This window comes from Oceanospirillum linum, assembly GCF_001995095.2.
Lineage (GTDB): Bacteria > Pseudomonadota > Gammaproteobacteria > Pseudomonadales > Halomonadaceae > Oceanospirillum > Oceanospirillum linum.
Window position 1 is genome coordinate 230685 of sequence record NZ_MTSD02000003.1, and the last position, 342969, is coordinate 573653.

General features: G+C 50.1%; 298 protein-coding genes, 6 tRNA genes, 1 other RNA gene, 1 pseudogene and 1 riboswitch. Of the genes and pseudogenes, 133 read left to right on the forward strand and 173 right to left on the reverse strand.

Annotation, left to right across the window (positions count from 1 at the left end; genetic code table 11):
* Positions 1 to 11 precede the first annotated feature (11 nt).
* The 5 genes from thiO to BTA35_RS09055 form a co-directional block, all read right to left on the reverse strand.
* A complete protein-coding gene (gene thiO, locus BTA35_RS09035) occupies positions 12 to 1148 on the reverse strand; it encodes a glycine oxidase ThiO (RefSeq protein WP_078319486.1) in 1137 nt (378 codons plus the stop codon).
* Between the two features lie 77 nt (positions 1149 to 1225).
* Complete coding sequence (locus tag BTA35_RS09040; protein WP_078319487.1) at positions 1226 to 1696, reverse strand: type IV pilus modification PilV family protein; 471 nt, start codon at positions 1694 to 1696, stop codon at positions 1226 to 1228.
* A gap of 46 nt (positions 1697 to 1742) precedes the next feature.
* Positions 1743 to 2246, reverse strand: a complete 504-nt coding sequence (locus BTA35_RS09045) for a pilus assembly PilX family protein (RefSeq protein ID WP_078319488.1) — start codon at positions 2244 to 2246, stop codon at positions 1743 to 1745.
* On the reverse strand, positions 2227 to 2982 hold the full coding sequence (locus tag BTA35_RS09050; RefSeq protein WP_078319489.1) for a PilW family protein: 756 nt from the start codon (positions 2980 to 2982) through the stop codon (positions 2227 to 2229). The genes BTA35_RS09045 and BTA35_RS09050 overlap by 20 nt, the downstream gene beginning before the upstream one ends.
* Positions 2983 to 3510, reverse strand: coding sequence for a GspH/FimT family pseudopilin (locus BTA35_RS09055; RefSeq protein WP_078319490.1), 528 nt, complete (start codon positions 3508 to 3510; stop codon positions 2983 to 2985). It lies immediately after the preceding gene.
* Positions 3511 to 3647: 137 nt separating this feature from the next.
* Here BTA35_RS09055 and BTA35_RS18705 point away from each other — a divergent pair, with 137 nt between their 5' ends.
* Positions 3648 to 4055, forward strand: coding sequence for a type IV pilin protein (locus tag BTA35_RS18705; RefSeq protein ID WP_078319491.1), 408 nt, complete (start codon positions 3648 to 3650; stop codon positions 4053 to 4055).
* A gap of 90 nt (positions 4056 to 4145) precedes the next feature.
* Here BTA35_RS18705 and ispH read toward each other — a convergent pair whose 3' ends face one another.
* The 11 genes from ispH to rplU form a co-directional block, all read right to left on the reverse strand.
* Complete coding sequence (gene ispH, locus BTA35_RS09065; protein ID WP_078319774.1) at positions 4146 to 5096, reverse strand: 4-hydroxy-3-methylbut-2-enyl diphosphate reductase; 951 nt, start codon at positions 5094 to 5096, stop codon at positions 4146 to 4148.
* A 96-nt stretch (positions 5097 to 5192) separates the two neighbouring features.
* Positions 5193 to 5654, reverse strand: coding sequence for an FKBP-type peptidyl-prolyl cis-trans isomerase (locus tag BTA35_RS09070; RefSeq protein WP_078319492.1), 462 nt, complete (start codon positions 5652 to 5654; stop codon positions 5193 to 5195).
* 94 nt (positions 5655 to 5748) lie between these two features.
* Positions 5749 to 6288, reverse strand: a complete 540-nt coding sequence (gene lspA / locus BTA35_RS09075; RefSeq protein WP_078319493.1) for a signal peptidase II — start codon at positions 6286 to 6288, stop codon at positions 5749 to 5751.
* Positions 6289 to 6410: 122 nt separating this feature from the next.
* Positions 6411 to 9218 (reverse strand): isoleucine--tRNA ligase, encoded by a 2808-nt coding sequence (ileS, locus tag BTA35_RS09080; RefSeq protein WP_078319494.1) that lies wholly within the window; start codon positions 9216 to 9218, stop codon positions 6411 to 6413.
* Between the two features lie 124 nt (positions 9219 to 9342).
* Positions 9343 to 10311, reverse strand: a complete 969-nt coding sequence (gene ribF / locus BTA35_RS09085) for a bifunctional riboflavin kinase/FAD synthetase (protein WP_078319495.1) — start codon at positions 10309 to 10311, stop codon at positions 9343 to 9345.
* 210 nt (positions 10312 to 10521) lie between these two features.
* Positions 10522 to 12186, reverse strand: coding sequence for a murein biosynthesis integral membrane protein MurJ (murJ, locus tag BTA35_RS09090; protein WP_078319496.1), 1665 nt, complete (start codon positions 12184 to 12186; stop codon positions 10522 to 10524).
* Between the two features lie 145 nt (positions 12187 to 12331).
* The gene (gene rpsT, locus BTA35_RS09095) at positions 12332 to 12598 is read right to left on the reverse strand and encodes a 30S ribosomal protein S20 (RefSeq protein ID WP_078319497.1); all 267 of its coding nucleotides are present in this window, start codon (positions 12596 to 12598) and stop codon (positions 12332 to 12334) included.
* Between the two features lie 204 nt (positions 12599 to 12802).
* Positions 12803 to 13924: a glutamate 5-kinase gene (gene proB / locus BTA35_RS09100; protein WP_078319498.1), complete on the reverse strand. Its 1122-nt coding sequence runs from the start codon at positions 13922 to 13924 to the stop codon at positions 12803 to 12805.
* A 92-nt stretch (positions 13925 to 14016) separates the two neighbouring features.
* Entirely contained in the window at positions 14017 to 15234 is a 1218-nt protein-coding gene (gene cgtA, locus BTA35_RS09105) for an Obg family GTPase CgtA (protein ID WP_078319499.1), read from the reverse strand.
* Between the two features lie 320 nt (positions 15235 to 15554).
* Positions 15555 to 15812, reverse strand: coding sequence for a 50S ribosomal protein L27 (rpmA, locus tag BTA35_RS09110; RefSeq protein WP_078319500.1), 258 nt, complete (start codon positions 15810 to 15812; stop codon positions 15555 to 15557).
* A gap of 92 nt (positions 15813 to 15904) precedes the next feature.
* Positions 15905 to 16216, reverse strand: coding sequence for a 50S ribosomal protein L21 (gene rplU, locus BTA35_RS09115; protein WP_078319501.1), 312 nt, complete (start codon positions 16214 to 16216; stop codon positions 15905 to 15907).
* Positions 16217 to 16635: 419 nt separating this feature from the next.
* Between rplU and ispB the strand changes: the two genes are divergently transcribed.
* Complete coding sequence (gene ispB / locus BTA35_RS09120; RefSeq protein WP_078319502.1) at positions 16636 to 17607, forward strand: octaprenyl diphosphate synthase; 972 nt, start codon at positions 16636 to 16638, stop codon at positions 17605 to 17607.
* A 236-nt stretch (positions 17608 to 17843) separates the two neighbouring features.
* On the forward strand, positions 17844 to 19910 hold the full coding sequence (locus BTA35_RS09125) for a putative bifunctional diguanylate cyclase/phosphodiesterase (RefSeq protein WP_078319503.1): 2067 nt from the start codon (positions 17844 to 17846) through the stop codon (positions 19908 to 19910).
* 45 nt (positions 19911 to 19955) lie between these two features.
* On the opposite strand, the gene BTA35_RS09130 is transcribed toward BTA35_RS09125, so the two are convergent.
* The gene (locus tag BTA35_RS09130) at positions 19956 to 22841 is read right to left on the reverse strand and encodes a bifunctional diguanylate cyclase/phosphodiesterase (protein ID WP_078319504.1); all 2886 of its coding nucleotides are present in this window, start codon (positions 22839 to 22841) and stop codon (positions 19956 to 19958) included.
* A 428-nt stretch (positions 22842 to 23269) separates the two neighbouring features.
* On the opposite strand from BTA35_RS09130, the gene BTA35_RS09135 reads away from it, so the two are divergent.
* The 5 genes from BTA35_RS09135 to BTA35_RS09155 all read left to right on the forward strand — a co-directional run bounded on the left by BTA35_RS09135 (position 23270) and on the right by BTA35_RS09155 (position 27409).
* Positions 23270 to 24265 carry a hypothetical protein gene (locus BTA35_RS09135; RefSeq protein ID WP_139363644.1) on the forward strand — a complete coding sequence of 332 codons (996 nt, stop codon included), beginning with the start codon at positions 23270 to 23272 and terminating at the stop codon, positions 24263 to 24265.
* A gap of 27 nt (positions 24266 to 24292) precedes the next feature.
* The gene (locus BTA35_RS09140) at positions 24293 to 24676 is read left to right on the forward strand and encodes a CoA-binding protein (protein WP_202931225.1); all 384 of its coding nucleotides are present in this window, start codon (positions 24293 to 24295) and stop codon (positions 24674 to 24676) included.
* A 102-nt stretch (positions 24677 to 24778) separates the two neighbouring features.
* Positions 24779 to 26020, forward strand: coding sequence for an HDOD domain-containing protein (locus BTA35_RS09145; protein ID WP_078319506.1), 1242 nt, complete (start codon positions 24779 to 24781; stop codon positions 26018 to 26020).
* Positions 26021 to 26161: 141 nt separating this feature from the next.
* A complete protein-coding gene (gene dtd, locus BTA35_RS09150) occupies positions 26162 to 26599 on the forward strand; it encodes a D-aminoacyl-tRNA deacylase (RefSeq protein ID WP_078319507.1) in 438 nt (145 codons plus the stop codon).
* Between the two features lie 30 nt (positions 26600 to 26629).
* The gene (locus BTA35_RS09155) at positions 26630 to 27409 is read left to right on the forward strand and encodes an SDR family NAD(P)-dependent oxidoreductase (protein ID WP_078319508.1); all 780 of its coding nucleotides are present in this window, start codon (positions 26630 to 26632) and stop codon (positions 27407 to 27409) included.
* Between the two features lie 64 nt (positions 27410 to 27473).
* Here the strand turns inward: BTA35_RS09155 and BTA35_RS09160 are convergent, their stop codons facing one another.
* Positions 27474 to 29411 (reverse strand): ATP-binding cassette domain-containing protein, encoded by a 1938-nt coding sequence (locus BTA35_RS09160; RefSeq protein ID WP_078319509.1) that lies wholly within the window; start codon positions 29409 to 29411, stop codon positions 27474 to 27476.
* A gap of 93 nt (positions 29412 to 29504) precedes the next feature.
* Here BTA35_RS09160 and BTA35_RS09165 point away from each other — a divergent pair, with 93 nt between their 5' ends.
* The 3 genes from BTA35_RS09165 (at position 29505) to BTA35_RS09175 (ending at position 32862) form a co-directional block, all read left to right on the forward strand.
* A complete protein-coding gene (locus tag BTA35_RS09165; protein ID WP_078319510.1) occupies positions 29505 to 30056 on the forward strand; it encodes a TIGR02444 family protein in 552 nt (183 codons plus the stop codon).
* A 403-nt stretch (positions 30057 to 30459) separates the two neighbouring features.
* Positions 30460 to 31152 carry a BamJ family beta-barrel-assembly machinery protein gene (gene bamJ / locus BTA35_RS09170; protein WP_078319511.1) on the forward strand — a complete coding sequence of 231 codons (693 nt, stop codon included), beginning with the start codon at positions 30460 to 30462 and terminating at the stop codon, positions 31150 to 31152.
* Between the two features lie 234 nt (positions 31153 to 31386).
* Complete coding sequence (locus BTA35_RS09175) at positions 31387 to 32862, forward strand: anion permease (protein ID WP_078319512.1); 1476 nt, start codon at positions 31387 to 31389, stop codon at positions 32860 to 32862.
* A 159-nt stretch (positions 32863 to 33021) separates the two neighbouring features.
* On the opposite strand, the gene BTA35_RS09180 is transcribed toward BTA35_RS09175, so the two are convergent.
* From BTA35_RS09180 to typA, 3 genes are all read right to left on the reverse strand, one after another.
* Entirely contained in the window at positions 33022 to 33717 is a 696-nt protein-coding gene (locus BTA35_RS09180; protein WP_078319513.1) for an outer membrane protein, read from the reverse strand.
* Between the two features lie 42 nt (positions 33718 to 33759).
* Positions 33760 to 37380 carry a DUF4347 domain-containing protein gene (locus tag BTA35_RS09185; protein ID WP_078319514.1) on the reverse strand — a complete coding sequence of 1207 codons (3621 nt, stop codon included), beginning with the start codon at positions 37378 to 37380 and terminating at the stop codon, positions 33760 to 33762.
* Between the two features lie 221 nt (positions 37381 to 37601).
* Positions 37602 to 39422: a translational GTPase TypA gene (gene typA / locus BTA35_RS09190; RefSeq protein WP_078319515.1), complete on the reverse strand. Its 1821-nt coding sequence runs from the start codon at positions 39420 to 39422 to the stop codon at positions 37602 to 37604.
* 391 nt (positions 39423 to 39813) lie between these two features.
* On the opposite strand from typA, the gene BTA35_RS09195 reads away from it, so the two are divergent.
* From BTA35_RS09195 to glnG, 5 genes are all read left to right on the forward strand, one after another.
* Positions 39814 to 40863: a tRNA (5-methylaminomethyl-2-thiouridylate)-methyltransferase gene (locus tag BTA35_RS09195; RefSeq protein WP_078319516.1), complete on the forward strand. Its 1050-nt coding sequence runs from the start codon at positions 39814 to 39816 to the stop codon at positions 40861 to 40863.
* Between the two features lie 168 nt (positions 40864 to 41031).
* Positions 41032 to 41262 (forward strand): sulfurtransferase TusA family protein, encoded by a 231-nt coding sequence (locus BTA35_RS09200; protein WP_078319517.1) that lies wholly within the window; start codon positions 41032 to 41034, stop codon positions 41260 to 41262.
* A gap of 263 nt (positions 41263 to 41525) precedes the next feature.
* Positions 41526 to 42932, forward strand: a complete 1407-nt coding sequence (gene glnA / locus BTA35_RS09205; protein ID WP_078319518.1) for a glutamate--ammonia ligase — start codon at positions 41526 to 41528, stop codon at positions 42930 to 42932.
* 517 nt (positions 42933 to 43449) lie between these two features.
* A complete protein-coding gene (gene glnL, locus BTA35_RS09210; protein ID WP_078319519.1) occupies positions 43450 to 44532 on the forward strand; it encodes a nitrogen regulation protein NR(II) in 1083 nt (360 codons plus the stop codon).
* Complete coding sequence (gene glnG / locus BTA35_RS09215) at positions 44516 to 45943, forward strand: nitrogen regulation protein NR(I) (protein ID WP_078319520.1); 1428 nt, start codon at positions 44516 to 44518, stop codon at positions 45941 to 45943. Before glnL ends, glnG begins: the two co-directional genes overlap by 17 nt.
* 107 nt (positions 45944 to 46050) lie before the next feature.
* On the opposite strand, the gene BTA35_RS09220 is transcribed toward glnG, so the two are convergent.
* Positions 46051 to 46515 (reverse strand): tRNA (cytidine(34)-2'-O)-methyltransferase, encoded by a 465-nt coding sequence (locus BTA35_RS09220; RefSeq protein WP_078319521.1) that lies wholly within the window; start codon positions 46513 to 46515, stop codon positions 46051 to 46053.
* Between the two features lie 244 nt (positions 46516 to 46759).
* Between BTA35_RS09220 and BTA35_RS09225 the strand changes: the two genes are divergently transcribed.
* Together BTA35_RS09225 and BTA35_RS09230 are read left to right on the forward strand one after the other, a co-directional pair.
* Entirely contained in the window at positions 46760 to 48388 is a 1629-nt protein-coding gene (locus tag BTA35_RS09225) for a methyl-accepting chemotaxis protein (protein WP_078319522.1), read from the forward strand.
* A 210-nt stretch (positions 48389 to 48598) separates the two neighbouring features.
* A complete protein-coding gene (locus BTA35_RS09230; RefSeq protein WP_078319523.1) occupies positions 48599 to 48946 on the forward strand; it encodes a cell division protein ZapB in 348 nt (115 codons plus the stop codon).
* A 132-nt stretch (positions 48947 to 49078) separates the two neighbouring features.
* On the opposite strand, the gene rimI is transcribed toward BTA35_RS09230, so the two are convergent.
* From rimI to BTA35_RS09245, 3 genes are all read right to left on the reverse strand, one after another.
* Positions 49079 to 49525, reverse strand: coding sequence for a ribosomal protein S18-alanine N-acetyltransferase (rimI, locus tag BTA35_RS09235; protein WP_078319524.1), 447 nt, complete (start codon positions 49523 to 49525; stop codon positions 49079 to 49081).
* The gene (locus tag BTA35_RS09240) at positions 49522 to 50355 is read right to left on the reverse strand and encodes a hypothetical protein (RefSeq protein ID WP_078319525.1); all 834 of its coding nucleotides are present in this window, start codon (positions 50353 to 50355) and stop codon (positions 49522 to 49524) included. Before BTA35_RS09240 ends, rimI begins: the two co-directional genes overlap by 4 nt.
* Before the next feature lie 217 nt (positions 50356 to 50572).
* Positions 50573 to 52120 carry a 2-isopropylmalate synthase gene (locus tag BTA35_RS09245; RefSeq protein ID WP_078319526.1) on the reverse strand — a complete coding sequence of 516 codons (1548 nt, stop codon included), beginning with the start codon at positions 52118 to 52120 and terminating at the stop codon, positions 50573 to 50575.
* A 511-nt stretch (positions 52121 to 52631) separates the two neighbouring features.
* Here BTA35_RS09245 and BTA35_RS09255 point away from each other — a divergent pair.
* The 3 genes from BTA35_RS09255 to rapA all read left to right on the forward strand — a co-directional run bounded on the left by BTA35_RS09255 (position 52632) and on the right by rapA (position 57587).
* Positions 52632 to 53660, forward strand: coding sequence for a thioredoxin fold domain-containing protein (locus BTA35_RS09255; RefSeq protein WP_160054969.1), 1029 nt, complete (start codon positions 52632 to 52634; stop codon positions 53658 to 53660).
* A 19-nt stretch (positions 53661 to 53679) separates the two neighbouring features.
* Complete coding sequence (locus tag BTA35_RS09260) at positions 53680 to 54528, forward strand: TlpA disulfide reductase family protein (RefSeq protein WP_078319529.1); 849 nt, start codon at positions 53680 to 53682, stop codon at positions 54526 to 54528.
* A 185-nt stretch (positions 54529 to 54713) separates the two neighbouring features.
* On the forward strand, positions 54714 to 57587 hold the full coding sequence (rapA, locus tag BTA35_RS09265) for an RNA polymerase-associated protein RapA (protein ID WP_078319530.1): 2874 nt from the start codon (positions 54714 to 54716) through the stop codon (positions 57585 to 57587).
* Between the two features lie 62 nt (positions 57588 to 57649).
* Here rapA and BTA35_RS09270 read toward each other — a convergent pair whose 3' ends face one another.
* The 3 genes from BTA35_RS09270 to BTA35_RS09280 all read right to left on the reverse strand — a co-directional run bounded on the left by BTA35_RS09270 (position 57650) and on the right by BTA35_RS09280 (position 61084).
* Positions 57650 to 58234, reverse strand: a complete 585-nt coding sequence (locus tag BTA35_RS09270; protein WP_078319531.1) for a hypothetical protein — start codon at positions 58232 to 58234, stop codon at positions 57650 to 57652.
* Positions 58235 to 58613: 379 nt separating this feature from the next.
* On the reverse strand, positions 58614 to 60002 hold the full coding sequence (locus BTA35_RS09275; protein WP_078319532.1) for an HD-GYP domain-containing protein: 1389 nt from the start codon (positions 60000 to 60002) through the stop codon (positions 58614 to 58616).
* A gap of 185 nt (positions 60003 to 60187) precedes the next feature.
* On the reverse strand, positions 60188 to 61084 hold the full coding sequence (locus tag BTA35_RS09280) for a TIGR01777 family oxidoreductase (RefSeq protein ID WP_078319533.1): 897 nt from the start codon (positions 61082 to 61084) through the stop codon (positions 60188 to 60190).
* A 152-nt stretch (positions 61085 to 61236) separates the two neighbouring features.
* Between BTA35_RS09280 and BTA35_RS09285 the strand changes: the two genes are divergently transcribed.
* The 6 genes from BTA35_RS09285 to fabB all read left to right on the forward strand — a co-directional run bounded on the left by BTA35_RS09285 (position 61237) and on the right by fabB (position 67346).
* Complete coding sequence (locus BTA35_RS09285; protein WP_078319534.1) at positions 61237 to 61653, forward strand: sirohydrochlorin chelatase; 417 nt, start codon at positions 61237 to 61239, stop codon at positions 61651 to 61653.
* 128 nt (positions 61654 to 61781) lie between these two features.
* Positions 61782 to 62765 carry a YbgA family protein gene (locus BTA35_RS09290; protein WP_078319535.1) on the forward strand — a complete coding sequence of 328 codons (984 nt, stop codon included), beginning with the start codon at positions 61782 to 61784 and terminating at the stop codon, positions 62763 to 62765.
* 33 nt (positions 62766 to 62798) lie between these two features.
* Positions 62799 to 63752 carry a MerR family transcriptional regulator gene (locus BTA35_RS09295; RefSeq protein WP_078319536.1) on the forward strand — a complete coding sequence of 318 codons (954 nt, stop codon included), beginning with the start codon at positions 62799 to 62801 and terminating at the stop codon, positions 63750 to 63752.
* Between the two features lie 69 nt (positions 63753 to 63821).
* A complete protein-coding gene (locus tag BTA35_RS09300) occupies positions 63822 to 65291 on the forward strand; it encodes a cryptochrome/photolyase family protein (protein WP_078319537.1) in 1470 nt (489 codons plus the stop codon).
* Between the two features lie 306 nt (positions 65292 to 65597).
* Positions 65598 to 66113: a 3-hydroxyacyl-[acyl-carrier-protein] dehydratase FabA gene (gene fabA, locus BTA35_RS09305; RefSeq protein WP_078319538.1), complete on the forward strand. Its 516-nt coding sequence runs from the start codon at positions 65598 to 65600 to the stop codon at positions 66111 to 66113.
* A gap of 15 nt (positions 66114 to 66128) precedes the next feature.
* Positions 66129 to 67346 carry a beta-ketoacyl-ACP synthase I gene (fabB, locus tag BTA35_RS09310; protein ID WP_078319539.1) on the forward strand — a complete coding sequence of 406 codons (1218 nt, stop codon included), beginning with the start codon at positions 66129 to 66131 and terminating at the stop codon, positions 67344 to 67346.
* Positions 67347 to 67720: 374 nt separating this feature from the next.
* Here fabB and BTA35_RS09315 read toward each other — a convergent pair whose 3' ends face one another.
* The 12 genes from BTA35_RS09315 to BTA35_RS09370 form a co-directional block, all read right to left on the reverse strand.
* Entirely contained in the window at positions 67721 to 68596 is an 876-nt protein-coding gene (locus BTA35_RS09315; RefSeq protein WP_078319540.1) for an AEC family transporter, read from the reverse strand.
* 160 nt (positions 68597 to 68756) lie between these two features.
* On the reverse strand, positions 68757 to 69248 hold the full coding sequence (locus tag BTA35_RS09320) for a universal stress protein (protein ID WP_160054972.1): 492 nt from the start codon (positions 69246 to 69248) through the stop codon (positions 68757 to 68759).
* A gap of 40 nt (positions 69249 to 69288) precedes the next feature.
* Positions 69289 to 70620, reverse strand: coding sequence for a methyl-accepting chemotaxis protein (locus tag BTA35_RS09325; protein WP_078319542.1), 1332 nt, complete (start codon positions 70618 to 70620; stop codon positions 69289 to 69291).
* A 6-nt stretch (positions 70621 to 70626) separates the two neighbouring features.
* Positions 70627 to 71178 (reverse strand): hypothetical protein, encoded by a 552-nt coding sequence (locus tag BTA35_RS09330; protein ID WP_078319543.1) that lies wholly within the window; start codon positions 71176 to 71178, stop codon positions 70627 to 70629.
* A 147-nt stretch (positions 71179 to 71325) separates the two neighbouring features.
* Positions 71326 to 74244 (reverse strand): FAD-binding and (Fe-S)-binding domain-containing protein, encoded by a 2919-nt coding sequence (locus tag BTA35_RS09335; protein WP_078319544.1) that lies wholly within the window; start codon positions 74242 to 74244, stop codon positions 71326 to 71328.
* A gap of 81 nt (positions 74245 to 74325) precedes the next feature.
* Positions 74326 to 74982, reverse strand: a complete 657-nt coding sequence (locus BTA35_RS09340; RefSeq protein WP_078319545.1) for a LutC/YkgG family protein — start codon at positions 74980 to 74982, stop codon at positions 74326 to 74328.
* The gene (locus BTA35_RS09345; RefSeq protein ID WP_078319546.1) at positions 74982 to 76481 is read right to left on the reverse strand and encodes a LutB/LldF family L-lactate oxidation iron-sulfur protein; all 1500 of its coding nucleotides are present in this window, start codon (positions 76479 to 76481) and stop codon (positions 74982 to 74984) included. The genes BTA35_RS09340 and BTA35_RS09345 overlap by 1 nt, the downstream gene beginning before the upstream one ends.
* The gene (locus BTA35_RS09350) at positions 76471 to 77247 is read right to left on the reverse strand and encodes a (Fe-S)-binding protein (protein WP_078319547.1); all 777 of its coding nucleotides are present in this window, start codon (positions 77245 to 77247) and stop codon (positions 76471 to 76473) included. Before BTA35_RS09350 ends, BTA35_RS09345 begins: the two co-directional genes overlap by 11 nt.
* Before the next feature lie 237 nt (positions 77248 to 77484).
* Positions 77485 to 78870, reverse strand: coding sequence for a TRAP transporter large permease (locus BTA35_RS09355; protein WP_078319548.1), 1386 nt, complete (start codon positions 78868 to 78870; stop codon positions 77485 to 77487).
* A gap of 12 nt (positions 78871 to 78882) precedes the next feature.
* Positions 78883 to 79413: a TRAP transporter small permease subunit gene (locus BTA35_RS09360; protein WP_078319549.1), complete on the reverse strand. Its 531-nt coding sequence runs from the start codon at positions 79411 to 79413 to the stop codon at positions 78883 to 78885.
* Positions 79414 to 79635: 222 nt separating this feature from the next.
* On the reverse strand, positions 79636 to 80709 hold the full coding sequence (locus tag BTA35_RS09365) for a TRAP transporter substrate-binding protein (RefSeq protein WP_202931226.1): 1074 nt from the start codon (positions 80707 to 80709) through the stop codon (positions 79636 to 79638).
* A gap of 84 nt (positions 80710 to 80793) precedes the next feature.
* Entirely contained in the window at positions 80794 to 81099 is a 306-nt protein-coding gene (locus BTA35_RS09370) for a hypothetical protein (RefSeq protein WP_139363645.1), read from the reverse strand.
* 214 nt (positions 81100 to 81313) lie between these two features.
* On the opposite strand from BTA35_RS09370, the gene BTA35_RS09375 reads away from it, so the two are divergent.
* The 4 genes from BTA35_RS09375 (at position 81314) to BTA35_RS09390 (ending at position 86935) form a co-directional block, all read left to right on the forward strand.
* The gene (locus tag BTA35_RS09375; protein WP_078319777.1) at positions 81314 to 82033 is read left to right on the forward strand and encodes an FCD domain-containing protein; all 720 of its coding nucleotides are present in this window, start codon (positions 81314 to 81316) and stop codon (positions 82031 to 82033) included.
* 2 nt (positions 82034 to 82035) lie between these two features.
* Entirely contained in the window at positions 82036 to 84330 is a 2295-nt protein-coding gene (locus tag BTA35_RS09380) for an ATP-binding protein (protein WP_078319551.1), read from the forward strand.
* 13 nt (positions 84331 to 84343) lie between these two features.
* A complete protein-coding gene (locus BTA35_RS09385; protein WP_078319552.1) occupies positions 84344 to 85702 on the forward strand; it encodes a sigma-54-dependent transcriptional regulator in 1359 nt (452 codons plus the stop codon).
* 165 nt (positions 85703 to 85867) lie between these two features.
* On the forward strand, positions 85868 to 86935 hold the full coding sequence (locus BTA35_RS09390; RefSeq protein WP_078319553.1) for an NAD(P)/FAD-dependent oxidoreductase: 1068 nt from the start codon (positions 85868 to 85870) through the stop codon (positions 86933 to 86935).
* Between the two features lie 21 nt (positions 86936 to 86956).
* Here the strand turns inward: BTA35_RS09390 and BTA35_RS09395 are convergent, their stop codons facing one another.
* The 4 genes from BTA35_RS09395 to BTA35_RS09410 form a co-directional block, all read right to left on the reverse strand.
* Complete coding sequence (locus BTA35_RS09395; protein ID WP_078319554.1) at positions 86957 to 87646, reverse strand: metal-dependent hydrolase; 690 nt, start codon at positions 87644 to 87646, stop codon at positions 86957 to 86959.
* A 271-nt stretch (positions 87647 to 87917) separates the two neighbouring features.
* Positions 87918 to 88742, reverse strand: coding sequence for a DUF2971 domain-containing protein (locus BTA35_RS09400; protein ID WP_078319555.1), 825 nt, complete (start codon positions 88740 to 88742; stop codon positions 87918 to 87920).
* 45 nt (positions 88743 to 88787) lie between these two features.
* Positions 88788 to 89327: an acyl-CoA thioesterase gene (locus BTA35_RS09405; protein ID WP_238377548.1), complete on the reverse strand. Its 540-nt coding sequence runs from the start codon at positions 89325 to 89327 to the stop codon at positions 88788 to 88790.
* Positions 89320 to 90522 (reverse strand): class I SAM-dependent rRNA methyltransferase, encoded by a 1203-nt coding sequence (locus tag BTA35_RS09410; protein ID WP_078319556.1) that lies wholly within the window; start codon positions 90520 to 90522, stop codon positions 89320 to 89322. The genes BTA35_RS09405 and BTA35_RS09410 overlap by 8 nt, the downstream gene beginning before the upstream one ends.
* A gap of 192 nt (positions 90523 to 90714) precedes the next feature.
* On the opposite strand from BTA35_RS09410, the gene BTA35_RS09415 reads away from it, so the two are divergent.
* Positions 90715 to 91416: a YjaZ family protein gene (locus BTA35_RS09415; protein WP_078319557.1), complete on the forward strand. Its 702-nt coding sequence runs from the start codon at positions 90715 to 90717 to the stop codon at positions 91414 to 91416.
* A 195-nt stretch (positions 91417 to 91611) separates the two neighbouring features.
* On the opposite strand, the gene BTA35_RS09420 is transcribed toward BTA35_RS09415, so the two are convergent.
* From BTA35_RS09420 to BTA35_RS09440, 5 genes are all read right to left on the reverse strand, one after another.
* On the reverse strand, positions 91612 to 92136 hold the full coding sequence (locus BTA35_RS09420; RefSeq protein ID WP_160054975.1) for a YcxB family protein: 525 nt from the start codon (positions 92134 to 92136) through the stop codon (positions 91612 to 91614).
* A gap of 95 nt (positions 92137 to 92231) precedes the next feature.
* Entirely contained in the window at positions 92232 to 93521 is a 1290-nt protein-coding gene (locus BTA35_RS09425) for an FAD-dependent monooxygenase (protein ID WP_078319559.1), read from the reverse strand.
* Positions 93521 to 94894: a 2-octaprenyl-6-methoxyphenyl hydroxylase gene (gene ubiH / locus BTA35_RS09430; RefSeq protein WP_078319560.1), complete on the reverse strand. Its 1374-nt coding sequence runs from the start codon at positions 94892 to 94894 to the stop codon at positions 93521 to 93523. The genes BTA35_RS09425 and ubiH overlap by 1 nt, the downstream gene beginning before the upstream one ends.
* 27 nt (positions 94895 to 94921) lie before the next feature.
* A complete protein-coding gene (gene pepP / locus BTA35_RS09435; protein WP_078319561.1) occupies positions 94922 to 96358 on the reverse strand; it encodes a Xaa-Pro aminopeptidase in 1437 nt (478 codons plus the stop codon).
* 113 nt (positions 96359 to 96471) lie between these two features.
* Complete coding sequence (locus BTA35_RS09440; RefSeq protein ID WP_139363646.1) at positions 96472 to 97074, reverse strand: UPF0149 family protein; 603 nt, start codon at positions 97072 to 97074, stop codon at positions 96472 to 96474.
* Between the two features lie 205 nt (positions 97075 to 97279).
* Between BTA35_RS09440 and zapB the strand changes: the two genes are divergently transcribed.
* From zapB to BTA35_RS09460, 4 genes are all read left to right on the forward strand, one after another.
* Positions 97280 to 97492 carry a cell division protein ZapB gene (gene zapB / locus BTA35_RS09445; RefSeq protein ID WP_078319563.1) on the forward strand — a complete coding sequence of 71 codons (213 nt, stop codon included), beginning with the start codon at positions 97280 to 97282 and terminating at the stop codon, positions 97490 to 97492.
* Entirely contained in the window at positions 97485 to 97808 is a 324-nt protein-coding gene (locus BTA35_RS09450) for a cell division protein ZapA (RefSeq protein ID WP_078319564.1), read from the forward strand. Before zapB ends, BTA35_RS09450 begins: the two co-directional genes overlap by 8 nt.
* A gap of 32 nt (positions 97809 to 97840) precedes the next feature.
* Positions 97841 to 98020: non-coding RNA, 6S RNA (gene ssrS, locus BTA35_RS09455), on the forward strand.
* A gap of 46 nt (positions 98021 to 98066) precedes the next feature.
* Positions 98067 to 98714, forward strand: coding sequence for a 5-formyltetrahydrofolate cyclo-ligase (locus tag BTA35_RS09460; RefSeq protein ID WP_078319565.1), 648 nt, complete (start codon positions 98067 to 98069; stop codon positions 98712 to 98714).
* A 4-nt stretch (positions 98715 to 98718) separates the two neighbouring features.
* On the opposite strand, the gene BTA35_RS09465 is transcribed toward BTA35_RS09460, so the two are convergent.
* On the reverse strand, positions 98719 to 102378 hold the full coding sequence (locus BTA35_RS09465; RefSeq protein WP_078319566.1) for an EAL domain-containing protein: 3660 nt from the start codon (positions 102376 to 102378) through the stop codon (positions 98719 to 98721).
* A 571-nt stretch (positions 102379 to 102949) separates the two neighbouring features.
* The gene (ilvA, locus tag BTA35_RS09470; RefSeq protein WP_274378422.1) at positions 102950 to 104473 is read right to left on the reverse strand and encodes a threonine ammonia-lyase, biosynthetic; all 1524 of its coding nucleotides are present in this window, start codon (positions 104471 to 104473) and stop codon (positions 102950 to 102952) included.
* A gap of 169 nt (positions 104474 to 104642) precedes the next feature.
* Here ilvA and rpiA point away from each other — a divergent pair, with 169 nt between their 5' ends.
* The gene (rpiA, locus tag BTA35_RS09475) at positions 104643 to 105317 is read left to right on the forward strand and encodes a ribose-5-phosphate isomerase RpiA (protein WP_078319568.1); all 675 of its coding nucleotides are present in this window, start codon (positions 104643 to 104645) and stop codon (positions 105315 to 105317) included.
* A 72-nt stretch (positions 105318 to 105389) separates the two neighbouring features.
* Here rpiA and BTA35_RS09480 read toward each other — a convergent pair whose 3' ends face one another.
* Positions 105390 to 106067: a fumarylacetoacetate hydrolase family protein gene (locus tag BTA35_RS09480; RefSeq protein ID WP_078319569.1), complete on the reverse strand. Its 678-nt coding sequence runs from the start codon at positions 106065 to 106067 to the stop codon at positions 105390 to 105392.
* 215 nt (positions 106068 to 106282) lie between these two features.
* On the opposite strand from BTA35_RS09480, the gene BTA35_RS09485 reads away from it, so the two are divergent.
* Complete coding sequence (locus tag BTA35_RS09485) at positions 106283 to 108031, forward strand: diguanylate cyclase domain-containing protein (protein WP_078319570.1); 1749 nt, start codon at positions 106283 to 106285, stop codon at positions 108029 to 108031.
* A gap of 82 nt (positions 108032 to 108113) precedes the next feature.
* Here BTA35_RS09485 and BTA35_RS09490 read toward each other — a convergent pair whose 3' ends face one another.
* Positions 108114 to 108827 carry a ChrR family anti-sigma-E factor gene (locus BTA35_RS09490; RefSeq protein ID WP_078319571.1) on the reverse strand — a complete coding sequence of 238 codons (714 nt, stop codon included), beginning with the start codon at positions 108825 to 108827 and terminating at the stop codon, positions 108114 to 108116.
* Entirely contained in the window at positions 108824 to 109423 is a 600-nt protein-coding gene (locus tag BTA35_RS09495; protein ID WP_078319572.1) for a sigma-70 family RNA polymerase sigma factor, read from the reverse strand. The genes BTA35_RS09490 and BTA35_RS09495 overlap by 4 nt, the downstream gene beginning before the upstream one ends.
* A 168-nt stretch (positions 109424 to 109591) precedes the next feature.
* Between BTA35_RS09495 and BTA35_RS09500 the strand changes: the two genes are divergently transcribed.
* From BTA35_RS09500 to BTA35_RS09525, 6 genes are read left to right on the forward strand one after another with little or no spacing between them, the layout of a single operon-like run.
* Positions 109592 to 111226, forward strand: a complete 1635-nt coding sequence (locus BTA35_RS09500; RefSeq protein ID WP_238377549.1) for an NAD(P)/FAD-dependent oxidoreductase — start codon at positions 109592 to 109594, stop codon at positions 111224 to 111226.
* Positions 111227 to 111241: 15 nt separating this feature from the next.
* Entirely contained in the window at positions 111242 to 112090 is an 849-nt protein-coding gene (locus BTA35_RS09505) for a DUF1365 domain-containing protein (protein ID WP_078319573.1), read from the forward strand.
* Positions 112091 to 112094: 4 nt separating this feature from the next.
* Positions 112095 to 113402: an SAM-dependent methyltransferase gene (locus BTA35_RS09510; protein WP_078319574.1), complete on the forward strand. Its 1308-nt coding sequence runs from the start codon at positions 112095 to 112097 to the stop codon at positions 113400 to 113402.
* 4 nt (positions 113403 to 113406) lie between these two features.
* Complete coding sequence (locus tag BTA35_RS09515) at positions 113407 to 114246, forward strand: DUF6134 family protein (protein WP_078319575.1); 840 nt, start codon at positions 113407 to 113409, stop codon at positions 114244 to 114246.
* A gap of 53 nt (positions 114247 to 114299) precedes the next feature.
* Entirely contained in the window at positions 114300 to 115064 is a 765-nt protein-coding gene (locus BTA35_RS09520) for an SDR family NAD(P)-dependent oxidoreductase (RefSeq protein WP_202931227.1), read from the forward strand.
* Entirely contained in the window at positions 115054 to 115560 is a 507-nt protein-coding gene (locus tag BTA35_RS09525; RefSeq protein WP_078319577.1) for a nuclear transport factor 2 family protein, read from the forward strand. The genes BTA35_RS09520 and BTA35_RS09525 overlap by 11 nt, the downstream gene beginning before the upstream one ends.
* Positions 115561 to 115743: 183 nt before the next feature.
* Here the strand turns inward: BTA35_RS09525 and BTA35_RS09530 are convergent, their stop codons facing one another.
* From BTA35_RS09530 to BTA35_RS09585, 12 genes are all read right to left on the reverse strand, one after another.
* Positions 115744 to 116724, reverse strand: a complete 981-nt coding sequence (locus BTA35_RS09530) for a chemotaxis protein CheV (protein ID WP_078319578.1) — start codon at positions 116722 to 116724, stop codon at positions 115744 to 115746.
* A 244-nt stretch (positions 116725 to 116968) separates the two neighbouring features.
* A complete protein-coding gene (locus BTA35_RS09535; protein ID WP_078319579.1) occupies positions 116969 to 118243 on the reverse strand; it encodes a dihydroorotase in 1275 nt (424 codons plus the stop codon).
* Positions 118240 to 119298, reverse strand: a complete 1059-nt coding sequence (locus tag BTA35_RS09540) for an aspartate carbamoyltransferase catalytic subunit (RefSeq protein ID WP_078319580.1) — start codon at positions 119296 to 119298, stop codon at positions 118240 to 118242. Before BTA35_RS09540 ends, BTA35_RS09535 begins: the two co-directional genes overlap by 4 nt.
* Before the next feature lie 129 nt (positions 119299 to 119427).
* Positions 119428 to 119994, reverse strand: a complete 567-nt coding sequence (gene pyrR / locus BTA35_RS09545; RefSeq protein WP_078319581.1) for a bifunctional pyr operon transcriptional regulator/uracil phosphoribosyltransferase PyrR — start codon at positions 119992 to 119994, stop codon at positions 119428 to 119430.
* A gap of 82 nt (positions 119995 to 120076) precedes the next feature.
* Positions 120077 to 120532, reverse strand: a complete 456-nt coding sequence (gene ruvX, locus BTA35_RS09550) for a Holliday junction resolvase RuvX (protein WP_078319582.1) — start codon at positions 120530 to 120532, stop codon at positions 120077 to 120079.
* Between the two features lies 1 nt (position 120533).
* Positions 120534 to 121118, reverse strand: coding sequence for a YqgE/AlgH family protein (locus tag BTA35_RS09555; protein ID WP_078319583.1), 585 nt, complete (start codon positions 121116 to 121118; stop codon positions 120534 to 120536).
* Positions 121119 to 121149: 31 nt separating this feature from the next.
* Complete coding sequence (locus BTA35_RS09560) at positions 121150 to 122109, reverse strand: energy transducer TonB (protein ID WP_078319584.1); 960 nt, start codon at positions 122107 to 122109, stop codon at positions 121150 to 121152.
* Between the two features lie 18 nt (positions 122110 to 122127).
* The gene (gshB, locus tag BTA35_RS09565; RefSeq protein ID WP_078319585.1) at positions 122128 to 123087 is read right to left on the reverse strand and encodes a glutathione synthase; all 960 of its coding nucleotides are present in this window, start codon (positions 123085 to 123087) and stop codon (positions 122128 to 122130) included.
* 82 nt (positions 123088 to 123169) lie between these two features.
* Positions 123170 to 123895, reverse strand: coding sequence for a 16S rRNA (uracil(1498)-N(3))-methyltransferase (locus BTA35_RS09570; RefSeq protein WP_078319586.1), 726 nt, complete (start codon positions 123893 to 123895; stop codon positions 123170 to 123172).
* A 5-nt stretch (positions 123896 to 123900) separates the two neighbouring features.
* A complete protein-coding gene (gene secB, locus BTA35_RS09575; protein ID WP_078319587.1) occupies positions 123901 to 124353 on the reverse strand; it encodes a protein-export chaperone SecB in 453 nt (150 codons plus the stop codon).
* Positions 124354 to 124457: 104 nt separating this feature from the next.
* Positions 124458 to 124712, reverse strand: coding sequence for a glutaredoxin 3 (grxC, locus tag BTA35_RS09580; protein ID WP_078319588.1), 255 nt, complete (start codon positions 124710 to 124712; stop codon positions 124458 to 124460).
* A gap of 248 nt (positions 124713 to 124960) precedes the next feature.
* Positions 124961 to 125377 carry a rhodanese-like domain-containing protein gene (locus tag BTA35_RS09585; RefSeq protein WP_238377550.1) on the reverse strand — a complete coding sequence of 139 codons (417 nt, stop codon included), beginning with the start codon at positions 125375 to 125377 and terminating at the stop codon, positions 124961 to 124963.
* A 291-nt stretch (positions 125378 to 125668) separates the two neighbouring features.
* On the opposite strand from BTA35_RS09585, the gene gpmI reads away from it, so the two are divergent.
* The 5 genes from gpmI to BTA35_RS09610 all read left to right on the forward strand — a co-directional run bounded on the left by gpmI (position 125669) and on the right by BTA35_RS09610 (position 131821).
* Entirely contained in the window at positions 125669 to 127213 is a 1545-nt protein-coding gene (gene gpmI / locus BTA35_RS09590; RefSeq protein WP_202931228.1) for a 2,3-bisphosphoglycerate-independent phosphoglycerate mutase, read from the forward strand.
* A 136-nt stretch (positions 127214 to 127349) separates the two neighbouring features.
* Positions 127350 to 128555: a murein hydrolase activator EnvC family protein gene (locus BTA35_RS09595; RefSeq protein WP_160054978.1), complete on the forward strand. Its 1206-nt coding sequence runs from the start codon at positions 127350 to 127352 to the stop codon at positions 128553 to 128555.
* A 97-nt stretch (positions 128556 to 128652) separates the two neighbouring features.
* A complete protein-coding gene (locus BTA35_RS09600; RefSeq protein WP_078319591.1) occupies positions 128653 to 129981 on the forward strand; it encodes a S41 family peptidase in 1329 nt (442 codons plus the stop codon).
* Between the two features lie 49 nt (positions 129982 to 130030).
* On the forward strand, positions 130031 to 131161 hold the full coding sequence (locus BTA35_RS09605; RefSeq protein WP_078319592.1) for a divergent polysaccharide deacetylase family protein: 1131 nt from the start codon (positions 130031 to 130033) through the stop codon (positions 131159 to 131161).
* Between the two features lie 69 nt (positions 131162 to 131230).
* The gene (locus BTA35_RS09610; RefSeq protein ID WP_078319593.1) at positions 131231 to 131821 is read left to right on the forward strand and encodes a YjaG family protein; all 591 of its coding nucleotides are present in this window, start codon (positions 131231 to 131233) and stop codon (positions 131819 to 131821) included.
* 56 nt (positions 131822 to 131877) lie between these two features.
* Here BTA35_RS09610 and BTA35_RS09615 read toward each other — a convergent pair whose 3' ends face one another.
* The 7 genes from BTA35_RS09615 to hisB form a co-directional block, all read right to left on the reverse strand.
* Entirely contained in the window at positions 131878 to 132414 is a 537-nt protein-coding gene (locus BTA35_RS09615; RefSeq protein ID WP_078319594.1) for a hypothetical protein, read from the reverse strand.
* Between the two features lie 115 nt (positions 132415 to 132529).
* Positions 132530 to 132901 (reverse strand): YdbL family probable chaperone protein, encoded by a 372-nt coding sequence (locus tag BTA35_RS09620; protein ID WP_078319595.1) that lies wholly within the window; start codon positions 132899 to 132901, stop codon positions 132530 to 132532.
* Between the two features lie 12 nt (positions 132902 to 132913).
* Positions 132914 to 133099: a YnbE family lipoprotein gene (locus tag BTA35_RS09625; RefSeq protein WP_078319596.1), complete on the reverse strand. Its 186-nt coding sequence runs from the start codon at positions 133097 to 133099 to the stop codon at positions 132914 to 132916.
* Positions 133096 to 135996, reverse strand: a complete 2901-nt coding sequence (locus BTA35_RS09630; protein WP_078319597.1) for an intermembrane phospholipid transport protein YdbH family protein — start codon at positions 135994 to 135996, stop codon at positions 133096 to 133098. Before BTA35_RS09630 ends, BTA35_RS09625 begins: the two co-directional genes overlap by 4 nt.
* 42 nt (positions 135997 to 136038) lie before the next feature.
* A complete protein-coding gene (hisF, locus tag BTA35_RS09635) occupies positions 136039 to 136812 on the reverse strand; it encodes an imidazole glycerol phosphate synthase subunit HisF (RefSeq protein WP_078319598.1) in 774 nt (257 codons plus the stop codon).
* A gap of 342 nt (positions 136813 to 137154) precedes the next feature.
* Positions 137155 to 137805, reverse strand: coding sequence for an imidazole glycerol phosphate synthase subunit HisH (gene hisH / locus BTA35_RS09640; RefSeq protein WP_078319599.1), 651 nt, complete (start codon positions 137803 to 137805; stop codon positions 137155 to 137157).
* Between the two features lie 21 nt (positions 137806 to 137826).
* Complete coding sequence (gene hisB, locus BTA35_RS09645) at positions 137827 to 138420, reverse strand: imidazoleglycerol-phosphate dehydratase HisB (protein WP_078319600.1); 594 nt, start codon at positions 138418 to 138420, stop codon at positions 137827 to 137829.
* Between the two features lie 200 nt (positions 138421 to 138620).
* On the opposite strand from hisB, the gene BTA35_RS09650 reads away from it, so the two are divergent.
* The 10 genes from BTA35_RS09650 (at position 138621) to BTA35_RS09695 (ending at position 143567) form a co-directional block, all read left to right on the forward strand.
* On the forward strand, positions 138621 to 139064 hold the full coding sequence (locus BTA35_RS09650) for an acetyl-CoA sensor PanZ family protein (protein ID WP_078319601.1): 444 nt from the start codon (positions 138621 to 138623) through the stop codon (positions 139062 to 139064).
* Positions 139065 to 139135: 71 nt separating this feature from the next.
* Entirely contained in the window at positions 139136 to 141322 is a 2187-nt protein-coding gene (locus tag BTA35_RS09655; RefSeq protein ID WP_160054981.1) for an AsmA family protein, read from the forward strand.
* A gap of 165 nt (positions 141323 to 141487) precedes the next feature.
* On the forward strand, positions 141488 to 142546 hold the full coding sequence (gene mutY, locus BTA35_RS09660) for an A/G-specific adenine glycosylase (protein ID WP_078319603.1): 1059 nt from the start codon (positions 141488 to 141490) through the stop codon (positions 142544 to 142546).
* 49 nt (positions 142547 to 142595) lie between these two features.
* Complete coding sequence (locus tag BTA35_RS09665; protein WP_078319604.1) at positions 142596 to 142871, forward strand: oxidative damage protection protein; 276 nt, start codon at positions 142596 to 142598, stop codon at positions 142869 to 142871.
* Between the two features lie 86 nt (positions 142872 to 142957).
* A tRNA-Phe gene (locus BTA35_RS09670) sits at positions 142958 to 143033 on the forward strand.
* A gap of 9 nt (positions 143034 to 143042) precedes the next feature.
* Positions 143043 to 143117, forward strand: a tRNA-Gln gene (locus tag BTA35_RS09675).
* 36 nt (positions 143118 to 143153) lie between these two features.
* Positions 143154 to 143229, forward strand: a tRNA-Thr gene (locus BTA35_RS09680).
* Positions 143230 to 143298: 69 nt separating this feature from the next.
* Positions 143299 to 143374: transfer RNA gene (locus BTA35_RS09685), tRNA-Phe, on the forward strand.
* Positions 143375 to 143382: 8 nt separating this feature from the next.
* Positions 143383 to 143457: transfer RNA gene (locus BTA35_RS09690), tRNA-Gln, on the forward strand.
* Between the two features lie 34 nt (positions 143458 to 143491).
* Positions 143492 to 143567, forward strand: a tRNA-Thr gene (locus BTA35_RS09695).
* A gap of 289 nt (positions 143568 to 143856) precedes the next feature.
* Here the strand turns inward: BTA35_RS09695 and BTA35_RS09700 are convergent.
* Together BTA35_RS09700 and pomA are read right to left on the reverse strand one after the other, a co-directional pair.
* The gene (locus BTA35_RS09700) at positions 143857 to 144774 is read right to left on the reverse strand and encodes a MotB family protein (RefSeq protein WP_078319605.1); all 918 of its coding nucleotides are present in this window, start codon (positions 144772 to 144774) and stop codon (positions 143857 to 143859) included.
* Positions 144775 to 144846: 72 nt separating this feature from the next.
* Entirely contained in the window at positions 144847 to 145623 is a 777-nt protein-coding gene (pomA, locus tag BTA35_RS09705) for a flagellar motor protein PomA (RefSeq protein ID WP_078319606.1), read from the reverse strand.
* 348 nt (positions 145624 to 145971) lie between these two features.
* Here pomA and BTA35_RS09710 point away from each other — a divergent pair, with 348 nt between their 5' ends.
* Genes BTA35_RS09710 through dxs form a run of 3 tightly spaced genes read left to right on the forward strand, consistent with a single transcriptional unit; the run spans position 145972 to position 149054 of the window.
* On the forward strand, positions 145972 to 146214 hold the full coding sequence (locus BTA35_RS09710; protein ID WP_078319607.1) for an exodeoxyribonuclease VII small subunit: 243 nt from the start codon (positions 145972 to 145974) through the stop codon (positions 146212 to 146214).
* A 9-nt stretch (positions 146215 to 146223) separates the two neighbouring features.
* Positions 146224 to 147099: a (2E,6E)-farnesyl diphosphate synthase gene (gene ispA, locus BTA35_RS09715; RefSeq protein ID WP_202931229.1), complete on the forward strand. Its 876-nt coding sequence runs from the start codon at positions 146224 to 146226 to the stop codon at positions 147097 to 147099.
* Positions 147100 to 147125: 26 nt separating this feature from the next.
* Positions 147126 to 149054: a 1-deoxy-D-xylulose-5-phosphate synthase gene (dxs, locus tag BTA35_RS09720; RefSeq protein WP_078319608.1), complete on the forward strand. Its 1929-nt coding sequence runs from the start codon at positions 147126 to 147128 to the stop codon at positions 149052 to 149054.
* 80 nt (positions 149055 to 149134) lie between these two features.
* On the opposite strand, the gene ribA is transcribed toward dxs, so the two are convergent.
* Positions 149135 to 149782 carry a GTP cyclohydrolase II gene (gene ribA, locus BTA35_RS09725; protein WP_078319609.1) on the reverse strand — a complete coding sequence of 216 codons (648 nt, stop codon included), beginning with the start codon at positions 149780 to 149782 and terminating at the stop codon, positions 149135 to 149137.
* A 254-nt stretch (positions 149783 to 150036) separates the two neighbouring features.
* Here ribA and hemE point away from each other — a divergent pair, with 254 nt between their 5' ends.
* Together hemE and BTA35_RS09735 are read left to right on the forward strand one after the other, a co-directional pair.
* Positions 150037 to 151101 carry a uroporphyrinogen decarboxylase gene (gene hemE / locus BTA35_RS09730; protein ID WP_078319610.1) on the forward strand — a complete coding sequence of 355 codons (1065 nt, stop codon included), beginning with the start codon at positions 150037 to 150039 and terminating at the stop codon, positions 151099 to 151101.
* Positions 151102 to 151177: 76 nt separating this feature from the next.
* Positions 151178 to 151549 (forward strand): hypothetical protein, encoded by a 372-nt coding sequence (locus tag BTA35_RS09735; protein WP_078319611.1) that lies wholly within the window; start codon positions 151178 to 151180, stop codon positions 151547 to 151549.
* A gap of 89 nt (positions 151550 to 151638) precedes the next feature.
* On the opposite strand, the gene BTA35_RS09740 is transcribed toward BTA35_RS09735, so the two are convergent.
* From BTA35_RS09740 to BTA35_RS09750, 3 genes are all read right to left on the reverse strand, one after another.
* Positions 151639 to 152226: a peroxidase-related enzyme gene (locus BTA35_RS09740; protein ID WP_078319612.1), complete on the reverse strand. Its 588-nt coding sequence runs from the start codon at positions 152224 to 152226 to the stop codon at positions 151639 to 151641.
* 151 nt (positions 152227 to 152377) lie between these two features.
* Positions 152378 to 153013: an acyloxyacyl hydrolase gene (locus BTA35_RS09745; RefSeq protein ID WP_160054984.1), complete on the reverse strand. Its 636-nt coding sequence runs from the start codon at positions 153011 to 153013 to the stop codon at positions 152378 to 152380.
* Positions 153014 to 153104: 91 nt separating this feature from the next.
* The gene (locus tag BTA35_RS09750; RefSeq protein ID WP_078319614.1) at positions 153105 to 154376 is read right to left on the reverse strand and encodes an O-acetylhomoserine aminocarboxypropyltransferase/cysteine synthase family protein; all 1272 of its coding nucleotides are present in this window, start codon (positions 154374 to 154376) and stop codon (positions 153105 to 153107) included.
* A gap of 294 nt (positions 154377 to 154670) precedes the next feature.
* On the opposite strand from BTA35_RS09750, the gene radA reads away from it, so the two are divergent.
* Positions 154671 to 156044, forward strand: coding sequence for a DNA repair protein RadA (gene radA, locus BTA35_RS09755; protein ID WP_078319615.1), 1374 nt, complete (start codon positions 154671 to 154673; stop codon positions 156042 to 156044).
* Between the two features lie 105 nt (positions 156045 to 156149).
* On the opposite strand, the gene BTA35_RS17900 is transcribed toward radA, so the two are convergent.
* Genes BTA35_RS17900 through BTA35_RS09765 form a run of 3 tightly spaced genes read right to left on the reverse strand, consistent with a single transcriptional unit; the run spans position 156150 to position 158823 of the window.
* A complete protein-coding gene (locus BTA35_RS17900; protein WP_160054987.1) occupies positions 156150 to 156287 on the reverse strand; it encodes a hypothetical protein in 138 nt (45 codons plus the stop codon).
* On the reverse strand, positions 156287 to 157402 hold the full coding sequence (gene cydB, locus BTA35_RS09760) for a cytochrome d ubiquinol oxidase subunit II (RefSeq protein WP_078319616.1): 1116 nt from the start codon (positions 157400 to 157402) through the stop codon (positions 156287 to 156289). Before cydB ends, BTA35_RS17900 begins: the two co-directional genes overlap by 1 nt.
* Positions 157402 to 158823 carry a cytochrome ubiquinol oxidase subunit I gene (locus tag BTA35_RS09765; RefSeq protein WP_078319617.1) on the reverse strand — a complete coding sequence of 474 codons (1422 nt, stop codon included), beginning with the start codon at positions 158821 to 158823 and terminating at the stop codon, positions 157402 to 157404. Before BTA35_RS09765 ends, cydB begins: the two co-directional genes overlap by 1 nt.
* 374 nt (positions 158824 to 159197) lie before the next feature.
* Here BTA35_RS09765 and BTA35_RS09770 point away from each other — a divergent pair, with 374 nt between their 5' ends.
* Both BTA35_RS09770 and BTA35_RS09775 read left to right on the forward strand, forming a co-directional pair.
* On the forward strand, positions 159198 to 161135 hold the full coding sequence (locus tag BTA35_RS09770) for a sensor histidine kinase (protein WP_274378424.1): 1938 nt from the start codon (positions 159198 to 159200) through the stop codon (positions 161133 to 161135).
* Positions 161135 to 162538 (forward strand): sigma-54-dependent transcriptional regulator, encoded by a 1404-nt coding sequence (locus BTA35_RS09775; protein ID WP_078319618.1) that lies wholly within the window; start codon positions 161135 to 161137, stop codon positions 162536 to 162538. The genes BTA35_RS09770 and BTA35_RS09775 overlap by 1 nt, the downstream gene beginning before the upstream one ends.
* Positions 162539 to 162574: 36 nt before the next feature.
* On the opposite strand, the gene BTA35_RS09780 is transcribed toward BTA35_RS09775, so the two are convergent.
* The 4 genes from BTA35_RS09780 to BTA35_RS09795 all read right to left on the reverse strand — a co-directional run bounded on the left by BTA35_RS09780 (position 162575) and on the right by BTA35_RS09795 (position 166058).
* The gene (locus BTA35_RS09780; RefSeq protein ID WP_078319619.1) at positions 162575 to 163111 is read right to left on the reverse strand and encodes a hypothetical protein; all 537 of its coding nucleotides are present in this window, start codon (positions 163109 to 163111) and stop codon (positions 162575 to 162577) included.
* A gap of 158 nt (positions 163112 to 163269) precedes the next feature.
* On the reverse strand, positions 163270 to 164064 hold the full coding sequence (locus BTA35_RS09785) for an ABC transporter ATP-binding protein (protein ID WP_078319620.1): 795 nt from the start codon (positions 164062 to 164064) through the stop codon (positions 163270 to 163272).
* The gene (locus BTA35_RS09790) at positions 164061 to 164951 is read right to left on the reverse strand and encodes an ABC transporter permease (protein WP_202931230.1); all 891 of its coding nucleotides are present in this window, start codon (positions 164949 to 164951) and stop codon (positions 164061 to 164063) included. The genes BTA35_RS09785 and BTA35_RS09790 overlap by 4 nt, the downstream gene beginning before the upstream one ends.
* A 135-nt stretch (positions 164952 to 165086) precedes the next feature.
* Positions 165087 to 166058, reverse strand: a complete 972-nt coding sequence (locus BTA35_RS09795) for an ABC transporter substrate-binding protein (protein ID WP_078319622.1) — start codon at positions 166056 to 166058, stop codon at positions 165087 to 165089.
* A 245-nt stretch (positions 166059 to 166303) separates the two neighbouring features.
* Between BTA35_RS09795 and BTA35_RS09800 the strand changes: the two genes are divergently transcribed.
* From BTA35_RS09800 to fabI, 6 genes are all read left to right on the forward strand, one after another.
* Positions 166304 to 166618, forward strand: coding sequence for an MGMT family protein (locus tag BTA35_RS09800; RefSeq protein ID WP_078319623.1), 315 nt, complete (start codon positions 166304 to 166306; stop codon positions 166616 to 166618).
* Positions 166619 to 166912: 294 nt separating this feature from the next.
* Complete coding sequence (serA, locus tag BTA35_RS09805) at positions 166913 to 168142, forward strand: phosphoglycerate dehydrogenase (RefSeq protein ID WP_078319624.1); 1230 nt, start codon at positions 166913 to 166915, stop codon at positions 168140 to 168142.
* Between the two features lie 229 nt (positions 168143 to 168371).
* Complete coding sequence (locus BTA35_RS09810; protein WP_078319625.1) at positions 168372 to 168935, forward strand: LPP20 family lipoprotein; 564 nt, start codon at positions 168372 to 168374, stop codon at positions 168933 to 168935.
* A gap of 126 nt (positions 168936 to 169061) precedes the next feature.
* On the forward strand, positions 169062 to 169715 hold the full coding sequence (locus tag BTA35_RS09815; RefSeq protein ID WP_078319626.1) for a class I SAM-dependent methyltransferase: 654 nt from the start codon (positions 169062 to 169064) through the stop codon (positions 169713 to 169715).
* Between the two features lie 169 nt (positions 169716 to 169884).
* Complete coding sequence (olsF, locus tag BTA35_RS09820; RefSeq protein WP_238377552.1) at positions 169885 to 171690, forward strand: bifunctional ornithine lipid synthase OlsF; 1806 nt, start codon at positions 169885 to 169887, stop codon at positions 171688 to 171690.
* A gap of 201 nt (positions 171691 to 171891) precedes the next feature.
* Positions 171892 to 172659, forward strand: a complete 768-nt coding sequence (gene fabI / locus BTA35_RS09825; RefSeq protein WP_078319627.1) for an enoyl-ACP reductase FabI — start codon at positions 171892 to 171894, stop codon at positions 172657 to 172659.
* 89 nt (positions 172660 to 172748) lie between these two features.
* Here the strand turns inward: fabI and BTA35_RS09830 are convergent, their stop codons facing one another.
* A complete protein-coding gene (locus BTA35_RS09830; RefSeq protein WP_078319628.1) occupies positions 172749 to 174164 on the reverse strand; it encodes a cache domain-containing protein in 1416 nt (471 codons plus the stop codon).
* 227 nt (positions 174165 to 174391) lie between these two features.
* Between BTA35_RS09830 and lpxL the strand changes: the two genes are divergently transcribed.
* From lpxL to BTA35_RS09845, 3 genes are all read left to right on the forward strand, one after another.
* Positions 174392 to 175303, forward strand: a complete 912-nt coding sequence (gene lpxL, locus BTA35_RS09835; protein ID WP_078319629.1) for an LpxL/LpxP family Kdo(2)-lipid IV(A) lauroyl/palmitoleoyl acyltransferase — start codon at positions 174392 to 174394, stop codon at positions 175301 to 175303.
* Between the two features lie 107 nt (positions 175304 to 175410).
* Positions 175411 to 177072: an energy-dependent translational throttle protein EttA gene (ettA, locus tag BTA35_RS09840; protein ID WP_078319630.1), complete on the forward strand. Its 1662-nt coding sequence runs from the start codon at positions 175411 to 175413 to the stop codon at positions 177070 to 177072.
* A gap of 80 nt (positions 177073 to 177152) precedes the next feature.
* Positions 177153 to 177950: a hypothetical protein gene (locus tag BTA35_RS09845; protein ID WP_078319631.1), complete on the forward strand. Its 798-nt coding sequence runs from the start codon at positions 177153 to 177155 to the stop codon at positions 177948 to 177950.
* Positions 177951 to 178328: 378 nt separating this feature from the next.
* Here the strand turns inward: BTA35_RS09845 and BTA35_RS09855 are convergent, their stop codons facing one another.
* The 5 genes from BTA35_RS09855 to BTA35_RS09875 all read right to left on the reverse strand — a co-directional run bounded on the left by BTA35_RS09855 (position 178329) and on the right by BTA35_RS09875 (position 183179).
* Positions 178329 to 179411: a DUF2971 domain-containing protein gene (locus BTA35_RS09855; protein WP_078319633.1), complete on the reverse strand. Its 1083-nt coding sequence runs from the start codon at positions 179409 to 179411 to the stop codon at positions 178329 to 178331.
* Positions 179412 to 179515: 104 nt separating this feature from the next.
* Entirely contained in the window at positions 179516 to 180910 is a 1395-nt protein-coding gene (locus BTA35_RS09860) for a TRAP transporter large permease (protein ID WP_078319634.1), read from the reverse strand.
* The gene (locus tag BTA35_RS09865) at positions 180910 to 181467 is read right to left on the reverse strand and encodes a TRAP transporter small permease subunit (RefSeq protein ID WP_078319635.1); all 558 of its coding nucleotides are present in this window, start codon (positions 181465 to 181467) and stop codon (positions 180910 to 180912) included. Before BTA35_RS09865 ends, BTA35_RS09860 begins: the two co-directional genes overlap by 1 nt.
* A 256-nt stretch (positions 181468 to 181723) precedes the next feature.
* Positions 181724 to 182356, reverse strand: coding sequence for a thiol:disulfide interchange protein DsbA/DsbL (locus BTA35_RS09870; RefSeq protein WP_078319636.1), 633 nt, complete (start codon positions 182354 to 182356; stop codon positions 181724 to 181726).
* A gap of 220 nt (positions 182357 to 182576) precedes the next feature.
* Positions 182577 to 183179 carry a c-type cytochrome gene (locus tag BTA35_RS09875; RefSeq protein WP_078319637.1) on the reverse strand — a complete coding sequence of 201 codons (603 nt, stop codon included), beginning with the start codon at positions 183177 to 183179 and terminating at the stop codon, positions 182577 to 182579.
* A 403-nt stretch (positions 183180 to 183582) separates the two neighbouring features.
* On the opposite strand from BTA35_RS09875, the gene yihA reads away from it, so the two are divergent.
* Positions 183583 to 184170 carry a ribosome biogenesis GTP-binding protein YihA/YsxC gene (gene yihA / locus BTA35_RS09880; RefSeq protein ID WP_238377564.1) on the forward strand — a complete coding sequence of 196 codons (588 nt, stop codon included), beginning with the start codon at positions 183583 to 183585 and terminating at the stop codon, positions 184168 to 184170.
* A gap of 99 nt (positions 184171 to 184269) precedes the next feature.
* On the opposite strand, the gene BTA35_RS09885 is transcribed toward yihA, so the two are convergent.
* The 7 genes from BTA35_RS09885 to argH form a co-directional block, all read right to left on the reverse strand.
* On the reverse strand, positions 184270 to 184968 hold the full coding sequence (locus BTA35_RS09885) for an HAD family hydrolase (RefSeq protein ID WP_078319639.1): 699 nt from the start codon (positions 184966 to 184968) through the stop codon (positions 184270 to 184272).
* A gap of 9 nt (positions 184969 to 184977) precedes the next feature.
* Positions 184978 to 185928: a tyrosine recombinase XerC gene (gene xerC, locus BTA35_RS09890; RefSeq protein ID WP_078319640.1), complete on the reverse strand. Its 951-nt coding sequence runs from the start codon at positions 185926 to 185928 to the stop codon at positions 184978 to 184980.
* Between the two features lie 20 nt (positions 185929 to 185948).
* The gene (locus BTA35_RS09895) at positions 185949 to 186647 is read right to left on the reverse strand and encodes a DUF484 family protein (protein WP_078319641.1); all 699 of its coding nucleotides are present in this window, start codon (positions 186645 to 186647) and stop codon (positions 185949 to 185951) included.
* Entirely contained in the window at positions 186644 to 187471 is an 828-nt protein-coding gene (gene dapF, locus BTA35_RS09900; RefSeq protein ID WP_078319642.1) for a diaminopimelate epimerase, read from the reverse strand. The genes BTA35_RS09895 and dapF overlap by 4 nt, the downstream gene beginning before the upstream one ends.
* 110 nt (positions 187472 to 187581) lie before the next feature.
* Positions 187582 to 188835 carry a diaminopimelate decarboxylase gene (gene lysA, locus BTA35_RS09905; RefSeq protein ID WP_078319784.1) on the reverse strand — a complete coding sequence of 418 codons (1254 nt, stop codon included), beginning with the start codon at positions 188833 to 188835 and terminating at the stop codon, positions 187582 to 187584.
* Between the two features lie 96 nt (positions 188836 to 188931).
* Positions 188932 to 189054, reverse strand: a complete 123-nt coding sequence (gene lptM / locus BTA35_RS09910; protein ID WP_103989684.1) for an LPS translocon maturation chaperone LptM — start codon at positions 189052 to 189054, stop codon at positions 188932 to 188934.
* Between the two features lie 2 nt (positions 189055 to 189056).
* Entirely contained in the window at positions 189057 to 190472 is a 1416-nt protein-coding gene (argH, locus tag BTA35_RS09915) for an argininosuccinate lyase (protein ID WP_078319644.1), read from the reverse strand.
* Between the two features lie 203 nt (positions 190473 to 190675).
* Between argH and BTA35_RS09920 the strand changes: the two genes are divergently transcribed.
* The 6 genes from BTA35_RS09920 (at position 190676) to BTA35_RS09945 (ending at position 197312) form a co-directional block, all read left to right on the forward strand.
* Positions 190676 to 191980 carry an AAA family ATPase gene (locus BTA35_RS09920; RefSeq protein ID WP_078319785.1) on the forward strand — a complete coding sequence of 435 codons (1305 nt, stop codon included), beginning with the start codon at positions 190676 to 190678 and terminating at the stop codon, positions 191978 to 191980.
* Entirely contained in the window at positions 191977 to 192690 is a 714-nt protein-coding gene (locus BTA35_RS09925; protein WP_078319645.1) for a retron system putative HNH endonuclease, read from the forward strand. The genes BTA35_RS09920 and BTA35_RS09925 overlap by 4 nt, the downstream gene beginning before the upstream one ends.
* A gap of 103 nt (positions 192691 to 192793) precedes the next feature.
* A complete protein-coding gene (hemC, locus tag BTA35_RS09930; RefSeq protein WP_078319646.1) occupies positions 192794 to 193732 on the forward strand; it encodes a hydroxymethylbilane synthase in 939 nt (312 codons plus the stop codon).
* A gap of 122 nt (positions 193733 to 193854) precedes the next feature.
* Complete coding sequence (locus tag BTA35_RS09935; protein ID WP_078319647.1) at positions 193855 to 194640, forward strand: uroporphyrinogen-III synthase; 786 nt, start codon at positions 193855 to 193857, stop codon at positions 194638 to 194640.
* 15 nt (positions 194641 to 194655) lie between these two features.
* Positions 194656 to 196083, forward strand: a complete 1428-nt coding sequence (locus BTA35_RS09940; protein WP_078319648.1) for a uroporphyrinogen-III C-methyltransferase — start codon at positions 194656 to 194658, stop codon at positions 196081 to 196083.
* Positions 196080 to 197312, forward strand: coding sequence for a heme biosynthesis HemY N-terminal domain-containing protein (locus BTA35_RS09945; RefSeq protein ID WP_078319649.1), 1233 nt, complete (start codon positions 196080 to 196082; stop codon positions 197310 to 197312). Before BTA35_RS09940 ends, BTA35_RS09945 begins: the two co-directional genes overlap by 4 nt.
* A 647-nt stretch (positions 197313 to 197959) precedes the next feature.
* On the opposite strand, the gene BTA35_RS09950 is transcribed toward BTA35_RS09945, so the two are convergent.
* Both BTA35_RS09950 and BTA35_RS09955 read right to left on the reverse strand, forming a co-directional pair.
* Positions 197960 to 199219, reverse strand: a complete 1260-nt coding sequence (locus tag BTA35_RS09950; RefSeq protein WP_238377553.1) for a DEAD/DEAH box helicase — start codon at positions 199217 to 199219, stop codon at positions 197960 to 197962.
* A gap of 599 nt (positions 199220 to 199818) precedes the next feature.
* On the reverse strand, positions 199819 to 200856 hold the full coding sequence (locus tag BTA35_RS09955; RefSeq protein ID WP_078319650.1) for a type IV pilus twitching motility protein PilT: 1038 nt from the start codon (positions 200854 to 200856) through the stop codon (positions 199819 to 199821).
* Positions 200857 to 200933: 77 nt separating this feature from the next.
* On the opposite strand from BTA35_RS09955, the gene BTA35_RS09960 reads away from it, so the two are divergent.
* From BTA35_RS09960 to hemW, 8 genes are all read left to right on the forward strand, one after another.
* The gene (locus BTA35_RS09960; RefSeq protein ID WP_078319651.1) at positions 200934 to 201638 is read left to right on the forward strand and encodes a YggS family pyridoxal phosphate-dependent enzyme; all 705 of its coding nucleotides are present in this window, start codon (positions 200934 to 200936) and stop codon (positions 201636 to 201638) included.
* A 77-nt stretch (positions 201639 to 201715) separates the two neighbouring features.
* Positions 201716 to 202540, forward strand: a complete 825-nt coding sequence (gene proC / locus BTA35_RS09965; protein WP_078319652.1) for a pyrroline-5-carboxylate reductase — start codon at positions 201716 to 201718, stop codon at positions 202538 to 202540.
* Positions 202541 to 202708: 168 nt separating this feature from the next.
* Complete coding sequence (locus BTA35_RS09970; protein ID WP_078319653.1) at positions 202709 to 203302, forward strand: YggT family protein; 594 nt, start codon at positions 202709 to 202711, stop codon at positions 203300 to 203302.
* A gap of 290 nt (positions 203303 to 203592) precedes the next feature.
* Positions 203593 to 204777 carry a homoserine O-succinyltransferase MetX gene (gene metX, locus BTA35_RS09975; protein WP_078319654.1) on the forward strand — a complete coding sequence of 395 codons (1185 nt, stop codon included), beginning with the start codon at positions 203593 to 203595 and terminating at the stop codon, positions 204775 to 204777.
* Positions 204768 to 205367, forward strand: a complete 600-nt coding sequence (gene metW / locus BTA35_RS09980; RefSeq protein WP_078319655.1) for a methionine biosynthesis protein MetW — start codon at positions 204768 to 204770, stop codon at positions 205365 to 205367. Before metX ends, metW begins: the two co-directional genes overlap by 10 nt.
* A 158-nt stretch (positions 205368 to 205525) precedes the next feature.
* The gene (locus BTA35_RS09985) at positions 205526 to 205990 is read left to right on the forward strand and encodes a DUF4426 domain-containing protein (protein ID WP_238377554.1); all 465 of its coding nucleotides are present in this window, start codon (positions 205526 to 205528) and stop codon (positions 205988 to 205990) included.
* 136 nt (positions 205991 to 206126) lie between these two features.
* Positions 206127 to 206726, forward strand: coding sequence for an RdgB/HAM1 family non-canonical purine NTP pyrophosphatase (gene rdgB, locus BTA35_RS09990; protein WP_078319656.1), 600 nt, complete (start codon positions 206127 to 206129; stop codon positions 206724 to 206726).
* A gap of 39 nt (positions 206727 to 206765) precedes the next feature.
* Positions 206766 to 207950, forward strand: a complete 1185-nt coding sequence (hemW, locus tag BTA35_RS09995) for a radical SAM family heme chaperone HemW (protein WP_078319657.1) — start codon at positions 206766 to 206768, stop codon at positions 207948 to 207950.
* Positions 207951 to 207974: 24 nt separating this feature from the next.
* On the opposite strand, the gene BTA35_RS10000 is transcribed toward hemW, so the two are convergent.
* From BTA35_RS10000 to BTA35_RS10010, 3 genes are all read right to left on the reverse strand, one after another.
* Complete coding sequence (locus tag BTA35_RS10000; protein ID WP_078319658.1) at positions 207975 to 210431, reverse strand: sensor domain-containing protein; 2457 nt, start codon at positions 210429 to 210431, stop codon at positions 207975 to 207977.
* A gap of 158 nt (positions 210432 to 210589) precedes the next feature.
* A complete protein-coding gene (locus tag BTA35_RS10005) occupies positions 210590 to 211906 on the reverse strand; it encodes a TolC family outer membrane protein (protein WP_160054990.1) in 1317 nt (438 codons plus the stop codon).
* 309 nt (positions 211907 to 212215) lie between these two features.
* Positions 212216 to 212680 (reverse strand): hypothetical protein, encoded by a 465-nt coding sequence (locus BTA35_RS10010; protein WP_078319660.1) that lies wholly within the window; start codon positions 212678 to 212680, stop codon positions 212216 to 212218.
* A 109-nt stretch (positions 212681 to 212789) separates the two neighbouring features.
* Positions 212790 to 212894, forward strand: a riboswitch (TPP riboswitch).
* 230 nt (positions 212895 to 213124) lie between these two features.
* Between BTA35_RS10010 and thiC the strand changes: the two genes are divergently transcribed.
* Both thiC and BTA35_RS10020 read left to right on the forward strand, forming a co-directional pair.
* The gene (gene thiC, locus BTA35_RS10015; RefSeq protein WP_078319661.1) at positions 213125 to 215026 is read left to right on the forward strand and encodes a phosphomethylpyrimidine synthase ThiC; all 1902 of its coding nucleotides are present in this window, start codon (positions 213125 to 213127) and stop codon (positions 215024 to 215026) included.
* A 385-nt stretch (positions 215027 to 215411) separates the two neighbouring features.
* Positions 215412 to 216626, forward strand: a complete 1215-nt coding sequence (locus tag BTA35_RS10020; protein WP_078319662.1) for a polyhydroxyalkanoate depolymerase — start codon at positions 215412 to 215414, stop codon at positions 216624 to 216626.
* A 44-nt stretch (positions 216627 to 216670) separates the two neighbouring features.
* Here BTA35_RS10020 and BTA35_RS10025 read toward each other — a convergent pair whose 3' ends face one another.
* Positions 216671 to 217210 (reverse strand): HugZ family pyridoxamine 5'-phosphate oxidase, encoded by a 540-nt coding sequence (locus BTA35_RS10025; protein ID WP_078319787.1) that lies wholly within the window; start codon positions 217208 to 217210, stop codon positions 216671 to 216673.
* 146 nt (positions 217211 to 217356) lie between these two features.
* Between BTA35_RS10025 and BTA35_RS10030 the strand changes: the two genes are divergently transcribed.
* The 3 genes from BTA35_RS10030 to BTA35_RS10040 are packed head-to-tail and all read left to right on the forward strand — an operon-like array spanning position 217357 to position 220061.
* A complete protein-coding gene (locus tag BTA35_RS10030; protein WP_078319663.1) occupies positions 217357 to 218232 on the forward strand; it encodes a heme/hemin ABC transporter substrate-binding protein in 876 nt (291 codons plus the stop codon).
* Positions 218233 to 218236: 4 nt separating this feature from the next.
* Positions 218237 to 219265 carry a FecCD family ABC transporter permease gene (locus BTA35_RS10035; RefSeq protein WP_078319664.1) on the forward strand — a complete coding sequence of 343 codons (1029 nt, stop codon included), beginning with the start codon at positions 218237 to 218239 and terminating at the stop codon, positions 219263 to 219265.
* 1 nt (position 219266) lies between these two features.
* On the forward strand, positions 219267 to 220061 hold the full coding sequence (locus tag BTA35_RS10040; RefSeq protein ID WP_103989674.1) for a heme ABC transporter ATP-binding protein: 795 nt from the start codon (positions 219267 to 219269) through the stop codon (positions 220059 to 220061).
* A gap of 82 nt (positions 220062 to 220143) precedes the next feature.
* Here the strand turns inward: BTA35_RS10040 and BTA35_RS10045 are convergent, their stop codons facing one another.
* Complete coding sequence (locus BTA35_RS10045; RefSeq protein WP_078319665.1) at positions 220144 to 221232, reverse strand: hemin-degrading factor; 1089 nt, start codon at positions 221230 to 221232, stop codon at positions 220144 to 220146.
* Positions 221233 to 221323: 91 nt separating this feature from the next.
* On the opposite strand from BTA35_RS10045, the gene BTA35_RS10050 reads away from it, so the two are divergent.
* Complete coding sequence (locus tag BTA35_RS10050; protein WP_078319666.1) at positions 221324 to 222577, forward strand: cytochrome-c peroxidase; 1254 nt, start codon at positions 221324 to 221326, stop codon at positions 222575 to 222577.
* Positions 222578 to 222681: 104 nt separating this feature from the next.
* On the opposite strand, the gene BTA35_RS10055 is transcribed toward BTA35_RS10050, so the two are convergent.
* From BTA35_RS10055 to thiS, 5 genes are all read right to left on the reverse strand, one after another.
* Entirely contained in the window at positions 222682 to 223824 is a 1143-nt protein-coding gene (locus BTA35_RS10055; RefSeq protein WP_078319667.1) for a hypothetical protein, read from the reverse strand.
* 32 nt (positions 223825 to 223856) lie between these two features.
* Positions 223857 to 225857: a TonB-dependent receptor plug domain-containing protein gene (locus BTA35_RS10060; protein ID WP_160054993.1), complete on the reverse strand. Its 2001-nt coding sequence runs from the start codon at positions 225855 to 225857 to the stop codon at positions 223857 to 223859.
* A gap of 161 nt (positions 225858 to 226018) precedes the next feature.
* On the reverse strand, positions 226019 to 226804 hold the full coding sequence (gene trmB / locus BTA35_RS10065) for a tRNA (guanosine(46)-N7)-methyltransferase TrmB (protein WP_078319669.1): 786 nt from the start codon (positions 226802 to 226804) through the stop codon (positions 226019 to 226021).
* A 113-nt stretch (positions 226805 to 226917) separates the two neighbouring features.
* A complete protein-coding gene (locus BTA35_RS10070; RefSeq protein WP_078319670.1) occupies positions 226918 to 227715 on the reverse strand; it encodes a thiazole synthase in 798 nt (265 codons plus the stop codon).
* Between the two features lie 58 nt (positions 227716 to 227773).
* Positions 227774 to 227974 (reverse strand): sulfur carrier protein ThiS, encoded by a 201-nt coding sequence (gene thiS / locus BTA35_RS10075; protein WP_078319671.1) that lies wholly within the window; start codon positions 227972 to 227974, stop codon positions 227774 to 227776.
* Between the two features lie 187 nt (positions 227975 to 228161).
* Here thiS and BTA35_RS10080 point away from each other — a divergent pair, with 187 nt between their 5' ends.
* Positions 228162 to 228593: a DUF423 domain-containing protein gene (locus BTA35_RS10080; protein WP_078319672.1), complete on the forward strand. Its 432-nt coding sequence runs from the start codon at positions 228162 to 228164 to the stop codon at positions 228591 to 228593.
* 97 nt (positions 228594 to 228690) lie between these two features.
* Here the strand turns inward: BTA35_RS10080 and BTA35_RS10085 are convergent, their stop codons facing one another.
* From BTA35_RS10085 to pyrE, 4 genes are all read right to left on the reverse strand, one after another.
* Positions 228691 to 229092, reverse strand: a complete 402-nt coding sequence (locus tag BTA35_RS10085; protein WP_078319789.1) for a PaaI family thioesterase — start codon at positions 229090 to 229092, stop codon at positions 228691 to 228693.
* 262 nt (positions 229093 to 229354) lie between these two features.
* Entirely contained in the window at positions 229355 to 230719 is a 1365-nt protein-coding gene (locus tag BTA35_RS10090; protein WP_078319673.1) for a deoxyguanosinetriphosphate triphosphohydrolase, read from the reverse strand.
* Positions 230720 to 230793: 74 nt separating this feature from the next.
* Positions 230794 to 231342, reverse strand: coding sequence for a YfaZ family outer membrane protein (locus BTA35_RS10095; protein WP_160055000.1), 549 nt, complete (start codon positions 231340 to 231342; stop codon positions 230794 to 230796).
* A gap of 106 nt (positions 231343 to 231448) precedes the next feature.
* Positions 231449 to 232096: an orotate phosphoribosyltransferase gene (gene pyrE / locus BTA35_RS10100; protein WP_078319675.1), complete on the reverse strand. Its 648-nt coding sequence runs from the start codon at positions 232094 to 232096 to the stop codon at positions 231449 to 231451.
* 91 nt (positions 232097 to 232187) lie between these two features.
* Between pyrE and BTA35_RS10105 the strand changes: the two genes are divergently transcribed.
* Positions 232188 to 232949 (forward strand): exodeoxyribonuclease III, encoded by a 762-nt coding sequence (locus BTA35_RS10105; protein ID WP_078319676.1) that lies wholly within the window; start codon positions 232188 to 232190, stop codon positions 232947 to 232949.
* Positions 232950 to 233246: 297 nt separating this feature from the next.
* On the opposite strand, the gene rph is transcribed toward BTA35_RS10105, so the two are convergent.
* Complete coding sequence (rph, locus tag BTA35_RS10110; RefSeq protein ID WP_078319677.1) at positions 233247 to 233969, reverse strand: ribonuclease PH; 723 nt, start codon at positions 233967 to 233969, stop codon at positions 233247 to 233249.
* A gap of 399 nt (positions 233970 to 234368) precedes the next feature.
* Between rph and BTA35_RS10115 the strand changes: the two genes are divergently transcribed.
* The 5 genes from BTA35_RS10115 (at position 234369) to BTA35_RS10135 (ending at position 242795) form a co-directional block, all read left to right on the forward strand.
* A complete protein-coding gene (locus BTA35_RS10115; protein WP_078319678.1) occupies positions 234369 to 235232 on the forward strand; it encodes a YicC/YloC family endoribonuclease in 864 nt (287 codons plus the stop codon).
* A gap of 137 nt (positions 235233 to 235369) precedes the next feature.
* Complete coding sequence (locus tag BTA35_RS10120) at positions 235370 to 236884, forward strand: ATP-binding protein (RefSeq protein WP_078319679.1); 1515 nt, start codon at positions 235370 to 235372, stop codon at positions 236882 to 236884.
* Positions 236885 to 236886: 2 nt separating this feature from the next.
* Complete coding sequence (locus BTA35_RS10125) at positions 236887 to 239724, forward strand: Z1 domain-containing protein (protein WP_078319680.1); 2838 nt, start codon at positions 236887 to 236889, stop codon at positions 239722 to 239724.
* The gene (locus tag BTA35_RS10130; RefSeq protein ID WP_078319681.1) at positions 239717 to 240727 is read left to right on the forward strand and encodes a PD-(D/E)XK motif protein; all 1011 of its coding nucleotides are present in this window, start codon (positions 239717 to 239719) and stop codon (positions 240725 to 240727) included. The genes BTA35_RS10125 and BTA35_RS10130 overlap by 8 nt, the downstream gene beginning before the upstream one ends.
* Entirely contained in the window at positions 240720 to 242795 is a 2076-nt protein-coding gene (locus BTA35_RS10135; protein ID WP_078319682.1) for an AIPR family protein, read from the forward strand. The genes BTA35_RS10130 and BTA35_RS10135 overlap by 8 nt, the downstream gene beginning before the upstream one ends.
* On the opposite strand, the gene BTA35_RS10140 is transcribed toward BTA35_RS10135, so the two are convergent.
* The 9 genes from BTA35_RS10140 to BTA35_RS10175 all read right to left on the reverse strand — a co-directional run bounded on the left by BTA35_RS10140 (position 242770) and on the right by BTA35_RS10175 (position 252707).
* Entirely contained in the window at positions 242770 to 244335 is a 1566-nt protein-coding gene (locus BTA35_RS10140; RefSeq protein WP_078319683.1) for a DNA cytosine methyltransferase, read from the reverse strand. The genes BTA35_RS10135 and BTA35_RS10140 overlap by 26 nt on opposite strands.
* Positions 244336 to 244418: 83 nt before the next feature.
* The gene (locus BTA35_RS10145; protein ID WP_078319684.1) at positions 244419 to 244757 is read right to left on the reverse strand and encodes a hypothetical protein; all 339 of its coding nucleotides are present in this window, start codon (positions 244755 to 244757) and stop codon (positions 244419 to 244421) included.
* Positions 244754 to 245113 carry a hypothetical protein gene (locus tag BTA35_RS10150; RefSeq protein WP_078319685.1) on the reverse strand — a complete coding sequence of 120 codons (360 nt, stop codon included), beginning with the start codon at positions 245111 to 245113 and terminating at the stop codon, positions 244754 to 244756. The genes BTA35_RS10145 and BTA35_RS10150 overlap by 4 nt, the downstream gene beginning before the upstream one ends.
* A 77-nt stretch (positions 245114 to 245190) precedes the next feature.
* A complete protein-coding gene (locus tag BTA35_RS10155; RefSeq protein ID WP_238377555.1) occupies positions 245191 to 246060 on the reverse strand; it encodes an AraC family transcriptional regulator in 870 nt (289 codons plus the stop codon).
* Positions 246061 to 246162: 102 nt separating this feature from the next.
* On the reverse strand, positions 246163 to 247074 hold the full coding sequence (locus BTA35_RS10160) for a DUF7281 domain-containing protein (RefSeq protein ID WP_078319686.1): 912 nt from the start codon (positions 247072 to 247074) through the stop codon (positions 246163 to 246165).
* Between the two features lie 27 nt (positions 247075 to 247101).
* Entirely contained in the window at positions 247102 to 247488 is a 387-nt protein-coding gene (locus BTA35_RS18805) for a hypothetical protein (RefSeq protein ID WP_338013007.1), read from the reverse strand.
* Positions 247489 to 247582: 94 nt separating this feature from the next.
* Positions 247583 to 248374 (reverse strand): hypothetical protein, encoded by a 792-nt coding sequence (locus tag BTA35_RS18810; RefSeq protein WP_338013008.1) that lies wholly within the window; start codon positions 248372 to 248374, stop codon positions 247583 to 247585.
* Positions 248374 to 248994 carry a condensin complex protein MksE gene (locus BTA35_RS10170; protein WP_078319687.1) on the reverse strand — a complete coding sequence of 207 codons (621 nt, stop codon included), beginning with the start codon at positions 248992 to 248994 and terminating at the stop codon, positions 248374 to 248376. The genes BTA35_RS18810 and BTA35_RS10170 overlap by 1 nt, the downstream gene beginning before the upstream one ends.
* Complete coding sequence (locus BTA35_RS10175; RefSeq protein ID WP_078319688.1) at positions 248991 to 252707, reverse strand: ATP-binding protein; 3717 nt, start codon at positions 252705 to 252707, stop codon at positions 248991 to 248993. The genes BTA35_RS10170 and BTA35_RS10175 overlap by 4 nt, the downstream gene beginning before the upstream one ends.
* A 299-nt stretch (positions 252708 to 253006) precedes the next feature.
* On the opposite strand from BTA35_RS10175, the gene BTA35_RS10180 reads away from it, so the two are divergent.
* The 5 genes from BTA35_RS10180 to BTA35_RS10200 all read left to right on the forward strand — a co-directional run bounded on the left by BTA35_RS10180 (position 253007) and on the right by BTA35_RS10200 (position 258551).
* The gene (locus BTA35_RS10180; protein ID WP_078319689.1) at positions 253007 to 254719 is read left to right on the forward strand and encodes a sensor domain-containing diguanylate cyclase; all 1713 of its coding nucleotides are present in this window, start codon (positions 253007 to 253009) and stop codon (positions 254717 to 254719) included.
* 92 nt (positions 254720 to 254811) lie between these two features.
* The gene (gene gmk / locus BTA35_RS10185) at positions 254812 to 255465 is read left to right on the forward strand and encodes a guanylate kinase (RefSeq protein WP_078319690.1); all 654 of its coding nucleotides are present in this window, start codon (positions 254812 to 254814) and stop codon (positions 255463 to 255465) included.
* A 110-nt stretch (positions 255466 to 255575) separates the two neighbouring features.
* Positions 255576 to 255818 carry a DNA-directed RNA polymerase subunit omega gene (gene rpoZ / locus BTA35_RS10190; protein WP_078319691.1) on the forward strand — a complete coding sequence of 81 codons (243 nt, stop codon included), beginning with the start codon at positions 255576 to 255578 and terminating at the stop codon, positions 255816 to 255818.
* A 75-nt stretch (positions 255819 to 255893) separates the two neighbouring features.
* Positions 255894 to 258032, forward strand: coding sequence for a bifunctional GTP diphosphokinase/guanosine-3',5'-bis pyrophosphate 3'-pyrophosphohydrolase (spoT, locus tag BTA35_RS10195; protein WP_078319692.1), 2139 nt, complete (start codon positions 255894 to 255896; stop codon positions 258030 to 258032).
* A 135-nt stretch (positions 258033 to 258167) separates the two neighbouring features.
* The gene (locus BTA35_RS10200) at positions 258168 to 258551 is read left to right on the forward strand and encodes a RidA family protein (RefSeq protein ID WP_078319693.1); all 384 of its coding nucleotides are present in this window, start codon (positions 258168 to 258170) and stop codon (positions 258549 to 258551) included.
* An 87-nt stretch (positions 258552 to 258638) separates the two neighbouring features.
* Here BTA35_RS10200 and BTA35_RS18925 read toward each other — a convergent pair whose 3' ends face one another.
* From BTA35_RS18925 to BTA35_RS10210, 3 genes and pseudogenes are all read right to left on the reverse strand, one after another.
* Positions 258639 to 259178: a methyl-accepting chemotaxis protein gene (locus BTA35_RS18925; RefSeq protein ID WP_238377566.1), complete on the reverse strand. Its 540-nt coding sequence runs from the start codon at positions 259176 to 259178 to the stop codon at positions 258639 to 258641.
* Positions 259179 to 259949, reverse strand: a pseudogene (locus tag BTA35_RS18930) (PAS domain-containing protein); the annotation flags it as partial.
* Between the two features lie 62 nt (positions 259950 to 260011).
* A complete protein-coding gene (locus tag BTA35_RS10210) occupies positions 260012 to 260887 on the reverse strand; it encodes an NAD-dependent epimerase/dehydratase family protein (protein WP_078319695.1) in 876 nt (291 codons plus the stop codon).
* 176 nt (positions 260888 to 261063) lie between these two features.
* Between BTA35_RS10210 and recG the strand changes: the two genes are divergently transcribed.
* Entirely contained in the window at positions 261064 to 263187 is a 2124-nt protein-coding gene (recG, locus tag BTA35_RS10215; RefSeq protein ID WP_078319696.1) for an ATP-dependent DNA helicase RecG, read from the forward strand.
* Positions 263188 to 263308: 121 nt separating this feature from the next.
* Positions 263309 to 264706 carry an HDOD domain-containing protein gene (locus BTA35_RS10220; RefSeq protein ID WP_160055003.1) on the forward strand — a complete coding sequence of 466 codons (1398 nt, stop codon included), beginning with the start codon at positions 263309 to 263311 and terminating at the stop codon, positions 264704 to 264706.
* Between the two features lie 141 nt (positions 264707 to 264847).
* Here the strand turns inward: BTA35_RS10220 and BTA35_RS10225 are convergent, their stop codons facing one another.
* The gene (locus BTA35_RS10225) at positions 264848 to 265123 is read right to left on the reverse strand and encodes an HU family DNA-binding protein (protein ID WP_078319698.1); all 276 of its coding nucleotides are present in this window, start codon (positions 265121 to 265123) and stop codon (positions 264848 to 264850) included.
* 144 nt (positions 265124 to 265267) lie between these two features.
* Between BTA35_RS10225 and BTA35_RS10230 the strand changes: the two genes are divergently transcribed.
* The 4 genes from BTA35_RS10230 to phoR all read left to right on the forward strand — a co-directional run bounded on the left by BTA35_RS10230 (position 265268) and on the right by phoR (position 269086).
* Positions 265268 to 265831 carry a chorismate--pyruvate lyase family protein gene (locus tag BTA35_RS10230; RefSeq protein WP_160055006.1) on the forward strand — a complete coding sequence of 188 codons (564 nt, stop codon included), beginning with the start codon at positions 265268 to 265270 and terminating at the stop codon, positions 265829 to 265831.
* 45 nt (positions 265832 to 265876) lie between these two features.
* Positions 265877 to 266749, forward strand: a complete 873-nt coding sequence (gene ubiA / locus BTA35_RS10235; RefSeq protein WP_078319700.1) for a 4-hydroxybenzoate octaprenyltransferase — start codon at positions 265877 to 265879, stop codon at positions 266747 to 266749.
* Positions 266750 to 266883: 134 nt separating this feature from the next.
* Complete coding sequence (gene phoB / locus BTA35_RS10240) at positions 266884 to 267573, forward strand: phosphate regulon transcriptional regulator PhoB (RefSeq protein WP_078319701.1); 690 nt, start codon at positions 266884 to 266886, stop codon at positions 267571 to 267573.
* 121 nt (positions 267574 to 267694) lie between these two features.
* Positions 267695 to 269086 carry a phosphate regulon sensor histidine kinase PhoR gene (gene phoR, locus BTA35_RS10245; protein ID WP_103989677.1) on the forward strand — a complete coding sequence of 464 codons (1392 nt, stop codon included), beginning with the start codon at positions 267695 to 267697 and terminating at the stop codon, positions 269084 to 269086.
* Here the strand turns inward: phoR and BTA35_RS10250 are convergent.
* The 7 genes from BTA35_RS10250 to BTA35_RS10280 all read right to left on the reverse strand — a co-directional run bounded on the left by BTA35_RS10250 (position 269045) and on the right by BTA35_RS10280 (position 277942).
* Positions 269045 to 269884, reverse strand: coding sequence for a response regulator (locus BTA35_RS10250; RefSeq protein ID WP_078319702.1), 840 nt, complete (start codon positions 269882 to 269884; stop codon positions 269045 to 269047). The genes phoR and BTA35_RS10250 overlap by 42 nt on opposite strands.
* A gap of 7 nt (positions 269885 to 269891) precedes the next feature.
* Positions 269892 to 270674, reverse strand: a complete 783-nt coding sequence (cysZ, locus tag BTA35_RS10255) for a sulfate transporter CysZ (RefSeq protein ID WP_078319703.1) — start codon at positions 270672 to 270674, stop codon at positions 269892 to 269894.
* 253 nt (positions 270675 to 270927) lie between these two features.
* Positions 270928 to 271650, reverse strand: a complete 723-nt coding sequence (gene phoU, locus BTA35_RS10260; protein ID WP_078319704.1) for a phosphate signaling complex protein PhoU — start codon at positions 271648 to 271650, stop codon at positions 270928 to 270930.
* Positions 271651 to 271756: 106 nt separating this feature from the next.
* Entirely contained in the window at positions 271757 to 272635 is an 879-nt protein-coding gene (gene pstB / locus BTA35_RS10265; RefSeq protein WP_078319792.1) for a phosphate ABC transporter ATP-binding protein PstB, read from the reverse strand.
* A 198-nt stretch (positions 272636 to 272833) separates the two neighbouring features.
* The gene (gene pstA / locus BTA35_RS10270; RefSeq protein WP_078319705.1) at positions 272834 to 274510 is read right to left on the reverse strand and encodes a phosphate ABC transporter permease PstA; all 1677 of its coding nucleotides are present in this window, start codon (positions 274508 to 274510) and stop codon (positions 272834 to 272836) included.
* 26 nt (positions 274511 to 274536) lie between these two features.
* On the reverse strand, positions 274537 to 276822 hold the full coding sequence (locus tag BTA35_RS10275) for an ABC transporter permease subunit (RefSeq protein ID WP_078319793.1): 2286 nt from the start codon (positions 276820 to 276822) through the stop codon (positions 274537 to 274539).
* A gap of 136 nt (positions 276823 to 276958) precedes the next feature.
* The gene (locus BTA35_RS10280) at positions 276959 to 277942 is read right to left on the reverse strand and encodes a PstS family phosphate ABC transporter substrate-binding protein (protein ID WP_078319706.1); all 984 of its coding nucleotides are present in this window, start codon (positions 277940 to 277942) and stop codon (positions 276959 to 276961) included.
* A 389-nt stretch (positions 277943 to 278331) separates the two neighbouring features.
* On the opposite strand from BTA35_RS10280, the gene BTA35_RS10285 reads away from it, so the two are divergent.
* Positions 278332 to 278745, forward strand: coding sequence for an acyl-CoA thioesterase (locus BTA35_RS10285; RefSeq protein WP_078319707.1), 414 nt, complete (start codon positions 278332 to 278334; stop codon positions 278743 to 278745).
* Positions 278746 to 278857: 112 nt separating this feature from the next.
* Here BTA35_RS10285 and BTA35_RS10290 read toward each other — a convergent pair whose 3' ends face one another.
* Together BTA35_RS10290 and uvrD are read right to left on the reverse strand one after the other, a co-directional pair.
* Entirely contained in the window at positions 278858 to 279973 is a 1116-nt protein-coding gene (locus BTA35_RS10290; protein ID WP_078319708.1) for a TRAP transporter substrate-binding protein, read from the reverse strand.
* Positions 279974 to 280201: 228 nt separating this feature from the next.
* The gene (gene uvrD / locus BTA35_RS10295; protein ID WP_078319794.1) at positions 280202 to 282421 is read right to left on the reverse strand and encodes a DNA helicase II; all 2220 of its coding nucleotides are present in this window, start codon (positions 282419 to 282421) and stop codon (positions 280202 to 280204) included.
* A 216-nt stretch (positions 282422 to 282637) separates the two neighbouring features.
* Between uvrD and BTA35_RS10300 the strand changes: the two genes are divergently transcribed.
* Entirely contained in the window at positions 282638 to 285568 is a 2931-nt protein-coding gene (locus BTA35_RS10300) for an EAL domain-containing protein (RefSeq protein ID WP_078319709.1), read from the forward strand.
* 99 nt (positions 285569 to 285667) lie between these two features.
* On the opposite strand, the gene hexR is transcribed toward BTA35_RS10300, so the two are convergent.
* Positions 285668 to 286519, reverse strand: coding sequence for a transcriptional regulator HexR (gene hexR / locus BTA35_RS10305; protein ID WP_078319710.1), 852 nt, complete (start codon positions 286517 to 286519; stop codon positions 285668 to 285670).
* A gap of 209 nt (positions 286520 to 286728) precedes the next feature.
* Between hexR and BTA35_RS10310 the strand changes: the two genes are divergently transcribed.
* Positions 286729 to 286950 (forward strand): PA3496 family putative envelope integrity protein, encoded by a 222-nt coding sequence (locus BTA35_RS10310; RefSeq protein WP_078319795.1) that lies wholly within the window; start codon positions 286729 to 286731, stop codon positions 286948 to 286950.
* Positions 286951 to 287042: 92 nt separating this feature from the next.
* On the opposite strand, the gene glmS is transcribed toward BTA35_RS10310, so the two are convergent.
* The 16 genes from glmS to BTA35_RS10390 all read right to left on the reverse strand — a co-directional run bounded on the left by glmS (position 287043) and on the right by BTA35_RS10390 (position 304408).
* On the reverse strand, positions 287043 to 288866 hold the full coding sequence (gene glmS / locus BTA35_RS10315; RefSeq protein ID WP_078319711.1) for a glutamine--fructose-6-phosphate transaminase (isomerizing): 1824 nt from the start codon (positions 288864 to 288866) through the stop codon (positions 287043 to 287045).
* 69 nt (positions 288867 to 288935) lie between these two features.
* A complete protein-coding gene (gene glmU / locus BTA35_RS10320; RefSeq protein WP_078319712.1) occupies positions 288936 to 290285 on the reverse strand; it encodes a bifunctional UDP-N-acetylglucosamine diphosphorylase/glucosamine-1-phosphate N-acetyltransferase GlmU in 1350 nt (449 codons plus the stop codon).
* Positions 290286 to 290404: 119 nt separating this feature from the next.
* Complete coding sequence (locus BTA35_RS10325) at positions 290405 to 290830, reverse strand: F0F1 ATP synthase subunit epsilon (protein WP_078319713.1); 426 nt, start codon at positions 290828 to 290830, stop codon at positions 290405 to 290407.
* Between the two features lie 35 nt (positions 290831 to 290865).
* Positions 290866 to 292239 (reverse strand): F0F1 ATP synthase subunit beta, encoded by a 1374-nt coding sequence (gene atpD, locus BTA35_RS10330; protein ID WP_078319714.1) that lies wholly within the window; start codon positions 292237 to 292239, stop codon positions 290866 to 290868.
* Between the two features lie 51 nt (positions 292240 to 292290).
* Positions 292291 to 293148, reverse strand: coding sequence for a F0F1 ATP synthase subunit gamma (atpG, locus tag BTA35_RS10335; protein ID WP_078319715.1), 858 nt, complete (start codon positions 293146 to 293148; stop codon positions 292291 to 292293).
* 70 nt (positions 293149 to 293218) lie between these two features.
* On the reverse strand, positions 293219 to 294763 hold the full coding sequence (atpA, locus tag BTA35_RS10340) for a F0F1 ATP synthase subunit alpha (protein ID WP_078319716.1): 1545 nt from the start codon (positions 294761 to 294763) through the stop codon (positions 293219 to 293221).
* 16 nt (positions 294764 to 294779) lie between these two features.
* Positions 294780 to 295313, reverse strand: a complete 534-nt coding sequence (locus BTA35_RS10345) for a F0F1 ATP synthase subunit delta (RefSeq protein ID WP_078319717.1) — start codon at positions 295311 to 295313, stop codon at positions 294780 to 294782.
* Between the two features lie 12 nt (positions 295314 to 295325).
* Positions 295326 to 295796, reverse strand: coding sequence for a F0F1 ATP synthase subunit B (locus BTA35_RS10350; RefSeq protein ID WP_078319718.1), 471 nt, complete (start codon positions 295794 to 295796; stop codon positions 295326 to 295328).
* 60 nt (positions 295797 to 295856) lie between these two features.
* Complete coding sequence (gene atpE / locus BTA35_RS10355) at positions 295857 to 296114, reverse strand: F0F1 ATP synthase subunit C (RefSeq protein WP_028299499.1); 258 nt, start codon at positions 296112 to 296114, stop codon at positions 295857 to 295859.
* Between the two features lie 80 nt (positions 296115 to 296194).
* Positions 296195 to 297016, reverse strand: coding sequence for a F0F1 ATP synthase subunit A (atpB, locus tag BTA35_RS10360; RefSeq protein WP_078319719.1), 822 nt, complete (start codon positions 297014 to 297016; stop codon positions 296195 to 296197).
* A 64-nt stretch (positions 297017 to 297080) separates the two neighbouring features.
* A complete protein-coding gene (locus tag BTA35_RS10365) occupies positions 297081 to 297464 on the reverse strand; it encodes a F0F1 ATP synthase subunit I (protein ID WP_078319720.1) in 384 nt (127 codons plus the stop codon).
* Between the two features lie 199 nt (positions 297465 to 297663).
* Positions 297664 to 298584 carry a ParB/RepB/Spo0J family partition protein gene (locus BTA35_RS10370; protein ID WP_078319721.1) on the reverse strand — a complete coding sequence of 307 codons (921 nt, stop codon included), beginning with the start codon at positions 298582 to 298584 and terminating at the stop codon, positions 297664 to 297666.
* 48 nt (positions 298585 to 298632) lie between these two features.
* Positions 298633 to 299406 carry a ParA family protein gene (locus BTA35_RS10375; RefSeq protein ID WP_078319722.1) on the reverse strand — a complete coding sequence of 258 codons (774 nt, stop codon included), beginning with the start codon at positions 299404 to 299406 and terminating at the stop codon, positions 298633 to 298635.
* 33 nt (positions 299407 to 299439) lie between these two features.
* Positions 299440 to 300084, reverse strand: a complete 645-nt coding sequence (rsmG, locus tag BTA35_RS10380; protein ID WP_238377557.1) for a 16S rRNA (guanine(527)-N(7))-methyltransferase RsmG — start codon at positions 300082 to 300084, stop codon at positions 299440 to 299442.
* Between the two features lie 35 nt (positions 300085 to 300119).
* Complete coding sequence (gene mnmG / locus BTA35_RS10385) at positions 300120 to 302036, reverse strand: tRNA uridine-5-carboxymethylaminomethyl(34) synthesis enzyme MnmG (RefSeq protein ID WP_078319797.1); 1917 nt, start codon at positions 302034 to 302036, stop codon at positions 300120 to 300122.
* Positions 302037 to 302593: 557 nt separating this feature from the next.
* Positions 302594 to 304408, reverse strand: a complete 1815-nt coding sequence (locus BTA35_RS10390) for a DEAD/DEAH box helicase (RefSeq protein WP_078319723.1) — start codon at positions 304406 to 304408, stop codon at positions 302594 to 302596.
* Positions 304409 to 304840: 432 nt separating this feature from the next.
* Between BTA35_RS10390 and BTA35_RS10395 the strand changes: the two genes are divergently transcribed.
* Positions 304841 to 306106, forward strand: coding sequence for a methyltransferase (locus BTA35_RS10395; RefSeq protein WP_078319724.1), 1266 nt, complete (start codon positions 304841 to 304843; stop codon positions 306104 to 306106).
* Here BTA35_RS10395 and BTA35_RS10400 read toward each other — a convergent pair whose 3' ends face one another.
* From BTA35_RS10400 to rpmH, 5 genes are all read right to left on the reverse strand, one after another.
* Positions 306107 to 306994 (reverse strand): DMT family transporter, encoded by an 888-nt coding sequence (locus BTA35_RS10400; protein ID WP_078319725.1) that lies wholly within the window; start codon positions 306992 to 306994, stop codon positions 306107 to 306109.
* Between the two features lie 28 nt (positions 306995 to 307022).
* On the reverse strand, positions 307023 to 308399 hold the full coding sequence (gene mnmE, locus BTA35_RS10405) for a tRNA uridine-5-carboxymethylaminomethyl(34) synthesis GTPase MnmE (protein ID WP_078319726.1): 1377 nt from the start codon (positions 308397 to 308399) through the stop codon (positions 307023 to 307025).
* Between the two features lie 184 nt (positions 308400 to 308583).
* Positions 308584 to 310251, reverse strand: a complete 1668-nt coding sequence (gene yidC / locus BTA35_RS10410) for a membrane protein insertase YidC (RefSeq protein WP_078319727.1) — start codon at positions 310249 to 310251, stop codon at positions 308584 to 308586.
* Between the two features lie 110 nt (positions 310252 to 310361).
* A complete protein-coding gene (gene rnpA / locus BTA35_RS10415; RefSeq protein ID WP_078319728.1) occupies positions 310362 to 310784 on the reverse strand; it encodes a ribonuclease P protein component in 423 nt (140 codons plus the stop codon).
* A 27-nt stretch (positions 310785 to 310811) separates the two neighbouring features.
* Positions 310812 to 310946, reverse strand: coding sequence for a 50S ribosomal protein L34 (gene rpmH / locus BTA35_RS10420; protein WP_078319729.1), 135 nt, complete (start codon positions 310944 to 310946; stop codon positions 310812 to 310814).
* 674 nt (positions 310947 to 311620) lie between these two features.
* Between rpmH and dnaA the strand changes: the two genes are divergently transcribed.
* The 5 genes from dnaA to BTA35_RS10445 all read left to right on the forward strand — a co-directional run bounded on the left by dnaA (position 311621) and on the right by BTA35_RS10445 (position 318894).
* A complete protein-coding gene (dnaA, locus tag BTA35_RS10425; protein ID WP_078319730.1) occupies positions 311621 to 313132 on the forward strand; it encodes a chromosomal replication initiator protein DnaA in 1512 nt (503 codons plus the stop codon).
* 96 nt (positions 313133 to 313228) lie between these two features.
* Positions 313229 to 314341 carry a DNA polymerase III subunit beta gene (dnaN, locus tag BTA35_RS10430; RefSeq protein WP_078319731.1) on the forward strand — a complete coding sequence of 371 codons (1113 nt, stop codon included), beginning with the start codon at positions 313229 to 313231 and terminating at the stop codon, positions 314339 to 314341.
* Between the two features lie 125 nt (positions 314342 to 314466).
* Entirely contained in the window at positions 314467 to 315588 is a 1122-nt protein-coding gene (gene recF / locus BTA35_RS10435) for a DNA replication/repair protein RecF (protein ID WP_078319732.1), read from the forward strand.
* Between the two features lie 31 nt (positions 315589 to 315619).
* On the forward strand, positions 315620 to 318040 hold the full coding sequence (gene gyrB, locus BTA35_RS10440; protein WP_078319733.1) for a DNA topoisomerase (ATP-hydrolyzing) subunit B: 2421 nt from the start codon (positions 315620 to 315622) through the stop codon (positions 318038 to 318040).
* Positions 318041 to 318240: 200 nt separating this feature from the next.
* Entirely contained in the window at positions 318241 to 318894 is a 654-nt protein-coding gene (locus tag BTA35_RS10445) for an Abi family protein (RefSeq protein ID WP_078319734.1), read from the forward strand.
* Positions 318895 to 318925: 31 nt separating this feature from the next.
* Here the strand turns inward: BTA35_RS10445 and gmhB are convergent, their stop codons facing one another.
* The 5 genes from gmhB to BTA35_RS10470 all read right to left on the reverse strand — a co-directional run bounded on the left by gmhB (position 318926) and on the right by BTA35_RS10470 (position 324412).
* Positions 318926 to 319465, reverse strand: coding sequence for a D-glycero-beta-D-manno-heptose 1,7-bisphosphate 7-phosphatase (gene gmhB, locus BTA35_RS10450; RefSeq protein WP_078319735.1), 540 nt, complete (start codon positions 319463 to 319465; stop codon positions 318926 to 318928).
* A gap of 149 nt (positions 319466 to 319614) precedes the next feature.
* Positions 319615 to 321687, reverse strand: coding sequence for a glycine--tRNA ligase subunit beta (gene glyS, locus BTA35_RS10455; protein ID WP_078319736.1), 2073 nt, complete (start codon positions 321685 to 321687; stop codon positions 319615 to 319617).
* Position 321688: 1 nt separating this feature from the next.
* On the reverse strand, positions 321689 to 322648 hold the full coding sequence (gene glyQ, locus BTA35_RS10460; RefSeq protein ID WP_078319737.1) for a glycine--tRNA ligase subunit alpha: 960 nt from the start codon (positions 322646 to 322648) through the stop codon (positions 321689 to 321691).
* A gap of 161 nt (positions 322649 to 322809) precedes the next feature.
* Positions 322810 to 323592 carry a phosphatase PAP2 family protein gene (locus BTA35_RS10465; protein ID WP_078319738.1) on the reverse strand — a complete coding sequence of 261 codons (783 nt, stop codon included), beginning with the start codon at positions 323590 to 323592 and terminating at the stop codon, positions 322810 to 322812.
* 115 nt (positions 323593 to 323707) lie between these two features.
* The gene (locus BTA35_RS10470; protein WP_078319739.1) at positions 323708 to 324412 is read right to left on the reverse strand and encodes a 3-deoxy-D-manno-octulosonic acid kinase; all 705 of its coding nucleotides are present in this window, start codon (positions 324410 to 324412) and stop codon (positions 323708 to 323710) included.
* On the opposite strand from BTA35_RS10470, the gene BTA35_RS10475 reads away from it, so the two are divergent.
* The 3 genes from BTA35_RS10475 to BTA35_RS10485 all read left to right on the forward strand — a co-directional run bounded on the left by BTA35_RS10475 (position 324405) and on the right by BTA35_RS10485 (position 327775).
* The gene (locus BTA35_RS10475; RefSeq protein ID WP_238377558.1) at positions 324405 to 325490 is read left to right on the forward strand and encodes a glycosyltransferase family 9 protein; all 1086 of its coding nucleotides are present in this window, start codon (positions 324405 to 324407) and stop codon (positions 325488 to 325490) included. The two genes, BTA35_RS10470 and BTA35_RS10475, sit on opposite strands and share 8 nt — an antisense overlap.
* Positions 325491 to 325586: 96 nt before the next feature.
* Positions 325587 to 326864, forward strand: a complete 1278-nt coding sequence (gene waaA, locus BTA35_RS10480) for a lipid IV(A) 3-deoxy-D-manno-octulosonic acid transferase (RefSeq protein ID WP_160055009.1) — start codon at positions 325587 to 325589, stop codon at positions 326862 to 326864.
* Positions 326861 to 327775 (forward strand): lysophospholipid acyltransferase family protein, encoded by a 915-nt coding sequence (locus BTA35_RS10485; RefSeq protein WP_078319742.1) that lies wholly within the window; start codon positions 326861 to 326863, stop codon positions 327773 to 327775. Before waaA ends, BTA35_RS10485 begins: the two co-directional genes overlap by 4 nt.
* A gap of 88 nt (positions 327776 to 327863) precedes the next feature.
* On the opposite strand, the gene BTA35_RS10490 is transcribed toward BTA35_RS10485, so the two are convergent.
* From BTA35_RS10490 to def, 5 genes are all read right to left on the reverse strand, one after another.
* A complete protein-coding gene (locus tag BTA35_RS10490) occupies positions 327864 to 329312 on the reverse strand; it encodes a TrkH family potassium uptake protein (protein WP_078319743.1) in 1449 nt (482 codons plus the stop codon).
* A 91-nt stretch (positions 329313 to 329403) separates the two neighbouring features.
* Complete coding sequence (gene trkA / locus BTA35_RS10495; protein ID WP_078319744.1) at positions 329404 to 330777, reverse strand: Trk system potassium transporter TrkA; 1374 nt, start codon at positions 330775 to 330777, stop codon at positions 329404 to 329406.
* A gap of 79 nt (positions 330778 to 330856) precedes the next feature.
* Positions 330857 to 332170, reverse strand: a complete 1314-nt coding sequence (gene rsmB / locus BTA35_RS10500) for a 16S rRNA (cytosine(967)-C(5))-methyltransferase RsmB (protein WP_078319745.1) — start codon at positions 332168 to 332170, stop codon at positions 330857 to 330859.
* 86 nt (positions 332171 to 332256) lie between these two features.
* Entirely contained in the window at positions 332257 to 333213 is a 957-nt protein-coding gene (gene fmt / locus BTA35_RS10505) for a methionyl-tRNA formyltransferase (protein ID WP_078319798.1), read from the reverse strand.
* Positions 333214 to 333338: 125 nt separating this feature from the next.
* Positions 333339 to 333848 carry a peptide deformylase gene (def, locus tag BTA35_RS10510; RefSeq protein ID WP_078319746.1) on the reverse strand — a complete coding sequence of 170 codons (510 nt, stop codon included), beginning with the start codon at positions 333846 to 333848 and terminating at the stop codon, positions 333339 to 333341.
* Between the two features lie 366 nt (positions 333849 to 334214).
* Between def and dprA the strand changes: the two genes are divergently transcribed.
* The 5 genes from dprA (at position 334215) to aroE (ending at position 339157) form a co-directional block, all read left to right on the forward strand.
* Complete coding sequence (gene dprA / locus BTA35_RS10515) at positions 334215 to 335495, forward strand: DNA-processing protein DprA (RefSeq protein ID WP_078319747.1); 1281 nt, start codon at positions 334215 to 334217, stop codon at positions 335493 to 335495.
* A 200-nt stretch (positions 335496 to 335695) separates the two neighbouring features.
* A complete protein-coding gene (tsaC, locus tag BTA35_RS10520; RefSeq protein ID WP_078319748.1) occupies positions 335696 to 336265 on the forward strand; it encodes an L-threonylcarbamoyladenylate synthase type 1 TsaC in 570 nt (189 codons plus the stop codon).
* A gap of 241 nt (positions 336266 to 336506) precedes the next feature.
* Positions 336507 to 337424 carry an oxygen-dependent coproporphyrinogen oxidase gene (hemF, locus tag BTA35_RS10525; protein ID WP_078319749.1) on the forward strand — a complete coding sequence of 306 codons (918 nt, stop codon included), beginning with the start codon at positions 336507 to 336509 and terminating at the stop codon, positions 337422 to 337424.
* Positions 337425 to 337575: 151 nt separating this feature from the next.
* Entirely contained in the window at positions 337576 to 338316 is a 741-nt protein-coding gene (locus tag BTA35_RS10530) for a hypothetical protein (protein ID WP_078319750.1), read from the forward strand.
* Between the two features lies 1 nt (position 338317).
* Entirely contained in the window at positions 338318 to 339157 is an 840-nt protein-coding gene (aroE, locus tag BTA35_RS10535; RefSeq protein WP_078319751.1) for a shikimate dehydrogenase, read from the forward strand.
* A gap of 98 nt (positions 339158 to 339255) precedes the next feature.
* Here the strand turns inward: aroE and BTA35_RS10540 are convergent, their stop codons facing one another.
* A complete protein-coding gene (locus BTA35_RS10540) occupies positions 339256 to 339534 on the reverse strand; it encodes a hypothetical protein (RefSeq protein ID WP_078319752.1) in 279 nt (92 codons plus the stop codon).
* A gap of 46 nt (positions 339535 to 339580) precedes the next feature.
* Positions 339581 to 340447 carry a M48 family metallopeptidase gene (locus BTA35_RS10545; protein WP_078319753.1) on the reverse strand — a complete coding sequence of 289 codons (867 nt, stop codon included), beginning with the start codon at positions 340445 to 340447 and terminating at the stop codon, positions 339581 to 339583.
* Positions 340448 to 340825: 378 nt separating this feature from the next.
* On the opposite strand from BTA35_RS10545, the gene BTA35_RS10550 reads away from it, so the two are divergent.
* Positions 340826 to 342295 carry a hypothetical protein gene (locus BTA35_RS10550; RefSeq protein ID WP_078319754.1) on the forward strand — a complete coding sequence of 490 codons (1470 nt, stop codon included), beginning with the start codon at positions 340826 to 340828 and terminating at the stop codon, positions 342293 to 342295.
* Between the two features lie 81 nt (positions 342296 to 342376).
* On the opposite strand, the gene BTA35_RS17905 is transcribed toward BTA35_RS10550, so the two are convergent.
* On the reverse strand, positions 342377 to 342969 hold a 593-nt coding region (locus tag BTA35_RS17905), incomplete at its 5' end, for a hypothetical protein (RefSeq protein WP_161489875.1).

The window sequence follows — 342969 nt, forward strand, 5'->3', positions numbered from 1 at the left end:
ACCTATCGGTCTTAAATTATCTCGCCTTCCGTTTCTTCCAGTCGAGAGCTTGGTTGATAAGGTGCCGGATCAATTATCGTCTGCTGGCCCAGCAGCTGATTACAGAGCAGCTCTGTCGCAGCGGGTGCCAGAACCAGGCCATTGCGGAAATGACCGGCATTAACATGCAGATGGCCCACCTCCTCCACTGCACCGATAAAAGGTACGCCGTCCGGTGACCCCGGGCGCAGGCCACACCAATGGTGCTCTACCGGGATCTCCTTCAATGCAGGAATAATCGCTTCAGCGCTGGCCTGCAGTGATTGACGGGCCTCTTCAGTGGTTTGCTTATTAAAGCCGTCATACTCCAGTGTTGAACCGACCAGAATACGACCATCGTTACGGGGAATCACATAGCGGCCATCCAGCATCACAACACGGTTCACCAAGCCTGGCTCCGCCTTGTAGACCATCATCTGGCCTCGCACCGGCTCAATGGGCAACTGCGGCAGCAGATTCTCACCATTGGCCCCTTCAGCGTTAAACAAGCCAGAGCTCCAGGCTCCACTGCAGACAATGACCTGGCCTGCACTCAGTACCGAGTTGGCCGTGTTGACGCCAATCGCCCGTCCATCCATTACCCGGATACTTTTGACCTCAACATGCTCCAGAATACGAACATTCGTTCGCTGCTCAAGGCTCTTTTTCAGAGCCTTGCCTAGACGCGGGTTACGGATACTGCCCACCTCCGGCATCCAGATAGCTTGTTCTTTACCGGGAGCGATACTGGCTTCTGTGCTGTAGATAAACTCTTTGGTAACCTGTGTCAGTGGCTGCTGATATTTTTCAGCCCAGGCCAATGCCTCAGCTTCATCGTCAACCCGAAGCATCAGCATACCTCCGGAGCGAAACTCCGGATCAATCCCGGTTTCTTCGGCCAGCGCTTTTGCTAATTGAGGATAATACCCTTGTGACCAGTTGGCTAAGGCGGTAATTTCCGGGCGGTAACGCCAAGGGTAAAGCGGAGAAACAATACCACCGCCAGCCCATGAAGATTCTTTACACAATAGGCCTCTATCAACAATAGTGACGTCCGCACCGGAGTCTGCCAATATACGGGCGGTCATCATACCGATCACGCCACCACCGACGATCAGAAAATCGTTCAAACTATTTCCCCTGTCTTTATGTTTATTGATTAACGGTACCGTCTTCCTGGGTTCCGATGATACGTTAAAGCCTTCATTTAGCCCGACGGACTGGCAGCCATATCACAATTCAAAAAAACGCACCTTGCAGCCTTTGCACGCATTACAGAATCAGTGCCATAGCCACCTGACATAGGGTCAGCGTAAAGCAGAGTTGCAAGCTGGACACTGTGACTGCGATTTTGGCTATCCTTCCAGGTTACCGTTGCGGTGTACCGGACTGTATTGGTAAAACCTGCAACAGGAAAACGCTCCCAACGGATTTCATAGTTCGTACTCCCCCCCGCAACATCACTCTGAGAGCCTCCGGCAGCTGAGCTCTGGAGAATTTTCAGGCTCTCTATTTTACTCTGGGCAAGGGCCAGTGCCTGAAAGCGCGCTTTAGTTGTGGTGCCGGCCTGAAAAAGCTCTGCCTGAAATTTCGCGGTCGCCGCCATCCCCACAGAAATAATCAGAACGATAAGCAGGACTTCGATCAGGGTTATACCCGTTTGCTCTGTTTCCATCATGTCCGATAGATACCTTTCCATAGTGTTGCTACATCCTATGCAAGCCTCACCAATCGCGCCAACTTCCGGGAATACGGAGATAGTTAATCGTTGGCGAATAGCTTAAACGGCTCGCCACAAGGCGCACAACCTGCTGCCGAGTAAGATCTGAGTCGGACTCTGCCGTTGCCCTGGCCCGAACTTCCACCAGCCAGCGGCCACAAGCAGATTTTGCAGCCCCCAGCCCCGGATCTAAGCAACCCGGCAGATAATCAACACTCAAATTATAACGGTCACTGCCTGCTGTGATAACGTAATCCGGAGCAGTAAGATCGCTCCAGGTTGCAAAATCAGGAGCATAACGGTTCAGCCAGGCGATACCATATTCAAGGCCAGCCTCTGCAGCATACTCCAGCTCTCTGCTTCTGTTTTCATTCCCAGAGACAGCCTGTTCCATCAGTAAGGTACGAGCACTGAGGAAAGTCATAATCGTCAGGGAAACTAAAAGCACAACTGTAAATATAAGTGTTGCCAGTCCCGCCTGATGGCGCTTAAGGGATATAGCGATCATTACGCACCCTCACTTTACCGGTCACCGTCATTGAGAACTCATCCCTACTGCCACTGATGGTGACCTGAAGGTTACGCTCTTCAAGGCAGGCAGCCCCGCCTGTACAGCCATGGCCATCTGATATATTGATAGCTTCCGGTGCCGACAGAGCATTGCCATCCCGGTCAATATAGCGAATTGAGAAATGAGTGATTTTCACATCATCCTCTGTCAGAGACTCCCAGGTATTCACTGCTGCATTATAGCCACAACCAGGGTGAGGCCCCCCATCAGAAACGATAGTCCCTGTTCTGATTTGCAACCGCTTGCTACTGCTCAGTTTAAAACCGAAGTGATTCATATCTCCGGTATAGGGGTCGTTATCGCCATCCAGATCATAACTGTAAGTAACGCAGCTACACTCATAAGCAGCATTGCAATCCCACAGCCGAAGGTTACTGACCGGGTCCATAAAGGGGTTATTGCTATACAGGCTCTGCATTGCACTCTCTGAGTCTGGCAGAGCACCTCCCGCCAAACCACCGGCACGCCTCAGCTCTCTCAGAATAAGATCAAGACTGGTGCGTAAATTATGATTCAGCTGCGTCTGTTTGTGACGATCCATGGATGACGTGACCGTTGCCAGGTACACCGTCATAACCGCACCGACCAGAGATAAGCCCAAGACCAAAGAGATCAGTAACTCCGGCAAGGTAAACCCGGCCTGATTGGGGCGACGCAAAGAATGAAGATTCACTCAACAATCCTCCACTCCCGATAGATTACCGCATGCCTTTACCCTGCCAATTCTGGAAATGACAACAGCACCGGAGTAAGACGCTGAGTTCAAAGGGATCGTCCCGGCAAAAGAACCGGAGTCCCAGGGTAAGCCTCTGACACCATCAAACCGAAAACTCCGTAATTGACTGATACGGATCCCGGAATAATCTTCACTGGTCAGGCGATGAAGAACCTGAGTTCCATTCACGGTGAGTGAACAGGCATCCGCTTGCATGGGGTCAGAAGAGGAGCAATCACAATCAGCCTTCAGGCTCAGACCAACACACCAATCAGCCCCGGCAGAGCCCGAAACAAAAATGGTCACATTTCGTTTGATTGCCTCTGAGCGTGCATAAACCAGCTTTTGCTTAAGATTAAACAAAGCCCCGCGAAGCCGCTCCTGCTCTATATATCGGCTTATATTCGGGCCCGTCGCCGCCGTAAGAACACTGATAATAATTAACGTAATCAGCAGCTCTATCAGAGTAAATCCCTTTGCTCTCATATTGCTCTCTGTTTTTTCAGATACAATTGTCTTAACATGCCACGCAGACGCAGGGTTCACAAGCACTCTTCGTAAGTGCTTCCCCTCTAAAAGTACTTCAGTGACCGCCTCTCTGATCAGGATCAAAAGGATGTGCTATGCCTGATTTCAAGACCGTAAAGCAGGGATTTACTCTGATAGAACTGCTGATTGTTTTTGCCATTGTTGGCATTCTGGGTGCAGTCGCCTACCCTTCATACAAAAATTATACCTTTGAAAGCCGTCGAGTTGATGCCCATAGCGCAATTCTACGGGTTCAGCTGGCCCAGGAGCGTTGGCGAGCCAGTCATAACAGCTACACCTCTGATATGACAGATGTGGGATTAAATACTGCGGCAACATCCGGTGAAGGCTTTTACACCCTCTCTGTTAGCCACCCATCCCCGGTGGGCTACCGGGTTACAGCCAGTGCAACCGGATCACAATCAGGAGATACCGGCTGCAGCAAAATTGAACTGACCAAGTCCGCCTCCGGCGAAACCAGATCGCCTATCCATTGCTGGTAAGCATTATCAAGGGGCGTCTCAGGCCATAAAAAAAGCGCAGCCCTGTAAAACAGAAGCTGCGCCTTTTGACTTCAGTCTGTCGATGACCTTTTACTCACCGATATCGGTCAGCCTAAGCTCTTTCGGAATCGAAAACACCACATTCTCTTCCCGCCCATCCAGCTCAACAGGGTCTGCAGCTCCGAGTTCTCCTAACTGTTCAATCACCTGCTGAACCAAAATAGCAGGCGCTGAAGCTCCGGCGGTAATACCGATCTTAGGTTCTCCCACAAGCCAGGCAGGATCGATCTCTGTAGCGTTGTCGATAAGGTACGCCTGTGTGTCCATCCGCTCAGAAAGCTCTCGTAAGCGATTCGAGTTGGAGCTGTTCGGTGAACCCACTACCAGAACCAGATCACACTCCGCCGCCAGCTGCTTGACCGCATCCTGTCGGTTCTGAGTTGCGTAACAGATGTCATCTTTTTTCGGCCCCTGAATATCAGGAAACTTCGCCCGCAGTGCATCAATAACCCGGGCAGTATCATCCATCGACAGGGTTGTCTGGGTTACAAAGGCCAGCTGAGATGGGTCCCGCACCTTAAGGCTCGTAACATCTGCTTCATTCTCCACCAGATAGATAGAGCCTCCGGCAGATGTATCGTAGCGCCCCATGGTACCTTCTACTTCCGGGTGCCCCTCATGGCCGATAAGAATACACTCCTGACCCTGCTTACTGTAACGCAGCACTTCAAGGTGAACTTTGGTTACTAAGGGGCAGGTAGCGTCAAATACCTTCAATCCGCGGCGATCGGCCTCATCCTGGACGGCTTTCGAAACCCCATGGGCACTGAAGATCACAATAGTGTCATCAGGCACCTCATGCAGCTCATCAACAAAAATAGCACCACGCTCTTTCAGGTCATTAACCACAAACTTGTTGTGCACCACTTCATGGCGGACGTAGATCGGTGGCTCAAAAACTTCCAGAGCGCGGTTCACAATCTCAATGGCACGATCAACACCGGCACAAAAACCACGGGGGTTAGCCAGTTTAATCTGCATCTGTGCCGGATTAACTTCTGTTACTGACATGGGTTACTCTTTAGCGATCAGCCATTAGCGACAAATAGGATTTCAATGCACACAGGGAAAGCAGAACTATGCCTCTGTTGCCTGCTCCGGCGCATCTTCTACTGCGATAATTTCCACTTCGAATTTCAATGCACGCCCCGCCAGAGGGTGATTAAAATCTACCGTAACCTGTTCATCATCAAACTCAACGACAACACCTGGCAGCTCACCATTGGCCTTATCCGCAAAGCTCAGCATCAGGCCGGGCTCAAGCTCAAGTTCCGGGGCAAACTGCTGCCGTGGCAGCTTCTGAATATTGCTTGGATTATGCTGGCCAAAGGCATGCTCCGGCTCAATATCAAAAATCTCTTTCGCACCAGCGCTTAAGCCCAGCAGCGGTGTCTCAAAGCCCGCAGGCAGATTACCATCGCCCACAATCAAACGAACCGGATCTTTGTCAAAAGTACTATCGACTGTCGCGCCTTCTGCCAGTTTCAGGGCAAAGTGCAATGTCACTTGCTTACCGGGGCCGATCTGTTGCTCACTCATTTATCATTACCTTATTCTTTAGCCAACTGAACCAGAGTTCAGCAAGGGCATACAGCACATTGCCGATCACCCGTTGAAAATATCGGCAGGACAATCACTCAGATTTGTCCTGCGTTTTTACGCTATCAGTTTTAGCACCATCCGGGTTACGGATCATATCTACAATTAACATGCCTGCACCCAAGGTGATGGCAGCATCCGCCAAATTAAAGGCCGGAAAGTAGGCGTTATCCCAGTGGAAGAGCAAAAAATCAACAACGTAGCCCAATAAAATACGGTCATGCAGATTACCCAGAGCACCACCTAAGACCAAAGCCAATGCACAGGCCAACCAAGTTTCATTACGCTTTAGCCGGGTCAGCCAAACCAAAAGCCCGGTACTGACAGCTACAGCAATCACGGCAAAAAACCAACGTTGCCAACCGGTCTCATTGGCCAGAAAACTAAAAGCCGCCCCGGTGTTATGTAGCAAGGTCAGATCAAACACCGGTAGCATGTACAGGCGCTCACCGTAGTTAAAACTATCCGTTACCCATGCTTTCGATACTAAATCTACGATAACAACGAATACGGACAGTAGCAGCCATTTCAGCTGATAACCCTTCTTTCCATTTTTCTGATTGATGCCTGTCATTCCGGTGCTCTGACAATTTAACGGGTTCTGTTTATAACAGAGGCGCCCGCTGGCGCCTCTGTTTCTCTTCGAGCGGTACAAGCATCCTGCAACACTTGTTTCTCCGGTGCTTTGAACAACCCTTATGCAAACTGGCGCTGTTCACCCTCACCGTCAGGTAGGTTGGAAATACAGCGGCCGCATAGCTCAGGATGTTCCGCATGCTGACCGACATCTTCACGGTGATGCCAGCAGCGACCACATTTGGCGTGCTCAGAGGCTTTAACCGCTACTTTCAGGCCTGCCAGTTCAGTGTCAGCTGCATCACTGGCCTTGGCCAGATCCGCCACGTGGGCATCTGAGGTCAACAGGACAAAACGCAGCTCTTCACCCAGACCATCAATCAGGGCTTTCAGTTCCGCATCGGCAAACAGCGTTACCTCAGTTGCCATTGAGCCTTTCACAACACCTGCATTACGGGCGTCCTCCAGAGACTTATTGACCGCCTCTTTCACGTCCATGATACGGTTCCAGTACTCACGATTTTTCTCACCGTCAGCCTTCATCTCAAACAGCCCGTCATACCAGGTCGTCAGGTACACAGAATCTTCACGCTGGCCCGGAATATTCTCGTAGATCTCTTCTGCAGTAAAGGTCAGGATCGGTGCAACCCAGCGTACCAGCGCCTCGATGATATGGTACAGCGCAGTCTGGCAGGAACGGCGCGCCAGGCTATCAGGCTGTGTGGTGTACTGACGATCTTTGATGATATCCAGATAGAAACCACCCAGATCCTGAGCGCAGAAGTTATGCACCTTCTGATAGATACTCAGGAAGTGGTATTCGTTGTATGCACCTTCCAGCTCACCCTGCAGCTGCAGTGCGCGATCTACCGCCCACTGATCCAGTGACAGCATCTCTTCCGGTGACACCATATCGGTCTCCGGATTAAAGCCGTTCAGATTCGCCAGCAGGAAACGTGCGGTGTTACGGATACGGCGGTAAGAATCGGCTGTACGCTGCAGAATCTGTTTCGATACGGCCATCTCGCCGGAATAGTCCGTCGCCGCAACCCACAGACGCAGAATGTCGCCACCCAGAGAGTCGGTCACTTCCTGTGGTGCAATCACATTGCCCAATGACTTGGACATCTTGTAGCCCTTCTCATCCACGGTGAAACCGTGGGTCAGCACCTGTTTGTAAGGCGCGCAACCATTGATTGCAATAGACGTTTTCAGGGATGACTGGAACCAGCCCCGGTGCTGATCCGAACCTTCAAGATAGATATCCGCCGGGAAAGTCAGCTCCTCACGGGGGCGCAATACCGAGTGGTGGGTTACACCGGAATCAAACCATACGTCCAGGGTATCGGTAACCTTGTAGTACTGATCCGCTTCATCACCCAACAGCTCTGCCGCATCCAGCTCAAACCAGGCATCCATACCCTCTTTTTCCATCAACAGAGCGACTTTTTCCATCAGCTCCGGTGTGTTCGGGTGCAGTTCGTCCGTTTCTTTGTTGATGAACAGCGTGATGGGCACACCCCAGGTACGCTGACGGGAAACACACCAGTCCGGGCTTTGCTCAACCATGGATTCGATACGGTTCTGGCCCCAGGCCGGGAACCACTGCACACCCTTGATCGCTTCCAGGGCGTCTTTTTTCAACCCCTTCTCTTCCATGGAAACGAACCACTGAGGGGTCGCACGATAGATCAGAGGGGTTTTGGTACGCCAGCAGTGCGGGTAGCTATGTTCAAAGGCTTTGTGGTGCACCAGTTTACCTTCGCGGGTCAGCGCATCCATCACCGGCTCGTCGGCTTTGTATACGTGCAGACCGGCAAACTCGCCGGCTTCGTCACTGTAAACACCGTTAGCCTGTACCAGATTGATGGTACCCAGACCATAGGCTTTACCTGCCACGAAATCTTCCATACCGTGATCGGGTGCCGTGTGCACTGCACCAGTACCGGCATCTGTTGTGACGTGATCGCCCAGAATCACAGGCACCTGCTTGTCATAGAACGGGTGTTTCAGCAGCTGGTTTTCCAGTGCCTGGCCGGAGGCTTTCGCCAGCACCTCATACTTGTCTTCACCCCAACGCGCCATGATGTCATCCACCATGGAGGCCGCCAGTACAAAGCGCTGATCACGCACCTGCACCAGTGCATATTCAAAAGCGGCATTCAACGATACCGCCTGGCTGACTGGCAGTGTCCACGCAGTGGTGGTCCAGATCACAACAGACAACTCACCTTCACCTGCCGGGTTGCCGAACAGCTCCAGCGCTTTTGCCTGATCAATAAAGGTGTAAGCCACATCCAGTGCGATGGAGGTTTTATCCTGATACTCGACCTCAGCTTCTGCCAAAGCAGACTGCCCCACAACACTCCAGTAAACTGGCTTGTAGCCTTTTACCAGATGACCGTTCTCCACAATGCGCCCAAGAGCACGCACGATGTCAGCTTCGGTCTGATAGTTCATGGTCAGATACGGTTTTTCCCAGTCACCAAGGATGCCTAAACGAATAAAGTCAGCTTTCTGGCCGTTAACCTGCTCTGCGGCGTACTCCCGGCACTTCTGACGAAACTCCCGGTACGGTACTTTGTCGCCGGCACGGCCAATCAGAGTCTCGACTTTGTGCTCAATCGGCAGGCCGTGACAATCCCAACCCGGCACGCAAGGGGCGTCAAAACCCGCCAATGTGCGCGACTTAACAATCATATCTTTCAGGATTTTGTTAACTGCGTGGCCAATATGAATATTACCGTTAGCGTACGGAGGGCCGTCATGCAGAACAAATTTTGGACGACCTTCACCGGCCTTACGCAGTTTCTCGTACAGGCCGATTTCATCCCAGCGAGCCAGTCGGGAAGGTTCACGCTTTGGCAGATTGCCTCGCATCGGGAAGTCGGTTTCCGGAAGATTGAGTGTATGCTTATAGTCGCTCATGGCTAAGAATCGCTGCTCTTTGTCAAATTATCCGTTACCAGGCTATCGGGTGACCCAGTATCAGGGAAGTAGGGTTTGTTTCTTTATGTCAGCAGCGGCGTTCACTCTGACATCGACTGAATAATCAGCCGGACATACCATTAGCCAAGGGAATCCCCTGGCTGGAATGCTGTGCAAAATAATCCCGCGCATTCTGCAGATCATGCATGATCTGATCCCGCAGGGCGGCAACGTCAGAGAAACGCTTTTCGTCTCTCAGTTTACTGCAAAAAGTGACCTGTACACGCTGCCCATACAGATCACCATTAAAATCAAACAGATGAACTTCCAGTGCCGGACGAACCCCATCAATGGTGGGTCGATTACCTATATTGGCAACACCTTTGTGCAAAAGGCCATCACTGGTATTCAGCAGAACCGTGTAGACACCATGCAAAGCTGGTTGTTTATCTTTTAACGACAGATTGGCCGTTGGTACACCCAATTGCCGTCCCAGTTTACGGCCATGCAGTACGCGTCCGCCGATTTGATAGGGCACGCCCAGTAATTTGTTCGCCAGGACAAAATCAGATCCCGCCAGAACGGTACGGATACGAGTGCTGCTGACCCGCTCAGCTTCAACTTCAAAGGTGGTCGTATTAACCACATCAAAGCCAGCTTCCTGACCCACCTGCTGTAGCAGAGCAAAGTCTCCGGCCCGGTCACAACCAAAACGGAAATCATCGCCCACAACCAGGTAGTGTACGCCAAGTCCTTGGGTTAAGACCCGCTCAATAAACTCACGGCCTGAAAGGCTGGCCAGTTTCTGGTTAAAGGGCAGACAAAGAATCCGATCAATACCCTGGGCGGCTAAACGCTCAACCTTATCACGAAAGCGCGTCAAACGAGCCGGTGCCTGGCTTGAGGCAAAAAACTCTCTGGGCTGAGGTTCAAAAACCACAACTGCCGACGGCAGCCCCAGCTCCAGTGCTTTCGCTTTAACCTGGCGCAAAATAGCCTGATGACCCAGGTGCACACCATCAAAGTTGCCAATTGTTGCGACGCAACCCTGATGCTCTTTTCGTAAATTGTGCAAACCCCGTATCAGTTTCATTTTGCTCCTGTGGTTCATAATGTGTTTTTCGCCCGCTGAATCATATTGCCTTGCGGCTTATTCCTGCCCATATTTGTCCGGGATCTATACTGGCACTGCCAGCCGGGTGATTGAGCATATGAATTTTCTAAAAGAGACCGATTATAGCGAAATTACGCGCCACTGCACCCCCTCTGCTGCGGAATATACGTGACCATGCCAGGCACAGGTCTAATAACGCATATGGCGCAAGCGCAGGCCCGCCAGAAGCAGCATCACAAGATAGAGACCGCCACCAGCAATCACCAAAGTACCCAGCCAGAATACACGTTGCTGCCAACCGAATACTGCCCACTCTGCAGCTTCAGGTGTCAACCAAAGCAGAAGCGCCACCATGACACCGGCAGCCGGAATCAATTGCAGCAAATAACGCCCCCAGCCGGGTTGCCAGACAAACACACCTTCCCGACGAAGGGTCAGCCAGAGCAAACCTGCATTCAAAAAGGCGGACAGGGATGTCGCCAGGGCAAGACCTGCATGATCCAGCCAGAACACCAACAGCAGGTTAAAGAGCATATTCGCCACCATAGCGACAATGCCGATTTTTACCGGTGTCCGGGTGTCCTGTCGGGCATAAAACCCCGGAGCGAGCACCTTAATCAGCATAAAGGCCAGTAAACCCACCGCATAGGCCCGCAGGCTCAGAGCGGCCATATCAACATCATGGGCTGTCATAGCGCCATACTGAAACAGTGTGAACAGTAAAGGTTCTGCCAGTACAGTCAAAGCCAGAGCAGCAGGAACGGCAATCAGTAAAATCATACGCACCGCCCAGTCCAGAGTTTTGGCAAAAGCTTCCCCGGATTTTTCCGCATGCTTAGTGGACAAGCTAGGCAGAATGACTGTTGCCACTGCAATGCCAAACACGCCTAACGGCAGCTCCACCAGTCGATCGGAATAATAGAGCCAAGAAACACTACCACTGACCAGAAAAGACGCCAGCACAGTATCCAGTAACAGGTTGATCTGACTGACGGATACCCCAAACAATGCCGGTGCCATCAGTTTCATAATCCTGCCAACACCCTCGTCTTTCCAGCGAACTTTTGGTCGAGGCATCAGCCCGATACGGGCCAGAAATGGCAACTGAAAAAGTAGCTGGGCACAACCTGCAATCAGAACCCCCCAGGCCAGCGCCATAGCAGGCTCTTCCATAAAAGGTGTCAGCCACAGAGCAGTAGCTATCAGAGAGAGGTTAAGCAGCACAGGGGTGAAAGCCGGGATAGCAAAACGATCATAGCTGTTCAGAATGCTGCCAGCAAAAGCGGTCAGAGAGATCAGAAGCAGATAAGGGAAGGTAACCCGAAGCATCTCTGCTGTCAGCGCCTGTTTCTCCGGCAGCTGACTGAAGCCTGGAGCAAACACCCAGACCAGTACAGGTGCCGCAACAATCGCCAGAACGGTCATTCCGCTTAAGGTCAGCCCCAGCGTGCCAGCTACTGAATCGATCAAGCCTCGCACCGCCTGACGGTCTCGCTGACTGCGGTATTCTGACAACACAGGTACAAAAGCCTGATTAAAAGCACCTTCAGCAAACAAACGACGTAGAAAGTTAGGGATTTTAAAAGCAACGAAAAAAGCATCGGCGCCGGCACCCGCGCCAAAGAGGCCTGCAATCACAATATCCCGCACCAGCCCGAGAATCCGGGAGATAAGCGTCATCACACTGACCAGAGCGCCGGAACGCAACAGCCCTGGTTTGCGGATCTGTTGATCGGCAGCAAGCAGCCCCGGTGATGTTTTATCACCTTCAGCCTGAACAGCGGAAGTTGGCTCCCGTGACGCTTCAGATGAGGGCGCAGCAGGTTTAGATTCAGTTGGCTTCTGTTCAGACATGGCGCTTTCCTGCGGTGTCAGCTATGAAAATCAGTTCTTTCATATCGGCTAACAAGATTTAAATCAGAGAAGAGAGCATTTTGCCGAATTTCAGGCACAAAAAAACCGGCCTAAGCCGGTTTTTTCAAAGGTAAAACCTCTAAAATCATGCAGCCAGAGTTTTAACTCGCGCATTCAGACGGCTCTTGGTACGAGCTGCCTTATTTTTAGAGATAATGCCTTTATCAGCAACACGATCGATTACAGGCTGTGCTGCATCGAAAGCTTGTTTAGCCTGAGCGTGATCACCCGCTTCAGCTGCCGCTACAACGCGCTTGATGTAAGTGCGCACCATGGAGCGCAGGCTGGCATTGTGATTACGGCGCTTCTCAGCCTGGCGTGCACGTTTTTTTGCAGATGCGATATTCGCCACCGTTAAGCTCCTTGGAGAAATCGGTCTAATTAAATTGAAAGACGCATTATGCGTTTTTCACGAATTAAAGTCTAATGTCTTTAGGGGTGCGCATTCTACGGTAAACCATAGGGTATGAACAGCCTTTTTAACAATTAAGCGTTATTTTTTTCTAAGACTTTATGCCAAAGCGGCGCAAAGCAGCAGAAAAGTGTTCCGTTTATTCTAAACCAGAACCAGATTATCGCGATTGATCAACTCGGGATCGGCCACATAACCCAACAAAGATTCTATCATACCCGAAGGCTGTCCGAGGATTTTTAATGCATCTTCATGGTCATAGTTCACCAGGCCCTTTGCAATCAGCTCACCCTCTTCACTGACGCACTGAACCATATCCCCTCGCCGAAAACGCCCGGTCACCCGACAAACCCCTACAGAGAGCAAACTGGAGTGCTTATCCCGAAGAACACGCACAGCACCATCATCCAGAACCAGAGTCCCCCGGGTCTGAAGGTGCCCCGCCAGCCAACGTTTACGGGCTGCCCAAGGAGTATCTTTAGGCAAAAATAAGGTACCGATGGACTCACCGGAGGTAGCCCGAATCAGAACGTCTGGCTGACGCCCACTGGCAACCAGTGTTGTTGCACCGGAGCGAGCGGCAAGGCCTGCAGCGCGCACCTTGGTAATCATACCACCCCGCCCTAAACGTCCACCGTCACCAGCCATCGCTGCCAGTTCCGGATCATCGGCCCAGGCCTCTTCAATTAAAGTTGCCCCCGGGTTAGACCGGGGGTCGGCTGTATACAGCCCTTCCTGATCGGTCAGAATAACCAGAGCATCCGCTTCCAGCAGATTAGCAACCAAAGCCCCCAGCGTATCGTTATCTCCGAATTTTATCTCGTCGGTAACGACGGTATCGTTTTCATTGATAATAGGCACAACACCCAGGTCTAGCAGCGCCTTAACGGCACTACGTGCATTCAGGTAGCGTTTGCGATTAGACAGGTCATCATGGGTCAGAAGAATCTGAGCAGCCCGCAGTCCATGACGCATAAACTGACTCTCATATGCCTGAACCAACCCCATCTGCCCTACTGCCGCTGCGGCCTGTAACTCATGCAGAGTTGAAGGGCGCTCAACCAACCCCAAACGACTCATCCCTTCGGCCACGGACCCGGAAGAAACCAGAATCAGCTCTACTCCTTGCTGACGCAAAACAGCCATCTGATTCACCCAGGCGCTTATCGCCGGCAGATCCAACCCTTCACCGTCATTGGTCAGTAGAGCACTGCCTATCTTCACTACAACGCGTTTAGCCCGCGCCAGCCTGTCACGCTGAGACATTTTTCCGGCCTTATCTTCCAAAGTCTGCCACCTTCAGGCAGCGGTTAGTCCACGACACCTGAATTCAACCAATGCTAAAAAAGAGCGCACCCTTACTTGGCATACTCCACTTCAACATCATAGTCATCGTCATCAAAATCGTCGTCATCTTCATCTTCTTCGCTCAGCTCTTCAGCTGACTTAATCCGAGGCCCATGACGGCGTTCCAAGTAAGCCTCAACACGCTCCACCGCCTCTTCTTCCATGCGGCCCCGTATTTCAGCTTCTTCTTCCGCCAGCGCAGGGTTTTCTGCCTGAGCAGCACGCTGCTCATCAAGCCAGTTCATAATCTGCTGACAAACAACCTGTGTACCATCACTGCTGATAGCAGAAACACGGAAGACTGGCCCCTGCCAGTTAAGCTCACTGACGATGCGCTCACAAACGACCTCCCGCTGCTCTTCCGGCAACAAGTCCAGCTTATTCAACACCAACCAACGAGGGCGCTCAGCCAGAGTCGGGCTGTACTGCTCCAGCTCACGGATAATCGCCTGGGCAGACTCAACCGGATCAGACTCATCAAACGGAGCCACATCAACAAGATGCAGCAACAGGCGAGCACGGGTAAGGTGTTTCAGGAACCGAAAGCCTAAGCCAGCTCCCTCAGATGCGCCTTCAATCAGCCCGGGAATATCCGCCATCACAAAATGCTTAAACTGTCCCAGCTTAACCACACCAAGGTTAGGCACCAACGTCGTGAAAGGGTAGTTCGCAACCTTAGGCTTAGCTGCCGATACGGAACGGATAAGCGTAGATTTACCGGCATTTGGCAAACCCAGCAGACCAACATCGGCCATCACTTTCATTTCAAAACGCAGATTACGCTCTTCACCCAGAGTACCGTTGGTCGTTTTCCTCGGCGCACGGTTGGTACTCGACTTAAAGCGAGTATTACCCAGACCACGACGCCCACCCTGAGCAACAATCAGCTCCTGACCAATCTCCGTGATATCACCCAGTACTTCCAGGGTTTCTTCATCAATTACAGTTGTGCCGACCGGAACCTGAATATAGAGATGTTCCCCGGCCTTACCAGAGCACTGTCGCCCCTGGCCACCCTCACCATTCTCCGCACGATAACGACGCTGATAGCGGAAGTCGATCAACGTATTCAGGGAGTCATCACCCACCAGAATAACATCGCCACCATTACCACCATCCCCGCCATCGGGGCCACCTTTAGCCACATATTTTTCGCGGCGAAAGCTCAGGCAACCGTTGCCACCTTTACCGGCTGCGACATGAATACTTGCTTCATCTACAAACTGCATGCTTGTGCACTCTTAATCTGGTGTATTGTTCCAGCTTTTCATCGGCCACACCCATCACGAAGCTGCCAGAGGATCATTCTCTGCATTGAGTCGCGCCATCTTACTGATTTATCATCCAGCCGTAGAAAAGCCCTGTATTTAAAAATATCCGGCCCAGGCATCCGCCACCGAAGATTATACGGAGCGTATGGAAATCTTTGCCTTCAGATCACCCGATGATCGGAGCAACCTGTCTTTTAAGATAACCAATTTTTTAAATTATGGCAGATACGAAAAAAGCCCCGCACGCGGCGAGGCTTTTTCAACCGATCGAAATCGGCTTACGCAGGTACGATAGTAACGGTTTTACGTTTCTTCGGACCACGTACTTCAAATTTCACAACACCATCTGTAGTAGCAAACAGAGTGTGATCTTTGCCGATACCAACATTAACCCCAGGGTGGAAACGTGTGCCACGCTGACGAACAATGATGTTACCTGCTTTAACTACCTGGCCGCCAAAGCGCTTAACGCCAAGGCGTTTCGATTCGGAATCGCGACCGTTACGGGTACTACCACCAGCTTTTTTGTGAGCCATGAGTACTTCCTCGTTAAGTTGATCTTGCCGGGCAGACTCCACTGCGTCAGTGATTATTGAGCCTGACCGAAACTGAAATTGTTTGAGTAAAATTAACCAGCGATGCCGGTGATTTTTACTTCAGTGAACCACTGACGGTGGCCCTGACGCTTCATGCTGTGCTTACGACGACGGAATTTGATGATAGTAACTTTATCACCACGACCGTGGTTTACAACTTCAGCAGAAACCTTAGCACCCTCAACCAGAGGAGCACCAACTTTAACGTCTTCACCGTTAGCAACCAGCAGAACCTGATCAAAATCAACAGCAGAACCTGTTTCCAGCTCCAGCTTTTCGATTTTCAGGGTATCGCCTTCTTTAACGCGGTACTGTTTACCGCCAGTTTTAATAACTGCGTACATGCTTGTTCTCCAGAAAAACAGCAGTGCTTAGTAGAGTTAGATGCTTCTTACTTACCTGCTTTGAATAGAAGCGCTCTGGCAACTATCGGACAGGGAGCAAAGGACTGAGATGAGAGGGCAAAAGCCTATAACTCACGCACAGTAACTAAGCAGGGCGCGAATTTTATAGCAACAGCGCCATGACAGCAACTAAAAGACCTGTTTTTTAGCAGCATGAACAGATACAGATGCGAGAATCCTTCCCAACACTTTGATAATCAGGAAAATCTCACCTTTACGCGGCTTAAAGCGACTGCCGGGCAGGGCTTTATCTTGACACCTCACCCCCTGCCCAATAGCATTCCTGCAGTCCTACTGAGTATAGCCCTTGAGGCACCTGACCCTTGATTAGCTAACCAACGAGAAAAGCAGTCCTGAACATGCAGCCAAAGAGCGCCATCCACGATCTGGTCGCGGACGACTTCGCCGCACTAAACACCTATATCATCGACCAACTGCACTCAAGAGTGCCCCTCGTTGAGAAAATTGCCGAATATATCGTCGATAGCGGCGGCAAACGAATGCGCCCGCTGCTAGTGCTTCTCACCTGCAAAGCCCTCAACTGTAACGACGATAAGCGCATCCCATTATCTGCACTGGTAGAGTTCATCCACACAGCTACCCTGCTGCATGATGATGTCGTAGACGAATCTGACATGCGTCGGGGCCGGGACACCGCCAACAACAAATGGGGCAATGCCCCCAGTGTTTTGGTCGGTGATTTTCTGTATACCCGGGCTTTTGAACTGATGGTCAACATCGGTCATATGGATATTCTGAAAATCTACGCTAATGCCACCAATGTTATCGCTGAAGGCGAAGTACTGCAGCTCACCAATGTGCGCAACCCTAAAATCACTGAAGCACAATATATGACCGTGATTAAGGCAAAAACCGCCATGCTATTTGAGGCCGCAACTCAATCTGCCGCTGTACTTTCCGGTGCAAGCCAAGAACAGCAGGATATGATGGCAGATTACGGTAACTATTTAGGGTTAGCCTTCCAGTTACAGGATGACCTGCTGGATTATCAGGGTGATGCCGGGGCCATGGGGAAAAACGTTGGTGATGACCTGGCAGAAGGTAAAGCAACCCTGCCACTGATCCGAGCGATGGAGGTTGGCACGGAAGAAGAAGCCAAGCTGATCCGTAAAGCGGTACGCAAAGGCGGACTGGAGTTCCTTGAGCCTGTTCTGGAGATCATCAGTAAGACAGGCGCACTGCAGTATACAGAGCTGAAAGCCTTTGAGATGGCTGATAAAGCAAAAGCCTGCCTGAACTGCCTTCCGGAATCCCCATTCAAAGAAAGGCTGGCCCTGTTTGCAGATATGGCCGTCAAACGCAACAGCTAGAGCTACAGAAATACTCTGCAGATAAAACATTTGCAGAGTATTTTTTATTCATGCTTCAGTAACAGAGTGCTGATTGGCTCTGGGTCAAAAAAGTGCTTTTAAAACAAGGCTATAAAATACCTGTCACATACCTCTATGCGACAGAGGCCAAGCCTGATATTTTAGTATGCAGCAAGGTAATAAGTGATAACCAGAGGGGCACCGGATCGCCTACTGATGAGATATCGACAGGCGCCATGAACGCGAAAAAAACCTCCATACAATCTCCGGATTCAGCGCGACTGATTGCGCTTGATAATCTGAGCATCCCAACACTGATTGCTACCCGCGATGGTATCCTGCAGTACGCGAACAAGGCCGCCCGTCATTTACTTACCTATGGCGATGCCAGCAGCGATGTCCTGTGTGGCAAAGAACTTTTCTACCGACTGGGCCCTAACCAGTATCACCAGTTAAAGCAGGCTTGTCAGCGATTCTGTGACGAACAGTTGAGCCTGACGTTCAATTATGGTGAACATAAAAAGCGTATACAGCTGTTTGTGACGCCACTGCTCACAGGCAGCCCGGAAGAAACTCTGCTACAGATCACACTGAAAGATGTAACCCAATATGAAGCTGCGCAACACCTGCCGGTTCACTTTCATCAGGCGATGCAGCAGACAGAAGATATGGTTATGGTTACGGACTGCCAGGGACTGATCGAATACGTCAACCCAGCCTTTCTCAGCCAAACAGGCTACTCCGAAGCAGAAGTGATCGGTGAAACCCCTCGTATCCTCAGCTCAGATGAACATGATGAAGCGTTTTATGCCGAGATGTGGAAAACGCTTCGCGCAGGGGAAAGCTATCGTAGCATCTTCATTAACCGCCGTAGAAATGGCGAGCGCTACCATGAAGAGAAAACGATCACACCGATTCGCGATGATACGGGCCAGATCAGCCACTTTGTCGCCACAGGGCGCGATATAACAGATCTGATCAATAGTGAGCAGCGCCTGGACTATCTGCGCCGGTTTGACACGCTAACAGGTCTGCCCAATCGACAGCGCTTATCAGAGCAGTTTGAGCAGCACGTGATGCAGCGGCGTAAAACGCCAATGGCGCTATTTCTGGTAGACCTCGATCGTTTAAGCCGCATCAATGACAGTCTGGGCCGGCAAGCCGGTGATGAACTGCTACGACTGACGGCTAGCCGGTTACGCAAATCCCTGCCTGCACACTTTGTTGGCCGCCTCGGCAGTGACGCATTTATGGTCATGGCCGAAGAGGTACAAACACCGGACCAGGCCGCTCATCTGGCTCAGGAAATCCAGCAGGTTATGGCCCTACCTTTCGAGCTCACCCAGGCCGAGCTCTTTATGAGCGTTAGTCTGGGCATAACTCTTTATCCCTATGACGGAGATCAGTTTGATGAGCTGGTCAACAAAGCCGACAGCGCCATGCACCGCTGCAAAGACCATGATCAGAAATTTGGCTTCTTCACTGAAGATCTGACCCTGCAAACTCAACATAGAGTCAAACTGGAAAATCAGTTACGCCAGGCACTGCTGCACAAAGAGTTTCATTTGGTCTTTCAGCCCAGAATTGATATTGCTACAGAGCAGATCAACAGCGCAGAGGTGTTGCTGCGCTGGATAAAGCCGGATGGAAAGGTTATCTCTCCGGGAGAGTTTATCCCTGTACTGGAAGAGATGGGCTTAATAACCTCTGTTGGTGAGTGGGTTCTGATGCGAGCCTGTATCTATGCCAGTCAGTGGCAAAAAAAAGGCCAGCCCATAAAGATCTCAGTCAATCTTTCAGCGAAACAGTTACGCCAACCAAACCTTCCGGATATTGTTACCCGCTGCCTTGAAACCTCGGGCCTGAGTCCTGAACTATTGGAGCTTGAGCTAACAGAAACCAGCATGCTGGAAGATGTAAGCCATTCTATCAGTCAGCTTAGCCTGCTACGTGATAAGGGTATCCGTATCGCCATTGACGACTTTGGCACGGGATACTCATCCCTGGCATATCTGAAACAGCTTCCGGCAGATACACTAAAAATCGACCAGGCGTTTATTCAGGAGCTGGATAGCAACGATCCCAGTGACCGGAATATCGTACAGACGATTATTCAACTGGCGCATAATTTCAACCTCAGCGTCACAGCCGAAGGCATTGAAACAGAGCGCCAGCTTGAGATCATTCGCCAGCTGGGCTGTAACGAGGCCCAGGGATTTCTTCTCGCCAAACCGATGAATGAGCCTGAGTTACTAACGACACGACACGCATTTAATAGCCGTACTCAGGTAACGCGGGACTAGCGCCTCATCACTCAGAAAAATGGCCCTGCAAGGTTGATCCCTGTATCAACAACCACCCTTATCCTGCAACACCTGGCGATGCATCTCCGCCTTAAAGCGGCTTATCATATCGCCCGGCCATAATGGACGATCCAGCAAATATCCCTGCGCAAGATCACACCCTAGTGCCTGAAGGTATTCCAGCTGCTCTGTCGTCTCAACACCCTCTGCAACCGTAAGCAGGTTCAGGCTTTGCGCCAAACTGATGATAGCCCGGGTGATGGCACTGTCGTCCGCATCGTGGGGCAGGTCTGAAATAAAGGCTTTATCAATTTTCAGTTTATCCAGTGGAAAGCGCTTCAGGTAGGCCAGAGAGGAGTAGCCGGTACCAAAGTCATCCAGAGAAACCCACACACCGAGCTCTTTCAACCGGCTTAAAATCCCGATTGCCTGAGAAGCCCCTTGCATCAGGGTGCTTTCAGTCACTTCAATCACCAGGTTCTCTGCCGGGAAGCCGGTTTCTTCCAGCACCCGACGAACCTGATCGACAAGCTCCTCCCTGAACTGCAGAGCAGAAACATTAACCGCCAGCTCGATATCCGGAAAACCCTCATCCCGCCAGCGCTGGCCCTGCAAACAGGCTTCATACATTACCCATGCACCCAGCTCCAGAATAAGCCCGGTTTCCTCAGCAAGCCCGATAAAAAAGTCAGGTGGCACCAACCCCTGTTCCGGGTGCTGCCAACGTACCAGAGCTTCAACACCACGCAGGCGCATATTTTTCATGCAGAACTGCGGCTGGTAAACCAGCCGCAGCTCACCTTCAGCGATGCCTTTGCGCAAGGCATTTTCCATCACCAGGCTACGGGAGACATCATCATTGATTTGCTGGGTAAAAAACTGATACTGATTCCGCCCCTGGGCTTTTGCATGGTAAAGCGCAGCATCTGCATTACGGAACAACATTTCAAAATTCAGCCCGTCCCCCGGGTACAGTGCAATACCGATACTTGGAGTCAGGGTCAATGAGTGGCCACCCAGTTCAACCGGTTGACTTACATGCCTGATAATATCCCGCGCCACCAAAGCCGCATCATTGGGATGGTTAAGATCTGAAAGCAGAATTACAAACTCATCACCACCGACACGACTGACGGTAACAAGGTCATCCACAAGTGCAGTCAGCCGCTCCGCCACAGCACAAAGCAAGCGATCACCAACCTCATGCCCTAAAGAGTCATTTACATTCTTGAAGCGATCCAGGTCAACAAACAGCAGCGCCAGATGACTATGGTTATGTCTTGCAATATGTACTGCCTGATCAACACGGTCCGCCAGCAGACGCCGATTAGGCAGGTCAGTCAGAGAATCATATTCCGCGAGATAGCGCAGGCGTTTCTCATTAGCCTTACTCAACGAAATATCACTCAACGTTGCGATATGATTAACAACCTCCCCATCCTCTCGCACCAGATTCAGGGAAAGCCATTCAGGAAAGAGAACTCCATCTTTACGCCGGTTCCAGACCTCCCCCTGCCATCGTCCGGTCTTCATCAGCCTTGACCACATATCTTCATAAAATCGCTCGTCATGACTTCCGGATGCCATAAACGAAGGATTTTTACCCTCTGCCTCTTCCTGTGAGTATCCGGTTATCTCAGTAAACGCAGGGTTGACCGCCAAAATTCGGTTGGAGGCATCTGTGATCATGATCCCTTCTGTAGCGTTTTCAAAAACACGGGCAGAAAGCTCCAACTGACGACTGTTGTCTATTAACTGCGCTCTCTGGTGCGCAATATCCTGCTCATAGCGGATGAAGATTCGCCGCAACCAGCGGGAGTAAACCAGAGCCAGAATCAATGCCAGCAGCAAACCCGCCGCCAGCACCAACACAAAGTTTCTGACAGCATCGGCATTCTGGGCATCCAGAATTGCCTTATGCTCAGCCAACATAGGAGCCAGATCATCAGGATAGATCCCAGCCACTAACACCCACCCCCATTCAGGTACAACTTTGACCTGTGAACGCTTAACAACAGGCCCTCGCCCATCCGGGTAAAACCAGCTGTATTCAACAATCCCGCCCCCTGAGGCCGCCGTATCCATGATGGCGTCAATCGCAGCACGCTGCAGGTCACGTACACCCCGGGTTTCAGACAAAACCGTCAGGGCTGTATTTGCCAACGTGTTACCCTGCAGATCCAATACCGAAATATAACCATTATCGCCGAAACGGAAATTTTCCAGCCGACGGGTTACCTCTTGCTTAAGGTCATTTTCAACCTGGTAGAGGTAGTCACCGGTACCAATAATCCAGTTATACGGTTCAAAAAGACGCACATAGGCAATTTTATCTTCCATCAATTTCTGATCCGAGGGCGCATACCAACGATAACGGGAAAAACCGGACTGCTGAGCATTGTTACTCACGGCATCAATCAGCCCCCGCATAATATAATGACCGGTATCGTCACGGTTATCATAGAGAGAACTACCTTCAAGATGAGGTGCCGTAGGTAAGAGAATACTCACTCCTTCAAGGTCACCAATAAAGAGATAACCCCGACCGTCAAAAAAGCGGACATTGCGCAGAGACTCACGGATAAGGGTTTTGATCTCAGTGTCAGACAAGCGATCTTTTGATTCAGCATAAATCGACTCCGCAACAGTCACTGCCTGATCAACGAATACTTTAGACTGCTCCTTCAGAACCTGCTCTGTTCGGGTGCGCATGTATTGGATATAACTGACTGTCGCATCCAGCTCAGACGCCAGCAGCCCCTCCTGCTGTTGCAAAACTTCTTGCTCTAGCCTGTCAAGCTGTTGCTGCTTTTGATTACCCAGAGCATAGAAGAAATAACCGCTGACAATCAGGCCGAAAATAAAGACAACCGCCAGCATGCCAATTGTTTGCAGGGCTGGCAGACGCCGGGCCTTGAGCTCAAATTTCATAATCGCCTTAATACAGATTCAACCTGTTGCAAAATAGCCTAAAAAGCATTTAATAGCTCCATACGGGAATTTAAGCCCGATGATAGAGTAAATCCGAAAACGTTGGACACTGTAGTGCTTTTTCCGTGGCAAAGAAAAGACTAACGTCAAACACGCCAGTACAAACAAATCCTACATTAGCCCATACAAATAGCCGCCTGTAGCGAATCAGACTCCGACAGGAATTGTTCAAGCCGGGGCATTTTTACTTTAAACTGGTGTTCAGGACGGTTAGATTAAGACGGACAAAGGATCGTTAATCTATAAGCTCAAGAGCAGCCCGCGCCACACAAAGTCTCACAATGTTACAACGTGATACAGTTTTTCCGAGTGGTCAAGGCTACTATGACTCCATCACCCCTAACACGATACAAGCCTGCTTATATAAAATGGATGATAAAAACTTAGCGCCCGACGCTGATTCTGCTCAAACACCCAAAGACCTGCCATCCGTGCCGGGGGTTTACCCTGCGCACCATAAAATGTCAGCAGCGGAAGCCGCAGAAAAAGAAGCTGAACGCGAACGTGAAAAAATCAAAGCACAATGGGAAGCGAAGCAGGCGGAAAAAAAACAGGAAGAGCGTAAAAAGGCTGAAGAAGCACGGCTAAAAGCTGAGCGTGAAGCCCTTTACAAAGACCTGGAAACGCTGAATTATGAGCTTCTGTCCCTGAGTGAATACCCTTCTGATTTTGAAATCGAATCTGCCCGACGCTCACGCCTGGGATGGTTTTTCGGTTTGGGTATCTCTGTATTCCTGTTTACCAGCTCACTGCTAAACCTGGTACACCCCTGGGTAGGAGGTATAGCAGGCGGCATTGCATTTGTACTTTGGTTAAGCCATGGCACAGGCATGATGCAATTTTTACCAGGTCTCTCTCGCTATCCTGAATTACTGGCTAAGCGGAGAAAGATCAAAAACGGGGTAACCGAATATATCCAGCAGATTGAAGCCAAACGAGGCTTTATTCATCGTATCTATCCACTGGTACACCATAACCCAAGGCTCAGAGCACGTAAATTTCGCCGGATCGCTCTAATGTCTAAAGAGCACAATCTGATGAGCAACATGAAAACGTTGCAGGACGTTGCTCTATACCACGAATACCTTGATGAATGCCGAAAAGCAGCAGAGGAATATTTCCGTTCAGAGCGGGAAGATCAGATGCTGGCGGACCTGGATTTTGACCCTAGTGTCGAAGATCTGGAACAGGAGCTGACTGACAATGCCCACGACGAAGAAAGTGCAGAAAGCGATCAGACAGATCAGCTGCCTGAAGAAAAAAGTCTGAAAACAGATGACAACAGCCTGAAAAATACTGATGAACCAGCCGTAGCACCTAATGTAACATCATCGACTCAGGACGATCAGAGCGGCCAAAGCTGATCATTAAATCCGTTAAAGGAGCCTGCAATGTCAATGCAAACCTCATTACCTCAACATGTCGTTGTGCTGGGTGCCAGTTCAAAACCAGAACGTCATTCTAATCAAGCTGTTCGTCTGCTGAAGGCTTATCAACATAAAGTCACTGCGGTAAACCCTGCATTTGACCAGATTGAACAGTGTCCCTGCGTTCGTCAGCTTGCAGACATTCATCTCCCTGTAGACACTTTGTCGCTGTATCGCAATGCCCATCAGCTTGCGAACCAAATAGATGAAATCATTGCTCTTAAGCCTAAACGAATCATCTTCAACCCCGGAACAGAATCCTGGGAATTACAGCAAGCGTTAACCAAATCAGGTATATTCTGGCAGGAAAACTGCACTCTCGTTATGCTACGCAGCGGGCACTTCTGAGCAGCCCGTTATTACGCCGGTGTCAAAAACAACACCAAGGGGTTTTTCTTCCGATCCTGATAACCCGTTCAGCCTTCGGGCAAAACTAAATAAGTCCTCCCTATGCATACACATCCACTGTCACCGGAACGTCTGGCGATTTTTGTCCCCTTTTCAAAGCTTTCTGAAGAGCACCTGATTCTACTGTGCCATCGCATTGAGATCTGCCAGGAGCCTGAGGGTAAAGAGATAAGCCCCAGAGGGGATAATCGCAGCGAAGAGCTTTTTCTGCTCAGTGGTCGGGTAACTGTTTTCGCAGAAGATGGCAGCGAAATAACGCTATCTGCAGGGGATAACCGCAGCCGATTCAGTTTGCTGAACTTACGGCCAAGCCCAAACCTTATCGTCAGCCAAACCGAGACAGAGTTCTTTCTTCTGGACAGCGACCTGCTGCAATCTCTCCAGGCTGAGTCCAACAACCTATCCCTGCCTCTGACAGAGATTCTGGCCAACGACAGCAGCCACCCCCTCGTGCTGCAGTTCTATCGCTCTCTGATACAAAATAAACTAAGCCTGCCATCCCTGCCGGAAGTAACCCAAAAGGTAAGCCAGATTATCGTTGATGAAGAGTTAAATGTTGATCATATGGCCTCGTTAATAGCGGCTGACGCCTCCCTGGCAGCCCGACTGCTTAAACTGGCAAACAGCCCTTTGTATCGTGCCTATGAGCCCATCAGTCAGTTATCTGAAGCAATTAAACGTCTTGGACTGAATGCGACCCGTCACTTGGTCTTAGCCTTTGCACTGCAGGTACAGTTCCAAATTCCTGCTGCAAACTGGGTCAGAAAACGTCAGCTGCGCAGCTGGAAAGAGAGCATCCAACTGGCTGCCATCTGCTATGTTCTGGCAAAAAAATGTACCAAAATTCCGCCGGAAGAAGCTCTTTTGGCAGGCCTGCTGCACAATATTGGTGAATTACCCCTAGTGCAATTCGCCGCCCAATACCCCGAGCTTGCAGATGACCCGGACTACCTTGACCAGATAATGCAAGAAGCAAGAGGGCAGGCCGGTGCCATGATACTGCACCGCTGGAATTTACCAGAAGCCCTGGTAACCGCCGTGCAACATGTAGACACCTGGTTTTATGAGCCTAACTCCAAGGACGTTACACTGACCGATATTTTGATTCTGGCACGCCTGCACAGCATGGCCATGAATGACCGCTCTCCTTCTACGCCATCGATCAGCCAGGTTCCTTCCTATGAGAAAATTGCACCAGGGCCCCTGACGAGCCAACAACGGCTTGAAATTCTTGAGGATGCCAGAGAGCAGATCAGCGAAATTAAAAGCATCTTCAATCGCTGACACTCTAGAATCTGACAAATTACTTTTTTCTCTGCATGGCATCTGCTAAATCCGCAGGATAGGGTAAGATAGGCTAGGCATATTATCTCAGATTCAGCTGGCCTGCCGGCTGATCAACTGGAACAGGTTAAGGGGTCAAACGTGCGAGCACTGATTCAAAGGGTCGCCCGGGCAAAAGTTGAAGTAGATCAACAATGCATTGGAGAGATCAACCAGGGACTATTGGTCTTTATCGGTGTGGAGAAAGGGGATCGTACAGAAGATGCCGACCGCCTGTTAAAAAAACTGCTGGCCTACCGGGTGTTTGCCGATGCCGAGGATAAAATGAACCTTAGCCTCACAGATGTTCAGGGAGGACTGCTTCTGGTCTCGCAGTTCACTCTCGCTGCAAACACTCAAAAAGGGCTGAGGCCCAGTTTCTCATCTGCAGCACCTCCGGCAGAGGGCGAGGATCTGTATAATTACCTTGTTGAACAGGCCAAAGGGCTCCACCCAAGCGTAGCTACAGGGCGTTTTGGTGCAGATATGAAGGTAGAGCTGCTCAATGATGGCCCGGCAACCTTCTTGCTGGAAACCTGATCGACTCCAAACAATTTCTAAGGCAGAGCTATGACACAACACTCCAAATCGAGCAAAGTCGCGTTAGTCACCGGAGGCGGCCAGGGCATAGGCCGCGCTATCTGCCGGGGACTACTGAATCAGGGCATGATCGTTATTTGTGCTGATATCGACCTTGAAGCCGCCGATGAAACTGCCTCCCTCTATCAGGATCTGGGAACAATTAAAGCCCATTCGCTGGACGTTTCTGATGAACCTGTTGTTCAGGGGTGCATTCAGGAGATTATCGGAGAGTTTGGCCGCCTTGATGTGCTGGTCAATAATGCAGGTCTTTCAACGCCCTTCAACGACCCGATTGAAGACCTTTCCCTTGAAGACTGGCAACGCTATCTTGATGTTAATCTGACAGGCGTATTCCTGGTCAGTAAACATGCCGTCCCCTACCTTCGGGAGCAGCAGGGCAGCATTATCAATATAGGCTCAACCCGTGCCAGCCAATCTGAACGGGATACAGAAGCCTACGCCGCCAGCAAAGGTGGCGTGATCTCACTGACCCATGCGCTGGCGATCAGCTTAGGTAGTGAAGTACGCGTAAACTGTATCAGCCCCGGCTGGATAGAAGTAGGAGACTGGCAGAAAGCGCGCACGCGCATCGAGCCTATTCACTCTCCTTCCGACCTGGCTCAGCACCCTGTGGGTCGTATCGGTAAGCCCGACGATGTCGCCTATATGGTCTGCTATCTGGCAACCGATGTCGCAGGCTTCATCACGGGTCAGAACTTCGTCGTTGACGGCGGCATGGGCGTCAAAATGGCCTATAACGACAGCTAGCCTCCTGAGTCAGTCAGCAGGCGGCCGGATATGAGAATATCCGGCCGCCAATCCCACGAAAGAATCAAAGATCTAACTCAGCCTCCGCTGTCTCTAACTCCTCTGAAAGCAGCATCCACTCTTCTTCGATGGTCTCTGAGGCGGTACTGAGCTCGCCCTGCCTTCTGAGCAACACCTGCAGACGATCTTTATTCTCATCCTGATAGATCTCAGGCTCCGCAAGCTCCAGCTCAATATTACCAAGCTCTGCCTGAACCTTATCCAGCTCGGCTTCCAGCTTATCTACTTTTTTCTTCAGCGGACGTAACTGCTCCCTGCGCTGTGCAGCCAGGCGACGCTCCTCTTTACGGTCACGCTTTTCTTCGACAGCTCCCTCCTTATCACCAGACGCAGGGGCAGCCTCTGGGCCAGCGCCTTTCTGCAAGGCCAGTGTCCGGTTCTTCAACCAGACATGATAATCCTCAAGATCACCCTCAAACGGCTCAACCCGGCCATCACATACCAACCAGAACTCATCGACTGTGTTGCGAAGCATATGACGGTCATGGGAGACCAGAATGACCACTCCCGGAAATTCCTGTAGCGCAAAAGTCAGCGCCAGCCGCATTTCAAGATCCAGGTGGTTAGTCGGCTCATCCAGCAGCAACAGGTTGGGTTTCTGCCAGGCGATCAGAGACAGAGCTAAACGGGCTTTCTCGCCGCCAGAGAACCGATTAACCTCTGTCTCCACATCATCTCCCCGAAAACCAAAACCACCCAGGTAGTTACGGATCTCCTGCTCGGAAACTTTGGGTGACAGGCGCTGAATGTGCAACAGTGCCGAGGCATTCAGGTCCAGAGACTCCAGCTGATGCTGAGCAAAATAGCCCACCTGCAGGTTTTCACTGGGTGTATAAATACCAGAAACCACTGGCAGGTCGCCCACCAAAGTTTTAATCAGGGTCGATTTACCCGCGCCGTTCGGACCTAAAAGACCGACACGCATCCCCGGCAACAAGGTGAAGTTCACCAGACTCAGGATCACGCTGCTGTCGCCATAACCGATATTGGCATCATCCATTACTAAAAGCGGGGACGACGTTTTCTCGGTACAGGGAATAGTAAACTGAAAGGGTGAATCTACATGGGCAGGAGCAATTTTTTCCATTCGCTCCAGTTCTTTAACCCGGCTTTGCGCCTGCTTCGCTTTTGAAGCTTTTGCCTTAAAGCGGCGGACAAAGCTCTCAATTTCAGCAATACGGGTCTGTTGCTTCTCAAACTGCGCCTGTTGCTGAGCCAGACGCTGGGCACGCATAATCTCAAATGCCGAATAATTACCGCGATAGAGGTTAATCTTCTGCTGCTCAAAGTGGGCGATATGCTCCACCACACTATCCAAAAAATCCCGATCATGGGAGATCAGCAGTAGCGTGCCGGGGTACTGGCGTAACCAGTTCTCCAGCCATAGCGTTGCATCCAGATCCAGGTGGTTCGTCGGCTCATCGAGCAGCAGCAGATCAGATGGCATCAACAATGCCTGGGCGAGGTTCAGGCGAATACGCCAACCACCAGAGAAAGACTGCACCGGTTGCTGCGTCTGAGCCATCGTAAAGCCCAGCCCTAACAGTAGCTGCTCGGCACGATTAGGTGCCGTATAACCATCCAGTGTCTCCAGCTCGGCGTGTAAGCGGGCGATACCATGATTATCCCCGCTCGCTTCCGCCTCCGCTAAAGCATTCTGCACCTTGCGCAGCGGTTTATCGCCATCAAGGACATACTCAAGAGCTGTTTTATCCCGGGCGTGAACCTCCTGAGCCATATGAGCGATACGCAGTTGAGGCGGGATAAGTAATTCACCTGCATCCTGATGCAGCTCACCTAAAAGCAGTTTAAACAGACTGGACTTACCGGCACCGTTAGAACCAACAACACCGATACGCTGACCACGATGGATAATCAGGGAGGTATTTTGCAGGAGAGAGAGACTTCCCCGTTGCAGGCTCAGGTCTTCTAATGTAATCATGTGATTTTACTGTCAAAAATGTTGCGTGCGGGAATTGAAGCCTGGATCAGATCGCGCAAAAAAGAATAATGATGAGCCCGGAGGCCGGCAACCATGTCAGAACTTACCTTGTCCTATGATAACCCATTCTGGCGTTTTTCTACGAAACTCTATCGTCTGGAAACCGTTGAAGCGGCCTGCCTTTATCTTCAGGATCACCAGGGCGTCATGGTTAACCAACTGCTTTTCAGCTGTTGGCTGACCACTCAGAATGTTTGCTTCACCTCGGAGTGGCCTACACAGGTAGAGCCTGTATTGGGTTGGCATAATCAGTTTGTCGTACCGCTACGGAAACAGCGCCGTCAGCTGAAGCCTATGACAGGCGTTGAGGCACACCTGAAGGAGATGAGCGAACACCTTCTCTCCGCAGAGCTTATCGCCGAACAGCACGAACAGGCGCTTCTTTATCTTCTTTATTCTCTGAAAAAAGGCATGCAAACCTGTGCAGACAGAGAAACCGCCCTGCGCAGCAATCTGAAATTTACACTTAAAGATGCCAGGTTTACAGCAACAGCCCAACAGCAGCTGAAAAACTTACTGGAAATGGTTGTTGATCAGGATATTGCCCAGGCGATTATAATAGGCTTGTCTGCTGATCAGGTTTAATCTGACCAGAATCGCCCTGCCTGCATACTTTAAATGCCATGGTATTTTTTATGGCAGCCAAGGGGAGCCTCTTATTCATATCCGGTGCAGAAGTGTTACCCTGATGACGGTGAATATAGATTTGACTCTAAAGGCAACACAAATAACACAATAGCTGGAACACTTTAGCTCAATAGAAGTCTGAGTCTCCACCGCGACAGATACAAATGTCATCAACAGTATATCTGTCCATTAGCCTTATCCGCCGCTAAATAGCTTGCGGAAGGTATTAAAAGAGGCTCAGTGTATTACTCAGGCGTGCCGAAAACGGGGCCCTGGTACCAAATTAATTAATGATAGGCTGCCCGGGATTATCTGATGTATACCCCCAGCCGGAATTCGCAGCCCCTAATAAGGAGTTTTCATGAAAAAAGCGCTACTCACCCTGACCCTCTCCGGCCTGCTTGCAGCACCCGTCATGGCAGACACGACCCCAACGACGGAAGAAGACCGACTGAGTTATAGTCTGGGACTGATCATGGGCCAGCGTCTGAAACAGGAGTTTACCGACCTGAATGTCGACATGATGTCTCAGGCCGTAAAAGACTTGTACGCTGACGGTGAGATGAAGATGACCGAAGCAGAAGTCAAAGAAACCATGCAGGCTTACCAGCAGAAGAAAATGCTGGAACAACAGGAAGCTCAGGCAAAAGCTGCTGAAGCCAACCTGAAAGCAGGTCAGGATTTCATGGTCCAGAATGGCAAGAAAAAAGGCGTTGTAACCACTGACTCCGGCCTGCAATACCAAGTACTGACTGCTGGTAATGGTGCAAAACCTGCTCTAACCGATCAGGTTAAAGTTCACTACGAAGGTAAACTTCTGAACGGTAAGGTATTCGACAGTTCTTATCAGCGTGGCGAGCCAGTCACCTTTGGTCTGAATCAGGTGATTCAGGGTTGGCAGGAAGGTCTGCAGCTGATGTCTGTAGGCAGCAAGTGGAAAATATTCATTCCATCTGACCTAGCCTATGGCCCTGGCGGCACAGGTGGCCCTATCGGCCCGAATGAAACGTTGATTTTCGAAGTTGAGCTGCTGGATATTAACCCGGAAGCCTAACCGCCGATAGCGGAAGTCCACGCGTCACGATATGCCCTGGCAGACTGTCTGCCAGGTTTTTTTTGTTTCAATTTATTGGAATTCTGACCTACCGGTAGGCTTATAATTGTTAATTAACGTCACGGGCCTGACCTGCCTCTGCTAAAGCCTATCCCTGACTGGACAGGCCTCCCCATAACGCCAATACTGCTTTGTACAGAGAAGCCTTAATCCCCTTCTGGAAAGGAAGCAAGTATGGTCCAAACAACCTCGTCCTCTGGTCTACGCCCAATACCCGCCGTTGTGGCACTCTGTATTGGGCTTCTTATCTGGCTACTACCTCAACCTGATACCGTATCTGACCAAGGCTGGCTGATGCTCGCCATGTTTATTGGCACCATTGCCGCTATTATTGGAAAAGCGATGCCAATCGGAGCTCTATCCATTCTGGCCATTACACTCGTCGCCGCTTCCGGTGTTACCAGCGATAACCCTGGCACATCCATAAAAAATGCCCTGGGCAGTTTTACCAGCCCTCTGATATGGTTAATCGCCATTGCGATTATGATCTCACGGGGTTTGATCAAAACAGGTTTAGGCGCAAGAATCGGCTACCACTTTATTGCCCTGTTTGGTAAGCGAACCCTGGGAATCGGCTACGCCCTGGTACTATCAGAGCTAACGATTGCACCTGTTACACCAAGCAATACAGCACGGGGTGGCGGTATTGTCCACCCGATCATGCTATCCATCGCCCGAAGCTTTGGCTCCAATCCGGAAGAGAATAGTACCGAAAAAATAGGTAAATACCTGGCTCTGGTAAACTACCATGCTAACCCGATCACTTCTGCAATGTTTATCACAGCTACAGCCCCAAACCCCCTCACGGTTAAACTTATTGCGGAAGCCACCGGGGCTGAGATCAGTCTGAGCTGGACAACCTGGGCAGTGGCAATGCTACTACCCGGACTGGTCGCTATCGCATTAATGCCTTTGTTGCTCTACTGGCTCTATCCGCCTGAGATCAAAAAAACAGAAGATGCCCGAATCTTTGCCCGTCAAAAACTCGACGACCTTGGGCCTCTGAGCCGTGGCGAAAAGATCATGTTAGCGGTCTTTTCTATTCTGCTCGCCCTTTGGGCTGACCTTCCCGTATGGTTTTTTGGAGAAGCTTATCAGCTCAATGCCACCACAAGTGCTTTTATCGGCCTGTCGATTCTTCTGATTTCCGGGGTTCTGGTCTGGCAGGATATTCTGGCAGAAAAAAGTGCCTGGGATACTCTGGTTTGGTTTGGGGCTCTGGTAATGATGGCCTCCCAACTAAACAGTCTTGGCGTTATCAGCTGGTTCTCCGCCAGCATACAGGAACTGATTGCACAAACCGGGCTCGGCTGGGCAGGAGCCAGTGGCTTACTGGTGCTGATTTTCCTTTACTCCCACTATTTCTTTGCCAGTACCACGGCCCACATCACAGCTATGATGGCAGCATTTCTAACTGTCGGTCTGGCAATGGGCGCACCGCCAATGCCTTTCGTTCTGATGATGGCTGCGGCCTCTTCCATTATGATGACACTGACCCATTACGCCACTGGGACATCACCTGTAATCTTCGGCTCCAACTATGTCACTCTCGGGGAATGGTGGCGTGCGGGTTTTGTTATGAGTGTCGTGAATTTAATAATCTGGGTTGTCATTGGCGGTCTTTGGTGGAAACTACTCGGATACTGGTAACACCTCCAGGGTACTTAAAACTCCAGTCTTAAATTAAGCAGAACCAAACAAGAGCTGTAACAAAACAACCCCCAATGTTGAGTATCAACGCTTGGGGGGCACTTCAAACAGCTAGTGATTACAGCTCTTTATATCGCTACTGACAGGCCGAAAGTCACGTCAGAACCGATAACCGATACCGGCCATCAGAGCGTCCAAGTTATACTCACCCAGCGCATCAGGGTCTGTATTCAGGACACGCCGCCAGTTCAAACCCAATTGCCAATCAGAAGTCAGCAGATAACCTACGCCTAAGCCGATCATAGGCGCCCATTCATGCCCGGACTTTCTGAAGCTTTCGTTCTCTGCCGCAATAACAGTACCTGCAGCATTCACACTTTGCCCCCGAGCAAAACCGGAAGCAGTCTGATCCAACCACGCAAAGCCTAAGCGCCCCTTGAGGTGCCAGTGTTCATTCATCCGGTACTGACCTACGGCACTAAACAGTAACCCCCTCTGTTCAGCTGTTTCCCGGATCATACGGGTACGGATAACCTCAGAACGACTGATGTCCGTGGAGCGCGAAGTAGCGGAGTTTTTCCCCAGATCAATGTAACTTAACTCAAGCGCCAGAGCAGAAGTGTATTGATAGCCTATCCCTAATAACAGAGCCCTGTCGCGGTTATCATCCGATAGGGTGGCCTGGCCGCCCTGGCCTATGATTTCGGCGTTATAATCCCGAAAGCTCCGCAGGTCTGAATCACCTCGGGCTTGCCCTATCTCCAGCACCAGATACGGAGCTGCATAACTGTTCATCGCTGCCAACAGCAAACCTACTGAGAGCATGATATGTTGAGAAAGCTGTTTGTATCGCATTATAAGTTATATCCTGAATATTCAATGAAGTAGTTGCGAGCACTAACCTAATAACATCCAGTCAAAGAACTGGTTGGCACCGGTGTCTTCAAAAGGAGATAAGAGTTCCGGTGTCGCCGCAGATTCCCGATAACCCAGCGCACCAGGGTCAGTAATTACGCCATCAGCTAAACCGTCATCATCAAAAACACCACCATCCTCAATGACAAAGTTCAGCTGAAGCTTATTACCTACCTGCTCAACACTGCCTCCATAGGCCTCACTCGCCAGATTGACCCAGTTTCCACTGCTGGTTTGCTTCCAGTAACCGTTGACTTCAGTGCTTTTATCAACCAGCAGGCTAAAATGCTGGATATCACCAGGATCTGATACATCAGCTTTAAAGCTAACCAGCCCTAACGGCCTGTCTAAGTCATTGGGCTTTTCCTCCGGCGCATCCTGCTGCGTGACATCCCGCAATGTAGCAAATGCACTTATACCATCAGAGTTATCGTCACTATGATCAGTCATCACGGCTGCCAGAGTAATAAAGACCGTAGGCGCACCAGGGTCACTGGATACCTGGTCGGTATTGCGGAAAGGGACTGAAGACACATCAGACTGTTCACGGTCAGCAATACCATCACCATTACCATCCCCTTGGGCTAGCCCATCTGCGGAAGGAGCAAAGTCTTCTACGCTTTCAGGGATACCGTCGCCATCACTATCCGGCAGGCCTTTCCATTCGATTTCAGGGGGTAATGTTGCTTTAACTACTGAGGTAGCAGTACTTATTACTGTTTCAGAGGTGCCTTGTTGATCGATATAGCTGGCTTTTACCGTAATGGTTTTACCCACGTCTGCCTTGGACAAAATATAAGCTGTATCTGTCGCGCCATCAATAATTACACCGCCAGCGAACCATTCGTAACTTAAAGTGCCAAGACCGTCTGCATCGGCAAGGTTGTTGCTGAGCGTAAGTAGCCCGCCCTGTTTGGCGGTACCATTGATTGTAATGCCTCCAGTGGGGAGAGTATTTAGATTGGTAACCGTTGCAGTGGCGGCACTTGTTACTGTTTCAAAAGTGCCTTGCTGATCGGTATAGCTGGCTTTTACCGTAATGGTTTTACCCACGTCTGCCTTGGATAAGGTGTAAGTTGTACCTGTCGCGCCATCAATGGTTATGCCATCAGCAAACCATTCGTAGCTTAAAGTGCCAAGACCGTCTGCATCGGCAAGATTGTTGCTGAGCGTGAGTAGCTCGCCCTGTTTGGCGGTACCATTGATTGTAATGCCCCCAGTGGGGAGAGTATTTAGATTGGTAACCGTTGCAGTGGCGGCACTTGTTACTGTTTCAAAAGTGCCTTGTTGATCGGTATAGCTGGCTTTTACCGTAATGGTTTTACCCACGTCTGCCCTGGACAAGGTGTAAGTTGTACCTGTCGCGCCATCAATAATTACACCACCAGCGAACCATTCGTAACTTAAAGCGCCAAGACCCTCTGGATCAGCAAGGTTGTTGCTAACAGCGAGTGTCTCGCCTTGTTTGGCAGTGCCTTTTATTGTGACAGTGCCAGTCGGTGCTTTATTGGCTCCTTGTATTGTAATCTCAATATCTTGGTTAGCAGTGCCCCCTTTACCATCATCAGCCGTGAGCGTATAGCTCAATATTAACTCTTCGCCTTTATTGAGATAATTGAAGCCGATATCACCAGAGTTAAAATCCCAAGTCAGCTCTGCTTGGTAAAGAGTTCCATCGGAAATAGGGGCTAGGCTAACACTGAACATTGATAACAGTGCTGCGTTTTCAGGTTGCTCTGCATCAGAGCTTTGATCGCTTCCATCACTGTTTTTTTCTTGAGCTGTTACGCTCGTTACAGTGACACCTACGTCATCAGATATATTCTTATCGGTGACCAAAAGTGAATTAGATGCGGTAAGGCCGATAGCAGCTGTTAACGCTGTGCCAGATGAGAGCTTGGCCGAATACTCCATAGCGCTGGGGATAATCTCAGTAACCCAAGCATCATTTCTAGAGCTACCATCACTAACATCCGTGGTATATTGCGTGTGATCAGTAAAGCCGGTACCAGCGATACCTGAGCTGTAATAGTCATACCCCATAAAAATAACGGTACCAGCATCGTAAGTTATGGTGGCGACAGCAGCATTGTCTTCCGTTCCATAGATGGGATTAAAGCTGGCCACAGTTCCTTTGCCAATGGAATCAGTTGCATTGGCGTAGCTTAGGCTGCTAGCGCCATCCGCAAAAGGCGTTCCAGCGGCATTAGCGCTGTTTAAATCCCAAGATGAACCGCTCTCAGTGGTCAGATCCCAGTCGAAAATACGGTTAAGAAACTGGGTGTCTTTGTCCCCACCTGTCCCTGTCATCATCATAACGCCGCCAGCACTAACCCAGTCACGAAGGATCGTTTTAGCAGACTCTGGAAAAAATGCTGGATCGGTAGGTGATTTATTTTCCATATCTGTCATGAAAAAGAAACCGCTGCTGTTTAGCTGAGTCGCAAAATTATCTGCCGCAAAACTCGTTATACTCGTATCAAGGGTGTATTTTCCACCATTATTGATTACGTTCTGAACAATACTGGCTAGGTTAGCATTTTCATTACCGCTTCCAGGGGAGGAGTCGCTACCATTCAAGTTAGGATAAGAAAAAACTGATACCTGAGTTGATACATTGGCCGCACCAAACACTGGGGCATTATTTATATTCAGGTTCACCGTAGGGTTGCTAGTCAAGCCAAGAGAGCCATCTGAGGCGCTAATCGTAATAGTGGCCGCAGCATCTCCGGTTGCACTGGTATATTGAATATTAGAGGCGGTATCAAGGTAAGTATTAATATCCGCAGCAGAACCCACCAAAGTTATCTTAGTATCACTGTCCTTGCTTCCGGTGACACCAGAGCCAACACCGGCACCATCCGCCGGTGTGGAAAAAGTACCGGCGGAAGCCGTTAAAGTCACAGTGAGTGAGTCGTCATCGGTATCTGCAAAAGAAACCGCAGAGAGGTCAATATTAGAGACGGTGCTTTCAGTGACAGTTAGATCAGTTGGTGTGCCTGTGATAGAAGGGGATGCATTAGAAACTACTGGGCTGAACCCTGAAGGAATCAAGGTGCTTTCATACAGGGATAAATTCATAGCAGTTTGTACATCACCTGTCGCCTGCTCCAACACCCAATCCCCGCCTTTACCTTCAGCCCCTGTCAAATCATCCGATGCGGCTACATCGGCACCAGTGGCTTGGGCAAGTTTGCTAATAAAATCCACACCGGTTTTCTCGGCGGCTACGTTACAGCCATACAGTAAAATATCACCGTTCACAGTAAGAGAAGAGCCAATCTGGCTAAGCTGTGTTTGGTATTGATTTAGTGTGTCAGAAGAGAGAGTCGTACTACCCAGTTGCTGAGCACCGGTCGAGCCATGTCCCAGAATATGAATCGCGCTATAGCCAGTGTGGCTCTGGGCCCAATCAGCCATTACCTGAATACCATCCTGATCAGGGGCGACTAAAACCACTTCCATACCTTCAGGAAAGCCGTCAATCAAGGCTTGATAACCCGGTAGGCCTGTATCGATAAAGCTAACCTGACGAAAGAATGATGATTCGGTAGTTGAACCTTTTAGCGTATCCATAAAATATCCTGTAGGCATAAGGGTCATTGGCTGACTATTCGTCTACTCAGAGAATGGACGGCACTTAATCAAGGCAAATTATTAATAGTCAATAGTAACAGTTTGTTACACGTTAGATTCTGACAAAACCTGACATTATAATACATCTAACGATAACCCTTTGTTTTAGCCATAAAAAAAGCCGCAACGGTTACCCGTTGCGGCTTTTTTCTGTGCAAACTCCAGCCTGAAACCGGAGCAGCAACTGCTTACTTATTCTTGGCGCGCTTACGCTCATTTTCAGTCAGCAGTTTCTTACGAACGCGGATCGATTCCGGCGTAACTTCCACCAGCTCATCATTTTCGATGAACTCAAGCGCCTGCTCCAGCGTGTGCTTGATCGGCGGAGTCAGCGTCAGCGCTTCATCAGTACCGGAAGCACGAACGTTAGTCAGCTGCTTACCTTTAGTCGGGTTAACCACCAGATCGTTACTACGGGAGTGGATACCGATCACCTGACCTTCATACACTTCCGCACCGTGACCCAGGAATAAACGTCCACGATCCTGCAGGTTAAACAAACCGTAAGACAGGGTCTTACCTTTTACCATGGAAACCAGTACGCCATTCTGGCGCTTAGCCACTTCACCATCTTTAACGGTGTCGTAACGGTCAAATACGCTGGTCATAATGCCGGAACCAGAAGTCAGCGTCAGGAACTGGCCACGGAAACCGATCAGGCCCCGGGAAGGAACGGTGAACTCAAGTTTCACACGGCCTTTACCGTCCGGCTCCATGTTGGTCAGCTCACCTTTACGCAGACCCATCTCTTCCATAATTGAACCCTGATGCTGATCTTCAACGTCGATCACAACATTTTCATAGGGTTCCATCATTACGCCATCAACTTCTTTACGGATAACTTCCGGACGGGATACACCCATCTCGAAGCCTTCACGGCGCATGGTTTCAATCAGTACCGACAGGTGAAGCTCACCACGACCGGACACGATAAATTTATCAGGAGAGTCACCTTCCGCAACACGCAATGCAACGTTGTGAATCAACTCCTGATCCAGACGCTCTTTGATATTACGGGAGGTTACAAACTTACCTTCTTTACCCGCAAATGGAGAATCATTCACCAGGAAGGTCATGCTAACCGTTGGTTCATCAACCGTCAGAGGAGGCAGAGCTTCAACCATCTCAGGGTCACACAAAGTATCAGAGATACTCAGGCCATCGATACCGTTAATACATACGATATCACCGGCATTCGCCAGATCAGTATCAACACGATCAAGACCCATATAGCCTTTTACGTTCAGAACCTTACCTTTACGCTCATTGCCAGCAATGTTTTTAACCACAACCTGTTGGCCCGGCTTCAGCTGACCACGGGTAATACGGCCAATACCGATAACACCGACATAGCTGTCGTAGTCCAGTGCGGAGATCTGCATCTGGAAAGCACCAGCAGGATCAACATCAGGTGCAGGAACACGGTCAATGATCATATCCAGCAGCGGCTTCATATCATCAGCCATCTCTTCCGGATCATCACCGGCGATACCATTCAGTGCCGACGCGTAAACAACCGGGAAATCCAGCTGCTCATCTGTCGCTCCCAGGCTATCAAACAGGTCAAACACCTGATCCATAACCCAGTCAGGGCGAGAACCCGGACGGTCGATTTTGTTAATGACCACAATCGGTTTCAGGCCACGCTCGAACGCTTTAGAAGTAACAAAACGTGTTTGCGGCATAGGGCCGTCCTGGGCATCAACCAGCAACAGCACACAATCAACCATCGACAAAACACGTTCTACTTCACCACCGAAGTCCGCGTGCCCAGGAGTATCAACAATGTTGATCCGGTAATCTTCCCACTTGATTGCGGTGTTTTTCGCCAGGATGGTAATGCCGCGCTCTTTTTCCTGATCGTTGGAATCCATAACACGTTCGGAACCAACGTCTTTACGGTCCAGCGTACCGGAGAACTGAAGAAGAGAATCAACCAGAGTAGTTTTACCGTGGTCAACGTGCGCAATAATTGCAATATTGCGTAACTTATTGATATCTGAAGACATTCGGAGTATTTCGCCTGCTCAAAAATTAGAGACCGACCACACCAAACGATAGATAAACCCTAAAGCCGACCTAAAGAGCGAGTCCAGATCTCTGGAATGTTTGCTACCCAAAAGGAAGCAAAGTAAAAAATAAAAAAGGTTGGAAATTGTACACACTTTACGGTTTCGGTTGTATGAATTTCTTTACCGGAAGCCAATATATAAAGGTTTAAATCAGCAAACCCTTCAACTCTCAAGCAAAAACAAGTGCTTACGCAAGATAAGAATTAAGGGTTCGCCTTATTTGCAGAAAAAGTCTTTTTTTTAACTTTCTATCTTGTCGCGATCCGGTAAAATCCAGCTTTTTTTGTCGCTTGCGACATTTTACTGCTGCTTTAAAAACGGGTGAAACATGACCAAACAACGCAGAGCCGTATCTCTGATTTCCGGCGGACTGGATTCCATGCTGGCTACCAAAGTCATTCAGGAGCAAGGCGTCCATGTAGAAGGAATCAACTTTTACACCGGCTTTTGTGTCGAAGGACACACCCACGCCATTCGCAAGAAAGATAAAGAAAAACAAAAAAAGAACAGCTCCCTCTGGGTTGCTGAGCAACTGGGAATCAAGCTGCATATTATCGATATCTCAGAAGAGTACAAAGATATCGTCCTCAACCCAAAGCATGGTTACGGCCAGAACCTTAACCCGTGCCTTGACTGTAAAATTGATATGGTCGCCCGTGCATGGCAATGGTGCCAGGACAATGACTTTGATTTTGTCATCACCGGAGAAGTCATCGGCCAGCGTCCTAAGTCCCAGCGTAAAGCCACCATGCCAATTATCGCCCGGGAGTCTCAGGTCGAGGATCGCCTGGTGCGGCCCCTATGCGCACAACATCTGCCCGAAACCTATCCTGAACGTGAAGGCTGGGTCAAAAGGGAAGAGCTGTATGACTTCAGCGGCCGCAGCCGTAAGCCACAGTTTGCTCTGGCTGAAAAATTAGGTATTGATGAATGGTCGCAACCTGCGGGCGGCTGCTGCTTCCTGACCGACGCCAGCTACAGTAAAAAGTTACAGGATCTGTGGGATGCCCGCGGCGAACGCCGCTATGAAGTTGACGATATTATGCTGCTGAAAGTGGGTCGTCATATCCGCCCAGCTAAGAACTTCAAACTTATCGTCAGCCGTGAAGAGGGTGAAAACAACTTTATGCGCGGCTACCGCTCCCAGTTCACCTACCTGTATCCAACAAGTCATGGCGGCCCGCTGACCCTGATTGACGGCTCACCCACAGATGAAGATCTCGAGTTGGCGGCTCGCATCGTTGCCCGCTTCAGTCAGGGCCGGAACGCTGACAAAGTAACACTGGAAGTGGTGCGCGAGCATAACCAGCCAGCCCAGGTCGTCCAGGTTGTACCTATGCCTGCAGATGATATTCCTGAAGAGTGGTACATCCACTAAGCCCATATCGGATTATCATGGTTTAGCCTAAAAAAACGTACCAGATCACTCTGGTGCGTTTTTTTCGTATTCAGCCTAAAATAAAAGCCTACTGCACAAATAGTGCGCGCCTTTAGCAGCTCCGAATCAAGACTGCATGGCTCTGGCTTCCCATCGGAGAAAGATCAAATGAGTCAACACGAACTGAATGCCCGCAATCTGCTCTGCCCGATTCCGGTGATCCGCACACAGAACAAAATCAGTGAACTATCCGCAGGAGATCAGCTTGTGGTCTATTGTACCGATCCGGGCACCTTGCACGATATTCCAGCCTGGTGTCGTGTTCATGGTCATACTTTAGTCTCAGCAGAAGAGCAATCTGATGAGATAGTCATTACTATTGAAGTTAATGACACCTAACAAGCACCATAACCGAGCACGACACACCAAAGCGCACCAAAAAAAAGCACCAAGCTCAGCATAAGTGACTTCACATCCTTATCTCAGGCCTTCTGTTTCTGGTAACACATTGGTATTACTGCTTTTTTACCAAATGGCATCTAACTTGCTAAATAGATAATAAATATGAAAAGCCTGTCGGACGGGCTTTTAACAATCCAAGTAAAAACGATTACGACAATCGATTTTGACAACAAAGCGAAAGCTCCATTGGAGGACAAGCAATGTCAGCGAATACCCTTAACCTGATTAAAGAACATGACATCAAGTGGGTTGACCTGCGCTTCACCGATACAAAAGGTAAAGAGCAGCACGTTACCATCCCTGCCCGTTATGTCGATGAAGAGTTTTTCGAAAACGGCCAGATGTTTGACGGTTCTTCTATTTCTGGTTGGAAAGGCATTAACGAATCCGACATGATTCTACTGCCAGACGACAGCACCAGCTTCATCGACCCCTTCTTTGAAGACAAAACTCTGGTTCTGCGTTGTGACATCATTGAGCCCGCTACCATGCAGGGCTATGAGCGCGATCCACGCTCCGTCGCTAAACGCGCTGAAGAGTACCTGAAGTCTACCGGTCTGGGTGACACTGCGTTCTTCGGCCCTGAGCCTGAGTTCTTCATCTTTGATGATGTTCGCTGGGACTCCAACATGTCCGGCAGCTTCGTAAAAATCGATTCTGAAGAAGCAGCATGGAACTCAGAGAAAGCAATGGAAGGCGGCAACATGGGTCACCGCCCACGGGTTAAAGGCGGTTACTTCCCAGTTCCTCCCGTTGACTCTGTACACGACATCCGCGCCACTATGTGTAACGTGATGGAAGAGATCGGTCTGAACGTAGAAGTTCACCACCATGAAGTGGCGACGGCTTGTCAGAACGAAATCGGCGTAGCCTTCAATACTCTGGTCAAGAAAGCTGACGAAGTTCAGATGCTGAAATACGTTGTACACAACGTTGCTCACGCGTATGGCAAAACAGCTACCTTTATGCCGAAGCCTGTTGTTGGTGATAACGGTTCTGGTATGCACGTTCACCTGTCTTACTGGAAAGACGGCGTAAACCAGTTCGCTGGTGACCAGTACGCTGGCCTGTCTGAGTCTGCCCTGTTCGCTATCGGCGGTATCATCAAACACGCTAAAGCACTGAACGCTTTCTGTAACCCAGGCACCAACTCTTACAAGCGTCTGGTTCCAGGCTTCGAAGCTCCTGTTATGCTGGCGTACTCTGCCCGTAACCGTTCAGCATCGCTGCGTATTCCTTACACGTCCAGCCCTAAAGCTAAGCGTGTTGAAGCTCGCTTCCCTGATCCGATCGCAAACCCATACCTGGCGTTCTCAGCTCTGCTGATGGCCGCTCTGGACGGTGTTCAGAATAAGATTCACCCTGGCGACCCAGCAGATAAAGATCTGTATGACCTGCCAGCTGAAGAAGCAGCAGCAATCCCAACTGTTGCAGCTTCTCTGGAAGAAGCTCTGGCCTGCCTGGATGCTGACCGTGAATTCCTGACTAAAGGCGGCGTATTCACCGATGACATGATCGATGCATACATTGAACTGAAAAATGAAGATGTTGCACGCGTAAACATGACAACTCACCCAATTGAGTTTGACCTGTACTACAGCGTGTAAGCTGACCAACAGCTAACAGGCTTCCGCTCTTCTTATGAAGAGACTTAACCCCTGTCCTAAACTGGCAGGGGTTTTTTTATGCCCGCTATCCCGCTATCCCGGTAAGCCTACAGCGGACAACAGTGTCGAAGCTGGCCTTTTCAGATAAAGCCGAAAACACCCTTCGCACCAAAAAAGCTCACCAGAAAGCACTATAACGCACGCACACAAACCAACATAGAATGTGCTGATAAGCGGAAGAGTCGGTGACAGCAGGACATTCAAAGAAGCTGCAAACGAAAATCCGCACAAAATCAGGACACTCTCAGCCAGCACAAGGCAGTCAAATGCACTATAGTTGTGCACACCAGTATACCAAGGCTATTGGCAAATCAACTTCAACCAAACCTGTAGCATCAGAGAAGCCTGAATAGATGGGCAACCACTTATTTTTGCTCTTTATTTTCCTTACTGGTGCAATTTTTGCTGTATCTGTAGACCGATATATAAAAAACATTCACGTCCCGGAGAGACAGGTGTGAGCAAAACGGATCATCATAAACTTCTGCTCGACAATCTGAGTACAGCAGTCATCCAGGTAGACCATAAGCTCCGCTTAGTTTACCTGAACCCTGCTGCAGAGATGCTGTTTGCCTGCGGGGCAAACAGGGCTATCGGTATGCCGGTTAATCAGCTGTTTATTGAGAATGACAGCACACCGGAGGCCTGGAAACAGGCTGCTAATGCTGGCCACCCATTCACCAAAAGGGAAAGCCAGATCGTATTGCCTAACGGAAGCCGGAATATTGTTGATTACACCGTAAGCCCGGTGCTGACACCAGAGGGCTATTACCTGGTCGTGGAACTACAACCCAGAGACCGCCTTCTGAAAATCAGCAAAGAAGAGGAGCTTTTGGCGCAGCAGGATACACTGCGAACCCTTGTTCGGGGCATGGCCCATGAGATCAAGAACCCTTTAGGTGGAATACGGGGAGCCGCACAATTACTGGAGCGGGAATTACCGGAAGAAAGCCTGAAAGACTATACCGAAGTCATTATTAGCGAAGCTGACCGGCTGCGTAATCTGGTGGATCGTATGCTGGGGCCCAGGAAAATGCCGAACCTCAGCAGCCTGAATATCCATAAAGTCCTGGAGCATGTATATGCCCTGGTCGCGGCGGAGTCAGAGGGCAGTATTAAACTGGTAAGAGACTACGACCCCAGTCTGCCGGATCTGGTCGGCGATCAGGAACAGTTGATTCAGGCTATTCTCAATATCGTACGTAATGCGATGCAGGTGCTTGAAGAAAGCCAGCAGCAAGACAAACGTATCACTTTCCGGACCCGCGCCAAACGCCAGTTTACCCTCGGAGCGGAACGTCACCGCCTACTCTGTCAGGTAGAAATTATCGACAATGGCCCAGGCATTCCACCGGAGTTGCTGGAAACTCTATTTTATCCACTGGTTACCGGGCGGGCCGAAGGCACTGGTCTTGGCCTCTCTATCGCCCAAACGATTCTACATCAGCATCATGGGCTGATTGAGTGTGAATCCAAACCCGGGAAAACCCTTTTCAGACTTTTGATTCCGTTGGAGCAGAGAAATGAGCAAACCCTATAACGTATGGATTGTCGACGATGACCGCTCTATCCGCTGGGTACTGGAACGCTCGATGGAGCAAGAAGGCATGTCGGTTAAAGTTTTCGAGCGTGCCGAAGGGGTTCTCAAGGCCCTTGCCACAGAGGCCCCGGACGCCATTATCACCGATATCCGGATGCCCGGCATGGACGGTCTGGAGTTACTGGCTCAGATTCAGCAACAGCAACCTGCTCTGCCGGTGATCGTCATGACCGCCCATTCCGATCTGGAAAGTGCTGTCGCCTCCTATCAAGGAGGGGCTTTCGAGTATCTCCCCAAGCCCTTTGATGTTGATGAAGCCGTTGCCTTGGTTAAACGCGCCATCAGCCATGCAAAGGAACAGGAGCACCCTTCCGGTCAGGTTAACCCGCTACCCAGCACAGAGATTATCGGTGAAGCACCAGCGATGCAGGAAGTCTTTCGTGCTATTGGCCGCCTGTCCCACTCCAATATCACCGTACTGATCAACGGAGAGTCAGGTACCGGCAAAGAGCTGGTCGCCCATGCTTTGCATCAGCATAGCCCCAGAGCCGGAAACCCCTTTATCCCGCTCAATATGGCGGCAATTCCTAAGGATCTGATTGAGTCTGAGCTCTTTGGTCATGAGAAAGGTGCTTTTACCGGAGCTAACACGCAACGACGCGGACGCTTTGAGCAGGCTGATGGTGGCACTCTGTTTCTGGATGAGATCGGGGATATGCCAGCAGATACCCAAACCCGTCTGCTGCGGGTTCTCGCTGATGGTGAATTCTACCGTGTCGGTGGGCATACATCCGTTCAGGTTGATGTGCGTATCATCGCCGCAACGCACCAGGATCTGGAAACCCTGGTCCAGGAAGGCCGTTTCCGTGAAGACCTCTTTCATCGGCTTAACGTCATCCGTATTCATCTGCCGAAATTGAGTGAACGCCGGGAAGATATCCCGCGGCTGTCGGAATACTTCCTGTCAAAAGCAGGCAAGGAGCTGGGGGTTGAGCCCAAGATTCTGTTGCAGGAAACCATCGATTACATGCAGCAACTGTGCTGGCCAGGCAATGTACGCCAGCTGGAAAACACCTGTCGATGGATCACCGTTATGGCCTCCGGGCGAGAGGTGCATCAGGATGACCTGCCTCCGGAACTGATGGAACAGAAACAGGCTGAAGGTGCGAATAACAGCCGATGGCAAAGTGCACTGCACCTATGGGCTGATAATGCCCTCACTGAAGGACGTAAAGGCATTCTTGATACCGCAGTACCGGAATTTGAAAAAGTCATGATTGAAGTTGCTCTGAAACATACCGCCGGAAGACGCCGGGATGCCGCAGAGCTTCTGGGTTGGGGGCGAAACACTCTGACCCGTAAAATCAAGGAACTCAATCTCGACACCAGCGGTGATGATGACGATCATTAAACACAGGGCGATGCATCACTACTGTTCAGGCAGTGCATATGTCCGACAAATATTCTGCCAGACACCCGTTCTGGCAGAATATTTGGGTGATCGGATGACTCAAAAAACTAAACAGCACCCTCAAACCCTACCTGACGCCATGCTTCATAGGTGATAATAGCTACGGCATTCGACAGGTTAAGGCTCCGACTGGTTGCCATCATAGGGATTCTCAGCCAGTGATCGGTTGTAAACTGCGCTAAAATCTCCGCTGGCAAACCCCGGGTTTCCGGGCCAAACAGCAACACATCTCCCGCCTGAAATGACATATCGGTGGCAAACCTTTTAGCTTTGGTTGTGCAGGGGAAGATACGCTTACCTTCCATCGCCAGCTGAAACGCCTCAAAGTCCGGATAGCGACTCACTAATGCCAGGTCGTGATAATCAAGTCCTGCCCGCCGTAGTTTTTTTTCCTCCAGATCAAAGCCCAAAGGCTCAATCAGATGCAACCGGCAACCCGTGTTGGCACAGAGCCGGATAATATTCCCTGTGTTAGGTGCAATTTCAGGCTCAAACAAAGCCAATTCAAACATTAAAGTCTCTCCAATATGGGTTCAGGCCTTACCAATAAAGCCCAGAAAAAAATTGCTCAAACAGCGAAGGCTTAACCAGGAATTATCCATCATTATCATGGCTTAACGCATGAAACAAAAAAATACATATTGATACACACAGTAAAATCAAACAAAATACTACATACAAAGGGAATAAAACAAAAAAACCTAAATTAGGGCTGCAATAGTTATAAAAAGCCCAATTCATCCGAGGAACCTGACTATGCTAAGCCAATTATCCGTCGGCAGGAAGCTGGCATTAATGCTTGCCATTCCTATTGTGGGATTGCTGGTACTCTTTCTTATGGCAAGAAACGAACTGGATCACTTCGATGAGGGTGTCGATACTATCTATGAAGACAGGGTTGTCCCTCTTAAGCATCTCTATGAGATCAGTGTCGATTATGCGGTGCTTATTATTGATGCCGTAAACAAAGCCAATGCAGGCCTGATAACCGCCCAGGAAGCTATTGCCGGAATTGATAGTGCCACCAAAGATATTGAAGAAAACTGGAAACTTTACACCTCAACGCAGCTAACCAACGAAGAAGCACAGCTTGTTCAAGAGGCGGAGCAGCTCTTTAAACCTGCCAATCAGTCAATTGCTAAACTGCACAGCCACCTGAGCGATCTCAGCGGAACAGTCCCAAATCAACTGAACGGCTTTGACGGCGAGCTTTACGCGACGATTGATCCTATCGTCGATAAGATTGCTGAACTGATCAATCTGCAGCTACGTGTTGCCGGCGAACAGCGGCTACTTCTGAAAACAAATTATCAAACCAACAACATCATGATGATCATCGAACTCAGCATCGTTATTGTTATTATTGTTGTACTAGGGCTATTGGTGGCTCGTTCAATTACCGGCCCCCTATCAGTCATGCGCGATACCATTAATAATATTGAGACAAGCCATGATCTGACGCTACGTGTCAACGCTAACGGCAGCGATGAAGTAGCCCAGATTGCTCTGGCGGTTAACGGCATGATGAGTCAGTTTCAGCAACTGGTACAACAGGTGCTCCAGTCTGTACACAAGGTCTCGCAGGAGGCCGACAATCTCGCTCAGGCCAGCCAGCATACCAGTGATGGCATGATACGCCAGCAAGATGAGACCGACCATGTGGCCACTGCTATGAATGAAATGGTTGCCACAATCCAGGAGGTTGCCCGCCATGCCTCGGAGGCAGAAAGTGCCGCGCAGACAACCCGTAGCGAATCCGAAAATGGCGACCGGATTTTGCAGAAAAATAACCAGATTATCGAATCTCTGGCGCAAGAGGTTGAAAATGCTTCCCAGGTAGTTTCATCGTTAGAAAATGAAGCCCAGAGCATCGCTTTAGTGATCGATGTCATCAAAGGGGTCGCCGAACAAACGAATCTATTGGCCCTGAATGCAGCGATTGAGGCAGCCCGTGCCGGAGAGCAAGGTCGGGGCTTTGCTGTCGTTGCAGATGAAGTGCGCAGTCTTGCTCAAAAAACCCAGGAATCCACCCAGGAGATCGAAGGCGTCATAGTCCGGGTTCAGGAAAGCAGCCGAAATGCTGCCGCAGTGATGCAGAGAAGCCAGGAGCGCGCTAAGGCCGGCCTTGAACAGAGCGCCAAAACCAGTGCAGCACTTGCCCAGGTTACCCATCACGTTACGCTGATCAGTGATATGAACAGCCAGATTGCAACTGCAGTCGAAGAGCAAAGCGCTACAGCAGATGAAATGAACCGAAGTGTCGTTAGCATTGCTGAAGTGACCAGAGACTCAACTTCAGCATCCCATCAGACAGCGGCAGCCAGTGAGGAGCTATCTCTCTTATCCACTGACCTTCACAGCATGGTCTCTCGCTTTCAGGTCTGACAGATTAATTCACCTTCCGGTGTTAAAACCTGCTTTTTCCACCGGATACTTGCTCCTATAATAGAGGCAGTTGCCTAATATTATTCAACGGTACACTGTCATCTGACTGCAGTCAGTATTAAGGTTGCAGGAAGCATCGTAGTTATAAAAAGTACCAACGCGCATTGTGAATAAAATATTATTCACACTAAGCACTTAGGAGTGTTAGATATGAGTCTGGATCTGCTAAACGAATTAGAAAAACGTGTTCAGTCTGCGGTAAGCACTATCGAAGATCTGAAACTGGAAATTGAACAGCTCAAGGAAGAAAATACAGCTCTGATCTCAGAAAAGGATGCCTGGGAGGGTCGTTTGGCAGAACTGCTGGGTAAATTTGATCTGATTGACGGTACTGCACCTGATACCACTGAAGAAGTATCTGGGCTTGCTGCTGAAAGCGATTCAGAAGAAAGCCTGGAAGATGAGACTCTGGCTAATCAAGCCTTTGAACAGGATTTTTCGGAGGCAACAGAGGAGCCGGAGCAGAGCAACGGCTTTAGCAGTAATAACAATTTCTGATCTTAAACAGATCTGAAAAGATAAAAACCGGCTTTTAACATACCTCTCAATAGTTGGGTTCCCATCATTGAAGGTCGCGTCATTCAGCCGGTTTTTTGTACCGGATAAAAAATGCTGAGACCTGCCCTGTTTTTAGGTCAGGTCACAGGACATCAGAATAGCATTCTCCCGCCCCTCACCTGGCACGGCGTAATAATCCTTACGCACGCCATCTTCGGTAAATCCCAACTTACGGTACAAATGCAAAGCAGATACGTTGCTCTCTCTTACCTCCAGAAGAATCAGTGCCAGATTTTGCTCCCGAGCCTGATCCATTACGGCTTCAAGTAAGAAAGCACCAATACCTTGTCCCTGAAGAGAGTCCTGCACCGCAATATTATGCAAGTGCCATTCATCAGCAATTTTCTGCAACATCGCATACCCAACCAAACGATCCTGAATAAAAACCCCCAGTAAAGTATCACCCCGCTGGAGTCCAAGCTCAAACATCAGACGGGTCCATGGGGTCAGGTGCGCAGCCCGCTCTATCGGCATGACCGCATCCAACTCCAGAATGCCGACCTCACGAATTTTCTTCATACCTGATCTCTCTGGTGTTTGCGCTCCAACAAGCGATATAGTAACTGGCGCTTCCCGTCCGCCTGCCTCATCACATCGGTCAGGCTCATTGGATGATGCAGTGTAATATTCAGTAAGCCTTCGCTTTCAGCGATCAGTTCCGGCAGATCACCAAACCACCAGCACTCCTGGTTAGGCTTACAGCCCAATCGTGCCCCCTTAACCAGCGCCTGAAACACCTGAACAAACTCCTGCTCACGGCAAACCGCAGGCATTCCTGCCAAAGGCCAAACAAAAGGCAGGCTCACCACAGACTCCTTAAAGCCCACCAGATGCAGTATGGACTGAGCAAAAGGCAGAAACAGTTGTTCAGAATCACCATGCTCACCAAAATGGCTGACAATCAACGGACGATCACCCTGTTGCCGGATAAAAACCAACTGGAGTCGTTCAGGCACCCGGTTAACCTTGCCTGCAGGTGCTGCCAGCGCATCCATAGGGTCCTGCGATCCAGCTTTTCCTGACGCGGTATTCTGCCTGTCAGGCTGAGCCGGTGCATCCGCCTCCCCATGGGTGCCGACCTGAATAACGGGTGGCTCCGCTTTATTCCGGGAAGGCACACTGACCGCAGACGGAATACCAGTTGAGGCTGAATCCATAGAGCGGGCGGAAGGCATCGATTCTGGCGAAATCTCTTTCCCGGGTCGCAAACGATCCAGAGGCGAGGTTTGCTTAGGCACTTCATGATAGAAATACGCAGACGGCCGAGCGCCGGACAGAGGCTGCCGGGGCATCCAGCTGACAACTCCCAGCTGGTGAAGATAATCGAGCCGTTGGTTTTCATTCAGCACGGGGCGATAACATCCTATGAAACATAATGAATAAGCGTTGAAGACCTGTAAGCTTTATTAAAGCAGCGGCCCGCAGCCGGAAAAGATTTCGGCCAGAAACAACAAAAAAGCGACAGGCATTATACCTGTCGCCCTCTTCATTGAATATCTAAGAACCGGCATTGAATATCTCACAGCCGATATTGTATATCCAAGAATTAAAATCCAGTGGATTCAATCAGACTGCAGCCCCTTGCGGGTGCTTGCGTTCAACCTGACTGACCAGTGCATTCAAAGCGTGAACATAGGCTTTTGCCGAAGCGATAACAATATCGGTATCGGCACCCAGACCGGTCACCAGACGTCCAGCTTTATCCAAACGCACCGTAACCTCTCCCTGAGAGTCAGTACCACTAGTGATCGCATTCACTGAGTACAGCTCCAGCACGGTATCGCTGTTTACAATCTTCTCAATCGCCTTGAAGGTTGCATCCACAGGGCCACTGCCTTCCGATTCAGCGGCTACTTCCTGACCATCAACACTCAACACCACTTTCGCCAAAGGCGTCTCACCGGTTTTAGACTGCACCTCAAGAGTTTCCAGGCGGTAGCGCTCAACCGCATTGGTCACACGACTATCACTGACCAGGGCCTGCAGGTCCTCATCGTAGATCTCATGTTTTTTATCTGCCAACTGCTTAAACAGGGCAAAGGCGTGGTTCAGCTCCGCTTCCGAATCAAAGCTGATACCCAGATCCGTCAGGCGGGAACGGAACGCGTTCCGACCGGAGTGCTTGCCCAGCACAATAGCGTTGGTGTTCCATCCTACATCCTGAGCCTTCATGATCTCGTAGGTTTCGCGATGTTTGAGTACACCATCCTGATGAATACCGGACTCATGGGCGAAGGCATTTTTCCCCACAATCGCCTTGTTCGGCTGCACCGGAAAGCCGGTCACCGTGGAAACCAGCCGGGAGGTGGGTACAATATGCAGCGGTTCGATCCGGGTTTGCACCGTGAAGATATCAGGGCGAGTCCGGATGCCCATCACAACCTCTTCCAATGAAGCATTACCGGCCCGCTCACCAAGACCATTGATGGTGCATTCCACCTGACGGGCACCGGCCTGAACCGCGGCCAGGGAGTTCGCCACCGCCAGCCCCAGGTCATTATGGCAATGCACTGAGAAGATCGCTTTGTCTGCATTGGGTATACGGTTTAACAGCTGACGAATAGTCTCTGCAAACTGATCCGGTATCGCATAACCTACTGTATCCGGAATATTGATCGTGGTAGCGCCAGCATCGATAGCCGCTTCAATAATGCGGCAGAGGAAATCGATCTCTGAACGACCGGCATCCTCACAGGAAAACTCAACATCAGAGATCAGGCTGCGGGCTTTTTTCACCGCCCGGACCGCCTGCTCAATCACCTGTTCCGGCTGCATCTGCAGTTTGTACTGCATGTGAATTGGTGAGGTGGCAATAAAGGTGTGAATACGCCCGGAATTGGCACCCGCCAGGGCTTCCGCCGCCCGCTCAATATCGGCATCCAAAGCGCGGGACAGACTACAGACGGTACTGTCTTTCACACTATCAGCAACCGCCTTAACCGCGTCAAAATCCCCAGGGCTGGCGATAGCAAAACCCGCCTCAATCACATCTACTTTCATCTTTTCCAGATGTTTGGCGATACGCACCTTCTCATCTTTGGTCATGGATGCGCCGGGACTCTGTTCACCGTCCCGTAAGGTGGTATCAAAAATTACCAGATGATCGTTACTCATGTTTATCTCCTGCATGGGGCCGTAAATTCCTTTTATGCCCCTGTATTGTCTGATGCTCCGGTCGCAGCCAAGGTTCGTCTGCGCCTGAGCTTTTTACTTTTTATTTGACTATAGCGCCAGCATCAGACCTTGCCAACTCTGGCCCGCAGGGATAAACAAGATTCAAACTACCGGTGTCGGTCTAATAGTTTTTTATTACGTGCATAACGGCGAAAAAGCCATATTAGTAATGCTGAACACAACATAAGCCCCAGAACGGTCCCCTGCCAAAAAATGGCAACGTCATAGGTTCGTAGCAGGAAAATGATTATAAAACCAACCAACTGACTGGCCACAGCCATCAGTCGCAAGCCGTCATTCATAGCGTTTTACCTGTGGTTAGTGGAGATTTTCACCCCAGTTAAGGAACCCATAGCCTGAACTGCGTTCTGAAGCAGGATCGTTTACAATGCGTCTGGGATCGTTTCAGATTTACACCTATTATTTCAAATTCAAACAATATGGCGGCCAAATGCTAAGAACAAGATCTTTCGCTGTTGCATTCTCACTGGCTCTTTTCGGAGCAGGTCTTCACACGGCTCAGGCCAGCCTGAACACGCACCAGACCGGCAACGAAGCACCTGCAACCCAGATAGCGACCGTATCAACATCAAGTACGTCAGAAAAGAATCCATCATCAGACTTAGCCGCCAAAGGCAGCGAAAGCATGGTAAGTCTGCCCTTACCTATCTCCCGGGCTCTTGAGCAGGGATTGGTGCTGGAAAGCCAGTTTAATGCGGAATCCGGCCTGACAGGCTGGGTACTCTCCCTTGATGGTCAGTTTACTCTGGTTTATACCACACCAGACCAGCGCACACTGATCTCTGGCGCCCTGATCAATGAAGCGGGCCAGAACCTATCTGAACGTTATGCCCAACAATACTTCCCAAAGCCTGATATTGCGTTGCTGGAAGAAGCAACTTATATCAGTGTTGGAGCGCCAAAAGAGCTTAATCTTCCCGATTCAGCCACAGCACCGGTTGATGCCAACCCGAACAGCGAAAGCACTAGCACCCATGCAGAGTCCGGAGCGGAACCTGCAATTGAACAAGCCATTGAAGCCAAGCGTGTTATCTACGCGTTTTTTGATCCCAACTGCCCTTTTTGCCATCTCGCATGGAAAGCCTTTCAGCCTTATATAGATAAAGGGGTTGAGATCCGTTGGATTCCGGTCGCCTTCCTGAACCCGGAAAGCCGGGATAAAGCAGCCGCTATTCTGCAAAGCCGGAACCCGGAGGACGAACTGACAGAAAGTATGCGCCTGTTCAATACAGAGCAGCAGCCAACAGCAGCATTAAAAGAAACGTCCCGCCGCCAGCTGCAAAGCAATATGAAGCTGATGCAACGTTTTGGGATTCAGGGAACACCCGGGCTGGTCTGGGCGGATGAGAACGGTGAACTGAAGGTTCGCAGTGGTATGCCAAAGCTGGGGGATTTTTCCCACATAACAGGACTACCGGAACAACCTCAGACAGACCCGGAGTTATTCCGTTTTCGTTGAACCATAAAGGACCCACACCATGGATGCTGTTTCACTCGGCCCTTTTATGCTATCAGCCAAAGTGATCTACCTGATCACTTCCGTGGTTCTCTTTTTTATCGGAGCAGAACTACTGCAATGGCTGAAGGTAAAAAAATGGCCTGACAGCACCTTCAGTTTCAGTCATTGGGCTCAAAACAGCTTTTGGTTTGGCTTAATTCTGGGCCGATTGACATATGCTGTTCAGCACTTTGATAGCTATCGTCATGACCTGATCTCTGTCCTTTATTTCTGGCAGCCCGGCTACTCTATCACAGCAGCCCTGATCGCAGCAGTTGCGGTTAGTTTCTGGTTTTTCCGCTCGCCTAAATGGCTTCTGATCAGTCTTACCTGGCTGACAGGTTGCACTCTGGCCTGGTTTACCCTTTCTGCTCTTGACCCTATCAGCAGTAATAAGCAGCAGAAAATCCCCGAACTCACTCTGACAGCGCTTCACCAGGATAGTCCTTACACCAGACCCATCTTTCTTCCGGAACAGCAAGGTGCCGTGATCCTGAACATCTGGGCGAGCTGGTGTGGCCCTTGTCGCCGGGAGATGCCATCCCTGGTTAAATTTGCAAAGGACTACCCTGAAGTAAAGCTCTGGCTGGTAAACCAAGGGGAGTCACCTCAGATGGTACGGCGCTTTATTGAAAACAGTGATAGCGTTATACCGGAGCAGATAATACTTCTCGACCCCAGTCAAAGCCTGATACAAGCGATTCAGGGCGTTGGCCTGCCAATAACACTGGCCTACAGGGATGGACAGCTGATGGATAGCCACACAGGAGAGGTCAATCACGCTCGCCTGAGAGAGATGACAAAAGCAATCCTGCCAGAAGAGCCGTAATTCCCTGCTCACCTCTTCCCATGATCTATGCTTGAAAGCACTGGGGATACGGCAATAAATCCGTTAACATAGCGCCCTTTTTTCCCGGCCAGGCCACTTCAGTCATTTATCAGCTGAAGGGGCACCCCGGAAAGCGACACCACTTTCTTATTTGCTAACTTATTACCCACGTTAAAGAGGTATACATGCTGCCCTACATTCCCGGACAACGATGGATCAGTGACGCCGAAAGCGACTTAGGATTAGGAACCATTCTGACCTGCGATATGCGAAGCGTAACCGTGCTGTTTCCTGCTTCGGGAGAGACCCGCGTATATGCCACCCGTTCAGCTCCGCTCACCCGGGTGTCTTTCTCCAGTGGTGACCAGATCGAAAGCCATGAAGGTGAGCGTTTTATCGTTGCTACCGCACTGGAAGAAGACGGTCTGCTGGTTTATATCTGCCTCGACGCCCAGGGCAATGAGAAAGAAGTGCCTGAGACGCACCTGAACAATCACCTCAGCCTGCAGAAAGCAAAAGACCGCCTGCTGACCGGCCAGATCGATCGTAATGACTGGTTTAACTTGCGTTACCGCACCTTACTGCACAGTGATAAGCAAAGCCGTGCCGCCATTCAGGGCTTATCCGGTGCCCGAATGGCACTTATCCCTCGCCAGCTCTATATCGCCCATAGTGTTGGAAGTCGTTACGCTCCCCGGGTTTTGCTGGCTGATGAAGTAGGCTTGGGTAAGACCGTAGAAGCGGGACTCATTCTGCATCGCCAGTGGCTCACCGGAAACGCCCAGCGCATTCTGATTGTGGTGCCGGAGTCTCTGCAAAACCAGTGGCTGGTAGAAATGCTTCGCCGTTTTAATCTGCAGTTCAGCCTGTTTGATTACGAGCGGTGTGCCCAGTACCCCGGTCAGAACGCCTTTGAACAGGCGCAACTGGTGATCTGCAGCCTGGAACTACTGACGGACCACCCCGAGCTTCAGGAGCAGGCTGTTGCCGCCCAGTGGGACACTCTTGTTGTCGATGAAGCTCACCACCTTGAGTGGCACCCGGAGGCTCCGAGTCAGGCCTATCAGTGCATCGAGCAGCTAGCAGAAGACACCTCTGGCCTGCTTCTGCTGACGGCAACGCCAGAGCAGCTGGGAAAAGCCAGCCACTTTGCCCGCCTTCGCCTGTTAGACCCGGAGCGTTACTCAAGTTTTGAGCAGTTCGAGCAGGAAGAAGGCCAGTACCAGCCCATTGCTGAAGCGGTTGAAGCCTTAGAAGAGATCGCCGATGGTGAACCGGCCACCCAGACGGTTATCGCTCAGCTCCGTGACCTGCTGCCAGAGTCGGACGCTCAGGCACTGATTGAGCTGATTGAAAACGATGAAGCGGATCTGGAGCAGATCGATTCCGCCTGCACCCAGTTACAGGGGCAACTCCTGGACCGTCACGGCACCGGGCGCGTTTTATTCCGCAACACCCGTGACACGGTCACCGGCTTTAAGCAGCGCCAACTACAGAGCCACCCACTGGAGCTACCGGAAGCCTATGAGACTCAGATGTCTTCTTCTGAATTGCAGGCCCACCTGAGCCCGGAACAGTACATCGAAGATGCCTTAGTAACCGATAACTGGGCTAAAGATGACAGCCGTTTCCAATGGCTTCTCGAACATCTGCACAATCACGACGACGAGAAAACGCTGTTGATCTGCCATAGAGCCGCCAGCGCCCTGGCTCTGTCTGAAGCACTGAAAGAGGCCACCGGCCTGCACGCACCAGCCTTCCACGAAGGCCTGAGCATTCTGGAGCGTGACCGTGCCGCCGCCTGGTTTGCCGATCATGAGTCCGGCCCTCCGGTACTGATCTGTTCGGAAATTGGCAGTGAAGGCCGTAACTTTCAGTTTGCCCGTCACCTTGTGCTGTTTGATCTGCCGCCGAACCCGGATCTTCTGGAACAGCGTATCGGCCGCCTCGACCGTATCGGTCAGCAGCACGATATTCAGATCCATGTGCCCTACTTTGAAGAATCCGGTCAGCAGGATCTTCTGGAGTGGTACGACAGAGGTCTTAACGCCTTTACCGCACCCTGTCCTGCAGCTTCTGCACTCTTTGCCGAGTTTGGCGAAGCAGTTTCTGATGCCATCATCAGCCAGGATGCTGAACGCCTTGAGCAACTCACTGAAGCCACCGCACAACGTCGTCAGGAACTGAATGCCGCCATGCAGGCGGGCCGTGATCGCCCACTGGAGCGTAACGCCTGTCGTCCGCAGGACGCACAGGAACTGGTCAATGCCATTGAAGCTCAGGATGAACCGGAAGCACTGAATACCTGGCTGGAAAATGCGCTGGATATCTTTGGTGTTAACAGCGAAGAGACCGGCGAGTTCAGCTGGCATCTGACACCAGGTGAACACATGCTTAACTCGGATCTGCCGGGGCTCGACAACGAAGATGGCTTCTCCATGACCACCAGTCGCGACTATGCCCTGCACCGTGAAGACCTGCAGTTCTTTAGCTGGGAACACCCGTTTGTACAAGCCCTACAGGAGCAGGTTGTTTCAGGCAGTCTCGGCAATAACGCCGTCAGCATCTTCAAAACCAAGGCGCTGCCGGAAGGTACACTGCTGTTAGAAGTGATCGCAGCCATTCACTGCGCCGCACCAAAACATCTGCAGATCGGCCGTTACCTGCCACCAACCACTATGCGCTTCCTGCTGGATGAGCGTGGCAATGATCTGGGCAAAAAAGTCAGCTTTGAGGGTCTGAGCCCAAAACTGGATAGACTGAAAAAAGCCACCGCGCGGGAAGTTGTGAAACTACGCCAGGAACAGATACGCGAACTGGTGGATACCGCGGACAGCCGCGCCAATGACATTCTGCCAACGGTGATCGAAGAGGCACAGCTGAAGATGCAGTCTCTGCTGTACCCTGAGGTGCAGCGCATGAAAGCCCTGCGCGAGGTAAACCCATCGATCCGTGATATCGAAGTCAAAGCACTGGAGATGGAGTATCTTGCTGTGGCCGATGCGCTGGAAAAAGCGCGGGTGAATATCGAAGGTATCCGGGTGATTGTGACGGCATAACGTCACCAATCAGAGATAAAAAAGAGCCGCAGGGTTTAACCCCTACGGCTCTTTTTTTATGCCTAAAAGTGGTAATTGATATTGTGCTCAACAAATACGCTTCTTGGTTCAAAGAGAAATACCGGGCTTTTTTCACACAACTGATGCATTGCGTAGGACAAAGAATCCCTGAAGGTATTGAATAAAGACTCCTGCTCAGCACTGTGAAGCTCTGCATCTAAGTTAAGAATCAGAGCTCTGCATGGATCTGGTGCATCTTCATCTTCAGCAAATACCGGATCAGGAGAACACCGATACCACTCCATTGGGAAAAGATAGTGTTCCGTTAAAGAGCTGACAGCTTCATCTACGAATCGCTTTAAAGAAGTCAAACTTCTATACGCCTCAGTAATAAAGATACAGTTAAGGCGGGCTGTCATATGAAACTGTGGGTATTCATCGATTTCATACCAGTCGCTATCTAACCAGATATTAATAAAACCGATATAGTCCTCACCTTCCTTCAAAGCGAACGTAACCTGGCTGGGGTTAAAAGGCTGGTCTATATTCTGCGTTGCGGCTGCCCGACTGAATACACAATCACCATAAGCCTCTTTAAAAAGAGGTTCTAAAACATCTACGTCACTATAAAAAATTCGCTCAACCACAATAAAACTCCTGACAAAAACTGGTTTCCTTTTTAAGAAAACACAAGTCTGTTATACGTCAAGAGGGCTTATGGCGGTTAAATTGTAAAAAAACGTACCGATTACGGCTGCAAATTTCTAGAGCAATTCTGCTCATTTGTTATACAAAATAACGCTCTATTTTACAGATAGGATTAGGGAGAAATAATCGATTCGATCAGCCAAGTACCAGTACATTTAGGAACTCTAAGCGCCTTTGCCGTAATCGCATGTATCTATTTTGGGCTTGAATGGCTTGAAAAAAGATTGCTAAAGAGGAGAAAAAACAGTGATGGGAAAAGATGAAAGAAAAGCAATAAAGCCTCCAGCAAGAGGCTTTCAGCTTATCCGTGTTAACGTATCACTCATTCGCCATGGCTGCAGTCTGCTCTTCAGGCTCAGGTGCTTCCGGATCAATAAGGCCAGGGCGAGGCAGTAGTGGCTGCATCTTCTTATAGAGCGCCTCAATCTTGGCTTTATCTTCAGCGGGAAGCTTGTCATTCCAGGAGAGTTCAACCGCCAGTCGCCAAAGGTGACGGAAGCGCCAGAGCAAACAAGTTAATAGTTCCGAGATTTCAGACATCTCAACCTGATCGATCTGGTCTTTATTTTTCTCTCCCCAACCAAGCCATTCCGACAGATGCTCGGACCCCATACCTGCGGAATCACGCACCCAGCGCAACTGGGTAATACACTCGGAAACACCCCTGGCGATACGTGAACAAGGGTAGTCAGACGCAATATCAAAAAGCTCAACAGCCATCTCAAAGAGCTGGTGTACCTGATCGTTCTGGCGGGAAACACTTCCGACATTAACTTCAGGTAACGCTTTATTAACATGGGAAGAAATTTTTGGCTCTTTCAGCACTGCAAGCAAGGCTTCAACATTACGCACACCAAAAGTGCTCATATTGACTTCAAGATAGGCATTCCAGGTCAGAATTGTCCTGCTGGTACGCTCTTTATCATAAAAAATATCAAATAGCTGATCAGCCAGCCCAACCAGTGGTGCTGCCCAGTTAATCTCTTTTGCAGGCTTTTGTGCAGGATAACCTGACCGGTCACAACGCTCCTGATGATCTGCAACAGCACTCAACACATCTTCATCATAAATTTTGCGCCCTTCCAAAATGATACGAGCCACAATCGGATGCGTTTTAAGGGCGCGCCATTGCTGGTAAGTCAAACCTTCCTGTTTAGTCGCGGCCTCTACGGGTATATGCAGCAAACCAATATCATGGCTCAGGCCTGCAGCAAAAGCAGAGAAGTAACTCTGGTGTGGTAAATCCTGTATCTTTGCCAATAGCGGAGCCATCCAGGCACAGAACAAGCTTCGCTTATAGAGATCCGGCATCACTTCCTGCATCACTGTCAGGCGTTGCAGAATCTGAGCGGGTATCGGCTTAACAAAAAGAAGTTGCCGGAGAGTTACTTCAAATTCAAAGTGCTGATGCAGCAAGTTGAGTTCTGACTCACTCTCAACCAACTCCAGAATCTGATTTAAAATGTCATAAACGGTAAGAGGGTTTGCAACACTGATAGACTGATCAAGTTCTTTTTTGAGCTTATGTTGAACCAGGTGACCCGCAACCTTCTGATTGATCACTGCCCCTTTTTTCAACAGCAGAACACCATGTTCATTCAGGATATCTTCGGAGGCTGTCGCAGGGTGAGTATCTTGGACATCAGCCAGATGATTGACATACTCATCGGTCTGGTTCAGTTCATATTCGTTGTTCTCTTCTGACATCCAAAACGCCCCTAAAATGCCATTACAAGCTGCTATCGAAGTGAGCTATTCCTGAGGGAATAAGTCATCTATCAAAATAGATGCCCCTGAATACAAGGGATAAAACACCAGCTCACCTTTCCGTTAATACCTGCCATAATAACAAACTAAACCGCTTTGAAAATATTTCTCGTGTCTCCCTGACGCTATCGCTCTAAAATCTGCGCAAGTGCGGGCCTGACAGTAGGATACTGAAATACAAAACCAGCCTTTTCTAATCGATAGGGGACGACTTTAGCCCCCGTCAGCAGCATCTGTGATAGCTCCCCCAGCGCCAGCTTTAGCAGCCAAGCAGGAACCGGCATCAGCATAGGGCGCTTCAGAACCCCTGCCAGAATACGGCTAAAGGTCGCATTACGTACCGGAGTTGGCGCTGCACCATTAAAAGCACCACTCATATCATCTCTTTGAATCAGAAAAAGAATGATATTGACCAGGTCCTCTCTGTGAATCCAGGGCATATAGTGCTGACCGGAGCCTAAGCGCCCTCCGAGCCCCAGCTTAAAGGGTGTCAGCAAGCGGTCTAACATACCGCCATCCGGCCCCAGAACCAGACCTGTTCTTAACAAACAAACCCTTACACCACTCTGCTCTGCTGCCAGTGCCTCAGTTTCCCACTCGACACACAGGCGATGGGCAAACTCATCATGGGCCGCAGATAGTTCAGTAACCTCATCATCACCGTGAGCCCCATAGAACCCGATGGCAGAGCCACTGATCAGCACTTTGGGCTTATGACCTGCCTCTTCAGCAAAACGTACCAGCTGGCGGGTTGGTCGTAGACGGCTTTGCAACAGCTCGTCTTTTCGGGCGTCGCTCCAGCGAGCATCAGCGATAGGAGCACCCGCCAAGTTGATCATTACATCAATGGGCTGGCCCAGCCACTGCAAAGGATCAGAAGCTGCATTCACCGGACGCCCAATAATAGAATTCACTTGATCCGGCCAGCGACTGACAACGTAAAGCACATGCCCTTCATCCAAAAGACGATGGCAAAGAGCCTTACCAATAAAACCTGTGCCACCTGTAAGCATAATGTTCATCTGGTACGCCTCCTGCCAGTCAATCACACTACATTGAGTATGATTTAAAACTGATAAATTTGTATAATTTTTTTGATCTTGTACAAGTATACCCCTGAGACACGCTTTCGGATCAGACCCCTTAGATAACACTCGCTAAAAAGGCTTCCGCTATGTCCGCAACCGCCCCGACATCACTTGAGAATAACGACCGCCAGACACTGCTTGTACTTCTGGCCCATGGCAGTAGCGACCCCGCCTGGCAGAAACCCTTCAGGGAGATGGCCGACAGTATTGCAGCTAACCAGCCACACCCGGTAAGACTAGGATTTATGGAGCTTTGCGGGCCTTCCCTTGAGGATATTGCCAATGAACAGTCTGCGGATCAGATGATTGATATTGAAATTCTGCCACTGTTTTTTTCCGCAGGCCGCCACCTCAGACAGGATGTTCCCAGGCAGATTCATGAACTGAATAAACGCTTCCAACACCTTACTTTTACGCTGCATGACCCGGTGGGATTTCACCCCAAAATGACCGAGGCCCTAACTTCGATTGCAGCTGATCTCAATTTCTTCGATAAAAAATAATTGTACAAATTGTTTTTTTTGTACAATTATTAGCAGACACCAACAGGTTACTACCTATACTTATAGTCATAGAAAACCTGATGCACTACCCATTAACGTAAGCCAGTGTCTGACAGAGGTCTGCTGCTATGAAAAATGCCACCACAGCATCACAAACATCATTTTTTCCGGATCGGGAAATTCGCATCGGCATCAGCCAGTGCCTGCTGGGAGAACAGGTTCGTTTTGATGGCGGACACAAACACGCTCGCTACTGCACAGATGTTCTGGCAAAACACTTCACCTTTATACCAACCTGCCCTGAAGTGGGAGCAGGTATGAGCATCCCCCGGGAACCGATCCGGCTGGTCAGCATGCAGGATGAAATACGAGTACGGGGTACTAAGAGTGATGATGACTATACCGAGCAGCTAACCCAGTTCAGCGAACGCACTGTTAGTCAGCTGACGGGCCTGAGTGGCTATGTTCTGCTGGGCAAGTCACCTAGCTGTGGCATGGCCCGCGTTAAGGTATATCGTGAAAATGGCAACCGGTCAGATATATCCCAGGGTGGTATCTTTGCTGAAACATTAATGCGCACCTATCCCGAGCTACCGGTTGAGGAAAGCGGGCGCCTGACCGATCCTCAGTTGCGGGAGAGCTTTCTGACCCGTGTTTACGCCTACAACACTTGGCTGGCGCTGGAAGAAGCGGGTATGACACCCAAAGCACTGCTCGATTTTCACACCCAATACAAACCCCTGCTAATGGCCCACAACCAGCAGGCTTATCGGGATCTGGGCAAATGGCTGGCCGGTGTAGATAAAGCCAGCGCCGAGCAGAAGGCCAAAGAATATCTGCCTAAATTTATGGCGATTCTGAAAGAACCGGCCACCCGTGAAAATCACACCAACACCCTGATGCACCTGCAAGGCTACCTGAAAGAGAAGCTGACCAGCTCAGAACGCCAGAATCTGCGTCAGACCCTTGATAATTACCGCACCGGTATGATCCCGCTGATAGCGCCTCTGGTACTGATGCGTCATCTTTTTGAGGTACATGGTTGCGAATATGCCGGTAACTATCGCTATCTATACCCTTACCCGGAAGACCTGGCCATTGACGGCGTGTAATACAAACTACTTAAGCGAATCAGCAGGAATATCATGAGCCAACCCCATACACTCCATCCCTTCAGTTCAACAGAAGTTGCCCGAACGGAAGATCGCTGGCTACCTATCCGGGAAGTTTCTGAGCGCACTGGCGTCAACTCAGTCACGCTCCGCGCCTGGGAACGTCGTTACGGCCTGATCAAACCTCAGCGTACCCACAAGGGACACCGACTCTACTCAGAGTTTGATATCGAACGTATCGAGCAGATTCAGCAATGGCTGGGCCGAGGGGTTTCTGTGGGGCAGGTCGCTAAGCTGTTACCACCATTGACCGAACGGGAAGCCGCTGCCCAGGGATCAAGCCCGACAATACCGTCGGCCAACCCTGAGCCGGATTGGCAACCGGTATTGGATGAATCCATGGCGGCGTTACATCAGGGCAATATCATCCGCTTTGACCAGACACTGAATCAGGTAAGTGCCATCTATCCCGCAGCTCTGCTGATGCGTTTTTTCTGGCAGCCACTGCTGGCCACTCTGGCCGCCGAACCCGAGGGCGAGCGCCGTCAACTGGTGCAGTTACAGTTGGACAGCTATCTTCGCAACCTTGTCGGTGCACGTCTGATGCATCGTAATCTACAGGCTAAAGAGCAGAAACGTCTGCTGATCAGCCACCTGCCAACGCAGTCCCCTAAGTTTGAACTCTGGCTGGCAGCACTGATGTGTACCGATCTGAATATTCCCGTGCTGCTGATGGATGGGTTACCGGGATGGTCGCTACTGCACCTGATTGAACAGCAGCAACCCCTGAGTGGCGTTTTACTGCTGGGCAATGAGAAAACCGCACCACTGAAGCAGAGTGAGCAGCAGCAGCTTAAGACGATGAACCCACCCTGCTGGCTGGCTGGCCCTCTGGCCAGGATTCAGCCGGATATTTTTACCGAGTGCGGCTGGCAGATCGCTGAAGACTGGCCGGAGCTACTGAACGAAAAGCGACAGGAGTTCTGATGCTGTCAGCATCAAAAACGCCTGCATTGAACCGGTAGAGACAGAATCAGAGACAAAAAAGGAAGCGATATGGCACAACTGGTGTGGTTCCGATCCGATCTGAGAGTTCATGATAATCCCGCGCTCTTTACCGCCTGTCAGCAGGCTCAGCAGGAGGGAACAGACGTTATCGCCTGTTTTCTGCGCCCCCTTGAGCAATGGCAGTCCCATAACTGGGGACAAAACCGGATACGTTATACCGAACGCTGCCTGCTGGACCTCAAAGAGGAGCTTGAGGCGCTGCATATCCCTCTGATCTGTCAGGATGTGGCAACCTTTGCCGGACAAATTCCGGCACTGCTCCAACTGTGCCAGCGGCTGAACTGCCATCAGATTTTCGCCAACGAAGAACCGGAACTGAATGAGCGTCAACGGGACCAGCAACTGATTGCTCAGGCGGAACCCGCAGGTATCCATTGCCAGCTGTTTCATGACCAGAGCCTTCTGCCACTGGGCAGCGTGCTGAAAAATGATGGCACCCCCTATCGGGTCTACACGCCGTTCCGTAAACAGGCGCAACAGATGATCGCCCAGCAACCGGTGCAAACCTTCCCAGCTCCTGCGCCTGTGATATCTGACCCACAACAGAGTCTGCAGCTAAAAATCGATTCACTATCATTGGATCAGCCGGACCTGGTGATTTTTCAGCCCCAAAACTATTCAGACGATCCGATTCAACAGCGCTGGCCGGCCACCGAAAAAGAGGCTTTTCATCAGCTGGAGCTGTTCTGCGGGCAGCCGATCAATCGCTATAAAACTCAGCGTGATTTTCCGGCCGATGCCAAAGGCACCAGTCTGCTGTCACCCATGCTGGCAGCGGGTAAGCTCTCTGTTAAAAGTTGCTGGCAGGCTGCAGAGCAGATACGCCTGAGTGACCCCGCTGCTGCAGAATCGGCCAGCACCTGGCAGGGAGAGCTTCTCTGGCGGGATTTTTATCGTCATCTGCTGGTTTTGTATCCGGAACTGAGCCGCAATCAGCCTTTTAAAAAAGAAACGTCCAATATCCAATGGCGCAACGCTCCTGACGATCTGCAACGCTGGCAGGAAGGCAAAACCGGCTTTCCACTGGTGGATGCCGCGATGCGCCAGCTGAAAGAAACCGGCTGGATGCACAACCGGCTGAGGATGCTGACTGCCGTTTTCCTGAGTAAGTACCTGCTGATTGATTGGCATGAGGGAGAGCGCTGGTTTATGCAGCATCTGGTGGATGCGGATCTGGCGTCAAATAACGGCGGCTGGCAGTGGGCCGCATCCACCGGCACCGATGCCGTGCCATACTTTCGGCTGTTAAGCCCCTACCGTCAGGCGGAACGCTTTGATGCGCAAGGAGAGTTTATCGCCCGCTTTGTGCCGGAGCTGGCAAAGTTACCCGCAAAACAGCGCATCCAACCGAAAGGTTATGTGCAGGGCTATCCGAATCCGGTGGCCGATCTTAAAGAGGGTAAGGAAAGAATGATGGCGGCGTTTAAAGCGGTGAAGTCGGAATCTTCGGCTTCATAGGCAAAGTGCCGCCATGAAAGGCCGATATTGCCTATACTCATGACAAGGGTGGACGTTCATTTTCCCGTGACATCCGATTACTTCAGCCTCTCAGCAGGAATAGCACGCTGCTGTAATGGAGAGTAAAACAAGCCGCTAACCCTCTGGACTATCGCTCTTTAGCGCTTTTTTCTATACTCCAATCATGCTGTCACTCGGGCAAACACTATTTATTGACGGGGTAAACGTGCAATATACCCCCACACGTTTTAGACTATGCGCGACTATTTCTGACAGAAATCGAATAATAACCACTGGATTTTTTCTGTGACCAAGCAAAATTCTTATAGCCGTGAAGAGTTGCTGCAATGCAGCCAAGGGGAGCTATTTGGTCCGGGCAATGCTCAGCTGCCTGCACCTAATATGCTTATGTTGGACCGTATCGTCAGTATTACTGAAGATGGCGGCGAACACGGTAAAGGCGAGATTATCGCCGAACTGGATATCACACCTGATCTTTGGTTCTTCGACTGCCATTTCCCGGGTGACCCGGTAATGCCTGGTTGTCTTGGACTTGATGCTATGTGGCAGCTGGTAGGCTTCCACCTGGGCTGGTTGGGCAACCCTGGCAAAGGTCGAGCCCTTGGCAGTGGTGAAGTTAAATTCACAGGCCAGATTCTGCCAACGGCTAAGCTGGTGACCTACAAGATCACGATTAAGCGCGTTATCTCCCGCAAACTTTGCCTGGGTATCGCTGATGGCTCGGTATCAGTTGATGGTCGTGAGATTTACACCGCAAAAGATCTGCGTGTGGGTCTGTTTACTTCAACAGATAACTTCTAAGACAGAGGGCTAACCATGAGACGTGTAGTTGTAACCGGAATGGGCATTGTATCCTGCCTGGGTAATGACGTTGCCTCCGTGCTTGAGTCCCTACGTCAGGGTCGCTCTGGTATTAAATTCAACGAAGAGTATCGCGATCGCGGTTTCCGCAGCCATGTTTCCGGCTCTGTGGATATCAATCTCGACGAGATGATCGACCGTAAGCTGAAACGCTTTATGGGTGATGCTGCGGGCTACGCATACCTCTCCATGCAGCAGGCTATCGCCGACTCAGGCCTGAGTGAAGACCAGGTCTCCAACGTACGTACCGGCCTGATCGCAGGCTCCGGTGGTGCATCATCTGCAGATCAGGTAGAAGCTGCAGATATTCTGCGTGAAAAAGGCTTACGCCGCGTTGGTCCTTACCGTGTTACACGCACCATGGGCAGTACTGTATCTGCTTGTCTGGCAACGCCATTCAAGATCAAGGGTGTTAACTACTCTATTTCCTCAGCATGTGCGACCAGTGCCCACTGTATAGGGGCCGGTGTAGAGCAGATTCAGCTGGGGAAACAGGACGTTATTTTCGCCGGTGGCGGTGAAGAGGAACACTGGACGCTCAGCTGTTTATTTGATGCCATGGGCGCGCTGTCCACTAAATATAACGAGACACCTGAAAAGGCTTCCCGTGCTTACGATGCGAACCGTGATGGTTTTGTTATCGCTGGCGGCGGCGGTATGCTGGTTCTGGAAGAGCTGGAACATGCTAAAGCCCGTGGTGCCAAGATCTACGCAGAGGTGGTTGGCTATGGCGCAACCTCTGACGGCTACGATATGGTGGCTCCTTCTGGTGAAGGTGCGCAACGCTGCATGGAACTGGCGATGTCTACCGTTGAAGGGGATGTTGACTACATTAACACTCACGGCACATCAACGCCTGTGGGTGACGTAGCCGAGCTGAAAGCGGTTAAAGCCGTCTTTGGAGACAACAGCCCTGCGATGAGCTCCACCAAATCACTGACCGGCCACTCTCTGGGTGCCACCGGTGTTCAGGAAGCGATCTACAGCCTGCTGATGATGAAAAATGATTTCATCACTGCATCGGCTAACGTAGAAGAGCTGGATGAACAGGCACAGGGCCTGGATATCGTGACAGAACTGCGTGAAGGCGTAACTCTGAACCGAGTCATGTCCAACAGCTTCGGTTTTGGCGGCACCAACGCCACCCTGATTATGCAGCGCTTTGAAGGTTAATCAGTATCACTGACTCGCTTTAAACTGCATTAAAAAACCCGCGCGACTCTTAGTGAATACTAAACGTCGGAGCGGGTTTTTTTGTGGTTCCAGAGCTGATTGAGCATATCAAAAGAGTTGGCAAGGTTTCCTATGAGACGGCGTCGTAATAGCTTTTCTGACTAACGCTCCGTTTTCCTTCAAACACCAACCAACAGCGCCAAAGGCAAAATGGCGGATGACGCCCCTTAACCCCCTGAGCAAAAATCAACCACTGCGTACAGGGCTTATACCGCCCTACGCCGTGGCTATAACGTCGCAGCCACAAGGGGCTGTAGGGTGCCATAAGCGGCCTGAGGCACGAAGGCAGCGTCATGCACCGCTGAGAGCTCCGGCTACAACACCCAGGCCAGTGTCAGCGGAAGGACTAATACGCTGGTAAAGTTGCCCAGCAGCACAATGGATGCCACTCTTGTGGGCTCCTGATTAAACTGCTCTGCGATCATATAGTTGAGTACTGCAGGAGGTAGTACACTGAAAACAACCAGAATGGCCAGCTGTTGAGGGTCAAAAGTCCAGATAAAAGTTGCCAGCCACGCCATAAGAAGCCCGGACAACGGACAAAGAACGGCACCGGTCAACCCCATCTTCCAGTCAGAAAGATCCACGGATAACAGGCGTACACCCAGGGTAAACAGCATCAGCGGAATGGAAATCTGTCCCAACATATCCATCGGGATCGCTACTGCCTCCGGTAATGACCAACCTGCAAAGCTAAAAATAAAGCCGAGAATTGTCGCCTGTACCACGGGCATTTTCAGCATGGCGCTGAATTTTGTTCTGTGGTCCAGAATATACAGCCCAATACTGAAGTGCAGCAGCATTTCGACAATAAAGACCATCACGGCAGCAGGAAGTGCCGCTTCGCCAAAGGCGAGAACGATCAGCGGAATCCCCATATTGCCGGTATTATTGAACATCATCGGCGGAATGAAAGTTTTTAGATTCCAACCCAATAACTTCACTAATGGTAAAAGCACCACACCAGAGCCTAATACCACCAACGCTGAGGCCAGGGCCAGATCCTGATAAGCCACCATATCGAAAGATTTGTCCGCCAGTACCGAGAAAACCAACGCCGGAACAAAGACGTCCATATTCATACGGTTAGCGGTTGATATATCGGTTGGCTTCCAGCGACCGTAGAAAGCACCAATCGCCACCACCAGAAATAGCGGGAAAACGGTCAGTAATAACTTTTCAACCAGCACACAACTCTCCTCGGCTTAAGTTCAAACAGGAAACAAATGGGCTGAACAGCCCGAAAATATAAAAGAAAGCCGGGTAAACCACCCATTAGGCAGTGTATCCGGCCAGCTTTATAGCGCTAACGCATCTTTTGGGCGAGTTAGCGGGGCAAGTAACAAAGACTTACTGGTCGTTGGGTACCATAAGGACTGGTATTTTGGTGTGCATTCCAATCTGCTGTGCGGTATCTCCCAGCAGCTTCTGCCCGAACAATCCGTGATGACTGTGGGAGCCAATCACAATCAGATCCGCCTGCTCAGTTTTAGCCACACGCAGTACCAGTTCCGCAGGATTGGCCTCATCAACCAGGATCTGCACATCCAGCTCACCGGCATCCGGAAGACCATCCAGCTCTTCATCCCGAAACTTAGCCACACGGGCCTGCATAGTATCCCGAATCCGGGTCATCCCTTGGTCATGAATCTCTTCAAGCGCTTCTTTTGGCAGATAGTGCTCAATAATCGCATGACCAAATTCACTCACCGGCTCCAAGGCGTGTACCATGATGATACGAGCTTTGTATTGACGCGCCAGGTTAACGGCATGGCGAAACACAGGTCGTGTGTTTTTGCCCAACGTTGTGGCGTATACGATGGTGTTAATCTCCGGAAGCATAGGCATCTTTCCTTTTATAGTTCAGACCGTTCAGACCGGTCTAAAGTATTCTGAAGCGAGCACTCAGTGCTTCCAGCTGCGCAGCACGCTCGTGCACGGCACGACTGGCTGACACAATTTGCCCGGTTGCTTCATGGTTTTGCCCAATCTCATGGGCAATATGATCCATATCACGAGCCATCTGACTGGTGGTTTGGGCCACTTCACGCACTGCATTCATGATTTCCTGAGTCTGGTCAGCTGCATCACGGGTTTGCTGTTCAATCGCCCGTACCGCTTCCACGGCCTGGTCACCCAGTTGACGCCCCTGCTCAACCCGACTACGGCTCTGCTGCATTGCGTTAATCACAGACTGAGTATCATTCTGAATCGCTTCCACCTTCTCAGTAATATCCGTGGTCGCTTTAACCGTTTGCTCTGCCAGTGTTCGAACCTCATCGGCCACCACAGCAAAACCACGGCCCGCCTCACCAGCACGTGCTGCTTCAATCGCTGCATTCAATGCCAACAGGTTGGTTTGCTCGGCAACACCAACAATCAGGTCAATCACCACATCAATCTCTTTTGAGCGGGCTCCCAGGGTTTCAACAGAGCTGCTGGCCTGGTCAACAACCTCAGCAACATCAGCCAGGGCCTGAATCGCCTGACCGATCACCTGAGCACCTTGATGGGCTGTTTCAAATGCAGCATTAGCTGAATCACTGACATGCTGAGTGGTATCCGCAACCTGATCTGTTGTAGCACTGATCTCTTCCGTGGCGGCAACCAGAGAGCTACTGCGGGATGAAATAGAGCTACTGCCATCAACAATCTGCTGCACAGAGGCATCCATACTGTCAGCGGTTTGCTTTAGCTCACTGTTACTCTGTACAAGATGACTGATCACATCATTTAAGCCACCACTCATGGTATTGGTCGCTACCGCAAGATGGCGGAATTCATCTTTTTCACTGCCTTTCTCTGCCATTTTATGAGTCAGATCGCCCTTGGCTATCTCACTGAGCACTTCCAGGGTTTGCTTCACGTTACGGCTTATAGATACCGCGACAGAAGCCACAATCGCGCCAATAACAATCGCCAGCAACCCACTGCCTAACATGATGGACCAACGAGCAGTCGCAGCAGCTTCAGTCGCATGCTGCTGAGCTTTTACCAGCAGATTCTGTTCAAGATAGAGCCGGCTTTGCTGCATCTGATCGGAGATCTGTTGGCGATGATCTGCCAGCCGGGAGTCCAGTGCCGCCAGCTCTGTTCTCATTGCCATTACTTTATGCAGGGTTTCTTCATACTTATCGACAAAAGGGAAAAAGAGATCATCGAAGGCCATCGCCCGAATATCGGTACGCAGCTGGTCCACAGAAGCCTGCACCACACCCCGCTACTCCTCTGTCGGGTAGATCAGGAAATCTTTCTCTTTAGCCCGAATTTCCCGTAACCGGGCAGCAAAAGAACCAAACACTTCGATTTCACTGAGCAGGGCAGCGGAATGCTCCTCCAGTTGTCCCAACGTACCGCTCTGGGCACTGAGACCATAACTCTTCCGGACCTGGAGCCATTGATCCAACGTTTTAAGGTAAGGCTCCAACTGAGTTGTTGTATCCGACAACAGAGATTTTGCTCTGTCATCATCCAGATTATCTGCCGCTGTATTGAGCTGATTGATAGCATTACTTTTCAGCCCGCCAAGAGCGCTATCGATAGCACTGATGGTTTCTTCGTTCGCGGTTTCCCGCAGTTTGGAAAATTGCAGTAACTGGACTTCAAGATTACTGACCTGTTGTGTCACATGACCGAGACGCATCACATGTTCAGATGCACCGGTCAGCAAACCCAGGCTGATAGTAGAATAGAGACCCATCGAGCTAATACCCAGAACAACACCCAGGACAACTGCGATAAGCTTTTGACGTAATGAGAGGTTAAAACTCATTGCCAGAGCTCCTTTTTATGCCTACACAGGCGATACTTTTTATTTTTAGGGATCAGAAGGCACCCAATGCGGCTTTACAGGCTACATCGGGAACCATACGATGATCTATCCTTAGACGCACATTTCAGAGTAACAGTCATTGAACCATCAAGCCGTTTTTGCAGTACTCAGGCGATCTACCAAATAGATAATAGACTGATACGGAATACCGCTATGCTCACTTAAACCGATCTCACAGGTTCTGCTGTTGGAATAACCTTCATCACAACCGGCTACCGCATCCGGCAGATCCTTCAAGGCTGAAGCATTCAGCTCCGGCTGAGAAAAACCTTTGTCACCAGCAAAGCCACAACAGGTGATATCCGGTGGCGTAATAACCTCATCGGCACAAGCTTTAGCCAGTGCGAGAAATTTATCAGCCAGTCCCATTTTGGTGGTGCTGCAGGTAATATGCAGCGCAATACGATCTTTCTTAGCAACAATCGTCAGGCGGGGCAGGACAAAGTCATAAATAAATTCGACCTGTTCGTACAAGCGCAGACGGCTATCCAGTTTTTCTCGCATTTGCATCAGGCAGGGACTGGTGTCACAAAACACCGGATATCGCCCATTGTCGGTTGCGGCCAGCAGAGCCTTATTCAGCTGATCGGCTTTCATATCTGCAGCAGCAAACTGACCTTTACTCTGAAATGGCATACCGCAGCACTGATCACCCAGGCGACCAGGGAAGATTACCTCAAAGCCTGCTTTATTCAGTAGGCTTATGGTAACTTCCGGTGTGGATCTGTCTTCACCCTGATGACGCGCAGCCCCCATAATGCGGGTCGCACAACTGGGCAGATAAACGACCCGGTTATCATCCGTAAGACCTTGCCTTCCCTCTGTTAAGGAAGTCTCAGTCACGTCCCCCTGCAGACGTTTTTCCGGTTGACTCATCGGCATACGCTTTAAGATGTCATCGATCTTAGGCGAAGCCTTAGGCATGGACGGTGTCCACTGCTGCACACGATTTCCGGACACTTTACGTGCCATAGATGTGATCGCCGACATATTCTTACTGCCGACCAAGGTATGCATTCCGTCAGTAACCTTTAGCATGGTACGGGAGGTGTTGGCAACCGTTTCAAAGTGATCCGCAACCCATTTCGCAGCTCCCGAGTAACCTTTGTTGCGCTCATGGCGAAGGCTACGGGTGAGATCTCCGGTGTTAATACTAACCGGACAATTCATCTCACAAAGCCCACAAGCCGCGCAGGTATCAATGCCCTGGTAGTCGTACTCACTAACCAACGCTTTCAGACGATCGGCTTCCTGCTGACTCCCTTGCCCCTGGTCAGCGGTATCTTCAAGGCGATTAATTTCTCTCCAGATCACGATGCGCTGACGGGGTGTCAGACTGAGATTTCGGGACGGGCAGGAGGACTCACAGAAGCCGCACTCGATACACTTATCGATCAGGGAGTCCGCCGGAGGCAGAGGTTTGAGGTTTTCAAGATGCAGATTCGGATTGCGGGTCAGAATCACATCAGGATTCAGCAGATGATCCGGGTCAAACAGTGCCTTGAGCTGCCACATCAGATCATAAGCATCTCTACCCCATTCAAGCTCTACATAGGGCGCCATATTGCGGCCGGTGCCATGTTCCGCTTTTAGTGACCCCTTATACTTCACCGCCACCAGATTCGCCACATCATCCATCAGTTGCTGATAGCGAGTGATCTCTTCCGGGTCATCAAACCCCTGGGTAAAGACGAAGTGCAGATTACCTTCCAGCGCGTGACCAAACAGCAGCGCTTCATCGTAGCCGTATTTGCGGAACACCTGCTGCAGCTCCAGCACACCTTCCGCCAGCTGCTCAATGGGAAAAGCAACATCTTCGATAATCACCGTAGTACCGGTCATCCGTACAGCGCCCACTGCAGGAAAAAGTCCCTTACGGATCTTCCAGTAGAGGTCATAAGTGGCGCTGTCTTCGGTAAACCCGATAGGCGCAACGGTTTCAATATCGCCAATCGCAGCCGTCACTTGCGCCAGTTTCTGCTCCAGCTCCTCACGCTCACTGGCTCGGACATCCACCAGAAGGGCTGCGGCATTATCTCCCAGCGTTTTCAGAATCTCCGGCATACCGGGCTTATCTTCCACAGCCCGAAGGCCAGCACGGTCAATCAACTCAACCGCAGCCACCGGCGTTGGCTTCATCGCGGTTACCGCACGACAGGTGGACTCCATATCCGGAAAGAAGATCATCGCAGCGGCTTTCAGAGGATGTTCGATCACCGTGCGGTAGGTCACTTCGCTGATAAAGCCCAAAGTACCTTCAGAGCCGATCATCAGGTGCTTCAGAATATCAAAGGGATCACTGTAATCCACCAGCGAATTCAGACTATAGCCCGTGGTGTTCTTCAGTCGGTATTTATGGCGGATCAGGTCAGCCAGTTGCTGATTATCACGGGTTTTTTCCCCCAATGTTTTCAATTCAGCCAACAGGCCGGCATGACTTTGCTCAAAAGCTTTACGGCTAGCCTCATCGGCGGTATCCAATAACGTACCATCCGCCAGAATGACCCGCATATGTTCAACTGTATTATAGCTGTTCTGGGCGGTGCCACAGCACATGCCGCTGGCGTTATTAGCAGCAATACCACCGATCATAGCCGCATTAATAGACGCCGGATCAGGGCCGATTTTTCTCTGATAGGGTGCTAATAACTGGTTCGCTTTTCCACCGATAACACCGGGCTGCAGGGAAACCGAGTCACCCTGGTCATGAATATGATAACCGCGCCAGTTACTGCTCAGCTGAACCAGCACCGAGTCGGTCACCGCCTGACCGGACAGGCTGGTTCCGGCGGCACGAAAGGTCACCGGCAACTGACGGGCGGCCGTCGCTTTCAGTACTGAAATCACCTCCTGCTCACTATCAACCCGCACCACTAACTGGGGGACCAGCCGGTAAAAACTGGCATCGGTACCATAAGCCAGTGTGCGCAATTCGTCATGGATCAGACGCTCCTGACTGATAAACCCGCTCAGTTCGTTATACAGCTCTTGATAGGCTTGCTTCATTGTGATTTCACCCTACATCAATAATCATGACCGCTGATGGCATGTTTCAACGTTGTTCTAATTCCGGTCTTTCAGGCTCGGTTACTGGCGCACCAGTACGACCAGTTCTTTCGGGCCATGTACGCCATAGGCCAAGGTTTGTTCAATATCGGCGGTCTTGGATGGGCCGGAGATCAGCAGCGCATTGGTTGGCATCCCTACAGATACCCAATCTTCTGACATGATCACCTCATGGAAGGTGTTTTTCAGCTGGCTGGCATCGACCACAGCGAAATGGATCGGTGGCACCAGTGTCATCAGGCGGGGCTGGTCATTGTCTGGCCAAAGCACCAAAGTGCCGGTCTCGGCAATAGCACTACGCACATCGGTAATCGCAGCATCAACACCGGAGAACAGCTCCGCTTTCCAGCCTTCAATGGGCTGGTCATAGGCCAGCAGCTCCACATCACCATCCGCAAGAGCTTCCCGGGTATCAACGCCCACCTGAGCTTTCAGAGGAGTAAGCAGGTTTTTTACCTGCTTCTCAGCTAACAGCTCTTTCAGTTTTTCCAGCCAGTTGTCTTTACTAACCCGATGCACTTCCCCATGCACCGATTCGATCTTTTGCTGAAAGAGGTCCAGCTTTTCACTGTCACTCCACTGCTTCTCCGTTACTACGGAAAAGTCACTGACAGGAGCAGTCAAAGCGCCATCACGGCGATGACGCAGACGATTTAAAATAGCATCACGGGCGCTCATCACAGATCTCCAGCGTTTTCTCGTTGATTGTTGTCCGAAGCCTGTACCTGCTGACGGGTCTTCATCTGCTGATGCAGTGTCGTTTTCGCCAGCTTGGGCATGGTGCGACAGCTCATCCAGGCGCCCATACCTTTACTTAACAGCGCATCCGGCAACAAACCCCACAGAACCGTGGCAAGGCCTGTTCCAGAACGGTACAGCCCCCCATGCTTATGCATTTTCGCCCAGCCTTTCCAGATCAGTGGCTCCATTCCTTTACGCTTAGCGCCACGCCCTTTTACAACGGAATTGTCGTGACGGTGATCCCCCGCCACAGATTCTTCACGCAGCCGCACCAGCAACTTAGGTATCGGAATTTTCACCGGACAGACTTCACCACAGGCCCCGCAGAGAGAAGACGCGCTGGGCAGATCTTTGGCATCATCCAGCCCGGCCAGATGGGGCATCAGGATTTTGCCGATCGGCCCCGGATAGGTATAGCCATAAGCATGCCCACCAATGCGGGTATAAACAGGGCAATGATTCATGCAGGCACCGCAGCGGATACAGCGCAAAGTATCTAACAGCTCATCATCCTGATAGATATTGGAGCGGCCACCATCCACCAGTACCAGATGCACCTCCTCCGGCCCATCCAGCTCACCCTCTTTGCGCGGGCTTGAGATCATATTAAAGTAGGTGGTGATATGCTGACCGGTAGCCGAACGGGTCAAAAGTGACAGCAGAGGCGCCACATCCTCCAGGTTCTCCACCACTTTCTCGATACCAGTCACGGCAATATGTACCGGCGGAACCGTCGTGGTCAGACGGCCGTTACCTTCGTTTTCCACCAGACACAGGGTGCCGGTTTCCGCCACCGCAAAGTTAACACCGGAAACACCCACATCAGCTTTTTCAAAGCGCTCCCGTAACTGCTGCCGGGCTTCTGCTGTCAGGTACTCCACATCACGGGATTTTTGGGTGCCGGTTTTCTCATGCAGCAGATCGGAGATCTGCTCCGTGTTCTTGTGAATCGCTGGCATAATAATATGCGACGGCGTCTCTTCCGCCAGCTGAACGATATATTCGCCCAGATCAGATTCCAGCGCTTCGATACCATGCTCTTCAAGGTAGTGGTTCAGCTCCATCTCTTCGCTGACCATAGACTTACCTTTGATAACGCTTTTAGCATTTTTTCCGTTGCAGATATCGAGAATAATTTTGCAGGCTTCATCGCCGTTTTCCGCCCAGTGCACCTTCACACCCTGGGCGATCAGGTTAGCTTCCAGCTTTTCCAGCAGCTCCGGCAATTTGGATAACGCACGCAGGCGGATTGCGGCGGCTAACTCACGGGTTCGTTCCAGCTCCTCATCCGATGGAAACGCCTGCTGGCGTTTCTCCATCAGACCATCCATCGCTTTACGGAAGTTGGCCCGGATCTGCGGATTGGTAATGGCGTCATGCACTCTGGGATGAAACTCCCCGACACCATTTTGCTGAGGTGAGGCATTATGACCCATGGCAGCGTCTCCAAAGAAAACTGGCGATATGTTCACCTTTAAAATGGCTATCCTGGCCTTGGTTTTCCATCTGCTCTGCAGCGCCGGTAATATTCATCATACAACCACAGTCACTGGTGATCAGGGTATCGGCACCGGTGGCAGCAATCGCTGCAACTTTATCGGTCACCATCGCTTCGGATATTTCAGGATGCCGAACCGAAAACGCGCCGCCAAACCCGCAACACTCCTTTATCCGTTCCTGCTCAACCACTTCAACATGGGCCATTTTCCCCAGCAGCGACGGACCGACATCGCCCAAACCCATCTCACGACGGGCGCTGCAGGAGGTATGCATGGCAACCCTGACCGGCTCGCCTTTATCTTCAATCTGCATATGACAGACATGCAGTAAAAATTCCGTCAGCTCATAAATACGACCCGAAATTTCCCGCGCCAGCGCCTCTTCAGGATAGCCCGCAAACAGTTCAGGATAATGTTCCCGCATCATGCCGGCACAGGAGCCGGACGGCAGTACGATCAGATAGTCCTCAGGAAACAACGCCAACTGAGCCGCTGCGACTTCACGGGCCTGGTCGTGATAACCCGAAGTATAAGCGGGCTGACCACAACAGGTCTGATCCTGAGGAAAAATAACCTCGATGCCTTCACGCTCTAACAACTGGATACCGGCCATGCCAGCATCAGGATAGAAAAGATCCACCAGACAAGTGCCAAAGAAGTAAACCTTCTTAGGTTTTGGGGGATAAAGCTTAATACTGCTCATCGCTAAATCACTCGTATTATTAAGCCCTGCCGGAGCAGTGCTATTTATGTCGTAGCATCCTGGTAAGTCAGGCCGTTTAGCATTCGGGATGCCGGCACTGTGTCCTTGAGGTTATATTTCTGTCAGGTTTATCCCACTGACCAGGGCGGTAAGCACTAAACATACTGTAGATAAAGAGATGTTTAATGCCTCAGGCAGCCTGCCCCAGGCGGGAACAGGCTTTAATCACTCTACTGCTTAACCGTATGCCATAGCTGGGAGCCAGAGCACCAGCTCAGGCCAGGCAACAATAATTGCCAGTGCCAGCAGCTGAATCATGATGAAAGGTACAACGCCTTTGTAGATATCAGACAGTTTTACATCCGGAGGGCAAACACCTTTCAGGTAGAAGATAGAGAAGCCCACCGGCGGCGTCAGGAAAGATGTCTGCAAGGCCATCGCCACTAACATCACAAACCAAACCAGCTCAGGATTATCCACAACGCCGTAACCATCAATATCCAGGCCCAGGGCAGAGATCACAGGAGCAAGCAAAGGTAACGCAATCAGGGTGATTTCGATCCAGTCCAAAAAGAACCCCAGCAGGAAGATGATCGCCAATACACAGGCAATAATGCCGTAAGTGCCAAATGGCAGACTCGTCAGCCAATGCTCAATCAACTCATCACCACCCAGCTCACGCAGTACCAGAGCAAAACAGGTCGCGCCAAGAAATACGGCAAAAATGTAAGCTGTGGTGTTATACGATCCCTGCGCAACTTCTTTAAAAACTTTCAGGCTCAGTTTTTTGTTATGCCAGGCCAACAAAGTTGCCCCCAGCGCACCAACACCGGACGCTTCCGTCGCGGTCGCAATACCGGCAAAGATAGAACCCAGTACCGCAACAATCAGGGCAACCGGTGGCAGAATACTTTTGAACACCGCAAGGATCATCTTCATCTCAACCGGCTTGGCATCTGCCGGTAGCGGTGCAGCAGAGGGTTTAAATACACCGACCGCCAGAATAAAGACCACGTACATAAAGCCCAGCATCAGCCCCGGAATCACTGCTCCCATGAACAGATCGCCCACAGACAGCGCCAGCTGATCCGCCATAATCACCAGCATGATAGAGGGTGGAATAAGAATACCCAGCGTACCGGCAGACGCGATGGTGCCTAGCGCCAACGGTTTGGAGTATTTCTGCTCCAGCATCGCGGGTAGTGACATCAGCCCCAGCAGTACAACAGACGCGCCGACAATACCGGTGGAAGCCGCCAGAATAATACCAATCAAAGTCACCGTGATCGCTAAGCCACCACGGACACGGCCAAACAACTGCTGAATCGAATTCATCAGTTTTTCCGCCACACCGGAGCGATCCAGCATGATACCCATAAAGATAAACATAGGCAGGGCCACCATGACCCAGTTATCCATGATCTTATATATTCGGTTCACCACCAGGCTCAGGGTGAGCATATCCAGCCCGGTAAAGGTGTCCAGATAGATATCCGACAGGTAACCGATAAAGGCAAACGCTACGCCAACGCCGCCCAGAACAAATGCCACCGGAAAACCGGTGAACAGCAACGCGATGAAGCTAAGGAACATCGCGATGACAAGAATCTCATTTACTTCCATCTGACGAACCCCTTATTCACCTTTTATCAGACCAACCACATCACGCATCAGACGTGACAGACCAGCCAGAAACAACAAACCAAAACTCAGCGGAATAACCGATTTAATCAACCAGCGATAGGGTAATCCCGTCGGAGATGCTGAGCTTTCATTGATTCGCCAGGAGTCATAAACAAACGGCAGACTGGAGTCGAACACAACATAGATAAAGGGAAACATCAGAAACAGAATGCCAAAAATTTCCCATAAGTGTTGCGCTCGACGACTTAGCCGCGCGTGGAAAAGATCAACTCGAATATGAGAATTAGTCACTTGAGCATACGAGATACCAAACATCACACCAACGGCATAGAGGTGCCACTGCAGCTCCTCCAGTACAACAAGACCATGATTAAAGCCATAGCGCAGAACAACCTGCACAATAATGACCGCCATAAGCACGACATAAGCCCAAGCGAAAACTTTACCTGCTGACAGGACTATTTTGTCCAGAAAATCAGCCAGAGGCACATTTACCTTGGGAGAGGACGTTGTGTGAGACACAGCCACGCTCCTGAAAACATCTTTGGGGGATTGATGGCACTAATAATAAGGCCGGATTTGATTAACCTCTTGCCGGTAAAACCGACAGGCAAGGTGCTTTTATTCAATCACAGGACAGATTACTAAGCACTTCCCCTTATTGGGTTAAGGCACCAGAGGTGAACCTCTGATGCCTCAGCGCTTCAGGCATCAACACAATGGTGCTGAGCCTGACTCATCAGGTTACTTCTGGCGCGGCAGGTAACCGTTACTACCCCATAGTTTGTAGTCTTCACGGAAACCATTCAGGTCATCCCACACCTTTTTGAAAAAAGCATCATCTGCTGCTTCTTCCTTAGCAACATCAACCCATGCTGTCCGGAAAGCCTCCAGCATAGTGTCGTTCCATTTCATGATTTTCACGTTGTTCTTCTCGACGTTCTCTTTCATCACGGCAAATTGCTTCGCCTCACCTTCTGCAAAGGAGTCAGCCATAGATGCCTTACACACCTGATTCATAACAGCCTGCTGGGACTCTGACATCTGATTCCAGGTGTCCTTATTCAGCAGCAGCTCAAATATCGTCGACTGCTGATGCCAGCCTGGGAAGTAGTTATATTTAGCAATTTTGTGGAAGCCTACACGGGTATCAACAGCGGGCATGGAAAACTCTGTGGCATCAATTGCGCCTTTTTCCAGCGCCGGAAAAATTTCTGAACCGGGCAGCAATGACGTAGAAACACCCAGTTTTTCCATCACTTTGGCACCCAGGCCAAAGAAGCGCATACGCAGACCCTGTAGGTCTTCCGGCTTTTCAATCGGCTTCGCAAACCAACCAGATGTTTCCGGTGGATTAATCGCACAAGGCAGGACTTTCACGTTATAGCCCGCCTGGTCATACATCTCCTGATACAGTTTCAAACCGTTACCGTAGTACATCCAAGCCATATACTCACCAGCATCAGGGCCGAAAGGAACTGCTGAAAAGATTGGAGAAGCAGGGATCTTACCCGCCCAGTAACCAGCCGTTGTATAGCCTGCATTAATTTTACCGCGGGAAACCGCATCCAGAATTTCAAATGGAGCCACCAGCTTGCCCGGCTCATAGACTTTCATACGAATACTGTTATTGGAAACCAACTTCACTTGCTCAGCCACTTTAGGAATAGGTGAGCCAAGACCCGGCAGACTGGTAGCAAATGCCACCGGCACCTTCAGAAGAATTTTTTTATCAGCAGCCTGAGCGTCCAGCGCAATACCTGCCAGAGCAACAGAGACGGAAGCAGCTGTCAGGGTGGTTTTCATTATTTTTTTCATGATCGATTCCCGAGCGTTTGGATTTGTTTATTGTTATTCAGTCACCGGAATACTCTGCCCTGCCTATAACAGCAATCTAAGCTATTACAGCCAAGCACATGTTTCCGATAAATCCTCAACAGAATCAAATTGGTCAAACCAATTTACAAGACTCTGACAGCAAAGATAGAGACCTTCTCTGCCTCTTGTCAAATATCTTTGCACCACAATACAACCCATACCATCTGTTTTGCCCTGCAATGGTGCTAAAAGAAAGAAAAAAACAAAAATATTCACCAGCACAGCTTCCAAATAGGCCTTATTAATACTTAATAACGACGACATACAGAAATATTCTCTTTTTTGACAATCCTGATCAGTAATGGGCTCTGTAGCCAGTACAAACACCACATTTGACAGTTCTTGAGATTATAACTAGCATTGGTATTACCAATTTCAATAAACTGTTTCAGAGCATAAAAGCAAGGCCGCTAAACACCAGCTTGGATCACCCAGCAGCCTTTTATATTCATCCGCTGACTGCATAGCAGTCCATTTAGGTTTACCAATCGTGGAAAGCAGCAACTACCGCCGGGTTAAACAACCCAAGATTTCTGACATCATCATGCAGCAACTGGAAAGCATGATTCTTGAAGGAACATTTAAACCGGGACAGAAGTTGCCACCGGAGCGGGAGCTTGCAACCCAGTTTGAAGTCTCACGCCCCTCCCTGCGTGAAGCCATTCAGAAACTGGTTGCCCGGGGCCTGCTATTCAGCCGTCATGGCGGTGGCACCTATGTCTCCGAACAGCTGGGCACCTCCTTCACCGACCCTCTGCATGATCTGCTTAGTTCACACAACGAGTTTCTTTATGATCAGCTGGAGTTTCGCGATGCCCTTGAGGGCATATCAGCCTACTACGCAGCCATGCGCAGCACCGACGCTGATAAAGAGATGCTGACCAAGCGTTTCAATAACCTCATGCAGGTTTACGAAAAAAACGACCCGGTTCTCGAAGCAAAAGTCGATGCCGAGTTTCATATGGCAATTGCTGAAGCAGCCCACAATGTCGTATTGCTACACACTCTGCGGGGCCTGTTTAACATGCTGGAAAAAAGTATTGTCGCCAACCTGAAAAACCTGTTTGAAAGAAAAGAATCCCGCCCGGTTCTCCTCGATCAGCATAAAGCGATGTACGATGCCATCATGGAAGGTAATCCGGAAAAAGCACGGGCTATGGCCCACGAACATCTGGTCTTTGTCGAGGACAGCCTGCTGGAAATGAGCCGCCAGGAAACCCGTGTTGAACGCTCTCTTCGTCGGGCACAAACCCAGCCGGTGTGACAATGGCGCCTACAGTTCTGACAGACTCTAACGACGGTCATAGCTTGCTCAGCAGTCTGGGCATGTTGTTGCTGTTTGTTTTTATTATCTGGCAGGTTGCAGCCTGGACAGAACACTATGAATTGAGCCAGCTGGAGTCTCAGGCCAGTAATGAGCTGACCCTGAATATCGCCAGCCTCAGGGGCAAGCTTGATAAATATGAATTTCTGCCAGAAATTCTGGTGAATAAACAGAACCTTGCGGGGGTCCTAAGGGAGCCCAAGCCTGACAGTATTCAGCAGCTCAACGCCATTCTGAAAAACTTCAAGCAGATCACAGATGTCTCCGATATCTACCTGTTAGATGAAAAAGGCACCACCATCGCCGCCAGCAACTGGCAAAACCCCAAAAGCTTTATTGGCCAGAATTTCAGCTACCGCCCCTACTACCAGCAAGCAATCCGAGGACAATCCGGGCGCTTCTACGGCCTTGGCACAACATCAGGCGAGCGAGGGTATTACTTTTCTTACCCGGTATTCAGCGGGCCATCTCCGATCGGTGTTCTTGTGGTCAAAATTGTGGTTAAAAACCTCGAAATACCCTGGAAAGACCCGAGAACAGAATTTATTGTGACAGATCCGGACGGCATCATCTTTATCACCAGCCGCCGGGAGTGGCTACTGCACAGCATACACAACCTCAGTAATCATGACCTGGAGCGGATTCACACATCAAAACGCTACGGGGAACGGGATATAAAACCGCTGGCTTACCGGGTCGCACAGACTTTTGGTGAAGGTATGCTGGTTAAAATCGCATCAGACAAGGATACTGATAACATACAGGTCAATACATACCTGCAGTTTAGTCGGGCTATGCCGAATGCCGGGTGGCATCTGCACATTCTGAAAAACACCCAAAATGTCCGCACTGAAATTCTGAAAAACAGCCTGCTTGCTGCAGGTATTTATATGGTGCTGGTATTACTAACGCTGTATAGCCTGCAGCGCCAGCGCATCCAACGTGAAAGAGTACGTCACGACCGGGAAACCAAAAAAGCACTTGAGGCAAACGAAGCCCGTATCCGCGCCATTCTGGATAATACCAAAGCGGGCATTATTACCATGGATCGTGCTGGCAGGGTTGATTACATCAATCCAACCGCCGAAGTCCTTTTTGGCTACCAGCTCCATGAGTTACACGGCCATAATTTTAGCGATCTGATCCATCACCATCACAAACAGCACTGTCAGCAGGCTCTTGTGGAAGCTAACAGCCATCCTATTGAAGTACAGGGTTTACGCAAAGATCGTCAGACGGTCCCCGTAGAGATCATCATCAGCATGATGGGGCGCAGCCAGGGATCAGACTATATGATCACCCTGCACGATATCACTGAGAGAAAGCAGCATGAGGAGGCTCTTCAGGCCGCTTACGATGAGATGGAAAGCCGGGTTGTTGAGCGAACCCTGGACCTGACTGAAACTAACGACAGACTCAAGCAAGAGATTGAGCAGCACCGCCACACCGCAGAAACCCTGCAAAAAACGCAGGATGAGTTAATTCAGGCGGCGAAACTAGCGGTCCTTGGTCAGATGAGTGCCAGTATCAATCATGAGCTCAATCAGCCATTGGCCGCCATTCGGACCTATGCAGAAAACAGTGTAACCTTTATCCAACGCGACCAGCCCGATATGGCTCAGGGTAACCTTGAGCAAATTGTAGAACTGACAGATCGTATGGCAACCATCAGCGCCCAGCTGAAACTCTTTGCCCGAAAGAGTGAAGGCCAGCTGGCTATTGTCTCAGTGCAGGCAACCATTCAATATGCACTGCGGCTGTTCAGGCCTCAACTGGAAAAAGAGCAGATTACACTCAATATTACCCTTCCTGATCAGGATCTTTTTGTCCGGGCCGATGCTGTTCGCCTTGAGCAGGTGATCGTTAACCTCATCAGTAATGCACTGCTTGCCGTATCCGGACGCCAGGAGAAGTTAATCATCGTCAGCCTGAAGCAGGTTCAGCGAGATAGTAACCGTCAGGTTATTATTGATGTCGCTGACAGCGGTGCGGGTATTACATCTAAAAATCTGCGTCAGATTTTCAACCCCTTTTTTAGTACGCGGGAAGGTGGCAAAGGCCTGGGACTCGGCCTATCCATTTCCTACCGGATCATCAGCGATTTTGGTGGTAGTATTACCGCATTTAATCGTCCGGAAGGTGGAGCGACTCTGAGAATTACTCTGCCCATTGCTGAAGCCGCCGAGGTCAACAGCAGGCCGTCGGTCGGTCTCCCGGAAAAAACTTCCTATCGATAGCAGCGAGAATTCTATGAGCCAGGCATCCGGCGTTTTTGTGATTGATGACGAAAAACATCTTCGGATAACAGTGGCTCAGACTCTTTCTCTGGCAGGCTATACGCCTAAAAGCTTCGATAATGCGGAGCATGCCCTGCAGCAACTGGCACCGGACTGGGATGGCGTCATCATCTCAGATATTCGCATGCCAGGTATGGACGGCCTTGAGTTTATGCGTGAAGCCCTGCGTATTGACCGCGACATTCCCATTATTCTGATCTCAGGCCATGGAGACATCTCTATGGCCGTCAATGCGATCCGGGAAGGCGCGTATGACTTTCTTGAAAAACCCTTTTCCAATGAGTTGCTGCTGGATGTGGTAAAACGGGCAGAAGAGAAACGCCGCCTGACTCTGGAGAACCGTCAGCTTAAGCAGGATCTGGAAGTGCATAGCGCTCCCGGCCCTCGCATCATTGGCAAAACCCGTAGCATGCAACAACTGTTGCGTATGGTCGGTCAGATTGCTCCACTGCAAACTGACGTTCTGCTGTTTGGCGAAACCGGTGCCGGGAAGGATCAGATCGCCCGCTTTATGCACGAACACAGCCCCCGTCAGGGCAAAAACTATGTCGCCATCAACTGTGGTGCCGTACCGGAATCCATTATCGAATCTGAACTATTCGGCCATGAACCCGGTGCCTTTACCGGTGCTCAGAAACGCCGCATCGGCAAGTTCGAACATGCTAACGGCGGCACCCTGTTTTTGGATGAGATTGAAAGCATGCCACTGTCACTGCAGGTCAAGCTCCTGCGGGTCCTGCAGGAACGCTGCATTGAACGGCTGGGCAGTAATGAACTGATCCCTCTGGATATCCGGGTGATCGCAGCCACAAAGGTAGACCTGAAGCAGGCTGCAGAAGAGGGCCATTTCAGGGAAGATCTCTACTATCGCCTCAATGTTGTTACTCTGGAGATTCCACCACTGCGGGAGCGAATGGAAGATATTCCTCTGCTGTTCCAACACTTTGTCCTGATCGCATCCAACCGGGTTAGCCGGGAAGCTCCTCCCCTGGATGGAGGCTATATCTCAGTGCTGATGAGCCATAACTGGCCAGGTAACGTGCGGGAGCTGCGTAATCTGGCGGAGCGTTATGTTCTGCTGGGTGAAACCTGTGACTACAATCTGGAACAGCTGATGTTCGGAGAGGAGTCCACCGCCCCTCTGACCCTGCCACAGCAGGTTGAGATGTTTGAACGCAGCCTGATTGAGCAGGAGCTTGCCCGCCAGAAGGGCTCCATCAAGCTCACCATGGAGGCCCTTGGTCTGCCCCGTAAAACCCTGTACGACAAACTAAAAAAATATGGCCTGAAACGGGATGACTTTACCGGCTGAGCCTGCCAATAAAAAATGCAGGGAAATAACCGTGGTACTCTAAGTAGGGTGAGCCCGCTACGCTTACCCCACCCTGCTGCGCTGAAACAGATACCTCATTTGTCCGGTCAAACTGAAACCTGCTAATCTGCGTAGGAAGCCCCATCAAAACTACAGGGTTACTCTATGTCATCATCTCAGTCTCAATCATCGTCATCACACACTCCGTCGGGTAGGTCATCAGCATCTTCCATCGCCATTATTGGAGCCGGTCTTGCAGGTTGTACGCTTGCCCGTCAGCTGGCCAATGCAGGCTGCTGTGTTGATATTTTTGAAAAAAGCCGCGGCACAGGAGGAAGGCTGGCCAGCAGCCGTGTTGGGGAAGAAACCGTCGACCTTGGCGCCAGCTGGCTGAAGTGGGAAGCCAGGCCTTCTGCTCATAACCTGCCTTTTAAGGATTGGCTCTCCGGCCTGGAATCGGAGGGGCTTCTTCACCTGTGGCAACCGATGACTCAGAATTTTCAGCGAGTCGCGCAGCCGGAGCGTAAGCGTTATGTGGGAAGCAACCGACTCAGTGCTCTGACCCGCTCGTTGATTGATCACAAGAATATCAGGCTGCATAGTGGAGTTCGTGTCGAATCTGTTGATCCCCAAATAAGCGTCAAGGGTAACAGCCTACTGCTGACGGATACGGCCCATCGCACTCTTGGTGTGTTTGATCAGGTGGTGGTTGCCACACCTGCGCCCCAGGCTGTACCGCTACTTAAAGCAGAACCTGCGCTGCAGGCATTAGCCCAGAAGGTTCAGCCTGACGCCTGCTGGACTCTGGTACCGGGCTTTGAAGCGCCCCTAAGCACACCGATAGAGCTCTTTGAAGGCGACCACCCTATTCTACGTCGTGTCGTGCGGGATAGCCGGAAACCCGGACGTCACCCTGCAGAAGATACCTGGGTGATTCAGGCCAGAGCAGACTGGAGTCTGCAGATGGTGGATGATGAGAAAGAGCACGTACAGAAAGATCTGGAGCACGCCTTCCACCAGCTGATGCAGTCCCAGCCGGTTGCGGACAGTGCTCGCTGCCATCGCTGGCTATACAGCACCTGCACCAGCCTGAACCTGGACTCCGGCTTTCTGCATGACTCGCAGACCGGGCTTTCAGTTTGTGGCGACTGGCTGGCAGGATTCGGCTTTGAGGCCAGCTGGCAATCGGCCATGGCTTTGAGTCATGCCCTGTTGAGCACTCCGAATAAATAGCATCATCCGAAGCTATATACCTTACCAGCTTTTCTGCCAGCTCCAGCGTACTCTGGGGTCTGTCATCAGATACCAGAGTTCAGTAATGGGGGGAGCTACCGTGGTAATCAGCCCCATCAGAAGGCTAAACATCAGGATGGTATTACCAATATTTTGGTAGTCGAACAACTTAAAAGCAGTGCCAAAAGAGCGCTTAATACGGGCATTAGTCAGATCCACGCTGTAGCACTCATCCAGTAACAGGTGAATCAGATAGCCTATCAACAAACTGACACCCATCAGCCAGCTGACATCCTCCGATAAATCCACAGCCCGATAAGCCAGAAAGGCGGTAAAAACCGCAAACAGACAGCCAGCTAACAACGAATGGAAAATCCCCCTGTGCACGGTAAAGCGGGCAAAGATATACCAGACGCCATAACGTACCGCGATAAAACTGGTAGCCCCTGCCAGCCAAAGCCCAGCCAGGGGTACTTTATCTGCCAAAGCCACCACCGAAAGCACGGCTGCAATCCCACCCAATATTGAAAATAGTGCCCGCACCACATTGGAGTGATCAGAATCAATATCCGGTAAAATGCCACCAATCATCACCAGACACCAACCGGCAATCGCTTCATTCAGCGACATCAGACCAGTCACTAATGCACCGGATAAAACAAAACCACCACCCAGAGCCGCCCCTCCAAGATGGGTTTGAAAATTTGCCATAAATCACACCCGGAAAAATAATAGAAATAACGACATCAACTAATAGGCAAAGTAAGTAAAAACAAAAACTTAGCGCTTAAAAGCATAACGATTACTGGAAATAAAACCAGTAATAAATCCAGTGGTTTTCTGAAAATATGAGACAGGAACCCGGTGATCCGGGCTATCAAATAGAGGGGCCTGACCGGTCTTAAAGCCAAGAGGGAAGCATAAAAAGAGAGTACAGAGCCTGAGCTTTAATAAGCCCAGACCTGATGGGAAAGCAAAGCGGTCAGGCGGGTTTAACGTGTAACTCGAACAGATCCGGGTCCAGCCAGATATTGGCCTGTTTTACTTTTTTATAGCGCAGATCGACAGAAAGCAGTTGCTTTAGCTGTTTACGGTCATCCGCCGAGGCATTACAACCCGTGATCACCTTTTTGACCAAACCTGGAGGAAAATTAAACAGAAAAAATTCCTGATTACTGGTATTAGCCACTTTATCAGCTGCTTCCTTAGGCCGAACCAGACGCACTTCCTGCTCAAAGCTCCAGCCCTCGCCCCGATAAAACAGAGAAGGAAAAGGCTGTACCCGGGCTTTCACTGAGGGCCGCTCATTGGAATAGGTAACAGGGCGCAATACTTGTGGCTGCTCTTTGTGTTTCGGGTGCATAAAGTAGCTATGACCGCCATCCAGCTCGATAACAAAACCTTTATAGTTATCACAATAGCGCTCCCATAATACCGGGTTGTCCGGCGCTTTAAAAAAACGACACAGTGCTAAAGATTGCAGCTTTTTCGGGTCCGGCAACTTTTTGACTTTCGGTTGCTGGCGTTGTCGCATCTGCTTTTCAATAGCTGGGCGCTTTTTAGCGGCTTGTTCACAGAAATACTCCTCTGTGACTAACGCCTGCATATGCTTTGGCAGTGCTGAGTACTGACGGCGTAACTCTGTCTGGAAATCGTCATTACTGATTGGGGTCTGATCCGGTGCCTTGCGTACAGACGGACGGTTAATCTCAAATGGATCCTGACGCTCCACAGCTCCGGTAAAGTGCAGGCGATTATTGCGCAGTACATCAAGATGGCGGAAAGAGAGGTAAAGATAGAGCTTCATAGCGTGTTGTCGTCCCGGAGATACTAAGTCAGAGTGCCATCAGACTCAGCCCGATGGACAAGCCAGATCATAACACTCTGTCAGCGCTTTCGGGATACGTCGGGCTTTACCGTTGCTCATATAGGTGCAGACGTAATGGCTGTAAGCTTTGAAGAGTGTCCTGCCGTCACAGATGCGCTTGAGTTCAAAACGGCGGAAGGCACTGATGCGGTTATGACGCTCCAACCAGGTGGCCATCATCAGCTGATCACCTTCATGGGCGGGAGCGACATAATCCAGCTCATGCCGGTGCACCACCATGGCGACATCCCAGGCGTCATAACGCTCAAGAGTGATACCCAGCTGATGGAGATGTGCCCAACCCGCTTCCTCCAGCCACTTCAGGTAGACCGCATTATTGACGTGCCCGTAGTGATCGATGGCATCCGACGTGACACTGATGGGCAAAAGGAAGGGATGCTGCTGCCCCTGTTCCAGCACCAGCCAGTTCAGTACGTCCACACAATCGGTCACTCGGTTATCCACAGCCTCTTGCTCAGCAGCCGGTGTGGATAACCTGTTCTTATGGCCTTGGGTATCAGTCACGGAAAACGCGAACCACCAGAGATTTCAGATAAGCGGTTTCGGGAATCGCCGGATGTACCGGGTGATCAGCTCCCTGGTGTCCCTGCTCCAGAATCTGTGCCTGGCGATCCACATGCCGGGAGGTGCTGCGCACGATATCGATCAGGCGATCATAAGCCAGATGCATCGAGCAGGAAGCAGAGATCAGGATGGCGTCCTTTTCCAGCAGGCGCATCGCCAGCTGGTTGATGCGCTGATAAGCCAGCTCACCGTTTTTGATATCTTTGCGGCGTTTGATAAAGGCGGGCGGGTCCAGCACGATCACATCAAAGCGCTCGCCTTCCTGAATCAGCTGTTTCAGGGCATCAAAGGCATCACCCAGCATGGTTTCCACTTTATCCTGCACACCGTTCAGGCTGGCGTTCTTTTCCACTTCATCCAGAGCGGTTTCTGAGGCGTCAACGCAGAGCACAGAACTTGCGCCAGCAGCGGCGGCCTGAACACCCCAGCCACCCACATAGCTGAACAGATCCAGCACTTTTTTGCCTTTGCAGTAATGCTGCAGACGAGCACGGTTCATACGGTGATCGTAGAACCAACCGGTTTTCTGGCCGGTCAGAATCGGCACATGGAATTTAACGCCATTCTCTTCCAGATAAACCTCATCCGGCAGCGTACCACGGGCCACACGGGTCTCTTCTGCCAGACCTTCCAGCTTGCGCATGCCACCGTCGTTACGCAGGACAATCGCCTGGGGCTTAACCACCTTCTCCAGTGCGTCCAGAATGTCGTCTTCCAACACCTGCATACCGGCGGTATTCAACTGTACCGACAGCACATCGCCAAAACGATCCACAACCAGACCCGGCAGCAGATCACTTTCCCCGTACACCAAACGGTAGTGCGGTGTCGGGAAGGCCAGCTCACGCAGACCCAGTGCGACCTTAATACGGTGCACCAGCAGGGATTTGTCCAGTACCTGCTCCGGGTTCTGGCTGATCATACGAGCACAGATCAGCGTCTGCGGATTGATATAAGCGGTTCCCAGCACCTTGCCGTTATAGCCCTCAACGATCACCTGCTGACCTGCGGTGTAATTGCGCAGTGGCGAGATTTTAGTATCGACTTCGTTGCTATACAGCCAGATATGACCGGCACGGATACGACGCTCGGCATTTTTACGCAGACGCAGAGTGACTAAAGGACTTTCTGACATGGTGTTTTTCTCACTGACAGGGAAATTCGGGCTTGCCAAAGCTGCAGCTTGGCAATGGCCGCGCATTATAGCGAACAATACAGTTATTGGCTGCTATTGAAACTCGACTCAGGTTGCACAGTTATACGGTTACTAAAAAGCTATTGCATCATTGATATATAATAATTGTCTTCTGAGACGCAGGGCCTAGATATGCCATCTAACAATATGGATACAATTACAATCAATGTTGCGGGAGAGCAGCAAGATTACTGTTTAATGCATATCTATAATTTGCAGATCACTATTCCCAATTTTGCATTTGAAGATGGTCGAATTGATACTGTTACCATTCATGTGAGACCGACGAACCATGTTTATAGCAGAGCTCTCGAAAAGCACAAAGACGACATGGATAAGCTTAAGAAAAGTGGGCATCTACTTCTTAAGTATGAACATACCCCCTCAGATCCCACACAAGAGACACCGAACAAAACACTATCATCCGATATTAGAGTGTTTTGTCCTGAGAAATACCAAGCTTCACTTCTGCTATCTGATTTTGTCCAAGTACTAAACACACACCCCAAAAATATATGTGCTCTGGCCAATAAAGGAGATGATCGGACCTGCCTTAGTGCGCTTTTTAAAGCTCAATCGGATAGCCGATTCTATGTCGTGCTCTTCCGCTTTCACAAGAAGGCCAACAATGAAGCAAGCATGGTAATTGAAACTGCTTTTCTAGCCGAGGAAGACGACTTCAGGGTAAAAATGCTCAAAAACCCCAAGAATAAACCTAACACTCGTCCTTTTTTGATTTTGCTCAGAAATATTTTTGCTGGGAGGAAACCTTTCGAGGGCAGGTCAACACCAAAGAAACGTAGTCGAAGGAAGGCACAAAAGAAAAAGCCCTGAGCACTCGTTAGAGTAATCAGGGCATAATATTTCCGAGATCCCTATTTATCTCCGCTTTGCGGAGCGCAAAACCAGCTGGTTCGCGGGAGGCGAGGTTTTTAAAGCTTTAGTAATCTAAAGCTCGCAATCCGAACGATCTCGCTCTTACTAGGCGACAGTATATTCTGGAGTGAGGGCTAAAGCAATCAACGCAGACTATTTCGCGTCTGATTTATCCGCAAAAGCGCCAGCTTTTCGCTCGCAAAGTGCTGCAAAGCGCTCGCAGGACTCATCATCTGCAAAAGCAGCCAAAGGAACCCAGATATAATTTACGCCACGGTATAACAGAAAGCCCCGGGGCGTACGCACCACTTTAGAGATATCATCCCAACCAAACTGACCTTCTGTTTTCTCGCCGGTTTTTGCGCTGACACCGTCATCATCAATCAGCAGACTGATCTGCTGATCTTTCTGATCGCTTTTCTGAAAGCGGCTTAGCAGTAGTTTCCTGTGCATACGACCCCGGATCAGAAACCAGTACACCGCCAGTACCAATGCCATAGAATCTGCAGGCTGGAAGCCACGCTCAAACATCATAAATACACTCAGCAGAATCAGCGCGCCAACCACAAGAGTGACAATCTTATCTTTTGTGTTCGCCGCACCCAGACTTGTGTGCTCATCGCTGGCTTCCAGATAAACCTGCTCACTCCACAGGTATTTAATTTCAATGGCGGACATGACGTCTCCTGTCAAAAATTTCATGGGATAATTAACGGCTATCTGACTGTATTTAATGGCTGAGGTTCATTTCTTGCCTCATCACACGCCAGGCATCAGGCCAGATTTACCCGGGCATTAAACGGAAGCCCATCCCGCTCACCCAGCGCCTGCCGCAGCAGCTGTTTCTTCACCGAAGGTGTATTATTTACCAGACTCATACCCGTATTGCGCAACCAGCGCAGAGGCAGAGGTACCGGGCCATACAGGCGTTTAAAGCCTTCCATCAGCGCCATCATTTTCAGGTTATCCGGCATACGCCGCCGCTGGTATTTCCCCAGTGTTTGCTCAATACCCAAAGGCTGCTTTCGCTGCCATGCGGCGGTAAGCTCTTCCACCAGAGTTGCAGCATCCAGCAGGCCAAGATTTACACCCTGCCCCGCCAGAGGGTGAATGGTGTGGGCCGCATCACCGGCCAGCACCAGCCCCGGCTGCCAGTAGCGTTTGGCGTGACGTTGGCGCAGCGGGAAACTGTAGCGCGGATCACAGCTGACCACCCGGCCCAGTTTATGCTCAAAATGCAGAGACAACTCAGAGCAAAAATCCGTCGTATCCAGAGACATTAGACGAGTACATTCTTGCGGTGTGGTCGACCATACGATAGAGCAATAATGATCATCCCCTGAAACGGTCACCGGCAACAAGGCTAAAGGCCCGGTTGGCATAAAGCGCTGCCAGCAGGTGCCCCCATGGGGTTGCTCTGATTTAATCGTGGTGACAATGGCTTCGTGGCCATAATCCCACTCGCGGGTTTCAAAGCCACCCCACTCCCGCAGGCTGGACCGGGCTCCGTCTGCAGCAACAACCAACCCTGCCTGTAACACCCGGCCATCCTGCAGATAAACCTGACGCTGAACCTTGCCGGGCTTTGCTTTATTTTCCAATTCAGGGCTGATGCCTTCAATTCGTATTCCACAGTGCCAGTGAATATTATCGTAGGATTTACTCTGGTCAACGAGGGCGGTCTGGGTAACGCTGTTCTCAACGATATGGCCGATATTTTCTGCAAAAACATCATTACAGTTGAACTCGATATGTCCGGTGCCATCTGCTTCCCAGACGTTCATCTGCTGGTAAGGCGTCACCCGTTTTTGCTGCATACAATGCCATACATTCAGGCTCTCCAAAAACACGCGGGAGGCTTCGGTCAGTGCACTTACGCGGGGGTCCACTCGTTCAGGGTTCCAGAAAGGTTCCTGATCCGCGGCTTCCAGAATTGCGATCTTCATTCCCGTTGCGGCAACACCGCAGGCGATGGCAGCACCAACCATACCACCACCAACAATAATCAGATCGTATTGCTGCAGATTGTCTGCTGCACAGGCTTGCGTTTGGTGATCGGTCATCAGACTTCTCCTGACGGTGTTGTTATGGGCTCATGATAAGCAGCTCTCTGTTCTGGTCCCGGGACTTCTGTCTGCTCAGTAAGAGGATAAAGCCGCACGGAGGAGCCACCAATCCCCATGGCCTGACGGGCAAACCAGCGTTTGGCAGGCTTCAGCCGGTCCAGCAGCATCAGGCCTCCGGCTCTCAAATGTCCCAGTACCGGATTACCGTTGGCAAACAGACGAATCAAACCATCACTGAAGCCGATCACGGCATCCTGATCCGACTCCCGGCGCTGCTGATAACGCTGCAGAGTCGAAAGGCTGCCCAGTGCTCCACCCTGATTCGCCGCTTCATGCAGCACCCCGGCCAGCTCAGCAACACCTCTTAACGCCAGGTTATAGCCCTGCCCCGCCACCGGATGCATATAGTGGGCTGCATTTCCCAAAACAGCCAAGCCGGGACGCACCTGTTCCGTGGCACGAATCAGTGTCAGCGGGTACTGGTGCCGCTCTCCAATACGTTCGATATCCCCCAGGCGCGGGCCAAACAGTTGTAACAGCTTGCGCTTGAAATCTGCCTCTGAAAGCTCGCTCACCTCATCCATCTGCTCAGCAGGCACCGTCCAAACCAGTGCGACATCTTTTGCCTCCGGTAAGGGCAGCCAAGCCATAGGCCCGTCTGCGGTAAAGCGCTCAAATGCCCAGTTTTCATGGGGCTGGCTCATGGTGAGATTACAGACAATGGCATACTGGTCATATGGCCGGACATGGTCGACAATATTCAGCTGTTGCTTCAGCCCGGACTGTCCACCGTCAGCCAAAACCACAAGTCCAGCCTCTATCTGATGCTCGCCGCCGTCATCACTACGGCTTAGGGTCAGCCGATGCTTCTCTGCATTAATATCAAAACCAGTCACTTTAAACGGACACAACCATTCAACATGCTGCGCCTGCTTAACACCATTGAGCAGTATCTGCCCCAGGGCGATATTGGGTGCAACATATCCCAGCGCATCCACATGATGATCCGCAGCATTCAACCGGGTAGCTCCCAGATGACCTTTGTCAGAAACATGGATCTTTCGGATTGGCGCCACATGGGGTTCCAGCTGTTGCCAGAGTCCGATCTGCTCGTAGATATGTCGCGTTCCCCAGGAGAGCGCGGTTGAACGGGCATCGTAACTGCTCTTGATGCCGGAACCTCCGTCACCGGCAGCAGGAGAAGCCAGGGTCGGGATGGCCTCAATAACGGCAATTGACCAGTTATGCCTTTTGGCGAAGCCTTCCAGCGCACAGGCAAGACTTGCCCCCACTAATCCGCCACCAATAATGGCAATATCGTAAGAGGGTACCTGATGAGCTTCCGGGGAAGCTGAAGCGGCTGTTGTCACCGACTCTCTCCTGTGTTGGTCTCTCTGCTAAACGGTAGGGCCAACGCCCTGTCCCGCCATAAGCGCTTCAATTTCAGCAATATTTTTCGGTACGCCTGAAGTGATGACCTCAGGGCCTGATTCAGTAACGATAACGTTATCCTCAATACGAATACCGATGCCCTGCCAGCGTTTTTCTACACTATCGTCATCATGGGCTATATACAGTCCGGGCTCTACCGTCAGCACCATGCCGGCCTGTAACGGCCGTGATTGACCATCGACCTTATAGCGGCCGGCATCATGCACATCAATACCCAGCCAGTGGCTGGTGCCGTGCATAAAGAAACGACGATAGCTCTCGGACTCAATAACCTCATCCAGTGTACCGGCCAACAGTCCAAGGTCTAACAACCCTTGGCAAAGTACGTTCAGTGCCGCCCGGTGGGGAGCATGGCAGTCCCGACCCACCTGAACCTGATCAATAGCGGCATACTGAGCCTCGAGAACAACCTGATAGAGGGCTGCCTGCTCCGGGCTGAATCTGCCGGAAACCGGGAATGTCCGGGTAATATCTGCGGCATAATGCTCCAGCTCACAGCCCGCATCAACCAAAACCAAATCTCCCGCCTGCAGAGGCTGGCTATTTTCCACATAGTGCAGAATGCAGGCGTTGGCACCACCGCCGACAATGGTGTTATAAGCCGGGGCTCGACTTCCTGCACGCATAAAGTGATAGAGGTATTCAGCTTCCAGCTGGTACTCCATCATGCCCGGTTCGCATACACCCATCGCTCTGCTATGGGCTGCCGCAGAGATCTCTGCGGCCACTCGCATCACCTCAAGCTCTGCATCACTTTTAAACAAGCGCATCTCGTGGATCAGAGGTAAAAGATTATGCTGCTGTTCCGGGGCTACTTTCCCGGCCCGGGCCTTTTGGCGCAGCTGCTGACTCCAGTCATTGATACGACGGCTCAGTGCATCATCGCCCTGCATCGGATAAAACAGATGTTTCGAGCCGTTAAGCAGCTCTGGCAGTCGGGTATCCAGCTGATCCAGTGTGTAGGCCTCGCTTATGCCATAATCACTTTTTGCCGCATCCTGACCGATACGAAAGCCGGTCCAGACTTCCTGCGCCCTGTCTTTTGGCAACGAAAACAGGTGACTGTCACCATCCTGATGGCCAGGGGTCAAAACCAGCCAGGCATCTTCTTCAGCAAAGCCCGTCAGGTAGTAAAAATCACTGTTCTGACGAAAGGCGTAATCGGCATCGTTATTGCGATAACGTATTTCAGCCCCCGGCAAAATCGCAACACTGCCTTCCGGCAGCTGATCCATCAAGCGCTGCCGTCTTTGCGCATACTCGTTTGCGGGAATAGCATACGTTTCCTTTGCAGCAATGATATTGCGGTTTATCAAAGCTTTTTCAGTCAGGCTGACTCCAGCCTGGGGCTGCTTCTGTCGGGTATTGCTTACTTGCGTCATAACGACTCCTGTAATTCAACATCAGTGATCAGCTGCTCCGGATCTGATGCGCTGCACGCTATTAATACGGTGACAGTAACTAAACGGTGTAATACCAGCGAAGGCTATAAAGCCTATTGCAGTTTCTTCGCTTCCTGGGCCGCTTCATCTAGCTGAGGAGCCGATGGGTTACACTCGGTATAAAGCATCATCGCCGTCATACGGACATATTCACTGACAGCAAACAGATCCTGTTCATTTTGTTCATCATCGTCCAAAGGCTCGTTCATTTCTGCAATCTGCTCCAGATCCTGCAGAGCTTCTTTCAGGTCTGCTGACAGCTTACCTTCCTTAAAGGTCTGGTTGTCGCCAAGGGCAGAAAGGAATCCTTCACACCACTCCAGCAATGTTTGCATGCGCTCATTCAGTGAGAAGTCTTCATCGGCAATCAGTAACTTAAAGCCCAAATCCTGATCTTTAATACCCGCTTCCGTTTGTTCAAGCAGTTCAGCCAGCTCTACTTTAGACTCATCGCCATCCAGTTCAGTCACATCCATAAACTGCATCGCCTGACGTAACCAGGTGTCCAGATCCGGTATCTGTCCGGCACAAAGCTGTCCACAGAGATCGCCATGTAGCTCGGCTGGAGCATGCAAACAGCCATGGCGTAAAAACAGATCACTGATTCGGGCAAAAACGGGTTGTTGAATTTCGGTTTGCTGTTGAACATCTGTCATAGGGGTGCCTTTCTCCGGCAGGTACTTTAATAAAAAATCAGTAAACCAGGCCCCAATAATAGAGAACCGGTTCACGAATCACTGGATTACTGCCTATTTTGACGAGAAAAAGCTCATTTGTCAGGAAGTTAGTATTCATTCACGTCAATTGACCAGTTACAATCGCAGATCTATAGTACGGGTATCCTCAGCTAAAGATAATTTTATGGACACTGACGATTTAGATCAGTTGGAAAAACAGATACATGAGCTGCTTTTAATTTGCGTTGATCTGCGCAAGGAGAATGAGCGACTCAAAAATACGGTTAGCCAACAGACCACAGAACTGGAAGCCCTGACGCAAGAGCGCCAGGCCACGGAAGAGAAAGTCAGTTATCTTTTAACCCGCTTAGGGCCATCGGAGCCACAAGATGAGTGAAACACAGAGCAGTCAAACCGTCGAAGTTAAAATTCTCGAACGTAGTTATGTGGTCGGCTGCCCCGATGATAAACAGAACGACCTGATCAACTCGGCCAAGTACCTTGATCGCAAAATGCGTGAGATTCGCGATAGCGGTAAAGTGATCGGTACTGAGCGCATTGCTATTATGGCGGCCCTGAATATCGCCTATGAGATGTTGCACGACACACGGGAAGGCAGCGACTCACAGGAGCAGGTTCAGCGTATTAATGAAAAGCTTTCCGCTGCCATTCAGGCTCTTCGTCAGGATGATAAAGATAGCAACGCCGCCTGATTTTTTTTCTTGTCTGCGTTATACTCTTTCTCTGATTCCTGGGGTGTTCGCCAGCTGTTAACGTCCTCGAGCCTAATTACAAACCCAGGGAATCATCCGTGAGTACCCGTGTGCATGTCCGCGCGACGGAAAGCCTTAGGTACTTCGATGATTACCCACCTTGAACCTAATTGGTTCAAGGGCAACGGCAGCAGCGGCACTCTGGGGCTTTATCCCCCTCTCTTTCCAAAATTTTCCCAAGCCTATTCCGGTCTGACGATGACAGCGACCCTTTCACCATCACCCGATATGTCACCTGAATCTCTGACACTGAACCGGACTCAGCTTCGTCGCGAGATGCGTCAACGACGCCGCGCCCTGAGTGTTGCTGAACAGAAAAAAGCATCGGCACGCCTGAAAACCCAGGTACTGGCACTGCCGGAATTTCTGCAGGCAAAACGGGTTGCTATCTACCTGCCTAATGATGGCGAGATCGACCCGACACAACTGATTGATCAGGCACGGAAAATGGGCAAGGTTTGTTACCTGCCGGTACTGCAGCCTCTGGTGGAAAACCGCCTGTGGTTTGTTCGCTTTGACCATAAAACGCCGATGACCCATAACCGATTCGGAATCCCGGAGCCAAAACTGAAGGGGTTTGCGGATAAAAAACGCAACCGCTGTCGACCGGAAGACCTGGATCTGGTGCTATTCCCTCTGGTGGCATTTGATGAGCACGGTGGACGTATGGGCATGGGAGGCGGCTTTTATGACCGGACCTTCGCCTTCACCCGTCACAGAAGGTTTGCCAAGCCAACGATGATAGGCTTGGCTCACGAATGCCAGAAAGTAAAGGATTTACCCATTGCGGACTGGGATATCCCGTTACAGGCTATCGCCAGTGACCAAGGTGTTTATCGGGCGTAACAACTCATAAACGCCCCTTTTGAAGCTCTGCCGAATACTCTAAAAGCGCATCAGCAGGCATAGGACGGGCAAACCAGTAGCCCTGATAGCATGGACAGCCCAACTCCCTCAGAAAGTTATACTGAGCTTCGGTTTCTACACCTTCAGCCACCAGATCAAGCCCAAGGCTCAGCCCCATCTGTAAAATCGCTTTCACCAACTGAGCGTCTTTCTCATCATTCACCAGGTCCCGGACAAACTCCTGAGCGATCTTAATCTGATCAATTTTCAGGTTTTTCAGATAACCCAGAGATGAATAACCCGTGCCAAAGTCATCGATGGAGCAACGTACTCCCAGCTTTGCCAGGTGCCGCAGCGTTGTATTCAGATCCTGGCCCGATTTAAGAAAAACGCCCTCCGTTATTTCTATCCAAAGAAGCCCTTTAGCAGCGGGGTATTTTGCCAACATAAATTCGATTTGACTGACAAAATCAGGATGAGCGAAATGGCGTGAGCTGATATTAACCGACACCTTACAGTGAGCGAGCGATGTATCCTGCCAGAGTTGCATCTGATAACACGCCTTTTCAAGCACCGCCATGCCGATATCAATAATAATCGTACTCTCCTCAGCAATACAGATGAAAGAGCCGGGGCCGATCAAGCCCTCTTCCGGGTGCTGCCAACGGATAAGTGCCTCACAGCCGACCATCACACCATGACTGCTATGCTGAGGCTGATAAAATAACCTGAACTGGTCTTCCTCCAGTGCAATACGAATCGACTTTTCCAGTTCAAGCCGATGCATGACTTCAACCTGCATTTCCGGCTCATAGAAAGCGAAAGCAGCCTTACCAGCACTTTTAGCCCGATACATTGCGGTATCAGCCTGTTGAATATACCCTTCCGCCTCGACCCCAGGCTGAGGCAGATAGGTAATACCGATACTGGCACTAACTTTATGGCGATGCCCTTTCAGATCAAACGGTTCTTCCAATGCCTGCAGAATACGCTCTGCCACATGGGCAGCCTGATCCATGGCAAGATCGGCGGCGTCCACATCTCCGGGTAACAGAAAAAGAAATTCATCGCCCCCAAAGCGGCTGAAAATATCTTCCGCTCTTAAGGTAGCACTCAACCGTTCGGCAACCGCCTTAAGTAACTCATCCCCCATCTCATGACCGAGGGAGTCATTCAGCATCTTAAAGTCATCCAGGTCCATAAACATCAGCGCACTAAAGTCGTTATGACGTTCACAGTGCATCAGCTGATGGCGCAGAGACTCCATAAAGAGATCACGGTTCGGAAGCTCTGTTATGGAGTCATAGTAAGCCAGATAACGAATTCGTTCCTCACTGGCTTTCTTATCCGTAATATCCAGGAATGCCGCAACATAGTGTGTGGTATCCCCTTGCCCCAAAGTATCAACAGCCGTAATCGTCACCAGCTCTGGGAAGATAGAACCATCCTTACGCTTACTCCAAATCTCTCCGTGCCAATGTCCCTGCAGAATCAGCGACTGCCAGAGCTTGCGATAAAAATTATTACCGTGCCGACCAGACCTGAGAATACTGATCTTGCAACCCAAAACCTCATCACTGCGATATCCTGTAGTCTGGCAGAACGCTGAGTTAACCCGCTGAATCACAGTATCTGCGTCAGTAATCACAATCGACTCATGGGTTTCAAAGGTAATAGCGGCAAGCTCCAGCGCCTGAGCAGACCGACGCTGCTCTGTGATGTCCCGGGCAACAATGGATAGAAAATGATTACGGGAGGCATTGCTCCCTCCCATCAGTACACGCTCTCCCTTAAGGGAAAGATGGCGCTGATCCGAGCCGTTTTCACTACGAAGCGTACATTCAATATCAAGACGCTGGCCTCTTAAAGCGGCATCCAGAGCCTGCTCAACGACAGAGACCTGAGCAGGTATCACCTGCTGTAAAAAAAGTGCATCACTGGCAACATGAACTCCGGGCTCCAACCCCAGAAGCCGGTAAAACTCATTTGACCACTGATGTGGGCGGCCGTTATGTGCCCATTCCCAACTCCCCATCTGAGCAATACGCTGAGACTCCCCCAGCAACTCATTGCTCTTTTGCAGCTCACGGGTCCGTATATGAACCTGCCGGGAAACTTCTGCAGAGCGACCTGCTTGTACCAACAGAACGCCGCCCAGCACAGCAGATACAAAAAAGCCGCCGGTCAGGACAAAGTATAACCCCCAGGAATACCCCATTAGCTGCCGGGAAGCCCACTGCTCCATCACCCAAACATCAGCACCAACCTGAATCTCCGAACGATATGCCAGCTTATCTCTCTTTTCATTAGAGAAACCATCGCTCAAATAATAGGGCTGGTCCTCCAGACCTTTCGGGTAGAGTTTTACACCGTTCTGCTGAAGCTCATGTCGTCTGAGAACTTCATTCACCAGATCTGCCATACGCACAACGGCAACACCATAACCAGCCAAAGCATCAAGACGTTCACCTTCACTATCCGGTGTACTCCTGCTGTGAAAAGCAGGCAAAAAAATCAGAACGCCCTTCTGCTCGCCATCCTCCTGGACCAGGCGAACAGGTGCAGTGGCACTGGCCAACCCTGACTGAACAGCCTTCTCCAGAGCCTCTCTGCGTAAGGGGTTGGAGAGCACATCAAAGCCCAATGCCGCCTGATTAACATCAAAAGGCTCAATCAGAGTCACAACCACATAGCTATCTCGGTTTTCAGCCCGAACCAGCCCATAAACCGGGTGCCGCTCCTGGATCATAAAAGGTACATTGCCATACACATTACGCATATGAAGCACAAACTCATCCCGCTCATGACCTTTTAGATAGATATTCCAGGAAAGACCATGCAGACTGCCCTGACGCTGCAGCACCTCATTAGCAAAGCGCTCGAAGTCTGCTGGCGACAGGTCAAAGTCAGAATAAATAAAGCCTCTGAGGTTATAAAGCTGGCTGATATGAGCATCCAGCTCAGTCTGAATGGCTAAGGCAAAAGCCCGGGCCTGACCCTCGAAACGGTTTTTCTGGGTCTCTTCTTCTTTTTCCAGCCCCTGTCGGTACATAAGAATGGTAAAAAAGATAATCAGTACTAAAGGAAGACCTACAGATAGGCGCTGGGCGCGCCAGTAGTGGCGAGGTAAAGCAAACGCCAGAAACATTAAAGGTGTAAAGACAATCACCCCGATCGTATCGCCAATCCACCAGGTCAACCAGTTGATCTGTGCCCCCTCCAGGGCCATCACACCGGAGCTGACCAGATATCCCACACTGAAGGTAGCACTCACCAGACAGGCAGCTGGCCCGGCGAGAAGCAGGAACCGGATAATGTCACCAGCCTTATTAAGCCGGGAGGGGTAGCCTACATAGCGGCGAACCAGAAAAGCCCCAAACAATGCCTGAGCGGCCGATGCACTGGCGATCCAGGCCATAGACAGCGCACTACCCAACGGTGGCAGCGCCAAACCGTGCTGATTGAGAATATTAACCAGAAAAGATGCCAGCCAGACCCCAACAACCCCCGGAGATCGCCAGATCAGAGTAGAGGCTAGCGCCACACCTGAGGGTGGCCATATAGCCGTTGCATAACCCGGAGGAATGGCCAACTGCAGACCTAAAAAGCCTGCAACAATATTGACCGAGAGAACCAGTAAAACAACCAAAAAAAAGTGCTGCACGGGCGATCCTTAGAAAAGCGTCAGAATTCCAGCCGATATTGCATTCCTGCAGAAGCAGACAATCATATCTCTCTTTCCTCTGATTCAGATTAGCATGTTGCAAACAAAAAACCCCACGACATTAGTGTGGGGTTTTGAGTCGGCAGCATCCGGTAAGGATGTCACTGATAAGGTTTCAGGTCAGGCAATCCGGTCATCCACCAAGAGGATGACTTGCAACAAACAATCAGAGCAATCCCTGCGCATAGCTTGTCACCACGACCCCTAATCCAAATACCAGTATCAGTACTGTCACCAGATCAGGCTGTTTTCTTTTCATGGTTATTCCCTGCTTTTATCACTTGAGCTTAAAACCAAATAAAAAACGAAATGCCCTAAGACCGGACAAAGAACCATCCGGATTGAGGCTTTCTATCCATTCTATAGAGGTGCGACTGCTTTGCAATACATACCTCAATTACCTTTTTTATCGGCAGATGGTTGCCGCTATCTGTCCCAAAAACCGATACTCAAAATGATAAGCAAAAAGAACACCAGCTCAGCACCTCAGATGAAAACCCTCAGCACGCACTTACTGCAAAAACAGCTGATAAGCAGGGTTTTCGCTCTCATCCCAATAGCGGTATCCGATACGATCCAGGTACTCAGCAACTTTTTTCTTATCCTGCTCAGGAACCTGCATACCGATCAACACACGGCCATATGCAGCACCATGATTCCGATAGTGAAACAGAGAGATGTTCCAGTTTTGTCCCAGATTATTGAGAAAATTCAGCAAGGCTCCCGGACGTTCCGGGAACTCAAAGCGGAACAGCTGTTCATGCTCAACATCATCATTACGCCCACCGCCCAGATGTCGGATATGCAGCTTAGCCATCTCATTATCACTCAGGTCGATGGTCGGGTAGCCCTTCTCTTCCAGTGACTGAATCAGCTCTGCCCGGTCATTGATATCTTTTAGCTGAATGCCGACAAAAATTTTGGCATCACGACTATCCGAATAGCGATAGTTAAATTCAGTCACCATACGACGACCAACAATTTTACAAAACTGCTTGAAGCTACCGGGGTGCTCAGGAATCGTCACCGCTAAAATCGCTTCACGCTTCTCACCCAGCTCAGCACGCTCTGCAATATGCTGTAAACGGTCAAAGTTGGTATTAGCTCCGGAGTTAATACAGATTAGGGTTTCACCCTGCACCGCATTTTGCTGAACATATTTTTTTAAACCAGCTAATGATAGTGCGCCGGAAGGCTCAGAGACCGCGCGAGTATCTTCAAACACATCTTTTACTGCTGCACAAATTTCGTCAGTAGTAACCGTGACGACTTCGTCTACAAAGTGCCGGGCAATACGAAATGGCTCTTCACCAATCTGAGCAACAGCAACACCTTCTGCAAAAATTCCGACCTGATCCAGCACAACCCTTTCACCGGCATCCAATGCAGCTTTCAGGCAGGCCGCGTCCTGCGCTTCGACGCCAATCACTTTGATCTCAGGGCGCAAATACTTCACATAAGCAGCAATACCTGCGATCAGGCCGCCACCACCAACCGGAACAAAAATAGCATCGATATCCGCCGGGTACTGACGCAGAATTTCCATCGCCACCGTACCCTGACCTGCAATCACCTCCGGGTGATCATAGGGAGGAATATAAGTGTAACCTTTTTCAGCCACCTGTTCCTGAGCGTACTGAGAAGCTTCGGCAAAAGCATCACCTTTCAGAATCACCTTAGCACCACGAGCTTTTGCGGAAGCGACTTTGATCTCCGGGGTGATTTTCGGCATCACAATCGTTGCCTTGATGCCCATATGTTTTGCCGCCATCGCCACACCCTGAGCATGATTACCGGCAGATGCAGTGATCACCCCCCGGGCTTTCTCCTCATCTGACAGCTGAGCCATGGCATTGTAGGCACCACGTAACTTAAAAGAGAAAACGGGCTGAAGATCTTCACGCTTAATCAAAATCGTGTTGTTCAGGCGCTTGGAGAGAAAACGGGCCTCACTCAGAGGGGTTTCTTTGGCTACATCATATACACGAGCCTGCAAAATGCGTTTTACGTATCTTTCCAACATCTGTTTCTTCACTCTCTGCACAACACAATAGATTCGTTATTTATAGGGCTTTACCATAGGGGCGACTATCTTATGCCTTAAGGCAAGATAACGTCTACAGCTTACCGGGCTTAGCCCGTATAATGAGCGGGAATTTTATCCAAAAGCGTTTAAAACAGATCTCAAGCAGGCTCAGATCCCCATGACTCAAGACGAACTGAAAAAAGCGGTTGCCCAGGCGGCACTGGAAGAAGTTAAAAAAATCATTGATAAAGACAGCATTGCTGGGGTTGGTACAGGCTCCACTGCCAACTTCTTTATTGATGCGCTGGCCACCATCAAACTGGATTTTGATGGTGCCGTAGCCAGTTCCGAAGCAACCCGGGAACGTCTGCAGGCTCATGGTATCACCGTGTACGATTTGAACGGTGTTGGCACGGTTCCGGTATATGTTGATGGTGCAGATGAAGTAAACGGCCGCCTACACATGGTAAAAGGTGGCGGTGGCGCACTGACCCGTGAAAAAATTATCGGTGCCGCCTCTCAGACATTTATCTGTATTGCTGATGAAAGTAAGCAGGTGGACATTCTGGGCGGATTCCCGCTACCGGTTGAAGTCATTCCGATGGCACGCAGCTATGTAGCCCGGGAACTGGTAAAAATGGGTGCAAACCCGATGTACCGTGAAGACTTCGTCACCGACAACGGTAACGTCATTCTGGATCTGTACAATTTTCCGATCGATAACCCTTTAACCATCGAACAAAAGATCAACAACATTACAGGTGTTGTGACCAACGGCCTATTTGCTATGCGCCCGGCAGATATACTGCTTCTGGGCTGTGCAGATGGTGTTAAAAGCCTTAAAGCCAAATAAATCACAGGCTTTCAGAAAGCGACAGTCCTGCACTGTCGCTTATCTTTACATCTCATCCTCACAACCATCAGATCAGACTACAACAGACCCCGAGACCTGAAGAAGAGGCTTATGCTGTCGGTTCTTTATCGACATTTCAAACGTATCACCTGAGTTCAGTGCCGCAACTCCCGCCGGTGTCCCCGTCAGGATCACATCCCCAGCTTCAAGTGTGAAGATATGGCTGATAAAGCTTACCAACTCCGCCATAGGAGTAATCATCTGATCCGTGTTCCCATGCTGACGTTGCTGCCCATTCACATCCAGATTAATTTCAAGAAACTGCTCGCAGGAAGGCTCACAGGGAATAAAACCTGAAAGAGGCGCAGAACCATCAAAAGCTTTGGCGACCTCCCATGGATGACCTTTCTCCTTCAGCTGACTCTGCAGGTCACGTAAAGTGAGATCCAGTGCCAATCCGGCACCGACAATATTGATCATCGCCTGTTCAGGGCTCACCTTACGGATGGTATCCCCTACCAGTAATGCAACCTCTGCCTCATGATGACACTCGCCCTGACCTTCAGGCAGCACCAAAGGCTGAGTCATATCCACAGCTGCCGTAGACGGTTTAATAAACAGAAGCGGTTTTGCCGGAATCGGGTTGTTCAGTTCCTTAGCATGCTCCGCATAATTACGTCCGATACAAACAATTTTTCCCAGTGTCCATGGCGTTGGCTTGCCATCAGCCCATTGCAGGTTAAAGGCCATATTAGAGTTCCTTTTATTATCAATATCATCTTTGGGTTACAGGGATATCATTATTATCCGCCATAAATTCGCTTTCCTACAAGATTTTCACCCTGCCCTTCAAGTCAACAACACACAATACTTTAGTCATAAGAAGAGAGGGATAGGCTGGCAAATCCAAACTAACGCACTAGAATTGCCGGCTTAAAATTAGGCCACCATTAAGGATATAGATTATGACTAAGGATGACGCAAATGTTTCCCGAAGAGTGCGTCGCTCCCTGAAAATCAGCCTGATTACACCTTTTATTGTCCTGATGTTACTGGTCACTTTTGTTATTTCAGCCCTCAGCTATCTGGTCGGCAGTAATGCATTGGCATCACTCTCAAAACAACTCCTGACAGAACAGACAGAGCGAATCAGTCTTGTGGTAGATCGGCATATGTATGGCTCAGGGGCCGTACTGGAAACCGCCTTCCCCCATGAGCTAAGCGCTTCCCCAGATCTGAAAGATGATCTGCCTGCCATGCGTGAACGCTTCTGGACCGCCACGACGCTCTACCCTGAGTCTAATGATTATGTTTACTACGGCAATGAAGCAGGGCAGAGCTTTGGCCTGAAACGTTCCCGGCAACAAACGGCAGAGCTTCGCCTTTGTCTCGACAAGGATATTACACGCAACCGTTATCGACTGGATAGTCTACGCAGTGATCCGGAGTTTCTCTACCGGGAGAGCAAACCTTTTGACCCCAGAGTACGCCCTTGGTACAGAAAGGTTCAGCACAAAACAAAACATATCTGGACCGCTGTTTATGTCGACTTCTCATCCCAGGATTTAGTCGTTACCCGCGCCCGCCAGGTGCTCTCTGCTGAAGGTCAGCCACAGGGCGTTGTTGCCACCGACCTGTCACTTTCACAGCTGAATCGGTTTGTACAACAGCTTAAAGTCTCAAAGGATGCCCGCACCGCCATTGTTGAGCCAAATGGTATGCTCATTGCGGCCTCATTTTCGCCCAACGTAGAGCGTATTGGGGACGAAGTGAAACGGGTCAGCGGGATAAAGACCCAGGATCCCCTGTTCAACAGCCTACTGAAGGAATACCTTCCCCAGCTATCCTCAATCGATCCAAGCGAGCCGGCAAACGTTACCCTGGCGAACGCCCCGGATGGTACTCAGGTACTGGTCGCCTATAAGCGCATCACCGATGATGCCGGCTTAGACTGGGTCGCTCTGATTATTGAACCCTATTCAGATGTTATTGGCAGCAGTATCCGCCTGACAATCTGGTTGGCTCTGGCCAGCCTGCTGGCCATTATTATCGCCATCACGATCGGTTCGCGCCGCCTGGGCCATGTTGCCAATGTTATCCGTAGCCTGGCAACAACGGTCAGTCAGTTTGGCGATGGCAAATGGGTCAGTCCCATCACCACCAAACGTGATGATGAGATCGGGCTGCTGGCGAACAGTTTCAAAAAAATGCAGCAGCAGCTATTTACTGACCAGCTCACCGGCACGGCTAATCGCAACGCCCTGCAGCCCTACCTGGAGCGCCAGATCAGCCTGGCGGCAGAGAAAAAGCAGCAACTGGCATTACTATTCATCGATCTGAATAAATTCAAACCACTGAACGATACCTGGGGTCATATCAACGGAGATCTGGCACTCCGGGAGATCAGTCTGCGCCTACAGCAGCTGATCGGTGAAGACGACATACTGGCCAGGCTGGGTGGTGACGAGTTTGTGATCGCACTTTCTGCCCCTGCAGATGATGCCCATATCAAGGCAACAACGGATGCTGTCTACGAGCAGGTATCTAAGCCTCTGCAGACTTTGGATGGAATACCTGAAGGAACCCAGGTTAGCCTCGGGGCTTCCGTTGGCGTTGCCTGTTATCCAGAGCATGGACTGGATGTCCAGACACTGCTTGATGCTGCGGATCAGAAAATGTACGCCGACAAAAAGAGGCAAAGAGCCGGGCGCTGAAGCCATGGTGTTTACCAGCGACCCTCATAACAGAGGGCCGCCGGTAATTTTTTATAGATTCAGTGCAGACATCACATATCGTTTATAGCCCGAAGAATGGTTGCATCAACTTTGGAATCCAGCCATCAAATTTAAGCGGTGCATCGGTGACAATCAGGCAGATACAATCCTGGTCACGGTCAGCAATGGGCTGATGTTTAATATCCGGATCAAGATCAGCGACATCACCAGCACACAAACGACCGGTTTCATCGCAGTAGGAGCCACTGAGTATTAACGTCAGTTCACTACCGTTATGTCCATGGCTCGGCATACAGGTACCCGGGGATATTTTCAGTAAGCGTACCGCCTTGTCCTGGCAAAACTCTGGCTGATCGAGTTTAATCTGGCTAATACCCGGCGCTAAACGTTGCCAGTTCTGATCTGTCTCCAGCCATTTAGCAATCGGCTCAGCCCATTCCGGCAACCAATCAGGCCGCTTTACAGGTAACTCTTCCGACTGGGAGATCGGGTCAGAGTCCAGCAGATCCAGTTTTGCAAAGATATCATCCACGCCGGTATTCATGGACGCCTGAGGCAAGCCATCAAGCAAGCCTCCGCCAACAGCTTCCGCCTCAGCCACACGCTGACGACAGTGTTCACAGCAGGCCAGATGGCACTGCAGTAACATCCGGGAACCTGCACTTAAGCTGCCTGAAGCATAACTCAGCAGAGTTGCATCATCCGGGTGGTGCTTGGGTGCTGAATCGGGCTGAAATGCCGGCGTCTGGGACAGTGTGATAGGGCTCTGTTTCATAGTGACTCTCCCCCGGTCAGGCTGTCGGTAGCTAACGACATTCTTAACTTTTTAAAAGCCAGACGTAGCCCGGATTTTACACTACCAATGGGAATTTCAAGGTCTGCAGCAATCTCGCTGTGACTCTTACCCTGATAGTAGGACTTATAAACTAACTGAGCTTGCATAAGCGGTAATTCTTTCAAAGCGTCTTCTATATGCTTTTTTGAGTTCTGCCAGCTATTGTCATCCTCACCGGCTTGCTCGTGATGGTTCAGCAATCCTTCATGCTCATGGTAGGAGTCTGTACTTTGCTCCAGCTTACCCCTACCGGAACGCTGCTGGTCGATAAACAGATTACGGGCGATACAGAAAATCCAGGTTGAAGCCGCAGCCTTTGAAGCATGATACTGCTCGGCTTTTCGCCAGACCTGAAGCAAAGCCTCCTGAGCCAGCTCTTCCGCTTTAGCATCAGACAACCCAAATCTGAGCAGATACGTTTTTACCCGCGGAGCAAAATGCTGGTACAGGGCGGCAAATTTTTCCCGATTGCGGTTTACACCGACATCCGTAAGCGCCTGATTCCAGTTCTGAGATGCTGATTGCACTTTTTCCATCCGTTTTCTCCCGTGATCTGGGCTTTTCTACGCACCGGCTTATCAGCCGGATCACCTGCAGATCGGTCGGAGTATTGAATTTATTTTATTTATCGATTCACTTCCGCTTAACAGTTCTCACCTGAACAGACCATCCAGGAATACAGCTTCTGAAGATCATTTAACGCTATGCTTTGTTTTACACGCCTTTCCAAAGAAAGGCGTCCGGCCCGATATCAGCTGAGAACATTAGGTGATCTGCTCATCCTGATCAGTCGTAAAGCCAGTCAATGCACGCAATTTGAACATCAGCTTATTTGGAGCATCGTTATGGTCTCTACAGTTACCGGTATCTCAGCGTCTGACATTACCGCATCTGACGCTCAACCAACCAACAACAGCTCCCGTGGCAAAACGGTTGCCGTTATTGGCTCGGGTATCTCGGGTCTGTCTGCGGCCTGGCTGCTAAGTAAAAAACACGCCGTCACCCTGTTCGAAAAAGATGATCGCTTTGGCGGCCATTCCAACACCGTCACGGTCAAAACGAAGGATGGCCCCATTCCGGTGGATACAGGGTTTATCGTGTTCAACCCGGTAAACTATCCTAACCTAACAGCCCTGTTTAAACATATCGGTGTTGACGCCCCAGCAACGGATATGTCTTTTGCCGTATCCGCAGAAAAAGGCTCCATCGAGTACAACGGTAATGGCCTGGCCGGTATATTTCCAACACTAGGTAATGTTTTTAACCCCCGTATCTGGCGCATGCTGAAGGATGTACTGCGCTTCTATAAAGAGTGCGGCAGCTGGCAAAACAGCCTTCCTGAAGAGATGACCCTGGGCGAACTGCTTGCACAATATCACTATTCCGATGACTTCAGGGATCTGCACCTGATCCCGATGGGAGCCGCCATCTGGTCAACGCCTGCCGATCAGATGCTGGATTATCCGGCACGGGCTTTCCTGAATTTCTGCCAGAACCACGGATTGCTCCAGGTGGAAAACAGACCCCAATGGCACACCGTTCGCGGCGGTAGCCGGGAGTATGTCAGTAAGCTGATTCGTGAGATTCAGCCCGCAGCGTTCTGCAATCGTGGTGCACGGCAGGTGATACGCCCCAGTGGTAAAGCCGGTGACACCGATAAAGTGATTGTGGTGGACTCCCGTGGAGAGCTGCGCGAGTTTGATGAGGTGGTTCTTGCCTGCCATGCCAATGAAGCACTTCAGCTGTTAACTAACCCAACGGCACAGGAACAGCACCTGCTGGGAGCCTTCTCTTATCAGCGCAATAAGGCGATTTTGCACAGTGATACCCACCTGATGCCTGAAAACCGGAAAGTATGGTCTAGCTGGAACTACCTGCGGGGCAGCAAGGGTGAGCAGCATAACCAGCAATCACTGGCGGTCAGTTACTGGATGAACAAACTTCAGCCTCTGGAAACGGATCAGCCATTGATTGTGACCTTAAACCCGCCGACGGAACCGGCAGAGGGTAGTATTCATTGCAGTTTTCTTTATGACCATCCGGTATTTGATAAAAATGCCATGGCGGCCCAACAGGAGTTGCATAAACTTCAGGGTCAGAATCACACCTGGTTTTGCGGTGCTTATTTTGGCTTTGGCTTCCATGAAGACGGTCTTCAGTCCGGCCTTGCGGTTGCTGAGGCCCTGGGTAATGTACGTCGCCCCTGGCAGGTTAAGAATGAATCCGGTCGTATCCATTGGCCGGGGCATATTTCAACCGGCCAGCACGCTGTATCCGATCACTCCACGGATACCCATAAGGTTCTGGCGGGCAACAGCCCCCAATCCAACGCCAGCTAATCGAGGGAACGAACGATGGACGATACAGACTCAGAAGAACTCCGCTTTCGTAGCCGTCTCTATTACAGCACCGTGATGCACGATCGGGTTAAACCGGTACGACACCGCTTCGTCTATAAAACCGGCACCTTTCTGCTGGATCTGGACGAGCTGAAACCGCTGGAAGCATACTCTGGCAGAAGGCTGGGGCTGCGCCTGTTTGGCTATAACCGCTCTGGCTTGTTCAGTCTGTATGACAAAGATTATGTTATCACCCCGGGCGACACCCTGAAGCAACATGCTCAACGCCTGTTGGCTGATAACGGCTGTGATCCGGCGGAGCGCATTGAGCTGTTATGCATGCCACACCATTTGGGTTACAGCTTCAATCCGCTGTGTATCTTTTTCTGTTACAACGCAGCCGGAGAGCTTTACACCACGCTTTATCAGGTGAGTAATACCTTCAGTCAGAAGCATATCTATTCAGTGGAAGCTAAGCCGGTTCAGGTTGGCGAGAAATCTGTCCTGCGCCATCAGGCTGACAAGGTTTTCTATGTCTCACCTTTTATCAATATGAATTGTCAGTATCGATTCCGGATCGCCACACCGGGGGATGTTCTCAAGGTGCTGATCCGACAGGAGGACCGTGAAGGCCTGCTGCTAAACGCAACGCTCACCGGAAAGAGCACGCCCCTGACCGCCAAAGGCCTGATAGCGATGGCTCTTAAACGCCCTCTGTTTACCTATAAGGTCATGGCAGGTATTCACTGGGAAGCACTGCGGTTATGGCTGAAGAAAATTCCGCTGGTAAGCCGCAAAGAGATCCCTAAGCCACCACTCGTTACCAAAGGTCAGCCTCTGGCTATGACAACAAAAGAGGAATAACCCTATGCTGTTCCATTCCCGTTCTGCAACTCAAGCTCAGCCCAGGTCAGAAAACTCTGCCGTATCTGCGACCAACTTTACAGCCGGAAGCCCACCAACCAACAGAAATAAAGTGGCCTCTCGCCCGGTTCGCCATCCATTCTGGCGCTGGCTGATCAATAACATGCAAAAAGCCCGTCTCAGTCGCCTGACACTGGTACTGCCTGACAATCGAGCCGTCCATATTGGTGATATTCAGGCATCGACTCCCGCCCCGACAATTCGCATCAAGAGTACTGCGGCCATCCGTAAAGCCTATATCTCCGGCGTTCTGGGCTGGGGTGAAGCCTATATCGAGGGAGACTGGGACACCGATGATCTGTTACAGATTACCGAATGGGCGATGCATAACGCCCAGGCACTGGATCAGGTATTTGAAGGTAGCGCCTTTGGCCGCTTACTGCATCGTTTACTGCACAGACTGAATGACAATAGCCTGAAAGGCAGTCGCCGTAATATCTCTGCGCATTACGATCTGGGTAATGCGTTTTATGCTCAGTGGCTCGACCCAAGCATGACCTATTCTTCGGCGCTCTATCACAACTCTGAGGCCACGCTGCAAAATGCACAGCACAACAAATATGACCGTATTCTGGAGCTGCTCAATATTCAGCCAGAAGACAACGTCCTGGAGATCGGCTGCGGCTGGGGCGGTTTTGCTGAACGCCTGCTGACACAGCATAAGGGTAGTCAGTATCACGGTGTTACGTTATCCACAGAGCAACTTAACTGGACACAGCAACGGCTCCGGCATCAGGCTGTGGATAACCGAGGTGAAGCAACACTGACCGATTATCGAATGATTCAGGGGCAGTACGATAAAATCGCCTCCATCGAGATGCTGGAAGCGGTTGGAGAAGAACATTGGCCCACCTATTTCAAAACACTCTATGACCGCCTGAGCCCTGGTGGTGAAGCCGTGATCCAGGTGATCACCATTGACAGAGAACGCTTTGAAAACTATCGCAACAATGCCGACTTTATTCAGCGCTACATCTTCCCCGGCGGAATGTTGCTGACGCCGGAAGTAGTACAACAGCACGCTGAACAGGCAGGCCTGGATCTTAACTTTCTACAATCCTTCGGCCAGGACTACGCCCGCACGCTTTCTGAGTGGCGCAACAACTTTGATGCGGCCTGGGAAGGCATTAAACCTCTGGGTTTTGATGAACGCTTCCGTCGCCTGTGGCGCTATTACCTATGCTACTGCGAAAGCGGCTTTCGCCATGGGAGTATCGATGTTTACCTTTTCCGCCTGAAAAAGCCGGAGTAAAAACATGACAAGCGTGCAAGGTTCAGGCGGTGTAAAAGCCAAGGGGCTCATCGTCAGCTCACGGATCACCATAGGTGGTGTTCTGCTTGCCGGCTCCGTTCTGGCCAGCAGTAACTCTCTGCGGGCAGAGACAAACAATGACCGAGCCGTTGCCCAGCAGCTTTTGCCTCAAAACAGCTTTCACAGCCTCTCCCATTGGCGGCGCTTGTATGGTGATCAACTCAGCTTTGAGGTCACCCGCAACGGCAAGCCTGCGGGTAGCTACCAGGTCAACTTTAGCGGTAACGATAACAATTGGAAGGTTGAAAGCAGAATGGCGCTGGATTTTAAAGCCTTTCTCTTTTTCCCCTATCGCTTTCGTTATCTGGGTATAGAGCAGTGGCAAGGTCATCAGCTAACCCGCTTTACCAGTCGCATCGACCGCAACGGCGAGCTGAGCGAAACCTTCCTGACACGATCTCAGGATGCCAATGGCCTGCCTTTCTGGCGTGGAGGCTTAAGGCAGTCGCCAAAAGGCAAACCTGCCAGAGAATCCGTTAAGCCGTTAACCAACGGCTCGCACAACCTGGCGTTAAGCAACCACTACAACCACAGCATTATTCAGCAAAATCAGCTATTCAACTCCCTGAGCGGAGCGCTGAATCAGATTCAACTGAAAAAAGAAGACCTGGAACGGGTTTCCGATGGACGCGAGGAAGTACTCGCCACCCGTTATCGCTACACAGGAGATCTGAAAGATACCTGGGTTTGGTACGCCCATGATCGGCGCTGGCTGCGGATGCGTTTTATTGCCGATGACGGCTCAAGCATTCAACTGAACTGTCAGCGCTGCTACCCCGACTAACTGACTCCATTCAATACAGGCCCTCCTCTACATAGAAGCAACGAGGTATGCACATGTCACAGGAACTGATCTGGATTACCGGTGCCAGCCAGGGGATAGGCAAAGCCCTTGCACTGGCCTATGCCAGAGCCGGAAAAACCGTAGCCATAAGCGCCAGGCATTCTGAAAACCTGCAAAGTGTCGCTGCTGAAGCCGCCAGTCTGACCGGACGAATCCTGGTGCTGCCCTGCGACGTAACGGATAAAAACCAGGTGATCTCATCTCTTAACCAACTGATTGAACAGGAGCGGCTGCCTGATCGTATCATTCTTAATGCCGGCACCCATCAGGCGATGTCAGCCAGAACGTTCAGCGCAGACACAATAGCGAAACTCCTAAAGATCAACACTCTGGGGTCAGCGATACCTCTTGAGGTTTTACTGCCCCATTACCTGAAGCAAGGAAGTGGACAGATCGCTATTGTGGCCTCGGTCGCCGGTTATCGCGGGCTGCCGACCGCCAGTGCTTATGGTGCCAGCAAAGCGGCACTTATCAATCTGGCGGAGTCTCTGCGCTCAGAGCTTTACAGCTCAGGGGTGGATATCCGTCTGGTGAACCCCGGTTTTGTCAAAACACCGCTGACCGATAAAAATGAGTTCGATATGCCGTTTCTGATCAGTGCGGAAAAGGCGGCCAGTACCATCATCAGAGGTCTGTCCGGTAAACGCTTTGAAATTGTCTTCCCGACTCCCATGGCCATTGCCATGAGCGTGCTAAAATGGTTACCTGATCGTATCTTCTTTCCATTGATCAACAGAGGTACCGGCCATGGACGCTAATGCCGACGCAGAACAAGCCCAGCAACAGGATCAACTGCATCAGCAACTGAGACAGTACTTTAAACTGTTCCAGGGAGCCGAACATACCAGACCACTGACACCCGCGGATATCAATCACCTCGTGCACTCTAATATTGTCTTCAAAGACCCTTTCCAGCGTATCAATGGCCCGGATGCTTTATGCCGGTTACTGAATCATTTTCATGACTCCATTACCGATGCCCGCTTTCTGATTGAAGCGGTCTTTGAACACCCGGAACATGACAAGCTGCACAATCGGCACTATCTGGTGAAATGGCGCTTCAGCGGCCACCTGGACACCATCGGCCTGTGGGAGTTTCCCGGTGTTAGTGAGATTGAACAGGATGAGGAAGGCCGTATCACCCACCACACCGATTTCTGGGATGCAGGGGAACACTTCTACGAGAAACTGCCGTTTTTTGGCCGTATCACGGGCTGGATCAAAGCCAAAGTGGCAAATGCAGGGAAGGGTTGATCCCATCGATCCCCATCTTCGGCATAAGACTGGCTCCCACGCTATTCGTGGTACCTGAGACCTATGCGTTCCCACGCGGAGCGTGGGAACGAGCCGAATTACAAGTGACGGTGAATTACAAAAAAACGCCCGACTGTTTTCACAGCCGGGCGCTTTTTTATGTGCTGTGGTAAGCGTAACCCGTTACAACAGATAGCCATCAACCAGGCCGACAAGCTTACCGATCTCAGGTTTGGTCATGGTGTCATTAGCGCCAAGACTCAGGGCTTTATGGCGGTTTTCCTCACTCATAATGGAGGAGAACATCACAATCGGTGTGGTGCGGTAGGCTTTACCTTCCCGCAGGCGCTTCACCAGATGCAGGCCATCCATACGCGGCATCTCTACATCGGAAATCACCATACTCACCAGATCACTCACCGGCAGGTGCTCCTCTTCAGCGACCAGCTCAAATTCCTGTAGCATCTCATAAGCATCCGCCCCGTCTTTAGCGGCAATAACATTGTAGCCCGCCGTACGCAGAGTGGTTTCAATCAGTTTGCGAATAAAAGCGGAGTCATCCACGACTAACAGCGTATTAGCCTGGCGTTTGGCTGTCATACGATCATCAATGATCACTTTACGATCTTCTTTAACGTCGTACTTTTCCATACTCAGTTCCGGGTTGATATCTGAGATGATTTTCTCAAAGTCGAGAATCATAATCAGTCGATCATCACGACGCACAACAGCAACGACACAATCCTGCTCGCCACTTTCCAGAAACTGGCTCGGAGACTCAACCTCTTCCCACGAGATACGGTGAATCCGGCTGACACTGTCCACCAGAAAACCATTCGCCATACGGTTAAAGTCAGTCACGATGACATTCTTGGTTTCAAAGGCACTCGGGGTTTTCACACCCAGCCATCCTCCCAGGTCAACCAGGGGAATCAGGTTATCACGCAGAGAGAACACCCCTACCAGGTGCGGCTGAGGGTTAGGATAGTCTGTGGTTTCAGGGACCCGGATCACTTCACGAACTTTCGCGACGTTAATGCCATAGTGACTGATTTTCTCTGTTCCGTCAGGACGCTGCTTACGCAGTTGGAATTCAATAATTTCCAGCTCGTTAGTGCCACTTTCTAACAGAATCTCTTGTTTTTCCGGGCTGACAGCGCTCATAAGCTCCCTCTCCGAAGTTTCCCGTTATCCGGTAAATAATCCCTATTATCCGACCTGTCTGCCGGATAAAAAGACCGTTACCTGTCGCCCTAAAAGGGCTGTTTTATTTATAAAGTTACTTTACCAGAGCGGTCATAAATAACATATGAAATTCATGGTTAATAAAAGAGAAGGCACTTTAATCTCAAACCTGAATGTTCGCGATTAAAGCACTTCTCCATATTATTATCTGGTATTTCAGTTATTAGCGCTCAAAAGCAATCTGACCATTAACCAGTGCGATCTGCACCTGTCCTTTCAGAGTCGAACCCGTCAGCGGGGAGTTTTCACCGGCGGTGAACAGATCACTATCCTTCACTTGCCAACTTGCTTCCGGGTCAAAAACAATCAGGTCAGCCCACTGACCTTCTGTTAATTGACCAGCATTAAGCCCCATCGCTTTTGCCGGGCCGCTTGTTAAACGCTCAATAAGTTGCGGCAAGCTGAGCACGCCGGATTCAACCAGTTCCAGACCTTGGCTTAGCAGGGTTTCCAGGGTCGCCATGCCCGGTTCTGACGCCGCGAACGGAGCCATTTTAGCGGCTTCCTCGTGGGGCAAATGAGCAGAGCTGATAACACTTAGCACTCCATCCCGTACGCCCTGACGCAGTGCTTCGCGATCGGACTCACTGCGCAGCGGAGGCTGAACAAAAAACTGGCTGTTGTAACCATCTATCTCAGCTTCGGTATAGATCAGATGCGCCATGGTCGTATCCGCTGTCACCGGCAGACCTTTAGCCTGAGCTTCGGCGATCATCTCGACAGCCTGTGCGGTAGATAGAGCACTGAAGTGAATCCTGACACCGGTGACGGCCACCAGATGCAGTACACGGGACAGACCAATCGCTTCCGCCGCAGCGGGAATCCCCGCCAGCCCTAACCGACTGGCCAGGGCACCCTCATGGGCACAACCATCACCCCGTAACCAGGAGTCTTCCGGGTAAAAAACCACCCGCAGATCAAAGGTGGACGCATACTCAAAGCAACGGCGCAGAATAAGCGTGTTATCGATGGCGTTGCGCATATTTGAAACGGCCACACAGCCGGAGTGCTGAAGGCCTGCCATATTACTCAGATGAGTACCTTCAAGATTTTTTGTCATCGCCCCTATTGGCCGGACTTTCGCCTGCCCGATCAGCTCAACTTTGTCCATAATCTGCTGCACCACAGCAGAACTGTCGATACAGGGGGAGGTATCGGGTCGACAGCAAAGTGTTGTATAACCACCGGCCAACGCAGCTTTGGTCTCACTACGCAGAGTACCTTTATAGCTGGGTCCCGGTTCCCGCAAGTGGGTTCCAATATCAATCAGGCCCGGTGCAATAACCTGACCTTCAGCGTGCAGCGTCCGCTCCGGAGTAAATCCGGCGGGTGCCTGGCCCAGAGCCAGAATACGACCCTCATCAATATGGATATCCGTTACCTGATCCTGTTGCTGCGCCGGATCAATCAGGCGACCACCACGGATTGTTATCTTCATGCGGAGGCCTCCCCTTGCTGTTCTATATCCGCTGCACCATTGGCAGCGACTTCTTTTGTTTTTTGCTGCGTCTGTCCGCTCACTGCCATAGACATCACCGCCATACGGATCGGAATACCGTAACTGACCTGATTCAGAATCAGTGATTGCGGGCCATCAGCCACGGCAGATTCAATCTCAACCCCCCGGTTAATTGGCCCGGGGTGCATCACCACCGCATCCGGTTTGGCATAACTGAGCTTCTCTGTGGTCAGACCGTACAGGCGGTAGAACTCACTCTCACTGGGCAGCAGGGCACCGTCCATACGCTCTTTCTGTAAACGCAGCATAATCACCACATCCACATCTTTCAGGCCGTCTTCCATGCGGGTATAAAGAGAAGCGCCCATCTGCTCCAGGGGTTGTGGCAGCAGAGTTTTAGGGCCGATAAGGCGCACCTCTTCTGCTCCCAGAATATTCAGCGCCTGAATCTGTGAACGGGCCACCCGTGAATGCAGGATATCGCCAACAATCGCTACTTTCAGGCCGGCAAAATCCCCTTTGTGCTTACGGATAGTGTACATATCCAGCATCGCCTGAGTCGGGTGTGCATGTCGGCCATCCCCGGCATTAATGATGGCAACATTTGGCGAGATCTGACTGGCGATAAAGTGCTGAGCCCCACTGTCCGCATGGCGAATGACAAACATATCACTACCCATCGCTTCCAGGTTCTGCAGCGTATCCATCAGGGTTTCACCTTTGGAGGTCGCTGAAGTGCTGATATCCAGATTCAGTACATCTGCCGACAGACGCTTCGCCGCCAGTTCAAAGGTAGAACGGGTGCGGGTACTGTTTTCAAAGAAAAGATTTACGACGGTCTTACCCCGTAGCAGGGGCACTTTTTTTACCGACTGCTCTCCCATGCTGACGAAGGAGTCTGCGGTATCGAGAATCTCTTCCAGAATCTCTTTATTAAGGCCACCCAACGTTAAAAAGTGGCGCAGCTTTCCATCCTCGGTCAGCTGGACAGATCGGGGATCTGAAGGGGTTTTCGGAGCGCTTGTTGGCTTCATCGGTCGTTCTCACCAGTCTTACAACACATTAAAAAGAACAGCACGTTAATGATCTGCATTTTGCTCACGCCGGGCTTTCTTCCAGGCGCAGAAAAACGGCAGTGTAATCACTGCCGTTTCAATAAAACATTACGCCGTTACCGGCTCTGATAACGCTAACGCCAGAGGCTCGGCACTTAGCTTGATGCGCACACCCTCGGGTAACTCAAGTCGCTGCCCGGCGATGTCAGGCTGTATCGGTAGCTCACGTCCCGGAAGGTCAAGCAAGGTAACCAGACTGACGGAATCAGGGCGGCCATAATCAAACAGCTCATTCAGGGCGGCCCGAATGGTACGGCCACTCATAATCACATCATCCACCAGCACAATATGGCGGGATTCCGTAGCAAAGGGCAGATTGGATGGCTTTACGCTTGGGTTCAGCCCAACACGGGTATAATCGTCACGATAGAAGGAGATGTCCAGCGTACCCAGAGGCTCATTCAGCTCCAGACGTTGGTGTAGCTGCTCCGCGATCCAGACCCCACCGGAATGAATGCCCACCAGAGCGATACTCTCCTGTCCCAGCCGCTCAATACGCTGACGCAGAGCATCAGCCATCTGATCTAACAAAGGTGCTACCTCTGGCAGATCGTCGCTGGAACGTATCACTAAGCGCTCCTGTTTTTGATTCAGATTTGGGATATCAGTGGTCATGGGTATTCCTGATCCTTGCTAAGTCTGTGCCTCAGAAAGTGATGGCGTGCCTGAGGTAAAATGTAACATATTCGGTACGTGTTTATCCCTGAGGGGAATCAAACCAGGCTTCTAAAATCAGCTGGGCCGCGATGCCATCCACCGGATTCTCTTTATAGCTGCCTTTATGCCCCAGATCTTTGGCGATGCTTTTCGCTTGTTTAGTGGTACCGCGCTCATCAACAGCAAACCAGGGTTTGCCATACTGTCCATACAGGCGATTACCGAACTTGCGTGCCCGGCGGCTCATTTCACTTTCAGTACCGTCCATATTGATCGGCAGACCAACAATAAAAGCATCCGGCTGCCATTCATCGATCAGCTTTTTCAGTACTTCTTTATTGGGGATACCATCCCGGGCCGGAACAGGTGTCAACGCTGTTGCGGTACCCAGCATCTCCTGGCCCACGGCAACGCCGATTCGGGTGGTGCCAAAATCAAAGGCCAGAAAAGTGCGCTGACCGATGTTATCTTTCTTTTTTTTATCTGTAGCGCTCATATCAGGCGTGGCCTGCCTGGGAACTCATCAGATTGATATCGATACCCAAAAGACCTGCCGCAGCCTGAAGTTTTTGTTCTGCCGGAGCGTCAAACAGTACAGGCAGAGTCGCCGGACAGGTTAGCCAGGTATTATCCTGAAGCTCTTTCTCCAGCTGACCACCTTCCCAGCCGGCACAACCCAGGGCGATCAGAAACTGCTCTGGCCCACGGCGGTTAGCGATTGAGTCCAGAATATCCACCGAGGTGGTCAGCGCCAGTTCATCTGTAACCGTCATGCTGGATTCCCATTCACTCGCACTACCGGTATGAATGATAAAACCGCGCTCATGGTGAACGGGACCACCCTCCATAATCGCAGGCACAACTTCTTCAGACTCAGGCAAACCACTGTTCGGGTTGGGTAACTCAAGTTGAGCAAACAGCTCAGCAACGGGCAGTTGAGACAATTTTTTGTTGATAACAATGCCCAATGCACCATCTTTATTATGTTCGCAAATGTAAGTCACGGTGCCGGAAAAGCTGGAATCCTCCAGGTGAGGCATCGCAATCAGGAAGTGGTTACGCAAACTTTGAAACTGACTCATCACTTAACCTTTATCTCTTGCCAGACGGACATCAGCCCGACTCGCTAAATAAGTTACCATTCCCGAACTGCCAGGTACGGATAATTTCAAGAATGTCGGTACGCTCGCGTATAGAGCGTGGAAAAGGGGCAAAAGGGGCCGCCAGGTGGACAATCTCCAGTGCGGCCTCATCCAGCACCCGGTGACCGGAGGATTTTAATATCTGTGCCTCTTTGACACTACCATCCGGATTGAGTGCAACCAGCAGCCGTAAACGCCCCGTCAGATTCTCCCTGCGGATGCGTTCAGGATAGTTCAGATTACCAACCCGCTCGACTTTCTCCTGCCACTGCCTCAGGTAAAACGCATCATCCGAAGCTTTCGCCGTCAATGTTGATATGGTTCGGACTCTTGGGCGTTTAGCATACTGCTCAGCCAGTGCCTGTTGCTCCGCCTCTAAGCGTGCAATCTCAAGGCTACGGGCGAGAAGAGCTTGGGCATCACTTAAACTGGTTACCAAGAGAGGCTCTTCTGACGCCTCCGGTTCAGCTTCAGATCGCGCCTCAGAAGCGGGCTTTGGCCTCAGAAGCGGTTTCGGCTTTGACTCCGGGCTTTTTTTTGCTTCGGACTTAGCTTCTGCCTTAGCAACAACCGGGTCAACAGGCCTTTTCTCCTGCAGTGGCGGTGAGGGCGCTGAGGTTTGCGGCTCCTGTTCCTGCTCTCCGATGCCACTGGCCTGCTGATCCTGCTCCGCAATGCGTTTAACCGGTTCATTCACCGGCATGGCTGGAGCCTTGCTCAGGGTAACATGAAGGGGGCGCGACAAACGCTCTTTCGGCGTAGGAGGGTTAACCTCCAGGGCAGCCCAGGCCAAAAAGTGAACCACGAAAGCCAGCAGTATCGTAAAAGCGATACGATCCACAGCCCGCACCTGGCTGTCCGGGTGTGTAATGGGCGGCAGACCTCCGACCTGAATCCCAGGCTCAGCCGAAGTGCTAGCGTCTTTGTTCACGATCAGTAACCTGAGATTTTAAGCAGAACGTTCAGCCAGTCTGGCGGCGATCACATCCATCAGGTCACCGGCGATATCCAGTCCAAACTGATCGTTCAGTTCACGCACGCAGGTCGGGCTGGTGACATTCAGCTCGGTCATATAACCACCAATCACATCAAGCCCCACAAACAGCAGGCCTTTCTCTTTCACCACAGGTGCCACCTGTTCGCAAAGCCAGTAATCACGATCCGTCAGCGGACGCCCTACGCCTGCACCACCAGCAGCCAGGTTGCCACGTACTTCACCTTGGGCAGGAATACGGGCTAAGCCGTAAGGCACAGGCTTACCATCAACCATCAGAATACGGGTATCGCCATCCACAATCTCAGGCAGATATCTCTGCGCCATAATCTGGCGGCGGCCCATTTCAGTCAGGGTTTCCAGTATGGCACCAATATTCAGGCCATCTTCTTTTACACGGAAGATACCGGTGCCACCCATACCATCCAGCGGTTTAAAAATCACATCACCCTGCTCTTTGTGGAAGTTCCGCAGAATATCCTCCCGACGACTGACGATCGTTGGCGGGCAACACTCAGGGAACTGCTGGGCAAACAGTTTTTCGTTACAGTCACGCAGGCTCTGTGGTTTATTCACCACCAAAACACCTTCCCGCTCTGCCTGCTCCAGGAGATAGGTGGCATTCAGAAATTCGGTATCAAACGGAGGATCTTTGCGCATCAGCACCGTGTCCAGCTCCGTCATACTGGCGTTAACCGCTTCACCCAGTTCAAACCAGTGCTCAGGGTCACGGAACACGTTTAATGGCTGCATCACCGCCATCGCCTTGCCTTGCTCCAGGTAGAGATCCTGTTGCTGCATATAATACAGCTCCCAGCCCCTATCCTGTGCGGCCCAAAGCATCGCCAGTGTGGTGTCTTTTTTGTAGGTGATCGCCTCGATCGGGTCCATCACCACACCTAGTTTGATCGTCATATCCGCTTTCTCCCGATCGATGCCCGCCTGAGTTTATTCAACGGACACCATAAAAAGATTGGTTACTGTGGGCTTTTGCAACTTAAAAGTCGCCCCACAGATACTGCAGTACGCTTAATGCGGCTACAGGCGCTGTTTCTGTGCGTAAAACCCGCGGGCCAAGAGCCAGTGGATGAAAGCCCTCGGCCTCAGCCTGAGTGATTTCAGCAGCTGACAAGCCACCTTCCGGGCCGATCAGCAGAGCAACCTGCTCAGGCTGGTCGTAGCCACTGAGCTGACGCTCCGTTCGGTGATGCAATACCAGCTTCAAATCCGCCTCAATGGCAGATAGCCAATCCTGCAGAGCCATCGGTGGGTGAACCACAGGCACGCGATTACGCTGGCACTGCTCACAGGCGCTGATTGCTACCTGCTGCCAATGCTGTTGTTTCTTGGCCGCACGGTCGCCTTTCAGACGTACATCACCATGTTCGGTATAGATGGGGGTAATTTCGGTAATTCCCAGCTCGGTCGCCTTCTGAATCGCATACTCCATGCGATCCCCTTTGGAGATGGACTGGGCCAGGTGTACCTGAAGGGGCGACTCTTTTTCGTCCGGGTGAAAAGTATCAAGCGAGACCGTCACAGAGCGCTTACTGGATTCTTTAATCGTGGCAGAAAAACAGCCGCCCGCTCCATTAAAGAGCGCCAGCGGCTGTCCGGCCTTCATACGCAGCACCAGGCCAACATGGCGGGCAGCCGATTCATCAAGCTGAACAGACTGCCCCTCGACCATAACCTGAGGACTGTAGATACGTGGTATAGCCATTCAGATTAAGCGTTACCAGCCTGCTCCTGCTGACGCTGAACCGCATCCGCATACAGAGCATCAAAGTTAACCGGAGCCAGCATCAGGGCAGGGAAGCTGCCACGGGTCACAATGTTATCGACTGCTTCACGAGCATAAGGGAAGAGTACATTCGGGCAGAAAGCCCCCAGGGTGTGATGCAGCTGTGCATCTTCCAGCCCCTGAATGAAGAACAGACCCGCTTGCTGGATCTCGACCAGAAACGCTGTTTTTTCTTCATTGGTTACCGTTACGGTGAGAGAAACCACCACTTCATACAGATTTTCACCCACCTGCTGGCTGTTGCTGTTCAGGTCGAACTGAACCTTAGGTGCCCAATCCTGCTGGAACGTAGCCGGAGCATTCGGAGACTCAAAAGACAGATCTTTCAGGTAGATACGCTGTAATACGAATTGTGGTTGGTTCTGTTCTTCACTCATGGTGCTTCCTTAAAATTATTGGTGCCGAAAACGGCTTCTCTCTGGATTGCCTGGCACGCATTATTATTGCCGGACACTCACTCAACCCGCAGACACCGGAGCGATTATCCCGCTAACAACTGATTCAGCTGACCGGTTTGCTCTGCGGCAAAAAGGTCGTCGCAACCACCAATATGGGTTTCACCCACCCAGATCTGCGGTACAGTACGACGACCACTGTTTTTCATCATTTCCTGCATTTTGGCAGGCTCACGCTCGACATCGATCTCAGTAAAATCGACCTTTTTCGATTGTAGCAGGCGCTTAGCCTGAACACAGAACGGGCACCAGGATTTACTGTAAATCACTACATTTTGCATAAGCTCACCTTTTATTGAAAACTGCAGAAGATATATTGGCTTACCCCGTCATATGGGGTCTTTCATGATCGGTTACAAGCAAAGAGGCTGGCATACCCACCTCTTTGACATACCGCAGAGGAATCCTCTGCGGCAACACATAATATCAGAAATGCCTAATTCAATCCTGACAGCTATGATCCCAGGCCTCCCCGGAGTAGCAACCGCATTAGCCTGACACTGCAACTATCGGAGATAATGCAACGCGCTTATTTCGTCACAACCGGCAAATTATCATTCTGCCAGTTACTCATACCGCCGCGCATGACACAGGACTTTTCAAAACCTGCTTTCTGTAGCTCACTCACAGCCGCTGATGCTGTATTACCCATTTTGCAAACAACAATAATCGGCTTAGCTTTGTATTTTTCCAGTTCACCAACCCGATCTTTCAGACTCGCCATGCTGATATTCACTGCACCGGCAATGTGACCGTTGCGGAAATCACCACGATCCCGGATATCCAGAAAAACACCGTCTTCACGGTTCACCAGCAAGGTGGCCTGCTGACAGCTGATCGCCTTATTGCCGGTCATGAACTCATATCCCAGCCAGAGAATCAGCAGAATCGCAAATGTACCCACCATCATCCAGTGGTTAGTGGCAAACTCAATAAACTGTTCCAACTTCTTTCCTCGTCAGCCTTTCATTGATCATGGATGCGCAGATCACCCGGTTACCGGTTTATAAAACCCGGAAAATCACCCCAGAGCACTGGCATTTAAAGGCAGTTAGTATACACAACCTGATGAAGATTTAACCGCCCCAAACAGGTTGGTTTATATACTTTTTTCACATCTTTTCCCCGGCAAAGAATTTGGGAGGCCCGAGAAATCTGGGGTATGATGTCCAGCTACTGCGAAACGTCTGTCAGGACGTGTAACTTTTTCTGAATCTAATGCGACCCTGAAAACATCATGTCAAAACGTACGCCTGTTGCTCTTATCATTCTGGATGGTTTCGGCCATTGTGAAACGACCGAAAATAACGCCATTGCCAACGCCAACAAACCGGTTTGGGATCGCCTGTGGGATCAATACCCCAATGCTTTGATCGAAACATCAGGCATGGCCGTAGGCCTGCCGGATGGTCAGATGGGCAACTCAGAAGTTGGTCATATGAATCTCGGGGCCGGACGTACTGTTTATCAGGAGTTTACCCGCATAACCAAATCGATCGCCGATGGTGATTTTTTTGAAAATGCCGCGTTAGTTTCCGCCATCGATAAAGCCGTTGCAGCGGACAAAGCAGTACATCTTATGGGACTGCTGTCACCGGGTGGTGTACACAGCCATGAAGACCATATTCTGGCGGCCTGTGAGATGGCTGCTCAGCGTGGTGCGAAAAAAGTCTATGTTCATGGCTTCCTTGACGGTCGCGATATGCCTCCCCGTAGCGCAGAAGCATCCATCGTTAAAACGGATGCCCTACTGAAGAAACTGGGCATCGGTTTTGTTGCGTCACTGATTGGCCGCTACTACGCCATGGATCGCGACAACCGCTGGGACCGCGTTGAACAGGCGTATAACCTGCTAACACAGGCAAAAGCTGAACATGTTTATACCGGAGCAAAAGAAGCTCTGCTGGCGGCTTACGAACGGGATGAAAATGACGAATTTGTTGCAGCATCCAGCATCCGCCCGGATGGCAAAGCGGTTAAGATCGAAGATGGTGATACCGTTCTGTTTATGAACTTCCGTGCTGACCGCGCCCGTGAGATCACCCGTAGTTTTGTCAACAGTAACTTTGATGGCTTCGCCCGCGAAGTAACGCCGGAGCTTGCCGACTTTGTCATGCTGACAGAGTACGCTGCCGATATTAAAACCACCACCGCCTTCCCACCCGCCAAACTGGTGAATACTCTGGGCGAATACATGGCGAATCAGGGCAAAACTCAGCTACGTATCGCTGAGACTGAAAAATACGCCCATGTCACCTTTTTCTTCAGCGGTGGCCGAGAAGAAGAATACAAAGGCGAGACCCGCATACTGGTTCAGTCGCCCCAAGTCGCTACTTATGACCTGCAACCTGAAATGAGCGCACCGGAAGTTACCGATAAACTGGTTGATGCGATCAAAAGCGGCGATTACGACCTGATTGTCTGCAATTATGCCAACGGTGATATGGTTGGCCATACCGGAAAATACGAGGCTGCGGTTAAAGCGGTTGAAGCTCTGGATGTTTGCCTGGGGCGTGTAACTGAAGCTCTGCTGGAAGTAGGTGGTGAGTGCTTAATCACCGCAGACCATGGTAATGCAGAACAGATGGTTAACCCGGAATCGGGTCAGGCTCAGACAGCCCATACAACTTTCCCGGTTCCTCTTATTTACGTTAATGAACGTGCGGAGTCAGTTACCCTTGAGAATGGCCGTCTTTGCGATATTGCGCCGAGCCTGTTAAAAATCATGGATCTGAAACAACCTACTGAAATGAGCGGTCATAACCTTGTTTCTTACACCTGACATTCTGAGTCGTTCCTAAGTTTCGGACAGAATGACACACAAGGAGCCGGCCTCCCCCGGCTCTTTACCCTTTGACCAAAATGCCTGCGGGTAACGGAAAACACTGTCATTGATGATCAAAAGAGCCACTGCAGCCGTGCTGCAAAATAAACAGAGTCAAGATTTCGGACGCTGGCCCTTTTCCTTACAGCTTCTCAGCTACTTGCTGGCGATCCTGCTTATCTCCTCTTTTGCCCTTTTGTCTTTACCTTTACAGGCAGCGGGCAAAGAGGATGTTTCAGCCCAGCAGCTAAAAGAGCTGAACAGTCGCATCAAAGCTCTTGAGCAATCACTAAACCAGGTGAAGGGGGCAAAAGCAGAAGTACTTAAAAAGCTTCAGGCCTCAGAGAAGAAAATATCCGATACAGCCCGGGCTATCCGAAGCAATCTGGCAAGCAGCAAGCGACTACAAAGCCGCCTGAGTGTACTGCGGGCAGAAAAAAACAGCCTGAGGCTCAAACAGAATCAACAGAAAGATTATCTGAAAAAGCAGATCCGTTCAGCTTATGCCATGGGACGACAGGAATACCTGAAAGTTCTGCTTAACCAGCAGCAACCGGACCAGGTCTCGCGGGTTTTACGCTATTACGACTACATCAATAAAGAGCGCAGCCGACATATTGATGAATACCTGGAAACAGCCCGCAGCCTGAACCGGATTGAAAAAGAGATTTTACAAAAAGATTATGTCCTGACCACAACCCGCAGTAAGCTGGAAGCGGATCGGGGTCGCCTGAAAGTCGAGCAGAAGAAACGGGAAACCCTTGTCTCTCAGCTAGACCAGGAAATTTCCGGTAAAGGTCAGGAATTAGCCCGTCTGAATCAGGACAGGGCCCGCCTTGAGAAGTTATTAAAAGAAGTACAGCAAGCCATTGTCAATATTCCCATGCCGAAGGATACCCGCCCGTTTAAGTCCATGCGCGGCAAACTGCCCTGGCCGCTTAAAGGTCGCGTCGCTTATGCTTTTGGCAGCGAACAGATTCGTGGCAAACTGCGCCGCAATGGTATGGTGATTCGCGGCCAGGAAGGCACAGAAATTAAAGCGATTCACTCCGGGCGTGTTGTCTTTTCCGACTGGCTCAGAGGCTACGGTGTACTTTTGATTCTTGATCACGGTAATGGCTTTATGAGTCTCTACGGTCATAATCAATCTCTGCTTCGGGAAGCCGGCGACTGGATTCATGCCGGTGAAAGTATTGCAACCGTTGGGCGAAGCGGCGGACAAAGCCGAAGCGGTCTTTATTTTGAAATTCGCAAGAAAGGGGCTCCGCAAGACCCTATTATCTGGCTCGGCAAACGCTGAAAAAACACTCAGGCTGCCCTGTGACAAGCAGGAAAATCTGATGATATAAACCCCACAGACCGATAATCGTCGTGACCGGGGCATTAAGGAGTGATTCATGAGAACCTCGCAGACCACACTAGGAATCGGCTTTGGCCTGTTGCTCAGCCTGACAAGTTCAAATCTGTTTGCGGAAGCAGCCCCGACCGACGAAGCTCTGCCTTATGAGGCTCAGGAACTTCCACTGGAGGAGCTACGCACCTTCGGAGAAGTGTTCGAACGCATCAAGCGCGCCTATGTTCATGATATCAATGACGAAGAGCTGTTGGACAATGCCATCAGAGGAATGGTTACAGGCTTAGATCCTCACTCCACCTACCTGACACCAGAAGATTACGACGAACTGCAGGAAAGTACTCAGGGCGAGTTTGGCGGCCTGGGCCTTGAGGTCAGCTCCGAAAACGGCTTTATCAAAGTCGTTACGCCGATTGATGATACGCCGGCAGCACGGGCAGGAATCCGCCCCCATGACCTGATTGTTAAGATCAATGATACTCCGGTTAAAAACTTACCGTTGAACAAGTCTATAGAGCTAATGCGCGGTAAGCCTGACACCGAAATTCGCCTGACGATTATGCGGGATGGCGCAGACGCACCCTTCGAGCTAACCCTGAAACGGGCTCTGATCCGTGTTACCAGTGTAAAGCACCGTATGCTGGAGAAGGACTACGGCTATATTCGAATCACCCAGTTCCAGGTACATACCGGCGAAGAAGTCGTTAAAGCCCTCAACAAAATGCACACGGACTCCGATGGTCAGCTTAAAGGGGTTGTACTGGACCTGCGTAACAATCCGGGCGGTGTGTTACAGGCTGCGGCGGAGGTCGTAGATGCCTTTATCACTCAGGGGCGTATTGTTTATACCAAAGGCCGACTGGACAATACTGAGCTCAGTTTTGATGCCACACCCAGCAACCCAAGCCATGGTGTGCCTTTAATCGTCCTGATCAACGAAGGCTCTGCCTCTGCCTCTGAGATTGTATCCGGTGCGCTTCAGGATCATCAGCGTGGCGTAATCATGGGTACTCAAAGCTTCGGTAAGGGTTCAGTGCAAACGATTCTGCCTCTTGGAAGCAATCGCGGCCTGAAACTGACCACGGCCTTGTACTACACGCCATCCGGGCGCTCAATTCAGGCTCAGGGTGTAACTCCTGATATTGAAGTCAAACCTGCTCGCCTGACACCCATCGAAGCCAGACTCCAGATCAAAGAAGCCGACCTTGAGGGGCATCTTGAAAGCGGCCAGAAAATCGTTGGCCAAAAATCCGAAAGCAGTGCCTCATTAGCAGAAAGTGATTACCAGCTATTTGAGGCCCTGAGTCTGCTGAAAGGCCTGCAGATCCTGAACAAAAGCCCTGAAAACAGCACCAACGAACCAACCCATTAGAATAGAACCTGATCAGGCTGCCTGAAAGGGCGGCCTAAGCGACACTTATATGACAACCATTCCCCAGTACCACTCAGATTCACAACCACCAGCCAGCACGGATATTCCGGGCCTAAATACCCTTTTTATCCTGATATTGGCTCTTTTCCTTCTGGGCTTCGGCAGATCCGCGCAGGCATCCAGCTCCCCCACAATCACACTGGTCATTGATGATATAGGCTACAATCTGCGTAATGGCCTACGGGCAGTAAACCTCCCCGGAGCTATATCCTACGCAGTATTACCCCATACACCTTACAGCCAACGACTTGCTAAAGCGGCCCATAAAAAAGGCAAAACGGTAATGCTTCATGCACCGATGACCAACGTACATCAGTGGGAGCCAGGACCAGGCACTCTCAGCCCGTCCATGGACAGGAAAACCTTCGATCAGGCACTAAAGAAAGCACTGGCAGATATCCCCTTTGCTCAGGGAGTCAATAACCATATGGGCAGCGAGCTGACACAGGACAGTGTTCGTATGCAGTGGCTTATGGAGGAGATCAGCAAGCGTCGCCTGTTCTTTATTGATAGCCGTACTACTGCTAAATCTGTGGCTGCCAAAACAGCCAAGGCAAACGGCATCCCCAATATGAGCAGGGATGTGTTTCTTGACCACATACGAACACCTTCAGCCGTGAACGAGGCTTTTGACACCCTGGTTCGGCAGGCGCAACGTAACGGCCACGCCACCGGAATAGGCCACCCTCACAAAGTCACGCTTGATATGCTGGAAAGCCGGATACCGGAACTTCAGGCCCAGGGCATTCGTCTGGTTTCTGTTCCGGATCAACTGCTCGCGATGGGACAGACCTATGAGAGAGCCCAACCCGCATTCATCACGCCTGAGGTGACAACACCCAATCGAAGCCCCGCCTTTTGGCGCAGCGAGATTCAACAGCTGACCCGCTTCAAAGAAACCGATGTTACCCACCCTAAGATAATTCGCAAAGAGGTGGTCGTCAGAAAAAAGTCCCCAAACCTTCAGCCTATCAACCGGACTGAGAAACGCGCAGAACCGAGCAGAGAAAATACTCCCCCCCTGAGAGATGCCGGGCGGGATATGTTACAGCAGCCCGTTCACCACCCGGACTGGCTGACACCCAAGGATAAGCAAAACTGGGCAACCACCCGTGACTGAAGCGCGCATGTCACCTGGCAGGCTGAATACCTTTTCTTAAATATTACCAATGCAGAGTACCCCCTATAAATGAGTGCTTTTTTTCAACAACTGAAAGACTTAGCCCCCTGGCAGCAAACTGCGTTTGCCACAGCATTAGCTGAACGCATGTACCCTAACTACGCACTGTTTTGTCAGGTCACGGAGCAGCCTGAGCAAGCCGCACAGTTAAAAAAGAGCCTGATGCTGATTTGGGAGCAACTGGCTAATAAGGCCAGCACAATCAATTTTGAAGTTCAGCTGGAAAGATTGGCAGATCTGATACCCAATGATGCTGACTATGAAATGTACGGTGTCTACCCGGCGATTGATGCGGCCATGGCTGCTCATACTGCTATGGAACTGGCAATGGGTACTCAGGCAGAAGAGGTTACCCGTGTCAGCCGCCTGATGCGTCAGACCATTATCAGCTTTATCGAGGCAACTGAAGAGGTGCCTGAAGATGAGAAGGCCCGACGAAAAGCCCTGAACGATCATGAGCTGATGCAGTTTGACCGCGAGTTTCAGGATGAAGTACTGGAACAGATCAGCGCGATGAAACACCCTCAGAAGGATAAGCTGAAAGCACTGCGTATTATGGCTCAGAATGATGGCGTGAGCTGCCTGGGGCTGGCGGTTTAATCTTCCTGTCGATAAAAAATACCCGGAGCATGAGCTCCGGGTCACATCTCTAAAGGCTACTGACTCTCCACTGCGGACTCATTCAGCCCCCGGTCACGGACACTGCTGTGGAAGGACTTTTCGTCTTCACTCTCCACAGATACTGAGCCTTGCTCCACCTGCTGTTCAATATCAGACTCAAACATCAGATTACCGCTACTCATCAGGTCCTGATAGGCGTAATAGCCAAAACCCGTACAAATCACCAGCACGACAGCAGGTACGCTGACATATATTTTTCTGAAGTGCCGGGCGACAAAGTAAACAAACAGCATGAGTTCAATAACACCCAGCGCCAATACCAGATAATCACCAATACCGCTGATTCCCCGAATAATGGGGTTCTCTTCCGGTGTATGCGTACCAATAAGCTCCATACTGACAACACCGGAACCATTCAGCAGGCTGATCACAAAAATCACCAGGAGCCAGGCCAAAGCAATACGTTTCTCATGGAACAGCGCCTGAAAAAACAGCGTTGTCAGTGCCAGAATAAAGGCAAAAAAAGCGCCGGCCAGATACCATTGGTAAGCGATAAACTGCTCTGTGGACATGAAAATTCCTTTAGCTTAAGAGGGACAGTGTCTGGGTTTTTAAATCTGATTCCAGAAAGGTATAAACAGATGCCGACACTCTACCTGTGAAATACAGACCCAGAAACCCCAGGCATTATTTTTTCAACCAGCCATTACCCAGGTCAATTAAATTACCGGGACGGGTTTTCTCAATCACTTTTTTGCCAGCAAGTTTTTCAACCTCCTGAAGAGAGATATTATTTTTTGCCGCCAGTTTTTTATAAACCTGCACCCGCTTATTGTTCACCTCATCCACCAGGGCTTTTACACCAGCCTCAGGCTTCACTACCCCCAGGTAGCCTGTATAACGCTCACCAACCCAACCGTTATCTTTGGCAGCATCCAGATCCAGTGCGTAGGCAGGCCCTGCCATGACCAATATCAGCAACAAGGTAACCATAAGTGCAGTCAAAGAAGAAACCCACAACTGTGGTGCCAGGTAATTATTGCTTATCTTGTTATTCATCAGGTTAACTCCTTAGAAAAGATCACTGTCTTCGCTGAACATCTGCTCCAGCTCTTTATCAACCTTGACCCGAATCTCATGGTCGATCTTAACATTCAGATTGATGGTGATCGGCTCCTTGGCCCCCACCTCAATACGAGGTGTACAGGCCGCCAGAAAACTGAGCATACCGGTTAAGAGTAAAAGTCTGAGTATCATTGATACATCCCTTGTGCTGATTCGCTGAGTGATTTGTCGATATGATCGCTTAATCGCAGCGCTTTAAGTAGCGTCAGAATATTCTGCTCGCTGGTAAAATTCAGGTTAACCGGTTGTGACTCCGCTTTGTTTTCACCCCGGATTGTCAGTACCGCTGTCAGCTGGCCATCCTCGTTCATTTCAATATCACCCTGCATCAGATCATAGTGAAGATTGTTAAGATGCCTTAACTGGCTGGCCAGCGCTGCCTGCTGCTGTAACATCGCCTGCCAGGCTGAGTTCTCCCTCAGAACAATTTCGCCCTCGGAGCTATAAACCCTTCCCTGTCGAATCGCAATCCCTGTGTCGCTAAGCCGGAGAGGGAGTGTACCATTGAGTAGTCCGGTTACCTTGATCTGTCTATCGCCTAAGGCGATCATTTCGCTGAGGTCCAACTTATCCAAAGTCAGCTCTGAAGTTTCACCTCCACTAAATGGATAGTTCATCCGGTCAAGCAATACCAAGCCACCCAAAGTCTCTGCAGATAAACCTGTAAACCGGGCGTTTACGGGCGATACCTTGTGATTCAGGTCACCGGATAGATTAAGATCCACAGCAAGGTCCGTTAGTTCCACTCCGGCATAGATCCGCTCCGCCTTCAGGGTCGTCAGTTCAGCATGCCATTGACCATCAGTCAGCACGCCCTGTAACGGCAGCTGAACCTGATTGAATTCATAGCCATCTGCTTTTCCGCCAAGGCGGTTCAAACGAATAGAAAAGTCCCCTTCCAGCCCTGCCATTAAATTTGGTGACGCTAAAACAGGGTCTTCAGGCAGCTTTGCCAGGCGTGCTCTTGAAATATCAAAGCGTCCGGTTAAATCTAACTGTCCGCCGGTAATTTGAGTTTGTGATGGCAGTTTAAGCCACTCCCCTATATGAGCCAGCTCAAGCTGTGCTTCTGCGTGCAGCTGCAGTGCATCGCGGTTCAGGTCAAAACCTAATGATACTTCAGGCAGCAGCGCGCCGGGCGTATCAGCGGATATTTCTGTCAACGGCGGCCTGTCAATCAGCCGCCCCGTAAAGACACCGGTGAGCTTAGATATCAGGGCATCAGCCGTTAGCGCTGATACAGGCGCAGTAACATCAAGGTCGCTGCTGTAAGGTAAGCGTATATTCTGTTTTAGTTCAGGGTGGCGTATCAGTGCCTCCCCTTCCCCATGGTGCATAAGCGACCACCGGCTCACTGAGTCTGCCTGATGATCCAGTACTAACACCCCTTCCCCTTTGTGCCTGAAGACAGGCAGTTCAAATCCGGCAGGAGCCCAAAGAGCTGCATCGTCATTCGGCACTGGTTTTAGTGCCATATCACTGCTCAGAATCTCGACCTGGGCATGCTTTATCAGGGGAAAACCTTGCTGGAGGTCTGCAGAAGTCGCCGCAAGATCCACAGCCAGAGCAGCATCTATTTGAGAGGATATCTCCAGGCGACGGGACTGATTCGCAAAAACAGCCTGAGGTTTAAGCTCTGCACTGAAGCTATTTTGTAATGTAAAATCAAGCGCATCCGGCGTTAATTTTATCCCCTTCACATGGAACTGCAGCGCCGGGGCTTGTTGGTCATGGGGTTGCCAGTTTCCTGAGAACTCTGCCCAGTTAAGTGTTTTTTCAGTCAGGTTCAGCTCTACGGGCGCGGCAAGTCCCAGTCGGATACGTCCACCCTGTTCTAATGACGCAGGACTCAGCCCTTTAGACCAGGCCTGTAACGCTGACAGACCAACCCCATCAAGATGTTCCTTCAGACAAGCACCGGAAACCAGATGATCCTCCGTGCTCCCCAGCGAAAGCGTTAATCGCTCCGGCTGCTCCGCCAGATAACGGAGGGCTACGGTGCGCGAATCAAGAGGTATGCTGCATAACCCGCCCCCATGAAGCACCATTGGCGGGATGTTTATCGCCAAATCGGCCCGCGACGCCTCCAACTGTATCGCCAAACGAATATCAGACGCCGAAACGACAACGGGACTATTCGCGAGGTACTCCTGTACCACCGACAATGTCTCTTTCAGCGGCAACCATGCAGGCAGGTTCAGATGGTCGGAATTAAAGCTCTCAGCCCCCTGGAGCGTGACATCCAGCGCCTGATGAGCATCACTTAGCTGCGCTCGCAAGTCGAAAAAAAAGGGTTCTGCTACCCCCGGCGGAGCCTGAGCCAGGTCTTTAGCGGTCAGACTGAATTGCCAATGGCCATCCTCTGCTTTTACATCAGAGCCATCCTTGGAATACTGCAGGCGAATAACGCTATTCAGCGGCACACCTTGCAGGCTTAGCGACCTGATGGCCAAGGTGTGCAACTGGTATTGCTGTCGCAGGGCATCCAGTTTTGCAACAACAGTTTTGAGCTGCCGGTAGTACTGCTCATACTCTGGCCGCAGACTCAGCTCTTGCTGAAGCCAGCCCATTGAAGGCGGTCTTTCAGAAACGGATACCGGTTGATCACCAGAGGTTATGGATGCTTTGAGTGACGGTTTATCTTCTGCGGGTACAGATTCGACTTCGGCCCGGGCAGCACCGGATAGGGTTAGCGCCGCGGGTAACTGATCTGGCAAGCGAATATCCAGCCGATCAATAATCAACTCGCCGGAAACGGGCCATGAAACACCCTCAATAACCAGTGTGCTGTTTTCGGGGCCAGACAAGGAAAGCTTTTTCAGTCGCTGCCAGTTATTCAGCTGAAGCAGCTCCAACCGAAGGCTATCCGCAGGCAAGCCCCCCAAGGGTTCAGAAAATATATAGTGGTTTACAACCGGAGGCAGCCAGCGATCATGGCTGTAGGCGAGCAGAGATAAAAGAAGAGCAAAAAACAGGGTGCAACCCAGCAGAATAGCTGAACTGACAAGCAAAAACTGTCGAAACCGCATCTGAGCTGCACACTCCTGTCTTGAGCACGATAAAAGATGCGCCTAAAGGCGCATCTCAATCCCCTGCTCTGCCATAAAGGCCTTCGCTTCAGGAATGGTGTGTTCACCAAAATGGAAAATACTGGCCGCCAGAACAGCATCCGCATGGCCTTCGGTAACACCATCAGCCAAATGCTGAAGATTACCGACACCACCGGAAGCGATCACCGGAATTGGAATAGCGTTGCTGATGGCCCGGGTCACTTCCAGATCGAAACCATTCTTAGTGCCGTCACGATCCATGCTGGTCAATAGAATTTCCCCGGCACCGTACTCATTCATCTTGATCGCCCACTCAACAGCATCCAGCCCTGTTGGCTTGCGGCCACCATGGGTAAAGATCTCCCAACGACCCGGTTCGCCCTCAGCACTGACACGTTTGCAGTCGATGGCAACCACAATACATTGACTGCCGAAACGCTCAGCAGCTTCACGGACAAAGTCCGGGTTAAATACGGCAGCCGTATTGATACCGACTTTATCAGCACCTGCGTTCAGCATGCGGCGGATATCATCACAGGAACGAATACCACCACCGACCGTCAGCGGGATAAATACCTCGCTGGCGATCTCTTCTACCATGTGAACGGTGGTTTCACGGTCTTCGTTACTGGCGGTGATATCAAGAAAAGTGATCTCATCCGCACCTTGTTCGTTATAGCGTTTGGCAACCTCAACCGGGTTACCGGCGTCACGGATATCAACAAAGTTCACGCCTTTAACAACGCGTCCTTTATCAACATCCAGACAAGGAATAATTCGTTTGGCCAGTGCCATGTTCGGCTCCTGTTCTCTATAAATCCAAAGTGATGGATGGCTGCATCAGCTGCAAACGCAAACCCTATAAAAGCCTGCAACGGATTTTATCCACGGTCGCCAGGGAGGGCGACGTGCGCATGTTCGGTTCATGGACGAACCAACATGCGCGGGATAAAACAGGCAGCAGGCTTTAAGCCCTGGGGCATAGAAACCAGCCCTGACAGAGACCCGCCTTACAGACTCCGGCCGGTTCATCCCTGAACCGAGCCGGAGCCACCGCCATCCCTGGCGGTTACTTGTAAGGCCGACTCTGTCGGGCTTCAGCTCTCAGTATCTTCCTGAGACCGCTACCCCTTTGAATCAGGCGCTTTTACCATCCCATTCAGCAAAGTTTTTCAACAACTGCAGACCGGCATCGTGACTCTTCTCCGGGTGAAACTGCACGGCAACCACGTTGTCGTGAGCCAGCGCCACATGGCAGGTTTTGCCATAACGGGTTTCACCGATCACCTGAGATGTATCAGCCGCTTCCACGTAGTAGCTGTGGACAAAATAGAAGCGGGCATCATCTTCAATACCCTGCCAGATCGGATGGTTGCGGGTGTGCTTTACCCGATTCCACCCCATATGAGGCACTTTCAGCTTTGCACCTTGCTCATCAAGCAGGGGATCACCAAAGAAACGCACATGACCTTCAAACTGCCCCAGGCAAGGCACACCACCATTCTCTTCACTATCCTGCATCAAAGCCTGATAGCCAACGCAGATACCCAGAAAAGGTTTACCGGAGGCGATATTTTCCTGCACCACCTTATCCACACCCAGCCGACGGATTTCCGCCATGCAGTCGCGGATTGCACCCACGCCAGGCAATACAACATGCTCGGCACTACGGATCACCTCAGGGTCAGAGGTCACGACAACCTGCTGATCGGTGGCTACGTGCTCAAGCGCTTTCGATACAGAGTGCAGGTTACCCATGCCATAGTCGATAACAGCAATTGTCTTCATTATAAATCCTTAAACACGCACCTACAGACTGCCTTTTGTTGACGGCATCATACCCGCCATACGCTCATCCATCGCCAGCGCCATGCGCAGGGCACGACCAAACGCTTTAAAAATGGTTTCCGCCTGATGGTGGGCATTAAAGCCTTTCAGGTTATCAATATGCAGAGTGACACCGGCATGGTTCACAAAGCCCTGGAAAAATTCCCAGAATAGCTGAGTATCCAGGCGGCCTATACTGGCGCGGGTAAAATCAACATTCATCTCAAGGCCCGGACGACCGGAAAAATCGATCACTACCCGTGACAAGGCTTCATCCAGGGGAACATAGGCATGGCCATAACGTGTCATGCCTTTTTTATCACCCACCGCTTTGGCAAAAGCCTGCCCCAGGGTGATACCCAGATCCTCCACGGTATGGTGGTCATCAATATGCAGATCCCCCTTGGCAACAATATCCATATCAATAAGGCCATGCCGGGCGATCTGGTCGATCATATGTTCCAGAAAGGGAACGCCGGTATCGATGTTCAGTTGACCTGTGCCATCAAGGTTTACTGAAACCTTAATTTGGGTTTCCAGGGTGTTACGCTCTACGCTTGCGGTACGCTCCGCCATGAAGATTCTCCGGAGGGCTTTGTTATTCAAGAAAACGGGAATTATAGAGAATCTGACCTGCTATCCGCTACAATACTTCTGCAGACTCTGCACTTTATTCATGCCAAATGCTGCATCGGGGTCAGACCCAGCCTATTATGCATCATTCGGAACGCTTTTAATGTTCAGAAAGCGTTTTATCTATCTTTCGGAGACGCGGAATGCCCGTTTTATTAACAATTGTTAATGACAAAACTGACCAGGCACATATTGAGCAACTGGAAAAAATCTACACCGATGCCCAACCCGAGCGCCTGGCACAGCTCCCGAATGTTAACTCCGCAAAATCTTTTGTGGATACGATCCTGCAAAGCCAGGAGCACAGTTTCTATTGCGGTCTTTTTAATGATCGCCTGATTGCCGCTGCCGTTATCACGCAACAGAGCAACACCTGGCAGATCAGCCACCTTTGCGTACGCAGTATCACCCGCCGCAGAGGAGTGGGCAGCCGCTTACTCACACTGGTAATCGAGGCCGCCAAAGCTAACAATATGGCAACCCAGGTTGCGACCAACGCCCTGATGACTCAGGATCATATTATTCTGCAGCGCATGGGCTACACACTAAGCGAAGCGGGCGATCACTACCTTCTGGATATTCGCTAACAGCAGAATGACAATCGACCTCAGCCCGTCCACCATTTCACAACAGGGAAGCAATAACAGTGCGATTCTTATTGAAATCACTATTTTATCTGGTGAGCTTTATTATCCTCCTGCTGGCAGGTCTTGTGATCTACCTGACGCAGTTTTTTGATGCAAACCAGTACAAGCCCCAGATCCTTGATGCAGCCAGAGATGCCGGCGTTCCCCTGGAAATTAATGGCGAACTCAATGTTGCCGTTTTTCCTCGTATCGGGCTGAATATCAATGACGTTGCAGTCAAACTTCCGGATACAACAGACACAACGTTAGCGGCTGTTAATCAGGTTGCCGTTTCGGTCAAGGTCATGCCTCTGCTCTCGGGTTCAGTCGAAGTGGATCGTATTATTGTGGATAGCTTGCAGGCCGACCTGATTGTGGATAACTCCGGCGTGGGTAACTGGCAGGCGCTTATTCCTGAAAACACTGAAGCCGCACCCCCTGCAGATGGTAGCCCCCAGGAAGACCAGGGCACTGACAGCACACAAAAAGCAGGCTTGCCGAACATTGAGATTGGTGGCATCGATATCACCCATGCCCGCCTGACGTATACAGATCAACAGCAGAATGTACGCTTTGCCGTTAATGACCTTAACTTCACCAGCGACAATATTCAGCTGGGGGAAAGCTTCCCTATCAGCTTTTCCACCCAGGTATCCAGCAGCAACCCTGAACTTGACGCCACACTACAACTCAGCGCCAGCGTTACAGCGGACCTGGAAAAAGAGTTATTCCGTTTAAGCGCACTGAACCTGCAGCTAAGCGCCAAATCACCACTTATCCCCGGTAATAATGCACAACTCAACCTCCAGGCCGATGCACAGGCAGACCTGCAGCAGGATAGCGCCCAGTTTAACGCCAGCAAACTAAGCGTAAACGGTATAGACATCACACTGAATTCCCAGGTTGAGCAACTCACGACCGCGCCTACTGTTAAGGGCAGCCTGAAGGTCAGTCAGTTCAATCTGAAAGAAACCCTTGCTCAACTGGAAATTTTACTGCCGGAAATGGCTCGCCAGGATGCGATGCATGCACTAACACTGTCTGCTGACTTTGAAGCATCAACAGAAGCCGCTGCGATAAAAGACCTGCTGATCACACTGGATGATACCCAGGTTAAAGGCAGCGCATCCGTCAAACTTGCCAACCAGGCGATCATCGCTCAATTAGATATCGATAAACTGAACGCTGATCACTACCTGCCCCCGGTTGCGGAAGAAGATAAAACAGCTGAGTCAACAGGAACACCCGCCAAAGAAACACCAGAAGCAGATCTGCTACCGGTTGAGCTGATCAAATCGCTGAACGCCGATGCCAAAATAAACCTGAACCAACTAACCATCAAAAAGCTGGATATCACTGATATTCAACTGGCGGTTACCGCTAAAGATGGCTTAGTTGACCTGAGCAAAGCCAACGCAAAACTTTATGATGGCAGCATCATAAACAGTGCGCAGCTGGATGTTCGTCCAACACCATTAACGCTCAATATTAAGCATGCTACATCCGGTGTTCAAATCACGCCCATTCTGGCTCAACTGGCTGAATTTAAAGATGTTACGGGTGCCGTCAATGCCAATGCGGACCTCAGAACCCAGTCCAACCGCTTATCAACCCTAATGAGCAACCTGAATGGTCGCGTGGACTTTAATATCCTGAACGGCGCCTTTCTCGGCACGAACCTGGCGAAAGAGATGTGCAGTGTTTTAGGCGATGCTAAAAAAGCGCAATGGTCTGCCAATACAGATTTCACGTCGCTCAAAGGCAGCATGGACTTTGAAAATGGTGTCGGACAGAACAAAGATATGACCATCGCCACTCCGGGTATTCTTCTGACAGGCTATGGCAACCTTAATCTGCCAAAAGAAACTTTTGCCTATAATTTGGGAGCACAAATCACCGATGCCAATGACACCGCCTGCACCGTAAAGAGCAACCTTAAGGCGGTACGCTGGCCCGTTGCCTGCAGCGGCAGTTATGGCACCCCCTCCGCCATTAACTGTGGGCTCGATAGCAGCGCCATCGGAGATACCTTGGGAAAAATCGCCAAAACAGAGGCCAAGGCAGCTCTTAATGCTGAAAAAGCCCGGCTTAAAGCCAAAGCCGATGCCGAAAAAGCCCGTATAGAAGCTGAGTTAAAGGCAAAGCTGGAGGCAGAGAAAGAAGCGGCCCGCAAACGCCTGGAAGAGAAGGCAAAAGAGAAACTGAAGAGCCTCTTCTGATCTCTACCTGAGGTAACGCAGAAGAAGATAAAGGTACTGCCTTTTCCCTTCCTGCAGCCTCAGTTACAATAACTTATCCCAGTAAAAGGGTCGGATATATCCGGCCCTTTTTTATCATCGCTACCGCCAATCCCCGGTGGCGCTTAATGCCTCAGGTACTTCAGCGTGGATCTATCGGTTACCCCTAATGATGCGGACCAGGTGGCTGCAGCTATTCTAAGCTGGTACGACCAGCACGGCCGTAAAAGCCTGCCCTGGCAACAAAATCGCACGGCTTATAAAGTCTGGCTCTCTGAAGTGATGCTGCAGCAGACGCAGGTCAATACAGTGATCCCTTATTTTGAAAACTTTATCACCCGCTTCCCGGACGTGCAGACACTGGCGGCAGCAGGAATTGATGAAGTGCTGCATCTCTGGACCGGGCTTGGCTATTACGCCCGCGCACGTAACCTGCATAAATGTGCACAAGTCGTCACGGACAAATATAAGGGCGAATTCCCTGAAGACCCGGAGCTTCTGGAAGCACTGCCCGGTATTGGCCGCTCAACAGCTGCAGCCATTGCAGCTCAGGCTTACAACAAGCGCGCTGCAATTTTAGACGGTAATGTAAAACGCTTTCTGGCTCGCCTGCACTGCGTGCCTGGCTGGCCAGGGCAAGGCAATACACTAAAAGCGCTCTGGAGACTGGCAGAACACTATACGCCTCAGCAACGCTGCCAGGCTTATACCCAGGCCGTTATGGATATAGGTGCGCTGGTCTGTACCCGCCGCAACCCTAAGTGTGATCAATGCCCGGCCGAACGTTGGTGTGCCGCCAGGCTAACCGCCAGCCAACATGACTTCCCCCACTCAAAACCCAAGAAAACCAACCCGGTTCGGCAGAGCACGCTTTATATGCTATATGTCCCGAACTCAGGCTATCTTCTGCTGCAGCGACCACCGACAGGAATATGGGGTGGGCTTTGGAGTCTGCCCGATGCTAAAGAGATAAAAAACCTGCTGGGACAGCTACCGGAAACAGAAGAAAAACAACATCTGGAGCATAAGTTTTCTCACTTCACATTGCAGGCAGAGATCCATCTATGCACACTGAATACTCAACAAAATAAGCCGTTGTCCCTGAATATCAGAGAGCAGGGACAACGTTGGTACAACCCAGAGCAACCGGATAATATTGGTCTACCGGGCCCGATACATAAGCTACTACATGCCCTGCGAACCTGAACGATCGCGCTATGGCAAAAACATCCAATCACAGAACAAAGAGAACACTATGAGTCAGATGATTTTCTGTAAAAAATATCAGAAAGACCTTGAAGCCCTGACTATTCCGCCTTTTCCGGGAAAAAAGGGTCAGGAAATTGTTGAAACCGTATCAAAACAGGCCTGGCAGGAGTGGCTGAAGTACCAGACCATGCTGATTAACGAAAAACATCTTAATATGATGAGCCCGGAAGCCAGAGAGTTCCTGAGTATTGAAATGGACAAATTCTTTAATAACTCCAAAGATCTTGAACCTGTTGCCGGATATGTACCCCCAGAAAGCTAAAAGGCCATTAAGCGACTGTATTTTTTTAACTTTTCTTGAAAAAACAGTTGACGAAAAAAAGGCTTTCCTGTTTAATACGCCTCGTTGGCCGGATAGCTCAGTTGGTAGAGCAGAGGATTGAAAATCCTCGTGTCGGCGGTTCGATTCCGTCTCCGGCCACCACTCTTTTGCTGGGGTATAGCCAAGCGGTAAGGCACCGGTTTTTGGTATCGGCACTCCCAGGTTCGAATCCTGGTACCCCAGCCATATTTGCTTCAAAGCTGCTTTTTTTTGCAAAGCATTGCCGGTATAGCTCAGTCGGTAGAGCAACTGACTTGTAATCAGTAGGTCCCGGGTTCGACTCCTGGTGCCGGCACCATTTCAGCAAATCTTATTTACTCATAAGCTGATAACTTCATTTGAAGCATGGACTTCATAGTCCACTTGTGGCCGGATAGCTCAGTTGGTAGAGCAGAGGATTGAAAATCCTCGTGTCGGCGGTTCGATTCCGTCTCCGGCCACCACTATTTGCTGGGGTATAGCCAAGCGGTAAGGCACCGGTTTTTGGTATCGGCACTCCCAGGTTCGAATCCTGGTACCCCAGCCATATTTTCTTCAAAGCTGCTTTTTTGCAAAGCATTGCCGGTATAGCTCAGTCGGTAGAGCAACTGACTTGTAATCAGTAGGTCCCGGGTTCGACTCCTGGTGCCGGCACCATCTCTTCAGTCTACATTTCTCAATATTCCAGCCTGAATCAAAAGCATGCATCTGTGTCGACTTCAATTCTGAGACTCCATAACCGGACTCAAAGCCAGCAATGATACTCCGTCCTGTTTTCGCATTGTTCCGCGCTTAGCTTTCTTAACTTCCAAAGCACTCCTCTGTCAGAACGCGCCACCTAAAGCACAAAACCCGGGCATAAAAAAGCCCAACACGATGATAAGTCATGCCGGGCTCTCTCAAGCCAAAACAGCTCTACTTAACAGAGAAAATAAGGCAATGACCGTCAGAAGACCTCACCAGGGGTCAACTCAAACACTCGCTCTTCAATTTCTAAGTTGATCTCGCTCCCCTGAGCCTTCGCCTCTTCATTCTGCTCCTCAAGGAAGCTGATAGCACCGTTTTCCTCATTGGCACCCTGATCGACAACAATCTCAACCCGGCGATTTTTTGCCCGACTCTCCCGGTTATCATTCGCCACCAAAGGCTTGGTATCCGCAAAGCCAATGACTTTCATTCGGGAAGATTCCACCAGGCCATCCAGCTCTAACTCAAATGCTACAGAAGATGCCCGGGCAGAAGACAGATCCCAGTTCGAACGAAAACGATCCGTATTGATCGGAATATCATCTGTATGACCTTCAATTGTGATTTTACCCGGCGTAGCGGCAAGTGCCTGTCTGATCTTATCCATGACCAACTCAAACTGCTCTGAAAGCACCGCGCTACCCGGTGAAAAAGAGCCCTTTTCCTCCACGCGGATAATAATATTCCGCTTACGGGATTCAACCTGAATTTTACCTTCTTCGATCTCTTCCTTTAAAATTCTGGCGATCGCCTCTGCATCAGCCTGCGTTTGCTGCTCTTCTTTTATAGTTTCAACACTCTCAGTACGAAGATTGGACTCTAGCTCCGTTGTTTTCTGCTGAATAATCTCCAGAGGATTCGGCTCAGGCTTACCTGGGGTATAGTTCTCCAGAACAGCACTTGTTCCCATGGGAATATCATTAGCCTGTATCTGTCGCTGAATACCGTAGGCCTTGGACAACTCACCGGCAAGGCGCTTAAACTTGGTGACATCCATCTCGGAGAAAGAGAGCAGAAGCACAAAGAAGCACATTAAAAGAGACATCAGATCTGCAAAGGTCATTACCCAGGCCGCCGCCGGTGGCGGGCAATCACACTCTTCTACATCATCACTCATACTGAAATCCTGAAATAGCGAACACTTTCACTCTTCGGTCAAAACTGCACCTCAGAGGGCAACAATCCTGTTTTATTCCTGAGCGGGCTGCTCGAAGGTGGCCTCATCACGCACACCAGCAGGTAAATAAGTACGCAGCATATCCTCAATAACCCGCGGATTCTGACCAGACTGAATCGCCAAAAGGGCATCAACAATTATTGACTGTATCTGGGCTTCTTCTGTCATGCGCAGGGTTAATTTATCAGCGATCGGAATAGCAATCATAGTCGCCAACATAGCACCGTAGAGTGTTGTCAAAAGCGCAACCGCCATGGCGGGACCAATAGATTTAGGGTCATCCATGTTAGACAACATCTGAACTAGGCCGATCAAAGTACCTATCATCCCCATGGCCGGGCCGACATCACCGATGGAGGTAAAGACCTTCGCACCCCATTTGTGCCGCTCAAGGGTCATGGCCCGGTCTTTGGTCAGCATCGTCCGGACAACCTCCCGGTCCTGACCATCCACCAACAGCTGCATACCATTTTTCAGGTACTTGTTATCGACCTCTTTGTCTTCCAGCGCCAAAAGGCCACCCTTACGGGCTACCTGGGCCACATCCACCAGAACACCGATAATCTCTTCCGGCGACTCAAGTTTGAAGGCAAAAGCCTTAATCGCAACTTTTACCGCCCCCAGAAACTGGCCAAGGCTGTATTTCGCCAGCACCACGAACAGGGAACCACCAATAACAATCAGAATGGAAGGTATATTGACAAAAATGATAGGGTCGCCACCAAGAATCATTGCCATAGCAACGATACCAATAGCGCCGATAATACCAAGCAGGGTAGCTATATCCACAGAGAACTCCTTGGTTCCTTGAAAGTGTAGTTGACGGCTCTAACAAAGAGATAGTACATAACTCAGACTAGCGCAGCCTTTGTAACATTATGCAACTTTTAGATTCCTGCGCGTATAATAGCGACTTTTACTCATGGGTTGAATGGCTTTAAAGCATGAGATTACAGGTAAGTGCCTGAACAGCGAACCTATTCGCATTTCAATGATGCCGTTAAATTAACAACCTTTTGATTTAATTAGAGTTTATAATTCAGTGCTTATTCATATTTTTTCCGCTATTGAACCAATGGATATTCTCCGGTAACGTCTGCCGGTTTGCGTATAGCGGTACAGATTGGAGGTTTCGTGATGGCTCAGCCCAAAGCAAAAGATTTTGCGGGTAAAATGGCTGAATTAGAGCAACTTGTTGCTCAGCTGGAAGCCGGAGAGCTATCTCTGGAAGAATCGCTGAAAGCGTTTGAAGGCGGCATCCGCCTGATTCGGGACTGTCAGAACAAACTGACCCAGGCTGAACAGAAAGTCAGCCAGCTGATTGAAGACAACGGTCAGCTTACCGAAGCGCCTTTGTCGCCACCTACCTCAACGGAATAAAAGTTTAACGTGAGCATCCAAGATCAACTTAAGCCCCTGATGGAGCGCTCTGATCGACAGCTCGATCAGATACTATCCGCATCTTCTACTGCCTCCGATCGTTTACTGGAGGCTATGCGCTACTCTGTATTTAACGGTGGCAAACGCTTTCGTCCTGTTCTCGCTTACGCTGCCTGTCAGGCAATCACAGGCCGGGTTGAATCTGCGGATGCTTCTGCCGCTGCTGTCGAGCTGGTACACGCCTACTCCCTGGTTCATGATGATCTTCCCGCAATGGATGATGACGATCTCAGGCGAGGCCAGCCAACCTGTCATATTAAATTTGATGAGGCAACGGCAATTCTTGCCGGCGACGCCCTGCAGACTTCAGCATTCAGCGCACTGCTGAGCCACCCCACCCCTGAACACCTGCCTCAGCTATTATCGGAGCTGACCGCAGCCAGCGGAGCAATGGGCATGGTTGCCGGACAAATGATCGACCTGTCCGCCGTTGGCCATGCGCTGGATGTTAACGCCCTTGAGAATATGCATCAGCACAAAACCGGAGCTCTGATCCGTGCCAGTGTCCGTATGGGGGCTATCGCCGGTGGCGCAACAGCCTTTCAGCTGAACGCCCTGACAACCTACGCAGAAGCACTTGGGCTAGCCTTTCAGGTACAGGACGACATTCTGGATGTGGAAGGTGATATCTCGACACTGGGTAAACAAACCGGCGCAGATGCTGCACTTGATAAACCGACCTATCCCGCCCTACTGGGACTTGGCCAAGCTAAAACGAAAGCCCGGGAACTGATTGATAAAGGGCTATCCGCTCTGGATTCTTTTGGCCCAGAAGCGGATCTGTTAAGAGAGCTGGCACGCTATGTGATTCAGCGTAATCACTAAAGCGGTCACAACACATTAAAAAGCCTATGTCTGACTACACACTGTTTCAGGAAATTCCGTTAGCCCGCCCTTCCACGCCTCTGCTTGACCAGATTGACGTGCCGGAGAACCTGCGTCAGCTGGATATCAATCAACTGCCCCAGCTGGCTAATGAGCTGCGCGAATTTTTGCTCTACTCCGTTGGTCAGACCGGCGGCCACTTCGGCGCGGGCCTGGGGGTTGTTGAACTGACCCTGGCACTCCATTATGTGTTTAATACACCCGATGACCGCCTGGTCTGGGATGTAGGTCATCAGGCTTACCCCCATAAGATTCTGACAGGCCGCCGTGAAAAGATGGGCACAATCCGTCAGTACGATGGTATTGCCGCTTTTCCAAAGCGGGCTGAGTCTGAATTCGACACCTTTGGCGTTGGCCACTCAAGCACCTCAATCAGCGCAGCTCTGGGGATGGCCGTCGCCGCTCGCGAACAGGGCCTGAACCGCCATGTCGCCGCTATTATCGGTGATGGAGCCATGACGGCAGGTATGGCGTTTGAAGCCCTTTCCCATGCAGCCCATGTTGATGCCAATCTGTTAGTAATTCTGAATGACAACGAGATGTCGATCTCAGAAAATGTTGGTGGGTTTGCGACTTATTTAGCCAAAATGCTCTCCAGTAAAGCCTATACCCGCATGCGTGAAGGCAGTAAAAAAGTGCTGTCAAAGCTGCCTATGGCATGGGAACTGGCCCGCAAGACCGAAGAACATATGAAGGGCATGATCTCGCCCAGCACCCTCTTTGAGGAGATGGGTTTCCATTATATCGGCCCAATTGATGGCCATGATGTGCACTCTTTGGTCAATACACTGAATAACATCAAAGACCTTAGCGGCCCTCAGTTTCTGCATGTCATTACCCGTAAAGGTAAGCGCTTTGCACCTGCTGAAGCGGATCCCATCGGATACCATGCCATCACCAAGATGGAAAAAGAGCCGACAGCTAAGACAGTCCCCCCTGTGAAACAGAAAAGCAAAGCCAAGTACTCAAATATCTTTGGCCAATGGCTGTGTGATATGGCTGCGCAGGATGATCGCCTGACCGGAATTACACCAGCGATGCGGGAAGGCTCGGATCTGATCCGTTTCTCCAAAGAGTACCCTGACCGCTATTTTGATGTTGCCATTGCAGAACAGCATGCGGTAACGCTGGCTGCAGGTATGGCCTGTGACGGAATGAAGCCCGTTGTAGCAATCTATTCTACTTTTCTGCAACGGGGCTATGACCAGCTGGTACATGACGTTGCAGTACAAAACCTGGATGTGTTATTCGCAATTGACCGGGCAGGACTGGTAGGGGAAGACGGCCCAACCCACCACGGCACACTGGACCTGAGCTTCCTGCGCTGTGTACCCGGTCTGGTGATTATGGCCCCCGCCGATGAAAATGAAACCCGCCAGATGCTATACACCGGTTACCAGCATAAAGGGCCTGCGGCGGTCCGCTATCCCAGAGGTACCGGCCCGGGTGTTGAGATTCAGGCTGAGATGACCGCTCTGCCCATCGGTCAGGCTGAAAAACGTCTGCAGGGGAACCCCGGTACAAAGAGTCCGAAAGTGGTTCTGATGGCTTTTGGTTCCATGGTCACCCCAGCGCAGGAGGTTGCGGAGAAAAACGGTTTCGGCCTGATCAACATGCGCTTTGTGAAACCTCTGGATCAGAATGCCGTTCTTGAAGCAGCCAAAGAGTATGACCTGCTGGTGACCCTTGAGGAGAACGTGATTGCCGGCGGAGCAGGCAGCGGCATAGCAGAACTTCTTATGCAGAACGCCGTTGTTAAACCTGTGCTACACCTCGGCCTACCGGATCGCTGGGTCGATCAGGGTAGTCCTCAGCAACTACTGAAGGAATGTGGTCTTGATGCTCCCGGTATCGAAGCCAGCATTGAAAACTATCTGGCCAAGCTGACAACCTAGCACAGCCCTTACCCCGGCCAGAACATAAAAAAGGATGCTCGCGGGCATCCTTTTTTATTATACGCTAACAAGCCTGATGTCTAATGATCTGCGGGCTTAGTGCGATTAATATCCACATCCTCTGCCTGAGTAAAACTATCCAGATCCATCATATGGCCAAGCTTACCCGCCTTCGTTGCCAGATAACCTTCATTGTGTGGATTCATGCCGGTCTGAATCGCAACCCGCTCAGACACCTCAACACCATAATCAGCCAACGCTTTCACTTTTCTGGGGTTATTTGTCATCAGGCGAACCTTTTCAACACCCAGATGAGCCAGCATCGGCTGACACATACTGTATTCACGCATATCAGCACCAAAGCCCAGTTGCTCATTAGCCTCAACGGTATCAGCACCTGCATCCTGAAGGTGATAAGCCCGAATCTTATTCAGCAGCCCAATGCCTCGTCCCTCCTGACGCAGATACAGCAGCACACCGCGTCCTTCGGCGGCAATGCGCTTGAGCGCTTCCTGTAGCTGATAGCCACAATCGCAGCGCATACTGAACAGTGCATCACCTGTCAGGCACTCCGAGTGGACACGGGCCAGCACCGGTAAGCCGTCAGAAAAATCTCCCATGGCCAGCGCCACATGGTCTTTTCCGGTTTCCGGGCCTTCAAAGCCGTGCATAGAAAATACTCCCCACGGGGTGGGCAGCTTGGAGGATGCGATAAATGTTACGGACACGGTTCACCTCTACCGGATATCAGAAGGGCAACTATTCTAGCAGCGAGTTGACATTTGTCATCCTTTCAACAGCTTAAAACAGTGTTAACCCAAAACTCGACTTAAGTGCTATTACACAGATTTACCTGCAGGAAGTTTGACTTTTATGCTAGCGGGTCGCCCTGTCTCCGGTACAATAGACACAAATACTCCGGCAGCGGAAATTCAGCTTTCCTGCGAGCCGATCTCATACGTCTAAACCGGTTTACGAGATCATGACTGAACTGAAAAACGATCGTTTCCTCCGCGCTCTGCAACGCCAACCTGTCGATGTGACCCCTGTCTGGATGATGCGCCAGGCTGGCCGCTATTTGCCAGAATATAAAGCAACCCGCGCACAAGCCGGCAGCTTTATGGATCTTTGCCGCAATGCCGACCTGGCCTGTGAAGTCACGATCCAACCTTTAGAACGCTTCGACCTGGATGCAGCGATTCTCTTTTCCGATATTCTGACCATTCCCGATGCGATGGATCTGGGTTTGTACTTTGAAGAAGGCGAAGGCCCTAAATTCAAAAAAACCGTCCGTACTCAGGCTGACGTCGACGCACTGCCAATCCCTGATCCGAATAAAGATCTGGGTTATGTGATGAATGCGGTAAAAACCATTCGCCACGAACTAAACGGCCGTGTACCTCTGATTGGTTTCTCGGGGAGCCCCTGGACTCTGGCAACCTATATGGTTGAGGGCGGATCCAGCAAAGAGTTCCGCCATATCAAGGGCATGCTATATGGTCAGCCAGATACGCTACACCAGCTACTGGATAAACTGGCGGAGTCCGTAACCAGCTACCTGAATGCTCAGATTCTGGCCGGTGCCCAGGCAGTACAGATCTTTGATACTTGGGGCGGTGCGTTGAGCACACCCGCGTATCTGGAGTTCTCACTGAAATACATGGAGCAGATCGTACACGGCCTGATCCGTGAGCATGAGGGTCGCAAGATTCCGGTTATTCTGTTCACTAAGAATGGTGGCCAGTGGATTGAGCATATTGCAGCGGCGGGTGCCGATGCGATCGGTCTGGACTGGACCACAGAGATAGGGGCAGCCCGTGCCCGCACTAAAGGCCGTGTTGCCCTGCAGGGAAATATGGACCCGAATGTACTGTTTGGTTCTCCTGCCGGTATCAAGGCTGAAGTTGCCCGTATTCTGGACAGCTACGGTTATGGCAATGGCCATATTTTCAATCTGGGCCATGGCATCAACCAGTTTGCCAATCCTGAGCACGCAAAAGTATTTGTTGATGCGGTACATGAGTTAAGCGCACGCTACCATCAATAGATAGGCTACCCTTGTGTCGACAGGGCTCTGGTGGCTTTCTGTTTTCAATCCGGGACAGATCCGGTAAGGACGTTAAATGGGCACAGATACACGTTCACAATCAACGCCACATCAGGATCTGCAACCAAAGCAGGACCACGCTTCCCCGTGCGCTCCAGAGTTACAGTTACAGCTGGAGACACGGGAACGCCTGGTTCGTCTTGAAGAAGAAAACCGCCATCTGCGGGAGAAAGTCACCGATCTGAACGACAAACACAAGCACCTGCGTTGCGACCTTGATGAGAAACACACAATCAGCCAGCAACAGCTCAGTGACAGAGCAGGCAAGCTCAGTAGCCGGATTGATACCTTAAGCCGCAGGCTTGATCGCCTGTTCGGCTTCTGGATGATATCCACCATGCTGCTGATGCTATTTGTCGTCGCGGTCATGTTCAGAGCCGGGCACTGATCACGCACTCATCAGGCAAATGCTGATATCGAAAAAGCCGCGGATTATCGCGGCTTTTCCGGTTTATAGCGAAATAACAGCGTGCATGATTACTGTTCTTTCGGGATACGCCCCATCAGGTAAAACTCAGGATTTGGCGGTGTGTTGGTCAGACTGACCAGACGATTCGACAGGCCAAAGAAACCGGTAATAGAACCAATATCCCATATATCATCCTGGCTGAACCCTACAGACTGCAGCTTCTGTTCCCAGTCATCATTCAGCTCACCCACATCCTGTGAAATATAAAGCGCAAAATCCAGCATCACCCTTTCCCGTTCACTGATATCTGCCGTTTTATGGTTAATGGCCACCTGATCGGCCACCAGTGGATTCTTACTATAGATCCGCAAAATCGCACCATGGGCCACAACACAATAGAGACACTGGTTACGGGAGCTGGTCGCCACTACAATCATCTCTTTTTCCGATGGCGTCAGGGTATCAGATTCCCGTTCCATCAAAGCATCGTGATAATCAAAAAATGCACGGGCTTCCAGTGGCCGATGTGCCAACATCAGAAACACATTCGGTACAAAACCTGCTTTTTCCTGCACAGACAAAATGCGTTCTTTCAGGTCATCCGGCAGATGATCAATAGTTTCAGGGACAGGGAAGCGACTTAGAAACTGAGCCATATACTACTCCTTACTCATAATTGAGTTTTATTGTTATCACATCATTACGCCTGCTCATTTCTCAGGCCATACTTATATTTGTATGACAAATAGCTTAATCAAGCTGATGCTGATAAACAAGTCAAAGAATGACTCAAGGGTCAAAAGCCCGTTAGCGGTCGCTCTGCTGATAGTTATAACTGATAATAAAGCGATAAAAATTGATGCCACTGTTATCGCGATACATATAGTTATTTGAGTAGTGACGCACCCCAAAGTCCCACTGCCACCGGGGTGAAAAGTATCCCCCAACACCTGTGTACTCAGTAAACTGAAGGCTTCCGCCCAAGCGCTTTTCCCCGATCACATCATTGGCCAGAAAGCTAAGCCCCAATGACGTATCAACGTAGCTTATCCACTTACCATCAGCAAAATTCCAACGAAATCCCTGAATCAGATCCACAGTGTTGTTTGATGAATCATGGGATAACTTTTCACCCTCCAGCTGCCACATTGTGTAGCTGAACTGCTTATAGCTACTTAGCCATAAATCGTCAGAGAACCGGTAACCCATCTCCTGGTTCCAGCGCAGAGTGATCTCATTGGAAATAACATCATCAGACGGGCCGGTGCCAATAGCGAACGCATCGGCACCGGCAACGTTAGACGCCGCAACAGCACCAATCCAAACAGGAATCCCTAAACGCCAGACAGACGACGGAGGCTCAGCTGCAACGGAAAATTTTGTCGCAAGGGTAAAACAGATCAGCAACAAAAGCTGCTTTAACACTTTGAAGGTACGAAGCATGAGGAATAGACCATCGGTTTGCCATCTGAAAATATTCGTCATGCTAATAAAAATGGGGGCTTAATGCCCCCACTTTTATTGATCGCATCAATCAGGCAACGGTCTTAAGGGCCTGATCCAGATCCGCCAGCAGATCATCAATATGCTCAATACCTATCGACAAGCGCACCATATCGGCAGAAACACCCGCCGACAGCAGCTCTTCATCGTTCAGCTGGCGGTGTGTCGTAGCAGCAGGGATAGCCGCACAACTTTTCGCATCACCGATATTCACCAAACGTAAAATCAGCTGCAGGGCATCATAGAATTTGGCTCCCGCCTCGCGGCCACCCTTAATGCCAAAGCTCAGAATACCGGAGGCTTTGCCCCCCATATATTTTTCAGCCAGTGCATTATCTTTATGATCCGCAAGACCGGCGTATTTCACCCAGCTAACCTGGTCATGATTCCGCAGGAACTCAGCCACTTTCTGAGTATTGTCACAGATACGTTCAACCCGTAAAGCAAGCGTTTCCAATCCCTGCAAAAGATTCCATGCACTTTGAGCAGAAAGCGCAGCACCCATGTTACGCAGCGGCACGACACGGGCACGGGCGATAAAGGCCGCTTCCCCTACATCCCGGGTATAGCTGACGCCGTGGTAGGAAACATCCGGCTCATTCAATAGTGGGAAGCGGTCTGCATGCTCCGCCCAGGGGAATTTACCGGAATCAACAATAACACCACCCAATGTCGTGCCGTGACCGCCGATATATTTTGTCGCCGAATGAACAACAATATCCGCGCCATGCTCAATGGGCCGCCAAAGGAAAGGCGTAGCAACAGTATTATCCACGATAACCGGCAAACCGTGTTTATGGGCGATCTCCGCTAGTTTGGCGATATCAACAACCCCTCCGGAAGGGTTGCCAATAGACTCACAATAAACCCCACGGGTCTTATCATCGATCAGAGCTTCAATACCTGCGAAGTCATCTTTATCGGCAAAACGTACTTCAATACCCTGACGAGGCAGCGTGTGAGCAAACAGATTATAAGTACCGCCATACAGCTCGCTGATAGAAACAATGTTATCGCCGGTGGATGCAATGGTCTGAATCGCATAAGTGATTGCCGCCATACCTGAACTAACGGCCAGTGCAGCGATACCACCCTCTAGCGCTGCAACACGCTGCTCCAGCACATCACAGGTCGGATTCATAATGCGGGTGTAAATATTACCCTGCACCTTCAGGTCAAACAGGTCTGCCGCATGCTGAGCACTGTCAAAGGAAAAAGAGGTTGTCTGGTGAATCGGCACAGCCACTGCATTTTGGTTATCAGCAGTATAGCCATGGTGAAGAGCGATGGTTTCACGTTTCATAGGGTCGTTAGCTCCGTCCGTTTTATAATTTACTCTCTGTTTTTATATGCCTATACGGCACGAAAAACAAGACACTTATAGCCTAAAGGAATTAGAAATCGTCATTAAATCCGTATTTCTTCTCTTATTTCCATTGCAGCTATTAAAAAATCCGTTATCAGGCAGCCTATCCAAAGTCTGACTATTGGTACACCCCGTCCGCCCTGATAAATATCTGAGAGCATCTACAACCTGCTCAATATACTGTATATTTGAACACATATTAAAAGCGGGATCGTCAAAAAAGGCATCACCATGGCAAAAGCAAAAACCGGTTTTGTTTGCATTGATTGCGGTGCGGACTACCAAAAGTGGCAGGGGCAATGCGGGAAGTGCGGGCAATGGAACACCGTACAAGAGGTTCGCCTTGGCAGCGCATCAGGCCGAAAATCAGCAGCGCCAGCCAGCAGAAGCGGCTACGCCGGAGCCGCAGATGGTCAAATCCAGGACCTTTCAGAGGTCAACCTGCAGGAGCTACCACGCTTCAGCAGTACCATCAGCGAGTTCGACCGGGTTCTGGGTGGTGGTATGGTTCCCGGATCGGCGATTTTGATCGGCGGTCACCCCGGTGCAGGTAAATCAACGCTACTACTGCAGGTGCTATGTCAGCTCTCCCAACAGATGCCCACCCTCTATATTACCGGCGAAGAATCCCTGCAGCAGATTGCTATGCGGGCCCAGCGCCTTAACCTGCCGGTTCAGGGGCTTAAAATGCTACCGGAAACCAGCGTGGAAGCCATCTTAAATACCGCAGAGCAGATGAAACCGAAAATTCTGGTTGTTGACTCCATTCAGGTGGTGCATCTGGATGATATTCAATCTGCCCCCGGTAGTGTTAGTCAGGTCAGAGAGTGCGCCGCCGCCCTGACCCGTTTTGCCAAGCAGACCGGCACCGTTTTACTCTTGGTGGGGCATGTGACGAAAGACGGCTCGTTGGCGGGGCCTAAAGTTCTGGAACATATGATTGATGCATCCTTACTTCTGGAGGGCTCAGAAGATAGCCGTTTCCGAACTCTAAGGGGCCAGAAAAACCGCTTTGGCGCGGTAAATGAACTGGGTGTTTTTGCCATGCTGGAAAATGGCCTCAAAGAAGTTAAAAACCCCAGTTCGATCTTCCTGAGCAGAGAGGAAGAAGAAGCTCCGGGCAGTGTGGTTATGGTGATATGGGAAGGCACACGTCCTCTCCTGGTCGAAATTCAGGCCTTGGTGGATGAGTCTCATATGGCAAATCCACGCCGCATCAGTGTGGGTCTCGATACCAATCGAATGGCGATGTTATTAGCGGTACTTAACAAGCATGGCGGCTTATTTACCGGTGATCAGGATGTATTTGTTAACGTTGTTGGCGGGGTTAAAGTACTGGAAACCAGTGCTGATTTAGCGCTGTTATTAGCGGTAGTTTCCAGCCTGCGTAATCAGCCGCTCCCCCATGATCTGGTCATTTTTGGTGAAGTTGGCTTATCCGGTGAAATTCGGCCTGTTCCCAGTGGCCAGGAGCGCATTCGGGAAGCGGCAAAGCATGGCTTTAAACGGGCGATTGTACCCAGAGCTAATAAGCCCAAAGCCGCCATTGAAGGCATGGAGGTCATCGGCGTCACCAAGTTATCAGAGGCCTTAGAGGCGCTTTAATTGATTCACCGTGGCCGTAAGATACGCCTAACCTCCCAAAGCTGGGCATCCAGCTTTGGGGGCTTTTTTATTCACTTTTTAAAAACGGACCGGTTCAAAACGATACTAAGGCAAGCCTGTCATCAACAGCTTAATGCCGTAGGACACCGAAAGCACAGCGGCAAAGCCTCCAAGGTAGAGCAGGAGGAACCATTGCCATGATTTGAGCTTAGCCATTTTAATTTTAAGGCCTTTCAATAGCATCAGTACCCCTCCTGATAATCTTCCACTTTCCCCGCAAATACGCGATAGCCCCAGAAGGTGTAAGCGCAAATCAGCGGGACAAAAATACAGACACCGGGTAATAAGAAAAGCAAACTACTATCAGGCGATGCAGCGTCCATAAAGGTCAGTTGTCTTGGTAGCAGGTAAGGGAAAAGTCCCACCACCAGCCCAGCAAAGCCCAGTAAAAAGATTAGTGTAACAGCCCAGAATGGGCGGCTTTCGTAACGGCTAGGATCCACTGCCTGTACACCGGCAACCTCTGTACTATCAAAAGTATGGCTCTCAGCAACAGTATGGCTCCCAGCAAAAGTACGGCTCTCAGCAACAGTATGGTTCTCAGCGGCACGGCCAGCATGCAGGTATTTCCACGCAAAAGCAGCGGCGATACAGGTCAAAATGGGCAGTGGCGACAACCATAAAAAGTTGTAGCCAGAGAACCAACGCTCACGAATCTCCACCTGACTCACCACCGTCCACAGACTAACCGCAACCATCGCCAGCAGCGTTATGACGAGCAGGCGCACGCCTAACTTAGCCGCATGTTTCTGAATACTGCCACGGCTTTTCATATAGAGATAACAAGCCGCTAATAGGGCGTAACCCGCCATAACCGAAAAGCCGGTCAAAACAGAAAATGGTGTCAGCCAATGCAAACTAGACATGCTGTTTATACCCGCCGGAACCCCTTGAACCAAAGAGCCAAGTAACATGCCCTGGCAAAAGGCGGCAATGGCAGAACCTGCGCTAAAGGCTAAATCCCAATAGGGTCGAGAGGTATCCGACTTAAAGCGGTACTCAAACGCCACCCCGCGAAAAATAAGGGCGAACAGCATCAGCATAATTGGCAGATAAAAAGTTGATGTAATTTCCGCATAGGCCACAGGGAATGCGGCAAACAAAATCACACCGCCGAATACCAGCCATGTTTCATTGCCATCCCAGACATGGGAGATAGAGCGCATTAAATGGTCACGTTCACCGGCCTCACCAAACCACGGATAAAGTATGCCAATACCGAGGTCAAAACCATCGAGTAATACGTACATAAAGATGGCAAAACCTAACAGAAGAAAATAGAACAGAGCCAGATCCATTATTTATCTCCTTGCTGATGACCAGATTGATCGCTGTTTAAATTTTTCACCCAGGCAAGGGCATACCCCGGCGCGTTCATACCTATCATTTGCCGTTCTAACTCATCCATGCCCGGCGGCCCTTTCTTAATCAGCTTGCGCATAAAGTAGAGGTAAACCCCCAGCAATAAGGTGTAGATAATGACAAACATAATAAAGGTAAAGAGCACCCGCTCAGCCGGTAGCGGCGATACGATGTCAGCGGTGCGCACAAGGTTATAAACGATCCAGGGTTGGCGTCCCACTTCAACAACATACCACCCCGCTAATACCGCAATAACACCGGTGGGCGTAAATAGAGCAACCAACGCAAGAAAGGGTTTATTCTCAAACAGACGATCTTTTCGGCGTAATAGCAGAGCCCATAGCGCAATACCGATCATGCCAACGCCAATACCGACCATGACACGGAATGACCAAAAGACGAGGGGAACATTGGGCCGATCTTCCGGTGGAGCCGCTTTCAGACCTTCTACGGCACCATCCCAGGAGTGCGTCAGAATAAGGCTGCCAAGGCCAGGAATACCCACCTCATAATCGTTTGATTCGGTTTCCATATTTGGCAGGGCAAAGAGCAACAAAGGCACATTTTCTTCTTCAGCAGGCCAAATACCTTCCATCGCAGCAAGTTTCGTCGGCTGATACTCTTTCACCGTCAAACCATGCAGATCACCAACCCATGCCTGTAATGGCGTTAAAACCAAGGCGAACCACATGCACATGGACAGGCCTTTTTTGGCTAAAGGGATATTCTTCTTTTTCAACAGATAATAAGCACTGACACCCGCCACAACAAAAGTAGCGGTAATCAAGGACGCCATCACCATGTGGGTCAATCGGTAGGGCATAGAAGGGTTAAAGATCACCGCCATCCAGCTTTCGACTTCAAATCTGCCTTCGATGATTTTGTAACCTGCCGGTGTTTGCATCCAGGAGTTTGCAGCGATAATCCAAAAGGCTGAAAACCAGGTTCCCACCATGACAACGACCGTAGAGAAAAAGTGCAGTTTACGGCCAACGCGCTGCCAACCAAATAACATAACACCAAGAAATCCCGCCTCCATAAAGAAAGCGGTTAACACCTCATAGGCCATAAGTGGGCCTAATACGGCCCCCGTAATCTCAGAAAATTTGGAGAAGTTAGTACCAAATTCATATGACAGGACAATGCCGGATACGACCCCCATACCAAAAGTGATCGCGAAGGGCTTGATCCAGAATTTGGCCAACTGCAGATAGTAGGGGTTATGGGTTTTAAGCCATAGCCCCTCCCAGATAGCGATTAAGGTCGCTAAACCAATGGTGATACTGGGAAAGATAATGTGGAAGCTTACCGTAAAGGCAAACTGAAGCCGGGATAAAAGGGCGACATCAAGTTCCATAGTCATTCCAATAAGAAAAGTAGTGAAAAATCGAAAAGATTAAGACGCTTTATTTATCGTCATAACACGGACTTGTTGAATCGCCAGAGGAAGAAGCGCAAAACCCACAATGCCAAAAAGCGCGATGACTTCAGTCATAAAAAAACCAGTATTCATAATGCATGCTCCACTAATAGATAAAAGCTTGAGTTAAATCAAAAAACTTACATATCTATGAGCAATCACCAGGCCAAGTTTTTAGCATCTATATCTTGTTGATTTAAAAGGGGAAATTTTAATTTTTGCGCCAACTGTCAAATAAGTTTACGCTTTCTTTGTCTTCAGGTGTAAACAAGGGTTACAGTTTGGCACTCTCATTGATATTCGAAATAGCCATGTTGGTGTCCAGCGTATGCGGATGTTTAGTGGCAACCTGGTTACTATGGCGTGCCCGTAAGCAGGGTGATCTTCAGGCTCTGGCAGGCTTCGCCATCATGATGGCGATCTGGTGTTTTGGCCATGTCCTGTTATTTCACGGCTATGAACAAGCTGGAATTTACATCATTCTGGCAAACCCTCTGATGCCGACATTTTTCCTGCATTTTGCGATCTGTTTTGTCAGCTCTGATGCCGAAAAAGAACCGATGCTGGACCATTTGCACCAGGCGGTTCCCTGGCTTTATGCCACCAGCGTTGCTGTAGTGCTGCAAAGTTGGTGGGTTGGCGCAGGAGATACCATCAACACCCTGGATACCCGCTCGGTCTTTATTTTTACCGATGCCGGCTCATGGAACTTAGCCTATACAGTCTTGATTGGCATCTTAGCTCACGGTGTTTTGTTGTTTGGTTGGCGTCGCCATTCGGGCAATAAAAAGCGCTCTATTCTCGCTATGTTTGGGGTGGGTGCCTGGGGGCTATTACTGGCTACCAGCTTTGTTTTCCCCTCCTTTGGAATCAGCTGGTTTCCGTACCCGATGCTGCTTCTGCCAACCTATTTACTACTCTTAGTTTACGCAGTAGTACGCTATAAAATCCTTTCGGTAAACGCCTTTGCCAACAGGGCGTTGCTCTGGGTTGCGATGATGCTGGTGATTCTCTGCCTGATTGCCGTGATCAGCGTCATATCCGGGCGAGTGGGATTGCAGGCCTTAGCCGATGTACCGGGCTGGCAGCTATGGCTCTATTCACTACTGATGCTGGTGACGTCCGCCTTGATTTACCAGCCCTTAAACCGGCTTATCTCACGGATTATTTACCCCGGCGCAGTATTAAATGAAGCCGTTTTAGATGCCTGGTCCAGCCAGCTAAAAGAAGCCCGGGACTGGCAACAGCTAATCGCCATTGGCGAACGTTCTCTTTCCTCTCAAATTAGGCAAGATGTCGATATAAAGCTGGAGACCGCCGAAGAGCACCTCAGCAGCAGTGAAGGTCAGGGGCTGGCGTTGCGTGTTTTTCGGTCACATTCTGGCTGGCATTTCTTACTGCTCGGCTGGGAGGATGCCAGCCCCGGAATGCGGCTAACCGCAGAGGTTTTCGGTTCTTTATTTTCCACCAGCTGTGGCTTACTGGAGCATTCTTTGGCGCTGGCCGCTGCAGAACGGAAACGGCTGGATGAGCAGCATCTTGTCGAACTCGGTAGCCTGTCAGCGGCCATGGCCCACGAATTACGTAACCCACTGAATATTATCGCCATGGCAGCTTACGAGACGCCACCGGAAACACGTCAGCATATTCAGACTCAGTTACAACGTGCGGATAGGCTGGTCAGCGATATGCTGGTGTACTCTGGCGGCTTAGAACTGCAGATCAGCATGACACCACTAAAAACCTTGATTGCCAGTGTTCTGGCACAAGCTCAACTGGAAAGTGTTTCTTATGAACTGAATGTCGATGACGCCATTGAACTAGAAGCAGACCCTCAACGACTTCAGCAAGCTTTTATCAATTTAATCGACAATGCCGTCGCTTTTTTACGCGGCCAGTCTGACGGCCAATTGCTTATCGAAGCTCAGGTTAAGGCAAACACCGAAACAGATATCGAAGGCCCTGCAGTCGTGATTCAGGTACATAATAATGGGCCAGAGATCGACAGGAGCTTACAGGGTGATTCACTATTCCAGCCCTTTGTCACCAAGCGAGCCGGTGGCACCGGGCTGGGACTGGCCATCGTGCGCCGTATTGTGGATGCCCACGGCGGCCTCATTCAATGCCATGCCGATACAGCCTGGCCGGTAACATTTCAGCTTACGCTGCCGCTTTTTCAATCTGACCACCTGATTCAAGGTGACATGCGACGCGTTAAAAACGACATTCAAGGCACAGGGAAACACTGATGACACAGCATAAAATATTACTGGTCGATGATGAGCCTGCTTTTCGTGAGCTGGCAAGTCGCTGGTTGGTTGATCAGGGTTATCACGTGACAACCGCGGGCAGTTTAGATGCAGCACGGGATACGCTAATCACGTTTGATGCAGACCTGGTTCTGCTGGATCTGTCTATGCCGCCCCATTTTGACCCTCAAATCACCTTAGCCGCTATGGCTGACTTTGAGGGTCGCCCTGTGATTATCATTACCGGCCACGCCGATCGTGATTTAGCCCTAAAAGCCGTAGCCCTTGGTGCATGGGACTTTATCGCCAAGCCCATTGACCCTGATATGTTAGCGGTTGTTGTCCGCAGAGCCATTACCAAAACCACATTAGAGCGGGAACTGAATCAGCTTAAACAAGCCAGCGAACAACCCAAGGGTGCTGCGTCTTATATAGGGCACTCTGCCAGCGCGCAGAAAATACGCGCACTGATCGAGCGTATTGCTCCCACTGATGTTCGCGTTTTGGTTACCGGCCCCTCAGGAACAGGCAAAGAGGTTATTTCAAGGGGGCTGCATGACCTTAGTCACCGGTCAGCTAAACCATTTATTTCGGTACACTGTGGCGCTATCCCGGAAGATCTTCTGGAAAGCGAATTATTCGGCTACAGCAAGGGCGCATTTACTGGAGCAGATAAAGACAAAGCAGGCTTACTCTCCTTATCGGATGGCGGCACGCTGTTTCTGGATGAAATTGGCGAGATGCCCCTGGCGATGCAGGTAAAACTCTTACGCGTATTACAGGAAGGGACATTTTTCCCCGTTGGCGGCCGCGAACAGAAACATATTGATGTACGGGTTATTTCTGCAACAAATGCGGATCTGCTGGAGAAAGTAAGAGATGGTAGCTTCCGGGAAGATTTGTACTACCGCATCAAGGGCGTCAACATTGAAACGCAACCCCTTGCGGAACGGTTAGAAGATGTTCCTGTTCTGCTGCAAGCCTTCTTATCCCTTTTGCAAAACAGGCAGGCCAGACAACATAAACAAGCCAAACAGCCACCCCCGAATCAATTACAGCTCAGCCCTGAAGCGATGCAGTGGTTTCGCGCCCAAACATGGCCGGGTAATGTACGGGAGCTGAAAAATACCCTTGAAAGCGTCGCTTCTATTTGCTCTGAAGGGCAGATCACACTGGAGGATATTCAGCTGTTATACCCGCATATTGGACAAGCAACGGAGCCATCACCAATATCCGACGCGCCTCTTTCATCAGCCACACTGGATGAGCAGGTCAAAGCGCTTGAAATTCGCCTTATCCATCAAGCCTTAGAAAAAAGCCAAGACAATCGAACCCAAGCCGCAAAACAGTTGGGTATTTCACGGCAGGGACTGCTTAAGAAAATAGAACGCTATGGGTTATAAGCTGATCAGGCAAGGAAGTTACAGGTCGGACACGGGCTACAGATCAAACTCAACGCCAGCACTTAACTGAGCGGTATCCGCTTTGAGCTGCGTATAGTCAACGGTGAAAACAAGAGAGTTGGTCATCTTTAGCGTAACGCCACCGCCATAGGACTCACCTGAAAACGAGAAGCGCTCTTTAGCGGAGTCCTGCGGGCTAAGTTCATCAAAGCTGTAATCGACCTGAACATAACCATACTTCATATTGATATCAACCCAGCTCCCCATCGGCCTTATGAACATTAAATAGGCACCTGATGTAGTGTATTTGATATCGTGGGGATAGGGTTTGCTATCGGCACCCTTTTTAACCATGCCACGGAAAGGTTGTGCGTCGGAATACTCAAACTGAAAGGCCCATAACGAGCTTACCCGATAACCTAGCGTGTAAATTAAGGGCCTTGCTCTTTCGGCTTCCATACCGTCCATTAATAACGCACCGCCAAAAACCCCAAGATAACCGTGAGCTGTGGCGGCAAAAACTCCCTTTGGCACGAGCATCAGTGCAACAGCAAAAAGGACAACCCTTAACAAATCAGACCCCTTTAAAGAATAATCCTTTTTAATTAGCAATAATTATCGCATAGATTAATTTAAGCGTCTGTGATGCTGTGTAACAAGTCGTTCCCCAGCCTGGCTATTTTCAGCCAAGCAGCTGTCTATCATTTAAGCCAAGCAACAGGTGACCATCCTCAACCAAGTAACAAGCTATCATCGCTGAGTTCTTCACCCTTTGTTTTAGAAAATAGTGCCAGCAGATCAGGAACATCAAGCCCTTCCCGATCCTGGCCCTGCACATCAAAGGCAATATTGCCTTCATGCAGCATAAGGGTACGATCACCAACATCTAATGCCTGGCGCATAGAGTGCGTCACCATCAGCGCCGTCAGGTTCTGCTCTTCGATAATATTCTTCGTCAGCTCCAGCACAAAAGCAGCCGTTTTCGGATCAAGTGCTGCGGTGTGCTCATCTAATAAGAGAATCTTCATCGGCTGCAGGGTTGCCATTAACAGACTAACAGCCTGTCGCTGACCACCGGAAAGCAGTCCCATGCGATCACCCAACCGACTTTCCAGCCCAAGCCCCAGGCGAGCCAGGCGTTCCTTAAATATCTCCTGATACTCATGGCGAATGGAGCGACTTAAGCCGCGTCCATGGCCCCGTTTTAGCGCCAGCGCCATATTCTCTTCAATCGTCAGTGCTTCACAGGTGCCCGCCAAAGGATCCTGAAACACCCGAGCCACTAAGCCTGCTCGCTTGTTGGTTGGCCAGCGGGAAACATCCTGATCATCAATCAGAATTCTGCCATGGTCCGCTAAGACCTCTCCTGCAAGGGCATTCAGAAAGGTAGACTTACCCGCACCGTTACTGCCAATCACAGTGACAAACTGTCCTTCTGGAATCGTTAGATTCAGCCCCCGCAGAGCCCTGTTTTCCAACGGTGTACCGGCACCGAATGTCACCTCAAGCTGATCAACCTGAATCATGCCCGACCTCCTTTACGCTTAAGCAGTTTCATACGAGGGATAACAATGGCCAACGTAACCAGCACCGCAGTAATCAGGTTCAAATCCTGAGCTTTCAGACCGATCCAGTCCGCATTCAGGGCCACTGCAATAGCAAGGCGGTAAAGAATCGCGCCAACCAGACAGGCAAAAATCCAGCGGGCAATAGTACGGGTGGATAAAATCGCTTCGCCGCCAATAACCGCCGCCAAACCAATCACGATCGTACCAACTCCCATGGTGACATCCGCTGTACCCTGACTCTGGGCGAACAGAGCGCCAGCCAGGCCCACCATGCCATTGGCAAGGGCAACGCCCAGAATCGTCAGACGCCCGGTATGAACACCATTTGCCCGGGCCATTTTGTCGTTAACCCCCGTTGCCCTCATCGCTAAGCCCAGCTCCGAAGTCATAAAGCGAACAAACAGCAGATAAACCACCAGTACAAAACCACTGAGAATAATGGGATTGATCAGATAAAAAGGGATATCCCAATTCTCAAATGGCGTAAAAACCGTTTCGTCCCCCAGCAGGGCAACGTTAGGCTTCCCCATAATCCGGAGGTTAATGGAATACAGCGCGATCATTGTCAGAATAGAGGCCAGCAAATTCAGAATCTGCAGACGCACGTTCAGCCAGGCAGTCACCACACCGGCCATACACCCCGCAACCATTGCCATCGCCGTTGCTAACCAGGGGTTCCACCCGGTTACAATCAGGGTTGCAGCAACCGCAGCACCCAGTGGGAAACTGCCATCAACAGTAAGGTCCGGAAAATCCAGCACACGAAAGGCGATAAAGACGCCAAAAGCCACCAAACCAAATAAAAGGCCGGACTCCACAGCGCCGAAAAAGGCAATTGAACTCACGATGATTCCGTTTAGAGATTAGGGCTCAAAAGAGCGGTTTATATAGCGCAGCAGACAGCGCTCTTTAAATGAAACAAGCTTTTTAACGAGAAAAAGCGGCCGTTGGCCGCTTCGCTTATTTTATATCTTCAGCCTTTATTGAATCACTTTTTTGGCTTCGGCGATCAATGCCTTCGGCAGGGTCACACCCATACGTTCAGCTGCTGCAGGGTTAATCACCAGATCCATTGTATGCACTCCCTCTACAGGAATGTTCTTAGGTGATTCTCCCTTCAGGATACGTGAAACAATAACACCGGTTTGGCGGCCGACCTGATAGTAATCAAAGCCCACCGCAGCAACCGCACCACGGCTTACGGAATCAGTATCACCGGTAATCACCGGGATATCAGCACGCTCCGCCACTTTCAGAACCGCTTCCAATGCAGAAATCACCGTGTTATCAATGGGCAGATAGATCACATCAACCTTACCCACCAGGGACCGGGCTGAAGCCAGCACATCCGATGATTTAGTCGCTGCAGCCTCAATAACACTCATTCCCTGGGCTGGTGCAGCCTGGTGTACCATTTCAACAGAGCTTACCGAGTTTGCTTCACCGGGATTAAAGATAACGCCCACTTTTTCAGCACCCGGAACGACTCTTTTAACCAGCTCCATATGCTTATCCATCGGCAACATATCTGTGGTGCCGGTTACCCAGCGAGTAGGTTGATCCAACGCTTTTACCAGCTTGGCACCCACAGGATCAGTAACCGCGGAGAACACCACAGGGATACCACGGGCTGCGGATACCGCCGTCTGCGCAGAAGGCGTTGTAATCGCCACAATCACATCGGGCCCGTCACCGGCAAATTTTTTCGCCACCTGAGCCGCCGTTGCCGGACTACCCTGAGCACTTTCATAGTTCCAGTTCAGGTTTTTACCTACGACATAACCACGTTCCGCCAGTTCATCTTTTACCCCCTGACGAATCGCATCCAGAGACGGATGCTCAACGATCTGAGTAATAGCAACAGAAGCATCGGCTTGCACCAGTGCACTTGTCAGGCCGGATGCCAGTATCAAGGAACCCGCAATAAGCTTACGAAGTTTGGATTTAAACATGGTCGTCTCCAGATTGTGCAGCTGACTTTGAGCTGTCTGAAAGATTAAGGCAGTCTCACATGACTCGTTACACCAAGCCTGCAAGCTATTTTTTTATAATAAACTCTTTGGCTTTACCGGAGGTTTCTGGCAGATCACTCGGCAAAACGGCAAAATATGGGGCATAACTATACCTTAATATCCCCTATGACCGAAAACGATGCCGGACAAAAATTCGGCAGCCTGACAAATTGCTGAGAAAATAGATGAACACCTCAACACCCTCCGTAAAGGAAGCCCTGTATCTGGTGCTCCACCAGATCCCTGAAGGGCGCTTTACAACCTATGGTCGGCTGGCAAACCTGCTTCCGGTATCAGCATCCGCACGTCAGGTTGCCCGCTTGCTCAGCCAGCTGCCTGAAGGAACACAGTTACCCTGGCACAGAGTTGTTAATAGCCAATTTAAAGTTTCAGAATTTGCTAAGAATAATGAACAGAGTCAACGCTTGATAGCTGAAGGCATACTCCCCTCAGCCCGCGGCAAACTGCCTGCCCACAAGGTCTGGCCAGACAACCCCTGAACGGCATTCAGGAAACAGATCAGGGTAAAGGGTGAAACTTTTTGCCAGCACACAAGTAAAAGTGAGCCAGATTCATTGATAAATGAGGAAATCTTGAACAGAAATTACAAAGGGTTGTGTTACCATGTTGCCCCTGTTGTTGGGATAAGTAACAAAACTCCCTGTTACCCCTGCGAAACGCAACAACAATCCTGTGCAGGCTCCTGCTGCACTATAAGTTGACCCGCAACAGAAGTTCGCTACAGCTTATTTCAGACCGGCGATCTGCCGTGACCGTTAGAGGGTTCCAGCACCATGGCTACTACGTCTCTTGACAAGAGCAAAATCAAAATTCTTCTTCTGGAAGGTGTACACCAATCTGCCGTTGATAACTTCAAGGCAGCAGGCTACACCAATATTGAGTATCACGCAGCTTCACTTCCGGAAGAGCAGCTTAAAGAGTCGATCAAAGACGCCCACTTTGTCGGCATACGTTCCCGCACTCAATTAACCGAACAGGTTTTTGATGCGGCAGAAAAACTGGTTGCGGTAGGCTGCTTCTGCATCGGCACCAACCAGGTTGATCTTAAAGCAGCGATGATTCGTGGCATTGCGGTATTCAACGCACCTTACTCCAACACTCGATCCGTTGCAGAACTTGTTCTTGCCGAGTCCATCATGCTATTGCGTGGTGTGCCGGAGAAAAGCGCGGTTTGTCACCGGGGCGGCTGGCTGAAGTCCGCGAAAAACTCTTTTGAGATTCGCGGAAAAACGCTTGGTATTGTCGGCTACGGCAGCATTGGCTCCCAGCTGTCAGTTCTGGCGGAATCCCTGGGTATGAAGGTGATCTACTTTGACGTGATCACCAAACTGCCACTGGGTAACGCAGAACAGGTTGGCAGCATGAAAGAGCTGCTGAACACAGCAGATATCGTATCCCTGCATGTTCCTGAAACCGAAGCAACCAAATGGATGATGGGCCCAGAACAGTTTGCTGAAATGAAGCAAGGCTCCATCTTCCTGAACGCAGCCCGTGGCACCGTTGTTGATATTGACGCCCTGGCGGACGTGGTGCGCAGCGGAAAACTGCTGGGTGCCGCTATTGACGTCTTCCCGGTTGAACCCCGCTCCAATGATGAAGAGTTTATTTCTCCACTGCGTGAGTTCGATAACGTCATTCTGACCCCCCATGTAGGCGGCTCTACCATGGAAGCGCAGGAAAACATCGGTGTCGAAGTTTCAGAAAAACTGATCAAGTACAGCGATAACGGTACCACCACCAGCGCGGTTAACTTCCCGGAAGTTGCTCTGCCATCGCACCCTGGCAAACACCGTTTACTGCATCTGCATGAGAATGTGCCCGGTGTTCTGTCTGAGATCAACAAGGTACTGTCTGATAACGGCATCAACATCTCTGGCCAGTTCCTGCAGACCAACGAAAAAGTGGGTTATGTGGTTGTTGACGTTGAAAAAGAATACAGCCCTCAGGCTCTGGACGCACTTCGTACAGTAAGCAATACCATTCGTGCACGGGTACTGTTCTGATAAAGAACAACCCAGTGCCTGTGGATGAGTCATCTGCCACTGAAGGCCCGGCAGGATCACCAAACAGGTGAGCCTGCCGGGCTTTTTCAGGTCTCTGTTTTATATTCTGCAGTCTATTTTTTTGCTAATCTGATTTTTCTGAAGCGTTACAAAACTCTGAGTTGTAAAAAGCGTTTGCAGAACCGGAAAACATCACCTGGCCGATATTGTTATCAAAGGATCTGGAATAATGAACAAAACATCTTGGTTAAAACTATCTGCGCTTTCACTGGCTTTCGGCCTTGCGGCCTGTAGCAGCACACCTGAGAAAGCAGCCTCATCAGCATATCCTGACCGGATTGATCAGCCCGTTGTTGCTGACGGCATTGCAGAAAGTGCCTGCGTAAGCTCAAGCGGTAATATGACACTGGATAAAAAACGCGCTACAGCCAACGCCCGTGCCATGATTGCTCAGTCCATAGAAACCCGAATTAAAGCGATGGATAAAACCTATCAGCGTGTTACCGAGAGCGAGCAGGAGATGACATCAGGCTCAACCTTTGAAAGTGTCTCCAAACAGGTCACAGAGCAAAGCCTGAACGGCACAAAAGTTGTTGAAAGCGGCTATTTCAGAATTAATGAGAAAAATCAGTACTGCGTTATGGTTGGCTTTGGCCAACAGGAAACCAAAGCAGTATTCGACAACGCCATGAAAGCAGCCAAAACCGAGATGAGCCCAACATCTGAGCGAGCGATGTACGAAGAGTTCCGCGCCTATAAAGCTCAGCAGGAACTGGAAGAGTCCCTACGCTAGAAAGACCATCACCCCGGTCCTGAATCTGTTCAGGATGCCAGCAGAACGGGCGTCAGTGACTGACAGCCCGTTGTGCTTTTTTCTGCCAGCAACCCAGCTTATCAACACACCACTTTCAGGTTCATCATGACAACCCACTGCTCCGACCCTTGCCCCCTATGCTCCGGTTACAACATTCAGCACTACAGTCAGGATAAAAACCGGAACTACTGGCAGTGTCAGACCTGCGATCTTGTCTTTGTGGATAAGTCTCAGCAATTAAACCATAACGATGAAAAAGCGGTGTACCAGCAACACGAGAACAGCCCTGAAGACGCAGGTTATCGCAAATTTCTCAGCCGTATGTCCCAACCCATGCTTGAGCGTATTTTACCGGATAGCTATGGCCTGGATTTTGGTTGCGGCCCCGGCCCGACCCTTTCACTGATGTTTGAAGAAGCCGGTCACAGAATGGCAATTTATGACCCCTATTTTGCCAATAACCCGGAAGCGCTAAAGCAACCTTATGACTTTATCACCAGTACCGAAGTGTTTGAGCACCTGTCCTCACCGGGAACCGTTCTGGAACAGTTACTACAGATCCTGAAACCCGGCGGCTGGCTGGGGTTAATGACCAAACGGGTTATCGATCAGGATGCCTTCAACAGCTGGCACTATAAAAATGACCCGACCCATATCACCTTTTTTAGTGAACAAACATTCCACTGGATCGCGCAACATTACCTTCTGGAACTGACACTGGTTGACCGGGATGTAGTGCTGTTGCAGAAGCCTGCTTAGCACCTGATAAAACACTCATCTGCAGTCCATATCCGAATGATTAGCGGACGGGAACGGCTATAACCTTTTACCGTCAATTTTTGCTGTCATCAAAACGACACTCCACCGTCAGCCTTCTGTCATTTTATCTGCTTAATGTGGCCACAAAGTATCTTTAAAGGATAGACCTGTGGTTAATAGCGAACATACAGCCGGAATTGAGACTTCAACTGATGCTGAGAAAGCGGTCAACATCGAGCGTATTGTCAGCGAGAAGTTTCCTGCCCTTGCGCGCAGGAACCCTCTGATCAAGAACGGTCTGTTTCGTTTTCTGCGCTGGCTTTCCAGAGAGCATGAGATCAACCGTTTTATGCAACAGCATCAGGATGCCAGCGCCCCCGCGTTTGTCGACCATGTGCTCGATTATTTCGACTTCAGTCTGTCTATTAATGAGAACGAGCGGGAAAACATCCCCACTGAAGGCCGTGTGGTTATCGTGGCGAATCATCCCATTGGCACTCTGGATGGACTCGCTTTACTGAAGTTGGTGCGTAGTGTGCGCCCGGATGTTCGCATTGTTGCCAATGATATTCTGATGCAGTTCGCTCCGCTGCAACCACTTCTTCTGCCTGTGGATAACATGAGTCAAACGGGCTACAAAGAAAGTACCGTGCGCATCGTCAACGCCCTGAAAAACGATGAAGCCGTTATTATCTTCCCCGCCGGAGAGGTTTCACGGGCAGGCCCGGCAGGTATTAAGGATGGTCGCTGGCAGAGCGGATTTCTGCATTTTGCCCGCAAAACCAACAGCCCCATTTTGCCCATTCATCTGGGTGGCCGGAATTCATCTCTCTTCTATAGTCTGTCATCACTGGCTAAACCTATCGGTACGTTGATGCTGATGCGTGAGATGTTTAAGCAACATAAGGTGACTCTGCCGGTACGCATTGGCCAGCTGATTCCCTTGTCTCAGATGGATATCAATGCCTTATCCAATCGTGACAAAATTAAACTGCTGAAAAAGCATGTCTACCGACTGGCAAAAAACCGCAAACCTTTTTTTCAGACAGAGAAAAGTATTGCGCACCCGGAAGATCGCCGGATTCTGCGGCGGGAATTGAAGCAATCTCAGTTACTCGGTGAAACCAAAGATGGCAAGCAGATCTATCTGTTTGATAGTTTCCGGGATTCCGTTGTGATGAAAGAGCTGGGGCGGCTGAGGGAGATCTCATTCCGTAAGGTAGGTGAGGGCAGTGGCGAAAAGCGGGATCTGGATAAATACGATCATTACTATCGACACCTTATTCTCTGGGATGAAGACGAGCTGGAAATTGTCGGCGCTTACCGAATCGCCGAAGCCAACCGCATTATCGAGAACGAAGGGATAGAGGCTCTCTATTGCAGTACCCTGTTTTCGTTATCAACCGAGCTGACACCAAAACTGAAACAGGGTATTGAGCTGGGCCGGAGCTTTGTTCAACCCAAATACTGGGGCAAGCGTAGCCTGGATTATCTCTGGTTTGGTATTGGAGCCTACCTGCGCCACCACCCGGAAGTAGGGTATATGTTTGGGCCGGTGAGCCTGAGTAATAGCTACCCACAGGCGGCTAAGGACCTGATTGTGTATTACTACAACCATTACTATGGCGCAGAGCACAATCTGGCCCATGCTAACGCGCCCTACTTGCTAAATGCTGCAGAGAAAAAGCATATATCTGCGCTATTCACCGGTAATAATGCACAGGAAGACTTCCAGGTGCTTAGGGAACAGCTTGACCATCTGGGCGTTACCGTACCGACGCTTTATAAGCAGTATACGGAACTATGCGAACCCGGTGGTATCGAGTTTCTCGATTTCAGTGTGGATGCAGACTTTGGTTACTGCATTGACGGGCTGATTATGGTCAATATTGAGCAGGTCAAAGAGCGCAAGCGTGAGCGTTATATCAACACAGGACTGAATAAAAAAATAGTCCCAGAGGCCGCGGACCATTAATGCGGCTCAACCAAAGAGAGTCCGGGACTTCCAACTCAGCCCCAGTGCTGTGAACGCATTGAATCATTTATTTTTTCTTCGCACATGCACAAATTATCCGCCATAATACCCTCGAAGAAAACAGTGTTATCCACATACCGTTAATCTCACTTACAGTTCAGACAAGGTTCTGCATAATCAGCCGTAAAATGGAGTAAGAAAATGTCGTTATCCCTGGAAGGTAAAAAAGGAATTGTTGTTGGTGTCGCCAATGAGAACAGTATCGCATTCGGCTGCGCTAAAGCACTGCATGAGGCCGGCGCCGAAATCGCTATGACCTACCAGAATGAGAAAGCCCGGCCCTATGTTGAGCCTCTGGCAAAAGCCGTCAACGCCAAAATTTTTGTCCCCTGCAATGTGGTTCGGGAAAACGAGCTGGAGCAGCTCTTTAAAGCGGCGGAGGAAGCCTGGGGTAAGATCGATTTTGTGATCCACTCTATCGCTTGGTCACCCATTGATGAGCTACACGGGCGAGTGGTGGACTCCACGCCTGAAGGCTTCAGTAAAGCGATGGATATCTCCTGCCATTCATTTATCCGTATGGCGAAACTGGCTGAGCCTCTGATGAAAGAAGGCGGCTCCATGATCACCATGAGCTATTATGGCGCTGAGAAAGTGGTTGATCACTACAATATGATGGGGCCGATCAAAGCTGCACTGGAAAGCTCAGTACGCTATCTGGCAGCAGAGCTTGGCGAGCATAACATCCGTGTGAATTGCGTCTCGCCTGGCCCTATGATGACCCGTGCGGCCTCCGGTATCGATCAGTTTGATAAGCTGGTTGAGAGTGCCGAAACCCAGTCACCACTGCAACGGTTAGGTACAACCGAAGAGGTTGGTAATATGGCGGCGTTCCTGATTAGCCCACTCTCATCTGCGATTACCGGTGGCGTGCATTATGTCGATGCGGGTCATCACATTATGGCGTAACAGTAAACGGTACCGGGAATTAAAAAAGCCGCTGCAACATCATGCTGCAGCGGCATCTATTGACGATTGAGTCATATAGTTAGTGGATATTAATACTCATAAACCCGGCTACCGCCTTCTTTCTGGGCCCTCAGTAAAGCACGCTCTGCCTCGCTGTAAAGCAACTCATAACTTTTCCCTCCACCCAGCATACTACTTAAGCCCAAACTGACATTCAGTACATCCCCCAGCTCTGCTTTAAGCTCCTGATGAAGCAACATCGCCAGTCTCATGCCCTCGGCTGAATCGGTATAACTGAACCAGTAAGCAAAGCCTTTATCTGCAAGATAGCAGGCATAAAGATCATCCGGTAATACATGACGCAGAACACCAACAGCAAGCGCAACCTGATCAGGCTCCAGCACGCCAGCCTTGGACTCAAGGCCAATAACCGCAAAGATATGAGGTGTATTATCATTTAGTGTTGGCAGGCTTTCGCGTACTTTCAATTCAAAAGCCTGTTGACTGAGCAGACCTGTTACAGGGTCCTGCTCCGCCATCTCCTTCAGGGACTCATGGGCCAGCTCCAAAGCTTCTGCCTGAATGCAGATCTGGTTCACCATTTCGTACACACTATCCAATGTCAACGCGTCAGTATTATCCGGAGAGCGAATAACCGTTTTTGGCTGCATTCTCTTTACCGCTGCCATAAAGCGCCGACCATCCCGGTTAACCTGAACCGCCATCTCCTCCAGAGAGGCTGCCAGGTCATTATATGATCTGGAAATATCGGCAACCTCCCTACCTCCGTCAAGGGATAAGCGCCGTCTGAGATCACCACGACCTTCCGACAACTCCCGCATAGAGTAAACCAGTTTCCGAATCTGAAGATTCACACTGTGAACAAAATACATCATGATCACGCCAATAGAGATGGTCACCAATACCAGATTGATCAGGCTGGAGCTCTGAATATCCCGAACCTCATTCTTAAGAGCCACCAGATTCAAACCACTTCCCAACGTCCAGCCCCAGGGTTCAAAATAATCGGCATAACTGGTTTTAGGCAGGAGAACACTTTTGTCATCTGAGTCAGGCCATTGATAATCAACAAAACCTCCCCCATTTGCTGCCACGTCATAGAGATTGCGAACCAGAGGTAAACCAGTAGGGTCCTGCATTCCCAGAATATTAGTACCCACCAGCTCTTTCATGCCGTTACTGATGGCAGTGCCTGACTCATCACCCATAAAGATATAGTTATCGCCATCATAACGAATCGCTGAGATCGCCTCTAAAGCCAGTGCCTTAGCCTCTTCTTCAGTCAGTTCACCGGCCATCTGTCGGTTGTGGTAATACTGTAAAATACTTCTGGCGATATCCACCACGCCTTCAACGTTCCCTTCATAACAGCTCTGGATCGCATGACGGCTATTGGTTGTCTCCAGATAGGAATTCACCAGCATTCCGCTGGCAAACAAACCTAAAATCAGCCAGACGCGAGTTGAAATGGATGTACGCTTCATGTAGCAGAATCTCCGTTGCCGTCTTAGCTCTTACTGCGCGATAGATATCTTTTATAAGTAATTTTCTCCAAGACTAATCTATCTGTTGCGTTATTCAAACCGCACCTCGTTTTCTCACTAATAAGATGTCCTGTTTTTAGGCCTTATAAAAGAGAATATAGCAAAAGCTTTGCGGCAACCGATATGGAACTCTAAAATAGCGCCATTGTGCACACCAAGGAAATCCAATGGCTAAAAAGAACTACCCTGAAAGCTTCTGGCATCCAAGATACTGGCCAACCTGGACAGGGTTCTTTTTTATCTGGTTGGCGGCTTTTATGCCCTGGCCTGTCAAAAGAGGGCTAGGACGCCTGTTAGGGTATTTACTTTGGTTTCTTGCGAAGCGCCGTAGGCATATCACCGAAGTCAATATTGCTCTCTGCTTCCCCGAGCTTACCCCTTCAGAGCAGAAGCAGCGGGTAAAAGATATTTTTATCGCTAACGGGATAGGTCTTCTGGAAACCGCTACCGCATGGTTCAGAGACCCTGAGTACCTGCGTCCCAGTACACGGTTAAAGGGCGGCGAACACCTGCAGAATGCTCTGGCCCAGGGTAAAGGTGCTATCATTATTGGCATCCATTTCAGCACACTGGACTTAGCCGGTGCCATCAACAAACTTGGCTTTGATATTGATGCCTTTTATCGGAAGCACAGCAACCCGGTTTTTGAATGGATTATGACCCGATCCCGTAAACGCATTTACGGAGCAGCCATTGACCGGCACGACCTGAAAGGTGCCCTGAAGCGAATTAAAAGCGGCCGCGCCATCTGGTATTCGCCGGATCAGGATTTTGGCCGCAAGGTCAGCGTCTTTGCACCCTTCTTTGGTATTGAAGCCGCCTCTATCAAGATGACCGCCCGGCTGGCAAAAATGACCGGCTGCGCCGTTGTACCTCTTGCGGTTCGCCGCCTGAAAGACAATAGCTACGAACTGGAGTACTTTCCGGCTCTGGATAACTTCCCATCCGGTGACGATATTGCTGACGCCACCCGCATCAACCGTATTATCGAAGGAATTATCCGCCAGCACCCGGAGCAATATATGTGGATGCACCGTCGCTTTAAAACACGACCGGAAGGTGAAAAAAGCTTTTATTAGACGATCTTCGTTATCTCTCTCCCGCTGATGTATCATTAGTCTATTCGGGCCTTTTCAGGCCCACATTTGCTACTTATCAAGATTACTACCAGGAGCATTTTGCTGCTATGGCACAGTTTGTTTACACCATGAACCGCGTGGGAAAAGTTGTCCCACCGAAACGAGAGATCCTGAAAGATATCTCTCTTTCTTTCTTCCCCGGTGCGAAAATCGGTGTACTGGGTCTTAACGGTGCAGGTAAATCTACCCTGCTGCGCATTATGGCCGGCGTGGATACCGAGTATAACGGTGAAGCCCGCGCTCAACCCGGTATCAATGTGGGTTATCTGCCACAGGAACCTGAGCTGGATAACAGCAAAAATGTCCGTGAAGTGGTTGAAGAGGCCCTGTCTGAGATCAAAGACGCTCAGGTGCAGTTGGATGCCGTTTATGCGGCTTACGCTGAACCAGATGCTGATTTTGACAAACTGGCAGCAGAGCAGGCCCGTCTCGAGAACATTATTGAAGCCTCAGACGCCCACAACCTTGAGCGTAAACTGGAAGTAGCCGCCGAAGCTCTGCGCCTGCCAGACTGGGAAGCCAATGTTGCCAACCTGTCCGGTGGTGAACGCCGTCGTGTTGCGCTCTGCCGCCTTCTGCTTTCCAGCCCGGATATGCTGCTGCTGGACGAACCCACCAACCACCTGGATGCGGAATCTGTAGCCTGGCTGGAGCGCTTCCTGCACGAATACTCAGGTACTGTCGTAGCCATTACCCACGACCGTTACTTCCTCGACAATGTTGCCGGTTGGATTCTGGAACTGGATCGCGGCCATGGTATTCCATGGGAAGGCAACTACTCCAGTTGGCTGGAACAGAAAGAAGCCCGACTAGAGCAGGAAGCCAAACAGGAAGTATCCCGTCAGAAGTCGATGAAATCGGAACTGGAGTGGGTACGATCCAATGCCAAAGGCCGTCACGCCAAAAGCAAAGCCCGTCTGGCACGCTTTGAAGAGATGCAGTCTCAGGAATTCCAGAGCCGCAATGAAACCAACGAGATCTATATTCCACCCGGACCTCGCCTGGGTGACAAAGTGGTTAACTTTGAAGGCGTTACCAAAGCTTTCGGCGATAAACTGCTGATTGATGATCTGAGTTTCAGCGTACCTCAAGGTGCCATTGTCGGTATCGTTGGTGGTAACGGTGCCGGTAAATCGACACTGTTTAAAATGATCGCAGGAGAAGAGCAGCCGGACTCAGGTACCGTTGTGATCGGTGAAACCGTCAAACTGGCCTTTGTAAACCAGAGCCGTGAAAACCTCGATGGTAGCAAAACCGTTTGGGAAGCACTATCTGACGGCCAGGACATCCTGACTATCGGTGGTTATCAGGTTCCCTCCCGTGCCTACGCAGGCCGCTTTAACTTCAAAGGCAATGACCAGCAGAAGTTTGTAAAAGACCTGTCAGGTGGTGAACGTGGACGTCTTCACTTGGCACAAACCCTGAAGCAGGGTGCCAACGTACTCCTACTCGATGAACCGTCAAATGATCTGGATATCGAAACCCTGCGCGCACTGGAAGAAGCCCTGCTCAACTTCCCGGGCTGCGCCTTTGTGATCTCCCACGACCGCTGGTTCCTTGACCGTATCGCCACCCACATTCTGGCCTACGAAGGAGAATCCAAAGTCGAGTTCTTCACCGGTAACTACACCGAGTACGAAGCGGACTATCACAAGCGAGTGGGTACTGACGTACCTAAGCGTGTGAAATATAAGCGTATCGACGCTTAACGGTGTATTAACGCCTAACACTGAAAGCCGCCTGAATTCGGCGGCTTTCTTATTTCTGGCCTTAATGGAGATAAAGCCCTGTGACCACGTTAGATCAGTCCCGAGAAACACTGCCTGATGACACCCCTATCTATAAGTATATCGATAAAAAAACGTTCTTTGATTACTACCTGAATACAGACCAGCCAACACTTCTTTTTCGCAATATCCATGAGTGGTACGACAGCCATGAAGGCCGTATCAAAGGTATGCTTAAGGCTTTCGATAGTAAAACAGGCATCGCGCAAGAAACTCAAGATATTCAAAGTTATCTCGGCTCCTGCTGGGCACTTTGTACCGATGATGAAAGACTCTATGACAGTAATATTGAATTGGAATTGGCTAACAACGAACTGGTTAAATTCGGCTCCGATGCCATGTGGCAAACTTACTGCCCTGAAGGCGGTGTGCGCATTCAAACCACTATTGGAAAGTTACGGGGTATACTTGAAGGCTTTGAGTATCTACACGGTCGCATGAAATATGCCACGCAGAGAGTAGCTGTAGGGCGTAGTCGTACAGGTATTAAAGATGGCGCACTGTTTATTAAACGAATTCCGTTTCGTCACGAAAATGAATATCGGTTTATTATCACATTACCTAAGCAGACACAGAGCTTATCTTTACAGTTTGAGCTTATGGATCTTGTTGATGAATTTCTGGTATCGCCAAAGAAAAAACAGGGATGCGATTCGGAGCAGATAAAAAAAGCTATAACAAAGCAAACAAGCTATCAGCTCGCGGATTTTCATTTCACGGTAGGAGAAAGAGAAACCAAACCAAGAATAAGAATATCAGAGCTCTATGACAAGGTTCTTCCAGCAACAGCTAAAAAGTGATTTTAATACCCCTAATAGCGATTATAAGTGCTTACTTTACCTTGATAATCCATCGCATAAACCGCGCCTCCTCTTTGCGCGCACCGTAAAAATCCATACCGGAGCCTCTGGATGGCATCAGCAGGGTTTTAATACCTTGTACCGGTACATGCTTTACTAGCCGGATGAGATGAGAACTTTCTCCCACAGCCTACCACTGATAGGGTGTGTGCATTTATTCATCCTGTAAACTGGCACTTTGAGCTCCTCTCCCACCTGCCGCAGTTTATCCAAATGATCCTCCGACATTTTCAAGCCACCTATCAGGGAATTGATACGCAGACCTTCGGGCATATCTATTTTTTGAGCTTTTTTGGTGAAATGAATCAAACGAAATTCCTATTCATAAGCCCAATCAATTGTCTTTGTTGCCAGCAGTTTTTTGATTGCCTGATGGGGCGCGAACAACACTTCAGAAAGGCAAACCTCCGGTAATAAGCTGTTATAAGCCACATTGTACATAGAAAATTCATGCCCATTCGTGGCTGCAAAGTCTATTTTTCTTAGGTCATATTCAATACAAAAGCCACTATGCCCCGATGCATAGTGAGCCCAGCTTAATGGGATCTCATAACTACTTGAGAAACACTGCACACCAAAAGTTTTTAAATGACTTTTAATACAATTGATAACCCCATTTTCCGTTGCAAATCCACCATTAAGCCAGAGATCAAGCTTATCAAGCATATTATCATTGAATAGCCAGTGAGCTTTTTCAGACTGGTAATTTTTAAACAGCGCCAGCAACGCAGCTTTCAGTTTTTCCTTTTCAAAACTACTGCGATAGGACAGATCTCGGATACTTAACTGAATATCAAATGGATCATTAAACTTTCCGGGGTCTGATATATACAGTTTGCCATCGTACAATGATTCAATACGCTCTGATTTAGCAGGCTCAAACCTATAGATAGGTATACCGGTTATCTGACCTTTCATGGAGATATATTCCCGCCAATTATCTTCTACGAACCCAGAAACTCCTCCTGCCGGTTCGTAAGATGGATAGAGGGCTTTAAACTGGCTCAACACATGATTCAAGGCACTCGTATCAAATATGTCGGTATGCTTTAAAAGATAGAGCAATGCAATCGTCGGCGATCGAGACTTGCCTTGATTACAATGAACTAAAACTTTCTTTTCGATAATGTTTTCTGCAACTGCCTTCACAGCTTCAAACATAATTTCATTAGGAATGAACTCAGGCTTTGGTGCATCAACCAAATTAAGAATCAAACGATTCTCTCGCTTAGCAATAAGATATTCAGGATGATTTTTTGGAGCGCCTCTTCCGGCATAACCTAATGCCTTACGATGGTAAGGTTCTTTGCAGGCATGAACTATAAACCAGCCCTCTTTATGCAAAACTTCTTGAGCATCATTATCATCGCCTACAAATAAATTGGGATATAACTCTATCATTCCTCCTCCTTGACAACTATCCAGACAGCTTACAAACAAAACCCCGGACACCTTCCAATGGCCGGGGCTATTATTCAATTGCCAACGCGATCAATCACGATGCATTACTCACCATAAACCATGCTTGGTAACCAGGTAGCCAGCTCCGGCCAGATGGTCAGCGCCAGCAGCATAGAGACCTGAATCAGAATAAATGGAATCACGCCTTTGTAGATGGCAGAGGTTGGAACCGAAGGTGGTGCCACACCCCTGAGATAGAAAAGGGCGAAACCAAACGGCGGCGTCAGGAAGGAGGTCTGCAGGTTGATCGCCATCATGATACCCAGCCAGACAGGGTCTAAGCCCATCATCATCAGAACTGGTGCGACAATCGGAACAACAACAAAGGTGATTTCGATAAAGTCCAGGATGAAACCCAGCAGGAACATCACCAGCATCACAATGATCATGGCACCAACAACACCACCAGGCATCTGTTCAAACCAGTGATGGATCAACTCTTCACCGCCAAAGCCACGGAACACCAGCGAGAAGACAGAGGCACCAATCAGAATCAGAAATACCATCGAGGTAACATTGGTCGTAGAACGAACCACTTCCCCCAGCATCTTCAGATTCAGCTGTTTCTGCATCGCTGCCAGAATTGCAGCGCCAAAGGCACCGACACCAGCCGCTTCCGTAGGGGTAGCAGCCCCGGTCAGAATAGAACCCAGTACCGCAACAATCAGCACAATCGGTGGTACAAGACCTTTCAGTAGAATAACGGCCAGAGGCTCCTGTACCTGGCGATCTGCCTGAATCTGTTCACGGCTGACAGCAGGTGCCGCCTCCGGCTTCAGCCAGGCGATGATGATCATATAGATAATATAGGCCCCGACCAACATCAGCCCCGGAATCATAGCCCCCACGAAAAGATCACCAACCGAGACGGTTTTCGGGCTGAAAACCCCCATATTCAACTGGGCTTGCTGATAAGCACTGGACAGTACATCACCCAGCAGAACCAGAGCGATAGAAGGTGGAATAATCTGTCCCAGTGTACCTGTGGCGCAGATAGCCCCAGTCGCCAGAGAGGGAGAGTACCCCCGCTTCAGCATCGTCGGAAGCGAGATCAGACCCATGGTCACAACCGTTGCACCCACGATACCGGTACTGGCTGCCAACAGCATACCCACGACCACGACCGAGATACCCAGACCGCCACGTACAGACCCGAAAAGTAGTGCCATCGCGTCCAGAAGCGTTTCAGCCACTTTGGACTTCTCAAGCAGCACACCCATCAGAACAAAAAGCGGGACTGCAATCAGGGTTTGGTTTGTCATAATGCCGTACAGACGGTTTGGAAACGCCTGCAGGAATGCCATATCAAAAACGCCGAAGACCATACCGCCACCGGCAAACACTAATGCGGTACCAGCCAGCGATAAAGCCACCGGATAACCAAACATTAACACCACGCAAACAGCAGCAAACAGAAACAGAGGCAGGAACTCAACCACTAGACTTTCTCCTCATTCACGTGATGCTCAATCTGCGGGCCCTTGCCCAACAGCACCAGAAGATTCCGCAGTGCTTCAGCCAAAGCCTGCAATAACATCAATCCAACCATAGCCAGAATCAGTGTTTTTAACAGGTAAACACCATGGATACCGCCTGCTTCCGGAGATCCTTCCATTACGTGCCAGGAATTCATCACATACTGCCAGCTGATCCAGCCCATGAAGGTCATCACGGGAATCAACAGGAAAACAGAGCCAAAAAAATCCACCAGAGCTTTACGCTCAAAAGTCATTTCCCGATAAAAAATATCAACACGCACATGGCCATCATTTTTCAGGGTATAGCCCGCTGCCAACATAAATACAGCAGCATGCAGGTACATTACAGACTCCTGCATGGCAATAGACCCGGAATTAAACAGATAGCGCAGTACAACAACTGCAAACATAACGATCATCATGGCAAGGGTTAGCCAGGAGATAGATCGTCCGACAAGCTCAGTCACAGCGTCAATTTTGTTGACCACCTGACCCAGAGCTCCAGAACCATTCGTCATGGTCGACCTCTTTTTTTTTAATGAGTTGTTAGCTTATTTTTATTACAACACCCGATCCTGCAGCCATCCAAGGAAACAAGAGTGGTGCTGTTTACTGCAGACTAAAGGCTTAGTCTGCACAGTAGCGTTTTAATCATACTCTGTACGCTTTGCCTGCGAAAAGTTTTCATTTGCTACTTTTAGAATAAAAGCGCCACTTTTCAGGCATAAAAAAACCGGCCCAAGGGGCCGGTATCATAATAAACCACTAAACCGATTAGCTTTCGCGTTCTTTCTCAATCAGGAATTCTGTGATTTTTAGCATATTCGTCCAACTGCCTGCTGTACTGGTATCGATACGATATTTTCCATTCACCACCAATGCAGGAACTCCCAAAGCCTGATAACCACGGATACGGGCTCCGGCCTGGTTAACTTTTGACTTTACACCAAAGGACTTAAGTGCCTTTTCAGCCTGATCCTCAGTGACACCATACTCAGCAAAAAACTCGGCAAGATCGTCAGTGCTTGTCAGACGCTGGTTCTGACGATGAATGCGGTTAAAGAAGTCACTGTGAAGCTTCTCACCAATTCCCAAAGCCTCAGCGGCATAAAATGCATTGGCATGGGTTTTCCAGACCTTACTGAATGTTGCAGGTACGCGCTCAAAGCGTACATCGTCAGGTAAGGTTTTAATCCAGGGTTCAATGTAAGGCTCAAATTCAAAGCAGTGTGGACAGCCATACCAGAACAGTTCTGCAACTTCGATTTTACCTGGCTCAGAGACCGCTACCGGAGTTCCCAGCTTGATATAGTGAACACCTTCTTTGAAGGTTTCTGCCTGTGCTGTCGCAGAAACAGCCACCATCAGCAGCAAGGCGCTTATATGTTGGATCAGTTTTTTAACCATTGATTTCAATCCTTTCAGATACAAAGGCGACCGCACACCCGTATGTTTAACAGTCGGTTGTTTTGATACCTATTTTTTGCACAACATCACAATCGACAGGTAACTTACTATACGCCTGAACTCACTTAAAGTTCCCTTCAGGCAAGAGATAAGAGACTGCTGATATAAATAGCGGGTACAAAAAAAGGGCCATAAGGCCCTTTTTTAACAATGCGACGGTTTAGTTCACACCGAACACATAGTTAGATACCGCTTCGATATCTTTATCGCTCATTTTTGCAGCGATAGCGCGCATCATATTGTTCGGATCATTGGCACGCTCACCATCGCGGAACTTCTTCAGTGCCGCAGCAGTGTACGCAGGGTTCTGACCACTCAGCACAGGGTATTTAGCCTGTTCATTACCCATACCATTTGGGGAGTGACATGCCGTACATGCCGGAATGCCTTTCGCCATATCACCTGCGCGATACAGTTCCTGACCACGCTCCAGCAGAGCCGGATCAGCCTGTCCCAGATTCTTAGGCAGTGCTGCAAAGTAGGCCGCAACATTTTGCGCATCCTGATCGCTGAAGCCAGTAACAATACCTGTCATTTCAGGTACTTTACGAACGCCATCACGAATCTCCATAATCTGTTTTGTCAGATAGCTTTCATGCTGACCGGCCAGACTCGGATAGTTAGGAATCATTGCGATGCCATTAGCACTGTGACAAGCAGCACAAATAGCGGCTTTTGCTTCTCCTGCTTTTGCATCGCCAGCGGCGTGTGCAAAGCTTACCAGGCCAAGAGTAACTGCCAGACTTACCAGTAATTTCTTCATTGCTAACCCAATCTTGCTAATTTTAAGTTGATTACTGTTATTTTCCTGAGGCTTACCAGAGCCTGTTTCTTTGAACAGCTCGCGTCTCTGGCAGACCGAAACCTTGGAAGGCTCCTGCCGGAAAGCCCTGGCAGTGCCAGATCAATTCTCCGCCCTGTATGTTTCAACGTACAGGACGTTTATATTCGTGCCAAATCAACCTGAATGGTACACTACCATCTAAAAAGTGGTGGCATTATATACTAATCCGTAGGGAAACGTGAACGCCCCATATAACCTGTCTTTTGCCCCATTAGTTGAATACGCCATGACTGAACTTTTTAGCCAAGCTCCAAACAACGAACAGAATCAAAACACCACAGATCCCCATGCTCCCAGACTGAATTACCAGACTGCGAACTTTATGATCAGTGCCCCAACGCTGGCCCAATGCCCTCCGGACTTTGGTTCGGAAGTTGCTTTTGCCGGTCGTTCCAATGCGGGTAAATCCAGTTCCATCAACACGCTCACGCAGAATTCACGTCTTGCCAGAACCTCTAAAACACCGGGGCGCACGCAGCTTATCAATTTTTTTGGCCTGCACAACGGCACAGATCAAAAACTGGTGGATCTTCCAGGTTATGGTTATGCAAAAGTGCCGGAAAAGGTCAAACTGGAGTGGCAACGCCATCTTTCTGAGTATTTGCTGAACCGTCAGGCGTTACGCGGCATCGTACTGGTGATGGATATCCGTCATCCTCTGACGGAGTTTGATCAGATGATGCTGGAGTGGGCTGATAAAGTGGACAAGCCGGTGCATATTCTGCTGACTAAGTCCGACAAGCTGAAAAAGGGCGCAGCCAAGAAGGCGCTGCTGGAAGTAAAACAGGCGCTGCACGAATGGGAAGACCTGGTCAGTGTTCAGCAGTTCTCAGCCCTGAAAAGGGAAGGTATACCGGAACTGCGCAAGAAGCTGGATGAATGGCTGCAACTGGAACAGCCTGAGGCTTGAGAAGGCCGGTTACGGGTTCGGCCACCACGCGTCTTTAGCCGATCCTGCTTATGATTTCTTTTATAATCCGGGAGCGTGGAAACCAGAGCAGGAAGCGGGCTATCGGTCCAGCTGCGTCACCGCCTGATGCAGCTGACTAAGGCAGTTGATGCGGGCATCATAAAATGCCGGTGCTTTCTCTGATGACTTCACCTGTACCCAGAGCGTTCTCATGCCCATTCGGTAAGCCCCCTCAATATCATGCTCCGGGTTATCTCCCACAAAGAGTATCTCCTGAGGCGTGCATTTCAGGTGATCCAACACCGCCTGGAAAGCCCCTGCGTCAGGTTTCGCAACGGAAAGTCCTTCGGCACTAAAAGCAAAATCAAACCATTCAGCCAGGGGCGTCTGAAATACATCCGCATTACCATTGCTTAATGCACCAATGATGTAGTTCCGCTTTAAGCCCTCCAGAGCTTCGAACGCATAGGGAAAGGGCTCAACTCTGTTACGAAAACGCCAGAAAACGGCAAAAGCTTGTTCCGTCAACTCTGCAGCTTCTTCGGCCTCATAGCCGGATAGCCGTAAACACTCATCCATTGCCCGCATTCTTGAACGGGTAACAAAATGAGTCAGCTCAGGATGGCGATGGGCCAGGCTCATACGATAACCGCGCAATTCGCGCTCCGTGAAGCGGGCTGTCAGTTTCGGTGCATGCTGATTCAACCATTGATAGTGCGCTTTCTCAGCCCGAATAATCACAGGGCTGACATCCCAAAGAGTATCATCCAGGTCGAAAACAACCGCTTTTATGCTCATCTTCAGTATTTACCCTTCATTATTTTGATTCTTTTTGCGTCGTGCTCTGGGATGCGCTTTATCGTAAACCTGCGCCAGATGCTGATAATCCAGCCGGGTATAAATCTGTGTGCTGCTGATATCGGCATGACCGAGCAGCTCCTGCACGCCGCGCAGGTCGCCACTGGATTCCAGAAGATGACTCGCATAAGAGTGCCTCAGACGGTGCGGGTGCAGGCGATCCGTTATTCCTGCCTCCTGCCCGGCTTTTGCAACCCGCTGCTGAACGGCTGCGGGTGTGATACGACAACCTCTCTGACTGATAAAAACCGCAACTTCCTGATCATCCTTTAACCACTGGCTTCTGACCGACAACCACGCTTTCAGCGCCACAGCCGCCTTCCGGCCTAATGGAGAAAAACGCTCTTTACGGCCTTTACCCATCACCCGAAGCTGCTGCTGGGCAAAGTCCACAGCATTGAGATCCAGAGAAACCAGCTCCGCCAGCCGCAAACCACAACCATAAAGAAGTTCAAGTATCGCCTGATCCCGCACCGCAATCACAGACGCGCCGCCCTCTTTTGCTCCTCTGGGCTGATCCAAAAGCCCTTGTAGCTGATCAATATCCACAGGCTTAGGCAATAGCTGCCCGGCTTTGGGGGCCCGCAGACCATCCGCTGGATTGATACTTAAAAGGCGCTCTTGCTGTAAAAAATTCAGAAAACTTCTGATGCTGGAGAGGTGTCGCTGAATAGAGCGCGGGCTCAACCCCTGCTGATGACGGCAAGCCAGGTAATGCCGTATCTGTTTACGGCTCAGGGAACCCCATTCAGGCTGAAAGCCAGTATCCAGAAGATGCCTGAGGAACTGCTCAAGATCACGTCGGTAGTTATTCAGGGTATGGGCTGAACCCTGTTGCCGGGCAAGACCAGCCAGAAACTGTTCAAGCAGAGGGTCAGTGACGGGTGTCTCGCTATCCATCCGTGCAACTGCCCTGAATATTAACGCAGATGATGCAGCAAACGGGCGACAACATCAGCAACATAAGCTGCAAATTCAGTCCCCATCTCCGACCGGAAGTAATCCGGGTTTTCACTGCCCAGCAGCAGGTAACCTTTAACATCATCCTGATTCAGAGGAATCACCGCAGCGGAGCCATCCGCAACCATACCCAGTTCAAACAGCTGCTCCAGCTGTTCAGCGGAGACCTGGCCACAAAACGTCCGGTTGTTCTGTAGCAGGGCCTGAATCAGGGCGGTCAGACTATTATCCACTTCTGTCACAAGCTGCGAAGTATTCACCAGCTGTGACGTATTGATAGCATCAGCACTGCCTGTTCCGGTAAGAACCAGTCGGCTATGCCCTGTGCCAAAGCTGTTACGCAGCTGCTCAGAAAGCGTCGAGGCCAGATCATTCAGGTCGTCCACCTCCAGCAGCGCCAGAATCATGCGCCGCACCCGTGAGAGCTGCATATCGTTGTGGCGCGCCGTATCCAGAAGATCTTCCAGATGATCTTCACGCTCAGCCAAACGTTCACGCATCAGTGTCATCTGGCGCTCCAGAAGAGACACCGCCTGACCGCTGGGGTGTGGCAGACTTAGTTCCATCAGAAGCGCTTCATGCGTCTGGAAAAAATCCGGATTTTTTTTCAGATATTCAGCAACCGCCTGGGCATCAGCCTCACTTTTGGAGAGTGTCATAGGTAGATTTGTCCTTCAAAAACCCGTGCCGTAGGGCCGGTCATCATGACAGGTTTGCCCTCACCGGCCCATTGGATTTTCAGTGTACCACCGGGAAGATGCACATCTACCACTTCGTCGAGCAACCCTTGCAGACGCCCTGCAACAACCGCGGCACAGGCACCGGTTCCGCAGGCCAGTGTTTCCCCTGCGCCCCGTTCATGAACCCTTAACCGGACTTCATTGCGGCTAACCACCTGCATAAAGCCAACATTCACCCGATTAGGAAAACGTTCGTGATTTTCAATTTTAGGGCCAAGGCTATCAACCGGAGCATTATCCACATCATCCACGAGTAAAACACCATGGGGGTTACCCATAGAAACCGCACCAATCGAAAAGGCGTCACCCTCAACCTCAAGCAGATATTTCTCCTGCTGCTGATCAGCGATAAAAGGGATCGACTCAGGAAGCAGGTGCGGCACCCCCATATCAACAGTGACACCATCATCTGTCAGATTCAGCTGGATATTACCGCCGCGGGTTTCTACATTGATGGTCTTTTTGCTGGTCAGGCGTTTATCGTAAACAAAACGGGCAAAGCAACGGGCACCGTTACCGCACTGCTCCACTTCGCTGCCATCGGCATTAAAAATACGATATTTAAAATCCATATCCGGATCTGTCGGCGGTTCAACAATCAGCAACTGATCAAAGCCGATACCAAAGTTGCGATCCGCCAGTTCACGAACCTGATCAGGGAAAATCTTCGCCCGTTGCGAGACAAGGTCAACCACCATAAAGTCATTGCCCAGCCCATGCATCTTGGTAAATTTTAAAAGCATATTTAACCTATTCGTTGCCCCTGACTACGGCAAGGGGTGACTACGGGGTAGCTTAGTCGACATAAGCGTTCCCACGCAGAATGTGGGAACGAGGCTAACGATATTATGAATCAGGCCGGGAGTACCGTTTCACCAGCAATTTGCTGCTCAAAGGTTTCCCGGCGGCGTACCAGAAAACTTTGCTCACCATCCACCATCACTTCTGCAGCACGATTACGGCTATTGTAGTTGGAGGACATGGCAAAACCATAAGCACCCGCAGAGCGAACCGCCAGCAGATCACCCTGCATCAGGGCAAGTTCACGATCTTTACCGATAAAATCACCGGTTTCACAGATTGGGCCAACCAGATCGTAATTGGATGTTTTAGCATCTGCTCCAGGCTGCACTACCGGGATGATATTCTGCCAGGCACTGTACAGTGACGGGCGCAACAGATCATTCATAGCCGCATCGACAATGGCAAAATCTTTCGCTTCCGTTGGTTTCAGGTACTCCACCCGGGTCACCAAAATACCGGCATTGGCCGCAATAGAGCGCCCCGGCTCCATAATCAACATCAGATCGCTGTCACCCAAACGCTCCAGAACCTTTGTCGCGTACTCGCTTGGCTCCGGCGGGGTCTCATCGTCATAGCGCACGCCCAGGCCACCACCCAGATCCAGGTGTTTAATATGGATGCCCTGCTCAGCCAGCTTAGCGATCAGATCTAACAGACGATCTAATGCATCCAGGAAAGGCGCGCTCTGGGTCAACTGAGAACCAATATGGCAATCAACACCCTCCACTTTCAGGTTTGGCAAGCCAGCGGCCTTCAGATAAACAGCCTCAGCGCGCTCGATGGAGATGCCGAATTTATTCTCTTTCAGACCGGTGGAAATATACGGGTGTGTCTGAGCATCCACATCAGGGTTAACCCTCAGGGAAACGCTCGCCTGCAGTCCCATGGATTCGGCAACATCGTTCAGACGATCCAGCTCCGCTTCAGATTCCACATTGAAACATTTAATGCCTACCTGCAAAGCCCGACGCATCTCATGGGCTTGCTTACCCACACCAGAGAAGATCACCTTTGAAGGATCACCACCGGCAGTCAGAACACGCTCCAGCTCACCAACCGAAACAATATCAAAGCCAGCACCCAGACGGGCCAGCACGTTCAGTACTGCAAGATTTGAGTTGGCTTTTACCGCATAGCAGATCAGGTGCGGCTGCCCCGCCAGAGCCTCATCATAAGCACGGTAGTGGCGCTCAAGGGTCGCGCGGGAATAGACATAAAGCGGAGTACCATACTGCTCCGCCAGCTGGTTAACAGCGACATCTTCTGCAAACAGGGTATCACCCTGATAGTTAAAAAAATCCATAACGGTCTCACCGAAGTGGGTATCTGCCCGCAGCAAATACCGAAAATTTGAACTGTGCCGGATGCAGTCAAACCAGCATCCGGCACAATATAAGTTTTATCGGGTCTGTGTCTTATTGGCAGCAGCTTCATCCGGCAGATAAAGCGGGCCTTTCTGTCCACAACCTGCAAGAGCCAATGTCAGCAGACACAGGCTCAGAACCGCTTTAAAACGACACATCATCAACGACGGGCCGCCAGTGCTTCGTGGCCGCGTTTAACCGCCGCACGCACCTGATCAGGAGCAGTACCACCGATATGGTTGCGGGCACTGACAGAACCTTCCAGCGTCAGAACGTCAAAGACGTCTTCGGTGATGGTATCAGAGAATTGCTGCAGCTCTTCAAGGGTCATCTCACCCAGGTCTTTACCGGTTTCGATGCCGTAGGCCACAGACTTACCGACAATCTCATGGGAATCACGAAAAGCGATACCCTTACGCACCAGATAATCCGCCAGATCCGTTGCCGTGGAGAAGCCACGCAGCGCCGCTTCACGCATCTCTTGTTTACGGGACTCAATGGCCGGAATCATATCGGCAAAGGCGCGCAGCGAACCCTGCAGTGTGTCCACTACATCAAAGATCGGCTCTTTATCTTCCTGATTGTCTTTGTTGTACGCCAGCGGCTGAGACTTCATCAGCGTCAGCAGGGAGAACAGATGACCAAAAACGCGACCACTCTTACCTCGCACCAGCTCCGGCACATCCGGGTTTTTCTTCTGAGGCATAATAGAAGAACCGGTGCAGAACCGATCCGGCAGATTGATAAAGTTAAACTGCGCTGAAGTCCACAGCACCAGTTCTTCCGACATACGGGACAGGTGCATCATAATCAGGCTTGCCGCTGAAGAGAATTCAATGGCAAAATCACGATCGGAGACAGAATCCAGCGAGTTCTCTGTCGGACGTTCAAAACCCAGCAGTTCAGCGGTCATATGGCGGTCGATCGGATAGGTCGTACCCGCCAGAGCCGCAGCACCCAAAGGCAAAATATTGATCCGTTTACGGCAATCCTGCAGACGCTCATAGTCACGATGCAGCATCTCAAACCACGCCATCAGGTGATGACCAAATGTCACCGGCTGTGCTGTTTGCAGATGAGTAAAGCCCGGCATAATAGTGTCGGCTTCTTTTTCAGCCAGACCCAGAAGACCTTCCTGCAGGCGGTTCAGCTCAGCACTGATAACATCGATCTCATCACGCAGGTAAAGACGAATATCAGTGGCTACCTGATCGTTACGGGAGCGGCCCGTATGCAGTTTTTTTCCGGTAATACCGATCTTTTGCGTTAAGCGAGCCTCGATGTTCATGTGTACATCTTCCAGCTCCACAGACCATTGGAATTCACCGTTGGCGATCTCTTCACGGATCTCAGTCAGCCCCTGAATAATCTGTGCACACTCTTCTTCCGTCAGCACACCAACCTTAGTCAGCATTTTCGCGTGGGCGACAGAGCCCTGAATATCCTGATTCGCCATACGCTGGTCAAAATCAACGGACGCGGTAAAACGTGCTACAAAAGCATCCGTAGGTTCATTGAAGCGGCCGCCCCATTGCTGGTTCGTTGTCTGTGTCGTGCTCTCTTGCTTAACGCTCATTATCATTCCTCATACCGGAGACTCAGTCTGTAGTGTCTGAAGCACTGGCCGGGTAATCACCAGCGCGCCTTAACAGACCACAGAGATAAGCTAACTTTTGTCAGCATTATAAACAGATAGCGCTGCACCTTCATTTAATTCCATGATTCAAATGCTATAAAATTTGCTAAGGTGCTGTTCTGAATGAATTTGGAGTAATAGTGGTGAAAATTGAAAACCTGCGAATCGAAAATTTCAGACGCTTTGAGTCGCTGGAGATCGACTTTCATCCTGAACTCACAGTGATTATTGCCCAGAACGGGCAGGGCAAGACCTCACTATTGGACGCCTGCAGTATCGCTTTGGGCACGTTTGTTGGCGCATTTGATTTTGGCAGATCCAAACACATTGAAGTCAAAGACGCTCGTTATAAGCGGCTGCCGAACAGTGTTAATAATGAACAACAGTTCCCTGTAAAAGTTAGTGCCACCTATACTGATCCCGCCCTCAAAATCAGCCGACAACTGAATGGTCTAAAAAGTCGAACAACGGTCAAAGATGCAGAATCTCTAACTCATCACGGCAAACAGCTAGGGGAGAAAGTAAGAGAGCTCGAACAGGCAACATTACCTGTTATGGCTTATTTCGGTGCGGGTCGTCTTTGGATTACGCACAAAAACGCCAGTCGTAAATCGGTTTTATCAACCAGTCGCACCATGGGTTATGAGGATTGCCTTTCATCTGCATCAAACTTCAAACAAATGCAGCAATGGATGATGAAAGCAACATACGCTGCTCTTCAGCAACGAGAGATGGGCGGTTATGAAACTTACAATCTGTCCAGTCAGCTGACAGCAGTAAAAAACACCGTCGACAAGATACTTGAAACCGCTGGTTGGAGTAACTTTCACTACAGCATGAGCCACGAAGAATTGGCGATGCAACATGAAGAACTAGGGATACTGCCCGTTAGTATGCTTAGTGATGGCGTCCGCGCGATGGTCTCTTTGGCGGCTGACCTCTCTTGGAGGTGTGTAAAGCTTAATCCGCATTTGGGAGTAGGTGCTCCACTGCAGACAGAGGGCATTGTGATGCTGGATGAAGTGGATATGCACCTGCATCCAGAGTGGCAGCAAACCGTTATCCATTCACTGAGAACCGCCTTCCCAAAAGTGCAGTTTATTGTTACTACGCACAGCCCGCAGGTGCTTTCAACGGTACCTAAAGAGTGTATTCGCCTGATCGGCAACAATGCCGCCGGACAAACTATCGCCTCTGAACCTTTGGCATTTTCTTATGGCGAACCCAGTGGCGATATTCTGCAATCCATTATGCAGGTTGATCCACAACCGCCAGTGCCAGAAAAAAAGATGCTGGATGAATTAACCTCACTGGTTGATCAGGGCGAATATAAGAGCCCTAGAGCAGATGAGCTACTCGAAGAACTCAGCGCTCGACTTAATGAGCGCCACCCTCAACTGGGAAAAATCCGCAGAAGCATCAGACGTCAGGAGGCTCTTAACGGATGAGACGCATCACAAAAGGATCTTGTGGCCCCTATGCATTAGAAAAAGCCAATCAAACACCGCCGACAACAGACCAAGAAGCACAAAGCCGCTGGGGTTCATTTGGTCACAAATCAGCCTTGAACGATTTGCTGATGAATGAACAATATGGGCTATGCGCCTACTCTGAGATCAATCTTGAACATCATCATCTAGGCGTGCATATTGAGCATATTCAGCCCAAAAGCCGCTTTCCCAAAAGAACGTTTGACTACCAAAACTTAGTACTGAGCGCTCTAGCAATCTCCGATTTAAAGGCTATGGATAAAGCTTCGATTTTTGGCGGCCATCACAAAGGTAGTGAGTTCGACCCAGCACTCTTTATCTCCGGCCTGATAGATAACAGCGCCGATTACTTTACCTATCTTTCCAACGGCTATATTGAGCCAAAACGTACGTTGTCAGAACGCGATAAAGAAAAGGCTCAATACACTATTAACCTTCTGAATCTCAACAGCCCCTATCTTCTTGCCGAGCGCAGACGTTGGCTAGATGAGTTGGATACCTTGATTGATGAGCATATCGATCAGAGGCTTTCCATTGAAAACTTAGCCGCGATTTATCTCTTACCCAGAAACCAAAGGCTGGACTCCTTTTTTACCGCTAACCGCCAACGGTTTATGAAAATAGGAGACCAATTAATCACACAGGAAGCACCTGAACTCTACCCGTGATCTACCGGCCTATAGTCCCTAATCTCTCTTACCTCTGGTAGAATCGAATCAATACAAATTTCAGGGGCAAAGCCCAAACCCATTTATTAGAGTTTCTATCTCCATGAGTCAGCAAGTTATCCGTATCGCAACCCGTAAAAGCCCCCTGGCCATGTGGCAGGCGGAACACATTCAGGCCCGCCTTGAGGCGCTTCACCCGGAGCTGACAGTGGAGCTGGTGCCGATGAGCACCCAGGGTGATAAAATTCTGGATACACCTTTGGCAAAAATTGGCGGCAAGGGCTTATTTGTAAAAGAGCTTGAGCTGGCCATGAGTGAAGGCCGGGCGGATATCGCGGTACACTCCATGAAAGATGTCCCTATGGTGCTGCCAAAGGGCTTTGCGCTGCCGGTGATCTGCGAACGTCACGCACCGACAGATGCTTTTGTTTCCAATAAATACGCCAGCTTTGATGATCTGCCTCAGGGAGCCATTCTGGGTACATCCAGCCTGCGCCGTGAGCTGCAAGCCCGCGCCAATCGTCCGGATCTGGATGTCAGAAGCCTGCGTGGTAACATCCAGACCCGTATGGGTAAAATGGATGCTGGCGAATATGATGCCATACTGCTGGCCACTTCTGGTCTGCAGCGCATGGAGCTGGACGAGCGCATCCGCCATGAGATGACACCGGAGATGAGCCTGCCCGCAGTGGGTCAGGGTGCCCTGGGTATCGAAACCCGTGAGGGTGATGCCGAGATCATCAAACTGCTGGAACCACTGAAACACGAAGACACCTGGAACACCGTTCGCGCTGAGCGCGCCATGAACTGCCATCTTGAAGGAGGTTGCCAGGTTCCTATCGGCGGTTATGCCGTGCTGGTAGATAACGGTGAAAATATCCACCTGCGGGCATTAGTCGGAGAGCCCGATGGCACCGTATTACTGCGCGCTGAGAAAACCGGCCCGGTTTCTGACCCGGAAGCACTGGGCGTCGCCGTCGCCGAAATGCTGATTGAACAGGGTGCAAAAGAGATTCTGGACAAGGTTTACAACCGAACCTAAAGCAGCCGCGCCTGATTCAACGGCCTACTGAATATTCCCGGCCAGCCTCTTCTCTGGCCGGGTTTTAACCTGAGCATCCTGACCCAATCAATATTTCGCGCCGCAAGGACTGACAGCACCCCATGAACAGCCAACGCTTGTTAAGGCACTCGGACCAGAAACCCCTCAAGATCGCGGTTACCCGCCCCAAGGGGCAGGAAGCGTTATTGATGCAGGAGCTGGAAGCAGCCGGTGCTGAGCCTTACCATATCCCACTGTTAGCGATAGAGGCTCTGGAAGAAACCCCGGCAGACCGCAGCACGCTGCTGGATCTGGATCTTTACAGTAAAGTGATCTGTGTTAGCCCGGTGACGGCCAACCTGTTTCTGGATCGACTGGACCAGTACTGGCCGCAGCCACCCGTCAAAGTTCTCTGGGTCACGCCCGGCGCGGGCACTGCCGCGATTCTGGACGATTACGGCCTGCCCGTGGTCTACCCTGAACAAGGGGATAACAGCGAGGCGATGCTGACGCTTCCTGCCTTGACCAACGTCACCGGAGAGAAGATTCTCCTCTGCAAAGGTGAAGGCGGACGCCCATTACTAAAAAGTACACTGGAAGAGCGGGGTGCTCAGGTTAAGGAACTTTTTTTCTATAAACGGGTTTGTCCGTCTATTATGAGCGCTGAACGTGAGCTGCTTCAGTCTGAGTATTTTGATGCCATCCTGATCAGCAGTCTGGACGCCCTGAGCCATTTAGTTCATTTAGCCGGAGCCGAGCCCGGCCTGTTTAATACCCTTTTACTGGTTTCCAGCCCCCGCCTGAGACAAGAAGCCCGTACAATGGGCTTCAAAAAAATCATCCAGGCAAAAGGAGCCGGTGGTCCATGGCAACAGGCCGCCCTGGAATCCATAGCCAGTCAACGCTAAGCACGAGGCGATGCAATGAGCGATAAAGAGAATAAAACCACGGACACAACAGCGGCCGACCAGCCCTCTAATGACTCGCCCGAGCAAGAAGTCTCTACGGAGCAGGGCCCTGGCTTTGTTATGGTCGGTGAAAGCACCTCTGAGTCTGCAATGGATGAAGAAGCGGTTAAAGCTGCAGATAAAGCGAAAAGCTCTGAAAGACACACAACCTCAGAGAGCGCTAAAGATGCAAAAGCCAAATCAGCTCCTGTAGATGGCACAGCTTCCGATACGGCAAAGCCGGCTTCAGCAGAAAAAACCACCGCCAGCAAAAAACCAGAAATATCCTCAGCAAAACCTCGGGCGGAAGCCGGGACATCAGACAAAAAAGGCTCTGTCATTGCTCTTAGCGCCCTGATTATTGCCCTGGGAGCTGCCGGTCTGGCGGGTTATACCTTCTGGCAGCAGCAGGAAAAAACCGCGCAGGCACTAACCCAACTAAGCGAGCGTAACAACCAGCTGGAAGCTCAGTTGCAACGCCAGGTTCAGAGCCTGAACAGCCTTCAGCCACTTCCCGTCACAACCCAGCAACTGGAAGCGCAAAGCCGTAGCCTGCAAGAAAAGCAGAAGCAGCAGCAACAACATCTTCAGGAACTTGCTGGTGCCTTTGCCAGCAGCCAGGGGCCAAAGCCTTCTGACTGGCTACAGGCAGAAGCGGAATATCTCTTACGTCTGGCAAACCATCGCCTGCAACTGGAAGGAGACCTGACCGGCGCCAAAACACTCTTGGCCAGCGCCGATGAACGCCTTGCCAAAGCCGATAACCCGGCACTGTTTGCTGTTCGTCAGGCGATTGCCAATGAGCTGGCAGCACTTAACAGCATCTACACACTGGACCAAAGCGGACTCTATTTCAAACTCAGCGCTCTGGAAACTCAGATCCAACAGCTTCCTCTGCCAATGGACCCTGAAAGCCGCAGTGCATTTCATCAGACTCAACTGGAAGAGAATCAGGAGCAGAATATCTGGCAAGCGCTATGGAATGAGGCCAAAACACTGATTGTTGTGCGGCATCGTGATGAAAAAATCACTCCTCTGCTTCCTCCTGAAGAGAGCCTCTACCTGCGCCATAATCTACGTCTGACCCTGCAGCAAGCCCAGATCGCCCTGCTAAAAGAAGAGCAGGCACTGTTCAGTGCCCTGATCAAACAAGCGATAGACTGGGTAAGCACTCATTTCGACCAGAGCGCCACCCAAACACAAAGTGTATTAAGCACTCTGAAAGCATTTTCCGAACAGAGTATTCGTCAGCAACGCCCGGATATATCAGCATCACTAAACCTCCTGCGGGACTTGCAGAAACAACGCTTCAGCAGCTCAGTTCCCGATACTGCACCAGAAAATAAAGCGCCCGAAGTGAACGGAGCTGTTAAAAACTCAACAACGGAGGCACCCAGCTCATGAAACGCCTCTACATCGCTGCAATATTAGCACTGGCTGGCGGCATGTTTGCCGGTCTTCTGATGCAGGAAGACCCCGGATATATTCTGATCAGCTGGGGTAAAACCACCATTGAAATGTCCTTCTGGATCGGTGCACTTGTGTTCAGCTTAGCCCTTGTGGGTTTTCATCTGCTAATGCGGCTGCAATCAGGTGTTCGTCACCCCCTAAAGGCGATAAACGTTTTCTCCAGCTCAGGCAGAGATAAACGTGCCCTAAAAACCACAGTAAAAGGCCTGCTTCTGATGGCCGAAGGGCAATGGCGAAAAGCAGAACGTCTGCTAAAACGTTCCGCTCCCCGTTCAGGAGCCCCTGTCATCAACTATCTGGCGGCGGCACGGGCAGCTCACGCCCAGGGACGTTACGAGCAAAGCGACCAACTATTAAAAGAAGCACTGGAAACTACGCCCGGAGCAGAAACCGCCGTCAGCCTGTCTCAGATTGAGTTCCAGATGGAGCGCGGTCAGTACGAGCAGTGCCTCGCTCAGCTCCTGAGATTACAGAAGAAAAACCCCCGTCACCGCTGGGTGCTGAAAACCTTGCTCAAGGTTTACCAAAAGCTGGAAGACTGGCAGGGATTAAAAACGCTTTATCCACAACTGCTGAAACAGGATATCCTGACGGATGCTGAAGGTAAGCAGCTGATGATACGTCTGCACCTTGCGATGCTGGAGCAAAGCCAGAACCTCCCCCATGATGCCTGCCTGGAAACCATTCAGAAAATCTGGAAAGAACTGCCTTCTGAGCTGAAAAAAGAACAGCCTCTGTCAGAGGCATACGCCCGCGCACTTCATGAGAGTAAAGCAGACATTTTGCTTGAGCGCTTTATCACAGAGCAGCTGCGCCAGAACTGGCAGGAACACCTGGTGATTATTTATGGCCTGCTGGAAAAAGGCGATGTCCGTCAGCAAATGAACCAAGTTGAGCAATGGCTAAACAAACACAGCGATAGTGCCGCTCTTTATCTGACGGCGGGTCGCGTGGCCTTACGTAATCAACTGTGGGGCAAAGGCGCAGACTTTATGGAAGAGAGCTTCCGCCTGCAGCCTCTTGCAACGACTGCAGCAGAGCTTAGCCGACTCTATTCCGCCATGGGGCGTACAAGCAAAAGCCGTACTTATTATCGTTACTGCCTGGATCTGGCGGGCTATCACCTCCCCAGTCTACCTATGCCTAAAAACACGGTACGCTAGCGATGCAGGTCGATACAAACCAACCTCCGAGAAGGTAAATGAAAATAATTCTCAAAAAGACTTTACAGCCAAGATGATAACGAATATCATTTACTCAAGCTTAAGGATTCGCCAAATCACTAAGCCGATTTAAACCACGTTTTAACAGGTTCAGGTTCCCGTTGTTACTGGTTTATCTCCTCATCAAGCTAATCACGGTCTCGCCCGGAGAACTCCCATTCTCCGGGCATTTTTTTATCTGTACTTTTACTTTGACCCATGTCGCCGGAGCCGGGACTGTTGCGGCCACCTGACAACCCGGTCAAAGCTTTAAATGAAAATAATTCTCAAAAAGACTTTACAGCGCAGATGATAACGAATATCATTTACCCAAGCTTAAGGATTCGCCAAATCACTAAGCCGATTTAAACCACGTTTTAACAGGTTCAGGTTCCCGTTGTTACTGGTTTATCTCCTCATCAAGCTAATCACGGTCTCGCCCGGAGGACTCCCATCCCCGGGCATTTTTTTTATCTGCACTATAACCATGCTGAGCACCATAAGAAATGTGGCCGCGGCTGTACCGAAAGATATCCATAAGACATAAAAAAACAGCCGCATCAAGATGATAACGGCTGCCTTCTTTTATATATTCCGGTTTTCAGTGCTTAATCTTCTTCTGGCTTAAAATCCGTGCTTGTGCGCTTGCGGATCATGCCAAAGCCAACACTTTTACGTTCAACAGGAGCGACACGTTTTTTCACGCTCCCATCGGCAGATTTCTTCTGTTGGCGTTTCTGAGCTTTCTTCTCCTGCCCTTTTTTCTTTTCTTTCAGGGCTTTCTTTTCAGCAGCCGTTTTAGGCTTTTTCTTACCAACCGTTTTACCATTAGCACGCACATCTTTCGGGCCTTTGTATTTGCCTTCCAGACCTTTAACTTTAACTTCTTCAAAGCGAACCTGAATGTAACGCTCAATGGCAGCCTTCAGATTCCACTCATAAGAAGTGACCATAGAAACCGCCGTGCCGGTTTCACCCGCACGGCCGGTTCGGCCAATACGGTGGACATAATCGTCACCCTTGCGCGCCATATCGTAATTGATAACCAGCCCGATACCGGAAATATCCAAACCACGGGCGGCGACATCTGTCGCGACCAACACATCGATATGCCCACGGCGCATCAGATTCATCACATGATTACGCTGGTCCTGTGTCAACTCTCCATGCAGAACACCAGCACGCAGATCTTTATAGCGCAGAAAACCGCCCAACCGGTCAGCATCAACTCGCTTATTCACAAAGACCAGGGCTTTTTCATACTCACGGTCCTGCAGCAGTCGCACCGCCATGGCATCTTTGTGTTTTACACCATCGGCCAGAAGATATTGCTGGGTAATATTCTCATGCTGGTCACGTACCGTATTAACGATAACGGTTTCCGGTTCAGTCAGTACCCGGTCGGCAACATCACGAATACCTTTACGACTCAGGGTTGCGGAAAACAGCATGGTTTGCCGTTCTTTACGGCAAAAGTCGACAATTTTCAGCACCTCTTCGCTCAACCCCATATCTAACATGCGGTCCGCTTCATCAAGAATCAGGTATTCCAGATCATTCAGATCCAGTGAATCCTTTTCAAGATGCTCCAGGATGCGGCCTGGCGTAGCGATAATAATTTCCGGGTTTTTACGCAGCATGGCACGCTGAAACTTGAATGTCTCACCGCCAATAATCCAGGTTGCCTTGACATGAGTGAAGGCTGACAGCTCAGTAAAATGCTTATAAATCTGACGCACCAACTCACGGGTTGGCGCCAGAATCAGTGCTCTTGCACCAGAATTAGGGGCTGCGTTTTCCAGAAACTGATGCAACATCGGCAATAAAAATGCTGCTGTTTTACCGCTACCGGTTTCTGCACTGACCAACAGATCTTTTTTTTGTCATCGCCGCGGGGATCGCTTTCGACTGAACCGGAGTCGGTTCAGTAAATGACATTTTTTCCAGCGCCTTCATCAGACGTTCATGCAGGGAAAGCTCGGTAAACAAAGATTACACCTCAAAAATACTTTCAGAATCAAAGCGTTAGATCGCACAAAAACGGATCAGTATTCCGGTGAAGTTTTAACGCTTTTGATAGGAGATCAGAAGCCCGATGAAACTCGGACTCTGTTAATTACTACTTATTTCAATTGCCGTGAAGCATAGCACAGCCATCGTCTCAGGCAGATAAAAAAACAGACCACATCCATATAAAAAGCAGACTTTGTTGACGAAATCTGTACCGCCGCAGATTTCGGCGGCCAAACATCCATGACGTAAATACAGCCGATCCTGGCAGTTACCCCCGGAATCCGGATCAACCCCGCTCAAAGCCACGATTGACGGGAAGCACAGCTTACCCCATGATGACAGGCGTACTTACGTCCTTAGGGTTTATCTAACTAATTGAAATAATTACATAAAATGTAATTACCCATAGAAAATACAGTACCGCCCTACCTAATAAGACTGAAATTCATAATAATTACATAAACAGGCTCGGATTAACGGCCATCCCGCGGGCAATTTCCTGTGAAATATGTCCCTCTGCCAGCATCAGTTTCAGGCACTGATCCATAGCCTGCATACCCTGACCAGCACTGGTCTGAATGACCGAGTTTATTTGAGCGATCTTATCTTCACGAATCAAGTTACGAATCGCGGGGTTCGCTATCATAATTTCATGGGCAGCAACCCGACCACCACCCTCTTTTTTCAGCAGCACCTGAGATATCACACCCTGCAGGGACTCCGATAACATAGAGCGCACCATCGTTTTTTCCTGAGCCGGAAAAACATCAATGATGCGGTCAATCGTTTTTGCTGCTGAATGGGTATGCAGCGTACCAAACACCATATGCCCGGTTTCTGCAGCGGTCAGTGCCAGCCGAATCGTTTCCTGATCCCGCATCTCACCAACAAGGATAATATCCGGGTCTTCCCGCAGCGCAGAACGAAGTGCATCGCGGAAGGAGTGGGTATCCCGATGGACCTCACGTTGAGTAATCAGGCATTTTTTGCTTTCGTGGATAAATTCGATAGGGTCTTCAATGGTAAGTATATGCTGGCATTTACGGGCATTGATGTAATCCAGCATAGCTGCAAGAGTAGTACTTTTACCGGAACCTGTCGGGCCGGTTACCAGAACCAGTCCCCGGGGCAGCATCGCCAGTCGCTGAAAAGTCTCACCCATACCCAGTTGTTCCATTGTCAGAACAGTACTGGGGATGGTGCGAAAAACCGCACCGGCACCCCGGTTATGATTGAACGCATTAACACGAAAACGGGCGATACCGGGGACATCAAAGGAGAAATCGATCTCCAGAAATTCTTCGTAATCCCGGCGCTGCTTATCATCCATAATACTGTTCATCATCCGGTGTACATCATTATGACTCAGAGCAGGAACACTGATGCGACGCATATCGCCATCGCTGCGTATCATGGGCGGCATGCCGGAGGAAAGGTGCAGGTCCGAGGCACCTTGTTTTGCACTGAAAGCCAGCAGTTCGGTAATATCCATGGCCAAAAAGATCCAAATGCGTGGGTTTGCTCTATATCCCCGTTATCATTCCAACCACCACATGGGATACAGAATTCATGACAGCTTCTCATATTGCCAGAAACCTCTCCGGGGTGCGCCAGCAGATCGACACCTATTGTGCGCAATATCAACGAAATATTACTGACGTCACACTACTTGCCGTCAGTAAAACCAAGCCAGCTGAGCTGCTTCGGGCAGCCTATGATGCAGGGCAGCGGGATTTCGGTGAAAACTATCTGCAGGAATCCCTGGATAAGCAACAGGAGCTGGCAGACCTGGATATCAACTGGCACTTTATCGGCCCGATTCAGTCCAATAAAACCCGAGCCATTGCTGAAAACTTCCAGTGGGTGCACAGTGTTGACCGTCTGAAAATTGCCCGCCGTTTAAGCGAGCAGCGCCCCACGGATCTGCCGCCTTTAAATATTTGCCTGCAGGTTAATATCAGTGCAGAAGAGAGCAAGTCCGGTATCACAGTCGAAAAACTGCCGGAGCTGGCCAGAGACGTTGCCACGCTGCCAAACCTGAACCTGAGGGGTTTGATGGCCATCCCGGCACCAGCTGACACTTTAGCAGCCCAACGGGAACCTTTAGCCGGGCTTCGTAGAGCAATGGAAGCGCTCAAAGCGGAACACCCTCAGCTGGACACCCTGTCTATGGGTATGAGCGGAGACCTTGAAGCGGCGATCGCTGAGGGCTCTACCATGGTGCGTATCGGCACGGCCATTTTTGGTGCCCGGGATTATTCCGGCCAATCTTAGGCCATTCAGGCAAGCCAGCTAAAAAACACCATCAACAATCCGCAATTGAAAGCGGAAAACAGATTCAGAGGTTCAACATGCAAGCAGTTAAACTCGCTTTTCTGGGGGCCGGCAACATGTCCGGCAGCATTATTGGCGGCCTGATCGCTAAGGGCGTGCCGACAGAAAACATTATTGCTACCCGCCGCTCTGAAGAGCGCTTGTCGGAGCTGAAATCCCAGTTCAGCATTATTACCAGTAGCGATAATAGTGATGCAGTTGCCAAAAGCGATGTGGTGATTCTGGGGGTAAAACCCCAAATGATGCAGGAGCTGTGCAACGAGATTCGTGAACAGGTGCAGAAGAGTAAGCCTCTGATCGTGTCTGTGGCAGCAGGTCTGAAATCAGAAACCCTGGAGCGCTGGCTGGGCGGTGATGTTGCCGTGGTTAGAACGATGCCGAATACCCCTTCTCTTCTGGGTTGTGGTGCAACAGGCCTTTATGCCAACAGTAAAGTAACCGGAATTCAGCAGGGGCTGGCGGAAAAGCTGATGCAAGCGGTAGGTTTGGCACTTTGGGTCGAAGATGAAGCTCAGATGGACGCCGTCACTGCAGTTTCCGGCAGCGGCCCGGCATACTTCTTTCTGGCGATGGAGGCACTGCAAAAGGCCGGTGAAAACGTTGGCTTAAGTACCGAAGTTGCTGAGAAACTGGCCATTCAGACAGCCCTGGGTGCCGCCCGCATGGCATCTGAGAGCGAATATGATGCTGCAGAGCTGCGCCGTCGTGTTACCTCTCCCGGTGGTACCACGGAACAGGCACTGAACACCTTTAATGAAGGTGGCCTGACAGAGCTATACAGGAAAGCCGTACAAGCTGCGGCGAACCGCGGCCAGGAGCTGGCGGATCAGCTGGATAACTGATCCCGAAACCACTCTGTACCGAGAAAAAGGTGGTTATTTCTCAGATTTAAGCTGGAAATAATCGCCTTTGCCTCCATACAATAGAGCTATAAACGACTTAAAAGATCATACTGCCGCTTGAATCGGCTGCAGAAAAGACTCAAAACCCAGCTTTGGAGCACTCGCGCGATGGGACAATCTGTAGGTAATGCCGGCGTTTTTCTGGTCATGACCCTTATTAATTTATATCTCTTTATTATGATGCTGCGTTTTATTCTGCAGTTTTCACAGGCGGATTTTTATAATCCTATTTCACAAGCTATTGCCAAGGCGACATCCCCTCTGGTGAACCCTCTACAAAAGGCACTAAAACCTGTTAAAGGTATCAGTATCGCAACTCTGGTCGTTGCTTTTTTTGTAAAGTTAATCGGCATCGCATTAGTATTCCTGATTGCCGGTGAAGGGCTTCCACCCGTAATGAACCTGATACTGGGCTCTCTGACCGGCATCATCACAACCTTGCTGGATATCTACTTCTACGCCTTGATCGGTTCAATCATTCTGAGCTGGGCTGCTCCTCAAAGCAGTCATCCCGGTGCCATGCTGATCTACCAGATCACTGAACCTGTCATGACTCCTGTGCGCAATATACTTCCCTCTATGGGTGGGCTGGACCTGTCACCGATCTTTGTCTTTATTGGTATCAATGTTATTGAAATCATGGTGATGGGAACTCTTGGACAGGCATCCGGTATGCCCCGCTACCTGATTGCGGGTCTTTAGCCGTCGGCATCTCACAAAAAAGGGTAGCTCTGACTGCCCTTTTTCTTTGTTAACCCGCCGACACCAAATCAAACTAAACAATGATAATCCATTATTTTTCTTACTGATAAAGCACTGCCTTCTGCTACCGCAACTGTGTTACAGTGAACCTTTCCGTGGCTTGTGCCCCTGCACTTATGGACACCTGTTTCAACCGTTTAAATGGCGGCAACTGAAATTCTGTTGCAACCGTTGACCGCAGGGGAGGCTAAGCCGCCCGCAGACATCTTGATTGAGGAAGATCCTGGGAAATGCCTAATGCGATTCCTGAAGATTCTGTCGGTATTGTCGAACCGCAGATTGCCCACTTCGACACCCCGCTGGAACTCACCTGTGGCCGTACACTCGACAGCTATCAACTTATTTACGAAACCTACGGTACGCTTAACGCTGACCGCTCCAATGCGGTACTCATTTGCCATGCCCTGAGTGGCACACACCATGCGGCAGGCTATCACTCGGCAGATGATCGCAAACCCGGCTGGTGGGATGCCTATATCGGCCCCGGCAAATGTATCGATACCAACCGCTTTTATGTCGTCTGCCTGAACAATCTGGGCGGCTGCAGTGGCTCTACCGGCCCGACATCCATTGACCCGGCCACCGGCAAAACCTATGGCCCGGACTTCCCGGTGATGACAGTAACGGATTGGGTCAACAGTCAGATACGCCTGGGAGATTATCTGGGCATCCACACCTGGGCCGCTATTGTTGGCGGTAGTCTGGGCGGTATGCAGGCACTGCAATGGTCTATTAACTATCCGGACCGTATGCGCAACACGGTCGTCATTGCGGCAGCCCCGCGTCTATCGGCCCAGAACATCGCTTTCAATGAAGTGGCCCGCCAGGCGATCATGAGCGACCCGGAGTTCCACGATGGCCGCTATGCTGATCACGGCACCATCCCACGCCACGGCTTACGCCTGGCCCGGATGGTGGGGCATATCACCTATCTGTCCGAACACTCCATGGGCGATAAATTCGGTCGTGATCTACGTACCGATAAGATCAATTTTGGCTACGATGTTGAGTTTCAGGTGGAGAGTTACCTGCGCTATCAGGGCGATACGTTTTCAGAAAGTTTCGATGCCAACACCTATCTGTTAATGACCAAAGCTCTGGATTACTTTGACCCGGCGGCACGCTACGATGGCGACTTGTCTAAAGCTCTTGGACAAGCAAAAAGTAACTTTCTGCTGGTTTCGTTCAGCACTGATTGGCGTTTTGCCCCATCCCGCTCCGAAGAGATCGTTGATGCACTGACTGAAGCCGGTCGCCATGTTAGTTATGCCTGTATCGAATCTCCCCACGGTCACGATGCATTTCTGATCCCCAACGAGCGCTATGAGGCTGTCTTCTCTGCCTTTATGGACCGTGCAGCCAATGAGGCAGAACAGCAAAAAGCCTGCGAAAAAGGGGAAACAGCATGCACCTGACACGCCCTGATTTAGCCATTATTCAAAACTGGATTCAGCCTAAGAGCCGGGTACTCGATCTTGGCTGCGGCAGTGGTGAACTGCTGGACTTTCTGCAGCAAAAAAAACAGGTTTACGGCTATGGTCTTGAGATTGATGACCAGAAGATCACCGAGTGTATCGCCAAAGGCGTTAACGTGATCGAGCAGAACCTTGATGCCGGTTTGAGCAACTTTAAAGACCAGAGCTACGATGTTGTGGTGATGACCCAAGCGCTACAGGCGATGAAACGCCCGGATCTGATGCTGGAAGAGATGTTGCGTGTCGGCAAGGAGTGTATCGTGACCTTTCCAAACTTCGCTTACTGGCGCTGCCGCTTCTATCTGGCGATAAAAGGAGAGATGCCGGTTTCCAAATCTCTGCCCCACACCTGGTACAACACGCCTAATATCCATCTGTCGACCTTTCGGGATTTTGAACAGCTGTGCAAAAGCCGCAATCTGCAGATTATCGACCGGGCTGTCGGTAACAGCGAACATGAAAGTCATTGGGCAACCCAACTATGGCCAAACCTGTTCGGCGAAGTGGCGATCTATCGGGTAACACGCTGATTCTGAATAATAAGTTGAACCTGAGAGCAGCCATAAGCTATGGGGCTCTCGAAGCCCGCTTTAGCGAAGTAGCGCTCTACCGCGTTACCCGTTAACCGGAACCCTGCTGAAAAGCCGAAGTCAGACAGGCAAACCAACCGTTTCTCTGGAGTTTCAATATGCGCGTATTAACCATCAATCGTATGCTGCTCAGCCTTATGGCGGGGCTGGCTCTGATGCTGAGCCTGGCAAGCCCGGCTCAGGCGGAACAGTTTGAACAGGTGGGCGACTACCAGATTCACTACAACGCTTTTACCACAGGTTTTCTTCAGCCTGAGGTGGCTCAGTCCTACGGTATCGTCCGCAGCCGCTATCAGGCGATGATCAATATCTCGGTCTTGAAAAAACAGGCTGATGGCAGCTACAAACCCGTGGAAGCACTGGTCACAGGTGATGTAGCCAATCTGGCGGGGCAAAGCGTTAATCTGGCGTTCCGTACTATCCGTGAACCCAACGCAATCTATCAGATCACCAGCTTTCGTTTTACAGAAGATGAACCCACTCGCTTTCGCCTGAAAGTGCGCTTTGATCCGAATATAGAACCCTATGACCTGAGTTTTATCCGCCGTTTTTACGGTGAGTAAAAACCTATTGCCGTCTCGAATATCAGACTCCCATAAACGCTACCACGCAGAACGTGGGGGCGAGCAGAGAGTATGGTAAGCAAACAGAAAACTCGTTCCCACGCTCCGCGTGGGAATGCAGAAGAGAACCTCTACTATGAACCAGAAACTCGTCCTTGCCAGCGGTAACAAAGGCAAACTGAAAGAATTTGGCGAAGTCCTCGCCCCCCTGGGCTTCCAGGTAGTTCCTCAGTCGGAATATAGTGTTCCAGAAGTCGATGAAACCGGCCTGACTTTTATTGAGAACGCCTTGCTGAAGGCCCGGGAGGCCAGCCGTATCAGCGGCCAGCCAGCGATGGCGGATGATTCCGGTATTGAAGTAGACGCCCTGAACGGTGCTCCGGGAATCTATTCCGCCCGTTTCTCCGGCGAAGGTGCCACCGATGCCAAAAACAATGCCAAGCTACTGGAAGAGCTAAAAGGTCTGCCTGAGGCGGAACGCACTGCCCGCTACTGGTGTGTACTGGTTTACCTGCGCCATGCGAATGACCCAACACCTATTATTGCTCAGGGCAGCTGGGAAGGTCGTATTCTGGAAGCCCCGGAGGGTGACGGCGGTTTTGGCTATGACCCGCTGTTCTTTATCGATGAGCTGGGCTGTACCGCTGCGGCCATGACCCGGGAAGAGAAAAACAAACACAGCCATCGCGGTAAAGCGACACTGGATCTGATTACCCAGATGAAAGCCCGGGGTTAACGCCTTAATTTTGCACTACTTGCCTGAAAGAGCCCTGATATGATCCTGCCGCCTCTGAGCCTCTATATCCACATTCCCTGGTGTGTACAGAAATGCCCTTACTGCGACTTTAATTCCCACGGAGTTGATCGCTTAAAAGGTGCAACAGATACCCCCCATGAAGCAGGCTTACCGGAGCAGGACTATATCAAGGCCCTGATGCAGGACCTGGACGCAGATCTGGCCGGAGTACAGGACCGTAAGCTCACCAGCATCTTTTTTGGTGGTGGCACCCCAAGCCTGTTCTCACCGGAAGCAATTGAGCAAATTCTTCAGGGTGTTGAGCAGCGCATCCCTTTTACAGACGATATAGAGATCACTCTGGAAGCAAACCCAGGCACGGTTGAACAGGCCCGCTTTGAGGGCTATCGCAATGCAGGCGTTAATCGACTCTCCATCGGTATTCAGAGCTTTGACCCAGCTCAGCTGAAACGCCTTGGCCGGATTCATGGCCGGGATGATGCCATCCGTGCCGCCGAAAGCGCCCGCAATGCGGGGTTTAGCCGATTTAATCTCGACCTGATGCACGGCCTGCCAAATCAGACAGAAGCAGAGGCACTTGCCGACATGCAGCAGGCGATTGATCTTCAGCCTGACCACCTTTCCTGGTATCAGCTCACCTTAGAACCTAATACCGCTTTTTATCAGGCTCCGCCTCCGCTACCGGACGATGACACCCTGTGGGAGATCCAGCAGGCCGGGCAGCAGCTGATTGCCACCGCGGGCTATCATCAATACGAAGTTTCAGCCTATGCCAAAACTGGCTCTGAAGCGCGCCATAATCTTAACTATTGGCAGTTTGGTGATTATCTCGCCATTGGTGCCGGTGCCCACGGCAAGATTAGCTGGCCGACAGCCGGTGGTGGCCTTGAGATTGTCCGAACCAGTAAACAGCGCCACCCCAAGCAATACCTGAACGCGGTGGACTATATATCCCAGCGCACAGCTCTTGAGCCAGCAGAGCTACCGGTGGAGTTTCTGATGAATGCTTTACGGCTGAAAGAGGGTGTGGATGAATCACTTTATCCACAACGTACCGGACAGCCCCTTAGCAGCTTATCCCCAGAGTTGAAAAAGCTACAAGAGATGGGACTGATGGAGCTCGGTACAGGTCGACTAAAAACCACAGACGAGGGTTTTATCTATCTGAATGCGGTGCTGGAAACCTTTCTCAGCTCCGAATAAACCATTCTCCAACAGGTATACACATTAACCAGGGAGTGGCCTGGACAGCTTTTCTTCCAGATCCATGAGCGTGAGAGGGCGACTATAAAGAAACCCCTGACCAATATCACAGCCACTATTCGTCAGAAACTCAGCCTGTTCAATCTGTTCAATCCCCTCTGCAACGACACTTAAACCCAGCTGCTGAGCCAGCACAATGATTGTCCGGGTAATGGCGCAATCGTTTTGACCATGGGGCAGGTCTTTAACAAAAGCACGGTCAACTTTGAGCACATCAATTGGCATCTGTTTCAGGTAAGCCAGCGAAGAATACCCGGTACCAAAATCATCAATAGCCAGACTAACCCCCAGTCGCTTTAGCTCATGGAGAACTGGCAGCATGTCATCCATACTCTCCATCAGCATGCTTTCAGTGATCTCAAGCTCAACCCATTTAGGATCAACCCCTGTATGCTGCAAAACGGTCTCCACCTGGCTGACAAAGCCCGGATCCTGGAACTGTCGGGCAGATAAATTGATCGCTATTTTAATGGGCATACGCCCAGTCTGCTGCCAGTTTACGACCTGTTTACAGGCTGTCTCCAACACCCAGTAACTGATGGGAAGAATTAAGCCTGTTTCTTCAGCAAAGGGAATAAAATCCAGAGGGGGAATCAGACCACGCTCAGGATCATTCCAGCGAATCAAAGCCTCAACGCCGACAATATTCTGCTTCTTCAGGCATACCTTTGGCTGGTAATACAGCTCAAGCTGATCATGTTGCATCGCTTTTCTAAGGCGAACTTCAAGATCCATGCGTTTCTGTGCCTGCTGATTAAGCTCCTGTGAGAAAAAGTGACAACTGCTGCCGGTTTGTTGCTTCGCTTTGTACATAGCCAGCTCTGCATTGCGCAGGGCTTCTGTTGTATCGGTAGCATCCTGGGGTAAAAAAGCAACGCCAATACTGGCGAAAGCATTAATCGTATGCGGCCCCAGCTTAACGGTGCGGTTAAACTGATAACAAAGCTGATCCAGCCAGTCATTCAGTTTTTCCCGGCTGTTCGTGTAGTGCATAATCGCAAACTCATCTCCCCCCAGACGCACCAGCACATCTGAGTCACTGACCACCACTTTCAGGCGATGTGCAGCGGTCTTGATCAGCCGGTCACCCACACTGTGACCCAAAGAATCATTCACTCTCTTGAAGTCATCCAGATCGATAAACACTAAAACCGTCTGACCTTCAAAACCGGAAGCTTCTGACTCAGCGAAAAACTCATCCAGATTATCCAGCAGAAATTGACGGTTTCCGAGACCGGTAATCGGGTCAAAAAAAGCCAGCTGCTGAATCTTGCGGTCCGTTTCCCGCTGTGCCGTCAGATCTTCACCAACAGCGACAAAGCCCTCAATCTCACCTTTTGCACATGCAATCGGCGAAATGGACATACTTTGCCAGAACAGCTCGCCATTTTTCCGACGACAAAGCAACTCGCCGTGCCAGGGTTTACCCTGCCCCAAGGTGGCTGCCAACTGGCGACGCACCTCCGGAGAAGTACGCCCTGCCGAAAGAAAATCAACATGCCGTCCAATCACTTCATCAGGAGAAAAGCCGGATACCTGACAAAACTGCCAGTTAACATATTCAATCCTGTACTCTGCATCCGTGAGCATGACACTACTGCCACTCTGATCCAATGCATTAGAAAGCTTTTCTCTTTCCCGCTCGGCTTCAAGACGGCTCGTAATATCATGGACGATCGAATAAAGTAACTTCTGCCCATGAAGCTCCACCGGACCGCTATATACCTCAACATCCCTGACTTCACCCGAAGCCAGCTTATGCCGAAAGACAAAGTGATTGCGCTTTTCCTTCTCTGCTTCAACCATCGCCTGAGCAATCTCTTCCTCTGACATCACATTGATATCGGAAGCATTCAAAGACGTAAACTGCTCATAGCTGTATCCATAAAAGCGGCAGGCGGCCTCATTCGCATCCACCAGATCGCCAGATTCCGGATCAAGTAGTAACTCAACAACCCGACTACGTTTAAACAGTTGGCGATAGCGCTGCTCGCTGTCATCCTGGCAACTTTGCCATTGTTCCCGGGATACACTGACATCCACTAAGTAGCCACTAAAACCCTCAGGAGCACCGGTATCGGCACGATGGATCATCGTCACACCTGTCACCCAGATATAGTGGCCATCACGGTGGCAAAGCCGGTAATCATTGTGGGTAATACGGGAGGTATCAGAGTCAATAACCTGCGAAAAGTCACGTAGCAGACTCTCAAGGTCATCAGGGTGAACCAGGTCAGAATAGGCCTGTTTTTTTTCCAGAAACGTACTGGCGGTATAACCCGTCAGCTCAGCAATATTATCGCTTACATACTGTACCGGCCACAAATCATCAGCAACCGGCCGGGCGCCCCATTTAAAAAACACCACAGGCCCGGTATCAAACAAGCTGGGGTTAATATATGCCTTCCCTTGCGTATTCATTGCCTACTCCGGCGTCGCACGACCTGCACATCCGGAGCATCCTCACGACGCAACCAGCTGCGCGACATTTGTTATTAAAATTATATGCAGTCTCTGAGGGTATACCCTAACTCAAACAAAAAAGCCCCTGCAAGAGGGGCTTATCAGGTTAGTAATAATTAACCCGCTTTTTTCTGCAACCACTGATCCAGAGCGACAATATCATCCTGTTTTAACGTACCAGCAGCCTGCTTCAGCTTGATCATGCTAATCAGGTAACTGTATCGGGTATCAAGATAGGATGTTTGTGCACTGTAATAGGCCTGCTCCGCCTGTAAAACATCAACAATGTTACGGGTACCTACCTCATAACCGGAGCGGGTCGCACGCAAAGCACTTTCAGAGGAGAGCAGTGCCTGACGACGAGCCTCCACCTGCTGCACACTGGTGGTGACCTGAATGTAGTAACTACGGGCGTTCAGAGCTGTAGACCGGCGCTGTAACTCAAGTCCTTGTTCAGACTGGTTCAGATAGTGGCCAACCTTTCTGATATTGGCACTGGTAGAGCCGCCGGCATAAATCTGCCAGCCCATTTCAAGGCCTAAAGCCAGATTGGTCATATCGGTTTCGGCAGAAGAGTCCGTATTCTGGTAACTCAGCTCAGCTTTAGCATTAATGTAAGGCAGATATGCAGACTTGGCAGCTTTTACTGCCGTCGTTGCCACATCTGTCTGCTTCTGAGCAGCCTTCACATCAAGATTGTTCGCCAGGGCCAGATCGATCCAATACTGAACCGTTGCTGGCTGAGGTGATTCCACTGGAAAGTCCTCTGCCAAAGTATCCAGCTTGCCATAGCTTTTACCCGTCAACAGCTGTAATGATTCCTCACTGATCAGCAAAGCCCCCTCAGCGCCAATACGGGCAGCACGGGCACCGTCATAAGCGGCCTGAGCTTCGTTAACGCCGGTAATAGGAATCAGGCCAACCTTAAACTGTTGCCTGGCTTGCTCCAGTTGACGCTTGATCGCTTTTTCCTGGGCCTGGGCAGAGGTCAGGTTATCCTGGGCGCGCAAAACACCAAAGAAAGCTTCCGTTACCCGTACCATCAGGTCCATTTCTGCCGTCTGATACTCATAGCGTGCTTTTTCAGTGGTCGCTTCAGCAACACCAATCTGCGCAATATTCCCCACATTCAGCAGAGGCTGCGTAACGGTCAGCGCCAGCTGTGCCTGATTGTAGTTGTCACCAAAATCACTGCCCTGATAAGTTCCGTCAGGGGAGTTATTCATCAGGCTGCCACCTGCCGTAACCGTAGGCTTAACACCCGCCCAGGCTACACTTTCATCTTCGATAACCGCATTCAATTCAGACTGGGCTATTTTCAGCTGGTAATCGTTCTCCAAAGCATCCTGGTAGACGCCGGATAGGGTTTGCGCCTGAGCATGAATACTCAAAGCAGAGATTAAAGCCGCTGAAATAGCGGTAAGTCGTCGCATGGTCTGCTCCTGCACGTTATCAATTCGTTCAGATAAAGCGATTAACAGTGCCTCCTTCATGGAAACACCAGATAGGTATAAATGATATATCTCAGTATAACGCAAGGCTTATCATAGCGAATAAGCGAGGATGCTTCATCGCCGTCGCCAACTATTTTAGATCAGCCTAATATATTTGTTAACCAAAATAATATTCAGCCGGTAAGTCTCGCAGAGGCTTAAAGCGCGCCCAAGTAAGATAATTAATCGGAGTTACATCTTTAAGCGAAGATTACCTGAATAATTCAGAGGATTGGCGATAATGAAGAATTAAGCAGCAAGATTGATCTGACGGGCCAGCTGCTCACCCAGTTCAGGCGTTTCCACAACACGATAGATATTAGTGGCTTGGGCCGGACGAACCCCGGTAACCTGCTGAATGTTCGGAAAGACATCAGACAGGGCACGCAAAAAGCTAAAATAGCCACCATAGCCGGAAATCATAGAATGGTTCATAGCGCGGTTAACAGCCATCGCCGTTTTACGGGCCTTGGTATCTGCTTCCAGATTCTGGCGCTGCAGATCCACCTGGGCGTTGCTGTCAATACCCTGAATATCTGACGCATAGAGAGGTGTCGTTAACAAACTCAGCAACATAGAGAACTGCCCACCCTGCGAATTATGCAGAGCGGTGTTCATTGACTTTGCAACACCGGTAGACTGTTCTAGCTGATTAACGATTTTCATCGGATAACGACCAATAAAAGATGACTGTTCCCTTGCTATCGGCAGCATGATAAATATCTTTACATTTTTTCGCAGTAAACTTTTCCAGATTGCCGCAAAGCCATATTTCCAAGCCTAAAAGCACTGGACATAAGTTGCCAGCCTACCTAGACTCTTGGTCATCTTGACGGGGTGCACGGTTGGCTGAGATCGCTGCGAAGCAGCGGAACCCGAAGAACCTGAACTGGGTAATTCCAGCGTAGGAATCGAGAAAAAGAATCCGATAAAGAGTAGATCTGCGCTTCAGTGATATCGATCATAAAGAAGGGCCAGAACAATGAATAGAGTCGCCCCTGGAGCACGCAAGGCAACTTTATCATCAGGATTCCCCTCCGGCACAGCCAACCTTTCACACCGTCGTTGTTATAAATGAAATAGTTACGGACACACTGTTTAACACTGCATGTTTTTCAGTTCAGCCGAGACAGATGACGGTAAAGGTAGGCAAGCAAGATGCAAAACCATCAAAACGCCCCACAAAAAAATCAGCAAGGCCCACTGAACGAAACCGCACAGGTGGATCAGGCATCTATTCAGCCATTCCCAAACTCACGCAAGATCTACATTGAAGGCTCCCGTCCCGATATTAAGGTTCCGATGCGTGAAATCAGTCTTAGCCCGACCACCGGCAGCTTTGGTAATGAAGAGAACGAGCCGCTGCGCGTTTATGATACCTCCGGCCCTTACAGTGACCCGGACATTCAGGTGGATGTACGCAAAGGTCTGCACCCACAGCGTAATCCATGGATCGAAGAGCGCGACGATACTGAAACCCTGTCGAAACTATCTTCGGAATATGGCCGCATGCGCGAAGCCGACCTGACGCTTGAACCCCTGCGCTTTGATCTGCAACGCAAACCCCGTCGCGCCAAAGCCGGTAAAAATGTCACCCAAATGCACTACGCCCGCCAGGGTATTATCACACCAGAGATGGAGTTCGTTGCCATCCGCGAAAACATGAAGCTGGCGGAGATGCGTGAACAGCACCAGCTAAACGAACAGCATCCGGGTCAATCATTTGGTGCCGCTATTCCCGATGAGATTACCGCTGAATTTGTCCGCTCCGAGATCGCCCGTGGCCGTGCAGTACTTCCTGCCAATATCAACCACCCGGAAATCGAGCCGATGATTATTGGCCGTAACTTTCTGACCAAAATTAACGGTAATATCGGTAACTCCGCTTTAGGTTCTTCCATCGAAGAAGAAGTCGCCAAAATGACCTGGGGCATTCGCTGGGGTGCTGACACCGTGATGGACCTGTCCACCGGTAAGAACATTCACGAAACCCGTGAGTGGATCGTACGTAACAGCCCGGCTCCCGTGGGTACAGTCCCCATCTATCAGGCGCTGGAGAAGGTGAACGGCGTAGCCGAAGACCTGACCTGGGAAGTGTTCCGTGACACCCTGATCGAACAAGCGGAACAGGGTGTGGATTACTTTACCATTCACGCTGGCGTGCGTCTGGCCTATGTTCCCATGACCGCGAAACGCATGACCGGCATCGTCTCCCGTGGCGGTTCTATCATGGCAAAATGGTGTCTGGCCCACCATAAAGAGAGCTTCCTCTACACCCACTTTGAGGATATCTGCCAGATCATGAAGGCCTACGATGTCACCTTCTCACTGGGTGATGGCCTGCGCCCCGGCTCCGTTTATGATGCCAATGATGAAGCCCAGTTTGCCGAACTGGAAACCCTGGGCGAGCTGACCAAAATCGCCTGGGAACATGATGTGCAGTGCTTTATCGAAGGCCCCGGTCACGTACCGATGCATATGATTAAAGAGAACATGGACAAGCAACTGAAAGAGTGTGGCGAAGCACCTTTCTACACCTTAGGCCCCCTAGTCACCGATATCGCTCCGGGTTATGACCACATCACCTCCGGCATCGGTGCTGCCATGATCGGCTGGTACGGCTGTGCCATGCTCTGCTACGTAACCCCAAAAGAGCACCTTGGTCTGCCGAATAAAGACGATGTAAAAACCGGCATCATCACCTATAAGATTGCAGCCCATGCGGCTGACTTAGCCAAAGGCCACCCAGCCGCACAGGTGCGCGATAACGCCATGTCCAAGGCACGTTTCGAGTTCCGCTGGGAAGACCAGTTCAACATCGGCCTGGACCCGGATACCGCCCGCAGCTACCACGATGAGACCCTGCCCAAGGAGTCCTCCAAGGTGGCGCACTTCTGCTCCATGTGCGGACCTAAATTCTGCTCCATGAAGATCTCCCAGGAAGTCCGTGATCTGGATGCGGAGCAGGTCGCCGCCATCAACGCTCAGGCGGAAGAGGGCATGCAGGAGAAATCGAAAGAGTTTATGGCAAAGGGAGCTGAGCTGTATCAGGAGGTGTAAACCTGACGAATATGATACAGACCTAACAGTTATTCCGGTTAAAGCCTCCGCATCAGCGGAGGCTTTTTTGCAAGGCGGCATCGACCAGGCAGTACGCCAGAGGTATCCACAGGCCACTCTTTATACCACCTACCGTAAACACAAACCGGCCATTACCTGCTGAATGTACTTGAGCAGCTGACACCAGATCAGACCGGTTTTTTCCTGAGCTGGAAAGGAGAGAAACTGCCATGGTAGCCCTGTAACCGAAATAAGCAAAACAAATACCTGATTATCAGTCACTGAAAAACCTTTGCCTGTCCCGTCTCTGTGTCTATTATCAATATTGCTGCGACGCACAAATAACCATAAAAAATAATGTCAGCTCAACACAGAGGATTCTGCCATGCTCTATCAACTCCATCATAATTACAGCCAGGTTGCCCAACCGGTTCACCTTTGGGCTCAGGCTTGGCGCAAGCAGCTATCACTACCCTGGAACCCTCTGCGTATCACCCAAACCGGCAAGTTGCTTACCGCTGCGGCTGAGCTGATCGAACGCTGTACCGATAACTACGAAAAACCCGATTTTGATCTGCCTTTCACTGACATTGATGGCCAGCAAGTACGCATCCGCGAAGAGGTCGTTCACACCCTGCCGTATTGTAATCTGCTGCACTTCCGCCGCTCAGGCGAATACCAGCACCCTAAAGTGCTGATTATTGCACCTATGTCCGGCCACTATGCCACTCTGTTACGGGGGACAGTGGAGCAGTTTATTCCCGACCATGAGGTCTATATCACCGATTGGGTCAACGCCCGGGAAGTGCCTTTGGAAGAGGGCAGTTTCAGCTTTGATGACTATGTGCGCTATCTGATTGAGTTTCTGCAGCTGTTAGGGCCGGATACCCATGTGATCGGCGTCTGCCAGCCCAGCGTGCCCGCTATTGTTGCAACCACTGTAATGGCAGAACAGAAAGATCACTGCGCGCCCAAATCCTTAATTCTGATGGGTGGCCCCATTGATACCCGCAAAAATCCGACCGAAGTGAACGACTACGCCTCCGGCAAGGATTATGAGTGGTTTCAGGATCAGGTTATCTGCACGGTTCCGGAGGGTTACCCCGGTGCGGGTCAGCGGGTCTACCCTGGTTTTATTCAGCTGTCCGGCTTTATGAGCATGAATTTCGACAGTCATGTGAATAAACATTTCAAGTTCTTTGGCGATCTGATCAAGGGCGATGGTGATAGCGCTGAAGCGCATCGTAAGTTCTATAACGAATATCTGGCGGTGATGGATCTGCCCGCTCCCTTCTTTCTGGAAACGATCAGGAAGGTGTTTCTCGACCACGACCTGCCTCGGGGTGAAATGACCTATGAAGGCAAAAAGATCAATCCGGCCGCCGTGACCAGAACCGCACTGATGACCATTGAAGGGGAAAACGACGACATTACCGGCATGGGGCAAACAGAAGCTGCCCATGACATTCTAAGCAAGATTCCAAAAACCAAGCGCCAGCACTATATTCAACAGGACGTTGGTCATTACGGCATCTTTAATGGCCGCCGCTTCCGGGAAGAGATCGCACCTAAGATTAAAACCTTTATGCGATCTCTATAGAGGGAGTTGATGTAGCAGGGGCTGCCGCCCCTTTTGGGTATTTTTTATGCCGCCTCTGTGCGTTTTTTATGGCCTTCCCGCAGGTGGTTAACATCTTCACCGGCCAGCGAGTTGCCCACCAATGTATAGGCGGCACCAAAACCTTTAACGAAACGTCCGCCCTGGGGTTTGAGACGGAAGAGGCGGAAGTCAGACAACTGACTCAGATTCCGGATACGTTCACCCAGACGCGCTTCTAAAATATCGACACCCTCCGACCACGCCGCAGAATCCGTTTCCAGCAGTTCTGCGTTAACCGAATAATTAACCCGTATCCGTGCAAACAGTTCTTTTGCACTATCTTCATCCTGTGCAATCAGTACAGACGCCTCTGGGTTATGCTGCAAATTAATCGCATGCAGCGCTATTTCACTCAGCAACACATAAAGGCATTCATCCCCGATAGCAAAGGGTGCATATGATGCATAGGGCTTCCCATCGGGCTGTATGCTCGATAGAAACAGGCTTTTACGGCTTTCAATAAAGTCCATCACATCACGGTTAATTTTAACCGCCAGCTTTTGCTGTTTTTCTTCGGGGGTCATAGCTATCTCCATTGAGCCTTTGTTCTTTTAACCCTCCTACGATAATGCTGAAAACTGATTCTTGCAAATACTAATTATTATCATTAGTCTTTGCTGAAAGCTGCAGCATAACCTGCCATTGAATCCGAACCCCATGTGAGAGAGCCATGACCCGACCTAATTCGCCTCTGATCCGTCAGCTACTTTTTGCACTGACACTTACCCTGTCTGCCGTCAGCTTCGCGGCCGGGAATCAACGTATTATCAGTGCCGACTCTGGCAGCACCGAACTCCTGGTCGCTTTTGGCCTGCAGGATCAGCTGATCGCGATCGATGTCACCAGCACACAACCGGATACCGATAACCCGCTCCCTTCGATAGGCTACCACCGCAACCTGTCTGCAGAAGGTATTATGAGTATGAACCCGGATATTCTGATCGGCAGCAACCATATGGGCCCTGACCATGTGATTAAACAGCTGAAACAGAGCCCCGTTAAACTGATTCAGCTTCCCGTAGCCCATACCACAGAGCAGCTTAATCAGAACATTCACACTCTGGCTCAGCAGCTGGGACAGCCCCATCTGGGCAACAGCCTGATTGAAGAAAACAAGAAAACGCTGCAGCAACTGCAAGCACAATCTCTGCAGCAAGAAAACGCTGTTTTTCTGCTAAGCATGGACAGCAAACTGCGTATGGCGGGGAGAAAAACCGGCGGCGGTGCTTTAATTGCACTGACCGGAGCCCAAAATCTGGCGGATTACGATAACTACCGAAGCATCTCTGTTGAAGCTTTAGTCGCGATGCAGCCAAGTATTATTCTGGTCTCAACCCGTGACCCGCAAGATGGCATCAGGAAATTCCTGGACAGCAATCCACTGCTAAAACACACACCAGCGGGGCAGCATGGAAAAATTTATGCGGTTGATGGCCGAACCATTGTTTCCGGTGGCCTGAGTGTTTCTGCTCTGGCAGAAGCAAAACGCCTGTCCGATAAAGCCCAGGCCAGCGCGTCATTAGCAGACGCCAAGCATCAGGAGTAATATTATGCTCCGCCTGCCGCCTGCTCTGACCGCTTCGGTGCTGTTCGCACTACTGCTACTCGCCGCGCTATCGTCCATTATGCTGGGGGCGATGCCTCTGCCGGCTCTGGAGAGTCTATTAACGGTTATCGATGCCGCAACCGGCTCTGCTTTCAGTAATCTGCAAAGTTATCAACAGGCCGTCGTCACAGAACTACGACTGCCTCGCATACTACTGGCTCTGGCGGTGGGGGCTATTCTGGCTCAGTCCGGAGCAGTGATGCAGGGGCTGTTCCGTAACCCGCTGGCGGATCCCGGCATTATCGGCGTATCATCCGGTGCCGCCGTCGGTGCCGTTATCGCCATCGTTTGGCTACCCGCAAGCATCTCAGCCTGGTCGGTTCCCGTAGCCGCTTTTATTTCAGGACTGGGAGCAACACTCCTGGTATACGGCCTGTCTCAGACCCGCTCCGGCACCTCCGTGCTGGTACTGCTACTGGCTGGCGTCGCGTTATCAGCCTTTGCCGGAGCTGCTATCGGCTTTGTCAGCTATTTTGCCAGCGATGAAAACCTACGGGCCCTCAGTCTTTGGCAGATGGGGTCATTGGCAGGGAGCGATACCCACAAAATTCTACTGGCCAGCGCCACCTTTGCCCTGTTGGCCTACGCATTCCAGAAACGAGCCGGGGCTCTGAATGCACTATTGCTGGGCGAAGCCGACGCCCGCCACCTGGGCATTAATGTAGAACGCCTTAAACTGGAACTGATCGTGCTGACCGCCGTCGGCGTCGGCGTCGCAGTTGCCTGCTCAGGCATTATCGGCTTTGTGGGTCTGGTGGTTCCTCATATTGTTCGTATGACCACCGGCCCCAGTCACAAGACACTGCTGCCGCTGACAGCCCTATGCGGCGCTTTGCTGCTGCTGGTGGCGGATCTTTTCTCCCGCCTGGCCGTGCAGCCGGCGGAACTGCCGGTAGGACTGGTTACCGCGCTGATGGGAGCGCCTTTTTTTCTGTTTATGCTGATTCAGCAACGTCGTCGCTGGAATACCTGATATGACCCTGAAAAAAAACATCAAGGCAGAAAAAGCCATGCTACATCTCAGCAACCTGCATGTGCAGGTGGGCACCAAAAGCCTGCTGAACCTGGATAATCTGGAGCTTAAAGCTGGCGAGGTCATGGGTGTTCTCGGCCCTAACGGTGCCGGTAAATCCACACTGTTTAAGGCGATTACCGGTACCATTGAGAACGAGGGCCGTGTTCTGCTCCATGGTAAACCACGCCAGGATTGGCAACATAAGGCACTGGCACAACATTTGGGTGTGCTGGCTCAATCCAGCGAATTGACCTTCCCTTTTCTGGCCCAGGAGGTGGTCGCCCTGGGGCTCACCCCACTGACCATAGGCCATAAAGAGGGCTGGCAGCTGATCTACAACCTGATGGAGCATACCGACTGTCGGCATCTCGCAGAGCGAAGCTATCCATCGTTGTCCGGTGGTGAGCGCCAGCGCGTACAGCTGGCCCGTGTACTTCTGCAATTAAGTCAGGCGCAAAGTGCACCACTACTGATGCTGGATGAGCCCACATCTGCCCAGGATCTGGGACAGCAACACGGTATCCTCTCCCTCGCCCGTGATCTGGCAAAAAACCGGGGCTATGCCGTCCTTGTGATTTTGCATGACCTGAATCAGGCCCTGCAATATTGCGATCATTGCTGCCTGATTGATAATGGAGAAATTGCCCTGCAGGGTGAACCGGAAACGATTCTGACACCGGAGACCATCGAGCGGCACTGGCAATACCTGCCAGAGAAGATCCATATGAGTAGCGGCCAGCCTATTCTGATCTGACCCACCTCATACCATCATTAACCCTAAAAAAAGGGTTGTGCCGGTTAAGGCAACAACCCTTTTTTTATTGCGCAACCGGATATTAGATCGTCCCGGCTTCCTCTGGCTGTTCCAGTGTTTCCAGCAACGTCTGCCATTCGGTCAGCTCTTTTTGTCCCGGTTTTCTTGCCCCAAACAACTGCAGCACCTGATAGCCCTGTTGATCGAAGAACTCCAGAGAAGAGACCACGCCATCTTCGGTGGGGCGTCGAACCAGCCAGGCTTCGGAAAAAGTCTCTGTGTTCGCATGCAGATTAAAGCCCGGATCAAGCACGTTAAACCAGGGCCCCATACGCACCAGTTTGTTTACCACTCCGGTGTGGATCTGCACAATACCTGCGTTACCCACAAAAACCATAATCGGTAAATCTTGCTGAGCCGCCTTTTCTAATGCCTGCTCCAGAACGGTCACCGGCAAGATCCTGGCCCGCTCTTCCCCTGCCAGACGAAACGCCTGTTTCCGCTCCAAGTCATGTTTTTTCAACAGGTCAGAGAAATCATGCACATCTTTCAGCTGATCCCAGTCCGCCCGGAAAGCGGTGCGATCGACGTCCGTATCAGCCTGAGCCGGATTGATAACCCACTGATCAGCCTGAGCAGCAAGCTCAGGATCGATATACTGCCCTGGGGACTGATCCTCAACCCGATAGCAGGTAACCAGCTGCTCCAGGCGCTGAATATCCGTGTCAGCATTAGCGTAAACTTTATGTACCGCCGTGCCGGCCTGGTCAAAAAACTGCAGGCTGCGCCGCTCTCCCTCTGTGACAGAGTAAGCAAAGGACCATTGCTTAAAGAAAATACGCAGATCAATGTCACCCAGAAATAAGCCCACCTTTTCACCGCCGCCCAGCTTGCCATAGATGCCGGTTTTTTCGTGAACCACACTGTCATTCCGGGACAGGGCCATGACCGAGTCCAGTGTGCGCATCTCAGCCATCAATTGACGCAGACTTTCCGGATCAGAACGCAGCCGGGTAACACCATCCCCACAGTTCAGTGCCACCAGCTCCGCTTCACTGACCCCCAGAGCATCCGCCACGTTGCGGATTCTCAGCTTAGGATTATCCGCTTTAAAGCGTGCGACGCGCTCGCGCAAACTGTTTAAGCTATCGCGACTCAGAGGTTGAATCATGCCATCTCCCTTATCTTTTTGATCGATCACTTATTGCCCAAGTTAATGATAGTGATTATCATAATCAAAGTCACTTGAAATTGAATCCACTATGATCTACCGACCTCCGCATCGCTTAAAATATGCCCAAAGCCCTTTAAAACTGTCCCGCCTTACGCTAGTACTGACTTGCTCAGCTCTTTGCGCCTGTGGTCAGGGCTCATCAGGCCAAACATCAACCGATGCAACGCAGACCTCTGCCGTAAGCGCTAAAGCAGCTCTTGGGCAGATGCTATTCTTTGACCCTAATCTCTCCCTGACGCGCAACCAATCCTGCAGCAGCTGCCATGACCCCGACAGAGCCTTTACCGACAGTCGAACAGCGGCTATTGAATCAGGGGTCTCCATTGGTGATGACGGTATCAGTCTGGGAAACCGCAACGCCCCAACCCTAAGTTATATAGGGCTAACACCTGAATTTGCAGTCGATACCGATATCGATGGAAATGGAGAGTACGGAAAGTATGAAGAGTACGGAGAATACCTGGGCGGCTTTTTCCATGACGGGCGCGCCAAAACGCTGCAACAGCAGGCAGGTCAGCCATTTCTGAATCCGGTGGAGATGGCGATCCCTGACAAAGCAACCTTGATAGCCCGGATCATAGAGCAACCCCGCTATGCGGAGGCCTTTCAACGGGCTTTTCAGCGTTACGATTTCAGTGATACGGAAGCGGTTTTCTCTGACGTCACCGAGAGTCTGGTGGCGTTTCAGCAAACCGAGCTGTTCCAGCCTTTTGATGCCAAGTACGACCGCTGGCTGGCGGGGGAAGACGAGCTGACAGCGACAGAGGAGCGAGGCCGAGTGCTTTTTTTCACATCCAGCCAAACTAGCTGCGTCAACTGTCACCGTATGGGGGAGGCTAACAACGCCCACTATGAGACCTTTACTCACTATCGCTATCGCAATATCGGCGCTCCGGTTAACCTGGAGCTGGAGCAAAGCACCTCGGAGGCTGATCCCGGTATTGCGGCGCAGCCGGATCTGGAGTACGCCACAGCGGGCGCGTTTAAAACGCCCACCCTGCGTAATGTCGCGGTTACAGGGCCCTACCTGCACAATGGTGCGTTAAAAACACTGGAGGCGGTATTGGAACTCTATAACTTCCGCAGCTGGGGCAATACCAGCAACCCGAATCATGGGATAAACCCTGAAACCGGTCTCATCTGGCAGACAGATAGCTATGCCGATCAGCTACACGGGGCAGAACTGGCGATGCCGGAGCTGTCATCCCAGGACAAGCAGGATCTGATCGCCTTTTTAAAAACGCTGACCGACCGTCGCTATGAGTCGCTGCTAAACGAATAACTCATACCTTTCCAACCAAACGCTATGGGCAGAGAAAAACAGACGCAACAAAAAAACCCCGCTTATCCGGCGGGGTTTTATCACTCATGGTTGGACGCTGAGATTTACTCCGCCGCCTTCCACTGCTCCACCTGAAGGGTCAGCGGGCTGTAGCTGCTGAAGTGAATTCGGCCATAAGCATTGCCATCTGCTGATTTTACAATCCAGCCATTGCTGTCGCCTTTATCATGTACGGTGACGATATGCGTTGTGCTGTCGTAGTCATACCAGCCACTTGATGGCATTAGTGTTTTTACTGCATCCGCAGCGGTAACACAGTCATCCGCCTTAACCGCATTAAATTCAGCCAGAGTGTTTGCTGCGTTCAGTTTCTCGAACTCCGCTGCAACCGGGTTACCATCGGCGTCATAAAGCGCATCATACTGATGGGCAACACAGGCTTTAGCGGAAGCGTTAAGGCTGAAACCTACATACTTCTGATAAGCTATATCCCATGCGGTGTTCGTTGCGGTATCAGCAACCGTGATATCTCCGGACAGATCAAGACCTACCGCCGTTCCGCCGGTGGCGTCCAGACTGATCGTTTTCTCTACCGCACCTGTGGCGGCATCAGCATAGCGGATAAAGAGACTGGCGGAGGAAAGATCACCGTTCTCACCGGTATTACTCAGAACCTGAACTTTATGGTGGTTACCTTCATCGTCGTCAATCAGATAGACCGCAAAGGTTGGCCACATGGCATGCCCGCCCGCAGCGCCATACTCCAGAGCACCAAAATCACCGGGCGCATTAAAGGCCCCTTCGGAGGAATCGGTAAAATACTTATAAACCTGACTGGTATCGGTGGGATCTGTTACATCCCATACGGAGTCCGCTAAAAGAGCACCAACACCCTGAGCATCACCTGCTTTATCGCTACCGACAATCGCGGCCTGACCGGAGCCTGATGCACCGCCGTTCAGCGAGTAAACCGTGCTATAGCCGGACTTCTCGACCTTAAGCTCCCAATCATCATACTCGGTAACAATACTGTTCGTTTCAAGATCCCAGTAAACAGCCCCTGAATCCGGTGTCAGACCAGGAGAGGCCGTTGCAGCCTGCCAGGAACCGGCACCAGTCTCACCTACTGCTGTATCACCATCGGAATCATCATCACTATCCGACCCTAAGCAGCCGGTCAGTGTCAGTGTTGCCGCCAGAACAGCAGTGCTCAGTAAAGAACGGGTAAAGGGTAACTCTAAATTCATGATGTTCTCCGTAACGGTTAGCAGAAAAAATATTAAAGATCGACTCTTAAGCCGGAATAGACGAAGCGCCCGGGATGCGGGCCCTGATCATTGGGATCTGAAGGGTCTTTAGTGACATCAGCCAGATTGTCGACGCCCAGATAAACTTTCAGATGCGGATTGATTTGCTGGTTCAGCTTCAGATCCCAGGTGCTCCAGGCGGGCGTGTAATGCTCATTGTCGACATCGCTAAAGCTCTTACTCTCATAACTGCCCAGCAGCGAAGCACTAAAACCTGATCCCGGCTTGAGCGTCAGGCCGGTTTTAAACTGCTGCTGAGGACGACCGGTAAGCTGCTTTCCTGTCGATGCATTTTCGGTATCCATCAAGGTCAGTGCCGCATCCCAATACACCAGGTTGCGCCACTGACCTTTTAGCGCCAGCTCGGCACCGGTAATCGTGGCTCGGTCAATATTCAGATATTCGTAAATGACAACGGATGGCGTACTTCTGGGATGATCGGCATTCGTGGCAGACGTGATAAGGTCGGTCAGATTATTGCGATACAGGCTCAGATCCACACTCAGCCCGGAAGGGAAGCTCAGCTCAGCTCCAATCTGATAACTATCCGAGCGCTCCGGCTGAAGATCAGGGTTTCCCATGACCATATAGCCCAAATTACTATGATCAAAAACGTAGTAGCGTTCTTTAAGGTTAGGAACACGGTACCCCATACCCACACCCGCCCTAATACGCACCTCCGCAGAGTCAAGCCAGTCTGGCGTATAAGAGACATTCACCTTGGGTGTGTAGTGACTGCCAAAATCGGAATCATACTGATAGCGCACACCGGGCAATAACTCCCAGTGACTTCCCAGAAAAATATCGTTCTGAACAAATAGTTCGGCACTCTTGTTATCCGTTCCGTTACCTATCTCGTCTGTTCTCTGATAGCCGGTCAGGGTGGGCTTATCCAGATATTGCTCCAGTTCTGCCTGGGACAGATCTGCACCCAGGGTCAGTAGCTGGTTATCTGTCAGAGGCGTGTCCCACTGGACACTACCTCGAAGAATTTTTTGCTCAGCCGTACGAATATCACCCTTTTCGGTGATATCACTGAAAGCCTCATGGGTCAGATAGAGCGCCAGCTTATCCTCGCCAAACTGAAAACGTGCCCCTGCATCCAGATGCTTACGCTCCGCAACTTCGGTTTTATCCCGATAACCCACTCCAGGTGTAAACAGCAGGTTCTCTGCAACCAGATCCTCTTTGTAGTAACTGGGCTCAACAAAATATTCATGACCGGACGCTGCTTCATAGGCCAGGCGTGCAGAAACATTGGTTTTTGTGCCGGATGAGCCATCTCTGCTGGGGGTATCCAAATCAAGGTCATAGCCGTCGGTATCTCTGATACTGCCATTCAGCACAGCGCTCCAGTTACCTTTATTCATGCCAAGATTTAACTGGCCATAACGGGAACTGATATCCTGCTCCCTACCGCCCAGACTCAGATCAGAGTTACCGATATTACCCTGGCCATAGCTGCCGGCATCGGCGGTTACAGAAAGACTGAACTCTTTATCCGGGCGACGGGTAATAATATTCACCACACCACCCATCGCAGAACTGCCATACAGCGCCGATGTAGCTCCCTTTACGACCTCTATACGTTCAATATCCGCAGTGGCCAGTTGACTGACATCCACCGATGAGCCTGTGCTGGCTGTGACGGGACGACCATTGACCAGAATCAGAACCCGATCAGCATCCAACCCCTGAAGCCATACCTCTTGGCCGCCTTTACCGTGAATATCTTTCAGCATCAGCCCCGGTACCGTTTTCAGCGCCTCCGCAACGTTACGGGCGTGCAGGGTATCCAGCTGCTCCCGGGAGACCACCTCTGTACGTATCGGCGCATCCTCAAGCAGCCGCTCTGTCCGGGTTCCGGTAACGACCCAAGTCTCTTCCCCGGAAACCCCATCATCTGCGGAAAGCACGACGCCCGAAGACAACAGAGCCACTGAGAAAACGATCAGATTTAAGGGATATTTCACAATAGATCCTACAACCAGAGACATTAAGTTAATTTGAAGCTAAACGATAATAATTAGCATTAAATTAAAATACAATGGTAATGAGAACTATTTTTATTAGTTGGCCAGATATAAAAAAACGGCCTCTCGGCCGTTTCACAAAAAACAGATGCTTTGATTTATCAGCTTATCCGCCGATAGATGATATCCCAAACACCATGGCCGAGGCGCTCACCCCGTTTTTCAAACTTAGTGACAGGCCGGGAATCCGGACGTGGTACATAATCACCATCGCTGGCGGTATTCTCGTAGCCTTCTGCCACCTGCATCACTTCTACCATGTGCTCGGCGTAGTTTTCCCAATCAGTGGCCATATGGAAGCGACCACCCACTTTCAGCTTCTTACGCAGCAGCTGAACAAATTCAGGCTGTACGATACGGCGCTTATGATGGCGCTTTTTGTGCCACGGGTCCGGGAAGAACAGCTGCAAAAGATCCACAGAGCCATCCGGGATGCACTGATTCAGAACCTCAACGGCATCGTCTTCATAAGCACGCAGATTGGTTAAGCCTGCATCGCCAGCTTCGGCCAGTAACTTACCCACACCCGGCGTGTGCACTTCAATGCCAATAAAATCATGATCGCGCATGGTGTTGGCCTGCTCAAACAGAGAGTGACCCATACCAAAACCGATCTCGATAACCAGCGGTGCTTCACGGCCAAACACCTGTTGCGGCTCGATTTCACCCTGCTCCAGGGTCAACCCCCATTTTGGCCAGAACTCATCCATGCCACGCTGTTGGCCCGCCGTCATACGACCGGTGCGCAGTACAAAGCTGCGAATACGGCGCTTATGTTCTTCAGGCGTTTCGTTTTCTTTTCTTTCCTGGCTTTCTACCGGCTGCTCAGAAACCTCAGCCTCGTTGACAGCTTGATTCGGGTTTTGAGCATCAGTTGCATCAGACATTGTCGTTCTTTAAACCTGTATGGTGTTATTTAAAAAGTGAGGGTATCGATAGAGAACATCGGCAAGCCCGTCTCAACAGGCCTGCCCGGATCTCAGCGCACCTACGGATAAACTCAGCCAATCAGCCCATCCAACGGAGATGATGCGCTGGCATATTTTTTACGGGGCATACGACCGGCCCGATACGCTTCACGACCAGCCTCAATCGCCTTACGCATGGCAGAGGCCATCAGCACCGGGTCTTTCGCTCCGGCAATGGCGGTGTTCATCAAAACCGCTTCACAACCCATCTCCATAGCGATCGCAGCATCAGAAGCTGTACCCACACCGGCGTCAACCAGCACAGGGATATTGGCACTTTCCATGATGATGCGGATGTTGTGCGGGTTCAGAATACCCAAACCGGAACCGATCAGGGAACCCAACGGCATAATGGCACAGGCTCCCATATCCTCCAGCTTTTTCGCCGCAATCGGATCATCATTGCAGTAAACCATGACATCAAAGCCGTCGGAGATCAGGGTCTTCATCGCCTTCAGCGTTTCTTCCATATCCGGGTACAGCGTCTTCTGATCACCCAGTACTTCCAACTTCACCAGATTGTGACCATCCAGCAACTCACGGGCCAGGCGGCAGGTACGCACGGCATCTTCAGCGGTAAAGCAACCGGCGGTATTGGGTAGAATCGTGTACTTATCCGGTGTAATCACATCCAGCAGATTCGGCTCATCCGGGTTCTGTCCGATATTGGTACGGCGAACCGCAACGGTGACAATCTCTGCGCCACTGGCCTCAATCGCCAAGCGGGTTTCTGCCAGATCTTTATATTTACCGGTACCCACCAGTAAACGGGACTGGTAACTTTTACCCGCTATGGTCAGAAGATCGTCGTTTTTTATCGAATCCGTCATCGAATGGTTTCCCCTGTCTGTGTTTATTATGTTCCGTGATTAAGCGCTTACGGCGATATCAGCCACCGCCGATGGCGTGCACAATCTCAACCTGATCATTCTCATTCAGGTGGGTTTCCCCATGCTGGCTACGCGGTACAATCTCAGCATTCACTTCCACTGCGATACGCTTACCTGTCAGCTCCATTTGGATGATTAAATCAGCCAACGTCGCCTGATCCGGCAACGTCTTCGGCTCGCCATTAACCAGTATATTCATAGGTTTGTTACCTGATCTGTCGATTGCTTTTCTGTATTTAGGGCAAGCGGCGTGAAATCTGGTCTGATGGACGCTATATTTCTCCGCGCCATTGTTCATAAGCTTTTGCCTAAACCACTGCCGCTGAAAAAGGCGGATATTGTACCTCAAACCTATGGCTTTGCGGCCTTAAATCTGGAGTTACCCAATGCTAAATTCCCCGGAGTCATCGAAAAAAATGCTTTTTTATTTTTACGGACTGCTCTGGCTATTAACAGGTTTGCTTGGCGCATCCTCTGTCTTTCTTGATGCCTGGCTGAGCCATGGTTTTACCAGTAGTGACAGCGATGTACTCAGCAGCCTGCAAACGGCAGTTCGCTATCAACAATTTAATAGCCTGACATTGGCGCTTAGTTTATGGGTCGCAGGGGGAGCATTACGGCAAGGGAGGCCGATAAGCGGATTAAGTCTTGTGCCCGGCCTCTTATTTCTGCTGGCAATTTTTGCTTTCTGCGGCGGAATTTACGGTAAACATCTGCTGGGCTTTACGACCGGAGCCATCACACCAGTCGGTGGTTTTCTGATGGCTCTGGGTTGGTTAAGTCTGGCTCATTACGGTTTTTATCAGCACAAACGTTGATTATCGGCTGAGGGGCTGCCAGCGCAGGCGCTGATTGTCGGGCTAAAGCCACGACCTACAAAGATTATGGTGGGCCGTTCTTCAGGGCGATACCGGATCAGCGCGGTGGAATCGAATAGGTCGCAGTGACATGGGCCACCGGCTCATCATCACCTTCTGAGCAGATACTGATCTCGCCCACCGCCAGGCGCTTACCCAATTTCAGCAGACGTGCCTCAGCAATAATAGCCCGGGCTGGTTCTGGCTTTCTGAGAAAGTTGATATTCAGATTAGTGGTTACCGCCAGAGCCACCGGGCCGATCTGCCCAAGAATCGCGACATAGAGACAGATATCCGCCAGCGCCATCATCGTGGGCCCGGAAACGGTTCCTCCGGGACGCAGATGGGCATCATCCACATTCAGTCGCATCACAGCGCTATTCCTGCCCATCTCAGTTACGACACCGATATGCTGAGGGAACTCTTTGTGAAGAAACTGATTGATCTCATCTACCGTCATGACAGTGTCTGACTGCCCGGCTGTATTCTCTGGGGTAGAGGTTGCTTTTGTTGTTATTGTTGCAGTGGTCATAACGACTCCTGAGCCTGTTTTTATTATGCATCACAGTATTTGCTTGTTTACATGTTCCACGTGGGAGCCCACCTAAACATAACACAGAATCCCCGTAGGTCGGATAAGCGCCCTAAACGGCACGATTAAGAATGCACCGCGGGTTATTGGCGCGCCATCCGACATCAATTCAGGCAGGCACGAAGCTTCATCAGCCATTCAAACGGCCACCCATCTCCTGCGCCAGATCCACCGCGTAGTTGTCGGTCATACCACCAATAAAATCCAGTACCCGACGATAAGCCTCATAGCGGCTCCAGCCAGTATCGGGAATATTCTCACCGATCAGCGACAGCACTCGTTTGTGTTTAAAGCTTAACGGTGCATCCGATCCGGTCTCTTTAAGCAGGCTCAACTCATCCACTGCGCCGCAAAAGTTCTCCAGCAAAACACCCAGAGTGGTGTAAGCCCCTATCTCCAGCTTAGCTTTACGCGGATGATCAAAAATACGCTGCTGAGCCATCCGCTTCGCCTGAGCCACTCCCTGGGCAATATCCGGTGGGCAGGCATCAATCAGATCCCGGTTAAAGCGGCCGGCAAGCAGCTCTTCCTGATGCTCCACAAAGGCTTTCGATACCGCGGCAACAACCTGCTCCATGGCTGCTCCCCGCAGAGCAGCGACCCGTCGCCGGTTCGAGGCCTTTGCCAACCGGCGATACCCCTCCGGTTCACTACCTGCGATCTGCAGCAGCAGACCTTCCACTTCCTGATAGGCCAGAATCTCCATCTCAAGACCATCTTCCAGATCCAGAAGGGCGTAACAGAGGTCATCTGCAGCCTCCACCAGATAAACCAGTGGGTGGCGGCACCAGCGCTGATCGGCTAACTGAATCAGGCCAAGGGCTTTTGCGGTTTCCTGCAGCATAGGCAGTTCCGTCTGGTAACAGCTGAATTTACCGGCACTTTTAGTATTATCAGGACTTGAAGCATATGTTGCCGTCCAGGGATATTTCAGAAAAGTCCCGAGAGTGGCGTAGGTCAGCTTCATACCACCGGCAAATTGGTTGTACTCCACCTGAGTCACCATACGAAAGCCCTGAGCGTTGCCCTCAAAGGTGATCAGGTCTGCTTTCTGCTCCGGAGTCAGACCATCAAGCCGCCCCTGTTTTTCCGCCTGCAGAAACCAGTCACGAATGGCATATTCACCGGCATGACCAAAGGGCGGGTTACCAATATCGTGCGCCAGACAGGCACTTTGCACAATAACGCCAAGATCAGCAGGGGAGATATTATCAGGCAGGTGGTGCTGCAGGCTGTCAGCGACCATCATACCGAGGCTGCGCCCGACACAACTCACTTCAAGGCTATGGGTTAGCCGGGTGTGAATATGATCGTTTTCTGCTAACGGGTGAACCTGGGTTTTACGGCCCATACGTCTGAAGGAACCGGAAAAAACCACACGGTCATGATCTTTATGGAAGGGAGAACGCCCGACATCATCGATACCATGTCGGGACATACCTTGCAGCCGCTGGCTGGAGAGTAATTGCTGCCAGGACATTATCTGTTGACTCATGCATTGCTCCCTATAAGCACTATCATAAGCCAACAGATTGCCGCTAAATCAGTTTCAGATCAAAGGGGTTGTGATCAGAAGTTCATCACAAAACCAAAATTCAGGCTACTTTCCAAATCATCGGAACCTGCGCCCACATCAACTTCCATTTTCCGCCAACCCAGATAGACATCCACATCCTGAAGTGCCTGGTAGTAGGCCCGCAAAGAAAGGTCTGTCATGCCATCAACATCACCAAACGAGACAACCTGAGGGGCAAAATAGAGGTGGCCACCAAAGCGCATCTGGGGAATCTGCTGAAAAGAAAAACTTCCCTGAAGACCCAGACCTACAGCGGCTCCATCAAAATCACCTGAGCCGGTCAGAGCATAGATACGCCCACCGACACCAACGCTATAGGTTGCGGTATCTTCCTGCGTATGCAGCCCCAAATGCCCCACCAGGGCATCTGAGCCGTTCTCTTCATGATAAAGAGCGCCTACGGCCATATTCAGGCGATTCTGGGGCAGAGGTGCGTCGTATTCCGCACGAATTGTTTCGTTATTGATATTCAGGTCAATGGTGGCTGCCTGAGCTGTCACCGCCATTCCCGCAGTTAATGCCGCTAAAGCTAATCGTTTCATCGGAACCTCGGATAAGTGCAATCGATAAAATTCTCTGGCGATATGCATAAAAGATTCGCCAAAATCAATAAAATATCTTTATTCAGTGCAGATCTATGCCCGGTATTCAGATACCGTACTGCTCGCGATACTGCCGAATCGCATCTGCATGCCGTTTGGCGCTGTCATCACCTTTATCATCCAGATACAACAGAACCTGTTCCAGCGTGATGATACTCACCACCGGCATATTGAAGTCACGTTCGACTTCCTGAATAGCAGACAGTTCACCCTTGCCACGCTCTTGACGATCCAGTGCGATCACTACGCCGCCAGGTTGTGCACCATTGGCATCAATAATCTGCATCACTTCACGGATCGCAGTGCCCGCAGTGATCACATCATCAATGATCAACACCTTGCCTTCCAGGTCAGCACCCACCAGGACACCACCTTCACCGTGATCTTTGGCTTCTTTACGGTTAAACACATAAGGTACATCGCGGTCGTGATGATCCGCCAATGCAACAGCTGTAACGGCTGCCAAAGGGATACCTTTATAGGCCGGGCCAAAGACGACATCATATTCAACTTTTGATGCAGAGATCGCCTGCGCGTAGAATCGGCCTAAACGGGCTAAAGCCTGACCCGATTTGAACAAACCCGCATTAAAGAAATAAGGGCTGATTCGGCCTGATTTGAGGGTAAATTCGCCGAAACGTAGTACATTTTGCTCAATTGCAAACTCAATAAACTCGCGCTGGTAGTCTTGCATTCATGAAACTCCGGTAGATTTGGCTGCTGAGTATTTACCAAAACGTCTAAAGCTCGGGTATCATACACGCTCGTCGTAGCAGGAACCACGTATGAAGATCATCAACATTAACTTAAACGGCATTCGCCGGGCCGTAGACAGAGGCTTTCTGGACTGGCTTCAACAGCAGGATGCAGACGTTATCTGTGTACAAAATCTGCAGGCCAAGTCCTATGAACTGGACGATTCAGTCCTGTATCCACAGGGTTATGAAGGCTACTTTTTCGATGCAGATCAGGACAACTTTGGCGGTGTTGGCGTTTATTGCCGCAAACTACCCAAAGCGATTATGACAGGTCTTGGTTTTGAACAGGCGGATTTTGAAGGCCGCTTTATTCAGGCAGACTTTGATAAGTTCAGCATCGCGTCTTTTCTGATGCCGGATAACAGCGATCCACAGGCAAAATATGCCTTTATGGAGCAGTTCAACGAGTATCTGAAAAAACTGCGCCGCAAGCGCCGTGAGCACATTATCTGCGGCAGCTGGTATATCGCCCACAAAACGATTGATCTGGCGGACTGGGCTAACAATCAGGACACACCAGGGTTCCGACCGGTGGAGCGTGCCTGGCTGGATCAGGTATTTGGCCCCATGGGCTTTCTGGATGCGTTCCGTGAAGTGAACCGCGAGGAAGGCCAGTACTCCTGGTATCCAGAGGTTGATAAACCACGTAACCGACAGGATGGCTGGCGGATCGACTACCAGGTAACAGGGCCGAACATGCGGCGCAATATCGTAAACGCCTGGTTTGATACTCAGGCTAACTTCTCAGAGTTCGCACCTCTGGTGATTGAGTACGATATCGACCTGTAATTCTGGTACCCGGGAAGATACCTGCACCTGCCGGATTTTTTACCCTCTGCCGTTTCAGGACGACAACGATCAGATTCAGATCAAAAGCAGGGTTCTGGCTTACGATGAATGCGGCACACAGAGAAGACTCTAACGTGCCGCCCAGAAGGTGCAGGGGCACCCCGGGAGCTTGTCAGGCAGGTGACAAAAAGAAGCCCGTGATCGCTTTCAACAGTGATCACGGGCTTCTTTGCATCTGCCGTTAGACAAGCGCACCTTTTACACTGCAGAAAATCTATCTACAGCAAAGAGTGCAGCCTATTCCGCCAACGCCTGTTGCTGCATCTCAAAGAGCTCGGTACAGCCTTTCTTCGCCAGCTCCAACATCGCCAGCAGCTCTTCCTGAGTATAAGGTGCACCTTCCGCAGTACCCTGAACCTCAATAAAGCCACCCTGATCCGTCATCACCACATTCATATCGGTTTCAGCCGTAGAGCCTTCCGGGTAATCCAGATCCAGAACCGGCATACCTTTGTAAACACCCACAGAGATCGAAGAGATCATCTGCTTCAGAGGATCACCCTTGATCATCTTCTCACGCTGCATCCAGCGGATCGCATCCACCAATGCCACACAGGCTCCTGTGATCGACGCTGTACGGGTGCCACCATCCGCCTGAATCACATCACAATCGATCTGAATGGTGTGCTCGCCCAGAGCCTGCATATCAACCGCTGCACGCAGAGAACGACCGATCAGGCGCTGAATCTCCTGAGTACGACCGGACTGCTTACCACGAGCCGCTTCACGCCCCATACGACTACCGGTAGAACGCGGCAACATGCCATATTCCGCCGTAACCCAACCCTGATTTTTACCACGTAGAAAACGAGGAACAGACGCATCAACCGACGCCGTACAGATCACCTTAGTATTACCAAATTCAACCAGCACAGAACCTTCTGCATGGCAGGTATAGTTGCGGGTGATTTTCACCTCGCGCATCGCATCAGATGCACGTCCACTCGGACGAGAAACCATAAAACACCTTTTCGTTTGTTTAATTGAAAACCAATGAGTTAAAACTGAAGAATTTTTGTCGCTTAGCCTTTTTTATAAAAAAAGATAAGCAAAACCGCAGCGGGCAAAAACCTTAAAACTTGATGACGCCAACACCACTCAGCATAACCATGTCAGTAACACGACACTGCAGCAGATAACGCCAGCGCGAAGATCAGATGCGCCAATTATACACGTTAAGCCAGTACCCGCGGAGACTTTCCCCGGCTAAAGCCAACAACTCTCATTTTTCATTGCCCAAGTGCGCTAAACATTAGCCCGCGCTTTCGCTAAACTAGCGCCAGCATAAAAAGACTTAAAGTGGCACCTATTGCACCCCACCATCGGCGCAACTGCCTCAACATCCGACCGGAGCACACAATGACTCACAGCATGACCGCCTTTACCCGTCAGGAAGAACAGCATCCCTGGGGCACTCTCAGCTGGGAGATCCGCTCGGTCAACCAACGTTTTCTGGAGCCCCACTTCCGCCTGCCGGATACCCTGCGGGAGCTGGAACCTGCCATTCGGGACCTGCAACGTAAAAGCCTGAACCGAGGCAAAGTGGAATCCGTGCTGCGCTTCCATCCGACCCAGGTCAGCGACAGTCTCAATATCGACGAACAGCTGGTAAAACAACTGGCCAGCGCCGCCGAAACCATCAGCGGCCACCTGAGCAAACCGGGTTCCATCAACCCGCTGCAAATTATGCAGTGGCCCGGCGTACTGCAGAATGAAGAAGTGGACGCCGATCAGCTGAAAAAAGCCGCCCTTGATCTGTACAAGAAAGGCCTGCAAGATCTGATCGCCATGCGGGCACGGGAAGGGGAAGAGCTCGCCAGTCTGATCAACCAGCGACTGGACGGCATCGACGCCATCGTTGTACAGGTACGCGCCGCACTACCGGGAATTCTGGAGCGCCAGCGTCAGCTGATTCTGGATAAACTGGACAGCATTAAAGATGACCTGGATCCTGCCCGCCTTGAGCAGGAGATGGTACTCATCGCCAACAAAACCGACGTCGCCGAAGAGCTTGACCGCCTCGACACCCACGTTAAAGAAGTACGCCGCACCCTGAAGAAAAAAGACCCTGTAGGCCGCCGCCTCGACTTCCTGATGCAGGAACTGAACCGCGAAGCCAACACCCTGTCCTCAAAGTCCATTGTCACCGAGACAACCCAGTGCGCGGTAGAACTTAAGGTACTGATTGAACAGATGCGCGAGCAGATCCAGAATATTGAGTAGCATGTAACCGATTGTTTATCATAAGCAAAAGGATCTAAAAGATCCTTTTGCTTTTCAAACTGTACGCCCGCAAGCATTAATGATTTTCTTATAGACTATAAGCTACTTTACACACCTCCATATCAAAGAGATTTTAAATGGACTTTGAGATTTCCCCTCCCAGCGCTGCGGCCATGCTCGAGTCGCTCAGGGCCTATGGTTATTCGCTCAATTCCGCTATCGCAGATCTGATAGACAACTCCATCACGGCCAAGGCAAAAAATATCTGGATTACCCTTCGTTGGGATGGTGAGAACTCATGGATCACCATCCGAGATGATGGGACTGGAATGAGCGAAAAACAGCTTTCCAAAGCCATGGTCGCGGGTAGCCAAAGCCCTCTCGACCAGCGAGAGGAACACGATCTAGGTCGCTTTGGACTTGGCCTTAAAACAGCCTCTCTCTCACTTGCACGATCACTTACCGTCGCCTCAAAAACCGGAAGTACTCCGTTAGCGCTCAGAAGATGGGATCTTGACTACATAGCGGGCCAACAAACAAATGAGTGGCGACTGTTGAAGAGCGGCAGAAGCAATTCAGAGGAAAAGCTCGCAGGTATCGATAATCAAGAATCCGGCACGGTAGTCCTTCTGGAAAACCTCGACAAACTATGTGCAGGCACTGTCACCAAAAGTCCGGCGCATAGAGATGAGTTCTACCATCAAATTGACTCTTTATGTGATCATCTTGGCATGATCTTCCATCGTTTTCTGGCCACTTCTTCCAGATTGAAGATCTACATCAATGGTGAAACCGAGGCCCATCTCGTAAAGCCTTGGGATCCGTTCTTCTTAAAAAATAAAGCGACAGAGCCCAAGCCAGTCACCAAAATTCCATTTGGTGAAACAGTGACGACTGTCCAAGGAGTTATCCTCCCCCATAAAGATATGCTCACTCAGGATGAATATGAGGAAGCAGGCGGCCCGCTTGGCTGGAATGCCCACCAAGGTTTTTACGTTTATCGCGGAGATAGGCTTCTGGTATGCGGCTCGTGGCTGGGGCTCCGGGAAGGTATTTCAAAGTGGCGCGCAGAAGAACACTACAAGCTTGCTCGAATTCGTGTCGACATCACCAACGAAATGGACAGTGACTGGAAGATCGATGTCAAAAAGTCCCTAGCAACTCCCCCACAGACTGTCGCACTTGCCTTAGTTCAGTATGCCTCTCAAGTGAGAAAAGAGGCTCGGGAAATCTTTGCCCACCGAGGTAAGTACGGTAAACGAGAACGCAGGGAAAAAGTTGGCAAGGTATGGATGGCCAGACAGACTCGTGGGCAGAACACCTATCGTCTTGATCGCAACCACCCCGTTATAAAAAGATTTCTTGAACGTCTTGGAGACCGCAAAAACGAAGCCGAAGCTATTTTCAGATTGATAGAGGAAACAGTTCCGGTAGAGCAGATTTGGCTCGATTCCGCAGAGTCGCCAGAAAAGAGGTCATCGCCGTTCGGTGCAGCCTCAGAAAATGAAGTCATCGAGGCTGCGACTGCTTACCTAGACTTGCTTCAAGATGGCAACTCAGCACCGACCGACGAAATAATCAGTGAGATCTGCGAGCTGGAGTGCTTTTCAGACCATAAAGAAATTATTTACGCACATTTTGGAGCCAGATAAACATGGAATTTCTTGATGAAATCGGTGCGATGGTCTCAAGTACCATCCAACTTAAGAAAAAAATGAATGGTGGCAAGATTACGCGGGAGCAGCTTTGTGAAGCTGTGGATGCGGTTTTGATAATGACTCCCTACAAAGACGACCAGAAAGTCAGAAACAAGTTGATAGAAAATGCTGAGTTCAACAACAAAACATGGATGGACTCAGCACACACCATGGCATCAGAAGACAGGAACTGGACGGCCTGGCTTACCAAAGCCAAACCCGATATTCAGTGGCTTTACTGGAATCGTTACGAAGAGCTTCTAAGAAAAGAAGGGTGGCCACCGAGAGTTATCGAAAAGCTGGATGAAACTATTGATGAAACTCTGGGGCAGCTGACTAACCCGGAACAGAAAGGAAGCTGGGACCGCAGGGGCATGGTTGTTGGTTCTGTTCAGTCAGGTAAGACGGCCAACTACACAGGTTTGATCTGTAAAGCCGCTGATGCAGGCTACAAAGTAATTATCGTCCTCGCCGGTTTCCATAAGAATCTTCGCTCCCAAACCCAAATCCGTATTGAAGAGGGCTTCCTAGGGTACGACAAAAGTGATCCGGGAAATCCAAAATTTATTGGCGTTGGAGAGATTGCTCACGATCACAAAAAGCTGTGGCCCGATGCTGCCACCACTCGGGCCGACAATGGTGACTTTATGGCCAGTGCGACCAAAAATTTTGCTAACAGCATAGACCGTCCATTGGTCTTTGTGGTCAAGAAGAACAAGTCAGTACTGGAAAACCTGATTGGATACCTAAAAGGCCAAGGTAGAGCCCAGAAAGGCATCACCGACCCAGCGCAATACGCCCCAATTTCAGAAATTCCACTCCTGCTGATTGATGATGAGTCAGACCAAGGTTCGATCAACACCAATAAATCAAACATCAGGGACCCAAAGTCCGAAGATATTAAGGAAGTCGACCCAGAGGTGGATCCGACTGTCATCAACGGCCTGATTAGAACGATTTTGAACACTTTCGAGCAATCAGCCTATGTCGCATACACGGCAACTCCGTTTGCAAACATCATGATCCATAAGGACTCTGACTCGCAAAGTTTCGGAGAAGACCTGTTTCCGAGAAGTTTCATCACCTGCATTCGGCCACCGACAAATTACGTCGGTCCGCAGAGAATGTTTGGTTATACGGACGCTGAAACCGGGCAAGAAACCGAGGGCTTGCCGCTTACTAGAAAAATATCTGATTACGCCGATAGTATGGCCCTGAATGAAAAAAAGGGCTGGATGCCTCCTAAGCACAAAAGCAGTCATATTCCGAAATTCCAAGGCGAATCGAGGGTACCACCTAGCCTTTATAAGGCACTTCTATCTTATTTGCTCTCGTGCAGCGCAAGACTTCTGAGGGGCCAGGGAAGTAAACACTCCTCAATGCTGGTACACGTCACCCGGTTCACTGATGTTCAAAACAAGGTGACCACCCAAGTAAAAGAAGCTTTAACGAGCATCCGTCATTGCCTCGTTTATGGTAGTGATGATCCAAACTTTTCAGTCTGGAAAGATCTGAAACATCTGTGGCAAGAGGATTACACCAAAACCACCACCTCAATAAATGAGGAACGCTGCCCTGCTCATGAGTGGCGTGAAATTGAACAGGTTCTTCCGAAAGTTGTTCAAACCGTTATAGTGCGCGAGATCAATGGAAGTGCAGGTGATGTGCTGGACTATGAACGGCATCGTGGCACTGGGCTCAACGTCATAGCAATTGGCGGAGACAAGCTTTCTCGAGGGCTCACACTTGAAGGCTTGCTAGTTAGTTACTTTACGCGTCCAAGCAAAACTTACGACACGCTGATGCAGATGGGCCGATGGTTCGGATACAGAGATGGTTTTGTAGACCTCACACGGCTTTTCGCTCCAAAAGAACTTATCAACTGGTTCCGCCATATTTCAGATGCCGACATTGAACTGAGAAATGATTTTGAAACGATGTGTGCTGTGGGGGCGACCCCCGAGAATTTTGGGCACAGGGTTCGAACCCATCGGCTTCTGCAAGTAACGTCGCCCGTCAAGATGCGAGATGGGCAGAAAGAAAAGTGCAGTTATAGCGGCGACTTCGTACAAACCATTGTTTTTGATGCAAAAGAAGATTCTAGAAGCCAAAACCTCGTTGCCGTTAAAGCACTACTCCATGAAGCTGAAAAAAATGGCAAGTTTGACCTCAATAGTTCTGAACATCGTCCACTTTGGCATGAAGTCCCCGTAAAGCCTGTACTGAACTTTCTAGAGTCATATAAGTCTGGTTCCGACGGTACTATTCGGAGGGTCGATACTCGCCTGCTTGCTAAATACATCGGCGCTCAGAACACCAAAGGCAACCTTAAAGACTGGACCGTCCTAGTTTCAGGTATCACTCCCAAAGACGAAGAAGGAACTCTAAACTTGGGAGGCTTTCAAGTTGGACTTCGAAATCGCGGTGAAAGAGAAGGAACAGAGGAATACTTCCGTACCGGGGTACTCACTGAACCGACAGATGAGGAAGTAATCGTTCTCAATGAACAGGACTACCAACGGGCACTTGCCGAAAGACGGAAAATCGTGGAACAAAAAAAGGGGCCGGAGGAAGCCGCAAAGGTCCAATCGCCAGGCGGCCCACAACTTCGAAAATATCGTCCCAATGCAAAAGGGCTGCTTATCATCTATCCGATAGATCGCAGGGCACACAAACTCGATGAGGTGAAAGTCCCCTTCATGGGCTTTGCAATCAGTTTCCCAGGTATCGATGGTGATCAAGATATTCCTGTCGAGTACATTGTGAACTCTGTAGGACAACAGACTGATGGTTAACGATTTTGATCGTATCGTTAATGCATGGAATAGCTTGCTTGATGAACCAGGTGCTCTAACCCAAACAGCGAGGTATCGCATCTGTGGTTCTTCCAATTTCGGTGCTTACCTCGCGATCCGTTTTGATGACAAAGCCCCGATCCTCGAAATCGGACCGATTACTCCCGATATCTTGAAGGATGCTCCCCTGCCGATAATCAAGGGAGTTGACTCCGAGCTTTCGTATCACAGTCAGGAAATGTTTCTATCGCTTACTCTTAAGCAAACCGCCTCAATCGATATTTTCCTGACCTTGGCTGCCCGTCTCACTGATGAGCTTTCAGATGTGGAGCATCCAATCACTGGATATGGAGTGATAAGAAAAGTCCTGATCGTCTGGCGAGCTTTCTTTTCTTCCGAGAAGAAAATGCTTTCAATTTCCGAGCAAACAGGGCTGGCAGGAGAGCTTATATTAGCGATCCTGTTCATGGATAACAGCATTGAAGTAGCCACTGTTATCCGAGCGTGGAAGGGTAGCGAGAGAAGCCATCATGACTTCCAACTTCCTCTCGCTTCTGTCGAGGTAAAAGCCACTATCGCACACAACATTGAAACTGTTTCCATCAGCAGCTTGCGTCAACTCGACCCTACAGGGACCCAAAAGCTGTTCCTTGCTCAGGTGGCAATGGACTCTCATGATCATGGGGATCAAACACTGCCTCACCTCGTAAAGAACATTCGCCAACGCCTCTCATCTTTTCCGGCTTATAGGCTCGAGTTCGAGGAGAAACTCCTTGCCTCAGGCTATCGCGACAAGGATGAATCTCATTACTCTCAGCAATCGTTTCAGGTAAGAAAAGTTCGATCATTCTGCGTTGATGACAACTTCCCAAAACTCACACACAACTCAATCCCGGAAGGGATCGTAGAAGCAACATACCAGATCAATCTGGGCACAGTGGCCTTGCAAGCCCTCACGTTCGACGAATTAATTCTAGCAATCTCGAGTAACCAAAATGATTGACTCCGGCGTCCAAGAATTCCGATATCAGCTTCTCGCAGACATTTCTGACCCTGATAATGGAAATCTATCTGAAGAATACCCTGTGGAAAGATTTACCGAATACGCGACATCACTACTCTCGGAATCAGGTGTATCGTTCGATCTTTCTATCGGACACATACAGCGACAGTTCGGCTCTGGTAGTGTTCGTTGTGATGCCTGGGGTGCTGATCTTTCTGAAGGACGGTTAGACTTGGTAGTTTCGGATTATTTTGGATTTGATAACCCTGAATCTATCAACAAGTCGAACCTTGAAACCTCACTGAAACGCGCTATTCGACTACTCGACTTCTGCCAAAAAACGCAGCTGTCGGAAATTGAACCTTCTTCCAAGACTTACGACTGCGTTTCGTTAATAAAAGAATCCTTAGGATCAATCAGCCAGATCCGACTCCACTACCTGACTGACTCCGAGATTTCTCTCAGGGAAGAGCCTAGCATCCAGGGGCCTGCTGGCATCGATCTCCAAATTCACAAGTGGGATATTGTCCGACTCAGCAGAGCACAGGCATCAGATGCCAACCAAGAATGTATAGAGATAGACTTGGTTGAACGCTTTGGACGCGGCCTGCCATGCCTATCCATGCAGGGGAACAGTGATGAGTACAGCGGCTACCTCGCAATTCTGCCCGGAGAGTGGCTGGCTGATCTCTACGAGGAATACGCTGGAAGACTGATGGAGCTGAATGTCCGTTCATTTCTCCAACAGAAAGGTAAGGTCAACAAGGGTATCAGAAACACCATTCTCAATGAGCCAAGCCGATTTTTAGCATACAACAACGGAATTTCAGCAACAGTAGAGTCTCTCAACATTGAGCAAAACGATTCGGGCCAAGAAATCATTACCTTCATACGCGGACTCCAAATTGTAAATGGAGGTCAGACAGTGGCTTCCATCCATCGTGCGAAAAAGGCTGATAAATGCCCTCACCTTAACCGGGTAGCCGTTCAAGCAAAAATCACCAAGGTTAATCCGGAGAGCCTTGATGAATTGGTTCCCCAAATCAGCCGATACTCGAATACCCAAAACAAGGTAAACGAGGCTGATTTCGCAGCGAATGATAGCTTTCACGTTGAAATTGAGCGGCTTTCTCAGACAGTCTGGGCACCTGGCCAACAGTTTAAATGGTTCTACGAGCGCGCACGCGGTCAATACCAAGTTGCTAAGAGCAGGGCGTCAACAACTCCAGCAAACCGTAGAAAGTTCGAAAGCATAAACCCTTCTAACAAAAAGTTTGTGAAAACCGACCTTGCTAGATACCAAAATGCATGGGCACAGCTTCCGCATATTGTTTCACGAGGAACACAAAAAAACTTTGTCTATTACATGTCAAAAGTGAAGCAGGAAAAATTAACCCCAGATATCAGCTTTTATAAAGATCTCATCGCAAAAGCAATTATTTATAAAAAAGCGGAATCAGTTGCAAGACATCATGCATTTCCTGCATATAGAGCTAATGCTGTCGCCTATACTGTCTCTCTGTTTTCTGCAAAGACATACGGAAGATTATTGCTTAGCAAAATTTGGAATCGACAAGATGTTAAACCAATTGTCGAGCAAGTGATTCATGATTGGATGCCAATAGTTTTAGACTGCATTATTGAGTCATCTCGAGGGAGAAATGTTACCGAATGGGCTAAAAAAGAAGACTGCTGGAGAGAGGTGCTTCAGCTAAACCTTCCAATCCCTGATGAATTAGAATCAGAACTCTCAGAAGGAGACCACTTGCCTACAGTAGGGGCTGAAGCAAGAAGTGGTAAATTATCAATCACAACTGAAGACCGCCAGAATATTGCCTTAGTTATGAGCATTGATGGTGATACTTGGTGGGAAATCACTAAAGTCGGACAAAGCAATGGGCATCTTTCAGAGTTTCAATGTAGTTTAGCTAATACCATGGCCGGATATGCTGCGGGATCTTGGGCAAAAGTCCCGTCTGTAAAACAAGCAAAACATGCAGCTAAAATTATTAAACATTTAAAAGAAAAAGGAACACTAGACTCTATTCAATTAATAGAAGCTCACTAACAACTTTCGCAAGCTGTACTGCTAAAAATGGCGGTACAGCATTGCCAACTTGCACGTATTGTTGCGTACGGTTCCCTTCAAAAAAATAATTATCAGGAAAAGTCTGAATCCTTGCAGCTTCACGTACGGTCAGACTTCGGCATTGAGTAGCATCTGGATGGATAAAGTAGTGGCCATCTTTTGAAATATGACTTGTAACAGTTGTTGCAGGCCTTCCTTTTCGCTGCACCCGAAAACGGTCGGCAAACTTACCACTTTTCCAGTTAGCATGATCCGGAGCCAAGAGATCAGGATAGTCTTCCGCTTTTGGAAATGGCTTATCACTGCTTCCAAATACACTAGGATCGGCCCAACATGCACTAAACAAATAACGCGCCAAATCACTATTCATATGCCCACGAGCATGATGGTTCAGTACTTTGTTAGGCCTTTGTGACAACAACCATCGAGTTAGCACTGATTCATCAAGTTGACTTGGTAATTCAGGATAGCTTTCACCAACAATCGGGGATGAAAATTTTAGCTGTTTCGCAGCTATCTTCATTTGCTCTATAACTGCTTTGTATTTTTTATTCCCTTTGAGTGACTGAGCCAAGATAGTTACTTGGTCACAAATTACTTCCTTCCATTTAGCATCTGAATCTCTCTCTTTTGAGAGTTTGCTACGGAGCGAAGGCAAACCTTTTAGAACATCTTCGACAGGAACAGTTGTCTTTTGACGAAGTATTCTAGGCCGCGCAGACGAATCTTCCGCAACCCCCAAAAGAATGACCCGATGTCGTGCTTGCGGTACCCCATAATCCTCAGCTCGAATAATGAAGTCTCGATTATCGGAATATTTTGTATCGAAAAGCTCATTACAGTCAGGCAGCTTAACAAAAGAGTAAATATGATATTTCCGACCATCTTTAATTTTGTTAATGGCAAAGCTTGGATTCTTGAGATCCTCTAAAATACGAGGAAATATAAAATCGCCCTGAACCTTCGAGGAGAGAATGCCTTTTACATTCTCCATCACGAATACATCAGGCTGGATTATAGAAAGAACATTCAAGTATTCCTGATACAGAAAGTGTCTATGATCTGCTTCTGCAGTGTATCCCTTAATACCTTTATTCCTAGCACGACCAACCAGTGAATACGCCTGGCATGGCGGCCCCCCAATAACAACCCAAGGTTCACCTTTATACCGTTCTTTTAGTTGCTGAAGTTTAGGGATAATTCTATCGTTATCATCGCCTAGTGCTGTTGGTTCACCAAGAGTCTCAGCTGATGCTTCTTTCCAAAGATCAGCATGCCGCTCTACTAGCACTTCTTTGCTAATGCGACCTTCCACATAATCAAAGTAAGAGAGCTCTTTGCCTTGCGCTTTGAGTAATCGAAAAAATGCTCTTAGTGTTAGGGTTTTATGGGCACTTACTTCGCGCTCTACGGACATTCTGATTTTGAACTGAGTTTTATCAGATTGGAACGCGCTAAAGCCCTCACCCAGACCACCAGGGCCTGCAAATAAGTCGATGATATTTACAGTTTTTTTCATTTTTCACACGCACGAAGGTTTGCGGCAGGATAATGCTAATCAAGATAAATAGCTAGGAACACATTGATCGTGGATGGATACTTTTAATGATGCAATTGGCTGCAAAGCTCACGGATAAACGTCACCATAGGTTCAGGTTCTTCTGAGGTGAAAATATCAACACAATCCGAGCGATCGTAAATCTCCGGACATTCTGCATCACCCAAATTCTCGGCTTCGTGAAGACTGAAACGTAGACTTTCAGGATTTTCACGGTCTTCTTTATTCAGATAGTCGATCCACAGCTGGTAAAACTGGTCACCGATTCTAAACTGGTCACCGATTCTAAAGTAGTACGATGGGCAAATATCATTACCATAACTGTTATCAATGAGTTTTACGGGTAGATCACTACTATAAATCCCCTGATTCCAAGCTTTCATTGCACAGCTCCCTGCTGACTTACAAGCCACGCATCCACATTATCGATTACCCGGTTGAAGCAATTGATCACCTCAGCAACGTCAAGCTCCGCCCAGTTGTAGAATGAAGCATGTCTACTCTCTGCATCCTGCTCATCAAGCAGATACATATTCCCGTCCATATAGTCATGAATGTCTGAAAATCCGGTCAGATTTTCCGGCAAAATCTGCCGTTTGATATCTTCCTGAATCAGTCGTTTAGCGATTACTGAACGATATGAAACAACGTCTTCAATGCTCACTAAGGAATGGATATCGAGACCTTTAACAACATCCAGATACGCAACGCGATCTTCAAGAACTGAAATAGCATCCATACTAAAAACCTCGCCTATACTGTTTTTATATACAGTATAGGCGAGGTTTAAGTTTTTGCTAATTTTTTCGCACAAAATCACACAATCGGCAGATAAATATCCGTTATCAGCTCGTGTTCATCCACTTCCGGGAAGAAGTTGTGGTAGTGGAAGTAACAGGGGCTGTCGCGGAGTTCTTCGCCGCTTTCCGGTAGCCATTGTCCGTACAGGTAATAGACCTTGGCATCCAGCCCTTCGTGGGGGCCGTGGTGGCGCACTACCGCGCAACGGCCTGCGGCCATGGTTTTGTTGATGATGCTAAAGGCATTTTCCGGAACCGGTTGCGGGACTTCGCCGGCGATATCAAAGCGGAAATCCTCCGGGGCGGCATTTTTCGGGTCGCACAAAATAATACCGAAGGTTTTGCAGCTGGCGATAGGGGAGTAGCCGGTTTCGATACGCCACTGGCGGAACTGTCCGGCGGAGGCCATGACGGCTTCCATGGGGCCTTTGTGTTCCAGTACGGCGATCTGCATCTCGGGTTGGGTTACGATATTGACGTTCACAGGTGTCTCCTGTTGATGATCTGGTGTCGGATTTTGGTAGTGGTGGTTCCAGAGCATCCAGTCGGCCTGATGGCGAAATTCGCTGGGAGACTGAGCAAAACCCCGTCTGAAAGCACGGGTAAAGGACTCCGGGCGTTCAAAGCGGGCATCAAAGGCAATATCGGTAATGGGGCGATCCGGCTGAAAGGCCAGCTGGTAGGCGGCCCGTTTCAGTCGCAGTTGCTGCACAAAGCGGGTGACGCTCACGCCCATAAACTGGCTGAACTGCCGGTGAAAGTGATAGCGGGAAAAGTGCGCTACCTGACTCAGCTCATCCAGAGTCAGATCACGATCCAGATGTTGGTAGATGTAGTCACATACCGCCAACATGCGTTGTTGATAGCGCTGTTTTGCCTGATTCACTCCGCCCCCTGATTATCTTGTCTGATGATGTTTACTGTCGGCTACAAGCCTGAGTTCTGCTGAAGGAACCACCTTCTGATACCAGTATGCGATGACGCCGCACTAACAACCTGACCCATCTTGCGCTTTATCGGGATAGATATTCAGAATGCGCAGTGCTAAACCCTGCATCTTTTGCTGACGCAGCCCTCGTTGTTTCAGAGTGGGCAGAAGTGTTTGTAGCGCAGGATTAAGTTGTGCCCGATAGGTTTGCAGCGTGTGATTAGAGGTATCCTGCTTCTCCGGGTTCATCAGGGGACGGGCGTGTGCTTCCAACTGATCGTCGGGCGGTAACAGCAGCTGCTGATAACCTTCGCTGATGGCAATTTTAACGCCGGCGGGATCAAAATCACCAAAATAGATCATGGGATGCGTCTTATCATCGGGGTACAGAGCTTGCCATGCCTGCCGAAGCTTTTTTACGCCTCGGGCATAGAGCTGATCACCCCGATAAACAATCAGGTCATCTGACTGCGGGCTGAGGCAAAAATCCGCCAGCCGATAGAAGCAGTCGAGATTTTCAACGGTGATCAGGCGGCTAAAGCGGCTGAGATCCAGGGCGGTTACGTCAAGATCCACAACCGGAATCTGTCCTGTCAGTTCACAGGGCAGAGGTTTCGGCAGATAAACCAGTACGCGGTTTTCCCGGGGTTTAAGGCCCTGCTGTTTATCTTCCTGATCGCTTTGTTGCGCTTGCTCCATTCGGGTTTTGTCGCTCAGATCATCCCGGAAGCTGTGGTGCCCCAAAAGCCGTTGGCGCTGATCAATGGCATTCAGTAGTTCAGCGGTGAGATAAAACTCATTCAGTTGCAGGCTATTAGCGGGACAAAGATCTGAGGGCAGATCCTGATCGAGACACCATTGGATCAGCTGGGTTAGGGTTTTACCGCGTTTTACTTTCGCCCGATGTTCACGGCGAACTTGGGCTTCTTTATCCCGCAGCCAGCGATTTACATTACCCGGTAAAACGTCCATTTGGTGCCTCCTGTAACGTCTGAATGCCTACACCCGCAACTGCAGCTGAATATCCTGAATCAGCATCAGGTTGTTGGTGGCAGATGCCTTGGCTTCCTGATTGGTCAAGCGGAACAGGCGCTGATCCTGTCGGGGCAGGGCCTGATAATCGGAGATAATCTGGTAAAGCCAGATCTCAGGGTCCCATTCCAGCTGCTGCTCATCCCGATAAGCAAGGGCACTGACAACAGGCTGGTGCTCGGCCAGCTCCGGGGTTTCGGTGGCGCGGTCGATGATATACAGATAAAAGTTTTCCACATCCTGTTTCAGCGCTTTCTGTCGGGCTGCGACCTCTTCATTCGCAAATGGCGCGGTGAAAGTGGCGCTCCTGGCATCCGGTGTCGGGGTGTGATCACTTTTCGGCAGATCATGCACCAACTCGGCCAGACGCTGACGCTCTCCGGCCCGGTCAAAAGCTGCTGCACCCTTCAGCTTTATTGGTGCTGCCTGATTAAACAGCTCCGGTACGCTACTGCGATGGGGGGTAATCTGCCGGGCTATAAGCGGGGTGCTGCCTGAGGAAGCTGACCATATTGTTAATCAACAGTGACCGGGACTGCTGCTGACGGAATTTTGCTAACAGAGCGATCAGGCGCTTCTGCACTTCCAGCAGACTGCCATGATGCCCACTCAGCTGATGCTGCAGGCGGCTAACCAACAGCTTACGCAGATGGCTGTTACCCTCTGCCAGCTCGATCATCTGGTTAAAGTCGATCAGTTGCAGTCCATCCAGCAAGCGTCTCAGCTGTTGCTGGGCACGCTCGTTTTCACGAATCTTTTCGTTCAGGCTACCAACAAAACCGAAGTCGGTGTTCAGTCGGTTCCAGAGACTGTCGATCGCTTCTTCAAACTGACCGGACAGGTCATGCACCAGCTCGGTAAGACGCTGCAGTTGCATCTCTGCAACGGTGTAATCGCCTTTAAATTGCGCTTCTTTGTAGGCCTGAACCCGGTTGTGAATCTGCTCCAGCTTTTGGGCAACATCGGCATTCACCTGTCGGCGGTTTTCATCCGATACCATGCTGGCGATCAGCTCACTCAACTGAGGTCGCAGGGTGAGGGACTGCGTCTCATCCGGTCGCCAGAGAATACGGGCAGCAATCAGTTTTTTCAGGGCACTATCACTAAGCTCAGTCTCTTCGACAAAGCCCTGCAGATAGCCCTGCATCAGCACCTTATGGTATTTACCCAACAGCGCCAGCCGCTCGGCCCCAATGGTGAACAGGCTGGAGGTGAGATTGCGGTCTGCTGCATCCGCCATCAGAGCAGTACCTCCTGGGTCGGATCATCCTCCACCGGCAGGTGCTCTTCGTCACGGATAAAGCGAATCATATCCAGCAGATAATCAATTTTGCCGGTCACCACGTAATAGTGGCGATCGCCGTGGGGCTGTTGCAGATAACCGTGATCTTTCAGGCGGCGGAAAATCAGTTTTACCTGCTGATCCAATGCCTCACTCTGGCTGTTAAAGAAGCGGTCGTTAGCCAGAGTCTGCAGTCGCTGACGCAGACTCTGGTTGTCCTCTGCCCGCAGAACAAACTCCTGCAGCTTGAGGGTATCGCCAGCACTGAGGGCGCTGTCATGGCCCAGAGTTTCCTGCACCAGCTGCAGCCATTCCAGTACCGGCAGCAGGGATTGTACGGTCAGAGCAAACTGCTGGCTGATCTGCTCCCGTGCTTCAGGGGTCAACTCCTGATAGGCAAGAAAGTAGACGCTTTTGTCATCATTAGACGCCAGACGTCGGTTCAGGGGGCGCAGGTAATGATTAATGGCGTCACGGGTTTCGCCATCACTCAGGTGACGATAACCATCAGGATCACTGATGGCGCAGACAAAATCACCCGCAAGCAGGCGCTCTAACAGAGGGCCGTGTTGAATCATGCTGAGGTCTCCTGATGGATTGCAGAGCTGGCCTGTTTCTCGGCCAGACGCTCCGCCAGTTTGCTGACTTTAGGTTGAATACGCTTGAGTCGGCGCAGGTCCGGACGCTGCTGATCCGCTTCAATCAGGTATCGGTGCCGGAACAGCATAAGCACATCAGATTCCGGGTTCGGGAAGGCTCCCACCACGACAATCCGGTTGCTACTGCAGGCCTGGAACAGACGTTCGACGTTGTGATACGCCAAGGTGCCGATCTCATCAATCGGCCAATGCAGAGTAACGTCCGCATCGCCTTTTAACAGGCGGGTAAACGCCAGCAAGTACTTACATAGAATCAGGTACGCCATACCGTGGCTGGAGGATTCCAGCAGCTGACGATCATTTTTGATCACCAGATCCGACCCGCCTTCACTCAGGTGTAGTTCCAGTCGCAACAGAGATTCAAAGCTGTACTGTTCATCGGAACGCAGCAGCTCGGCTACATCGGACAACGCATTCAGATATTCGTCAGTCGGTTCGTCGTGACCACTGTCACGCCACTGATCGTAGAGCTTGGCGAACTTTTTCAGCGGCTGCCAGAAACCCAGCTCATCGATGGTGGAAAGAATACGTACCTCGGAACGGCTGATCCCTTCCAGCACCAGATCATCAGAGACCGCTTCACTCAGTCGCCGACTCTGGCGGTTGATACGGCGGTTGATGTCGCTGAACACATCGAAGAATTTTTTCAGATCACCGCCAATGTTTTCACCCATCTCCAGCAGCTGCTGTTGCTGATCTTTCAGGATATGCAGCAGGTCGGTGAGAATCGGCAGTTGTTCCCGGGTTCCGGCAAAGTCCGGCAGCTTACTTTTCTCATGCTCAAGGCGATCAATAAATTCGCGGCTGGCATTTTTATTCAGCTCGCTCTCAAACTGACTGACATTCTTATCCAGCAAAGCAAGTTGCTTACCGCGTTGCTCCAGCGCTTCATTGGCCCGCGCCAGTCGCTCCGTCAGGTCGCTGCCATCAGGCTGCTCAGCCGGAATACTACCCAACAGATCCAGTTCATCCAGTCGAAGCAGAACATTACGCAGCAGGCCCAGCGTTTCTTCCGCCTGACGGATGCGGTTCTGATGCGTTTCTTTATCACCTTCCAGCTGTTTGCTCTGACGGCTGAAATCACTTTTCAGCTCACTCAGAGCCTGCTGCAGATTACGCTGCTGCTGCTTGAGTTCGGTTTCTTCCGACAACAGCTGTGGGCGACGCTGCTGCCAGTCGACCTGCATAAAATCCTGCCACTGACGCAGGCTGTCCTGACGCTCTTCCACCTGACGGATCTGCTGTTTCAGCTGCTCCTGGCGTTGCTTCAGTTCGCTGAGACGCTTCGGATCAATCCCTTTGGCGGACAGCTCCTCTTCAAAGGCTTTCTGCAGCTCTTTAAGCTGCTTGCGGTTTTCTTCCCGGCGCTCTGCCAGTTGCTGATCCAACTGCTCGACCTGGTCATCCAGCTGCTGCAAGGCACCTTGCCAGTCGGCTTTCAGCTCCAGGCGCTGATTCTGGTGATCATCCTTCATCGCCTGCAGATCCAGCTGCTGACGGGAGGTGATCTGTTCCAGCTGCTGTTTTTTCTCATTCCACTGATCAGACAATTGCTGCTTGCGGGCATTAAGAGCGGCTTTCTGTTGCTCTCTTAAGCGATCACGGGCATCACGTACGTAGTCGATATTCTGTTCGTGTTCCTGCTGCTGCCACTGCACCTGTTCCAGTGCGGCTTTAGCTGTCTCAAAGTTTTCGTGACAGGCTTTGAGCATTTTTTCCGCATCCGCCTGCCCGGCTTTCGCAGTGGCCAGCTGCAGCTCGGCCTGCTGGATGCGGTGTTGGATCGCGGCTTCATCCTGGGCGTAATCCGGCAGATCCAGCTGATTCAGTTCCAGCAATAAACCGTACAGGCTGTGTTCGGTCTCTGAACCTGCTTCCTGAGACAGTGCTTCGCTAAGGCGGGGCTGCAGATCACTGCGCTCCAGAAGCTCAGGGGCGATCACCTTGCCCAGTGTTTGCTCCCAGTCCTGATAGCTCCCACGGAGGAAATGGCGCAAGCTGCCCTGTTCCGGGGTCAGCTGACGCTGCAATTTCTGCCGCTCTGCATCCGCCTGCTGTACCAGCTGACGCTGACGGCCTAACTGATCATCTGCCTGCTGCTGAGCCGTTCGTGCTTCGTCCAAAGCTTGTCGGCTACGCTGTACCTGCTGCTGGTGCTGACGGGCAACCTGCTGCGCGTCTTCCAACCGGGCATCGGCTTCTGCCAACGCTTCCCGTTCCTCTTCGGTTTCCAGCGGGGCATTCAGCTGGCTTTCCAGTACGGCGATAGCACTCTGACATTCGGATTTCTGCTCGGCGAACAACTCCTGTTGCTGCTGAAAACGGCTCTGGAATGCCTGATCCAGTTCCGCCAGCTGATTCTCCTGCGCTTCCTGCTTCTCACGGATCTCCAGCTGCAACGCCTTGACCTTACGGCCATGCTGCTCGCTATGACGGTCCAGGGCTTCAGACAGTTTAATTTTGCGCAGATCCAGTTGACGCTCCAGATCGCCCTGTTGCTCGGCCATCAACTGATACTGTTCCTGCAGGTCCTGGAGTGTTTCCCGCCAAAGAGGCAGGGAATCAGTATCCCGCTGCAACTGCGCCATGTCCTGCGCTTCGTAGTCGTCGAAACGTTGCTGCATGCGATCCAGTCGGGCCTGAGTCTCTTTCAGGTCGTGGCTGGCTTTGCTCAGGCTGCTGTTGATGGCGCTTTCCTGCTCCTGAAACGTTTCTTTCAGGTGGCTGATCTGTTTGCGCAGACCATGCAGAATCTCTTCGCTATCTGCTTTTTGCTGCAGTTGTTGCTGCTGATCGTTTTGCAACAGAGGCTGCAGACCAACCAGCTGAGACTCCAGGCCTTCCAACTGTCGCGCCAGCTGTTTCAGGTCATCCAGTTTCTGCTGCAGATCCTTCAGCCCCTTGGACTGACGCATCTGTTGAATCCATTCACGGGCCTTGGTGTTTTTCACCCGGGTCGCCGGTAAAACAACGCCATCTTCTTCAAAAATCGCGGCCAGCATCGCCTTCAGCGTATCCATCTTGCCTTCTTTGGCATGTACAGCACTGACCAGCTTTTCAATATGCCGCAGTTTGTGCGCGCCACTGACCAGACTGAAATTAGCGGCCAGACGTCTCAGGCGAATGCTCTCCGCGCTATTACCCCGCAGAGCACTGGTGTCATTCTGAATGATACTGCGATATTCGCTGGTGGCACTGATCTTAGGCGAGACCAGACCTGCGGCCTGATGCCGGACCAAACTGGCCCACTCGCTGTAGCTGAAGGTCGTGCAGCCGCCCTTGCCATCTTCCTGCAGATAATGCTCGCTGTTATAGGGAATGCCGACTAACCGGTATTCCAGACCACCATCACTCTTTTTGGTAAGTACCGTCTGGCAGATATCGCCGTTGTCGCGTCGGTATTCGTAGATGATGTAGCTGTTACTGAAGGGCAGATAGAACTCATCAAACTTTTTGCGGGTTTTCGGTACAACGCGATTGGGCAGCTCACCGTAAAATACCGGTACCAGGCGTTGCAGGGTCGTTTTGCCTGAGGCATTCGTACCGCAGATATTCGCATGCTCATCCAACTGCAGTTCCACCACGCCATTCAGGTGGGTGTTAATCAGTACGATACGAAGTAGTTGCGACATATCACATCCTTCAGGCTGGTCGGTTAAAAATGGGGGTTATTCTACCTGCTGCATCCAAAACTGGCGCGGATTTATCTTATCACCTGATCGCAAAGATGCTATTTGACGGTTAGTGCGATGGCACTGGATCACATCTTGAGCGAAACCAGTAAAAACCCTCGGTGCAAGTCAGGAAATATCTGTCATACTTGTCATCTTAATACTTATTTTAACTGGCCTCGTTTTTATGCCTGAAATGACCCCGGGTATTTCTTAAGCAGCCTTCAGATACTTCTGAATTTACAGAACGGAACTCTGCTATGGCAGGATTATTAAAAACCTTTGTCATGATGCTGGTATTTGCAGCACAATTTGCTTACGCATCCCGCTCCGCTGTACTGATCGACTCTCACGACGTTAACCTGACACACTTCCAGATGAGCTATTTTATTGACCACTCTGGAACTCTGTCTTTTGAAGAAGCACGAGCACAAACATTTACCTTATCCCCTAACCAGGTTTCCCTGGGTACCGAGGCCAAAACCACCTGGTCTCAGATAGAGATCAAAAACCTGACCGACCAGCCTAGACGACTTTTTCTTCATCAGCCCCAGGCTTACCACAACCGTCAGCTTGTATTTTATGAACAGCAAACGGAAGGCTATAAGCAACAGCAACTGGAGATGGATACCGCCGCCAGCAGCCCTTTGATGTACAGGGGTAGTGCCATTTTTGAGTTCTGGCTGGATGCAAAGGAGAGTAAACGCCTCTATGTGAAAAGTGTCTCTTTCTCCCACCAGTGGTTCTCTCTGCTGATTTTGGATGAAGACCACTCCCGTCGGGCCCTGCTGGGTATCGGAGCTCATAATGATATTGCGCTGATGGTCGGCATTCTTCTGGCGCTGGTGGTCTACAATTTTCTGCTCTATTTTTCCTCTAATAAAAGAGAAAATATTTTTTATTCTCTGTATCTGATCTCCGGTGCTCTGTGGGTAGCACTCTCCTATGGGCTTCTGGCCAGCCTGTTCAATATTTATGGGGCCGACACGCTTAAAATGCACCTGTCGCTGATCTCTATGCCCATCTTTCTGATTCTCTTTATGATGGATATTTTTCAAACCGGAAAGCACCATCTGAGGGAGCATCGTTTCCTGCAGTGTATTCTGCTGCTACTGGTATTAAATTTTATCTACGGGTTCTTTGATATTGTTCCTGCTCTGCGCCATACCAGCTCACTGGCCGCCCTAATGATGCTGGTAACCACCTCTGTCAGCATCTCGCTGCTGAGAAAAGGCGACCCTCTGGCGAAGTATTTTCTGTTCGGCCATAGTTTGTTCGTTGTCTTCAGTGGCATAGCGGTACTTTTCTATAAAGGCATTATCAGCTTTAACTATATCAGCAGCCACGGGGTGGGCATCGGTATTATTCTGGAGTCCCTGATGCTGGCTTTTATCATCTCCTATCGCATCAAAATACTTGAAGATATCAAGGCTTCGCAGGATGAACTCAAGCTACTGGCGGTAACCGATCCCTTAACGCAGCTCTATAATCGCCGTTATTTCTATACAGAAGCCAACTACCTGCTTGAACAGGCCCGAAAGACACGAATGCCTCTGACCCTACTGATTATGGATATCGACCGCTTCAAAGCCATTAATGATGGTTACGGTCATCAGGTTGGGGATCAGGTGATTGTTGCCCTCGCTAACCTGTTACGTTTAAACAGCAGGGACGGTGAGTTGGTAGCCTGCTTCGGCGGAGAAGAGTTTGTTATGCTTCTACCCAATACCTCCGAGGAAAAAGCACAACAAAGGGCGGAGCAGATTCGCAGTGCAGTTCAGTCCCTCAGCCTTGATCAGCAAGGTGACAGCCTGAATTTCACCATCAGTATCGGCGGAGTCGCGATCAACAGTGAGCGGGAAACCATCGACACCGCCCTTAATCTGGCCGATATCGCACTCTATGAGGCTAAGAATACCGGGCGCAATTGTGTACGCTTTTCTGAGTGCCAGCTGGCATCCTTAACCTCCTGATATCTCAGGCTGGCATTTCAGCCCTAAGAGTCGCATCCGATCCTGAATACCGATAAAATCCTTGCTCAGAATACTGGTTTTAGGAATCCGACATGCCACAGAACATTGCCCATAATACTCCCGAAAAAAGCCATGCTAAGGGTACACTTTATATTGTTTCCGCACCCTCAGGCGCCGGTAAATCCAGCTTAGTTACAGCGCTTCTGGAGCAAACCCGGGATATTAAAGTGTCTGTATCGCACACCACTCGGGCCCCGCGTCCCGGAGAAGAAGATGGTGTAAACTACAACTTTGTCACTGTGGATCAGTTTAAAGAGCTGCTGGCGGAAGATGTTTTTCTGGAATATGCCGAAGTTTTCGGTAATTTTTACGGTACGTCCCGCATCTGGCTGGAAGAGCAGCTTAATGCCGGCACTGACATTATTCTTGAGATTGACTGGCAGGGTGCACAGCAGGTACGTCAGCTGATGCCGGAGTCCATTGGTATTTTCATTCTGCCGCCTTCGAAGGAAGCTCTGCAGGAACGACTGGATAACCGTGGGCAGGATTCTGCTGATATTATTGCCGGGCGTATGGCTCAGGCTGTCAGTGAGATGTCACATTTTGATGAATATCACTATGTCATTATCAATGATCGCTTTGAAGTCGCTCTGAATGAGCTACGATCTGTTATTATTGCCCAACGCCAGCTGCTGAATAACCAGAAGCTGCGCCAGGGTTCGCTGATCAGCGACCTTCTGGCATAAACCCTGCCGTTTATGGGATTTAGTTATCACGATCTCTTGTCAGAGAAAGCCGTAATTCAGTAAACTGGGTGATTCTCTGCTGGTTGTCATTATTTATTTGGGGATACCAAATGGCTCGCGTTACTGTTGAAGATTGTTTAGACAATGTAGAAAACCGCTTTGAACTGGTTATGGTTGCCAGTAAACGTGCTCATCAACTGAGCACCGGCGGTAAAGATCCTATGCTGGCATGGGAAAACGATAAGCCGACGGTGATGGCTCTGCGCGAAATTGCAGAAGGCCATGTAACCAGTAAGCTGCTGCGGGATGCTGAAGCGATAGGTCGTGAATTCCAGGGTGACGACGAGGAGTAAGTCGCCTATGTTGGCACAGATAAAGACCCCCTATACCGGCAGCTTTATTAGCAAATCAGTTTAAGGAGCTGCACTGTGTCAACGATTGAAGACTTAGTGGATCGCCTGCGCGGCTATCTGAAACCTGAAGAGATTCAGCAGGTACGCCGGGCTTATTATTTTGCCGAGCAGGCCCACGATGGCCAACGCCGCCGTAGCGGTGAGCACTATGTCACTCACCCTCTGGCGGTTGCCACAATTCTTGCCAATATGCACATGGATCATCAGAGCCTGATGGCGGCCATGCTGCACGATGTGATTGAAGATACCCCGGTTACCAAAGATGCCCTCGCTAAACAGTTCGGCGATACGGTGGCCGACCTCGTGGATGGCGTATCTAAACTGACCCAGATCCACTTTGAGGATAAAGCCCTCGCCCAGGCGGAAAATTTCCAGAAAATGGCTCTGGCTATGGCGAAGGATATCCGTGTAATTCTGGTGAAACTGGCGGACCGTCTGCACAATATGCGGACACTGGGTGCTTTACGCCCGGATAAAAAGCGCCGCATCGCCCGTGAAACTCTGGATATCTATTCTCCGATTGCCGCCCGCCTGGGGATCAATACGATCCGCACTGAGCTGGAAGAGCTGGGTTTTGCCGGTATGCACCCCATGCGCTACGAGCGCCTGAAACGTGCGGTGCAAAGTGTTCGCGGTAACCGTAAGCAGGTGATTCGAGAGATCCAGAACGCTCTGCAGACCTGTATTGACGATGAAGAGCTAAGCGGTAAGGTGTTTGGTCGCGAAAAACACCTGCTCAGTCTGTATCGTAAAATGCGCGCCCGGCGTAAATCCTTCTCAGAAGTGATGGATGTTTACGGTTTTCGTATCGTGACCGATAAGGTGGACACCTGCTACCGCATTTTAGGTGCCATTCACAACTTATATAAGCCGGTTCCCGGCCGCTTTAAAGATTATATCGCCATCCCCAAAGCAAACGGCTATCAGTCACTGCACACCTCCCTGATCGGTATGAACGGCATACCCATCGAAGTGCAGATCCGTACCCGGGAGATGGAGTCGATGGCCAATAACGGCATCGCTGCCCACTGGCTCTATAAGTCAGAACAGGAAGAAAGCGCCAAAGGTATGACCGGGGCAAGCCACGCCCGGGCTCGCCAATGGGTAAAAGGTTTGCTGGAAATGCAGCAGCGAGCCGGAAACTCACTGGAGTTTATCGAGCACGTGAAGATGGATCTCTTCCCCGATGAGGTTTATGTGTTCACTCCGAAAGGTGACATTATGGAACTGCCGTCCGGGGCAACCGCTGTGGATTTCGCCTATGCGGTACATACCGATGTAGGTAACTCCTGTGTGGCAGCTCGCATTAACCGACGCCTGTCCCCTCTGAGTGCTCACCTGGAAAGCGGTCAATCCGTCGAAGTCATTACCGCGCCAAGCGCCCGTCCCAATCTGGCTTGGCTCAGTTTTGTTGCTACGGCAAAAGCCCGAAGCGCAATCCGTCACTACCTGAAAAATCAGCAGCGTGCGGAACCTGTTTCCCTGGGCAAACGCCTGCTGAACAAGGCGCTGGATGCCTTCGATAAGCAGTACGATGATATTCCGAAAGCTCAGATTGAAGCCCTGTTGAAAGAGTTCCAATACGAAACAGAGCAGGATCTGCTGGACGCTATTGGTCTAGGTAACCGAATGGCTTTTGGTGTTGCCCGGGCATTAATTGGCCAGGAAGGTAATTCTGCGGAGCAGGAGCCGACACCATCTCAAGGCAACAACAAACTGGCCATCAGCGGTACCGAAGGTATGGTCACCTCCTATGCACGCTGCTGTCACCCGATTCCCGGAGACCCGGTCGTCGGTCATATCAGCAGTGGTCGGGGTATCGTGATCCATATGGATACCTGCCGCAATATCGCAGATATCAGGGATGACAGTAACCGCTGTGTGCCCATGGACTGGTCTGAGGGTGTGACAGGTGACTTCACCGTAGTGCTCAGGGTTGAAGCTGAACATCAGAAGGGCTTTATCGCCTCACTGGCAGCTCTGATTACAGAAGCCGATGCCAATATTGAGAAAATTACCACTGAAGAGCGGGATGCCCGCCTGACGATGGTCAATATCGAAATGGGTGTCAGCAACCGCGTCCATCTTGCGAAAGTGATGCGCAGAATCCGCACGCTGACGAATGTCAGTCGCATCAGTCGGGCCCGTCGCTAACTCAACCCAAAAGCACACAATTCAAGCAGCAGACCCCTTGTGGTCTGCTGTTTCAGTTTTCTGATCCGGTTAATCCGTCAGAGCATGAAAAGTAACACTAAAGAACGCAGCAAATAATAAAACGGAGATTATGCAATGAGTAATAAAAGCGTTATCCACACAGACAAGGCTCCGGCAGCGATCGGAACTTATTCACAGGCCGTTAAGGCAGGCGATACCATTTATCTATCTGGTCAGATTCCTCTGGTTCCTGAAACCATGGAGATCATCTCCGATGACTTCGCTGAACAAACAGAGCAGGTATTTAAAAATATCTCTGCTGTGGTTGAAGCTGCAGGTGGCCAGTTGTCCGATGTGGTAAAACTGAATATCTATCTGACAGACCTGTCAAATTTCGCTACGGTCAACGAAGTGATGGGCCGCTTCTTTAAGCAGCCTTATCCGGCACGTGCTGCGGTGGGTATTAAAGAGTTACCAAAAGGCTCTTTGGTGGAGATTGAAGGTATTGTCGTTGTTTAATTAAGCATCGGAAGCCTATGAAAAAGGACAAAAGCAATAATCAACGATTGATTGCTTTTGTCCTGAGTCACCTGCCGCTCGCTCTACTTACAGCCGACTTTTCAGACTGCTGACAGTAGTCACCACTTCCTGAGCACCAGCCTGCATCTCTGCCATCGCTTTACCCGCTTTTTGGGATAGCTCACCGGCCTCTGATACCTTCTCCAGGCTTTGTTCTATAAGACTGACCGCTTGCTCTGTCAGCTGTTTATTGCGCCCCACGACCTCAATAATTTCCCGTGTTGCCTCACTTGTCCTCAGGGCTAGCTTGCGGACTTCATCGGCAACAACTGCAAAGCCTCTGCCTTGTTCACCGGCTCGGGCAGCCTCAATAGCAGCATTCAGAGCCAATAGATTCGTCTGCTCTGCAATACCCTGAATACCACTGACCAATGCAGATACCTGCTCAGACTGCGCATTCAGATCAAAGACTCCCTGGCTTGCCTGAACCATCTGCTCTGAAAGATCCGTCATGGTCTCAACTGTATTCTCAATAAGCTCAAGGCCTGCTGAAGCATCAGCATCCGTTTTTTGTGAAATGTCATAAGCTACGTCAGACGTTTCAGCAATCGCAAATTCATGCTGCATTCTTTCGGTGATGTCGGTAGCAAATTTAACAACCTTGTACAGCTCACCATCATCATTATGGATCGGGTTGTAGCTGGCCTCCAGCCAAATCTCACGCCCCAGGTGATCCAGACGCTTGAAGCGGCCAGAGACATATTCACCCTGTCCTAGTCTCTGCCAGAACATCCTGTACTCCTCGCTGGCCGCTTCCTGTGGATCACAAAAAATCTTATGATGCTGGCCGACGATCTGGTCTTTCTGATATCCGATGGCTGCCAGAAAGTTATCATTGGCCGTCAGAATTTCACCCTGCGGGGTAAATTCAATAACCGCCATAGACCGGTGCAAAGCTAGCAGCAGATCACTTTCCTGCCGGGAACGGGTGATGGTTCGGGTCAGCTCGACAGCAAGCACACGGCTTTCAGGCTCACCTTCACTGGACTTAGCCCGGTACATGATCAGTCGATACCAGCCATCACTATCATCGGCCTTGCGCAGGCGCACCGCTCCATGCCAATGTTTACCGGACCGGATCGCTTCCAATAATAGCTGCTGATGCTGGTTACCCGAGTGAACAGGCAATAGATAGCGCTCTATAGAAGAACCGATCAGCTGCTCCCTTCCATAACCGACTGATGCCAGAAAGTCAGTGTCTGCGTCACGAAAACGCCCTGAACGGTCGAGAGAAAACCAAAGCATCTCCTGACGAAGGGTTTCTTTCATCCCACGATAAAAAGCTAGCTCTTCTTCAAGTTCGTTGATGCGCGCTTTGTCACGCCTTCCAGTAAACATATCGGGACACCCTTTGGATAATAGATTAACAGCACAGGCTGCTTTGTTTATGTCGAACGAACTTAAGATCCAGATTTAATCTTGGCTTTCACAGCCTGCAGAGCATCCCAGTAGCCTTCCCGGTATGTCGGATAGGTAAATTTATAACCGGTACTCAACAACAGGCGGTTATCACAAATTTTACTGGTACGACGACGGGTTGGTGACTCGACGACCTCGGTTGGTGTCACCTGAAGCACTTCTGCCATCCAACTCATCACCTCAAACAGCGGCACAGAGCCCTTATCCGTTGCCAGATAAATCAGCTCCGGTGTTTTACCCGACTCAACCATCGCAACCAGATGAGCTAAAACACCGGCGCAGTCGTCACTGTGAATACGGTTAGTATATTTTACTGGCACCTCAGGTGCTATACGCCCCTGACACACCTGTCGGATCAACATATCACGCCCCGGACCATAAATACCGGAAAAGCGAACACAGCTATGATTCAAGCCGCTGTTACGTAAGGCTTCTTCTGCTTTCAGCATAATACTGCCGGCAAAACCCGATGGGTTTGGCTGAACAGCTTCATCAACCACTTCCCCTTCCGTCTGCCCATAGACACTGGAGCTGGAGACAAACAGAATATGCCTGGGCGTATGCTTGCTCTTTTTTAACCAATGCAGCATCTGCTGTACACCATCCAGATATGCGCTCTGATAGAATGCTTCCGAGAAACCACCTGCGGCCACAGAGTAGATGATGTAATCAGGCTTTAGGGTCAGTGCCTGCCATGAATCAGGGTCGGCAACATCCAGCGTGACAGGGTGCACCTCTTCCGGTAAGTTTTGTGGATTACGACGTGCACCATAGACCTGATAATTTTCTGCCAGCAGTCGGGCAGTACGACTGCCGATATCTCCGCACCCTACGATCAAAATCTCCTGAGCACTCATCTTTCTTATCTCCCTGGGAATCTCTATTATCTGATGTATCCGGCACCGAATGGACAGGCCCACACGCATCCTTAAGCTGTATTGATTCAGCGTCAGTCATCATACAAGCAAAGTGTGCAGCTAAACTACCGTCAGTCATCGCCGGCGAACCTCTTATAAATACAGATGGACAGGATATGCCAACAACGCCAGTAACCCGCCCGACCAGCAGCCCTAAAAAAACCGGCCTGGGTTCGGATCAGCTTGCTCAACCCGTCACTATTCTGAAGGGTGTTGGGGCTGCATTGGCGGAGAAACTGGCAAAACTTCACATTTCCACCGTTGAAGACCTTCTGTTTCATCTTCCGTTGCGGTATCAGGATCGTACACGGATCACGCCAATGGGAGCTATTCGCCGTGGTGACGAAGTCGTCGTGGTTGGCCAGGTTGCTCTGGCGGATGTCACCAAAGGACGGCGACGGGCTTTGATTGTACGGCTGGGGGATGGCACCGGCAGTATTACTCTACGTTTCTTTCATTTTAATATGACGCAGAAGAATCAGTTCCGAAAAGGAGCTCTGGTGCGCTGTTACGGTGAAGCACGGCCCGGTGCCAGCGGTCTGGAGCTGTACCATCCGGAGTATAGCCTTGTATCTCAGGATCAGACAGTATCCGTTGATGATCACCTGACCCCCATCTACCCCCTGACCGAAGGCCTGACGCAAAATCGCTTACGCCAACTTATTCAGCTTGCTCTGGCGGAGCTGCAAAAAACAGAAGTGGTCGACTGGTTGCCAAAAAGTCTGTTTCCCAACCTGCCATCACTGAAAGAATCCCTGCAACTGTTACACGAGCCACCACCGGATGCACCGATTGACGAGCTGACACGTTATAAGCATCCGAGTCAGCACCGGCTGATTATGGAGGAACTAATTGCCCAACAGCTGAGCCTTTTAAAACTGCGGCAACAGCACAAACATCATCAGGCTCCGGTATTTAAAGCTACAGGCCAGCTAGGTCAGCAGATGTTAGCCCGGCTGCCTTTCCCGCTGACAGGTGCCCAGAGTCGAGTCATCGGCGAAATTACACAGGATATCCAGCAACCCAGCCCTATGCTACGCCTTGTGCAGGGCGATGTAGGGGCCGGTAAAACTCTGGTTGCCGCTATAGCGGCTCTGCAAGCTATTGAGGCGGGTTATCAGGTGGCTGTGATGGCTCCTACAGAGATTCTCGCTGAGCAGCACTACAGCAACTTCAGGCAGTGGTTTACTCCTCTTGGTCTGGATGTGGCCTGGATGGCAGGTAAACTCAAAGGAAAGGCCCGGCAAGCTCAGCTGGAACGGATCGCCGCCGGAGCCCCTATGGTTGTCGGAACCCATGCACTGTTTCAGGAAAGCGTCGAATTCAACAAATTGGGGCTGATTATCGTCGATGAGCAACACAGGTTTGGTGTCCACCAACGCCTGAGCCTGCGAGAGAAAGGCCAGCAGGGCGACCTCTACCCTCACCAGCTGATTATGACCGCAACCCCCATTCCCCGGACGCTGGCAATGAGCGCCTATGCGGATCTGGACACCTCCGTTATCGACGAGCTGCCACCCGGGCGTACACCGATAGAAACCGTCGCACTCCCTGATAGCCGCCGGGATGAGATTGTTGAGCGTATCGCAACAGCTTGCTATCAGGGTAAACAAGCCTACTGGGTTTGTACTCTGATTGAGGATTCTGAAGCGCTGCAGTGCCAGGCAGCAGAAACCACCTTTGAAGACCTCAGCGTCCGGCTCAAAGGGCTGAACATCGGTCTGATACACGGTCGTATGAAAGCACAGGAAAAAGCAGAGATCATGGCTCGCTTCAAAGCAAACGAGCTGCAGCTGCTGGTGGCAACCACGGTTATCGAAGTCGGCGTTGATGTGCCCAATGCTACACTCATGGTCATTGAGAACCCGGAACGCCTTGGTTTGTCTCAGCTGCATCAGCTGCGGGGAAGGGTTGGCCGGGGAGATCAACAGAGTTACTGTGTTTTACTCTATCACAGCCCTCTATCCCGGAATGGCAAAGCCCGCGTGGCTGTTATGCGGGATACTCAGGATGGTTTTCAGATTGCAGAAAAAGATCTGGAGCTTCGGGGACCAGGTGAAGTGCTAGGCACACGCCAAACCGGACTGGCTCAAATGAAGATCGCAGACCTGGTGCGAGACCAATACCTGTTAGATGAGGTCAATATCGCAGCCAACCAGCTTCTCCGGCACTATCCTCATCATCTGCCCCCCTTGGTTGACCGCTGGCTTGGTAGTGCAGACCAATATGCTCAGGTCTGAAGCCTGAAGACTCTATCCGCCATAAAAAAACATTGAAAACACATGTTCATACGCCATGTTCATATATCTTCTGCTAGGGCATAGTAGGTATAATTACAGGAGTTTTTAGTTGGAGATGACAATGTCCTTTAAAGGATTAGTACTGGCGCTTCAGGAAGCTTTATCTCAGTCCGTTTCACCGGATAATTTTCCTGAACTGCTGAAAAACCGCCTTGTACCACGCAACCGCGCAACCGCCAGACAGCTAATACGCTCCTCCGTTCTGGAGAGTTCCGATGGTGTGCGTCATTTACTGGCTTTTCCGGCTCATTGTCTGCTAGATATGAAACTTTATCAGGGATATCAGGCGATCTCTCCTAATGCCAAACAGTCTCTGCTAAAACGCAAAAAAATCCAGTCCGTTCCAGCTTTACCCGAAGTGATTGACTATAACCTTATTGTTGATAGTCGCTGTTTTGATCCCGAAATTATCTTTACAGAATCCGGTGACCCCTCCTGGTTACTTGAATTCACCAGCGAAGAATACAGATCACTGACCGAAGAGTTCAGCAGCGCCAGGATTGAGCAATTTGCGATTCCTCTGGTTTCAGTCCGTCCCAACCTGACGGCTGTCGATCAGGATGAAGCCGAAATTAAAACAGCGGTGGAAACCATTACGTCCCGACGTATACGTACCCGTCTGGCAGAAAGTATTGAGATTCCACCGCTACCTCTCAGTGCGCACAATATCATTATGTTACGCAATGATGAGAATGCTGATGGTGATGAACTCGCTTCTATTGTCGAATCGGATCCAAGCCTTGCATCACAGGTGATCAGCTGGGCTAACTCCCCCTACTATGGCTTACCCGGACAGATCCATTCCATTCAGGATGCGGTTATTCGTGTGCTTGGTTTTGACCTGACCATGAACCTGTCTCTCGGCCTGTCCATGGGCAAAAATATTAAAATGCCCAGTGATGGCGTGTTTGGCTATCGGGGTTACTGGCGTGAAGCTGTCATGAAAGCGATGCTGATGGAACGCCTGGTGAAGCAGATCCCTGCAGCCCACAGGCCGGTTATTGGCCTGAGTTACCTTTCAGGTCTGGTGAATAATTTCGGTTATTTGGTCATTGCAGAAGTATTTCCACCTTACTTCTCGCTATATTGCCGCTACCAGGAAGCCAACCCCCATGTGCCGGCAATGTATATCGAGCGCTTTCTTTTTGGTATCACCCGTGAGCAGATCGGCAGTTTTCTCTTCCAGACATGGGGAGTTCCCGATGAGGTATGCAGTGCGATCCGGCACCTGCACAACCCTGCCTATGAGGGCCGGCACCACCAGTATGCCAACTTGCTTTATATCGTGAACCAGCTGGTATGTCATGACGGGGAGATACGCCTTGGCAAGCTACCGGAGGCGATTCTGAACCGTCTGCACCTGGAGCGCGCTCTGGTTGAAAAGACCATAGACGAAATAAGCGACTTCAACGAAGAACTGAACTCGTTGGCGGAGATGCTGGAAAAAGCCAGCAAATAAAGCGCCACCATATAGCGTTACAACACATTTATTACAGCGACCACCACTGGAAACAGAAGCGTTATCGCAACAAACCTTTCCGGCATAAAAAAACCCGCAGTGCTTAGCATTGCGGGTTTTTATGTGCCCGGGAGCTTAGGCTTAGCAGTCAACTGCATCTTTCAGCTTTTTACCCACTTTAAAGCCTACCGTTTTGCTTGCCGGAATATCCATCGGCTCGCCAGTCTGAGGGTTTTTACCCTTGCGGGCACTACGCTCACGTACTGAGAAAGTACCAAAACCGATCAGGGAAACCGAATCACCTTTAGCAACGGCACCTGTGATCTCATCCAACATCGCATTCAGAACTTCATTTGCTTTGTCTTTAGACAGCTCCGCCTTTTCTGCGATCGCTGCTGCCAGTTCAGGCTTACGCATGCGTTATCCTCTTTATTATTACTATTTAATCCGTACGAACGAAGATATTTAAGCAGCCCCCCATGCGGGATGCAAAGGTTTTTTGTCCTTCTGTGATAGAATTCACTCTCCTTAAAAGATGGAATAATGAGGCATGTGTTGGATTTGCAGCAACTGACATCCCAACAGGCGGCTTCCCGCCAGGAGTGGGGGAAACTCAACTGGATGCGCCCCCATACGCCGGGACAGATACACCCCGATGAAGAATGGCTTGATTGGCTCACCGATGCCTCCTCTCTGACCCGTCGGTTGAGACAGGTTAGCCAGCAGCACTTTCATGTTCAGCTATTGCAACAAAAACTGCTAAAGCCGGCGCTGAATGAGTGTCGTCTTCTGGGTATGGCAACGCAGGAATATGCACTGGTTCGCCAGGTGGTTCTGCATGGCCTCAATCAACCCTGGGTTTTTGCACGTACCGTGATCCCCTTGCCAACCCTGCGTCAGGGCAACCGGCACCTGATGTTGCTCGGTAATCGCTCTTTAGGTAGCGTATTGTTTAAAAATACCCATACTCAGCGGACTTCTCAGGAGATCACGCCGTACCACGCGGATTTCTGCGCCCCCTTTGTATGGGGCAGGCGTTCGACTTTTGAGATTCGTCAGGCTCCGCTTCTGGTGACAGAGTTATTTCTGGAGCCTTTTCGCCAACATCTACAGCTTCAGTTCTGAATAAACTGATAAAGCGTCTGATATAAGCCCCGGAGGGGAGTTCTGATGACAACATCTGTATTTACCCAGCAGCTTCCCCATTACATCAAGCTGATGCGGATAGACCGGCCCATTGGCACCTATTTACTGCTCTGGCCGACACTCTGGGCGCTTTGGATTGCAGCAGAAGGTGTTCCGGACGGAGATATTCTGATCATCTTTATTTTAGGTGTCATCAGTATGCGGGCTGCGGGCTGCGTCATTAATGACTTTGCCGACAGAAAAATCGATGGTCACGTAGAACGTACCAAAGAACGCCCACTGGCAACCGGTGATGTGACAGCCAAGGAGGCTATCGGCCTGTTTGTTTTTCTGGGTCTGGTATCTTTCGCTCTGGTTCTTATGACCAACCCGCTGACTATTCTACTCTCTCTTGGCGGCATTCTACTGGCCTTTATGTATCCTTTTATGAAGCGCTATACCCACCTGCCTCAGGTCGTTTTAGGTGCAGCCTTCTCCTGGGCAATACCCATGGCTTATGCCGCACAGACCAATAGCGTTCCTGTGGAAGCCTGGTTGCTGTTCGCCGCTAAACTGCTTTGGACCGTGGCTTACGATACTCAATACGCCATGGTTGACCGCAACGATGATGTCAAAATCGGTGTCAAATCCACGGCTATTCTTTTTGGGGAGCTGGACCGGCATATTATTGCTTTATTGCAGGCTCTGGCAGTGATTGCACTACTGATTGTAGCCGCATACAAAGGGCTGGGAGTATTTTTCTATCTGGGGCTTGCCGGAGGCGTGACACTCTTTGTCTACCAGGCCAAACTGATCGTCCATCGCAAACGGGAAGATTGCTTTAAGGCTTTCCTGAACAATCACTGGGTTGGTGTTTTAATTCTATTGGGTATCGTCGTCGACTATGCTGTGAAATAACATCTGTTGCTGGCTTATCTGCTTTAAAACAGAGGAATTTCACACAAACGTCATCATGTCATCTTACTGTCATATTTACTCGCTGTAATAATAGCGTTACTGATGACATAACCGACTTAGACGGGAACACGGAAATGACAGGAAAAACCGTCCTGATTGTGGATGACGAAGCTCCGATCAGGGAGATGATCGCTGTTGCGCTTGAAATGGCTGACTACGACTGCCTGGAAGCTGAAAATGCACAGCAGGCCCATGCGATGGTAATCGATAAACGCCCTGACCTGATTCTTCTGGACTGGATGATGCCGGGCACCAGTGGTGTTGAGCTGGCACGCCGTCTGAAGCGTGACCCGGCCACCGCAGAAACGCCTGTTATTATGCTGACAGCTAAAGGTGAAGAAGACAATAAAGTGCAGGGTCTGGAAGCTGGGGCGGATGATTATATCACCAAGCCTTTTTCACCCAGAGAGCTGGTTGCCCGCCTGAAAGCAGTACTACGCCGCACAACACCAAAGGGTATTGAAGACCCTGTTGATGTAGATGGACTGGAGTTGGATCCGGCAAGTCATAGGGTCACCTCTAACGGCGAACCTCTTGAAATAGGGCCAACTGAGTTTCGGCTACTGCAGTTCTTTATGACCCATCAGGAGCGCGCCTACAGCCGCAACCAACTACTGGATCAGGTCTGGGGTGGTAATGTCTATGTCGAAGAACGCACCGTAGATGTTCATATCCGCCGACTGCGCAAGGCGCTGGGCGAGAAACACGAGCATCTGATCCAGACGGTACGCGGAACAGGTTATCGTTTTTCAGTTAAGGTCTGAATCTGATTAACTGAGCATCATTAAAATAACGGCTGAATAGAAACGGTCTGATCTGCTGCAACAGATCAGACCGTTTATCCAATCGTTCAGCGCCAATGTGCAAAAAGGAAGGTAACCGCTTGTGACTCCAATCTGGCAGGCAGAACTCACACGGATCGTATACATCGCCCTTTTTGCCGCTACCGCAGGCTGGCTCTCAGGCTCCGTTGCTTGGGCTTTGGTCACCATGCTGGCTATCTACGTCATCTTTGCACTTCGCTTTGTTCGTCGTCTCGACCATTGGCTGGAGCACAATGCCAGCGATGAACCGCCGGAAAGCTGGGGAATCTGGGGACATCTGTTCGATAAGATGTATCGCCATCAAAGACGCTATCAACAGCAACAGCAGCGCCTGACAGAGATTATTAATAAGGTACAGCGTTCCAGTGGAGCCTTACGGGACGCAGTGGTCATGATTGACCAGCACGGATCTCTGGAATGGTGGAACCGGGCTGCAGAAGGCCTGCTGGGTTTCCGTCATCCTTCAGATAAAGGGCAGGCTCTGACCAACCTCTTACGCGATCCACGCTTTATCAGTTATTACGACAAGCAGGACTATCAGGACCCACTGGTTCTGGCCTCGCCAATGGATGACAATATCGTTCTGGAGTACCAGATCACCATTTTTGGCAGAAATGAGCGCCTGATGCTGGTGCGGAATATCACTCGCCTTTACCGACTGGAACAGATGCGCAAAGATTTTGTCGCTAATGTTTCCCATGAACTCAGAACACCTCTGACAGTGATCAACGGCTATCTGGAAACGTTTGCCGATTACAGCGATCAACTACCTCCCCGTTGGGGCCGGGCAACGCATCAGATGCAGCAGCAGTCCCGCCGGATGCAGAATATTATTAATGACCTGCTACTGCTATCCCGCCTGGAAACAACCGATATTGAAGGGCAGCAGCAGTATATTGAGATCGACCTTATGCTCGATAGCATCAGACAGGATGCTCAACTGCTAAGCGGCGACAAAGAACACAGGATAACTACAGACCTGCGTACAGATGCCCGGGTGATTGGTTCCGAAAATGAACTGCGCAGCGCTATTTCGAACCTGGTATTCAATGCGGTGAAATATACGCCGCCAGGCTCCACCATCAAAATGATCTGGCAAGAGCTGCCCCATAATAAGGGCGCTGTTTTAGCAGTGGAGGATAACGGCGAAGGCATTGATGCCCGACACCTGCCTCGTCTGACAGAGCGCTTTTACCGTGTCGACAAAGGGCGATCGGCTGAAACGGGTGGCACGGGCCTGGGTCTGGCCATTGTAAAACATGTGCTGCTGCGCCATAACGCCAAACTGGATATCAAAAGTGAAGTGGGGAAAGGTACACAGTTCAGCTGCACCTTCCCTGACACCTCACTGGCCATGCAGGGAGAAAGCACCAGAGAGCACTCTAATACTGTGGCCCACAGCCCCGAGCTATCAGACCTGGCGGCTCAACCGAGCGATAACTTTCGAGAGTAACTGAGAAGACTTTTGATCGATATCGGTAAAACGAATACCCACGTAGACGTTCTCTGCATCAATTCGCTTCTCCTGAGCCTGCAACATAGTCACACAGCCTTTAACCGTCAGCCGGGTCTGCTGCTCCCCTTTACCGGCAACAAAACCCACGGACAGGTTTGCAAACATATCAGGCAAGCCCTGATCACGTGTAGCCATTACAACAACATCCTGCGGCGTCAGCTCTCGGATCATCACCGGAAGCTTGTGTTCACCGAACATCAGCATCGCTTTCCCCCTGACTCTGCGGCTGACAGGGGAAGCGCTGCTTTGCATGCCATGCTTACCGGTTAACACATTAGCCGTTGTTCCGCCGCCCATTACACGGGCCCTCTGCTTCATAATTTCGGCCAGATCTTCACGGCTGATAACGTTCGTTTTAACCAGAGCCTTAGTCACTTTACTGATCAACTGGTCGTTATTAAAAGGCTTGGTAACATAGCTAGTTACGCCATGTTGTACCGCTTCAACAACGTACTCTTTGTCATCAAGGGAGGTGACCATGATGAAAGGTACATCTTTATTATGGCTCTGCTCATGCTCACGCAACCAGGTTAAAAGCTCAATGCCAGACATTTCCGGCATCTCCCAATCACAAAGTATCAGGTCGAAACGGCCAACTTCCAACAACTTCTGGGCTTTACGGCCATCCTGAGCTGTTTCAACTTCAAACTGCGGATATTCTGCTTTAACGGCCTTAACCATTAAGTCCCGGGTAAATTTAGCATCATCAACAACAAGTATGCGGGCGGTCTTCATAACTCTCTCAAATATCTTTCATACCAGATGGCGCATTTAACGATACAGAACTCAGGTTCGCATCAGGGTACACAGACAACTGCCGCACCCATAACCAGGTTGCGCCAGCAACGGCAGCAGGCATAAAAATAAGGTTAATAAAGGGGATAAACATCAGCAGGTAGCAAACTAATCCAAAGCTGACGGTATGCCACCAGTTTTGTTTAAGTCGACGCTGCATCGCATGGAAGTCTACCTTATGGTTATCCATCGGGTAGTCCATATACTGGATAGAAAGCATCCAGACTGAAAACATAAACCACAAAACAGGACTGATCAGGTTTACAACAGGGATAAAGCTAATAATGAGAAGGAGCACAACCCGCTTCAGGAAGAACCACTGTTTTTGCAGCTCTCGGTGCAATGAACGTTTTGCCATCTCGGCTATAGTTTCATCCGGGAAATCTACCTGCCCATTACGCAGCTTCAGTTCAATTTTTTCCGCCAGCAAACCATTAAAAGGTGCCGCAATCAGTGCCGTTGTGGCATTAAAGCCGTATAACACAAAACCCAACATTGCGATCAGTGCCAGCGGCCATAACAGCCAGCCAAGAAAACTCAGCCATTCCGGCAGAAAAGCGATAAGACTGTCCAGCCAGCCATCAATAAGGCCCAGTGTCAGCCATATAAAAACAGAAAGAATAATAATATTGCTCAGTAAAGGCACCAGAACAAAACGCTTCATACCCGGCATAGTGATCAACCGGAAACCCGCAGCCAAAGAGGCTGGTCCTGAAAAAAGATGTATCATAAAACCTCTGTCACAGCATTAACGGTTTAAACCGGGGGCTGGGATATTTATCCCGAAGGGACCCAGCAGGGATAATACCTCTACCCATAACCGGCAATAAAGTTCCAACTTACCCTGTTTTGATAAAAAGCAGGAATAACTGATATCTTTTAATAAATCAAAATATCAGGTGTTCTTAAATTTCTGATCATCAAAGATTACAGGCATAAAAAAAGGCAGCCGAAGCTGCCCTTTAACCCGTGGATTACGGTGCTTAATCGTTGCTCAGGCGCTGTTCGATGGTTTCCGGTGAGGAGTGACGGACATCCATACCTTTTACCAGATAAATCACGTACTCTGCGATATTATCTGCGTGATCACCGATACGTTCCAGGGCACGCAACACCCAGATAATGTTCAGTACCCGACTGATGGACCGAGGATCTTCCATCATGAAGGTTACCAGGGCTCGCATGGCAGACCGGTATTCCAGATCTACAGCTTTATCCTCCTGAGCAACTTTCAGTGCCAGATCTGTATCAAATCGGGCGAAGGCGGTCAGAGCATCTTTCACCATATTACGCACATGATTGCCGATATGACGCGTTTCAATATAGCCCCGGGGTGGCTCGCCTTCTTCAGCCAGCTGAATTGCATGGCGGGCAATTTTAGACGCCTCATCACCAATACGCTCAAGATCCGACGTTGCCCGGGTAACGGCCATCACTAAACGTAAGTCACTGGCTGCAGGCTGGCGTCGAGCCAAAATCCGGGTACATTCTTCATCAATTCGGATCTGCATTTCATTAATATTACGGTCGTTGGCGCGTACTTCCTCAGCGACAGCGCTATCGCCTTCGGTCAGTGCGTAAATCGCATCCTGAACCTGCTTCTCGACCAGGCCTCCCATGGCCAGAAGATGGGTTTTCAGGTCTTCCAGCTCGTTATTAAACTGCTGGGATATGTGATGGCTATGGGTTTCTGTTGTGATTTCCATGGTAATACCTTGTATCTGTGCAAACCAAAATAAGTGTTAAAACCAAAAAGACGCTATAAAAAACCTACCGGTCATTAGGTTCTGACCGGCCACTGAGGCCTCTTATTTAACCGTAACGTCCGGTAATATAATCTTCGGTTTTCTTCTCTTTCGGGTTGGTAAACAGCATATCGGTGTTACCAAATTCAATCAGGTTGCCCATATACATAAAGGCCGTGTAGTCAGAGACACGTGCAGCCTGTTGCATGTTGTGAGTCACAATGGCGATAGTAAACTTATCCTTGAGCTCATAGATCAGCTCTTCGATTTTCAGCGTTGATATCGGATCCAGCGCGGAGGCGGGCTCATCCAACAGCAACACTTCGGGTTTTACTGCGATGGTACGGGCGATGACCAGACGCTGCTGCTGACCACCTGACATACCCAGCGCACTTTCATGCAGTCTGTCTTTTACTTCATCCCAAAGCGCTGCAGAACGCAGTGCCCATTCTACAGCTTCATCCAAAGTACGTTTTTTATTGATACCCTGAATACGCAGACCGTACGCCACATTCTCATAGATAGATTTCGGAAATGGATTGGGCTTCTGGAACACCATACCAACACGGCGACGCAACTCTGCTACATCAACATTTTTTTGGTAGATATTCTGGCCTTCCATATTGATTTCACCGGTGATGCGGCAGCCATCTACCAGATCATTCATACGGTTCAAGCTTCTTAGCAGCGTAGACTTGCCGCAACCGGAAGGCCCAATAAAGGCGGTTACCCTTTGTTTAGGGATCGTCATATTGACATCAAACAGCGCCTGTTTTTCGCCATAAAAAAGATCCATATTGCGCACATCTAAACAGGTTGTTTCCTGTTCCAGTGACAGACTACTGCCTTCGCCACGATTCATTGAGCTGATGTCGATGCTATGGCTTTTGGTTTCATGTGCAGCGGGCTTACCCTGGCTGCCGGTCACATTTTGGGTATCAGTCATAGAAGAGCCTGTCGCGTTATTAGCCGGATCTTGAGTCTGTGCGCCAGTCGCTACTGGCGCCTCGGTTACTTTATTTTCAGCCTGAGCTTCCATAGGAATACTCTCTTTAAATTCGTTATTCAGTCTAACTGCGTTTCAGTAAATGCCTTGACCGCAGGTTTTCCCTGCGGCTCTTACACAACACCTGTTAATCAGAGGCTACATTTCCAGTGATTTATACTTCTCGCGCAGATGGTTACGGATAGCAACAGCACTAAAGTTAAGCAGTGCGATCACAATCACAAGCAGTAGCGCCGTGGCGTAAACCAGTGGCCGGGCTGCTTCAACATTCGGGCTCTGAAAACCCACATCATAAATATGGAAGCCCAGGTGCATAAATTTCTGATCCAGATGGATAAACGGGTAGTTACCGTCCAGCGGCAGACTTGGAGCCAGTTTTACAACCCCCACCAGCATGAGAGGAGCAACCTCACCCGCGGCCCGTGCCACCGCAAGAATAACCCCAGTCATCATAGCTGGACTTGCCATGGGCAGAACCACACGCCATAAGGTTTCCGCTTTGGTGGCCCCCAGAGCCAGAGAACCTTCACGGACAGAACGAGGTATACGGGCCAGACCTTCTTCCGTCGCCACAATAACAACGGGAACCGTCAACAAAGCCAGGGTCAGGGATGCCCACATAAGTCCCGGTGTACCAAACGTCGGAGCCGGCAGTGCTTCCGGAAAAAACAGCTGATCGATATTGCCACCCAGAAAGTAGATAAAGAAACCGAGACCAAAAACGCCATAAACAACGGAAGGAACACCTGCCAGATTGTTCACTGCGATACGAATCATGCGGGTAGTGAAACCCTGCTTGGCGTATTCACGCAGATAAACAGCAGCAATAACACCAAAAGGCGTCACCAGAACTGACATCAGCAATACCATCATGACGGTACCGAAGATCGCTGGGAAAATACCACCTTCAGTATTCGCTTCGCGGGGATCGTCTGAGGCAAACTCCCAGAGTTTCGCACTGTAGAAGCCCATCTTATCCAGTATATCCATGCGGTTTGGCTGGTAAACGCGCACCACCTTGCTCAGAGAAACTTCAATTTCCTGGCCATTCATCGCACGGGCAACAAAGCTGTCTCGATTCGCAGCTGTGTAAAGATCCGCCAGCTGCTGCTGTAGCACCTCATATTCAGCGTTTAATACTGATCGTTCAGCATTCAGCTCCGCCAGGTTCTCGGGGGTGTTCTCACCATCAATTTCCAGGCGGCGCTCTTTTAAACGTAAACGCTCAATCGCGTAATTGATGCGACCGATTTCGTGCTTTTCGATCTGATAAATCTCATCATGGATCTCAACCGCACGATCAACACGTTTCTTAAATTCAGGCCAGATACTGTTTTCGCCTGCAGCCTGAACGGCTACGGTCTTGTCCTTTTCCTTCAGGGCCAGCAAATAGCCGTAGAAGTTGCCCCACTCATGGCGCTCGACAGCGATCAAGTTTTCCGGGTAGCGGACCTCTTCAATAAAGTCCTCCAGAACCCAACGGAAATCTGTACCGTGCACGTCACGGTTGCCTATTTTTATCAGATGGCGATCAACCAGCTCCTGATCAGTATCTATTTCAATACCGGCTGCCCGTATCTGTTCCACAGGAACAGATACGGTTTCAACCTTCTCACCAACCAAATGGAAGCTGTTGCCATTTAGCTCTCTGACATCGGCCTCCATAATGGAAGCCGGCCAAAAGTGTCCCAGCCCCCGTACAGCAATCAGCGCCAGAAGGCCAATCACCATAATCACACTGATCGCCACAGCACCGGCATTCAGCCAGATCCAGGGGGACCCGCTTTTTGTCCAGTTACCTAATGATTCACGCATAACTTTTTCCTTTCACTCCGAGTCGCTTACAGAGCGCCGTATTTTTTACGCAATCTCTGACGAATAACTTCTGCCAGGGTGTTCACGACAAACGTAAACATAAAGAGTACAAATGCAGCGAGGAACAGAATCCGGTAGTGAGTACTGCCCACTGCTGACTCAGGAATCTCTACCGCAATATTAGCTGCCAGTGTCCGCATCCCTTCAAAGATATTCACATCCATAATCGGGGTGTTACCGGTAGCCATCAGTACGATCATGGTTTCACCCACGGCGCGGCCCATGCCGATCATGACGGCTGAGAAGACACCGGGACTGGCCGTTGGTAACACAACACGAGTCAGGGTTTGCCATGGTGTTGCACCCAGTGCTAATGAGCCGTAACTCAAGTGCTTAGGTACTGCAAAGATGGCATCTTCGGTAATGGAGAATATCGTAGGAATTACGGCAAACCCCATTGCAAGGCCAACGACCAGAGCATTACGCTGATCAAAAGGAATACCCATCTCATCTGTCAGCCAGGAACGTACATTACCGTCAAACAGGGCAATTTCTAATGTGGAGCTCATACCCAAAGCAAGCCAGCTCACCAGAAGCACAACCGGTACCATCAGCAATGCATGCCAGCCATCAGGTACTGCATGCCGGATTTTGTCTGGCATCTGGGCCCAGGCAAAGCCAAAACCAACCATGCCAATCGGTAGCAGGATCAGCAGAGCAAAGACTCCCGGCAGGTTATTTTCCAGGAAGGGTGCCAGGAAGAGACCAGCCAAAAAGCCCAGAACCACTGTTGGCAATGCCTCCATCAGCTCGATCACAGGCTTAATTTTGCGACGCAGTGCCGGTGCCATAAAGTAAGCTGTATAAATAGCACCGCAAATTGCCAGCGGCGTTGCCACTATCATGGCGTAGAAGGCTGCCTTCAGGGTGCCAAAAGCCAGAGGCATCAGACTATATTTAGGCTCAAACTCATTGTTGGAAGCTGAAGACTGCCAGGTATAAGCGGGCTCTTCATAGCTCTCATACCAGACCTTGTCCCATAGTGATGTCCATGAGACCTCCGGATGTTTGTTATAAACTTCCAGTGCCTGCAGCATACCGTCCTGACGCTCCAGCAAAAGATAGTCAGCGCGCGGGCTGATGGCTCCGGCAACAGGTGCCGCACCCAAAACTTTTTCCGTCAGCATAGTACGTTGAGCCGTGGTGCTGTAGATGCTCAGCTGTCCTTTCTCATCAAGCATGAGAAAACCTTTACGGCGGTGCTCAGGTAACATCAACGCGACCGGCGTTCCGTCATGTTCAAAGCTACGGATACGTTTCAGCCCCCATTCATTTTGGTCATCACGCACCAAAAACCACTGGGATAACTGGCCATTTTTATCCCCTACCAGCAGAGAAATACCGCCCAGCTGTAGCTTCACATCACCAATACCGCTGTTCTGCTCGGTAATTTTCAGGCGAGCATTCAGTTTTGGCGTATCCATATCCCGGGTATCAACAACATCAACCGTGCCTTTGTTGCTAACCATATAAATCCAGTTCTGATCAGGGCCAATCAGCATGCTATGGATATCATTCTCAATCACCGGCAACTGCAGAGAGTTGCGTTCAATGGTGACATCTCCCAACAGAGACTCTTCTTTCAGGTACTGAACCAAGTAAGCTTTTTTATCGGTGGATACTGCGGAAATAAGTAAGCTTGAGTCCGTCTCACTAACCGCAATTTTGCTCAGGCCACTGCCCGCTTCACTAATTACCAGCGGCTCTTCGCCATAAGGGTAATCAATGCGTGGGGTGATTAAACGTTCATCATTCGGGTAGGTGATCCGGTAACGATCTTTAATCAGAAGCACACGGCCATCTGACAAACCCAGTGCCAGAAGATTTTTAGCCGGACCAGAAGATGCTACTGTGGTCAGCTCTGTACCTGCAGGAATATTCAGCTGCACACGATCAACCACCTGACCATCCGCAACACTAAAAAAGACAACCTCACCAACACTGGTCAGACGCATGGCAACTTCTGCCTGTTCCTCTGTCGCCAGATAGAGGGTTCTTGCCTCATCCGGTCGCACAGATGTTGCGGGCATCTGATATTCCGCAACAGGTTCAACACTCGCCGACTTCATCAGAGGGATGATTTCGTATAGCAGGTAGATAAAAATCAGCAGGATCGCAATAATCACACTGATACCACCAATACCAATACCAATTTCGGCAATCTTATCTTTTAACGATCTGACTTTCCGATGCATACGTAGTGCCGGAGTATCAAAATCGATGACGGGGGCGTTTGGGCTATTTTCTTTCATAGCGGAAAAATACTGCACTTATATGACAGTTGTATGACACCGGACAGGCGACCCAGAACAAAAAAGGGCAGGCTAACGCCCGCCCTTTTCTGGCACACTCAAACTGAACGTCCTTGTCTCGTCTATCCGACCCGAATTACTTAATACCCAGAGCTTTCAGGGTTTTCTCAGCAACAGCGGCTGGAAGAGGTACATAACCATCCTTCACGACCACTTCCTGACCCTGCTTGGACATCACCATCTTGATGAATTCACGCTCAAGTGGCTGTAATGGCTGGTTAGGCTTTTTGTTGACATAAACATACAGGAAACGGGACAGAGGGAATTTACCGCTGATCGCATTATCACTATTTGCTTCGTAGTACGGCTGACCTTCTTTCTTGGCCAGAGGTACTGCCCGTACACTGGATGTCTTATAACCCATACCGGAATAACCAATCACATTAACTGAGGTACTCACAGACTGTACAACAGATGCAGAACCCGGTTGTTCATTCACATTATTCTTAAAGTCGCCTTTACACAGCGCCTTACCCTTAAAGTAACCATAGGTGCCGGATACTGAGTTACGGCCGTACAACTGGATATCACGATTTGCCCAAGCACCGGTCAGCCCCAGATCACCCCATTTCTTAGCATCAGATGGAGCACCGCACTTACGGGTAGAAGAGAAAATCGCATCAACCTGCTCAATGCTCAGGCCTTTGATCGGGTTATCTTTATGCACGAATACAGCCAGAGCATCGATCGCTACCGGAACCGGAACCGGCTTATAGCCAAAGCGGTTTTCAAATGCTTCCAGCTCTTTATCTTTCATTTTACGGCTCATTGGCCCCAGGTTAGCCGTACCCTCGGTCAGGGCCGGTGGCGCAGTTGAAGAGCCCGCTGCCTGAATCTGAATATTTACATTTGGGTAAGTACGCTTATACTCTTCTGCCCATAGGGTCATCAGGTTAGCCAAAGTATCAGAACCAACGGAAGACAGATTCCCGGAGACACCACTTGCTTTTTCATAGCTTGGCAGATTCGGATCAACTTTAGCGGCAGCATTGGCCGTAACAGCTGTAACAGTACCTGCAGCAACCAGAGAAACCGCTGCAATCATCTTCTTCATTTTCATGTTATCTCCTGAACATTACGTCCGTTTTCTGTTTGACTAAATAGGATGCGTATAACTATTAATCTTGCTATGGGCATACTATAGGCAGGCTTTGTGACAGTTATATGAATGTCATATTCAATGGAGAAACTCTTTTTGTAACCGACAGAAACCTTGCAATTAAGCAATACCGATTCTGTACGAAGTCTCTGGTACCCTTGGCCGGTAAACCCATAGAAAGGTTTGTATCTGGCTCAGTGGTCATAGGGAATAGTGATAGTTAAAGAATTTAGTGATAGTCTGCGCCTGACAGATAAAAAATTCTTGATGGAGCCCCGCCGCGCAATCGGCGTACCTGAAATCTGGTTCAGTCAGACCTGACAACACACTCAGACAAATAAGAAAAGCTAATGAGCAACGTCGATAATATTGAAGATATTCCTTCACCCGTGGGTGAGCTGACACTGAAGATCGCTGCAACACCTCAGGACACCAATATCTATGGTGATATTGCCGGTGGCTGGTTGGTGTCTCAGATGGATCTGGCTGCAGAGATCAGCGCCGGGAAGCTGGCGAAAGGGCGTACTGCAACCGTAGCCATCAGTGAGATGGACTTTCTCTGTCCGGTTCGCATCGGGTCAACTGTCGGCATCTATACCCATGTTAAAGAGGTGGGCCACAGCTCAATTAGCGTCCGTGTCGAGGCCTGGATTCAGCCGCCGTTTGAAAGCGACGAGCAGGAAATGTTTAAGGTGTCTGATGCGAAGTTTGTGATGGTCGCCATAGACGGCAATGGCCGGATTCGTGCTGTACCGGAATCCTGAGCAGGTTTTCAGCATTAGAAAATGGAACAGTTTTATTCTACGAAAGAAGAGGCCAGTGAATACTGGCCTCTTTTATTTTCAACAGCAGTTAACGCTGTGAATACATCACTCTTTATTTGCTGGTCATCATACGGCCATGCAGATAAGCGTATTCAGAGATTTTCTGATAATCCTCAGACAAACTGCGGAAGTTCATAAAGGAATCATAGATACGACGCGACAGTTCGTCTTTTTTCGCTTCCTCAAATACCACCTCATCAGAGATAGTACGCAGCTCCTGATAAACATCAGAAGGCAGCTCACGCAGCTCAGTGCCGTGATCATTAACCAGCTCTTTCAGTGCCAGAGCATTCCGGTAGGTCAGCTCATCCATCATATCCTGGTTAGCAGCACGGGTGGCAACCATGACAACTTCCTGAAGATCAGCAGGAAGCGCTTCAAATGCCTGCTTGTTCAACATGCCTTCCAGCACAGTACCTGGCTCATGCCAGCCTGGGTAGTAGTAATATTTAGCAGCTTTATAAAGGCCGAAAGCTTTATCGTTGTACGGGCCAACCCATTCCGTCGCATCAATGGCGCCAGTTTGCAGCGAGGTAAACAGCTCTGAACCAGGCAAACTTACTGCAGTACCACCGGCACGGTTGATCACTTCGCCGCCCAGTCCCGGAATACGCATTTTCAGACCTTTCAGGTCGTTCAGCGAGTTGATCTCTTTATTAAACCAACCTGCCATCTGTACGCCGGTATTACCTACCGCAGTAGGAATCAGGTTAAATGGCTCGTAAACCTCTTTCCATAGCTCAAGACCACCGCCGTAGTAGATCCAGCTGGCGATCTCCTGGGCGTTCAGGCCGAAAGGTACCGCTGCAAAAAATTGCGCAGCCGGCGCCTTACCTTTCCAGTAATAAGATGCTCCATGACCAATTTGTGCAGTCCCGCTGGAAACCGCATCAAATACACCAAACGCAGGTACCAGTTCTCCGGCTCCATAAACCTTAACTTCCAGACGACCACCGCTCATTTTGGTGATCTTTTCTGCAAGGCTGTTAGCTGCAGTACCTAAGCCCGGAAAGTTCTTAGGCCAAGTAGTTACCATTTTCCACTTAATGGCTTCCTGCTTTGTACTTGTCTGCTGTTTTTCACTGCCCGATTCAGAACCGGTACAGCCTGCCAGTACAGCACCTGCTGCGCCCACACCCAGTGCGGTAACAAACTCTCGACGCTTCATGCTTTTTAGCTCCTGATTTTTATTTTCTTGTTTTCATTTTTTAAGTGTATCGCGACTAAAATTATCAGATTTTCAGTCAGGTTACACTATTCTGGAGTTATCAAACCCTGAATGCCTGTAAAGCTCAGAGTGCAGACATCACTCAAACCTATAACCCTTTATTTTAAATGGGTTTAAAGATCAGCAGAAGACCCCAGGCCATAGCAGCACCGATATCTGCGGCGGCTTTTATAAGGCTTCCAACTTAGCAAAGCCTGCCATTAGCCATTTTTCACCATCATTGTCAAAATTCACCTGAATTCGGGCCTTTGCTCCCTGTCCTTCGTAATTTAGTACAATGCCTTCACCGAAAACAGCATGCTTAACCCGTTGCCCCACCATCAGGGCTGGGCCACCATCACCACTGTCCAGGGCTTCTGTTGGCTTCCATTGAGATCCCGGGCGACTGCTGGTGACCGGTTTTGAGATCTGACCGCGCAGGCGCACCTCTTCCAGTAGATGCTCAGGGATTTCACGAACGAAGCGGGAAGGCGTGTTATAGGTTTCCCGACCGTGTAAACGGCGCATCTCTGCATAGGTGATGTAAAGTTTCCTCATGGCACGGGTGATTCCCACATAGCAGAGACGACGCTCTTCCTGCAGCCGTGAAGGGTCTTCCATCGACATCTTGTGTGGAAACAGCCCCTCTTCGACACCGGCCATAAATACCAGTGGGAACTCGAGACCTTTTGCCGAATGCAGTGTCATCAGCTGTACGGCATCTTCATATTCATCTGCCTGCTGCTCACCAGCATCCAACGCAGCTTCCGAAAGAAAGCTTTGCAGCATGACCAGGGTATCTGCCCCATCATCTTCATCGGTTTCTACTGGGTCTTCAGCAGGTGTAAAGCCCCGGGCTGCGGTGACCAACTCTTCGAGGTTTTCCACCCGGGCCTGGCCTTTCTCACCTTTCTCCTGACGGTGAAACTCAACCAACCCGGTGGTTTCATTCACATGGTCTACCAGTTCATGCAGGCTAAGTTCATGTCCGGAGTCTTCCAGTTGATCCAACAATGCCATAAAGCCACTTAGTGCAGATAATGCCCGGGCCGGTAAAATTTTATTGGCAATACAGTGTCCAGCAGCTTCCCAGAGCGAGCACCCCTCATTACGGGCCAGTTCCCGCAGAGTATCTACTGTCTTAGCACCAATACCGCGGGTCGGTGTATTGATAACACGCTCAAGAGCTGCATCATCATTTCTGCTCTGGATAAGGCGCAGGTAAGCCAGGGCATTCTTAATTTCAAGACGCTCATAAAAGCGCTGCCCCCCATAAATCCGATAGGGGGTTCCTGCACGGATCAGGGCTTCTTCCAGCACCCGGGACTGAGCATTGGAGCGATACAAAATTGCCGTTTCAGAACGGGTACCCCCTTCCTGCACCCACTTTTCGATGGTATTAACGATAAAACGCGCTTCATCCTGTTCGTTAAAACCGGCATACAGGGCGATGGGCTCACCCTCATTACCCTCCGTCCATAACTCTTTACCCATGCGATCAAAATTATTGGCAATCAGGCTATTAGCGGCCTCCAGAATGGTGCCGGTGGAGCGGTAGTTCTGTTCCAGCCGAACCGTCTTACTGCCATCAAAGTCGGTGGCAAACTGGTGGATATTTTCAACTTTTGCGCCACGCCAACCATAGATCGACTGATCATCATCACCAACCACGGTCAGTAGATTATTATGGCCGGATGTCAGCAGGCGTAGCCACGCATACTGAATAGTATTGGTGTCCTGAAATTCATCCACCAAAATATGACGGAAGCGCTCCTGGTAATGCTTCAGCAATAGCGGATTATCCCGCAGAAGCTCATGGGCACGCAGCAACAGCTCACCAAAATCCACCAGACCAGTACGCTGGCAATGCTCTTCATAGAGGCTATAAAGATGATTCATGGTGGCAGTGAAGCGGTCGCCGGTATCCATAAAGTAGCCCGCGCGGCGACCCTCATCCTTTTGGCCATTGATATACCCCTGAACCTGTCGCGGTGGCCAGCGCTCATCATCAATACCGTGATCTTTCATCAGGCGCTTTATCAGGCGCAACTGATCATCGGAGTCCAGAATCTGGAAATTTTCCGGTAACCTGGCGTCCCGCCAATGGGTTCTCAGCAAACGGTGTGCGATACCATGAAATGTTCCGACCCAGAAGTTACGCATGGGTAAGCCCAGTAAAGCCTCCAACCGGGTCCGCATCTCTGCCGCAGCCTTGTTGGTGAAGGTTACCGACATAATACTGTGGGGAGAGATACCTTCGACCTGCACCAGCCAACCTATCCTATGCACCAGAACCCGGGTTTTACCACTGCCGGCGCCAGCCAAAACCAGCATATGCTGCGCTGGTGCAGTAACCGCTTCACGTTGAGCATCATTCAGGGCGTCGATAAGGTGTGTAACTTCCATAATCTTCCAGTTATTTTGGCGAGTGATCAGGGCAGAGCTGGCGTATTGCCTAGGCTGCAAGGTCGTTTTTATCGTCGAGACTCTATCACAATATGTTACTGAAAACCCTTATCAGCCTATTCTGAAGCACCGGTGCATCTGTTATCTTTAACCATCAAGGGCTTAAGGGAATTGAGCCCATAAAACAAAAATAAGACGACACCAGAGTAATAACTAACCATGACTTATCCTGAAGAGTCCTCTTTTCTGCAGGAACAGGCTGATGCGGCGTCCTTCGATCAGGCCTTACTCTGTGAACAGCTGACATTGTTATACAGGGATTCCACAGCATATTATCGGCTGGGTATGGGCTGCGCCCTGGTGTGCTGCACTTTGTTGTGGGATACCACGGCAAATATGCTACTGGGGTTCTGGTTGCTAGCCTATGCCTTCCTGACGTGGGGCGGGATTAACCTTAACAACCGGTTCCAGAAATACCTGAACCATAAGCCCTCCGACACAGCTGCGAGTTCAGCCAGCAAGCTCAACAGATGGCGGCATCTCTTCACTTTAGGTGGCGCTCTGGTCGGCAGCTGTTGGGGAGTGTTACTGGTCTGCCTAACACCTGAATCAAGCATCTTGCTGCAGTCCGTGGTTATTCTGGCCATGACAGGGCTCGCTCTCTATGCCAGTGCTATCTTTTCAGCACTGCTTGTCAGCTACCTTGGATTTGTTCTACCGGCCTTTATTCCCTTCCTGTTGCGGGAGTTTAATAGCCCGGAGCCTTTGCTTTCCCCCTCAGTAATTCTGGTTTTCCTCAGCTTTCTGATCTATAGCGCCTGGCGAAACCACCTGCTGCTAAAAAACTCTCTGAGCCAGAATGTTAATAATCGCCGACTGCTGAAGCAGGTTAGCCGCGAGCAGAAGATCACCCAGCAGCTCAACCAACAACTCGAAGCAGAGGCAAAAACGAGAGCAGAAGCAGAACAAAAACTGCAACAGGCACAATCCAGCCTTGAACGCCAGATTCAGGAGCGCACACAGGCTCTGTCAGAAGCCAATCAGCATCTGAAAACAGCAATATCAGAGCAGCGTCAGGCCAGTATTGACCTCGAACGTAACCGCCAGCGCTACTCCAAAGCAATCGAAGCCAGTGATCTGGGGTTATGGGAGTGGGATCTGGAAACAGATGAGATTTATCACTCACATTTTGAGCAGCTATTTGGCTACTCAGAGCAGGAAATTCCACACTTTATGGGACACCTGCAACCTCTAGTGCATAAAGAAGATTATCCGACATTAAGAACTGCATTAGTGGATACTCTGAAGGGTTATCTTGATCAGTTTAAAGTTCAGTTCCGCATCCGTCATAAAGGTGGCCAATGGCGATGGCTGGAGGATACCGGAAGAGTAATCGACCGCAATCCTCAGTCCGGAAAAGCCCGTAAAATGATTGGAACCCGTCGGGACGTTACAGACCAGATTGCCCGTGATGAACGATTACGCCTTGCCTGGCATGCTTTTGAAAGCTCCAGCGAGGCGATCTTTATCCTTAATGAAGACTTTGTTATCACCACGCTCAATGAAGCCTTCTACCAGATTACAGGCTATTCCTGTCAGGAACTGCAAGGCACACCTTTCGACCAGAGCCCACTATGGCAGCTTGATCAGGAGCTGAATAAAAAGATTCGCAAACAACTGACTCAGCTCGGCGCCTGGGAAGGTGAGTTAATCGAACAGCGTAAAAATGGTGATAAATTCCCTGAATGGCTGAAGGTTTATCGCGTACCTTCCAAGCAGAGTGAAGCCTCTCACTACGTCGGTATCTTCTCCGATCTGACCCAGCGAAAGAAAGCGGAAGAGAAACTCAGCTATCTGGCGAACTACGATGACCTGACCGGGGTTGCTAACCGCAACCAGTTCAAAGATCGATTGCATATTGCTATTTCACAGGCCCGACTGAATAACGGGAAAATGGCTTTAATACTTCTGGATATTGACCGGTTCAAGGCGATTAATAACACACTGGGACATGATGTCGGCGATCAGCTCTTAAAAGAGCTGGCAAATCGCCTGAACAACCAGATTCAGAAAGTAGATACTATTGCCCGCCTCGGGGCTGATGAGTTTGCCCTGATTGTTGACCATTACGAACAGGAGTCTGACATTACTGAGTTAGCTGAACAGATCTACCAGCTGGTTCATACGCCACTTAAAATCGAAAACCATGAACTAATTACCTCCTGCAGTATAGGTATCAGCCTGTTTCCGAAGCATACCCGTGGCCTTAATATTTTAGTTAACCAGGCAGACCTGGCCCGTAATAAGGTAAAACAGTTAGGTGGCTCAGGGTTCGAGTTCTACTCAGAAGAGCTGCAAACCGGTTCCCTGGAACGCTTGAAAATGGAAAGCGACCTTCGCAAAGCGCTCCAGCGTGATGAATTATGTGTCTACTATCAGCCTAAGGTATCGCTCAAAAAAGATCAGATATTTGAGGCTGAAGCCCTTGTGCGATGGAACCACCCTGAATCAGGGCTTATTTCGCCAGGATCATTTATTCCCATCGCCGAAGAAACAGGGCTGGTGGCAGCCTTGGGTGAACAAGTGCTGATTAAATCTTGTCGGCAAGTGAAAGAGTGGCTGGACAAGGGGGTCGAGATCAAGGTCTCCGTTAATCTGTCAGCTCAGCAACTGAGGCATAATGATCTGGTCAGTTTTATTGATCAGACTATTCGGGAAGCAGGTATCCCCCATAAGCTGATTGAACTGGAGCTTACTGAAAGCTCTCTTATTGACGACCCGGAGCACACTGTCGAGGTGCTGGATCAGATCCGGGCACTGGGCATCACGCTGGCGATTGATGATTTTGGAACCGGCTACTCATCCCTCAGTTACCTGCAGCGCTTCCCGCTGGACATACTCAAGATTGACCGAAGCTTTCTGAAACAGATAAACAGCCCTGATCCTCAGCAAGCGACACTCACAAAAGCCATCATCGCCCTGGGCCACAATCTTGAGATGAGAATTGTTGCTGAGGGTGTCGAAACCCGAGCCCAGCTGGAGTTCCTTATTCGACATGGTTGCGATTTCGCCCAGGGCTTCTACATCAGCCCACCCGTGCCAGCCCAGACATTCTTTGAACTGGTTGAGCAGTACAACAGCAAGGTATAAGCAAAGAAATAAAGTGCAGGTAAAGAGATAAAGTAGCAGGGAAATCCCATTGCAGAACGGAGCATCACGCTCCGTTTTGTTATATTTTAATGCACATCCTCAGCTATCTGTCAGCCGGAGAGAGTGCAAGCTGCGCTTTACAGCCTTAAGATGCTCCGCCAGTTTAGGGCCACGCATTTTGGCTACCCCCACCGCCAGAACATCAATCATCACCAGATGAGCAATGCGTGAAGTCATGGGCGTATAAATTTCAGTATCCTCCGGTACATCAATGTACAACGGAATGGTAGCCAGTTCCGCCAGAGGTGAGCCACTGGGGCAAAGCGCAATGACATTAGCTCCCGCCTCACGCACCAGCTGTATACTTTGCAGTAATGCTTTTGTCCGGCCAGTCTGCGAGATCGCCACCACCACATCAGTATCTGACAAAGTTACCGCAGACATATTCTGCATATGAGGGTCAGAGTAGGCTGCAGTGGACATCTGTAAGCGGAAAAATTTATGCTGAGCATCGGTGGCAACAGCACCCGACGCCCCAAAACCAAAGAACTCTACCCGGTCAGAGCTGCTTAAGGCGGTGATCGCTTCCTGAACTTTCTCAGTGTTGATACGGTTTTTAACAGCAAGTAGGGCACTGGCTGTCGTATCAAAAATACTATTGGTAAAATCACTGACCGAATCATCCTGATTCATTGAGAACTGAGCAAATCGCGTCTCTTTTGCCAGGACCTGGGCTAAACGTAGTTTAAAGTCCTGAAAGCCATCACAGCCTAATGCACGACAGAAGCGAACAACCGTGGGCTCACTGACATTGGCTTCTGTCGCCAGATCAACAATACGCATATGAATCACATCCGTTGCATGGTTCAGCACATAATCAGCAACCTTCTGCTCCGAACGGCGAAACTGTGTTTTTGAGTGATGGATCTTTTCCAGGATGTTTTCTTTCACCGGTTTACCACTGGTTAATTAAGCTCTTAGACGTCTGTTTATTTTACCTGTAACTTTGGCATAACGTCATTTTTTATTCCTACGTTAAAATACCAAGCTTGTCACAGGAATTTCATACACGCTATATTAGGATGGTAATCCTAAATCGATACAGGTTGTCATTTACTTATCAATCAAGCCTCAGGAAGAGCCTGGGGGAGGATGCTGATATGAGACACAACCCCACCGTTGATCACGGTAAAGTAGATCAGGTTAAAGATGAGATTTTCGATATCTTCATGTCTATAGAAGTTGAAGAACATGAGGAACGTAAGAAAAGTGAAGCACTAAAACAACTTGAAGCCCGGCGCGGTATCGAAAAACATTTCGAGAAAAAGCGACTGGTAGAGGAACTGGATGACTACAGCGGAGACGACGAAGTCAATCACTGATGTTTCCGGAAGTGCACTCTTTTTAGTTTAGGCAGAAGTTCTTTATCAGAGCAGCGATAACCGGCCTGCCACAGCAGGCCGATTGATTACGATTATTCAACTGTCACTGATTTTGCGAGGTTTCTGGGCTGATCTACATCCGTTCCTTTAAGCACAGCAACATGGTAACTCAATAGCTGTAAAGGGATGGTGTAAACGATCGGCTCCAGAATTTCCGGCACATCTGGCATCTGCTCTACCTTAAGCCCCTCTTCCGGCTGAATATGGTCAGCTCCGGCAAAGACAAAAAGCTCTCCACCCCGGGCTTTTACTTCCTGCAAATTCGCTTTCAGTTTATCCAGTAGTGCATTATTAGGCGCGACGGCAATCACCGGCATCTCTTTATCCACTAAAGCCAGAGGGCCGTGCTTAAGCTCTCCGGCGGGATAGGCTTCCGCATGAATATAAGAGATCTCTTTCAGCTTCAACGCCCCTTCCATTGCGATAGGGTACAGAGGGCCACGGCCTAAAAAGAGGGCGTGATTTTTCTCAGCAAAATCCTGTGATAGCACTTCAATATCTTTATTGAGCTTAACAGCTGCGAGCAATAGCACAGGTAGTTGATGCAGAGCCTGTACAAGTTCTGCCTCCTTCGCTTCCGTAAGACCGTGGCGACGGGCGAGGGCGATAGAAAGCATGAGCAATGCGACCAATTGAGTAGTAAAAGCTTTGGTGGAGGCAACACCAATCTCCGGCCCCGCATTCGTCATCAGGCAAAGATCAGACTCCCTCACCAGTGAGCTACCTGGTACGTTACAGATAGCCAGACTTGCCAGCACCTTGCCTTTTACAGCACGTAGAGCGGCTAAAGTATCTGCCGTTTCTCCGGATTGCGAGATAGTGACAAAGAGCGTTTTTGCCGGGATAACATGCTTTCGGTAACGGTATTCGCTGGCCACTTCGATGGCACAGGGTATCCCCGCCATATCTTCCAGCCAATACTTGGCAACCAGACCCGCATGGAAGCTGGTACCACAGGCGATAATCTGTACATGATCGGCCTGATCAAATGCAGCAGTAGCATCACTGCCAAATGCCTGTTCCAGAAGGTGTTTCTCTGAGATTCTACCCTGAAGGGTTGCTTTAACAACTTCCGGCTGCTCGTAGATTTCCTTCATCATAAAATGGCGGAACTCACCCTTATCAACCGTCGACAAGCTGTGTTCAAACGTTTTTACAGGTCGGTCGACCTGCTTTAGCTCCGCATCCCAAATCACCAGGGTGTCAGGCGTGACCTGAACAAAATCTCCCTCTTCGAGATAGATAAAACGATCTGTAACCTGTAGTAAAGCCATCTGATCTGAGGCGATAAAGTTCTCACCGATACCAACCCCAACGACTAGCGGGCTACCTTTACGGGATGCCAGGATTTGATTCGGATAATCTTTATGCAGTACCCCTAAAGCAAATGCCCCTTCTAAATGGGAAACCGTTTCCAGAAAAGCATCCTGCAGAGATTTCCCCTGATTCACCGACCGGGCCACAAGATGCGCAATCACCTCAGTATCTGTATCTGAGGTAAAAATAAAGCCATCACTCTGCAGCTGCTGCTTCAGCGGCTCGAAATTCTCAATAATACCGTTATGCACAATGGCCAGATCACTACCTGACATATGAGGATGTGCATTGTTCTCGGTCGGCTTACCGTGAGTCGCCCAGCGCGTATGTGCGATACCACTGAATCCCTTAAGTGGCATGTCCTGTTCCGCCTGGCTCAGATTCGCAACCTTACCAGCCCGACGCAAGCGCTGAATCGTGTCACCTTCTAAAACTGCAAGACCAGCAGAATCATACCCCCGATACTCAAGACGACGCAGTCCTTCCAATAAGATGCCAGAAACAGGCCTTTGTGCTACCGCACCTACAATGCCACACATCGGGGATTACTCTCCTAAAACTGATGATAAACCTGAATATTATCGCTAAATATTCAATCTCAGGTCTGTTTATTTCTTCCAACCGGCCTTAGCGATCTGTTTGCCGCGACCAACCGCCAGAGCACCGGCTTCCACATCTTTTGTAATGGTCGACCCGGCCCCAACCACAGCATTTATACCAATAGAGACGGGGGCAACGAGGGAGCTGTTTGAACCAATAAAGGCACCATCACCAATGACAGTTTTAAATTTATTCACACCATCATAGTTACAAGTAATGGTTCCGGCACCAACATTTACTTTAGCGCCAATGTTCGCATCACCAATGTACGTCAGGTGGTTAATTTTTGCACCGGGGCCAATCACACTTTTTTTGGTTTCAACAAAGTTACCAACCTTAGAGCCCGCTTTCAGCTCACTGTCTGGACGGATGCGTGCAAATGGCCCAATAGAGCAAGATTCGGCAATACTGGCACCATCAATGACACTGTTCGCATCGACCTGAGTGTTAGCGCCAAGGGTTGAGTTTTTGATCACACAGTTAGGGCCAATCTGTACCCCGTCACCTAAGACAACATCTCCTTCAAACAGGGCATTAATATCAATAAAGCAATCACGCCCGACCGTAAGCGAACCCCGAATATCAATACGGGTTGGGTCTGCTAAGCTGGCCCCTTCAATCATCAACTGCTCGGCGAGTTGGCGTTGATACCAGCGTTCCAGTTCCGCTTGTTGTTGGCGATTATTAACGCCTTTTACTTCCTGTTCAAAATCAGGTTGAGCCGTTTTAATTGCTACGCCAGATTTTGACGCCATGGCGATAACATCTGTTAAATAATACTCACCTTGAGCATTTTCACTGGATAGTTTTGGTAACCATTTTGCCAGCTGCGGCTGTGTTAACGCCATAATGCCGGTATTAATCTCTTGAAGTTTTAGTTGCTCATCATTGGCATCTTTCTGCTCAACAATTGCGGCGACTAAACCAGCCTCATCCCGGACAATACGGCCATAACCGTTGGGATTCACAAGATTAACCGTCAACAAGGCCATCTGTTGCTCATCAACCTGAGCCAACAAGTTTTTAAAAATAACCGAAGGTGTTAAAGGCACGTCACCGTATAACACTAAAACCTTACCGCCTTGGGTTAAGTAAGGCAGTGCCTGGGCAACAGCATGGCCTGTGCCTAACTGCTCCTGCTGCACAATAAAGTTAATATCTTGACCTGCAAGCGCTTCTTTAACCTGGTCTCCACCATGACCAATAACAATATGGACTCGGCTGTTATCCAGCATTTTGGCTTGATCCAACACATGTTGAACCATAGGTTTACCGGCAATGGTGTGTAAAACCTTTGGTTTGTTGGAGCGCATACGCGTGCCTTGGCCCGCAGCCAAAATAACAATATCGGTAACCATATTGTTGGTCCTTAGCAAGAGATGGAATCAAAAATCAGATAGGAAAAATGAAGACGATAGGGTAGGGCAAATTGCAGATAAAAAAAAGGCGGCCTAAGCCGCCTTTTTGTTCGGTACTGTTAAGCACCCAGCTTCCGACGTAACTGCTGTACTGTACGCAAACGCGCAGCAGCCTGAGCCAGTTCAGCCGCAGCCTTGGAGTATTCGAACTCAGAGGATTGATTACTCAGTGAGCGTGCCGCTGCAGCTTTCGCCTCAGCAGCCTCAGCTTCATCAATCTCTTTAGCCCGAACAGCAGAGTCAGCCAGTACGGTTACCCGGTTCGGTTGAACCTCAATAAAGCCGCCAGACACGTAGAAAATTTCTTCTCCACCGCTCTGTATGCTAACTCGGACAGGGCCCGGTTGTAGCTCCGACAGTAATGGTGCGTGGCCCGGGGTAATACCCAGGTCACCCAGCACACCGGCGGCAACAACCAGCTCCACACGGCCGGAGAAAATCGACTCCTCGGCACTTACGATATCGCAGTGGACGGTCATAGCCATGGTCTCGCCTCTCTTACTTCCGGGAAAAAGCGAACTTATTTATTCGCTTTCTCTACTGCTTCATCGATGCTGCCAACCATGTAGAACGCCTGCTCAGGCAGTTCGTCATACTGGCCATCCAGAATGCCTTTGAAGCCACTAATAGTGTCTTTCAGAGACACATACTTACCAGGTGCACCGGTAAATACCTCAGCAACGAAGAACGGCTGAGAAAGGAAGCGCTGAATCTTACGAGCACGGGATACAGTCTGCTTATCTTCATCAGACAGCTCATCCATACCCAGAATCGCAATAATATCTTTCAGCTCTTTGTAACGCTGCAGAGTACCCTGTACGCCACGAGCAACATCATAGTGCTCCTGACCAATAACCAGTGGGTCCAGCTGACGAGAAGTAGAGTCCAGTGGATCAACCGCTGGGTAAATACCCAGAGAGGCGATATCACGAGACAGTACAACTGTTGCGTCCAAGTGAGAGAAGGTTGTTGCCGGAGATGGATCCGTCAAGTCATCCGCAGGTACATATACCGCCTGAATGGAGGTAATAGAACCTGTTTTGGTTGACGTAATACGCTCCTGCAATACACCCATCTCTTCTGCCAGAGTAGGCTGATAACCTACTGCAGAAGGCATACGACCCAGCAGTGCTGATACTTCAGTACCCGCCAGAGTATAACGGTAGATGTTATCTACAAAGAACAGAACGTCACGACCTTCGTCACGGAACTTCTCTGCCATGGTCAGACCTGTCAGAGCAACACGCAGACGGTTACCCGGTGGCTCATTCATCTGACCGTATACCAGAGATACTTTATCCAGTACGTTAGAGTCCGTCATTTCATGGTAGAAATCGTTACCCTCACGAGTACGCTCACCAACACCTGCAAACACGGAGAAACCGGAGTGCTCGATCGCGATATTACGGATCAGCTCCATCATGTTCACGGTTTTACCTACACCGGCACCACCAAACAGACCAACTTTACCACCTTTAGCAAACGGACAAACAAGGTCGATTACCTTGATGCCGGTTTCCAGAAGTTCAGTACTGTTAGACTGTTCCGCATAGGTCGGAGCAGTACGGTGAATTGGCATACGCTCTTCTTCACCGATCGCACCCTTCTCATCGATAGGGCGACCCAGAACATCCATGATACGGCCCAGAGTTTGTGTACCAACAGGTACAGAAATCGGAGCATTTGTGTTGACTGCTTCCAGTCCGCGCTTCAGACCCTCGGTGGAGCCCATCGCAATTGTACGTACAACACCGTCACCCAGCTGCTGCTGAACTTCTAGAGTAATCTCGGTGTTAGTAACCGTCAGCGCGTCGTAAACTTTTGGCACGGAATCACGTGGGAATTCCACGTCGATTACGGCGCCGATAATCTGAACGATACGTCCGCTACTCATTTTGGTTCCTCTTAAACCTGTAATTGAAACCTGCTTGTGTATGGCTACGGATTAAACCGCCGCAGCTCCACCAACAATCTCGGAAATTTCCTGCGTAATCGCAGCCTGACGTGCCTTGTTGTAAACCAGCTGAAGGCTGTTAATCAGGTCACCTGCGTTATCGGTCGCATTTTTCATGGCCAACATACGCGCAGATTGTTCACAAGCATTATTCTCGACCACTGCCTGATACGTTTGAGATTCGACATAACGCACCAGTACCTTATCCAGAAGCTCTTTCGCATCCGGTTCGTACAGGTAATCCCAGTGATCAGAGGTGGTTTCCTCTTCAGCCTGCAAAGGCAGTAGCTGCTGTACGAGGGGTTTCTGGGTCATCGTATTTACAAAGTTGTTATAAACCAGGTAAACACGATCCAGTTCGCCGGCATCGTACGCATCAAGTACTACCTTGACACTACCAATCAGATCGCTCGCAACCGGGGCATCACCGAGCCCGGTTTTAGTTGCCAGAACTTCACCACCATAAGAACGGAAGAAAGTAACAGCCTTAGAGCCGATTGCGCAGAACTTCTGTTCCACACCTTTCTCATTCCACTCTTTCATGCTCTTTAACAGTGCTTTGAACAGGTTAACGTTCAGACCACCACAAAGACCACGATCGGAAGCAACAACGATGTAACCAACACGCTTTACATCACGCTCTTCCATATACTGGTGGCGATATTCCGGAGTTGCATTCGCAATACGGCCTACAACTTTACGAATCTGTTTGGCATAAGGCTGGCTGGCGGCCATGCGATCCTGTGCACGGCGCATCTTACTCGCGGCAACCATTTCCATCGCGCTGGTAATCTTGCGCGTGTTACCGATGCTCGCGATCTGGTTTTTAATCTCTTTTCCGACTGCCATAGCATCTCGCCTTATTCAAAAAACAAACTTAACTCAGTAACGGCCCACAGCAGAGCTGTGGGCAAAACGCTTACCAGGTTTGAGTTGCTTTGAATTGCTCAACACCAGCTTTAAAGCCAGCTTTGATTTCGTCGTTGTAAGCGCCAGATTGGTTAACTTCAGCCATAAAGTCAGCTTTTTCCGCATTAAAATAAGCCAGAATAGCTGTTTCGAAGTCACCAATTTTGTTAACTGGTACATCGTCCAGATAACCTTCGTTAGCGGCGTACAGAACAACACCCATTTCAGCAATGGACATTGGAGAGTACTGCTTCTGCTTCATCAGCTCTGTTACGCGCTGACCATGCTCAAGCTGCTTACGAGTTGCTTCATCAAGATCAGAAGCAAACTGGGAGAATGCTGCCAGCTCGCGGTACTGAGCCAGAGCCAGACGAATACCACCGCCCAGTTTCGAAATCAGTTTAGTCTGAGCTGCACCACCAACACGTGATACCGAGATACCAGCGTTCATTGCAGGACGAATACCCGCGTTAAACATACTGGTCTCAACAAAGATCTGACCATCAGTAATGGAGATCACGTTAGTTGGTACGAATGCAGATACGTCACCACCCTGGGTTTCGATGATAGGCAGTGCGGTAAGAGAACCGGTTTGACCTTTCACTTCGCCCTTCGTGAATTGCTCAACGTACTCAGCATTCACACGGGATGCACGCTCCAGCAAACGGGAGTGCAAATAGAAAACATCACCTGGGTATGCTTCACGACCTGGCGGACGACGCAGCAGCAGGGAAATCTGACGATATGCCCAAGCTTGCTTAGTCAGATCGTCATAAACGATCAGCGCATCTTCACCGCGGTCACGGAAGTATTCACCCATAGTACAACCGGCATACGGAGCCAGGAACTGCATTGCTGCAGGATCAGAAGCACCGGCGTTAACAACGATGGTATTTTCCATCGCGCCATGCTCTTCCAGCTTACGTACAACGTTTGCAATCGTAGACTGCTTCTGACCGATCGCCACGTAAACACAGGTGATACCTGAGTCTTTCTGGTTAATGATCGCATCAATTGCGATAGCAGTTTTACCAATTTGACGGTCGCCAATAATCAGCTCACGCTGACCACGACCTACCGGTACCATCGCATCAATCGCTTTATAACCTGTCTGAACAGGCTGATCTACCGATTGACGGGCGATAACACCCGGTGCAACTTTTTCTACGGCATCTGTCAGTTTGGCATTGATTGGACCTTTGCCATCAACAGGGTTGCCCAGTGCGTCAACAACGCGGCCTTTCAGTTCCGGACCTACCGGTACTTCAAGGATGCGACCAGTACACTTGGCAGTCATGCCTTCTTGCAGTGTCAGATAGTCACCCAACACTACTGCACCCACGGAGTCACGTTCCAGGTTCATCGCCATGCCATAAACGCTGCCAGGGAACTCAATCATTTCCCCGTACATTACGTCAGCCAGACCATGAACGGTTACGATACCGTCAGATACACTTACAATGGTGCCCTCAGTGCGGGCTTCAGAAGAAACATCGGTATTCTCGATGCGCTTCTTGATAATTTCGCTGATCTCAGATGGATTCAGTTGCTGCATGCCATGTCCCTCAAACTCAGGAATTCATTGCCTCGGCCAATTTCGCAAGCTTTCCACGTACTGAACCGTCAATAACAGTATCGCCAGCATGGATAAGTACGCCGCCGATCAGGCTTTGATCAACCTGAGTCTGGATTTTAATTTCACGATTCAGACGCTTTTGCAGAGCTTGTGCCAATTTGGTCTGCTGTTCACTTGTCAGCTCATAGGCAGAAGTAATTTCTACCTCAACCGTTTGTTCCTGTTCTGCTTTCAGCGTCTCAAACTGCTCTGCAATTTGAGGGAACAGAGGCAAACGGCCTACTTCGCTCAGTGTCTGTACAAAATTCTTACCGTTTTCATCCAGGTCAGAGCAGATATCAATAATGATTTCTACTTTCTGTTCCTGACTGATTGCCGGATTGCCCAGAACATTCTGAACCGCTGAGTCTGATACAGCTTCTGCTGCCAGACCCAACATTTTAGACCATTCGGCCAATTTGCCCTGGCTCAAAGCATACTCAAATGCAGCTTTTGCATACGGCCGGGCAACAGTGCTTAATTCAGCCATCGGTCACCTCGCTTAAAGCTCAGCTGCGAGTTTCTCTACAAGCTCAGCGTGGGCTTTTTCGTCAATAGAAGCGTTAAGAACCTGCTCTGCGCCTTTCAGTGCCAATGCTGACACCTGGGCACGAAGCTCTTCTTTCGCACGGTTTACTTCTTGCTCAACTTCAGCTTGAGCAGCAGCAAGTAAACGGGCGCCTTCAGAACGTGCGTTCTCTTTTGCTTCATCAACGATTTGATTAGCTCGCTTGTTTGCTTGCTCTATAATCAGGGCTGCTTGTTCTTTGCCTTCACGCAGCTGTTTACCGGCTTGTTCTTGAGCCAGTTCCAGGTCACGTGCAGCACGACTTGCAGCATCCAAACCATCTGCAATCTTCTTCTGACGAGCCTGCATCGCTTCCATTACTGGAGGCCATACATACTTCATACAAAACCAGACGAAGATCGCAAACGAGATGGCTTGGCCTACGAGTGTTAAGTTCAGATTCACGCCATCACCCCTTGCTTTTCAATGTTGATCTATTAAGGGTTAAAAAAACCAGCTTAAAGATTAACCAGCAAGTTGAGCTACGAACGGATTCGCAAAAGTGAAGAACAGCGCGATACCAACACCGATCATAGTCACAGCATCAAGCAGACCTGCAACAATAAACATTTTCACCTGCAGCATAGGTACCATCTCTGGTTGACGAGCAGCGCCTTCCAGGAATTTACCACCCAGCAGACCAAAACCAATCGCGGTGCCCAGTGCACCCAAACCGATCAGCAGAGCAACAGCAACGGCGGTTAAACCCAGTACTTGTTCCATTTTTTTCTCCCAGTTTTTCTCAAGTTAAAGTTAAGAAAGTTAAAGTTAAAGTTTAAAAAGTTAAAGCAAAAAACAGTGTATCAGTGGTCTTCACAAGCCAGGCTCAGGTACACAATGGTCAGCATCATAAAGATAAATGCCTGCAGAGTAATTACCAGAATGTGGAAGATAGCCCATGGCACAGACAGTGCCCACTGAATCCAGAACGGCATAATTGCGATCAGGATAAAAATCAGTTCACCTGCGTACAGGTTACCGAACAGACGCAGCGCCAGAGAGATCGGTTTAGCAATTAAACCAACACCTTCTAACAGCAGGTTGAACGGCATCATCCATTTACCAAAAGGTTGCAATGTTAGTTCGCCAACAAAGCCGCCAACACCTTTAACCTTGATACTGTAGTAGATGATCAGGAAGAAAACTGCGATGGACATACCAAGCGTTGCATTCACATCTGTGGTCGGAACCACCTTCATGTAATCAACACCCATGGCCATAAACAGAGCTGGCAGGAAATCAACCGGAACCAAATCCATCAGGTTCATCAGAAATACCCAACAGAAGATCGTCAACGCCAGCGGTGCAATTAAACTACTGCGACCGTGGAAGGTATCCTTCACACTCTGATCAACAAATTCCACCATAATTTCAACAAAGTTCTGCAGACCACCGGGAACACCCGTTGTTGCATGCTTCGCCGCTTTGCGGAATAAGAATGTAAAGATAAGACCTAAAAATATAGACCAACCTAAAGTATCAACATGTACCGCCCAGAAGCCCATATCAGCTGCTTCTTTCGCACCATGAGCAAAGCCCAGTGTGCCATCAGGGTGCAGACCGAAGGTCAGGTTCTGAAGGTGGTGTTGAATATACTCGGAAGGTGTCGGATTTGCGCCTGCCATTGTCTTCCTCGAAATTTTTGTAGTAGCCGTTAGTTATTCTTTGCTCACTTTAGTTCCAAGCGTGTTAGCGCTTAACAACCAAAGGTGCGAGCCAGTGAACAACCTGAACTACCGCGTAAGTTAAAAAAAAGGAAATTGGGTTTAAGGGTCGCACTAATATAAAAACCAGTGCAAATAATACGGCCGTTAAACCAAACTTCACTGCTTCTGCTCTGTAAAAAGATTTTACAATCTGCTTTGCCGCCTGAGCACCTTGGTGCATAAACACCTGCCAGGCAAAATACAGATTAGGTACAGAACAAACCATTCCACCAAAAAATGAAGAGTATGCCAGGACCATATCGCCGGTTAATAAACAACCACCCGATACAAACAGAGTAACCAAAACCTGCAGTCCAACAACCCGGATAACTTTGGGTCGCTTCAGCTGTGCGCTTTTGGCGCCCATGTGTTCTCCTAAACATTCTTTGCACTACAAAGATCAGCCATTGCTTTACACAGAGCTGATACAGAGTAACGTCATTTTGTGACCGCAGGATTATAGGTTGATTAGGCAACCCATTCAACTGAATTACCTGCTCAATACCTGATCTAAGACCAATAGATAAGCTTTATTTATCTTTGGGGTGGGGTTTCAAAGAGGGTTTTTATTGAATATGAGACAAGATGCCATCCAGCTCTTCAAGGCTAGAATAATTAATCACCAGCTTACCTTTGCCCTTTTTATTGTGGCTGATATTCACTGCCGCACCCAGAGTCTCAGTCAATTTACGCTGTAAAAATTCAACATCAGCCTGTGGAGCTTGTTCCGCTTTTTCTTCAACCGGCGCCTGAAGTTTACGCACAAAAGCTTCGGTTTGACGCACAGACATACCTTTCGCCACAACCGTTCTTGCAGCTGAACTCTGCTCTTGGCTTTCAAGCCCTAGAATTGCCCGGGCATGCCCCATTTCAAGATCACCATGCTCAAGCATTTTTTTCACATCGTCCGGGAGTGTAATCATGCGAAGCAGATTAGCGACTGCTGAGCGGGACTTTCCGACGGCATCGGCCACCTGCTGCTGAGTCAGTTCAAACTCCTGCTGCAGGCGCTGCAAGGCAAAGGCTTCTTCAATGGGGTTCAGATTCTCACGTTGGATATTTTCAATCAACGCCATCGCAATGGCAGCATCGTCGCTGACATTACGAATAATAACCGGAACCTGATCCAGTTCAGCCAACTGAGCTGCACGCCAACGACGCTCACCGGCGATAATCTCAAAACGCTCATGCTCAAGAGGTCGAACCACAATCGGCTGCATAATGCCCTGGGCACGAATTGAGCTGGCTAGCTCTTCCAGAGACTCGGGGTCCATATCCCGTCGGGGCTGATAACGACCGCGGGCTAAAAACTCAACAGGCAGATGGCGCATATCACCATCTGAATGTTCCCTCTCAACAAGTTGTTCCGGTTGTTCTGCTTTCGTTTCGGGAACCACAGAGACTTCACGGGGTTGAGTCAGGCCAGATGAGCCGGAACCCAATAATGCATCAAGTCCACGACCTAAACCTCGTTTTTTCGCCGACATTGGTTCTCCCATTTCTAAACACTTCAGCAATAATAATTGGAAAAAAATTCAGACCGATGAGCCTGTCTTACGCAGTAGTTCTCCGGCGAGGGCAAGATATGCCAAACTGCCTTTAGATTTTTCATCGTAGATCAAGACAGGCATACCATGACTTGGAGCTTCAGCCAGGCGAACGTTCCGTGGAATAACTGTTTTATAAACCCGTTCATCAAAATGTTTAATGAGTTGCTGCGAAACATCACGGGTCAGACTGTTACGGGGGTCATACATGGTGCGTATAAGCCCTTCAACTCTTAAAGCAGGGTTAACGGTTTCCCGGATATGCTCAATGGTCTCCATCAGGGATGAGAGCCCTTCCAGTGCATAGTATTCGCATTGTACGGGGATAATCACACCATCCGAAGCTGTCAGGGCATTTACGGTGAGCATATTCAGAGATGGCGGACAATCCATCAGGATATAGTCATATTCACTACTCAACTCAGAAAGAACGCGCTTCAATCGAAAATTACCGCCATCAACCTGCAACAGCTGGACTTCTGCCGTGGTCAGATCTGAGTTAGCCGGAAGCAGATCGTAACCTGCGGGGTCAGTTCTGACCCGGACCTGCCCGATACCAGCTTCGCCCAGCAGGAGGTCGCAAACAGAATACTCGCATTCATTCTTATCCACACCGCTCCCCATTGTCGCATTGCCCTGGGGATCCAGATCGATCAGCAGAACTTTGCGGCGAGTGGCTACCAGTGATGCCGCCAGATTAACGCAGGTTGTCGTTTTTCCCACGCCACCTTTCTGGTTGGTTACTGCGAATACATTTGTCATCCGTTTCTTCCTGCTATCAGTTTCTGCCGGTGATCAATAAGATCCGGGGGTACGCTGTAAAAGGGCCAGGTGACGTTCCCCATCGGAGCCAGGAACATCCAACCGATGAACCTCTTTGCAGACCACACCTTCCGGCAGGTTGTTCAGCTCATCTTCAGGGTAAACGCCCTTCATAGCCAACCACTCAGCATTTTGGTTACCCAGTTGAAGTGTCCATTGCATCATATCCTGCAATGAACTGAACGCGCGACTCATCACCTGGTCAAACAGCTGTTCGGGCTGATATTGTTCAACGCGTTTATTGACAACAGTAACATTATCCAACTTCAGAGCAGTGACTGCCTGAAACTGGAAACGACTTTTTTTGCCATTACTATCCATCAGAGTCATTTTCAGATCAGGGCGCACAATCGCTACAGGGATACCGGGTAAACCACCACCAGAGCCCACATCAATACAGTTTGGGCCCTTGATATAAGGCAGAATACTCAGGCTATCCAGCAAGTGACGGTCAACCATCTGAGCCGGATCACGCACAGCCGTTAGATTAAAGGCTTTATTCCATTTTTCCAGTAAGCGAAGGTAATCCATCAGTAACCCCTGTTGCTGATCGCTGATATCCAAGCCCATCGCCTCAATGCCACGGCGTAATTGGTTGTCCAGTGCGTTGTCGTTCAAAGTCTTTACCCGTTCAATCTGAATCTGGCCTGATATCAGGCCGGTGTTTTGGGATTCGTTTTAGTGTTCAGCTGGCTGTTGGTCGCCATTGCACGTTTTTTCAGATGAATCAGCAGCAGCGAAACCGCAGCCGGAGTTACTCCTGATATACGACTCGCTGCGGCCAGCGTTTCCGGACGGCTCTCACTCAGCTTCTGGCGAATCTCTTTCGACATGCCTTCAATACTGTCGTAGTCCAGGTCTGTCGGTAGCTCCGTATCTTCATGGCGGCGCAGTTTTTCAATATCATCCTGCTGACGGCTGATATAACCGGCATATTTCACCTGAATCTGAACCTGATCAGCTACTTGTGGATTATCCACAGGCTCGCCTTTTAAGGATGCAAGATCATCATACTCAAGTTCAGGGCGTTTCAGCAGATCCAGCAGATTATATTCGCGGGTCATGGGCTGGCCGGTTTTGGCTTCAACCGCCGCAGCCTGTTCTGTCTTAGGCTGAATCCAGGTACCACTCAGGCGACTGGTTTCCTGCTCAATCTGTTCTTTTTTAGCGCTAAATGCGGCCCATCGCAGATCATCCACCAGACCCAGCTCACGACCTTTTTCTGTTAACCGGAGATCGGCATTATCTTCCCGCAGAATCAAACGATATTCCGCACGACTGGTAAACATACGATAGGGCTCACTGGTGCCATGGGTGATCAGATCATCCACCATCACGCCAATATAAGCTTCATCACGGCGCGGATACCAGGCGTCTTTCCCCTGGGCTCGCAGACCGGCATTCAATCCGGCTAACAACCCCTGTGCCCCTGCCTCTTCGTAGCCTGTGGTTCCGTTGATCTGTCCGGCAAAATAGAGGTTGGGGACAAATTTAGTTTCCAGTGTGTGCTTCAGATCCTGTGGATTAAAAAAGTCGTACTCAATGGCATAGCCCGGACGCATGATATGGGCATTTTCCATACCCCGAATCGAACGTACCAGCTCCAGCTGGATATCAAACGGCAAACTGGTGGAGATGCCATTTGGGTACAGCTCATGGGTTGTAAGACCTTCCGGCTCGATAAAAACCTGGTGGGAGTCTTTATCAGAAAAGCGGTGGATTTTATCTTCGATTGAAGGGCAGTATCGAGGACCGACACCTTCGATAACACCGGTATACATAGGTGAGCGATCCAGACCGGAGCGAATAATATCGTGGGTGCGCTCATTGGTGTGTGTAATGTAACAGCAGATCTGTTCTGGATGATCATCCAGCGATCCCATGAACGACATGACCGGTGTTGGACTATCTCCCGGCTGAGCTTCCATCTTTGAGAAATCAACAGATTTGGCATCGATACGCGGCGGTGTACCGGTTTTCAGTCGGCCAACGCGAAATGGCATCTCACGTAAACGATTTGCCAGAGTGATTGATGGAGGATCACCGGCACGGCCACCAGACTGGGTTTCAAGACCAATATGAATAACGCCACCGAGAAAAGTCCCTGCGGTCAGTACAACAGTTGCTGAGTGGAAACGAATCCCTGAGCTGGTGACAACACCTGCCGCTTTGTCGCCATCCATAATCAGATCATCAGCGGCTTGTTGAAAAATCGTCAGATTTTCCTGATTTTCCAGAATAGTTCGGATGGCCGCTTTGTACAAAATCCGATCAGCCTGGGCACGTGTTGCCCGAACGGCAGGGCCTTTACGGCTGTTCAGTACGCGAAATTGAATACCACCTTTATCCGTTGCAAGTGCCATTGCACCGCCCAGGGCATCAATCTCTTTCACCAGATGACTTTTACCGATCCCCCCGATAGCAGGGTTACAGGACATCTGCCCCAAGGTTTCAATATTATGAGTCAGCAGAAGAGTTTGGCAGCCCATTCTTGCTGATGCCAAAGCGGCTTCCGTTCCCGCATGACCTCCACCGATCACTATTACATCAAAGCGGGTTGGATAATCCACAATATCACCTCTGGTTATCTGGTTGTGCACAACATCGGCTGATTAAAACCCCGCATGCTTGATACACAAATGACTGGTTTCGCGAAGGCAGACAAGTATATACCTGCCTGCGCAAATGAGAAGGGTTGTAAATGCTGTCAATATGAAGTTTTTTCGCCTTTTTCCCACAATTAACATTATTAAAGTCATTTATTTAATAAGTTAGTTATAGTGATTATTGTTGTGTGGATAAAATCTGTGGATAAGTAGCGCCAGTTCCCGTTATAGAGGGGTTTTTGCTTGTGTTTAAGTCTTCGGGTTTCCTAAGGATTAGCTCGGGGTATCCTGAGAAGATGTTGTGGGTAAATAGGTGACTTATCAACAGTGCTTTTTGTAGCCAGTTTATCCATAAGGTTTAGCCACAACCATACATCTGTTATACCGTCGGTTTTTTAAGGTAAAAAAAGTGAAAACTTTTTTTCAGGCATAAAAAAACCCGCCTTTTAAGGGGCGGGTTTCTTAAACCAAACAGGTTTTAAGCGATGTCAGACATCTGTCTTTTCACGCTAAAAGGCTGATTAGCTTTCATCGCTACGTGGCTTACGAGGTGCATCATTGCGACGAGGACGGCCACCACGGTTCTCACCACGAGGACGATCGTTACGCGGACGGCGCGGTGGACGATCGCCACGGGGCTCATCTTTCGGCGCAGGTCCTTTATCAACACTGATATTCATTGCAACCTGACGTACACGAGTCTTCTGCAGGTGATTCAGTACATCTGAAGGCATACCATCAGGCAGTTCAACGGTGCTGAACTGGTCGTACAGGCGAATATTGCCGATATACTTACTTTCGATACCCGCTTCATTCGCGATAGCACCTACAACATCACCCGGCTGAAGACCATCGCTACGACCCACTTCAATGCGGTAGCGAACGAAATCAACATCAGTAGGCCGTTCACGACGAGGACGACGCTCTCCGCGCTCACCACCACGTTCATTACGGTCGTTGCGATCGCGACGCTCATTACGCTCACGGGGTGGACGCTCAGGTTCTGGTGGCAGAATCAGTGGGCGTTTTTCCTGAACCTTCCAGGCCAGCGTTGCTGCAATATCTTCCAAAGAGATTTCATTCTCTTCTGTCAGCTGTTGAATCAGCTTACGGAAAAAATCCATATCTGCGCCAACGGCTGCGGACATTTCAACCACACTGTCTTTAAACTGCTTAACACGCTGATCAGCAACCATCTCGCGGGTCGGCAGATCCATACGTTCAATGCGCTGACGGGTTGCACGTTCAATAGCACGCAGCATACCCCGCTCACGGGGTGTTACGAACAAAATGGCATCACCGATACGACCGGCACGACCCGTACGACCAATACGGTGTACATAAGCTTCAGTATCGTATGGAATATCATAGTTGATAACGTGAGTAATACGCTCAACATCCAAACCACGGGCGGCAACGTCTGTGGCAATAACGATATCCAGCTTACGGTTTTTCAGCTGATTAACGGTACGTTCACGCAATGCCTGGTTCATATCACCATTCAATGCAGATGCACTATAACCACGGGCTTCCAGCTTTTCAGCCAGCTCAACGGTAGCATTTTTGGTACGAACGAAAATAATCGCCGCATCAAAATTTTCCGTTTCCATAATACGGGTCAGAGCATCCATTTTGTTAACACCACTAACCTGCCAATAGCGCTGGTTGATGGTATCAACAGTAGAGGTTTTGGCCGCGATGCTGATTTCCTGAGCACCGTCAAGATGACGACGAGCTACTTTGCGAATCTCATTCGGCATAGTGGCGGAGAACAGAGCAACCTGACGGGGCTGAGGAACTTGTTCAAGAATCCAGTCCACATCATCGATGAAACCCATTTTTAACATTTCATCGGCTTCATCCAATACCACAGCTTTCATGGTAGAGGTGTCTAAGGTTCCACGGCGCAGGTGATCCATAACACGGCCTGGTGTACCAACAATAACCTGAGGGCCACGACGCAGCTGCTTCAGCTGCAGAGTCATGCTATGGCCACCATAGATTGGCAGTACATGGAATCCACGCATATCACGAGCATAGCGTTGGAATGCTTCCGCAACCTGGATCGCCAGCTCACGGGTAGGCGTCAGAACTAAAACCTGTGGGCTGTTCTGACGGACATCAATTCTGGATAGCAGTGGCAAAGCAAAAGATGCCGTTTTACCGGTACCGGTTTGTGCCTGACCCAACAGGCTTTCGCCTTTTAACAGAACCGGAATACTCGCGGCCTGAATCGGGGAAGGAGTTTCGTAACCAATCTCTTTTACGGATGCTACAAGTGCTTCGGGAAGGCCCAGCTCATCAAAGCTGGATACAACAGTTTCTTCTGATGACATTCAAGGGTTACCTGAGTCGTTAAGGTATAAATGACGGAACCCTTGGCATCTCATCCAAGCATACTGACGCGGTAAAATATCGCTCAATATCAATTACGGGTTCCACTTCGCTTAAAAGGAGTCTGTACCACTTACAAGGAGCGGTATGCTGCTCACTAATACAGATAGCCTACATTGGCTATCTCATTGGCAGGGTACGCGCTGTGCGCAATCGGGGCTGATTCGAGGATCAGATTCGGAGAAAACAGCAGTCTTTCACCCTGAGGGGCACGCATTGTGCCTGCATTTGAGGCTAAAATCCAATTTAGTTTCGATTTATTGGCACTTATTTGTCCTTTAACCGGTAAAATTGAATATTCCCGTTCAAATGGTTCATTTTAAGCTGTGCCCGGCTAGGTTTATCTTGTCCTACCGCTTATTTCAGAGGTTGATGTGCTGCGCTCTCTTTTTCATCATGCTGATCAATTGCTTACGCAATATCGTCCTTTCTGGCAGATGCGCCCTTTCTATATCCGGCAACTCAGTGAGTGTAGTCAGTTGCCGGAGCATCTTCTGTCTAAGCTAACAAAATTGGATCAGAAAGAATTTGAGCAATTAAGTCAAAACTCAGAGGCAAGCCAGCAATGGCTGCAACCCTGGCTACCTTGCCTGGACGAATTAGAACAGATTCAGCGCAGCATTCCTGGTGTGGATAACTCTGAAACGTCCTCACAGCAGGACTCAGTGAGCATAAAACATTTGAGCACAGGAATTCCCGGTCGCAAATGGAGCCAGATTGAGCAGTTTATTAATTCCCTGCCAATTACTGGAGACACAGCAAAGCACAAACTACTCGAATGGTGTGCCGGCAAAGGTCATCTGGGCCGGCTGCTGTCCATCCGTAAAGGCTATGAGGTCACCAGTCTTGAGTGGCAACACAGCCTTTGTATTCAGGGTGAAGCGCTGATCCATCAGCAAAAAAAACGCTATCCACAACTGCAACAACGCATGCAGCAAGGTGATGCACTGTCTGATGATGTGTCCCGACTTTTAAATCAGCATAATACTGCCGTCGCTCTTCATGCCTGTGGTGATCTGCATACTCACCTGATCAGCCAGTGCTGTAACTCTGCACAAGCTATTAAACAGCTTGCGGTTGCGCCCTGTTGTTATCACCTGACCGCAGATGATATTTATCAGCCGCTGTCGAAGGCGGGGCAGGGTAGCCTGTTAAGCCTCGATCGACAGGACCTGAAAATCCCGCTGCAGGAAACTGTCACTGGTGGTCAGCGTGTCAGCCGCTTGCGGGATATCGAACTGCACTGGCGTTTAAGCTTCGATTTTTTGCGCCAGTCACTGACAGGGGAAACCCGTTATAAACCTCTGCCTGCTTTTCCTAAAAAACTGCTCTCCGGTGAATTCAACGATTTTGTCCTCTGGGCTCTGATCAATCGTGAGCTGTTAAGCGATAATCATGACTCCGACAATTTGCCCTTCAACGAACGAGAAATGTCTCAGGCGTTAACGGAAGGGGCTGAAAAGCTGCTTGTGGTACGCAAGCTGGAATGGCTGCAAAGCCATTTTCGGCGTGTGTTGGAAATATGGCTGGTAGCAGATCGTGCACTGGCGCTTGAAGAAGCAGGGTTTCACGTGGAACTTTATCAGTTCTGCGATAAAGCTGTCAGTCCGAGAAACCTGCTGATTCTGGCTCGGCGATAATCACGACGCTTTTTTGTGATTTGGACTCAGTTTCAGCTTTTTCTGTTCAGCGCGAACATTGATCAGATTACCACTAAACATCACGGCAGCCCCTACGAGCACCCAGATATCCACCGACTCCTGATAAAGCAGATAGCCAACACACATAATCAGAGGTAAACGTAGAAAATCCATCGGCACAACCACGGTTGCATCCGCCAGTTTAAATGCACGGGTCATGCAGTAATGAGCACTCATCGCCGTCACACCCACGAGAACGATCCAGGGCAACATCTCCCAACTTGGCCACTGCCAGTCTAAAACGCTGGGTATCATGCCAAAGGGCAGCTGCATGAGGGTCATATAAAACAGAATGGTCAAAGGTGCGTCGGTAGCTGAAAGCGCTTTGGTCTGGATATAAGAAAAGGCATAGCCGACAGCGCCGGCCAAAACCGCGAAGGCAGCAGGATTAAGCCCTTCGCTTGTCGGTCTCAGAATCATCAGCAGCCCGGTAAGACCGAGCACCAAAGCGATGATACGGGCAAGGGAAAGTTTTTCACCCAACAGAAAAAAAGCAAACAGCGCTGTCCAAACCGGGGTCGTGAATTCGATAGCGATCACCTCAGCTAAGGAGATATACGCTAGCCCGTAGAACCAGCCGTACTGTCCGGCATAGTGGGCTATATTCCTCAAACCATGACGCATCAGATGCTGCGTTTTCATCAGATGTAAACCCTGGTATGAAATCAGAGCACTGATCAAAAAAACACCGATAACACTGCGGAAGAAGAGAATATGGTAGGTTTCAAGCTCAGCGGAAAGCTCACGACCTGAAACAGCCATCGCCATAAAGGAGAGCAGTGCACCGGACATCCACAAGGCTGCCCGAACCGGTTTACTGAATTCCATAACTTATCATCCTGACCCGGTTAGCGTCTTACTTACCAACACAGAAAGAGCCGAAGATCTTACCCAGCAGGTCGTCGGCACTCATCTGTCCGGTGATCTCACCCAGCGCCTGTTGTGCCATGCGCAGGTCTTCTGCCAGCAGTTCACCTGCACCCATATTCAGCAGCTGATAGTGGCCGTTATTAATAAACTCACCGGCCTGTTCCAGTGCATCCAGATGACGGCGACGGGCACTGAAACCACCTTCGGTACTGCCGGTATAACCCACGGTCTCTTTCAGGTGCTGCGTCAAATTATCCACACCCTCGCCGGAACGGGCACAAAGCCGGATCACCGGTCGCTCTGTGGACAAATCAATGCCTGCTGTTTCACCGCTCTGGTCAATCTTGTTGCGGACGACGGTTACCGGTACGGAAGGGGGCAGCTGGTCGATAAACTCCGGCCATAAGGTATGGGGGTCGTTAACCTGAGTTGCGGTACTGTCGACCATCAGCAAAACACGGTCGGCCTGTTTGATCTCATTCCAGGCCCGCTCAACACCAATTTTTTCAACCTGATCCGGGGTTTCACGAAGACCCGCGGTATCAACAATATGCAGAGGCATACCATCAATATGAATCTGTTCCCGCAAGACATCCCGGGTAGTTCCGGCAATATCCGTGACGATGGCGCTGTCTTTACCGGACAGGCAGTTCAGCAAGCTGGATTTACCGGCATTAGGACGCCCGGCAATCACAACGGTCATACCTTCCTGCATAAGAGCTCCCTGGCTGGCGCTGTCTTGCACCTGTCGCAACTCCTCTCGAATAGCATTAAGATCTGCCATTACTTTGCCGTCTGCCAGAAAATCGATCTCTTCCTCCGGAAAGTCGATCGCCGCTTCCACATATATTCGCAGGTTGGTTAACTTATCCACAAGTTGATGAACTTTCTCAGAAAAAGCCCCCTGTAAAGAGCGCACCGCATTACGGGCTGCTTGCTCCGAAACACTATCGATCAGGTCGGCAATCGCTTCGGCTTGAGCCAGATCCATCTTATCATTCAGGAATGCCCGCTCAGAGAACTCACCGGGTCGAGCCATGCGTACGCCACAGGCTAAAACCCGTTTCAGCATCATATCCATAATGATGGGGCCACCGTGACCTTGAAGCTCCAGCACATCTTCGCCGGTAAAAGAGTTGGGGCCAGGAAAATACAGGGCGATACCTTCATCCATCACACCGCCATCTTCACTATAAAAAGGGCCGTAATGGGCATAGCGGGGTTTCGGTATAACACCAAGTAGCTGTTCAGCCAATAAGGCAGATTTTGGTCCAGAGACGCGAATAATACCCACACCGCCACGACCCGGAGGGGTTGCCTGTGCAGCAATCGTATCAATGGTGTATGCAGCGCTCTGTGTCATGGCCAAAATCCCCGTAATAATCTTAGTGTTGAACAACAATGGTCAGGCTTACATCAAAATACCGAATGATATCCAAACCGCTTACTTTAGGCTTAAGCTAAACCCGCATGAATAACTTAAAACAGGTTGTGGGTAAAACGAAAAAAGCCCCCGAAGGGGCTTTTCAAGCAAAAATTAGCCGATGCTAAGCTTTTGCTTTTTTATCATCACTGCCTTCTTCAATACGCTTGGTAATGACATATTGCTGAGCGATAGACAGTACGTTATTCACAACCCAGTACAGTACCAGACCCGCAGGGAACCACAGGAAGAAGACTGTAAAGACAACAGGCAGTGCTTTCATCAGCTTCGCCTGCATCGGATCGGGAGGCGTTGGGTTCAACAGCTGCTGAATAAACATGGAGGCACCCATAATAATCGGCAGCACAAAGTACGGATCTTTTACCGAGAGATCTTCAATCCAAAGCATGAAGGGTGCATGGCGCAATTCCACACTTTCCATCAGCATCCAGTACAAGGCAATAAATACCGGCATCTGGATCAGAATTGGCAGACAACCACCAATAGGGTTGATCTTCTCTTTCTTATACAGCTCCATCATCGCCTGAGACATCTTCTGACGATCTTCACCATATTTTTCTTTCATCCGCTGCAGTTCCGGACCGACACGGCGCATATTCGCCATGGAGCGGTATGCAGATGCAGACAGGTGGAAGAATGCCGCCTTAATCATCACGGTCAGGATAATAATCGACCAGCCCCAGTTACCCAGGAAACCATGAAGCAGGTTGAGCATCCAGAATAGGGGTTGTGCGATAAACCAGAGCCAACCGAAGTCAACGGTCAATTCCAGGTTTGGAGCGGCTGACTCCAGCTGCTCCTGCACCTTAGGACCAACATATAAGTTGCTGCCCAAAGTAACTTGCTCACCAGGTTGCAGAACCGTTTCAGGGCTGGAGAAACCTACGATGTTATCACCCCGGGATGTGCTCCGGGTGCTGTACTCCTGTTTGATATTCTGATCAGGAATCCAGGCGCTGACAAAGTAGTGCTGGATCATCGCAACCCAACCACCTACTGATTCACGCTTAACATCCGCTTCCTGAATATCTTCAAACGTGATTTTTTCATATTTCTCGTTAGCTGTAGAAATAGCAGCTCCCAGATAGGAGACCATGCCCATGCCTTCAGCCTGAGTCGGATCTGGCGAGTTATCACGCTTTAATTGAGCAAAGTAATAACCAGACCAGGTTTCACTACCGGCATTATTGACAAGGTACTCAACACGAATGTTGTAACTGTCCCGCTTCAGAGTGAAGCGCTTAGTGATTTGCACGCCGGTGCTCTGAACAAAATTCAGGTCAACCTGAAGGCTATTTTCACCTTCCGTTAGCTCATAACTGGTTTTTTCTGCGCTGAACAGAGGACGACCGCCACGGGAAGCATCCGGGCCATTGACACCAGCCAGACCGCTTTGCGCAACATAAGTACGGACTTTACTACGTTCCAGCAAAACAAAAGGAGTATCCGAAGTACTCACCTGAGCAAGATGCTCCGGGAGTGCTGCAAAAACGATGTCACCGCCTTTTGGATCGATACGAAGATCCAATACGTTGGTGCGCACTTCAATCAGAGAAGTACTGGCTTCTGACGTGTTAGGCAAGTCGCCACGGGTAGAATTCTGGGGGATATCTTCCTGGACCAGATCATTCCCTGACGATGCTTCAGATGGAAGAGTATTCTGTACCACAGGTGCCTGAGCTTGTGGGCCATAATCTTTATTCCACTGAACCACCATCAGATAAGATACTAAGGCCAGGGAGATGATCAAAAATAAACGTTTGACGTCCATGGGTATGCTCTTACCGGATTCGTGTTGAAAAATGAAATGCTATTTTGAGTGTGGCGCTGCTCTCTGGCAAGCCATACCAGGGATAAATCTTTGAAATAGCATCAGGATTGTTATTTTTCCGGACGAGGTTTCCGCTTACCACGAGATTTGTGGTCGGACTTTTGACCGGATAGCTTCTTGCGGTGCAATGTCTCTAGCCGTTTCCAAGCCAAATTAAGCTGGTGAGCATATTCTTCTGAAGAGAGATCACTGAGACCCTTCTGGGTGAGTAAGACAAGATCCATCGCGGGCATCTGATGCTTATTCAACCGAAACGATTCACGGGTAAGACGTCTGATCCGATTTCGATCAACAGCTCGACGAAGATTTTTTTTAGCCAGAATCTGGCCGATGCGAGGATGGGGCAGAGCATTGGGACGGGCAAGAATCATAAAACAACGACCAAACACTTTGATCTGGACGTCATCAAATACGGAGCGGTAATCCCCGGCAGTCAGAAGCCTGACATCCCGGGGAAACCCGTAACTGGTCATCGTGCTAATAAATCAGCAAACCAGAAATCAGGCACTCAGACGTACGCGGCCTTTGGCACGACGACGAGTGATGATTTTACGACCATTTTTGGTCGCCATACGAGCACGGAATCCGTGATTACGCTTGCGTTTCAGAACGCTTGGTTGAAAAGTTCTTTTCATGACTGTATTCCCACACTTTCACTTTCAAAATGGCGCAGAAAGTGCGCCTAGTCTTTGATCAGGGCGGAGATTCTAGAGAATAACGCCTGAGACTTCAAATATTTCCTGAAGAAAAAGTGGTTGTGCATAACTTTATTCGCCAAGAACTCACCTTAGATGCCTGAATTTTAAGCATTAAGCAGCGGCTTTGCATCCTTAAAATCTTCTGCACGATGGTTAAGACTTCTCCGCCAGTATTTTAACTCAGAGGATTTTCACTGATTACTTGGCAGGAACTCTCTGGAAGATCTAAACAGAACAGTTATCCAAGTTGTAAACATAATCAATATAGATTTATTAAATAAAGAAAGATAATAGTAGTGATATATATAGAAGAAAGACTTTTCTGTGGATAAGCGACTAGAACCCACAGGCTGACTGATTTGAGCCATTGTATAACCCAGAAGATAAAAACCATTTTAATTGTCAGTATGCTCGGAGCGAGCTGTGGATAAGATTACACCTTATACACATGCAAAATTATCCCTTGTTTGCTCCCCAGTGCTTAACCTAACCAGGCGACCCTGTTATCCACAGCTGTAAAAGTAATGAAATTCCCTGATATCATGCGCTGCATGTGGATAACCTAAGCCTTAACCGATAAAATGATCCTTTGTTTTTCTTGGGGATCGACTGTGTCTTTAGCACTTTGGCAGAAATGCTTAGGTTACTTACAGGATGAGCTGCCTTCTCAGCAGTTTAATACCTGGATTCGCCCTCTTCAGGCTGATACTGAAGGGCAAAGTCTGAAACTGTTAGCACCTAACCGTTTTGTTCTCCAGTGGGTCTCTGATAAATATCTGGCACGGATTTCTGAACTGTTGAATGAGCTGAGTAATGATCAGCCACCGCAGCTTATTCTGGAGATTGGCAGTAAACGAACGGCTTCAGCCCCTGAGGCAACGACACGACCTGTAACGCCGCCTGGTGTGATTGTCCGTACATCCCCACCACGACCTCACTTTGTCCAGGAGCCCGAGCCAGAGTCATCAGCAGACACCTCTGGTAAGCTGAATTCCACTCAGGCATCTTCAGGCAGGAGTGTTGCTTCACCTTCTGGCCAGAACTCAGGTACGTCTTCGGTCAAGTCTGAGCGTACGGTGCAGGTTGATGGGGCGCTGAAACACCAGAGTGCTCTGAACCCTAACCACACTTTTGAAACCTTTGTGGAAGGTAAATCCAATCAGCTGGCCCGGGCTGCATCCCGACAGGTTGCTGAAAACCCCGGTGGAGCTTATAACCCGTTGTTTCTGTATGGCGGGGTAGGTTTAGGTAAAACTCACCTTATGCACGCTGTGGGAAACTTTCTGGTACAGCAAAACCCCAATGCCAAGGTGATGTACCTCCACTCTGAACGTTTTGTAGCGGATATGGTGAAAGCTCTTCAGCTGAATGCGATTAATGACTTTAAACGTCTCTACCGTAGTGTGGATGCCCTGCTGATCGATGATATTCAGTTTTTTGCCGGTAAAGAGCGCTCACAGGAAGAGTTTTTCCATACGTTTAATGCTCTGCTTGAAGGCGGGCAGCAGATGATTCTGACCAGTGATCGTTTTCCAAAGGAGATCAGTGGTATGGAGGAGCGTTTAAAATCTCGCTTTGGTTGGGGTTTAACGGTGGCAATTGATCCGCCGGAGCTGGAAACCCGAGTAGCGATTCTTAAAAAGAAAGCAGACCAGGCGAGAGTTTTATTATCTGATGATGCTGCTTTCTTCATCGCCCAGAAAATCCGCTCCAATGTGCGGGATCTTGAAGGTGCACTGAAAAAAGTGATTGCGGATTCTCACTTCAGAGGACAGCCCATCACCACTGACTTTATCCGGGAATCTCTGCGCGATCTGTTTGCGGTTCAGGATAAGCAGGTTGGTATCGATAATATTCAGCGTACTGTGGCGGAATACTACAGCATTAAAGTGCCGGATCTTTTATCGAAACGACGAAGCCGCTCGGTTGCCCGACCACGTCAGGTCGCTATGGCGTTGGCGAAAGAACTGACAAATCACAGTTATCCTGAGATTGGTGATGCTTTTGGCGGGCGTGATCACACCACCGTTTTGCATGCTTGTCGTAAAGTAAAAGAGTTACAGGAAGAGAATGCTGAGATCCGTGAGGACTACAAAAGCCTCTTAAGAGCGCTGACCAGCTAAGCTGGGTTGTCCCGGTATTGAAAGAAAAAACGAATTAAGTGTGTCTGAAGCATTGAATACTTCAACATCAGTTAAATTTTTATGGAATAGTCTGTTATGAAATTTACCGTCTCCCGTGAAGCTCTGTTGCGACCGCTTCAGCTGTTGAATGGTGTTGTTGAGCGTCGTCAAACGCTCCCCGTGCTGTCTAATGTACTGGTTGTTGCGGACCCCCAAGGATTGTCTTTGACGGGTACGGATCTGGAAGTGGAAATTCTGAGCCACTTATCTATTGATGGCGCCGTTGAAGTGCCGGGAGCGACCACTGTTCCAGCGAAGAAACTTTTCGATATTTGTAAATCTCTTCCTGATCAGTCTCAGATTGAATTTTCCCTTCAGGATCAGAAGGTTATCATTCGGTCAGGCCGAAGCCGTTTCTCCTTGTCCACACTTCCGGCAGCAGAATTTCCTAAAGTGGAAGAGAGTCAGCAGGACCTTTCTTTTGAGTTGACACAGAAAGAGTTCAAGCGATTACTTGATCGCTCTTCCTTTGCCATGGCACAAAATGATGTGCGTTATTATTTGAACGGATTACTGCTGGAACTGAGCCCCGGTATGCTGCGCAGTGTGGCAACCGATGGTCACCGTTTGGCAACGTGCTCTCTGGCGATAGATCATGGTGCAACCAGTGTTGTTCGTTCGATTGTTCCCCACAAGGGTATTGTTGGTCTGGGGCGTTTGTTTGATGATTCAGACACACCGGTGCAGGTGGTTCTTGGTAGTAATCATATCCGTGTTAAAACCGGTGACTATGTTTTCACCTCCAAACTGGTGGATGGTAAATTCCCGGATTATGAGCGTGTGATCCCCCGTAATGGTAATAAGGTCGTTGTTGCCGACCGGCAGGAGCTACGTGAAGTTCTTCATCGGGCCTCTATTCTTTCTAATGAGAAATACCGTGGTGTTCGGCTTTGCCTGACAGATAGTAACCTTGAAGTCACGGCAAATAATCCTACTGAGCAAGAAGAAGCTGAAGAAAATATCAGTGTAAATTATCAGGGCGACTCTCTGGAAATTGGCTTTAACGTGACGTACGTTTTAGATGTGCTGGATGTACTCAATAATGAGCAGATCAAGATTACGGCTTCGGATGCTAATAGTAGTGCTTTGATTGAAGAGTTTGGCTCGGATGATGACTCTCTTTATGTTGTTATGCCTATGCGCCTGTAAGATCCCGGGTGTCTGAATCGTATCATCATGCAGAACTTATTAGAGAAAACTGCCTGTTTAAAGCCTTACCTAAGCGGTAAGGCTTTATTTATTTTCCCCGTTAGATCGATCAGAGGCCGAAGGAAATGAGTATACGACGGCTGGATATTGCAGGTTTCAGGAATCTGACGTCTGCACAGTTACAACCGGCCTCAGGCGTAAATCTGATTATTGGTGAAAATGGTGCAGGGAAAACCTCAATACTGGAGGCGATCTCTGTCCTTTCCACCGGGCGATCTTTCCGTGCCAGTCGCACACCGGCCATCATTAACTTTGAACAGGATGCTTACACCCTGTTTGCCGAAGTTTTTAATGCTCTTGCTGCCCATCAACAGATTGTTCCTATCGGTATTTCCCGGAACAGACAGGGCGAACAGCAGATCCGAATTGCAGGTCAACAGGCGAGGACCGCATCTCAGCTAGCCGAATTGCTCCCGGTACAAACTATCAATTCTGAGTCTTTTCAGTTACTTGAAGGCTCCCCCAAAGTTCGTCGCCAGTTTGTTGACTGGGGGGTGTTTCACGTGGAACATGTTTTTTTTCCGGTATGGCAAGCGGGGCAAAAAGCGCTGAAACAGCGCAATAAGCTACTGAAATATGGTAAAATGCAGGGCTCTGCGCAGCATGATACATGGGATGAGGCGTTGGCTGGGTATGCGGAACAAATCGATCTTTACCGCGCTCGCTACGTTGAGATGCTAATACCTGAGTTTAAGTCAACTCTGTCGGAGTTAGCATTCTCGGATGAGGTGTCTCTCAGTTATTACCGGGGATGGGATCGAACAGTTTCCTGTCTTGATGCACTGCGCCAAAATAGAGAAAAAGACCTGGCACTTGGCTTCACTCAGTCAGGGCCGCACAGAGCAGATCTTAAAATCAGGGTTAACAAACTACCCGCGGTAGACGTGTTATCCCGTGGACAACAAAAATTAGTGGTGTGCGCTTTGCTTTTAGCTCAGGGGCGGCTGATGCAGAAAGTAACCGGAAAACAGAGTATATATCTGGTTGATGACCTGCCTGCTGAGCTGGACAGTGAACACCGAAATTATTTATGCCAGGTGCTGGAAGAGATGCAGTGCCAGGTTTTTATTACCAGTGTGGAGGCGGATGCACTGATCCAATCTTGGTCAGCGTCAACGCCAATGACTGTGTTTCACGTGAAACATGGTGAGTTAGATCACACACCCGGGCCCGCTGCCATCAGGTAAGCTGAGCCGGCTGTAAACACAGGAACAGGATATGAGCGAACAATCATACGATTCATCCAGCATTAAGGTTTTAAAAGGTCTCGATGCGGTTCGTAAGCGTCCAGGGATGTATATCGGCGACACCGATGATGGAACAGGCCTGCACCATATGGTGTTTGAGTTGGTGGATAACTCAATTGATGAGGCGCTGGCGGGTCATTGTTCTGATATTAAGGTCATTATCCACCCGGACGAGTCGATTACAGTATCAGACGACGGCCGTGGTATTCCTGTGGATATGCACGAAGAAGAAGGTGTGTCAGCCGCTGAAGTAATTATGACCGTGCTGCACGCTGGTGGTAAGTTTGATGATAATAGCTACAAAGTATCCGGTGGCTTGCATGGAGTTGGTGTTTCCGTTGTAAACGCCCTTTCCGAGAAACTGACACTGACGGTATGGCGCAGTGGTAAAGTTCATGAGCAGGTTTATGTTCATGGCGTACCTGAAACACCGTTACGCGTAATCGGTGAAACGGAAAAAACCGGCACAGAAACCCGCTTTCACCCTTCACCTGAAACCTTTACTAACGTTGAGTTTCACTACGATATTCTGGCAAAACGCCTGCGCGAACTCTCTTTTCTGAACTCTGGTGTCAGTATCACGCTGACCGATGAACGCTCGGGACGTACTGATAACTTCAAATATGAAGGTGGCCTGAGTGCCTTTGTTGAGTATCTGAATCAGAATAAAACAGCATTGAATGATGTATTCCATTTTTCGGCAGAGCGTGAAGATGGAACCGGGGTTGAAGTGGCTCTCCAGTGGAACGATTCCTATCAGGAAAACATCTACTGCTTTACTAACAATATTCCTCAGCGTGATGGTGGTACCCACCTTGCCGGTTTTCGTGCAGCCTTAACCCGCACACTGAATAACTATATTGAGCAGGACCCTAAGGTCAAAAAAGATAAAGCGAACACCTCCGGTGAAGATGCCCGCGAAGGATTGACCGCCATTGTCTCTGTGAAAGTGCCTGACCCTAAGTTCTCATCACAAACTAAAGATAAACTGGTTTCTTCGGAAGTGAAATCTGCAGTTGAGCAAGAGATGGGGCGTCTGTTTGCTGATTACCTGCTGGAAAAACCGAACGAAGCTAAAGCAATCGTTAATAAAATGATTGATGCTGCCCGGGCCCGTGAAGCTGCCCGTAAAGCCCGTGAGATGACACGCCGTAAAGGGGCCCTGGATATTGCCGGTTTACCGGGAAAACTGGCCGACTGCCAGGAGAAGGACCCGGCTCTGTCAGAGCTTTACTTAGTGGAGGGTGATTCTGCAGGCGGTTCTGCCAAGCAGGGTCGTAACCGTAAAACTCAGGCGATTTTGCCACTGAAAGGTAAGATCCTGAACGTCGAGAAAGCACGTTTTGATAAAATGCTGTCGTCGGCAGAGGTTGGGACTCTGATTACCGCCATGGGCTGCGGTATTGGCCGGGAAGAGTTCAACCCGGATAAACTACGCTATCACTCCATTATCATTATGACGGATGCTGATGTGGATGGTTCTCACATCCGCACATTGCTGCTGACCTTTTTCTTCCGTCAGATGCCGGAATTGATTGAGCGTGGCCATATTTTTATTGCTCAGCCACCTCTGTACAAAATTAAACGGGGTAAGCATGAGCAGTATCTGAAAGATGAACTGGCTCTGGAAGAGTACCTGACGAATACCGCTCTTGATGGTGGCGCTCTATACGTTAACCCTGAGGCCCCCGGGATTACTGGCGAAGCGCTCGGAGGACTGGTTGCCAGTTATCAGGATGTAGCACGTCGCATTACTCGTTTGTATCGTGCATATCCTCAACCTGTGCTGGATCAGATGTTGGATCTTCCATTACTTGACGATACGGCTTTAGCTGACAGAGCAGCCGTTCAGGCCTGGATTGATCAACTGAAAGCGGTTCTGGAAGAGAATGCAGGCCGACACCCGGCAATGCGTTTTGAATGGCGTGTATCGCATGATAGTGAGCGTAGTGTGTACCTGCCGGAAGTGACTATTTTAGCCCATGGTGTACCAACCGAGTATCGGTTTGGATTGGACTTCTTTAAGTCTCAGGATTACAAGGCGATCAGTGAGCTGGCAGCACGGTTAGACGGCTTACTGGAAGAGGGTGCTTATGTTAAGCGTGGCGAGCGTAAACGTGAAGTAAGCCGCTTCTCTGATGCTCTGACCTGGCTATTGGGCGAAGCCCGCCGTGGCTTCAGTATTCAGCGCTACAAAGGTCTGGGTGAGATGAACCCCAGCCAGCTCTGGGAAACCACCATGGACCCGGAAACCCGTCGTATGCTACGGGTTAGTATTGAAGATGCTGTTGCTGCAGATCAGATTTTCACGACTCTGATGGGGGATGAAGTAGAGCCTCGCCGTGACTTTATCGAAACCAACGCCCTGACCGTTGCAAATTTGGACGTTTAAGGTTTAGCTAGCGGGCTTATACCTCCATAACATATTTTGGAGGTGTACCTTACACCTTACCGCTAAAATGAAAAAAGCCTGCACGAAAGTGCAGGCTTTTAATTCTTACGTCTTTGGTGGGCTGCTTTCGCAGGGATATCCAAAGCTCACATCCTGATGATAGAGTTTTAAGCGACGGTTGTCAAAGTGAGGAGAGGGGCATGGAGTATGCGTTGATTGAGAAGGTATTATCTCCGGCACGGCTTTCCACTTATAGAAATGCAGTTCGGCTAAGGCTGGGTTTTGACTGTGAGAAGACATCATTAGAGCTTTATAAGTGGAATGCAGAGCTTTCGGGTAGTCTTTTATTTCCATTACACATCTATGAAGTGACGTTAAGAAACAGTATCTCCGAGGCCATTATGTGTCGGTATGGTGATGACTGGCCTAACAATTCAGTTTTTCAAAATTCTCTGCCTAAGAGAGAAAAACAAGATTTGCTTAATGCGTTACGGAATTGTAAAAGTGTCGGTAAGTTGCTACCGGAGTTAAAGCTATACTGGTTTGAGAGCATGTTAACAAAACGACATGATGGGCGTATTTGGAAAGAATATATTCATACCATTTTTCCCTGCACCTCAGAGGTTGATAATCTTACTGTTGAGAGCCTTAGAATGCAGCTTCATGATGAATGTGAGGTTATCAGGAAATTAAGAAATCGGATTGCTCATCATGAACCTATTTTTAACCAAAAGAAGTTAGTTAACATCCTTCCATATATCAGGAAGACAATCGGTTACCGCTGTGCCGAAACATTGGTTTGGTTTGATAAATATGAAACTGCGAGTAGCTTGCTTGAAAGGAAAGCAATATAGAGCAGTAAACTACTGCCCTATACTTTCAATGTTATGCTAACAGCCAACCTACAAAGTCTGCCAGTTCATTAAACACTAGCGCATTTTCCAGACCCTCGTTAGCGGCGAGCGTTTTCTCCCCTTTACCGGTTTTTACCAGTACGGCTTTACAACCTCGTGCTTCGCCCGCCTGAAGGTCGCGCAAGCTATCCCCAACCATAAAGCAGCCTGATAGATCACTGATGCTTAGCTCTTCCATAATTTGGTCTATGAGGCCGGGCAGAGGCTTACGACACTCACATCCTTCATCCGGTTTATGGGGGCAGTATTTTATGGTGGCAAAAGAACCACCTTCGGCCTCAACGAGTTGCGTCATCTTATTATGCATCGCATCAAGGTCATTCTGGTTGAAATGACCACGACCCAAACCCGATTGGTTGGTTGCTACGGCAATCAGATAACCTGCTTTGGAAAGCCGGGCGATGGCCTTGATGCTGTTTTTTATGGGAATCCACTCGTCTGCATTTTTGACAAAAGCATCTGAGTCCAGGTTGATAACGCCGTCGCGGTCGAGGATAACCAGTTTAGTCATGGCTGTATTTGAAATTCTTTTATGGAGTGGATGGTGATGTTTAAAAAATATAAAAAAAGAGCCGTAAACATACGGCTCTTTTCCAGCTTTAACAACCACGATATGTAAAGGATTACAGTGATTGTGTTTTTGTCAGCTGCTTGTGTTACTTATTGCTGAAGCAGGGCAATATCGGCAACTTCTAAGAACAGGCTGCTCAGTGATGCCAGAAGAGCAAGACGGTTATTTTTAACCTGCTCATCGTCGGCCATCACCATGACATTGTCGAAGAAGTTATCAACAGCGCTGCGCAGGCTGGCCAGACTATTTAACGCAGTCTGATAATCTGCAGCAGCAAACAGTGGAGCCAGTTCAGCTTGCTTTGCAGCAACCTGTTCAGCCAGCACTTTCTCGGCATCTTCTGCCAGTAACGCCGTATTAACCTGTGCATTGCCCTGATAGTTCTGCTTAGCCAGGATGTTGTTAACACGCTTGTTGGCTGCCGCAAGAGCTTCAGCCTCATCCAGCTTGCTGAATGCGGTAACAGCCTGAACACGACGGTCAAAGTCATAAGCATTGCTCACCGGGCGTGAGCGCACCGCCAGGAAGGTTTCAACGGCAATACCTTCAGCCTGATACCAGGCACGGAAACGATCCAGCATATAGTTCAGCACATCATCTGCCAAACCTTCTGCTTTTGGCAGGTTGCCATGTTGAGCAATACTGAGTTCGATCAGGTCTTTCAGATCGATATCCAGTTTGTTGTGTACCAAGATGCTCAAAATACCGATGGTTGCACGGCGTAGGGCAAACGGATCTTTATCACCGGTTGGACGTTGGCCGATACCAAAAATACCCACCAAGGTGTCAATACGATCTGCAATGGCCAGAGCCATACCTGTTTTAGTGGCAGGTAGCTCATCACCGGCAAAGCGCGGCATATACTGTTCATTCAAGGACTGAGCAACCTCAGCATCTTCACCATCATTTGCGGCATAGTGTGCGCCCATGATGCCCTGAAGGTCAGTAAATTCCAGTACCATTTCAGTGACCAGGTCACATTTGCTCAGATCGGCTGCACGCTGTGCTTTGGTTTTATCACCATTAATCTGTTCAGCAATAAACTGAGCGATCTGGCTAACACGCTGGGATTTATCATAGATACTGCCCAGCTGTTTTTGGAAGGTAACGGTTTTCAGTGCATCAATACGCTCTGCCAAAGGCTGCTTTTTATCTGTTTCAAAGAAGAAAGCGGCATCAGACAGGCGGGGGCGAATCACTTTTTCGTTACCGGTAATAACCTGAGCTGGATCTTTACTGACGATATTGGATACTGTAATAAAGTTAGGCTTTAACTGGCCATCTTTATCCACAACGTGGAAGTACTTCTGATGCTCTTTCATGGAAGAGATCAGGCAGGCTGCGGGTACCTCAAGGAAGCGCTCCTCAAAGGAGCCTGTCAGCGCAACAGGCCACTCAACAAGGCCGTTAACCTCATCCAGAAGATCTTCATCTATCTCAGCAACAGCGCCTAGTTTGGAGGCTTCTTCGTTGACCTGGGTACGGATCGTCTCACGCCGCTCTTCCATATCAACCAAAACAAATGCTTTACGTAGTGTTTCCACATAGTCATCGGTGGAGGCCAGCTCGATGGCTTCGTTGTGATGGAAACGGTGGCCCATGGTGGTTCGGCCCGCGGTCAGTCCCAGCACTTCACAGTCGATAACATCAGTACCAAACAGGCTAACCAGCCAGTGAACAGGGCGAGAGAACTCAATGCGGCTGGAACCCCAACGCATACGCTTAGGAACGGGCAGTTGAGATATTGATTTACTGATCAGACCGGGTAAGAGATCTGTAGTCTGAGTACCCTTCTGAAGGGTGTTGAAGACCAGCCAGGTTCCCTTCGGGGTTTCCATCTTTTCCAGGTCATCAAAGGCAACGCCGCAGGAGCGGGCAAAACCTTCCGCTGCTTTTGTCGGCTTGCCATCGGCGTCCAGTGCCGCCTGAAGAGCAGGCCCCCGGCGTTGAACCTCACGATCTGGTTGCGCGACGGCCAGTTGCTTAACCTGTACTGCCAGTCTGCGGGGGCTGGCCAGGGCTTTTACGTCAGCAAATGGGATATCTGCTTTTTCCAGGCCCACTTTTATGCCTTCAGCGAATGCATCGGAAAGACGTTTCAGTGCGGTTGGTGGTAGCTCTTCCGTACCTAGCTCAACCAGGAAATCACGTACTTCAGCCATGTTATGCCTCTTCCTCTTTATACTGAGCCAGAACTTCTTCACGCAGGGCGTCAGGCGCCAGCGGGAAACCGAGATCTTTACGCACCTTGAAGTAGGCATTCGCAACGTCACGAGCCATGGTACGCACACGCAGAATATAGCGTTGACGCTCAGTTACTGAAATTGCGTGACGTGCATCCAGCAGATTAAAGGTGTGGGATGCTTTTAAAACCTGCTCGTAAGCTGGCAAAGGCAGTGGTGTATCCTGCCCTAAGAGCTTTTGACACTCTGATTCGCAATGATCGAAGTTCTTAAACAGCATAGGAACATCGGCGTGCTCAAAGTTATAGGTGGATTGTTCCACTTCGTTCTGATGGAACACATCACCATAGGTGACTTTTTTACCCATAGGATCGATGGTCCAAACCAAGTCATAGACACTGTCTACACCCTGAATGTACATTGCGATCCGTTCAAGCCCATAGGTGATTTCGCCCGTCACGGGGTAGCACTCAATACCACCAGCCTGCTGGAAGTACGTAAACTGAGTGACCTCCATACCGTTGAGCCAGACTTCCCAGCCAAGACCCCAGGCACCCAATGTTGGGGATTCCCAGTTATCTTCTACAAAGCGTACGTCATGAACATTGGTATCGATGCCCATCATGCGCAGTGAGCCGAGATAGAGCTCCTGAATGTTGCTTGGGGAGGGCTTCATCACGACCTGAAACTGATAGTAATGCTGCAGTCGGTTAGGGTTCTCACCATACCGGCCATCTGTTGGGCGACGGGAAGGCTGAACATAGGCTGCATTCCAGGTTTCAGGACCAATAGAGCGCAGGAAAGTAGCTGGGTGGAAAGTCCCTGCGCCTACTTCCATATCCAGCGGCTGCAGAACAACACAGCCCTGATTGGCCCAATATTGTTGCAGGGCCAGAATCAGGCCCTGAAAAGTTTTTACGTCTGGCGTATTTTGGTTCATCTCAGTTAGCCACCATCAATGAGCTAATGAATTTTTATAAGCGATCAAGTATACATTTCGACCGCATATCTATGTAGTGGACATTGGGCAACAAGCATAAAAAAAGCGGCTGATATAGCCGCTTTCTCGGTGATCTACCGGTTTTGCACCATCTGATGGTATCAGAATGGCTTAATCACACTTAACAGCACAGTATCTTCGTCCGCATAGGGTAGCACAAGGGCCTCGTCAGACTGTAGATTACCATTGATCACTTCTGTGACTTTAGCCGCGTAGAGCCAGCCCATCAGCACCTGTGAGAAGTAATGTTTCTGATCATTCATGCGGGAGATCCCCGTCAGGGGTGACAGACCGTAGAAAACGGCTTTGGCATAAGGGTTGTCAGTCATTTGGGCGGCGGTCAGAAAAGGAACAGCTCCGACATATGCATGGCCGCTGACGGTATGCTCGTATTCGAATTCAAATATGTTCCATTCAGAACCAACACCATGCCGTGGACGGGCTCCACCGAGAATAGCCTGTGAGGCCCAAACAGCGGGTAAGCCTACCAAAAGCGCCTGAGCGGTTCGATCTCCCCACTCAGGAACAGGGCCGCAGTCGCGTTCGCAGGCAAGGCGATTGAGCGCTGCCAGGCCAAAATAGATGGCGGTTGGGGCTGTGTCGCCAAATGTTTTGGCGACGTCAGAGAAGTTATTGGATGATTGTGAAAGGATGTTGTTGTTATAACTATCCTGGATCTCCTGATCGAGATCAGTATTGGCAAAAATACCACCAACCAAGAGGGTTTTTCCTAACCAGGGGAGGTTATCCGCGCTATATACATTCTGATAGCCTTGGCCTAAATCTGAAGCAAACTCAGAGAAGCCATTATCCGCGTGGACTCTTGAGGTATAGGAAAGTACGAAGATAGCAGTAAGGGTGATGGAAAGCGTTATTTTTGACATATATCCGTATATTCTAATAATTAATCGTTTAGGAAGGGGTGATCAATATAACTGATGAATCCTTAAGAAACGATTAATAACCGGTAAAAAATACCGATTTAATGCAGCTGTCGTATTACCCTTTGTAACCTTTTTGTAAGGCTTGCCACCGTTCTTCAGGGATATTTTGTGTCTTGGTAAGCTTACAGACAGAGCGGTACAGCCTTGCCAGGTTTTGTTCTTGCCAGCCCCCCTGTTTTGGCATCTTCATACAGCGATCAAAATCGATCAGCCAAACCTTTCCCTCCGGATTGACCAGAATATTGTTGGCATTGAGATCAACATGATTGAGCCCCCAGCGATGGAAGCGGGCGATTGTTTTGCCAACCTCTTGCCATAGTAATGCCTGATGACCAGCTGACAGATAATGGGCAAAGGGGCGCGCGTCAGGGATTTTCAGGGTAAGCAGATCCCCCTGGTATAGCAGTCCCCGTTGAATCACCCGTGCTGCTATGGGTTTTGGAACTGGCAAACCCGCCTGGTGAAGCTGGTAGGTGATATGAAGCTCTCGCCAGGGGCGGCTTTCCTCCAGGCCGGAAAACCAATATTTGTCCTGGCTGATTTTAGCCATGAGCCCTCCACGACGATAGTGGCGAAGCAGGTAGTCTGTTCCATCCGGGTGATGAATAAAGAAAGCCTGGCCCCGGCCCCCACTGGGCTCCGTCAGTCGTTGCTGCTTTTGCCAGTATTCTGGCTGAAAGAAAGTCGCATCAATTTGTGACAGATGTTCCGCATCATATAGAATGTGCTGCTTCTTGGAGGAATATATCTCAATGGTCATGACTCGTTTCCGGAAAACACCGCCCAAAACTATCTGCCTGATCAGGTTGTCTGCGTTGGGTGATGTGTCAAATGTCGTCCCTGTCGTGAAACGCCTGCAACAGGTTTGGCCCGACACACGAATTGTCTGGGTGACTGGCAAGGCGGAGCACAGTTTACTTAAGGGTCTGGCGGGGGTCGAGTTTATTGTTTACGACAAATCCGCGGGACTTAAAGGTATGCGTGAAATCTGGAAGCAGCTTTCTGATACCCGGTTTGATCTGCTTTTACATATGCAGGCAGCACTCAGGGCTTCGGTTCTCTCTATAGGCATAAAAGCTGAAATAAAACTGGGCTTTGATAAGGCAAGGGCTAAAGACTGGCAGTGGCTCTTTACCAATCAAAGAATCTTACCTCGGGATAAAAGCCATGTTGTTGAAGGTTTTTATGATTTTCTGAATACACTGGGTATTGCCCCAGAGCGACCTGAGGATATGGAGTGGCAGCTACCGGTTTCCCAGGAGGCTATTGAAGAAGCGCGGCAGAAATGTCCCTGCGATCGTTACGTTGTCATCTCTCCGTGCTCCAGCGACCGAGCCAGAAACTTCCGAAACTGGACGCTGGATGGCTATGTCGATGTTGTGGAGTACCTCTATCGGCAGTATGGGCTAAAAGCTGTGATTACCGGTGGAAACCGTGATATTGAGCATCACTACGCTAAAGAAATTATGGAACGGGCGGGGACACCTGTGCTGAACCTTGTTGCTCAGACATCATTGCAGGGGTTGGTTGCGCTGATCCGGCGAGCTTCCCTTGTCATTGCCCCTGATTCAGGGCCGGTACATTTTGCTAATGCTGTGAATACGCCGGTTATCGGTTTATTTGCCACTTCAAATGTTCAGAGAACAGGGCCATATAAATGGCAGCAGTGGGTTGTTAATAAATACCCCGAGGCAGCGAAGGCCTATATGCATAAATCTGTTGAGCAGCTCTCCTGGGGAGAGCGGGTACGACATCCCGATGCAATGGAGTTGATACAAACAGATGATGTTTTCCTCAAAATTGATCAATTGCTGGCGGATCATTCCCGGCAACCCTGAGATCCAGGCAGATCCTCGTTACTTCTCTTTATAGGTATGCGCCGGGCGCTCAGGTCGGTGAGGGATGACACAAGATCAACAAACATTGAGTTATTTATGAAGATTAACCACAGCCTGTACAGTACTCTTCTGACACTGCTGTCACCGGTTTTGCTTTGGAAGGCAAAAAAAGAAATCACTGAACTGAACCGCTTTTCCGAGCGACTTGGTTATACACCGGACCTACCGGATAAGCCTGTCATATGGCTGCATGCCGCTTCAGTTGGTGAAGTTATTGCTGCTACACCCTTGATTGATCGTTTACTGAAAGAGTACAACGAACATCAGCTAATCGTCAGCACGATGACGGCTACCGGTGCCCGTCAGGCAAGAAAGGCATTGAAGGGAAAAGGCACGCAACTGATGGTTCCGCTGGACCTGCCCTGGTTTGCTAATCGTTTCCTGGATAATTTAAAGCCTGATATTGCGATTATTATGGAGACAGAGATATGGCCAAATCTGATCCGTGGTTGCCATATACGCAACATCCCAGTGGTATTCGCAAATGGTCGCCTTTCGGAGAAGTCACTGGTTAGTTATCGGAAGTTTAAGGCAACAACCCAAGAGATACTGGCGGATATTTATGCGGTAGCTGCTAAATCTGACGAAGATGCAAAACGCTTCATGGAGCTTGGCGCTCCTAGTGATAAAGTCAGCGTTACCGGCAGTATAAAATTTGATATCGACCCTGATCCCGAGTTGCTGGAGCGAGGGCAGGCACTTAAAACGAGATTATTTGGTGAGCGCCCGGTCTGGGTTGCTGGCAGCACTCATGCGGGTGAAGATGAGTGTTTGCTGGAGGCTCATCAGCTTTTACTGAACGAGCACTCTGATGCAGTTCTGATACTGGTTCCCCGGCATCCTCAACGTTTTGATTCTGTTGCGAATCTGATTGATTCTCAGGGGGTGTCATTTAAACGGCGTTCAGCAGATGACAGTTTTACTGGGAGGGACAGTGTCTTTTTAGCAGATACCATGGGCGAGTTGATGCTGATGTATGCGGCTTCAGATATTGCTTTTGTTGCCGGAAGCCTGATGCCCATTGGTGGCCATAATCTATTGGAGCCTGCCTCACTGGGCAAACCTGTACTTTCAGGTGGGCATCTGTTTAATTTTTCCGATGTTGCTGAAGCCTTTGATCAGCATGGTGCTCTGACTCGATGTTCTGACCCAATGGATATTTTTACGCAGTTAAGGCCGATGATTGAGCTACCGGATCTGCGCCGTGAGCTGGGCAAAAAAGCGTTTGAAGTCGTGGAAAGCAACCGAGGGGCTCTGGATAAACAATTTACTATTATTCAGAAGGCAATGACTGAGGATAAGAGCTCGCGATGAAGAAGATAAAGCGCCATATCAAGCATCTTTTAGAGCAGCGATTCACCAAAACCTTACTACGCTTTCTTAGCCGTCGATCATTAACCCGGCTGCAGTCATGGGGTGGTTGGTTGGGTAGGCTGATGTATCGAAACAATACTAAGCTGGCCCGAATCACCCGCAAAAATTTGTCATTGGTTTACCCTGAGCTTGGGGAGCAGCAGCTGGAGGAGCGGGTTAATAAGAGTCTTCAGGAAACCATGAAAATGGGTATGGAGTTAGGCCGCTGCTGGATTGCCCCGCTGGACGATATTATGTCCGACGTTAAAAATGTCTACGGTCTTGATGAGTTGAAAGCGCTGCATAACTCAGGGCAAAGCGTTATCGTTCTTGGGCCTCATTTAGGCAACTGGGAACTGTTCGGACACTTTATTAACCAGCACTTCACTTTTTCTGCGATGTATGCGCCCCAGAAAAACGAAGAACTGGATCGTATTATTTATCATGGACGGTGTCGGGCAGGAATGGAGATGGTTCCGGCAAATCTTAAAGGTGTTGCCAGTTTGCTGAAGTCACTGAAGCAGGGAGGCATTGTAGGCAGTCTCCCGGACCAGGAGCCGGATGATCGTTCAGGTGGTGTTTTTGCACCGTTTATGGGTGTAGAGAGCTTCTCTCCTAAACTGGTAACCCGCCTGATCAGTAAAACCGGCGCTAAAGTGATGGCGGGTTTTGCGGAGCGTTTGCCTGATGGACAGGGTTTTAATATTCATTTTATTGCGGCCGATGAGGCTATTTACAGCCCGGATGAGGTTCAGGCCGTAACGGCTATGAATCGTACGGTAGAGCGGCTGGTTGCCATCGCCCCAGAGCAGTATCAGTGGGAATATAAACGCTTTAAAACCCGACCAGAGGGCGAAGCAAGGTTTTATTAAACGGGTTGCAAAAACGGCGTAGGTAAAGAGCGATATTTCTCAGAGATATCGCTCTTTTTTTATTGGGGCAGGGCTGAGTCCGGGCGTGTTATCGACGCCAGAACATCGGGGTAAAGAGCACCAGTAGTGTAAAAATTTCCAGGCGGCCAAGCAGCATAGCGACGATCAGAATCCACTTGGCGATATCGGGAATATTGCCATAGTGAGCCGCAACATCGCCGAGACCCGGCCCCAGGTTGTTCAAAGCGGAGCCAACAGCAGACCAGGCCGTTACCTGATCCAGCCCTGTCGCTAAAAGTCCGATCAGCATCACGACAAATAGCATCATATAAACGGAGAAAAAACCCCATACCGCTTCAATGACCCGGTCAGGAACACTCCGGCCGCCAACCTTCACAGGAATAACTGCGCTGGGGTGAATCAGGCGTTTAACTTCCCTTAGGCCCTGCTTAAGAATCAGCAAAACCCGGATAACCTTCATCCCGCCCCCGGTAGAGCCAGCGCAGCCACCCACAAAGGCGGCTAAGAACAGGGTAAAAGGCAGCACACTGGGCCATTGTGAAAAGTCAGCGACACCAAACCCTGTTGTCGTTGCAACCGATACAACCTCAAAGAGACCATTTCTGAATGAGTCAGCGAAGCTATAGGTACTGGTGAGCCAAAGAACACCTATGGTGCTGACAGAGGTAAGGGTCATCAGAAACAGAAAGAACTTAAATTCAGGATCGTAAAAATAGTTTCGAACTGAGCGCTCCCGCCAGGCAAGAAAGTGCAGAGAGAAATTAACCGTAGAGATCAGCATGAAAACGATGCCAATTGATTCAATTGCAGCACTATCAAAATAGCGGATACTGGCATCATGGGTAGAGAAACCACCAATGGCCACGGTAGAGAAACTGTGGCTGACGGCATCAAATAAACTCATACCGGCGATCCAGTATGCACCGGCGCAAAGAAGCGTCAGAGTCAGGTAGATATACCAAAGTGCCTTAGCCGTCTCAGTAATTCGGGGTGTCAGTTTATTGTCTTTGACCGGCCCCGGAATTTCAGCACGGTAGAGCTGCATCCCCCCGATCCCCAGCATCGGAAGAATGGCGACGGCCAAAACAATAATCCCCATACCCCCTAACCACTGTAAAAGCTGGCGGTAGAAGAGGATCGATTTCGGCAGCTCATCCAGGCCGGTGATCACTGTTGCCCCTGTCGTGCTGAGACCGGAAACCGACTCAAAAACGGCATCAGTAAAGCTCAGGTCCGGTGTTTCTGTTAAAAACAGTGGAATGGAGCCGAAAAGGCTCAGTACCGTCCAGAAAAGAACCACGACCAGAAAGCCATCCCTTGTTCGCAGCTCTTTACGCTCTCGTCTTACAGGGAGCCAGGTAAAGAACCCTGTGAAAAAGGTGATCGACATGCCGGTTATGAATGCCAGATGCGCGCCATCTTTGTAGAAGGCAGAGATCAGAATAGAGGGCATCATGGTGATGCTGAATAACATCAGCAGCAGCCCCAGAATGCGCATGGTAATAACAATATTCATAGTTGCCGTATTTTATTCATAGTGACTGTGTTTGACTCATCGTAACAGTGGCTTATTCAGAGAGCGGTATTGCTGTCAGCAAATAACGGCATTAGAAAAAGGTCAGGCCTACCTGGAACAGGCGTTCAACTTCACGAATCTTGCGTTTATCTACCAGGAACATGATCACATGATCATCTTGCTGAACGATGACGTCATCGTGGGCGATGATTACTTCACCACTGCGTACGATTGCACCTATGGTGGTACCGTCCGGCAGGTCGATCTCTTCAATCGCCTTGCCGACCACTTTTGAGCTGCGTTCGTCACCATGGGCAATGGCCTCAATAGCTTCAGCAGCACCACGGCGCAGGGAGTGCACATTAACAATATCACCGCGACGGACATGGGTGAGCAGGCTGCCGATTGTCGCCATCTGAGGTGATATGGCGATATCGATCTCGCCTCCCTGTACCAGATCGACATAAGCAGCGTTATTAATCAACGTAAGTACTTTGCTGGCCCCCAGGCGTTTAGCCAGCATGGAAGACATGATGTTCACTTCATCATCATTGGTCAGGGCACAGAAGATATCCACCTCATCGATATTTTCTTCCACCAAAAGATCTTTGCTGGTAGCGCTACCGTGTAAAACAATTGTCCGGTCGAGTTTTTCAGAGAGTTCCTGGCAACGGGGCAGGCCATATTCAATAATTTTTACCTGGTATTCGTGTTCCAGTGCTTCTGCCAGACGTTCACCGATATTGCCCCCGCCTGCGATCATAATGCGCTTATATTGGTGATCAACCTTACGCAGTTCACTCATGACTGCCTTGATATTATGGCGGGCGGCGATAAAAAAGACTTCATCATCAGCTTCGATAACCGTATTACCCTGAGGGATAATCGGCCTGTTACGGCGATAGATAGCCGCTACCCGGGTATCAACGCTAGGCATATGCTGGCGCAGGTAACCCAGCTCCTGGCCCACTAAAGGGCCGCCATAATAAGCGCGTACCGCAACCAGCTGAGCAACACCGCCGGCGAAGTCCAGTACCTGAAGGGCTCCTGGGTATTGAATCAGGCGTTTAACGTGATTGGTAACCACCTGCTCCGGGCTGATCAGTACATCAATTGGGATCGCTTCAGCTCCGAACAGGCCCTTCCTGCCGGAATAAGCATTGGATCGGAGACGGGCAATTTTGGTTGGAGTGCGGAATAGGGTAAAGGCGATCTGGCAGGCGATCATATTAACTTCATCACTGTTGGTAACCGCGATCAGCATATCGCAGTCTTCACCGCCGGCCTGACGTAAAACTGTGGGGTATGAACCTTTTCCCTGTATCGTGCGGATATCAAAACGGTTTTGTAGCTCTCTTAACCGGGCTCCATCGGTATCAACCACGGTAATGTCATTTTCTTCAATGGCCAGGTTCTCAGCCAGAGTGCCGCCAACCTGGCCGGCACCCAGAATAATAATCTTCATTATCAGATCTCAGTTAATTCCGCTTGGGTTTCCGCCCGCTTTGGGCTTTGACAGGTAGCCCGTCATGTTTCCGCAGTTCTTACTGCTGTTCCGCAGGTTTTTGCAGTACGGCGTAAAAGAAACCATCGTGTCCCTGTGGCTGGGGTAACAGTTGTTGACCAAAGTCAGTCCCGTGACCAAAAGGCACCGCCCGAGGCCCGATCAGGCGGGCGTCAGAGGCTGATAAAAACTGCTGGATATTGCCTGAATTCTCCATGGATAAAACCGAGCAGGTAGCATAAACCAGGATGCCCCCCGGTTTAAGTGTTTTCCAGAGTAGCTGGAGCATAGATTGCTGTAACTCAGCTAATGCCGGAATATCCGCTTTACGGCGCAGCCATTTAATGTCCGGATGGCGACGAATAACACCTGTTGCAGAGCAGGGGGCATCCAGCAGAATACGATCAAAGAGTTGCCCGTCCCACCAGTTATCCAGATCCGTAACATCTGAGCAGTGTAGCTCGGCATTCAGGCCAAGACGCTCGAAGTTCTCCTCCACTCGCTGCAGGCGGCGGGCTTCACTGTCGACCGCTACGACAGATGCATCTGGCATTCTCTCCAGTATGTGTGCTGTTTTTCCGCCGGGGGCACAGCAGGCATCTAATACCCGTTGACCGGGCTCCAGTTGCAGTAACTGTACCGATAACTGAGCGGCCTCATCCTGAACGCTGATCACACCATCAGCAAAACCTGGCAATGAGGTTACATCCAGAGCTTTATCCAGTTGAATACCGTCGAGGGAGTAGTCACAGGCATTCGCATCAATCTGGGCCGCTTTCAGCTGATTCAGGTATTCGTCGCGGTTAGCCTTACTGTGACTGACCCTCAGAGTCATGGGCGGATGCAGGTTGTTCGCCTGAGCGATCTGTTGCCACTGCTCCGGCCAGTCTTCTTTCAGATGGTTCAGTAACCAGTTCGGATGGGCCAGGCGGGCGGCATCAGAGCGTTCCAGTTCAGCCAGAAGCTGTTCTCCTTCCCGCTGGAAACGTCGCAGGCAACCGTTAAGTACCCCTTTGGCCCACTGCTTTTTGATATCCACAGCACCCTGTACGGTTTCATTAATAGCGGCATGAGCCGGAATTCGCATATAGTGCAGCTGATAAAGGCCGACCAGCAGCAGGAGGTCAATATCTCTGTCTTTAGCCTTGAACGGTTTTTCCAGCAGCTGGTTGCGAACGCCTTCCAGTTGAGTCAGCCAGCGTAAGGTGCCGAAACAAAGTTCCTGTAGCAGCCCCCGATCCTGATCAGGGACGTTGTCCAGATGCTTCGGCAAGGTGGTAGACAGGGAGTCCTGCTGTGAAACCACAGGTAAAAGCGCCTGCACTGCTGCGACACGAACATTGGGACGAGCCATAAAATATACCGCCGTAATCTGCTAAAAAGCCCCTGCAAAAAGCAGAGGCCGGACTATTCAATCAACGCCTGCGATGCCAGAAGGAGCTATGATCCTAGCTGGGTTTCACCGGCCACAAACAGGTTTTTACCTGAGTTTAAGATATCCACAACCGAAAGTGCTTTTTTACCTGGCAGTTGCAGGTTCTTTATGCACAGGGAGCCCTGGCCACACGCAATGCGCAGGCCGGATTTATCGATACTGATGACCGTTCCCGGTGCCAGATCTGAGGCATTAGCTTCTGGTTCTGCCTGCCAGATACGTAGGGTCTGGCCATCCAGTGTCGTCCAGGATACAGGCCAGGGATTAAAGGCACGAATACAGCGATCAATAAAGGCGGCATCTTTCGACCAGTCTATTTCCGCTTCAGCTTTGCTCAGCTTCTCAGCATAGTTCGCCAGTGCATCTTCCTGTACTTCCGGTGTGAGAGTGCCTTTTGCCAGCGCATCAACTGCCTGCTTCAGCGCTTCACCACCCTGAGCCGCCAGTTTGTCATGCAGAGTCTGAGATGTTTCATCCGCTGCGATATCAAGACGGGTTTTTAGCAGCATAGGGCCGGTGTCCAGACCTGCCTCCATCTGCATAATCGTTACACCGGTTTCTTTATCACCCTGCCAGATAGCGCGTTGAATCGGAGCTGCACCACGCCAGCGCGGCAGTAGGGAACCGTGCACATTAATACAACCCAGGCGAGGTGTATCCAGTACTACCTGAGGCAGAAGAAGGCCATAGGCTACAACCACCATCAGATCGGCATTGTGACTGGCCAGAACCTGTTGGGCTTCTTCATTCCGCAAAGAAACCGGCTGATGAACCGGAATGCCATGTTCCAGCGCCAGTGCTTTAACCGGAGTCGGTGCCAGTTTACGGCCGCGACCCGCAGGGCGATCCGGTTGGCTGTAAACGGCTACAACCTCATGACGGGTTTCCAACAGGGCCGTCAGAGAGTGCACCGCAAACTCAGGGGTTCCGGCAAAAATAATGCGCAGGGAATCGGATGTCATCAGTGGATCTCCACGAAAAGTAACGATCAGTAAAGTCACCGGCTTCCGACAGCCGGTAGCATAATCAGCTTTGCCAGAAACAGAACAGGCCAGCGGTGGCTGGCCTGGCAGAACTAAAACCGGTATTAGCGGTTCTGTTCTTTATGGCGCTTATCCATCAGTTTACGCACACGATTACGTTTCATTGTGGACAGATAATCAACAAATACCTTGCCCTGCAGGTGATCACACTCGTGCTGAATGCAGTGTGCCAGAAGGCCATCGGCTTCCAGTTCATAAGCATCGCCATTACGATCCAGAGCGTTCAGGCGAACGCGCAGCGCGCGTTCAACGTCAGCGTAGTACTCAGGAACCGAGAGGCAACCTTCCTGCATCATCTCCGTTTCATCGTCCAGCGGAGTATACTTCGGGTTGATCAGAACATGAGGCTGGTCACGGTTTTCAGAAACATCAATCACAATAATCTGTTGATGAATGTTGACCTGAGTGGCTGCCAGACCAATTCCGTTGGCATCCAACATGGTTTCAAACATATTGTCGACGATCTCGCGGATACTGTCGTCAACCTTTGCCACCGGCTTAGCGACCGTGCGCAGGCGGGTATCCGGGTACTCTAAAATTTCAAGAACTGCCATGGCATTTGCCTTTATTAATACTGTCTGGGACAGATCTGCTCTGTTTCAACACTGCTTTCAGCAGTGCATAGGTGTCACTCTGTCCGGATAATTTTTGTCTCGGGAAGCGTACAATCAGCCGCTTCCGTAAAATTTGACTGGTATTGTAGGGGGGAGGTTCCCCAGGGGCAATCTCTTGAGTGGAATAAGCTTAACTTCCCGGTCTCTTACTATTGAGCTGTGGCAGAGGATTCTCTGCTGCGGCCTGAGTGCGCTACACTGCTATTAACACCGTCGTGGTGATGATTAATACTGGTTACGCTGGCCTTCTGGTTGCGGTACCTGACCTTGGGCAGCTGCAAAGGATTTATATTAAGGAGCGACAGGATGTCCCCCGAATTTACCTCTGGTGACCGGAGTAAAGCCTCAATCCAACCCGATATTCAGACCCGTTTGCGCTTTCTTGCATTATCATCCTTGAAAGGTCTTGGCCCTGCGGGTCTAAGAGACCTGTTAGCCTTTGCTGAGCAGGAGGGCGTGGGCTGTGGCGGCGACGCGTTTTGGCTACTCGTTCTGAACCTGCTGCAAAAACAACAACGTATTTCAACAGATGAGCTGCATACATTCGAGCAGCGGATCAGCGATCCTTTTAGTGATGGCCTGGTCTGGCCGGAGCGGGACGGTGTACTCGAATGGCTGCAGGGCCACCCAAGCCGCCAGCTGTTAGCGTTAGGGCAGAGCAGCTACCCCTATCTGTTATCTGAAATATCAGATCCACCACTACTGCTTTATCTGCAGGGTGATGCAGAGCTCCTGCACAAACCTCAGTTAGCCATTGTGGGGGCTCGGCGACCTACTGCCATCGGATTATCAGATGCCAGGGCTTTTGCTGGTGCGCTGACAGAGCTGGGCTGGGCCATTACAAGCGGTTTAGCCGAAGGCATCGATGCAGCAGCCCATCAGGGTGCCCTGCAGGCCAATGGTAAAACCCTTGCGGTATTGGGTACCGGAATCGATCGCTGTTATCCTGCCCGCCATAAAAGTCTGCAACAGGCCGTGGCCAATGCTGGTTTGCTGGTCAGTGAATATCCTTTGGGTACGCCACCAAGGGGCCCGAACTTTCCCCGGCGAAACCGTATTGTCAGCGGTTTGAGTGTTGGGCTTCTGGTGGTTGAAGCAGCTCTGAAAAGCGGTTCCCTGATCAGTGCCCGGCTTGCCAGTGAGCAGGGCCGGGAGGTGTTTGCCATACCGGGTTCGATTCATCAGGCCCAGAGCAAAGGTTGCCATCAGCTGATTAAGCAGGGAGCGAAACTGACCGAAACCGTGATGGATATGCATGAGGAACTGAGTCACTGGTTGCAGAGTGCCGCTCCGATGCCTGTTCATTCTGAACCGTTCGGTTCTGCCGCTGTTGATCCACAAAGATCCCTTTTCAGTAAAGCAGCGGCTTCAGGCAATAGCAGTAAGCGATCAGAGGATCGCAGTCCGGAGGAATTTGCCTCGCCGGAAGCCTATCAGATCTGGCAGGCAGTGAAAGCTGGTGCAGGAAACCTGGATGAATTGGTGCTGCACTGTCAGATGGAGGCTCCACAGATCAGTCAGCATTGCCTGATGCTGGAGATGCAGGGGTTTCTGAGTCAGAACGCAGGGCGATGGCAGACTGCCTAAGTGCTTTACCGGAGCGGAACTTATCCCTGACCCACTTATCTATTGGAGCCTTATCAGAACGGTTTCGCTTGCATCTCCATAACACCTTGGTTAATTTTTCCCCCGCCTGAAAGGAGAGAGGCAAACCGATCTTTTTGAACTGATATTTCGATACTTTGCCGCAGGCTATATTTGACTCCGACATAAGCAGGTAGAACAACGTGGACAAACAACTGATTCAGCAAGCGGCCGATACTCTGAAACAGGGTGGGGTGATCGCCTATCCCACCGAAGCGGTATGGGGGCTGGGATGTGATCCGCATAATACAAAAGCGATGGAGCAGCTGTTATCACTGAAATCACGGGATCCCGCCAAAGGGGTTATTCTGATCGCGGCAAGTTATGAACAGGTGCTGCCCTATATGGACTCTTCCTTTATGGAAGGACTTTCCCATGAGAAAAAGTTACAACTTACTCACACCTGGCCAGGCCCGAATACATGGTTAGTGCCTCCTTCGGATAAAGTACAGGCTTTGATCAAAGGTCAGCATCCACTGGTGGCGATGCGGGTAACAGCTCACCCTCTGGTGCGGGCGTTGTGTGAAGCCTTTGGTGGTCCCATTGTTTCCACATCGGCCAACCCGGCGGGAGAAGCCCCGGCGCTGAGCGAAGAAGATATCCACACCTACTTTGATGATCGTCTGGATTTTGTTTTATCCGGTGAACTGGGTGGGTTGGGTCAGCCAAGCACCATTCGTAATCTGCTGACCGGTGAAACCCTGCGTCCTTAATACCGATTTATTATCCACACCCTCCAGTGATTCTGATCTTATCCCCAGCCCTATCCCGTCTCATGCAACCGGAGCTGACACCTCTGTCCCTTGTTTCCGCAAGTTATTCCCCCTAGTATTTGCGGCAACTTTTTTGATTGGGTTTCCTGCCCGGAGCCTCCATATCTTTTTTCTCAGTCCGGCTCTGTGATCGATCGCTTTTTTAAGAGTCTGGCTGAGACGTTAACCACCGGAGAACATCATGAGTGCTGTCGATTTTGAAGCCGTTAAATCCTATCTGCTTGATCTGCAGGATCGTATCTGTGCGGGGCTTGCTGAAGAAGATGGCCAGGTTGGCTTTCAGGAAGATAACTGGCAGCGTGAACAGGGTGGCGGCGGTCGTACCCGTTTGATCACCGAGGGTGCGGTGTTTGAAAAAGGCGGCGTGAATTTCTCCCATGTATTTGGTGGAAAACTACCCCCAAGTGCATCTGCAGTTCGTCCTGAACTGGCAGGTCGGAGTTTTCATGCGGCAGGCGTTTCTTTGGTGATGCATCCCGAAAACCCTTATGTACCAACCTCCCATATGAATGTGCGTATCTTCGTTGCCGAGAAAGAAGGCGAAGAGCCGGTTTGGTGGTTTGGCGGTGGTTACGATCTGACACCGTATTACGGCTTTGAAGAAGATTGTGTTGCCTGGCATCAGGTAGCGAAGCAAGCCTGTGAGCCATTCGGGAAAGAGGTTTATCCGAAGTACAAAAAATGGTGTGACGAGTACTTCTATCTGAAGCATCGTGATGAAGCCCGAGGCGTCGGTGGTCTCTTTATGGACGATCTGAACGAAGCCACTTTCGGCAGCTTTGAAGAGTGCTTTAAGTTTATTCAGGCGGTGGGTGACAGCTATCTGGAGGCTTACCGTCCTATCGTTGCCAAGCGTAAAGAGACGCCATTTGGTGAGCGTGAGCGTAAGTTTCAGTGCTACCGTCGCGGTCGCTATGTGGAGTTCAATCTGGTCTTTGACCGTGGCACCCTGTTCGGCCTGCAATCCGGTGGTCGTACCGAGTCGATCCTGATGTCTCTGCCGCCAGTCGTGCATTGGGATTACGGCTATGAGCCGGAAGCGGGCAGTGCCGAAGCTGAGCTTTATGAACGCTTCCTGCCGCACCGTGACTGGGTCTGATGATCCTGGTTCTTTAACGTAATTTCTTAATCTAACCCCTTAACGTAGAGAGCGCCGGGGAGTGACCCGCTTCCCGGTTTTACACTGTTCCATTTAATAGCTGAAACGTCTGCTGAAAGACGTTCCTGAACACCATTGCAGGAGCCAGAAGATGAGCCAACAGGCCGCTAACGAATCGATGCCTACTAACGATACCCAACATAAACTTCAGGTTGCCTACATCATGGACCCGCTGTGTGGCTGGTGTTACGCCGCAGCACCGATTGTGGACGCGATGCGAGAGGCGTTTGGTGATCAGCTGCAGTGGCAGATCTATCTGGGGGGGCTTATTCGTGAGTCCCGGGTTCTGGGGCCACGCTTCTGTGATCATATTCTTGCGGCCAGTCAGCGTATTGAGCAGATTACCGGTCAACCCATCGGTGCTGACTTTAAGCAGATGATTCAGCAGCCGGGCTGCAAGCTGGACTCCCGTCCGGCCAGTATCGCCATTCACGAGCTGATTCTGCAAGGTGAGCCGGAAAAGACACTGGATTACATCAAGCGTCTGCAGAACCACCACTTCCGTGAAGGTTTCAGCCTGAATGAAACCGATCTTCTGATCAGCGCTACCGATGGCCTGTTAGCTGATCAGGCCACTCTGAAAGAGAAGCTGAGTAAACCAGCAACCTGGTCCGACCTGATGGACCCGCTGTTTACTCAGGGTCATAACATGATGACCTCGTCGGAAGGTCAGGGTTATCCAACTTTTGCCATTAAGTACCGTGGTTGTTACCAGAAAATCCAGCATGAAGATTTTTATGGAGACCCGGAAGGTCTCGTTAAGGCACTGAAGCCAGTGGTGATGGAAGTGACGTCCGGCCAGGTCGCAACGTCTCAGGTAACGGAGGTTTAAGATGACAGACCGTTATGCTGTATTTGGCAACCCTATCGCCCACAGCAAATCGCCACAGATCCATCAGGCGTTTGCCCGTCAGACCCAGCAACTGCTGAGCTACGAAGCTTTGCTGGCACCGGTGGATGCTTTTGCTCAATCCCTGCGTGCTTTTCTGGCGGATCAGGGGCGGGGCTGCAATATCACGGTACCTTTCAAGCAGGATGCTTTTGAAACCGCAGAGCAACTGACCGCCCGTGCCCAGCGCGCCGGTGCCGTGAACACGCTTTGGCTGGCGGAAGATGGTAAGCTTTGGGGCGATACCACAGATGGTGTTGGCCTGGTGCGTGACCTGACCGATAATCAGCAGGTTGGTATCAGTGGTCAGCGGGTACTGATTTTGGGAGCCGGTGGCGCGGTGCGCGGTGTTATCGAACCGATTCTGGAGCAGAAACCGGCTTCCGTGGTGATTGCTAACCGTACCGTTTCCAAAGCGGAAGCGCTCGTTGATATCTTTAAAGACCTGGTGCCGGAAGGTTGCACCCTTTCTGCCTGTGGGTTTAGCGATCTTGAAGGCCGGCAGTTTGATCGGGTCATCAATGGTACGGCGGCCAGCCTGGCCGGTGATCTGCCTCCGCTACCGGATAGTCTGCTGGCAGCTAACGCAGCCTGCTACGACATGATGTACGGTGCAGAAACCACGGTCTTTAACCGGTGGGCACTGGGGCATGGCGCGGCCAAGGTGATGGATGGCCTGGGTATGCTGGTGGAGCAGGCTGCCGAGTCGTTCCGTATCTGGCGTGGCGTTCAGCCTGATACCACAGAGGTACTGGCGGATCTGAGGGCGCAGTTGAAAGGCTGATCGGTTAATACGGAATCAGTATGTGGGTCGGGCTTTAGCCCGTCAGTTGTTTTTAACGGCTGACGCCCTGAAGGGCGACCCACACTCCACGGTCTGAATCAGCGCTTCTTATAAAGCCCGATCAGGCACAGCACCAAGCCCAGCATCGACAACAGGATACCGCTGTTCACCAGCAGCGGCTGACGCTCAGAGAAGGGGACGAAAATGGTGCGTCCTTCGATGCATTCGCCCACCCGGTAATCAAAGCCCATGCCTTCAGCAATACACTTCTGGACTTCGGTCAGTTCTGCCCAGTAGCCACTCATCATAGCGACGGATGGGACAACCATTAACGCTAAGCCCCAAAGTACCCAGCGGTTTTTAATCGAATACATCATCTCGTTTTGCGTTACCTTTTAAATCATCAGTTGCTGATCGGACAGATCAGATCTTACAGCTTGGTACTCGGCCAGCGGCTTTTGCCTGCTGATAAAGACCATTGGCTTTCGGCATCTGTTCCTGCAGATCTTTAATCCGGCGGTCATGGGATGGGTGTGTTGACAGAAGCTCTGGTTGGCTTTGGCCTCCGCTTGCTTTAGCCATATTTTCCCACAGTGACACGGCCTGTTCAGGCTGGAAGCCTGCTTCGGCCATAAGTTCCAGTCCGATGATATCCGCTTCACTCTCCTGAATCCGGCCAAAAGGAAGTATTACACCGACTTGTGAACCTATACCCAGTAGAGCAAACAGCTGGTCTTTTTGCTCACTGGGTTCGCCGCTGATCTTATAGGCCAGAGCCAGGCCTGTTTGGGTCGCATAAGCGGTGGAGACACGTTCGTTACCGTGTTCTGCCAGTACATGAGCCAGTTCATGACCGATCACCGCTGCCAGCTGGTGCTGGTTTTCCGCAACGTCCAGCAGGCCGGTATAAACGCCAACCTTACCGCCGGGCAGCGCGAAGGCATTCACCTGTTCAGAATCAAATACTACAACTTCCCAGCTATCGATACCGTACTTTGACGGCACCTGAGCAATGACCTGATTGGCTACGCAGTTGACATACTGACTGGTGGCAGTCTTATTGGTTGCTGGTGTTTCCTCTTTCATTTGAGCAAAGGACTGCACGCCCATCTGATCGATCTCAGAGCTGGGGAATAGCTTAAGCTGCTGACGACCCGTGGGTGAACTCGCACAGGCGGTTAGCAGAGCGGCACTGACACCGGTAATCAAAGCGCGTTTGGCCCAGCGTTTTATACCCGCACTGCGGGCTTTATTACGGAAAGTACTGCGGAACGAAGTTGCTGATGACATAGCAGAAAACCTGTCGTTGTAAGCTGAAATCGCGCTGAATAAAGGCGAAGTTCAGAAAAATTCATCAAACGGGATTGGTAGACTGATTATCCCTGATTCACTTGCAGAGTACAGTGTCTGTTTTAACAGAATGCAGCTAGACCTGTGATGTATTGAATCCCAGAGCTTTTATTCTATTATTGCTTCATCATGTACAGGAGGTATATGAGTCACCCAAGGAATGGATATGGACACTCTCCCATTGACTGCTTTTCTGGCAGTTTTCAGATCTGGCCTTTTACTGAAAAAGGCAACTTCTATCTATCCTGTTACCTGTTTGTCCCGTCAAATGAATTGAGGGGCGGGTAGCGACTTCACTTTGCTTAAAAAGGAATTTTTATGCTTAAAGCCATAGCTCCGGCAGCTCTGCTGCTGGTTTCTTCTGCCGTATCTGCCGTATCGGTGGATATCAAGAATGCACCTTTTGACCGCACACCGGTTCCTTCAATCTATAACGAGGATTACGTTGATATTCCCGGTGAAAAACGACGGGAACACGGTGACCTGACGCAAGACTATTCTCTGGCTGTTGAGCCTAAGACCCGTCGGAGTATGTTGTCGGCTGAACCCGGAAGACAGACACTTTCTGCAACAGGTAGCAGCGTTGCCGAGCAGACCGGTTGCCCCAATCTTGATTTTGGCAGCGGCTTGTCTTTGACGTTTTCGGCTCAGGGGCAGTTTGCTTGTGTCAGCACCCTTGTAGAAACAGAAACTAAAATTGAAGGTCTGCTGCTGAATATTCCAGCAGAGGTTAATTACGACCTGTTCCTCTTCAAGCATGACGAGAACGGCCTAACACAACTGGATGCGTCTTTTCAGGCTAATGCAGCCGTAGAAAAAACCTTTGCTAAGGTGCAACCGGGAGCCTACGTACTGGTCGCACAAGCGACACAAGGAGCCTCGGCAGACCCGGTTGTTTTTGGCTGGCAGGGTTATACCCAAATTGACAGTCAGGAAGCCAATGATAAAGTCAGCCAAAGCACCAGCCTTCAAACTAATGCAGTCATTCAGGGTAATCTGGATAATACTAATGATTTAGACTTTTTCTCTTATACTGTAGAGCCGGATCAGGTCAAGCTGAACCTGCGCTTTAGTGCCAGTGAGCAATTCGTGCTTGAAACCTGGAGTGGCAGCAGCTGGGTACAGTTACCCAATAATCAGTTAGGGGCTTACAGCGTAACCCCAAACACCACGGTTAACTTTCTGGTCAGAGCCACAGCGGATAACCCGCCTCCGGCATCGGCTCAATACTCCTTGGTTGCTCATAATTCTGGCTCAGCTGAGAGTGTTACAGACTTTAAAGCCTGGAATAATGAAAACCTGACTAAGCTCTTAGTGCAATCGGGTAAGTTATATGATCTGGGTATTCCGCAATTAAAAACGGCATCTATTGAAGCTCATGATAATATAAACTTCTCAGGCACCGTTAGAGATAGCGATAATAACCCTGTTCCGCTTACATCTGTGAGCGTTAAAATTGAGACTAGTGGATCAGGACCACTGGACACTGTAATTCTATTGGCAGATGAGAATGGCTATTTTAATGGATCAGTTCCATTGAAAGGAGATGAGTGCAGTGCAGCCCGTGATCCTATTAATGTTCATAATAGGGTGCACCGTGGATCGCCAACCAATCCTTCTGAATGGTGGGATATTTATTGGGGAGTAGGTTACTACGAGGTTTATTTACCTAATGATACTAAAATAGACAGCAATTATTTTATCCATATCTGCCAAGAAAAGTTAGTGAAAATGTGTTACTACGAGAGAGATTACAACACGGGTGGTTCAAAGTTGACATGCTTATGATCACATATTAAAGTTTTTGATTCAGAATGATCGCATAGTAAATATAATTATATTTCTATGCGATCATTGGAGACCTCATAGCTAAGCGTTGAGGTCTATGAGTGAAGACATTTTTGACCACTCAGAGCGTGAGGGTCTTTCATGAGCGAACTTAAGTGTAGCAAAAATCTCTAACCCATTCTTTTCAAGTCGTTCTGAAAATGTTTTATACTTTTCAGTTGTCGGTGTCATTTTATCGTAACCTTCTAAAATGGTTCCTCTCTCACTCGAATCCTCATAATACTTCTCGAAATATTGATTATACTCTTGAACTAAATCATTCAGGCTAAACCGGCCGTCCTTTACGGTGCCCTCGCTGCTGAACTCAAGATCATAATCTCTGAAAAATTCTGATGTGGAGTGCGCAATTGATTCTGTTAGCTCCGATAGGCCAAGTGTTAGCGATCTAACAAGCCCTTCCTCTTTAAAAAATGCGTCTTCAATTGATGCGAGCTTTTTATCTGATATAGGTTGGCCATTCTCATCGAGTGCACTGAGCTTCAGTTGGCCATCCACCAAGGCAACATCCAGACTATTTATATCTATATCGGTGTGTCTAGCGGCTTGCTTTTCTTTAAAGGCTTCAAAGCCTTGAAACCCCTTGGATAAATGATCTTCTGCGGAGCGGGCTAGCT

Coding starts and splice junctions, on each gene's coding strand:
- BTA35_RS10225 (WP_078319698.1), bottom strand. CDS start 265,123: ATGCGTAAGCCTGAACTGGCAGCAGCGATCGCAGAAAAGGCGGAGCTG.
- proB (WP_078319498.1), bottom strand. CDS start 13,924: ATGTCTCAGCGTGACAGGCTGGCGCGGGCTAAACGCGTTGTAGTGAAG.
- atpG (WP_078319715.1), bottom strand. CDS start 293,148: ATGGCAGTCGGAAAAGAGATTAAAAACCAGATCGCGAGCATCGGTAAC.
- BTA35_RS10200 (WP_078319693.1), top strand. CDS start 258,168: ATGAGTAATAAAAGCGTTATCCACACAGACAAGGCTCCGGCAGCGATC.
- BTA35_RS09450 (WP_078319564.1), top strand. CDS start 97,485: ATGAGTGAAACACAGAGCAGTCAAACCGTCGAAGTTAAAATTCTCGAA.
- BTA35_RS10070 (WP_078319670.1), bottom strand. CDS start 227,715: ATGACGGATTCGATAAAAAACGACGATCTTCTGACCATAGCGGGTAAA.
- BTA35_RS09570 (WP_078319586.1), bottom strand. CDS start 123,895: ATGGCTATACCACGTATCTACAGTCCTCAGGTTATGGTCGAGGGGCAG.
- atpB (WP_078319719.1), bottom strand. CDS start 297,016: ATGGCAGGCGCAAATCCGACACCTTCCGAGTATATTCAACACCACCTT.
- fmt (WP_078319798.1), bottom strand. CDS start 333,213: ATGACATCCGATTCCCTGCGCATTATTTTTGCCGGAACCCCTGAGTTT.
- BTA35_RS09375 (WP_078319777.1), top strand. CDS start 81,314: ATGCAGCAACTGGAAAGCATGATTCTTGAAGGAACATTTAAACCGGGA.
- BTA35_RS09610 (WP_078319593.1), top strand. CDS start 131,231: ATGAGTGCTTTTTTTCAACAACTGAAAGACTTAGCCCCCTGGCAGCAA.
- BTA35_RS09540 (WP_078319580.1), bottom strand. CDS start 119,298: ATGAAGCCAACAAGCGCTCCGAAAACCCCTTCAGATCCCCGATCTGTC.
- BTA35_RS10170 (WP_078319687.1), bottom strand. CDS start 248,994: ATGATTCAACACGGCCCTCTGTTAGAGCGCCTGCTTGCGGGTGATTTT.
- BTA35_RS09335 (WP_078319544.1), bottom strand. CDS start 74,244: ATGAAGCAAGCCTATCAAGAGCTGTATAACGAACTGAGCGGGTTTATC.
- cysZ (WP_078319703.1), bottom strand. CDS start 270,674: ATGATACATCTTTTTTCAGGACCAGCCTCTTTGGCTGCGGGTTTCCGG.
- glnA (WP_078319518.1), top strand. CDS start 41,526: ATGTCAGCGAATACCCTTAACCTGATTAAAGAACATGACATCAAGTGG.
- BTA35_RS10115 (WP_078319678.1), top strand. CDS start 234,369: ATGACTCACAGCATGACCGCCTTTACCCGTCAGGAAGAACAGCATCCC.
- BTA35_RS09945 (WP_078319649.1), top strand. CDS start 196,080: ATGAAACGCCTCTACATCGCTGCAATATTAGCACTGGCTGGCGGCATG.
- BTA35_RS10370 (WP_078319721.1), bottom strand. CDS start 298,584: ATGTCGGCGAAAAAACGAGGTTTAGGTCGTGGACTTGATGCATTATTG.
- atpE (WP_028299499.1), bottom strand. CDS start 296,114: ATGGAACAAGTACTGGGTTTAACCGCCGTTGCTGTTGCTCTGCTGATC.
- lpxL (WP_078319629.1), top strand. CDS start 174,392: ATGGCTAAAAAGAACTACCCTGAAAGCTTCTGGCATCCAAGATACTGG.
- BTA35_RS09165 (WP_078319510.1), top strand. CDS start 29,505: ATGTCAGAACTTACCTTGTCCTATGATAACCCATTCTGGCGTTTTTCT.
- BTA35_RS09855 (WP_078319633.1), bottom strand. CDS start 179,411: ATGATAGAGTTATATCCCAATTTATTTGTAGGCGATGATAATGATGCT.
- BTA35_RS09125 (WP_078319503.1), top strand. CDS start 17,844: ATGAACGCGAAAAAAACCTCCATACAATCTCCGGATTCAGCGCGACTG.
- BTA35_RS09985 (WP_238377554.1), top strand. CDS start 205,526: ATGCGCGTATTAACCATCAATCGTATGCTGCTCAGCCTTATGGCGGGG.
- BTA35_RS09510 (WP_078319574.1), top strand. CDS start 112,095: ATGCTGTTCCATTCCCGTTCTGCAACTCAAGCTCAGCCCAGGTCAGAA.
- BTA35_RS09625 (WP_078319596.1), bottom strand. CDS start 133,099: ATGATACTCAGACTTTTACTCTTAACCGGTATGCTCAGTTTTCTGGCG.
- BTA35_RS09220 (WP_078319521.1), bottom strand. CDS start 46,515: ATGTTTGAATTGGCTTTGTTTGAGCCTGAAATTGCACCTAACACAGGG.
- BTA35_RS10105 (WP_078319676.1), top strand. CDS start 232,188: ATGAAGATCATCAACATTAACTTAAACGGCATTCGCCGGGCCGTAGAC.
- gmhB (WP_078319735.1), bottom strand. CDS start 319,465: ATGACTAAACTGGTTATCCTCGACCGCGACGGCGTTATCAACCTGGAC.
- murJ (WP_078319496.1), bottom strand. CDS start 12,186: ATGTCTGAACAGAAGCCAACTGAATCTAAACCTGCTGCGCCCTCATCT.
- proC (WP_078319652.1), top strand. CDS start 201,716: ATGCAAGCAGTTAAACTCGCTTTTCTGGGGGCCGGCAACATGTCCGGC.
- BTA35_RS09045 (WP_078319488.1), bottom strand. CDS start 2,246: ATGATCGCTATATCCCTTAAGCGCCATCAGGCGGGACTGGCAACACTT.
- zapB (WP_078319563.1), top strand. CDS start 97,280: ATGGACACTGACGATTTAGATCAGTTGGAAAAACAGATACATGAGCTG.
- BTA35_RS09200 (WP_078319517.1), top strand. CDS start 41,032: ATGAGTCAACACGAACTGAATGCCCGCAATCTGCTCTGCCCGATTCCG.
- BTA35_RS09630 (WP_078319597.1), bottom strand. CDS start 135,996: ATGCGGTTTCGACAGTTTTTGCTTGTCAGTTCAGCTATTCTGCTGGGT.
- BTA35_RS09875 (WP_078319637.1), bottom strand. CDS start 183,179: ATGAAGAAATTACTGGTAAGTCTGGCAGTTACTCTTGGCCTGGTAAGC.
- BTA35_RS10390 (WP_078319723.1), bottom strand. CDS start 304,408: ATGTCATCAGAAGAAACTGTTGTATCCAGCTTTGATGAGCTGGGCCTT.
- BTA35_RS09415 (WP_078319557.1), top strand. CDS start 90,715: ATGCCATCTAACAATATGGATACAATTACAATCAATGTTGCGGGAGAG.
- pstA (WP_078319705.1), bottom strand. CDS start 274,510: ATGCGTGAATCATTAGGTAACTGGACAAAAAGCGGGTCCCCCTGGATC.
- BTA35_RS10220 (WP_160055003.1), top strand. CDS start 263,309: ATGTCCTTTAAAGGATTAGTACTGGCGCTTCAGGAAGCTTTATCTCAG.
- rsmB (WP_078319745.1), bottom strand. CDS start 332,170: ATGGCTCGTCCCAATGTTCGTGTCGCAGCAGTGCAGGCGCTTTTACCT.
- BTA35_RS09140 (WP_202931225.1), top strand. CDS start 24,293: ATGTCAATGCAAACCTCATTACCTCAACATGTCGTTGTGCTGGGTGCC.
- BTA35_RS10540 (WP_078319752.1), bottom strand. CDS start 339,534: ATGATGTATTCGATTAAAAACCGCTGGGTACTTTGGGGCTTAGCGTTA.
- BTA35_RS09340 (WP_078319545.1), bottom strand. CDS start 74,982: ATGAGCGCCCGTGATGCTATTTTAAATCGTCTGCGTCATCGCCGTGAT.
- metX (WP_078319654.1), top strand. CDS start 203,593: ATGCCTAATGCGATTCCTGAAGATTCTGTCGGTATTGTCGAACCGCAG.
- BTA35_RS09895 (WP_078319641.1), bottom strand. CDS start 186,647: ATGACACTCTCCAAAAGTGAGGCTGATGCCCAGGCGGTTGCTGAATAT.
- BTA35_RS09330 (WP_078319543.1), bottom strand. CDS start 71,178: ATGAGTTTTAACCTCTCATTACGTCAAAAGCTTATCGCAGTTGTCCTG.
- atpD (WP_078319714.1), bottom strand. CDS start 292,239: ATGAGTAGCGGACGTATCGTTCAGATTATCGGCGCCGTAATCGACGTG.
- thiC (WP_078319661.1), top strand. CDS start 213,125: ATGCAAAACCATCAAAACGCCCCACAAAAAAATCAGCAAGGCCCACTG.
- metW (WP_078319655.1), top strand. CDS start 204,768: ATGCACCTGACACGCCCTGATTTAGCCATTATTCAAAACTGGATTCAG.
- pyrE (WP_078319675.1), bottom strand. CDS start 232,096: ATGCAAGACTACCAGCGCGAGTTTATTGAGTTTGCAATTGAGCAAAAT.
- BTA35_RS09300 (WP_078319537.1), top strand. CDS start 63,822: ATGGCACAACTGGTGTGGTTCCGATCCGATCTGAGAGTTCATGATAAT.
- BTA35_RS09225 (WP_078319522.1), top strand. CDS start 46,760: ATGCTAAGCCAATTATCCGTCGGCAGGAAGCTGGCATTAATGCTTGCC.
- radA (WP_078319615.1), top strand. CDS start 154,671: ATGGCAAAAGCAAAAACCGGTTTTGTTTGCATTGATTGCGGTGCGGAC.
- BTA35_RS09295 (WP_078319536.1), top strand. CDS start 62,799: ATGAGCCAACCCCATACACTCCATCCCTTCAGTTCAACAGAAGTTGCC.
- BTA35_RS18925 (WP_238377566.1), bottom strand. CDS start 259,178: ATGCAGCATGAATTTGCGATTGCTGAAACGTCTGACGTAGCTTATGAC.
- BTA35_RS09815 (WP_078319626.1), top strand. CDS start 169,062: ATGACAACCCACTGCTCCGACCCTTGCCCCCTATGCTCCGGTTACAAC.
- hemF (WP_078319749.1), top strand. CDS start 336,507: ATGAGTGCTGTCGATTTTGAAGCCGTTAAATCCTATCTGCTTGATCTG.
- bamJ (WP_078319511.1), top strand. CDS start 30,460: ATGAAAAAAGCGCTACTCACCCTGACCCTCTCCGGCCTGCTTGCAGCA.
- ettA (WP_078319630.1), top strand. CDS start 175,411: ATGGCACAGTTTGTTTACACCATGAACCGCGTGGGAAAAGTTGTCCCA.
- BTA35_RS09070 (WP_078319492.1), bottom strand. CDS start 5,654: ATGAGTGAGCAACAGATCGGCCCCGGTAAGCAAGTGACATTGCACTTT.
- BTA35_RS09605 (WP_078319592.1), top strand. CDS start 130,031: ATGACAACCATTCCCCAGTACCACTCAGATTCACAACCACCAGCCAGC.
- fabB (WP_078319539.1), top strand. CDS start 66,129: ATGAGACGTGTAGTTGTAACCGGAATGGGCATTGTATCCTGCCTGGGT.
- BTA35_RS09055 (WP_078319490.1), bottom strand. CDS start 3,510: ATGAGAGCAAAGGGATTTACTCTGATAGAGCTGCTGATTACGTTAATT.
- BTA35_RS10130 (WP_078319681.1), top strand. CDS start 239,717: ATGGTTAACGATTTTGATCGTATCGTTAATGCATGGAATAGCTTGCTT.
- lysA (WP_078319784.1), bottom strand. CDS start 188,835: ATGGATTTTTTTAACTATCAGGGTGATACCCTGTTTGCAGAAGATGTC.
- BTA35_RS10300 (WP_078319709.1), top strand. CDS start 282,638: ATGACTTATCCTGAAGAGTCCTCTTTTCTGCAGGAACAGGCTGATGCG.
- rpmA (WP_078319500.1), bottom strand. CDS start 15,812: ATGGCTCACAAAAAAGCTGGTGGTAGTACCCGTAACGGTCGCGATTCC.
- BTA35_RS10030 (WP_078319663.1), top strand. CDS start 217,357: ATGACCCGACCTAATTCGCCTCTGATCCGTCAGCTACTTTTTGCACTG.
- BTA35_RS09800 (WP_078319623.1), top strand. CDS start 166,304: ATGAACACCTCAACACCCTCCGTAAAGGAAGCCCTGTATCTGGTGCTC.
- BTA35_RS10285 (WP_078319707.1), top strand. CDS start 278,332: ATGAGCAACGTCGATAATATTGAAGATATTCCTTCACCCGTGGGTGAG.
- BTA35_RS09865 (WP_078319635.1), bottom strand. CDS start 181,467: ATGACGAATGGTTCTGGAGCTCTGGGTCAGGTGGTCAACAAAATTGAC.
- BTA35_RS09280 (WP_078319533.1), bottom strand. CDS start 61,084: ATGAACATTATGCTTACAGGTGGCACAGGTTTTATTGGTAAGGCTCTT.
- BTA35_RS09420 (WP_160054975.1), bottom strand. CDS start 92,136: ATGTCCGCCATTGAAATTAAATACCTGTGGAGTGAGCAGGTTTATCTG.
- pyrR (WP_078319581.1), bottom strand. CDS start 119,994: ATGACCACTGATATCCCAAATCTGAATCAAAAACAGGAGCGCTTAGTG.
- BTA35_RS10475 (WP_238377558.1), top strand. CDS start 324,405: ATGGTCATGACTCGTTTCCGGAAAACACCGCCCAAAACTATCTGCCTG.
- BTA35_RS10445 (WP_078319734.1), top strand. CDS start 318,241: ATGGAGTATGCGTTGATTGAGAAGGTATTATCTCCGGCACGGCTTTCC.
- BTA35_RS09155 (WP_078319508.1), top strand. CDS start 26,630: ATGACACAACACTCCAAATCGAGCAAAGTCGCGTTAGTCACCGGAGGC.
- rimI (WP_078319524.1), bottom strand. CDS start 49,525: ATGAAGAAAATTCGTGAGGTCGGCATTCTGGAGTTGGATGCGGTCATG.
- BTA35_RS09935 (WP_078319647.1), top strand. CDS start 193,855: ATGAACAGCCAACGCTTGTTAAGGCACTCGGACCAGAAACCCCTCAAG.
- BTA35_RS10180 (WP_078319689.1), top strand. CDS start 253,007: ATGGCAGGATTATTAAAAACCTTTGTCATGATGCTGGTATTTGCAGCA.
- BTA35_RS09040 (WP_078319487.1), bottom strand. CDS start 1,696: ATGATGGAAACAGAGCAAACGGGTATAACCCTGATCGAAGTCCTGCTT.
- BTA35_RS09525 (WP_078319577.1), top strand. CDS start 115,054: ATGGACGCTAATGCCGACGCAGAACAAGCCCAGCAACAGGATCAACTG.
- BTA35_RS09180 (WP_078319513.1), bottom strand. CDS start 33,717: ATGCGATACAAACAGCTTTCTCAACATATCATGCTCTCAGTAGGTTTG.
- BTA35_RS10055 (WP_078319667.1), bottom strand. CDS start 223,824: ATGAATTTAGAGTTACCCTTTACCCGTTCTTTACTGAGCACTGCTGTT.
- cydB (WP_078319616.1), bottom strand. CDS start 157,402: ATGGATCTGGCTCTGTTCTATTTTCTTCTGTTAGGTTTTGCCATCTTT.
- BTA35_RS09365 (WP_202931226.1), bottom strand. CDS start 80,709: ATGAAAAAAATAATGAAAACCACCCTGACAGCTGCTTCCGTCTCTGTT.
- BTA35_RS09260 (WP_078319529.1), top strand. CDS start 53,680: ATGGATGCTGTTTCACTCGGCCCTTTTATGCTATCAGCCAAAGTGATC.
- typA (WP_078319515.1), bottom strand. CDS start 39,422: ATGTCTTCAGATATCAATAAGTTACGCAATATTGCAATTATTGCGCAC.
- BTA35_RS09615 (WP_078319594.1), bottom strand. CDS start 132,414: ATGTCCACAGAGCAGTTTATCGCTTACCAATGGTATCTGGCCGGCGCT.
- BTA35_RS10095 (WP_160055000.1), bottom strand. CDS start 231,342: ATGAAACGATTAGCTTTAGCGGCATTAACTGCGGGAATGGCGGTGACA.
- BTA35_RS09195 (WP_078319516.1), top strand. CDS start 39,814: ATGACCAAACAACGCAGAGCCGTATCTCTGATTTCCGGCGGACTGGAT.
- BTA35_RS10050 (WP_078319666.1), top strand. CDS start 221,324: ATGATCTACCGACCTCCGCATCGCTTAAAATATGCCCAAAGCCCTTTA.
- BTA35_RS10310 (WP_078319795.1), top strand. CDS start 286,729: ATGAGACACAACCCCACCGTTGATCACGGTAAAGTAGATCAGGTTAAA.
- waaA (WP_160055009.1), top strand. CDS start 325,587: ATGAAGATTAACCACAGCCTGTACAGTACTCTTCTGACACTGCTGTCA.
- BTA35_RS10150 (WP_078319685.1), bottom strand. CDS start 245,113: ATGGATGCTATTTCAGTTCTTGAAGATCGCGTTGCGTATCTGGATGTT.
- glmU (WP_078319712.1), bottom strand. CDS start 290,285: ATGGTTACCGATATTGTTATTTTGGCTGCGGGCCAAGGCACGCGTATG.
- BTA35_RS09535 (WP_078319579.1), bottom strand. CDS start 118,243: ATGAAGATAACAATCCGTGGTGGTCGCCTGATTGATCCGGCGCAGCAA.
- BTA35_RS09460 (WP_078319565.1), top strand. CDS start 98,067: ATGACAGCGACCCTTTCACCATCACCCGATATGTCACCTGAATCTCTG.
- BTA35_RS09495 (WP_078319572.1), bottom strand. CDS start 109,423: ATGGAAAAAGTGCAATCAGCATCTCAGAACTGGAATCAGGCGCTTACG.
- BTA35_RS10290 (WP_078319708.1), bottom strand. CDS start 279,973: ATGAAGCGTCGAGAGTTTGTTACCGCACTGGGTGTGGGCGCAGCAGGT.
- BTA35_RS09285 (WP_078319534.1), top strand. CDS start 61,237: ATGTCCGCAACCGCCCCGACATCACTTGAGAATAACGACCGCCAGACA.
- BTA35_RS10145 (WP_078319684.1), bottom strand. CDS start 244,757: ATGAAAGCTTGGAATCAGGGGATTTATAGTAGTGATCTACCCGTAAAA.
- BTA35_RS10325 (WP_078319713.1), bottom strand. CDS start 290,830: ATGGCTATGACCGTCCACTGCGATATCGTAAGTGCCGAGGAGTCGATT.
- rpoZ (WP_078319691.1), top strand. CDS start 255,576: ATGGCTCGCGTTACTGTTGAAGATTGTTTAGACAATGTAGAAAACCGC.
- gpmI (WP_202931228.1), top strand. CDS start 125,669: ATGTCAAAACGTACGCCTGTTGCTCTTATCATTCTGGATGGTTTCGGC.
- BTA35_RS17900 (WP_160054987.1), bottom strand. CDS start 156,287: ATGCTATTGAAAGGCCTTAAAATTAAAATGGCTAAGCTCAAATCATGG.
- lspA (WP_078319493.1), bottom strand. CDS start 6,288: ATGACAGGCATCAATCAGAAAAATGGAAAGAAGGGTTATCAGCTGAAA.
- gshB (WP_078319585.1), bottom strand. CDS start 123,087: ATGACGATCAAACTAGGTGTGGTGATGGACCCGATCGAGGCGATCACC.
- dnaN (WP_078319731.1), top strand. CDS start 313,229: ATGAAATTTACCGTCTCCCGTGAAGCTCTGTTGCGACCGCTTCAGCTG.
- hisB (WP_078319600.1), bottom strand. CDS start 138,420: ATGGCGGAGCGTACCGCAAGCGTAGAGCGTAACACCCTGGAAACCCAA.
- rapA (WP_078319530.1), top strand. CDS start 54,714: ATGCTGCCCTACATTCCCGGACAACGATGGATCAGTGACGCCGAAAGC.
- BTA35_RS09230 (WP_078319523.1), top strand. CDS start 48,599: ATGAGTCTGGATCTGCTAAACGAATTAGAAAAACGTGTTCAGTCTGCG.
- BTA35_RS09505 (WP_078319573.1), top strand. CDS start 111,242: ATGGACGATACAGACTCAGAAGAACTCCGCTTTCGTAGCCGTCTCTAT.
- hemE (WP_078319610.1), top strand. CDS start 150,037: ATGACTGAACTGAAAAACGATCGTTTCCTCCGCGCTCTGCAACGCCAA.
- BTA35_RS09400 (WP_078319555.1), bottom strand. CDS start 88,742: ATGAAGCTCTATCTTTACCTCTCTTTCCGCCATCTTGATGTACTGCGC.
- BTA35_RS09750 (WP_078319614.1), bottom strand. CDS start 154,376: ATGAAACGTGAAACCATCGCTCTTCACCATGGCTATACTGCTGATAAC.
- xerC (WP_078319640.1), bottom strand. CDS start 185,928: ATGGATAGCGAGACACCCGTCACTGACCCTCTGCTTGAACAGTTTCTG.
- BTA35_RS09355 (WP_078319548.1), bottom strand. CDS start 78,870: ATGGAAGTAAATGAGATTCTTGTCATCGCGATGTTCCTTAGCTTCATC.
- BTA35_RS10210 (WP_078319695.1), bottom strand. CDS start 260,887: ATGAGTGCTCAGGAGATTTTGATCGTAGGGTGCGGAGATATCGGCAGT.
- dprA (WP_078319747.1), top strand. CDS start 334,215: ATGTCCCCCGAATTTACCTCTGGTGACCGGAGTAAAGCCTCAATCCAA.
- BTA35_RS10045 (WP_078319665.1), bottom strand. CDS start 221,232: ATGATTCAACCTCTGAGTCGCGATAGCTTAAACAGTTTGCGCGAGCGC.
- BTA35_RS10490 (WP_078319743.1), bottom strand. CDS start 329,312: ATGAATATTGTTATTACCATGCGCATTCTGGGGCTGCTGCTGATGTTA.
- BTA35_RS09275 (WP_078319532.1), bottom strand. CDS start 60,002: ATGTCAGAAGAGAACAACGAATATGAACTGAACCAGACCGATGAGTAT.
- recG (WP_078319696.1), top strand. CDS start 261,064: ATGCCAACAACGCCAGTAACCCGCCCGACCAGCAGCCCTAAAAAAACC.
- atpA (WP_078319716.1), bottom strand. CDS start 294,763: ATGCAGCAACTGAATCCATCTGAGATCAGCGAAATTATCAAGAAGCGC.
- hisF (WP_078319598.1), bottom strand. CDS start 136,812: ATGGCACTGGCCAAACGAATTATTCCTTGTCTGGATGTTGATAAAGGA.
- BTA35_RS09955 (WP_078319650.1), bottom strand. CDS start 200,856: ATGGATATTACCGAACTGCTGGCTTTCAGTGCAAAACAAGGTGCCTCG.
- glnG (WP_078319520.1), top strand. CDS start 44,516: ATGAGCAAACCCTATAACGTATGGATTGTCGACGATGACCGCTCTATC.
- BTA35_RS09500 (WP_238377549.1), top strand. CDS start 109,592: ATGCTTTGTTTTACACGCCTTTCCAAAGAAAGGCGTCCGGCCCGATAT.
- BTA35_RS09960 (WP_078319651.1), top strand. CDS start 200,934: ATGACAGCTTCTCATATTGCCAGAAACCTCTCCGGGGTGCGCCAGCAG.
- BTA35_RS10000 (WP_078319658.1), bottom strand. CDS start 210,431: ATGAATACGCAAGGGAAGGCATATATTAACCCCAGCTTGTTTGATACC.
- BTA35_RS10175 (WP_078319688.1), bottom strand. CDS start 252,707: ATGTCGCAACTACTTCGTATCGTACTGATTAACACCCACCTGAATGGC.
- BTA35_RS09245 (WP_078319526.1), bottom strand. CDS start 52,120: ATGAGTAACGATCATCTGGTAATTTTTGATACCACCTTACGGGACGGT.
- BTA35_RS09710 (WP_078319607.1), top strand. CDS start 145,972: ATGGCTCAGCCCAAAGCAAAAGATTTTGCGGGTAAAATGGCTGAATTA.
- yidC (WP_078319727.1), bottom strand. CDS start 310,251: ATGGACGTCAAACGTTTATTTTTGATCATCTCCCTGGCCTTAGTATCT.
- BTA35_RS10345 (WP_078319717.1), bottom strand. CDS start 295,313: ATGGCTGAATTAAGCACTGTTGCCCGGCCGTATGCAAAAGCTGCATTT.
- BTA35_RS09770 (WP_274378424.1), top strand. CDS start 159,198: ATGTTGGTGTCCAGCGTATGCGGATGTTTAGTGGCAACCTGGTTACTA.
- BTA35_RS09410 (WP_078319556.1), bottom strand. CDS start 90,522: ATGTCAGAAAGTCCTTTAGTCACTCTGCGTCTGCGTAAAAATGCCGAG.
- ruvX (WP_078319582.1), bottom strand. CDS start 120,532: ATGAGCGCTACAGATAAAAAAAAGAAAGATAACATCGGTCAGCGCACT.
- BTA35_RS10160 (WP_078319686.1), bottom strand. CDS start 247,074: ATGGACGTTTTACCGGGTAATGTAAATCGCTGGCTGCGGGATAAAGAA.
- BTA35_RS10400 (WP_078319725.1), bottom strand. CDS start 306,994: ATGGAATTCAGTAAACCGGTTCGGGCAGCCTTGTGGATGTCCGGTGCA.
- rplU (WP_078319501.1), bottom strand. CDS start 16,216: ATGTACGCAGTTATTAAAACTGGCGGTAAACAGTACCGCGTTAAAGAA.
- BTA35_RS09175 (WP_078319512.1), top strand. CDS start 31,387: ATGGTCCAAACAACCTCGTCCTCTGGTCTACGCCCAATACCCGCCGTT.
- BTA35_RS09385 (WP_078319552.1), top strand. CDS start 84,344: ATGAGCCAGGCATCCGGCGTTTTTGTGATTGATGACGAAAAACATCTT.
- BTA35_RS09130 (WP_078319504.1), bottom strand. CDS start 22,841: ATGAAATTTGAGCTCAAGGCCCGGCGTCTGCCAGCCCTGCAAACAATT.
- serA (WP_078319624.1), top strand. CDS start 166,913: ATGGCTACTACGTCTCTTGACAAGAGCAAAATCAAAATTCTTCTTCTG.
- BTA35_RS09145 (WP_078319506.1), top strand. CDS start 24,779: ATGCATACACATCCACTGTCACCGGAACGTCTGGCGATTTTTGTCCCC.
- BTA35_RS09185 (WP_078319514.1), bottom strand. CDS start 37,380: ATGACCCTTATGCCTACAGGATATTTTATGGATACGCTAAAAGGTTCA.
- BTA35_RS18810 (WP_338013008.1), bottom strand. CDS start 248,374: ATGGCGGATGCAGCAGACCGCAATCTCACCTCCAGCCTGTTCACCATT.
- gyrB (WP_078319733.1), top strand. CDS start 315,620: ATGAGCGAACAATCATACGATTCATCCAGCATTAAGGTTTTAAAAGGT.
- BTA35_RS09745 (WP_160054984.1), bottom strand. CDS start 153,013: ATGCTTCGTACCTTCAAAGTGTTAAAGCAGCTTTTGTTGCTGATCTGT.
- BTA35_RS09255 (WP_160054969.1), top strand. CDS start 52,632: ATGCTAAGAACAAGATCTTTCGCTGTTGCATTCTCACTGGCTCTTTTC.
- BTA35_RS10470 (WP_078319739.1), bottom strand. CDS start 324,412: ATGACCATTGAGATATATTCCTCCAAGAAGCAGCACATTCTATATGAT.
- BTA35_RS09440 (WP_139363646.1), bottom strand. CDS start 97,074: ATGACAGATGTTCAACAGCAAACCGAAATTCAACAACCCGTTTTTGCC.
- BTA35_RS18705 (WP_078319491.1), top strand. CDS start 3,648: ATGCCTGATTTCAAGACCGTAAAGCAGGGATTTACTCTGATAGAACTG.
- BTA35_RS09530 (WP_078319578.1), bottom strand. CDS start 116,724: ATGAGCGCTGTCAGCCCGGAAAAACAAGAGATTCTGTTAGAAAGTGGC.
- BTA35_RS10250 (WP_078319702.1), bottom strand. CDS start 269,884: ATGAAGACCGCCCGCATACTTGTTGTTGATGATGCTAAATTTACCCGG.
- trmB (WP_078319669.1), bottom strand. CDS start 226,804: ATGTCTGATGCAACTGATGCTCAAAACCCGAATCAAGCTGTCAACGAG.
- pepP (WP_078319561.1), bottom strand. CDS start 96,358: ATGACGCAAGTAAGCAATACCCGACAGAAGCAGCCCCAGGCTGGAGTC.
- BTA35_RS09940 (WP_078319648.1), top strand. CDS start 194,656: ATGAGCGATAAAGAGAATAAAACCACGGACACAACAGCGGCCGACCAG.
- BTA35_RS10125 (WP_078319680.1), top strand. CDS start 236,887: ATGGAATTTCTTGATGAAATCGGTGCGATGGTCTCAAGTACCATCCAA.
- cgtA (WP_078319499.1), bottom strand. CDS start 15,234: ATGCAGTTTGTAGATGAAGCAAGTATTCATGTCGCAGCCGGTAAAGGT.
- BTA35_RS10005 (WP_160054990.1), bottom strand. CDS start 211,906: ATGCGACGACTTACCGCTATTTCAGCGGCTTTAATCTCTGCTTTGAGT.
- BTA35_RS10280 (WP_078319706.1), bottom strand. CDS start 277,942: ATGAAAATGAAGAAGATGATTGCAGCGGTTTCTCTGGTTGCTGCAGGT.
- pstB (WP_078319792.1), bottom strand. CDS start 272,635: ATGACTGATACCCAAAATGTGACCGGCAGCCAGGGTAAGCCCGCTGCA.
- BTA35_RS09700 (WP_078319605.1), bottom strand. CDS start 144,774: ATGAGTGATGATGTAGAAGAGTGTGATTGCCCGCCACCGGCGGCGGCC.
- BTA35_RS10140 (WP_078319683.1), bottom strand. CDS start 244,335: ATGAAAAAAACTGTAAATATCATCGACTTATTTGCAGGCCCTGGTGGT.
- BTA35_RS10010 (WP_078319660.1), bottom strand. CDS start 212,680: ATGCTGCCGATAGCAAGGGAACAGTCATCTTTTATTGGTCGTTATCCG.
- BTA35_RS09350 (WP_078319547.1), bottom strand. CDS start 77,247: ATGAGCAGTATTAAGCTTTATCCCCCAAAACCTAAGAAGGTTTACTTC.
- BTA35_RS09885 (WP_078319639.1), bottom strand. CDS start 184,968: ATGAGCATAAAAGCGGTTGTTTTCGACCTGGATGATACTCTTTGGGAT.
- dapF (WP_078319642.1), bottom strand. CDS start 187,471: ATGCTTTTAAAATTTACCAAGATGCATGGGCTGGGCAATGACTTTATG.
- BTA35_RS10530 (WP_078319750.1), top strand. CDS start 337,576: ATGAGCCAACAGGCCGCTAACGAATCGATGCCTACTAACGATACCCAA.
- BTA35_RS09775 (WP_078319618.1), top strand. CDS start 161,135: ATGACACAGCATAAAATATTACTGGTCGATGATGAGCCTGCTTTTCGT.
- ribF (WP_078319495.1), bottom strand. CDS start 10,311: ATGAAACTGATACGGGGTTTGCACAATTTACGAAAAGAGCATCAGGGT.
- dxs (WP_078319608.1), top strand. CDS start 147,126: ATGTCTGACTACACACTGTTTCAGGAAATTCCGTTAGCCCGCCCTTCC.
- BTA35_RS09665 (WP_078319604.1), top strand. CDS start 142,596: ATGAGTCAGATGATTTTCTGTAAAAAATATCAGAAAGACCTTGAAGCC.
- BTA35_RS09135 (WP_139363644.1), top strand. CDS start 23,270: ATGGATGATAAAAACTTAGCGCCCGACGCTGATTCTGCTCAAACACCC.
- BTA35_RS09345 (WP_078319546.1), bottom strand. CDS start 76,481: ATGGGTCATAATGCCTCACCTCAGCAAAATGGTGTCGGGGAGTTTCAT.
- fabI (WP_078319627.1), top strand. CDS start 171,892: ATGTCGTTATCCCTGGAAGGTAAAAAAGGAATTGTTGTTGGTGTCGCC.
- BTA35_RS09480 (WP_078319569.1), bottom strand. CDS start 106,067: ATGGCCTTTAACCTGCAATGGGCTGATGGCAAGCCAACGCCATGGACA.
- BTA35_RS10375 (WP_078319722.1), bottom strand. CDS start 299,406: ATGACAAATGTATTCGCAGTAACCAACCAGAAAGGTGGCGTGGGAAAA.
- phoU (WP_078319704.1), bottom strand. CDS start 271,650: ATGGAAATCACAACAGAAACCCATAGCCATCACATATCCCAGCAGTTT.
- BTA35_RS09290 (WP_078319535.1), top strand. CDS start 61,782: ATGAAAAATGCCACCACAGCATCACAAACATCATTTTTTCCGGATCGG.
- BTA35_RS09485 (WP_078319570.1), top strand. CDS start 106,283: ATGACTAAGGATGACGCAAATGTTTCCCGAAGAGTGCGTCGCTCCCTG.
- ispH (WP_078319774.1), bottom strand. CDS start 5,096: ATGCAGATTAAACTGGCTAACCCCCGTGGTTTTTGTGCCGGTGTTGAT.
- BTA35_RS10040 (WP_103989674.1), top strand. CDS start 219,267: ATGACCCTGAAAAAAAACATCAAGGCAGAAAAAGCCATGCTACATCTC.
- BTA35_RS10485 (WP_078319742.1), top strand. CDS start 326,861: ATGAAGAAGATAAAGCGCCATATCAAGCATCTTTTAGAGCAGCGATTC.
- ileS (WP_078319494.1), bottom strand. CDS start 9,218: ATGAGCGACTATAAGCATACACTCAATCTTCCGGAAACCGACTTCCCG.
- BTA35_RS09650 (WP_078319601.1), top strand. CDS start 138,621: ATGCCCGTTTTATTAACAATTGTTAATGACAAAACTGACCAGGCACAT.
- BTA35_RS09925 (WP_078319645.1), top strand. CDS start 191,977: ATGAGACGCATCACAAAAGGATCTTGTGGCCCCTATGCATTAGAAAAA.
- rpmH (WP_078319729.1), bottom strand. CDS start 310,946: ATGAAAAGAACTTTTCAACCAAGCGTTCTGAAACGCAAGCGTAATCAC.
- glyS (WP_078319736.1), bottom strand. CDS start 321,687: ATGGCTGAAGTACGTGATTTCCTGGTTGAGCTAGGTACGGAAGAGCTA.
- BTA35_RS09515 (WP_078319575.1), top strand. CDS start 113,407: ATGACAAGCGTGCAAGGTTCAGGCGGTGTAAAAGCCAAGGGGCTCATC.
- BTA35_RS09520 (WP_202931227.1), top strand. CDS start 114,300: ATGTCACAGGAACTGATCTGGATTACCGGTGCCAGCCAGGGGATAGGC.
- BTA35_RS09735 (WP_078319611.1), top strand. CDS start 151,178: ATGGGCACAGATACACGTTCACAATCAACGCCACATCAGGATCTGCAA.
- mnmE (WP_078319726.1), bottom strand. CDS start 308,399: ATGACACAGAGCGCTGCATACACCATTGATACGATTGCTGCACAGGCA.
- phoB (WP_078319701.1), top strand. CDS start 266,884: ATGACAGGAAAAACCGTCCTGATTGTGGATGACGAAGCTCCGATCAGG.
- BTA35_RS10545 (WP_078319753.1), bottom strand. CDS start 340,447: ATGTCATCAGCAACTTCGTTCCGCAGTACTTTCCGTAATAAAGCCCGC.
- rpiA (WP_078319568.1), top strand. CDS start 104,643: ATGACTCAAGACGAACTGAAAAAAGCGGTTGCCCAGGCGGCACTGGAA.
- BTA35_RS09425 (WP_078319559.1), bottom strand. CDS start 93,521: ATGACCGATCACCAAACGCAAGCCTGTGCAGCAGACAATCTGCAGCAA.
- BTA35_RS10465 (WP_078319738.1), bottom strand. CDS start 323,592: ATGTCAAAAATAACGCTTTCCATCACCCTTACTGCTATCTTCGTACTT.
- BTA35_RS09785 (WP_078319620.1), bottom strand. CDS start 164,064: ATGATTCAGGTTGATCAGCTTGAGGTGACATTCGGTGCCGGTACACCG.
- hemC (WP_078319646.1), top strand. CDS start 192,794: ATGAGTCAGCAAGTTATCCGTATCGCAACCCGTAAAAGCCCCCTGGCC.
- BTA35_RS09830 (WP_078319628.1), bottom strand. CDS start 174,164: ATGAAGCGTACATCCATTTCAACTCGCGTCTGGCTGATTTTAGGTTTG.
- rnpA (WP_078319728.1), bottom strand. CDS start 310,784: ATGACCAGTTACGGGTTTCCCCGGGATGTCAGGCTTCTGACTGCCGGG.
- secB (WP_078319587.1), bottom strand. CDS start 124,353: ATGAGTGAAGAACAGAACCAACCACAATTCGTATTACAGCGTATCTAC.
- BTA35_RS10135 (WP_078319682.1), top strand. CDS start 240,720: ATGATTGACTCCGGCGTCCAAGAATTCCGATATCAGCTTCTCGCAGAC.
- glmS (WP_078319711.1), bottom strand. CDS start 288,866: ATGTGTGGCATTGTAGGTGCGGTAGCACAAAGGCCTGTTTCTGGCATC.
- hemW (WP_078319657.1), top strand. CDS start 206,766: ATGATCCTGCCGCCTCTGAGCCTCTATATCCACATTCCCTGGTGTGTA.
- BTA35_RS10080 (WP_078319672.1), top strand. CDS start 228,162: ATGCTAAATTCCCCGGAGTCATCGAAAAAAATGCTTTTTTATTTTTAC.
- BTA35_RS09870 (WP_078319636.1), bottom strand. CDS start 182,356: ATGGTTAAAAAACTGATCCAACATATAAGCGCCTTGCTGCTGATGGTG.
- recF (WP_078319732.1), top strand. CDS start 314,467: ATGAGTATACGACGGCTGGATATTGCAGGTTTCAGGAATCTGACGTCT.
- thiS (WP_078319671.1), bottom strand. CDS start 227,974: ATGAATATACTGGTTAATGGCGAGCCGAAGACGTTGCCGGATCAGGCG.
- argH (WP_078319644.1), bottom strand. CDS start 190,472: ATGAGCGTTAAGCAAGAGAGCACGACACAGACAACGAACCAGCAATGG.
- BTA35_RS09765 (WP_078319617.1), bottom strand. CDS start 158,823: ATGGAACTTGATGTCGCCCTTTTATCCCGGCTTCAGTTTGCCTTTACG.
- rph (WP_078319677.1), bottom strand. CDS start 233,969: ATGGTTTCTCGTCCGAGTGGACGTGCATCTGATGCGATGCGCGAGGTG.
- def (WP_078319746.1), bottom strand. CDS start 333,848: ATGGCAGTTCTTGAAATTTTAGAGTACCCGGATACCCGCCTGCGCACG.
- BTA35_RS09970 (WP_078319653.1), top strand. CDS start 202,709: ATGGGACAATCTGTAGGTAATGCCGGCGTTTTTCTGGTCATGACCCTT.
- BTA35_RS10025 (WP_078319787.1), bottom strand. CDS start 217,210: ATGACCCCCGAAGAAAAACAGCAAAAGCTGGCGGTTAAAATTAACCGT.
- BTA35_RS09395 (WP_078319554.1), bottom strand. CDS start 87,646: ATGGCAAATTTTCAAACCCATCTTGGAGGGGCGGCTCTGGGTGGTGGT.
- ubiA (WP_078319700.1), top strand. CDS start 265,877: ATGACAACATCTGTATTTACCCAGCAGCTTCCCCATTACATCAAGCTG.
- BTA35_RS10035 (WP_078319664.1), top strand. CDS start 218,237: ATGCTCCGCCTGCCGCCTGCTCTGACCGCTTCGGTGCTGTTCGCACTA.
- BTA35_RS09320 (WP_160054972.1), bottom strand. CDS start 69,248: ATGCTTCCGGAGATTAACACCATCGTATACGCCACAACGTTGGGCAAA.
- BTA35_RS09160 (WP_078319509.1), bottom strand. CDS start 29,411: ATGATTACATTAGAAGACCTGAGCCTGCAACGGGGAAGTCTCTCTCTC.
- hisH (WP_078319599.1), bottom strand. CDS start 137,805: ATGAAGACAATTGCTGTTATCGACTATGGCATGGGTAACCTGCACTCT.
- BTA35_RS09810 (WP_078319625.1), top strand. CDS start 168,372: ATGAACAAAACATCTTGGTTAAAACTATCTGCGCTTTCACTGGCTTTC.
- aroE (WP_078319751.1), top strand. CDS start 338,318: ATGACAGACCGTTATGCTGTATTTGGCAACCCTATCGCCCACAGCAAA.
- BTA35_RS09795 (WP_078319622.1), bottom strand. CDS start 166,058: ATGTTTAAATCCAAACTTCGTAAGCTTATTGCGGGTTCCTTGATACTG.
- BTA35_RS10085 (WP_078319789.1), bottom strand. CDS start 229,092: ATGACGGTAGATGAGATCAATCAGTTTCTTCACAAAGAGTTCCCTCAG.
- BTA35_RS09620 (WP_078319595.1), bottom strand. CDS start 132,901: ATGAATAACAAGATAAGCAATAATTACCTGGCACCACAGTTGTGGGTT.
- BTA35_RS10020 (WP_078319662.1), top strand. CDS start 215,412: ATGCTCTATCAACTCCATCATAATTACAGCCAGGTTGCCCAACCGGTT.
- BTA35_RS10090 (WP_078319673.1), bottom strand. CDS start 230,719: ATGAGTCAACAGATAATGTCCTGGCAGCAATTACTCTCCAGCCAGCGG.
- BTA35_RS09600 (WP_078319591.1), top strand. CDS start 128,653: ATGAGAACCTCGCAGACCACACTAGGAATCGGCTTTGGCCTGTTGCTC.
- BTA35_RS09380 (WP_078319551.1), top strand. CDS start 82,036: ATGGCGCCTACAGTTCTGACAGACTCTAACGACGGTCATAGCTTGCTC.
- BTA35_RS10275 (WP_078319793.1), bottom strand. CDS start 276,822: ATGAAAGAAAATAGCCCAAACGCCCCCGTCATCGATTTTGATACTCCG.
- gmk (WP_078319690.1), top strand. CDS start 254,812: ATGCCACAGAACATTGCCCATAATACTCCCGAAAAAAGCCATGCTAAG.
- grxC (WP_078319588.1), bottom strand. CDS start 124,712: ATGCAAAATGTAGTGATTTACAGTAAATCCTGGTGCCCGTTCTGTGTT.
- glyQ (WP_078319737.1), bottom strand. CDS start 322,648: ATGAACCAAAATACGCCAGACGTAAAAACTTTTCAGGGCCTGATTCTG.
- rdgB (WP_078319656.1), top strand. CDS start 206,127: ATGAACCAGAAACTCGTCCTTGCCAGCGGTAACAAAGGCAAACTGAAA.
- lptM (WP_103989684.1), bottom strand. CDS start 189,054: ATGTGTCGTTTTAAAGCGGTTCTGAGCCTGTGTCTGCTGACATTGGCT.
- trkA (WP_078319744.1), bottom strand. CDS start 330,777: ATGAAGATTATTATTCTGGGTGCCGGCCAGGTTGGCGGCACTCTGGCT.
- BTA35_RS10120 (WP_078319679.1), top strand. CDS start 235,370: ATGGACTTTGAGATTTCCCCTCCCAGCGCTGCGGCCATGCTCGAGTCG.
- BTA35_RS10365 (WP_078319720.1), bottom strand. CDS start 297,464: ATGGGCGCCAAAAGCGCACAGCTGAAGCGACCCAAAGTTATCCGGGTT.
- BTA35_RS10550 (WP_078319754.1), top strand. CDS start 340,826: ATGCTTAAAGCCATAGCTCCGGCAGCTCTGCTGCTGGTTTCTTCTGCC.
- yihA (WP_238377564.1), top strand. CDS start 183,583: ATGATCAGTGCCCCAACGCTGGCCCAATGCCCTCCGGACTTTGGTTCG.
- ispB (WP_078319502.1), top strand. CDS start 16,636: ATGCAGCCAAAGAGCGCCATCCACGATCTGGTCGCGGACGACTTCGCC.
- BTA35_RS09490 (WP_078319571.1), bottom strand. CDS start 108,827: ATGAAACAGAGCCCTATCACACTGTCCCAGACGCCGGCATTTCAGCCC.
- BTA35_RS09740 (WP_078319612.1), bottom strand. CDS start 152,226: ATGGCTCAGTTTCTAAGTCGCTTCCCTGTCCCTGAAACTATTGATCAT.
- BTA35_RS09555 (WP_078319583.1), bottom strand. CDS start 121,118: ATGAGTCAGTTTCAAAGTTTGCGTAACCACTTCCTGATTGCGATGCCT.
- BTA35_RS09390 (WP_078319553.1), top strand. CDS start 85,868: ATGTCATCATCTCAGTCTCAATCATCGTCATCACACACTCCGTCGGGT.